Annotated in this window: 432 protein-coding genes, 1 tRNA gene, 15 pseudogenes, 2 riboswitches and 1 other annotated feature (2 of these 451 cut by a window edge); of the genes and pseudogenes, 130 read left to right on the top strand and 318 right to left on the bottom strand. The window is 37.9% G+C overall.

Annotated elements, in window-relative coordinates; all coding sequences use genetic code 11:
• From P3G65_RS06285 to P3G65_RS06245, 9 genes are all read left to right on the top strand, one after another.
• Positions 1 to 222, top strand: the 3' end of a protein-coding gene (locus P3G65_RS06285; RefSeq protein WP_019292308.1) for a PTS sugar transporter subunit IIC. Its footprint begins 1,119 nt before the window's first position; 222 of the gene's 1,341 nt are visible here — the last part of the coding sequence; its start codon lies off the left edge, out of view; it ends in the stop codon at positions 220 to 222.
• A 30-nt stretch (positions 223 to 252) separates the two neighbouring features.
• On the top strand, positions 253 to 2,877 hold the full coding sequence (locus P3G65_RS06280) for a glycoside hydrolase family 38 C-terminal domain-containing protein (RefSeq protein WP_019292307.1): 2,625 nt from the start codon (positions 253 to 255) through the stop codon (positions 2,875 to 2,877).
• A complete protein-coding gene (locus P3G65_RS06275; RefSeq protein WP_029346175.1) occupies positions 2,855 to 4,174 on the top strand; it encodes a glycoside hydrolase family 125 protein in 1,320 nt (439 codons plus the stop codon). The genes P3G65_RS06280 and P3G65_RS06275 overlap by 23 nt, the downstream gene beginning before the upstream one ends.
• Before the next feature lie 35 nt (positions 4,175 to 4,209).
• Complete coding sequence (locus tag P3G65_RS06270) at positions 4,210 to 5,382, top strand: endoglycosidase (protein ID WP_019292305.1); 1,173 nt, start codon at positions 4,210 to 4,212, stop codon at positions 5,380 to 5,382.
• Positions 5,383 to 5,503: 121 nt separating this feature from the next.
• A complete protein-coding gene (locus P3G65_RS06265) occupies positions 5,504 to 6,937 on the top strand; it encodes a glycoside hydrolase family 1 protein (protein WP_284071125.1) in 1,434 nt (477 codons plus the stop codon).
• Positions 6,937 to 7,809 (top strand): ROK family protein, encoded by an 873-nt coding sequence (locus P3G65_RS06260; protein ID WP_019292303.1) that lies wholly within the window; start codon positions 6,937 to 6,939, stop codon positions 7,807 to 7,809. The genes P3G65_RS06265 and P3G65_RS06260 overlap by 1 nt, the downstream gene beginning before the upstream one ends.
• Positions 7,810 to 7,916: 107 nt before the next feature.
• The gene (locus P3G65_RS06255; protein ID WP_019292302.1) at positions 7,917 to 8,213 is read left to right on the top strand and encodes a rhodanese-like domain-containing protein; all 297 of its coding nucleotides are present in this window, start codon (positions 7,917 to 7,919) and stop codon (positions 8,211 to 8,213) included.
• A complete protein-coding gene (locus tag P3G65_RS06250; RefSeq protein ID WP_019292301.1) occupies positions 8,213 to 8,536 on the top strand; it encodes a rhodanese-like domain-containing protein in 324 nt (107 codons plus the stop codon). Before P3G65_RS06255 ends, P3G65_RS06250 begins: the two co-directional genes overlap by 1 nt.
• A 66-nt stretch (positions 8,537 to 8,602) precedes the next feature.
• Positions 8,603 to 9,229: a hypothetical protein gene (locus P3G65_RS06245; protein ID WP_019292300.1), complete on the top strand. Its 627-nt coding sequence runs from the start codon at positions 8,603 to 8,605 to the stop codon at positions 9,227 to 9,229.
• A 131-nt stretch (positions 9,230 to 9,360) separates the two neighbouring features.
• On the opposite strand, the gene P3G65_RS06240 is transcribed toward P3G65_RS06245, so the two are convergent.
• Entirely contained in the window at positions 9,361 to 10,719 is a 1,359-nt protein-coding gene (locus tag P3G65_RS06240) for an MFS transporter (RefSeq protein ID WP_019292299.1), read from the bottom strand.
• A gap of 352 nt (positions 10,720 to 11,071) precedes the next feature.
• Here P3G65_RS06240 and spx point away from each other — a divergent pair, with 352 nt between their 5' ends.
• The 28 genes and pseudogenes from spx to P3G65_RS06100 all read left to right on the top strand — a co-directional run bounded on the left by spx (position 11,072) and on the right by P3G65_RS06100 (position 39,565).
• On the top strand, positions 11,072 to 11,467 hold the full coding sequence (spx, locus tag P3G65_RS06235) for a transcriptional regulator Spx (RefSeq protein ID WP_019292298.1): 396 nt from the start codon (positions 11,072 to 11,074) through the stop codon (positions 11,465 to 11,467).
• 44 nt (positions 11,468 to 11,511) lie between these two features.
• Entirely contained in the window at positions 11,512 to 12,609 is a 1,098-nt protein-coding gene (locus tag P3G65_RS06230) for a lactate oxidase (protein WP_019292297.1), read from the top strand.
• 200 nt (positions 12,610 to 12,809) lie between these two features.
• Positions 12,810 to 14,603 (top strand): annotated as a pseudogene (spxB, locus tag P3G65_RS06225) (pyruvate oxidase).
• 18 nt (positions 14,604 to 14,621) lie between these two features.
• Positions 14,622 to 14,882 carry a (4Fe-4S)-binding protein gene (locus P3G65_RS06220; protein WP_019292296.1) on the top strand — a complete coding sequence of 87 codons (261 nt, stop codon included), beginning with the start codon at positions 14,622 to 14,624 and terminating at the stop codon, positions 14,880 to 14,882.
• A gap of 18 nt (positions 14,883 to 14,900) precedes the next feature.
• Positions 14,901 to 15,173 (top strand): GNAT family N-acetyltransferase, encoded by a 273-nt coding sequence (locus tag P3G65_RS06215; protein WP_019292295.1) that lies wholly within the window; start codon positions 14,901 to 14,903, stop codon positions 15,171 to 15,173.
• 77 nt (positions 15,174 to 15,250) lie between these two features.
• A complete protein-coding gene (locus tag P3G65_RS06210; protein WP_019292294.1) occupies positions 15,251 to 16,573 on the top strand; it encodes an NAD(P)/FAD-dependent oxidoreductase in 1,323 nt (440 codons plus the stop codon).
• 151 nt (positions 16,574 to 16,724) lie between these two features.
• On the top strand, positions 16,725 to 17,708 hold the full coding sequence (locus P3G65_RS06205; protein ID WP_019292293.1) for a LacI family DNA-binding transcriptional regulator: 984 nt from the start codon (positions 16,725 to 16,727) through the stop codon (positions 17,706 to 17,708).
• Position 17,709: 1 nt separating this feature from the next.
• A complete protein-coding gene (gene rbsK / locus P3G65_RS06200; protein ID WP_284071124.1) occupies positions 17,710 to 18,618 on the top strand; it encodes a ribokinase in 909 nt (302 codons plus the stop codon).
• 11 nt (positions 18,619 to 18,629) lie between these two features.
• Positions 18,630 to 19,025, top strand: coding sequence for a D-ribose pyranase (rbsD, locus tag P3G65_RS06195; RefSeq protein WP_019292291.1), 396 nt, complete (start codon positions 18,630 to 18,632; stop codon positions 19,023 to 19,025).
• Between the two features lie 25 nt (positions 19,026 to 19,050).
• The gene (gene rbsU / locus P3G65_RS06190; RefSeq protein WP_019292290.1) at positions 19,051 to 19,938 is read left to right on the top strand and encodes a ribose/proton symporter RbsU; all 888 of its coding nucleotides are present in this window, start codon (positions 19,051 to 19,053) and stop codon (positions 19,936 to 19,938) included.
• Between the two features lie 179 nt (positions 19,939 to 20,117).
• Entirely contained in the window at positions 20,118 to 21,203 is a 1,086-nt protein-coding gene (gene rsgA / locus P3G65_RS06185) for a ribosome small subunit-dependent GTPase A (protein WP_107106331.1), read from the top strand.
• A 344-nt stretch (positions 21,204 to 21,547) separates the two neighbouring features.
• Positions 21,548 to 21,889 (top strand): YxeA family protein, encoded by a 342-nt coding sequence (locus P3G65_RS06180; protein WP_019292288.1) that lies wholly within the window; start codon positions 21,548 to 21,550, stop codon positions 21,887 to 21,889.
• A gap of 182 nt (positions 21,890 to 22,071) precedes the next feature.
• Complete coding sequence (locus tag P3G65_RS06175) at positions 22,072 to 22,443, top strand: hypothetical protein (RefSeq protein ID WP_230318195.1); 372 nt, start codon at positions 22,072 to 22,074, stop codon at positions 22,441 to 22,443.
• Positions 22,440 to 23,750 carry a SpaH/EbpB family LPXTG-anchored major pilin gene (locus tag P3G65_RS06170; protein ID WP_019292286.1) on the top strand — a complete coding sequence of 437 codons (1,311 nt, stop codon included), beginning with the start codon at positions 22,440 to 22,442 and terminating at the stop codon, positions 23,748 to 23,750. The genes P3G65_RS06175 and P3G65_RS06170 overlap by 4 nt, the downstream gene beginning before the upstream one ends.
• A 30-nt stretch (positions 23,751 to 23,780) precedes the next feature.
• Complete coding sequence (locus P3G65_RS06165; protein WP_019292285.1) at positions 23,781 to 25,025, top strand: class C sortase; 1,245 nt, start codon at positions 23,781 to 23,783, stop codon at positions 25,023 to 25,025.
• A gap of 68 nt (positions 25,026 to 25,093) precedes the next feature.
• Positions 25,094 to 25,720, top strand: coding sequence for an LPXTG cell wall anchor domain-containing protein (locus P3G65_RS06160; RefSeq protein ID WP_173817089.1), 627 nt, complete (start codon positions 25,094 to 25,096; stop codon positions 25,718 to 25,720).
• Between the two features lie 34 nt (positions 25,721 to 25,754).
• Positions 25,755 to 28,685 (top strand): LPXTG cell wall anchor domain-containing protein, encoded by a 2,931-nt coding sequence (locus P3G65_RS06155; RefSeq protein WP_284071365.1) that lies wholly within the window; start codon positions 25,755 to 25,757, stop codon positions 28,683 to 28,685.
• 109 nt (positions 28,686 to 28,794) lie between these two features.
• Positions 28,795 to 29,619: a glutamate 5-kinase gene (proB, locus tag P3G65_RS06150; protein ID WP_019292282.1), complete on the top strand. Its 825-nt coding sequence runs from the start codon at positions 28,795 to 28,797 to the stop codon at positions 29,617 to 29,619.
• A complete protein-coding gene (locus P3G65_RS06145) occupies positions 29,616 to 30,872 on the top strand; it encodes a glutamate-5-semialdehyde dehydrogenase (RefSeq protein WP_019292281.1) in 1,257 nt (418 codons plus the stop codon). The genes proB and P3G65_RS06145 overlap by 4 nt, the downstream gene beginning before the upstream one ends.
• A gap of 161 nt (positions 30,873 to 31,033) precedes the next feature.
• Positions 31,034 to 31,975 carry an alpha/beta hydrolase gene (locus tag P3G65_RS06140; RefSeq protein WP_019292280.1) on the top strand — a complete coding sequence of 314 codons (942 nt, stop codon included), beginning with the start codon at positions 31,034 to 31,036 and terminating at the stop codon, positions 31,973 to 31,975.
• Positions 31,976 to 32,027: 52 nt separating this feature from the next.
• Positions 32,028 to 32,162: a teichoic acid D-Ala incorporation-associated protein DltX gene (locus tag P3G65_RS06135; protein WP_080569913.1), complete on the top strand. Its 135-nt coding sequence runs from the start codon at positions 32,028 to 32,030 to the stop codon at positions 32,160 to 32,162.
• Between the two features lie 12 nt (positions 32,163 to 32,174).
• Positions 32,175 to 33,677, top strand: coding sequence for a D-alanine--poly(phosphoribitol) ligase subunit DltA (dltA, locus tag P3G65_RS06130; protein ID WP_284071123.1), 1,503 nt, complete (start codon positions 32,175 to 32,177; stop codon positions 33,675 to 33,677).
• Complete coding sequence (gene dltB, locus P3G65_RS06125) at positions 33,677 to 34,891, top strand: D-alanyl-lipoteichoic acid biosynthesis protein DltB (RefSeq protein ID WP_019292278.1); 1,215 nt, start codon at positions 33,677 to 33,679, stop codon at positions 34,889 to 34,891. Before dltA ends, dltB begins: the two co-directional genes overlap by 1 nt.
• A 27-nt stretch (positions 34,892 to 34,918) precedes the next feature.
• Positions 34,919 to 35,161 (top strand): D-alanine--poly(phosphoribitol) ligase subunit DltC, encoded by a 243-nt coding sequence (gene dltC / locus P3G65_RS06120; RefSeq protein ID WP_004257293.1) that lies wholly within the window; start codon positions 34,919 to 34,921, stop codon positions 35,159 to 35,161.
• Positions 35,148 to 36,437 carry a D-alanyl-lipoteichoic acid biosynthesis protein DltD gene (gene dltD, locus P3G65_RS06115; protein ID WP_019292277.1) on the top strand — a complete coding sequence of 430 codons (1,290 nt, stop codon included), beginning with the start codon at positions 35,148 to 35,150 and terminating at the stop codon, positions 36,435 to 36,437. The genes dltC and dltD overlap by 14 nt, the downstream gene beginning before the upstream one ends.
• Positions 36,438 to 36,790: 353 nt before the next feature.
• A complete protein-coding gene (locus P3G65_RS06110; RefSeq protein ID WP_019292276.1) occupies positions 36,791 to 38,605 on the top strand; it encodes a hypothetical protein in 1,815 nt (604 codons plus the stop codon).
• Positions 38,606 to 38,612: 7 nt separating this feature from the next.
• A complete protein-coding gene (locus P3G65_RS06105) occupies positions 38,613 to 39,338 on the top strand; it encodes a Spy0128 family protein (protein WP_019292275.1) in 726 nt (241 codons plus the stop codon).
• Positions 39,339 to 39,430: 92 nt separating this feature from the next.
• Positions 39,431 to 39,565: an LPXTG cell wall anchor domain-containing protein gene (locus P3G65_RS06100; RefSeq protein ID WP_232621197.1), complete on the top strand. Its 135-nt coding sequence runs from the start codon at positions 39,431 to 39,433 to the stop codon at positions 39,563 to 39,565.
• A 56-nt stretch (positions 39,566 to 39,621) separates the two neighbouring features.
• Here P3G65_RS06100 and P3G65_RS06095 read toward each other — a convergent pair whose 3' ends face one another.
• Both P3G65_RS06095 and P3G65_RS06090 read right to left on the bottom strand, forming a co-directional pair.
• The gene (locus tag P3G65_RS06095) at positions 39,622 to 40,287 is read right to left on the bottom strand and encodes an NAD(P)H-dependent oxidoreductase (protein WP_019292273.1); all 666 of its coding nucleotides are present in this window, start codon (positions 40,285 to 40,287) and stop codon (positions 39,622 to 39,624) included.
• A gap of 81 nt (positions 40,288 to 40,368) precedes the next feature.
• A complete protein-coding gene (locus P3G65_RS06090) occupies positions 40,369 to 40,941 on the bottom strand; it encodes a TetR/AcrR family transcriptional regulator (RefSeq protein WP_019292272.1) in 573 nt (190 codons plus the stop codon).
• 265 nt (positions 40,942 to 41,206) lie between these two features.
• On the opposite strand from P3G65_RS06090, the gene P3G65_RS06085 reads away from it, so the two are divergent.
• Complete coding sequence (locus tag P3G65_RS06085; protein WP_284071122.1) at positions 41,207 to 43,849, top strand: HAD-IC family P-type ATPase; 2,643 nt, start codon at positions 41,207 to 41,209, stop codon at positions 43,847 to 43,849.
• 75 nt (positions 43,850 to 43,924) lie between these two features.
• Here P3G65_RS06085 and P3G65_RS06080 read toward each other — a convergent pair.
• Positions 43,925 to 44,373: pseudogene (locus P3G65_RS06080) on the bottom strand (GNAT family N-acetyltransferase).
• Positions 44,374 to 44,564: 191 nt separating this feature from the next.
• On the opposite strand from P3G65_RS06080, the gene asnA reads away from it, so the two are divergent.
• From asnA to P3G65_RS06050, 6 genes and pseudogenes are all read left to right on the top strand, one after another.
• Complete coding sequence (asnA, locus tag P3G65_RS06075) at positions 44,565 to 45,569, top strand: aspartate--ammonia ligase (protein ID WP_019292270.1); 1,005 nt, start codon at positions 44,565 to 44,567, stop codon at positions 45,567 to 45,569.
• Between the two features lie 271 nt (positions 45,570 to 45,840).
• Positions 45,841 to 47,563, top strand: a pseudogene (locus P3G65_RS06070) (ATP-binding cassette domain-containing protein).
• Positions 47,564 to 47,636: 73 nt separating this feature from the next.
• Positions 47,637 to 47,786 (top strand): hypothetical protein, encoded by a 150-nt coding sequence (locus P3G65_RS06065; RefSeq protein ID WP_019292269.1) that lies wholly within the window; start codon positions 47,637 to 47,639, stop codon positions 47,784 to 47,786.
• An 87-nt stretch (positions 47,787 to 47,873) separates the two neighbouring features.
• Positions 47,874 to 48,704 (top strand): LPXTG cell wall anchor domain-containing protein, encoded by an 831-nt coding sequence (locus P3G65_RS06060; protein WP_019292268.1) that lies wholly within the window; start codon positions 47,874 to 47,876, stop codon positions 48,702 to 48,704.
• Positions 48,705 to 49,651: 947 nt separating this feature from the next.
• The gene (gene xerS / locus P3G65_RS06055; protein ID WP_019292267.1) at positions 49,652 to 50,713 is read left to right on the top strand and encodes a tyrosine recombinase XerS; all 1,062 of its coding nucleotides are present in this window, start codon (positions 49,652 to 49,654) and stop codon (positions 50,711 to 50,713) included.
• Between the two features lie 65 nt (positions 50,714 to 50,778).
• Complete coding sequence (locus tag P3G65_RS06050; RefSeq protein WP_019292266.1) at positions 50,779 to 51,000, top strand: hypothetical protein; 222 nt, start codon at positions 50,779 to 50,781, stop codon at positions 50,998 to 51,000.
• Positions 51,001 to 51,073: 73 nt separating this feature from the next.
• On the opposite strand, the gene trmFO is transcribed toward P3G65_RS06050, so the two are convergent.
• The 7 genes from trmFO to P3G65_RS06015 form a co-directional block, all read right to left on the bottom strand.
• Positions 51,074 to 52,417, bottom strand: a complete 1,344-nt coding sequence (trmFO, locus tag P3G65_RS06045; RefSeq protein ID WP_019291671.1) for a methylenetetrahydrofolate--tRNA-(uracil(54)-C(5))-methyltransferase (FADH(2)-oxidizing) TrmFO — start codon at positions 52,415 to 52,417, stop codon at positions 51,074 to 51,076.
• 48 nt (positions 52,418 to 52,465) lie between these two features.
• Positions 52,466 to 54,616, bottom strand: coding sequence for a type I DNA topoisomerase (topA, locus tag P3G65_RS06040; RefSeq protein ID WP_029343511.1), 2,151 nt, complete (start codon positions 54,614 to 54,616; stop codon positions 52,466 to 52,468).
• Between the two features lie 188 nt (positions 54,617 to 54,804).
• Positions 54,805 to 55,674: a DNA-processing protein DprA gene (gene dprA, locus P3G65_RS06035; protein WP_019291673.1), complete on the bottom strand. Its 870-nt coding sequence runs from the start codon at positions 55,672 to 55,674 to the stop codon at positions 54,805 to 54,807.
• Positions 55,675 to 55,760: 86 nt separating this feature from the next.
• Positions 55,761 to 56,459, bottom strand: a complete 699-nt coding sequence (gene budA, locus P3G65_RS06030; RefSeq protein ID WP_019291674.1) for an acetolactate decarboxylase — start codon at positions 56,457 to 56,459, stop codon at positions 55,761 to 55,763.
• Between the two features lie 145 nt (positions 56,460 to 56,604).
• Positions 56,605 to 58,329: an ABC transporter permease/substrate binding protein gene (locus P3G65_RS06025; RefSeq protein WP_019291675.1), complete on the bottom strand. Its 1,725-nt coding sequence runs from the start codon at positions 58,327 to 58,329 to the stop codon at positions 56,605 to 56,607.
• Complete coding sequence (locus P3G65_RS06020; protein WP_014024780.1) at positions 58,322 to 59,524, bottom strand: glycine betaine/L-proline ABC transporter ATP-binding protein; 1,203 nt, start codon at positions 59,522 to 59,524, stop codon at positions 58,322 to 58,324. The genes P3G65_RS06025 and P3G65_RS06020 overlap by 8 nt, the downstream gene beginning before the upstream one ends.
• Positions 59,525 to 59,729: 205 nt before the next feature.
• Positions 59,730 to 60,350 carry a GntR family transcriptional regulator gene (locus tag P3G65_RS06015; RefSeq protein WP_019291676.1) on the bottom strand — a complete coding sequence of 207 codons (621 nt, stop codon included), beginning with the start codon at positions 60,348 to 60,350 and terminating at the stop codon, positions 59,730 to 59,732.
• A gap of 224 nt (positions 60,351 to 60,574) precedes the next feature.
• Here P3G65_RS06015 and P3G65_RS06010 point away from each other — a divergent pair, with 224 nt between their 5' ends.
• On the top strand, positions 60,575 to 61,411 hold the full coding sequence (locus tag P3G65_RS06010) for a DUF368 domain-containing protein (RefSeq protein WP_019291677.1): 837 nt from the start codon (positions 60,575 to 60,577) through the stop codon (positions 61,409 to 61,411).
• A gap of 50 nt (positions 61,412 to 61,461) precedes the next feature.
• Here the strand turns inward: P3G65_RS06010 and hpf are convergent, their stop codons facing one another.
• From hpf to P3G65_RS05920, 18 genes are all read right to left on the bottom strand, one after another.
• The gene (gene hpf / locus P3G65_RS06005) at positions 61,462 to 62,019 is read right to left on the bottom strand and encodes a ribosome hibernation-promoting factor, HPF/YfiA family (protein WP_019291678.1); all 558 of its coding nucleotides are present in this window, start codon (positions 62,017 to 62,019) and stop codon (positions 61,462 to 61,464) included.
• A gap of 110 nt (positions 62,020 to 62,129) precedes the next feature.
• On the bottom strand, positions 62,130 to 62,747 hold the full coding sequence (locus P3G65_RS06000; protein WP_017370397.1) for an FMN-dependent NADH-azoreductase: 618 nt from the start codon (positions 62,745 to 62,747) through the stop codon (positions 62,130 to 62,132).
• A gap of 164 nt (positions 62,748 to 62,911) precedes the next feature.
• The gene (ahpF, locus tag P3G65_RS05995) at positions 62,912 to 64,441 is read right to left on the bottom strand and encodes an alkyl hydroperoxide reductase subunit F (RefSeq protein ID WP_284071121.1); all 1,530 of its coding nucleotides are present in this window, start codon (positions 64,439 to 64,441) and stop codon (positions 62,912 to 62,914) included.
• A gap of 58 nt (positions 64,442 to 64,499) precedes the next feature.
• A complete protein-coding gene (gene ahpC / locus P3G65_RS05990; RefSeq protein ID WP_019291680.1) occupies positions 64,500 to 65,063 on the bottom strand; it encodes an alkyl hydroperoxide reductase subunit C in 564 nt (187 codons plus the stop codon).
• Positions 65,064 to 65,342: 279 nt separating this feature from the next.
• Positions 65,343 to 66,716 (bottom strand): Xaa-Pro peptidase family protein, encoded by a 1,374-nt coding sequence (locus tag P3G65_RS05985; protein WP_019291681.1) that lies wholly within the window; start codon positions 66,714 to 66,716, stop codon positions 65,343 to 65,345.
• A gap of 67 nt (positions 66,717 to 66,783) precedes the next feature.
• The gene (locus P3G65_RS05980; RefSeq protein WP_019291682.1) at positions 66,784 to 67,065 is read right to left on the bottom strand and encodes a hypothetical protein; all 282 of its coding nucleotides are present in this window, start codon (positions 67,063 to 67,065) and stop codon (positions 66,784 to 66,786) included.
• On the bottom strand, positions 67,066 to 67,614 hold the full coding sequence (locus P3G65_RS05975; protein WP_019291683.1) for a DUF6036 family nucleotidyltransferase: 549 nt from the start codon (positions 67,612 to 67,614) through the stop codon (positions 67,066 to 67,068).
• A gap of 108 nt (positions 67,615 to 67,722) precedes the next feature.
• A complete protein-coding gene (locus tag P3G65_RS05970) occupies positions 67,723 to 68,877 on the bottom strand; it encodes a cystathionine gamma-synthase (protein WP_019291684.1) in 1,155 nt (384 codons plus the stop codon).
• Between the two features lie 147 nt (positions 68,878 to 69,024).
• The gene (locus tag P3G65_RS05965; RefSeq protein WP_019291685.1) at positions 69,025 to 70,383 is read right to left on the bottom strand and encodes an FAD-dependent oxidoreductase; all 1,359 of its coding nucleotides are present in this window, start codon (positions 70,381 to 70,383) and stop codon (positions 69,025 to 69,027) included.
• Between the two features lies 1 nt (position 70,384).
• The gene (locus P3G65_RS05960) at positions 70,385 to 70,744 is read right to left on the bottom strand and encodes an iron-sulfur cluster biosynthesis family protein (protein WP_004257197.1); all 360 of its coding nucleotides are present in this window, start codon (positions 70,742 to 70,744) and stop codon (positions 70,385 to 70,387) included.
• Positions 70,745 to 70,763: 19 nt separating this feature from the next.
• Entirely contained in the window at positions 70,764 to 71,336 is a 573-nt protein-coding gene (locus P3G65_RS05955) for a TetR/AcrR family transcriptional regulator (protein WP_014024790.1), read from the bottom strand.
• A 186-nt stretch (positions 71,337 to 71,522) separates the two neighbouring features.
• A complete protein-coding gene (locus P3G65_RS05950) occupies positions 71,523 to 72,362 on the bottom strand; it encodes an undecaprenyl-diphosphate phosphatase (RefSeq protein ID WP_004257193.1) in 840 nt (279 codons plus the stop codon).
• A 13-nt stretch (positions 72,363 to 72,375) separates the two neighbouring features.
• Positions 72,376 to 73,254 (bottom strand): DUF4097 family beta strand repeat-containing protein, encoded by an 879-nt coding sequence (locus P3G65_RS05945; protein ID WP_284071120.1) that lies wholly within the window; start codon positions 73,252 to 73,254, stop codon positions 72,376 to 72,378.
• Positions 73,251 to 73,871, bottom strand: coding sequence for a DUF1700 domain-containing protein (locus P3G65_RS05940; protein ID WP_019291687.1), 621 nt, complete (start codon positions 73,869 to 73,871; stop codon positions 73,251 to 73,253). The genes P3G65_RS05945 and P3G65_RS05940 overlap by 4 nt, the downstream gene beginning before the upstream one ends.
• On the bottom strand, positions 73,864 to 74,190 hold the full coding sequence (locus tag P3G65_RS05935; protein ID WP_014024794.1) for a PadR family transcriptional regulator: 327 nt from the start codon (positions 74,188 to 74,190) through the stop codon (positions 73,864 to 73,866). Before P3G65_RS05935 ends, P3G65_RS05940 begins: the two co-directional genes overlap by 8 nt.
• Positions 74,191 to 74,435: 245 nt before the next feature.
• Positions 74,436 to 76,472 carry a copper-translocating P-type ATPase gene (locus tag P3G65_RS05930; protein WP_019291688.1) on the bottom strand — a complete coding sequence of 679 codons (2,037 nt, stop codon included), beginning with the start codon at positions 76,470 to 76,472 and terminating at the stop codon, positions 74,436 to 74,438.
• 162 nt (positions 76,473 to 76,634) lie between these two features.
• Positions 76,635 to 78,602, bottom strand: coding sequence for an N-acetylglucosamine-specific PTS transporter subunit IIBC (gene nagE, locus P3G65_RS05925; RefSeq protein WP_019291689.1), 1,968 nt, complete (start codon positions 78,600 to 78,602; stop codon positions 76,635 to 76,637).
• Positions 78,603 to 78,972: 370 nt separating this feature from the next.
• Positions 78,973 to 79,458, bottom strand: a complete 486-nt coding sequence (locus P3G65_RS05920; RefSeq protein WP_019291690.1) for a TspO/MBR family protein — start codon at positions 79,456 to 79,458, stop codon at positions 78,973 to 78,975.
• A gap of 284 nt (positions 79,459 to 79,742) precedes the next feature.
• On the opposite strand from P3G65_RS05920, the pseudogene P3G65_RS05915 reads away from it, so the two are divergent.
• Positions 79,743 to 81,224, top strand: a pseudogene (locus tag P3G65_RS05915) (glycosyl hydrolase family 18 protein).
• A 31-nt stretch (positions 81,225 to 81,255) separates the two neighbouring features.
• Positions 81,256 to 81,918, top strand: coding sequence for a lytic polysaccharide monooxygenase (locus tag P3G65_RS05910; RefSeq protein ID WP_195917709.1), 663 nt, complete (start codon positions 81,256 to 81,258; stop codon positions 81,916 to 81,918).
• 37 nt (positions 81,919 to 81,955) lie between these two features.
• Here P3G65_RS05910 and P3G65_RS05905 read toward each other — a convergent pair whose 3' ends face one another.
• Positions 81,956 to 82,684 carry an alpha/beta hydrolase gene (locus tag P3G65_RS05905; RefSeq protein ID WP_019291692.1) on the bottom strand — a complete coding sequence of 243 codons (729 nt, stop codon included), beginning with the start codon at positions 82,682 to 82,684 and terminating at the stop codon, positions 81,956 to 81,958.
• A gap of 405 nt (positions 82,685 to 83,089) precedes the next feature.
• On the opposite strand from P3G65_RS05905, the gene P3G65_RS05900 reads away from it, so the two are divergent.
• The gene (locus P3G65_RS05900; RefSeq protein ID WP_019291693.1) at positions 83,090 to 84,334 is read left to right on the top strand and encodes an S-layer homology domain-containing protein; all 1,245 of its coding nucleotides are present in this window, start codon (positions 83,090 to 83,092) and stop codon (positions 84,332 to 84,334) included.
• 59 nt (positions 84,335 to 84,393) lie between these two features.
• Here P3G65_RS05900 and P3G65_RS05895 read toward each other — a convergent pair whose 3' ends face one another.
• From P3G65_RS05895 to P3G65_RS05820, 16 genes are all read right to left on the bottom strand, one after another.
• The gene (locus P3G65_RS05895) at positions 84,394 to 85,194 is read right to left on the bottom strand and encodes a PhzF family phenazine biosynthesis protein (RefSeq protein ID WP_019291694.1); all 801 of its coding nucleotides are present in this window, start codon (positions 85,192 to 85,194) and stop codon (positions 84,394 to 84,396) included.
• 141 nt (positions 85,195 to 85,335) lie between these two features.
• Positions 85,336 to 87,003, bottom strand: coding sequence for an acetolactate synthase AlsS (gene alsS / locus P3G65_RS05890; RefSeq protein WP_019291695.1), 1,668 nt, complete (start codon positions 87,001 to 87,003; stop codon positions 85,336 to 85,338).
• A gap of 198 nt (positions 87,004 to 87,201) precedes the next feature.
• Positions 87,202 to 88,443, bottom strand: coding sequence for a lipopolysaccharide assembly protein LapB (locus P3G65_RS05885; RefSeq protein WP_019291696.1), 1,242 nt, complete (start codon positions 88,441 to 88,443; stop codon positions 87,202 to 87,204).
• The gene (locus tag P3G65_RS05880) at positions 88,443 to 89,624 is read right to left on the bottom strand and encodes an AI-2E family transporter (RefSeq protein ID WP_019291697.1); all 1,182 of its coding nucleotides are present in this window, start codon (positions 89,622 to 89,624) and stop codon (positions 88,443 to 88,445) included. The genes P3G65_RS05885 and P3G65_RS05880 overlap by 1 nt, the downstream gene beginning before the upstream one ends.
• Positions 89,625 to 89,740: 116 nt before the next feature.
• Positions 89,741 to 90,358, bottom strand: coding sequence for a class I SAM-dependent methyltransferase (locus P3G65_RS05875; protein ID WP_019291698.1), 618 nt, complete (start codon positions 90,356 to 90,358; stop codon positions 89,741 to 89,743).
• Between the two features lie 26 nt (positions 90,359 to 90,384).
• Positions 90,385 to 91,773 (bottom strand): 23S rRNA (uracil(1939)-C(5))-methyltransferase RlmD, encoded by a 1,389-nt coding sequence (gene rlmD, locus P3G65_RS05870; RefSeq protein WP_019291699.1) that lies wholly within the window; start codon positions 91,771 to 91,773, stop codon positions 90,385 to 90,387.
• A gap of 6 nt (positions 91,774 to 91,779) precedes the next feature.
• A complete protein-coding gene (locus P3G65_RS05865) occupies positions 91,780 to 92,544 on the bottom strand; it encodes an HAD-IIB family hydrolase (protein ID WP_019291700.1) in 765 nt (254 codons plus the stop codon).
• A 163-nt stretch (positions 92,545 to 92,707) separates the two neighbouring features.
• Positions 92,708 to 93,478, bottom strand: a complete 771-nt coding sequence (locus P3G65_RS05860) for a Nif3-like dinuclear metal center hexameric protein (protein ID WP_284071119.1) — start codon at positions 93,476 to 93,478, stop codon at positions 92,708 to 92,710.
• On the bottom strand, positions 93,475 to 94,152 hold the full coding sequence (locus P3G65_RS05855; RefSeq protein ID WP_014024812.1) for a tRNA (adenine(22)-N(1))-methyltransferase TrmK: 678 nt from the start codon (positions 94,150 to 94,152) through the stop codon (positions 93,475 to 93,477). Before P3G65_RS05855 ends, P3G65_RS05860 begins: the two co-directional genes overlap by 4 nt.
• Positions 94,145 to 94,789, bottom strand: a complete 645-nt coding sequence (gene nth, locus P3G65_RS05850; RefSeq protein WP_004257144.1) for an endonuclease III — start codon at positions 94,787 to 94,789, stop codon at positions 94,145 to 94,147. Before nth ends, P3G65_RS05855 begins: the two co-directional genes overlap by 8 nt.
• Position 94,790: 1 nt before the next feature.
• A complete protein-coding gene (locus tag P3G65_RS05845; protein WP_284071118.1) occupies positions 94,791 to 95,465 on the bottom strand; it encodes a DnaD domain-containing protein in 675 nt (224 codons plus the stop codon).
• Between the two features lie 238 nt (positions 95,466 to 95,703).
• On the bottom strand, positions 95,704 to 96,543 hold the full coding sequence (locus P3G65_RS05840) for an aldo/keto reductase (protein WP_019291703.1): 840 nt from the start codon (positions 96,541 to 96,543) through the stop codon (positions 95,704 to 95,706).
• A gap of 143 nt (positions 96,544 to 96,686) precedes the next feature.
• Positions 96,687 to 97,130, bottom strand: a complete 444-nt coding sequence (gene msrB, locus P3G65_RS05835) for a peptide-methionine (R)-S-oxide reductase MsrB (RefSeq protein WP_019291704.1) — start codon at positions 97,128 to 97,130, stop codon at positions 96,687 to 96,689.
• A gap of 238 nt (positions 97,131 to 97,368) precedes the next feature.
• Positions 97,369 to 98,070, bottom strand: coding sequence for a helix-turn-helix domain-containing protein (locus P3G65_RS05830; RefSeq protein WP_019291705.1), 702 nt, complete (start codon positions 98,068 to 98,070; stop codon positions 97,369 to 97,371).
• Between the two features lie 400 nt (positions 98,071 to 98,470).
• Positions 98,471 to 99,748: a 2-hydroxycarboxylate transporter family protein gene (locus P3G65_RS05825; protein ID WP_017371074.1), complete on the bottom strand. Its 1,278-nt coding sequence runs from the start codon at positions 99,746 to 99,748 to the stop codon at positions 98,471 to 98,473.
• Between the two features lie 17 nt (positions 99,749 to 99,765).
• Positions 99,766 to 101,388, bottom strand: coding sequence for a malolactic enzyme (locus P3G65_RS05820; protein WP_040087496.1), 1,623 nt, complete (start codon positions 101,386 to 101,388; stop codon positions 99,766 to 99,768).
• Positions 101,389 to 101,551: 163 nt separating this feature from the next.
• Between P3G65_RS05820 and P3G65_RS05815 the strand changes: the two genes are divergently transcribed.
• Both P3G65_RS05815 and P3G65_RS05810 read left to right on the top strand, forming a co-directional pair.
• Positions 101,552 to 102,445 (top strand): LysR family transcriptional regulator, encoded by an 894-nt coding sequence (locus P3G65_RS05815; protein WP_004257125.1) that lies wholly within the window; start codon positions 101,552 to 101,554, stop codon positions 102,443 to 102,445.
• 152 nt (positions 102,446 to 102,597) lie between these two features.
• Positions 102,598 to 103,251 carry a redox-sensing transcriptional repressor Rex gene (locus P3G65_RS05810; RefSeq protein ID WP_004257122.1) on the top strand — a complete coding sequence of 218 codons (654 nt, stop codon included), beginning with the start codon at positions 102,598 to 102,600 and terminating at the stop codon, positions 103,249 to 103,251.
• Between the two features lie 55 nt (positions 103,252 to 103,306).
• On the opposite strand, the gene radC is transcribed toward P3G65_RS05810, so the two are convergent.
• The 11 genes from radC to P3G65_RS05755 all read right to left on the bottom strand — a co-directional run bounded on the left by radC (position 103,307) and on the right by P3G65_RS05755 (position 113,764).
• Positions 103,307 to 103,990: a DNA repair protein RadC gene (gene radC / locus P3G65_RS05805; protein WP_019291707.1), complete on the bottom strand. Its 684-nt coding sequence runs from the start codon at positions 103,988 to 103,990 to the stop codon at positions 103,307 to 103,309.
• Between the two features lie 99 nt (positions 103,991 to 104,089).
• Complete coding sequence (gene glmS, locus P3G65_RS05800) at positions 104,090 to 105,907, bottom strand: glutamine--fructose-6-phosphate transaminase (isomerizing) (RefSeq protein ID WP_019291708.1); 1,818 nt, start codon at positions 105,905 to 105,907, stop codon at positions 104,090 to 104,092.
• 153 nt (positions 105,908 to 106,060) lie between these two features.
• Entirely contained in the window at positions 106,061 to 106,699 is a 639-nt protein-coding gene (locus P3G65_RS05795) for a deoxynucleoside kinase (RefSeq protein ID WP_004257113.1), read from the bottom strand.
• 41 nt (positions 106,700 to 106,740) lie between these two features.
• Entirely contained in the window at positions 106,741 to 108,027 is a 1,287-nt protein-coding gene (locus P3G65_RS05790; RefSeq protein ID WP_019291709.1) for a folylpolyglutamate synthase/dihydrofolate synthase family protein, read from the bottom strand.
• Position 108,028: 1 nt separating this feature from the next.
• Positions 108,029 to 108,517 (bottom strand): NUDIX domain-containing protein, encoded by a 489-nt coding sequence (locus P3G65_RS05785; protein WP_019291710.1) that lies wholly within the window; start codon positions 108,515 to 108,517, stop codon positions 108,029 to 108,031.
• Positions 108,517 to 109,590, bottom strand: coding sequence for a dihydropteroate synthase (folP, locus tag P3G65_RS05780; RefSeq protein WP_019291711.1), 1,074 nt, complete (start codon positions 109,588 to 109,590; stop codon positions 108,517 to 108,519). The genes P3G65_RS05785 and folP overlap by 1 nt, the downstream gene beginning before the upstream one ends.
• Before the next feature lies 1 nt (position 109,591).
• Positions 109,592 to 110,641: a GTP cyclohydrolase I FolE gene (gene folE, locus P3G65_RS05775; RefSeq protein ID WP_019291712.1), complete on the bottom strand. Its 1,050-nt coding sequence runs from the start codon at positions 110,639 to 110,641 to the stop codon at positions 109,592 to 109,594.
• Between the two features lie 55 nt (positions 110,642 to 110,696).
• Entirely contained in the window at positions 110,697 to 111,044 is a 348-nt protein-coding gene (gene folB, locus P3G65_RS05770) for a dihydroneopterin aldolase (protein WP_004257097.1), read from the bottom strand.
• On the bottom strand, positions 111,037 to 111,624 hold the full coding sequence (gene yihA / locus P3G65_RS05765) for a ribosome biogenesis GTP-binding protein YihA/YsxC (RefSeq protein ID WP_004257096.1): 588 nt from the start codon (positions 111,622 to 111,624) through the stop codon (positions 111,037 to 111,039). The genes folB and yihA overlap by 8 nt, the downstream gene beginning before the upstream one ends.
• Before the next feature lie 184 nt (positions 111,625 to 111,808).
• Positions 111,809 to 113,047 (bottom strand): ATP-dependent Clp protease ATP-binding subunit ClpX, encoded by a 1,239-nt coding sequence (clpX, locus tag P3G65_RS05760; protein WP_004257095.1) that lies wholly within the window; start codon positions 113,045 to 113,047, stop codon positions 111,809 to 111,811.
• A 201-nt stretch (positions 113,048 to 113,248) separates the two neighbouring features.
• A complete protein-coding gene (locus P3G65_RS05755) occupies positions 113,249 to 113,764 on the bottom strand; it encodes a dihydrofolate reductase (protein ID WP_019291714.1) in 516 nt (171 codons plus the stop codon).
• A 500-nt stretch (positions 113,765 to 114,264) separates the two neighbouring features.
• Here P3G65_RS05755 and P3G65_RS05750 point away from each other — a divergent pair, with 500 nt between their 5' ends.
• Positions 114,265 to 114,768 (top strand): tRNA (cytidine(34)-2'-O)-methyltransferase, encoded by a 504-nt coding sequence (locus tag P3G65_RS05750; protein WP_004257093.1) that lies wholly within the window; start codon positions 114,265 to 114,267, stop codon positions 114,766 to 114,768.
• Positions 114,769 to 114,845: 77 nt separating this feature from the next.
• Here P3G65_RS05750 and P3G65_RS05745 read toward each other — a convergent pair.
• The 12 genes and pseudogenes from P3G65_RS05745 to P3G65_RS05685 all read right to left on the bottom strand — a co-directional run bounded on the left by P3G65_RS05745 (position 114,846) and on the right by P3G65_RS05685 (position 126,039).
• A pseudogene (locus tag P3G65_RS05745) lies at positions 114,846 to 116,954 on the bottom strand (MucBP domain-containing protein).
• 290 nt (positions 116,955 to 117,244) lie between these two features.
• On the bottom strand, positions 117,245 to 118,546 hold the full coding sequence (locus P3G65_RS05735) for a nucleobase:cation symporter-2 family protein (RefSeq protein ID WP_019291717.1): 1,302 nt from the start codon (positions 118,544 to 118,546) through the stop codon (positions 117,245 to 117,247).
• A 17-nt stretch (positions 118,547 to 118,563) separates the two neighbouring features.
• Positions 118,564 to 119,157 (bottom strand): annotated as a pseudogene (locus P3G65_RS05730) (xanthine phosphoribosyltransferase).
• Positions 119,158 to 119,315: 158 nt separating this feature from the next.
• Positions 119,316 to 119,413: riboswitch (purine riboswitch) on the bottom strand.
• Positions 119,414 to 119,499: 86 nt separating this feature from the next.
• The gene (locus tag P3G65_RS05725) at positions 119,500 to 120,216 is read right to left on the bottom strand and encodes a pseudouridine synthase (protein WP_004257079.1); all 717 of its coding nucleotides are present in this window, start codon (positions 120,214 to 120,216) and stop codon (positions 119,500 to 119,502) included.
• Positions 120,203 to 120,772 (bottom strand): SMC-Scp complex subunit ScpB, encoded by a 570-nt coding sequence (scpB, locus tag P3G65_RS05720; protein WP_100205809.1) that lies wholly within the window; start codon positions 120,770 to 120,772, stop codon positions 120,203 to 120,205. Before scpB ends, P3G65_RS05725 begins: the two co-directional genes overlap by 14 nt.
• Positions 120,765 to 121,505 carry a segregation/condensation protein A gene (locus P3G65_RS05715; protein ID WP_019291719.1) on the bottom strand — a complete coding sequence of 247 codons (741 nt, stop codon included), beginning with the start codon at positions 121,503 to 121,505 and terminating at the stop codon, positions 120,765 to 120,767. The genes scpB and P3G65_RS05715 overlap by 8 nt, the downstream gene beginning before the upstream one ends.
• Complete coding sequence (gene xerD, locus P3G65_RS05710; RefSeq protein ID WP_016170926.1) at positions 121,502 to 122,230, bottom strand: site-specific tyrosine recombinase XerD; 729 nt, start codon at positions 122,228 to 122,230, stop codon at positions 121,502 to 121,504. The genes P3G65_RS05715 and xerD overlap by 4 nt, the downstream gene beginning before the upstream one ends.
• Positions 122,187 to 122,651: a cyclic-di-AMP-binding protein CbpB gene (cbpB, locus tag P3G65_RS05705; RefSeq protein ID WP_014024836.1), complete on the bottom strand. Its 465-nt coding sequence runs from the start codon at positions 122,649 to 122,651 to the stop codon at positions 122,187 to 122,189. The genes xerD and cbpB overlap by 44 nt, the downstream gene beginning before the upstream one ends.
• A gap of 20 nt (positions 122,652 to 122,671) precedes the next feature.
• The gene (locus P3G65_RS05700; RefSeq protein WP_004257065.1) at positions 122,672 to 123,181 is read right to left on the bottom strand and encodes a metallophosphoesterase; all 510 of its coding nucleotides are present in this window, start codon (positions 123,179 to 123,181) and stop codon (positions 122,672 to 122,674) included.
• Between the two features lie 35 nt (positions 123,182 to 123,216).
• Positions 123,217 to 124,629, bottom strand: a complete 1,413-nt coding sequence (racE, locus tag P3G65_RS05695) for a glutamate racemase (protein WP_019291720.1) — start codon at positions 124,627 to 124,629, stop codon at positions 123,217 to 123,219.
• A 27-nt stretch (positions 124,630 to 124,656) separates the two neighbouring features.
• Positions 124,657 to 124,896: a YneF family protein gene (locus P3G65_RS05690; RefSeq protein ID WP_004257058.1), complete on the bottom strand. Its 240-nt coding sequence runs from the start codon at positions 124,894 to 124,896 to the stop codon at positions 124,657 to 124,659.
• 120 nt (positions 124,897 to 125,016) lie between these two features.
• Positions 125,017 to 126,039 (bottom strand): branched-chain amino acid aminotransferase, encoded by a 1,023-nt coding sequence (locus P3G65_RS05685; RefSeq protein ID WP_029343514.1) that lies wholly within the window; start codon positions 126,037 to 126,039, stop codon positions 125,017 to 125,019.
• A gap of 137 nt (positions 126,040 to 126,176) precedes the next feature.
• Here P3G65_RS05685 and P3G65_RS05680 point away from each other — a divergent pair, with 137 nt between their 5' ends.
• Positions 126,177 to 126,923 carry a mechanosensitive ion channel family protein gene (locus P3G65_RS05680; RefSeq protein WP_004257051.1) on the top strand — a complete coding sequence of 249 codons (747 nt, stop codon included), beginning with the start codon at positions 126,177 to 126,179 and terminating at the stop codon, positions 126,921 to 126,923.
• 19 nt (positions 126,924 to 126,942) lie between these two features.
• On the opposite strand, the gene P3G65_RS05675 is transcribed toward P3G65_RS05680, so the two are convergent.
• The 6 genes from P3G65_RS05675 to P3G65_RS05650 all read right to left on the bottom strand — a co-directional run bounded on the left by P3G65_RS05675 (position 126,943) and on the right by P3G65_RS05650 (position 131,527).
• Positions 126,943 to 127,704 (bottom strand): ribonuclease HII, encoded by a 762-nt coding sequence (locus tag P3G65_RS05675; protein WP_019291722.1) that lies wholly within the window; start codon positions 127,702 to 127,704, stop codon positions 126,943 to 126,945.
• A complete protein-coding gene (gene ylqF, locus P3G65_RS05670) occupies positions 127,691 to 128,548 on the bottom strand; it encodes a ribosome biogenesis GTPase YlqF (protein ID WP_019291723.1) in 858 nt (285 codons plus the stop codon). The genes P3G65_RS05675 and ylqF overlap by 14 nt, the downstream gene beginning before the upstream one ends.
• 266 nt (positions 128,549 to 128,814) lie before the next feature.
• Complete coding sequence (locus P3G65_RS05665) at positions 128,815 to 129,459, bottom strand: DNA-3-methyladenine glycosylase (protein WP_019291724.1); 645 nt, start codon at positions 129,457 to 129,459, stop codon at positions 128,815 to 128,817.
• A 250-nt stretch (positions 129,460 to 129,709) separates the two neighbouring features.
• The gene (locus tag P3G65_RS05660) at positions 129,710 to 130,006 is read right to left on the bottom strand and encodes a hypothetical protein (RefSeq protein WP_230318198.1); all 297 of its coding nucleotides are present in this window, start codon (positions 130,004 to 130,006) and stop codon (positions 129,710 to 129,712) included.
• Positions 130,007 to 130,178: 172 nt separating this feature from the next.
• The gene (locus P3G65_RS05655) at positions 130,179 to 130,874 is read right to left on the bottom strand and encodes a glycoside hydrolase family 73 protein (protein ID WP_232621146.1); all 696 of its coding nucleotides are present in this window, start codon (positions 130,872 to 130,874) and stop codon (positions 130,179 to 130,181) included.
• Between the two features lie 275 nt (positions 130,875 to 131,149).
• The gene (locus P3G65_RS05650; protein ID WP_230318199.1) at positions 131,150 to 131,527 is read right to left on the bottom strand and encodes a VOC family protein; all 378 of its coding nucleotides are present in this window, start codon (positions 131,525 to 131,527) and stop codon (positions 131,150 to 131,152) included.
• A 351-nt stretch (positions 131,528 to 131,878) separates the two neighbouring features.
• On the opposite strand from P3G65_RS05650, the gene P3G65_RS05645 reads away from it, so the two are divergent.
• On the top strand, positions 131,879 to 133,330 hold the full coding sequence (locus P3G65_RS05645; protein ID WP_019291729.1) for a Y-family DNA polymerase: 1,452 nt from the start codon (positions 131,879 to 131,881) through the stop codon (positions 133,328 to 133,330).
• A complete protein-coding gene (locus tag P3G65_RS05640) occupies positions 133,320 to 133,502 on the top strand; it encodes a hypothetical protein (protein ID WP_004257029.1) in 183 nt (60 codons plus the stop codon). Before P3G65_RS05645 ends, P3G65_RS05640 begins: the two co-directional genes overlap by 11 nt.
• Before the next feature lie 11 nt (positions 133,503 to 133,513).
• Here the strand turns inward: P3G65_RS05640 and P3G65_RS05635 are convergent, their stop codons facing one another.
• The gene (locus tag P3G65_RS05635; RefSeq protein ID WP_019291730.1) at positions 133,514 to 133,894 is read right to left on the bottom strand and encodes a VOC family protein; all 381 of its coding nucleotides are present in this window, start codon (positions 133,892 to 133,894) and stop codon (positions 133,514 to 133,516) included.
• A gap of 295 nt (positions 133,895 to 134,189) precedes the next feature.
• Between P3G65_RS05635 and P3G65_RS05630 the strand changes: the two genes are divergently transcribed.
• A complete protein-coding gene (locus P3G65_RS05630; protein ID WP_004257024.1) occupies positions 134,190 to 134,588 on the top strand; it encodes a phosphate-starvation-inducible PsiE family protein in 399 nt (132 codons plus the stop codon).
• Between the two features lie 40 nt (positions 134,589 to 134,628).
• Here the strand turns inward: P3G65_RS05630 and ppdK are convergent, their stop codons facing one another.
• Complete coding sequence (ppdK, locus tag P3G65_RS05625) at positions 134,629 to 137,247, bottom strand: pyruvate, phosphate dikinase (RefSeq protein WP_019291731.1); 2,619 nt, start codon at positions 137,245 to 137,247, stop codon at positions 134,629 to 134,631.
• A 200-nt stretch (positions 137,248 to 137,447) separates the two neighbouring features.
• Here ppdK and P3G65_RS05620 point away from each other — a divergent pair, with 200 nt between their 5' ends.
• The 3 genes from P3G65_RS05620 to P3G65_RS05610 all read left to right on the top strand — a co-directional run bounded on the left by P3G65_RS05620 (position 137,448) and on the right by P3G65_RS05610 (position 139,605).
• Positions 137,448 to 138,080 (top strand): helix-turn-helix transcriptional regulator, encoded by a 633-nt coding sequence (locus P3G65_RS05620; RefSeq protein ID WP_019291732.1) that lies wholly within the window; start codon positions 137,448 to 137,450, stop codon positions 138,078 to 138,080.
• Positions 138,081 to 138,089: 9 nt separating this feature from the next.
• Positions 138,090 to 138,893, top strand: a complete 804-nt coding sequence (locus P3G65_RS05615) for a pyruvate, water dikinase regulatory protein (protein ID WP_019291733.1) — start codon at positions 138,090 to 138,092, stop codon at positions 138,891 to 138,893.
• Positions 138,894 to 139,008: 115 nt separating this feature from the next.
• Complete coding sequence (locus P3G65_RS05610) at positions 139,009 to 139,605, top strand: lipoprotein BA_5634 family protein (RefSeq protein ID WP_019291734.1); 597 nt, start codon at positions 139,009 to 139,011, stop codon at positions 139,603 to 139,605.
• A gap of 74 nt (positions 139,606 to 139,679) precedes the next feature.
• Here the strand turns inward: P3G65_RS05610 and P3G65_RS05605 are convergent, their stop codons facing one another.
• The 10 genes from P3G65_RS05605 to P3G65_RS05560 all read right to left on the bottom strand — a co-directional run bounded on the left by P3G65_RS05605 (position 139,680) and on the right by P3G65_RS05560 (position 156,186).
• Positions 139,680 to 140,159 (bottom strand): VTT domain-containing protein, encoded by a 480-nt coding sequence (locus tag P3G65_RS05605; RefSeq protein ID WP_004257007.1) that lies wholly within the window; start codon positions 140,157 to 140,159, stop codon positions 139,680 to 139,682.
• A gap of 195 nt (positions 140,160 to 140,354) precedes the next feature.
• Positions 140,355 to 147,809: a KxYKxGKxW signal peptide domain-containing protein gene (locus tag P3G65_RS05600; RefSeq protein ID WP_284071356.1), complete on the bottom strand. Its 7,455-nt coding sequence runs from the start codon at positions 147,807 to 147,809 to the stop codon at positions 140,355 to 140,357.
• Positions 147,810 to 147,849: 40 nt separating this feature from the next.
• Entirely contained in the window at positions 147,850 to 148,293 is a 444-nt protein-coding gene (asp3, locus tag P3G65_RS05595) for an accessory Sec system protein Asp3 (RefSeq protein ID WP_019291745.1), read from the bottom strand.
• The gene (gene asp2 / locus P3G65_RS05590) at positions 148,283 to 149,836 is read right to left on the bottom strand and encodes an accessory Sec system protein Asp2 (RefSeq protein WP_019291746.1); all 1,554 of its coding nucleotides are present in this window, start codon (positions 149,834 to 149,836) and stop codon (positions 148,283 to 148,285) included. The genes asp3 and asp2 overlap by 11 nt, the downstream gene beginning before the upstream one ends.
• Positions 149,829 to 151,403 carry an accessory Sec system protein Asp1 gene (gene asp1, locus P3G65_RS05585; protein WP_019291747.1) on the bottom strand — a complete coding sequence of 525 codons (1,575 nt, stop codon included), beginning with the start codon at positions 151,401 to 151,403 and terminating at the stop codon, positions 149,829 to 149,831. The genes asp2 and asp1 overlap by 8 nt, the downstream gene beginning before the upstream one ends.
• Positions 151,404 to 151,601: 198 nt before the next feature.
• Positions 151,602 to 152,672, bottom strand: coding sequence for an accessory Sec system protein translocase subunit SecY2 (locus P3G65_RS05580; protein ID WP_230318200.1), 1,071 nt, complete (start codon positions 152,670 to 152,672; stop codon positions 151,602 to 151,604).
• A gap of 27 nt (positions 152,673 to 152,699) precedes the next feature.
• Positions 152,700 to 152,879: a hypothetical protein gene (locus tag P3G65_RS05575; protein ID WP_017370017.1), complete on the bottom strand. Its 180-nt coding sequence runs from the start codon at positions 152,877 to 152,879 to the stop codon at positions 152,700 to 152,702.
• The gene (gene gtfB / locus P3G65_RS05570) at positions 152,876 to 154,222 is read right to left on the bottom strand and encodes an accessory Sec system glycosylation chaperone GtfB (protein ID WP_173817128.1); all 1,347 of its coding nucleotides are present in this window, start codon (positions 154,220 to 154,222) and stop codon (positions 152,876 to 152,878) included. The genes P3G65_RS05575 and gtfB overlap by 4 nt, the downstream gene beginning before the upstream one ends.
• Positions 154,215 to 155,717 carry an accessory Sec system glycosyltransferase GtfA gene (gene gtfA / locus P3G65_RS05565; RefSeq protein WP_019291748.1) on the bottom strand — a complete coding sequence of 501 codons (1,503 nt, stop codon included), beginning with the start codon at positions 155,715 to 155,717 and terminating at the stop codon, positions 154,215 to 154,217. Before gtfA ends, gtfB begins: the two co-directional genes overlap by 8 nt.
• Complete coding sequence (locus tag P3G65_RS05560; RefSeq protein WP_230318201.1) at positions 155,704 to 156,186, bottom strand: hypothetical protein; 483 nt, start codon at positions 156,184 to 156,186, stop codon at positions 155,704 to 155,706. Before P3G65_RS05560 ends, gtfA begins: the two co-directional genes overlap by 14 nt.
• Positions 156,187 to 156,297: 111 nt before the next feature.
• On the opposite strand from P3G65_RS05560, the pseudogene P3G65_RS05555 reads away from it, so the two are divergent.
• Positions 156,298 to 157,455 (top strand): annotated as a pseudogene (locus P3G65_RS05555) (IS3 family transposase).
• 10 nt (positions 157,456 to 157,465) lie between these two features.
• Here P3G65_RS05555 and P3G65_RS05550 read toward each other — a convergent pair.
• Positions 157,466 to 157,669 carry a hypothetical protein gene (locus tag P3G65_RS05550; protein ID WP_284071354.1) on the bottom strand — a complete coding sequence of 68 codons (204 nt, stop codon included), beginning with the start codon at positions 157,667 to 157,669 and terminating at the stop codon, positions 157,466 to 157,468.
• Between the two features lie 155 nt (positions 157,670 to 157,824).
• Here P3G65_RS05550 and P3G65_RS05545 point away from each other — a divergent pair, with 155 nt between their 5' ends.
• The 6 genes from P3G65_RS05545 to P3G65_RS05520 all read left to right on the top strand — a co-directional run bounded on the left by P3G65_RS05545 (position 157,825) and on the right by P3G65_RS05520 (position 162,532).
• On the top strand, positions 157,825 to 158,280 hold the full coding sequence (locus tag P3G65_RS05545; protein WP_019292506.1) for a hypothetical protein: 456 nt from the start codon (positions 157,825 to 157,827) through the stop codon (positions 158,278 to 158,280).
• 395 nt (positions 158,281 to 158,675) lie between these two features.
• Entirely contained in the window at positions 158,676 to 159,020 is a 345-nt protein-coding gene (locus P3G65_RS05540; protein WP_019292507.1) for an XRE family transcriptional regulator, read from the top strand.
• 11 nt (positions 159,021 to 159,031) lie between these two features.
• Positions 159,032 to 159,622 (top strand): hypothetical protein, encoded by a 591-nt coding sequence (locus P3G65_RS05535; protein WP_040086243.1) that lies wholly within the window; start codon positions 159,032 to 159,034, stop codon positions 159,620 to 159,622.
• A gap of 48 nt (positions 159,623 to 159,670) precedes the next feature.
• Complete coding sequence (locus tag P3G65_RS05530) at positions 159,671 to 160,210, top strand: PH domain-containing protein (protein WP_019292509.1); 540 nt, start codon at positions 159,671 to 159,673, stop codon at positions 160,208 to 160,210.
• 73 nt (positions 160,211 to 160,283) lie between these two features.
• The gene (locus P3G65_RS05525) at positions 160,284 to 161,273 is read left to right on the top strand and encodes an Ltp family lipoprotein (protein ID WP_019292510.1); all 990 of its coding nucleotides are present in this window, start codon (positions 160,284 to 160,286) and stop codon (positions 161,271 to 161,273) included.
• A gap of 122 nt (positions 161,274 to 161,395) precedes the next feature.
• Entirely contained in the window at positions 161,396 to 162,532 is a 1,137-nt protein-coding gene (locus P3G65_RS05520) for a tyrosine-type recombinase/integrase (protein WP_014024683.1), read from the top strand.
• 62 nt (positions 162,533 to 162,594) lie between these two features.
• Here the strand turns inward: P3G65_RS05520 and P3G65_RS05515 are convergent, their stop codons facing one another.
• The 23 genes from P3G65_RS05515 to P3G65_RS05405 form a co-directional block, all read right to left on the bottom strand.
• Entirely contained in the window at positions 162,595 to 163,662 is a 1,068-nt protein-coding gene (locus tag P3G65_RS05515; protein WP_019292511.1) for an ABC transporter substrate-binding protein, read from the bottom strand.
• Between the two features lie 15 nt (positions 163,663 to 163,677).
• Positions 163,678 to 164,478 carry an ABC transporter permease gene (locus P3G65_RS05510; protein WP_017370221.1) on the bottom strand — a complete coding sequence of 267 codons (801 nt, stop codon included), beginning with the start codon at positions 164,476 to 164,478 and terminating at the stop codon, positions 163,678 to 163,680.
• The gene (locus P3G65_RS05505) at positions 164,478 to 165,272 is read right to left on the bottom strand and encodes an ABC transporter permease (RefSeq protein ID WP_019292512.1); all 795 of its coding nucleotides are present in this window, start codon (positions 165,270 to 165,272) and stop codon (positions 164,478 to 164,480) included. The genes P3G65_RS05510 and P3G65_RS05505 overlap by 1 nt, the downstream gene beginning before the upstream one ends.
• Positions 165,269 to 166,540 (bottom strand): ABC transporter ATP-binding protein, encoded by a 1,272-nt coding sequence (locus tag P3G65_RS05500; RefSeq protein WP_017370223.1) that lies wholly within the window; start codon positions 166,538 to 166,540, stop codon positions 165,269 to 165,271. Before P3G65_RS05500 ends, P3G65_RS05505 begins: the two co-directional genes overlap by 4 nt.
• 795 nt (positions 166,541 to 167,335) lie before the next feature.
• On the bottom strand, positions 167,336 to 168,238 hold the full coding sequence (locus P3G65_RS05495) for an HAD family hydrolase (RefSeq protein ID WP_019292513.1): 903 nt from the start codon (positions 168,236 to 168,238) through the stop codon (positions 167,336 to 167,338).
• Positions 168,239 to 168,250: 12 nt separating this feature from the next.
• Positions 168,251 to 169,159: a UDP-N-acetylmuramate dehydrogenase gene (gene murB / locus P3G65_RS05490; protein ID WP_019292514.1), complete on the bottom strand. Its 909-nt coding sequence runs from the start codon at positions 169,157 to 169,159 to the stop codon at positions 168,251 to 168,253.
• A 153-nt stretch (positions 169,160 to 169,312) separates the two neighbouring features.
• Positions 169,313 to 170,218: an RluA family pseudouridine synthase gene (locus P3G65_RS05485; protein ID WP_019292515.1), complete on the bottom strand. Its 906-nt coding sequence runs from the start codon at positions 170,216 to 170,218 to the stop codon at positions 169,313 to 169,315.
• Positions 170,219 to 170,671 (bottom strand): signal peptidase II, encoded by a 453-nt coding sequence (gene lspA, locus P3G65_RS05480; RefSeq protein ID WP_029346205.1) that lies wholly within the window; start codon positions 170,669 to 170,671, stop codon positions 170,219 to 170,221.
• A gap of 140 nt (positions 170,672 to 170,811) precedes the next feature.
• Positions 170,812 to 172,026: an ArgE/DapE family deacylase gene (locus P3G65_RS05475; protein ID WP_019292517.1), complete on the bottom strand. Its 1,215-nt coding sequence runs from the start codon at positions 172,024 to 172,026 to the stop codon at positions 170,812 to 170,814.
• Between the two features lie 104 nt (positions 172,027 to 172,130).
• Positions 172,131 to 173,624 carry a helix-turn-helix domain-containing protein gene (locus tag P3G65_RS05470; RefSeq protein WP_019292518.1) on the bottom strand — a complete coding sequence of 498 codons (1,494 nt, stop codon included), beginning with the start codon at positions 173,622 to 173,624 and terminating at the stop codon, positions 172,131 to 172,133.
• A 71-nt stretch (positions 173,625 to 173,695) separates the two neighbouring features.
• Positions 173,696 to 174,100 carry an ArsC/Spx/MgsR family protein gene (locus P3G65_RS05465; RefSeq protein ID WP_019292519.1) on the bottom strand — a complete coding sequence of 135 codons (405 nt, stop codon included), beginning with the start codon at positions 174,098 to 174,100 and terminating at the stop codon, positions 173,696 to 173,698.
• A gap of 102 nt (positions 174,101 to 174,202) precedes the next feature.
• On the bottom strand, positions 174,203 to 175,075 hold the full coding sequence (locus P3G65_RS05460; protein WP_019292520.1) for a metallophosphoesterase: 873 nt from the start codon (positions 175,073 to 175,075) through the stop codon (positions 174,203 to 174,205).
• Between the two features lie 83 nt (positions 175,076 to 175,158).
• Entirely contained in the window at positions 175,159 to 175,995 is an 837-nt protein-coding gene (locus tag P3G65_RS05455) for a GIY-YIG nuclease family protein (protein ID WP_019292521.1), read from the bottom strand.
• A gap of 115 nt (positions 175,996 to 176,110) precedes the next feature.
• Complete coding sequence (locus P3G65_RS05450) at positions 176,111 to 177,139, bottom strand: DUF3048 domain-containing protein (RefSeq protein WP_284071353.1); 1,029 nt, start codon at positions 177,137 to 177,139, stop codon at positions 176,111 to 176,113.
• A 95-nt stretch (positions 177,140 to 177,234) separates the two neighbouring features.
• Positions 177,235 to 178,386 carry a mannitol-1-phosphate 5-dehydrogenase gene (locus P3G65_RS05445; protein ID WP_019292523.1) on the bottom strand — a complete coding sequence of 384 codons (1,152 nt, stop codon included), beginning with the start codon at positions 178,384 to 178,386 and terminating at the stop codon, positions 177,235 to 177,237.
• A gap of 109 nt (positions 178,387 to 178,495) precedes the next feature.
• The gene (locus P3G65_RS05440; RefSeq protein WP_019292524.1) at positions 178,496 to 178,927 is read right to left on the bottom strand and encodes a PTS sugar transporter subunit IIA; all 432 of its coding nucleotides are present in this window, start codon (positions 178,925 to 178,927) and stop codon (positions 178,496 to 178,498) included.
• Position 178,928: 1 nt separating this feature from the next.
• Positions 178,929 to 180,863, bottom strand: a complete 1,935-nt coding sequence (locus tag P3G65_RS05435) for a transcription antiterminator (RefSeq protein WP_019292525.1) — start codon at positions 180,861 to 180,863, stop codon at positions 178,929 to 178,931.
• Between the two features lie 24 nt (positions 180,864 to 180,887).
• On the bottom strand, positions 180,888 to 182,717 hold the full coding sequence (locus P3G65_RS05430; RefSeq protein WP_284071352.1) for a PTS transporter subunit EIIC: 1,830 nt from the start codon (positions 182,715 to 182,717) through the stop codon (positions 180,888 to 180,890).
• 384 nt (positions 182,718 to 183,101) lie between these two features.
• Positions 183,102 to 183,524 carry a gamma-glutamylcyclotransferase gene (locus P3G65_RS05425; RefSeq protein WP_019292527.1) on the bottom strand — a complete coding sequence of 141 codons (423 nt, stop codon included), beginning with the start codon at positions 183,522 to 183,524 and terminating at the stop codon, positions 183,102 to 183,104.
• Positions 183,518 to 184,159 (bottom strand): pyroglutamyl-peptidase I, encoded by a 642-nt coding sequence (pcp, locus tag P3G65_RS05420; RefSeq protein WP_019292528.1) that lies wholly within the window; start codon positions 184,157 to 184,159, stop codon positions 183,518 to 183,520. The genes P3G65_RS05425 and pcp overlap by 7 nt, the downstream gene beginning before the upstream one ends.
• An 18-nt stretch (positions 184,160 to 184,177) precedes the next feature.
• The gene (locus tag P3G65_RS05415; RefSeq protein ID WP_019292529.1) at positions 184,178 to 185,110 is read right to left on the bottom strand and encodes a DUF979 domain-containing protein; all 933 of its coding nucleotides are present in this window, start codon (positions 185,108 to 185,110) and stop codon (positions 184,178 to 184,180) included.
• 3 nt (positions 185,111 to 185,113) lie between these two features.
• Positions 185,114 to 185,788 carry a DUF969 domain-containing protein gene (locus tag P3G65_RS05410; protein ID WP_019292530.1) on the bottom strand — a complete coding sequence of 225 codons (675 nt, stop codon included), beginning with the start codon at positions 185,786 to 185,788 and terminating at the stop codon, positions 185,114 to 185,116.
• Positions 185,789 to 185,966: 178 nt separating this feature from the next.
• Positions 185,967 to 186,380: an organic hydroperoxide resistance protein gene (locus P3G65_RS05405; RefSeq protein WP_019292531.1), complete on the bottom strand. Its 414-nt coding sequence runs from the start codon at positions 186,378 to 186,380 to the stop codon at positions 185,967 to 185,969.
• Between the two features lie 109 nt (positions 186,381 to 186,489).
• Here P3G65_RS05405 and P3G65_RS05400 point away from each other — a divergent pair, with 109 nt between their 5' ends.
• On the top strand, positions 186,490 to 186,930 hold the full coding sequence (locus P3G65_RS05400; RefSeq protein WP_019292532.1) for a MarR family winged helix-turn-helix transcriptional regulator: 441 nt from the start codon (positions 186,490 to 186,492) through the stop codon (positions 186,928 to 186,930).
• A gap of 45 nt (positions 186,931 to 186,975) precedes the next feature.
• On the opposite strand, the gene P3G65_RS05395 is transcribed toward P3G65_RS05400, so the two are convergent.
• The 3 genes from P3G65_RS05395 to P3G65_RS05385 all read right to left on the bottom strand — a co-directional run bounded on the left by P3G65_RS05395 (position 186,976) and on the right by P3G65_RS05385 (position 188,425).
• On the bottom strand, positions 186,976 to 187,635 hold the full coding sequence (locus P3G65_RS05395; protein WP_173817048.1) for a type 1 glutamine amidotransferase domain-containing protein: 660 nt from the start codon (positions 187,633 to 187,635) through the stop codon (positions 186,976 to 186,978).
• Positions 187,636 to 187,767: 132 nt separating this feature from the next.
• Positions 187,768 to 188,130 carry a DUF1304 domain-containing protein gene (locus P3G65_RS05390; RefSeq protein WP_019292534.1) on the bottom strand — a complete coding sequence of 121 codons (363 nt, stop codon included), beginning with the start codon at positions 188,128 to 188,130 and terminating at the stop codon, positions 187,768 to 187,770.
• A gap of 4 nt (positions 188,131 to 188,134) precedes the next feature.
• Entirely contained in the window at positions 188,135 to 188,425 is a 291-nt protein-coding gene (locus P3G65_RS05385; protein ID WP_019292535.1) for a putative quinol monooxygenase, read from the bottom strand.
• Between the two features lie 251 nt (positions 188,426 to 188,676).
• Between P3G65_RS05385 and P3G65_RS05380 the strand changes: the two genes are divergently transcribed.
• Both P3G65_RS05380 and P3G65_RS05375 read left to right on the top strand, forming a co-directional pair.
• Entirely contained in the window at positions 188,677 to 190,158 is a 1,482-nt protein-coding gene (locus tag P3G65_RS05380; RefSeq protein ID WP_019292536.1) for an ABC transporter permease, read from the top strand.
• Between the two features lie 14 nt (positions 190,159 to 190,172).
• Positions 190,173 to 190,844, top strand: a complete 672-nt coding sequence (locus P3G65_RS05375; RefSeq protein WP_019335549.1) for an ABC transporter ATP-binding protein — start codon at positions 190,173 to 190,175, stop codon at positions 190,842 to 190,844.
• Between the two features lie 54 nt (positions 190,845 to 190,898).
• On the opposite strand, the gene P3G65_RS05370 is transcribed toward P3G65_RS05375, so the two are convergent.
• The 4 genes from P3G65_RS05370 to P3G65_RS05355 form a co-directional block, all read right to left on the bottom strand.
• A complete protein-coding gene (locus tag P3G65_RS05370; protein ID WP_019292537.1) occupies positions 190,899 to 192,659 on the bottom strand; it encodes an InlB B-repeat-containing protein in 1,761 nt (586 codons plus the stop codon).
• A gap of 376 nt (positions 192,660 to 193,035) precedes the next feature.
• A complete protein-coding gene (locus tag P3G65_RS05365) occupies positions 193,036 to 193,869 on the bottom strand; it encodes an Rgg/GadR/MutR family transcriptional regulator (protein ID WP_019292538.1) in 834 nt (277 codons plus the stop codon).
• Positions 193,870 to 194,163: 294 nt separating this feature from the next.
• Entirely contained in the window at positions 194,164 to 195,987 is a 1,824-nt protein-coding gene (lepA, locus tag P3G65_RS05360) for a translation elongation factor 4 (protein WP_019292539.1), read from the bottom strand.
• A gap of 130 nt (positions 195,988 to 196,117) precedes the next feature.
• Positions 196,118 to 197,383, bottom strand: coding sequence for a helix-turn-helix domain-containing protein (locus P3G65_RS05355; protein WP_230318245.1), 1,266 nt, complete (start codon positions 197,381 to 197,383; stop codon positions 196,118 to 196,120).
• Between the two features lie 141 nt (positions 197,384 to 197,524).
• On the opposite strand from P3G65_RS05355, the pseudogene P3G65_RS05350 reads away from it, so the two are divergent.
• A pseudogene (locus P3G65_RS05350) lies at positions 197,525 to 198,682 on the top strand (IS3 family transposase).
• Here the strand turns inward: P3G65_RS05350 and P3G65_RS05345 are convergent.
• The 7 genes from P3G65_RS05345 to P3G65_RS05315 all read right to left on the bottom strand — a co-directional run bounded on the left by P3G65_RS05345 (position 198,668) and on the right by P3G65_RS05315 (position 204,548).
• Positions 198,668 to 198,907: a hypothetical protein gene (locus P3G65_RS05345; RefSeq protein WP_238076676.1), complete on the bottom strand. Its 240-nt coding sequence runs from the start codon at positions 198,905 to 198,907 to the stop codon at positions 198,668 to 198,670. The pseudogene P3G65_RS05350 and the gene P3G65_RS05345 sit on opposite strands and share 15 nt — an antisense overlap.
• Positions 198,908 to 198,973: 66 nt before the next feature.
• Entirely contained in the window at positions 198,974 to 200,863 is a 1,890-nt protein-coding gene (locus tag P3G65_RS05340) for a WxL domain-containing protein (RefSeq protein WP_040086275.1), read from the bottom strand.
• On the bottom strand, positions 200,860 to 201,174 hold the full coding sequence (locus tag P3G65_RS05335) for an LPXTG cell wall anchor domain-containing protein (RefSeq protein WP_029346213.1): 315 nt from the start codon (positions 201,172 to 201,174) through the stop codon (positions 200,860 to 200,862). The genes P3G65_RS05340 and P3G65_RS05335 overlap by 4 nt, the downstream gene beginning before the upstream one ends.
• Positions 201,167 to 202,201, bottom strand: coding sequence for a DUF916 and DUF3324 domain-containing protein (locus P3G65_RS05330; protein ID WP_019292572.1), 1,035 nt, complete (start codon positions 202,199 to 202,201; stop codon positions 201,167 to 201,169). Before P3G65_RS05330 ends, P3G65_RS05335 begins: the two co-directional genes overlap by 8 nt.
• Before the next feature lie 97 nt (positions 202,202 to 202,298).
• Entirely contained in the window at positions 202,299 to 202,910 is a 612-nt protein-coding gene (locus P3G65_RS05325) for a WxL domain-containing protein (protein ID WP_019292571.1), read from the bottom strand.
• A 204-nt stretch (positions 202,911 to 203,114) separates the two neighbouring features.
• Positions 203,115 to 203,795, bottom strand: a complete 681-nt coding sequence (locus P3G65_RS05320; protein ID WP_019292570.1) for an acetolactate decarboxylase — start codon at positions 203,793 to 203,795, stop codon at positions 203,115 to 203,117.
• Positions 203,796 to 203,816: 21 nt separating this feature from the next.
• Complete coding sequence (locus P3G65_RS05315) at positions 203,817 to 204,548, bottom strand: epoxyqueuosine reductase QueH (RefSeq protein WP_019292569.1); 732 nt, start codon at positions 204,546 to 204,548, stop codon at positions 203,817 to 203,819.
• A 552-nt stretch (positions 204,549 to 205,100) separates the two neighbouring features.
• Between P3G65_RS05315 and murT the strand changes: the two genes are divergently transcribed.
• Together murT and gatD are read left to right on the top strand one after the other, a co-directional pair.
• Positions 205,101 to 206,450: a lipid II isoglutaminyl synthase subunit MurT gene (gene murT, locus P3G65_RS05310; RefSeq protein ID WP_019292568.1), complete on the top strand. Its 1,350-nt coding sequence runs from the start codon at positions 205,101 to 205,103 to the stop codon at positions 206,448 to 206,450.
• A complete protein-coding gene (gene gatD / locus P3G65_RS05305) occupies positions 206,450 to 207,241 on the top strand; it encodes a lipid II isoglutaminyl synthase subunit GatD (RefSeq protein ID WP_019292567.1) in 792 nt (263 codons plus the stop codon). Before murT ends, gatD begins: the two co-directional genes overlap by 1 nt.
• A gap of 33 nt (positions 207,242 to 207,274) precedes the next feature.
• On the opposite strand, the gene P3G65_RS05300 is transcribed toward gatD, so the two are convergent.
• The 5 genes from P3G65_RS05300 to P3G65_RS05280 form a co-directional block, all read right to left on the bottom strand.
• A complete protein-coding gene (locus P3G65_RS05300) occupies positions 207,275 to 209,932 on the bottom strand; it encodes an FtsX-like permease family protein (RefSeq protein WP_019292566.1) in 2,658 nt (885 codons plus the stop codon).
• Between the two features lie 4 nt (positions 209,933 to 209,936).
• The gene (locus P3G65_RS05295; protein WP_019292565.1) at positions 209,937 to 210,638 is read right to left on the bottom strand and encodes an ABC transporter ATP-binding protein; all 702 of its coding nucleotides are present in this window, start codon (positions 210,636 to 210,638) and stop codon (positions 209,937 to 209,939) included.
• 113 nt (positions 210,639 to 210,751) lie between these two features.
• Positions 210,752 to 211,576, bottom strand: coding sequence for an ammonia-dependent NAD(+) synthetase (gene nadE, locus P3G65_RS05290; protein ID WP_019292564.1), 825 nt, complete (start codon positions 211,574 to 211,576; stop codon positions 210,752 to 210,754).
• Between the two features lie 2 nt (positions 211,577 to 211,578).
• Positions 211,579 to 212,067, bottom strand: a complete 489-nt coding sequence (locus tag P3G65_RS05285) for a GNAT family N-acetyltransferase (protein ID WP_019292563.1) — start codon at positions 212,065 to 212,067, stop codon at positions 211,579 to 211,581.
• Positions 212,068 to 212,071: 4 nt separating this feature from the next.
• Complete coding sequence (locus P3G65_RS05280) at positions 212,072 to 213,535, bottom strand: nicotinate phosphoribosyltransferase (protein WP_019292562.1); 1,464 nt, start codon at positions 213,533 to 213,535, stop codon at positions 212,072 to 212,074.
• Between the two features lie 267 nt (positions 213,536 to 213,802).
• Between P3G65_RS05280 and P3G65_RS05275 the strand changes: the two genes are divergently transcribed.
• Entirely contained in the window at positions 213,803 to 214,390 is a 588-nt protein-coding gene (locus P3G65_RS05275; RefSeq protein WP_019292561.1) for a nicotinate-nucleotide adenylyltransferase, read from the top strand.
• Positions 214,391 to 214,401: 11 nt separating this feature from the next.
• On the opposite strand, the gene rnr (P3G65_RS05270) is transcribed toward P3G65_RS05275, so the two are convergent.
• The 7 genes from rnr (P3G65_RS05270) to P3G65_RS05240 form a co-directional block, all read right to left on the bottom strand.
• Entirely contained in the window at positions 214,402 to 216,429 is a 2,028-nt protein-coding gene (gene rnr, locus P3G65_RS05270) for a ribonuclease R (protein ID WP_255566842.1), read from the bottom strand.
• A 57-nt stretch (positions 216,430 to 216,486) separates the two neighbouring features.
• Positions 216,487 to 217,599, bottom strand: a complete 1,113-nt coding sequence (locus tag P3G65_RS05265) for an FAD-binding oxidoreductase (protein WP_019292559.1) — start codon at positions 217,597 to 217,599, stop codon at positions 216,487 to 216,489.
• Between the two features lie 84 nt (positions 217,600 to 217,683).
• Positions 217,684 to 218,208 (bottom strand): dihydrofolate reductase family protein, encoded by a 525-nt coding sequence (locus P3G65_RS05260; protein WP_019292558.1) that lies wholly within the window; start codon positions 218,206 to 218,208, stop codon positions 217,684 to 217,686.
• 128 nt (positions 218,209 to 218,336) lie between these two features.
• Positions 218,337 to 218,504 carry a hypothetical protein gene (locus tag P3G65_RS05255; RefSeq protein ID WP_019292557.1) on the bottom strand — a complete coding sequence of 56 codons (168 nt, stop codon included), beginning with the start codon at positions 218,502 to 218,504 and terminating at the stop codon, positions 218,337 to 218,339.
• An 18-nt stretch (positions 218,505 to 218,522) separates the two neighbouring features.
• The gene (obgE, locus tag P3G65_RS05250) at positions 218,523 to 219,836 is read right to left on the bottom strand and encodes a GTPase ObgE (RefSeq protein WP_014024644.1); all 1,314 of its coding nucleotides are present in this window, start codon (positions 219,834 to 219,836) and stop codon (positions 218,523 to 218,525) included.
• Between the two features lie 252 nt (positions 219,837 to 220,088).
• Positions 220,089 to 223,226, bottom strand: coding sequence for an AAA family ATPase (locus P3G65_RS05245; RefSeq protein ID WP_040086293.1), 3,138 nt, complete (start codon positions 223,224 to 223,226; stop codon positions 220,089 to 220,091).
• Between the two features lie 2 nt (positions 223,227 to 223,228).
• Positions 223,229 to 224,401 carry an exonuclease SbcCD subunit D gene (locus P3G65_RS05240; RefSeq protein ID WP_284071351.1) on the bottom strand — a complete coding sequence of 391 codons (1,173 nt, stop codon included), beginning with the start codon at positions 224,399 to 224,401 and terminating at the stop codon, positions 223,229 to 223,231.
• Positions 224,402 to 224,588: 187 nt separating this feature from the next.
• Here P3G65_RS05240 and P3G65_RS05235 point away from each other — a divergent pair, with 187 nt between their 5' ends.
• Together P3G65_RS05235 and P3G65_RS05230 are read left to right on the top strand one after the other, a co-directional pair.
• Entirely contained in the window at positions 224,589 to 225,050 is a 462-nt protein-coding gene (locus tag P3G65_RS05235) for a GNAT family N-acetyltransferase (RefSeq protein WP_019292554.1), read from the top strand.
• Between the two features lie 102 nt (positions 225,051 to 225,152).
• Entirely contained in the window at positions 225,153 to 226,094 is a 942-nt protein-coding gene (locus P3G65_RS05230) for a UbiA family prenyltransferase (RefSeq protein ID WP_040086295.1), read from the top strand.
• Between the two features lie 52 nt (positions 226,095 to 226,146).
• Here P3G65_RS05230 and P3G65_RS05225 read toward each other — a convergent pair whose 3' ends face one another.
• The 19 genes and pseudogenes from P3G65_RS05225 to P3G65_RS05135 all read right to left on the bottom strand — a co-directional run bounded on the left by P3G65_RS05225 (position 226,147) and on the right by P3G65_RS05135 (position 253,581).
• Entirely contained in the window at positions 226,147 to 228,822 is a 2,676-nt protein-coding gene (locus P3G65_RS05225; RefSeq protein WP_019292552.1) for a cation-translocating P-type ATPase, read from the bottom strand.
• Positions 228,823 to 229,008: 186 nt separating this feature from the next.
• Positions 229,009 to 229,108, bottom strand: a riboswitch (yybP-ykoY riboswitch).
• A 94-nt stretch (positions 229,109 to 229,202) separates the two neighbouring features.
• Positions 229,203 to 229,544, bottom strand: a complete 342-nt coding sequence (locus tag P3G65_RS05220; RefSeq protein WP_019292551.1) for a DUF2200 domain-containing protein — start codon at positions 229,542 to 229,544, stop codon at positions 229,203 to 229,205.
• Between the two features lie 61 nt (positions 229,545 to 229,605).
• The gene (locus tag P3G65_RS05215) at positions 229,606 to 230,496 is read right to left on the bottom strand and encodes an ROK family protein (RefSeq protein WP_019292550.1); all 891 of its coding nucleotides are present in this window, start codon (positions 230,494 to 230,496) and stop codon (positions 229,606 to 229,608) included.
• A pseudogene (locus P3G65_RS05210) lies at positions 230,480 to 231,859 on the bottom strand (glycoside hydrolase family 1 protein). Before P3G65_RS05210 ends, P3G65_RS05215 begins: the two are co-directional and overlap by 17 nt.
• A 12-nt stretch (positions 231,860 to 231,871) precedes the next feature.
• Entirely contained in the window at positions 231,872 to 232,669 is a 798-nt protein-coding gene (locus P3G65_RS05205; RefSeq protein WP_019292549.1) for a MurR/RpiR family transcriptional regulator, read from the bottom strand.
• 9 nt (positions 232,670 to 232,678) lie between these two features.
• Positions 232,679 to 235,296 (bottom strand): annotated as a pseudogene (locus P3G65_RS05200) (glycoside hydrolase family 38 C-terminal domain-containing protein).
• 57 nt (positions 235,297 to 235,353) lie between these two features.
• Positions 235,354 to 235,806 (bottom strand): PTS sugar transporter subunit IIA, encoded by a 453-nt coding sequence (locus P3G65_RS05195; protein ID WP_019292547.1) that lies wholly within the window; start codon positions 235,804 to 235,806, stop codon positions 235,354 to 235,356.
• A 14-nt stretch (positions 235,807 to 235,820) separates the two neighbouring features.
• A complete protein-coding gene (locus P3G65_RS05190; protein WP_019293549.1) occupies positions 235,821 to 237,314 on the bottom strand; it encodes a PTS fructose transporter subunit IIC in 1,494 nt (497 codons plus the stop codon).
• A gap of 197 nt (positions 237,315 to 237,511) precedes the next feature.
• A complete protein-coding gene (locus tag P3G65_RS05185; RefSeq protein WP_019292545.1) occupies positions 237,512 to 238,249 on the bottom strand; it encodes an MIP/aquaporin family protein in 738 nt (245 codons plus the stop codon).
• A 52-nt stretch (positions 238,250 to 238,301) separates the two neighbouring features.
• On the bottom strand, positions 238,302 to 240,131 hold the full coding sequence (gene glpO, locus P3G65_RS05180; protein WP_019292544.1) for a type 1 glycerol-3-phosphate oxidase: 1,830 nt from the start codon (positions 240,129 to 240,131) through the stop codon (positions 238,302 to 238,304).
• Between the two features lie 36 nt (positions 240,132 to 240,167).
• Positions 240,168 to 241,664, bottom strand: coding sequence for a glycerol kinase GlpK (gene glpK, locus P3G65_RS05175; protein ID WP_019292543.1), 1,497 nt, complete (start codon positions 241,662 to 241,664; stop codon positions 240,168 to 240,170).
• A gap of 234 nt (positions 241,665 to 241,898) precedes the next feature.
• Entirely contained in the window at positions 241,899 to 243,500 is a 1,602-nt protein-coding gene (locus P3G65_RS05170) for a hypothetical protein (protein WP_040086305.1), read from the bottom strand.
• Positions 243,501 to 243,637: 137 nt separating this feature from the next.
• Positions 243,638 to 246,229, bottom strand: coding sequence for a bacterial Ig-like domain-containing protein (locus P3G65_RS05165; protein ID WP_162197022.1), 2,592 nt, complete (start codon positions 246,227 to 246,229; stop codon positions 243,638 to 243,640).
• Positions 246,230 to 246,516: 287 nt separating this feature from the next.
• On the bottom strand, positions 246,517 to 247,983 hold the full coding sequence (locus P3G65_RS05160; RefSeq protein WP_019292762.1) for a helix-turn-helix domain-containing protein: 1,467 nt from the start codon (positions 247,981 to 247,983) through the stop codon (positions 246,517 to 246,519).
• Between the two features lie 159 nt (positions 247,984 to 248,142).
• A complete protein-coding gene (locus P3G65_RS05155; protein WP_019292763.1) occupies positions 248,143 to 249,354 on the bottom strand; it encodes a chloride channel protein in 1,212 nt (403 codons plus the stop codon).
• A gap of 176 nt (positions 249,355 to 249,530) precedes the next feature.
• Positions 249,531 to 249,770, bottom strand: a complete 240-nt coding sequence (locus P3G65_RS05150; protein ID WP_004257921.1) for a DUF896 domain-containing protein — start codon at positions 249,768 to 249,770, stop codon at positions 249,531 to 249,533.
• Positions 249,771 to 249,786: 16 nt separating this feature from the next.
• On the bottom strand, positions 249,787 to 251,823 hold the full coding sequence (glyS, locus tag P3G65_RS05145; RefSeq protein WP_284071364.1) for a glycine--tRNA ligase subunit beta: 2,037 nt from the start codon (positions 251,821 to 251,823) through the stop codon (positions 249,787 to 249,789).
• Positions 251,820 to 252,788 carry a glycine--tRNA ligase subunit alpha gene (gene glyQ / locus P3G65_RS05140; protein ID WP_019292765.1) on the bottom strand — a complete coding sequence of 323 codons (969 nt, stop codon included), beginning with the start codon at positions 252,786 to 252,788 and terminating at the stop codon, positions 251,820 to 251,822. Before glyQ ends, glyS begins: the two co-directional genes overlap by 4 nt.
• Positions 252,789 to 252,801: 13 nt before the next feature.
• Complete coding sequence (locus P3G65_RS05135) at positions 252,802 to 253,581, bottom strand: formate/nitrite transporter family protein (RefSeq protein ID WP_019292766.1); 780 nt, start codon at positions 253,579 to 253,581, stop codon at positions 252,802 to 252,804.
• A 317-nt stretch (positions 253,582 to 253,898) separates the two neighbouring features.
• Here P3G65_RS05135 and P3G65_RS05130 point away from each other — a divergent pair, with 317 nt between their 5' ends.
• A complete protein-coding gene (locus P3G65_RS05130; protein WP_034999659.1) occupies positions 253,899 to 254,921 on the top strand; it encodes an alpha/beta hydrolase in 1,023 nt (340 codons plus the stop codon).
• 34 nt (positions 254,922 to 254,955) lie between these two features.
• On the opposite strand, the gene P3G65_RS05125 is transcribed toward P3G65_RS05130, so the two are convergent.
• Entirely contained in the window at positions 254,956 to 255,978 is a 1,023-nt protein-coding gene (locus tag P3G65_RS05125) for a DUF475 domain-containing protein (protein ID WP_019292768.1), read from the bottom strand.
• A gap of 12 nt (positions 255,979 to 255,990) precedes the next feature.
• Positions 255,991 to 256,614 (bottom strand): YigZ family protein, encoded by a 624-nt coding sequence (locus P3G65_RS05120; RefSeq protein ID WP_019292769.1) that lies wholly within the window; start codon positions 256,612 to 256,614, stop codon positions 255,991 to 255,993.
• A 54-nt stretch (positions 256,615 to 256,668) separates the two neighbouring features.
• Here P3G65_RS05120 and P3G65_RS05115 point away from each other — a divergent pair, with 54 nt between their 5' ends.
• The gene (locus P3G65_RS05115) at positions 256,669 to 257,925 is read left to right on the top strand and encodes a DEAD/DEAH box helicase (protein ID WP_019292770.1); all 1,257 of its coding nucleotides are present in this window, start codon (positions 256,669 to 256,671) and stop codon (positions 257,923 to 257,925) included.
• Positions 257,922 to 258,566, top strand: coding sequence for a ComF family protein (locus P3G65_RS05110; protein ID WP_019292771.1), 645 nt, complete (start codon positions 257,922 to 257,924; stop codon positions 258,564 to 258,566). The genes P3G65_RS05115 and P3G65_RS05110 overlap by 4 nt, the downstream gene beginning before the upstream one ends.
• 2 nt (positions 258,567 to 258,568) lie before the next feature.
• On the opposite strand, the gene P3G65_RS05105 is transcribed toward P3G65_RS05110, so the two are convergent.
• The 5 genes from P3G65_RS05105 to ald form a co-directional block, all read right to left on the bottom strand.
• Positions 258,569 to 259,030: a diacylglycerol kinase family protein gene (locus P3G65_RS05105; protein WP_019292772.1), complete on the bottom strand. Its 462-nt coding sequence runs from the start codon at positions 259,028 to 259,030 to the stop codon at positions 258,569 to 258,571.
• Positions 259,014 to 259,502, bottom strand: a complete 489-nt coding sequence (gene ybeY, locus P3G65_RS05100; protein ID WP_019292773.1) for an rRNA maturation RNase YbeY — start codon at positions 259,500 to 259,502, stop codon at positions 259,014 to 259,016. The genes P3G65_RS05105 and ybeY overlap by 17 nt, the downstream gene beginning before the upstream one ends.
• A 9-nt stretch (positions 259,503 to 259,511) precedes the next feature.
• Positions 259,512 to 259,985, bottom strand: a complete 474-nt coding sequence (locus P3G65_RS05095; RefSeq protein WP_019292774.1) for an NUDIX hydrolase — start codon at positions 259,983 to 259,985, stop codon at positions 259,512 to 259,514.
• A 1-nt stretch (position 259,986) separates the two neighbouring features.
• Positions 259,987 to 260,946 (bottom strand): PhoH family protein, encoded by a 960-nt coding sequence (locus P3G65_RS05090; protein WP_019292775.1) that lies wholly within the window; start codon positions 260,944 to 260,946, stop codon positions 259,987 to 259,989.
• Positions 260,947 to 261,065: 119 nt separating this feature from the next.
• Positions 261,066 to 262,172, bottom strand: coding sequence for an alanine dehydrogenase (ald, locus tag P3G65_RS05085; RefSeq protein ID WP_019292776.1), 1,107 nt, complete (start codon positions 262,170 to 262,172; stop codon positions 261,066 to 261,068).
• A gap of 607 nt (positions 262,173 to 262,779) precedes the next feature.
• Between ald and P3G65_RS05080 the strand changes: the two genes are divergently transcribed.
• The 3 genes from P3G65_RS05080 to P3G65_RS05070 all read left to right on the top strand — a co-directional run bounded on the left by P3G65_RS05080 (position 262,780) and on the right by P3G65_RS05070 (position 264,591).
• Positions 262,780 to 263,952, top strand: a complete 1,173-nt coding sequence (locus P3G65_RS05080) for a hypothetical protein (RefSeq protein ID WP_019292778.1) — start codon at positions 262,780 to 262,782, stop codon at positions 263,950 to 263,952.
• Positions 263,953 to 263,958: 6 nt separating this feature from the next.
• Entirely contained in the window at positions 263,959 to 264,120 is a 162-nt protein-coding gene (locus P3G65_RS05075; RefSeq protein ID WP_080569929.1) for an ATP-binding cassette domain-containing protein, read from the top strand.
• A 129-nt stretch (positions 264,121 to 264,249) separates the two neighbouring features.
• On the top strand, positions 264,250 to 264,591 hold the full coding sequence (locus P3G65_RS05070; RefSeq protein ID WP_019292779.1) for an AAA family ATPase: 342 nt from the start codon (positions 264,250 to 264,252) through the stop codon (positions 264,589 to 264,591).
• A 99-nt stretch (positions 264,592 to 264,690) separates the two neighbouring features.
• On the opposite strand, the gene rpmA is transcribed toward P3G65_RS05070, so the two are convergent.
• From rpmA to P3G65_RS05040, 6 genes are all read right to left on the bottom strand, one after another.
• On the bottom strand, positions 264,691 to 264,975 hold the full coding sequence (rpmA, locus tag P3G65_RS05065; RefSeq protein ID WP_004257956.1) for a 50S ribosomal protein L27: 285 nt from the start codon (positions 264,973 to 264,975) through the stop codon (positions 264,691 to 264,693).
• Complete coding sequence (locus P3G65_RS05060; protein ID WP_004257958.1) at positions 264,968 to 265,312, bottom strand: ribosomal-processing cysteine protease Prp; 345 nt, start codon at positions 265,310 to 265,312, stop codon at positions 264,968 to 264,970. The genes rpmA and P3G65_RS05060 overlap by 8 nt, the downstream gene beginning before the upstream one ends.
• Before the next feature lie 3 nt (positions 265,313 to 265,315).
• The gene (gene rplU / locus P3G65_RS05055) at positions 265,316 to 265,630 is read right to left on the bottom strand and encodes a 50S ribosomal protein L21 (RefSeq protein WP_003136338.1); all 315 of its coding nucleotides are present in this window, start codon (positions 265,628 to 265,630) and stop codon (positions 265,316 to 265,318) included.
• 33 nt (positions 265,631 to 265,663) lie between these two features.
• Positions 265,664 to 265,736 (bottom strand) — a sequence feature (ribosomal protein L21 leader region).
• A gap of 143 nt (positions 265,737 to 265,879) precedes the next feature.
• On the bottom strand, positions 265,880 to 266,788 hold the full coding sequence (locus P3G65_RS05050) for a diacylglycerol kinase family protein (protein ID WP_019292780.1): 909 nt from the start codon (positions 266,786 to 266,788) through the stop codon (positions 265,880 to 265,882).
• A gap of 90 nt (positions 266,789 to 266,878) precedes the next feature.
• Positions 266,879 to 268,057 (bottom strand): DUF998 domain-containing protein, encoded by a 1,179-nt coding sequence (locus P3G65_RS05045; protein WP_029345738.1) that lies wholly within the window; start codon positions 268,055 to 268,057, stop codon positions 266,879 to 266,881.
• A 2-nt stretch (positions 268,058 to 268,059) separates the two neighbouring features.
• Entirely contained in the window at positions 268,060 to 268,437 is a 378-nt protein-coding gene (locus P3G65_RS05040; RefSeq protein WP_019292782.1) for a DUF1934 domain-containing protein, read from the bottom strand.
• Positions 268,438 to 268,637: 200 nt separating this feature from the next.
• Here P3G65_RS05040 and P3G65_RS05035 point away from each other — a divergent pair, with 200 nt between their 5' ends.
• Genes P3G65_RS05035 through P3G65_RS05025 form a run of 3 tightly spaced genes read left to right on the top strand, consistent with a single transcriptional unit; the run spans position 268,638 to position 271,131 of the window.
• Entirely contained in the window at positions 268,638 to 269,936 is a 1,299-nt protein-coding gene (locus P3G65_RS05035; protein WP_284071350.1) for an HD domain-containing protein, read from the top strand.
• A 21-nt stretch (positions 269,937 to 269,957) separates the two neighbouring features.
• Positions 269,958 to 270,770, top strand: coding sequence for a sugar-phosphatase (gene yidA / locus P3G65_RS05030; protein ID WP_019292784.1), 813 nt, complete (start codon positions 269,958 to 269,960; stop codon positions 270,768 to 270,770).
• Positions 270,763 to 271,131, top strand: a complete 369-nt coding sequence (locus P3G65_RS05025) for a hypothetical protein (protein WP_019335349.1) — start codon at positions 270,763 to 270,765, stop codon at positions 271,129 to 271,131. Before yidA ends, P3G65_RS05025 begins: the two co-directional genes overlap by 8 nt.
• Positions 271,132 to 271,150: 19 nt before the next feature.
• Here P3G65_RS05025 and P3G65_RS05020 read toward each other — a convergent pair whose 3' ends face one another.
• From P3G65_RS05020 to P3G65_RS05010, 3 genes are all read right to left on the bottom strand, one after another.
• The gene (locus P3G65_RS05020) at positions 271,151 to 272,164 is read right to left on the bottom strand and encodes a rhodanese-related sulfurtransferase (protein WP_019291868.1); all 1,014 of its coding nucleotides are present in this window, start codon (positions 272,162 to 272,164) and stop codon (positions 271,151 to 271,153) included.
• An 87-nt stretch (positions 272,165 to 272,251) separates the two neighbouring features.
• Complete coding sequence (locus tag P3G65_RS05015; protein WP_019291869.1) at positions 272,252 to 272,710, bottom strand: hypothetical protein; 459 nt, start codon at positions 272,708 to 272,710, stop codon at positions 272,252 to 272,254.
• Between the two features lie 100 nt (positions 272,711 to 272,810).
• Positions 272,811 to 273,413, bottom strand: coding sequence for a DUF6287 domain-containing protein (locus P3G65_RS05010; protein ID WP_019291870.1), 603 nt, complete (start codon positions 273,411 to 273,413; stop codon positions 272,811 to 272,813).
• Positions 273,414 to 273,604: 191 nt separating this feature from the next.
• Here P3G65_RS05010 and P3G65_RS05005 point away from each other — a divergent pair, with 191 nt between their 5' ends.
• From P3G65_RS05005 to P3G65_RS04995, 3 genes are all read left to right on the top strand, one after another.
• Positions 273,605 to 274,249, top strand: a complete 645-nt coding sequence (locus tag P3G65_RS05005; protein ID WP_019291871.1) for a CatA-like O-acetyltransferase — start codon at positions 273,605 to 273,607, stop codon at positions 274,247 to 274,249.
• Positions 274,250 to 274,322: 73 nt separating this feature from the next.
• Entirely contained in the window at positions 274,323 to 275,201 is an 879-nt protein-coding gene (locus P3G65_RS05000) for a phosphoesterase (RefSeq protein WP_284071349.1), read from the top strand.
• A gap of 72 nt (positions 275,202 to 275,273) precedes the next feature.
• Positions 275,274 to 275,804, top strand: a complete 531-nt coding sequence (locus P3G65_RS04995) for a DUF402 domain-containing protein (RefSeq protein ID WP_004258003.1) — start codon at positions 275,274 to 275,276, stop codon at positions 275,802 to 275,804.
• Between the two features lie 21 nt (positions 275,805 to 275,825).
• Here the strand turns inward: P3G65_RS04995 and P3G65_RS04990 are convergent, their stop codons facing one another.
• Positions 275,826 to 277,466: an ABC transporter permease gene (locus P3G65_RS04990; RefSeq protein WP_019291873.1), complete on the bottom strand. Its 1,641-nt coding sequence runs from the start codon at positions 277,464 to 277,466 to the stop codon at positions 275,826 to 275,828.
• Between the two features lie 12 nt (positions 277,467 to 277,478).
• Positions 277,479 to 278,357 (bottom strand): ABC transporter ATP-binding protein, encoded by an 879-nt coding sequence (locus tag P3G65_RS04985; RefSeq protein WP_019291874.1) that lies wholly within the window; start codon positions 278,355 to 278,357, stop codon positions 277,479 to 277,481.
• Between the two features lie 133 nt (positions 278,358 to 278,490).
• Here P3G65_RS04985 and P3G65_RS04980 point away from each other — a divergent pair, with 133 nt between their 5' ends.
• Positions 278,491 to 279,057: a TetR/AcrR family transcriptional regulator gene (locus P3G65_RS04980; RefSeq protein WP_019291875.1), complete on the top strand. Its 567-nt coding sequence runs from the start codon at positions 278,491 to 278,493 to the stop codon at positions 279,055 to 279,057.
• Here P3G65_RS04980 and whiA read toward each other — a convergent pair.
• The 7 genes from whiA to P3G65_RS04945 form a co-directional block, all read right to left on the bottom strand.
• Positions 279,054 to 279,974 carry a DNA-binding protein WhiA gene (gene whiA, locus P3G65_RS04975; protein ID WP_019291876.1) on the bottom strand — a complete coding sequence of 307 codons (921 nt, stop codon included), beginning with the start codon at positions 279,972 to 279,974 and terminating at the stop codon, positions 279,054 to 279,056. The genes P3G65_RS04980 and whiA overlap by 4 nt on opposite strands.
• Positions 279,971 to 280,957, bottom strand: a complete 987-nt coding sequence (yvcK, locus tag P3G65_RS04970; RefSeq protein WP_019291877.1) for a YvcK family protein — start codon at positions 280,955 to 280,957, stop codon at positions 279,971 to 279,973. The genes whiA and yvcK overlap by 4 nt, the downstream gene beginning before the upstream one ends.
• Positions 280,954 to 281,844, bottom strand: a complete 891-nt coding sequence (gene rapZ / locus P3G65_RS04965; RefSeq protein ID WP_019291878.1) for an RNase adapter RapZ — start codon at positions 281,842 to 281,844, stop codon at positions 280,954 to 280,956. Before rapZ ends, yvcK begins: the two co-directional genes overlap by 4 nt.
• 47 nt (positions 281,845 to 281,891) lie before the next feature.
• Positions 281,892 to 283,337: a cardiolipin synthase gene (gene cls / locus P3G65_RS04960; protein ID WP_019291879.1), complete on the bottom strand. Its 1,446-nt coding sequence runs from the start codon at positions 283,335 to 283,337 to the stop codon at positions 281,892 to 281,894.
• Positions 283,338 to 283,645: 308 nt separating this feature from the next.
• Complete coding sequence (gene lsa(D), locus P3G65_RS04955; RefSeq protein ID WP_284071348.1) at positions 283,646 to 285,139, bottom strand: ABC-F type ribosomal protection protein Lsa(D); 1,494 nt, start codon at positions 285,137 to 285,139, stop codon at positions 283,646 to 283,648.
• Positions 285,140 to 285,192: 53 nt separating this feature from the next.
• Complete coding sequence (locus P3G65_RS04950) at positions 285,193 to 285,354, bottom strand: hypothetical protein (protein WP_019291881.1); 162 nt, start codon at positions 285,352 to 285,354, stop codon at positions 285,193 to 285,195.
• Between the two features lie 279 nt (positions 285,355 to 285,633).
• Positions 285,634 to 286,968, bottom strand: a complete 1,335-nt coding sequence (locus P3G65_RS04945) for an amino acid permease (protein WP_019291882.1) — start codon at positions 286,966 to 286,968, stop codon at positions 285,634 to 285,636.
• Positions 286,969 to 287,446: 478 nt separating this feature from the next.
• On the opposite strand from P3G65_RS04945, the gene P3G65_RS04940 reads away from it, so the two are divergent.
• Together P3G65_RS04940 and P3G65_RS04935 are read left to right on the top strand one after the other, a co-directional pair.
• Positions 287,447 to 288,256, top strand: a complete 810-nt coding sequence (locus P3G65_RS04940) for a Cof-type HAD-IIB family hydrolase (protein ID WP_019335346.1) — start codon at positions 287,447 to 287,449, stop codon at positions 288,254 to 288,256.
• Positions 288,253 to 289,176, top strand: coding sequence for a LacI family DNA-binding transcriptional regulator (locus tag P3G65_RS04935; protein ID WP_017369743.1), 924 nt, complete (start codon positions 288,253 to 288,255; stop codon positions 289,174 to 289,176). Before P3G65_RS04940 ends, P3G65_RS04935 begins: the two co-directional genes overlap by 4 nt.
• A gap of 45 nt (positions 289,177 to 289,221) precedes the next feature.
• Here P3G65_RS04935 and P3G65_RS04930 read toward each other — a convergent pair whose 3' ends face one another.
• From P3G65_RS04930 to P3G65_RS04920, 3 genes are read right to left on the bottom strand one after another with little or no spacing between them, the layout of a single operon-like run.
• Positions 289,222 to 289,995, bottom strand: coding sequence for a DUF1295 domain-containing protein (locus P3G65_RS04930; RefSeq protein ID WP_019291884.1), 774 nt, complete (start codon positions 289,993 to 289,995; stop codon positions 289,222 to 289,224).
• A complete protein-coding gene (locus P3G65_RS04925; protein WP_019291885.1) occupies positions 289,992 to 291,785 on the bottom strand; it encodes a DAK2 domain-containing protein in 1,794 nt (597 codons plus the stop codon). The genes P3G65_RS04930 and P3G65_RS04925 overlap by 4 nt, the downstream gene beginning before the upstream one ends.
• A gap of 12 nt (positions 291,786 to 291,797) precedes the next feature.
• Positions 291,798 to 292,193, bottom strand: a complete 396-nt coding sequence (locus tag P3G65_RS04920; protein WP_019291886.1) for a DUF2177 family protein — start codon at positions 292,191 to 292,193, stop codon at positions 291,798 to 291,800.
• Between the two features lie 203 nt (positions 292,194 to 292,396).
• Here P3G65_RS04920 and P3G65_RS04915 point away from each other — a divergent pair, with 203 nt between their 5' ends.
• Complete coding sequence (locus P3G65_RS04915) at positions 292,397 to 293,554, top strand: DUF998 domain-containing protein (protein ID WP_284071347.1); 1,158 nt, start codon at positions 292,397 to 292,399, stop codon at positions 293,552 to 293,554.
• A 33-nt stretch (positions 293,555 to 293,587) separates the two neighbouring features.
• On the opposite strand, the gene P3G65_RS04910 is transcribed toward P3G65_RS04915, so the two are convergent.
• The 4 genes from P3G65_RS04910 to P3G65_RS04895 are packed head-to-tail and all read right to left on the bottom strand — an operon-like array spanning position 293,588 to position 295,161.
• Complete coding sequence (locus P3G65_RS04910; RefSeq protein WP_019291888.1) at positions 293,588 to 294,100, bottom strand: Asp23/Gls24 family envelope stress response protein; 513 nt, start codon at positions 294,098 to 294,100, stop codon at positions 293,588 to 293,590.
• Positions 294,101 to 294,131: 31 nt separating this feature from the next.
• Positions 294,132 to 294,317 carry a DUF2273 domain-containing protein gene (locus P3G65_RS04905; RefSeq protein ID WP_019291889.1) on the bottom strand — a complete coding sequence of 62 codons (186 nt, stop codon included), beginning with the start codon at positions 294,315 to 294,317 and terminating at the stop codon, positions 294,132 to 294,134.
• An 11-nt stretch (positions 294,318 to 294,328) separates the two neighbouring features.
• Positions 294,329 to 294,886 (bottom strand): alkaline shock response membrane anchor protein AmaP, encoded by a 558-nt coding sequence (amaP, locus tag P3G65_RS04900; protein WP_019291890.1) that lies wholly within the window; start codon positions 294,884 to 294,886, stop codon positions 294,329 to 294,331.
• 32 nt (positions 294,887 to 294,918) lie between these two features.
• Positions 294,919 to 295,161, bottom strand: coding sequence for a GlsB/YeaQ/YmgE family stress response membrane protein (locus P3G65_RS04895; RefSeq protein ID WP_019291891.1), 243 nt, complete (start codon positions 295,159 to 295,161; stop codon positions 294,919 to 294,921).
• A 204-nt stretch (positions 295,162 to 295,365) separates the two neighbouring features.
• On the opposite strand from P3G65_RS04895, the gene P3G65_RS04890 reads away from it, so the two are divergent.
• On the top strand, positions 295,366 to 295,911 hold the full coding sequence (locus P3G65_RS04890; RefSeq protein ID WP_019291892.1) for a hypothetical protein: 546 nt from the start codon (positions 295,366 to 295,368) through the stop codon (positions 295,909 to 295,911).
• Positions 295,912 to 295,975: 64 nt separating this feature from the next.
• On the opposite strand, the gene P3G65_RS04885 is transcribed toward P3G65_RS04890, so the two are convergent.
• The 7 genes from P3G65_RS04885 to P3G65_RS04855 form a co-directional block, all read right to left on the bottom strand.
• On the bottom strand, positions 295,976 to 296,215 hold the full coding sequence (locus P3G65_RS04885; protein WP_237703962.1) for a CDP-glycerol glycerophosphotransferase family protein: 240 nt from the start codon (positions 296,213 to 296,215) through the stop codon (positions 295,976 to 295,978).
• A gap of 116 nt (positions 296,216 to 296,331) precedes the next feature.
• A complete protein-coding gene (locus P3G65_RS04880) occupies positions 296,332 to 297,945 on the bottom strand; it encodes a DUF6056 family protein (protein ID WP_284071363.1) in 1,614 nt (537 codons plus the stop codon).
• An 89-nt stretch (positions 297,946 to 298,034) separates the two neighbouring features.
• Complete coding sequence (locus tag P3G65_RS04875) at positions 298,035 to 299,339, bottom strand: ISL3 family transposase (protein ID WP_089202021.1); 1,305 nt, start codon at positions 299,337 to 299,339, stop codon at positions 298,035 to 298,037.
• 128 nt (positions 299,340 to 299,467) lie between these two features.
• Positions 299,468 to 299,977, bottom strand: a complete 510-nt coding sequence (locus P3G65_RS04870; RefSeq protein WP_284071346.1) for a DUF6056 family protein — start codon at positions 299,975 to 299,977, stop codon at positions 299,468 to 299,470.
• A 350-nt stretch (positions 299,978 to 300,327) separates the two neighbouring features.
• Positions 300,328 to 300,912 carry an isochorismatase family protein gene (locus P3G65_RS04865; protein WP_019291895.1) on the bottom strand — a complete coding sequence of 195 codons (585 nt, stop codon included), beginning with the start codon at positions 300,910 to 300,912 and terminating at the stop codon, positions 300,328 to 300,330.
• A 24-nt stretch (positions 300,913 to 300,936) separates the two neighbouring features.
• Positions 300,937 to 303,372, bottom strand: a complete 2,436-nt coding sequence (gene rnr / locus P3G65_RS04860) for a ribonuclease R (protein WP_019291896.1) — start codon at positions 303,370 to 303,372, stop codon at positions 300,937 to 300,939.
• Between the two features lie 257 nt (positions 303,373 to 303,629).
• Positions 303,630 to 304,259, bottom strand: coding sequence for an NUDIX hydrolase N-terminal domain-containing protein (locus tag P3G65_RS04855; protein ID WP_019291897.1), 630 nt, complete (start codon positions 304,257 to 304,259; stop codon positions 303,630 to 303,632).
• A 244-nt stretch (positions 304,260 to 304,503) separates the two neighbouring features.
• Here P3G65_RS04855 and P3G65_RS04850 point away from each other — a divergent pair, with 244 nt between their 5' ends.
• The gene (locus tag P3G65_RS04850) at positions 304,504 to 304,746 is read left to right on the top strand and encodes an NINE protein (protein WP_019291898.1); all 243 of its coding nucleotides are present in this window, start codon (positions 304,504 to 304,506) and stop codon (positions 304,744 to 304,746) included.
• A gap of 405 nt (positions 304,747 to 305,151) precedes the next feature.
• Here the strand turns inward: P3G65_RS04850 and yjeM are convergent, their stop codons facing one another.
• Both yjeM and P3G65_RS04840 read right to left on the bottom strand, forming a co-directional pair.
• Positions 305,152 to 306,681, bottom strand: a complete 1,530-nt coding sequence (gene yjeM, locus P3G65_RS04845) for a glutamate/gamma-aminobutyrate family transporter YjeM (protein ID WP_019291899.1) — start codon at positions 306,679 to 306,681, stop codon at positions 305,152 to 305,154.
• A gap of 166 nt (positions 306,682 to 306,847) precedes the next feature.
• Complete coding sequence (locus P3G65_RS04840; RefSeq protein ID WP_019291900.1) at positions 306,848 to 307,798, bottom strand: DUF4822 domain-containing protein; 951 nt, start codon at positions 307,796 to 307,798, stop codon at positions 306,848 to 306,850.
• A gap of 311 nt (positions 307,799 to 308,109) precedes the next feature.
• Between P3G65_RS04840 and P3G65_RS04835 the strand changes: the two genes are divergently transcribed.
• Positions 308,110 to 309,366, top strand: a complete 1,257-nt coding sequence (locus P3G65_RS04835; protein WP_019291901.1) for a cell wall metabolism sensor histidine kinase WalK — start codon at positions 308,110 to 308,112, stop codon at positions 309,364 to 309,366.
• A 9-nt stretch (positions 309,367 to 309,375) separates the two neighbouring features.
• A complete protein-coding gene (locus P3G65_RS04830) occupies positions 309,376 to 310,065 on the top strand; it encodes a response regulator transcription factor (protein ID WP_019291902.1) in 690 nt (229 codons plus the stop codon).
• Positions 310,066 to 310,114: 49 nt separating this feature from the next.
• Here the strand turns inward: P3G65_RS04830 and P3G65_RS04825 are convergent, their stop codons facing one another.
• Entirely contained in the window at positions 310,115 to 311,284 is a 1,170-nt protein-coding gene (locus tag P3G65_RS04825; RefSeq protein WP_029346159.1) for a VOC family protein, read from the bottom strand.
• Between the two features lie 77 nt (positions 311,285 to 311,361).
• Positions 311,362 to 311,973 carry an alpha/beta hydrolase gene (locus P3G65_RS04820; protein ID WP_019292115.1) on the bottom strand — a complete coding sequence of 204 codons (612 nt, stop codon included), beginning with the start codon at positions 311,971 to 311,973 and terminating at the stop codon, positions 311,362 to 311,364.
• A 320-nt stretch (positions 311,974 to 312,293) separates the two neighbouring features.
• On the opposite strand from P3G65_RS04820, the gene P3G65_RS04815 reads away from it, so the two are divergent.
• Positions 312,294 to 312,755 carry a DUF2798 domain-containing protein gene (locus P3G65_RS04815; protein ID WP_019292116.1) on the top strand — a complete coding sequence of 154 codons (462 nt, stop codon included), beginning with the start codon at positions 312,294 to 312,296 and terminating at the stop codon, positions 312,753 to 312,755.
• Positions 312,756 to 312,979: 224 nt separating this feature from the next.
• Here P3G65_RS04815 and secG read toward each other — a convergent pair whose 3' ends face one another.
• The 18 genes from secG to P3G65_RS04725 all read right to left on the bottom strand — a co-directional run bounded on the left by secG (position 312,980) and on the right by P3G65_RS04725 (position 328,617).
• Positions 312,980 to 313,228: a preprotein translocase subunit SecG gene (secG, locus tag P3G65_RS04810; protein ID WP_004258115.1), complete on the bottom strand. Its 249-nt coding sequence runs from the start codon at positions 313,226 to 313,228 to the stop codon at positions 312,980 to 312,982.
• 113 nt (positions 313,229 to 313,341) lie between these two features.
• Entirely contained in the window at positions 313,342 to 314,262 is a 921-nt protein-coding gene (gene trxB / locus P3G65_RS04805; RefSeq protein ID WP_004258118.1) for a thioredoxin-disulfide reductase, read from the bottom strand.
• 70 nt (positions 314,263 to 314,332) lie between these two features.
• Positions 314,333 to 314,560 carry a DUF4059 family protein gene (locus P3G65_RS04800; protein ID WP_019292117.1) on the bottom strand — a complete coding sequence of 76 codons (228 nt, stop codon included), beginning with the start codon at positions 314,558 to 314,560 and terminating at the stop codon, positions 314,333 to 314,335.
• Entirely contained in the window at positions 314,553 to 315,314 is a 762-nt protein-coding gene (locus P3G65_RS04795; RefSeq protein WP_019292118.1) for an amino acid ABC transporter ATP-binding protein, read from the bottom strand. Before P3G65_RS04795 ends, P3G65_RS04800 begins: the two co-directional genes overlap by 8 nt.
• On the bottom strand, positions 315,311 to 316,198 hold the full coding sequence (locus P3G65_RS04790; RefSeq protein ID WP_004258125.1) for an amino acid ABC transporter permease: 888 nt from the start codon (positions 316,196 to 316,198) through the stop codon (positions 315,311 to 315,313). The genes P3G65_RS04795 and P3G65_RS04790 overlap by 4 nt, the downstream gene beginning before the upstream one ends.
• Before the next feature lie 142 nt (positions 316,199 to 316,340).
• The gene (locus P3G65_RS04785) at positions 316,341 to 317,198 is read right to left on the bottom strand and encodes an amino acid ABC transporter substrate-binding protein (RefSeq protein WP_019292120.1); all 858 of its coding nucleotides are present in this window, start codon (positions 317,196 to 317,198) and stop codon (positions 316,341 to 316,343) included.
• A gap of 166 nt (positions 317,199 to 317,364) precedes the next feature.
• Entirely contained in the window at positions 317,365 to 317,775 is a 411-nt protein-coding gene (locus P3G65_RS04780; protein WP_019292121.1) for a VOC family protein, read from the bottom strand.
• Between the two features lie 13 nt (positions 317,776 to 317,788).
• Positions 317,789 to 319,459: a formate--tetrahydrofolate ligase gene (locus tag P3G65_RS04775; RefSeq protein ID WP_019335336.1), complete on the bottom strand. Its 1,671-nt coding sequence runs from the start codon at positions 319,457 to 319,459 to the stop codon at positions 317,789 to 317,791.
• Positions 319,460 to 319,588: 129 nt separating this feature from the next.
• Positions 319,589 to 320,287: a purine-nucleoside phosphorylase gene (deoD, locus tag P3G65_RS04770; protein ID WP_019292123.1), complete on the bottom strand. Its 699-nt coding sequence runs from the start codon at positions 320,285 to 320,287 to the stop codon at positions 319,589 to 319,591.
• Between the two features lie 83 nt (positions 320,288 to 320,370).
• Positions 320,371 to 321,186 carry a purine-nucleoside phosphorylase gene (locus P3G65_RS04765; RefSeq protein ID WP_019292124.1) on the bottom strand — a complete coding sequence of 272 codons (816 nt, stop codon included), beginning with the start codon at positions 321,184 to 321,186 and terminating at the stop codon, positions 320,371 to 320,373.
• 19 nt (positions 321,187 to 321,205) lie between these two features.
• Positions 321,206 to 321,475, bottom strand: coding sequence for a zinc ribbon domain-containing protein (locus tag P3G65_RS04760; protein ID WP_019292125.1), 270 nt, complete (start codon positions 321,473 to 321,475; stop codon positions 321,206 to 321,208).
• A 3-nt stretch (positions 321,476 to 321,478) separates the two neighbouring features.
• Positions 321,479 to 322,714, bottom strand: coding sequence for a phosphopentomutase (locus tag P3G65_RS04755; RefSeq protein WP_019292126.1), 1,236 nt, complete (start codon positions 322,712 to 322,714; stop codon positions 321,479 to 321,481).
• Positions 322,715 to 322,795: 81 nt separating this feature from the next.
• Positions 322,796 to 324,190 carry an MFS transporter gene (locus P3G65_RS04750; protein ID WP_019335335.1) on the bottom strand — a complete coding sequence of 465 codons (1,395 nt, stop codon included), beginning with the start codon at positions 324,188 to 324,190 and terminating at the stop codon, positions 322,796 to 322,798.
• Positions 324,191 to 324,350: 160 nt separating this feature from the next.
• Positions 324,351 to 325,109, bottom strand: coding sequence for a MurR/RpiR family transcriptional regulator (locus tag P3G65_RS04745; RefSeq protein ID WP_019292127.1), 759 nt, complete (start codon positions 325,107 to 325,109; stop codon positions 324,351 to 324,353).
• 75 nt (positions 325,110 to 325,184) lie between these two features.
• The gene (locus tag P3G65_RS04740) at positions 325,185 to 325,766 is read right to left on the bottom strand and encodes a hypothetical protein (protein ID WP_019292128.1); all 582 of its coding nucleotides are present in this window, start codon (positions 325,764 to 325,766) and stop codon (positions 325,185 to 325,187) included.
• A gap of 162 nt (positions 325,767 to 325,928) precedes the next feature.
• Complete coding sequence (locus P3G65_RS04735; protein WP_019292129.1) at positions 325,929 to 326,645, bottom strand: DUF4811 domain-containing protein; 717 nt, start codon at positions 326,643 to 326,645, stop codon at positions 325,929 to 325,931.
• The gene (locus tag P3G65_RS04730; RefSeq protein ID WP_019292130.1) at positions 326,645 to 328,171 is read right to left on the bottom strand and encodes an MDR family MFS transporter; all 1,527 of its coding nucleotides are present in this window, start codon (positions 328,169 to 328,171) and stop codon (positions 326,645 to 326,647) included. Before P3G65_RS04730 ends, P3G65_RS04735 begins: the two co-directional genes overlap by 1 nt.
• Positions 328,168 to 328,617, bottom strand: coding sequence for a MarR family winged helix-turn-helix transcriptional regulator (locus P3G65_RS04725; RefSeq protein ID WP_019292131.1), 450 nt, complete (start codon positions 328,615 to 328,617; stop codon positions 328,168 to 328,170). Before P3G65_RS04725 ends, P3G65_RS04730 begins: the two co-directional genes overlap by 4 nt.
• 535 nt (positions 328,618 to 329,152) lie before the next feature.
• Between P3G65_RS04725 and P3G65_RS04720 the strand changes: the two genes are divergently transcribed.
• Positions 329,153 to 330,679, top strand: coding sequence for a membrane protein (locus P3G65_RS04720; protein WP_019292132.1), 1,527 nt, complete (start codon positions 329,153 to 329,155; stop codon positions 330,677 to 330,679).
• Positions 330,680 to 330,725: 46 nt separating this feature from the next.
• Here the strand turns inward: P3G65_RS04720 and gyrB are convergent, their stop codons facing one another.
• The 4 genes and pseudogenes from gyrB to P3G65_RS04700 form a co-directional block, all read right to left on the bottom strand.
• Complete coding sequence (gene gyrB, locus P3G65_RS04715; protein WP_019292133.1) at positions 330,726 to 332,684, bottom strand: DNA topoisomerase (ATP-hydrolyzing) subunit B; 1,959 nt, start codon at positions 332,682 to 332,684, stop codon at positions 330,726 to 330,728.
• A 161-nt stretch (positions 332,685 to 332,845) separates the two neighbouring features.
• The gene (locus P3G65_RS04710; protein WP_019292134.1) at positions 332,846 to 333,580 is read right to left on the bottom strand and encodes a TIGR02206 family membrane protein; all 735 of its coding nucleotides are present in this window, start codon (positions 333,578 to 333,580) and stop codon (positions 332,846 to 332,848) included.
• A gap of 11 nt (positions 333,581 to 333,591) precedes the next feature.
• A complete protein-coding gene (locus P3G65_RS04705) occupies positions 333,592 to 334,191 on the bottom strand; it encodes an HAD family hydrolase (RefSeq protein WP_019292135.1) in 600 nt (199 codons plus the stop codon).
• A gap of 53 nt (positions 334,192 to 334,244) precedes the next feature.
• Positions 334,245 to 335,227 (bottom strand): annotated as a pseudogene (locus tag P3G65_RS04700) (dimethylarginine dimethylaminohydrolase family protein).
• A gap of 401 nt (positions 335,228 to 335,628) precedes the next feature.
• On the opposite strand from P3G65_RS04700, the gene P3G65_RS04695 reads away from it, so the two are divergent.
• Together P3G65_RS04695 and P3G65_RS04690 are read left to right on the top strand one after the other, a co-directional pair.
• The gene (locus P3G65_RS04695) at positions 335,629 to 336,321 is read left to right on the top strand and encodes a YitT family protein (RefSeq protein WP_284071345.1); all 693 of its coding nucleotides are present in this window, start codon (positions 335,629 to 335,631) and stop codon (positions 336,319 to 336,321) included.
• A 129-nt stretch (positions 336,322 to 336,450) separates the two neighbouring features.
• The gene (locus P3G65_RS04690) at positions 336,451 to 337,089 is read left to right on the top strand and encodes a glycoside hydrolase family 73 protein (RefSeq protein ID WP_230318229.1); all 639 of its coding nucleotides are present in this window, start codon (positions 336,451 to 336,453) and stop codon (positions 337,087 to 337,089) included.
• 86 nt (positions 337,090 to 337,175) lie between these two features.
• On the opposite strand, the gene P3G65_RS04685 is transcribed toward P3G65_RS04690, so the two are convergent.
• The 4 genes from P3G65_RS04685 to P3G65_RS04670 all read right to left on the bottom strand — a co-directional run bounded on the left by P3G65_RS04685 (position 337,176) and on the right by P3G65_RS04670 (position 340,811).
• On the bottom strand, positions 337,176 to 338,069 hold the full coding sequence (locus P3G65_RS04685) for a DNA/RNA non-specific endonuclease (protein ID WP_284071344.1): 894 nt from the start codon (positions 338,067 to 338,069) through the stop codon (positions 337,176 to 337,178).
• A 107-nt stretch (positions 338,070 to 338,176) separates the two neighbouring features.
• Entirely contained in the window at positions 338,177 to 338,983 is an 807-nt protein-coding gene (locus P3G65_RS04680; RefSeq protein ID WP_284071343.1) for a GH25 family lysozyme, read from the bottom strand.
• 70 nt (positions 338,984 to 339,053) lie between these two features.
• Complete coding sequence (gene hemW / locus P3G65_RS04675; RefSeq protein WP_019292140.1) at positions 339,054 to 340,178, bottom strand: radical SAM family heme chaperone HemW; 1,125 nt, start codon at positions 340,176 to 340,178, stop codon at positions 339,054 to 339,056.
• Positions 340,179 to 340,223: 45 nt separating this feature from the next.
• Entirely contained in the window at positions 340,224 to 340,811 is a 588-nt protein-coding gene (locus P3G65_RS04670; protein ID WP_019292141.1) for a hypothetical protein, read from the bottom strand.
• 314 nt (positions 340,812 to 341,125) lie between these two features.
• Here P3G65_RS04670 and P3G65_RS04665 point away from each other — a divergent pair, with 314 nt between their 5' ends.
• Complete coding sequence (locus tag P3G65_RS04665; RefSeq protein WP_019292142.1) at positions 341,126 to 341,308, top strand: hypothetical protein; 183 nt, start codon at positions 341,126 to 341,128, stop codon at positions 341,306 to 341,308.
• A 33-nt stretch (positions 341,309 to 341,341) separates the two neighbouring features.
• On the opposite strand, the gene P3G65_RS04660 is transcribed toward P3G65_RS04665, so the two are convergent.
• The 10 genes from P3G65_RS04660 to P3G65_RS04615 form a co-directional block, all read right to left on the bottom strand.
• Positions 341,342 to 341,929 carry a PBECR4 domain-containing protein gene (locus tag P3G65_RS04660; protein ID WP_230318228.1) on the bottom strand — a complete coding sequence of 196 codons (588 nt, stop codon included), beginning with the start codon at positions 341,927 to 341,929 and terminating at the stop codon, positions 341,342 to 341,344.
• A 463-nt stretch (positions 341,930 to 342,392) separates the two neighbouring features.
• The gene (locus P3G65_RS04655) at positions 342,393 to 344,084 is read right to left on the bottom strand and encodes a glycosyltransferase family 39 protein (protein ID WP_195917758.1); all 1,692 of its coding nucleotides are present in this window, start codon (positions 344,082 to 344,084) and stop codon (positions 342,393 to 342,395) included.
• A gap of 137 nt (positions 344,085 to 344,221) precedes the next feature.
• Positions 344,222 to 345,076, bottom strand: coding sequence for a peptidoglycan amidohydrolase family protein (locus tag P3G65_RS04650; protein ID WP_019291624.1), 855 nt, complete (start codon positions 345,074 to 345,076; stop codon positions 344,222 to 344,224).
• 1 nt (position 345,077) lies between these two features.
• Complete coding sequence (locus tag P3G65_RS04645; protein WP_019291623.1) at positions 345,078 to 345,266, bottom strand: phage holin, LLH family; 189 nt, start codon at positions 345,264 to 345,266, stop codon at positions 345,078 to 345,080.
• 4 nt (positions 345,267 to 345,270) lie between these two features.
• Complete coding sequence (locus P3G65_RS04640; protein WP_019291622.1) at positions 345,271 to 345,504, bottom strand: holin; 234 nt, start codon at positions 345,502 to 345,504, stop codon at positions 345,271 to 345,273.
• A 9-nt stretch (positions 345,505 to 345,513) separates the two neighbouring features.
• Positions 345,514 to 345,816, bottom strand: a complete 303-nt coding sequence (locus P3G65_RS04635) for a hypothetical protein (RefSeq protein WP_019291621.1) — start codon at positions 345,814 to 345,816, stop codon at positions 345,514 to 345,516.
• A 17-nt stretch (positions 345,817 to 345,833) separates the two neighbouring features.
• Positions 345,834 to 346,268, bottom strand: coding sequence for a hypothetical protein (locus P3G65_RS04630; protein ID WP_237703956.1), 435 nt, complete (start codon positions 346,266 to 346,268; stop codon positions 345,834 to 345,836).
• Positions 346,256 to 346,372, bottom strand: coding sequence for a CD1375 family protein (locus P3G65_RS04625; protein ID WP_019291619.1), 117 nt, complete (start codon positions 346,370 to 346,372; stop codon positions 346,256 to 346,258). The genes P3G65_RS04630 and P3G65_RS04625 overlap by 13 nt, the downstream gene beginning before the upstream one ends.
• Positions 346,373 to 346,374: 2 nt before the next feature.
• A complete protein-coding gene (locus P3G65_RS04620) occupies positions 346,375 to 346,626 on the bottom strand; it encodes a hypothetical protein (RefSeq protein WP_107106027.1) in 252 nt (83 codons plus the stop codon).
• 1 nt (position 346,627) lies between these two features.
• Positions 346,628 to 347,512 carry a hypothetical protein gene (locus P3G65_RS04615; RefSeq protein WP_238077085.1) on the bottom strand — a complete coding sequence of 295 codons (885 nt, stop codon included), beginning with the start codon at positions 347,510 to 347,512 and terminating at the stop codon, positions 346,628 to 346,630.
• Between the two features lie 77 nt (positions 347,513 to 347,589).
• On the opposite strand from P3G65_RS04615, the pseudogene P3G65_RS04610 reads away from it, so the two are divergent.
• From P3G65_RS04610 to P3G65_RS04590, 5 genes and pseudogenes are all read left to right on the top strand, one after another.
• A pseudogene (locus tag P3G65_RS04610) lies at positions 347,590 to 348,747 on the top strand (IS3 family transposase).
• A 28-nt stretch (positions 348,748 to 348,775) separates the two neighbouring features.
• Positions 348,776 to 349,726 (top strand): type I restriction endonuclease, encoded by a 951-nt coding sequence (locus P3G65_RS04605; protein ID WP_230318237.1) that lies wholly within the window; start codon positions 348,776 to 348,778, stop codon positions 349,724 to 349,726.
• Positions 349,727 to 349,770: 44 nt separating this feature from the next.
• Complete coding sequence (locus P3G65_RS04600) at positions 349,771 to 350,139, top strand: DUF898 family protein (protein WP_019292503.1); 369 nt, start codon at positions 349,771 to 349,773, stop codon at positions 350,137 to 350,139.
• 108 nt (positions 350,140 to 350,247) lie between these two features.
• Positions 350,248 to 351,375 (top strand): site-specific integrase, encoded by a 1,128-nt coding sequence (locus tag P3G65_RS04595; RefSeq protein WP_019292502.1) that lies wholly within the window; start codon positions 350,248 to 350,250, stop codon positions 351,373 to 351,375.
• Positions 351,376 to 351,589: 214 nt separating this feature from the next.
• Positions 351,590 to 353,182 (top strand): bifunctional aspartate transaminase/aspartate 4-decarboxylase, encoded by a 1,593-nt coding sequence (locus tag P3G65_RS04590; RefSeq protein WP_019292501.1) that lies wholly within the window; start codon positions 351,590 to 351,592, stop codon positions 353,180 to 353,182.
• 71 nt (positions 353,183 to 353,253) lie between these two features.
• Here P3G65_RS04590 and tpiA read toward each other — a convergent pair whose 3' ends face one another.
• The 7 genes from tpiA to pcrA form a co-directional block, all read right to left on the bottom strand.
• Positions 353,254 to 354,012 carry a triose-phosphate isomerase gene (gene tpiA, locus P3G65_RS04585; protein WP_004258230.1) on the bottom strand — a complete coding sequence of 253 codons (759 nt, stop codon included), beginning with the start codon at positions 354,010 to 354,012 and terminating at the stop codon, positions 353,254 to 353,256.
• Positions 354,013 to 354,146: 134 nt separating this feature from the next.
• Complete coding sequence (locus P3G65_RS04580; RefSeq protein WP_019292500.1) at positions 354,147 to 355,058, bottom strand: bifunctional riboflavin kinase/FAD synthetase; 912 nt, start codon at positions 355,056 to 355,058, stop codon at positions 354,147 to 354,149.
• Position 355,059: 1 nt separating this feature from the next.
• Positions 355,060 to 355,965 (bottom strand): tRNA pseudouridine(55) synthase TruB, encoded by a 906-nt coding sequence (truB, locus tag P3G65_RS04575; RefSeq protein WP_019292499.1) that lies wholly within the window; start codon positions 355,963 to 355,965, stop codon positions 355,060 to 355,062.
• A gap of 126 nt (positions 355,966 to 356,091) precedes the next feature.
• Complete coding sequence (locus tag P3G65_RS04570; protein WP_004258242.1) at positions 356,092 to 356,544, bottom strand: VOC family protein; 453 nt, start codon at positions 356,542 to 356,544, stop codon at positions 356,092 to 356,094.
• An 88-nt stretch (positions 356,545 to 356,632) separates the two neighbouring features.
• Positions 356,633 to 357,889, bottom strand: a complete 1,257-nt coding sequence (gene mdt(A) / locus P3G65_RS04565) for a multidrug efflux MFS transporter Mdt(A) (protein ID WP_019292498.1) — start codon at positions 357,887 to 357,889, stop codon at positions 356,633 to 356,635.
• 197 nt (positions 357,890 to 358,086) lie between these two features.
• Positions 358,087 to 358,653 carry a DNA-3-methyladenine glycosylase I gene (locus tag P3G65_RS04560; protein WP_019292497.1) on the bottom strand — a complete coding sequence of 189 codons (567 nt, stop codon included), beginning with the start codon at positions 358,651 to 358,653 and terminating at the stop codon, positions 358,087 to 358,089.
• Between the two features lie 3 nt (positions 358,654 to 358,656).
• Positions 358,657 to 360,951, bottom strand: a complete 2,295-nt coding sequence (pcrA, locus tag P3G65_RS04555; protein ID WP_019292496.1) for a DNA helicase PcrA — start codon at positions 360,949 to 360,951, stop codon at positions 358,657 to 358,659.
• A 210-nt stretch (positions 360,952 to 361,161) separates the two neighbouring features.
• Here pcrA and P3G65_RS04550 point away from each other — a divergent pair, with 210 nt between their 5' ends.
• Both P3G65_RS04550 and P3G65_RS04545 read left to right on the top strand, forming a co-directional pair.
• On the top strand, positions 361,162 to 362,028 hold the full coding sequence (locus tag P3G65_RS04550; RefSeq protein ID WP_019292495.1) for an ATP-binding cassette domain-containing protein: 867 nt from the start codon (positions 361,162 to 361,164) through the stop codon (positions 362,026 to 362,028).
• A gap of 12 nt (positions 362,029 to 362,040) precedes the next feature.
• The gene (locus P3G65_RS04545; protein ID WP_019292494.1) at positions 362,041 to 362,808 is read left to right on the top strand and encodes an ABC transporter permease; all 768 of its coding nucleotides are present in this window, start codon (positions 362,041 to 362,043) and stop codon (positions 362,806 to 362,808) included.
• A gap of 43 nt (positions 362,809 to 362,851) precedes the next feature.
• On the opposite strand, the gene P3G65_RS04540 is transcribed toward P3G65_RS04545, so the two are convergent.
• From P3G65_RS04540 to parE, 7 genes are all read right to left on the bottom strand, one after another.
• On the bottom strand, positions 362,852 to 363,583 hold the full coding sequence (locus P3G65_RS04540) for a class A sortase (protein ID WP_019292493.1): 732 nt from the start codon (positions 363,581 to 363,583) through the stop codon (positions 362,852 to 362,854).
• An 11-nt stretch (positions 363,584 to 363,594) separates the two neighbouring features.
• On the bottom strand, positions 363,595 to 364,665 hold the full coding sequence (locus P3G65_RS04535) for an FAD:protein FMN transferase (protein WP_019292492.1): 1,071 nt from the start codon (positions 364,663 to 364,665) through the stop codon (positions 363,595 to 363,597).
• 1 nt (position 364,666) lies between these two features.
• Positions 364,667 to 367,138, bottom strand: coding sequence for a DNA gyrase subunit A (gyrA, locus tag P3G65_RS04530; protein ID WP_284071342.1), 2,472 nt, complete (start codon positions 367,136 to 367,138; stop codon positions 364,667 to 364,669).
• Positions 367,139 to 367,297: 159 nt separating this feature from the next.
• Complete coding sequence (gene parC, locus P3G65_RS04525) at positions 367,298 to 369,781, bottom strand: DNA topoisomerase IV subunit A (RefSeq protein ID WP_284071341.1); 2,484 nt, start codon at positions 369,779 to 369,781, stop codon at positions 367,298 to 367,300.
• Between the two features lie 45 nt (positions 369,782 to 369,826).
• A complete protein-coding gene (locus P3G65_RS04520; RefSeq protein ID WP_019292489.1) occupies positions 369,827 to 370,288 on the bottom strand; it encodes a GNAT family N-acetyltransferase in 462 nt (153 codons plus the stop codon).
• Between the two features lie 2 nt (positions 370,289 to 370,290).
• Positions 370,291 to 371,133, bottom strand: a complete 843-nt coding sequence (locus P3G65_RS04515) for a PolC-type DNA polymerase III (protein ID WP_019292488.1) — start codon at positions 371,131 to 371,133, stop codon at positions 370,291 to 370,293.
• A gap of 23 nt (positions 371,134 to 371,156) precedes the next feature.
• The gene (gene parE / locus P3G65_RS04510) at positions 371,157 to 373,094 is read right to left on the bottom strand and encodes a DNA topoisomerase IV subunit B (RefSeq protein WP_019292487.1); all 1,938 of its coding nucleotides are present in this window, start codon (positions 373,092 to 373,094) and stop codon (positions 371,157 to 371,159) included.
• Positions 373,095 to 373,323: 229 nt separating this feature from the next.
• Between parE and plsY the strand changes: the two genes are divergently transcribed.
• The 5 genes from plsY to nrdF all read left to right on the top strand — a co-directional run bounded on the left by plsY (position 373,324) and on the right by nrdF (position 377,928).
• On the top strand, positions 373,324 to 373,962 hold the full coding sequence (plsY, locus tag P3G65_RS04505; RefSeq protein ID WP_019292486.1) for a glycerol-3-phosphate 1-O-acyltransferase PlsY: 639 nt from the start codon (positions 373,324 to 373,326) through the stop codon (positions 373,960 to 373,962).
• A gap of 108 nt (positions 373,963 to 374,070) precedes the next feature.
• The gene (gene nrdH / locus P3G65_RS04500) at positions 374,071 to 374,289 is read left to right on the top strand and encodes a glutaredoxin-like protein NrdH (RefSeq protein WP_019292485.1); all 219 of its coding nucleotides are present in this window, start codon (positions 374,071 to 374,073) and stop codon (positions 374,287 to 374,289) included.
• A complete protein-coding gene (gene nrdI / locus P3G65_RS04495) occupies positions 374,286 to 374,705 on the top strand; it encodes a class Ib ribonucleoside-diphosphate reductase assembly flavoprotein NrdI (RefSeq protein ID WP_019292484.1) in 420 nt (139 codons plus the stop codon). Before nrdH ends, nrdI begins: the two co-directional genes overlap by 4 nt.
• 53 nt (positions 374,706 to 374,758) lie before the next feature.
• Positions 374,759 to 376,927, top strand: coding sequence for a class 1b ribonucleoside-diphosphate reductase subunit alpha (nrdE, locus tag P3G65_RS04490; protein ID WP_019293703.1), 2,169 nt, complete (start codon positions 374,759 to 374,761; stop codon positions 376,925 to 376,927).
• Positions 376,928 to 376,941: 14 nt separating this feature from the next.
• Positions 376,942 to 377,928 (top strand): class 1b ribonucleoside-diphosphate reductase subunit beta, encoded by a 987-nt coding sequence (nrdF, locus tag P3G65_RS04485; protein ID WP_019292482.1) that lies wholly within the window; start codon positions 376,942 to 376,944, stop codon positions 377,926 to 377,928.
• Positions 377,929 to 378,027: 99 nt separating this feature from the next.
• Here nrdF and ftsX read toward each other — a convergent pair whose 3' ends face one another.
• From ftsX to queG, 4 genes are all read right to left on the bottom strand, one after another.
• A complete protein-coding gene (ftsX, locus tag P3G65_RS04480; protein ID WP_019292481.1) occupies positions 378,028 to 378,963 on the bottom strand; it encodes a permease-like cell division protein FtsX in 936 nt (311 codons plus the stop codon).
• Positions 378,956 to 379,648, bottom strand: a complete 693-nt coding sequence (ftsE, locus tag P3G65_RS04475; RefSeq protein ID WP_017369093.1) for a cell division ATP-binding protein FtsE — start codon at positions 379,646 to 379,648, stop codon at positions 378,956 to 378,958. Before ftsE ends, ftsX begins: the two co-directional genes overlap by 8 nt.
• A 209-nt stretch (positions 379,649 to 379,857) precedes the next feature.
• Positions 379,858 to 380,955 (bottom strand): peptide chain release factor 2, encoded by a 1,098-nt coding sequence (gene prfB / locus P3G65_RS04470; RefSeq protein ID WP_029343296.1) that lies wholly within the window; start codon positions 380,953 to 380,955, stop codon positions 379,858 to 379,860.
• 51 nt (positions 380,956 to 381,006) lie between these two features.
• Positions 381,007 to 382,062 carry a tRNA epoxyqueuosine(34) reductase QueG gene (gene queG, locus P3G65_RS04465; RefSeq protein WP_019292479.1) on the bottom strand — a complete coding sequence of 352 codons (1,056 nt, stop codon included), beginning with the start codon at positions 382,060 to 382,062 and terminating at the stop codon, positions 381,007 to 381,009.
• 103 nt (positions 382,063 to 382,165) lie between these two features.
• Between queG and P3G65_RS04460 the strand changes: the two genes are divergently transcribed.
• The 4 genes from P3G65_RS04460 (at position 382,166) to P3G65_RS04445 (ending at position 387,609) form a co-directional block, all read left to right on the top strand.
• Positions 382,166 to 383,791, top strand: a complete 1,626-nt coding sequence (locus P3G65_RS04460; protein WP_019292478.1) for an NFACT family protein — start codon at positions 382,166 to 382,168, stop codon at positions 383,789 to 383,791.
• A 281-nt stretch (positions 383,792 to 384,072) separates the two neighbouring features.
• Positions 384,073 to 385,602, top strand: coding sequence for an ABC transporter ATP-binding protein (locus P3G65_RS04455; RefSeq protein WP_004258328.1), 1,530 nt, complete (start codon positions 384,073 to 384,075; stop codon positions 385,600 to 385,602).
• Positions 385,586 to 386,656 (top strand): ABC transporter permease, encoded by a 1,071-nt coding sequence (locus P3G65_RS04450; RefSeq protein WP_019292477.1) that lies wholly within the window; start codon positions 385,586 to 385,588, stop codon positions 386,654 to 386,656. The genes P3G65_RS04455 and P3G65_RS04450 overlap by 17 nt, the downstream gene beginning before the upstream one ends.
• Positions 386,656 to 387,609, top strand: coding sequence for an ABC transporter permease (locus tag P3G65_RS04445; protein ID WP_019292476.1), 954 nt, complete (start codon positions 386,656 to 386,658; stop codon positions 387,607 to 387,609). The genes P3G65_RS04450 and P3G65_RS04445 overlap by 1 nt, the downstream gene beginning before the upstream one ends.
• Positions 387,610 to 387,783: 174 nt before the next feature.
• Here P3G65_RS04445 and P3G65_RS04440 read toward each other — a convergent pair whose 3' ends face one another.
• The 15 genes from P3G65_RS04440 to P3G65_RS04370 all read right to left on the bottom strand — a co-directional run bounded on the left by P3G65_RS04440 (position 387,784) and on the right by P3G65_RS04370 (position 400,740).
• Positions 387,784 to 388,434: a DUF5626 family protein gene (locus P3G65_RS04440; RefSeq protein ID WP_019291625.1), complete on the bottom strand. Its 651-nt coding sequence runs from the start codon at positions 388,432 to 388,434 to the stop codon at positions 387,784 to 387,786.
• A 17-nt stretch (positions 388,435 to 388,451) separates the two neighbouring features.
• Positions 388,452 to 389,483 (bottom strand): Rgg/GadR/MutR family transcriptional regulator, encoded by a 1,032-nt coding sequence (locus tag P3G65_RS04435; protein ID WP_019335323.1) that lies wholly within the window; start codon positions 389,481 to 389,483, stop codon positions 388,452 to 388,454.
• Between the two features lie 111 nt (positions 389,484 to 389,594).
• Positions 389,595 to 390,572: an L-lactate dehydrogenase gene (locus P3G65_RS04430; protein WP_004258341.1), complete on the bottom strand. Its 978-nt coding sequence runs from the start codon at positions 390,570 to 390,572 to the stop codon at positions 389,595 to 389,597.
• Positions 390,573 to 390,799: 227 nt separating this feature from the next.
• Positions 390,800 to 392,308 carry a pyruvate kinase gene (gene pyk / locus P3G65_RS04425; protein WP_014025066.1) on the bottom strand — a complete coding sequence of 503 codons (1,509 nt, stop codon included), beginning with the start codon at positions 392,306 to 392,308 and terminating at the stop codon, positions 390,800 to 390,802.
• 109 nt (positions 392,309 to 392,417) lie between these two features.
• Entirely contained in the window at positions 392,418 to 393,446 is a 1,029-nt protein-coding gene (gene pfkA, locus P3G65_RS04420; protein WP_004258348.1) for a 6-phosphofructokinase, read from the bottom strand.
• A 244-nt stretch (positions 393,447 to 393,690) separates the two neighbouring features.
• Entirely contained in the window at positions 393,691 to 394,842 is a 1,152-nt protein-coding gene (gene nagA / locus P3G65_RS04415) for an N-acetylglucosamine-6-phosphate deacetylase (RefSeq protein WP_019291627.1), read from the bottom strand.
• 95 nt (positions 394,843 to 394,937) lie between these two features.
• Positions 394,938 to 396,110 (bottom strand): toxic anion resistance protein, encoded by a 1,173-nt coding sequence (locus tag P3G65_RS04410; RefSeq protein ID WP_019291628.1) that lies wholly within the window; start codon positions 396,108 to 396,110, stop codon positions 394,938 to 394,940.
• Positions 396,111 to 396,119: 9 nt separating this feature from the next.
• Positions 396,120 to 396,698: a 5-bromo-4-chloroindolyl phosphate hydrolysis family protein gene (locus P3G65_RS04405; RefSeq protein ID WP_019291629.1), complete on the bottom strand. Its 579-nt coding sequence runs from the start codon at positions 396,696 to 396,698 to the stop codon at positions 396,120 to 396,122.
• A gap of 958 nt (positions 396,699 to 397,656) precedes the next feature.
• Complete coding sequence (locus P3G65_RS04400) at positions 397,657 to 398,340, bottom strand: TIM44-like domain-containing protein (RefSeq protein ID WP_019291630.1); 684 nt, start codon at positions 398,338 to 398,340, stop codon at positions 397,657 to 397,659.
• Between the two features lie 60 nt (positions 398,341 to 398,400).
• Complete coding sequence (locus P3G65_RS04395) at positions 398,401 to 398,793, bottom strand: hypothetical protein (protein ID WP_019291631.1); 393 nt, start codon at positions 398,791 to 398,793, stop codon at positions 398,401 to 398,403.
• A gap of 54 nt (positions 398,794 to 398,847) precedes the next feature.
• Positions 398,848 to 399,216, bottom strand: a complete 369-nt coding sequence (locus P3G65_RS04390) for a hypothetical protein (RefSeq protein WP_207781712.1) — start codon at positions 399,214 to 399,216, stop codon at positions 398,848 to 398,850.
• A 47-nt stretch (positions 399,217 to 399,263) separates the two neighbouring features.
• The gene (locus tag P3G65_RS04385) at positions 399,264 to 399,569 is read right to left on the bottom strand and encodes a hypothetical protein (protein ID WP_225210214.1); all 306 of its coding nucleotides are present in this window, start codon (positions 399,567 to 399,569) and stop codon (positions 399,264 to 399,266) included.
• Between the two features lie 138 nt (positions 399,570 to 399,707).
• Entirely contained in the window at positions 399,708 to 400,076 is a 369-nt protein-coding gene (locus P3G65_RS04380) for a TIGR02328 family protein (RefSeq protein WP_019291634.1), read from the bottom strand.
• Between the two features lie 47 nt (positions 400,077 to 400,123).
• Positions 400,124 to 400,423 carry a bacteriocin immunity protein gene (locus tag P3G65_RS04375; protein ID WP_019291635.1) on the bottom strand — a complete coding sequence of 100 codons (300 nt, stop codon included), beginning with the start codon at positions 400,421 to 400,423 and terminating at the stop codon, positions 400,124 to 400,126.
• A gap of 32 nt (positions 400,424 to 400,455) precedes the next feature.
• Positions 400,456 to 400,740 carry a DUF1294 domain-containing protein gene (locus P3G65_RS04370; protein ID WP_029343287.1) on the bottom strand — a complete coding sequence of 95 codons (285 nt, stop codon included), beginning with the start codon at positions 400,738 to 400,740 and terminating at the stop codon, positions 400,456 to 400,458.
• Between the two features lie 266 nt (positions 400,741 to 401,006).
• Here P3G65_RS04370 and P3G65_RS04365 point away from each other — a divergent pair, with 266 nt between their 5' ends.
• Positions 401,007 to 402,200 (top strand): cyclopropane-fatty-acyl-phospholipid synthase family protein, encoded by a 1,194-nt coding sequence (locus P3G65_RS04365; protein WP_019293718.1) that lies wholly within the window; start codon positions 401,007 to 401,009, stop codon positions 402,198 to 402,200.
• 61 nt (positions 402,201 to 402,261) lie between these two features.
• Here P3G65_RS04365 and P3G65_RS04360 read toward each other — a convergent pair whose 3' ends face one another.
• From P3G65_RS04360 to P3G65_RS04345, 4 genes are read right to left on the bottom strand one after another with little or no spacing between them, the layout of a single operon-like run.
• A complete protein-coding gene (locus P3G65_RS04360) occupies positions 402,262 to 402,597 on the bottom strand; it encodes a potassium channel family protein (RefSeq protein ID WP_019291638.1) in 336 nt (111 codons plus the stop codon).
• A 30-nt stretch (positions 402,598 to 402,627) separates the two neighbouring features.
• On the bottom strand, positions 402,628 to 403,116 hold the full coding sequence (locus P3G65_RS04355; RefSeq protein WP_019291639.1) for a GNAT family N-acetyltransferase: 489 nt from the start codon (positions 403,114 to 403,116) through the stop codon (positions 402,628 to 402,630).
• 13 nt (positions 403,117 to 403,129) lie between these two features.
• The gene (locus P3G65_RS04350) at positions 403,130 to 403,627 is read right to left on the bottom strand and encodes a GNAT family N-acetyltransferase (protein WP_086582126.1); all 498 of its coding nucleotides are present in this window, start codon (positions 403,625 to 403,627) and stop codon (positions 403,130 to 403,132) included.
• Positions 403,628 to 403,646: 19 nt separating this feature from the next.
• Entirely contained in the window at positions 403,647 to 404,129 is a 483-nt protein-coding gene (locus tag P3G65_RS04345) for a nucleoside deaminase (protein WP_019291641.1), read from the bottom strand.
• A 219-nt stretch (positions 404,130 to 404,348) separates the two neighbouring features.
• Here P3G65_RS04345 and P3G65_RS04340 point away from each other — a divergent pair, with 219 nt between their 5' ends.
• The 6 genes from P3G65_RS04340 to rsmG all read left to right on the top strand — a co-directional run bounded on the left by P3G65_RS04340 (position 404,349) and on the right by rsmG (position 409,006).
• Positions 404,349 to 405,368, top strand: a complete 1,020-nt coding sequence (locus P3G65_RS04340; protein ID WP_019291642.1) for an NAD(P)H-dependent glycerol-3-phosphate dehydrogenase — start codon at positions 404,349 to 404,351, stop codon at positions 405,366 to 405,368.
• A 23-nt stretch (positions 405,369 to 405,391) separates the two neighbouring features.
• Entirely contained in the window at positions 405,392 to 406,318 is a 927-nt protein-coding gene (gene galU / locus P3G65_RS04335; protein ID WP_019291643.1) for a UTP--glucose-1-phosphate uridylyltransferase GalU, read from the top strand.
• A 102-nt stretch (positions 406,319 to 406,420) separates the two neighbouring features.
• Positions 406,421 to 406,816: a NusG domain II-containing protein gene (locus P3G65_RS04330; RefSeq protein WP_019291644.1), complete on the top strand. Its 396-nt coding sequence runs from the start codon at positions 406,421 to 406,423 to the stop codon at positions 406,814 to 406,816.
• Positions 406,813 to 407,343, top strand: coding sequence for a Gx transporter family protein (locus P3G65_RS04325; protein WP_107106076.1), 531 nt, complete (start codon positions 406,813 to 406,815; stop codon positions 407,341 to 407,343). The genes P3G65_RS04330 and P3G65_RS04325 overlap by 4 nt, the downstream gene beginning before the upstream one ends.
• Positions 407,334 to 408,293, top strand: a complete 960-nt coding sequence (locus tag P3G65_RS04320) for a polyprenyl synthetase family protein (protein ID WP_019291645.1) — start codon at positions 407,334 to 407,336, stop codon at positions 408,291 to 408,293. Before P3G65_RS04325 ends, P3G65_RS04320 begins: the two co-directional genes overlap by 10 nt.
• Entirely contained in the window at positions 408,293 to 409,006 is a 714-nt protein-coding gene (rsmG, locus tag P3G65_RS04315) for a 16S rRNA (guanine(527)-N(7))-methyltransferase RsmG (RefSeq protein ID WP_019291646.1), read from the top strand. The genes P3G65_RS04320 and rsmG overlap by 1 nt, the downstream gene beginning before the upstream one ends.
• Before the next feature lie 32 nt (positions 409,007 to 409,038).
• Here rsmG and pyrF read toward each other — a convergent pair whose 3' ends face one another.
• From pyrF to P3G65_RS04300, 3 genes are read right to left on the bottom strand one after another with little or no spacing between them, the layout of a single operon-like run.
• Positions 409,039 to 409,758 carry an orotidine-5'-phosphate decarboxylase gene (gene pyrF / locus P3G65_RS04310; protein ID WP_019291647.1) on the bottom strand — a complete coding sequence of 240 codons (720 nt, stop codon included), beginning with the start codon at positions 409,756 to 409,758 and terminating at the stop codon, positions 409,039 to 409,041.
• A complete protein-coding gene (locus P3G65_RS04305; RefSeq protein ID WP_019291648.1) occupies positions 409,751 to 410,686 on the bottom strand; it encodes a dihydroorotate dehydrogenase in 936 nt (311 codons plus the stop codon). Before P3G65_RS04305 ends, pyrF begins: the two co-directional genes overlap by 8 nt.
• Positions 410,686 to 411,471 (bottom strand): dihydroorotate dehydrogenase electron transfer subunit, encoded by a 786-nt coding sequence (locus P3G65_RS04300; RefSeq protein ID WP_019291649.1) that lies wholly within the window; start codon positions 411,469 to 411,471, stop codon positions 410,686 to 410,688. The genes P3G65_RS04305 and P3G65_RS04300 overlap by 1 nt, the downstream gene beginning before the upstream one ends.
• 432 nt (positions 411,472 to 411,903) lie before the next feature.
• Between P3G65_RS04300 and P3G65_RS04295 the strand changes: the two genes are divergently transcribed.
• Genes P3G65_RS04295 through P3G65_RS04285 form a run of 3 tightly spaced genes read left to right on the top strand, consistent with a single transcriptional unit; the run spans position 411,904 to position 415,049 of the window.
• A complete protein-coding gene (locus P3G65_RS04295; RefSeq protein WP_019291650.1) occupies positions 411,904 to 413,133 on the top strand; it encodes an SPFH domain-containing protein in 1,230 nt (409 codons plus the stop codon).
• Positions 413,134 to 413,154: 21 nt separating this feature from the next.
• Positions 413,155 to 414,255 carry an ATP/GTP-binding protein gene (locus P3G65_RS04290; RefSeq protein ID WP_019291651.1) on the top strand — a complete coding sequence of 367 codons (1,101 nt, stop codon included), beginning with the start codon at positions 413,155 to 413,157 and terminating at the stop codon, positions 414,253 to 414,255.
• Positions 414,252 to 415,049, top strand: a complete 798-nt coding sequence (locus tag P3G65_RS04285; RefSeq protein ID WP_284071340.1) for a YgcG family protein — start codon at positions 414,252 to 414,254, stop codon at positions 415,047 to 415,049. The genes P3G65_RS04290 and P3G65_RS04285 overlap by 4 nt, the downstream gene beginning before the upstream one ends.
• Positions 415,050 to 415,077: 28 nt before the next feature.
• On the opposite strand, the gene P3G65_RS04280 is transcribed toward P3G65_RS04285, so the two are convergent.
• Positions 415,078 to 415,611: an rRNA large subunit pseudouridine synthase E gene (locus P3G65_RS04280; protein WP_019291653.1), complete on the bottom strand. Its 534-nt coding sequence runs from the start codon at positions 415,609 to 415,611 to the stop codon at positions 415,078 to 415,080.
• Between the two features lie 90 nt (positions 415,612 to 415,701).
• A complete protein-coding gene (carB, locus tag P3G65_RS04275) occupies positions 415,702 to 418,887 on the bottom strand; it encodes a carbamoyl-phosphate synthase large subunit (RefSeq protein WP_284071339.1) in 3,186 nt (1,061 codons plus the stop codon).
• A gap of 584 nt (positions 418,888 to 419,471) precedes the next feature.
• On the opposite strand from carB, the gene P3G65_RS04270 reads away from it, so the two are divergent.
• Entirely contained in the window at positions 419,472 to 419,906 is a 435-nt protein-coding gene (locus P3G65_RS04270; RefSeq protein ID WP_019291655.1) for a Spx/MgsR family RNA polymerase-binding regulatory protein, read from the top strand.
• 42 nt (positions 419,907 to 419,948) lie between these two features.
• Here the strand turns inward: P3G65_RS04270 and P3G65_RS04265 are convergent, their stop codons facing one another.
• The 12 genes from P3G65_RS04265 to liaF form a co-directional block, all read right to left on the bottom strand.
• Positions 419,949 to 421,217 (bottom strand): ABC transporter permease, encoded by a 1,269-nt coding sequence (locus P3G65_RS04265; RefSeq protein ID WP_019291656.1) that lies wholly within the window; start codon positions 421,215 to 421,217, stop codon positions 419,949 to 419,951.
• Positions 421,210 to 422,109, bottom strand: a complete 900-nt coding sequence (locus P3G65_RS04260; RefSeq protein WP_019335314.1) for an ABC transporter ATP-binding protein — start codon at positions 422,107 to 422,109, stop codon at positions 421,210 to 421,212. Before P3G65_RS04260 ends, P3G65_RS04265 begins: the two co-directional genes overlap by 8 nt.
• 150 nt (positions 422,110 to 422,259) lie before the next feature.
• Complete coding sequence (locus P3G65_RS04255; RefSeq protein WP_019291658.1) at positions 422,260 to 423,438, bottom strand: CHAP domain-containing protein; 1,179 nt, start codon at positions 423,436 to 423,438, stop codon at positions 422,260 to 422,262.
• Between the two features lie 214 nt (positions 423,439 to 423,652).
• Positions 423,653 to 424,084, bottom strand: coding sequence for a flavodoxin family protein (locus P3G65_RS04250; protein WP_004258465.1), 432 nt, complete (start codon positions 424,082 to 424,084; stop codon positions 423,653 to 423,655).
• 143 nt (positions 424,085 to 424,227) lie between these two features.
• Complete coding sequence (locus P3G65_RS04245) at positions 424,228 to 425,541, bottom strand: FtsW/RodA/SpoVE family cell cycle protein (protein ID WP_284071338.1); 1,314 nt, start codon at positions 425,539 to 425,541, stop codon at positions 424,228 to 424,230.
• Between the two features lie 104 nt (positions 425,542 to 425,645).
• On the bottom strand, positions 425,646 to 426,251 hold the full coding sequence (locus P3G65_RS04240; protein WP_019291660.1) for a TVP38/TMEM64 family protein: 606 nt from the start codon (positions 426,249 to 426,251) through the stop codon (positions 425,646 to 425,648).
• Between the two features lie 17 nt (positions 426,252 to 426,268).
• Positions 426,269 to 426,664: a CvfD/Ygs/GSP13 family RNA-binding post-transcriptional regulator gene (locus P3G65_RS04235; RefSeq protein WP_019291661.1), complete on the bottom strand. Its 396-nt coding sequence runs from the start codon at positions 426,662 to 426,664 to the stop codon at positions 426,269 to 426,271.
• Position 426,665: 1 nt separating this feature from the next.
• Positions 426,666 to 427,256 (bottom strand): peptidylprolyl isomerase, encoded by a 591-nt coding sequence (locus P3G65_RS04230; RefSeq protein ID WP_019291662.1) that lies wholly within the window; start codon positions 427,254 to 427,256, stop codon positions 426,666 to 426,668.
• 61 nt (positions 427,257 to 427,317) lie between these two features.
• Positions 427,318 to 428,121 (bottom strand): Cof-type HAD-IIB family hydrolase, encoded by an 804-nt coding sequence (locus P3G65_RS04225; RefSeq protein ID WP_019291663.1) that lies wholly within the window; start codon positions 428,119 to 428,121, stop codon positions 427,318 to 427,320.
• 80 nt (positions 428,122 to 428,201) lie between these two features.
• A complete protein-coding gene (locus P3G65_RS04220; RefSeq protein ID WP_004258491.1) occupies positions 428,202 to 428,837 on the bottom strand; it encodes a response regulator transcription factor in 636 nt (211 codons plus the stop codon).
• A gap of 17 nt (positions 428,838 to 428,854) precedes the next feature.
• A complete protein-coding gene (locus P3G65_RS04215; protein WP_019291664.1) occupies positions 428,855 to 429,835 on the bottom strand; it encodes a sensor histidine kinase in 981 nt (326 codons plus the stop codon).
• Positions 429,832 to 430,449, bottom strand: coding sequence for a cell wall-active antibiotics response protein LiaF (gene liaF / locus P3G65_RS04210; protein ID WP_019291665.1), 618 nt, complete (start codon positions 430,447 to 430,449; stop codon positions 429,832 to 429,834). Before liaF ends, P3G65_RS04215 begins: the two co-directional genes overlap by 4 nt.
• A gap of 156 nt (positions 430,450 to 430,605) precedes the next feature.
• Here liaF and P3G65_RS04205 point away from each other — a divergent pair, with 156 nt between their 5' ends.
• Entirely contained in the window at positions 430,606 to 430,899 is a 294-nt protein-coding gene (locus P3G65_RS04205; protein ID WP_019291666.1) for a hypothetical protein, read from the top strand.
• 1,025 nt (positions 430,900 to 431,924) lie between these two features.
• Here P3G65_RS04205 and P3G65_RS04200 read toward each other — a convergent pair.
• The 4 genes and pseudogenes from P3G65_RS04200 to P3G65_RS04185 all read right to left on the bottom strand — a co-directional run.
• Positions 431,925 to 432,314: pseudogene (locus P3G65_RS04200) on the bottom strand (DUF523 domain-containing protein); the annotation flags it as partial.
• 645 nt (positions 432,315 to 432,959) lie between these two features.
• Positions 432,960 to 433,439, bottom strand: coding sequence for a cupin domain-containing protein (locus P3G65_RS04195; protein WP_019291668.1), 480 nt, complete (start codon positions 433,437 to 433,439; stop codon positions 432,960 to 432,962).
• A gap of 54 nt (positions 433,440 to 433,493) precedes the next feature.
• The gene (locus tag P3G65_RS04190) at positions 433,494 to 434,093 is read right to left on the bottom strand and encodes a DUF1349 domain-containing protein (protein ID WP_019291669.1); all 600 of its coding nucleotides are present in this window, start codon (positions 434,091 to 434,093) and stop codon (positions 433,494 to 433,496) included.
• A gap of 35 nt (positions 434,094 to 434,128) precedes the next feature.
• A complete protein-coding gene (locus tag P3G65_RS04185) occupies positions 434,129 to 434,452 on the bottom strand; it encodes a MazG nucleotide pyrophosphohydrolase domain-containing protein (RefSeq protein WP_019291670.1) in 324 nt (107 codons plus the stop codon).
• 140 nt (positions 434,453 to 434,592) lie between these two features.
• Here P3G65_RS04185 and P3G65_RS04180 point away from each other — a divergent pair.
• A pseudogene (locus tag P3G65_RS04180) lies at positions 434,593 to 435,750 on the top strand (IS3 family transposase).
• Between the two features lie 80 nt (positions 435,751 to 435,830).
• The gene (locus tag P3G65_RS11870; protein WP_080763277.1) at positions 435,831 to 436,133 is read left to right on the top strand and encodes a CPBP family intramembrane glutamic endopeptidase; all 303 of its coding nucleotides are present in this window, start codon (positions 435,831 to 435,833) and stop codon (positions 436,131 to 436,133) included.
• 880 nt (positions 436,134 to 437,013) lie between these two features.
• Here P3G65_RS11870 and P3G65_RS04175 read toward each other — a convergent pair.
• Entirely contained in the window at positions 437,014 to 437,352 is a 339-nt protein-coding gene (locus P3G65_RS04175; protein WP_017369035.1) for a metal-sulfur cluster assembly factor, read from the bottom strand.
• 188 nt (positions 437,353 to 437,540) lie between these two features.
• On the opposite strand from P3G65_RS04175, the gene P3G65_RS04170 reads away from it, so the two are divergent.
• Entirely contained in the window at positions 437,541 to 438,071 is a 531-nt protein-coding gene (locus P3G65_RS04170; protein WP_019292025.1) for a TetR-like C-terminal domain-containing protein, read from the top strand.
• A 44-nt stretch (positions 438,072 to 438,115) separates the two neighbouring features.
• Here the strand turns inward: P3G65_RS04170 and P3G65_RS04165 are convergent, their stop codons facing one another.
• The 24 genes and pseudogenes from P3G65_RS04165 to P3G65_RS04050 form a co-directional block, all read right to left on the bottom strand.
• Entirely contained in the window at positions 438,116 to 439,285 is a 1,170-nt protein-coding gene (locus P3G65_RS04165) for a MalY/PatB family protein (protein ID WP_019292024.1), read from the bottom strand.
• A 49-nt stretch (positions 439,286 to 439,334) separates the two neighbouring features.
• Positions 439,335 to 441,374: pseudogene (gene malX, locus P3G65_RS04160) on the bottom strand (maltose/glucose-specific PTS transporter subunit IIBC); the annotation flags it as partial.
• Between the two features lie 116 nt (positions 441,375 to 441,490).
• Complete coding sequence (locus tag P3G65_RS04155) at positions 441,491 to 442,219, bottom strand: MurR/RpiR family transcriptional regulator (protein ID WP_019292022.1); 729 nt, start codon at positions 442,217 to 442,219, stop codon at positions 441,491 to 441,493.
• Positions 442,220 to 442,373: 154 nt separating this feature from the next.
• Positions 442,374 to 443,327 (bottom strand): alpha/beta hydrolase, encoded by a 954-nt coding sequence (locus tag P3G65_RS04150; RefSeq protein ID WP_019292021.1) that lies wholly within the window; start codon positions 443,325 to 443,327, stop codon positions 442,374 to 442,376.
• A 263-nt stretch (positions 443,328 to 443,590) separates the two neighbouring features.
• On the bottom strand, positions 443,591 to 444,163 hold the full coding sequence (locus P3G65_RS04145) for a hypothetical protein (RefSeq protein WP_019292020.1): 573 nt from the start codon (positions 444,161 to 444,163) through the stop codon (positions 443,591 to 443,593).
• A 214-nt stretch (positions 444,164 to 444,377) separates the two neighbouring features.
• Positions 444,378 to 444,614: a hypothetical protein gene (locus P3G65_RS04140; protein WP_019292019.1), complete on the bottom strand. Its 237-nt coding sequence runs from the start codon at positions 444,612 to 444,614 to the stop codon at positions 444,378 to 444,380.
• A gap of 144 nt (positions 444,615 to 444,758) precedes the next feature.
• On the bottom strand, positions 444,759 to 444,884 hold the full coding sequence (locus tag P3G65_RS04135; protein ID WP_016170978.1) for a hypothetical protein: 126 nt from the start codon (positions 444,882 to 444,884) through the stop codon (positions 444,759 to 444,761).
• 192 nt (positions 444,885 to 445,076) lie between these two features.
• Positions 445,077 to 445,427, bottom strand: a complete 351-nt coding sequence (gene rplS, locus P3G65_RS04130) for a 50S ribosomal protein L19 (protein WP_004258564.1) — start codon at positions 445,425 to 445,427, stop codon at positions 445,077 to 445,079.
• A gap of 93 nt (positions 445,428 to 445,520) precedes the next feature.
• The gene (locus P3G65_RS04125; RefSeq protein ID WP_019335653.1) at positions 445,521 to 446,906 is read right to left on the bottom strand and encodes a cell wall metabolism sensor histidine kinase WalK; all 1,386 of its coding nucleotides are present in this window, start codon (positions 446,904 to 446,906) and stop codon (positions 445,521 to 445,523) included.
• A gap of 9 nt (positions 446,907 to 446,915) precedes the next feature.
• Complete coding sequence (locus P3G65_RS04120) at positions 446,916 to 447,311, bottom strand: response regulator transcription factor (protein ID WP_019292017.1); 396 nt, start codon at positions 447,309 to 447,311, stop codon at positions 446,916 to 446,918.
• Positions 447,311 to 447,964, bottom strand: coding sequence for a GTP pyrophosphokinase family protein (locus P3G65_RS04115; protein WP_019292016.1), 654 nt, complete (start codon positions 447,962 to 447,964; stop codon positions 447,311 to 447,313). The genes P3G65_RS04120 and P3G65_RS04115 overlap by 1 nt, the downstream gene beginning before the upstream one ends.
• Positions 447,965 to 448,187: 223 nt before the next feature.
• Positions 448,188 to 449,180 (bottom strand): phospho-N-acetylmuramoyl-pentapeptide-transferase, encoded by a 993-nt coding sequence (gene mraY, locus P3G65_RS04110; RefSeq protein ID WP_284071337.1) that lies wholly within the window; start codon positions 449,178 to 449,180, stop codon positions 448,188 to 448,190.
• Between the two features lie 87 nt (positions 449,181 to 449,267).
• Positions 449,268 to 451,562, bottom strand: coding sequence for a penicillin-binding transpeptidase domain-containing protein (locus P3G65_RS04105; protein ID WP_284071336.1), 2,295 nt, complete (start codon positions 451,560 to 451,562; stop codon positions 449,268 to 449,270).
• Positions 451,559 to 451,939 carry a cell division protein FtsL gene (locus P3G65_RS04100; RefSeq protein WP_019292013.1) on the bottom strand — a complete coding sequence of 127 codons (381 nt, stop codon included), beginning with the start codon at positions 451,937 to 451,939 and terminating at the stop codon, positions 451,559 to 451,561. Before P3G65_RS04100 ends, P3G65_RS04105 begins: the two co-directional genes overlap by 4 nt.
• Before the next feature lie 31 nt (positions 451,940 to 451,970).
• Positions 451,971 to 452,912: a 16S rRNA (cytosine(1402)-N(4))-methyltransferase RsmH gene (rsmH, locus tag P3G65_RS04095; protein ID WP_004258590.1), complete on the bottom strand. Its 942-nt coding sequence runs from the start codon at positions 452,910 to 452,912 to the stop codon at positions 451,971 to 451,973.
• A gap of 119 nt (positions 452,913 to 453,031) precedes the next feature.
• Positions 453,032 to 454,201, bottom strand: coding sequence for a peptidoglycan bridge formation glycyltransferase FemA/FemB family protein (locus tag P3G65_RS04090; RefSeq protein ID WP_019292012.1), 1,170 nt, complete (start codon positions 454,199 to 454,201; stop codon positions 453,032 to 453,034).
• Between the two features lie 60 nt (positions 454,202 to 454,261).
• A tRNA-Gln gene (locus P3G65_RS04085) sits at positions 454,262 to 454,333 on the bottom strand.
• A gap of 89 nt (positions 454,334 to 454,422) precedes the next feature.
• On the bottom strand, positions 454,423 to 454,626 hold the full coding sequence (locus P3G65_RS04080; protein WP_004258597.1) for a DUF2969 domain-containing protein: 204 nt from the start codon (positions 454,624 to 454,626) through the stop codon (positions 454,423 to 454,425).
• A 195-nt stretch (positions 454,627 to 454,821) separates the two neighbouring features.
• Positions 454,822 to 455,136, bottom strand: a complete 315-nt coding sequence (trxA, locus tag P3G65_RS04075) for a thioredoxin (RefSeq protein WP_019292011.1) — start codon at positions 455,134 to 455,136, stop codon at positions 454,822 to 454,824.
• An 86-nt stretch (positions 455,137 to 455,222) separates the two neighbouring features.
• The gene (locus tag P3G65_RS04070; protein WP_019292010.1) at positions 455,223 to 457,559 is read right to left on the bottom strand and encodes an endonuclease MutS2; all 2,337 of its coding nucleotides are present in this window, start codon (positions 457,557 to 457,559) and stop codon (positions 455,223 to 455,225) included.
• A gap of 5 nt (positions 457,560 to 457,564) precedes the next feature.
• Positions 457,565 to 458,119, bottom strand: coding sequence for a CvpA family protein (locus tag P3G65_RS04065; RefSeq protein ID WP_019292009.1), 555 nt, complete (start codon positions 458,117 to 458,119; stop codon positions 457,565 to 457,567).
• A gap of 60 nt (positions 458,120 to 458,179) precedes the next feature.
• Entirely contained in the window at positions 458,180 to 459,160 is a 981-nt protein-coding gene (locus P3G65_RS04060) for an NAD(P)/FAD-dependent oxidoreductase (RefSeq protein WP_019292008.1), read from the bottom strand.
• Between the two features lie 99 nt (positions 459,161 to 459,259).
• The gene (locus tag P3G65_RS04055) at positions 459,260 to 460,306 is read right to left on the bottom strand and encodes a peptidoglycan bridge formation glycyltransferase FemA/FemB family protein (protein WP_019292007.1); all 1,047 of its coding nucleotides are present in this window, start codon (positions 460,304 to 460,306) and stop codon (positions 459,260 to 459,262) included.
• Positions 460,306 to 461,373, bottom strand: partial view of an aminoacyltransferase gene (locus tag P3G65_RS04050; RefSeq protein ID WP_019292006.1) — the 3' portion only. 150 nt of this gene lie beyond the right edge of the window; only the last 1,068 of its 1,218 coding nucleotides appear in the window; its start codon lies off the right edge, out of view — the gene reads right to left on this strand; the stop codon is at positions 460,306 to 460,308. The genes P3G65_RS04055 and P3G65_RS04050 overlap by 1 nt, the downstream gene beginning before the upstream one ends.

Genomic DNA, 461,373 nt, shown 5'->3' with positions numbered 1-461,373 from the left:
TATATTGTAACATCGATTGGCTGGGTTGTTCCTCTGGTCGTCCTGAATTCAGGAAATGAACCTATCTTTATCAGTACCTGGGTTTTAGGAGCCTTCCATATTAGTCCGGTTATATTGACCCTTGTTTTGGTTGTCTTAGACATTGTTTTATATTCACCGTTTGTAATTCTTAACCAAAAACAAGAACGTGCTGAACAAGCAGCAATGCTCATTGCAGAATAGAATTTAAATAAGAAATAGAGGAAAGTACCCATGAAAAAAGTATATACTGTTGCACATACTCACTGGGATTTTGAATGGTATTTTACAAGACAAGAAGCTCGTGTGCAATTTATTTTTCACATGGATGAAGTTTTAGAAGCTTTGGAAAGTAATCAGTTGGATTTTTATACTTTAGATGGTCAAATGTCAATTGTCGAAGATTATCTCAGTCTCTTTCCTGAAAGAGAAAAACAGCTGAAAAAATTTGTCCAGGCGGGCAGACTCTTCGTCGGACCTTGGTTCACACAAATTGATGAAATGACAACTTCTGGGGAATCAATAGTGAGAAATCTACGTATTGGTATTCGTGAAGCAGAAGAACTAGGCAGTGCTATGAGAATTGGCTACTTGCCAGATTCTTTTGGTCAAAGTCAAGACATGCCGAAAATCTATCATGACTTTGATATCCAACATGCCCTTTTTTGGCGCGGGATGCCGAATGAAGCGAACACGCGCTACTTTTATTGGTCAAGTAATGATGGTTCAAAAGTACTGACAGCCAATATTAAAAATGGTTACTATGCGGGAGTTGATTTAGTAGAAAAGAATGATTTTTCAGACCTGGTTGAAAGAATATCAACACATACAAATAGCAACGCGCATCTTTTACCGGTGGGAGGGGATCAGCGTGCAGTTGATTTTAATTTAAAAACAAGGATCGATAAGGCAAATCAAGAAATTGAAGAATCAACAGTGTTTATTGAAAGTAACTACCCGCAATTTTTCAAGGCACTCGAAAAAGATGCCCAAGAATTTCTAGATATCAAGGGCGAGTTTATTGAGCCAATAGATTCCAAAATTCACCGTGGTATTTATTCATCACGTTATGACTTAAAACAAGTCTATGATCAACTTGAGCGTCTCTTAACTTATCAGTTAGAACCAATGTCTGTTTTAGCTGCACGTTATGGCATTCCTGTTAAACAAGGTCTAATAGATAGCTTGTGGAAGATAGTAAGCCGCGGTCAAGCACACGACAGTGCTGGTGGTTGTAATAGTGATAAAACTAACCGCGATATCTATATGCGTGGGATAAATGGCCTACAGGAAGCTCAGTCTTGTATGGACTACTTGCTCAGAAAATTAAGTATTTCACTAAATAGGAATCAAGAAGACAGTCTTTTCATGTGGAATCCTCTTCCTTTTGAGCTTAAAGTGATAAAGAAAGTCAAACTTTCTACACAAAATAAACATTTTTCACTCACTGACGACAGGGGAGAGAAGGTAGCTTTTGAGATTATTGAGCAAGTAACAGAAAATGCAGCATTACTTCGCAGAAATCCTGAGGAAATGCTTGATGAATCTTACTATGTTAGTACAATAGCAGTAGAATGCACTTTACCAGCCATGGGCTATGTACATTATCATGTTAGTGCCGAGGAAGAAAAGCCTCAAACACTGCTAAAGGCAACAAGGATTGAAAATGATTTTTATCAGATTGAGTTTACTGAGGGAAAGTTCAATCTTTGCCTTAAGAAGAATGGTAAAAAATATTTAGATTTTCTATCTTTTGAAGATGGAGGAGATGAAGGAGATACCTACGATTATTCACCAGCCTTTGCGGATTGGATCTTAAATCTGAACTTTAATAACAGTCAAACTTCTCATGTGGAACAAGGAAAATTACTAAGCCGAATAATTGTAGAAGGCGAATGGAAACTTCCTTATAACCTGGGATCACGGAAAGAACGACAACTTGATGGACAGGTCACATATATATTAACTTTAGAGCTTAATAAGCAGGATAATCGGATTCAGCTTAGACTAAATGTGAATAATCAAGTGCTTGATCATCGTTTACGCCTAGTACTTAAAACAGATGTTCAGTCTGAGTTTTCGACCAGTGATACACCTTTTGGTATTATCAATCGACCGATTGAAGAAAAGCACTTGCAAGATTGGCGAGCAAGAGGATATAAAGAAGAACCCACAAGCATGCGTCCGATGATTCACTTCGCCAATCTTCATGATACGAAGACAAGTTGGAGTTTCTTAAGTAAAGGAACAAAAGATTTCCAAGTTCTTAATAAGGAGCAGCAAGAGCTTGCCATTACCATATTTAGAGGCGTGGGTTACCTAGGAAGACCAGATACACAAAGACGACCAGGAGATGCTTCTGGTTTGCAAACCAGAGAGGTTGAAACACCTGATAGCCAACTTTTAGGGGAAGTTTTCTTTGAAGGAAATATCGTGATAGACACTGATTTTAATGCTGCAGCTCTCCAAAATCAATACCTACTCACTACACAGGAAAATATATATTACCAAACACAGACAATCAATCGCTTTAGCACACCAATAGAATATTTCCCTATAAACAAGAAGAAGCTAGAATTAAAAGAGCAACAGGTAATAGCTTTAGCAAACAGTGAAGTAGCCTTCAGCAGTATGGAAACTAGTATCGATCAAAGAGGTATACAATTACGGCTCTATAATCCCTGTGATACTGCCCAAGATATGCCGGGAATCATCAAACTTCAAGAGCCAGCAACAATTAAGCTGTTAAACTTGGAAGGTAAAATTATTGGCAATCTTGAAGATTCTGCCGAAGAGCTCATAATGGAAGAATTTAGACCAGGTGAAATTAGAACTTATGGTATCTTTTTCAAAAAATAGTAGGAGGACAAAGGAGTTGATAAAACAAGAAGAGTTAATCTCCAAGATTAAAAAACATGCAGAGACAATTCGTCTATGGGATGACCGAGCTACATCACTTTTTCAAGATGCCATAGTGGATACTATTTCAAACACCGTTTCAGTACGTGAAAATGGGGAAATATTTGTGGCCACAGGTGATATTCCGGCAATGTGGTTAAGAGATTCTACCTTTCAAATACTCCCATATTTGGAAATGGCGGATTCTATTCCGGAGATAACATCTTTGGTTCACGGTGTGTTGAGGCAACAATTACGCTATATTAATCATGACCCTTATGCCAATGCTTTTAATAAAGAACCAACAGACAATCACTATAGTCAAGATGTCTCTAATGTTCAAATATCGCCTTTAGTCTGGGAAAGAAAATTTGAGATTGACTCCTTGTGTGCACCCTTATTCCTGGCTTATCAACTCTACAAGCATACAGGCTATAGCGAACACCTTAAGGAAGATTATTGGGCAACAGTTGAACTTGTTCTCGACATTTTTATTACGGAGCAACATCATGAAAGCTCAGACTATATTTTTAAAAGAACAAATTGCCCGCCATCCGATACACTATCTCATGAAGGACGTGGAGAACCAATTGGTTATACAGGTATGGTCTGGAGCGCCTTTAGACCGAGTGATGATGCGTGTAAGTACGGTTATTTTATTCCAGGGAATTGCTTTATCTTAGTGGTTTTGGGTCAACTTCTAGAGCTGCTTCCGGACCATCACTCTCCAAGATTAAAAAGAAAAATAAAGAAACTGCAAGAAGAAATAACAGAAGGAATTCAAACTTATGGTCTAGTTTCGTCTGAAAAAAATCCTTATTATGCCTATGAGGTTGATGGTTTAGGTAAACAACTCTTTATGGATGATGCAAATGTGCCAAGTCTACTTTCCTTGCCTTTCCTCGGCTATTGTGAAACAGAAGATCCGCTTTATACAAAAACGAGAGAAAAATGCTTAAGTGAAGAAAATCCTTATTATTATGTGGGACAATATTTGCATGGCATCGGTAGCCCACATACGCCGCCACGTTATGTATGGCCAATAGCTTTAGCTATGGAAGGATTGATAACAAACGATATAGACAAAATGAAAAAACAGATAGAGACAATCGTTGCTACAGATGGTGGAACTGGTCAGTGCCATGAGGGGATTGATGTGGACAATCCAAATAATTACACTCGCGAATGGTTCTCTTGGTCAAACATGACCTATTGTCAATTGGTTTTTCGGTACTTAAAGTTTAGTCAAAACAAATAAAATTTTTAAAAATGTTTTCTTAAGGAGGAGGCAAGATGAAAAAAATGAAACGCTATATTTTGGGTTTGCTTACAGTTGGACTTGGTATGCTTATTTTTGGTCCAATCTCTGCGCAGGCACAAGAAGACAGCCAGCAAGCGAAAACTATGGTCTACTACCGTGCATGGCGTGATAAGGAAATGAAAGGTGTCAATACCAGCCTTACAGACGAAAATTGGTTAAGCATGGATGATATTCCTTATGGAATTGATATTGTCAATGTTTTTAGCTATGTCCCTCAAGGTCAAGAAGATGCCGCTGCCCCCTTTTTTGAAAAGCTTAAAAAGTCTTATGTCCCCAACTTACATGCTCGAGGTGTAAAGTTGACTAAGGCAATAGATTATTCAGAGCTTTTAAAAATTCCATATGCAGGCAACTTTCCAACCCCAGAAGAATTTGATGCTTATGCGAATCAATTGTTAGACGAGCATGTACGCCAATACGGACTTGATGGCTTAGATATTGACATGGAAACGTATCCAAGTACTACAGATATTGCTCTGTCAAATGGTGTTATTCGAGCATTATCAAAATATATTGGGCCTCTCGCAAAGAACGGAACCGTATTTGTTTATGATACAAATGGCTCCAATCTCAATCCTTTGAAAGACGTTGCTGACAGTTTTACATATCTTGGTTACCAACAATATGGGTCAGATGACACACGCACAGCCAGAGCAATAAAAGATTATACCGGGGTAATTCCAAAAGAACAATTTATGCCTGGTTTAGCCTTTCCGGAAGAGCAAGACCGTAATAGATGGTACGATGCTAAAGAACCTTACGAAGAAAGTAATATTTACAAAGTAGCAAAATATACAGCAGAAAATAAACTGTATGGCATGTTTCTTTATGCCTTAGACCGTGATGGAAGAACATATAACAATTTTGATCTAAATCATATTGTGCCTTCTAACTTCCTTTGGACGAAAACAGCCATTTTACAGGCCAAAGGCTTTACTCTCCAAGAGACAAAAAATATAGCACTACATCATTGGGAGCGTGTTGGACAAGGAGCAGAGAATTATCAAACCGTTTTAAATAGAATTAATCAAGCTCGGTCAATTTATGAAGTTAATAAAGTCTTGCTTGGATCAAGCGATAACTTTGCCAATGACGGTGTAAGTCCTCAATATGACCCAATGTATGAATTACAACTCATGAAGTAGACTTCCGTTTTTGAATAAAAAATAGATGAGATTCTAGGAAATTTTACTTTTTCTAGGGTCTATTTTTGAAAAAGTATAAATCCTTCTATTTGAGAAGAAGGAAAGTAGAAGGAGCAGAACAATGAAAATAGAATTTCCAAAAGACTTTTGGTGGGGCGCAGCGACAAGTGGTCCACAAACTGAAGGACGTTTCAAGAAAAAACACGACAATGTTTTTGATTATGACTTTGATCATTTTAGTGAACGATTTTGGGGCTCAATTGGTCCAGATACTGCCAGTAATTTTTACAATGATTTCGAAGAAGATATCCGTTTGATGCAGAAAGCTGGACTCAACAGTATTAGAACAAGTATTCAGTGGTCCAGACTTATTGAGGATTTTGAGACTGGGAAGACTAATCCTCAAGCAGTGGCATTTTATAACCGCGTAATCGATACTTTCTTAGCTGCCGGAATTCGGCCCATGATGAACTTACATCACTTTGATCTGCCTGTAGAGCTTCTCCATAAATATGGCGGATGGGAAAATAAAAAAGTGGCGCTACTCTTTGCTCAGTTTGCGGAGCAATGTTTCCGCTTATTTGGCGACCGAGTAACGGAGTGGTTTACACATAATGAGCCAATAGTAGTTGTTGAATGTGGCTATCTTTTAGGTTTCCATTATCCCGACCTTAAAGATGGTAAAAAAGCAGTTCAAGTTGCCTATAATCTGCAGTTAGCTTCCAGTTTAGCGATTGAAAGATTTAGAAAAATTAATAAGAATGCCCAAGCTCAGATTGGGATCATTCTCAACTTAACGCCTAATTATGCTAAGGACGAGGAAATACAGAACCTCAGAGCGGCTCACTTTGCTGATTTATGGCAAAACCAACTGTTTTTAGATGCTTCAGTAAAAGGACATTTCCCACAAAAACTCGTTAACATTTTAGAGCGTGATGGTGTATTGTGGGAAAGCACTACTGAAGATCTTGAGGTGATAAAGCACAATACGGTGGATTTTTTAGGCGTCAATTATTACCACCCAAGTCGAGTCCAAGAGCCAGAGTTTTCAAGTGACAGTTTGGCTCAGGATTGGTTACCTGAAAAATATTATGCATCCTTTAACAAAAGAGGCGTGCGTATGAATGCAGACAGAGGCTGGGAGATTCACCCACAGACGATTTATAAAATAGCAAAAACGATACAAAAGGACTATAATAACATTCCTTGGTTCATCTCCGAAAATGGAATGGGTGTTGAAAATGAAGCGCGTTTTGAGGATACAAGTGGTGTTATCCAAGATGATTATCGTATTCAATTTATGACGGAACATCTTTACTATTTACACCAAGCAATGGTCGAAGGTTCAGCTTGTTTAGGTTATCATACATGGACACCAATAGATTGCTGGAGTTGGCGTAATTCCTATAAAAACCGCTATGGATTAATTTCTCTAGATATTTACAGACAGATTAAGAAACTAAAAAAATCAGCACATTGGTATCGTAAAGTTTCAGAAAGCTCAAGTGTTGACATTGAAGAAGCACTGTTACAAAAACTGAAAGAGGATAAATAATGGCACTGATAACAATTGATATTGGTGGAAGCAGCATTAAATATAGTCTTTTCTCTGAAGGGAAATTAGGAGAAGTCAAGTCGAAGCAAACCCCCGATAATCTCGAAGATTATTACAGCTGTCTGAAGGATATTGTGAGTGAAATGAGACAAGAGAGGACAAATATTACTGGTGTTGCGATGAGCTCTCCTGGAGCGGTGAATCAATCAACAGGCTATATTGAAGGATTCAGCGCATTGCCTTATATTCACGGCTTTAATATCCAACACGCATTAGAAGAAAAGTTAGGCTTAACTTTGACTATTGAAAATGATGCCAATTGTGCTGCTCTTGCCGAAGTTGCTTTTGGAGCAGCAAGGCATCTAAAAAATGTACTTTTTCTAGTACTTGGCACAGGAGTAGGTGGAGCTGTTGTTCTCAATGGGAAAATTCATCACGGGAAACATCTTTTTGGTGGTGAATTTGGTTTTATGTTGATGGATGAAAAACATACTTTTTCGGAACTGGGAACAGCAGTAAACATGGCAAAGCGTTACAATCAACGGTGTAGTACAAATGTGACAGGACAAGAAGTCTTTAGACGAGCAATACAGGAAAAGGATATTCTTGCACAAGAGGAGATGGAACGCTTTACATTTAATGTTGCTAAAGGTATTTATAATCTCCAATATGCTTTTGATCCTGAACTCATTGTCATTGGTGGGGCAGTTTCACAAGCGGAGTGGCTGGTTCCAGAACTTAACAAACAGCTGAACAAAATAATTAAGACTTTAGAAATACCGCCTTTTTTGCCTGAGATTAAGGTTTGCCACTATCGTAACTCAGCCAATCTCATAGGTGCAGCCGTAAATTTTCAACAAAATAAGAGATAAAATAAAAGACATAGAAAACTATGTCTTTTTTAATAGAAGCATTAAATTTGATTATATACCCAATAGGGTATATAATGGTGTTATAAACAAAATAAAGGAAATAGTAAATGCGAACAATTACAATGCAAGAATTAATAGAAGTAATGAAGGACAAAGCTGATATTATTGATGTGCGAGAAGCTTATGAATATGAAGCTGGACATGTACCAACAGCACGTAATCTCCCCATGAGTGAAATCGAAAACCGTATTGCCGAAGTTAATGTTGGAAGCTATATTATCTGTCAATCGGGTGCTCGCTCAGCACAGGTGACACAATGGCTCGCTGCAAATAATATCGACGCTATTAATGTCTTGGGCGGTACAAATGCTTGGGACGGTTGTTTGGCCAGTAAGGAGAACTGATGTTTGGATTATTTACTAAAATTAAAAGTATAACAACAACAGAGCTTGCTACACATCTGAGAAATAATCAGACAAAAGAAGAAGTTATTGATGTGCGAGAACCTTATGAATATAAAAAAGGGCATATTAGAGGAGCTATAAACATCCCTTTAGGGCAAGTTTCTGGTGCATCACTAGTATCCGGCAAAAAGTATTTTGTGATTTGTCAATCAGGGATGGGATCGAAAAATGCCTCTAAAATACTTTCAAAAATGAACTACAACGTAACAAACGTGACCGGGGGAATGCTGTCATGGCATGGTAAAGTGACACGAAAAGATTAAAAAGCTAAAAGCAGAAAAGTTCAGAGGGATTAACAAGTCTCTCTCTTTTTTTGATATAATACATTTATGACTTATCAAGTAAAAATAATATACCCTAAAGAAGAAGCTCTTGAGAGCAATAAATTAACAGAACGTACATTTAATGAATACATGGATGACTTGGAAGCAGAAGAAGTCATTAAACAGTATGAGCAACTTCTAACTGAAGGTTATTCTATTTCAGTTAACTTTTTCCCGCCACAAGTAGACAAAGAAGGTAGTGAACAAGATCCATTTAAAATTGCGGAGAGTTTTGAACTTGCTGGTATAACTTACAAAGCAACGTTGAAACTCAAAGCTTCAGGAACTTATGAAGATATGGTAAAAATTGCTAAAATGATTGAGCAACAAGGCTATGATTACAGCATCACTGTCAAACTTCAGATTAATGAAAATTCGCCCGTCGATTTTGAGAAAGAAAGTTCATGGTTTGATTCCGAATATGCAAAATATACGGTATTGCCTAAGGCAAGTAGCCAAGACATTTCAGATCTCCGCTCACTTTATGATATCTTATCCGAAGAACACTATAAGGTAAGCATCAATCTTAAAGCTAAAGTCAAAAAAGATGATGACGATAGCTTCGCCAGTCAGTTGGCAGCCTATCCTGCAGAAACTTTAGTGACCTTTAAATTGTCGGATGCTACAGTATAATAATTATTTTACATAAATAAAAATATGTAAAATAAAATTAAAAAGTGTCTGAGCTTAAGTCTTAATAATTAGTTAGATGGTCTTTAGATTGTTTTACATAAATAAAAAAAGAGCACAGGAATGCTCTTTTTTTAATTTTTCTTATTTTTCAATGCAGAATAACTTGCAAAGAGTCCCAGAATTACTAATACGAAGAACATAAGTAGAATGACTGATGTCCCAAATTGAGTGCCTTCTTTAAACCCTTGAGCGTGTTGAAAGACAGAGAGAATGTTGGCTACCAAAGCAGTTGCAATGGCTCCGATAAATTGCTGTGATGTATTAACCAATGCATTTCCGTCTGAGAGCTCTTCCGATGAAAGTGTGCTTAAACTGCTGGTCATTAAGTTGCTGTAGGAAACACCCAGCCCAAGCATCATAACGATATGCGCAATCAATAATAAAATAAGTGATTGCGTTGGTAGGAAAACAAAAAGTAAAATGATACCAAAGCTTGCAGTTAATAAACCAAAGGTGATTGGTTTCTTCGCACCAACCTGATCCAAGATTTTCCCAGAAATCGGAGCGAGGATTGCTCCAACAAGAGCTCCTGGAAACATAAAGAGTCCAGCCACAGCTGAGCTATATCCCGCAGAAACTTGGATAAAGTTAGGTAAAATAAAGGATAGACCTAAAAGAAGACCTTGATAAACCAGAAGCGTAAAGAGAAGTGCAACAAATTTATGATGACGTAATATAGCTAATTCGATCAGTGTTTCTTTACGATTATAATAAACAAAGAGTAGGGCACTTAAAATACCAACAATAAAGAGAATTACAAAGGTCAGAATTTGTTCGGCACTTAGGGCAGAAATGAAGACGAAAAACATGACAGAAAGTGCCAAAACTGGTCGAAGTGCCAGTTTTTTTGTCATTTGTTTTTTCTCTTCTGGAAGTGAAGAAAGACCAATAATTAGGGATACAACGATTAATGGAAGTAAAAAGATGTAAATATAGCGCCAATCCAATGCGTTTGAGATGATACCACCATAAGTTGGCCCAATGGCCGGTGCAATTGATGTTGTCACTGTTCCTAATCCCATCATCATGCCACGTTTTTCAAGCGGCGCCTTGGTTAAGATAAGGTGGAACATTAAAGGCAAAGCAATACCGGTTCCGACACCTTGTAAAAGGCGTCCGGCTAGCAAGAGGGGAAAGTTAGGTGAAAAGCAATTAATCAAGACACCAAGGAAGAAAAGAAGATTCCCAGATATAAAGAGCTTACGAGACGAGAAGCGCTGATTAAAGTACGAAGACAAAGGAATAATAATCGCAATTGCTAATAGGTAAATAGTGGTCACCCACTGTATCTTGGAAGTACTTAGCCCAAACTCAGTAATTAATTGAGGGAAGGTCACGTTCATCGCTGTTTCGATTAATACACCTGAAAAAGACAAGAGCCCGGTAGCAATGACAGCACCTAAGAGATGAAATTGTTTGTTTTTATTCATGCAGTTAAATGTCCTCCTAATTTAAACAAAAAGAGGCGAAATTATTATCCTAAAATAATAATTTCGCCTCTGTATAATATCAACATAAATCTATGTTATCTGTACGAAAGTTATAACTTTTCTATTATAACTTCTATGATAAAAAAATGCAACTGTAAATATGAAAGTCAAACCCAAGAAATCTAATTGAAATTTTTTTGTTATTTAACTATCAAAAATTTAACCTGTATTTATTACTTAATTATTGATATTTTGAGGAAAAGGAGTTATTATATAGTTGTGTTTACAAACGTAAACAATTCGAGCAAGTGAGTTTCACTTCCTACAATAGAAATAAAATGGAGAAGACAAGATGATTAAATTTTACTACACTCCCTCATGTACCAGCTGTCGGAAAGCAAAAGTTTGGTTAGAAAACCACAATCTGGAATACACAGAGCATAACTTATTTGCTGATCCTTTGACAGAAGAGGAGATTGGTGAATTGTTAGCTAAAACAGAAAACGGCACTGAAGATCTCATTTCAACACGTTCACAAGCATTTAAAAATTTAAACGTCAATGTAGAAGATATGACTGTTAAAGAGTGGACAAAATTCATCTCACAACATCCGGAGCTTCTTCGCCGACCACTTTTAGTGAAAGGTCCACAGCTCCAAGCTGGATTTAATGAAGATCAATTGCGCAGTTTCTTTTCGAGAGAATATCGTCAAATTGAATTACAAGAAACAAAGAGCGCAGTAGCTTAAAGTACAAACTTGAAAAAATAATAGAAAAGAAAGAGGAAATAACCATGGCATATGTTACTAGTAATGATGAACAAAAAGTAGAAATCGTAAATATTGCTTCGCTTGAGAGACGTGTAAAAGATCGTATGGAAGCTCAAGGGAATAAAGGTGCCTTTGGTTATATTCGTGGTGGCGCAGAGGATGAGTGGACAATGCGAGAAAACACAGCTTCCTTTAATACTAAAACAATCTCTCCTCGTGTGTTACGGGGAATTGATTCTGCAGACTTGAGAACCAGCATTTTTGGAATTGATCTTAAAACACCGATTATACAAGCTCCGGTGGCTGCACAAGGTTTAGCTCATATGGAAGGAGAGGTTGATACAGCTAAAGCCATGGAAGAAATGGGATCACTTTTCTCTATTTCAACTTATGGTTCAACATCTGTGGAAGATGCAGCAGCAGCAGTTAATGGAGCACCGCAATTTTTTCAACTTTATATGAGTAAAGATGACCAATTTAATCAGTTCTTGCTTGAAAAAGCTGTAAAATCTGGAGTTAAAGCGATTATCTTAACTGCTGACTCTACACTAGGTGGATATCGAGAAGAAGATGTGATTAATCATTTCCAATTTCCACTTCCAATGCCAAATTTGGCAGCATTTTCTGAGTCGGATGGCGTAGGAAAAGGTATTTTTGAAATTTATGCGGAAGCAAAACAAGGTCTCGTTCTCTCTGACATTCAAAAAATTAAAAACTGGACAAATCTTCCTGTTATCGTGAAAGGTATTCAAGATCCAGTTGATGCGATGGAGGCTATTGCAGCTGGTGCTGATGGTATTTGGGTATCTAATCACGGAGGTCGCCAACTTGATGGAGGACCAGCTTCCTTTACCGTCCTTCCAAGAATTGCACAAGTGGTCAATAAACGTGTCCCAATTATTTTTGATAGTGGTGTACGTCGTGGGGAGCATGTCTTCAAAGCTTTAGCTAGTGGTGCAGACCTTGTTGCTATTGGTCGTCCCGTACTTTACGGCTTAAACTTAGGCGGGAAAGAAGGTGTTAAATCAGTGTTTGAACATCTTAATAAAGAATTATCGATTACCATGCAGTTAGCTGGTGCTAAAGATATTGAAGCTATCAAAAATACTGACTTACTTTAAATTTGAGTAAGTTAAATCAAAAAGTGTATCGAAAATCCTCTCTTAAAAAGTTATTTTTCGGGTATCTTTACCTTTTCAGACTATTTCGTAGTATAATTAAGATATATTGAAATGAAAAGGCTTTCGCTAGAGAGCAGCAATTCGTCATCTAATTTTCGGTCACTCATATTTTAAGTTTTTAGAAATGAGAGGAAATAGTAATGGTAGAAACAATAAAAGCTGGTGTTGCAGCAGTTAAAGTTCTTGAAAATTGGGGAGTAAAAGATATTTATGGTCTGCCAGGTGGCTCCATTAATTCTTTGATGGATGCCCTCTTAGAAGAAAAAGAGCGTATTCATTTTGTTCAGGTCCGTCATGAAGAAGTGGGTGCGATGGCTGCAAGTATGCACGCTAAATTTACCGGACATATCGGTGTAGCCTTCGGTTCTGCAGGACCTGGCGGAACGCACTTAATGAACGGTTTATATGATGCAAAAGAAGATCATGTTCCTCTGTTGGCAATTATTGGTCAATTTGGCACTACTGGAATGAATATGGATACTTTCCAAGAAATGAATGAAGATCCTATTTATGCTGATGTTTCAGTCTACCATCGTGTGGTCATGACCGCACAATCGCTTCCTCATATTATTGACGAAGCGATTCGTCAAGCCTACAGCAAAAAAGGTGTGGCTGTAGTTCAACTTCCTGTTGATTTAGGTTGGCAAGAAATTGAAAAAGATTCATAGTTTGATGCAAGTCAAGCTTATATCCAACCGGAACTTGCTGAACCCAAGCAAGAGGCTATTGAGCAAGCGATGCAAATTTTACAAAATGCTGAACGTCCTGTCATTTTCTCTGGTATCGGGATGCGTGGCGCAGGGACTGAACTTATGGAGCTTTCAAAAAAAATTAAAGCCCCAGCAATGGTTTCCGCACTGGCTATTGATATTGTGGATGATGACTTTGAGGCTTTTCTTGGATCGCCTACTTGAGTTTCAAGAAAACCAGCTAATGATGCTATTGCAAACGCAGATACGGTTTTAATGCTGGGAACGAATCAACCTTTTATCGATGTTACGAATATGTTTGAACATGTGAAACACGTGATTCAAGTAGATATCGATCCTGCAAAACTAGGCAAACGACAACGGACAGAACTCGGAATTTTAGCAGATGCTAAAAAAGTTGTGAAAGCCCTCTCTCAGCAAATGAAGGAAAAAGAAGAGACACCTTGGTGGCGTGCTAATGTAAAAAATATCGCTAACTGGAAAAATTATACGCAGACCCTTGAAGAAGATAAAGAAAATCCGTTGAATCTTTATCAAGTCTATCATGCTATTAATAAAGTCGCGAAAAAGGATGCACTTTTTTCAACTGATGTTGGAGATGTTACGATGACGTCTGTTCGTCATTTGCATATGGGTAAAGGTCAACTTTGGCGCACTTCTGGTTTGTTTGCGACAATGGGTGTTGGGCTTCCCGGTGCGATTGCGGCCAAGTTAGATTTCCCTAATCGTCAAGTGTGGTCACTTTCAGGTGATGGTGCTTTTTCAATGGTTATGCAAGATTTAGCAACTCAAGCTCAAGAAAAGTTACCAATTATTAATGTCGTTTTCTCTAATCAACAGTTTGGTTTTATCAAAGATGAGCAAGAAACGACTAATAGAGGTTATCTTGGGGTGGAATTTACTGGGATTGATTTTGCAAAAGTTGCTGAGGCAATGGGCGTTCATGGCTTTACAGTTAACAAAGTCGAAGAGTTGGACAATATTTTTGCCCAAGCAATGAAGTTGGTTGAATCAGGCTTACCTGTACTTATTGATGCTAAAATTACGGGTGAAAGTCCTATTCCAGTGGAACGTCTGCAGCTTGACCCTAAACAATATCCACAAGAAACTATTGATGCTTTCAAAGAACGTTTCCATGCTGAAGAATTACAACCTTTTGCTGTTTATATGGAGGAAGAAGGTTTAGTTGAGGCAGGAAAGGCGACAGACTTGGGAGGCTTCTAATCACATTAAGGGGGGAAAATGGACAATTCAAAAATTAATAATCAAGCAACAACTGATGAAAACTTGGAGCAAGCAGGTTACCGACGTTATCGTGGTAAGGAAATGGATATCTATTATAATGCTCAAATTTGCGAGCATGCAGGAGAATGCGTACGTGGTAATGCAGCTGTCTGGGAAGTGGGGCGCAGACCATGGATTATCCCAGACAATGGAGAAAAATTTGATAATCAAGAGATTATCAATCGTTGTCCATCTGGTGCACTAAAATTTATCAAGTAAAAAGAAAAGAGGAAGACTATGAAAACTGTTGAAGAAGACAACAACATTATCTTGTACAATGACAATAATGAACGCATCGGCGAGATGACATTTATGAGAATGGGCAATAATATTGTTATCACTCATACAGGTGTTGCTATTGAATATCGAGGCCAGGGTCTTGCTCAACTACTTTTAAAAGCAGGTATCGAGAAAGCACGTAAAGAAAATCTCAAACTTCAAGCGACTTGCCCGTATGCGGCAAAGTATTTTAGAACCCACAAAGAAGAATTACAAGACGTTTTAAAATAGGAAAAACAAGTCAAAACATTCGCGTTTTGGCTTTTTTCCTATTATGATGGATTTAAGAGAAAGTTGGAGGAGCAGATATGGAAAAATATGACTATATTATTATCGGTGCAGGACCTGGAGGGAATGCACTAGCTTATGCACTCAAAGAGCAGGGAGCATCTGTCCTAATTGCGGAAAAGGATAAATGGGGCGGAACGTGCCCGAACTATGGTTGTGATCCCACAAAGATTATGATGGCACTTGTTGAAGCAAAGTACAGAGCAGAAAATCTCGTATCCGCTGGTTTACACGGTAACCTTAGAATTGATTGGCAAGAGATGCTAGCTCGAAAAAGAGCATACAGTGATGGCATTCCTTCAAGCACTGAACAAGGATTGAAAAGCGCAGGCATTAAGACTGTTTATGGCTCGGCAAGTTTTCAGACCGATGGACATCTAGATGTCGGGGATAAGGCATACTTTGCGGATAACTATATCCTAGCAACTGGTGCACGACCAAGGGTTTTGGATATTCCGGGTAATGAGTATTTACTGACTTCAAATGACTTCTTAGAGCTAGAGGAACTTCCCAAACGTCTTGTTTTCTTAGGTTCGGGTTATGTCTCACTTGAATTAGCGCAAATCGCTAATGCAGCGGGAGCTGAGGTTTCTGTTCTCACACACGGAGCACTAAAAATTCGAGGTTTCGCGGATGAATTTGCAGCCTCGTATATTAAGCAATTACAAAAGGAAGGCATTTCCTTTATTGATAATTTTTCGCCTGAAAGGCTTGAACAAACTGACTCAGGAATCAAAATCACTAGTGAAGACAATCGCAAAGTCACTGCTGACGGTTTTATCTCAGCAGTCGGGCGTATTCCAAATATTGAAGACCTAAATCTGGACGCTGTCGGTGTAAAAACAACGGCTAAAGGTATTGAAGTCAATGAATTTTTACAAACTAATAATCCAAGTATATATGCTATCGGAGATGTTTTAGATAAAAAGCAGCCCAAGCTAACCCCTGTTTCAGGTTTTGAAGCTAGATACCTTGCACGTTATTTTGCACAGGACGGTCAAAATGAAGGTATCAAATATCCGGCCATTCCTACTGTTATTTTTGGATCTAGCAAACTCGCCCAAATTGGTCAAACCAAAATTCTTGATAAAGAAAATGAGCGAAACATAGATATGACGGATTGGTATACCTATAAACGCATAGCTGATCCTCTTTCAAAAATTAATGTTATTGTAAATGATAAAAATGAAATTCTTGGAGCGACACTTCTCTCGACAGTGGCAGAAGAACTTGTAAATATCTTGAATTTCTGCATTAATCAAGCTATTAATTTGGACAAATTTCAAAATATGATCATGGCCTATCCCACAATTGCTAGTGATTTATTCTATCTTTATGACTAAAAAGCAGAAAGAGCCAAGGTTGAGGCTCTTTTTTTGCGTTTTTTAATTAATCTAATAATTTTTAGTTTATGCTTGACATATTTACAGCAAGCGATTACAATAGTTAAGTAATATGTGAGAACGTTTCCACATTATGTCACAAGGAGGTCTATTGGCTACAATCAAACAGGTTGCCTCGAAAGCTGGCGTTTCCGTGTCTACAGTTTCAAGATATATCACACATAACGGATATGTTAGCGCAGAAGCAGAGGTAAAGATTAAAAATGCGATTCAGGACTTGAATTACTCACCAAATATCTCGGCTCAGTCTCTAAAAAGTAAAAAAAGTAACTTGGTCGGTCTTTTATTGCCTGATATCTCTAATCCCTTCTTTCCAATGTTGGCGAAAGGAGTGGAAGAATTTCTTAGAGAAAAAGGCTACCAATTAATTTTAGGGAATGTTAGTGAAGATCGTGAAATAATCAAGTCCTATCTTCAGTTTTTAGTTCAAAGCAATGCTGCTGGTGTCATCACAACGGTTGACTTTAAGGAAGAATTTCCTGAGTTTGATTTACCTGCAGTAACTGTGGATCGTGTAGGTAAGAAAAGTGAATTTGGTGTCTTCTCTGACAACAGCCACGGCGGATTTCTGGCTGCCAAGGCTGTAGTAGAAGCAGGAGCACAGCAGATTGCAGTTGTTCGAGGACCATTGACAACGGATAATACGAATGAACGCTTTAGTTCTAGTATTACCTACTTAAATCAAGCAGTGGTGGACTATCAAGTTTTTCAAAGTATGAGCTATGATTTTTTGGAAATCCAAGAGGAAGCAGAAAAACTTCTCAAAGAACAAAACACTCTTGATACGATTATTCTGCCTTCTGATGTTCATGCGGTTGCATATATGCAGGAGATTCATCGCATAAATAAACGTATTCCTGAAGATATCCAACTGATTGGTTATGATGATATTTTGATGAGCAAATACGTTTATCCCGCTCTTTCAACAATTCATCAACCCGCTTATGAAATGGGGCATGAAGCGGCCCAATTAATTTATAAAATGGCAAACCATCAGCCAATTGACCAAAAACAGATTAAACTTAAAGTTTCTTATGTTGAACGTGACAGTACAAGAAAAATAAAGGAGAACTAAAATGAATAAGATCACAATTATTGGCAGTATCAACCTAGATACAACTTTGAGAGTAAGCAATATGCCGAAACCAGGTGAGACTTTACATGCTAAAGAACATTTTACTGCCGGTGGCGGTAAAGGTGCCAACCAAGCGGTAGCAGCAAAGCGTTCTGGCGCTGATACTTTCTTTATCGGTGCCATTGGTAAAGACGATGCTGGACAAATGATGCGTGAGCTTTTAGAGTATGAAGATATAGATACTTCAGCTGTCCAACTCTTAGAAAGCCAATCTACAGGTCAAGCCTTTATTACCGTGGATGATTCTGGTGAAAACAGCATTATGATTTTCTCAGGGGCGAATAATGCATTTACACCGGATCACGTTGAAAACTCAAAGCATATTATTGCCAACAGCGATTTTTTGATTGCCCAATTTGAAAGTACCCTTGACAGTACAGTTACTGCCTTTAAGCTTGCTAAAGAAAATGATGTTAGAACTATTCTTAATCCAGCACCTGCGAGAACGGATATTCCACAAGAGCTCTTAGCTACAACCGATATGATTATTCCCAATGAAACTGAAGCTGAACTCATAACTGGAATAAAAGTAGAAGATGAGCATAGTCTAAAAGCTGCTGCTGATTACTTCCACAATCTTGGTATTGAAGCAGTGATTATCACCTTAGGAAGTAAAGGAGCTTATTATGATATCAAAGATGGCAAGTCTGGTATTATTCCTGCTTTCAAGGTAGCGGCTGTCGATACAACAGCTGCTGGTGATACTTTCATCGGTGCTTTAAGCACTGTTTTAAAAGCTGATTTCAGTAATATTGAGGATGCTATTCTTTATGGCAGTAAAGCTTCATCACTGACTGTACAAAGATATGGCGCACAACCCTCTATCCCTTACAAAAATGAACTGGATTAGGAGTATTTCAAATGAAAAAAACAAAAGTTATAAATTCTGATATTTCACGTGTCATTGCTCAAATGGGTCACTTTGACAAGCTTAGCATTGGTGATGCTGGGATGCCAGTTCCAAGAGGAACAGAAAAAATTGACTTGGCTGTAGATAATGGTATTCCAAGCTTCATGGACGTCTTAAATAACGTGTTAGAAGAACTTGAAGTTCAAAAAATCTATCTTGCTGAAGAGATAAAAGAAAATAACCCAAAAATTTTAACTCAAATTACTGATCGCTTACCTAATACACCTGTCGAATTTATTCCACATAGCGATATGAAGGCAGAGTTAAATAACTGTCATGCCTTTATCCGTACAGGAGAAATGACACCTTACGCAAACATCTTACTAGAAAGCAATGTCGTATTTTAAAGACAAATAGGAGAAAAACAAAAACATGAATACAACAGCACTATTAATTGGCCTTGGCCCGCTTCTTGGTTGGGGGCTTTACCCAACAATCGTTTCAAAAATTGGTGGGAAACCCGTCAACCAAATTCTTGGTTCAACTTTAGGTACTCTAATTTTTGCCCTAGTTTTTTCCATGTCACAAGGCATTCATTTAGCTTCAGGGATGGATTTATTTCTCGGTATTTTATCTGGAATCGGTTGGGCTGCAGGGCAAATCGTAACTTTTTACTGTTTTAGTTTGATTGGTTCTTCTAAAGTAATGCCAATTACGACAGCTTTCCAACTCTTGGCTGCATCACTTTGGGGTGTTGTTGCTTTGGGAAACTGGCCTGGTGTTAGTGCTAAAATTTTGGGAGCTTTCTCTCTTATACTTATTATTTTTGGCGCGAGCTTGACTGTTTGGTCTGAAGAAAAAACGCCTGCAAGTACGGGTCTTTTGAGAAAAGTAGTTATTTTCTTAGCGCTTGGTGCGATTGGGTATTGGGCCTACTCTGCTGCTCCTCAAGCTAGTAACTTGTCAGGTCAAGAAGCCTTTCTCCCACAAGCCATTGGTATGCTCTTGACTGCCCTTATTTACAGTATTGTTATCTCTTTCAAAGAAAAGTCTAAAATGGCAATCTTTGAAAGTGTATCATACAAACATATCATCTCCGGTTTCTTCTTTGCATTTGCGGCCTTAACTTACCTCATCTCTGCTCAACCTGATATGAATGGTTTGGCGACTGGATTTATTCTTTCTCAAACATCTGTTGTTTTAGCAACATTGACAGGTATCTGGTTCTTAAATCAAAGAAAAACAAAAAAAGAAATGCTCCTAACAATTATTGGTCTGGTCTTAATCATTATTGCAGCCTCAATAACTGTTACAATCTAAAGAGAAATACAGCTTTAAAGGCTGTATTTTTTTATATTAAGATATGCTATACTTAAAGTAAAAGAAAGGAGCAATTATGCACGTAAATAAGGAAATTGTAAGACATGGGGAGGCACTTGCTCACGTCTGAACCATATTGTCTCCCAATAAGTCACTAAAACTTTTTGGAGGAACAAAACATGAACACAAACTATAGATTAAATACATTAGGCTTCACAGAAAAATTTAAAAAAGAAGCTATGAATTATCCAGATTTTTATCTCGGACGAGTGATTGAACAGAATCGCAATCAATACATCGTCGCAACTCAATCAGGTGAAGTCAAAGCAGAAGTATCGGGGAAATATCGTTTTGAAGCATTAGAATCACTTGACTTTCCAGTAGTCGGCGATTTCGTTCTCTTAGATAGAGAAACAGATTCTACTGGACGAGCACAAATTCAGCACTGTTTGCCACGCCACTCAGCTCTTATTCGTAAAGCAGCTGGAGAGACACATGAACGCCAACTTATGGCGGCTAATATAGATAAAGTCTTGATTTGTATGTCGCTTAATGAAGACTTTAATCTACGACGAGCAGAGCGTTATCTTACCCTAGTATGGGAATCAGGTGCTCTTCCTGTATTTGTATTAACTAAAACAGATGTAGAACAGAATATGGAACAAAAACAAGCAGCTCTCCAAGTGATTAGTTTAGGTGTTGATATTATTCTGACATCCTCACAAACTGAAAATGGATATTTTCCTTTACAATCCTACATCACGGCCGGAGAAACCTATGTTTTGATTGGTTCATCTGGTGTGGGTAAATCAACATTGGTTAAAGCATTATTGGGACAAAAAGCGTTAAAAACAAATAATCTACGCAGTGATGGCAAAGGAAAGCACACCACAACACAACGTAGGCTATTTAAATTACCTTCAGGAGCTATGATTATTGATACGCCGGGGATACGTGAAGTTGGCTTAGATCGGGCAAATTTTAGTGAAAGCTTCTCAGATATTGAAGCTTTAGAATCGCAATGCAAATTTTCTGATTGTAAGCATGGCAATGAACCCGCATGTGCTATTCAAGGTGCTCTTGCACAAGGTGAACTTTCATTTGAACGTTTTTCAAACTACCAAAAGCTATTAAAAGAAACAGCTTATGCAGGTCTAAATAACAGAGAAATTGAAAGAAAAAAACTCGACATAATGTTTAAAGAAGTTGGCGGCATGAAAAATGTTCGTAAAGCACTAAAACAAAAAAATAAACGTTACTACTAGAAGGAAAAGCACTGATCTTTATTGTCAGTGCTTTGTCTTTCAGGAGCACTTTCCTATCCATTGTGGAATAAAGGGATAAAAATATAGTAATCAAAATCAAAGAACGGTTACTGTTTTGAATTGCAAGAAGAAGTGGCAGTTATTTTACTTTTAAGAAGAACAACAAAACCATAAAATATCGAAAGAAAAAAACACGCACTATTTTAGACAAAAATAGTATTTATCATAAAAAAAGTCTCCTTTTATTACTTATAATAAACACAAAAACATGAATGTTCAAATTGCTCTTAAAAATGTATTTATGTTTTAGTATACTATAAGTAAATAAGACTATTGGAGAAAATATGAAAAGATTTATTGGGTTAACTGTTGTATCGATTATTTTTTGTGGAGGATATTTTGCTTTAAAACATATTTTAAACACGACTGACTATTACGCGAAAGTTACTTTGGAAAACAAGACGAGTTCTGTGACCAGAAGCACTTCTGATTCAGAAAGTGAATACGTCTATTTCTTCAAATCCTCTAATAGTAAAGGGGAAATCAAAGATCTACGTTTACGTGCAGATTCATTACGTGAAGGTGTATACATCATGGCTCACGTAAATTACGATAAGATTGTACGTTGGAATATTGTAGAAGAAAGAAGTGTTCCGCCAAAAGCGCTAGAGAAGATAAAGTTATAAAACAAAAATAATGCCTACTGCATTATTTTTTTATTTTGTTTAATATTAATAAATGTTTAAGCAATTAATTCGTTTTTGTTCTGACAATTCTGTACAATTAAAATATAAAGCGCTATCACACCAAAAGATTGGAGAAGGATATGAAAATTAATACAAGGAAAAGAAAGTTCACCTTAGCTTCTGTGGTATTACTTGCTGCAGTTTCAAACATGATTGTTTCTCAATCAGTCGTGGAGGCCGTAACTACTAGCATTAAAAATCAGCTTTCTAATGGTGAGGTTGTTATTTATGCACAACAGGCTGGACCTTCAAGTGCTGCCGCTACGGGAAATGCTATCGGGAATAATGACGGTACACAACAAGCTGCAGGTGAATCTTCAACATCTACGGCGACAAATAACTTAACAATGTCGAACGTTCAGTTTTCTGCAACTAAAATTACACCGACTGGTGCTGCTTCTGCAATGTTAACAGTACAGGTGATGTTGTATCTTCAGCCTTTACAGCCGATGTTTCAACAAGAAAAATTCAGAAAACCGATACAAATGGTATGACGGACTTTACGGGACTTACTGATGGTTATTGGCTTTTTCATCAAATGACTTTGGTTGGCGGTGTACAGACCGTTAAGGATTTTATTGTGACGGTTAATACTTCCGATACAACCAATAAAGGTCCACTGAATGTCTATCCGAAGCAGGATATGACGAAATATAAAAACTTATTTGATATTGCTGCTACAAACGCTGATGATAACTACAACGGAAAAACGCCTAATGAACTTGTATCACCCAATGCAGATACGACAACTTTAATTGATACAAATGAGAGTGACGCTGCGAATACAACGACAGCAGCAGCTGGAAACAAGGTCGGTTGGAACGTCAATACAAGCTTTGATAAATCACAATGGGCCAATACTTCTGATACAGTGACTTCGCCTGATATCGCAGATAATGTTAAAGCAAAATTTACGATTGAAGATACGATTCCAGCAGGATTCACAATCGGTATTCCAACGCTTAAGGCGGGTACAACAGCTTTAACACCTGAAGTAGATTATACAATGACCATTACGAATCAAGTGGTTTCAGTTTCTTTAACAAATGATGGCATGAAAAAAGTAGCTGATCTACTAGATGCAGCAACAGGTAGAATAAATATGAACCTCTACATTCCTACGACAGTATCAGGTAGTGTTACAGCGGGGTCATATAAAGATAATGCCAAAACAACAATCATCAATGCTTACGGTGTCGATCTCAGTTCAACACCTAAAAATTCTACTGTAAATATTGGTGGTGTCCAACTGACGAAAACGGATGGGACTTCAGCAATTACTTCATCTCCAGCTACATTTGTACTGGTAAGAGCAAAAGATGCAGCCGCGGCTGAGGCCTTGGTTAAAAAACATGCCTCAAGCTTTAATGGCTCTTCTTCAGATCTTTCCAGTTTACCGACAGCCTACTCATCAACAGATAAAGCATCTTTCGTGACACAAGCTGACGGAACAATTGCTGTCAAAACAACAGGAGCTTCAGGAGTCGCTACTTTTTCTGGTCTTAACCTTGTTGACACCAACACAGACACAGAAAACACAAGCAACTATTTTGCGGTCGAAGTGATTGCCCCTGATGGTTTCCAATTACCAACAGCAACCACAGCTGCCAATGTAACAAAGGTCAATGCTTCAACAACACCAGCTGCGCATAATAATGATATTGTGAATAATAAACCATTCCCACTTCCATTTACAGGTGGAGCAGGAATTGTCGCCGTGGTATTAGTAGCAGGAGCAGCGGGCTTTGCAGCAATGGTTATTCGTAAAAAGAAACAAGAAGTAGAGGTAGATTCAAAATAGTAAAATATGGCTACCATGCAGGAGGAGCACATGCGTGATAAAAGTCCAGATAGAAAAAGCGAACGTCGATTTTCACTGCGCAATATTATTTCCACTGTTCTGTTGATTCTTGCTTTGGGTCTTTTATTTTATCCTATCTTTGTGAACTATATGGTCGCGCAACAAAATAAAACGACAATCCAAAAATATACCAATAGCGTTGAAACAATAGATCCAGCCCAAGCAAAGCATCTCAAAAATGAAGCAACTATTTATAATCAGTATATTTATGCCAAAAGTCAATACCAAAGCTGGAATAAAGCAGTACCAGATTATAAGCAACAGTTGGTGACTAACAATGATAAAGTTATTGCTTATCTCTCCATTCCACAAATTAAGGTTACGAACATCCCTGTTTATAGTGGCGATAGTGAAGAAACATTAGCAGCAGGTGTAGGTTATATCCCGCAGACAAGTTTACCCATTGGTGGAGAAAATACACATGCTGTATTATCAGCACATTCTGGGCATATTAATAATACCTTATTTTCTGATTTGGAAGACTTGAAAATGAAGGATATTTTCTACATTCATGTCTTAGATCAAACATTAAAATACGAGATTTTTGAGCGAAAAATTGTAAATCCTGAAGATACGGATGCTATTAATGTCATTCCGGGAAAGGATTTGGTCACACTGGTTACATGCTGGCCAACAGGTATTAACAATAAACGCCTACTTGTTACAGGAAGAAGAGTTGCTACAAATACATTGAATCCACAAGAGCACATTCAACGTAATAAATATGGCTACAATTTCTGGGTGATGCTTCTTGCAAGTCTGTTAGCGCTGTGTGCATTGGGGCTTGTTTTACGCAATGTCTTGGGTGCTAAAAACTATAATATGCGAATCGATAGAGCACAGTTCGATGCGATTCAAAAAGGCAAACAAGAAATTATTATTGCGCCACTTCCTCCGGGAAGTAGAAAGTACCGCTTAAAAGATAAAATTACACTCATTGCGGCAGAAGCTCTTGAGTCTGATAAACGTCAATATTTTGCAAAAGTAGATGACCAACAGTGGGAGAGTGTTAATAAGAGTAAGAAAGCTGAAAAACAAAAGGTAAAAATTACTCAAATTATAAATGCAGATAAATTTAATAAAACAGATAAACACTTAGAAAACACAACATATCTTGAGTTTAAAAAGACAGCGGAGCACCTGTTACAAGAGCGGTTAAATACAAAACAGCTTCCTGAAAACTGTATTTTAATTAAGGTGATGGTAAAAGAATAAATTCTAGAGAGGATCCACATAAAAAAAGACGACTATTGGCTCTTATATTCTTTTTTTCAATTGTCTTATTGAGATGGAATAATGCGCCAATTCAAGCAGCGGAAAGACATTCTCAAAATATAATCATTGTAAAATATGGGCTCACATCGGCGTCTCATGGATTTTCTACTGATCAAAGCTTTAATACCGGCTTAAAAATTAATAATATCATTATTGATAATGAAGGTAAGGAACTTCAACCCATAGCTGATATAAGCTATACAGTACAGCAAATTACGGAGAAGGATGATTTAGCAGTAATGGACCCCTCAAGCTACACAAAAGTGGGCAATCCGATAAAACTCGTGACAAATAAAGAAGGTATCGCAAATACACGTTTAGGTGACGGCAAATACATCCTAACTGAGCAAGCCAATAGTGCTGCAGGGCTTATTAATCCGCAAGCACCTGTTTTGCTTGATCTCCCAACAGCAGATAGCCTAGAAGAGATTTATATATATCCCAAATCTAGCCTTATTAAGACTGAAAAGCAATCTACACAAAACTTTACCAAGCCAACACAAATTCAGTACAGACATGATTTACCACATACGGGTGAAAAAATCTCATGGTTTATCGCACTTGGTGGGGCATTTCTTTTGATTATTGTTGCTTTTGTTCTTAATCGTAAAGAAAAAAGTACACAAACGAAGTGAATTTAGGGGAAGGAGGTGAATTTATTTGAAGAAAATGAGCAAAAGTGATTGTGGTGACTTAAGTTTGGGCTACAAATATTATAAGAAAATAAGAAGAAAGGATAAAAGAAGGAAAAGCAAAGCATTACACCAATATTTTAAACTGGTTTTATATGCTCTCACCTTCTTTATACTTAGTCCATTGTCACCTGTTGTGAATTGGATGCCTTCTTTGGGGACTCTTTCTGCTGAGGCTTCCATTTCTCAACAAACGGATGGTACTGGTATAACTTGGAATCTTATCACAGCTGGTAATGATATCAATACGTTAGCTACCACAGCACTTCCCGGTTCTACACTTTATATAAAAGCAGCAAACGATTTGACCTTAGGCGTTACTGCAGTATTGCCTTTAAACTTAACTTTAGTTTTTGATATGGGCGGCCATGCTCTATACAATACAGGAGCTGCCGTTATTACACCTTCTGTAGGGAACACCATAACTTTTCAAAATGAACGTATCGTATCAACAGGGACGACTAATAGCACTACTGTGCCAAGTCCCTTAGGAGTAGGTACGGTAACAGGAGTATACAACTACTATTATGGTCTCTTTAGTGCAACAAATATCTCGGGAGTTAGTATAACTTATAAAAATGTTGTCCAAGATTTAGGGACTATAACAACTTGGGGAGCTGGTGGACAACCTTTTTATAATATTGGAAGTTCTGTTAATTTCTCTGGAACCAATTACTTTAACTATAATTCGGGGCAGGAATTCATGGAAGGTACAGAGATTAATGTCCTTGATGGAACTACAACAATTAAACACAGCTCCGGTGGAAATGCCCCATTGTGGGCTCAATCCGCTGCTTCAATAAATGTTGCGGCAGGAGCGACTTTAGATTTTACAGGAAGTTCAACTGGACGTGGTTTTATTTATCTTGATAATACACCCACTTTTACGATAAATAATAATGGCACTCTAAAGCTCAACATGGCTGGCGCAAGTAGTAATAATTTTTATAGCAATACCGGTATGTCATCGATTACGATGAATTATGGTGTTAATTCTAGTACAACGATAACTGCACCCGGATTCTTTGATTATAATGCTACTGGTGGCGCTTTTAAAACAACGATTGGACAGGGGGCGAGTTTTGACTATAGTACAGGGAATACTTCAAATGCTTTCTTAGGAACATTGGCTGCTACTGACAGTTTTACGCTAAATTCTGCGAAACATGTTCGGCTTAATACAAGTAAAACATCTGGAAGTAGCATCCTAGGAACGGACGCAAGTGCAATGCCATTTGTGCTAAATGCAAGTTCACCTTCAGCTTACGCCATTAACGGTTACAATAGTACCGGAGCTGCTAGTCTGCTGGCAAGTCCTACAAGTGGTGCATTTGGAGTAACTGGAACTTTTCATAGTAATTTAGCAGACTTAAACAAGCTTACTGGTCAAAAAATTCCTACAGCAGCAGAAATTACCAGCTATCAAAATTCCGCCCAGCTTGAATTTAACCTTGTATCTCCTGCACAAGCCAATTTTAGTTATGCATGGGCGGCGAATGTTCCTGGACAAAACGGGATAGCTGGTACTTTACTTGGGCAACTTCCGGCACGTGTATCAGAGCAAGGAACCGTTGGAGGAGCTCTAACAGCGCCAACATTATCTGCAGCACCCAAAGGCTATTATATCTCGGGTTATAAGGCACCCAACGGCACAATCTACAGCACACTGGCTGCAGCTTTAGCAGCGGTTAATAATGTATTTGGTACGACTTCAAACACAACGACACCTGATGTTTACATGCCTTCCACAAATGATTTTCAAGTCATTTTGAGTGCAGAGGAGCAAACATTTTATATTAATTATGGCTATGCGTTTACAAATTTTGGAAATGTACCACCTTTCCCACCCAATGCTTATAGCCAAAAAGGCTTGACTGGCGCACCACTCGCAATAAGTGGATTAGGAGCTGCCCCGACAGGATATCATTATTCTGCTGTGATGAATAACAAGGGGGCATCTTGGATTGATCAGACAAATCCGGAAACGGGAGCAGCTAATACACCTACACCTTATTATGTATCGATTAGTTTGGCGCTCACAGCAGCGATAACTCAGCAAAATGGGGGAATGTATTTTGGAATCTCATCTTTAAGTGCAGCACCAATAATTAATAATCAAAGGGCATTTGATAATAACGTAATGGCTATGCTTACAGCAAATGCGGAAATTGCAAACTATACTTATGGTTGGGCCAATATTACGCCAGGTTATAATGGAAATGCCGGACAGATTTATGGGAATCTTCCAAGTCAAACAACTTCTAATGGTGGCTTCGGTGACACCATTCCGCGAGACACATCGGGCATAAATTCTCCGGGAAACAATTACCAGACCTTTGTAGCTCCTCCAAATGATAAGGCTCTTAGTGGCTATTCTGTGGCTGTACGTGCACCAAATGGAATAACATACACATCGGATTCCAATGCTGTTGCGAGCTCTACAGTAATTAAAACAACTACGCCATTAACAACTGCGACTCAAGCCAATACTTTTAAAGAAGGAGCAGCAGCAAATAATTTCGTGATTACTTATACACCCATTGCAAATAAGATAAGTTGGCACTACACATACGATCCAAGTATATCTAATCCACCGGCTGCCCCAGCTGACATTGTCCAAACAGGTGTGTTAACAGGCACGCCACTTACAGATCCAAAAGCGACAGCGCCAAATGGATACTTTATTGAAGGTTATCAGTATCCTGGAGATGCCAAGATTTATCCTACAATTGCGGAGCTACAGACTGCCCATTTCTCTGGCACTAGTGACATAACGATTAATGTCCTTTTAGCTAAAAATTTTGTCTTACCTTATACAGGAGGCTCAGGACAGTTTGGGATAATCTTAGCATCAGCTACACTTGCCTTTCTTGCTTTAGCTTTTTACATCTTTAAAAGGAAAGATTAAAGTATTTCTTTTAACCACAGGATCTCGATCGTGTGGTTTTTTCTAATTTTTTGCAATAATTGAGGTATATAAGTGTATTTATGCTCAGATATTGGTATAATTAAGCATTATGACAAGAAAAAATATACTAAAAGCACAACGAATCGTAGTAAAAATTGGTACAAGCTCGTTGATTTTACCGAATGGGAAGATAAATTTATCAAATATAGATGAACTGGCTTTTGTGTTGTCCGATATAAATAATAAGGGGTATGAAGTTATCTTAGTAACTTCAGGAGCTATCGGAGCAGGGTTAAACGTCCTTGGGATGAATGAACGTCCAAAAGATATTGCACAGCAACAAGCCTTAGCAAGTATTGGTCAAGTAGAGTTGATGAGTCTTTACACGCAAATGTTTCGTCGTTATTCTCAAAAAGTGTCACAGCTTTTATTAACACGGGATGTTACCGATTTTCCACTGAGCTCAAATAATGCTGAAAATGCCTTGAAGGCGCTGCTCTCTCTGGGAATCATCCCTATTATCAATGAAAATGATGCTATAGCTGTCGATGAAATGGATCACCAAACAAAATTTGGCGACAATGACAAGCTGGGAGCGATTGTTTCAAAGCTTGTGGATGCTGATTTACTCATTATGCTTTCTGATATTGATGGACTTTATAATAAAAACCCCAATATTTATGATGATGCTAAAATATTTAAAGAAATCCATGACATTACGGATGAATTACGACAAATGGCGGGCGGAGCCGGGAGTCGTTTTGGTACAGGCGGGATGACCTCTAAGCTTGCCGCTGCAGAAATTTTATTTGAGAACAAGCAGGAGATGGTTCTGACCAATGGTGAACGCATCCGTGAAATAAAGGATATTATTGCTGGACAGGAAATCGGGACTTATTTTCACCAAAAAATTGAGAAAGAAGATGCAAGATGATTGAAGATTTAGGAGTAAAAGTCAAAGCGGCGAGCAAAGAAGCAGCAAAACTATCTGCTGCAACAAAAAACAACTTTCTGCTTTTCCTAGCAGATACTCTCATTCAAAACACAAGCCGGATTATTTTTGAGAATGAGAGGGACTTACTTAAAGCAAAAGAACATGGCATTTCGGATATTATGGTAGATCGTTTACGATTGACGCCAGAAAGAATCTCGGATATGGCACTTGGGTTACGTCAAGTGGCAGACTTACCTGATCCTATCGGCCAAGTTTTACAAGGCTTCACAAATCTTGATGGGCTAAAAATTGTCCAAAAACGTGTGCCACTCGGTACGGTTGGGATGATTTTTGAGAGCCGCCCAAATGTGACAATTGACGCCTTTTCACTTTGTTTTAAAACAGGGAATAGTGTTCTCTTACGCGGTGGTTCAGACGCCATACATTCTAATACAGTCTTAGTTGAAATTATTAAAGAAAGCTTACGTAAGCAAGGAATTAACTCCAGTATCGTAGAGCTTCTCACGGATACCAGTCATGCAGAAGCAGAAAAGATGATGCAGGCTGATCAATTTTTAGACGTACTTATTCCTCGAGGTTCTGCTCGATTGATTAACCGTGTAAAAGAAAAAGCAACAGTTCCTGTTATTGAAACGGGAGTTGGAAACTGTACCATTTATGTTGATGAAACTGCTGATTTAGACATGGCTACAAAAATAGTCGTCAATGCTAAAACACAGCGACCAAGTGTTTGTAATGCCGCTGAAAGTCTCGTGGTACATGCACAAATCGCTGCTGAATTTTTACCTAAATTGCAGAAAGCTTTGAAAAAAGCACATGAGGTTGAGTTTAGAGCAGATGAACGTGCCTTGAAAATTCTCCAAGCTTGTGCTGGAAGCTTAGCAATTACCGTTCAAGAAGAAGATTTTGGTACAGAGTACTTAGACTATATTATGTCAGTTAAAACGGTTGACAATTTAGATGAAGCAATTGAACATATTAATCAATATTCGAGTCGTCATTCAGAAAGTATCGTAACTAAAGATTACTTTAACGCTCAAAAATTTCAAGAGGAGATTGATGCAGCGGCAGTCTATGTAAACGCATCGACACGATTTACAGATGGATTTGTCTTCGGACTTGGTGCTGAAATTGGGATATCCACTCAAAAACTCCATGCACGCGGGCCAATGGGACTAGAAGCTTTGACTTCAAGTAAATATCTAATTGACGGAAATGGTCAAATCCGCTAATATTTTTAACTAAAGAACGGTCTTCTAGGACCGTTCTTTTATTACAAAAAAGTAAGGAATCAGTTAAGCAAAAAAAGATAAAATAGAAAGAAAAATGAGTATAAGAATTTGATATTTCTTAGCTCGAGAGATTGAAGCTTGCTTAAATATAAGGAGTACATATGAAAAAAAGAGCGCAGAAGAGAAAGAAAGGAATCGATATGTTAGGTGTGACATTTTTTGTTTTTATTGCTGCGGTAATTGGAGTTTTATGTGTTGCTTTATATTATCAACAGACCAAGGCAAGCCCTGGCGAGCCAAGTACGCGCGTGATTAAAAAAACAGAAGAGCAACTAAAGTCAGAGCTTACCATTTACCCAACACTGTATGTTACTGGCTCAAGTGGCAGTCCTAAAAACAACATCAGTCATTTAGTTCAAGCAGTAACCAATAAAAATAATGCCGCAAAACCAGGCCTCACTGTAATTGCAGAAACAGGAAACAAATATAAATTAAGAATTACTGGAAAAATTGATGCTAGTAATAAATATCCAGCTATTGCTGTTGGGACAGATCATGGAACAAATAATCACGAAATCTATCAGTATGCGATAAAAGCTACAATAGAATATCTAGCGGCACACTATAATGTCCCTTGGTATAATATTTTAGGCTATTCTTCGGGAGCAGGTGGAGCTATGCGGTTTTTGATCAATTACTCGCAAGATAAAAATTTACCTCCCGCTAAAAAGTTTGTTGCCTTAGATGGTGAATTTAATCGCAAAGAAAAATTAAGAGCCAACGAGACCATGGAAAGCTTGTATCAAAATGGTCCCGAAAACAAAAGCGCTGATTATAACTATTTTGAGAAAAATTATTCAAAAATGGATAAGGGCATCCATGTCTATCTCATGGCTTTAGATACGCCTGTCGGCTCTGACTTTGATGGCGTTCTCCCGTGGTCGGATCTCTTTTCTGTTTATAACCTCTTTGAAAAAAATGACAATATAACGGAAAAATTCACCTATACAAATAGCCCAGGAGAACGCTATTCTCACGGTTCGATTTGTAAAATGCCTGCAGCACAAGACTATATCGAGAAGGTTTTCTACCATTCAACTTAACTTACCAAAATGTAAGTTTACAGACAATTTAATTATAGTACAATCATATATTATGAATAGAAAATATAAAAAATTATTCATCTTTTTGAGAAAGACACTGTTTTACTTCGTAGTTATTTTAATTCTACTTTATCTTTATTCTTATAGTAAAACAGGAGGCGCACACTTTATCTACAACGAATTTTAGAAAGGAGATGTCATGAACATTTTTCACGAAATTTTATCCGGAGCAACAAAATATCCGGAGCGTTTAGCGATAGTCGAACACGACCAAGATTATACTTATTGTCAATTGCTTGATGCAGCATCACAGGTAGCTCAAAAAATATCTGCAATGCCCATCTCCCAACGTCCAATTATTGTATTTGGTAAAAACGGATTTTTATCATTAGCTACACTACTCGGTGTTTCACTTACAGGGAGGGCCTATATTCCTGTAGATGCCCATACACCTTTTGAGAGAACGCAGCTGATTAAACAAGCCGCAAACCCCTCTTTAGTCATACATACAGTGGAACTTGAAGAGAAGTTTTCCCAACTTTTTACATCAAGAATATCTTATACTGAATACCAAGAAAATATCGATTTCGATTTTTCACAGATTGACAGTCGTCAAGCTGTGAGCGGAGAGGATATTAACTACATTATCTATACTTCGGGCACAACGGGACTTCCAAAAGGTGTCGCAGTAACACATAATAACTTACTTAGCTTCACTAAATGGATGAATAAGGATTTTTCTATAATCGAAAATAATCACTTTCTGTCTCAAGCACTATATAGCTTTGATCTATCAATTTTCAGTTTATATCCTAGCTTGACAACAGGTGGGACCTTGATTTCACTTAGTCAAGAGGAGACAACGAATTTCAAAAAACTTTTTGAACGACTTAATTCAAGTACAATCAATACCTGGGTTTCTACTCCATCCTTTATCGAAATATGCCTGCTTGATCCATCATTTGTCGAAGAAAATCATCCAGATTTACAGCAATTCATTTTTTGTGGCGAGGAATTAACGCACAAAACAGCATCGAAGCTGCTCGACAAGTTCCCACATGCAAAAGTTTGGAACACTTATGGACCAACCGAAGCTACAGGTGCTATTACAAGTATTCAAGTTGATAAAACAATCCTTCAGGACTATAAGCGCTTGCCTATTGGCACTGCAAAGCCAGGAGTTGAAATTCAAATCATTGATGATGAAATTATTATTATTGGGGATTCTGTAGCACAGGGATATTTTGAAAATTCGGAGAAGACAGCAGAAGTCTTCTTTGATTATGAAGGCAAGAAGGCGTATCATACAGGAGATTCAGGCTATTTTGATGAAAATTCGGTCCTTAACTATAATGGTCGTATCGACTTTCAAATAAAATTCAATGGTTTTAGGATTGAGTTGCAGGATATTGAAGCTCATTTATATGAAATTGCTGAGATTGAAAAAGCATTAGTGGTGCCTCAAGAAAATGCTGCACATAAAGTAACAGGATTAATAGCGGTCATCCATTCTTCTTTAAGTTTTGAAACTAAGGCTGAAGAACGCGCATTTAATAAAAAAATTAATGCACAACTTTCAAATACAATTATGGATTATATGATGCCAACTAAATTCATTTATCTTGATGATTTCCCGCTTACTCCCAATGGAAAAATTGACCGAAAGGCCTTAACCAAACAAGTCCTTGGAGGTAAGAACTAGTGGAACCATATGCAACACCTTTTTATTTCGTGATTTTAGGGTTAGCACTGCTTCCACTTGTCATGGCACACGCCTACGGAAAAAAATGGATGGGCTATCAAGTCATCTTGACCATTGCTTTTCTCTGGATCAGTTTCGGCGGTAAAGTCAGTCTTTGGTCCCTTCTGGGTTTTGGGATTTTTGAAACAACTTTAATCAAGCTTTACGAGCACTATCGAAAACTCCAAAACAAAACTTGCGTGTTCGTTTTAGCAGTGATTGCATCGTTACTACCTTTAATAATCGTTAAGGTGACACCCTTATTGGACCCGATGCACCCACAATCTATCCTTGGTTTTTTAGGAATATCTTATGTGACCTTTAAAACTGTAAGTGTAATTCTTGAGTTACGCGATGGCCTGATTAAAGAAGTTCCCTTAAAGGAATATCTCTATTTTCTATATTTCTTTCCCACCATTTCGTCAGGGCCAATTGATCGTTTCCGACGTTTCCAAAAAGAGCTCGAAGCGCCACTGACAGATAAGTATTCAGAGTATTTAGGAAAAGGAATTTTCTATATTTTCCAAGGTTTCCTATATAATTTCATCATTTCTTATCTGATCTCACATTATTTTCTGCATGATTTAGCGATAAAAGCAACATTGCATCCCAATTTGTGGAATATGATGGGGAGCATGTACGCTTACGGTTTTTATCTCTTTTTCAACTTTGCAGGTTATTCTCTTTTTGCGATGGGCGTTTCTTTGATTATGGGATATAAAATTCCTATTAACTTCAATAAACCCTTTCTCGCAAAAAATATTAACGACTTTTGGCAACGCTGGCATATCTCTTTATCATTCTGGTTCAGAGACTTTGTCTTTATGCGTTTAGTAAAGTGGATTATGGTTAAAAAATGGTCCAAAAATATGGTAACCATCTCAAACGTGGGTTACTTAGTAAACATGTTCATTATGGGATGCTGGCATGGTTTAACGTGGTACTATATCTTATATGGTGTTTATCATGCCTGCCTGATGATCATTTATGATGCCTGGAAGCGAATGAAGAAGAAGCACAAATGGAATATTCCTGATAATATGTGGACACGTGGAGCTGCAATATTTATCACTTTTAATGCCGTTATGGTCAGTTTCCTTATCTTTTCAGGAATCCCTAATTATGCTATAATGCATGCAATCAATGGACTTGGTAGTCCTTTACCTAATTTTTAGACAATAATAGAAGAAAGAAGAATAAATATGAAAAATGAAGTATTAAATATCATTGAAGAAGTTGCTGGCACAGATGAGTTTCGTGAAGATTTAGATATGGATCTTTTTGAAGAAGGCATTCTTGACTCTATGAGAGCCATTATGCTTATTGTCGAGCTTGAAAATGCCTTTAGTTTAAGTTTACCACCTTCTGAAATGGATCGTGACGACTGGAATACAGCAAATAAAATTGCCGATCGTATCAAGGAAAAGATGGATGAAGAAAGATAAGGTACTTCAAGAACTCGCACCTTTGGTTGCGGCCCTTACTTTGCTAGCGATACTCATCTTTTCTCCTCTCACTGTTTTCCCTAAGTTTAATAAGCATGAACTTGATGAGTTTGCGACTGATCCTAAGAATCGGACAGGCTTTGTAAGCTATGCGATTAAATCACAAGCATTCTCTAATCCGCATTATCTGCCAATTTTAGGTTCTTCTGAGCTGGAACATATTGATCCTTTTCATCCAAGTAGTTTCTTTATGAAAAATAATAAAAGTTTTACGCCTTTTCTAGCAGGTCAACCCGGAACCCAATCCTTAACACACTTTTTCTATCTGAATTCTGTTGAAAAGCAATTGCATAACCGTAAGATTGTTTTTATCATCAGTCCACAATGGTTTACACGTAAAGGTATTGGTACACCTGAGTTAAGTCAATTTGTTTCTAAAGGTGAAATATATGCGTGGTTACAATCTGCCTCACCAAAAGATGTCGCGACACAAAAACTCGCTCAACGCCTCTTGAATTTCAAAGATTTTCCTGAGAATATTGTTGTTACTCATGCACTAAAAGCTCTAGCAAATGGTAAAAAAATCGACAGTATAAATCAGATTTCAATTAAACTTGCAAATCAGTTCTGGACGAAACAAGATTCTCTTTTTACGGGCTTATCAAAGCTCAGCGGTAGGCAAGAAAATTCATACGAAAAGATAGAGCGAATCAGTAAACAATTACCAAACACAAAAGATTTTGAAAAACTGGATCAAGCAGCATACGAACGAGGAGCTGCAAATTCAGCAAATAATGAATTTCAAATTGTTGACCATGTGTGGTCAAGAAATCTTCAAAAGGTCTTTAAAGAACGTAAAGGTGTGATGAAGGAAGTGAGTTACCTGAGAAGTCCGGAATATCTTGATTTTCAACAGCTTTTAAATCAATTTGCAAAAAATAATAATGATGTGCAGTTCGTTATTCCACCTGTAAATGGAGCATGGTACCAGTATACAGGGCTCTCTTATGACATGTTACAGGAGTTTAGCGCAAAAATTAAATATCAACTTAACAGCCAAGGTTTCCATCACATTTATGACATGACAAATAAATTCAACGAAAAGTACTATATTGGAGACACTATCCACTTGAATAATCGTGGTTGGGTGGCTTTAGATAAAAAAATCGAAGAATTTATGAAACATCCGACTAAAACAGAATATAAGATCGACAATGCTCAATTTTTTAGCACAGAATGGGCCAATGGAGATAAGGAAGTTTCTCTTAATAGATAAAAAATAAATTAAAAAACGACAATATTCAATTGTCGTTTTTTGTTTGTCCGATTTCTTGGACATGTTCTCATTATTTATGACAGAAAATGCTTAATTTACTCTATTTTATTTTATGGAGTTAAAAATCGTCTACTCAATCTAATATTAAAAACATTTGGACTTATCCCTCTATCTTTGTATTATTAAATTAGGAGAAAGAGAAAAAATTTAAAGTAATTATCATTTTACTTTAATGTTTAATCTTTTTTAAACTAAAGAAAAAGGAGGGAAACGAAATGTTGCAAACAAAGTGACATCTATTTTTGATTTTTTCTAAAAAAGTTCATTAATTCAAAATAAAAAGGAGTAGAAACATGAAAACTTTAAGACAAGTATTGAAAGGGCTTGTGTTGGCGATAGTACTTTCGGTATTAATTATCTCCGGGATGCGATTAAAAAATACCTTGAGTCGAGTGAGTGCGGATAGAGTTGATAAGAAAACAGATCAAAAAGTGGCACCCATACGAGATAAGAATAACAACACAGCTCAAATTTTAGAAAAAGAGGCATGGTGGACAGATCAAGAAGCTTATGAAGCTAACTTACTTTTAAAAGTGAACGGTTCAAGTCTCTCTGGGCCGATGGATGTCGTTTTTGTTTTAGACCGCTCAGGTAGTATGGACATGACTTATACCGATAATGCTAATGCGACAGGTTATGAAGGATATCCTTTATTCTCCAGCTCTTGCTTAAACCAGGAACATTTCTACCTTGAACCACTTCATGAAGGACAGGAACCCGAAGCAAACGCAGATAAATCAAAAGTTTATGAGAATAGTGATAACACCCTCACAGTTTATAACGCGGATGTTGATAAATGGGAAGTGATTGGGACTACACCGGTTCATCTTTTTGAGCAATTTACTCAAAGTACAGCCAAGTATATTCCTTACCATTTCAAGAAGGAAGGTGAAAAATTTGTACGTATCAGTCATTGGGATGCTACAGCTAAAGTAGCTGGGAAAGCACTGCCTGGTGTTTGGGTACATGGCGATGAAGATGAAGGTTGCTATGATCGATGGATGCTATCAAAAGAAGCTATTTCGGAAGTGACCGATAAGTTACTCCAAGAACATCCTGAAAATAGAGTGGCTCTGGCACCATTTTCAATTCGAGATTCATCAATGGTTACCCATTTAAATTATAATTCACAACGAATGAAAAATTTTAGAGATAATCTTGTTTTAAAAAATAATGAACATGGCTACTTTGGCCCAAGTACGGGAACAACCATTGAAGTAGACGGCTCAATCGGTGGCAACTATAATTCTACTGTCGGTTGGAAGGATAATATTGCTGAAAATAGAGCAGCCATTGATGATATGCTTCCTCGTCTGTTTACAACACCCCAAACAGACTATCAATACGGATTGAGTATGGCATATAATTTGCTTCAATCACGCAGTGATGAAGCTAAGGCAACAAAAGGTGCGATGGACGTTTTCTTATCAGATGGTGTTCCACAAAGTACTGCAACAATGCGAGCTGGCTGGTCAGGTGGCGGTCCCATTGTATCTTTTGGGCAAACAGATGGTAGAATTCTAGCAATGTCCGCAGCTATTACAAGTGATGAACCTGTAGAAGTAGAAGGCGCACCAACAGGGACATATCAACGTCACGATATTGACCCCAATTATCTGAAACTCATTGAGGGAACAACCTATGAAGTTGCTGGAATGGGCGCAGAAATGCTGACAGTAGATTATATGGCTAACAGTGCCATCTTAAAAACAATGGCAAACGACCCACAAAATTATTTTGAGGTTCCAGCTGATAATGTTGGTGCAGGAAAAACGTACTTGACTGATTTGCTGCTTAATTCTACGCTCTTCCCAGGTGGGCGTGATTCTGTTCTTAGAGATAAAGTGAGTCAATATTATTATGTCCCAGAAAACGCCACTCTGCCTCAAGGTGTCACGATTGAAGGAAACTATGAGGACAAAGGTGAAGAACAGACGATTGTCTGGGAGTTAGGCGATCTTTATGATTATAGTCCTGATGGCTACCCATCTGTAAATATTCCGCTGGTATTAAAAGAAGAATATCGTCAGGTTTCACAGGATACTTACTACCCAACAAATGCAGATACAAGCGATAAAGCCAAGGATATTTTGGATCCTGAACGCTGAAAAACTATTGAGCGGACGTTCTCTTTTAGCGGGAGAGTTTACTTTCGAGTTGCTAGACAGTGCAGGAAAAGTTATTCAAACCGTACACAATGATGCTTCAGGCAAAATAGAATTTTCACCAATCACTTACACAAGTACGGGAGATTATGATTATACAGTGAGAGAGAGGGGGGGTTTGGATAAGACCATTGACTATGATGCTGCCAATTATAAAGTTACTGTTAGCATCAAGGAAGAAGCAGGGATCCTTGTTGCTACAGCTACAGGAGATGCAGCGATACAGTTTAAAAACAGTTATCAACCACTTGGTACAGAAATTCATTTGCAAGCAACCAAAGAACTTGTCGGAAAGAAACTGACAGATCAGGAGTTCACGTTTGAATTAGTCAATGCTTCAAATCAAGTTATTCAAACGGCCAAAAATGATGCTTTAGGACAGATTCGATTTGATAAGCTAGCTTATACAAAAACAGGAAGCTACGATTACACGATTCGTGAAAAGGCTGGAGTAGATCCTCAAATTACCTACGATACTAAATCCTATAAGATTCATGTTGAAGTAGTAGACCAAAGAGGAATTGACGATGAAGATACAGGCGCAAAGCTCTATTATACAGACCCTCATAATCAAAAACGTTATGATACTATTGGCACACCAAAGCTTGCTGTTAAGCCGGATACAGTAAAAAGTACTCGTTACCAAATCCAAAAGGAAAATTTGTTGCATCTATAAGTTACAAACAAAAACCACAGTTTAAAAATATCTATCTTGAAGAAAAAAAATCATCTTCTAAAGATGATGGAAACAAGAACTTGGTTGAAAAGGTGGAACCACAGAAAAAAGTCTTACCAAAAGCAGGAGAGTTTAACAAGACAGCTGCTATTGTCACTGGGCTTGGTTTAATTTTAATGGTATTGGCAATCTTCTGGGCAAGAAAATTTAGAAAGAATAGAAAATAGAAATGTGTAAAAAGACTAGTATTAACTAGTCTTTTTTATATTTATTATGATAAAGATTATTCTACAGTTTCTACAATCTCACTCAAACTTTGACGCTTTTTATTAGGAATTTCCGTTGCTCGATAACCAAAACCTGCCATATATGCGACACCAAATTCTTCTAAATCAATTAGTCCTTTTTCAGATAAATAATTTTCAACAGCATCGATATTAAAACCTTCGATAGGACAACTATCAATGCCTAGAAAAGAAGCAGTAGTCATCATATTTGCTAATGGGATATATGTTTGTTTTACCGCCCAATCATATTTTGCCTTGTCATCAGATAGTTTAAAATCTTCTGCCTGAAATTTTTTGAAAAATTGGCTTTGGGGTGAGTTTTCAGAATAAGGGAGCTCTAAAACATCTTCAACAATATGTTTGACATGGCTACTGTCATAAGAAACCCCTTTTTTAGCTAGAGCGATAATAAATTTATCTGCTCCATCTAGGCTATTTACTGCTCCCCAAGCCCGGCTTTTCAGGTCTTCCCGTATTTCTTTGTTCTCGATGACGAGAAATTTCCAAGGTTCATAGCCAAATGAACTTGGAGATAGACGCGCAGCCTCAAGGATTGTTGCCCAATCTTGAGCAGCAATTTTTTTACTTCTATCGAATTTTTTTGTTGCAAAACGATTAGTGTGTGCCTTTAATATCATATTTCTTAATTGTTCTTGATTCATTTTTGTCTCCTTTTTGAGAACGATTGTTCTCATAAAACTAAAAATATTAATACTCCGAATCACTCAGAATATTTTTATATTTTATAGAATTGATAGTGTTGTTTTAATAATATTTTCAAGCTCTGTCCGGCTCGTCTCGGAGCGTACAAGTACCCGAATGCCAATTAAAGCATTGTTTAAATAGCTTGCTAAAATACGTGTATCAATATCAGCAGCTAATTCACCTTTTTCCTTCGCTTGATTTAGCAAAAGCACAAAAAAACTTTTTGTCTTTTCGAAAAAATGTTGAACTTGATCAGCAATATCACCATCACGTAAGGCGAGCTCAATTGCCGAATTTACAAAAAGACAACCTTTACGACATTCTTCTTTTGGAAATGCTGAGTCCTTAAAAATTGCTTCAAACTTTTCTCGAATACTAATACTTTTAGCAGTAATCAAAACATAATTTTGACTCATATCTTGATCATACTTATTTAAGATTTTGAGATAAAGTTGGCGTTTATCACCGTAAGTATCATAAATACTTCTTCGATGGATACCTAGATGATCAACTAAATCTTGAACAGAAGTATGTTCATAACCTTTTTCCAAGAAAATATCTGTTGCTCTATCTAAAATCACATCGTAGTCAAACTCTTTGGCTCTAGGCAAAATATTCTCCTTTCTATAAATAGTAGAACGTTCATTCTAATAATAACAGAAAGATATATCTGATGCAAGTTTGTTGAATTTTTGCATAAAAGATAAAAATTTTAAGACTAAAAATAAAAGTCAAAATGGTATATTTTTCAATAAAATAATACAGAGAATATTATTTTATTATGTTTTAAATAGTTTGCATGATAAACTAGTAATAAGTACTCTTAAAAAAGATAAGTATTTTAATAAAAACTAAAAGAATTATGGGGGAATTATAATGAACTGGTTTCAATTATCAAAAGTAGATATATTAAAGAAGCTCCAAGTAGAAGAGGATGTTGGATTAGCAGAAGAGGAGCGCAAAAAAAGATTATCAGAAAATGGTTTTAACTTATTATCTGGAGAAAAAACTGAGGGAAAATTAAAAAAGTTTTTCAAACACTTCAATGATTTATTGATTTATGTATTGCTCGTAGCTGCACTACTTAAAGGAGTTAGTCAAGACTATATCGATATGTTTATCATTTTAATCGTTGTGGTTATAAATGCATTGATTGGTTATATCCAAGAGTCAAAAGCAAGCAACTCCTTAGACGGCCTGACGAGTTTAATGGGAACAGAGGCGACAATCGTCATTAGCGGTGAGAAAAAAGTTGTTTCGACCGATTCTTTAGTAAAAGGTGACATTGTTTTACTGAACTCAGGAGATATTATTCCTGCTGACGTAAGAATTTTAGAAGCGTATAATTTAGTTGTAGATGAAGCAATGCTAACAGGGGAATCAACCCCTGTACAGAAAAATGCTGATTCCATATCAACGGAAGTAGACTTAGCAGACCGTGTCAATATGGGCTATTCAGGTTCTTTAGTGAACAGCGGAAGTGGTAAAGCGGTTGTTGTTGAAACAGGTGACAACACAGAGATAGGGAAAATTAGTGTCCACCTGAAAGAGGTTGGTGTGACAGAAACGCCTTTAATTAAAAAGATGAAATATTTGAATAAACAAATATTTTTTATACTTTTAATACTCAACGTTTCATTAGTTGTTTTCAGTTTCTTTCACCGGGATTTCACGTTTGAAGAAGCAACTTCCTGGATTATTTCACTGGCAGTGTCCTCAGTACCTGAAGGATTGCCAGCAGTCCTTTCAATTATTTTATCTCTGGGTGTCACGCGCATGTCTGCAAAGAAAGCCATCATTAAAAAGATGCCAGCAGTTGAGACATTGGGAAGTATGGAAATTATCTGTTCCGATAAAACTGGTACCCTGACTAAAAATGAAATGTCAGTTTTGACAGTCCTGACTAAGAAAAAGATATTTGAAAAAAATCAAACGGAACAATGGAAAGATGACCTTAATATCTTTAATGAAGATTACCAACTCAAGAAGCTGGTTGAAACTGCTATTTATTGTAATGATACAAAAATCGATTATCATAATGGGCAAAGGACTGTGATTGGTAATCCGACCGAAGCAGCCTTACTAGAGTGGGCTTCTCACATGGAAACTACTCAAGATGAAAAGGTGCTGTATAAAATTCCGTTTGATTCCTCATACAAATATATGGCGACTCTAGTTGATGTAGATAATCAACGCTTTATTTACTTAAAAGGAGCACCAGATGTTTTACTTGGAATGGTAGATTATCAATTTGGCGATAACACAACAGAAAAAATTGACCCCAAACTATGGGATAAAATGATATCGAATCAAGCCAAAAAAGGTCAGCGTATACTCGCTACGGCTATGAAAGAAGTTTCTTCGAATCAAAAAACAATTACACATGAAGATTTGAAAGAGAATATGGTTCTTGTTGGAATGTATGGTATCATTGACCCACCAAAACCATCTGCAATAGAAGCAATTAAAAAGAGCCACCGTGCTGGTATTTCCGTTAAGATGATTACCGGAGATCATAAAGATACAGCTGTTGCAATAGCGAAAGAAATTGGTCTAAAAAATACGGACAGAGCCATTACTGGTAAAGACATCGAAACGATGACAGACCAAGAGCTATCCGAAGTTGTACTTAAAAATGATGTTTTTGCGAGAACTACGCCAGAACATAAATTGCGATTAGTAAGTGCTATAAAAGCGCATGGCAAAATTGTTGGTATGACAGGAGATGGTGTGAATGATGCTCCAGCTCTTAAAAAAGCAGACATTGGTATCGCAATGGGGCAAAAAGGAACACAAGTTACAAAAGATGCTGCAGATATGGTTTTGGCAGATGATAATTTTGCTACCATTTCAGATGCAGTACGCGAAGGAAGACGTGTCTATGATAACTTAAAAAACACAATTTACTTTTCTTTACCAACAGCATTTGCTCAAGGTTTGTTAGTTGTGGTATCCATATTAATTGATCGTCCATTACCATTGACGTCAATCCAAATTCTGTGGTTAAATATGGTCACAACAATTACACTTTCTTTTGCATTAGGTTTCGAAAAAGAAGCCCCTGATGTCATGGACAAACCTCCTCGCGATCCAAATGAAAATATTTTAAGTCGTTATGCTATCTTTAGAATGTTCTATGTTTCTATACTCTTAGCTGCTTTGGGCTTTTTAGTCAATAATATTGTTATATCTATGGGTGCAGCAACACCTGTAGCCCAAACTACTCTTTTAATGACCCTCGTTTTCGGACAAGTGTTTTACATGATAAATTGTCGAAGTATATCCAAGTTCTCTATCGACCAAAACATGTTTAAAAATCGTGTGTTGTGGTTATCATTGTTTATTTTATTGGTGCTACAACTTGCTATTGTCTATATCCCAACAATTAGTAACGCTTTAGGTACGACAAACATCGGGATTCATAATCTTCTTTATGCATCCTTAGCTGGATTAACAGTTTTCGTCGTAGTAGAGCTAGAAAAATTTATTTCACATCGTCTCTTTAGAAATTTAGCATAGAAAAAATTTATCACTTTCGATGAATATCAAAATAAAAAAGCTAGTGAATAACTCAATTCATTAGCTTTTTTTAGACTAATCTCGCTTCATGTATAACAGTGGATAGGATTTCCTTGCTCATCGAACTCCGTTCTCTTATAGACTTCAAAGCCCATATATTCATAAAACCCTCTTGCGCGTGGATTTTGTTCATTCACAGCAAGATCATTAATGGAGTATTTAGTGATTCCATATTCGAGGAGTTTCTTGCCAAAGCCTCTACCTCTTTCACCAGAGGCAATAAAAAGCATCTCTAGATGATGATCGACAATACCCATAAAACCAACTGGCGTATCTTTATCGTTTTTTAAGAGAATTAAACGAGGGATTTCCTTTAGTGCTTGAGGCACATACTTTTTAATATCACTTATTTCATTATCTGAAAGGAAGAGGTGTGTTTCTTTTACAGAACTTTCCCAAATCACCAATAACTTTTCTACTAAATCTTCAGTTCTATCTTTTAAATCAATATCTATAACTTTCAATTTAACTATGCTCCTTAATACTTTACTAAGCTAATCCTAACACATGAAGTTCCTTATTTCAATTTATGGCATGACTAGAGTCTTTCTTTAGAAGATGTTTTTTGTGTTCAATTATATTATATATATTTATACTAATTTTTATATTATGGTATAATATTCAATAAGATTAAAAAATAGGAGTTCTTGAAATTATGGAAAAAACCTTTATCCCAAAAGACTACAAATCAATACTGGATGTTTATGATACTCAAACAGCTATTGGATTTATTAAACGTTGTTTTGAAGAAGCGCTAACAGGAAGTTTAAAACTAAAAAGAGTATCAGCCCCACTTTTTGTTGATGATCATTCGGGTTTAAATGATAACTTAAGTGGAAACGAACGGCCTGTAAAATTTGATGTACCAGTTTTAAATTATAATGGAGAAATCGTACATTCCTTAGCTAAATGGAAAAGAGCCGCTTTAAAACAATATGATTTTCATGTTGGCAACGGGCTTTACGCAGATATGAATGCCATTAGACGTGACGAAGAGTTAGATAATCTTCATTCAATTTATGTAGACCAATGGGACTGGGAGCGAGTGATTTCAAGAGAACAACGAAGCCTTGATTACCTAAAAGAAACCGTTCAAAATTTAGTGAATGCTATCGCAGAAACATCAAGTCGTTTACATACCAAATATCCAAAAGTAGAAACAGTCATAAATACAAATGTTTCCTTTATTACAAGTCAAGAATTAATAGATCTTTATCCCAAATTAACAGCAAAAGAAAGAGAAAATGTTTACGTTAAAGAACATCCGACTACCTTTATCTTACAAATTGGTGATATCTTAAGCCACGGTGAACCACATGATCAGCGGGCACCAGACTATGATGATTGGTCTTTAAATGGTGACTTACTTTTCTGGCATGAACCTTTAGGATGCGCAATGGAATTATCGAGTATGGGCATTCGTGTAGATGATAAAGCTTTACTTACACAATTGGAAAAGGCCAATGCCAACGATCGTTTAGCATATCCTTTTCATCAGCAAATACTCAATAATGAATTACCATTAACCATTGGTGGAGGTATTGGACAAAGCCGTATGTGTATGTTATTACTGAGCAAAGTACATATCGGTGAAGTACAAGTTTCTTTATGGGATGAAGAAACACTTAATGCTTGTAAAGATAAGGTCTTTTTACTATAAAAAAAACACCAAGTGGTGTTTTTTTAGTTTGTAAACAAAAATACTCATTTTTTAAAAAAACAACAAATATAAAGCGAAAAACACCAAAAAAATATCGAAAAACAACAAAAAGATATTGACAAGCATTTTCTAATAATATATAATACAAAAATAAATACGCGAGGAGAGTAAGTTAATTATATTTTCCACAATAGAGAAGTATTTACATATAAAGCTCCCCCGCCAAAGGTATATACCTAAATAACAGATATAAATATAAAGGAAAAATAATATGCATATATTAGAATTAAGAAACATAAAGAAATCTTATTTTCTTGGTAAAGAGGAATTCCCTGTTCTAAGAGGAATTAATCTAGATTTTGATAAGGGTGAATTTATTAGTTTACTTGGTGAGTCCGGAGGTGGTAAATCCACTTTGATGAATATAATTGGAGGGCTAGATAGAAACTATGATGGAGATGTTATTGTTGACGGTATCCCTCAAAAAAGAAAAAAAGAAAAAGATATGGATAGCTATCGCCGGGATACGATAGGATTCATCTTCCAATCTTTTAATCTGATTAGCTATTTAAATGTTCTAGACAATATCCTCATTAGTCTCAAGATGACGACCCTTTCTGAAAAAGAAAGACATGCTCGAGCTGTTGAATTGACAAAACAAGTTGGGTTATATGACCACCGCAAGAAGACCCCTTCTCAACTTTCGGGAGGTCAAAAGCAACGGGTAGCAATTGCTCGTGCATTAGCATCGGATCCTGAAATCATCCTTGCAGATGAACCAACTGGCGCTCTCGATTCACAAAATACTAAAGAAGTATTAGCTTTATTAAGTAAAATTGCAAAATTAGGAAAGACTGTTATTGTTGTGACTCACTCACAAGAAGTTGCTGATTTTGGTACGCGTATTATTCGTTTGGCCGATGGGAAAATTATTGGCGATGAACGTCTGAAAGATTCTTATCCTATTGAAAAGAAAAGTCATATACAGTCGAAAGTCCTTTCCAGAAGCGAAATATTTAAAACAGCATTTAAACATTTCACACACACATGGAAATTAAATTTACTTATTGCGATAGGGACAGCCATTGGTTTATTCTCCGTCATCTTTTTCCTGGGATTAGGCAATGGTGTCAGAAACTATATGAATCATATGATGACGTCAAGTATCAATCCAAATGTTGTAACAGTATTTAAACGTACAACGAAAGATGATAAATTAAGCAATGATGATGCACTAAATGAGGCACAACAAAACATTGGAACCTCTAAAGGAAACATGGATTCTACTTATATTGATATATTGATAAGTTGAAAAACAATGATAATGTCAAAAAAGTAGAACCAACCTACTCTATTCCAAGCAAGGGTTCTCTTCAATATAGAGACAAGAGTAAAACGGGCCCTCTCTCACTTTTGAGCTGGACAGAATCCAATGCAAATGATAAATATAGTGTGGGGAGGAAGCCAGATGAGGGAGAAATTGCACTCTATGGAACGGAAGCTAAGCTTCTCTCTCCAGACTATAAAGCCCTTGTAGGACAAACAATTCACTTAAATTTTGAAGCAAAATCAAAAGAAGGAGCCACACAATCTGTTTCGGCTGATTTAAAAGTATCCGGAGTTTTACAAGATGCATCTACAAGTGATTCAAATAGTGTAACTGTATCAAGTTCAACGCGGAGCGCACAAAAGAGATAGGTGTTATTCGAGCATTAGGTGGTCGAAGAAAAGATATTTCTCGACTATTTACGGCAGAAAGCTTTATCCTAGGACTTTTATCTGCAACTCTTGCAATTGTTATTGCTTACTTAGGTGAGTTTATAATTAATTCAGCTTTATCTAACTTATTGGATAGAGCACGAATTGTTGAAATCAGTACAGGAAATATAATCTTTGCGGTGATAATTGCAGTTTTGATAGCATTGCTTGCAAGTCTTGTACCAAGTAGTCGTGCAGCACGGCTTAACACGATTGAAGCATTATCTGCAGACTAAAAACCCTAAATTATATTATGAACTACTTAATAATATAAAAATTTTTTGAATAAAATGAGTGGAGCTCAAAGTTATGTTTAATAATTTAAAATTAGAGAAACAAAGCAAAGATATAAATGCTGATCTTAGAAATATTCTTAGAGATAAATATTTAGAAAAATATAAAATTGAACAAGACATAAAACTTCTTAAAGCAAATATAAGCGCATGGGAAAATATGTAAAAATCGGCAATTGAAAAATATAATATGTAATTAATTAACCCAATTGCAAAAAAAAAAAAAAAACGAAGAATAGGAAGACAAAGTAAAATGAAAAAGACACTCATTGCTGGGCTTATACTTGTAACAGTTTCAATAGGTGTACAAGCCTCAGCAGACTCAATCAATGGGTATCAAGTAACCCTCACAGACTCAAATACTGCGATTGGAAAAAACGGTCTGATATGGCATAATGATGGAGGCACTTGGTATGCTGATGATGGCAGTGAGAACGGCTTCATTGCCCCAGACAAGCCTGAAATACCAGCAATTAAAACACCGAAAATCCCAGAAAGTACGGCAAAACCAATAGTACCGCATAAAGTACTCCCTGAGCAAAAGATACCAACTAAACTTCTGACTGTTGATACGACAGACAACATACCTGGAGAGGTGGTAAACGTACCTCAACATATAGAACAGTTGACACCCCCAAATCCAAACGTAGGGGCCCACCTTGATGCACCTCAACATATAGAAAAAGCACCGAAGCCTATTAAGCAAAATATACCAGAACCTATAGCGGTAAAAAATTTGACAGAGAAGCCAAAAATTAACAAAAACAGTTCATCAACTGTCCGAATCATAGAACCGAAAAAACTGGATAACTCAGTAACTCATTATAGTATTCCTTCAGACACCGAGCAAGAAATCAAAAAAGCTAAAAATGATACACATGTAGCTACACTGACACCCAAAACCCAAGCTGTATTGACAACACTAGGCACAGGTATGAAAAGCTCACCTACTAGAACGTATCAAGCAAAGGGCACACCACTACCTGCAACAGGTGAGGATGATACGATGACATATGTAGTTTTGGGTATGAGTTCGATTGTAGGCGCTGCAGTACTTGCACTATATTTACAACGTAATAGTTAAGGTTACTCATACCTGAAATTCTCTCAAAAATAATAAAAGATAATTTATAATCCCCATAGAGGTTAGTAATCTCTATGGAGATTATCTTTACTTAATAACGGGAATTTATATAACTTTCTTTTATAACTTAACATCTAATTTTAACATATACTTTCTCTGATGTTCCGATGTATAGTATCGTTCCAAATTTTATTATCTTAAGCAGAATCTAATCTAAAATATTTCTTTCCTTTGGTGCTTGCATACTCTTCGCCTTTGCAAAAATATCTTACCCACTCATTTAGCATCAATATCAGTCACAAAGTTATGTAAGTAAAAGAAGAAGCACATCATTCCCCACCTATCCTTCTCTCCAACAATATAGCAGTAGCAATAATATTATTTGTTTTTTCTCTAGAATAGCTTTTATCTTATTCGGTAATGTTTCATTGTTTTTTTCCAACTTTATCCGTCCAATGCATTCTTTACATAAGAATTAGAGTTAAAATTAGCACAAAAGAATTACAACGCAAGTTTTTCGGAAAGATGTCTGATACAAGATTCTATTATCATATGTTTATCAGCAATAACCCCAGGAAGAATAAATAAAATGAAGACAATCCAAGCTTTACACGTCAATGGATCAAATAAAAACTCCACATTACGGAGTTTTTTCTATGAGATTTAATTGGTTTAAAGAATGTTTTCTTTCAATTTAGTGTTATTCTTATAAACCTTTTGTTATACTGAGCCAGATAAAAAATTACTTTAAAAGGCTCAACAGTCAAGTTCAAACCTATTTATAGAAGTTATGATATAATTATACTCGAAAAATAAATAAATAGAAAGAATTTATTAAACCTACTGAGTATATAGTTTAGAGAGATCTTGGGATATCCTATGACATCTTTCCGAAAAACTATAATATTCTTGAAAGTTTTATAAATTTATGGTATACTTAAAAAACCATGAAACGTGAACTTCTACTTGCAAATATTGACAGCATAAAAAAACGTATGCCCGACTTCGTTTTGGAATATTATCAATCAAAGCTTAGTATTCCTTATAGCTTGACTACGCTCTATCAATATCTTTTAGAATACGAGAGATTTTTTAATTGGCTTATTGATAGTGATGTCAGCAAAGCAAAAAATATTTCTGGTATAGATTTAGATACATTAGAAAATCTAGCACGTTCTGACATTGAGGGTTATATCCTCTACTTACGTGAAAAACCACGTCAAAATAATAAGTCTGGACTAACACAAAACTCAGTAAAACGTACTTTAGCTGCACTTTCCAGCCTTTTTAAATATCTTACGGAGCAAGCTGAAGGCGTAAATGGCGAGCCATACTTTTACCGTAATGTTATGAAAAAAGTGCAGATTCAAAAAAATAGAGAAACTTTGGCTTCCAGGGCTGAGAATATTAAAGGAAAACTGTTTTTAGGCGATGAAACACAAGGTTTTCTGGATTTTATTGATAATGAATACGAAAAAAGTTTGTCTAATCGAGCACTCTCTTCTTTTAATAAAAATAAAGAACGTGATTTAGCGATTATTGCGCTGATGTTGGCTTCTGGCGTACGTTTGTCTGAAGCTGTTAATATCAATATAGCTGATCTGAATATGAAGACTCTAGTTGTGGAAGTTACACGTAAAGGGGGCAAACGGGATGCCGTTAATATTGCAAAATTTGCTGAGCTTTATCTACTCAACTACTTAGAGATTCGTGAACAGCGTTATAAACCAGAAAAAAGTAATAAAGCCTTCTTCTTGTCTATTTACCGAGGGCAAGCTTCTCGGATTGATGGATCAAGCATTGAAAAGTTAGTCTCTAAGTACTCGCAAGCTTTTAAAGTAAGAATAACACCACATAAACTTCGTCACACCTTAGCGACTCGCCTTTACGCACAAACCAATTCTCAAGTTCTGGTAAGTCATCAGCTCGGACATTCTTCAACACAGGTTACAGACCTCTACACCCATATTATTAGTCAAGAACAGAAAAATGCACTTGACGAACTATAAGCAAGACTGGTAAAATTTAAGTAGACTATTAATTTAAGATAAAAACTATAAGTGGAAAGAATCGAATGAATAATACTACTCTAAAAATGTCACAACAAGAAATTATTTATGAATTGAAATATGCTTGGAGCAGACAAAAATCCGTTAGCATACGCTTTTTGCAAAATTCACAAGAAACTACTTCTCAAGGTAAAATTTTTGGTATTGACTATGATTTACTTTATATTAAAGAAGAGAACTTGGTGCGGAGAATCGCCTTAGATGATATTTTAAGCATAAATATATAACATTTTACATAATTAATTTTATGTAAAATGCACTCGATAATAAAAACCTCTAAATTAATAGAGGTTTTTATTATTACATTTTTTCAATGATTTGGCTTAAGTCTTCTAATGCTCGCTCAGCAACCTTCGTATAACGTTCCTTTTTATCACGGATACGCGGACCTTCAAGTTCTTTGACAATACCAAAGGTCACATTCATAGGTTGGAAATGTTTACTGTCTGTATGTGTGATGTAATATGGGAGAGCACCAATAGCTGTTGTTTGCGGGAATATGATTTCTTCTTCACCCTTAAAAAGACGAGCAGCGTTTATTCCGGCAACCAAACCACTTGCTGCTGATTCAACGTAACCTTCTACACCAGTCATTTGACCGGCAAAGAAAAGATTTTCTTGTTTTCTTGATTGGAAAGTTTGCTTGAGTAGGTTAGGAGAATCCATGTATGAATTTCGATGCATTACACCATAACGTACAAACTCAGCATTTTCTAATCCAGGTATCATTTGGAAAACACGTTTTTGCTCCCCCCACTTAAGGTGAGTTTGGAAACCTACGATATTATACAAAGATGCCGAAGCATTATCCTGGCGCAACTGTACAACGGCATAAGGCGTTTTAAAATCACCATCACGTGGACCTGTATATGTATCAGGATATTCTAATCCAACAGGTTTCATTGGACCAAATAACATTGTTTTATAACCACGTTTAGCCATTTCCTCGATTGGCATGCAACCTTCGAAAACTTTTAGATCTTCAAATGAATTGAGTGGAGCCTCTTCAGCAGTAATTAAAGCTTGTTGGAAATTATTGAATTCTTCCTTTGTCATTGGACAATTGATATAGTCCGCTTCTCCTTTATCGTAACGAGATTTTTTATAGACTTTATCGTAATCTATTGTATTCGCATCAATAATCGGAGCTGCAGCATCATAGAAATAAAAGCCATCCCCACCATTAAATTCATGAATTTTTGCAGCTAAAGCATCACTTGTTAAGGGACCCGTTGCAATAATTGTAATTTCTTCGTCTAAGTTAGGTAAATCTGTAATTTCACCGCGGATTACCTCAATCAAAGGGTTTTCTGAAACAGCTTGAGTAATAAAAGCTGAAAACTCTTCACGGTCAACTGCTAAAGCTCCGCCAGCTGGCACTTGTGTTTTTTCGGCAGCTTGCATCATGACAGAATCCAAACGACGCATCTCCTCTTTCAGTAGTCCCACAGCATTTGTGAGTGCTGCTCCACGGAAAGAATTTGAACAAACCAACTCGGCAAATTTGTCTGTTTTATGCTGAGGCGTAGCTTTAACGCCACGCATTTCGTAAAGTTTTACTGGAATGCCACGTTTTGCAATTTGGTAAGCAGCTTCAGAACCCGCAAGACCTGCGCCAATAACGTTTATATGTGTTTTATTCATTTTAACTTTCTATATTATTAAACATAAAATTAATTATGTAAAATGACTTTATTTTTGTTTTTCCTCTTTGTAGTCACAAGTTTCATTACTACATACTACTTGTTTGCCACCGCCACGTACTTTCTTTTCTACCAAATAGTGCTCACATTTTGGACAAGAACGGCCAACAGGTTTATCCCAGCTTGTAAATTCGCACTCAGGGTATCTGTCACAACCATAGAAAAGACGATTTTTCTTTGTCTTACGTTCAATGATTTGCCCTTTGTGGCAACTTGGACAGGTTACGCCAATTTCTTTTACAATGGCTTTGGTATTGTGACATTCAGGGAAATTACTACATGCATAGAATTTGCCATATCGTCCCAACTTAATTACCATTGGATGTCCACAAACGTCACAATCAAAACCAGCTGGTTCGTCTTTAATGACGATTTTTTCCATTTCAACTTCGGCTTTTTCAAGTTCGACGGCAAAAGGTTTATAAAATTGATCAACGACATCAACCCAACGGCGCTGACCTTCTTCTACTTTATCCAGATCTTTTTCCATTTCGGCTGTAAATTCAGTATTTACAATATTCGGGAAAAATTCAACCACAAGTTTATTTACAATTTCGCCTAGTTCAGTTGGTTCAAAACGTTTGGCCACTAAACGGGCATAATAACGTTTTTGGATTGTTTCAAGAGTTGGTGCATATGTTGATGGACGACCAACTCCATTTTCTTCCAGAACTTTAATCAAAGTTGCTTCACTGTAACGGGCAGGCGGCTGAGTAAAGTGCTGTTCTGGTTTGAGATTTGCCTTCTTAACAGCATCTCCAGCTGCCATATCAGGAAGCATGTTGTTTTTCTCAGAGTCGTTATAGATAGCTAAATAACCATCAAATTTAACTTGTGAGCCATTGGCAATGAAAATCACACCATTTTGTGAAAGATTGACTTTCATCGTATCAAAAATAGCAGCTGTCATTTGGCTTGCCACAAAGCGATTCCAAATTAAAGTGTAAAGTTTTAACTGATCTTTGTCTAAATATTTCGCAATTGCTTCAGGGGTATTAAGGACATTAGTGGGACGGATTGCTTCATGGGCATCTTGAGCTCCGGCTTTATTAGAAACTTTTGACGAATGCTTGCTATACTTAGCCCCAAAACGCTCTGTAATGAAGTCTGCAGCTACGCCTTGCGCCATTGGAGAGATACGTGTTGAATCGGTACGCATATAGGTAATCAGCCCTTGGTGGCCTTGTGCACCTAATGTGAGCCCCTCATATAGTTGTTGGGCAACCATCATGGTTTTCCGTGTACGGAAATTAATTTTATTGGCCGCATCTTGTTGCATTGAGCTAGTTGTGTATGGAAGTGGTGAATTTCTACGACGTTCTTTTTTCTCTACTTTATCAACATCGAAATCTGGACCAGACAACCGAGACATAACTTCCATCACATCATCGTTGTTATTTAGTGCACGTTTCTTACCATCAACACCCCAGAAAGCAGCTTTAAACTTTTTAGCTCCTTTTTTAAATTCGCCATCAATTGACCAATATTCTTGAGGGATAAAAGCATTAATTTCGTTTTCTCGATCAACAATGAGTTTGAGGGCGATAGACTGGACACGACCAGCTGATAATCCTTTTTTAACTTTTTTCCAAAGAATTGGACTGATTGAATACCCAACTAAACGGTCTAAAATACGTCGTGCTTGTTGTGCATCTACCAAATCAACATCAATACTACGTGGTTCTTTAAATGCATTTTTAACAGCATCTTTAGTAATTTCGTTAAAAACAACCCGATTTTTATCTTCCAAAGGAAGACCTAAAATATGTGCCAAGTGCCAAGCAATGGCTTCTCCTTCTCGGTCCGGGTCACTTGCTAAGTAAACAGCTTTTGCTGCTTTAGCCTCTTTTTTAAGAGAATTGATCAGTGGTGCTTTTCCACGTATATTAATATATTGTGGTTCATAATCATTGTCAATGTCTACGGACATTGTTGATTTTTTCAAATCACGTATATGCCCAACAGAAGCAACAACTTTGTAGTTTCGTCCTAAATATTTTTCAATTGTTTTTGCTTTAGCAGGTGACTCAACAATTACGAGATTTTTGCCTTTAACAATTTTTGTTTTCTTTTTACTCGCAGTTTTCTTACTGCTCTTTTTCTTTTTTGTAGTTGTTTGTTTTTCACTTGCTTTCGCCATATATTTACCTATTTTTTCAAATTTCAATAGTCTAATAATATAGGCTTTTAGGTCAGATGTCAAGTAATAAAACCAAAAGTGTTTTTCTTATAGGAGAATTAAACATTTATTAAAAGAAAAAAAGTTCTGTCAGTCCTTGGTTTTACTAATTTTACATAGATTTATAAATTTTCAATTTTTATAAAAAATTAAGGAAAGAAATTCCCTTCATATAAATAAAATTCATCTAAAATATCTTGTCCATGAGTGACAAGCTTGGCTGCACCTTGTTGGATTAATTGATTACAGCCAGAAGCATTTCTATTCAAAATATCTCCAGGTACAGCAAAAACTTCTCTATTACCCTCTAAAGCATAACGACTTGTGATAAGGCTACCACTACGTTGTTTTGCTTCCACAACGACAACTCCACGGGAAAGACCAGCAATGATTCTATTTCTCTCTGGGAAATGAAACTTGAGGGGTTGCTCTCCTACAAGGTATTCTGATAAAACTAATTCATGTGCTGCTAAGTATTCTTGTAATTTACGATTTTCTTTTGGATAACTAATATCTAACCCATTACCAATGACAGCAATGGTTGGAGTTTTTTGTTTTACAGCTGCTACATGGCTTGAGGTGTCAACACCGCGTGCTAATCCGCTCACAATAACAAAGTTTTGCTTTAATTCCTCAATAAGCTTGTGGATTATTCTTGGTGCTTCCTTAGACATTTCACGACTGCCTACAAACCCAAGTTTAGGAAGACTAAGCAATTTAAGATCTCCTCGGTAAAAAAGGAGGGCAGGTGGATTATATGTTTCTCTCAGCCATTCGGGATAAATGTCATCTAAAATGGAAAAGGAGGGGAAAATTTTGTATTGCTCACGAAGTCGTTTCACATCTTGACTCTTATAACTCTCAATAAAATTAGGGACAGTTTTGACCTCTGCAATCCGCGATAACTGGCGTAGAGTGAGTCTTGCTTCATGCCTCCTCTGATAATCAATCAGTTTCAAAATCCCTAAATTAGACATTCCTGCTTTTTTCAAACGTAATATTTCAAAGTTTTTAATCATGCAGTCTCCATTTTTGGTGTTATTCAATAATTAATACGCAAAAAATAGAAGCTGTTCACATAAAAAACTGCATTTCTGCAGTTTTTTTATTCCGCTTGTTCAATATCTTTTTTGAGTTGATCAAGATTAAATTTGGCTTGGAGGAAGTTTTGAGATTTTGTTGGGAAGTTTTGCTCTAAGGCATCCACTTGGCCTATTTCTACTTTACCGGAAAAGCCAGTAAATCCTAAAATATGGCCACCAAAATTGCATGAATCAGCAAGAAAATGCAGATGGTATCCAGCGACACTTACACCATGAAACATTTCTGGAGTCCAAAAACCGACGATAGTTCCCATGACGTTCTCCTCTTTATATTCGGGTTGATTTTCTGCTACTTTAGCAAAAGGTTCACCTTCTGCTGCGCCTGGAGCCATGCGCACATGCATCATATCAAAATCACCAGTCATTTTAATTGTATAAAAGGTATTTTCGCTATTAAACTCATTTTCAATTTTTTTGAAGAGTTCTTCGCTGGCGATTTTTTCTTCTTGTTGGAAAGAAAGTGTTGCTTCATGATGAGATACTGCAGCGTATGGGACAGTTTCATTGTCTTCTACTTGACGTACTTTTTTGTCTCCTGTTGCAATATAAGCTTTGCCATCCAAGACAATCAACTCACCATTGATACCTGACAAGGTTCCAATACCAAAGTTGCCTTTTTTCAAAAGCTCTCCAATCGTTAAGGTTCCTTCATAAAGTCCTGACATCAAAGCTGCAAGGGTGTTGTGTTGAAATAATTTCATTTTTCTTTCCTTTCAAATTTTGTAATTTTCAATACTCTAATTTTACCATATTATTACTGTCATGATAAAAATACGGATTGTTTTTTTAAGGCATTTTCTAAAAAAAAAACTAAGCAATATTGCTTAGTTTTTGATTAATTATGTATTAGTCTTCAAACCATTTATCAACTTGTTCTTTATGAGATTTAATCCATGTTGCTGCTGCTTGTTCTGGTGTTTTACCATTTTGAACATCAAGCATTACAGATTCCATATCTTTTTGAGACCAGTTAAACTTGTCTAATACTTTATAAGCTTCAGGATTATCTTCTTTAAGTCCTTTACGTACAATAGTATTGATGTCTTCAGCTTTACCCATTGAGTTTTTAGGATCTTCTAAATATTTCAAATCATACTTATTAAACATCCAGTGAGGTGACCAGCCAGTGATTACGATATCTTTATGTTGCTTGATAGCTTCACCAAGGGCAACAGTCATCGCACCTGAAGACGATGGTACTAAGTTCCAATCTTTCAAGTTATCATAATCTTTCAGAGCCTTCTCTGTTGCGGCCATAACACCAGCACCAGGTTCAATACCGATAATTGATTTATCTGCTTGATCCTTCAGATCTTCGATAGAATTTGCTTTCATGTAGCTTGGTACGACAAGACCAACTTTAGCTCCTTTAAGGTTAGGGCCAAGTAATTCAACGAACTTGCTGAACTTTTTCCATTGTGTTTCATGAGTGTTTGGGAGCCAAGCAGAAACCATACCGTCAGCTTGACCATTTGCTACAGTTTGCCAAGCAACTGTATTATCTAAAGCTGTCTTCTTAACGTCAAATCCATGTTGCTCCATAGCTTGACTTAATACGTTAATAGATGCAACTTCTGAGTCCCAGTTCATATATACAAGCTCAACATTTTTATCTGTTGCTGTTTTCGTAAGTGTAACACCAGAAATACCACCAATGATAAGAACGATAAGGGCTACTAACGCTCCTCTTTTTTTCCATTTCTTAAGTTGCGGATTGCCTTGTTTTTCAGTTGGGGCAACATTAAGTTTTTGAGTGAAACGGTCAATGATAATAGCTAAAATAACTAAAGCAATACCGTTTACAAAACCTTTACCGATATCCGCAGATTGAACAGCAGCTAAGACGCCACGTCCAAGACCAGGTGCACCGATCATTGAAGCAATAACGACCATTGAAAGTGCCAACATAATAGTTTGGTTAACACCTGCTAAAATTGTTCCTTTTGCTAACGGAAACTCTAACTTAAAGAGCTTTTGTCTTGGTGTTGACCCAAAAGAATCTGCTGCTTCGACCAATTCAGTAGAAACTTGACGAATACCCAAGTTTGTCATACGAACTGTTGGTGGCAAAGCAAAGATAACTGAGGCAAATACACCAGGGACCACACCGATACCAAAGAAAGCAACGGCCGGAATCAAGTAAACGAAACCGGGCATGGTTTGCATGAAGTCCAAAATGGGCTGCACAATCTTAGCAACAAGTTCGGACTTAGCCATCCATATACCTAAAGGAATACCGATAATAATAGAAACTAAACTAGAAAGCAAGACCAATGTTACTGTATTCATCAAGTCTGTCCATAAACCTTGATTGGCAATAAGAACTAAACCTAAGAATGTAAAGATAGGGAAGGCAATTTTACGTCCAGAAACTAAAACTGCAAAGAAAGTAACAACAATAATCATTAACCAAAATGGTACAGCTGTAAGTCCCGCAGTTACTGTATCCATAATTGCTGTACCAGCTTTTTGAATAATATCAAAACCAGCACTTAGATTGCTTGTAATCCAATCTGTTGCAGTCGAAACCCAATCTGCTAAGGGTATCTTACCTATTGCTAACTCAATCATTATTTACCTCCTCATCGTCTACATCTGCTAAAGCTTCAAGTACTCGTCCGCGAATAAGAATACCTTTGAGGAATCCTTCGTCATCTACCACGGCAACAGGCGTTGGAGAGTCATATATGATAGGTAAGATATCACTTACTAATGTTTCTTTACCAACTTGTCCAACATCTGTCATGAGAACTTCGCGAAGAGATTTATTCGCTTGTTTTGCTTGAACTGCTGCTTCACTGGTAATAACACCATAAAATTGACGTTTTTTATCGACAGCCATTAAAGAACTTACTTCTTCTGTCTTCATCTTTTTAAGCGCAACACTTGGACCATCAATGTCAATGTTAGTTGTTAAGGCAGGAATCATAATGTTCTCCGCTGTGATAACTTTTGCACGATCGACATCTTCTACGAAGGTTTTAACGTAATCATTAGCAGGATTAGTAAGAATTTCTTCACCTGTACCAATCTGCATGATTTTACCATCTTTCATAATGGCAATACGGTCACCGATACGTAATGCTTCATTCAAGTCATGCGAAATGAAAATAATTGTTTTTTGGAATTTTGCTTGAAGTTCCAAAAGTTCATCTTGCATCTCACGACGAATCAATGGGTCCAAAGCTGAGAAAGCTTCATCCATCAGAAGAATTTCTGGGTCATTGGCTAAAGCACGCGCTAAGCCGACACGTTGTTGCATCCCTCCTGAAAGTTGATTTGGATATTGATTTTTAAAATCAAGTAAGTTAGCATTGTCTAAAGCTTTTTCAGCACGCTTGCGACGCTCTTCTTTTGGTACGTTTTGTACTTCCAAACCATATTCTGTATTCTCAAGAATCGTTCTATGAGGGAAGAGACCAAAATTTTGGAAAACCATACTCATCGTTTTGCGACGCACTTTCAGCAAATCTTCTTTATTTAACGTAGCAACATCTTCACCGTCAATGAAAATCTTACCGCTTGTTGGCTCAATCAAACGATTAAGCAAACGTAATAGTGTGGACTTCCCTGAACCAGAAAGTCCCATAATAACGAAAATTTCGCCTTCATTTACTTCGAAGTTGGCATCATAAACACCGACACTCGCACCTGTTTTTCTTAAAATTTCGTTTTTCGAATCACCCTGCTCGACCATTGCCAAAGCAGTTTTTACACGTTTACCAAATATTTTGGTTAAGTGCTCAATTTTAATTTTTACTGGCAAAATATTCTCCTTTACTCTTAATAATTAAATACATTTCATTATTTAATGTTCATCAAAGTGACCATTCCATAATAACAAGGTATTGTCACTTTGTCAAATAAGTAAACTTACAAATATCTTAAATTGCCTAAATTTGAAAAAAATCCTCCTATAGCGACAGTTCCTATTGCCTGTCTCTATAGAAAGATATTTCTCAATGTCAAAACTAATTTTTATAAAAGAAATTTTGAATAATTTGTAAAGAATCTGCTCCACCAACAAAATACAAGGTATCATATTGGTTCAATGTTGCATATGGACCCGGCGAAATAATTAATTCGTCATTCTGTAAGATGGCAATAACGGTTGCACCTGTATTTTGCCATAAGTTCATTTCTCCGATAGTTTTACCTAAGTTTTCGGAAGGTTCATTAAGCTCAAGTTCAATCGGAGTCATTGGATTGGATTTTTGAAAGTGTGCTGTTTGTCCAACGAGTTTATCTAAAGTCGATGAAAAATTGGCAAGTTCCTTTTGTTGGCGAGCGACACTTTTCAAAATATCAGCTTGTAAATCCTGAATTGATTTAACTTCTTGATGTTGAGTCAAAAACTCTTGAGCTTTTTGACGTGAAGCAATAACGACGCCACTTCCATGAATTGAATCCACAATCCCTAAATCACTAAGAATGCTTACTGCTTTTCGTGCTGTTTCGGGAGAAACACCAAAAGTTGTTGCTAAGGTCGATCTTGCATAAATTTTTTGACCGATTTTTAATTCGTTGCGTACAATATTTTCCGCAATTAATATAGCAATTTGCTGATATTTCGGTTGTCTAACCTCTTTCACTTTTTCCTCCTTTTTTATTTATCCGTATACTATCATCATATAAAAATGCATTATGCCTTCTATTTTAATGTAAAAATACAAAAAAAGATAGTAAAATTATTTTTAAAGTGTAAAATTTCGAATATATCCTAGTTTGTATTTTATCGACTTGTATGATAAATATGTTTCGTATAAGTAATCTATGATATAATAGTCGCAAAAGTTTAAAAATAGAAAGTGATAATATGAACTGGATTTTTCGATTGATTAAAGGAATGATTATTGCTCTTGGCTTCATTCTTCCTGGTGTTTCTGGCGGGGTTCTTGCAGCCATTTTAGGGATTTATGAACGTATGCTCCATTTCTTGGCTCATATTCGTCAGGATTTCAAGAAGAATTTTCTTTTCTTCCTTCCTGTTGGTATTGGTGGGATTTTGGGCTTAGTTCTCCTTAGTCGACCTCTTGAGTGGGTGTTAGCGCATTATCAGATAATTGTATTATGGGGGTTTGCAGGTGCAATTTTAGGAACACTCCCTTCTCTCTTTAAAGAAAGCACACGTCAGAAGGCTCGTGATAAAAGTGATACCTTTACTTTAATCCTCACATTTGTTTTGTCAACACTTATTTTATATATGTTACCTGCCATTGCAGGAACGGTTCCGGCAAACTTCTTTGGTTTCTTCCTTGCAGGTATTTTAATCGCCTTAGGTGTTTTGGTACCTGGACTTAGCCCCTCAAATCTTCTTTTAATTCTTGGACTTTTCTCTCCAATGCTCGAAGGTTTTAAAAACCGTGATATTTTCGGTGTGTTTCTTCCTATTGCCATTGGTGGATTATTTGCTCTAGTAAGTTTTTCAAAATTAATGGAGAAACTTCTTATTAATTTCCATTCTAAAGTTTACAACTTTATCATTGGTTTAGTACTCTCAAGCACATTGCTGATTGTAGTACCTACACAAAGTGCCGAAGCCATCAATTATGCAGGTGCAACTCTCTCAACCTTCTTTATGAGTGCTCTACTCTTTGTAATTGGACTTGTATTAGGTCTATGGATGAGTAAGTTAGAAGAAAAATATAAATAAAGATTAATATCATAATAAAAAAGACTGGATATCAAACCAGTCTTTTTGTCTTAATCTGTTTCAATTAAACCAATATTTTTATCGGCACGTCGGTAAACAACACTCGTACGATTAGTATAGGCATCCAAGAAAACATAAAAATCATGGCCAAGCATATCCATCTGAAGCACTGCCTCTTCCGCATCCATCGGTTTAAGATCAACACGTTTCGTGCGGACGATTTTCACAGTATCTTCTTCAATCTCATCAATGGCATCTAAAGGAGCAAATTCGTCACCAAAGGCTAAGCCAGTTGGGACATTTATTTTTGATTTGCGGTTTACACGCGTTTTATATTTGCGAATTTGTCGTTCTAACTTTTCTTCCACTAAATCAATAGCTGCAAGTACATCTAGAGCAGTATTTTCTGCTCTTAAAGTTACATTTTTAGCTGGCACAGTTACTTCAACCTTATTACGCTTATCGGAATAAGACTTAATATTCACGTAGGCTGTGACTTCATGTCCATCATTAAAATATTTATTTAATTTACCGATTTTATCTTCGATATATGAACGAATTGCATCTGTAATTTCCACATTTTCAGCACGAATACTAAATTTAATCATAAGGTTGTTCCCATGGCATTTCAAAGAAATGCTCTTTCTTTTATTTATTTCTTATTTAATTTTAATATAAAAACAAATATGGGTCAACTAATATCCGAGATTTACCAGAATTAAAACTCTTGTGCTGCAGTTTCTACTTTACCAAGGAATTCAGCCAAAAATTCTTCAGCTTTTTCAGGTTGGTAAGCATGACCTTCAACACTAAGTGAAGAGAAGTCTGTACCAATAAATTCAAAGATAGTCTTCATGTATTGGCTACCTGTATCTTGACCATTGTACATACCACCGCTTGCTTGCAAGTGCATAACTTTCTTATCTGTTGCCAAACCTTTTGGTCCTTCTGCTGTGTAACGGAAAGTTTTACCAGCAACATTGACTGTATCAATCCATTTTTTTAGGCTAGCAGGAATCATAAGGTTCCACAATGGGCTCGCAATGACTACCTTATCTGCTGAAAGGAACTGTTCTGTAAAGGCACCAAAACGTGCAACTTTATCTTGTTGTGATTCAGACAAGGCAGTGAAGTCTACACCATTTTGCATTGCAATAAAAGCAGAAGCCATGTCTTGATCAATTTCAGGAATGTCGGCAGAGAAAACATCGAGTACTTCTACTTCATCATCTGCATTTGCAGTCTTATAGGCTGATACGAAAGTATCCAAGCCTTTAATTGAGAAGCTGTCTTCAGCTGTCAAAGGATGTCCTTTTACAACAAGTAATTTAGTCATTAATAAATCCTCCAAGATTTTGTTTAATTTACATTTGTAAACAATTTTTACTTTAATATTATAGCAAAAACATTTTACGAATGCTACAATTTTAGTACGTGAAACTTAGCACAAACTTAAAAGATAATAAAACCACCTCGAAATGTTTCAAGATGGTTTTATTTTTAATGACGAATGAGATAGTCAAAAGCACCCAGAGAAGCTGTTGCACCACTTCCCATAGCAATCACAATTTGTTTATAAACTGAATCTGTACAATCCCCTGCAGCAAATACACCAGGTACATTAGTAGCCCCTTGCTTATCAACGATAATTTCGCCTCGAGAGTTACGCTCTACTACTCCCTCAAGCCACTCTGTGCTGGGCACAAGACCGATAAGAATAAAGACACCTGATAATTCGAGGTTTACTTCTTTTTGAGTATCACGCTCGACATAATCTAGACTTTCAACTTTATCTGTACCATGAATAGCCTTCGTTTCTACATTGGTCAGAACCGTAACATTATCCAGTGAATAGAGTTTTTCTTGTAAAACTTTATCTGCTTTAAGCTCTGGTAAAAATTCTAAAACAGTCACATGTTCAACTACACCAGCTAAATCGATGGCTGCTTCAATCCCCGAGTTTCCTCCCCCAACTACGGCAATTTTTTGACCTGCAAAGATCGGTCCATCACAATGCGGACAATAAGCAATTCCTTTATTTTTGAATTCTTCCTCACCTGGAATACCAAGTGAACGCCAACGTGCTCCTGTTGATAATACAACCGTTTTAGACTGTAGGACAGCTCCATTTTCCAGAGTCACTTCAAGCAGGTCGTTTTTCTCTAATTTCACTGCTTTTTGTGTTTTCATAATATCAGCTGGATAGGCTTTGACATGTTCTTCCAGTTGAGCAGCTAACTTTGGTCCTTCAGTATAAGTCGTCCCAATCAAGTTTTCAATGCCTAGAGTTTCTAATGGCTGACCACCGAATTTTTCTGCTAAAATACCTGTGCGTATCCCTTTGCGTGCTGCATAAATAGCCGCACTTGCACCTGCTGGACCACCGCCAACAACAAGAACATCATAAGGATCTTTATCATCAAATTCTTCACTTCCAGCTTGACCCACGAGTTTATTTAATATTTCTTCAAGACTCATGCGCCCACTTGAAAATTCCTCACCGTTAACAAAAACTGTTGGCACAGCCATCACACCACGAGATTTGACTTCGTTTTGGAACATGCCGCCTTCAATCATCGTATGCGTAATATTTTCGTTAAGAACACTCATGATATTCAAGGCTTGGACAACATCTGGACAGTTATGACAAGTCAAACTTACATAAGTTTCAAAATGATAAGGTTTATCGATAGCTTGAATTCGTTTTTTAAGGTCTTCTTCAATCTTTGGTGAGCGACCACTTACTTGTAAAAGCGCCAAAACAAGCGAGTTAAATTCATGACCTAAAGGAATACCAGCAAAAGCAATACCTCTCATTTCTCCCTTGCGGACAACAGAAAAGCCAGGAGCTTTGACTAACTTAGCTTCTTCAACACTTATACGTGGTGACATTTCAGCAATTTCATTAACAAAATCACGTACTTTTTTACCGTTAGCATCTTCAGGATCTGCCTTAACGCGTAATGCGATATCATTTTCTAGAAGCTCTAAATATTGCTTGAGTTGTGCTTTAAGATTTTCTTCTAACATTTTATCTTTCCATTCTTTTTAGCTTAAAAAGGCGAGTAATCTACTTCGCCTCATTAAATTAAATTTTACCAACTAAGTCTAAACCTGGTGTTAGAGTTTCCGCATCTTCTTTCCATTTAGCTGGGCAAACTTCTCCTGGATTTTTACGGATATATTGTGCTGCACGTACTTTATCTACTAATTGGCTTGCATCACGACCAATACCATCTGCAGTTATTTCGACAGCTTGTACAATACCATCTGGGTCGATGATAAATGAACCACGTTGTGATAAACCAGATTCTTCATCCAATACATCAAAAATACGAGAAATCTTTTGTGATGGGTCAGCCAACATTGGGTATTCTACCTTACCAATAGCTTCACTGTGCTCATGCCAAGCAGCATGGACGAAATGTGTATCCGTAGAACATGAGTAAACCTCTACGCCTAAGTCTTTAAGAATACTGTATTGCTCTTGTAAATCTTCCAATTCTGTTGGACAAACAAAAGAGAAATCCGCAGGATAAAAGACAATAACATTCCATTTTCCTTTAAGATCATCTGAATTTACTGTCAAGAACTTGCCGTTTTGATATGCTTCAGTGACGAAATGTTCAACTTCTTTTCCGATTAAGGACATGATTTTTTCTCCAATTTTTCTATTATTTTTTATGCTTCTTTAATAATTATCACAAAATGAATAATGTTAGTCAAAAGATATGTTCAAATTTTCGAAAGAAAATAAAGCGCTTAACACTTTTGAATTATTACACTTTAGGTTTATGACTCTAAGTAATCCCGTTCAGCCTAATACAACATTCTTTCATAGTTTTAAAATGTTCATCAAATAATATATTGTTTTTTAATTGAAAAAAGTCTCAACTATTACGATTTAATAAAAAAAGCCAAATTCGGCTTTTTATTTTGCAGTCAAAGCTAACGTCTTATCCAACATAAAAGGACGTAAATAGGCTGTAGCACTGCTCATTGGAAGAATTTCGTCACTGAGTGCAATCCCTAATTCATTTTGAATATAAGCTCTTCTGTTTTGCACGCGCGTCCAAATGTCAGGATATTCTTCCTGTATCTCTTTTCTTAACTGCGCATCCGCTAGGAAGATACCGCTCTCACAACTTACACCGCCGTACCCAGGAACAGATGGAATAATATCAATCTGGAACAGCATGCCACTCTCGATACTTTCTGTTGACTGCGGATAAACTGGTGAGCTCATCCATTCTTCATCAGCGGAGAGATGGCCAGGATTAAGAGTCCAACCGTATTTTTCTTGTGGCAAAACTTCTTCTATTTTGTTATATAGCTCTTGCCCTTGTATACCAATCTTGATTGTTTCCAGCCAAGTTTTAACGGCATTAAAATAAGGTTTTACAATAGCCGAAAGATAATCTTTCTCTTCATCTGGAAGATCAGAAACTTGACTTACTGCATAGCCTCCTCGGCTTTGGAGGCCTCCTTTATACCCTGTCGTTAGGGAAAGTTTGTCTCCCTTTTTAATGACTTTATCGTTTGGATAGATATTGGCCTTTACAAAACGTTCGCCTGTTGCCATTATTGTAACGACATTATGTGCTTGTCCAAGGTCTGATAATTCTCTTGCAACTTCCATTTCACTTTTTCCAAGCTCTATCTGATTCATCGCGTTTAACATGCATCGTCCTGCCAAAGCAGCACCAAATTCATAATGGGCAAATTCGTTTGCATTATTTGTTGTGCGAACACCATTTTCCCCGATAAAAAGACGTGTAGCATTTTCTAGTATGGCTTTTGGACATAAACTTTGGACAGCGTGAACTAAGAAATGAGGTAAATCGAAAAGCTGATAATTATCCTCTTTTGTGCTGGTAAAGTTTTTCCACCCCACTAAACCAATCTTTTGAGTATGCTCTAGGTCACATTGACTTAAGATTTCTTCAACTGTTTCTTGAGTATTCATAGGCTGATTAGGTAGAGAAAGATGTGGCATATGTACAGCTTCTGCTTTTAACCTTGCCTTATCTGCTTTATTTAGGTTTTCATTACCTAAAACAAGATAAGCTTTGCTATCCTTATGAAGTACAAGCAGGGCTTCTTCAAAACGCGGGAGAAAACCTGTAAGATACTCAAAGTTACTTCCATGTTCTAGGTCCGCATAGATAATTAAGCAATCAAAATTATCTTGGGTCATTTTATCAAGTAATTCCTGCCTTCTCTGCGCCATTGTATCATCTGTCAGTCCAACTGGTCTTAAGTTTTCTTCAAGCGTTGGGGGGTTAAATTTCGTGAGTTGAATCATCTCTTGCTCCTTTTTGTCAAAATAAGAACTGCCGCTTCAGCAATTCTTATTTTTTTTCTATATTTTATTAATTTTTTAACTCTTGGGCGACGGCTTTCAAGCGTGAAAACTGAGCGGGTTCGGATAAAGAAACAGTCATTTCCCAAGCTTTGCTTCCTTCCTCAACCGCTAAAGTCAGGAAAAAGCGCTGAAAATAGGATAAGCGATCCGACTGTCGAAGATATTCAATATCGTCATGTGTCAAATAGATTTGATCACGTTGGATAGCTTTATTTAAATAGCGGAGCCAGAGCCTCGCATTTCCTCTTGATTTTTGAGCCGCAGCTTCAAAATATTCTTTCCAATTCATTTATAATAGCCTCAAAAGTTCAGGATTTTCTTTTAAATAATTTTTTAATGCTTCTTGGCCGTAAGCGAGACCGTAAGCTTCTAAAACAACCGCAGGATCAGAAGTCCCTTCTGAATAGCTGTTGAGCAAGTCAAGGAGTGTATCTGGACGTTCAATGTTTAATTTCTTCATAATCTGAGCAATGTCAGGAATATCCTTGGCTCTGCCCACTTGAATTTTGTCAATCAAAACTGACTGCAAGGAAGACAAATAGACTTCGAGATGACTTGCCTTGAAGATTAAAACTTTATCTTCATCAGAAAGTGACATGATGCGACCGATAGAATGGCTTAACCAAGGTTCATTAGCCGTTCCGACATGAAATTCTTGCCCAATCTCAGCAATAATTTCCTCAACTTTCGCAGTTGATTCATAAAAGGCATCGATATCCTCTGTAGCTTTTAGACCATGATACTCCAAGACAAAACCGCCTACGCATTGTAAGCTTAGGTGGATATCATTTTCTGCTAATTTTTCATTCAAACGCGTAAACAACTTATTATAATTCATAAATTATATACTTTCTCTTGAAAACTCTCTTCTTGATTATAGCATACCGTGTCTTATAAAAAAAGAGTTTTTCCTCTTTTTACATAATAAAAAACACCTAGTGGTGTTTTAAGAGTTAATTTTCGCAAAGGCTTGATTCAAGTCTTCCAATAAATCTTGGATATCTTCGATACCGGCAGATAGGCGAATCAGGCCATCCTTAATACCAGCTTCTTCACGAATCTTTTTCGGTATTGAAGCATGGGTCATCACTGCAGGTACCTCAATCAGACTTTCCACACCGCCGAGTGATTCAGCTAAAGTAAAGTATTCTAAAGCCTCGACAAAGTCTTTGACTTTATGTTCATCCTTAAGTTCAAAAGAAAGCATTCCTCCAAAGCCAGACATTTGTTGTGAAGCAATCTCATAACCTGGGTCTTGCGGAAGTCCTGGATAATAGACTTTGCTTACTTTCTCTGACGCATCAAGAAACTCTGCAATTTTTTGAGCATTTTTAGCATGGGCCTCCATACGAAGTGCTAAAGTTTTGATTCCTCTTTGAACTAACCAGCTGTCTTGAGGACCTAAAACACCACCGATTGAATTTTGCATGAAGGCGATACGTTCAGCTAATTCTTCTTTATCTGTGGTGACAAGTCCAGAAACAACATCGGAATGTCCACCAAGATACTTCGTACCCGAATGCAAGACAATATCTGCCCCCAAACTTAATGGACGTTGGAAATAAGGTGTTGCAAAAGTATTATCAACGATTGTCAGTAGACTATTTTCTTTAGCAATATCTGCAAGTTTTTGGATATCTAAGACAGTCATCAAGGGGTTAGAAGGTGTTTCAAAATAAATTGCCTTAGTTGATGCTTTAATCTTATCTTTTAAAGCATCAATATCTGTTAAATCTACCAAGTCATATTCCAAACCAAAATTAGACATGACTTTATCCATGAGGCGGAAAGTTCCCCCATAAACATCATTACCTAGAATCAAGTGGTCCCCTGATTTAAAAATAGAAAGAACGGCATGAATGCCAGCCAAACCTGAACCAAAAGCAAAGCCTTGGACACCACCCTCTAAGTCGGCAATAAGTGTCTCTAAGGCATGACGTGTTGGGTTCCCCGATCTCGAGTATTCATAAGCTTTGGGCTGCCCGAGACCATCTTGCTTATAGGTCGATACTTGATAGATAGGAACAGAAACAGCACCTGTTGTAGCATCTTCACTGATACCACCATGAATCATCTTCGTTTTTAATTTCATTTCACTCATACTTCACCTCTTTTTAATTGTTTATTTATTATAATGCAGATTATCTATTGTTGACTTTGGGTAATCCTATATCCGACTTTTAATTTTTTTATATCTAAAAAAACACAGAATTTATAAGAGAAAAACCCTTTAAATAAGGGCCTTTTCTTATAGTTTCACTTCATTTACTGGAGCAAAAAGATCATTTAAAGCTTCACTCATGGTTGGATGAGTGTAGATATGATCTCTTAACATGGTGTAAGGTAATTTTGCTTTCATCGCAAGCGATAAAATATTTATCACTTCATGTGATTCTTCAGCATAAAGAGTTGCACCTAATATTTCTTGTGTGTCAGGATCAACCAGCGCTTTAAGTAGCCCTTTACTTTGTCCAAGTACTGCAGATTTTGGAATAGATGTAGCTTCTAAACGGAACAATCGGTACTTGGTACCTTGAGCTTGAGCTATTGTTTCTGTTAAGCCTATATTAGACAGAGTTGGTGTGATAAAAACACTACTTGCTAACTCGCCTCGATTACTTAATGTGCGAGATTTGTCGCCATAAAGTTGACTTTCAATGATACGAAAATCATCCAATGATGTATAAGTAAATTGAGGACCACCGTGAACATCACCTAAAGCCCAAATATTTGGAGTCGAAGTTTCAAGTTTTTCATTCACCAAAATATGCCCGGCCTCACCAACCTTAATTGACGTATTTTCTAAGCCCAATCCAGATGTATTAGGCTTACGCCCTGTAGCAAGAAGAATCTTATTCCCCTGCACCTCTTCTGCCTGACCGTCTCTTGTAATATTGAGGATGCTTTCTTCATCACGGTCAAAAACACCATTTATCTCATAGCCAAGTTTGAATACTGCACCAGCATCTTCTAAATCTCGCTTCACGCGCTGCGCAACATCTCTATCTTGACGCGGCAAAAATATATCGTGTGAGTCAATAATCGTTACCTTTGATCCATAAGACAGAAACATGGCTGCAAATTCAAGTCCGATATATCCAGAACCCACAATCAGAAGGTGTTCAGGTTTTTCTTGTAAGTCCATCAACCCTGTCGAGGTCACAAGATTTTTACTCTCCGACATACCAAGGATTGAGGGCAAAATAGCACGCGCGCCCGTATTAATAAAAATACGTTCAGCTTGAACCAGCATTATCGGCTTTCCTTCTTCTGAAATCTCCACCTCATGATCTGAAAGAAATCGTGCTTTACCATCAATTACAGTTGCATTGGGCTCATCCGCAATCATATGGTAATTCTTTTTATTCAGCTTTTCAACAAGGCTGAATTTTTGAAGGACTGCCTCAGTGAAAGCTTCACCTTTTTGGCCATTTACAATTAGAGATTTAGACGGAATACAGCCGATATTAATACAAGTTCCCCCGTACATCCGCGTAGATTGCTCGACGATTGCTACTGATTCCCCTTTATTGGCCAATGATTTAGCAAGGGTTTTCCCTGCTTTTCCAAAGCCAATAATCAGATTCTTAAATGTCCTTCTCTCCATATTAAAGCTTGCCTCTATAGTCTACGATGAGAAGATTGTGGCTCAAATATTCTCCGTCTGTTTTCAAAGCAATAAGGTTGTAGCTGCCTTCTACTTTAGCATGTAAATCTTGGGCACTCCAGAACATTTCTCCCCATTTTTTGAAGTAAACAGGGCCAAATTCTGAATCCATATGTGCATCAAAAGCCTCTGGCAACTTGCCTTTGTCTATAGCAAGGATACGGTAACGTGAGATGCCGCCCGCACATGCGTCAATAGCTTCATTCTTTTCACTCAACTCGTGGTCGAAATCCAATACAAAATCTGCATTTTCAAATTTTGCTAATTTTTCGCTTACTGTTTTGTCAAATATAATTTTCATGCTTGTTTCCTCCTATGGTTTAAGCAAGTGCCTTAATTTCTTTTCCTAATTGATCCAAGCCGTTTTCAAAAACTGACCAGTCTTGTGTAAGTTTCAGTAGCAAGAGACTCCCCTGTATCGTTGAGATGATATGCTGAGCTTGCGTTTTAGAACGCGCTTGAGTCCAACCTGTGATTTCCATAATCCTCGCTTGAATCAATGCTGTCCACGTCTCCATGAGCTGTCCCAACAACTCACGAAAATCTTTATCCTCACTCGCACCAAGTTCAACGACGAGGTTTCCTACAGCACAACCATAATGTTGTGTTTCATCCTCATGCACCTGAATTTCCCAGTTTAGCATTGCAAGCAAAGCTTGTTTGGGGTCCTCCATCTGGCGCAATAGCGGATCAAAACATTGTGTTTCCCAGTCGTTACTGTGAGAACGAATCACTTCTAAGCAGATTTCTTTTTTTGATAAAAAATAATGATAAAGTTGTCCTTTTCCAGTACCTGAGTCCTCGAGAATATCTCGGATAGAAGTTGAGGCATATCCTCTTTGACAAAAAAGTTTTTTACTGCTCTCAATGATTTTTTCTTTTGCTTCTGACACTTTACACGCTCCAATCATTTTACCTACCGCTTGGTACAATATTAATATACCAAATTATGGTGCCTTGACCAAATAATTGAACTGGAAATTTTTGTTTCTATCTCAGCTTTAAAAAATCCCAAAACAAAAACCTACTCTGTTTAAGGCCATATACCTTAAGCGGAGTAGGTTTTTCTGATATGTGTTTTAAATTACACCAACAAGGATGAAGAGGATAACGATAATCCCAAGTGCAATACGGTACCAACCAAATATTTGGAAGTCACGGCGTTTGATGTAATTCATCAAGAATTTAATAACGAAGATAGATACAACATAAGCAACAACCATTCCAACGATAAGGGCAATCACTTCTGAGAGACTAAAGTGAAGGCCGAATTTCAAGAGTTTGAAGGCTGAGGCACCAAGCATAGTTGGTACTGCAAGGAAAAAAGTAAACTCAGCAGCAACGACACGTGAGACACCGATGAGCAAAGCACCAATAATTGTTGCGCCTGAACGAGATGTACCTGGAATCATTGAGAGAACTTGGAACATCCCGATGATCAGTGCAGTTTGATAGGTGATTTCTTTCATTGTATTGATTTTTGGTACACGTGTTTTATTCCAACGTTCAATCACGATAAAGGCGATACCATAGACAATCAGCATAATGGCAATTGTCAAGGGTGTCCCGAAATTTTCTTCTAAGAAATCATTCAAGAATAAGCCAAATACAGCAGACGGAAGGAAGGCAACGACAACCTTAACCCACATGTTAAAGACAGAGCGTTTGATGCGCACACCTTTACCTTCTACATTAACAAAAGGATTCATCTGTGACCAGAATTCCACAATAACCGCAATAATTGCGCCTAATTGAATGACAACAAAGAACATATCTTTGAAAGATTGTGTCATGTCGGTATGGATGAAGGCATCCACTAAAAGCATATGCCCTGTACTTGATACAGGTAACCACTCTGTAATTCCCTCGACGATGCCGAGAAAAATAATTTTCAAAAGTTCAATAAAATTTAAATCCATTTTTCCTTATATCCTATTCATTAATGAGGTAGAAACTGCCATCTGTAACTTCAACCGTCAAAGCTTTCTCTTGATTTCCTGTCTGATAAGGAAACTCTTTTTTGACATGATTTACATAAAGTTCTTCTGCCTCTGCATTTAAGCCTGACCATTGACTGTTTATCATTTTCAATTGACCATCTTTTTTAACAATTTTGCTGCGCTCTTTCAGACGAAGATTTTCAAAAATAGTTGCACCATCATTTGAAGCAAAATCCATACTTTGTGCTGTCACACGTTTTAAAACAGACGCACCGTCATTAGAAGTTACTCTCAAATGTCCCGACAAAGTCACATCTCGCAACTGCCACGCAGCATCACTAATATTCATGGTGAGCTGGTTTCCTTTAACTTTTTCTAAGGCAAGGCCTCCATCTCGAAGATTGATTTTGAGGCTTTCAACTTTCAAGTCACGTAAATTTTTTTGTCCCGAAGTACCATCAATAATAATTTTTTGGAAATCCATATCTTCTGTTACAGTTACAATTATTTTTTCCCGACTCATTTTACCAAAATTAAGACCTAAATTGAAGTCAAAGGCGCTTTTTCGAGCTTCGATATTTAAAGTTTGGTCTTGGAGTCTAAGCTCAGGCTTTTGATCAAGCAAGTGACTCTCCACCTTTAGACTTGATCCAGCGATAATTTCTAAATCCGCATCTTTACTGTTGACAATCAGATTTTTTACTTTATCTGAAGCAAAAGTCTGTTGTGTAGAAATAAGGTGAGAGATTTGAGGACGGCCTTCTTTCCATACAAGACTCGTTTTACCTCCAGTAGCTAAGCCAATACCTAAAAGAATGATGCCAGAAACGATCATAATGAGTGCGGCTACTATGGTTCTTTTATTTTTCACAAGACGACTCCTTTCTGATTGCGTTTGGTTCTTTGAGTTAACTTACGACCTAGCCATTTAATCATTCCTAGAAAACGAAGGCACAGCCATTTTGTGAGGAAAAGAATAAAAGGACTGATAAGAATTCCCAAACCAAAAAGTAAAAGACCAAGGCCACTAAAGACAAGTGTTGTACTTGGACTGCTGAAGACTACTCCTAGCCCAGATACGAGCGAGAATAAGCCACCAAATACAAGTGAAACATCAAGCATGTACAGGCTAAAGAGGAGAGCCAATAGCGCTATTAATAATGCGAGAATAAGCAAAAGAACAGCAAGAGCCAAAGGCACCAAAAGCGGTGAGGCAAAAAGACCAAGTACAATAAGCCAGACCAGTTGGAGACGGGATTTGGCAGGTATACTTTTTTCTTCTTCTTGCGCGTGATCATCTTGATCTAAGAAATAACTGAGTTTAAGCTTAGTAGCAAATTGTTTAGGTGTCCCATACTGTGCTTTTATTTCTTCAAGTGTTAGATTTGACTCAATAAAGTATTCTTGATAATAAGCAATTAAGTCTCCACTTTCTTCTTGAGGTAGCTCTGTCAGATGGGCTTGCACAGCCTCTAAATAACTATTCATCGTTTTCGAGTTCTCCTTCCCCTAAAAGTTTATCCATGGCATTACGGAATTGCTGCCAGTCAGCAGTTATTTTTTGAAGCTCTTGGCGTCCATTCTCCGTTATCCGATAATAACGTCTCATGCGTCCTTCATAAGGCTCATCATAATTTTCTAAAAGCTCATGCTTTTTTAAACGTCGTAAGACGGGGTACATGGTTGACTCACTAATCGGAAGTTGCGTTTGTACTGTTTTTGTCAAGGCATAACCATACATATCTTTCTTATTCAGCAAAGAAAGCACTGTCCCGTCTAGAAGTAAGGTTGGAATTTGGATATCCATAAACGTCCTTTCTTTTCAACATATCATATTATATGTTGTATAACATAATACTATATGGCATATAATAACATATAAAATATTTGCTGACAAGTGTGAGCCAATAATTTCAAAAGATATACTAAAATACATTAGAAATATACGGTTGGGAATTTATTGGCTTTGTTCAAGCTGAAGATGAGGATGAGGACGAGAGATTACGGATGTATTCTTACCAAACCTAAAAAAACTCCTATTTAGGAGTTTTTTTATTTTTCTTGTGGTCTTTCATATTTTAGTCCCATCGCATTGATTGACACAATCATAGTTGAGATACTCATCAATACTGCAGCTGCCAGTGGATCAATAGAGATACCAAAGGTTGGGTAAAGAATTCCTGCCGCAACAGGAATGGCAATGATATTATAACCTGCCCCAAACCAAAGATTTTGTTTCATTTTGCGATTAGAGCGTTTTGCAATCTCAATCAGTGCTAAAACATCACTCGGATGTGAATTGACCAAGACAACATCTGCTGTATTGATGGCGACAGATGTCCCACCTCCGATTGCAATGCCGAGATCACTTGTAGCAAGCGCAGGCGAGTCATTGACACCGTCACCAATAAAGAGAACACCGCCTTTTTCTTGATAATCTTGAACAATATTTGCTTTATCTTCTGGTTTTAATTCAGCACGGTATTCAGCAATACCAAGATTTTTTGCAATTTTTGCTGCAGTGGCTTCATTATCTCCGGTCAGCATTACAGGTGTGATATCACGTTTTTTCAACTCTTCGATAAAGAATTTCGCATCTTCTTTTGGTGAATCACCTAAAGCAACAAAGCCGTAAAGTGTTTTATCCGAAACGAGGAAGGAAACCGTTAAGCCTTGATCAAAAACCTTTTGAACTTCTTCTTCATCAATCGTGATGTCATTTTCTTTGAGGTAAGCGTAAGAGACGATACTGTAATTTTTCCCTTGGACTGTCCCTTTCAAGCCCACACCAGGAATGTTTTCCAGATTTTCTGCTTCTAACTTCAAATCGTCAACAGCATTGACAATGGAGAGGGCAATAGGGTGTGTTGAGCCACTTTCTAATGCGGCCATAACTTGTAGTATATCTACCTTATCCTCCTTAGCCAAATCGACAACTTGACGTACACTAAATTTTCCGTCTGTTAATGTACCCGTTTTATCCATCAGCGCATATTTTATTTTACTAATAGATTCAAGGGAGGTACGATTTTGAATCAATAAACCATTTTTAGCCGAAAGATTGGTTAAGCGTGCCACGACTAAAGGCACAGCCAATCCCAGGGCGTGAGGACAAGCAATGACAAAGACGGATACCGCAGTCATGAGTGCAAAGCTCAATGAAGAAGTCATCGTCCAAATGATAAAGGAAGCAAGACCCACGCTCAATGCTGCCCAGAAAAGCCAACCTGCCACACGATCAGCTAAGTTTTCACTGGCAGATTTTTGCTTTTGTGCCTTCTCTACCAATTGCGCAATTTGCGCCAGAAGAGAATCTTTTCCTAGTGAAGTCACTTTCATTTCAAAAGGGAGGTTCTGGTTTAGAGAACCACCGTAAACTGTATCTCCTGCTTCTTTTGCGACCAAACGCGATTCACCTGTGATCATCGATTCATCGATAGACAAATGAGTCGTTTCTGATGTCACAATACCATCAGCTGGAATACGTTCGTTTTCTTTTACGAGAAGAATATCGTCCACTTGGAGCTCAGAGATGGCCACATCTTTTCCGTCTTTCAGATGTGCTTTTTTAGGAATGAGGGATGCGAGGTCCTTAAGAGCATCGCCTGCACGACTCACTGCCCGCATCTCTATAATGTGACCTGCCAGCATAATAACAATCAGGGTCGAGAGCTCAAACCAAAAGTCCATTGCCTCCCCACCTGTCCATAATAAGACCGTAGCATAAACAGAGTAAGCATAAGCCACGACAATCCCCATCGTAATGAGCATCATCATCGCCGGTTTCCGGGATTGAAATTCACCACGTGCGCCGCTAAAGAAAGGAGTGCCACCATAGAAGAAAATGATAGATCCTAAAATAAGTCTGACAATCGAATCGCCTTGAAAGCTAATCAGCTGAAATCCGGCAATACTTGAAATAGCAAGCAAAGGCACCATGAGCGCAATGCTGACCTTCAGTTTCTTGCCCATATTACCCATGTGCATCATATGCCCTCCATGGTTCATCATATCGTGTCCGTCATGATGGTCCATTTCTGCCATATTATGCATCTCGTGATGCATATGCTCTTTATGTTCATCTTTCATCTCAACCTCCTTAAATTTTTCTGTTCTTTTAATAACTCTACACCTATAGTTTACATATGTAAATTTATAAAGTCAAGTAAAAACTTAAAAAGTTTCGAAAGAGGAAGCTCGCTCCTGCTGTTTTGCGTAAAATAAAAAGTGGAAATAATTCCACTTCTCTCTTTATTTACTTGTCACTTGACCAATCACCAGGTTGGCAATGACATTCCCCGTTTTTGTAAGGTCGATATTTTCTAAGCGCTCCGCATTTGTAAAAGCAACAATAATTTCTGTTCCTTTACCTGCAGCTTTAATTTTTTGCAGATCCATATCCGCAATCTTATCGCCTTTTTTAAGCACTTGTCCTTCAGAAACAGCCAACTTAAATGGTTCGCCCTTGAGTTCAACCGTATCTAAGCCCATATGTAAAAGAACTTCTAAGCCTGATTCTGTTTGAATCCCCATCGCATGTTTAGTTGGGAAGATATTTGTTATTTTACCTGAGAGTGGTGCAAATACTTCTTCTTTTGTTGGTAATATCGCAAAGCCATCTCCCATTATTTGGGCTGAGAAAACTTGATCCGGTACTTCCGTGATTGGCATAACTTTACCTGTTGCGACAGCAAATATTTCTTGCGTAATTACTTTAGTTTCTGACTGAACAACCTCTTTTGCTGTTTCTACAATAGGATCCGGAACTTCTCCTGTTTGTTGAATTTTTTTCAATTCATCCGCTACAAATTGGACTTCTGTCCCTACGATAACTTGGACATTCTTCTTATCTAAAACCCGCACTCCAGGTACACCAGTTGCTTTAATTGCAGCTTGATTCACTAAGTCAGAATTTTCGACAGTCAAACGTAATCGTGTCGTACAATTGTCCACAGTTTTAAGATTATCTTTGCCAAGTCCTTGATAAATACGGCCGGCAAGGTAAGCAAATTTTTCATCTGCAGAAGATAAATCTGGATCTTCTTCCCCTTCACCGCCTTCTTCACGACCTGGTGTCATCATGTTAAATTTCTTAATGACAAAGTCAAAAGTAAAGTAATAAACGACTGCCATAACCAAACCGAGTACGAGAAGCATATAAGGTTGATTCGCAATAGGCACGCGTAAGCTCAAGATGAAGTCGATGAGCCCTGCTGAAAAGTTAAAGCCGGCAGTCCAATGGAAAAGCGCGGCAATAAACATCGAAATCCCTGTTAATACTGCATGCACAACATATAGGGGCCAAGCCACAAACATGAAAGAGAATTCCAAAGGTTCAGTTACACCAGTGAAAAATGAAGCAAAGCCGGCAGCAAGCATAAGTGAAGCCGTCGCTTTTTTCTTTTCGGGACGTGCATTACGATAAATAGCATATGCCCCTGCAGGCAAACCAAACATCATGATAGGGAAGAAACCTGCTTGATAACGCCCCGTAATCCCTTGGGTTCCTACGTTTTTCCAGAAATTACCAATGTCATTGATACCCGCAGCATCAAACCAGAAAACATTATTGAGCGCGTGGTGCATACCTGTTGGAATTAACAAGCGGTTCGAGAAACCGTAAATCCCAGCTCCTAAAGGACCAAGGTTAACGATAGCTTTACCAAAAGTGGTTAAGCCTCCGAAAACAGCTGGCCAAAGGAAAAGTAAAACAGCTGAAAGTGCAGCCATGATAACCGCAGTAAGTATGGGCACTAAACGACGTCCACTAAAGAAAGACAAGGCCATCGGCAATTTCGTATTGCTGAACTTATTATAGACTGCCGCTGCGATGAGACCCGCTAAAATCCCTATAAAAACGTTCCCGTTATTAATCTTAGTGAATGCAGTATTCACTTTTTCGACATCGATTCTTTGCAAAAGCGCCACAGAATCAGGATTGAGTAAGGTCATAGGCACAAGGAAAGACACTATCCCAGCCAGAGCTGCGGAGCCGTCTTTGTCCTTAGACATTCCAAAGGCCAGTCCAACAGCAAAGAGTAAGCCTAAGTTATTCAGAATCGTTTGTCCGGCTTGAATCATAAAGGCTGCCAATACATTATTGGCGCCCCAGCCTGTAGGATCGATCCAATACCCAATCCCCGTAAATAAAGCTGCAACAGGTAAAGTCGCAACCGGAAGCATGAGCGATCGGCCCATCTTCTGCATATATTCTTTCATAAATCCTCCAAGAATAGAAAATTAAATAATTTACCAAAATGGCACGTACCAAAATCTCTGCTTTTAAGTCTCCGTATCACTACTTCTTATTTCACTAAAGGTAAGATTTAACTTTGGTTGACATATAAAAAGGCTATTGCCAATGCTTACACAATCGCCTTGTTTTCTTTACGTCTTCAACCTGTTAAAATTTAGGATATTTTTCACTTAATAGGAGTAAATTTATTTGTACAGTATTATTTTAACATCTTCTTGGTGATTTTGGGGACTATATATGTAGAGGGGTGTATGGCCTGTTAATATAGGACTTGATTTTTGCCTTTAGACTTTGCATCATAAAGTTTCTCATCAACAGTATTCTTCAATGCTCCTAATTCAAAATAGCAACAGCCAAGCTCAAATAAGTTGCAAAGAGTATCCAGACAAAGTAGGGCAAGAGTAGGATTCCTGACCATTGGTTGATTTTGAAAAATTTCTTAATACAAAGATAGACCACAATATCAAGAACAAGGATAACAAGTACTCCAAACCAGAAATAACCCTTGAAAAAGATAATGCTCCAGATAAAGTTGAGGAATAACTGGATAACATAAAGCATGAGGGCTGGCTGGGCTTCACTCTTTCTTAATTTTAAATTTTGAAAAACTATAAAACCTGCTACAGCAATCAAGCCATAGAGAATCGGCCAAACAATACCAAACAGATAATCTGGTGGCGCCAATGGCGGAAGTTGTAAGTTGTTATAAATCGATTTGATATCACCAGCTAATATTCCTGATAAACTCCCAATTGCTTCTACCACAATGATAAACAGCCCAGCAAGTAATATAGGTTTTAGTTTATTAGAATGTTTCATAATTCTCCTCCTCTTTTTCTAAGTTAACCGTTTTCTTTAGCATTTTCTTAATTTTACCACATCCCCTATTTTAAAGGCAGTTATTCGTTTGTAAATTTTGCCCCCCGTTGGTTTGCCTAGAAAGCTTTATTTATACTCTTTGCTCTATATCTTCCTTTGGCTTTACCTTATTTTTATTTTTTTTAATTTCCTTTTTAATTGAATCGAAAATTAAAAATTGTTATAATAATTATAGCGCTTACATGATTAGTCCGGACATAGTCTTACCACCAACAGGAGGAACTATGATCAAAAATGGAAACACACGTTACTTAAAGATAGCCATAGCGACATTGGCCTTGGCTACACTTGGTTTTACTGGTGCGCATGCTCAAGCAGATGCCGCCGATGAAATGGTCAATCCCACCGATAAGGTTTTAGTCGGTTATTGGCACAATTGGAAATCAACAGGTAAAGATGGTTATAAATACGGAACCTCTGCTGATTTTGACCTTTCACAGACACAAGACGGATACAATGTTATTAACGTATCTTTCATGAAAACCCCTCAAGGAAGTGCACTTCCAACATTTAAACCTTATAATAAGACCGATGCTGAATTCAGAGCTGAGGTTGCAAAACTCAATGCAGAAGGTAAATCTGTATTAATTGCACTAGGAGGTGCGGACGCTCACATTGAACTCACTAAAGCGCAAGAGGATGCTTTTGTTAATGAGATTATCCGCCTTGTTGATACTTATGGCTTTGACGGTTTGGATATTGATTTAGAGCAATCTGCCATTGATGCAGCTGACAATAATACCGTCATCCCGTCAGCTTTACGGAAAGTCAAAGCGTATTATCGTCAACAAGGTAAGAACTTTATGATTACGATGGCCCCAGAATTTCCTTATCTTACGACTACAGGGAAGTATGCGCCTTATATCAATGGTTTAGAAGGTGATTACGATTATATTAATCCTCAATACTACAACCAAGGCGGCGATGGATTTTGGGATTCTGACTTAAACATGTGGATTTCCCAATCCAACGACGAGCAAAAAGAAGCCTTCCTCTATGGCTTAACACACCGTCTCGTCACTGGAACCGATAATTTCATCAAAATTCCAGCAAACAAGTTTGTGATTGGCTTGCCTGCAAATGAGGACGCGGCAGCAACAGGTTACGTCAAAAATCCTAAAGCGGTCGAAAATGCCTTAAAACGCCTAAAAGCTTCTGGTAATGAAATCAAAGGCTTAATGACCTGGTCCGTCAATTGGGATGCAGGTAAGAGCGCAACTGGCTTAAATTATAACAATTCCTTCGTCAACACCTATGCTCCAATGCTTTTTGGGGACACTGGGGGCGGAAATGAAGCAAAACCAACACTTCCAATAATCACAGTTTCTGATCTTACAGAAACCAGTGCTACAATTCATGCAAAATCAACAGACACATCTGGGATAGCCAACTACGAGATTAAAGTTGGGGGAAAAACTTATACAAGTAAAGATGGATTGCAAGATATCTCAGGCCTTAAAGCTGCAACGACTTATACCGTTGAAGCCGTCGCAATCAATAATGCTGGCATTCGTTCTGATAGTGCAAGCACGAATTTTAGCACGGCAGCTGACACAGTAACTCCTGAAAATACATAGCTCAAGGATAAAGAATATTGGACGGGTGACCGCGTCTACTACAATGGAAAAGAATACGAAGCAAAATGGTGGACCAAGGGTGATCAGCCTGACTTGTCAGGTGCTTACGGCCCTTGGAAAGAAATATGATGTGCTTTAACAAGCAGAAAGGAGCAAAGTTATGAAAAAAATGTTTATTGGGTTTTTAATCACTTTAGGAGTATTGGGCGCTTCATTGGCTTTCAATACTAAAACGGTCTTGGCTCACGGTTACGTTGAGAGCCCTCCTGCACGTGGTTATCAAGGAAAGCTTGATTATGAAAAATATGGCTGGACAACAGCTTATAATCTCTATGGAAATGTCATCACAAATCCTCAATCACTTGAAGCCCCTAAAGGCTTCTCTGAAAGCGGACCTGTAGATGGACGCATCGCCTCAGCTAATGGCGGTCTAGGACAAATCGCTGACTTTGTCCTAGATAATCAAACCAGCGACCGTTGGAAAAAAACAACAATAAACACAGGTGTCAAACAGTTCACGTGGAAATATACAGCACCACATAAAACAACCAAATGGTACTATTACATGACCAAAACAGGTTGGGATCAAAATGCGCCACTCAAACGTTCGGAGTTAGAGCTCATTGGTACTGTCAATCATGATGGCTCTACTGCTTCTAACAACTTGACACACTCTATCACTGTCCCAAGCAATCGTTCAGGCTACCATATCATCCTTGCTGTTTGGGATGTTGCTGATACACCAAATGCTTTCTACAATGTTATTGACGTCAATGTCCAAAATAATAATATGCTCTTTGGACCATTTGCTGCAGTTGAATAAACAGAAAGAAAAAGAGCACTTCTCAAAGTGTTCTTTTTTACTTTTCGGATGTTTGGAGCCATTTGATGAGTTCTGCGGCGATTTCTTCTTGTTGTTTCTCATTTGAGATGTCCGCTTGGTTATCACCTTTTTGAGCACCATAGCTGCCAAACCCGGCATGATTACCGCCATCCAGTGTGACATTCACCGTTTGTTGTGGCAGATAGGCTTTTGCCTTTTCATATGAAGACTGGTTGAGCACACCATCTTTTGAACCTACGAGTGATAAAACTTTTCCCTTGTAACCTTTCAAGCTTCCTTTTTGATCAGGATAACTTGCCAGGAAAAAGACACCTTCTAAGGCTGAATTATCTTGATGGCCTGCTGCAAAGCGACTGGCCATAACTCCACCTAGAGAATGACCCCCAACGATATATTGGGAGAGATGTTCATCCTTGATTACTTTATCAGCCAGATCAGGATTAAAAATGGCAAGATTCAGAGGCTCTTTGAGAAGGTAAACAGAATATCCAGATTCTGCTACTTTACTGGCCCAAATACTATAGCTTACATTATCCACCAAAGCGCCTTGATAAAAGATGATACTGGGCTTATCTGGATTGCCTTTAAAGACCAAAGCATTATCCAACTTCTCGGCTTGACTTGCACTCTTTGTCGCTTGAGGAGTAGGATGATACGTGCTGGACTTTATGTAGATAAATCCTGCAGCCAGAAGGACAAGCAAAATACTTACGATCCAGAGGGCTATTTTTTTGAATTTTTTCATTGGATTTTCCTTTTTAAAATGTTTTTCTTTTTATTTTAGTGAATTATAGTGCTTTGTTCAACTATTTTAATCAAACTAAAAGCCCTCAAAGAAAGGACTTCTAAACATTATTTAAAATTGCATTGAGGAAAAAATAAATTAAAATATATAGTTTATCGAAAGCCTTTATTGCAAGTGAGGACAGAAGCCTCATGCCTCTCGATTTCTGTTTATTTATTCTGTCATCAATTCCATCCTTATTTTATCATTCTTATGAGTAGAATGCTTTAATTCTGCTTATAATATTTATTTTAATTCAAAATTCCTTAAAAAAAACTAAATCATATGTTATGATTATAATATGCTAAAAAAGCAAACAAATAATGATTCTAAGAGATATGGTAAATAAGGAGGAGATATTTTATAGTGAAAAAATATCAAAAGGTTTTAATGCTGAGCGCAGTTTTTCTGTCGTCGACGCAAGGAATAATGGTAAGTGCGAGTGAGCTCACAGCCGTAAACAAGGAAAAAAATGAGCCAATAGCTTCAAGCATCGAGGAAAGTAGCACTTCTACTTCTGCAAGTACTTCTGAAACTTCCACTGAAAACAAAAGCACTGAAAGTAGTGTGGTAGATAAAAGCAGCTCAAGCTCAAGTACTGAAGCAGCGATAAAGGAACAAGATACAAGTGCTGAAACGGCGGAAGTAGCAAGTACGACCGAGCAGCCTGTGGTACAAGCTCGAAGTGCTGTAACTTATCAGCAACCTCTTAATAGTGGGACACTACCAAAGGTGCCCGTAAGCTTAGAAAAATTACCTATCAAGCATTCAGGCAATCCTTTTAAAGACGTTTCACAATCTTTATATAAGAATTATATTAGCTGGATCTATAGTCGAGGGATTACCACAGGTTATACACCAACGACATATAATCCAGATGGTTACGTGACACGTGGTGAAATGGCTGTCTTTCTTCATCGTCTCGCGGGAGCTCCAAGTTATAAAGCACCATTCAATGTCTATACAGATGTCAACCAGTATAAAAACCAGATTCTCTGGCTGACAGCGACAACTGTATCCAATGGAACTGCGCCCCACTACAATCCAAACGGCAATGTGACTCGTGGGCAATTGGCTGCCTTTCTCCATAGAATGGCAAAGGTTTCAGGAAATGCTCCTACTTCAGGAAAATATAATACGAAGTTCGTGGATGCCAAAAATCATATGTTTGCCAATGACATTGGCTGGTTGAGTTCAAAAGGTATCACTACGGGTTACACACCAACAACTTTTAGACCTGATGCAAATGTTACACGTGGGGAGATGGCAGCTTTCCTCCAACGTTTCTATAATGTCACTTCCCAGACCAATAAACAAAACCCCTATCCTGCAGGACAATGTACAGCTTATGTTTGGGACTATTTCAACGGAAATATTCCACTCTATACCGGCAATGCTAAAGAATGGGCTAGATATGCGAACAGCACGGCTGCTGTAGGAACGATTGCTGTCTTTCCTCCAGGAAATCAAGGCGCTGGAGATCTTGGCCACGTTGCCGTTGTTATTTCGGTTTCCGGCTCTAAAATGAGAGTAAGTGAAGGAAATTATAACGGTGGCTGGGGCACTGAACGTGACTGTTCAACAGCCGGTGTTAAATTTATTCGCCCTTAATATTCAAGAAAACCATACTAAAAAGTGCTGGACAGATGTTCCAAGCACTTTTTCTATTCTTATATATCATCGTTGTGAATGACGATATTTTCTTGTTCTAGAACAGTCTGACCAGAGATTTTAACTCTTTCTCCCTCAATTTCACAAGCAATCAAGCCACCACGATTAGAGAGTTGTTTGGCGATGAGTTTTGTTTTCTCTAGCTTTTCTCCCCATAATGGTGCCAAGCGTGTATGTGACGAACCCGTCACGGGGTCCTCATCTACACCACCATGAGGTGCAAAATACCTGGATACAAAATCAACTTCTGCTCCTTTTGCTGTGATGGTGACTGCATGAGGAGCTAATAATTTAATGATAGCTATCTGTGGTTTTGCATTATTTACTGCTATTTCTGAATCTAGTACAAGCACAAGGTGATCTTTTTCTTGAGTAGTATAAGCTTCTTGAATGATTGCTCCTGGGAAAGCTGCTTTCATTTTTTCAGTGATCGGTTTTGGAAAAAGCTGTTGACTTGGAAAGTTTAAGATAAATTGATCATTGTCCATGGCGACGGTCAATTTTCCAGATTTAGATTTAAAGATTAAAATTTCACGCTCTTTTTCTAACTTCTGCTTGATGAAAAAAGCCGCCGCAATCAGACCATGCCCACATAGTAAAACTTCTCTTTTAGGACTGAACCACTGGATTTCCCACTCTTCCTCTACATTCTTATAAATAAAGGAAGTTTCAGGCAAGGCAATTTCAGAAGCAATCTTTTGAAGCTGCTCTTTTGGGAGTTGTTGGGTTAATATATAGACTGCTGCGGGATTTCCTAAACTCTCCTTGCCGGTGAAGGCGTTGATAATGTCGTAGGGCATGAATTACTCCTCATAGTACTGGTTTTAAGTGTACCTTTATTATAATACTATAAATTACAATAGGGAGCCATATGAATTAAAAAAACTTGATAATATCGACATTATCAAGTTTTTACTTATTTTATTCTTTATCTGTCATTATCAATAAAATTCCTCAGGCAAAAGCGTATCCGCCAATTTGATATTGTCAGAGTAATCGATAGGAACGTCAATAACTACTGGTCCTGTGCTGTCAGGGATTGATTCCAAGAGTTCTTTCAGTTCTTCTGCGCTGTGAACACGATAGCCTTTGGCACCCATAGCTTCCGCATATTTCACGTAGTCAACGCTACCGAAGTTTACACCTGCTGCACGGCCGTATTTTTTCTCTTCTTGGAATTTAACCATGTCATAGTGACCGTCATTCCAGATGATGTGGATCAAGGGCAAGTTAAGGCGAACGGCAACTTCAAGTTCTTGTCCGGTGAAGAGGAAACCACCATCACCAGAGTGAGAATAAACTTTGTGTCCTGGGCGGAGCAAGCCGGCTGTAATACCCCAAGGCAAGGCCACACCTAGTGTTTGCATACCGTTTGAGAAGAGCAAGTGACGGGGTTCATACGAACGGAAGTAACGTGCCATCCAGATATAGAGTGAACCGACGTCAACAGTCACCGTTTCATCATCTTTAACAACTTCTTGGAAAGTGCTTACCAAGTCAAGTGGGTGCAAACGTCCTTCTTCAGCTGCTTCAACGTCAAATTCGTGTTGGTTAATGACGTCACGCAAACCTTTAAGGTATTCAACTGAACCTTCTGGCAAGTTGTAGCCACGAACTGCTGGCAAAAGGTTTTCCAATGTTTGAGCAATATCACCAATCAATTCACGTTCGGGTTGGTAATAGGTATCAATCTCAGCAATGGCGTTGTCAATAACAACAATACGGCTATCAATTTCAGCATTCCAGTTGCGTGCTTCATACTCGATAGGGTCATAACCAACGGCGATCACTAAGTCTGAACGTTTGAGCAACATATCTCCTGGTTGGTTACGGAAAAGACCGATACGACCAAAGAAGGTATGTTCAAGATCACGCGAAATCACACCTGCACCTTGGAAAGTTTCAACGACCGGAATAGAGACGTGTGAAAGCAAGTTACGCAAAGCTTTGGCCACTTTTTCATCTGAACCACCAGCACCAACAAGGATAACAGGTAATACAGCATTTTTAATCGCTTGCGCTAAATAGTTGATGTCATCAATTGAGGCATTACCCATCTTAGGATCTGACAAAGGTTTGATGGCATTCACAGAAACTTCTGAATCTGTCACGTCTTGTGGGATAGATAAGAAACTTGAACCTGCACGACCGCCTTTAGCGATACGGTAAGCATTGGCTACTGTTTCAGAAATTGTGGATGGATCCAAGATTTCTTGTGAATATTTTGAAGCAGGCGCCATCATTTGAGCGTTATCCATAGATTGGTGTGCACGTTTCAAACGATCAGCGCGTTTTACTTGTCCACCAATTGCAAGAATCGCGTCCCCTTCAGATGTTGCTGTCAAAAGTGGCGTTGCCAAGTTTGATACACCAGGTCCGGAAGTAACCAAAACAACACCAGGTTCCCCCGTGATACGTCCCACAGCTTGGGCCATAAAAGCAGCACCTTGCTCATGGTGAGTAATGATTAATTCTGGCGCTTTTGGATCATGCTCCAAGCGGTCGAATACGCGGTCAATTTTGGCGCCGGGAATACCAAAAACATATTTTACATTATGGTTAATTAAACTATCTACAACTAAGTCTGAGCCGAATTTTTTATCAGTCATTTCTTCTCCATTTCAATTAAGATTCACAATCTTCACAATCAATTTTAGCAGAAAACATTTTAATTTACAAAAATCGGGCTTGAAGAATGTATATGTAGTCTGCTTTCACAAGATATCTGCACCTAAAACGCTTACATCTTCTCCTATGAAATATTACAGACTTTGTCATCTTACTTCAATAAAAAAACCATTGCTCGATTACTCGAACAACAGTCCTCTCATTTCTTCATCTTCTGGAACAAGCTCCAGATATTGTTTAATATAGGTTTGTGCCTTCTCATTTTGTCCGATTTGCAAAAGGAAATCAACATAATCCTTTAAGAAATCTGGATTATCAGTCAAGGCAGTCGACAAGAGCTCTGTATAGAGCGCTTCTGCTTGTGCATCATTTTCCAGCTCTTTATGGGCTTGTGCAAACAACCACTGCGCCAAGAGATGTTCTTCTTCTAACAAATCTTCCAAGCGAATTACAGCTTCAAAGTCTGACTCGTTGAAATAAAGGTTTGCAAGGAGGAACACTGTTTCGTCATGGAGCTCCGCAACATTCAGCGCATCCATCAAGTAACGTTCTGCAGCTGCTTGGTCCTTTTGACTGTAAGCCAGCTTCGAGAGAAAATGCAACAGTAAAGCCGAATTCGGATTTTTCAGTAAACCTTCTTGCGCCACACGGGCAGCTTCATCAAACTGACGGTCTGCTTCCAGTGTTTGGGCATAGGCTAACTCGTAATTGAGCAAATCTGTATTATAGTCTTCTAACTGTTTAAAATAGCTAATCGCACGGGCTTGATTGTCCAACTCGCTATAAAGTAGCGCAATTTTGTAAATCGTATCGGCAGTTTTATCAAACTCAAAAGACTTTTCTAAAAAGGCAATCGCATTTTCAAAATTCCCTAGATGTGCGTAGGATTCACCGATACGCTGATAAGTAGAGATTTTAGTTTGCTGTAGAATTTCACGTACAGAAAGCTTGGCGTAGTTCTGGATAGCATCCTGATAAGCACCCTGCTCGTAATAACTTTCCGCAAGCGCAAAAGTAATCAGGGGTGAGTCGGAAAGTTCACGTGCTTCTTCAAGCTTGCTAATGGCCGTCTCAAAGTCGCCTTCAAACTGGTACAAATCCGCAATTTGAATCAAAGCAGCCACATAGTTTTCGTCTCCAGCAGGAATTTGATAGAGATAGTTTAATGCATCGTCAATTTGCCCATCATCCTCTGCAATCTCCGCCAGATTAATCAAATAGTCGGTACTTTCAGGATTGTCACCCAGAATCTTATCATAGACCTGATGGCTCTCATCAATAAAACCCACCATTTGCAAATACTCTGCTAAATCCGCAAGCATTTCTTCATTATCATGCTTGAGCGCATTGCTCAAAGCATTATGCATCCCAATCAAATCACCTTTATGTAGAAAATCAATAGTATCTTCTGAATAAGACATTAGCTCTCCTCTATTTTTTCAAGTTCACTTGTATTGTCTAAATCAACAGGTTGATAAAGTTCTGAAATTTCACGGTACCAATCATAGATATGTGTGATAATTACTTTGGCTGCTGCATAGAAAGGAATTCCCAGCAGAACACCCCATAAGCCAAAGACTTTCCCGGCCGTTAAGAGCACAAAGAGAACTGTGATCGGGTGAATGCTCAACTGTTTACCTAAAACTAAAGGCGAAACGAAACGTCCTTCAAGTGTTTGTTCAATGATATAGACAATCAAGACTTTAAGCAACATGATTGGTCCACCTGTTGCTAAACCGATAATCATAGCCGGAATGATGGCCAAGTAGAATCCAAGGAATGGAATCAAGTTAAAGAGTCCAGACAAGATAGCAAGTGTGATCCCGTAACGCAAACCAATGATTGGTAAACCAATCGCAAGCATCAAAGCAACTGCAATCGCAACAATAACTTGACCACGTACGTAGTTTGCAAGTTGTGAGTTCATCTCCGTCAAGATTTTTGAAGTATCTTTGCGCCAGTTTACAGGTAAAAGATGTGTGATATAGCCATTCAAATTTTTCCCGTCCCGTAAAAGATAAAAGAGGACAAACGGGAAGATAACCAGTGAAATAAAGACACTTGCTGTACGTGTAATCACATCAGTGATTGAGCTAAAAGCAGCAGTTGAAAAGTTTTTCGACCAGTCCACGATATTATTCCCGAGGGAATCCATGAAATTATCCATTTGTGGGCGGAATTGCTCAAAATGACGATTGGTCAAGAGTTTATTTACTTCTTCTTGCATTTGTTCGACATAGTTTGGCACGTGCTTAGAGAAACTTGCCACACTGTTTGAGATAGAAGGAATGGCATAAGCCAGACCCCAAACTAACAAACCAGCAATGAGTATAAAAAGTACAATAATACTGGCGATACGTGGCACGCGTTTCTTTTCAAGATAATCAACTATCGGATTAAGCAAGTAATAAAACACGGCTGCTAAAACGACAGGCAATGAAACAATGGTCAGAAAATCGGCAATTGGTGCAAAGATAAAGTTAACTTTGCTGAGTAATAGAATATTAAGTAATAAAAGTAAGACCACCAAGAGCGCCGTCACGACTTTATTATTTACAAACCATTTGAAAAAAACAGAGGATCTGAAATTTTGTTTTTCCATAGGATTTTTTCCCCTTCTAATGTGTAAAATACTGTTTAAATTATAACATAATCCCAATAATATTGACATAGAAGGCTCTTCGTTTACATAATTTTATTTATGTAAAAAAGCTGTGTTCACAGCTTTTGTAGTTCATAATATTGAATTTGAAGAAAAATTTTGTGATTTACAATTTTCCAGCCCTTTTCTTGAAAGAGGCTTACCAGCTCTTTAGGTTGATAAACCTTGACATCACCTTCAGTTGAAAAGCGGTTCAGTCGCCAATTATAAAGCTTTGTCACTACAGGGATATGAATTTCCACGATGACTAATCTGCCGTCTTGTTTTAACAAACGGCTGGCCTCATCTAAAAAGCGATCGGGATGAGGGAAATGATGAAAACTGGCCGAACAAGTGATAATATCGAAATCATTCTTCGGAAATGGAACAGCTTCCGCACTACCTTGCTTAAATTCAAACTGAGGATGACGTTGGCTGGCAACCTTAACCATTTCAGAAGAAATGTCTAAACCTGCCCCCGAAATATTTGTCTGCTTACTGAGCATGGACAGAAGAGTGCCATTGGCACAGCCGATATCAAGAATACTGGCATCTTTGGGCACTTCCAAATGTTTGACAATAAACTTTTTGAAAAATGAAGCAAGGAAACCATCAAAGGAGTGGTCAAAATGCTGGGCGATATTATCATAGAATTTTTCTGATTCTTTTTCGTAATTGTGATTTTTGTGTGGCATTTTTGGGTTCTTTTTGGAATTGAGTCTTATTTTTTCAGCAACAATCCCACACACTCCACATGCTTCGTCTGTGGGAAAAGATCAACGGGTTGTACTTTCTCCAAAAGATAGCCTTCTTCTTCAAAGCGGACGACATCACGCGCAAATGTCGCTGGATTACATGAGATATAGACCACGGCACGTGCTTGGGTTGCTGTGGCGGCTTTGATAAAGCTTTCGTCTAGACCCTTGCGAGGTGGATCAACGAAGATAACATTAGGTTGGATACCGTCTTGTAACCATTGTGGCATTACTTCTTCTGCCGGTCCTACTTCGTACTGCGCATTTGTAATACCATTCAGCGCTGCATTTGTCTTCGCGTTTTCAACTGCTTCTGGTATGATTTCCATACCGTAAACTTGTGCAACCTTATCTGCCATTCCAAGGCCGATTGTACCGATACCGGAATAAGCATCAATCACAACATCTTCAGCTTTCAAATCTGCAAAATCATAAGCCAACTGATAGAGTTTTTCTGCCTGTGCTGTGTTGACTTGATAGAATGCACGGGCCGAGATTTGGAAGTCTTTACCTAACATGCTGTCCGTTATATAATCTTTACCTGAGAGCAGTTTGAACTTAGAGCCAAAGATCGCATTCCCTGTTGAGGTATTAATACTGAGCTGGAAAGAGTCCACTTTATTGCTGTATTCAGCCACAAGTTCTGAAAGCCCCGCGAATTTCTCTTTAGTCACAACCAAAATCAGCATCATTTGGCCGCTGTGATGACCACGACGAATCACGATATTGCGTACAATGCCTCGTTTTGTTTGCTCATCATAAGGCGGAATATTGAGCTTGATTAAACTCTCCCGCACCTGATTAACCAACTCATCAATTTCTGGATTTTGGATGTAAAAATCACGAATTGGCACTAAATCGTGTGAGTTTTTTCGGAAAAAGCCCGTCTCTGTTTTACCATTGATGCTACGGACAGGCACCTGTGCTTTATTGCGGTATTGGCTTTCTTGTTCCGCACCTAAAGTGTCAAGAACCGGAAAGTCTGGCTTGTGTGCGTTTTTACGCAGTACATCAACAACTTGTTTGTGTTTAAAGTGAAGCTGGGCTGGATAGGTCATGTGCCCAAAGTCAGCTATCCCTGTACGGAGATAGGTCATATTGACATCTTGTACACGATCTGGTGATTGGCTGAGCCATTCTTCAACCTTACCGAAGCCGAAATTCTTTCCGACTTTTAGGACTTTCATTTTTATCTCTTCACCGGGTAAGGCATTTTCAACAAAAAAAGGGAAGTTATCTGCTTTGATAACTCCTTGCCCTTCATGTGTTAAGTCAAGGACTGTTCCTTGAATCACTTCATTTTTCTGGAATTTTTTCATGCTTTTATGATAGCATACCCGCTTGATAAAGTCCAATGTCTTTCATCCTCTACTGTCAAGAATCAACTTCCCCAAAAAAGCAGCAATTTTTTCACTCTCTGCTGGTAGATGCTCGTGGCTCACCTGAAGGACTTCTGGGTTATCGCCTACAGAAATTGCAAGCTTGGCATGTTGGAGTAGTTTTACATCATTTTTATCATTACCAAAGCCGATATAGTTAGTCTGTCCCATGACTTCCGACAATACCTGATATTTATTGATGTTTCTAGCCGTAATCACCAATTCCTGCACATCAGAATGGTATAAAACAGCCAGTTCTTCATCTGTATTGAATTCCTGATAGAACTTTGGTGTAACACCAAATATGATGATTTTAATCACATCTTCATAACTCAAGTCGACGTTTTGAGCTTTGTGAGCGGTATCCAATTTATTAAGTATGTTTGTTTGAGCAGAAACTTTTGCACTGTAATTCCAATCATAATCTATGACATACTCTAGCCCTCGCAACTGTATAAAAGTTACAATTTTTTCTACACTAGTGGGTGTGATGGTTTGTGTGGGGGAAATGCCTTGCTTCATACGAACAATACTGCCGTTTCCGCCAATCAAATCATTGTCTGGGAAGTCTTCTAAAAGCGGCAGCATATCGCGTACAGGACGAGCTGAAGCAAAAATTATTTTGACCTTTTCATCCAGTTGACGTAATTTTTCAAGGATATTTGCTTCAATTTCGTAACCATTAAAAACAATTGTCCCGTCCAAATCAAACACGAGTGCATCATAACTTTCTTTCTTAAAATTCATTCTGTTTCTCCATCATTGTCTCTCTCAACTTATTTTAACAGACTTGAGCTTTATTGAGAGCTATGCGAAACCAGATGCAACTTTTATCCGGAAAATGGTTCGGAATTTGGGTTTATAAAATGAAAAAACTTCATGACATGTAAAGTATCATAAAGTTTTGAATTTAAATATCAAAGAAGGGATTGGTATTTTCTTTGCTTTCAATGATTTCAACATCTGTACTAAAGCTGGCTAGTTTTTTAGCAACTTTTGGGATAAAGAGATGTTCCAAGTAATGACCAGGATCCAGTCCAATAAGCCCCTGCGAAAGCTGGTCATGACCAACGTGATAATATATATCACCCGTAATATAGAGATCTGCTCCTTTGGCTTGAGCTTCTGGCCAGAATTTTCCACCGCTGCCCCCACAGATAGCCACACGTTGAATAGTCTGGCTCAAAGAGCGATCATAAGTCACCAAACGCAGATGATCTAAAGCAAAAGTTTGTTTCATTTTTTCTGAAAAGTCTGCCAAGCTCATCGGTGTGATATTTCCGACACGACCTAAACCTTCCGCTGATAAGATTTCCGTATCTTTAATGTCTAAAAGATCACAGAACCAATCGTTAAGGCCACCATCCACAACATCAATATTGGTATGACTTGTATAAACTGCAATGCCTGCTTTTATCAAATCAAGGACGATTTTTTCCTGACTGTCCGCATCTGTCAAGTTGGCTAAAGGCCGAAAAATAACTGGATGTTTTGCTAAAATCAAATCCACATCCATTTCAATGGCCTCTAAAACCGTTTGTTCACGAATATCTAGTGTCACCAAGACCTTTTTTACTGGAGCATCGAGCGAGCCTATCTGTAAGCCAACAGGATCGCCTTCAACTGCTAAATCTTTGGGACAAAATTCTTCATACAAGGCCATGAACTCTCTGATTTTCATTGGAGGACTCCTTCTATTTTTTCTTTTTCTGCTTGAACTGTTACCCGTTTTTCATGATTTTCAGGAAGTCGCTCAAGTATTTTATTTAAAGTATTGAGCTCTTTATGCCACTTTTGACGGAAGACTTCTGATTTTTCTTGGGACAAATATGGTCCAAATTCAAGCTCTGTTTCATTCAGCTCGGCTGTGCCGTGTTCTGCCACAATAATTTCGTAGATTTTTCCTGCTTCAAGAAGTATCTTTTCAGAAGTAATTACAAAATTATGTGCCATAAGCCAAGAACGAAGGCTCTCTTCATGATTATTGGGTTGTAAAACGAGTTGCTCCACTTGGCTCAATTTGTCTTTTCCAGCTTCGAGGATTTCGGAGATTAAAATCCCTCCCATACCAGCAATCACGATACTTGTAATAGCATCACTTTCTTCAAAGGCAGCCAGACCATTAGCTAATCTGACTTCAATCTTCTCTTGTAAGTTCTGCTCAGCCACGTGATTTTGGGCGATTTGATAAGGGCCTTTAACCACTTCGCCTGCGATTGCAAAGTCAATCTTTTCTTGCTGAACCAAATAGGCAGGCAAATAAGCATGGTCGCTGCCCACGTCCAGAAGACGGCTATTGGGCTTCACGAGATCTGCAACAGCTTGTAGGCGTTTCGAGAGTTTTATTTCATTCATTTAAGTTTTTCTTTCCAAATTTACAGTATTCAAGCACAGGACATTCCTCACACTTTGGAGCACGTGCTGTACAATGATAACGGCCAAAAAAGATGAGATGGTGATGACTTTCCACCCAACGTTCTTCAGGAATCAGCTTCATCAACTTCTCTTCCACCTCCAAGACGGAGGCTTTTTGTGGCACAATATCCAAGCGTTTTGAAATACGTTCAACATGCGTATCAACAGCTATTCCAGGAATACCGTAGGTTTCTCCCAGAACAACATTGGCCGTTTTCCGTCCTACACCCGGCAAGGTTTGTAATAACTTTTTATCTCTGGGCAGTTCACTGTTAAAATTTTCTACCAACATTTGCGAAGTTTTGACAATATTCTTCGCTTTTGTTTTGTAAAGTCCAATCGTTCGGATACATTGTTCGACATCTGCGATATCTGCCTGTGCCAAGCTTTCTGGATCAGGGTATTTAGCAAAAAGTCCTGGTGTCGCCTTATTAACGCCCTTATCTGTAGCTTGTGCAGATAAAATGGTGGCAATTAAAAGTTGAAAGGGTGTTTCCCATTCTAGCTCACCATGTGCTTCAGGAAACATAGCGACAATGATATCTAAAGCTTCTAAAAATCGTTTCTTACTCAGCATATTATTTTCCGTTCCAGGGCCCATCCATCGGGATATAAAAATTAGTATTTTTATGGTTTTGCGTGGCTTCAGTACGCTCTTCCTTGCGCTGCTCCACAGCTTGGGTACTCATCAAGCCATCATTGCGCCAATTGCGTAAAATGGCTTTGATGTAGTTGAGCGAAACCTTACGGTTCACCACTGCTTCACGCAAGGCAAGTTTAATGAGCTCAAAGTCGTACTTATCTTCAAACAAGAGAATACGAAGCTCTTCGCTTTGCATCGGAGTAATCATGCCCATTTCCGCTTCGAAAATATGGACTAATTCTTGCATCTGGCTCTTGTTTTGTTGTGTTGGTGCAGTTGTTTCTGCATGCTCTTCTTTAGCTAAACCCTCTAATTGGTCTAATTTTTTTAAAGCTGGTGTGACATCAAAGATGGTTTCCATATCTCCAGCAATTCCGAGTAAAGTAACCTTTAAAGAGCCGAATTCTTGAAGATTGTCAATACTGCGGTTCACATCGGCAAGTTTTTTTCCTATTTTAGTTGCAATTTCACTTGGCGCTATATCACGATTTTCATATAAATAAAGCCAAACCAAAAAATCCTCTGCTGAAGGAAACACTTGAGCAAAATGCTCCAGCATAGCATGAGGAAGTACAATGTGTCCAGTCATGTAATTTTCATAGTAGGTCATAGTTCTATTTTATCATAAATGCTTCAATCAACCACAGATACATCATCATTGAGATACATATTTAATTTTTAAATTTTTTGACATACACAAGACGCTCAACAAATGCAAAAATAATAACGATAATTACTGCAAGTGTACCATGAGAAGCAACGGTTCCTAATACTTTTACAAAATATGATATGGAATAAAAAAAGAAACTCTCATTACTAAGAGTTTCCTTTTTTATTGGTTGCCAATTTTAATCAAATTCTTCATATTCATTCGGATCTTGACCATCAATACGTCCGTCTGGTTTTTCCAGCGTATTAATCTGCGCTACCTCATCTTCAGTTAATTCAAAATCAAAAATTGCTAGATTTTTTCGTTGATGGATTAAATTTCTGGATTTTGGAATAGGAACAATGCCACGTTCTACATGCCAACGTAGCACAATTTGACCAGCTGTCTTCCCATACTTTTCAGCAAGACTTGTGATAATAGGCTCTTCAAGGGCATCGTTTCCTCGCCCTAATGGACTCCATGCTTCCGTAATGATGCCGCGCTCAGCATTTGCTTTTACCATATGCTCTTGCACCCAATAGGGGTGAATTTCAATTTGATTGACGGCTGGAGTAACGCCTGTTTCAGTAATAATTTTGTCTAAATGCTCGGGTTCGAAGTTGGAAACACCAATGGAGCGTATTAAGCCCATTTTTTGAGCTTGAATTAAAGCCTTCCAAGCTTCCACATATAGTCCACGTTTTGGCAGGGGCCAGTGAATCATATATAAATCAAAATACTCCAAGCCCATACGATAGAGCGATTCTTGAATCATGCCCAAAGCATCTTCATAATGATGATATTTTCCCGGTAACTTCGTCGTCACGAAAAATTCTGAACGCGGAAGACCTGAGCGACGAATGGCTTCACCGACTATCCCCTCACTGTCATAGTTGGTTGATGTATCCAAAAGACGGTAACCACTCTGGATAGCTGTCAAAACCTGATCCAGACCTTCTCCGCCACGGATCTGATAGGTTCCTAGACCCACACTTGGTATCAAATGGCCATCATTCATCGTTATTAAAGGTGTTTTCATTCGTAAATCCTCCTTATAGTTGAATTTCCACAGAAAATAAACACATATTCTCTATATTTTCATTCTAACATAGGACAGAGTGGAAGAAAAAATACCTGTTTATTAATTTTGGGCGATAATTTTTTTAGGTTTTCTTTCCCAAATTATCCTTTGCCAAACAAGGCTTTGTATTCGCCATAGCCCTCTTCTTCTAATTTTTCAACCGGAATAAATCTTAAAGCCGCAGCATTTATACAATAACGCAATCCTCCCTGATCTTGTGGTCCATCATTGAACACATGTCCTAAGTGAGAATCAGCCTCCTTACTTCTTACTTCCACACGATGCATGCCTAATGAGAAATCAGCTTTTTCTTTGACACCACGTTTTTCTATGGGGTGAGTAAATGACGGCCAACCACATCCAGCATCATATTTATCCGTTGAGCTAAAGAGCGGTTCCCCGCTGACAATATCAACGTAAATTCCCTCTTGATAGAAATCATCGTATTTTCCTGAAAAAGGACGTTCCGTTGCATTTTCTTGCGTCACTGCATATTCTATATCAGACAATCTTTGCTTGAGTTCTTCTTTTGAAGGTTTTTCCATGATAAACACCACCTTATCTGTTTTTCTCCCTTTATTATAGCACTCTCCCCATAAAAAGTAGCTGGTTCTGTCTGTAATTTCTCCTTAAGCTTTCTTGTTATATTAGCATAAGGCATACCACTTATCTAAGTGGTGTTTCTTCATTTTTGAACCCTACTTTTTAGCAATGTAATGCGCCTCACAATGACATTTTTTAATTTTATCGCGCCCACATTATCCATCACTTCGAGGCAAGCTGTTATAATTTTTCGCCATTACTTCGACTTTCGAAAGCGTATATATAACATCCTTTTAAAACACGAGCAATCGCCTTACTTGTCAAATCCGATTCCACAGTGAGACTATTCAACCGTGATAAAACAATCCCAGCTTTTGTATCACACTCTGCTTCAATAAATACTAATTCAGCCTTGATCAAAATATTAATCAGCAATGCACGGTATTCATGAAGTACCTTTAAGTATTTAAAAAATTTTTTATTTTTAAAAAATGTCTCGATAATATTCCAGATCAAATTTAGATTGAGCTGTTCCAACGTGTGGATGAGGATATATAACTCATACTGCCCCCAAAGTGGTCCTACTGATAAAAGAGATTCCACTTCTTGGATTTCTTTTTCCGACAGCTGAGTGTACGTTGCTTTAGCACTTAAAGCAATCATATAGGTAGATTCATTCTCATATTCTAGGTTTTTTTCATACAGATGTTGGAGCTCTGCCTCATCTTGATTATAATATGCATTTTCAATATTTTGAAACTGTGTAATAAAATATTCAGGTAAGCCGTTATTTACAAGCAAGGAATAATCTAAAATAGTAAGATTCATACTTTCTAGAAGCGCTTCAAGTTTGTCAAAAGATACTAAAGATTTACCGTTTTCAAACTGTGAAATCGTTGCTTTAGAAACACCACTTAGTGTATTCAACTCTGATAGACTCATATTTTTTTGTAACCTTAGGTTGTGGAATATTTTTCCATACTTACTATAAATCATTTTACACTAAACCCACTTTCGAGCATCCAAAGACAGATAAGTTTTATCATTATCTACTTCACAAGCTCTCACTTTCCAAGATAAAATTATATCTTTTTTGTTCTTAGGAGTATATACCAAACAGGATATGTTTAGAATTCTAAACATATCCTGTTTGGTATAGATTTTTTCTTGTCACTGGAGGCGTCTTTTTGTTATGATTGAAAGTTATTCGAAAAGAATTTTGTTTTCTACTATTATAATGGTAACCCTTTCTCTTTAAATGCAATAAAAAAACGAAGTTTTGCTAAACCTCGTTTTAATTCATTATTATTTTGTTATTATATTACTTTGATTGGAGGATCAATTAGTAAAAGAAGCGAATGAGTATACCACCCATGATGAGGACAATGGCACCACACAAACGGTTGGCCATTTGTGCAAAGGCAATCATTTCCATACGATCAGAGGCAGAGAGAACGGCAATATTACCTGTTCCACCCATAGAGTTATTAATCATACCAGCACCGATAGCTGTTTCGACAGGGTACATACCTAAGGCAAGTCCCAAGAACCAGCTTGTCAAGCCCATCGCGATAACACTTGTCAGACAGAGCACAATAAATTGCCATGTCAAAGCAGAGCCTAGTGTGGTCAAATCAATCAATGCCAAACCAATACCTGCCAATACCGCATGTGTAAGATTGGTCATGATGATTTGGTTAAACATCACAACCGATTCCTCCAACTCTTTTGGTACAGCATCAAAGGCTTTGAGAACAAAGACGATGATAATCATAAAGGCGTATTCATGGATATTTGGGAAGAATTTATTCAAAATCACACCCACCATGAGTAGGGTAAAGGCATACAGCATACCGACACCAATTTTAGTGGCATCAAATTCAATTTTAGGTTTTGCAAGTTCTTCTTTTGTTGCAGAAACTAAGGTGCCGTGACCATTGTATTTTGATTTCGCAAAGATTTTAGAAATGGAAAGCGCCCCAATGATGGCAATAATATTCCCAAAGGTTACTGCGGGAGCAAGTTGAGAGAAAATTGCGGTTTGGTTACCATTGGCTAAACCATCAGCATAGATTTGTGATAAAGGTGTAATTCCGGCTCCCATACCACCAGACATCATAGGCATTGAAACATACATGACAGAGTCTGCAAAACCATTGCCAAGCAAGACACCCATACCACCAACAGCGAAGAAACCAACGACCATTGTGACCAAAGCAACAGGGATAAATTTCGCCGAAGCTTTGACAAGCAAACTTCTGTTCATTCCCAAGATTGATCCACAAATCAAGGCTGCAATATAGAAATCAAGAAAACCAAATTGACCGCCCATAAATTTGCCTACTGCATCAATCACATTTGCAGGAATGATATGGAAAAAGGATAAGAGAGTTGCACCTAATAAAGTGAAAACTGATCCACCACCCAAATATGAATTCATAATGGGTAATTTTTCACCAATAAAGTAAAGCAAGTGCCCCAACAGTACTAATAGGAGAGTAATACCCACCATGTTAAGTGGTAATTTTCCTAAACCTATTGTCACTGCCAACACAATCATAAAAAAGGCATAGAGAGGAAGACTTATTCCTGAAATTTTTATTTCTTTTAATTTTTTCATTTTAATCCATTAACCTCTTAGTATTTTGGATACCATTTCATCTCGCGAACGGCTTTCACCATATCTTTTTCTTGAGCTTGTGCCAAACCTTGTTCTTGAGCTTTTTTAGCTACTGCTTCTGCAACTTTGATTGAAACATCAGCAACATATTCAAATGGAGGAAGAACCGGAGCACCAGCAGCGCCTGGATCAACAAGACCACTCAATGAGTGCGCAGCGGCACCAATCATTTCATCAGTAAGAAGTGATGCTTCTGAAGCCAACATACCAAGTCCCAAACCAGGATAGATCAAAGCGTTATTTGCTTGACCGATTTGGTAGTCGACACCTTTATAAGAGACAGTTCCTGAAGGAATACCTGTTGCAACAAAGGCTTTACCATCAGACCATGTAATCACTTGTTCAGCAGTTGCTTCCAATTTTTTAGTTGGATTTGAGATTGGGAAAATCACTGGGCGTTCAGTGTTGGCACACATTGCTTCAACAACTTCTTTTGTAAATGCACCTGCATCAGTTGAAGTACCTACCAAGATAGTAGCTTTAACTGTTTTGATAACATTGGCTAAGTCCGTCATATCACCAGCATTTGCAAAATCTGCACGTTTTTTAGCAAATGGTTTTTGTGCTGGAGTCAAATCTTCCATATCATCAAAGAGCAACCCTTGTTTATCCATCATAAAGAAATGGTTGTAGGCTTCTTCTTCTGAAAGTCCTTCACTTACCATCTCCGCATGAACACGATCAGCAATCCCTGCACCAGCAGAGCCACCACCGTAGCAGAGGTAAACTTGGTCTGTTAATTTTTCACCTGTGATATCAAGTGAACCGAAGATACCACCTAAAACAACAATACCAGTTCCTTGGATATCATCGTTGAAAGTTGGAATTGCTTTTTTGTATTTGTTCAAGATATTTGCAGCATTTGAACGTCCGAAGTCTTCCCAGTGCAAATAAAGTTTAGGGAACATTGCTTCAGCAGTTTCCACAAACTGGTCAACAAAGTCGTAATATTGGTCCCCATAAACACGGGCGTGACGATTTCCAAGATACATTGAATCTTCCAAGAGTTCTTTACGGTTAGTCCCTGCATCAATAACGATAGGAAGAACTGATGCTGGATCGATACCGGCTGCTGCAGTATAAACCATTAATTTACCAACAGAGATATCAACACCTTGTGTTCCCCAGTCGCCGATACCGAGAATTCCTTCAGCATCTGTCACAACAATCAGACGGATATTGCGATCGCCCGCTGCATTTTTCAATGTTTCTTGGATATTTTCTGGATGGTTAATATCAAGATATGCAGCATATTGTGGATCTACAAATAGACGGCTGTAGTTTTCGATTGTTTCAGCAATAACTGGATCATATACGATAGGATTAAACTCTACGATATGTTGGTTAAACAAATAGTAGAACAAAGTACGGTTTGTATTGAAGATTTCCATCAAGAAATGGCGTTTCTCTAAATCAGATGGTTTTTCCAAGTAATGTTGGTAAGTTTGTTCTGCTTGTTCTTCAAGTGTTTGAACATAAGGTGGCAAAAGACCAATTAAGCCAAGTTCCTTACGTTCTTCCATAGTAAATGCTGTTCCTTTATTTAAAAAAGGATTGTTTAAAATTTCATGTGCACGCATTCGTACGTCCTCCAAATTTATTATTCCTATAAGAAATTCTTACAAAATGTATTTTAATACTTATAAAAAATTATAGTCAAACCTTTGGGTTATAATAAATATTATTTATAACAAATCGATAAACTTGTGATAGAATATAAGGGTCAAAGGAGCGTTTAAACTAATGAATTTGCATGATTTCGAGTATTTTAATGCCTTAGGGGACTTGTTGTCTTTTACTGCTGTTTCTAATCATTTTGGGGTAAGTCAGCCGACAATTACCTACGCTGTAAAGAGATTGGAACAATATTATAACTGTAATTTAATATACAAAGATCCTTCTCACCGAACAGTTGTCCTAACAGATGAAGGGAAAATATTGAAAATTCATATCGAAAGTATTTTGGAAGAGTTGGCACTCACGCAAAGAGCCATCGAGCATTCTAAAAATCATCAAAATCATATTGGTTTCCCCCCTATTATTCGAGCAAAAATTCTGGCTCAACTCTTAAACGATAAGGAGGCGATTAGCTTTTTATCTAAGTTTGATTTAGTATCGGGTGGCTCGGAGGAACTTCTGGCCAAACTTATCTCCGGCTCAATTGATTTTAGCCTTATAGGCAGCATTGCTCCCCTGATGCACCCCAACCTTTTTGTGAAATTACTTTACCAACGCGAATTTTATATCTTTGTCTCTAAAGATAACCCACTTGCCTCACGTCAAGAAATTTCATTTAAAGAAGCCTTGGATTATCCTTTTATCCTGCTTGATGAAAGTTTTGTGCATATGGAAGCTTTCCAAAATTTGAATGAAAAATACAAGAAAAAAGCAAAAGTTCTCTTTAATTTTTCGGATATCCATACTATTGGCCAACTGGTCAACTCAAATGTTGGCATAACCTTGATGACCGATTTTCTTCCCTTTGCCGATATGGATAGTCTTATAAAGATACCACTAATACCTGAAGATAAGCAAATTTTTCATGTTCAATATGCTTATTTAAGAAGTACACTTCTCAATGCGGACTTGAAAGAATTGATTCGCTTACTGGATGAGCTAAATGAAAAAATAAATTGAAGAGAAAAGAGATTTTTTCTCTTTTTTCTTTGTTAAATTTTCTCCGTTTTTTTCACAAACTTTCGCCAACCGCATAATTCCGGAAAGAATTGTTTGACAAGCCCCACTCAAAAAAGGTAAAATATTCACAAAGACTATGTAAAGGAGATAACATGGCTGGCTCCCAAGTTAATAAACAACTACCCAAGGCAACGGCAAAACGTTTGCCTCAATATTATCGCTTGTTCAAACTTTTAGTTGATGAACAAGTAACACGCACAAACTCACAACTTATTTCGGAAAAAATTGGTGTGGATGCAGCGACGATTCGTCGCGATTTTTCACTCTTTGGTGAGCTGGGACGTCGAGGCTATGGTTATGAAACACGCGCTTTACGTGATTTCTTTGGAGAATTACTCGGACAAGATCAAGAAACGCATATCGCACTCGTAGGAGTCGGTAACCTTGGACGCGCCCTTATTAATTATGAATTCCAAAACCGCAATAAAATGCGCGTTACCCAAGCTTATGATGTTCCAGAAAATCCACTCGTTGGTACAACAACTTCTACAGGTGTGCCTATCTACGACATCGCTGACTTCTCTAAAAATATTAAAGATTCAAAAATCAAAACAGCAATTATTTCTGTCAATAAAGAGAACGCTCAAGAAGTCGCAGATATCCTAGTTAAATCAGGTATCAAAGGTATTCTTAACTTTTCACCCTTGCGCTTGCAAGTTCCTGAAGATGTTGTCGTTCAGTCAATTGACTTAACGAAAGAACTTCAAACCCTCTTATTCTTTATGTCAAATAAAGACATCAAATAAGTTGAGAGCTTAAAAATAAAAAAGTACATAGGAAGGTTGACTTCCTATGTACTTTTTATTCGCCCAATAAACCTTCTTCTCTAAAGCTCAAATAAGAAGCCTGGCCTGTAATGATATGATCTAAAAGTTGTATACCTAAAGCATCGCATGCTTGCTTAATCTTCTGTGTGAACAGCTTGTCTTGTTGACTTGGTTGGGTAATCCCGGAGGGATGATTATGTGCAATGATGATCCCTACAGCTAAATTTCTTACCGCATGATGTAAAATTTCCCGGGGATTGGCAATGGAATGGTTCACAGCACCAATAAAAATCGTTTTTTTCTGAATAATGCGATGCTGTGCGTCTAGGTAGATTGCGACTAAATTTTCCTGTTCAAAATCAGACATCTCATCTGCTAAACTCAACCCAAATTGGCGAGATCCTATTACTTGTCCGTATCTTTTTCTTTGGGTCGTATGGATTCGTTTACCCAGTTCAATCATCGCCCGAATTTCCAAGGCTTTGATAGGCCCAATACCGGAGATTGCTTTCAACTCTGTTAGAGAAGCCCGACGAAACTCTTCTAAACTGCTAAAGGTTGTCAAAACCCGTGCAGCAAGTTCCATAACATTTTCTTTTTTACTGCCTGTTCGGAGTAAAATGGCTAAAAGTTCTTGTTCACTCAGCTTTTCTGGTCCAAAAATGTTCAATCTTTCTCGGGGTCTCATCGGATATTGTTCTTCTTTAATGTGATACACGACTTTCTCCTTAATCATTTATACGAAAAAAGAGTGTAGGTATCACTTTTTTAGAAAATAAAAAAGTGGATTTTTATAACCCACTTTTTTATTTCGTTTTTATTCCACTGTTACAGCTTTGGCGAGGTTACGTGGTTTATCAACATCCAACCCTCGTTGGACAGTTGCGTAGTATGCAATAAGCTGTGTGGGTACCACCATTGATATCGCTGAAAGATAAGGATGAACGTTATTGATAACGATATCATCATCTTCACGCGCTACAGCTTCTTCGACAATCGTAATTGCTGAAGCCCCACGTGCCACTGTTTCCATAACGTTTCCACGGGTGTGTGCCGCAACTTCTTCATTATTTGAAATAAGGGCAATAACAGGTGTACCATTTTCAATCAAGGAAATTGTTCCGTGTTTGAGTTCACCAGCAGCAAAGCCTTCACATTGGATATATGAAATTTCTTTTAATTTTAGACTGGCTTCCATAGAGACAAAATAATCTTGTTTGCGTCCGATGTAGAAGGCATTTCGTGCTTCTGGTAAAAGCTTGGCTACAACATCGGAAATCAATTCCTTCTCTGACAATGTAGATTCGATAGATTGTGCCACGAGTGAAATTTCCTTAACCAAGTCAAAAGCAAGTGACTTAGGATTTTGGTCTGCATCACCTACAGCTTTTGCTAGGAAGGCGAGCGTTGCAATTTGTCCAGTGTAAGCTTTTGTAGAGGCCACCGAAATTTCAGGCCCCGCACCAATCAGCATTGTGTGTGTTGCTTCACGTGACAATGTAGAGCCAGGAACATTTGTGACCGTTAAACTTGGATGACCAAGCGCATTTACTTTTACCAATACCTGACGGCTATCTGCTGTTTCACCGGACTGTGAAAGGAAGATAAACAAAGGATTTTTGCTTAATAGTGGCATACCATAGCCCCACTCAGAAGCCACGCCAAGCTCAACTGGTGTATTCGTCAGCTCTTCAAGAATTTGTTTTGAAGCATAACCTGCATGAAGCGATGTTCCTGCCGCAATAATATAAATACGATCTGCTGCTTGAACAGCTTTAACGATATCCGTATCAACAGTTAATTGCCCGTCTTGATCGGTATAAGTTGAGACCAATTTACGCATTACCGTTGGTTGTTCATCAATTTCTTTGAGCATGTAGTAAGGATATGTTCCTTTACCAATGTCAGAAAGGTCAAGTTCTGCTGTGTAGCTTTGGCGCTCAACCTTATATCCTTCATAATCCATGACTTCTGCCTTATCTTTAGTTAAGATAACCAGTTCTTTATCATGAATTTCCATAAATTCAGATGTTTCACGAATCATCGCCATCGCATCAGAACATACCATGTTGTAGCCATCCCCCAAGCCAATAAGTAAAGGCGATTTGTTTTTCGCAACATAGATCACGTCAGCATCTTCAGCATCCATAAGAGCAAAAGCATAAGAACCTTCAATAATAGAGAGTGCCTTTTTGAAGGCTTCAAGTACAGAGAGTCCTTCTTCTTCTGCAAACTTAGCGATGAGATGAACAGCCACCTCTGTATCTGTTTGACCTTTAAATGTATCCTTAGCAAGATATTCTTCTCTGATTTCTGAGAAGTTTTCAATTACACCGTTGTGTACTAAAACGAAACGTCCTGAAGTAGAAGTATGAGGATGCGCGTTATCTTCGGTTGGTTTACCATGGGTCGCCCAACGTGTATGACCAATCCCTGTTGATCCTGTAACGTTATCACCTGTTTTTGCCTCTAAATCTGCAATGCGTCCTACAGATTTCACAAGATTCACTTGACCTGCGCCATCAGCAACTAAAATTCCTGCTGAATCATAACCACGGTATTCAAGTTTTTCAAGACCTTGCATTAGAATGTCTGTTGCATTACGATTTCCGACAACTCCTACGATACCACACATATTAATTTCTCCATAAGCTAATTGGTATAGTTAGCTTTTTCTTTATTTTTCGTCAATAAGAATATGATAATACAATGTTTTGTATTTGTCAAGAATAATAATTCTTTAATTGGTATAGTTTGTTAAGGAGTAAAAAAAAATAAATCTTCCGATTTACTTTAATTGTAATTTTAATAATGCTTTATCTATTTCTGTAAGTACCTTTTCGAGGTCTTCTGTATTATTTACGAAGTCAAGTGCATCTCCATTAATCCGAATTTTAGGGGATACATCATAGTTTTCATACCAAGCGGGGTATTCTTCATGGACTTGATGGTAATATGCTTTTAATTCAGGTTGATCATCAATCTGTTCAAAACTACGCCCACGTTGTGCAATTCGGGAAAGCATTGTTTCAAAACTCACATCAATATAGACCAGTAAGTCAGGACGCTTTTTAGGCATTCCTTCCATTTCTTCGAGCATATTACTGAGCAAGTTCTGATAGATTTCTAATTCTGTTTTAGTGACATTGCCATTTTTATAGTTTAGAGTTAAGAAAAGTTCGTCTTCAAAAATTGAGCGATCAAGGACATTATTCTCTTGAGTATAAGCCATTTTGATTGATTCAAAACGCTTGTTCAAAAAATAGATTTGCAACAAGAACGCATACTTTTTCGGATCTTGATAATACAAGTCAAGAACCGGATTATTATCTACGGCCTCGTAATACACATCTGTTCCAAGATGCTCCCCTAAAGCCTTTGCTAAGCTTGATTTTCCAGCTCCTATTGTTCCTGCTAAAACAATCACAGTTTTCATCCTCCTCAAGTCCAGCAAGGACCTTATTTTTTTTATTGCTCTGACGCTAAGATGTATGCTCTAATTTGAGACATGAAATACAAAGAGCCTGTCATTAAAAGTACATCGTCTTCATGTAAATTTTCTTTTAATGCTGCATATGAGCTCTTCCAATCTTCTGCCAGCGTCACATTTTCTTTCTCTAAATAAGCAAAATCTTCTAATTTTAAAGCTTTCGGATAATCAAAAGTGGTTAAAATTAGCTTCGAATTATCAACGGTTTGCATCATTTTAATCATCTCTGTAATATCTTTTGTGACCAGTGCTGAAAAGAGAATCGTAATTTTACGCCCTGAAAATTCATTTTTTAAGTTTTCCAAGAGTCGTTGCATGGCATGTACATTATGAGCGCCATCAAGTAGTGTTAAAGGTGCTTGACTGACTTCTTCCATGCGCGCCGGCCAAAATGTTCTTCTTAAACCCACTCGGATTGCTTCTTCTGAAAGTGATAACCCTATTTTATGTGCGTAAACCATGGTAAGTTTAACCGCAAGTGCTGCGTTGTCTATTTGATGTAGACCAAGTAAAGATTTTTCTAAGTTGAGCAAGTGAATTTCATCATCCTTGTAATTAAATCGCTCATTTTCAAGGATTTCTACCTGATAATCGATACTGTATTGATAATGTTTCGCTTGATTTGTTTGAGCTGTTTCCGCAATAACAGCTAGGGCTTCGTCCGCTATTTTCCCTGTCACCAAGGGTGTGTACGGCTTAATAATTCCAGCCTTTTGGGCAGCTATCTTCTCTAGTGTATCCCCTAGGATATCCATATGATCCATGCCGATAGTTGTAATTGCAGTTGCTACAGGTTGAATGACATTAGTACTGTCTAAAAGCCCCCCTAAACCTACTTCAATCAAAGCTACATCAACGTGTTCATCTGCAAAATAGCGAAACGCCAGAGCGGTAATAATTTCAAATTCTGTGATCCCTGCAAGTCTTTCGTCTTTGTCCATTTCCTCTACTAATGGTTTCAGTTGCTCGACATACTTGATAAGTTTTTCATCAGGAATAGGATGGCCATTAATCGCCATCCGTTCGCCAAAAGTCTCAATAAATGGACTGGTAAATGTAGCTACAGTCAAGCCCAACTGCTCCAAAATACCTCGGGTAAAAGCAACAGTTGAGCCTTTGCCATTTGTACCAGCAATGTGAAGCATCGACAACTCTTTTTCAGGGTTCCCGAGCAATTTAAGTAAGGCTTCAATTCGTGTCAATCCTGGGCGGATATTAAATTTAAGACGAGAATGTATCCATTCTAGTGCTGTTTCGATAGTCATATTAGGCTTGTTTCCCTTCTAGAAAATACTTTTTAAATTCCTCGGGTGCCTCTGTTTTTGAAAGCAAAAAAACAGGTAGCTCTGCCCGTTCAGAAGGCTCATCCCGCAATTTAAGAAGATAACGAAAATCAATATGCTGATGTGCTTTTTCTTCCTTAACTGCATTATAGGGAATATTAATAAGATTCACATCTATAAGACGTGGCGCACCAGCTGTCAAACCTGTTTCTTCATGGAATTCACGTTCTGCCGTCTTATGGGGTTTTTCCCCTTCTTCGACATGTCCAGCAGGAAGTAAGAGTTCTTTTTGATAGGGATGCTCGATAAAATACATCTTCTCCCCTTTAAAAACGACAGCAGACGCCGACAGTTGCAAATCCGGATTCTGTTTTCCCTTAAGTCCTTTTTTGCTGCGTAAAAGAGCAATTACCTGTTCTTGTTTTTTAGAACTTTCTAAAGCTGAAAGTTCACGTATCAAATTATTATACATTAGTATTTTTGGTATATTTTAAAATTTTCAATTAAACGGCGTGTTGCTGCAACATCATGTACACGTAGCACACGTCCACCATCCATCATCATTTGATTTTCAAGAATCAATGTTGACAAAAGGCGCTCGTCTACTTCCATATTCAGAAGATTGGTCATGAAAGATTTACGGGAGATTGCAATCATCACAGGCAAACCTAGGTTCGTCAATAGTTCGGTCGTTTTTACGCGCTGTAAAGAGTCAATCCCTGTTGCTCCACCTGAAAAACCAACGCCTGGGTCTACACATATTTGTGCATTAGCAATATCAAGTTGGTTTAATTCTTTTTGTTTTTCTGTAAAATAGGCCGGCAGTTCTTGATAAACGTTATCTGCGTAATTCATGCCCGCTCGCCCATTATTCATGGCAACCAAAGCCGGTTGGTATTCTTGCATCAGCTGTAATTTTTCAGGTGTATCAAAACCATCAATATCATTAATAATATCTGCACCTGCATCCAGCACACGCTGCATAACATAGGCTTCATCAGTGTCTATAGCAATAACAGCCTCGGGAAATGCTTGACGAATATTCTGCAAGGGCTGAGCGAGACGTTGCCATTCTTCTTCTGGCGAAATATCTGCATAACCTGGGCGAGAAGACTTACCTCCAAGTTCGATGACCTGTGCCCCCTCTTGCAAATCCTGTTCCACTCGCTGTAGGATAAAATCCAAATTCAGATTTTCTTCTGCGCCATCGTAAAATGAATCAGGTGTGACATTGACAATAGAATAGACAATCGGATCCAAAGTCAAATCAAAAGAAAAATTCTGTCCTGACCAAATAATCTGATGGCGTTTAAAAATACGCTCCAAAGCCAATTTTTCCTGAGAAGCAGGCCAAATCTTAATCAAATCTGCCAATTCATAAATCGTCAAAAAAGTCAGCAAATCATGCTTGTCTACGAGCGTTTTTGCTCTTACACGGTACAGAAGATTGTCCAATTTGGCTTGTTCTTGACTGCTCATTTCGGTGAAACAGATAGAGATATGCTTCAGAGAAAAGCACTCTGTATTTTTTTCAATGATTTTCATTTCAATTCAAGCTTTCTAAAAATTCAAGACGTGTTTCTCTGTTTTCTTCAAATTCTCCCATAAAGAAAGAGGTTTTTGTTTGAGAATTTCCTTTTTTAACACCGCGCATTTCCACACACATATGACGTGCTTCGACAACAACCGCAACACCTTTGGGCTCTAAGATGTCATTTAAAATTTCCGCTATGTCTCGCGTAATGTTTTCTTGCACTGAAAGTTTATGCGAAACATAGTTGACCAAGCGTGGAATCTTGCTCAAGCCTATAATATTACCGTCTTTAGGGATATAGGCTACGTTGGCCTTACCAAAGAAAGGCAACATGTGATGTTCGCACATCGAGTAAAAGGGAATATCCTTGATTAAGATAGTTTGATCCTGGTCTGTTTTTTCAATCTTAAAGAGTTTATACTCCTCAAATTGCGTTAATTTTTGTGAAGAGAGTATCTCTTCATACATTTTGGCTACACGCTCTGGTGTTTCTAATAGACCTTCCCGATCAGGATCTTCACCTACAGCAGAGAGAATTTCTCGTACAGCAAACTCAATACGTTTTCTAGCGGGCTTTTCCGTCGGAAGCTCTACTATTTCTTGTTCTGTATTTTTGAGTTTTTCAATGGCTTGTTTCACTTCCTGTTCGTATGAGAAACCCGGCTCTAAAATTTCCAAAAGGGGGACAAGAACAAAAAGACGATTAAAAACTTCTTTATGTGGAACAATCAAATCTTCCTCTGAGATCTGATCGTTGCCGTAAAATAAGATATCAATGTCTATCGTACGTGGGCCCCAATGAATCTTGCGTACACGCTTTAATTTGGCTTCAATTTCATGAATAAACGCCAATAACTGCTTCGCTTCAAGTGTCGTTGAAATCTTCACTGCCATATTGACAAAGTCATCTTGTTCCACACCCCCAACAGGTGAAGTTTGATAAAACTTTGACTTTTTATCTATTAAAATAGCCGAATTCTGCCCCAATAAACTTACTGCATCTTGTAAATAAGCTTGCTTATCTCCGATATTACTCCCTAAACTCAAATAAACCGTTTGCATCACTTTCTTGTTTCCCCCTTAGAAAGTCGTAAATATTCTCTAAAAGTTAAATATTTTAACCGACCATTTCAATTTCGACATTGTCAAAGATTCCTGCAATAGGTACAGCCAATTTTCGGACATGTACTTCTACTGTTTCCACTTTGTTGTTTTCTTTAATGGCTTGAATGATATCGAAAGCCAATTTTTCAATCAAATCTGCACGTGAGACTTCAATTATTTCCGCAATTTTTTCATAAAAAGCAACATAGCTCAAAGTTTCATCAAGTTCATCTAAACCCGAATAGGAAAAATTCGTGGTAACAATCAAGTCAATTTCTAAATTTTGTCCCAAAATCTTTTCTTCCGGTAAAACTCCGATATGCGAAAAGAATTTCATATTATTAATCTTAATCTTATACATATTGTTCAATGGCTTTCCAAGCCTCATCAATTCCTGTTTTATCAAAGCTTGAAAAGATCACAAAATCATCTGTGCTGTCAAATTGCAATGCTTTTTTGATTACTGAAACGTGCTTGTTCCACTTGCCACGTGGAATTTTATCAGCCTTCGTTGCAACTAAAATTACAGGAATATCATAGAATTTCAAAAAAGTATACATCAGTTTATCATCTTCAGAGGGTTCGTGACGCAAATCAACGAGAGCGACAACAGCTTTAAGATTAGGTGCTGTTGTGAGATACTCTTCAATCATTTTACCGAACTTTTCACGCTCTTTTTTCGAAACACGAGCATAGCCGTATCCTGGAACGTCTACCAAATGAACCGTATCGTCTACATTGTAAAAATTAAGGAGCTGTGTTTTACCTGGAGAACTTGAGGTACGGGCAAAGTTCTTACGGTTTAATAAAGTATTGATAAAGCTTGATTTTCCAACGTTGGAGCGACCAGCAAGAGCAATTTCCGGCATATCTGTCTCTGGATACTGCTTGGCAGAGGCTGCTGAAATCGTCAGTTGTAAATTATTAGGGTTTATTTTCATTATTTCTCTCTTTCCTTGTGTGTCAACCTCTCTTTAGATAGCTGCGCAAGGTTTATTTAAAGTCTTTTTTGGGGGAAGAAGGAGCATAAATCGCTTCACTTCCTGCCTATTATCATTCTCATTTGCTAAGGCAAAATCAATGATAATAACAAGAAAACCATGAGCACTCATGATTTTCTGTTTTTTATTTTTGAATATAAATGATTTCTGCTTCTGCTTTATCACGCACAGCTGCTTCCGTAATAATCACTTTTTCAATATTATCATGACTTGGTATTTCAAACATGATATCCATCATCACTTCTTCAATGATTGAACGTAAGCCACGTGCACCTGTTTTACGTTCAATAGCTTTTTCAGCAATGGCATGCAAAGCTGCATCCTCAAATTCCAGTTCCACATTGTCATAGCTTAACAACTGCTTGTATTGTTTGATGAGAGCATTTTTAGGCTCAGTCAAAATACTGATAAGATCAGCTTCTGTCAAACGTTCAAGTGCAGCAACTACAGGTAAACGTCCAATAAATTCAGGAATCAATCCGAAAGTTTGAATATCTTCAGCAATGATTTCCTGCATATATGATTCATTGTCAGCCAAGGCTTTATTATTTGTTCCAAAGCCAATAATTTTCTCACCTAAGCGTTGTTTGACAATTTCTTCAATACCGTCAAAGGCTCCGCCCACAATAAAGAGAATGTTTTTGGTATCAATTTGAATCATCTCTTGGTTAGGATGTTTACGTCCGCCTTGTGGAGGGACACTCGCAACTGTACCTTCGATAATTTTCAAGAGGGCTTGTTGAACACCTTCACCGGAAACGTCACGAGTGATAGAAACATTTTCGGATTTTTTAGCAATTTTATCAATCTCATCAATGTAGATGATACCACGCTCCGCACGCTCAATATTGAAATCGCTGGCTTGAAGCAGCTTGAGCAAGATGTTTTCGACATCTTCACCGACATAACCCGCTTCCGTCAAACTTGTTGCATCAGCAATGGCAAAAGGAACATTAAGCGATTTAGCTAAAGTTTGTGCCAAAAAGGTTTTCCCTGAACCTGTAGGACCAATCAATAAGATATTAGACTTTTGGAGTTCAACTTCTTCGTCATCTTTACCTGTAAAATTGATGCGTTTATAATGATTATAAACAGCAACAGCAAGCGCACGTTTTGCACGCTCTTGTCCGATAACGTAACCATTAAGATGATCCAACATTTCTCTTGGGGTCATTACAGGAGTAGTTTCAAATTCTTGAGCCATTTCCTCTCGCATTTCTTCTTCAATCAAATGGCTCGATAGTTCCACACATTCGTCACAAATATAAACACCAACACCGGCGATAAGTTTCTTTACTTCTGGTTGGCTCTTGCCACAGAATGAACAATATATATTTTCGTTTTCTTTTGTATCGTTAGACATTTATTTCTCTTTTTCTAGATTTTAAACATTTTTAGGAAAATAAAGTTCCAAAAAAAGCATGAATGGAATTTACAATATTCGTAAAGGCATTAAGAAGAAAAATAGTTCCTAAGCCCCAGCGCTTTTTGCGGAAGCATTGCAGTGCAAGGATTACACAGATTGCGCATAAAACAGCTGTAAATAAGCCAAAAATAGATTTTGTCACTGCTTTTGTTTCTCCTTCCGCTCATATTTTTCAACGGTAAAGTCATAAGGATTTTGCGCGTCTTTTTTGTGATAATCCGCTGACACTTTTACATACTTCGAAAAATCAAACGTATCAGGGAAATAAGTATCCCCTGCAAATTCTCCATGAACAACCGTTTTATAGAGCGCTGATAGCTCATTTTCGAAAAGAAGGAACATCTCTGATCCGCCAATGATATATAAATCACGCTCTTGATTATTATACCATTCTACAACTTCGGATACACTATGCATGATTAGGACACGGTCGTTATCTTCTTTGGGATAAGTTTCATCTCTTGTAAGAACGATAGTGATACGTCCAGGAAGCACACGCTTATTCATGCCTTCAAAGGTTTTACGGCCCATCAAAATTGCTTGATGATACGTTGTCTTTTTAAAATGTTCGAGTTCAGCAGGTAAGCGCCAAGGTAAATGACCATCGATGCCAATTACTTTTTTCTCGTCCTCTGCCCAGATTGCGTAAATCATTTTATTTCACCTACCTTGCTTTTCTTCAATTGTTTGGAAAAGCCAGTCATCCTCTTAAACAAAGATGTTCCTTTCTTTTGGGATTTTAAGGCCAACTCTTTGATATTCTTTAATACACAAATAGCTGACAAAATTCATAAAGAATTCTTCAAAACCTTATTTATTAACCGTTTGAACAGTTAAGTTCTCGCTGTTCTCTCAGAAGCTTTTTCTCTGCTTTGAGGGATAGAATTACCTTTCCTATTATACCAAAAAACACCTTTTTTTACTTTAATTTTTCTTATTCGGAAAAAAATGTAAAAAATTTCCATTATTTCCTTTACTTTTCCTTAAAGATGTGTTAAGATTACTCTATCAATTAATTTGTTTCAATCAACCCTGTTATGATTAAAGCAAATTAGTCCCCCAACTAGGCTGCTCGCTGAGACCATACTCCGAGCTACCTAGTTTTTATTTTTGTAAAAATGTAAAACCCTTACAAAAACGGAATGGAGAAAATTATGAATCATATTGCACTTTTTGAACCACGTATCCATTTTAACACTGGAAATATTGCGCGGACTTGCGCAGCTACTAATACTACCTTACATTTGATTGAGCCTTTTGGCTTTGAAATTACCGACAAAAATCTCAAAAGAGCTGGATTGGACTATTGGGATCAGGTCAACATTGTCTATCATAAAAATCTGGAAGATTTTATCAACCATGTGGATGGAAAACTCTTCTTAGTGAGCAAATTTGCAGATCAAGTATATTCAGATGTTGATTATACGGAAACTTCAGAAGACTATTACTTCCTCTTTGGACGAGAAGATACTGGTTTACCAGAAGACTTTATGCGGGAAAATGCTGAAAAATGTATTCGCATCCCAATGAACGATGAACATGTACGTAGTCTCAACCTTTCTAATACTGCGTGTATGATTGTCTATGAAGCGCTTCGTCAACAAGAATTTGCTGGTTTGGAACTTAAGCATACTTATGAAAATGACAAACTTAAATAAATTTAGTTTTTCTTCTCTAAAAGAGGAAAGAAATATACATCAAAACGGAAGTTACATTATGTAACTTCCGTTTTTTATTATTTCTTGATTTTCTTAATACGAAGTGTAAGTCCAAACAGGGCTAAGGCCAAGAAAGTAAGTCCTAAAATAAAACTAATTAGAGTCATGCCTTCATTTTCGCCTGCCTTAGGCAAAAATTTTTGCTTTGCTGAAGCGCTTTGATCTTTTTCTCCACCTTGAGGAGTTGCAGTTACTTGAGAAATCGACTTATTTTTTGTATAGACATAAGTGACAGTCTGTACTTGGTTTGTATAACGACCTGCAACATTACCACGCACTTCTTTGAAAGTGTAGCCCTTAATATCTTTCTTTTCAGTGCTATAACCTTCTCCAATAGCTCCTGATTTTACAATATCTTCCGAAAGTGAATGGCCATCCGTATCTATATATTTGACAAGGACTGTTCCACTCACATGGGGAAGTTCATTCTTCGTATAAACATAAGTTACAGTTTGAGCTTGAGCAGTGAACTTACCTGATGCATTACCTTGAACCTCTTTAAATGTATAACCCGGAATATCTTTTTGCTCTGTTGTATACGCTTCACCAATATTTCCTACTTTTACCACATCATCAGAAATTTCAATACCCTCTGTATCCACGTATTTGGCAGTAATATCCCCACCTTTTACCGGTTGAGCTTCTTTTACAGTAACTGTAGCAACAGCAGAATATGTCCCTTGATTTTTAGAGTTTGAAAATAAATTAGGTACAAATCTTGTATACGTGACTTTGTAAGTTCCTGCTTTTGCCGTATCGACTTGCCCTTCAACACTTATATCTGAAAAAGGAACCGTATTGCCATAATAATCTGTAGCACTGTCAAAGTTATCTTCTGGCTGCCATGCCTCACCAACTGTTAACTCTGAATCGTGTACAATAACTGTTGATTGGTCTTTAGCCCCTTCATAAACATACGTCACTGTTTGAGGTTGATCTGTAAATTTACCGGATGGATCACCTTGAACTTCCTTAAAAGTATAGCCTGGAATATCTTTTTGTTCTGTTGTATAAGCTTCACCAATATTTCCTGATTTTATGACATCATCTGCAATAGGCGTGCCTTTTGTATCGACGTACTTCACAGTCACATCGCCTGCGGATATCGTGTAAGGCTGCCATACATAGGTATCGTTCTTCGCATTCGCATTGAAGCTTTGAGTGAGTTGCTTACTTGTCCAAACATCAGCTCCTTGCGGATGCGTAAGCGAACCTGTACCAACATTTTGCCACTTCCCTGTATATTGATTGTTTGCTGAAATTTCTGGAAGCTCCACGTTCACACTATCCGTAACCCAAAAACGGAATTTATCACTAAGTTTTAGCACCTTTAAAGAAGTTGTATTTTGGAAGAAACGCGACATCTCATAACCTGTTATCCATGAATTTTCAAGTTGTGTCATATCAAAACCTGAAAGATCAAGAGCTTCTAGAGAAGAATCTCCCATAAAGACACCTTGGGCAGAATATAAAGGGGTTAATCGCCATTGAGACAAGTCAAGTTCCTTTAATTTGGGCATTTCCTAAAAAGCATAAGTAATTGCAATCATATTCGAAACATTCCAATTAGAAACGTTTAACGATTCCATATTTGTCGCACCATTAAGAAAAGAAAAAATTGTTGTAACATTCGATACGTCCCAAGAAGTCAAGTCAAGACTCGTCAAGCTCGCACAACCGCCAAACACCCGTTGCATCTCAGTGGTATGAGAAGTATTAAGCTTTTCAATACCTTCAATATGAGTGACATTTGCTAAATAATCAAATAGATTACTGAGTATATTTCCAGCAATAACATCACCTTCAAAACGGATACTTGTTATCTGTTTGCTCCATTGATACCAAGGACTCATTCTTAGTCCGTTTTGGTTAACTGGGGTGTCAGAAAATGTTCCAGATCCAATATGTAACACACCAGATGAATCAATTCTCCATGGTGCTGTCCCAAAAGTTCCTGATGCAATGTCATTAGAGTCCGCTTGGACTTCAACATTTTCTGAAGAAAGCTCTGTGGTTACTGCTGGTGATTCTGCGATTTTCGGAGTTTCAGCAATAACTTGTAATGTTGGTGAGAGAGCTCCCAATACTATCGTGCTTAAAGCAATGGCCTGAGTCATTTTTTTCATTATTCATCCAATTTCCCTTGATATTTCGTTTGCGCGAAAAAGTACGGTTTGTTGGAAACAAAAAACCTCGATACTCCCGGGAATAATGCTTTTCTAACCGGTCGTTTCCTATAGGAAATCATTTATGGGCTATTGCACAGACAAGAAAATAAAGGTATAATAAAGATGTATCGGTTATGTGAAAAGAGATGTGTTAGAAAAACCGTACTTTTATTGAAATATGCTTTTTGAACCTCAGAATAGTAAAAAACAGCTCGTTATAACGGGCTGTTTTTCTTATGTTCTTTATTTTACTGTGTGAATTCTGTTGAAGTTAAGTTGACTTTTGATTTACGCTCTGAATTTAAAACGAGATTAAGCAAGATAGCTGAAACAGTACTTACAACAATTCCATTAGAAAGGAAGATTTGTGCCCAACTTGGTAGACTTACAAAAAGGTTGCTTGAGTTAAAACCAACGCCCATCCCAACTGAAACAGCGACGATAAGCAGGTTTTGATTATCTTTGTAATCTACTGTTCCAAGCATATTCACACCTTGCATGGCAACCATTCCAAACATGATGAGCATGGCTCCACCAAGTACGGGAACTGGAATAAGTTGAGCAATTGCCGCAAACTTAGGAATCAACCCTAAAACAATCAGGAAACCAGCAGTGAAATAAATAGGCTTACGGGATTTAATACCTGACAACTGTACTAAACCAACATTTTGTGAGAAACCTGTGTAGGGGAAAGTATTGAAGATTCCGCCAAGCAAAACAGCAAGGCCTTCTGAGCGATAGCCATTACGCAAACGTTTTTCAGATAGTTCCTCACCCGTCAAATCAGACAAAGCCAAGTAAACACCTGTTGATTCAACCATTGAAACAATGGCGATAATAATCATCATCACACAGTCCACCAGATAAAAACGTGGCATTGCCATGCGGAAAGGAATAGGCAAGTGTGCCCAAGGTGCTTGATTGATCGCAGAGAAGTCCACCATATGTAAGCTGGCAGCTAAAATTGTTCCTGCAACTAGACCAATCAAGATAGCAATAGAACGAATGAAGCCTGTGGCAAAGATATTTACCAAGACAATGACTAAGATGGTAAATCCCGCAAGCAAGAGACTGTTGGCTGTAGGAGATGCTTCGTTATTTCCCATATTTCCTACCGCAACAGGAATTAAAGTTAAACCAATCGTGGTAATTACTGAACCAGTCACAAGTGGTGGGAAGAATTTACGAATTTTAGAGAAAACACCTGCAAAAGCGATAACGAAAATACCTGAGGCAATTAAGGCACCAAACATCGCACCATCACCATGCTTTTGGCCAATAATAATCAATGGCGCAACGGACTGAAAAGCAACACCCAAGACAACTGGAAGACCAATCCCAAAGTTTTTGGTCATCTTTAATTGCAACAAAGTCGCTAAACCACACATAAAAATATCAGCTGAAATTAAGTAGGTTAACTGCAAAGCACTATAATTTAAAGCTGAGGCAATCATGATGGGTACTAAGATTGAGCCCGAGTACATTGCAAGTAAATGCTGCAAACCTAAAACTGCAGCTTGACCGTTGGCTTGTCTTTTTGTATTAAACATTTCTTCCCTTCTCCTTCTTAATCCCAAGCAGCATCATCTGCTGGTGCAAAGACGACTTGACCTGACTCAAACTTTTCAATACGGGCTAGAGAAGTCACGGTTAAGCCTTTCTCCATCAAGAGGTCGCGTCCTGTTTGGAAACTCTTTTCAATGACAATACCGATACCGGCAACTTGTGCGCCCGCTTGTTTAATCAGCTCTTCGAGACCAAGCGCAGCTTGACCATTTGCCAAAAAGTCGTCCACAAGTAAAACAGTATCTTCAGAAGAAATAAATTTACGAGAAATTGAAACTGTTGAAGTAATTTGTTTTGTAAATGAAAAGACCTCTGTTGTCAATAATTCTTCGTTCATTGTGATATTTTTGGATTTTTTAGCAAAAACCATGGGTACACCAAGTGCTTCTGCTGCATAAAGCGCCGGTGCAATACCGCTTGCTTCAATCGTTACAACTTTAGTGATATTTTTATCTTTGTAAACTTCAGCAAAGCGTACACCAATCGCTTTCATCAACTCATAATCGACCTGATGTGTAAGGAAGCTGTCCACTTTTTATACTTGGTCTCCCAAAACTTGCCCATCAATTGCGATACGATTTTCCAATAACTTCATAACTTCTCCTATAACATTTATCACTCAAGACTGGCTTTAGTTTTAATACGCACAAAAACTCTACCTGATAAGGTAGAGTATTTCTAGACGACAAAAAGAAGATATTATTTACGACCTTTAAACTTAAACGATGAAAGTTTCTATTTAAAGATAAAACTGCACAAATAGAATCCTCTTATTGTCCTGCCTTTACGGTGCAGGGTAGAAACACTTAGCCATATCCTAAGCATAAATAAGATTTTTAATATTGATACAGTATATCGCATTTTATTATTTTTAGCAAGAAAATATCGAAATAAATAAAATTTTTTCAAATATTCATCAGAATTGTTCGGAAATTACTTATTTTTTAGCTTCATTTACCAATTGTGAAACTTCTTTTTTGGTTAAGCGACGGTAGCGACCAGGGACTAATCCATCTAAACTTAACGGTCCGTATTGAACACGGCTAAGTTTTTGGACAGGTAAACCAACTGCAGCAAACATTTTCTTCACTTGATGATTTTGTCCTTCATGGATGGTCAAGCTAACAAGCGAGCTGTTTTTCGCCTTGTCCTGTTTCATAATCTCATAACGTGCTGGGCTCACCTTTTTACCCTCGATGGTCATGCCTAGGGTCAAGGGACGCAAGTTTTCCTTATTGGCTTGTCCCTCAACCTTAGCGATATAAACCTTTTCAACACCGTGGCGCGGATGTGTCATCAAGTTTGTAAATTCTCCATCATTAGTCAGCAACAAGAGACCACTTGTATCCCAGTCTAAACGTCCGACAGGGTAAATGCGTTCCTTTCCTGAAGGGAGCAAATCCATAACGGTTTGACGGCCCTTATCATCGCTTGAGCTAGAAATATAGCCACGCGGCTTGTTCAGCATATAATAAACAGGTTCTTCGTTATAAACAGCAACACCGTTGACCTCAACACTATCTCCTGACTCTACTTGATAGCCCAGGTTGGTCATTGTAACGTTGTTGACAGAAACTTTTCCTGATAGAATAAGTTCTTCTGCCTTACGTCGACTGGCAACACCTGCATGTGCCAAAAATTTATTGATTCTCATTTAATTCCTCATTTTCGTTAAATAATACTTGTTTTTCGCCAATAAATTGGCTTTCATCTATTTCTGGTAGCTCTGACAAGTCATTGATACCAATATAATCTAAAAAGAACTCTGTTGTGCCATAAAGTCCTGGACGACCAACGACTTCAAGCGTGCCTGTCTTTTCTACCAAATCATAAGCACGCAGTGTTGAGAGCGTTCCACTAGAGTTGACACCACGTAATTGATCGATTTCCAGGCGCGTAATCGGCTGTTTATAGGCAATAATCGAAAGTACTTCTAAGGCAGAACGTGAAAGACTTTGATTGAGGGGTGTCTTCGCATAGTTTTTAAGGATGTCTGCAAAGATATCTTTCGTTGCTAATTTATATTTCCCAGCTGTTTCGATAATGGTTAGCGCAGATTCTTCATCGCCTTGATATTTCTCAATAAGGCGCTCAATTTGTTGTTCACAAGCAAACTTACTCATACCCGAAAGCTCTGATAATTGGTTTAACTCCAGCCCTTCTTCACCCGCAACAAAGAGTAACAGTTCCAAAGTGGCTGTCTTATTCAGATTGTTCATCTTTCGTTTGTCCTCTTTCTAATAGAATTTCACCAAAAACTGTTTCTTGTTTAAACGTTACTTGTTGTGTTTTTATGAGCTCTAACAAAGCCATGAAAGTGGTCAGAAGCTCTTCTTTCGATGTCTTCTTCGAAAATAAAGAACTAAACTTGCACGTCTTTTTCTTTAAAAAGTAACGGGACAACTCCACTATTTTATCGGAAATTGAGAATTGCTCTGCCTCTATTGTTGTATTTTCATCTGTGAAGGACTGTTTTTGTAAGGCTAAAACATTGCTGAAGGCCAAAAATAAATCCAGACTGTTATGATCTTGTAAAAGTACCGCATCTTCACCAATAATTTCCGTTTTAGCTTTGGAATAATACTGGCTACGTGCCTCATGCATCTGAGCGATATCTTGGGATAAAGCTTTATATTTTCGATACTCATCGATTTGTGCCAGCAAATCTTGTTCCAGCTGTTCAGTATCTTCGATGAATTCTTCAGCAACTGTAGGCAAAAGACGACGGGATTTTATCAGCATTAACTGACTCGCCATGACCATATATTCACTGGCAATTTCTAACTCCAAGGTTTTCATAGCCTTCAAAAAGTTCAAATATTGCTCAATGATTGGAACCAAAGGTACCTCAAAAATATCAACTTTATATTGCCCAACCAAGTGCAAAAGTAAATCTAAAGGGCCTTCAAAATCATTGATTTTTATCTTTATTTCTTCACTCATTTATAGTATTTCTCTAAAGTAGTTGTTGTAGATAGCCCTAGAGCTTCTGCTAATTCGTATACAGTTTTGCCCAGCCGCACTTGCTGTAAGATATATTGTTCGCGTAATTCTTTTGCTGTCAAATCCGTATATTTTTTTAGTTCTAAATAAAGAAATTGACGTGATTTGGTAAACAATTCATCCGCGTTGTTTATTCTTTGGGTATAGAGTGCAAACTTATCACGTATTGGTAAGACACGCTTTAATCCAGCCTTCTCAACAGTAAGAATTCGGAATTTCCAGTTGAAATTTTCCCACCGTAAGTGCTGTATTTCTGAAAAAGTTAAACCAAACTCAAGGATTAAAAATGCTAAGAAATGACCAGGAGAAGTCACCGGTTTATAAACGGATGACATATTCTTGATTTCTAATTTTTTCTTTACTTCTTTCTTTGGCGCATTTACCTGCTGAATTTTATGATACTCTTTCAGTAAATTTTTATCATAAAGATAGAGTAGAAACTGATTTGCACTTGATATCTTGCGGCGTTGTGCTGCCACAGCCAATTTTTTCAAAGATTGGCGATAAAGCATGAGCGACTCACGAGAAATTGTTCTTTTCTCAAAAAACTCGGCAAAATTTCGTAAATCATAAAGATAATTTGATTTGGTATTTTCTGAAAAATTTTTGCTCTCTAAAAAATTAGGAATTTCGTTCGATAATATCATATTTTTTACTAAATTCATGGGCAAAAGCGTTAATGGCTTTGAGAATTTCTTGACGTGCAATAATCCCCACAAACTCAGTTCTTTTTACCACAGGTAAGAAAGGCTCTTTGACCAATTTATGCAAGATTTCTTCCAAAGGTGCTGAAGGGGATACTGTTTCTATTTCAGTGTCCACAATCTCCGCTATAGGTGTATTCATCGATTTTTCATAAAAGAAATCTTCACCCATCTCAAATTCGACAATATCTGCAAGCCCTAAAACGCCTACAAACTCTTTATCTTTAGTGAGGACAGGTACTCTAGAATATTTATACTGACTGAGCAATAATTTTGCATGAGAAATATTGTGTTCGTCACATAAAATAGCTACGTCATCAGCATCTTTTATAAATGTTTCGCTTTGTTCTAAGAAATATTTTTCAATAGCTTTATCAATCATTTTCACTCTACCTCTTTTTTCTAAAGCTCAAAAGTAAATTGTAGACCCGGAATTTCCTGATGCTCTAAATCGTGATAAGAAACCTTATAGCCATCTTCTAATACTGTGACGACGGCGTACATTTTTATATTGATATTTCCTCTAGGTTGACTTACTGAACCAGGATTAATATACAAAGTGTTTCCTATCATTTGTGCAACAGGCTGATGGATATGGCCAAAAAGTGCAATATCCGCTTCTTTTTCTTCTGCAAAGTAAGAATAACGATCAAGCCCTAAGCCAACATAAAATTGGTGGCCGTGCGCGATAAGGACTTTCTTTCCTTCGACATCCACCATTTTTATCTCAGAATAGCCTTCATCGTAATCGCAATTTCCTGCAACTACATTGATCCCTTGCCATATATCATCATTACTTGGCAATTCAGAATCACCGCAATGAAACAAAGCTGATGCTGTGCCTTCATATCTTTTTTTGATTTTTTTAATTACATCACGATCAGTGTGTGAATCACTCATTACAACAAACATTGAAGACTCCTTTTAGCTAACACTCATGCCTCGTTTTATTTTTTAATGTGCTCCAGCCATTCTGGGAGTTCTGTCATTAATTTTTGTAAAGCTTGACCACGATGTGAAGCTGTATTTTTTTCTTCAGCACTAAGCTGAGCAGCAGTTCGGTCTGATGTTCCCACCAAAAAGATAGGATCATAGCCAAAACCATTTTCTCCTTGCGGCGTAAGGCCAATACGACCTTGCCAGTCTGCTTCAACCACCAAACTTTCATGGCCTGGGTAAGCAGCAACTAATGTCGTATGGAAATGCGCTGTCCGGCGTTCCGGCGTGATTGCCGTTGAGGCTAACTCATGGAGAAGTTTGGCAATATTTTCCTCATCCGTTGGATTAGGTCCAGCAAAACGATGACTCCAGACACCAGGCAAGCCCCCTAAAACATCTACACATAAACCAGAATCATCACCGATAACAACTTCGCCAGTAATTTCAGCAATTTGTTCTGCTTTGAGACGTGCATTTTCTTCAAAAGTCATGCCAGTTTCAGCGATATCTGGTAACTCAGGATAATCTTTAAGATTTTTAATTTTGTAGCCAAATTCTTCAAATAGACGTTTGAATTCCGCGGTTTTCCCGTCGTTACGTGTGGCGATGAGCAGGGTTTTTTCAGCAGATAATTCCGTGTGCTGTGCAATAATTTTCCCAGAACCAAGCCATCTGTCCGCAATTGCTTGGAAATCTTCTGCCTTACCTGTTGTATAAAAACGGTGATGGAGACTTTGACGTTCTTCACCGTTGAGATCAAAATAGTTGAGTAAAACAGTGATATCGCGTACAGTTTCAGAACCACTGTCAATAAGCTGAACATTTGGCCCCATTTCTTTTTGGATGAGTTTGCGCAAAAGAGGATAATGTGTACAGCCCAAAATCAAGGTGTCTACTTTACCAACCATTGATTTTAAAGCCTTCGCTACTATTTCTTGAGCCTCTTCCGAATCCGCACCGTTGGATTCAACCAGTGGTACAAACTCTGGGCAAGCCAAACTATGCACATCAACACTTGATGATTTGAGCTGAATAACTTTACGATATTGATCAGAATTAACCGTTGCTTGTGTCGCAATTACGCCGACTTTCTTGGTGATTGTTTTTTGAATCGCACTTGAAGCACCTGGTAAAATCACACCTATGACAGGAATATCAAGAGCTGCTCTTACTTCTTCAATTGCAACTGCTGTCGCTGTGTTGCAAGCGAAAACAATCATTTTTACATTTTTAGAAAGCAAAAAATTGACCATATCCCAAGTGAAAGCAGTAATCTGCTCATTTGAGCGTGGCCCGTAAGGCGCACGTTGCGTATCACCGATATAGACAATTTCTTCGTTTGGTAATTGACGGAGAATCTCGCGAACAACGGTCAAGCCTCCAACTCCTGAATCTAGTAAGCCAATAGGTCTGTTGTCCATAAATACCTCCAAAATTTACTTTTTATCTTATTTTTTCTTAGTGTCTGCTTGTTTAGCTGCACTACGAATTTGACGAAGCACTTGTTGTACTTGTGCTTCAGATGGTTTGCGTCCCATGGAACCCATCATCATACGTACTGCATCTTCATTCAATGGTGGGTTATCCATCAAGAGCTTTTTAGTTTGTTTTTGTGTAAACCAAGCGCCCCCAGCAAAACCAGCAATGGCAAAGACAATCATAAGTAAAATTGCAACAAATAAATTCATTAATACTCTCCTACAAGAAAGCTATAAAATCGCTTTCGTAATTTTTACTCCTTATTATATCAAATTTAGACACATTTGTCAGCTGCAGATTCCTCTCACAATTTTTGAATCTCTTATTTATTATTCAAGAGTATAAATCCAACCTTCTGGGGCTTCCTTATCGCCAAATTGAATACCAATAAGTTCATTGTATAAGCGTTGCGTCACTGGGCCGACTTCTGTTTCTGAATAAAAAACATGGTGTTTATCTTGATCATCAATAGCACCAATCGGTGAAATGACTGCAGCTGTACCACAAGCACCTGCTTCGACAAAATCATCTAACTGATCCACAAAAACGTCACCTTCAATAGCTTTCATTCCCAAACGCTCTTCAGCCAGTTGTAATAAAGAATATTTCGTGATAGAAGGCAAAATTGAAGGGCTTAACGGCGTGATAAACTCATTATTCTTGGTAATCCCAAAAAAGTTTGCTGCACCCACTTCTTCAATCTTAGTGTGCGTGGCAGGGTCAAGATAAATTACATCAGAATAGCCAGCTTCATGTGCTTTTTGTCCTGGTTCAATCGAAGCGGCATAGTTCCCCCCGACTTTTGCCGCACCTGTACCATGTGGCGCTGCACGGTCATAATCACGGGACACGAGGAAGTTTGTTGGCACAAGACCACCTTTAAAGTAAGAACCTACGGGAACTGCAAAAATTGTAAAGATATATTCATCTGCTGGTTTTACCCCAACAAGGCCGCCCACACCTATTAATAATGGGCGAAGGTAAAGCGTAGCTCCAGTTCCGTAAGGAGGGACGAAGTCTTCATTTGCCTTAACAACTTGTTTTACGGCATCGATAAACTTATCTGTTGGCACTTCCGCCATACGTAAGCGACGTGCTGTAGCTTGTAAACGCTCAGCGTTGCGATCAGGACGAAAAAGATTTATTTTTCCGGATTTTGTACGGTAGGCTTTGAGCCCTTCAAACCCCTGTTGACCATAGTGAAGCGCTGGTGAGCCTTCCGAAAGGTGCAAAGTTGCATCGCCTGTAAGTTTTCCATCATCCCATTTTCCATCTTTAAAATGTGAAATATAGCGGTAAGGCAACTCTCTGTATTCAAAACCTAAATTTTCCCAATCTAATTCAACTGTCATTCTTTTTCGTCCCCCATTTTTATCGACATCTTTTTCCATAAAGCCAAACTTCATGGTATTTGTTATAATTAATTATTATAAGCTATTTTGAATGTGATTTCAATATAAATTCAGAAAATTATAGAAATGGAAATAAAATGAATATTCTTAGAATAAACTTTCAAGAACTCGGACAACTCTTGTTGGATAAATTAATCTACGTCTTTTTAGTCAGTCTTTTGTTTTTTATTTTATACCGGATCAGCGTCCGCATCGTAGAAACGCTTTTCAAAAACTACAGCAATCGTTCTTGGGCAGACGCTTCTCGGATAATGACTTTAGCCCGCTTAACTAAAAGTGGTTTAACTTATCTGACAGCTTTTCTCTGGATCTATACTACCCTCTCTATTCTTGGTGTTCCTGTAGGAAGTGTGCTTGCCGGTGCTGGTATTCTCGGTGTTGCTCTTGGTTTTGCGGGGCGTGATCTCGTCGCCGATATCATCAATGGCTTCTTTATTATCGTCGAACATCAGATTAATGTGGGCGATTGGATTCGCTTTGAAAATCTAGGTATCGAAGGGGAAGTCACTGCTGTAGGTATTCGCTCAATCACTTTAATTTCAGATGATGGCGCTACAGCCTTTATCCCTAACCGTAATATTGAATCCTTGAAAAATTTCTCTTACAAAGACCGGACGATGAACTTAGATATCCCAGTTACAGCCGAGAACTTAGAAGCGATGAAAGCTCAAATCCTTCGTGTGAACGCTGAATACCCTCAAGTCGTTTACAATGGGATTATCACACGGGACGAGAGCATTTTTATACGGAGTTTGCTCACGGCGAATCTCAGCGAAATAAATGGTTTACGGATGGAAATCATGAACAAATATTATACAAAATAAGCAGATCATCCTGATCTGCTTATTTTTCTACCATTGATTTGATGGGTTCATAAGATTTACGGTGAATCGGTGTAATGCCGAAGTTCTTTAGCCCCTCCAAATGCTTGGCCGTGCCATAACCTGCATTATGTTCAAAGTCGTAATGGGGGTATTTGTGGGCATACTCCGCCATCATTCGATCTCGCGTCACCTTTGCAACAATACTTGCTGCCGCGATGCTTGAGGACTTGGCATCACCTTTGATAATACTGACTTGAGGGATATTAATGTCTAACTTCATCGCATCGATGAGGAGACATTCTGGCTGTATTTCTAATTTTTCTACAGCTTGAAGCATCGCAATTTTAGTCGCCTGATATATGTTCACTTGGTCGATCGTTTCGTTGTCAACTAGACCAATACCTATAGCAAGCGCTTTTTCTTGGACTTCTGTAAAAATGGCTTCATGTTTAGATTTTGAAATTTTCTTACTGTCGTTAAGACCTTTAATCTTACAATTTTTAGGTAAAATAACGGCTGCAGTCACAACTGGACCAGCTAATGGACCACGTCCAACCTCATCTATACCCGCAATTAAGTCCAGCCCTTGCGCATATGCTTGTCGCTCAAAGTTCAGCATCATTTCTAAGCGTTCATCTTCCGCTTGTTCTGCTAAAATCTCTTTTTTCCGACGTTTAATCGCTGCTTGAACGCCGGCACGACTGTCTTCTAGAAAAGCCTCCACTTCGACCAGTGTATTTAAGCCATTCAGTTGCTCTTTTATTTCTTTAATCGTTGACATAGTCACTCACTTTATCCAAGCAATATTCGCCCATTCTGCCATCACGCACATCCTTAACAAACATTTGATAAAAACGGTCATAATCATCACGGAAGCCAAAACGTTGGGTCAATTCCATGATAAGATCGGGGATCTCTAACTCTAGGTCTGCTTCTTTCATACGCAAACGTTTCATGGTTGCTGCTTGGTAATTTTCAAGGAAATACTGCAAACCAAAGATTGTCACATCATCCATAGGCAAAAGTTGGTCCTTGATAGCGCCTGTTAAAGCAAGTTTTAGACCAACTTGATCATCTTCAAATTTTGGCCACAGTATCCCTGGTGTGTCGAGAATTTCCAACTCTTTATTGGTACGCAACCATTGTTGCCCTTTAGTTACACCGGGTTTATTTCCTGTAACAGCTACTTTTTTTCCTGCAAGACGGTTCATCAGTGTTGATTTACCCGCATTAGGAATACCGACAATCATCGTACGTAAAGAACTGTTCTGGATGCCACGCTCAGCATTACGCGCAAGCTTATCAGCCATCAAAGTTTTCGCTGCAACAGTCAAACGTTTGGCAGTATGTGCTTCTTTTGAATTGATGGCTAAAGCAATGATGCCTTGTTTTTCAAAAAACTCCACCCACGATTTCACCGCATTTCTGTCAGCTAAATCGGCCTTGTTTAAAGCGATAAGACGTGGTTTATCCCCAATAATTTTATCCAACATAGGGTTACGTGAACTGATCGGCAAACGTGCATCTACCAACTCAATCACAAAATCAACATATTTTAAATTTTCTTGAACTTGACGACGCGCTTTGGACATGTGTCCTGGGAACCATTGAATTGCTACACCCATTTTTAAACCCTGCTATAACTGGTGTTATAGCCTTTCATTATTATTTTTTAGTGATGAAAATAAATACCAAATACGTCTAGAGATGACCTATCTCTATTTTACTTGAATCTGCTCTCTCTGTTTTTGTCTTACATAAAAAGCCTTGTAGAGCATATCATACTAGGTTATTCTATCATTTTTTGAGCATCTGCGCTAATATGTAGCCGTTTGGCTTTGTGAGCTATCTTCTTGTTCAGGCATTCTTTCTCATACAAAAAGACATGAATTCATGCCTCTTGTATCGTTTCTTCTCGCTCGTTTTTATTCTCCTGAAAGGCGGGATTCTCCCAAGTCAACTCATCGTCACCGAATATTTCTTTTTTGCGAATACGAGAAACTTGCGAATTTCCTTTTACGTAAAATCCTAAAGGTTCATTTCGCCATTCATCCTTACATGTTATTCCAATTCTCTTTCGACAGGCAATCTCTTTTGGTGTTTTGTCTACTTCTAATGTCAAACGTGAGTCAACAAAATACTCTCCGTCTATCTCTTTCGTTATGCCAAAGGATTTCGTGAGCTTTCCCGGACCACTGCCATCATGTTCTGGAGCCTCTGCTTGAACGGCGCGAATTAAAACGGCCTCTGGAACATTTTTGCCTTTAGTGACTAGATTTAACATAAAATGACCATGAATTTGATATACATACCAGTGCCCGGCAGCGAGGTACATGGATTCATTACGCGGGGTTCGTTTTCCCATGAAGCTATGGCATGCACTGTCCCGTGTCCCAAGATAAGCTTCAGTTTCTACGATATTCCCAAGTATTTCTGACTCTCCGCCTTTTTCCAAGACAAGTTTCATACCAAGAAGATTTTTAGCTATCTCAATTGTGCTTTTACTTATAATATCTATAAAATTTTTATCTTTCATAAATAGCTTAATCCTCCACATTGATATATTTCTATAGTAAAAGCAAAACAACCGTTCGGCTTTCTTCCTCCATGCTATCAATCCCTCATTTAATATTACTTAAATAATACTCCAAAGATCTAACATTTTCAATAAGTTTAGCCTAGTAATTACAATATTTATTTTTTCTAATATACAGCGGTTTAGTTTAATATTTTCTTATCGTTTATACCTTTTTTCGGACATTAAAAAGGCATAAAATCTTGCCTTTTTATATTCTCTCCAAAGGATCCGCAATCATATCCTGTTTACTTGAGGCATCTCCAGCTACGTCATTGAGATATGTTTCCATACGTATGGCGTTAATTTGCATCTTGTCTTGACTAAAATCAATATTAGATTTCTTGATTACAAGTTGTTGGGTAATCAGGGTATTGGAGATACCATAGCGGAACTTAATCTCGTTTTGTTTTGCAAAAATATCCCTCCAAGTAATTTGAGGAATACGGTTTAAGACTTTTTCTGTATCAATATTTTTTACGGGATTGTCTGTAAAAAGTGTGCTCAATGGCCCTACACTTAGCATATCGTAAGGCTTAATATGAGATTGGGTGAAATACAAAAGAGCCCTATCTCCGTAGTAGCTCTGTTCCTTGTTGATCGCACCTACTTACTACAACCATTTATAGTCTAATGCCAAACAGATAATTTTAATTTGGCTTCCCTTCAAAAAAGAAAATTCAAACTTTATCATACTGAAACAAACTATAGTTTTCGATAATTTCCAGAAGTCTTTCAGTATAAGCTGGATCAGTAGCATAGCCAGATAGTTGTACGGCATGAGCTGCCTCTTTATAATCTTTAGCCGCAAGGACAAGAGCATACTGGTTAGGATTCCACGTTGTTCCTTCAGTGAAAAGAAAGGCATGCCCTTCTACAGACTGTTGCCAATTGTCATAAACACGAAAAGGTTCACGCACTGTTATCCATTGATTATTTTCAAACTCCTTGGTTTCCAAAGCAACTTTTGGCACGTTACCGTAAGCTTTTATGCCAAACAGATTATAATATTTAGCTGCAAGTCCGCTTCGACCAAAATCACTTTCTAAAGCTGCCTGACCGAGCGTCAGGGAAGCGAGAATGCCGTATTTTTCTTGGGTCTCTTGTGCATAAGGAGCTATCGTTCGGATAAAATCATATTCCTTGGTAGTTTCAACTTGTACCGCAAGTTCATTTGTATTACGATGATCCGCTGGATGAAGGGTGCTAAGTTCCAAAAGATCCACTATTACAAACAGGATAATCAAAAATTTTACAGTAAAACGAAAGATTTTTCTAGATTTAGTAGAAAGTACTCCGCGCTTTTTATGGTATGTCATAAAACCATTATAACAAAAAGTTACAAATTTTTTACAAAAATGATAGTGGCTTTTCATTAGCCAATACATATACTTTTTGCAACTCATCCAGTTCTGCCAGAGTGTAAGTATACTTAAAGCGTTCTCAAGAACAACCTCAACCTTGTAATCACAATGGTCGGTGTCCCACTGCTCAGCAACTGTATCATAAACACTAGAAAACCAAAATCCCTCTTGATAAAAGATTACATTAAATTGTAAATGGAGTCCTGCTCTTTCATACGAGGTATAAAGCAACAAAATAATCTTACTTTCTACAACCGACTTTTAGTTTCATGTTGCCCTCTCATTCATTATTGTATGGTTACAGGATACCATGCAATTTCAATCCTATTTTCGTCCGGGTCAAGGACGGTAAAACTGAGATATTCATATGGTGAGTCGGGCGTATCACAAAGCTTATCTATTATTTTCGCGCCCATATTCTTTATCTGCTCATAATCTTGCTGTATGTTGTCGGAGTAAAAATTGAGAACGCCGTTGTTGCCAACTGCACGGCACTGATTAATCTCTGCGTCACACAATAGTCCGAAGTGTTTGTCACCTTGATAAAAATCCGCCCAGCGATTGGCTTCAACATGGGTGGGACTTATGCCCAATAATTCCTCGTAAAACTTGATTGATTTATCGAGGTCTGTAACCGTGAAATAAAATCCTTCTATGGTAATCATGTTCATTCACTCCTAACTTCAAACTCAATCTTCGTCTTTGCGTGCAGCAATGTGGTCAAGCTGACCACTGAAGCTATCTTTAACTTACGACCGTACGGTGTCTTTTTTTGAATGATTAAAATTTTCATAGCTCTTTCTTTTATTACATTTTCGTTACTTTCATTATAGCATTCCCATTCCTATTTTTACTAAAAATTTGAGAATCTCATGTGTTTTTCTATTACATTTTTTTATAAAACATCATTTAGATTACATAAAGAATAAATATTGAATTTATAATTATTTTTCTTTATTTTATTCCTTTTATAGGTATATAATATTGAATAAATCAATATTTATTGAGGATATAATATGTTTATTGACTATACGTATGAACCACGGCGCGCAATTTTTTTTGAGGATGTGAAATCGAACTATGCCTCAATCGAATGTGTGGAGAGAGGGCTTCATCCTTTAAAGAGTTCTCTTTGTGTCATGAGTCGCTCAGATCACTCCTATGGCCTTATCTTAGCTTCAAGTCCAAAATTTAAAGAGGTTTTTGGAAAATCTAACGTCAGTCGTGCGGCAGATTTACCTTTTTTACTGGAAAATAGGAAGTTTAACTACCGGCGTTGGTATGCCAAACATACTGACATTTACGGGCAACGCACAGAACCCTCAATGCAACATGTCGCTTTTATTGAAAGTTGGGCTAAGCGCACACTTATCGTTCCCCCGCAGATGGCCCTTTATATTGATAAGAATATCGAGATGCAACAACTTTTGGCTAACTATACTTCTTCTGAAGAAATTCACTCGTATTCTATTGATGAGTCCTTCCTTGATGTTACAGAATCCCTGAATCTTTTCTACCCTGACATCAAAGATAAATATGAGCAAATGGATTTGTTAGCCCAGGATTTACAGCATAAAGTCCTTGAGCAAATGGGCCTATTTGTGACCGTTGGAATGGGAGATAATCCCTTGCTGGCTAAGTTGGCGATGGATAATTATGCCAAGCACAGCGCAACTATGCGGGCACTCATTCGTTATGAGGACGTCCCTAATAAAGTTTGGACACTTCCCAAAATGACTGATTTTTGGGGGATTGGAAGACGAACAGAGAAAAGATTCAATAAGTTAGGAATTTACTCTATCAAGGATCTAGCCCATGCAAACCCTGATAGGATTAAACGCAAAATGGGAATCGTTGGTCTTCAACAATTTTTTCATGCTCATGGTATTGATGAAACCAATGTTCGCGAGAAACACCACAAAAAATCAGAAAGCTACAGCAACAGTCAGATTTTGCCACGTGACTATGTACAGCAAGATGAAATAGAGCTAGTGATTAAGGAAATGGCTGAGCATCTTGCTATTCGACTTCGAAAAGGGAAAAAGCTTGCGGGCGGTCTCTCGCTCTATGTTAAACCTTCCTACAAAGAGGACTCTTCTTCAATAAAGACAGCCAGTAAAATTGAACCCACTCAAAGTACGACGGATATTCAATCCGAGTTTTTGCGCCTCTTTAGAGAAAAATATCATGGTGAAATTGTAAGAGAAATCGGTATCGGCGGTTTTGATTTATCTAGCGAAAATATTAAGCAACTTAATCTTTTTGAAACAATGCTCCCCAATGAATCTCAGGTCATCACCCATCAAAAACAGGAAGCTCTGCAAGATGCCATCGATGAAATACGTGATAAATTTGACTTTACAGCCATTCAAAAAGCCAGCGTTTTGACAGCTGGCTCTAGAGTTTTAGAAAGAAACAAAATGATTGGCGGCCATGCAGCCGCAGGAGGAGAAAAAAATGACAGTTGATCGCTCATATAGCCCTTATGAATCCATCCGTAACTATCATGACAGAGGCATGATGAAATGGGGAGCTTTCGCCACCGGAGAACTGTCTGAGGCACAGCGGAAATTGCGAGAGAAAGAGGAATTAGAAAATGAAACATTCCCAAAGAAAGCAACTTCAAAATTAGACGATTAAGATTTTGCACATCATTCTGGTAACTCAGACTGTGCAAAGGCATAATAATTGCCATCCGGATCTTGGAAGTTAAAGTTCACCATACCTTGGAAATCATTGATTTCACTCACTGTATCCGTTGCTTCAGCAACACGCGAGTGCCACTCTTCTAGGTTATCTACAGTAAAGAGCATTGAGCCTTTCATGTCCGCCACTTCTGGTGAATTTTGACGAATAAAATCCAGATTCCATAATTGAATACGTGCGCTTGGCGCATTCGCATCCACTGCAAAAATCACCGTTTCTTGTGAGCCTGAACCTTGACGGCGAAGTTCTTGCAAACCGACTTTCGTCCAAAATTCTGCGTGCTTTGGGACATCTGAAACATAAAGCATATTACAAAGATTAATCATAGTATTTTCTCTTTTCTATAAAGTAAACAAATGGCGGTTTGTTATAAACGCACCTTCTTCTTATACATTGATTATCCCACAGTCTAAGGCAAAAAACAATTTAGAAACTCTGGAATACCGAGAGGGATAATTTATACATTTAGCCAATGTAATAAGAAAATGCATCTTTTTAATAAGAGTTCTCTTATTTTCAAATATTCAGTTCATTTTTCCAAGTCTAATTGCTCCTCAAAGCCTATGTTCCTGTGCTATACTAGAATTATAAAATTACGCGACTAATCACGGAGGTTCTCATTTGATTCAATTTAATTTTTTATCGAAAACTTTTAATGTCATCATAAAAGTCTGTTTAAGTTTACTCGGGTTGGTTATTGCCTTCCTTATGTTTAAAGAGATTTGGGTCCTTCTCTCCTCCTTCACTACTGGATTTATTGATTACAGTTTCTACGATATTATTGACCGTATCTTAACTTTTTTCCTCTTTTTGGAATTTTTAGAACTCATCATTCACTATCTTTCGGATAATGATCACCCAACAATCAAGAAATATATCTATATCGCCGTTGCTTCGATCGTTCGACTTTTGATTTCAAATCACGAAACTTCTCAACTCAGCCTGTTCCTCCAATGTTCAGCCATTTTGGTCCTCATCATTGGAACTGTGATGCTCAACCTTTGGGGAGATTTAAAATAATAAAAACCTTCGCTTATTGTCGAAGGTTTTTTACATCCTCTTACTTAATACTCATCTGTGCAACCGTAAGAAGAACTGCAGGAACGCGGTATGGTGAACATGATACATAATCCAAACCGATGTTTTGAAGAAAAGCAACGGAGTCTGGATCGCCTCCCACTTCACCACACACCCCAAAACTAATATCCTTATGCCGCGGTTTGACAAGCTCTATTGCTGTTTTCATCAAACTGCCCACGCCTTTCTGATCCAAATGTTGAAAAGGATCATCTTCTAAAATCCCTTTCTCAATGTAGTCTGGCAAAAATTTGACCGAATCATCACGAGAAAAGCCATAGGTCAGCTGTGTCAAGTCATTGGTACCAAAGCTGAAGAACTGTGCCGAAGTCGCAAGCTGGTCGGCCGTCAAGCAGGCTCTTGGAATTTCAAGCATTGCACCGATTTTATATGTCAGTTTCATCTTGTGTTTTTCAAAGACATGTTGAATTTTGTCTTCCAACATCTTTTTAAGATAAGACAATTCTTTTTCTTCAGCAACTAAAGGAATCATAATCTCTGGTTTGACCTGCTTTCCTGTTTTAGCAAGCTCCAAAGCAGCTTCCATTATGGCTTCAACCTGCATTTCATATATTTCAGGATAAGTTATGGCTAAACGACAACCACGATGCCCCAGCATTGGATTGAACTCTTCAAGATCTTTCCCTCTTTGCATGATAAAGTCAACCGTTTGACCGCATGCTTCAGCCACTTGTTCATATTCTTCCTTCGTTTTAGGCATAAATTCGTGAAGCGGCGGATCCAAAAGGCGAATCGTACACGGCATTCCCTCGGTGAGATTCAAAATTTCAGCAAAATCTTTTTTCTGGAATTCTTTGAGTGTTTCAAGCGATTGCTTACGCTGCAGTTGATCTTCTGAGAGAAACATTTTACGCATTTCCAAAATTCGTTCTTTTCCAAAAAACATATGTTCTGTACGCGCCAAGCCAATACCGCTCGCACCAAACTCTAACGCAGCTCTGATATCTTCAACAGTTTCAGCATTTGCTCTGACCTGCAACTTCCCTATGTGAGAGGCCCATTTGAGCACTTTTACTAAAAGATCGAGATCTTGTGCCTTATCAAGTTTAATTTCACCCCGGTAGATTTTTCCTGTTGTACCATCTACTGAGAGTAAATCACCTTCATTTATGGTATGTGTACCATCGTATGCTTGTTTGAGTTTTTCATTAATCGTTAATTGTTCACATCCAACCACGCAGCACACCCCCATACCTCGTGCTACGACAGCCGCATGAGAGGTCATTCCTCCACGAGATGTGACAATGGCCTCACTCACAACCATACCTTCAATATCTTCTGGTGAAGTTTCTGTTCGAAGAAGGATAACTTTTTGTCCCGCCGCGTGTGCGTTTTGCGCATCCTCTGCATGGAAATAAACTCTCCCAGAAGCTGCACCAGGGCTCGCAGGTAATCCTTTTGCTATAGCTTGACTCTCCGCCAACATTTGTTCATCAAACACAGGATGAAGCAGTTGAGTAATCATGGAAGGCGTTAGGCGTTTCAAGCTCTCCTCCTTACTTATTACGCCATCTTCTGCCATTTGAGTCGCAATTTTAAAAGCGGCCTTTGCTGTTCGTTTCCCGTTACGTGTTTGAAGAATGAAGAGTTTTCCCTCTTCTATGGTAAACTCGATATCTTGCATATCTTGATAATGCGCTTCCAACTGATGGCATATTTTTTCAAATTGCAAATAAATCGCGGGTTGGTCTTGTTTCAGCTCTTGTATTGGACGCGGTGTCCGAATCCCTGCAACAACATCTTCACCTTGAGCATTCAGCAAAAATTCGCCAAAAACACCGGCTTCTCCTGTGGCGGGATTACGTGTAAAGGCAACTCCTGTGCCACTATTCCCGCCAGTATTTCCAAACACCATTTCTTGGATATTAACAGCTGTTCCAAGTTTATCGGAGATTTCATGGATACGACGGTAAGTTACAGCGCGCGGATTATTCCAAGAAGTAAATACCGCTTCTACTGCAGCATAAAGCTGTTTAGATGGGTCTTGGGGAAAGTTTTCACCAACCTCTTTCAGATAGATTGTGGTAAATTGTTGGATAATCTCCTTCCAATCTTCCGCTTTCATCTCAATATCTGAGCTGTAACCATGTGCTGCTTTATATTGCGTGAGCGCTTCTTCAAAAATGTTTTTATCCACGCCTTTAACCACATCGCCAAACATTTGAATTAAACGACGGTAACAATCATAAGCAAACACAGGATTCCCAGTCTTGCGGGCAAAAATTTCAACACTCTGATGGTTTAAACCTAAATTCAAAATGGTATCCATCATACCCGGCATTGAAAATTTTGAGCCACTTCTGACCGAAACTAAAAGTGGATTTTCCTCATCTGCAAATTTCTTCCCCGTTTCATTTTCTAGCCTCACAATATGCTCTTTTATTTCCTTAACCAACTCAGACAATAATTTTTTTGAATCCAGATACTCTAAGCAAGCTTCTGTAGTTATGGTAAATCCTCTGGGTACGGGTAAACCAATCCCAGTCATCTCTGCAAGATTTGCTCCCTTTCCTCCCAAGAGAGCCTTTTGTTCTTTTGAACCTTCTGTAAAGTTATAAACCCGTTTTTTTGCTCGTGACATTCGCGTCTCCTTTATATGTGACATACTATTTGGTGAATAAACACATTATATAGTATGTCACATTTATTGTCAAGCGTTTTGTAACCGTATTCTTTTATGGCTTATTTACCTTATATATAGCAGATTTCCTTTTATAAATTGCTTTTAAAAGATAAAACACATATAATATATAGTATGTCTTATTTATTAAGGAGTGGCACTTGAAACTGACAACAAGACAAACTGAAATAATTAATATCGTAAAAGCAGAACAGCCCATAAGTGGTGAAAAAATTGCACAAAATTTAGGTTTAAGTCGTGCAACTTTAAGGAACGACTTGTCTATACTAACCATGACGGGATTACTTGATGCTAAGCCAAAGGTGGGCTATTTCTATACGGGGCAAAAAATGCAGCCTCTTTATATTGAAAGCTGCTACTCAAAAAAAGTAGCAGACGTTATGACTTCGCCCCTGATTGTTGAGCAAAATATGTCTGTTTACGACGCTGCGACAAGTCTTTTTCTCTATGATATTGGCAGTATATATGTCAAAAATGAAAATGGCGATTTAGCTGGCCTTCTTTCTCGGAAAGATCTTCTCCGCTTCGCTATTAGTGGCAACAATCTGGAGAAAACACCCGTTGCTGTCATAATGACACGTATGCCTAATATTCATACTATAACTGCCGACAAGACTTTACTTGAAGCTGGGAATATTCTTTCCCAATACGAGGTTGATAGCTTACCTGTGCTTGAAAAAGTAGACTCGAAAAAAATCATCGGTAAAATATCCATCAAACACATCATGAACGCTTTCATCCAAACAGGAAATGAAATGCAAGGCGAAGATTAAGGGGACAAAATGCAAAATATAAAAATTTATCTCATTACTGACTCTGTCGGTGAAACAGCCAAAAAAATTATTTCTGCTGTTGTGGCACAATTTCCAACTGTTGATTTATCAGATGTTCAGCTTTATCCTTTTACCAATGATAAAGCTTCCCTATTAGAAATTTTGAATGATGCCAAAAAAGAAAATGCACTGGTTGCCATCACTCTCGTTGATAAGTCTTTAGTAGCTTGTGTCAAAAAATTTTCAGATACACATGATTTGGCCTATGTGGACTTTATGTCGCCACTCATGCACCTTATTGAAGAACGCTCAGGGGAGCAACCTACACAAGAGTCCGGCAGTGTTCATCGGTTAAATCAAGCCTATTTTAATCGTGTAGCTGCTATCGAATTTGCGGTAAAATATGACGATGGCAAAGATCCTAAAGGCTTTTTAAATGCCGATATTGTGCTTCTGGGTGTCTCGCGAACTTCAAAAACACCACTGAGTATGTACTTGGCCAACAAAGGTTACAAGGTAGCAAATCTCCCGATCATTCCAGAGGTCGAAGTGGCTAAAGAACTTTATAAAGTTGATCCGCGTAAGATTATCGGCTTAACCAGTACTTCTGAAAGTTTAAGTAATATACGAAGCTACCGAGAACAAACGCTTGGGCTTAAAAAAAAATCCATGTATTCTGATGAAAAGCGTATTCTTGAAGAGTTGGCTTATGCAGATACACTCTTTGAGCAATTGGGCATCGAGACAATTGATGTCAGTAAACGTTCAATTGAAGAAAGCTCAATGCTTATTGAGAATCTTATCCAAAAATAAAAAGCACACAAGTGCTTTTTATTTTTTATCTTACAGAAGAGTAAGTTTTTGAATCCTAATTCCCTGATAAAATAAATAAAGAAATAAAAAAACTTTAGAAAAGGACAACACTACATTGACAAAGAAACTTTGGATTATTCCAGCACTCATCTTGTTTATCGCAGGAGGCTACTTTGCCATTAGTAAAGTTATCTCTTTATTCCACCAGCCTGTTCATGGCATCATTCTTTATAGTTCTGACAAAAAAGAGCTCGAACAAAGCTTAAAAGACAACCAATCTTACATAAAAAACAACATCACTGTGGAAGGAAAATATATCACTGAAACGGATACTTTAGTATTAGATGCTGCTTCTGCTGAGAAATTGATTCAAGCAAAAGCTGTCAACACAGTAAGCAAAAAGGGAGACGAATTTAACTTTAAACATGTTACCTCACTTCCGAAAACTCCTGCTTTATGGACAGCTGATACACAAGTAAACACTATCGAAGATGAAAAAGGGCAACGTTTTACTGCTGCAACAACGGAATATGTTGTCTTAGGTGAATCAAGCATGACGAAAAAAACACTTGTTCTTGACAAAGAAGCCTTCAAAAAGTTCCAAGCTCCTGCCAAATATGTCAGCATGATTGAAGAAAAAAGAGATGCTGCACATGCTTTAACAGAGTACAAAGCCGATAAAGCACAAATTTTTAATTTTAAACAAAAATAAACACAACCAAGGTTGTGTTTTTTATATTGCATCCATATTTAAATAAAAAATAAAATATGAACAAGTTCCTTGTGTTATGCATTAGGTTTAAGTTTTTTCACTAAAAATGTCCCAACACTCCAAAGTAATAATACGATAATAACAAAAAGAATCAATAAGCCAATTGAGCCATTAGCAATCGAGCGGAATAAGGTCAGGCCTCCTGCAGCGTAGACAAAGCCCCAAGCTAAATAGCCTGGAAGGGCTACAAGTGTGTACTTGCTCCATTTCCAATCTAACATGCCAGCCGCAAGCTGTACGACAGTTTGAAAACCAACTGTCAAGAAACTCAAAGGTATAACAGGCCATCCATATTTTTGAAGAGCGAGCATTCCTGCTCGATTTTCTTCGGATTTCTCTGCCTTTTTACCCCATTTTGTCTTCAATATTCCCATATGAATGAGTTTTCCTAGACCAAAGGTCATCTGTGCTCTAAAGAAAACAACAATAAACAAGAACAAGGTGGCTTGCCAGAGGGGCAAACTTGCCACCCAATTCAGCATCTTTTCAACCATCTGTTTCACTCCTCTTATTTTACATAAGCTTAATTATAAAGCTCTCTACTATTGAAACATAATATATTAAAAAGTCAAATTCTTTTGTTTTACATAAAATATAAACTAAAAGACTGCAACTTCTTCTGTAATAAAAAGCAAGTACCTTAGTACTTGCTTTATTTTATTCCTTCCTAAATATTTTTTTGTTTGTTCTTAAGCTTTTTTCTTTTTCTTCTTACCAAGAGCTGCTGCGCCTATTAATCCTAAGCCTAGCATACCTAAGCCAATAGAATCCTTATCACCAGTATGTGGCAATGTGCTCATGTGTTCTGAATTTCTTGATGCTAAAGATGTTGATTCAGATGCGCTTAGTGATACTGAAATTGATTCACTTGACGATACAGATGCTGATTCAGACATTGACGATGAGGTTGAAAGTGAGTCTGAATCACTTAGTGATAGAGATGTTGAGCCACTCTCCGATGCTGATTCTGAAACAGATTCTCTGTTTGAAGTTGATATCGAAGTTGACTCACTCGCTGAGTCACTTGTGGAGTCACGACTTGATTCAGAAGTTGAAGATGAAACAGAGACTGAATCACTTGTGGATACCGACAGAGAATCACTTGTCGAACCAGATTGACTCACTGAATCGCTGAGAGAATCGCGTTCTGAAGCTGAAATCGATGTCGAAAGGCTGGCAGAGTCACTGACGGAATCGCGGTTTGATTCAGAGAGTGATGACGATACAGAGACTGAATCACTTGTCGAAACTGACAGGGAAGCACTTGTCGAAACTGATTGACTCACTAAATCGCTGAGAGAATCGCGTTCTGAAGCTGAAATCGATGTTGAAAGACTGGAAGACTCAGACACTGACTCACGTCCTGAAGCAGACACTGAATCTGATACAGAGACTGAATCACTTGTAGATACGGACAGAGAATCACTTGTCGAAACAGACTGACTCACAGATTCACTGATTGAATTTCGGTTTGAATCAGAGAGAGAGGTCGAATCACTTAAGGAATCAGACGCTGAACCTGATTCTACTGGTTCAGACTGAGAAAGTGAATGTGATACTGAAGTTGACTCGCTCACGGATTGAGAAGCTGAACTTGATGTTGAAGTTGAGCTTGATGTTGAATCAGAACCACGGTCAGAATCTGACTGAGAGACTGACACACTATTTGAACTGCTTTCAGATGAAGACTCTGAGCTTGACTGCTCGCCTGAAACAGATGCTGAAGTTGATTCTGAAACGGAGGTCGAAACAGATACAGAGATCGAATCTGAAACTGAATCACTGAGTGATTCACGTTGCGAGTCAGAAAGTGAATCAGATATGCTATTTGAGCTACTTTCAGATGAAGACTCTGAACTTGAGGCCTTACCTGATTCTGAGGCAGATACTGAATCTGAGACAGATAAGGATGCTGAAGTTGAAACAGAGGTTGAAATAGACTCACTCAGCGAATCACGTTCTGAAGTTGAATGAACGATTGATTCACTTACTGACAAACTATCTGAAGCTGATTCTGAACTTGAAGCTCTACTTGAATCCGATGAGGATGCTGAGGCTGAGAGTGAAGCGGAACTTGAGCCTGATAAAGATCCTGAGACAGATTCACTTAAAGAGTCTCTTTCAGATGCTGAGGTGGATACAGATCCACTCACAGACACACTTTCAGATACTGAGTCCGAGCTTGAAACTTGCTCTGAACCCGAAATAGAGAGTGACTCAGAGGCTGATGTTGATACTGAATGTGAGGCAGAACCTGAAGCGGACTGTGAACCAGAGGTTGATTGTGATACCGACTCACTGCTTGATTGAAGTGTTGACATTGAAGCTGAAGTACTTTCTGAGCTTGAAGCATTGCTAGAGTCTGAAAGGGATTCGCTTACGGAACTTGATGATGAGAGACTTTCAGAAGTTGATTCACGACTTGAATCTGAGAGCGATTCAGGAATGGATTCTGAAGCACTCACTGAGTCACGCGCTGAGTCTGAAAGAGAACGACTTTCTGAACTTGACTCAGAGGCTGAACTTGATGTCGAGAGACTCATTGATGTCGAAAGCGATGCAGACTCGGAAGCTGATTGACGGCTAGAATCTGAACTTGAGCTACTCTCTGAACTTGAATCTGAAGCTGATTCACGACTTGAAATAGAAAGTGAAGTACTTTCAGAAGCTGATTCGCTGCTTGAGAGTTTGCTTGATTCACTTACAGAAAGGCTATCTGAATCACGTTCTGAGGCTGATGTTGATGTTGAAGCACTTGATGAATCTGAGAGAGAGTCACGACTTGAAGCTGAAACTGAGAGTGAAACAGATGTCGAATCACTTATTGATTCAGATACAGATTCACTTACAGATACAGAGGCACTCGTTGAAGCACTTGCTGAATCACGCTCTGAGCCCGATGTTGATGTTGAAGCACTCACTGAGTCAGAAACAGATTCACGTGAAGAGTTTGATGTTGAAACTGACTCTGAGGCCGAAATACTATCAGACTGTGAGTGTGAATGACTTACTGAGACTGACGTACTGTTTGATTCACTATTTGAATTCCGATTCGAATCTGACATAGATGTTGAAATGCTCAATGAATCAGATTCTGACCCTGATTCAAGAGGTTCAGAATGAGACAGTGATTGTGACACCGAAGTTGACTCACTCACAGACTGAGAAAGTGATGTTGAGCTAGAATCAGATGAGGAGTCGGATTCGGATTGACGTGATGAATCAGACTGGGAACCAGATAAACTGTTTGAAACACTTTCTGATACGGATTCGGAACTAGAACTGCGTCCTGAGTCCGAAGTTGAGACTGATTCAGAAACAGATTGTGAGCTTGAGCTAGATGCAGAAGCCGAGCTTGACTCACTTTCTGAATCACGGCTAGAGACAGACTGTGAGTCTGAATGACTATTTGAACTGCTTTCAGATACGGATTCGGAACTTGACGCTTTTCCAGACTCTGAGCTTGAGCTGCTTTCTGAGCTTGATGTTGAAGTTGAGTGAGAACCCGATGTGGAGCTTGATTCGCTCATAGAGTTTGTATCAGAGTTAGAAGCCAAAGAATCTGAACTTGAGTCAGAAATTGAATCACGGGTTGAGTCTGAGCTTGAAGTGCTTTCTGAGCTTGAATCATTACGCGAATCAGAAAGTGATTCACTGATTGAGCTTGATGTTGAAAGACTCTCTGAATGAGATTCACGCGCTGAGTCAGATAATGATTGTGAAGCTGATACAGAATCGCTGACCGAATCACGACTTGAGACAGAAAGGGAGCTGCTCTCAGAACTAGAACTACTTCTTGACTCGGATTGTGAAACACTCATCGAGCTTGATGTTGAATTTGATAAAGATTGAGAATCACGACTTGAGTCTGAGAGAGAGCTACTTTCAGAAAGAGATTCTGACAGCGAATCACGGCCTGAAACAGAAAGCGAAGTGCTCTCAGAGGCTGATTCACTACTTGAAAGTTTGCTTGACTCACTTGCCGACTCACTCACCGAATCACGCGTTGATCCTGAAACAGATGTCGAAAGACTGGCAGAATCTGAGAGCGAATCGCGGCTTGAGTTAGAAGCTGAAACAGATGCTGAAACAGAGTCACTAAGAGAATCCGAACTTGAAGCACTTAGAGAATCCGACTCAGAACCTGATTCTAAAGAGTCAGAATGAGAGTTTGAACTTGAAGCAGATTCAGATTCACTTACAGATTGTGACGTTGAAGTTGATCCAGATACAGAGTTAGATTCAGAAGATGAATTGTTGCCTGATTCTGAAAGTGATGACGAGTCACTTGATGAAGTACTTTCCGAAGCTGAAGTCGAGCTTGACTCACGTCCCGATTCGGAAGCCGAGAGTGATTCAGAAGCCGAAACGGAAGTCGAGTTAGAGCTTGAGTCAGAGCTAGATTCACTTGTCGAAGTACGTTCTGAGTCAGATTGGGATATAGATTCTGAGACTGAACTGCTTTCTGAGCTTGACTCGGAGTTTGAATTTCGTCCTGAATCGGAGCTTGAGTCAGAAATCGAAGCTGAAACAGATTCTGAGGTCGATGATGAGGCTGACTCGGAGTCACTTTGTGAATTTCTCTCTGAATCAGATACTGAGGCAGAATCTGAAACGGAGCTGCTCTCTGAGCTTGAGTCAGAACTTGAATTTCGTCCGGAATCTGAAGCCGATTCTGAATCAGATGCTGAGGTCGAAGTCGAGATTGAAGCCGATTCTGAGCTTGATTCTGAGGCTGAATTTGTATTCGAATTCGAATTAAGAGATTCTGAGGCTGATTCTGAAGATGAATTACGACTTGACTCGGAAAGTGAGGTGCTCTCTGAACTTGATGCTGAAGCGGAAGTTGAAACCGAATCACTTGTGGATGCACTTGTCGACAGCGATTCTGAAACAGACTCAGAAATTGATGGACGTTCCGAAGCTGAGAGTGAAGCCGATTCGCTTATTGAGTCAGATATAGAATTACGGCTGGAGTCAGAAAGTGATTCACTCACTGAGACTGACAGCGATTCTGACTGTGATACTTCTTCACTTTGGGACTGTGATTCTGAGCTTGATGCTGAGCTTGATTCACGATTCGACTCTGAAACAGAGGCCGAATGACTGCTTGAGTCAGATGTTGATTCACGATTTGACTCTGACTGCGAATCTTTCTGAGAATCAGATGCTGAAACTGAAGCAGACGTTGACTCACTAAGTGAACGGGAATCGGACACTGAATCTGAGAGTGACTCACGGTTTGAATCTGAAAGTGATGTGGAAAGACTACTTGATTCTGAACTTGACTCCCGACTTGATTCTGAGAGTGACGTGCTATCAGAAGATGAATCACTGCTTGAATTTTTACTTGATTCGCTTGCTGAATCTGAACTCGATTCACGTTCTGAAACTGAAAGTGAATGTGACGTACTTGATGAATCTGATTCTGACTCACGCGTTGATTCGGAAGTTGAGCTACTTATGGAAGTAGACTCTGAACTTGATTCTGAATTCGATAGACTTATAGAGTCTGACTCTGAGCTCGAATCGCTTGCTGAGGCACGATCGGAGTCTGATGTAGAGACAGATTCGCTCACTGACTCAGAGTTTGACTCACGCGTTGATTCGGAATGTGAGGAAGAATTCGAAGCCGATTCACTGATGGAGTCGGATAGCGATGCACTGATGGAGTCAGAAAGACTTGAAGACTCGCTCTGAGAATCACGGGTCGATTCGGAACTTGAAGATGACTGACTGGCAGAATCAGATTCTGAGCCAGACGCAAGAGGTTCTGAATGTGAAAGAGAGCTTGAAATCGATTCTGAATCACTTACAGAAGTTGATACCGATGTCGAATGTGATTCGGAGCTTGAATCTGATGAAGACTGGCGCTCTGACTCGGAACTTGAGAGTGATTCACTCACTGATGTGCTTTCTGAAGCTGAATTTGAGCTTGAGCCTTTTCCTGATTCCGATGAAGATACAGAATCAGATATTGATTCTGAAACTGAAAGTGAGTGAGAATCCGAGACCGACTCACTTACAGAAGCACGATCGGAGTCTGATGTTGAAATAGATTCACTTACAGAAAGACTTTCTGAAACCGAATCAGAAATTGAGCCTTTGCCCGACTCTGATGAAGAAATAGAATCGGAAATCGACTGTGAAGCTGAATTTGAGCCGGACTCTGATGCGGACTCACTCGCTGAATTCGTCTCTGAATTTGATGCCAATGATTCTGATGCAGATTCTGAAACTGATTCACGTTTTGAATCCGAAAGTGATGTGCTCTGTGATGTAGATACAGAAGTTGAGACTGATGCTGAGTCGCTTAGTGAACCTGAAACTGAGACAGAATCGGATAAAGAATCTCGAATGGAGTCTGAGAGAGATTCTGAACTACTGCTTGAATTTGAATTTGAATCTGAATCGCGGCTTGAATCAGATAGTGAAACGCTTTGAGAATCAGAAATTGATGTTGATTCTGATAGTGAATCACTCATGGAAGTTGAAAGTGAAGAAGATTCGGAATTAGAGATACGGTTTGAGTCACTTGCGGAACTAGAAACACTTGCCGAATCACTGCTTGAATTTCGATTAGATTCACTTACTGATAATGAATGGCTGGCAGAATCACTCTCTGAATCTTCCACTGAGCCGCTTAAAGATACCGAAACAGATTCGCTATTTGAATTTCGATTAGACTCACTTATTGATACAGATTGTGAACCACTTAATGAATTTGAGAGACTTTCTGACTCACTCATAGATGCTGAGAGAGAATCACTCACAGAGTTTGAAACACTCTCCGATTCACTGATAACTTCTGATTCAGAGGTAGATTCGGAACCAGAAATTGATTGAGAGTCCGAAGTTGATTCTGAGCTTGACTCAGAAAGAGTTTCTGATAAAGATTCAGAACTAGAGATTGATTTGGAGTCCGAAATTGATTCCGAGCTTGACTCAGAAAGAGTTTCTGATAAAGATTCAGAACTAGAGATTGATTGGGAGTCCGAAGTTGATTCTGAGCTTGACTCAGAAAGGGTCTCTGATAATGATTCAGATACGGATTCCGAATTTGAAATTGATTCCGAATCAGATTGTGATTCAAAGCTAGAATCGGATAAACTTTTTGAATCACTTTTTGAGTCTGAGTCACTTACAATTTCCGATTGAGAAATAGATTCAGAACCACTCACGCTCTCTGATGTAGAGGATGAATCACTAATTACAGGAATTTCATAGCGACTCACTGTCGTCCATCCATTTTCATTTGCGATCCAGTGTCCATCATTCACTACAATTTGAATTGCCGGATTTGTATCCGCCCATTCTGGGTGTTTCCTAATATAGTTGGTCCAATAAGTACTCAAATCCCCATCATAAGAAATCTGAGTCGTATAACTCGTCACCTTTTTTCCCAGAGTTAAATTCAATACATTTTGTTGTGGCACAGAAGGATCAGCTTCAGATTTTAATTTAACCGCAACACTTTTTGGAAGGGGTTTGCTTGGATCAAATTGTACGGTCACATTATCTTTGTTCATCTGAACCTTCATTAGACCGTCATATTTTGAAGGGTCAGTCCCTTTACTAGACTGATAGTAATAGCCTTTATAATTGACATCATAAATCTGATTTTCAGTGACTTGTCCGTCATCATAAGCAGCTCTTTGAACTGGACCTTGCAGTACTTGCGCTTCTGATGCAAGATCAGAGTTTGATTCAGACGTTGACAGTGATTGTGATTGTGACTCTGATGCAGAGCTAGTATTTGTTTCAGAGTCACTCTTTTCTAACTTAATTGCAACACTATCTTTTTGAGCTAAGGTTTCTTTTCCGCTCTGCTTCTCTACCGATGGCTGTGTTGTTTCGGCATAGGTTTGCCCTTGTGACATCCCGGCACCCAAGACCAGACCTGCTACAAGACCAGTTAAAGCCTTCAGCCCCGAACCAAATCTCGTTTTATGTGTTGCTTCATCTTCTTCACCGTATAAGAGTTGATAAGATGTTTCTTTAATTTCTGCTTTAACCTGCTGCGCGGATTTCTTGGATAAATTTAAACAGCTAAAGTGCGTTAAACTGGAGATTACCCAAAACTTCCCCGACTTATGCATTTTAAAACGTGTTACTTGTTTGATAAGTCCCTTTTTCTTATTCATTAACCTTTTTCTTTCTTTTAATTTTAATTTGTCAATACTTTTATGCTGTTTCTGTACCTTTACTTGCATGAATTAACTTTATTTTCCTAAAGTTAAGCTCACGCATCCCCATATTAATAAGAGAAATAGAGTAAAAATATGCATCCATTGGATATGTGACATTACCTCCTTTACCATCCAAAACACATGTTCCGATTAATTTTCCTGAGCGCTCGTAGAATTCCATTTTTATTAAAACTGAATCTTGAGGTTGACAAGTAAAGTCAGTTATTAATCTATAATGCTTGCCACGTTCTAAAAGAGGAAGTTGGAGCAAGGTCCGCTCCCCTTGATAGAGAGCATTGGAAACCCACTTCACAATAGTTGCTCCTGAAGGAAAAAAATTATTTGTGAAGCGAACCGTACGATCCGAGTGGTATACAATTTTTGCGCCATGTTTGTAAAAATTTATTTGCGAAGTATTCCAGATTATGTCAAAATCCATCTTGTTTCCTCTCTCGGCCGTAAGTTTCCACTAAAATCCGATTATATTGATTAATAAACCATTGATTGATGGCCTGTGAATTATCATTATGTCGTCCAGGAATCCCCTTACCTATGACTGCTGAATCCTTATCGGATAAGGCCATAATAATATTGGGATAGGCATTTTTGTCGTAGTCATCATTTTTCATATAAGAAATAATAAAACGTGTATTTGAAAAATCTGATTTCTCAAATGAAGCCCAAAAGCGTTGATTCAAAATCTCGACGCTCTCCTCTGAGAGCTCCCCTGTCAATGAGCGTAAAATATCTAAGGAAGTGGGAAATCCTCCGGGTCTGACAAGTTCTTCATTAGCAGCTATATCACCAATGTTCACCAAAGGTTTCCCCACGATAACATAGCCAGGCGACAGTTCACTTGCATAATAAAGCGCTCCATAAGTTCCCATTGAAAGACCTGACAAGATGAGTTGGTCACTTTTAAAATGAAGTTCCTGTAAATACCTCTGGATAATCTCAATCAATTGCCTTTCCAGTTCCACGCTTCCCATATAAAAACTTCCCCCTTCCAACCGTGGGTCAGTAATCAGCAAAAATGGTGTTCCCAGCTTCTTCATCATAAAGAAACCTTCAAAGCCTTCAGCAGAACGATAGCCTGAGAAATAGACATTAAGTGGAGGTTTTAAATCTCCTGGATAAAAATAGTAAAAAAGTTCTTGGTTTCTTTCATCCACAATTTTTCTACCGCCAAGAATGTACTCTCCATAATGTTGGCGAGAATCTCTGAAGTGGAGCGGGCCAATTTTTAAAGCACCAGCTCCTGTAGCCGTTAGCGATAAACTTAAATAACCGATGTTTTTCTCATAGGGAACTTCTATTCCTCTTTTTATCTCTTCTTGTGTATAAACATGTCTTTCAATGACTTGGCTGCTTCCCTCAAGTATTTTAAGTAGCGTGATGGAAATCTCTGTGTTGCCTTGGCATTCAAACTCTAACCATATTTTTTTAGAACGATCATACATACCAATGTTGTGTTGCCATGTTACTAAGGCATTTTGAGAAAAAAGGGAAAAATCTCCTGACAATTGCAGATAATCTTGCCCATATATTTCAATCTCTCCTCTAAAGTCATCGTTTACTGTTACAGTGTTCACATGAGGTTTTGAACCCATTTGTCCAGAAAAGAAATTTTGAGCTATCGTCGTTATCACTTCTTCTTTTTTATCTTCTGTATTCATAAATAGAGGACATTTTTTTAAGGCTAAATCATGAGGAATCTCTTCTTCATAATCTTGATTAATAATCAGACTATAAGCTTCAATAACTTTTGAAAATTTTTCTATTTGTGCCCAGTTTATTTTGTCTGTACAAATCACGGCATCAAAAGTTCGTCCCTTCCTTCTTTTTATGAGCGCAAGAGCCTCCTCATCTGTTCCTGTCCACATATCAAAATAGGACCACTCCAGATTTTCTCTGTCTTGCAAGGACATGTACTCTTTCCAGTTTTTTTGACCGATTTGTAAAACATGTGTCTTTTTATTCATTTATTCCTCCTAAAATTCGGCTTATTTTATCTCTAAGAGCAACTCCTGAATATTTTTTTATTTGTTGGACGGCGAACATCCGTGCTTCTTGCCAGTGTTTTAATTGATCCAGATAATAACTTAAACCTTGGTAAAGCTCGGTCCAGTCCGCGAGCACTAAACCATTTTTATAGGATTGCACATATTCTGTTGCTATCTGATTTATCTGTGGAATGCCTGCACTTATACCTGCAATTTGAGTAAAAAGATCAGGCTCTTCTCTTAAATCAATAATTAATCGCGTGTCGTTAATGATTTTAAAAAGTTCGTAATCACTATTTATTATCTGCAGATCAAAACTTTTCCATAATTGCATCACCCCTTTTACTTCAGGGTTAGTCTTTTTTAAGAGTGTTGCATCAATAGAATTTTCTCCCGTCAACATAGGGAGAAGTTCTTCTACAAGCGGCATTTCTTCTGGAAATTTTTCAATAAAAAGCGCACGTATTTTTGCTGAAAAAGTCGAAACTAAGGGATACGATGCCATACGTATAATAATTCGAAAACTTCTTTCAACATCGCAATTATCAAATACATCAACTAGATAAGAGAAAAGGATCTCTATGGACTGTCCGATTGCTTCTTCTGTCATGCCTTGGCTCTCAAAATAAATAACTTCTTCTTTTAATTCATGAGTTCTGCTTAATTCGAATCGCGTATCATAAGGACTAATGCGATGGATTTTGCTTTCTTCAGTAAATGCTTTTACTTTCTGCATATTCTGATTTGAATCTACAATAACAGAAAAGCACTGTGCAGCAACTTCTTCTAATCCTTTTTGATTTTTTACTTTACTGCTTAAACGATTGCCAAATAGTGAAAGTGTCATCTTTGGAAGACCTTTACTTTTCTGGAGATAAGGTAAGTTTTTCTCTGTCAATGATACGATTATTGAATCTTCTGCCCCGAGTTGCTCATAATAACTCTCTAATTTTTCAAACTTAATTTCTTCTAAGTTCGCATAGTATCTTTGCTTCAGTCCTGCTGGGTATTCTTTATTTACCTCACACGTTGCATCTTTATGTGTACGGATGACCCAATGTCCTTGTTGATTTAAATATTCTTTATAGCAAAAAGTGCCTTCTTCATAAATATCACGGCTAGAAATAAAACCGCGATCATCATAGATTTCGACTAAGGTTACCTCTCCTCCACTAATATACGTCACTTCAGAAATATAAGAAGCTTCTCCTAAAGTAATCTGACCAATAAGCGCTTCTTGCTGATAAACTAAAATATTAAACGGCGTATAAGAAAAAGTGACTGCATCAGGAAAGTTTAAATCCTTTAATGCTAAACTTTTTTGCTCCACGTGTTCGTTTGTTTGTAACTCATCAAAAATACTTACATAGTTGCTCTCTAACAAATCATAGCGGTGAAGGAAGTAACGAAGTTCAGGCATATAATCACTGATGAGAATTTTATATTCAATATCAGAAGACATAAAGGACTGTATCTGTCCCATCAAATCATCTGTAGACAGGCCTGACTGGATTTTTTTATTCCAGGCTGGTACAAAGTAGATCATTGTTTGTTTGCTCCTTTTATTTTATTAATCCTCCAACTTCCGGTATAAAAGCACCATAATCATTTCTATGGTAATATCTTGAAAACTGAACTGTTATTTCTCGCATCAAAATCATCAGAATGAGCCAAGTAGGAACGAAATAAGCCCAAACACTGATATGAGGCCAATAAAGAGCAGCAAACATAGGTAGACCGATGATCAGACAGTTGAGTGCGGCTGAAACTCCGGCCATGCGAGAGACGTTATGAAAAAGATAGCGCTCTGTATTTTTTCCTGGATAGACGTTATTAAAGTAATCTCCACTTTTTTCAAATTATCTGCAATTTCTTTGTAGTCAATATTGACATAAGCAAAACCGTAAGTCAGTAAGACCAGACTAATAAGAAGGAGAATCACACCTAAAATATGATCCAACTGCACCTGTTCGTAAAGAAAATTTAGGAACTGATTATTTTTATACCAACTTTTTAGCATAAATAGAATATACTGCGGAAATAAGACTACGCTGAAAGCATACATAAAAGGCATTCCCCCCGCTGGATTCGTGGGGATAGGAAGGTAGGATTGTGCAGCGAAACGGTCGTCCAACATCACATGCATCAAAGGCAATCGGCGCTCTCCTTGATAAAATCTAAAGATCAGGAAAGATACAAGCAAGAGAAGAATAAATGCTAAAAGCCAACCTAAAAGAGTGATGATGCCTTGATAATTTTGTACTAAAGGCTCCAGAAAGCGAGTGGGCCAATTTCGAAGCATACTTACTAAAATAATGATAGTAGGTCCGCCTATACCATAATCTGCATTAAGATTGCCTAACCAGATAAGGACAGCTAAACCTGCGACGAGAATCAGTGCTAAAGAGAGATTCCCAATAGGTTTATAGATATCTCCCAAAATTCGAACCTGACTTATGATACTAAAACTCTGAACCAAGCCCAGCAAAATACTGAAAATATATTTCATACGATAATTTTGCTGTGGCGTGAAACTTTCAATATGAAAGACTTTACTGACCGTAAGTACTCTCCAAAAAATCATAGCCGACATCCATGGTCCTAGTCCTAAAGAAAATAATGACAGTCGATCAATAGAAAGTCCGGTCATGCTCATTGCAAAAGAGAGACCCGCTGTTTTATGCGAAAGTTCGGATAGAGCTTGTGCATCTATTCCAGGAATAAGTATATTACTCCCCAATATATAGATGAGCACGATCATGAGTAAAAAGAGCAGACGTTTAATAGCCTTTTGCTTATAAATTGTTAAACCCATCTTTTATGTTTTCCTTTTTTAAAATAGTCATTTTACAAGTGTGAGAATGATTCTCAAAAGTCCAATAAGGATTCCAGATAACAAAAGGATTGACGTCGCAATTACAATTCGATTTTTTATCTGATGTTTTGGTCTTAAGCGTGATTCCTCTTCGATTTTGGCTTGCTTCTCTTGAATTTTTATTAACACTGGATCCTGATTTTTCATTTGAGCACTTCCTTATAATCATCAATTGTCGACTGGCCAGATGACCACCATTGACTGCCTAACGCTTTACGATATTCTTTAAAATTCTTACCTACTTCACGGATTCTTTGGACGAGATTCATCCAGTCGTTTTGGAGGAATATATTTTCCGAACTTGTATAGCGCTGGTTGTGTATTGTTTCTTTAAACCCTAAAATGAGTTGATTATTCTCAAAAGCGGTACGAATAATATGCTCAACTTCATTTCCGTGGTTAATATCCAAATAAAAACTACTTTCTGAAATAAGTTTTTCTAGCTCTGAGTCATCCACTGTTGGATACAGCTGCACATTTGAATAATTTTCAAAAGCATGTAATTTCTGAGACATTGTCGTTCTCGCTGCGATATTAAACTGATAATTTGGTAAAGCCTCTACAAGCTGGTTGAGTTGTGCAATTTGGTCAGAGTTGGTAAGAATTAAAATGGACTTATTTATGGATTTACGTGCCCTCAAATTATAGAGATAGCCAAGATATTCAATTTGCACACTTGTTGGCTTGTCAATCTGTTGCTGGATTCGCATGTATTCTTCACGATTTTGCACCACAATACGTTTCGTAGGTGCAGCTTTATCAGATAATATCATCCGCATATTTCCTGGTATTTCAGCTGATTCCTCTTGCCAAAACAAAGTATGGTTATACGCCTTATTTGGTTTTTTCGTCTTTAAAGCTTCTGTAATGAAAAAGGGACGCCCGAGTGAATTATAAAAGATTTCACGCGTATTGCTTTCCGACTCTTCCAAATAAAAGATAATGAAGTCAGTATAAGTTTCAAAAACGTATTGTTTCTTTTTATAATTGAGTTGAATGGTTTGAGTGACATGGTTGAGTAAAATCACTTCTGCTTGTTTTTTATCAAAATAGGTTGTCAAAGTCCGCTGTCCATCACTATAAGTTTCTCTGCCAAACAATCTGCCATATTGATTGTAAAGGTCAATGGCTCGAACTCTTCCCGAGTCGTTCAGCCATTCTACAGACTTCACCGCACGATAGTCTGTTTTTCTTTGACTATAATTAATGTGTCCTCTTTTTTTATAACCTTCAAAAATTTCAGCTTTTTGCCCATCTCCCTTGATTTCCCAATAATTGGGGAGGGAAATTTCATTAAAAAATTTGGGAGACTCATCTTTAGAGGAATTCTCTTCTTTCATTCCGGTGAAAAAACTGATGGGTGAAGTTACATGTTCTGGGAGATAGCCATCTTCATTCAAAACAATTGTTTGCTGTTCATAGCCAGCCTGTTTAAGAGAGTTTTCTAAATCCTTTTCTTCTTCACGATAATTTTCAAATAAGTTAAGCATGTGTGACCTCCGCTTCAAGTTGTGCCCATTTCTTTTGAATGTGAGAGGTTAGAAATGGTTGAGCAATGTGGTAAGACGCCTCTCGAACTTTTTCAAGTGCTGTCTGGCTTTGCTTTTGATGTTTCACAATTGCTTCTGCAATTGCTGAAATATTTTTAGATGTTTCATTTTTACTATAAGACACCAATAAGCCATTGACCTCAGATTGAATAAAAGTTTGATTTCCGTAAGGAACATCATAGCCAATCATCCCTAAACCTGAACCAACTGCTTCTAGCAATGTAAGTCCAAAACCCTCACTTGTTGATGTCGAAACATAAGTCGTATAGTTTTTATATATATTTTTTAAATTATGCTGTCCCATTAAATGTATGTAATCACTCGCTTCGAGTTCCTCGATTAACTTTCTTAAAATCGGTTCATCACCACCGCGTCCATAAATATCAAGGCTAAGATTTTTTATCTGTTTCCGTGCTTGCACCGTTGCCCGTATAAGCCAGTCCAAATGTTTCTCGCTTGCCAAACGTGAAGCAGTGATTAGGGTATTGGCTTTCCTTTTTTTATTGACCATGAGTTCATCAATGCTACCCACTGGTATTGCGTAAACAGTGATTGGACCTTTTCCATATTTTAAAAACTGCTGTTCCAACACTTGCTTCTGAATTTCTGTTGCAGTAACGAAAAAGTCAATACTTCGTGCATTTTCAAACTGATAATCGTAATAATTGTTCCAAAGAATCTTCTTCTCGGTCGTTAAGGGCGCATTGTAATGTTCTGCATGAATAACGACACCAACTTTAGCTTCACCCTTAGCTTTAATAATTTCTGGACCCATTCCTGTCGAACGGTCGATAATTAGAATATCTTTCTTGCTTAACTCTAGACTTTCAACAAAATGAATCAAAAGATTTTCTTTAGAATAAATGGTTCTATCCTCAAAAACATATAAACTTTGTTCACCATTAAGAAGCTCATCGTAGGCAGTTGAACCATCTTCATTGAAGAAACGGCGTTGATAGAGATTCGCTTGATTGTTGACAGGTTTAAAATACTCAGAAAAGATTTTGACATAGTTATAATAATCTCTCTGGATTAAATTTCCATTGACAACCGTTTCTGTTTTGTAAACTGCTCCACTTGCCCCTGTTTTGTCTATAAAAGCCGTGACCCGTATGCCCTCCCAGATATAAGAAACTAAGTTTTCATTTTTCTCTATATGTTGTGGTTTGCTTGCAAAGCTCTTTTCAAGTTGTTTAAGTGTAAAAGTTGTGGGGCTAATTTTAATGTTTGTGAAGTATTGGTAGAGCCAAATAATTTCATGGTCTTCAAAACCGATATTTTTAGTCATTGCTTCCAGATTTTCATGGAAAATATCTGTAAAAATAAATTTTGCCTCTTGTTTATTCTTCTTAAAAATATTGGAACGGTAAGCTTGTGCATACTCTACACCTGAACTGGCCCAACCTATGCCAAGATTGAAATTATAAATGGTCATTTTCTTTTCCCTTTTCTAAAAATAAGTAATTTTGTATCTCCATAAGCAACTGCTTGGTGAAAAAACCTTCCTTCACCAGTGCGCCCACACGTTGCACGTTGGTACTGAGTCGCATATACTCTGCAGAAGACATGTATTTCACATAGTCTATTGCCTCTTCAAGATTACTTGCCACTAAACCAATCTCTTGTTCTTCCACAAAGTTTTGCTTTGCTAAGCCTTGATTAACAATAATTGGTAAGCCTGCAGCAAGATAGGTGCTAAATTTAAAAGAAGCATTCATTTCTGAGTATTCTCTTTCAAATTGATTTTCAATATTTTCGCTCCAGACTAAGCCAAAACCGCCTTTATTAAGTTCACGTAAAAGTTGATCATCATGTTGCCAACCTTTCATCCTTAAAAAACCTTTTGCATTCACCTCACCACTGCTAAAAACTTCCAATGGTAAATCACTGCTCCATTCTTTCACAAAAGGAAAACGCGTAATATTTCCAGCGAATTTTGGAGCTATACTATAAAAGTGGACAGAAAATTGTGTGTTATAATCTGTCTATTAAGACACAAAAATGAAAGGACTTTTATGTCAGGTTTTAAACGTTACGACGAGGAATTTAAGCAATCTCTCGTTAATCTCTACCAAACAGGTAAAACTCAATCCGAACTCTGTAAAGACTATGGTGTCTCCCCTTCTGCACTTGCAAAATGGATCAACCAGTACTCTCAAGTTCGTCTTGAAGATAATACGGTCTTGACTGCTAAACAGATTCAAGAATTACAAAAAAGGAATGCCCAACTCGAAGAAGAAAATCTTATCTTAAAAAAAGCAAGTGCCATATTCATGCAAAACTCCAAGTGAGATTAAAAGCAGTCTATAGACTCCGATTTGAACACACGACAGTTATGCTCTGTCGTGTTTTACATGTCAATCGTTCCACCTACTATAACTTCATAAACAAGAAGCCCTCAAAACGTGAAATAGAAAATCAACGCTTGAGAAAATTACTCCTTGAGATTTATATGAAAGCCAAGAAAAGAATTGGAACGAGAGCTTTTAAAATTATTCTCCTGCGTGATTATGGCGTTAATATTTCTGAGGGGCGTATCTTAAGACTTCTAAAGTCTATGACACTCCCTAAAATGTCAACGATTAAACCTAGAGTTAAATCAAAACACTCTCCTGCATTTTCTTCTGATAATCTCCTTAAACAAGAATTTAATCCTAAGTCCCCGAATCAAGTATGGACAACTGATTTCACTTATATTTCTATAGGACATAGACGGCATGTTTATCTCTGCGCCATCCTTGACCTCTACTCTAGAAAATGTATTGCTTGGAAAGTAAGTGACAGGATTGATGCTAAACTTGCCTGTGACACATTAGGGATGGCTATAAATAAGAGGAAGCCTAAGGAACCAATCATTTTTCATTCGGATCAAGGTAGCCAATTTAAATCAGCTTCCTTTAGAAAAATATTAGATGAGCATCAATTGCTTGCTTCTTACTCCAAACCTGGATATCCTTATGATAATGCTGTCACTGAGGCCTTTTTCAAGTACCTCAAACAACGGGAAATAAACAGAAGAACTTATCACTCCATTCAAGAAGTTCAACTCTCTTGCTTTGAATACATCGAACAGTTTTATAACAACTATAATCCTCATTCCGCAAACAATGGTTTAACTCCAAATCAGAAAGAAGAAAACTATTTTAAGAAAATATAGCTCATTTTGTGTCTAAATATTTGACATTAGTCCAGAAACCATTTAATTGATTGAGTATATTTTCTTTTACCATTCAATACAGCACTAATATCTGTTGCAGCAAACTTGTAAGGAGGATTTTTAATATTTTCATAAGCCCAAATTATATCCTTGTTACTTTTTCCTTGCATCTCCATGAATTCCACAATTTTTAATCGTTGGGAATCAAAACTTTGTTCTACTTCTGACATTTTTATCCTTTCTCAAATTAAATATCCTGCTTTTGCAGTACGGGAAGTTGAGGAATCGAACCTCTTCGCCTTTCTTCCCTGTAGCAAGTGCCACGTATCATAACTCCATGATATAATATAAGCGACCAAACTAAAATTATATATAGGAGTTTTTTATGAATAAAATTAAAAAAACAAGTTTTTTACAATGGTTATTTTATTTACTGTTAATTTTCTTTTTGCTAATTACTTTTTTTATGATAACTTATTATTTCTCTACACTTTTACAAATAAAGTTACCTAATGAACCTGCAATTTCCGTAATTACTCAGATAGATTATTTCAATTTATTTAAAATTTTTATTTTTGTTGGGATTGTTTATTTTTTTCTGTTTTCACTTCCTGAAATGTTTATCTTGTTTAGGGTACGGAAGGCGGGAAGGAAACTTGAAGATTTGAATATTAGAGAGAAAAAAATAATTGAGACCCTCTTTAGAATATTATTAGGTTGCTATATCCCCACTGTTGCTCTGTTTGCTTTATCAATAAATCAATTTTCAGCCATCGTTGAAATTTCAGCTCTCTTTACCATCTTCATTTTCTTTTTCAACCTTGGAAAGATTAATAAATGAAGATAACGTTCTATTCACCATGAAATCTATACCAAGTATCAAAACTACAAGAGTAATAATTGCTTTAATCCAATCATAATTTGACATATAACCACTCTTTCCGCCCACTGGGCTTTTTTATTTTCTAAAGTTAGATAAAAAGTTAGATTATTAATATTTGCGCTTGACAAAATGTATGAATTCTAATACAATATAAGCATAATGAAAAGCCTTAATAGAAACATTCTAAACTGCCTGGAAGCTTGTTTGTGGTGTTTACAGTTAAGTTGTTTTTCTAATATTTTTTCTAACTTCTTACCTTACAAAATATATTGTATTAGAATTCATACATTTTGTCAAGAGATAAGTACGAAAATTAATATTTTATTTTTTGTTTTTTATTTAGAAAGCTTGATATGACTATATTTGAAAGAATTGATACTCTTGCAAAAAAGCAAGGAAAAACTGTTAAAGTAATAGCTAAAGAAGCTAATTTAAGCGAGAATGCCATTTACGCTTGGAAAAAAACTAAACCCAAAGCGGAAGATCTAGCTTTAGTAGCAGATAGACTACATACTACTATTGATTATCTGTTAGGACGTGAAGAAATGCCAGTAGTTAAAGAACCTATAGATCTTGCTGATTTAGTAGATGAAAATAAAGTTGATTGGGATGAGTGGGTGTCTTTTGATGGTAAACCGCTCACAGATGAAGTTAAAACAGCATTAAAACTTATTTTGGGTAAACGTCTTGAAGACTAATCGGGGGCTCTATGAACGAACAGGAACTAATAGAGCGTATAATACTTGAGATAGAAAAATATGGAATTGAAGTTATCGGGGACAACTCATTTCCTTTAGACGCTGTAACAAACAATAGAAAAAAGATAACAATTTTTAATCCCACTACGGTTAAAGCATTTAAACTATGCCATGAATTGATGCATATTAAAAATAATGATCCTTATCGTCTAGGTGAATGTGACACTACAAGCCCTCAAGAGAAACGAACTAATAAAGAAGCAATTCTTTTTCTTTGGGACATATTCATAACTGAGGGTGGAAGCTTTGATATTTTTCAAAGGTTTATTGAAATATCTGGATGTCCTTGTGATACTTCTTTTTCTCTTCTTTGTAAAGTTAATGAAAAAGTCATAAATGAATTAAAAAAAGAAGGTAACATCCAAAAAGACTTTAGTAAAATGTCACTAAAAGAATGTGTTATTGATTACATTTCGCATTTCGATGTTGTGGAACAAATCAACACTTATCAGTTTCTTGAAGCATACAATTTACCTTATGAAAATTATGATAGAGCAGTTGAACTTTTTAAGAATATGCTCAAGCTTGATTATGCTTGTTAATATAAAAATACGTGCGCTAATCACGATAAAAGGGTAAGGAGAAAAATTATGGGATTATTGGATAACCTCAACAAAGTAGCTGATAAAGCCTCAAAGGTTGCAGCTGACAAAATTTCTGATGTAACACAAAAAGTTGATGATACTGTTACCAGTGCGGATTCAGGAAATCTGCTTCAAGGAATGTTAGGGAATTACCAGAAGCAAAATATAGATTCAGTTACCTCAAAATGGTCTCATATGCTCATCGAAAATGAGCAGGTTATATCGGCATATAAACTTGTTCGTGATGAAATTGTAGTGACTAATCATCGTCTGCTATTTGTTGATGCACAAGGAGTTACCGGTCAAAAGAAAGCCATCACCCAAATTTTTCTTGATACTATTGTAGATGTGAAATTTACTGCTGCAGGATTTGGTTTTGATGATACTGACATCTACATTACTTATCTCACAAACCCTTATTATAAAGCGTACGAAACTTCTCTTTCTGTCCATCACTTTGAATTTCCAAAAAAACTTGATGTTTCAGATTTCTATAGATTTTTGGTTCAACTTTCTGTAGAAAATAGAATAAAAATTAATTCATAATAAACATAAACTTACCCAAAAGTTGTTACATAATACGTGCGCTAATCACGTTAAAAGGGCAAGGAGAAATTTTATGGAAAAATTGGAAGATTTATGGAAGAATACAAAATGGTTTAAACCATTAGTTTTTATTGTTTTGTTAGTTGTACTTTTTAAAATTTGGCCCTTAACGTTAATTGCTGGGCTTGTGGCTATTGTTTATGCGATTTATTCGTTTAATAAATCTAGAAAATCAATATCAACCAAAATTAAACCACTCACTTCATTTATTATTGCGATTGTACTTATCATTGTTGGTGTAGCCGGTGCGTCTGGATCAGATACACCATCAGATGAAGCAGATTCTGACTCATCAACTAAAACTACTCAGTCAAGCAAAACTATACAATCATCTAATTCTAAAGAGGAAAAGAAAATCATAACTCTGAAAGTACCAAAGTCAGTCACTGCTAGCAGTTCAGGTACAGCAATAATTGAAGGTACAACTTTGCCAAATACCGATGTAAGAATTGGCATGGGAATTATTGGAGATTCTGTTACTTCTGACGGAAAAGGTAAATTTAGTTTAAGTTATGATATGACAAATGATTCTGACGAAGTAATTGAGATTACAGCACAAGACGGCTCTGATAATGTTACGGAAAAAGTAACAATAAAACAAAATGAAGAAATAAAAAAGAAAAAAGCTGAAGAGGATGCGGCTAAGAAAGCCAAAGAAAAAGCTGAAGCTGAAGCAAAAGCTGCCGAAGCCGCTTTACCTATAGAATACAAAAATGCACTGAGAAAATCAAAAGCATATTCAGATACAATGCATATGTCTAAAGCAGGTATTTATGACCAACTAACTTCGTCTTATGGAGAAGGGTTTACAGCTGAAGCAGCTCAATATGCTATAGATAATCTAAAAGCAGATTATAATAAGAACGCTTTAGAAAAGGCTAAAAATTATCAAGAAACAATGTCTATGTCTAGAGATTCAATTTATGATCAACTTATTTCCGAATATGGTGAAAAATTCACTCCTGAGGAAGCACAATACGCAATAAATAATCTACCAGCATAACAAAAAGCCGCCCAAGTTTGGCGACTGTGGGGCGACTTTAATCAATATGTATTTGAAAAATCACGATTTTCGTGAAGTTTTCTTGTACTCTATTTTACAGGAAAAAGGAGTAAAAATCAATTATGGCCAGGTACGTTAAACGAGGAAAAGTATGGCAATATGAAATATCATACAAAGATAATTATGGTACATTCAATAAAATAAGGAAATCTGGTTTTAAGACCAAAGGTGAAGCGATAGCCGAAGCTGGAGATATTGAATCGAGATTAAAACAAGGTTTTAAAGTTAACACAAAAAATAAGTCATTAGTAACTGCATTCACTGAATGGATCAAGGTTTTTAAAAAAGGTAAAATACAGGATTCCACATATGGAACTTATTTATCAACTTTAGCATATTTAAACAAATATTTACCAAATGCTACAGTAAAAAACATTGATAGAATTTCATATCAATATGCGATTAACGAAATGGGAAAAGAATTATCAAGCGGAACAATAAAAAACTTTAACCGTCAAATTCGCTCATGCATAAAGTTTCTAGTATCTGAAGGAGTAATTCAATATGATTTCACTCAAGGAGTTGCGATCAAAGGGAGAGGTAAGGATACAGGCAATTGGGTAAAATATTTGGATTTTGATGAATTTGAAAAACTTGTTAGTACTCTCCAAAAAGAAATGAGTCCAATAAATGTATTTTCCATTATGTGTTATATTGGCGCAATGACAGGAATGAGGTACAGCGAAGTAGCTGGCTTGACTTGGGACAATATAGATTTCACCAACAACAAAATAAAAGTAGATAAAGCTTGGAGAAACGATAAAAAAGATTTTGGGCCCACAAAAAATAAAAGTTCTGTTAGAGAAATTACTATAGACGGAACTTTTAAAATGTTATTATATAGATATAAAAATAGACAAAACAAAGTATTTAGTGAACTCGAGGTTACTAATCCACTCAACCTAGTCTGTTGGCATCCCAAAAGAGGAATTATAGAAAATGCCGTCGTTAATAAAGAACTTGCGCAAATTTGTCAAAGGGCTGGGCTAGAAAATAGAATAACAACACACGGATTAAGGCACACACATGCTTCCGTTTTAATTTATAAATCAGTAAATATTATGACTATTTCTAAAAGGCTTGGGCATGCTAATATTTCCATAACACTTGATACATATTCACATATAATCAAGGAACTTGAAAAAGCGGAAGACAAAAAAGTTATTGATATTTTTAGCAAAATAAATAGAAAAAAATAATTTGGCACAAATTTGGCACAATGAAATTAAAAACAGCTCAACCACAAAGGCTAGAGCTGTTTTTATTTATTCATCTTAAACTGAAGATACAAATCATTATAAATACCTGTCCAATATGGACTGAGATTAACATAAGCTTCATCTTCTTTTATCAGAGCTTCATCAGGATAATAAGACTTGTCTTCACGAACTTCTGCAGGTAAGAGTGCTTCTGCTTTAACGTTAGGTGTTGAATAGCCAACGTATTCAGCATTGGCCGCTGCATTTTCTGGTTCTTGCATGAAGTTGATAAAGGCATAGGCCGCTTTAGTATTTTTACTTGTTTTTGGGATAGCCAAGTTATCATACCAAATGTTTGTTCGGGCAGGGACCACATAGTGTAAATGTTCATTGCTTGAAGTCATTTCGGATGCTTGTCCACTATAAACGACAGATAACGGTGTTTCGTTATTAATCATATAACTCATGATTTCGTCTCCGAGAATAGCTTTAACATTGGGTGTGAGCTGTAGGAGCTTGTCATAAGCACGATCAATCTCTGACTGGTTCGTCGTATTCACAGAGCTTCCTGTAGCGATTAAGCCCATCCCCATCACATCTCGACTACTATCTGTGAGGAGGATCGAATTTTTGTAGTCTTTAGACCAAAGGTCTTCCCATTTTGTGGGTGGGTGAGTGATGTATTTATCATTATATACAATCCCCAAAGTCCCCCAGAAATAAGGCACAGAATAAGTATTTTTAGGGTCAAATGCCGCATCCAAGAGCTTCGGATTATCATAATTAAGATTTTTAATCTTGGTATGATCTAAAGGAAGCAAAAGATTTTCTTTGGCCATTTTTTGCACCATATATTCGCTGGGCACAACAATATCATAAGCGGTACCGCCTTGTTTAACTTTAGAATACATGGCTTCATTGGAATCAAATGTCACATAATTAACCTTATAGCCGGACTCTTTTTCAAACTTTTTGAGAAGCTGCGGATCGATATATTCGCCCCAGTTAAAAATCGTCAAGCTATTGGTAGAGGTTGAAACACCTGTCGCAGCGGACATCCGCCAAGCTGTAACCCCAAGAAGGACAGTAATTGCTAAAATCCCTGACAAGAAATAGATTAATTTTTTCAAGATAACTGTCCTTTCTTAAGTAATATTTGGCGTTTTTCCGGCAGTATCTGATTCTCTCATGATTATATAATACCCTATAACCAGTAAGATTGAGAAAAGAAATACAATTGCGGATAGTGCATTGATCTCAAGGGAGATTCCTGCACGAGCACGTGAATAAATCTCGACAGACATTGTCGTAAAGTCATTTCCTGTGACAAAGAAGGTAACGGCAAAGTCATCTAAGGAATAAGTGAAGGCCATAAAGAACCCAGCGATGACACCAGGTGTCAAATAGGGCAGAATCACTTCTCTTAGTGCTTGAGTCTGCGTTGCCCCCAAATCATAGGCAGCCTCAACTAAAGATTTATCCATCTCTTGGTAAAGTGGCAACACCATCAAGACAACAATCGGAATAGAAAAGGCGATGTGGCTCAACAAAACTGAGGCAAAGCCAAGTTTCATTCCGACTAAGGTAAAGAGAATCAAGAAACTTGCACCAATAACAACGTCAGGCGATACAATCAAGACATTGTTTAATCCTAAGAAAGTCGTCTTACCCTTGGCTTTAAGATTTTCGATAAACATGGCACCAAAAGTTCCAATGATTGTGGCAATTAAAGCACTCAAGAAAGCCAAGAAAAAGGTTTGTACGACAATCAAAATTAAACGGCTGTCTTGAAAAAGTTCTTTAAAGTTATCTAAGGTAAAGCCTGTAAATTGATTCATATCCCCGCCTTCGTTAAAGGCATAAAAAATCAAGAAAAAGATTGGGGCATAAAGGATAAAGAGCACGAAGCCCAGATAGATTTTTCCGACACGGTTTTTACTACGCATTAGCTACCCACCTTTCTTTCTCTTGTCACTAATATAATAATCATCATCGCAAAAACTAAGATGATGGCAATGGTTGAACCCATCCCCCAGTTTTGGGTGGTGAGGAAATGTTCTTCAACTGCAGTACCTAATGTTATTACCTTATTTCCGCCAATCAAGCGTGTCAGCATGAAAAGTGACAAGCTCGGAATAAAAACAGCTTGGACACCTGAGCGTACACCATTGAGCGATAAAGGCCAAACCACATGAATAAAGGTTTGCCACCATGTTGCACCTAAATCATAACTGGCTAAGACGAGGTTTTCATCCAAATCCTCAAGAGCATTAAAAATAGGCAACACCATGAAAGGAATAGAAATATAGGTTGCTACAAAGATAAAGCTAAAGTCTGTAAACAATATCTGTGGTCGGCCAAGTCCGATAAATTGTAAGAAACTATTCACAGAGCCATACTTTCCGAAGATACCAATGAAAGCATAAGCTTTCAGCAGTAAATTCACCCAAGTGGGCAAGATAATTAACATCAAGAGAAGCTGTTTGTGCTTGAGTTTCGTTAACACATAGGACACAGGAAAGCTAATCAAGAGTGTAACGACTGTAATGATGAGGGCATAGAGGATCGAATTCCAAGTCATCATCAGATAAGTTGAGCTTGTAAAATACTGGCTGTAGTTAGAAAAGGTAAACTGTCCTTGAATGTTGAAGAAAGATTGCCAAAGTAAGAGGATAAGAGGTGCTACTACGAACAGTCCAACCCACAGAAAGTAAGGGACAGAGAAGAGTCTTTTAGTCATTCTTCTTCCTCACTTTCCCCGTTTTCTTGCTTATGCAAAATATCGTTTACAGCTTGCGCCAGCTCAGTCAAGTCCATTGTGTTTTCCAAGGCTTCCTGAACAGCATCCATGATGGCTGCCTCTTCTTCTGCAGCTTCTTCTTCGACCGCATTGGCGATACCGATAGTTTGCTCTTCTTCCTCAACATACTCTTCGATACGCGCATCAAATTCTTCTTCGGTTTCATCAAGACGCATAATATGTATGGCTTCAGGCTCAAAGTTTAAACCAACCGTTTCTCCAACCAAGGCCTTGTGGGTGGAGTGAATCAGCCATTCGTTACCAAAATCGTCATAAGCCACAATCTCATAATGCACCCCACGGAAGAGTTGTGTATCGACTTTCACATTGAATTTTCCTTCATCTGGTAGGGTGAACTCAATATCTTCAGGACGAATGACCACCTCAATCGGCTCATTAGGCCGCATCCCGCCATCGACAGCTTCAAATTGTTGACCGTTGAACTCGACAAGATAGTCCTCAATCATGCGGCCATTGATAATATTTGATTCACCAATAAACTCAGCTACAAAATGGTTAATCGGTTCGTCATATATATCGGTTGGGGTGCCTGACTGAACAATTTCGCCCTCATTCATAATGAAGATCCAGTCGGACATGGCCAAAGCTTCTTCCTGATCATGAGTCACAAAAATAAAAGTGATACCCAGGCTTTGTTGCAACTCACGCAGTTCATATTGCATATCCTTACGAAGCTTCATATCCAAAGCCGACAGGGATTCATCCAGCAAGAGAACTTTGGGTCGGTCAATAATGGCGCGTGCAATAGCAACACGTTGTTTTTGCCCCCCAGAGAGCTTACTGATAGCACGTTTCTCGAAGCCTTCTAGTTGCACAAGCTTAAGCGACTCAGAAACACGTTGTGCGATTTCTGATTTGTTTACTCCCTTGATTTTCAAAGCAAAAGCCACATTATCAAAGACCGTCATATTCGGGAATAATGCGTAAGATTGAAAAATTGTATGCACGTCGCGCTTGTTTGTCGGGACATCATTGATACGCTGACCGTCTAGCAAAATATCTCCAGATGTGGCATCTAGAAGTCCAGCAATAATATTTAAAATCGTTGATTTACCTGAACCAGAAGCACCCAGTAAGGTATAGAACTTCCCCTCTTCAATCTCAAAAGTAATGTCTTTGAGCACTGTCGTACCACTATCTTCATAGGTTTTCGTTACGTTTTTAAATTCAATGATATTTTTGGTCATGATTTTTATCCTTCGTCTTGGATTTAGAGTTTTAATTGTTGGCAACCAACACCGGAATCTCAAAACCGGTGAAAGAAATAAGTTTTCGTTATTTGCAAATAGAGCTAAAGGTGAGCTACCTGATGGTAAATATCAATAGCATATTATAACGGCACCTGACGTTGAAAAACAAAAAATATCTTTTTTGTTTTTCAACTAATGAGGGCCTTTAAATGAACAACAGCATATTATGACGGCAAAAATCAAAAACGATATTTTTTTGATTTTTGACTAATGAGATGCTCAGGAAAGGTCCTATAGGACTTTCCGTCCATCATTAGCGCCTTCAGGCGCAATGATGGTAGCATATCAAAAAATCCAAGTGTACACACACTTGGATTCACATTCAATCTTTGATTACATATAAAAAGCAGTCTTACTGCGGAGAGACCGAGTAGTCAACTTTTAGTACTCTTATTGATGCGCGCAAGCGTGTTTCTTGGGTGGAGTGTGAAGCTCCATAAGCAAAATAATTTGCTTAATCAATAAGGCAATAAAATTGCCAATCGGCTGTGACTCTGGCTGTCCGTATGGCCTTAGTTTTCGCTTGTTCACAGCAAAAACGAGTCCTATTTTCTGCTGAGCAGAAACTTTTATAATTATAACGTAAATTTTATGTCAATGCAAGAGTGAATTTTCTCTTTTCCTGGATATTAGGCAAGATTTCATAGAGCTTGCCGTTTGGGATTTAGTAGCTTTACAAGCAATTGCTCATAGCGAATTAAAAAATCAGAGACTTCTCTGATTTCATTTTTTTTATTTGTATCCTTTTAAAGTCAGGAATTCGACCTGTTTTTTACTTAATTCTAGCATATCAGCTACCGCTTCTAAGTCAAATTTCCCTGTAGACAAAAGGCGCTCTGCTGCGAGGTTTACACCAGACTTAATACCCAACTCAAGGACAGGATTTGTCTTGTCATTGGAATCCATGATGTACTTGTTATCTGGAAGATCAAAAAGAACTTTTACGGCACCAAAGAGTTGCTCAAAAGAATCAATTTCGACGTCGTGTACTTTTTTTCCTTGTGAAATACTACGTCCGCGGTGATTAAACCACATTGTTTTCCAGCCACCGTTGTGACCGCCCATAACATCATTGTCGTAAGAGTCCCCTACATACAAAGTTGTCTCAGGATTCATACCAAATTGTTGCGCAGCCAAGTTAAAGATTTCTTTTTCTGGTTTTTGGAAACCAGTTGCTTGCGAAACAATCACATGACTTGGTTCAACATAATCATACAAACCAAGTTTACGTACTTTTTTTAGCTGATGTTCTGTTGGGCCATTAGTAATCACACCTACTGGAATATTACGTTTTTTCAGAAAATCAAGTGTCAAACGCATTTCATCAAGCATCGTGATATTTTCCAATTCATATTCATAAATTTCTTGGAAATAATCTCCGGTAGCACGTGAAATTTCAGGATAGCCTAAATCTTTAAGTGTTTCATTTGTACGATAAAAACGGAAATACTCAATATCCCACTCGCCCGCAATTACTTTTGGGAAACCAAGGTCTGAATAGTGACGGTAGCGAATGTAAGCTTTGTTCATATCGGTCAGGTCAAAGTCTGGGAAGACTTTCAAAATGGCACGTCTGAATGGTGCTTGCTGGTCATAAATTGTATCGTCAACGTCAAAAACTATTGCATTAATCATTTTTCTTTGTTTTTATCTTTCTAATTTCTCACCGATAATACGGACTTCTGCTTCTAGTGTTAATCCAGAATTTTCCTTCACATGCTCAATGACATAAGCAATCAAATTTTCGTAATCTGTAGCTGTACCCTGATCGACATTAACCATAAAGCCAGCATGCTTTTTAGATACTTCCACACCACCGATACGGTGCCCTTGCATACCTGCCTCTTGGATAAGCTGTCCGGCGAAATGTCCGGCAGGGCGTTTGAATACTGAACCACAGCTCGGATATTCGAGCGGTTGCTTACTTTCACGTAGTCCTGTTAAGCGGTCCATTTCCGCTTTGATAACTGAAGCATCACCAGCTTCAAGTTTAAACTGAGCTGATACAACAATCAAGTCCTCATCACGAATAACAGAATGGCGATAGCCGAATTTCATTTGGTCTGCCTCTAATACACGGAGATGACCTTCCTGGTCAATAACAGTACAATTGAGTAAAACATGGGCGATTTCACCGCTATAGGCGCCAGCATTCATAAAGACTGCCCCACCAACAGAACCAGGAATACCACATGCAAACTCGAAGCCCGTCAAGGCATGATCAAGCGCAACATGTGTGGTGTCAATCAATTTTGCGCCTGCTTCAGCTGTGATTACATTTTTATCTACTTTTACGTGATTCATTTTTTCAAGTAAAATCACTAAACCACGAATACCACCATCACGAACGATTAAGTTGGATGCATTACCCAATACTGTAATTGGTGTTTCTGCTGCTCGTGCTAAGTCGAGAAGCTCGCTTAACTCTTCACTTGAAGCGGGAAAAGCAAGAAAATCTGCTGGTCCGCCAACTTTGGTGTAGGTGTAATTTGACAATGGCTCGTCATATTTGACAAGCAAATCAGGAAATTTTTCGAAATCAGATTTTTTTAGCATAGAACTATTTTACCACAAATTCATTCTAGGACGGTAAAAATTTATAAAACAGCTTGATGGTTTTTGTTTAACAATAACTCAGAATTCACAACGGACTTAGGCACTCTGAAATTATACAATAACCTAAGGCGTATTGGACATAAAAAACCTGTCTTACGACAAGCCTCTTAAATTATCAAGTTGTTGAGCAAATATTTCAGGAATGTCGACCTGGAACTCAAGCAGTTCGCCCGTTGCAGGATGCTCAAAACCTAGGGTTTCGGCATGGAGAAATTGTCCATTGTTTGGCGTTAAAGTTTTACTTGGGCCATAGAGAGGATCTCCAGCGATTGGGAAGCCAATATAAGCCATGTGTACACGTATCTGATGTGTACGCCCTGTTTCAAGCTCAAGGGCAACAAGAGTATATCCAGGGAAACGTTCCAAAACGGTAAAATGCGTTTTGGCTGGTTTTCCACCTGAAATCACAGCTTGCTTCTTACGCTCTTTAGGATTGCGACCAATCGGGGCTTCAATCGTACCTTTTTCATTTGGTAACTCGCCATGCACAAGTGCAATATAACGGCGTTTATTTGTTTTTGCTTTGAGCTGTGCCGCTAAAGACTCATGTGCGGCATCATTTTTGGCAATCATCAGTAAACCGGAAGTATCCTTATCGATACGATGGACAATTCCGGGGCGAATCACACCATTAATAGAAGAAAGATCTTTGATGTGGTACATAATGGCGTTGACCAATGTACCTGAAGCATGTCCCGCACTTGGGTGAACAACCATTCCTTGGGGCTTGTTAATTACTGCCACATCAGAATCTTCATAAACAATATCTAAAGGAATATCTTCAGCTTGGATATCAAGCACTTCAACTTCTGGTAATTCGTAGGCGATAGTTTCCCCTGCTTTTACTTTATATTTTGCTTTTTTTACTTGCCCGTCTACCGTTACTTTCCCATCACGAATCAGCTCTGTCAATACTGAACGTGAAGCATCACTCAAGTTTGCTAAAGCCTTGTCTAAACGAAGCCCCGCATTTGGCTCGTCAATAATTACTACTGTCATTTATTCTACCTCTTTGTCTAAAATAATCGCGATAAAGAGTACTACAAAACCTATTGAAAGCAGTATATCAGCGATATTAAATATTGGAAAATTGATGAAATCCGTCTGGAACATGTCCACCACAAAAGATTGTCGCACCCGGTCAATAAAGTTCCCTAGCGCTCCCGAAATAATCAACGTCAGTGCGGCAAAGTACCAGTTTTGATTTATTTTTTTATTAAGGAAATAAAGGGCGCCTATAATCACGATCGGTGTCAAGATGAGGAAAAACCATTGTTTTCCTTCGAGCATCGACCAAGCTGCGCCTTCGTTTCGAAGATAGGTTAGGCTGAGGATACCAGGAATAAATTCCTTTTCTCCTCCCAATGGAATATTAGCAACAGTCCAAGCTTTCAATAGCTGATCTGCAAGAATACCGAGAAGTATTAAGCCAAGGGAGATTATTTTTTTCATACTCTTTATTATACTATATAGAGCCAATAAAAGATAATAGAAGTTCATATAGGAAGAAAATTGAGGAAAAGTCACAAAAAAATAACACTTTGGCTCAAGAAAGGCTACTTGGCCAAAAGTGTTATCTCCTCCTATCCGTTTCAACTTGCAAAATATTTTTGAATCATATTTTCGTATATTTTGATAAAGTCTAAAAAGCTATCTATAAGGACATACTCGTCAACAGCATGCGCTGTAGCATTTCCGGGCCCACAAACCACAATATCAAGATTAGGATTAGCTCTTACAAACTGTGAGGCGTCTGTTCCACCAGATACACCAACTTGTGGTACTTTCTGCTGCAGATGTTCTTCCAAAACTTCAGAAGTTACTTTTACTATTTTTGAGTCTGGGCTACTTTTGACAGGAGAAACATTTTCGGTGACCTCTAAAGATAACTCTACTGCTTGCTCACGATTGCATTCGTCAATCAGCGCTTGAATATCCGCAATCAATTTTTCATTAGACAATGCGGGAATGGTACGGATTTTCACACCCATACTCGCGTTGGCCGGAACAGTATTGATCTGTTCACCACCATTAATCAAAGTCACGACTGGAATAGTTGAACCTAAAAGATCATCTTCTTCTGTAAGCTTATCAAAATATGCTTTTTGTTTATCATAAAACTTAAGTAAACCTTCGATGGCATTTTGACCCAGCTCTGGCATTGAGCTATGTGCAGCCTTACCTTTGGCATGTACCTTATAGTTGACGGAACCTTTATGGCCAATAAAGATGAGACGCATCTCCCCGTCGAACTTCGGAATATCGAGCGGAATAGTATCTTTCATTTGTTGCAATGTGGCGAAGTCTCCGCCTGTTGGCTCACAGACAACTAAAGCTTCCATATCATCGGCATAACCAAGTTCTGCAAGCTGACCTGCTCCAAGTTCACCTTTTTCTTCACCTACAGTAGCGAGTAAGCGCACTGTCCCATTCAGAGAAACGCCACTTTCTTTGAGATTAATCATAGCTACAACGGCTGCAACAAGGCCAGACTTCATGTCTGTAGTGCCACGTCCGTACATTTTTCCCTCTTCGGTTACAGTCGCACTTAAAGGCGGATATGTCCACTTACTTTCATCTCCTAAAGATACTGTATCTTCATGCCCATCAAAACCTATTACCGGACCATTACCGTTTCCAATCTCGGCAATCAGACTGGCGCGTCCCTCGCTGTAAGGAATTATCTTGGCTGCAATATCATGCTCTTGAAGTAACGCACGCAAATAGTTCGCCACTTCTTCTTCGTTGCCATTGACTGAGTTGATTTGGACCACATCTTGTAATATTTTTATAGCATCTAAAGCCATTTTAATACCTCTTATCGTCTTTTTTAATACTTCTAGCTTATCACTATAGTAAAAGATATTGGGGTAAAAAAAGGCAGATGGGAAGCAACAAAAAAAGACGAATATTACTCGTCATTTTTGGTGATTAAAATATGTAGATAGTCCTCAATATCCTCGATTTCCCTTCGCGTGAGGAAAGGATGAACAAGGAATAACTGCGCTGGTTTTTTCAAATTACTGTGCTCACCCATAGCGCTTGTCGAAATAACGATATCTACATTTTGTTCTGGTTCTGATAGACTTGTGATTATTTTTAAATTATAAAGATGACCAAATTGATTAAAAATTTGTCGGATTAACAATTTTTCTAGCATCTCGGACAAGTCAGTATCAATGAAGAGCGTGATTTCTTTTTCCTGAAACTGGACGGGCATAAAGAAGGATAAAGCCAATATATACTCGCCAATCAAATATTCTTCATTTAAAAAGAGTGTGAGACCACTTTCTTGATATAGCTCAGCAAGGAGTTTTTTCAAAGACTGGCGCATGACTGGGAAAAAGTAAGACGAAACGTTAATTGCATGGTGCCCAGACTCTGAGAAAATGATATTTGAGAATAGGTCCGCATGCAAATGACAGGGATAAATATACCGCAAGAACAATCTTCTTTTCTCTTCAGAGAGTTTTCCTGTGTGGGTTTCCATTTTTTGCACCAAACGTTCTGTAGCTTCAAAGGCGGGTGTCCCTTCAAGAACACTCCAAAAATCGGGTGCTTTATGCTCAAGACTATTGTAAATTTTGCTCTTAGTCATGGCTTCAATCAGTAAAAAATCCACTTCATGTTTAGGAAAACCATAATTTTTGTAAAATAAAGCGTAAATATCCGTCTTCTCATCAATCCATTCACAAATCGAACGATATTTCTCCCAGCCTTCTTCCAAGTTTACTGAAAAGCCGCGTTGATATCTGCTGAAATTTATGGCGAACATATAGGCAATTTGATAAGCTGTAAACTGATTCATCTGTAAGTCTATCTCAAGACTTATTTGCGAAATCAAGTTAATGATTTTTTCTTTATTAACTCCTGAAAAAGGCCACTCATCGCCTCGGTAAAGGCGCCAAAAGAGAATATTTAGCATTCCTCTGACTTGTTGTTCATCCCCTTGAAAAAGATACTGTTTTTTTCTGGTTACAACCTTCACACCTAGATTGGCCATCATTTGATTGGCATTTGCGATGCGCTTTTTAATCAAAGATTCGCTGACAAAGTTCTCCATAGCCAAGCGTTCCAGATTTGCATCTTTATTTAAAGCAATCGAAAAGAGAATCTTATAAATAATGATATTTTCGATGAGTTTCTGGCGAAATTTTCGATAATCACGCGCATCCTTAATTTCTAAAAGGTTTCCGCGCCCTTTTAATATTTTGAGATTGAGATTGTCAGAGTCAAAAGATCTTATCTCATGAAGTAAACTATTAATCAAACTGGTCGTACGTTTTGTACTGATCCCCAAAGTTTTTGCCATTTCTTCGGCATCAATCCAGTCGCCCTTCTCTTTCATAAGTTCCAAAAGTTTGAGCTCCAAACTCACACTATCTTCTATCGCTGTTATTTTCATTATAAATATCCCTTACTTTTTGAATGCCCTATCTCCTTATTATAACTCTAAATTTGTAAACATTACAGTTTTTAATCGCGCAGATAACGTGGAATGAACTTCCTCATTTCGACTTCATTATATCCTACCAACATCTTATTTTTACCAATAATAATGGGTGTAATCAAACATTCTGGATGCTCAGTGACGAAAGCAAGAGCTTCTTTAAAAGTTAATTTATTGAGTCCCATTAGGGCTTTCAAGGTCTTCTTTGAAGATGTTCGTGATTTTTTAGTAATTTCTGCAAAACCACCTTCAGATAGAGATAAAATTTCCAGTAAATCCGTTTCTGATATTTTTTCAATTCGGACATATTTCGCTTCTATCCCATAGTTCTGAAACCACGAATTTGCTTTTTGACTGGCGGTACAAGGTTTGCGGTAGTATACTCTAATCAAGGCTTCACCTACAATTCTTTCCGTTTCATATATAGACAACTCTTCTATTTTATAATATTTAAAGCTGCAAAATAGTCACTTTACAGGAGATGGCAAAGCTCTTTTTGTAAAAAAAAAAAAGAGAGTAGACCCTCTTTTCATTTATATATAAATGGTGAACTGAGTTACCTCAGGTATAACTCCAAAACGCGCGTGAATCGATGTGGTTCCTATCCCTGTATTGACATATAATTGTGTAATGGCATCAAGCTGGTATAAGCCCCGTGTATACTTCTCAGCCAGAACATTTTTTATCGGATAGAAGGGAATCCAGACCTGACCACCGTGACTGTGACCCGCTAAAACTAGCTGTGTATCTGTACCGATAAAAGCATCCGCCACATCTGGCTCATGTGTCATCGTGATGGCATAGTTTTGACGGTAAGCAAGCGTATCGGATACCGAAGGATTTCCTAAAAGAGAATCGTCGAGTCCACCTAAGAAAACTTGGCGACCATCGCTCAATGTTAGAGTTTCTCCCTGGTTTCTTAGCACGGTAAATCCACCCGCCGACATAACATCTTCATAAACGCGGACAGCACCGCCACCATAATCATGATTGCCCCAAACGGCATACTTCCCAATATTTGCCTTAAAAGCTTTTAATTTTTCAATCATTGGTGCCATCTGTTCTGGATACTTGGAATAATTATCAAACAAATCTCCTGTAAACAAAAGAATATCTGGTTTTTGGGCATTAACCTTCTCAATCACCTTATCTAAACGATTGGTTTCATAGTACTCGGAAACCTGCAAATCAGAGATTTGCACAACGTTTAGTGGTGTCCGCTCATTTTTCTTTCCCAGCTCGACATGATTGACATGCACAAGGAAGGGCTCAACTTTCCAAGCATAGAAAGGCAGAGCAACGATGAGCAATATAAATACGCTTATGATAGATAAGAGGATACGTTTCGTTTTCTTTTTAGTTTTTTTACTTGTTCTTGGAGGTGTTTTTGTTTTCGGGTTTTGCATAGTGTTTTATTATAGCATAAAAGAGTGTTACGTTTGTAGACACTCTTTTATATCTTTTTATTTAAATATTAATAATTGTTATACTACTCCCAAATTAATTCCACTTTAACACTGAGATCAGCAGCCAATTTCTCCAACTTTCGCCGAGTATCCTTACGTGACAAATTGGTATAAAGCCAAATATTCTCTGAAACTTGAACAGAGCTTGGACGTCCACCATAAGTTGAACGTTTTGTTCCTAAAATAAAGGCATGACTTGGACGGTCATCCACAATTAATGACTTTATTTTTTCTGAATATTTGTTATCCTTCAACAGATTTCTCACAAACTCTACAAATAACTTCCTTGCTGAATTTGACGTTATTTTTTGTTTATCGTAAGAAATCACAAACTTGTCTGTTTTGACCTCTTTATGCTTTAATTCATAAGAAGGTGATTCCTCTCCAAAGAAGTTTAAACTTGCAATATCTTCATTTATTTCAAAAACTGTTTCATATAACGCTTCTGCTTGGAGCTTTTGAAGTTTTCCTATATAAGACGTATTCCCATTATTCAAATTTGTCAACTCAAAATCAGATTTTGTTTTAAAGTCTTGAATAAGCTTATGCTCAAGATACTCTGTTTCCGTTTTAGACATCTTTCCATCTTTTCTTGAAAAAAAGACCACAGATTCTGCCCAATTTTTTGCTTCATCAGATATATGTTGAGATAGACGCTGAGTTATAGTTTGACCCGCTGTTTGTCCAACGTATCTTTTATTCTGCCCGATTAACACATAAACAGCAGGAAACTTAGAAAATTCTTGCTCCTTAAGATAAGGGAAATCTTCGCGATTCATTGTAACTAAGATAACTGGATCGTGTTCATAGCAAAAAATACTGTCCTTTTGGTTATCCGAAAAAATAAAAACTTGCTTCATGTATAAAACCTATATCCTTTTGTGTTTCTCCATCAAATTATTCTCTCACCATTATAACATGCAGGACTTCAAATAAAAAAGAACAGCGAGATTCACTGTTCTTTTTAAGCATATACTACTCCCAAACAACTTCACGACTATTATCAACTGCCGTTATCCAAGTTTGACCTGACTTGAGCGGGATTTTGTTTCCTTGATCGTCGGTGAAGCTGATATTTATTTGTGCATTTGGTTTGGCCCAATTTCCTTCCTGGACTTTGCCGTTTTGGAAAATATACGCCTTGCCCGTGCCGGTCGTTTCGATGTCCATGTGATTACCGTCTGCGGATAGTTTTTGATTGACCATGATTGCAATAACTACATCTGGTGAAATTTGACCCTTTTCTCGGTCTTGATGTGCTTCACCACCTTGGAAACGTTGATAGGTCTTGCTGGCTGTATCGTAATGATAGCTGACTTCAAAAATACCGGTAGAGACTGGAAGGCTGATAGCTTGAGCAGCTGGCAGGTCACTTTCTGTTTTATCTGACTTGAGTGCTTGTCTGTCCCAGCTTTCGAAATCAGATTTCTTCTTATCCAGCTTGGTCATATACTTGTCCAAACCGCTCATTTTCGTATACATATTATGTGGTGCCACGCGGTCCTCAGAACGCCAGAAGATACCCTCAGGTGCTTTAAATTGATCTAAGTCTGCGACATAATCACCCGACTTAACCATGTTCAAAGCTAACTCTGAGCCACCCACGTGAGCTAAGCCAGCATCAAAACCAGCTGCCCACTCCACAAAGTAAGGACGAATAGAACGCACAGGGCCAATCAAATCAGGCTGTGCTTCCTGATAAAGGGCTACGAAGCGTGTGATGCCTCCTTCAGCGACAGCTTCAAAAACCACTCCCGCATCTTTAAGACCGGATTGCGGTCGCGCTTCTGGTGAATTTTCCACCATCACGGCAGTTACCGGGCGTTTTGCCTTATCAGCTGTCGTTTCAAGGCCTGTAAGTTCTGAGCGTACAGGACCTGATTTTTCCTCTTGTTTTACTTCTTCTTTTGCCGTTTTTGGAGCAAAGACCTTCGTTTGCCAAAGGAAGAGCCCAACTGCACCAACTAAAAGGGCGATGATGATAGCGATTACTTTTTTCTTCATAGTTTTATTATATCAGAAAAGTCCTTTCTTTCACCATTTTAGTCTTCTAAATAAGTTAAAAGCCTCATCAAAACGTAACTTTTTTCAATGGAAATTCACTTCATATATTTTTTCGCACTAGCCTCAATCTCCATAATCAAGCTCTCATCTGTAAGACTAATGACTTCACGAATGACTGCGTTAAGCCCTTTTTCTTTTAATGCTTCTTGCAAAGCCACAGCTTCTTTATCGTTTTCGTCTTTGTAGGCAAATATTTTCCCCACAACTGCCAAATGGCTTCGATAAGATAAACCGCATTCAGAAAGTTCACGGATTGGGCGGATAAAGCGTTCATCGTAGCCTAGCTTACGCATCGGAGTTCGTGCTACACGGCTTATCTCATCCACTATCTCTGTGTTTGAGAAGCGCTCAATAATCGTTTCATGATAAGCTTTCAACTCTTCCTCAGTAAAGTCCCATTTGGCTAAGAGCAACTGGCGTGTTTCAGCTTGGACGTCTTTAAGTGAGGCCAATACTTCATTATTTTGCAAGGCTTCTAAAATAGTTTGGTAACCATAATATGCGCCTGTATAAGCCACTGTCGCATGACCACTGTTAACAGAGAAGAGTTTACGTTCAATATAAGGTTCCAAATCTCTGGCATAATGAACACCTTCAAGTTTTACTTCACTGTTCTTCAGTTGACTTTCATCCACAACCCACTCACGGAAGGGTTCAACGACAACATAGAGCGGATCTTCATGCGATTGATTGGGCACGATACGGTCGACTGCCGCATTGGGAAAGCCAATCTTCAAATCTACAAATTCTAAATCAGCTGGAGTTAAATATTCTTTGACCTTATCAAAAAGAAATTCGGAACCCCCAATCATGTTTTCACAGGCAAGGATGTCTAATCGTTTTTGATTTCCTTGGGCTTTACGCTTTTGAATGCCTTTGGCAATCAGTTCCGCAATAAAAGGAAGGATGTTGGGTCCAATTGCTGTAGTAACGATATCAGCCTCTGCGATAGCCTCAACTACTGCTTCAGGATTCTGCGCATTGTTAATGCCCGAAACGCTATGGACTTGAATTTTTTCATGCGATTGATCTGCCAGCTCAATCGTATATTTCCCTTCCTCATTTAAAGCGTTGATGATTTTTTCATTAACATCGACAAAGGCAATTTCAAAACCGTTCTTATATAAGATTTCTCCGATGAAACCACGTCCGATATTTCCTGCGCCAAAATGTACTGCTTTTTTCATTTGTATTTACCTTCATTTCTTCTTTTTACTCCTTCATTGTAATCGTTTTCTTTACGCTACTAAATAAAAATCTTGGCACTTTTTACTGTGCCAAGATTTTTGAGATTGTCTAGTTTTCAAAGTATGCTGCGATTTCATCAACAGTTTGTGCATCTGCGATTTTAACGACATTATCGACATCAGCGCAGAAAAGCGAGATTTTTTGGATAAGCTCCAAATGATCGTCTCCCACACCTGCTATTCCAAATAAAACAGTCGCCACTTTGCGTTCTTCAGCATCACCAAAGTTTATGCCCCGAGGAACTTGCACAATACATATGCCGGTTTTTTTAACTTCTTTTTTTGCTTCATCTGTGCCGTGAGGGATGGCGATAAAATTCCCCATATATACAGAAAGTTCCTCGTTGCGTTGAACCATAGCTGGAATATAGGCTGCGGTCACACAGCCTGCATCATGAAGTAAGGAACCACAATATTCAATCGCTTCTTCTTTTGTTTCAAAATGTTTATTTAGTTTTATCAGATTTCTTTGAATTCTCATTTTATTCTCCATATTTTTGGATTGATTCAGTCATAATCGTTTTTAAGAGCTCTTCAACAACTTCTTGATTACCGGAATCATAAATTTTCGTATACAGTTTATTTTCGATGATTGAGCTCGATATTCTTCCCAAGAGATATGTCGTATAATGGTCAACTTCTGGAGGTGCTAATAACAAGAGAACACGATTAACGCTTATCTTTTCTTGGTTCATGGCAATTACTTCTATGCGCTCCTCTAGATCATATATTTTGAAAAGCGGATACGGCACTGTTCCATGGAGACCATGAAGCAGTGCAATATTTGTATCCGGAATGGCCAAATGTGTCGCCTCAAAACGTTCTAACAAGAGCCGAGCCAATCCTTCTTTTTCTGAAAAACCCAAGCGCTGTACAATAAGTTCAATAACAGCTTGCAAATGGGGTGGGTTTTCTAAAGTTTCCAGAGAAAATTCTTCTAATATAGTATTACTTATACTGAATAACCTGCTTAGATCTACTGTATGTCGAGGCTCTTCTTCTCTATTTTCTTTCCTTGCCTCTTGTTGAATCACACGCAATTGGTGACGAATATCATCCGTATTTTTCTGATCCAATATACGACTCACATAAATATAATCCAACTCTTTTTCTGTTGTAAATACTACATCATAGTGCTCCAGATCCGGTATTTCAGACAATTGGATAATATCGATACGCTTCAAAAAGGGGAAATTTTTCTTTAAGTGACTGATCAAAAATTCACAAGAGATTCGCCCCCGACTTGTCACAATAGCCGCTGTTAAGGGAAGAACCAAATCACTTCTTTCAAGAGTCGCTACGAAATGCAAAGTTACAAAAGCTGTATCTGTGCTGGAGAATTTCCGTGAAAATATTTTCGGCAGAACATCCTGCACCACTTTAAAAACTTTTTTGTTGTCCGCTTCAATCTTTTTGATAAACTTATTTTCTTTTTCGGAGGAAAGATCCGGTAAAATTTCTGTTTCTTTTAGATGAGCATAAAGAAGGCCATAGAGTTTATCGTCTTTGATAAAAGCAATATCCATTTTTTGTGAAACTTCACTGATCAGTTGGCGTACTTTATACGAAAACTGACTGTCAAATTTTTCCATAAAAAGAACTTCACGACCAAAACCAAAGTAAAGTACATCATAAATACTGGCTAGATATACAATCTCTGTGAGACTAAAAGATGTTCCCCCTAGCTCTTGGATAATTTCCCTTACAAAGGCAATTGCTTCTTTACTTGGTTTACGCCAAAGTCCAGATGAAATTGTCTTTCCTTGGTTAATCCTTAGCAGTGTTATGCCAAGGAAAAATTGCATCAAAACCTTACTTTTATCGACCGCTTTTATCTCGACATTTTTTTCAAAGATTGCTTTTGCTGTCTCTAAAAACTGTGTTTCCAAAAATGAAGAAATTTTACCTTCCGCAAAATCGCCATTCAATGCTTCACTGATACTCATCGAGTCATTTAATATCGAAACCAAGACCGAACGAATTTTTTCTTCTTTTCCAGTAATCCAAATTTCGTCATCTTGATGTAAAAAGAGTTCATTTTCTTCACAAATTTTATCTAAATGTTTCAAATCCGAAATAACAGTGGGCAAACTTACTGCAAAACGTTCTGCTAATTCTTCAAGAGAATGATGCTTCGTGACTAAAAGAACAATCTCAGCTTTTTGTCTTTCTTGAGGCGAAAACTCCTTGAGCTCCTGAAGTTGCTCTAACCGGGCAAGATCTCCTTCTAAATAATAGCCTTCTGTTGAAGTACGTAAATAAATACCCATATTAGGCAAAGTCAGTTGAAATTTATCTAAATCCCGATAAATTGTTCTTCTGCTGGCTCCAGTCGCTTCCATCATATCTGCAACGGTCAGGGTTTTCTTCACTAAAAATTCTTGGATGATTTGTTGTTCACGTTGTGTTACTAACACGAGGTTTCCCCCTTTACTTTTGGTTTATAACTTGTTCAAACGTGCGACAAGTTGATCATATCTTGGTGTTGTAATCAGACTTTCAACTTCTAGATATTGAGCATTAGGCGCAACTCTTTTAGCACGATGGGTAAACTCTTCTGTAGTTACAATCATGATGTTTGTTGCATTGAAAGCTGCTAAACCTAAAAACTCTACATCTGAAATCGGAAGCTGAATGCCATTCATCTTAAAGATGGCACCTAATGTTTCTTTACCCATCGTTGCGGATCCGATATGCTCACCATCATGAGCAAAGACAACCTCATCGATTTGATTCAAATCTATTTCTTCTTCTACTGTTGGACTGTTCGTTAAGGTTACCGGTTCACTTTTAGATGGCTCTGAAGCCTGTGTTTGAGACAATTGGGAAATAATCTCATCGTATTTTGGTGAATTTAAAAAGTTGGAAACAGAATATCGAATTGCATCTGGTGACATTGTCGCCGCACGAGCAGCTAATTCTTCTTGTGTGACAACGATAGTATCTGGCCCTGCTTTCAGATTAGCAATAGCAATATTTGTAACATCTTGTGGCAAACCAGCTTTATTTACCTTGTTTCTTAGGATGGATGCACCCATCGCAGATGAACCCATACCCGCATCACAAGCAAAAATGATATGTTTAACCGCTGAAAAATCAACTGCTTCGTGAGATGGAGCAACTTGCCCTTTGGCAACAGCCTTCGCTTCCGAAAGATTGGCTTGTGCTTCTTCAAGTGCTGAATCATCAACCATTGACTTGTCACGTTTCAAAATGAAGGACGCAACAAGGAAGGAAACACCGGCAGCTACAAGAATACCGACCCAAACACTAAGAATATTTCCCAAGCCTCCTGCAGCCTTACCAGAAGCCATTCCTGTGATGGCAATAATTGAACCTGGAGATGCTGGTGCTTGAAGGCCTGCCCCCAAGAAATTGTTTGTCAAAGTACCTGATACACCACCAGCAATTACTGCGAAAAACAGAGCTGGTTTCATCATCACGTATGGGAAATAAATTTCGTGAATACCACCAATAAATTGAATAATTATCGCACCTGGTGCTGTAGCTTTTGCTGAACCTTTACCAAAGAGCCAAAAGGCAATCAAAATACCAAGACCTGGTCCAGGGTTTGCTTCGAGTAAAAACAATAGTGACTTTCCTTGTTCACTGGCTTGTTGGATACCCAAAGGCGTCAAAATACCTTGGTTAATGGCATTATTTAAAAATAGAATTTTAGCAGGTTCAATAAAGACATTTGCTAAAGGAATAAGGTGGTTGGAAACAAGGAAATCAACTCCTTGCCCCATAATATCTGTTAAAGCTGCAACTAATGGACCAATTACTTTTACAGCAAATAATGAAATACCAAAACCGACAAGACCGGCTGAAAAATTGTTAATCAACATCTCAAGCCCTGCTTTGATATGAGGTTGCACGACTTGGTCGAATTTTTTAATCAGCCAAGCTCCAAGAGGACCTAAAATCATAGCACCTAAAATCATCGGAACATTGCCGTTTTCATTAAGACCGCCCATCGTAGTTGTTGCTGTGGCAACAATCGAACCAAATGTGGCAATTGCACCAACAACACCTCCGCGGTGATCATAGATATTCTTACCGCCTGTATAACCAATCATGACTGGAATAAGAAAGACAAGCATTGGGCCAACCATAGCAGCAAAAGTACTGTTTGGTGTGAAACCATCTGGGATAAAGAACATCGTGAGAACACCCCAAGCAATTAAGATTGGAATGTTAGGCATAACCATATTTGAGAGTGCTGTTCCAAGTTTCTGAACCCGCACTTTAAGACTAGTTTTTTCTTTCATTACAACTCCTTATAAGATAATTAATATTGTATATTTAGATTGTAAACGCTTTCGATTATGTTTCATAAAAAAACCTTGGCACTTTTTATTGTGTCAGGGTTTTTATTGTGTGTTTTATTTTTGAGGATAAAGATAAAGCAAACTTCTCTGTCTATTTCTTTTAGTAAAGTGAGAGTATATCTTCTCCAAGAGTTACTTCTGAATTTTACTTTGTAACAAATCAAAAATATACGCTTCCAAAGGAAGTATAGCACATGTATTAGATTATTTCCATTTTCTTTCACTTTTATTAATAAGAGTGTTTGTACTCCAAATTATCGCTCACTCTCTTTTGAGTAACGCTTCTTTCATAGAAAAAACAAGAAGTCCAACGACTTCTTGTTTTTATTCAACCGTCTGCAACATATATTCCAACCAGTCTCCTGAGTCAACAGGTACTAACTGATCATTGGAATTAAGACTTGCATTTGGATTATAGTGATAATAGTAAACTTCTTCCGTTTGACCGTTACTGAGAGAGGCTGTGGTACTTCGACGGAGGTACTCACTGTTTTCTGGACTTTCTGGGTTAAAGTTTTCCATACCATCGAGCGTTCGAATACTTTTTGAGAAGTCATAAAAGGTAAAAACTTCTCCTATTATTTCTGAATCACCGTCAAAGATTGCGGGATAACCCTTATTTTCAATATGGAAGAGATTGCCCTTAATTTTTGCTGGTGTACTTTCCAGAACCTCACCTTTTAAATATTTTTCATAGTTAAACATGTCTGTACGTAAGCTACCGTATACAAAAACTTTCCTTAACATATTTCCCCACCAATAACACGTAAATCTTCAGAATAGTGCGTGCATGCTTCTAAGGCAACTTCAATCCCTTTAACAATCTCGTCCAATGACATATAAGGTGTATCTTTTTTATCAATGACTTGTGATGTAGCATAAGGAATATGAATGAAACCAGCTTTAACTTCGGGATATTTTTTCTCTAAGAGGTAACGCACACCATAGAAAACATGGTTGCATACAAAGGTACCGGCTGTGTTAGACAAGGTTCCAGGAATGCCAGCTTTATTTAATTCGCTAACAATTGCTTTAACTGGCAATGTAGAGAAATATGCTGGAGCACCATCTTCTTTTACAGGCTCATCGACAGGCTGATTGCCTTCATTATCTGGAATTCTGAAATCATCCACATTAATGGCGACACGTTCTGGCGTAATCGCAAAGCGTCCACCAGCTTGGCCAATATTTACAACCACATCTGGATGATGTTTTTCAATAGCTTCTTCAATTTTTTCGAGTGATTTATAACGCACAGTCGGAATAATCAACTTAATAATCTCAGCACCGTTGATTTCTGATGCAACACGTTTCACAGCTTCTTCAGCTGGATTGAGTGCTTCACCACCAAATGGATCAAAACCTGTTAACAAAATTTTCATAATAGAATAATCTCCTTTTTAAAATGCGATAAAGTACATTACGAGAATGTGCAGAACGATAAGCGTAAGTGAAACTGGCGCTTGTACCTTGATCACTTTATTCTCATCTTTCATCTCAAGCAGGGCAGCGGGCACGATATTAAAGTTGGCTGCCATTGGGGTTAGTAAAGTACCACAATATCCTGCAGTCAGTGCTAATGCCCCAGCAATTACGGGATTTGCTCCTTGGGCAAGGACAAACGGAATCCCAATACCCGCTGTGATGACAGAGAAAGCTGCAAAAGCATTCCCCATGATCATCGTGAAAATCACCATGCCAAGAACATAAGCTACTACGCCGAGCAAGCGGTTATCCGCAGGGACAATACCTGTAATCCCTTGCGAGATAACTTCACCAACACCTGCGGTTGTAAAGAGTGCACCTAAGGCAACCAACAATTGTGGTAAAATCGCAACCGGCCCCATCGAATCAAAGAGGCGTGCGCCATCCTCCACGGATTCTGTCACTTTTGCTTTTGTCATTAACAATGCAAACACTAAGGCAACAACCGAAGCTACACCGATAGCAAAGAGTGAAGCATTGGTAAATTTACCTAAAGCCATCGCAATGCCAACAGCTACAAATGCCAGAATAAAGGAAGGAATAAAGATTTTATTCTTCAAGACTTTAGACTGTTTTTCGCCAAAGCTGTCGTCCAAAGCTTTATATTTCCCAAAGGTCACTTGCTTAGTTAGTGTAAGCAAACTGCTTAAAACAATAAAGAGTCCTACAAGCCAGGCTGGGATAAGTGCACCAAAAATAAATGGTATAGCAATTAAAATCCAAAAAAGAGCCGTTCCGAAACGTTTGCTTCCTTGTATTGTAGTTAAAGCTTTATAGGCCATATAAATCATGAGTAAACCCATAAGGACATAAAAAATATTTAATGAAACGTCAATAAAAGCTTGCATGGTTTATTTTACCTCTTTCTTTCCAAATTTTCGAAGAAGTTTTCTGTCATACAGTATAAACTGGATAGCTGTCACTAGAAAGGCAAGGACAGCCATGATAATACTGGCAACTGCTACGTCTACGGCTGAAACATCATAGTTAAAACTTGACATGGTTGAAGTAATCAAGAGAACACCGGCGCTCCCTGCAAAGAGATTTTGCCCAAAGAAGTTACCATAGTTTTCTGCTGCGGCAGAAATTGCCTTAATATCATCGTCTTCAGACTCCACATCACCAAATTTACTCACTGCGGCAGCTTTGGCCATCGGCTGAATGAGTGGTCGAACAAACTGTGGATGCCCACTAATACGAATAGACATTGCGCCTGCAATAAAACGAATAAAAACATAAACAAGGGCAATACGACCTGTTGTAAGTGACTGGATACGGCCAATAAGATCTACTGCACGTTGGCGAAGTCCATTACGTTCCAAAACACCGATAACTGGAAGAGTCAAAACAAAAAGCGAAACCATACGGTTATCGACAAAAGATTGACCTAAAATAGTTAGAATCTCCTGAATACTCAAACCTGCAACCAGACCTGTAGAAATCCCAGCAACAACAACAACAAATAAGGTCTCTATCTTGAAAACAAAACCAATCAAGACAATCAAGACACCTATGAGTTTAATCATAAAATAATTCCTCCTAGAATATATATATCAGACAATTATACACTATTTGTCTATTATGCACAATTTATAATTGGATAATATTTTATGTTATTGTCTAAACAAATAGAGATAGCTCGTAGCTATCTCTATCTCTATTTATATTATTCCCTGATACTTATTCTACCAGTATTTCTCAGTTTTAAAAAATATCAATCGTAACTTCAATATTACCTTTTGTCGCACGAGAATAAGGACAGGTTTCATGGGCCATTTCTAACAATTCTTTTGCTTCCTCAAAGCTCACACCGTCTATATGTCCTACGATATCAACACCTAAAACAACGTCAGGTACTGCGCCTTGACTTAAGTTATAGAGAGATACAGTTACTTCTATAGTTGATTCTCCATCAACATTTCTTGATTTTTTGACATAGTCTAAAGCACTATTAAAACAAGCGCTATACCCCGCTGCGAATAACTGTTCTGGATTTGTCGCATCCACAGCTTTACTTCCTGGCGCTGCGATGTCTAATTTAAAGCTATTATCGGGAGAGTGGACTTCACCATTACGGCCACCTGTATTTATCATTTTTGTTGAAAATATTTTTTGCATTACCTTACCTCTTTTTATTTTTAATTGTGCACAATTTAATTTTACTAAATATAATTGAATTTGACAAATATATGAAATCAGTTATAATAAAAATATTTGGGAGGACACCATGAGTAATTCGATTTTAAACAAGGAACTTTGTTTTCAACTATACATTGCTTCTAAAGAAATTATCAAACAGTACAAGCCGTATTTAAAAAAGTATGACTTAACATACACAAGCTTTATTGCTTTGCTGGCATTAGAAGATGACATGACCGTGAATGAGTTGGGGGAAGAATTATACTTAGATTCTGGTACCTTAAGTCCTTTATTAAAGAAACTGGAACAAAAAGGATATCTTGTTCGAAAACGTTCGCGTTCGGATGAGCGTATTGTCAAACTATTTTTAAGTGAAGATGGAAAAAAACTCAAAAAAATGCTTCCTGCTATTTCCCTACAAGTTGGACAAGAACTTGCAGGACAATCTGATGAAATTAATTATAATAGTTTGATTATGCAACTCTCTCAACTTAATAACATCATGAAAAATATGAAACGAGAACCATAACACTCTTATTTTTCAAACTAAAAAAGAAGGTAGACCCTTTTTTTTTTAGTGGTTTAATTTACGTAACTCAGCTACAAGTAATTCAGCGACTTTTTGGGGAGATTGAGGATTTTGTCCAGTAATTATTCGCCCATCTCTAATAGCATACTCTTTGAAAGCTGCGGCTTTTTTGTATCGCGCTCCACGTTGATTTAACTCGGTTTCGGTTAAGAACGGAACAGCAGTTGTTGTTCCATTAAGCTCTTCTTCTTCGTTTGTAAATCCGGTAACGACTTTATCTTTTATAAGGTATTGCCCCTCTTCATCTTTCAAGTTCAAAAGACCAGCTGCACCATGACAAACAGACGTTATAAATCCGCCCGCATAATAAATTGCTTCAGCAACTTTCATCAACTCTTTATCTTCCGGATAATCCCACAGTACACCATGGCCACCTGTAAAATATATAGCACCATAATCCTGAGGATTTAAATCCGTTATTTTTTTCGTGTTGGAAAGAGCAGCTTCCCTAAAACTTCTTTCTGTATACCATTTCCAATCGATTTCGTTCGCATATTTAAAACTTTCAGGATCAAGGGGAACATAGCCACCTTTTGGACTTGCAAAGTCAACTTCATAACCTGCAGAGATTATTTCATCATAAAAATGAGTTGTCTCGCCCAACCAGAGCCCTGTAGCTCTATTTGTCTTATCATATTTGGGCATATTTGTTTCTATGATTAATATTTTTTTCGTCTTTTTTTTCTTTCCTTTCCAGTTTGGGCTCACTTATACCTTCTTATAAAGCTTAGAAATTCTTATAAAGACTATTGTTCAGTATTGAATTACTTTATCTATTTATAAGAAAATAATACTGAGTAAAGTTAAGATGGCTAAACCACCTTGTTTAAAAATAATGAAGCGGTCGCTCGTGAGGCTCCCATACAGCGCAACTAAAATAATATATACCAAGAAGACACTCAATAATTCAATGCGTGCGGCAGAAACAAACAGTGCATAAAGTATCCCAATACCAATCAACCCGTTGTATACGCCTTGATTTTTAAACAGTACTTGGACGTTTTTGTTTTGTAAATCCTCGCTGGTCATTTTGAACACTCTAGCTGTTGCATCAGAAGTCGTTTTTACCGTTTCTAAATAGGTAATATAAAAGAATTCTATGGCGACCAAGACTCCTAAAATAGTTGTTATGACTGACATAAGCTTATTTTACCCCCTTCTCTACAATTTGCAATTCCGGCTTTTTAACACTATACTTACTGATATTTTGCGCGAAAGCTAGCAGCAAAGGATTGGTGTTGTGTTTTTCGATTGTTTCTAAGGAAGCCCAGTTTTCAATCATCACAAACTCATTTGTTGAAAGCACTGCTTCGTATAAATCGTAAGCTAAACATCCTTCTTCTTGTCTGGAAGAAGCAATCAGTTCCTCTGTATCTCTTAAAAATTCTTCTCTTTTTTCGTCTTTGATAAAAAATTTAGCATTAACAATAATCAAATGTCCATCCTCTTTCTGTGACTTTTATTCTTTTCCACAATAATTGACTAATCAATCATTGACTGGTCAATAATACTCTATTTTCTAATTAATTTCAAGAATATTGACTTAAACTCTCTACTCAAAGTTACTAACGCATCTCTTTTTTACAATAAAATGTTTCTTAAGTTTCGCTTATGTATCGTTTAACTAATTTTTAAGTAAATAAGCATACAATTTGTTTTATTAATTTAGACAAAGGAGAATCTCATTTGGATTTTATAAGACGCGCCTGGCTTTTTACTAAAGCCAAACTATCACGAACCCTTCTACTTATTGTGGCCTTTTCAACTATACTTATTTTTGTTCTTTCGGGTTTGGTTATTCATACAGCTTCTAACCGTTCCATCGAAAATGCGAAGAAGAGTGCCGGAGCGACTGTTACACTCTCCATTAATCGTTCTGCAATGATGGAAAATTTTTCTAAGAATGATTCAACAGAGAAAACGAACAAGTCCGATATGCCTGACATTACTCAAGCAGATGCTGAAAAAATAGCGAAACTTTCTGGAGTAAAATCCTACTCGTATACAAAACAAGCTACAGCAAATGCCGAAAGCAATATCGAAGCAATCAGTCAATCTGACACCTCAGGAAATAATGATAAACAAGGAGCTGTCTTTATGGCAGGGCCGGAAATGAGCGGAAGTACTCCCGGTGATTTCAAAATCGTTGGTACAAACGACTTGCTCGCCTCTTCAGAGTTTTCGGGTGGGACAAATAAAATAACCTCTGGACGCGCAATTCAGTCCTCTGATGAAGGAACGAATAATGTTGTCATTGAAGAGAGCTTGGCTAAACAGAACAACCTCAAAGTAAACTCAACATTTACCCTCAAAGATAGTAATGATAAAACTTACAAAATGACTGTTGTAGGACTTTACAAATCAGGTTCAACAGAAAATGATTTGGCCGCAGACTTTAGCTTTATGAACCCAGCCAATCAGATATACACTGCTTTGAGTGTACCAAACCAAATCGATGGTAAAACAGGAACGCTTGGAAGTGCAATCTTTAATCTGGAAAACCCAGAAGATTCAGAGAAGTTTGTCAAAGAAGCTACCAAGCTTATCGATACAGATAAATTTGAAGTACAGTCTAATGATGCTATTTACCAACAAATGCTACAACCTCTGAACAATATCAGCAGTTTTTCTAAAAATATTGTTATCCTTGTGACACTTGCAGGTGCCATCATCCTTGCGCTTATCGTCATGCTCATGGTGCGAGAACGTCGCTTTGAAATTGGTGTCTTGATGAGCTTAGGCGAGTCAAAAGGAAAAATTGTGGCGCAATTCTTTACCGAACTATTTATGATAATGGTCGTTTCTATCGGTATAGCCTCAGCTACTGGTAACTTTGTGGGCAATGCCGTCGGCCAACAGTTACTTAATCAAGAAACTCAAACCAGTCAAACCAATCAACCTACCCAAATAAATGGTACTCAAAGACAAGAAGATGGACCTCAGGCTGAAAAAGGAGATCCTAATGCTCAACCTGGCGGAATGCGTACGGCGATTGGTATGGGACAAAATAATGAACAGCTCAAGGCCATAAATGAGCTCGAAATTAAAACAAATCCTCAACAAATCGCGATTTTAGCAGCTCTTGCACTCTTGATTACGCTTGTGGCCGTTGGTTTAGCAGCAATTGGTATTTTACGCTTAAACCCTAAACAAGTGCTGACAAATTAAAGAAGGAGGACATTATGACAGTATTAAACATTGAAAATTTGACTTACTACTATAACCATCCTGAAGATTACCTCTTTCAAGATGTCACAGAAACTTTTGAAGCAGGAATTATGTACAGTATTCTCGGCCAATCTGGAAGTGGAAAAACAACACTACTCTCTCTTCTAGCAGGTTTAGATATGCCCAAGTCTGGACAGATTAAACTTAATGGAGACGAGATAAAAGCAAATCAGTTCACCAATTATCGTAAGAACATCGTTTCTACCATTTTTCAAGCTTATAATTTATTAACCTATATGTCAGCTTTTGAAAATGTAAAAACAGCGCTCAGGATCTCAAAAGTCTCCTTTGACGATGAGAAGCAGTCAATTATTGATAGCTTGGAAAAAGTTGGTTTGACAGAGGACTTAATATACAAGCCTGTAAGTAAACTTTCAGGAGGACAGCAGCAACGTGTGGCTATCGCACGCGCCCTTGTTTTAAATCATGATATCATCATTGCGGATGAGCCTACAGGAAATCTTGATGAAAATACGACGCGCCAAATTGTCGAGCTTTTCAAAAAAATAGCGCATGAAGATCATAAACTTGTAATTATCGTGACTCATGAAACAGAGGTAGCTCAAAACTCTGATGTTGTCTACCAACTCAAAAATAAAAAATTTACCAAGTTAGATGCTTTTTGAAAGAAGCCAGACAAAAAAGACTAGCCGAGAGCTAGTCTTTTTTCTTATTTCATTTTACCTTTTTGTTAAGTATTTTTTTACCCCCAATAAGGAAAGGGCGACGAGAATGCTTCCCCCTAAGACATAAAGATATGGTTTTGCATTTTCACCTGTCAGCGGAAGTTTTTTTCTAGATCCAAGCGACCTAGTAGTATCTTGAGTTTTCTTAGTACTCAGTGATGCTGTGCTCTTCTCTATTTTTATGTTAGCATTAGTATCTTCCTGTTTTTTTGCTACTTCTTCATTTTTCGGTTCTTCATTTTCATTTGACGCTACTGGAACTTTTTCCCAACTGGCATAGAGAATCTTATCACCTTGTTCTTGCGCTGATATGCCTTCTATTTTTTTACCTTTTTGATCTGTCCAGCCCGTAAAAGTATAGCCTTGCTTCGTTGCTTGTTCAAAATGGTTTACTCCTCGTCCATAAATATAAGAATCTGGATTTTGCTGCGAATTTTCTCCACCATTTAAAACATAGTTTATTTTATAAGTATTTGTTTTCCAATTTGCATGGAGTGTTTTGTCGCCTTGTGCATCGGTAGGAATATTGGTTATACTGTTACCATCTCCATCTGTCCAACCTGTGAAAGTGTAACCTTCGCGTTGTGGTGCTTCAAAACGACTTATTCCTTGACCATAACTATATGTTAAAGGATTCGCAGGATGGTTTGTTCCACCATTGAGAACATAAGCAATATTAAAGCTTAAACTCTCAGATTTGAATGTTAAAACAGCAGGTTCAGTGTAAATAGGTTCATTATTTATTGAATCTAGCGGTGTAATTTTTAAACGGTATAAATTACCTTCATTTGAAATATCGGAAGTAAAGTCGAATGTTTTACGAATTGTTTTATCACCAGCTGAGTTCGTCAGGCTTTCAGAAATATCATTAAAGGACAAACCTTTATCTGTACTTACTTGCCATATCATATCAACTGTTATTCTCTGCGCTGAAGATAAATTTACCTCAGATTCAAAATGAGCAAGTTCTCCTGGGATTAAATCAAGTTGATCATTAGGATTAGTCCCCGTAACCTGTCCATCATATTCGTATTGCACTAAGGCGGGGACATTAAAGTTGAAAGCATGCCACTTATTCGGATCACCATCATAAGCTCTTTCTTGATATAAGGTGAAAGGGATATTTTGCGCAAGATTAGGGGCAAGCGCAGCAACATCTCCCACTAAAAACACCGGTCTTGTTTCAAGCAATGTGGGATCATTTTTAAGCATACTTAATGGCATAAAACTCGTGTAAGGTCCTGCCATGTAGATTTTAATCCCCTCACTGCCATTCAATGCTTGGCTCGTATCAACATTAGTTGCCGTATTGTCTATCAGTGGGTTAGGAAGAGTCCATGCTTGGAGAGCTTCATTCCAGTTATAAGAGCCAGTTGCAGCTGTAGATCCACCAGAATTCGTAATAGTAAAATTAGGAGAATCCATGTATGGAATCACCTTTACCAGTCGGTAATCACTGTTAGGCAATTTCGTAAATGTAAGTGTCCCCTGATAACGGTCGCCATCAATCGTACTTGTACCTGGTGAGGGGATATTAAATGAAGCTTTAAACAAGCTATTGGCAGCCCCGACCCAAGGAATGTGGGTTTTGTAGTCAAAAGCATAAGTTTTATCTGCAGTTGTGACTAGTCCACCATTTGTTGCAAGAACCCGTACAGGTATTATATTTAACAGTATAAATAATATTAACGTGACAGATAACATCATAAGCCTTCTCAAAGACAGTACTTTGTGTAATATTTGATATTTTTTCATTTTTTCTCCTCCTCCTTCTATTATGGGCAACACCACTAGAACTACTTTACCCTTCTAGAATTGTCCTTTCTTTTTTATCATTCCTTATATCATTATATTATAATAAGAAAAAAATTAAATCAATCTCTTTTTCGCTGTAATTGTCTACACAATACATTTCGACTGGCGTCAAGGAGCTATTAAGCACCTTCATCCATTGAGTCCCAGATTTAATTTATAAGAAATAGTTCAAGAAATCGAACTCATATTAGCTATGTTTTCTCTTTTATAGACTTTAAAAATAAAATTTAAATGAAAAAAGTTACTGGATCGATTGCGCCAGTAACTGCTATTTTTAACTATGAATGTGGTGAGACATATATCCTTTACGATAAGTCTATCCTTTTATTTTCTCAAAATTATGTTTAAAAATGCCCCGAAGTTCTAAAGCATTTATTTCTGATAATATCTTTAAAGACCTACTAACAAGTTTTGTTCCCATATTTTTATCTTCAAATTTATAAATCCAACATCCCTTTACAAAAATAGAAGATATTCTTACATAGGTATCAAAAACAAGTGTTAATTTATCTAATTCCTCTATTAACTTCTCTGAAAATTTCTTTTGCTCTCTTCTAATCATGGAAAGAATAGTACGGATGATTAATCTAATTAATAAATTTCTAAATTCTGTGATTTCTTTTAAATACTGACTGTTTTGTGATAGAATTCTTTCAATCAGATGATAGACTAAGTCAGGATTAATTTCTTCTAGTGTGTTCACTAAGATATACATTTCATAACTATGCCAAACTTGATAAGACTTAAGCTTGTTTTCTATATACTTTATTTCGTCAGTTGAAAGCTTTGTATAACAAGCTTTGGCTGAGAGAGCAATGACTTGGTTTTCTTCCATATCATATTTTACATTTTTCATGTATATATCCTGAAGGTTTTTCTGGTTATTGCTAAAGTAAGCTTTCTCAATTTCCTTAAATTGAGATAACCAATAATCCTCCTCATCATTATTAATCATCAGCATATAGGAACGAAAAGTCGTGTGCATTTCTTGTAAGGCAAGGTCTAATTTATCTAACGAAATCATTGATTTACCATTTTCAAAATAGGACAATGTTGATTTTGATAAACCCACACGTTCAAAATCGCTTAAAAGTAAGTGGTGCTGCAAGCGTAATTTTTTAAAAACTTCGCCATATTTTTTATAAATCATGGTCACTCCTCCTAAACAGCATATTTTAAAAAATGTACTCTCTCGCGAACATTCAATAATATCACTTGGCTAGCATTAAATATGCTCGACTTCTTACCTTCTTTTCACTTTCATTTTATCACAACAAATCTTATATTTACTAAAAAATTCACTTAAATTTAATGAAATAAATTCTTTTTATATCATTTTTCTTCATGATTTATCTCCAGGACGATTATATTTTTATCCAAAAAATAAAGACAGCCTCAAAGACTGTCTTTTACTTATTTGTGATATAAAGTAGCTTTTTTACCTTTATTCTTCATCCATAGACAAAACAGAAAGGAAAGCTTCTTGTGGTACTTCTACTGAACCGATCGATTTCATGCGTTTCTTACCAGCCTTTTGTTTTTCCAAAAGTTTACGTTTCCGAGAAACGTCACCACCGTAACATTTAGCCAAGACATTTTTACGCAAGGCTTTGATGTCGCTACGTGCCACGATTTTTTGACCAATAGTGGCTTGGATTGGTACTTCAAATTGTTGACGAGGAATAAGTTTTTTGAGTTTTTCAACGATAACTTTACCACGTTCGTAAGCAAAATCTTTATGCACGATAAAGCTAAGGGCATCGACTTTTTCGGAGTTCAAGAGAATATCCATCTTTACGAGGCGTGATGGGCGGTAATCTGAGATTTCATAGTCGAAACTTGCATAGCCGCGTGTTGAAGATTTGAGCTTATCAAAGAAATCAAAGACAATCTCACTCAGCGGGATATGATAAATAACATTGACACGGTTAGCATCAAGATAATCCATCGTCACAAATTCACCACGTTTGCGTTGAGCAAGCTCCATAACGGCTCCGACAAACTCGTTAGGCACCATGATTTGTGCTTTGACAAATGGTTCTTCAATACTTTCAATACGCGTTGGATCAGGGAATTCACTTGGATTTGCCACTTCCTTTGTTTCACCATCAGTCGTGTTGACATGGTAAATTACAGATGGTGCGGTCATGATTAAGTCTAAGTTAAATTCGCGTTCCAAGCGCTCTTGGATAACATCCATGTGCAAAAGGCCTAAGAAACCACAACGGAAACCAAATCCAAGCGCTTGTGATGTTTCTGGCTCAAACTGCAAGCTGGCATCATTCAATTGTAGGCGTTCTAGGGCTTCACGAAGGTCATTATAACGGTTAGAATCAATCGGGTAAAGTCCACAGAAGACCATTGGATTCATTTTTTTATAACCCGCAAGGGCTTCCTCTGCAGGATTATTAGCTAGAGTGATTGTATCACCAACCCGTGTATCCGCAACTGTCTTAATTGCAGCTGCCAAGTAACCAACATCACCCGCCATGAGGAAGTCACGCGCCACTGCTTTAGGCGTGAAAATCCCAACCTCTGTCACAACAAATTCTTTACCGTTTGACATCAGTTGAATAGTATCACCTACCTTTACAGAACCGTCAACTACACGGATTTGCAAGATAACACCACGATAAGCATCATAAACTGAGTCGAAAATCAGAGCCTTGAGTGGTGCTTCAACATCACCTTGAGGTGCTGGAACCTTCTCCACAACTTGTTCCAAAATTTCTTCAATACCGATACCTGCTTTAGCAGAGGCTAAAACAGCCTCTGAAGCGTCTAAACCGATGACATCTTCAACTTCAGTACGCACTCGTTCTGGATCTGCCGCAGGAAGGTCAATTTTATTAATGACGGGAAGAATTTCTAAGTCGTTATCTAAAGCCAAATAGACATTGGCCAAGGTTTGGGCTTCAATCCCTTGAGCTGCATCGACAACAAGAATAGCACCTTCACAGGCAGCTAAAGAACGGGAAACTTCATAGGTAAAATCGACGTGTCCAGGCGTGTCAATCAAATGGAAAATATAGGTTTCTCCATCTTTAGCCGTGTATTCTAACTCAATAGCATTGAGCTTAATCGTGATACCACGTTCACGCTCCAAATCCATGCTGTCCAAAAGCTGTGCTTGCATTTCACGTTTTGAAACCGTTTCTGTCAGTTCAAGGATGCGGTCAGCCAACGTTGATTTTCCGTGGTCAATATGCGCAATGATCGAAAAGTTACGGATTTTCTCCTTGCGCGCGTTCATTTCTTGTATATTCATCATTATTTCCTTAATAAAAAGTCTATTAGTATCATTATAACATAAAGTTACTTTCTCAAAATAAAGAAATAGATAAAAAGAGTTTTTTACTCTATGTATTATTCTGACATTAACACGGCGGATTTTATTTTTAACGAAACCTCTTCTCATAAAGCGATTTAGACAAAAACTCAATCAAGTCGGTCCATGTTTCTTTATCAAAAATATTTTTAAAGTAAAAAACATCTTTGGAGAGGAAATTTCCTTCGGGATCACTCGAAATGATAACATCAGCTTCAGGTATCGTTTTGCAGAAAGCGATTAAATCGCTATTAAAAAATTTTTTCAAGGTGTTTTGAATATAGAAGCTATTCACAATGCTTGAGGTATGATTAATATAGACTTGGACAGGGATACTTGGCGCATTGAGCTCGTAAATTGTATAAAGTAGTGCTGTCAAACTTTTTCTCTCTAAATCATTCAACTGCTGTGAAGAAGGAAAATAGGTAATGATCTGATTCAGCCTATCTTTAACAGCACGATAACGAGGCTTTTTTTCAAACAATTCATAATTTTTTTCGATAGGAACTGCACGGTAAAAATCAACATTAAATTGTATGTAACGTGAATATAGGTTGGTAAGTACTAGAAGATAGTATGATTTGACATAATTTTCTTCGGAAAACTCAAAAGAGAACGTCTCGCGAAATTTTTCTAGAAACAGGCTGACTTCATAACCAACAGAAAGTTTCGAATTTTGAAATCTTTCAACAACCCTTTTTTTCTCGTACATATCATCAAACTCAAAAATAAGACCTCTGACTAAAAAACTAAGAAGTATTGACTCTTTCTCAATAATCTCTGGGTCTACATTAAAAGAAGCAAAATTTAAGCAGTGGTGACCTCGATAAAATATCGAAATATCCTCTAAAAATGCTTTTTCAACCTTGACATATTTCTTAAAGTAAACGATACGATAGGAGGTCACGCCTGCAAGTATAAGCAACTTTTGTTCCTGAGCTTTAGAAAGTTTTCGCTCAATTTTTAAAGAACGCTTTAAAAAATTTATATCGATAAATTCTGGCGGAAAGGCATCAGAGAAAGGCTTTTTTCCTAAGGTATTGAAAAGATGCCAATGTGTGAGATAGAGAAAATAGCGTACACCAAGTTCATCTCCCGAAAAATTTGTCGCATTTGCCAAGTCAAATTCGGCTTTAAAAGGGAGCATAATCTCCTTCACTTGTGTCAATAACTTGTAGACTGTTGGTTCACTAAAGTTCAAATCATAAGCAATTTCAGGAATTGATGTGTAACTTTTACTGATAAGTGTAGAGAGGAGATTATATAAAGGGCTTTTCCGCATATAATTCAGTTTCAAGCGGGTCACGATATAATCTGGTGTCATTTCATTCTTCATTTTTATGACTATTTTTGAAGACTTTTTTATTATCTTAATATCTTGACCAAAAAGTTCATGGATTGGAGCTATACTATAAAAGTGGACAGAAAATTGTGTGTTATAATCTGTCTATTAAGACACAAAAATGAAAGGACTTTTATGTCAGGTTTTAAACGTTACGACGAGGAATTTAAGCAATCTCTCGTTAATCTCTACCAAACAGGTAAAACTCAATCCGAACTCTGTAAAGACTATGGTGTCTCCCCTTCTGCACTTGCAAAATGGATCAACCAGTACTCTCAAGTTCGTCTTGAAGATAATACGGTCTTGACTGCTAAACAGATTCAAGAATTACAAAAAAGGAATGCCCAACTCGAAGAAGAAAATCTTATCTTAAAAAAAGCAAGTGCCATATTCATGCAAAACTCCAAGTGAGATTAAAAGCAGTCTATAGACTCCGATTTGAACACACGACAGTTATGCTCTGTCGTGTTTTACATGTCAATCGTTCCACCTACTATAACTTCATAAACAAGAAGCCCTCAAAACGTGAAATAGAAAATCAACGCTTGAGAAAATTACTCCTTGAGATTTATATGAAAGCCAAGAAAAGAATTGGAACGAGAGCTTTTAAAATTATTCTCCTGCGTGATTATGGCGTTAATATTTCTGAGGGGCGTATCTTAAGACTTCTAAAGTCTATGACACTCCCTAAAATGTCAACGATTAAACCTAGAGTTAAATCAAAACACTCTCCTGCATTTTCTTCTGATAATCTCCTTAAACAAGAATTTAATCCTAAGTCCCCGAATCAAGTATGGACAACTGATTTCACTTATATTTCTATAGGACATAGACGGCATGTTTATCTCTGCGCCATCCTTGACCTCTACTCTAGAAAATGTATTGCTTGGAAAGTAAGTGACAGGATTGATGCTAAACTTGCCTGTGACACATTAGGGATGGCTATAAATAAGAGGAAGCCTAAGGAACCAATCATTTTTCATTCGGATCAAGGTAGCCAATTTAAATCAGCTTCCTTTAGAAAAATATTAGATGAGCATCAATTGCTTGCTTCTTACTCCAAACCTGGATATCCTTATGATAATGCTGTCACTGAGGCCTTTTTCAAGTACCTCAAACAACGGGAAATAAACAGAAGAACTTATCACTCCATTCAAGAAGTTCAACTCTCTTGCTTTGAATACATCGAACAGTTTTATAACAACTATAATCCTCATTCCGCAAACAATGGTTTAACTCCAAATCAGAAAGAAGAAAACTATTTTAAGAAAATATAGCTCATTTTGTGTCTAAATATTTGACATTAGTCCAGATATCTTCTTCAAGTTCCTTGCTGTACCGTCTAAAAGTCTCATTTTTCAAGTTCAATTTCTCCTTTAAATCTTTAGAAAATTCACCTGCCCGAGAAAACAAGATGTACTGAAAGAGTTCAATCTTAACTTGTTCCTTTGGCGTTGTGAAAAGCTCTATCATAACTTTTTCTCCTATTTCCATTCCTCGCTTTGCATCTTCCAACATCTTTTATTACCTCAAGCCTTCAAAATATAAAAACAGCGAAACGCTGTTTTTATATTTATTATAACTTTATGCTGGTGGTGTACTCTTAGTGGTCGATACAAGATTCCAAGTTATCGTACTGCTAAAAGTCTCTCCTGCACTCAGATCGGCTAGCGGATCAGGTTGTAAGAGCAACTGCCCGGTTAAATCAAAAGCTTCACTGCTTACCGAATCTACAATGTAATTATCTATATCATCATCTTTAAGATTTATCTCAAAGGGATAAGTGGACATTGTAAGTTGACTATTAAATTTCAGTCTATGATTATTGTTACTTTGGAAACGACTCATCTTTGCAGAAAGTCGCCAGCCACCTTTTGCTCTACTGTCCACAATTTCAAGATGATCTTGTGCAGTGGGCTCTCTATCTTTTGTTCCATCATAGATATAACTGGCAGGCAATTTACCAAAATCAAAGTTTGGTACTTGCTGTAAAAGAAGCTTTCCTGTCGCTTTATTAACCAGGAGTTGAGCCTTATTTGAAGAAAGAGTAACTGTTTCCTTTTTGCCGTCCCCTGTATCAATCGTTGTTGAAAAAGTGACTTGAACTGCAAAAGGTTTCCCATTTTCTGTCGCTTCCCGTGCAGTTTTCATAAAGGCACTGTCTTGAGCAAAAGAAAGGATGTGATCTGTATCATTGAGACTGGTCAAATCGCTTACTGTACCTTTATAGTTTTTGACCCCTTGAGTTTCAGAGAAAGCTTTAGAAGTCTTCCCTTCTATGTATTTCCATTCATAACTCCATACTTCGGCACTTTCAACCGATTTGTTCAAATCTGCTAAACCTTGTCCATCAAGTTCCCAGCTCATACCACTATCTTCTGCAACATTTTTAGCTGCTAAACCACCGAGATAGATTGTCTTATTATCTGTTGGCGTTGTTCCATCATCATTTCTAATTCCTGCAGATATCGTGAAAGGGATACCCGGCGCTTGCACATCAGTGTTTACTTCATCAAGCTGATCGCCAGCATCAAATTCAACACTGCGTCCCTCTGTTTTGAGGAAATTAATTCCCTTTAAAGAACTATTCCAAGTAATTTTACCCGTCGCATCACGTGGTGTTGTCACAGCCTTTGCAGAATAAGTCGCTTTTTCAAACACCACATTCGGAGTCGTAATGGAAATACCACTAGCTGCAACTGGCTTATCCTTAACCGTGACTTTAGCAAGTTGCGAGTAATAGGTCATAGCAGAGATGCTCCCAATAATTGGCAGGGTATTGAGCCTTGTTTCTAGCTGAAAATAATAATTACCAGCTTGCAGATTGGTTACAGGGATGTCAATGCTTTGCTTTGTTGAGCCAAGTATCCCACTTCTATCCGAAAATTCACCAATACTTCCCATATTTAGCCAACTTCCATCGTCTTGTTCCTGCCAAGCATTTACTTTGACTTTAACCTTACCCAAAGAAGTCACCCATGATGTAGTTTTAATACTTAAATCAGCAGTTGTACCTTCAACAATATACTGCTCTTCTTGGGGCTGTGAAAGAATCCCTGTGCGTAGTGGAAAGAGTAAATAAAGGCCATTACGATCTGGTTCATGGGCACCTGGCAAATCGGTATAGCTTGCATCTGATGATAAGCTAGCAACTGAAGTTGCTTTTTCAGATTGAGGTTTATCTTCTGGAGACTTTTCTTGTACTGGCGCCTCAGATGTTGTTGGTGCTTCTTTTTCTATTGGAGCTGTCTCTTCAGATGTTTGATCCCTTGTGTTTTCAGACTCAATAGTTTGATCTGTATCCGATGTTGGTGTTTCAAGTTCTGACTCTTGCAGACTTGAGCTACTATCCTTATCATTCGCTGCACTAGATGAAGACTGTGCTTCCACATCACTGTCCAAGGCATAGACTGCAGGGCTTGCAGCATGTAGCAAGAGAAAAAGCAATATAAACCCTATATTTATTTTTTTCATTGAAGTTTTCCTTTCTCTACATATATACGAGCCAAGAAAAAGACAGCAACTAACATCAATAGCATACAGCCAAACAAGATTAAAGAATATTCTTGAGCACTTCCTGTAGATGGCAAGAGATCGTAATGCACCAACTGTCCATTTTGAGGAATTTCAGGTGGCAAAACACCAGCATCTCTTACATCCTGATGAACAGTAAAACCAATTTTACTTTGCATCATATTAGCGCTCACTGGCTGTATAAGGAAAAGATTCGTCAGACAAGAGAGACCTAAGAGTGCTAAACTAACTTTTAGTTTGCTATTATTCATCTTCATCATCTGTATCGCCCTTTCTTTTTCCTAGCCCATAAGCCACGAGGAAAATAATAATACTGCTACCAACTACTGCAGCTATGATCCACCAAAGCTTTGTATTTGATTTTTCTCCCTCAAGCAGCTTGCTGTTGACGGTTTCTCTACTTTTACTATCAACTGTAAAGTCACGTGCCATATCAAAGCTTTTATCACCCGACTTCATCAGCATATGATAGGTATATTTCCCCGGTTTTAAGAGATGATTATTGGTATCTATTGTATATTCAAATGAAGAATAAGGGGCCATCTCATATTTTTCTGATTGTGACTGATAAAGCTTGTCCGTTTTTCCCTTTTCAGTCACCCATGCCTCTACTTTTATTTGCCCAAACATGCTTGGAGCTTGGTTACTAACCTCACCTACAACTTTAGGCACTCCTGTATCCGACTTCATCTGTGCGTTCGTCAACGCCAGTTTCGGCGTAATTTTTTTATTGAAATCTTCCGATATTATGACAGGAATTGTCATTGCAAAGGCATTACGAACACCTACACCTTTAGACTTTGCTGTTTCTTTCGGTACTTTGCGAACATAGACACTGCCTAAAACAGTACCTTTTATATTATCTTGAGGTAGCTTAAGATTAAAAGTAATATTCTTTGTCTGCCCAGCAGCAACTGTTACTTTTTGAGTCGCCTTTTTCTCCTCTACCAAATCCTTGAGGGAAAGACCACCTGCTATCATTTTTTTGGAGCTGGGAGTATAATCAATATGGCCATTATTACTTGTCGTTGCTTGGACAAGCTGAACATCAAAATCTTGATTTTCATTTTCTGTCAAATTCTGAACAGCTACCGTTACTGGATAACTTTCATTTTGTTCACCCTTAATTGAGAAATAGCCTGCAGTTGGATCCGTTTGACCCTTTCCAAGTACTGGGGTGACAGTAAAACCTGCACCCTCTTCCGCATGTGCATTCACAGGTAGAAATAAGGTGAATAGCAGTATGGCAAAGCAGCCTAATCCTTTTATAAATTTCATGCTTTTCAACCTCCACTAAAAAATAAAAGCAAGAACCGACAAATCTTAAGTTTTGCCCGTACTTGCTTATACATTTTCATTTATCCGACAACAAAGATTATGCAGTTGGAGCGACGGGTTGTGAAGAACTCAAGTTCCAGTTGATTGTTGTTTCAAAAGCATCATCAGCTGCCAAGTTTGCCTTTGGATTTGCGCCCAAAGATAATTTAGCATTTTCTGCAGAAATAAGGAATTCATCTTTACCATGCGAACCATTACCTTTTGCAAGTTCTACAGGGCTCTTGTCATCTTTAATCACACCTGTAAAATCTTCTCCTAAAGTACCGACCGCTGAAAGGTCTAAAGCTGCACCTTCCAATGAAGTTTTAGAATTTGTAAATTTATCCATATTAGCTGTCAATGTCCAGTCTGATGTACCCAAACATGTATCGCTAACTAAAACTTTTCCTTCAGCTTGAGCTGCTTTTCCAGTGAACCCTGAGTAAATTGAGCTGGCTTCAAGAACACCATAGTTGAAGCTTGGTACTTCTTTCAATGTTAACGTGCCGTTATCTGGATCCGTTGGATTTCCTGGATCTTTAGCGGTAATCGTGAAGTTAGCAGTAGAATTTTTTGCCTCTGCTTCATCCGCGAATCCTGTAGTAGCTGAAGCCATCGTCATGCTAGCCAAGATTCCCATACCCATCGTTGCTAAAAATGCTTTTTTCATAATAAACATCTCCTCTATAAATTTTTATAAGATTATGTGAATCCACCTTGAATAAACTCACTTCTTTATTTTATAATTTATCTTGCAACATAATTATATTTATTTGTGGGAATTTACCTCAGCTCAAGATAAACTTTACGATTTATTTCACATAGAAATTTTAACGACAAAAAACTACCTTTTAAAGGTAGTTTTTATCTATTATTACTCAAAGCGCATAGCCTTGAAATTTTCATTTTCTTGAGGAAATTCCTGTTTCATTTCCCCCACTTGACCAACTTCAATGGTAATTTGTCCAGATAAGAATTCTGTCAAGTGACCGCCAAAAGTCTTGTCATCACTTAAAAAGTGTAAATGAGCACCATCACCATACAGATCTTCTAAAAACTTAGGCGACCAGATACCAACAATCGTTCCCGAAATGTTTTTTTCGGTAAAATGAGGCTGTTCAGCCAGTATTTCCAAATAATTTTTCGTATTCTTTGCAGGTTTAGAGCTAATTTCCACCGACTCAAAGTGTCCAGTCATTTTTAGACTGTAAGCTGTGTTCCGTGTTGGGAATTTCTCTGTCAGATCATGCAAGGTTTGCATCGTCAGTCCATTAACTTTATAAGTCGCAAAAGGTTGGTGATCAATCACTGCAACATACGGTAAAGTTTCATCTGGCTTAACTATGCGAACCTGATTTTCAGAATTTCCGTGATAGGCAGTGCCATCAAGAATAATAACTTCTCCATCAGCACCATCTAAGGTACCAATACCAATTTGTCCATATTTTAAAGCTTCTCCAGCAGTTATGGTCCCTTCATAAAAGCCACCATACAGGGTGTTAAAAGAACCATGCTGAAAAATTGCACTCATTTTATTTATAAAACTTTTAACCATGCAACAATTATAGCATGTTCTTTATTTTTTGTCGCCTACTTTATTTATAAATTTTACAGCACTTCTATTAATTTCTTTGAGGTCAATTCCTTGTTGACGTGCTGCAAAGACACAGCCACAATAGCATTGGCGGTAAATATCGTATTCTTTGCACATCTCTACGGAACGTTTCCAGCCATTGTTTTTCTTAAAGTCACTAGGCAAGTATTGGACAGCATAGATTTTTTGCATATCTAAGCCTATTTCATTTATGAGTTGGCCGTTCTTTTTGGGGCTGAGCGTGAGTGCCGAACCAAAATAATCATAACCTAACTCTTGAGCTTTCTCTGCGACAATATCTAAACGCATTTGAAAACAAGCTGTGCAACGCGAACCACCTTCAGGTTCTTCTGCGAGCTGATGCAAATTGACCATCTGCATAAATTTATTGGGTTCATAAGGTGCCGCAATAAACTGAACATTATTTCCTGTTTTTACATTAAAGTCTTGAACAAAATCAGCCTGCACTTTCTCACGCCTTTCGTACTCGGCACGAGGATGAATATTCGAGTTCGAAAAATAAATTGTCACATCAGCATTTTGACAAAGATATTCTAAACTATAAGTTGAACAGGGTGCACAACAGGAATGAAGCAAAATTTTGGGCCGAAGACCTTCAGCCTCCCAGCTTTCACGCATTTTTTGATAAACCCGATCATAATTTACCTTTTGATTAGGATTCATCTTTTGCAGAATTTCAGTCGCATTTTTCATGCTTTTATTTTAGCATATTTTGAAGCTTTCTTGCTTGTCGTTTAACACCTACAAAACTCCGTTCTTTCAATTTTGTACTTTTTATATTATACTAAGAGGAGGAACTCTCAAAACTCCTACACCCCGCTCTTGGCAATGTCCAAGAGCTTTTTTTGTTGTAATTATACTATAACATGGTAGCTTTATCGTGAGCTGGCCTCTCAAAAACGAAAGGCGACAATTTTTATCAATATATGAAACACTTTCATTGATGATTACAGTGGTTAATAAAAACGATAAAAAATAACGTCCTACTTTAGTCGAGAAGACGTTATTTTTAACTAAAAATCGGCTACCGTTCCTAATACGGCTGCATGGGTCTTGTTAGCGCAAGTCCTTTTCTTTATATTTATTATAATACAGTGCTCTCCTAAGAGCAAGAAAAACGAAAAATCTGATGAAGTTAGAACACCCCACACAACTTCTTATTACCTTGTTTATCAGCAAAAAAATATCTTTTCCAACGAGAAGTTTATCCTCCTCAACACCGCAATCTATGGTATAATATCATTTATGACTATGAAAACTTCATTCGCAACTTTAGCAGGAAAGAGTTCACGCTTAGTTTTAGAGAAAATCTTTAAGCGTGGAAGTACGCTGCCTGGTAAGATTGCTTTAAAATTTGATCCTGAAATTTTAGCTACATTAACAAAAGATTATGAAATTATCGTTGTGACAGGGACCAATGGTAAAACCTTGACCACAGCGCTCACTGTCGGTATACTCGAAAAAGCTTTTGGAAAAGTTGTCACAAATACTTCTGGTGCTAACATGATTACTGGGATTACTGCTACTTTCTTGACAGCACCTAAGGTTAAAAAAGGGAAAAAAGGCTTTGCTGTTCTGGAGATTGATGAAGCATCACTGCCAAAAATCACCGAATACATTAAGCCTTCACTTTTTGTTTTCACAAATATTTTCCGCGACCAAATGGACCGTTACGGCGAGATTTATACAACTTATGACTTTATCGTCAAGGGAGCCGCTAATGCACCTGAAGCCACTGTTCTTCTCAATGGTGATAGCCCGCTCTTCCATTCACGTACTTTGGTAAATCCCGTCAAGTATTATGGTTTTGACCATGAAAGTCATGCGCCTGAACGTGCGCATTATAATACTGAAGGGGTGGTTTGTCCGGAATGCCACCATATCTTAGATTATAAGCTCAATACATATGCTAACCTTGGCGATTACATCTGCCAAAACTGCGGGTTCAAACGTCCTGAGCTGGATTACCGTGTTTCTGAACTCACAGAAATTACCAATACTTCTTCTCAGTTTGTCATTGATAATCATTCTTATAAAATCAACGTGGGTGGGCTCTACAATATCTACAACGCTCTTGCTGCTGTTTCTGTCGCTGAATTTTACGGTGTACCTGCTGAAACTATCAAGGCAGGTTTCGAACAATCTAAAGCCGTCTTTGGCCGTCAAGAAACCTTTAAGATTGGTGATAAGTCCGCTACTATTGTCCTGATTAAAAATCCTGTTGGAGCAAACCAGGCACTGGAAATGATGAAACTTGCTGATTATCCATTTACCTTGGTTAGCTTGCTCAATGCCAACTATGCTGACGGTATTGACACAAGCTGGATTTGGGATGCTAACTTTGAGCTGGTCCATGACATGGATATTGACCAAATCTTTGTTGGTGGTGTCCGCCATAGTGAAATGGCTCGCCGTTATCGTGTTTCTGGATTTGACGAAAGCAAAATTCATGAACTTGAGTCGCTACCCCAAATCCTTGATGCCCTCAAAAATGAAGCAGATCAGCACATCTATATCCTAGCAACCTACACTGCAATGTTAGAAATGCGTGAGTTGCTTGCACAAAACAAGATGATTGGAAAGGAGATGCACTAATGGTTTATACTTCTTTAACATCAAATTTAGAAAATCCTAAATACAACCTTCATGTTGCCCATCTTTATGGGGACTTGATGAATACTTATGGCGATAACGGTAACATCCTCATGCTTAAGTATGTCGGCGAAAAATTAGGCGCTGAAATGACTTTTGACATCGTTTCCCTTGAAGATAGCTTTGATCAAGATTTTTATGACCTTGTCTTCTGGGGCGGTGGTCAAGATTATGAACAAGAAATCATCGCGGACAGCTTCAAAAATATCACAGCACCACTCAAATCCTATATTGAGGCTGAAAAGCCTATGCTTGCCATCTGTGGCGGCTATCAAATGTTAGGTCAGTACTATATCAATGCTGCTGGCAACAAGATTGACTGTACCGGTATCTTGCCGCACTACACCAAAAACCTTGGCAATGACCGTTTTATTGGTGATATTCAAATTCATAACGAAGAGTTTGGTGAAACTTATTATGGTTTTGAAAATCACTCGGGAATTACCTATCTTGGTGAAGGCGAAAAAGCTTTAGGTAAAGTGGTTTATGGTGGCGGGAACAATCCCGACGATGACACCGAAGGGCTACACTATAAAAATACATTTGGTACTTACTTCCACGGTCCCATCCTTTCGCGCAATGCACGCTTGGCCTATCGTCTCATCACAACTGCCTTGTATCAAAAATACGGGCAAGACTTGGAACTTCCAGCCTTCGAGGAAATTCTCGCCCACGAAGAAAAAGGACAACAAATCACGGATGCCAAACGTAAAGTTGAACATTACGAACATTAAACTAAAAAACTGTAGAATAAATCTACAGTTTTTTTAATCCACAGACTTTAATGCACCCAGCATATCGACATTTTTGAGTTTCAGATGGACGACAATACTTAAGCCTAAAGTTGTGGCTAGGGTAATGAGTGTTGAGAGCAACAGGTTACTCCATAACAGATTAGGATTAAACATAATCATATCGGTCGGTAACATGGTAATAATCACATGATGGAAGTAAGCCCCTAAGCCAAACCCAGCTAATATTCCCATAAAGCTCAGTAAAATCGTTTCACGATAAATGTAAAGTGTCACTTCACGATCATAGAAGCCCAGTACTTTAATCGTTGACAACTCTCGAATTCGTTCAGAAACGTTGATATTGGTTAGATTGTAAATAACAACGATAGCCAATAGAATAGCACAGCCAATAAGCACAAACATGACACTGTTAATACCGTGTAAAAAGGCATCAATTGTATTTTGTAAATCACTATTTTGCGATACAGTGAGCGCCCCAGCATTTCGCATAAAGTCTGCCGCAGCTGCTTGACTTTTATCCCTTGATGTATCTCTAAGCTTCAAGAGATGCGCATTTGCCTTTATCGGTGTTTCAAACAGCGCTTTATACTGGTTTTGATTCATAAAAATATAGTGCCCCATATACATCTCGGTAATACCTGCAACTTTTATTTTTACTGTTTTATCCTGATCGTTTTTTAGCGAAATGGTCTGTCCAATTTTTGCTCCAAGCAGTTCTGCCAGTTTTTCACTTATTACTGCACCATCTTTTGGTAATGCCAGTTTCTCCTGACTTACACGATTACGCAGTGTTACAAACTGCTTAAAGTTTTCTTCCTTCTCCGGAACCATTAAACTAATATCCTGACGATTATCGTTAATCGTTTGATGCAGTTGTTCAAAGTGAACTGGAGCGTAAGACTTAATATTGTCTGACTGTAAAAACTGGTCAAGTTCATCTTGCTCCTGTTTATTCAAGTTATCCTGAGAAACCGCAAGCATATTGTAGTGTAAAATTTCACCAAACTGCCGTTGACTCAGCCCTGAGATAGAATCACGGATACCAAAGCCCATAACAAGAAGTGCTGTACACCCCGCAACCCCAACAATAGTCATCAACATTCGCTGTTTGTAACGGAAAAGGTTACGTGCTGTCACTTTATAAGTAAAGCTCATACGATTCCAAATCGGCTTGATTCTCTCCAAGAAAATACGCGAACCTGCTTTAGGTGGTTTGGCTAAGAAAAGTGCTGCTGGTGCGCCACGCAACTCAGATTGAGCCACCAAATAAGCGGGCAAAACGGTACAGGCAAGCGCAATAACAAAGGAAACAAGCGTCCAGAAAGGTGAGAAAGTCAAAATCAATCCTGAAAATGTAGAGGAAGCCGAATAAGCGTTAAATACCACATGAGGAAGCACAACATGACCTAAAATAACACCTACAGTTGCACCGGCACAGGCTGAAACAGCTCCATATACGATAAATTTTTTCCGAATTTGAGCATTGGTGTAACCCAAGGCTTTAAGTAATCCCATATTGCCTCGTTCTTCTTCCACGAAACGTGTCATCGTCGTTAAACTGACAAGAACGGCGATCGCAAAGAGCACGACGGGAAAAATGTTTGAGAGGGCATCGATACGAGTGGAATTATCAACAAAGGTTTGATAGCCCGGGTTTCCTTCTTTTCGATTATTTACGGTATATTCTGGAGCTTCAAGCGCTGCTAGTTTATCTCTCTGTTCTTGCAGTTGAGTTTTACTTTCTACAAGTTTTGCTTTACCTGTATTCAAACTTTCCTGCAGGGCTTGGAGTTGAGGATTTTCACCAGCTAGAGCTTTTTGTTGATTAAGCGCATTCTGTGATTCTTGCAGTTTTATTTCTTCTGCTTTCAGTTTATCTTGGGCTTGTTTTAGCTGGGCTAGTGGCTCTTTTCTTATCTCCGCTAAACGCTTTTCAGGTTGTCCTTCCAAAAGATTTTTAAGCTTTTGTTGGTAATAGTCTGAGCGTTCCGTAAATTGTGGATCATATGGACTAAGGCCTTGCATGGTTTTAAAACTCAAGCGTGCAATCATATACACATTTGACTGAAAAGCTTCAGGAGGAACAACGGCATAGCCGTTAAGCTGTCCCGTTCCTATATTGGTCGGACCGTATAGACTTTTATCAACAAATTCACTTGATTTGACAAAACCGACCAACTTAAACTCATGGTTTTTTAGAAGATATGATCCCTCATTTTTTTCTTCGGTTACGCGGATTGTATCGCCAAGCTTATACTTGTCTTGGTAGAGAAAATCAAGGGCAATTTCATTGCTTTTTTGGGGCATTTTTCCTGCAATGAGCTCATAAGTCGAAAGGTTGTCTGCTTGCGAGAAAATACGCAAGGAAGTTTTCTTATCGGACAGCAAAACATCACGAAAATAGCCAAAATCCACCGTTTTGAGTCCATCTGCCTGGCGAATAAGCGCTTGGTCCGATGCATTTAAACCCATCGTTGAGGTAACACTCAAATCTGCCAAGTGATGCCGCGCATAGAATTCCTCAGCCGTTGCCCTCATATTTGGCCCAGACATTTTTAAACCGACAAAGGCAAAGACCCCTAAAGCCATGAGGGAGAAAATAGACATGAAACGTCCAAAGGATCCAGTAATCGACCGTCTTATATTTTTATTGAGGATTTTTGTTTTCATCGAATCACCACTCAATCGTTTCGATATCTGCCGGACTGTCGTTGACTGTAATCTCCTTGACCCGACCATCATGGACATGAATGATACGGTCCGCAATTTGACTAATGGCAGCATTATGGGTCACAATAATCACTGTTGCACCCTGAACGCGCGACATGTCTTGCAGTATTTTCAGTACATGCTTGCCTGTTTGATAGTCTAATGCTCCGGTTGGTTCATCACAGAGAAGGATTTTGGGATTCTTAGCGATAGCACGCGCAATAGCCACACGTTGTTGTTCTCCCCCCGAAAGTTGTGAGGGAAAATTATCCAAGCGATGACCCAAGCCGACATTTTGAAGAACTTCTACAGGATCAAGCGCATTTTCGACAGTCTCTGAAGCTAATTCGACATTTTCCTTGGTCGTCAAATTATTAATCAAGTTATAAAATTGAAAAACAAAACCAACATCACGTCTACGGTAAGTAATCAGTTCTTTAGCAGACAGCTCCGCAATATTTACACCATCAATTATCACTTGCCCTTCATCACTCGAATCCATGCCGCCTAAAATATTTAAGATTGTGGACTTACCCGCACCTGACGTTCCTAGGATAACTGCTAGTTCTCCTTTCTCAATTGCAAAGTTTACGTGATCATTGGCATAGATTTTCTCTCCACCGGATTGATATATTTTTGATTCATCTTTTATCTCAATATAGGACATAATATCCCTCCTGTAAGCGTTTGTACTACTCTATTATACCATACTCTCAACCCTCATTTTATTGATTTACGTATAAAAAAACGCCAGCTTAATCGCTCACGTCTTCTTATATATTATTTCCAAAAATCATCAAAAACGGTAATAGGTAAGTGACGTTTGTGTTCCGTTTTAAGATACCAATTTTCGATTTTTTCTTGTGCCTCGGGGCTGATTGATCGTCCTTCTGTATAGTTGTCGATATCCTCATAAGTCACGCCCAAAGCAACTTCATCTGCCAAACCGGGCTTACCATCTTCCAAGTCTGCTGTTGGAACTTTTTCATAAAGAGAAGGTTCGGCACCCAAAGCAGCGAGTAACATTTTACCTTGACGTTTATTGAGACGGAAGAGCGGCAACAGATCAGCGCCACCATCACCAAATTTCGTATAAAAGCCAGTAATATTTTCAGCTGCATGATCTGTTCCCAAAACAGCACCTTGCATCCCTCCAGCAACCCCATATTGACTAATCATGCGTTGACGGGCTTTGATATTTCCTTTGTTAAAGTCAGAAATCTCCACACCAGTCGCTTCTAAAGCCGCAACTTGAGCATCAACAGCTTCTTTGATATTCACAACTAAACTTTTATCTGGTTTAATAAAGTCCAGTGCTCTTTGCGCATCATCTTCATCTGCTTGTGTACCATAAGGCAGACGAATAGCTACAAATGTATAAGCTTCGTTTCCCGTTTCTGCACGCATTTCTTCCATGGCAATCTGTGCCAAGCGGCCAGCCAATGTTGAATCTTGCCCTCCAGAAATTCCTAAAACATAGGTTTTAATAAACGGATATTTCTTTAAGTAGTCTTTGAGGAAATCCACTGATTTACGGATTTCTTCTTGTGCATCGATTGTTGGTTTAACACCTAGTTCTTTGATAATTTTTTCTTGTAAAGACATATTCACTCCAAAATTTTAGCCATATAAAATTCATCAACCCATTCATCATTGATTTTAAGAGATTGGCTACGTACTCCTTCAATCACAAAACCGTTTGTTTTATAACATGAAATAGCTGCACTGTTGTTCATTGCCACCGTGAGTTCTAAACGTGAAACTCCTTCTTTACGTGCCCATTCTTCTAAAGCTGCAAAGAGCCGGCTCGCAATCCCTTGACGACGATAATCCTTAAGCACAGCAATGACAATTTTAGCACAATGTCTATTGCGACGGTAAGTGCCCCGATAGGCAGCTAAGAAGGCAACTAATTCACCTTGATCATTGTCGGCGCCCATCAAAAAGTCCGTTGAGGCAACTTGATTGGCTAATTCATGAAGTTTAGTTTTATGTTCGTCCGGTTCAACCAGCATAAAGTTATTTTCTTGAAAAATTTCCATTTGGAGCTGACCAAATGCTTCAGCATGTCCTAATTCAATATTTTTTATTCTCATAGTATCAATCCAATTTCATTCCAGAAACCTTGGTGCGTACTTGACTAATCAAACGCATCTTATGGTTCCATAATTCTTGTGATAAGTCAACGGGATATGGTTGGGGATTGAGGTTGCGCTTATATTCATCCCAAAGTTCGGTCAAGTTGGCTTCAGCAAAAGTTTTGATTTCTTCTAAGGTAGGCAAAGGATAAACTTGCTGGCCTTTGACAAAAATTTCTTTAAGTAGGGGTTTAGCAGTAAAGTCACGTACATTTTTATTAATAAAGGTATGCACAGGATGGAACATATAGATTTCCTCACTCTGGTCTGGTCTTTCACCGTCAAAAGTAATATAATCTCCTTCAGACTTACCGTCACTTTCTCTTGTGATACGCCAGATTTGCTTTTTCCCAGGCGTGGAAACTTTCTCTGCGTTGCTCGACAGTTTGATGGTGTCTTGCATTTCGCCCTGATCATCCTCCATTGAGACGAGCTTGTAGACAGCACCAAGCGCAGGCTGATCATAAGCCGTGATGAGCTTGGTACCTACACCCCAAACATCAATCTTCGCTCTCTGCATTTTCAAGTTCAAAATTGTTGACTCGTCCAAGTCATTTGAAGCATAGATTTTGGCATCAGTAAAGCCAGCTTCATCCAGCTGCTTACGTACTTTTTTCGAGATATAGGCCATATCTCCAGAGTCAATGCGGACACCTTGGAAATTAATTTTGTCACCAAATTCACGTGCCACACGAATAGCTGCGGGAACACCAATGTTCAAAGTATCATATGTATCCACAAGGAAAACACAATCTTTATGTGTCTGTGCATAAGCTTTAAAAGCTTCATAATCGTTGCCATAGCTCTGAACTAAAGCATGAGCATGTGTTCCGCTTGGTTTAATGCCAAAAATCTTAGCCGCACGCACATTACTTGTGGCATCTGCACCACCAATATAGGCCGCACGTGTCCCCCAAATAGCAGCGTCCATTTCTTGGGCACGGCGTGTACCAAACTCAAGCAAAGGATCATCACCAATCACAGACTTGATGCGTGATGCCTTGGTTGCAATCAGTGTTTGGAAATTAATGATATTGAGGACAGCCGTTTCGATAAGCTGACATTCAGCCAGCGGTCCTTCTATCTGAACCAAAGGTTCGTTGGCAAAAACGAGTTCTCCTTCTTGGACAGAGCGGACTGTACCTGTAAAGCGAAGCTGTGCCAGATAGTTCAAAAAATCCTCAGGATAATCTAAATCACGGAGATAAGAAATATCTGTTTCGGTAAATCTTAGATTGTTCAAGTAGTTAACCATGCGTTCCAGACCTGCAAAAATAGCATAGCCGTTTTCAAAAGGCATTGAACGGAAAAAGACTTCAAAAACAGAATTGCGATTATGACGTCCAAGCTCCCAATAGGTCTGCATCATATTTATTTGGTAAAGATCTGTATGTAAAGTTAAACTATCGTCTGGATATAGTGACATGGTGACTCCTTTTATGAGTGACAAATTATATTCTAACTCTATTTTAACAAAATTTGACGGTAAATTGTATTGTCATCACCTTTATTTACAAATATTCAGGGACATTTCTATCTTCATGTTGAAATTATCTCAATGCTTCTTAAATTCTTCATGAGTTTAAACTCAATAAATTATTATTTTCTTATTTGAAAATGCTCATGTGACTGATGAAAGTGGGCTTTTCTGGTATAATATGAAAAGAATTAAAAAGGAGCTATATATCCACTAATGGAACAAGCAAAAAGAAATAAAATCGGAATTTTGGGCGGTAACTTTAACCCGGTCCACTTTACCCATCTGATGATGGCTGATCAGGTCGCTCAACGTCTTGAATTAGATAAAGTTTGGCTCATGCCCGAGGCTCTTCCTCCCCATATTGATGAGAAAAAAACAATCTCGGCTGAGCATCGTGTGAAAATGCTGGAGCTGGCGATTGCAGATAGTCCACGTTTATCACTTGAGTTGGGAGAAGTTGCACGTGGTGGGAAATCTTACACCTATGACACGATGAAGCACCTCACTCAAGCTTATCCAGATACTGATTTTTATTTTATCATTGGTAGCGATATGGTGGAATATCTTCCGAAATGGTACAAGATTGATGCCTTACTTGACTTGGTTCAGTTTGTTGCTGTTCAACGTTCAACTGAAGCTATTGAAAGTCTTTATCCTGTCCAATGGGTGGACTTACCTCTTTCTTTTGCTTCCAGTACTTCTTTACGTAAGATGTTTAAAGATGGAATCGAGCCGGTTTACCTCATGCCTCAATCTGTTATCGATTATATTAAAAAAAATAAGCTCTATCTTGAAGGATAGAACTTTTTTTATTATTCTTCAATAATTTCTTCAAAATCAACGGTTCCCTTACGTTTATTGGCTGAAATGACACGAATTTTTAGGACATCCCCCATACGATAAGTTTTCTCAGATTTTTTACCTTTGAAGATATCTTCTTCTTCATCGAATTCAATGGCTTCTTCAACACCTGTGTGAAGATTGACCGTACGAATCAAACCTTGAACCGTATTATCAAGTTCCATGAAGAGGCCAAATTTTTGAACACCAGTTACGGTTGCTGAGTAAACTTCACCGATATGATCTTGCATGTACTCCGCTTTTTTCATAGCATCCACGATTCGTTCCGTCACAACTGCGCGATGTTCCATATCAGAAGACTGTTTAGCGATTTCAGGTAAACGTTCTTTCCATTCTTCTTTCGTACGGTTTGAGTGATCTTTTGGATAAAGATGAAGTAAACGGTGCACAATCAAGTCCGGATAACGACGAATCGGACTGGTAAAGTGGGTGTAGTCTGTCGCAGCTAATCCATAGTGCTGTGTATTTTTTTCTGAATACAGAGCTGTCGACATCGTGTGGCGTAATTGATACGTTAGTGTTTTTTCAAAAGCTGTTCCTTTAATCTCTTCCGCAAAGTAATTTACAGCTTCATGAGAGTTTGAACTCAAGCTAAAGCCCGCATCAGCAGCCTTTTCCATTAATTTAGCAAATGCTTTTTCTTTCGGCTTGTCATGTACGCGGTAAAGTGACGGCAATTTTTTCTTTTGGAAATCAAGGGCAACAGTTTCGTTGGCTGCCAACATGAAGGATTCAATCATACGTTCTGCTGTACCACGTTCACGTTTCACAACATCAATCGCATGTCCTTTTTCATCCAAGATAACTTTTGCTTCACTTTCGTCAAATTCGATCATGCCACGTTGATGACGCATCTCTTCGAGTAGCGCGTGAAGTTCCCCAGCGATAGCGACAGAATCTACAATTTTAGGGAATTGCTCTAGACTTTCGCGATGTCCTTCTTGCCCTTTATTGAGCATCTTGTTTACTGTTGAATAAGTCATACGATAAGTTGTCTTAATCACAGACGGACCAATCTTATAATTGATAATTTTACCGGAATTATTGATTTCCATCACACAGGACATCGTCAACCGCTCTTGCGCTTCATTTAGTGAACAAAGATTATTGGACAGCTTAACAGGTAACATTGGCACGACACGATCGGTAACATAGACAGATGTAGCACGTGCAAAAGCTTCCTCATCCAAAGGTGAACCGTCAGTGACATAGTGAGAAACGTCAGCGATATGAACACCCAGTTCATAATTTCCGTTGTCTAACTTCTTAACATGAATGGCATCATCCAAGTCTTTAGAATCTTCGCCATCAATCGTATAAGTGATTTCTGAGCGATAATCGTCACGCCCTACAAAATCTTCTTCCGTTAATTCTTCTGGGATTGCTTCGGTCTGAGCCATTGTTTCTGCTGTAAATTCTTGCGGAATTTTCATAGCGCAAAGCACTTCCAAAATATCAATCCCCACATCATCCTTGTGTCCGATAATTTCTAACATTTGACCTTCAAATGCTTTATTTTCATCAGGATGTTGCGTTACTTTGACACGGACAACATCACCTTCTTGTACTTCAGGCAGCGGTTGCTTGATGTATAAAGGATCTGTGATTTTATCATTGTAGAGTTGAATCGTGCCTTTGTAGCCTGTAAGTTTGCTTTGACGGCTAGATAAGCTTTGATAGCTCCCAACAGTTTCCGTCACTGAACGTTTTGTGATTTTGATTATCTGTCCATCTGCACCACGTTTAGCATTTTTTTGATGAAGCACACGAACAAGGACTGTATCTCCATCCATTGCTGATTTGGTGAATTTTGGTGAGATGAAAATGTCATTACTCTTGTCAATCGCATCGAGCGGGTTCACAAAGCCAAATCCCTTCGGATGCTTATGAAAAACGCCTTCAACTTCGTTTTTTTCAGGTGTATTAATAATTAAATCTGATATTTTTGCCATTATTATCTTTCTGTTTTTTAAATCTATCTTTTCTATTATAACACACCCTACAAGACGTCTTTTGTTTTGAAATGTTTTTTAAGCTCATTCTTCTTTTTTATTCACATAGAGATTCATTTCCTTTTGATAATGACTCATCTCCCATTTTGAATTATCTGCATTTAAATGTTGCGCTAAAAGATAGGCAATGTAAGGTCCTGTAGTTAGTCCTGAGGAACCTAACCCACTCGCAATATTCAAACCTCTCTCTTGTACTATAGGTCCAAAGAAGGGAGCAAAATCAGCAGTGTATGCGCGGGTCCCGACACGATAGCTATAAGCTGTGTCTGCAAAATAATCTTCCTTTAAGAAGGTCTGCACGCCTTTAGTCAGTTGCTCAAAAGCTTCTTGTGTCGGTTCTAAATCCCAACCTGCTTCATTTTCATGCGTTGCGCCCAAGAGTAGACGGCCATTTTTAAAAGGAATCAGGTCGGCTTCACCTTCTAAGAAAGCAACCGGCCATTTCTCTGTTTCAAAATTGGTCTCAAAAGACAACAGTTGCCCTTTCTGGGGCGAGACCTTGGCTGTATAACCCAGTTGATCCAGTAAAGTTTTCAATGCTGGTCCCGGTGTCAAAACAAGTTCATCTACTTCCACCTCCTCTTGCACTGAAGTCACACGCCATTTTGCCTTCTCCTTCTTGACTTGGGCTTCTTCGCTTATTACACGAACACCGCGTGTTTGGGCACGTTCCCGAAGATGTTGCAAGTAAGCTTTTCCATCAAGTCGTGCGCCTCCAGAGATGTATAAGCTTTCGACAGGTTTTAGCAAAGGCAGCATGTCTGTCGTTTCTTCTTTGGTGAGATGGCGCACTTCCCCAATCTCTGGTGCCGTTGCACGTCGCTCTAAAGCAAGCTGTTCGAGGTCTTGAAGCGCTTGTGGACTTCTGACGAAGAGCGTCCCACACTTTTCGTAAATGTTTTCATCTAAACTCAAGTCTTTGACCAGTTGCTCAAAAAAGGCAGCACCATCTTTAGCTAAAGCATACCATTGTTTGTTTCTTCGTTTGGACAGCCAAGGAGAAATAATCCCTGCACTGGCACCTGTCGCCTGATGTTTGCCAGAATCAAAAACTGTAATGTCAAATTTTTCTGTATCTAAGTAATTGGCCAAGGTCATGCCGATGATGCCGCCACCAATAATCGCTATTTTTTTCATAAATTTATTATTCCATATGGAGTATTTTAAGTCAAATCCATATTTTAGCTTTAAAAATTTCCTAAGAGAGAAAATATATTTTAACTAACTTTTCGCTTTCGTTTTGCGCTTATAAGCCAATTCAACAAATTGTCCGTATCTTGTTGTTCCTTGTAACTCTAAGTCTGCCGCATAATTACCTTGTGGAAAGAGCGGGATACCTTCTCCCAAAATAACTGGAGCAATTGTTACTTGGTACTCGTCGATAAGGTCAGCTTCCATGAAATCCTTAATCAGCTGACCGCCACCAACTAACCAGATTTCTCCTTGAAGCTCTTTGACAAATGATGTTAGATTACTTGGATGCACAAACTTGATATTGGTTTTGTCTTCCCAAGTTTGTCTTGAAAATACATAAGTCATTTTATCCTCATAGGGCCATGTTTCTAACTTTTGATCTAAAAGCCATTGGTAAGTTCTGCTGCCCATGATAACAATATCTACAGATGAGAGAAATCGCGATATACCATTGTCTCCTTCTCCTTCAACAGCCATCAGCCAATCCAAATTATCCTGCTTATCAGCGATATACCCGTCTAATGTTTGGGCGATAAAAAGTTTTACTGCCATGTGTTCTCCTTTTCGTTTCTTAACTTGCTTCATTTAGCTTAGCAAGACTAAATTATAAATTCAAGCTAATTGCTCTTGTTTTCTCCCATGTTATAAAAATAAAAACCATGAAAAACATGGTCTTCTTTTTATTCATCTTCTTTTTCGTTTGTTTCTTGTGCAGCTTTAGAGAGGCGGAGTTTACCTGAGGGATTATATTTCTTAATCAAAGCATCAATCCGTTCATCTGTCCAAAAATCTGCTGAGGCAATAAATTCACCGTTTTCATCACGGTCAGAAATAATCTTAAAGCCCATCTCAATCCTCCTACGCTATTAATCTACAAATTCAAACTCAAATTTCTCGATACGTACCAAATCACCATCACGTGCACCTGCTGCACGAAGTTGTTCATCAACACCCATTGAACGGAGTTGACGCGCAAATTTCATGACAGATTCGTCACGGTCAAAGTTAGTCATCTTGAAGAGTTTCTCAAGCTTAGTACCAGACAAGCGCCAAGCGGCATCATCATCACGTGAAATACTGAATGGTTTTTCTTCTTCTTCAAAGCCATAGTATGCTTCTTCATCGATGAAGTCTTCGTCTTCATACAACAAGAATTCTGGTGTTTCAGCTAAGAGTTCACTTGTACGTGCCAACAGACCTTGCAAGCCTGTTTTTGTTAGACCAGAAACTTCAAATATTTGAGGCATTTCTTGCCCTTCAGGTAGATTTTCAGCTAACTTTTTCTTGAAATCTGCAAGAATCTCTGGCGCATCTGGCATATCCATTTTGTTGGCTACAATCAATTGTGGACGTTCAAGCAAGCGAAGATTGTAACTTTCCAATTCCTTATTGATGGTTACATAATCTTCGTAAGGGTCACGTTCCTCGATGCCTGACATATCCAAAACATGCAAGAGAACTCGTGTACGCTCGATGTGACGTAAGAACTGAATCCCTAAACCTGCACCTGAGTGTGCGCCTTCAATCAGTCCAGGCATGTCCGCCATAACGAAACTGTCACCGTAGCCGATTTGGACCATACCAATATTTGGTGTGATTGTGGTAAAGTGATAAGCTCCAATCTTTGGTCGTGCATTAGAGACAACACTCAAAAGCGTTGATTTACCTACAGAAGGGAAACCTACTAAACCAACATCAGCAAGGACGCGTAATTCAAGCATAAGCCATTTTTGCTCCCCTGGTTCACCGTTTTCAGCAACTTCTGGTGCAGGGTTACGTGGTGTTGCAAAGCGAATGTTTCCACGTCCGCCACGACCACCTTTAGCAACGACAAACTCTTGACCTTTGTCAATCAAGTCCACAATTACTTGTCCTGTTTCATTGTCTTTGACTGTGGTTCCTTGCGGAACTTTAACAATCAAATCTTCTGCTCCACGTCCGTGCATCCCTTTGTTCATACCTTTTTCACCTGGTTTCGCACGGAAAATACGGTTGTATTTAAAGTCCATCAGAGTAGAAAGCCCTTCATCGACACGGAAGATAATATCACCACCGCGTCCGCCATCTCCACCAGCAGGACCACCGTCTGGTACGTATTTTTCACGACGGAAAGCGACTGCTCCGTCTCCACCTTTACCAGCTCTTACTTCAATTCTAGCTGTATCTAAAAACAAGCTCATTTTTATTTTTCCTATTTCTTCCTAAAAGCATGCGCTCTTCTATTTGGTTCGAGTTCGATTTTCCAGCAGGACTAAACTTCATCATTTTTTACTGCTGTTTGCTGGAAAAGCTTTTTCCCATACATCTCACTCCACACTCCTTTGTGAGTAGAGTTTTGAACTCTACTATTTTACCATATTTCATTGTTTTTCTCAAAAGGCTACTTTGGAAAGCAGTCGGAACTTTTTATCTTGATTTCTGACTAAAAGATTTTATTTCGAAAAGAGTTTTACCTGACTTCGTCCGTCTCCGACTTTTTCGACACGTAGTTGCTGTGCGATTGAATCTTTCATTTCTTCTACGTGACTGATAAGGCCAACAAGACGATTTTCTCCTATTTGTTCGAGCGCTGTCATGGCTTTTTGGAGTGTTTCTTGATCAAGTGAGCCAAATCCTTCATCGACGAAAAGTGCTTCTATTTGAACCCCTTGCGCAGAATTCTGGACTACTTCACTCAGCGCTAATGCTATTGACAGAGCAGCAATAAAGGTTTCTCCACCCGACAAAGTATTGGATGAACGTGAGGCGCCTGTCTCATTATCATAGATGCTGATGTCCAAGCCATGATCGCGCCTTTTATTGGCGGATTCTTTGGCCAACTCAAAGCGATAGCGGTTATTGGAAAGTTGATTGATGAAATGCTGGTTAGCATAAATCAAAACTTTTTCCAGATAATGTTGGACAACAAAGGTTTCAAGCTTGAGCTTATCTCCTGTTTTTCCTGCTATCGCATTGTAGAGCTTAGTCATTTCACGCGCCTTATCCGCTGCCTTTTCTTGTGTCTCAAGTATTTGTTCAATCTTAGCAACCGTTGTTTCGAGTTGTTGTCGTGTATTGGATAGCTCAATAACTGTCTTTTGCGCTTGGCTATAGCGCTCGTTTAAGGCTTGCTTTTCTTCTCTCAACTCAGTAAGATCAGGTCTTTGCTTACCGCTTAATTTTTCCTCATACTTTGCTAAAGCACGATTCAAGCGTTTCTCTTCAAGTTCATAAGTATTAATAAACTTGGAAATTTCAGGAAGTTTATCCTCTGCAAGCCAATTTTTCAGCGTGACTAAATCACTGGTCCAAGCATTTGGGGCTGCCAATGCTTTGTGGATAATGCGCTGTCCTTCTTGAAGCTTCAGTTTTTGCTCTTCAATACGCATCAGACGTTCTTCATGTTTTGCTTTCTGTTCTGCATAACGCTTTTCAAGGGCAATTATCTTCTCACGCACCTCTTGGCACTCTGTATAATAGTTATCGACTTCTTGGCGCAATATAACCTTCTGCTCTTTTAGAGCTTGACTGGATTGCAGTTGCCCAAACTCAGCTAAACTTTGAGCGATTGTTTCGAGCTGTGCCTTGACTTTATCGCTCTCCTGAAACAACCCTTGACGTTCAGCTTCTAAGTTTTCTACTAAAACAGACAGCTTGTCTTTTTCCAGAGAACGTTCTTTTTGTGCAGTGCTTTTCTGCCTATAACTGTCTTCTCGAGCTTGAAAAATGATATTGAGCTCTTGGCGACTAAACACTTTAGGAAAACTGTCTTCATGTGCCTGACAAAACTGACTGTAGGCTTGGTCAAACTTCTGCTCCATTTCTTGCAGTGTTTCAGCTTTTTCTGCAGCTTTTTTTTGAGCCATTTCAAGTTCGCTTTGAGCCTTTTCTTGCCTTTCTTCTGCAGCAGCAAAGGCTTCTTGAGCTTTGTCAACTTGTTGCATAGCTTCTTTTAAGTCATCGTCAGAAACATCAAGCTCAACATGTGATAAAGGATGTTCTGTAGCACCACAAACTTTACATGGTAAACCATCTTCGAGTTCCTTTTGCAGTTGAGCAATCATGAGACTTTGACGTAATTTTCGCTTTTCCTGATAACTTTCCTGTTTGAGCATGAAATCTTGCTGCAGTGTCGTAATGTTTTCCTCAGCAAAGTTTAATTCCTTTTGTGCAAGTTGATTTTCTTGTTTTAAGCGCTCCAAATATTCTGCTAAGGGAGAAAGTTGCTGGTGAAAGTCCAACTTTAGACGACTTAAAGCATCTTTTTCCGCCTGCAAGATACTCTCATCAAGGATCTCTTTTTGTAATTGTTCAAGTTTGACTTGTGCTTCTTTTAGGGGCACATCTGTCTCACTTTGCTTAAGCTGCAAGTGGACAATCTTTTTCTCCAAATCTTTTTTCTGCCGGATAAGTTTTTCTGCCTGCTCGGCTTGCGTAATCGTGCGAGTCAGCTCTTCAATATCCTTATCTTTTTCTCCAAATTCTGAAGCTTTCTGATCTAAGTCTTGCTCACGTTTTTTCACTTCTCCAAGTATTTTCTGCTCTTGCTCGGCTTTTGAGCGATAATCAGCTTCACGTACTTGGTTAGCTTCTAATTCTTTTTCAACCTCTTCCAAGTCACGTAAAATATCCTTAAATTGTTGCGCCCAGCTGCGGGCTTCGTAGGCTTCTTTCTGTTGCTCATAGAGCGCTGCCTGCTCTGCTATTTTTTCCTGATATTCTTTTTGAGTCTTTTCTGCTTCAAGGAACTCTTGTTCCAGCAGCAAGGCATCTTCGTAAGCTTTATCGACAGTTTCTACTTGTTGCTGCGCTATTTTTGCTAAGTCACGAGCCTTGCTTTCTTGCATCTGCTTTTGCTCTAGAAATTCTGTCGCTTTTTCAAATTTTTCCTTATCTGGACATTCTTCCAAAGCCTTGGCTTCTTCCTCCGTCCAGACAGAAGAGCTATATTGGCTTTGCAAGATTGAATCAAGAGCTGCGTTTTCTTGATTGTTTTTTGTGTATTGATTCCGCACTTCCTCAGAAAAGACCGTAAAAATTGCCGTACCAAAAATTTTCTTCAGAATTTCTTCTTTTTCATTGGTGGCTGATTTTAAAAAACGTGAGAAGTCATTTTGTGGAAGTAAAATGATTTTCTTGAACTGCTCGGCGCTGAGGTTTAAAAGACCATATATTTCACTGGCAACATCGACCGGTTTTGTAGCCAAGCTGGCTTGCTCTATGCCAAATACCCTATCTACAATAGCTAAGCTGGCTTGACTTTTTTCCGTCTTAGTACCTGTCCCTCTTTTCTTAAAGACTTCTTGCTCAGGACAGCGTTGTACCTTATAAAGAAAGTTACCTTGCTCAAAATAGAAAATGACTTCGGTATGTTGGTCTGGTTGTGCAAACTGGCTGCGCATTTCTCTCGCTTCACGATCTCCTGTCGTCTTGTCAAAAAGAGCATAAGTCATTGCATCAAAAATCGTAGATTTTCCGGCACCCGTATCGCCGCTAATCAAAAATAATGGTGCTTCATCTAAAGCTCTAAAATCAATTTCCGAGTGAGCATGAGGTCCGAAATAATTCATTTCTAAGTAAATTGGTTTCATGTCTACTTCTCCCCTCTCAAGTCAATAAAAGTTTCTTCGATAAAAGTTCGCTGAAATGGACTAAGTACCTCTCCTGCCACCTGTTGGTAGAAATTTTGCACGATTTCTTCCTCACTCATCATTTCCATATTTTGATGGGTTTCATGCTCTATGATGCGTTCTTTATCTTCATAATCCAGTTCGACAATAGTGCCATAGATTTTCTGAAGTTGGGCACGTAAATTTTGCCCAGCATGAGCAAAGCGGTCAAAGTTTTTAATACATATAGCAAACCAAGCAGATTCTAAAGGTCGTTGCTGGTAAAACTCTGGATCAATAAGCGTTTCCCACTCTTCAGCAAGAGCAACCAAATCCGTCTGCGGTTGAATTTCGAAAAACTCAGTCTCAACCTTATCCGCCACATTTACGATATAATAGCCTTTTTTCGTTTTCGCTTCTTTGATATTAAATTTGACAGGACTTCCTGAATAACGCACTGTCTCACTGGGTGAAGCATGATGTGTATGAATATGCCCCAAAGCAACGTAGTCAAAATCCACAAACTGCTGGACTGTGACAGTAGCTAGCCCCCCAGCTTTGGACTTGGTTTCACTTGTCAGCTCAATCTCCTGATCTGCAGAAGGGCTCACAGCAAAGTGAGTCACTAAAATTTGTTTTTTCTCAGGGTGAAAGGCTTCTCGCATTTTTTCAAGTACTAGTTCTAATGCCTGAGACAAGGTTTTAATTTCTTTCACTTCCTCTTCCGGCATACCCGCTTGTAAAAAATAAACACGCGCATCAGCTGGATCAAAGTAAGGAAGCAAGAACATCTGAATCTCCACTGTTTCAATGGGTACAAAAGCTTCTTCTAATAATGTATTCAAATGCAAATGGTTAAATTCCATCCATTCACGCCCATAATTTAGTCGTCGTGCTCCGTCGTGATTTCCCGAAATTGCATAAATAGGAAAATTCTCCTGAATATTCATTTCTCGCAGCATTTCGTTAAAGGTCGTCACAGCTGCTGCGCTCGGAACTGTCCGGTCATAAAGATCTCCTGCAATAATGATACCGTCAACCTTTTCTTGCTTGGCTGCGGCCAGCATAATTTTAAAGGCGTGCTTTTGCTCTTCTAAAAGACTCCAACCGTTCAAGGTTCTGCCAATGTGCCAATCTGATGTATGTAAAAATTTCACTAATTTCAGCCCTTTTCTACTTTTTTCGCTTTCTCTATTATACCTCATAAAAGTTAAAGACAAAATAATGGGGAGATTTCCCCATGTGGCCAATATTTATACATCACTTCTTTATCCTCGCCTATGGTATAATTTAGGAAAAACTAAGCTCACCCATACCAGATGTTTTTTTAAATTAAGGAGAATTATGCTAAAACTTATTGAAATGACACAAGAAAGATTTCAACACTACATGCTCTCCGCCGTAGAAACCTTTGCTAAAGAAAAAGTCCTAAACGGTACTTGGGCTGAAGAACAGGCTTTTTCAAAGGCTCAGGCAGAATACAATTTACTCCTGCCTGAAGGCCTCCAAACCCCCAATAACTATTTTTATTCTATCCTTGAAAAGGGAGAAGTCATTGGTTATATTTGGACGGCTCAAAGTACAGACAATGCTCGAACTGCTTTTATTTATGATTTCGAAATTTATGAAGAATTTCAAAATCAAGGTTTCGGCTCTACGTCTCTTGAATTAATTAGTTTACAAGCTAAACAACTTGGCTTTTCATCCCTAGCTTTACATGTCTTTGGAAGTAACTCTAGAGCTTTACACGTCTATAAAAAAATGGGTTTTGAAATTACTGATATTAATATGCAAAAAGAATTATAATTTAACTTTTTACTGAAGAGATTTGAGTACTTTAGCTTGGAGCACTGTCTATCTTTCTTTCCAACTAAGAATGCCTCTTTTTTTTGTGATATAATTCTCATTATGAACGTCAAAACATTTCTTAACTTTACAAGAATCCAAACCTTACCCGTGGCTCTGCTTTCGCCACTTGCAGGAATTATGTTCTCGCTATGGTATTTTCACTCTTTTCATCTTTTACCAACCCTTCTTTTTCTGATCGGTCTTGCTGCCATCAATCTTTTTGTTTCCGCATGGAATAATTTGATGGACTACCATAAAGCGCTGGATCCAGAATATAAAACCCAGCAAAATATCATTAGCAATCGCAATATCAACCCTAAGTTAGCACTAAAAATTTGCCTGCTCTTTCTTTTCATCGATATCGTAGTTGGGCTTGCAGTTATGCTTATCACCAATCTTGCCATTTTACCCGTTGGCGGCCTCTGCTTTCTTGTAGCAATCTTTTATACATATGGCCCCTTTGCTTTCAGTCGCTTTCCTTTAGGTGAATTTTTAGCTGGCCTATGTGAAGGATTTTTCGGTTTCTTTCTCGCTGTGTATATTAATTCTTATGATTTACAGTACTTTTTCATTCAATTTGACGGCTGGAAAATGAACTGGACGTGGGATTTTTCCCAACTTCTTCCGATTGTTCTCATAGGTATTATGTGTTTCTGTCAGAACTTCAATGTCATGCTTTCCGATAACATTTGTGATTTGGAACAAGACATTCGCAATCAACGTTTCACCTTACCTTATTATCTTAAAATTCCTGCCAGCTTAGTACTTTATAAAGTCATGTATATCATTCCTGCTCTTTGTGTTAGTCTAGCGATAATCTTAGGTATCTTGCCTATATGGTCTGCCTTAATGCTGCTCATCCTCTTCGAGTTGATTCCTAATATGAAAAAATTCCTCCACAAGCAAGTCAAAAGCGAAACCTTTCATTATCAAATTAAAAATCTAATTCTTTACAATGGCAGCTTGGCTTTGACTCTGTTTATTGCTATTATCTTTAACTAAAAAAAAACGCTCCAAAAGCTGGGAGCGTTTTTTTAATTTTCTTAAAGGATAATTAACCTACTTTGTTTACTGTTGCTTTTGCTTTTTTCTGACTAACAAGTACGCGAAGTGCTTTGATGATTTCCATCATCAAGACAGCACCTAAAGCAAGACCAGCAGCAAGTAACCAGTAGTGCATACTGAAGTTTGCCGGAATGCTGAAGAATTCACGTGTGAAAGGTAAAGTTGTCAAGCTGTAAAGTCCAAGGCAGAATACTACCGCACCTAAAACATATTTGTTAGAGAAGAGGCCCAATGAAAGGATTGTTTGTGAATTTGAACGTGCTGTGAAAGTTTGTAAGCTACGTGCCAAGATTAGAGTCGTGAAGGCCATAGCTACACCCAACTCATCTGAAACTTGCATCCCGATATATTGAGAAATAATCGCTGCAATACCAATCAATACACCACGAACCGCAACACTTGCCATCAAACCGCCTTCGAAGATACCTTCGTCAGAAGGACGTGGTTTTTTCTTCATGACATTGGGTTCTGCTTTTTCCATACCCAAGGCAATCGCTGGTACAGAGTCATTTACCAAGTTGATGAAGAGCAATTGCAGGGCTGTAAATGGACTTGCCCAGTTCATAACTAAGGCAAAAACAATGGTAATAATCGCCCCTAAGTTACCTGAGAAGAGGTAACCAATTGATTTTTTGATATTATCGTAGACTGTACGTCCAACCGCTACAGCATTAACAATAGAAACGAAGTTATCATCGGTCAAAATCATTGATGATGCATCTTTGGCAACGTCTGTCCCTGAACCCATAGCAATACCAATATTGGCTTGTTTCAAGGCTGGGGCGTCATTAACTCCGTCACCAGTCATCGCAGTAACATTTGCTTTCTTCTGCCATGCGCGAACAATACGAATCTTGTTTTCCGGTGACACACGCGCATAAACAGAGATTTTCGCCAAGTTGTCATCCAACTCTTGCTCTGACATAGCATCTAATTCTTGCCCAGTCACAGCAATGTCGTTTTCCCCAAAGAGACCGATATCTTGCCCAATCGCACGCGCTGTTGTTTTATGGTCACCCGTAATCATCACTGTACGGATACCTGCTTTTTTCGCTTCCGCAATTGAATCATAAACAGCTTCACGTGGTGGGTCAATCATGGCTGTTAAACCAATCAAGATCAAGTCATTTTCATCTTCCAAATCCAGAACTTCTTTGTCTTGCGCCAAAGGTTTGTAAGCATAAGCCAAAACACGGAGTGCTTTGTTACTGAATGCTTCATTTTGTTTTTGGAATTCTGCTTTTAATTCTTCAGTAAAGTCTTGGACTTGACCGTTGATAAGAACTTTCGAACAACGTGCAAACATCACGTCTGGTCCACCCTTAGTCAACATGAGTTTTTCATCATCAATAAGGTTAATCGTTGACATCAACTTACGGTCGGAATCAAAAGGAAGTTCTGCTAAACGAGGGTAAGCTTCACGAAGTTCTTGATAAGGTTTACCTACCTTGTTGCTAAAAGCAATAAGTGCAACTTCTGTTGGATCGCCGAGCTCTTGCCCTTCTTCATTGATACTTGAGTCATTACACAAGACAGCTGCTTCAATCAGCAGTGCTTCGTCCGACGTCCAAGTTTCTGGCTGATCTGGGAAAGTTTCTTTTGTGGTTGTAGGCAAAAAGTAATCGACAACCGTCATTTTGTTTTGGGTTAATGTCCCTGTTTTATCCGTACAGATAACACTTGTTGAACCTAAAGTTTCAACTGCAGGCAACTTACGAATGATAGCATGTTGTTTTGCCATTTTGTTTGTACCTACTGAAAGGACAATCGTTACAATTGAAGAAAGTGCCTCTGGAATTGCGGCAACAGCGACAGCAACAGCAAACATGAAGGCATCTAACATCTTCACTTCAATATTTGCACCGTCTCCAGCAAAGAAGATACGTGCCGCTTGAATTGCAAAGATAGCAACAGAGAGAATCAGGATAGCAATACCCAGTTGTTTACTGAATTTCTCCAGTTTTTGTTGCAAGGGTGTTTGTTTATCTTCAGCCGTTTCAAGGAGCGTGGCGATTTTACCAATCTCTGTTTGACTTCCGGTACCGGTAACGATAAATTCTCCACGCCCATAAACAGTGAGCGCTCCACTGTAGAGCATATTTTTACGGTCGCCTAAAGGAAGTTCCCCTTCAAGCGCTACATCTGTCTTTTCAACTGCTTCGGACTCACCTGTTAACATGCCTTCTTCTACACGCAAGCTCTTACAAGTCAAGACACGTCCATCGGCAGGAACAAAGTCCCCTGCTTCAAGCAAGACAAGGTCACCCACAACAAGTTCACGTGCTGGAATCGTTATTTTTTCACCATTACGTAACACTTTTGCATGGGGCGCCGAAATTTGTTTCAAGGCATCCAATGAACTTTCTGCTTTTTTGGTTTGTATCACAGTGACGATTGAGCTGATTAATACTACACCAAGAATGATGCAGGCTTCAACCACTTCGCCTAATGCCAGCTGAACAATGGTAACAATCAGCAGGACAATAACCATCGGATCTTTAAAAGTGTCCAGTAATATTTTCCAAGTTGGAACTTTGTCTTTACTCTTCAGCTCATTAAAGCCGTCTCGTTCTTGTCTTTCTTTGACTTCTTGCTCCGTTAGACCTTCAACGGTTGTCTGCAATTCCTCAAGGACAAGCTCTGTTTCTTTGTTGTAGAATTCCATTTTAGCTCCTTCTCCAATAGTTAAATATGACGCTTGATATCAAAAGCAATATTTTTTGATTCGAAACGAATAAGACGCTACGGTAATCGATAGATAGTATGATTTTCCCTCCAGCATGAACATCTTTCAATGCTTGTATGTAGCGTATTAAAAAGACCCCTGCCAAATCTGGCAAAGGTCTTGCTAAACATGTCATATCCATGTCAACAAAGCCGGTGAGATTAATGCTCACGGAATGACGACTTTGTTTCGGTTTGCACCGACGCTACTCCCCTTTGGGAATTCATATTCAATATTGTTCTTTAATAATAACAAATTCCCTTAGTAAATGCAAGAATTGGACTCAGTCTGGACACATAAAGCTTCATTATGTCCACGAGTTATGAGGTTATTCTTTTAATCTTTTCCAGACTTTTCCCTTTGGCGAGTTCATCTACTACTTTATCCATATAACGTAGCTTTTTCATAAAGTTGTCTTCGATTTCTTCTACACGAACACCGCAAATCACTCCAGTGATAAGAGGCGCATTGTCATTAAAAGGCTGATTTTCAATCAATTGCCCCAAGCTACCCGTGAGCTGGCTAGGATTCGTGTATCCTGTTAACCAAGTCAAAATCTCATCTAATTCTTCTTTTGTCCGTCCTTTTTTCTCTACTTTTGCCAAGTAAAGCGGATAAACGGTTTCAAATTTCATCTGTTTTACACGATCAGTGCTTGCCATATTCTTTACCTCTATAAAGCGTTTTCTTTTAAGTATATAGAGCGCTGGTTTTTTTGTCAAATCATCTCTGAGCTTTCGGGAAAATAGTGTAAAAATTTAAAGCTGCCCCAATCAGATTTGCATTGTTCATATAATGACAACTTTCAATTCTTGGCAGGATATGAGCTATATCATAATTTTGAAGACGTTCTGCTAATTTTTTTTGGAGGATTTCTGGCAAATCTTTCCGCGCTGACATTCCGCCACCAATGATAATTGTATCTGGATCAAGCGAAACTTGGATATTATATAAATAATCAGAAATAATCTCCAGCATATTTTCGATAAGTAAAGTAACTTGGGGATTTTTTTGATCCATTAAGTCATACAGTTCCTTACCTGAAATTTTCTGCCCTGTCTCTTTGGAATAAGTTTCCGCAGCTTTAACCAATGGTCCGGTTTCGCTAAAAGTTTTATGCTTCGTGTTTTTCATCAAACCGAATTCGCCAGCAAAAAGATGCGCACCTTTATAAAGCTTGCGGTTAATAAAGATAGCTCCACCTACTCCTGTACCTATGACCAAAAAAACAGCATTCTGGGCTTCTTTTCCTGCACCATAATCAATTTCACAAATCCCTGCACAATTGGCATCATTTTCGATAGCCACGGGCAAGTCAAAGCATTGTTCAATTTCATCAAATATAGGACGATTGTGCAGATAGGGTACGGCGCTGATTCCTTCAATCCTTCTTTTCGCTGTATTGACAGCGCCTGGAGACGATATCGCTATTCCTTTAAGCTGTGGATAGTCCTTGATAATACTGCCCATCTTCGCAGTAAGCTTTTCAAAGCTTTCAGGTGTTTTAAAAGAAGCATTATTCAGGATTTTTTCTCCATCCCATAAACCATATTTTACTGCTGTGCCGCCAATATCAAACACGGCGAGCTTATGTCCATTATTCTTCATATCCATTATGCTCACTTAATTTCTTATACCAAAGTCCGCTCTTTTTCACGGTACGTTTATAATCCTCTTCCAAATCAACCCGATAAAAACCATAGCGGTTGCGATAACCATTCAGCCAAGACCAACAATCAATAAAAGTCCACGTGTGGTAACCAAAGCAATTGCTTCCTTCTTCAATGGCTTGATGAAGGTAACTGAGATGCTCCTTCATAAATTCAATGCGATAACCATCTTGGATCATGCCTGAATCATCCATAAACCGCTCCTCATCAGCTACCCCCATGCCATTTTCACTGACAAACCAAGGAAGATTATGATAGTCCTTTTTCATCATCATCGCTACATCATAAATGGCTTGCGGGTAAATTTCCCACCCACGATAAGGATTCATTTTCTTTTCAGGCCAATCATAAGGTTGGTAAAAATCATCTAAGGTTTTAGCGGGGAAGCTCGCATTCTCAGGTGCTTAAACGCGACTCGGTTGGTAATAATTTAAACCGATAAAGTCTACTGTATTGGCTGCTACATCTTTTTCATCTTCTGGTAATGTTTCAGGTAAGAGTTGGTTAATTTTGAGAAGTTCAACCAAATCAGTGTTGTGTTTTCCAAGCACCGCAGGATCAAGAAAGCTTTTTATATTGACTAAATCAGCGGCTTTTTTAGCTTTTAAGTCTGCTGCTGACTGACTGCGCGCATAGCTCGGAGATACATTAAGAATAATACCGATGGATCCTTGCGGCATAAGTTCTCTAAAGGTTTGAACAGCTTTTACATGTGCCATTAAGGTATGATAAGCCACTTGAACAGCTTTTTTGATATCAACAATTGCAGGATAATGAAAGCCTTGTAAATAACCACATTCCACATGAACCATTGGTTCATTGAAAGTGGTCCAATCCTGAACTAAATCACCAAAGCATTCAAAAGCTGTTTGGGCATAAAAACGAAAAGCCTCAACAGATTCTCGGATTTCCCACCCACCTTTATCCATCAACCACATGGGCATATCAAAATGAAAAAGGTTAATTATTGGCTTGACACCATTTTCTTTCATCTTTGTAAAATAATTTCTATAAAAATCAACCGCCTGAGGGTTGAGCGTTTTACCGTCAGGAAGTAGTCGTGTCCATTGGATAGAGGTACGAATCGAATTAAGCCCGATAGCTTTCATCCGTTGGCAATCCTCTGCGTAATTTTCGTAAAGATTAGAAGTTATTTCTGGGCTTTGTTTTTCATTAAATCTTTCAGGATTTTCTTTAAACCAGTAATCCCATGTAGAAGCAGATTTACCCTCTTTTAGAGAATAACCTTCAGTTTGTGGACCGGATAAAGCTGCACCCCACAAAAATCCTTCAGGAAATTTTTTCATGTTTAAACCTTCTTATTTTTTATTTTTATGTAAAATTTCTTCAGATTTGATCCATTTCTTTACAGAATCAGAAAAGAGATGAAGATAGCGTTCGTAAAGTATGTCTAATTGAATCAAAATCGGAATTTGTGGTGAGATATTCCCGATAGATTCTTCATGTGTTAAGCCCGCTGATATTAGTGTAATATCTGCTTGTTTAATCAAATCAGAATTAGGATTGGAAGTAATCAGTGCTATCGGAATATTTTTTTCCCTTGTTATGGTCATCGCTTCAAGAAGGTTGCTGTCTATTCCTCTCAAGGATGCCACGAGTATCATTTCACCCTCACGGGCAAATTCTGCTGACATTAAGATTGACTTTTCCTCTGAAATGACACGAACATACTTGCCAAACCGTGAAAATTTGAATGAAAAATCAGCTCCTGTATAACTGTTAAAGCCCTTTCCAAAAAAATGAATGATGTTATGATCTTTTATTAAAGCGCACAGCTTGTCCACTTCCACCTCGGAATAAGCATTGTCACTTCGTGTGGCTAAGGCATGGTAAATAGCTGTCACTGCCGATGAAATCGATGGCTCTTCTTTTTTATCCAAGGAAAGGTTATATAAAAACATGAGTTCCTTGTAATTATCCAAACCAATCTTTTTACAAAAGCGAGTAATCGATGCCTTTGATACAGCTAGTGTTTGTGCTAATTTATCTATATTCAGCGGTGCCTTTTTACTGATAAAATAGTTGGCTATAATCTCCTCAACATAGGTTAATTCCAAACGGTGCGATTCAATTAATATGAAAATATCTTCCTTCATGATTTTTCCTCAATCTATGAAATGAACAGTTTTAATCTGTCCTGCTCTAAAATCTCCCAGATTAATTTTACTATTTTTTTGTCGTTCGGTTAGCGCGATTCCTTTCAAGTCAACAAACTCATAGCGAAGCTCCTGCTCTGACAGAATAAAATTCTCACCCTGAACAGCTTGGGTACTTGGATTATACACCCGTAAGTCCCAACCGCCGTAAAGCTTATTCTTACGGAGTGAACTAAAGACAAGGTCAGGTGCTTTCAAGCTGATATTCTGGGGACTGCAAATTTTTTCTTTCAAGGTATTTGACACAAAATATTTTAAAGTCGTTGTAAAAAGATTTAGACTCTGAATTTGATAGAACGGCAAGGATAAAGCATAATCAAGGTAACTTTTAGCAAGTCGTGCGGGGTTATAATCCTGTTCTAAACTTATGGCAAATTTGAATGTTAATTTTTCCAACAATTGGCTATCAGGTGTTGGGATGTACTTAAAAGCATTACCAGAAGCTACACCTGGCCTTCTGAGCAAATCAGGCCGTCCTAAAAATCCGACACTTCGAAAGAGGGTTAAAGCTAACTGATGGTGATTTTCCCCGATTAATTGATATTCTTTGATTCCTTTGGCAAAAACCGTCCAACTGTTTTTATCATCGTGAACATTAACCCATTTTAGCATGGGGTAAATAGCTGTTGGTTCTTCACGCCAGCCGATTTCTTGCCAATCTTTCAAATGCGGATCTTCTGCTTCACGCTTCACTGTGCCAAAAGGCGTATCTGTGTAAGAATATTGATTAGCAAAAGGAAGATTGATGACTGCACGCATACGATGGTCCAGCGCTTGATTATCTATCGTCAAATGGCATTCGAGATGCTTGCTCCCTTTTTTAAGGTAATTTTTAATTCGTAGTCTTGTTTTTGTTCGCAAATGCCTTCTGCACGTTCTTTCAAATCCTTGGGAAGGTCCCAAGTACCAGTCAAAATCAGCTCTTGATAATTTTCCCCACAAAAAGCTTTTCGCTCACTTCCCGTAAGTGTCAAATCAAAGACACAATCTGCATGAGCTGGCGAGTAATCGTAAGTATCACCTTCATCACCACCATCTTCAAAAGATAAGATGTTGTCATAACTTTGCTGCTTTTTCTTATCAAATAAATGAAGCTGTCCTTTTTCATAGCTCAGCTTGTAGTAATCATTTTCAATATAATCTTGCTTGTCTTCGCTGATGACCATGCTTGACCGTTGACTTTCTTCAACGAAGTAATTCACAAAACTAAGCGCAGGAACCGTAACTTCTACAGCCAGTTCATGAATATAATAATATTTATCCGGATCTTGAGCAGTTTCTTCGCGTCTGATCTCACCAGAATATTCTTTATTTCTTGCCAGAACATCAAAACTTAGCGCTTCCCCTGCCGTGTTTTTCAGTTGGATATCTTTAAACTCAGTAGAGACATTAATTTTTACTGTTTTAGTTACTTCCCAAGGCAGGGTATTAAAAATGCTGACTTGGTGGTCACAAACTTTTTTCTGTGACTCACTGATTTTTCTGGTCAAGTAGTCGACTATGGAATAAGACAGTTGGTCTGCTTCGATAAAACGCTCGCGAATAATGCGATTGGTTTTATCGCTATTACAGCCGCCCGCACTGTCGTGGGCTTGATTTTTTGCCAGCAATTTCCAGATTCTGTCAATTAAGCCTTGCTTGTTAGCAATACCAAGTTTTTCAGCCATAAGAACGAGTGGTTCTACCTGATAAATCATCCGTCTTTCCAGCTTATCATTCAAATACTTATGGTCGTAACGTGAAGAATAAATCGAGCGATGGATTTTCGAGACTGAGCTGGAGATAAATTCTCCTTCAATTGTGGTCAGTTCCTCTTTTTCGAGTTCGGAGAATAGCTCCTCATAATTGCTTTCTTTTAACTCATAGTCACTCAGTTTCTGGTTGTAAAAATCAATCCGCTCACGTAGGTTAAAATCTACATAACGCTGGTCTCCTCCTACAGGTAAGACAAGATGTTGCCCCACAGCACCGTCTTCAATCTGCGTCATAAGTTCTTGGGTTTGGTCACTATAAATAAGTCCAACGCCGACAAAATAACCATCCTTAATATTTGCGGCTAAAACTTTTGAACCATCTTCAGCTTGCCAATAAAATTCGCGGTCCCTTGTTTTTTCCTGCGGCAATCCTCGCCAAAAGACTGTACGATCAATTCCTAAACCTTGATATATCTTAGGCATATCTTTGCTCTGGCCGAAAGAGTCTGGCAGGTAACCGATATTCATATAACCACCCAAATCTTCTGCTAATTCCATTCCCAGAGTCAAATTTCTCACAATTGACTCGCCACTAATGATGAGTTCATCTGTTTGAGTATACCATGGACCAATCCAGAGTTTTCCAGCTTGAACCAACTTTTTGAGTCGTGTTTTTTGTTCAGGGAAACTTTGGAGGTAGTCATCCAAAATGCTCATTTGCCCATCGAGGAGATAATAAGAAATTTCATTATTCTCCAAAGCGCTCATTACTTCATCCAAATGATAAGCCAACTGGACGAAAGATTCATTATGAGTAAAATACCATTCTAAATCCCAATGTGTATGATGAATGACGTGTACTTTTTTCTTCATTTTTACTTCCTTATTCATTTTTTCAAAAGGCCAAATCAAGATGATTTGACCTTTGAGTTAAAAATCAATTTTATCTATAACGGCAGTCAGATTATTCGGGTCTTTCTCTGATAAAATATCTTCACGAAATTGATCATCGATTAGTTTTCGAGCGATTAAGCTCAGCAACTTCAAGTGCTCAGTCGCACCTTCATCAGGAATCGTAAGTGCCAGAGCAACTTTCACGGGTTTTCCATCCAAAGCATTCCAAGGAATTTCATTGGCAAATCTAACGAAAAACATGCCCGGCTTTAAGTTCGTTTTATCTTTACAATGAGGAATGGCGATATGATCTTTAAATCCTGTTGTTGCTTCTGCTTCTCGCTGTTTTAGGCCTTCAAAATATTCGGCTTCATTGTCCACAAAGCCCAGAGAATGTGCAAACTGTGCAATAACTGCAAAGGCTTCTTCCTGTGTACGTGCGCTTGTATCGAAAAGGATATGTTCTTGATTAAAAACTTCTTTGTTCATCTTTATTCACTTTCTTATTTTGCTTTAGCTTTTACTGGCTTTTTGAATTCAATACCTCGTGTAAATCCAATCAATAATGCGGTGGTCAAAATACCTGCACATACGCACAAAATCCATGTTACAAAAGGAATCGGTTGCTCAATATAACCAATAAAGGTCCCCAGAGGCGAGCCAATACCGCCATAAAATTTCGAACCAGTAGCTGAAATAAGTCCGCCTGCAACAGCTGATCCTACAACGTTTGAGAAAATCATTCGTACAGGATGTGCTGCCACAAATGGAATAGCTCCTTCAGTGACACCCACAATCCCCATACCGAAGGCTGCACTGGCAGCAATTTTTTCATCTTTTGAAAATTTATTTTTAAATAATATCGTAGCCAACCATACGCCTAAGGGAGCTACCGAAATCGCTGCTTGTGTTGCTGTACCAGGTACAAAGTTTGCACCTTCAATACCGTATTTTGTCATTGTATCGGTAAATATTGCTGTCCCAAACACTAAAGCCGTTTTATTGATTGGTCCACCCAAGTCAAACCCAATCATTGCGCCACAAATGGCTCCGATAATGATTGGTGCACCTGCGAAATTATTATTTAAATTGGTTAACCCATCATACATAGCATCCATCCCCACCGATATTGGATTTCCGATGATATAAAGCACGATCAAGCTGATAACTGCTGTTGCAATAAAAGGAATAATCATAATTGGCACGATTGGCATAACAATTTTAGGCCATTTTATTTTTTTCAATCCTTTGACCATATAGCCAACAATGAAAGCCACAATAATAGCACCAATAAAACCTCCACCTGCTTCAGTTCCTAAAAATTCTGGGTCATTAACAAGATAAGCACCAATCATGGCAGGAGCTATTGCGGGTTTGTCTGCAATGGAATTTGCCACAAAACCAGCAAATAGTGGAATCATCAGTTTAAAACCCATCTGCCCAACATAAAAGAGTTTTTCCATGAGGAAGCCCATTTGTGTCGTATTGTCAAAACCCCACTTGACAATACGTCCTAGGTCGTCTCTTTGAAAGGCATAGAGATTGGCAATGGTAAGGAGAAGACCGGCAGCGATGACCATTGGCACCATGTAAGAAATACCACTCATCACATGGGTCAGAAAAGTAACCTTATCTTTATCATTACCAATCTGAATATTCCCTACCTTACTTCCTTTCTTGCCAAAAACTTCAGCCTCAGCGAATGCTTTTTTTATCAAGGCTTCCGAATCTTCAATTGCCGGGATAGATTTTGTAACATAAAGAGGCTTACCTGTGAAACGAATCGGATCAATCTTAATGTCTGAGGCAACAAGTACAAGATCTGCGTTTTCGATCTCTTCAGGAGTTAAGACATTCTCTGCTCCAATAGCTCCATTTGTCTCTACTTTGACCTCATAGCCCATTTTTTTAGCCGCTTTTTCGATAGATTCGGCGGCCATATAGGTGTGCGCTATTCCAGCAGCACAGGCCGTAACGGCTACTATTTTTTTCGACATTTTGTTTCCTCCAAAATTTTTCTTTTAGTTTTGTTATATTTGTGATATAGCACCTCTTATTTTCAAAAGCAAGAGAAAATAAAGCGTTTTCTTTATTTAGTTTTTATTCCCATCAGCTGGAGGATTACTGGTATTTTTTTCATAAAAAAAAAAGAGCTAGATCTTTGTCTAACTCTACTTTTGTCTAATATTTCAATTTATTTACTTGCAAATTGAATAACCATGTTAAAGATAAGGGCGCCTAAGCTACCGCCAATGATTGGACCTACGACAGGAATCCATGCGTAAGACCAGTCAGAATCTCCTTTGCCCTTGATAGGTAAGATAGCGTGCATGATACGAGGACCTAAGTCACGTGCAGGATTCAAAGAGTAACCGGTTGTCGCACCAAGTGATAAACCAATGGCTGTGATGATAGCACCGACTAAAAGAGGTGAAACACCAGAAGTTTGCGTAATGGCATATTGACCAAAGGCCAGAATACCTGTCGTTAAGACTGCTGTTCCAACAATTTCACTGATTAAGTTCGACCCCGTCTGACGAATGGCTGGACCTGTAGAAAATGTGCCTAAGATATCTGCTGGATTTTTAGTTTCAGCGTAGTGAGGGTAAAACATCAGGTAGAGGATAATGCTGGCGACCATTGCCCCAAGCATTTGGGCGATAATATAAGGGAAAACCAAACTCCAGCTAAAGCTACCAATCATTGCCATTGCAATCGTTACTGCTGGATTCAAGTGGGCAGGCGACATAAATCCGGAAATGTAAACCCCCATCATTACTGCAAAGCCCCAACCGAGTGTGATAGCAACCCACCCTGCTCCTGTTGCTTTCGTCTTGTTCAGAACAACGCCTGAAACTACACCGTTACCAAGAAGGATTAAGATAAATGTGCCTAAAAATTCACCGAGTAATTGTACCATTTCTGAGTGCATATTGACTCCTTTTTTCTATATTTTATTTGTTTCAATCATTTTTGGGATTATTTTACTTCTTCAAGTCCGACAAGTCAGATTCACGAAGTGCTTCTTCCAAAGCTTTTTCTTGTTCTGCTTTTTCTTCTTCAGACCAGCCGAGGTATTCCGCCATGGCATTAACAACATGTACCTTGATAGCATCTACACCTTCACGCATAAATAAAATATGGTTGGTACGACGAAGCAAGTAATCCACTGGCGTCAAGATCATTTCATCTTCAAGCGCATAACGTAAACGTGCTGATTCGGCGAGAGATAGACCTTCATATGGCTCCATTTCAGAAGCATAGGCAAACACGTGGAGGGCGTTCATGCCATAAAAGTCCGCGATGTATTTTGCTTCTTCCTCTGTTAGTCCTGCAGCAACACCAACTTTCATGTTTTCAGCAACAACTTCTTCAACCTTAGTTGGGTCAAATTCACCACCAGAGATTTGGTATTTTTTAGAGTCAATAGGTTCATAGTTCAAACCAAAGTCCTCCTCAAGCAGTTGGCAGATAAGCTCCATCGCACCCGCTGCCATTTTACGGTAGTCCGTGATTTTACCGCCCGCTAGAGTAATCAAACCATCGCTCTCGCGTTCGAGGGAACTTCCACGAGATACGGAAGATGGTGCATCTCCTTTTTCGGAAAGGTTTGATTCCATATTGTTCAACAAATGCTCTACTTCGGCTTTTGTTGCTGTTTTATTTTTATAGCGGAGCACCGCCTCAACGACAGCGTTAAAGCTAGTTTCAGAAACCGCACCATTATCTCCACCGTTATAGTCTGAACCAGAATTTCCACCTAATAATGGGCGCAATCCAGCCCATGAAGCTTCAATGTCATTAATCGTGATATTTGCTTCAGGGTAGCGGAAATTAATGACATCCAAGAGGTAATCCACATCTTCTTGGGTTACTTTTGGATCAGTAAAGTCGCCATGATAATCTGTATCTGTCGTACCAAAATAAGTTTTATTTTCACGGGGAATAGCAAAGACCATACGTTTATCGTGTTTGCCTGTGTCAAAATAAGTTGGTTGTGGTACAGGTAGTTTAGCCGCATCCACTACCAGATGTACACCTTTTGTTGGACGCATTTTTGGCACGATAGGACGGGTGAAGTTCAGATAACGAATCTTGTCTACCCAAGGACCACTTGTGTTAATCACAAGTTTAGCTTTGACTTCAATGACTTGGTCTGTCAACAAATCACGCGCACGAACACCAGAGATTTGTCCATCGGTATAGGTAAAATCAATGACTTTCATCTTGCTAATGGCTTGCGCACCGTCTTCTACGGCTTTCTTGATATTATCAATTACCAAGCGTGCATCATTGTTACGATAGTCAAGATAAACACCAGCTCCTTGTAACCCTTTTTTCTTGATGAGTGGCTCACGGCGCAATACTTCTTCTGGTGAGATAGTATAGTTAGCATATGGTGAATCTTCATCCACACCGGCCAAACGGTCATACAAATCCATCGCAATTTTCACAGAAAACATATCAAAAGTTGTCTTGCCTTCATCATCGTAGATAGGAAGTAACATCGGATCTGGCTTAGGAATATGGGGCGCAATGCCTTGAACAACAGCACGTTCTGAAACCGTATCAGAAACAACTTCGACATCGAAGTTTTTGAGGTAGCGGATCCCTCCATGCACGAGTTTTGTCGACCGTGAAGATGTTCCCTCTGAAAAGTCCTGCATTTCAAGTACGGCAACTTTCATGCCAGCAGCCGCTGCTTGTAATGTCAATCCAGCACCAGTGATTCCCCCTCCGATAACGAGTAGGTCCATCTCTTCATTTTGAACTTTTGTGATTGCTTCTTGTCTTGTTTTTTTAGAAAAAGCCATTTCTATTCTCCTTTTAGGTTACTGTCTAATTGCTTATTATTTGAAAGCGCGTGTCGCATTCACGGCTTTTTTCCAACCGGCATAAAGTTCTTCTCTGCGTTCTTCTTGCATTTGAGTTTGGAAAATTTTGCCCGGTTCATAGGATTCTTTAAGTTCTTCTAAGTCTTTCCAGAAACCAACAGCTAGTCCTGCAAGGAAGGCTGCACCAAGTGCTGTTGTTTCCAAATCGCCCGCACGTTGGATTGGGATATTCAGGATATCCGCTTGGAACTGCATCAAGTATTCATTGTTTGCAGCACCGCCGTCTACCTTGAGCACAGACATATCGATTCCTGTATCTTCTTTCATGGTGCTGACTACATCACGAACTTGATAAGCAATCCCTTGTAAGGTTGCTTTCACAATATCTTCTTTTGTTGTTCCACGTGTCAAGCCAAACATCGCACCACGCGCTTCTTGGTCCCAATACGGAGCACCAAGACCGACAAAAGCTGGCACTACATAAACTTCATCTTGACTCCTAGATTGGAGTGCCACTTCTTCGGAATCACTGGCCCGCTCCAACATTTTCAAACCATCACGTAACCATTGGATAGATGAGCCTGCGACAAAGATGCTTCCCTCTAAGGCATAATATACTTTTCCGTTAATACCATAGCCAATCGTTGTCAGCATGTTATTTTTCGAAATATGGGGTTTCTCACCTGTGTTCATGACAATAAATGAACCTGTACCATAGGTATTTTTAATCATCCCAGGCTCAAAGGCCATTTGACCAAATAATGCAGCTTGCTGGTCTCCCGCCATACCAGAGATTGGTACTTCAGAGCCGAAGAAATGGAAACCTTTAGTTACACCATAAACTTCTGAGTTGGACTTAACTTCTGGAAGCATTGAAGCTGGAATATTAAGAATTTTCAGGATTTCTTCATCCCATTTCAACTCGTGAATATTGTAGAGCATAGTACGGCTGGCATTCGAATAGTCGGTATAGTGTGCATCGCCATCTGTCAACTTCCACAAGAGCCATGTATCGATGGTTCCAAAGAGGAGCTCGCCCCGTTCGGCACGCTCTTGTGCACCTTCTACGTGATCAAGAATCCAACGAATCTTTGTGGCTGAAAAGTAGGAATCAACAATAAGTCCTGTCTTTTTGTGGAAGAGTTCATCATGCCCTGCTTCTTTAAGGCCATTGGCAATGTCGGCAGATTGACGAGATTGCCACACAATAGCATGGTAAATGGGCTTGCCTGTCTTTTTGTCCCAGATAATGGTGGTTTCGCGTTGGTTAGTTATACCGATACCGGCAACCTGTACAGGTTTGATACCAGATTCGATAAAAGCTCCTGCGATAACAGACTGTACAGAGTTCCAAATCTCGTTGGCATCATGTTCGACCCAACCTTCTTTAGGAAAATACTGGGTGAATTCCTTTTGGGAACTCCCAATGTGTTTACCCTGTTTATCAAATATAATAGCTCTTGAGCTTGTTGTACCTTGGTCAATTGCCATAATGTAAGAAGTTTCTGTCATGTTCGTTCTCCTTTGTAAACGCTTTCTATATTTCGTATTATAGCATTTAAAGATAATGAAATACTTTCATTTTTTAAGAAATTCTAAAAAAAATTGAAAGTGTTCGTTTTAAATATAAAAAAACTTCTCAATTACTGAGAAGCTTTGTGTATTGATATTTAATGATAACGGAGGAATGAACCTGCTTTATTTTCTAAGTTGTCCTCATCAATAGCTTGGGACTCCTCACAGGTATTATTTTTGCATCTCTCCAATCTGTGAAAGCATGAGCGCAGGAAGGACGTCCCTTATTTCATTAATCTCCCATTTTCTCCATTGTGGTGCATCACTGATTACGCTCCAACCGTATACTTGCGTAATGCCGAAATCCTTACCAGCAGTTGTACGTGTCCAGAAATCCGGTAAAGAAGGGGGCTCCGCTGTGTTGCGGTGTCTCTTTCCATCATAAAAAAGGATGTCAACTATTGACAGAATAAATGCTGTCCTTTCTCCTCGCTCATCTACTCGAGTAATGTAATCCTCAATATCAAGAGCATCACCACTATTCAGCTGGTGCTCAAGTTCCTCTTCATCAATGCCTCTACCAGAACCATAACTTACAGGAAGAACACGACGTTGGAGTTGAGCAGGAAGTGAATTATAGTAGGCATTAGCCGTTTGCCTCACATTAGAGCTCATATAGTCTGTTGTTTCACCAAAGTTGCTTCGTCCTATACTTTGCATAGGTACAACCAAGTGTCCGCCGCCATGGGGACCTATATAGCCATATTCTACCCCTTCCACAAAAAAGCTTTCATCTGGCTGAATATCGCCATTGAAGTTTGGAATATTCGTTTCTCCCATACGATTAACCAAATCTCTGGCTCGCGCGGTATCTCCTCCTTGCTCAAAGAAAGTATTAATATTGTCCTCTGTGGGCGAAACCATGTTCCCTTGGACAAGGATAGCATAAAACCAAGAGCCTGGCGTTGCTTTAATCGCATCTGCCATATCTGCCTGGTCAATAAGATAAGAGGTGGCCTGGCCATGTTGAAGGTAAGAAGCCCAGTAAGCCCAGCCCGTTTCTTCATCTACGACCCAATAGCGCCCTATTTTTTCATGTTCGTCTAAGCCTTCCCATACTGCCATCGTTATTGGGGGGCGTTCTTGCAGCAGGGTGTGTTGAACATCTTGTTCTACTGCCCGTCCTGGGAAGAGCGGACTTCTATCTTCCTCAGCTTCTTCGGGATCATAGTTTTTGAAAGTTGCATGCTGTCTCCAATAACCTTCAGTCCCATCTCCAGGATGTGTTGCTCCTCCTTCTACATAGTCAAGAGCATCTCCCGCTGCTGCAGTCCGCTCATCACCACGATCATGATTGAAAGTTGGCATATAAGGAGCCCCTCCAGATATTGCCATATTTCGAGCAGACATTTCATGGACACCCTCACCTGAAAAACCAAATGTCCAGTCCGTATAAGACTCAAAAGCATGACTCGGTGAATCCTCATTCCGTCGATGAATATCACGGGCTGAGGGCTGCCAAACTGTCCATGACTCTAAGTTTTCTCGTTCGGCATCAATTACGATAGATTCTCCATTTTTTGAGAGAAATTCTTTGAGTTGGATACGGACAAGTAAGGGCTCATCTCCATAATTTTCGACAAAGACATCCTTGTTTTCCGTCTCACGGTTGTAGTAGTCGTGAATACGGCCAGCGGCACCTTCGTTATTTTGCCCTTCACGGTCATTGATGGCTTGTTGGTTGAATGATTGAAAGGCAAATGTGCCTCCAATTAAGCCAAGAAGAGCTAAAAGTGCAATGTTTCGTAATTTACGTTTCTTTTCTGGTGTCATATGTTACTCCTCATTTTAACTTATGATTTTTTAATATCTTTGTTATTAAATTCAAAATAATATCAGATATAAGTAAACGAAGAAAGGCTCTTCTCTCTTCGTTTACTATAGATACATTTCAAAATCTTGAATAAACCCTACTTCAGTTTTCTTCGTTTAAGCCATAATGTTAAAGCAAGCATTAAATTGGCTAAGCCAAGTGCACCAAATAGTCCCCCAATTTCTCCTGTCCTTGGCAAATTATCAGTGCTTGTTTGCTTATGTTCATCCTCTTTATTGTCCGAATGATTCGGCTCTTCTTTCCTATCATCATCTTCCCCAGAAGTACCATTTCCATTTGTCCCGTCTCCGTTGTTGGATTCAGTACCTCCATTATTACTTTCTCCACCATTAGTAGCACCATTGCCGTTGCCTCCTCTAGCTTTAACTGTGATTTCAGCTGTAGCTTCCACACCGTCATAAGTGTAGGTCACTTTATAAGTGCCGGCTGTATCTGTGTCCACAGTCCCCTCTACTGTGATGCGGTCAAAGGGAACGATTTCGCCATAACGGTCTGTGGCGCTGACAAAGTTATCTTGGGCAGTCCAAGCCTCGCCCACAAAGAGTGAACTATCTTTGACCTGTACTGAGGTTTGGCTTTCCTTGACTGTGATTTCAGCTGTAGCTTCCACACCGTCATAAGTGTAAGTCACTTTATAAGTGCCAGCTGTATCTGTGTCTACGGTACCTTCTACCGTGATACGATTAAAGGGAACAGTTTCGCCATAGCGATCTGTGGCACTGACAAAGTTATCCTGAGCAGTCCAATTCTCGCCTACAAAGAGTGCACTGTTCTTGACGTTAACAGAAGTTTGACTTTCCTTAACTGTGATTTCTGCTGTCGCACTGACTCCATCATAAGAGTAAGTCACTTTATAAGTGCCGGCTGTATCTGTGTCCACAGTCCCCTCTACTGTGATGCGGTCAAAGGAAACGGTTTCGCCATAACTATCCGTGGCGCTGACGAAGTTATCCTCTGGCTGCCAATCTTCACCAATAAATATACTGCTGTCCTTGACTTGAACATTCGTTTGGTAAGGGACACGGCGCCAAGTTCCAGTGGCTTCCCCGGCTGTTCCTGATAAAGTCATCAAATCTTGGGAACTTAACCAATCCGCTGGGCCTCTCTGTGTTTCTCGTTTCCAAGAGTTGAGGAAGCCGGGTGTTGTCGTCTCATCGGGCAAGGCAGAGTTCCCTATATTCGTGTTTTCACCTAATCGAAGCTCAACTAAAGCGTTTAAACCAGCCAAGAAATTATTTCTATTGTTGGGAGCAACATTCCTTGTATCAAAAGAGGAGAGGTCTAGTTTTCTTAAAGCACTTGCGTTTTGAAACATGATAGCCGCTTGTGTAAGAGCAGGTGTTTCGAAGGAGGACAAGTCAAGCTCTGTTAGCATACTTGCACCTAAAAACATCTGATTCATATCTGTAACTGCTCTCGTGTTAAAGCTGCTTAAATCTAATTTGATCAGAGCGCTAGCACGAGTAAACATTGCAAACATAGTTGTCACAGAAGATGTAACAAAGGAAGATATATCTAAACTGCTTAGACGGTGCGTGTCTGCAAACATCATGCTCATATCTCTAACAGCACCTGTGTCAAAGAAAGATAAATCTAAGTCTGTCAAATTGGCTGCCCGGAGAAACATCGCCTGCATATCCGTAACAGCAGCTGTATTAAAGGAAGATATATCTAACTCCGTTAAAGCATGGGTATTAGCAAACATCCATGACATATCTTCAACCACACTCGTATCAAATGCAGATAAGTCTAAACTTGTTAAAGCTTCAGCATGCCAAAACATCCCATACATTGTTGTGACCGCACTCGTATTAAAAGCATTTAAACCTTTTATTTCACTCAAATTATGTGTATAAGAAAACATATCTTCCATATTTGTAACATTGTCCGTCACAAATCCAGACACATCCAAGCTTAATAAAGATATCGCACCCGAAAACATATGTTCCATAGTAGTTACAGCACTTGTATCCAAACTTGATAAATCTACACGAGTTAAACCTGTGCTTGCGAACATCTGCGCCATGTTCGTCACGCCTTCTGTATTCAAATGCTCAAAGTTTTCAATGCTTGTAAGATTTCTCATCTGGAGAAAAAGCCGATTTAAACTCCTGTTGCCACCTACAGTAATCTCGGCCTCAAATACAATATGCTCTATTGCATTTCTTAATCTTTGATTGTCAGCAGTTTGTGCAAAAAAATCAGAATTAGTAATGCTTCCTTCTATGAGCGTTAAAGTTCTCGTATCACTATCCCACTCCGCACTTACATTTCCCCAAACTGTCATTGCTTGCGTAGGAACTACCTCAGTACTGCTTAACTCTGAATCTCCTTTCTCAGTTTCCAAAGCTATTTCTTCTGTCCTAACTTCGCTGGATACTGGCGAAGTATTTTCTATTGCATCGAAATCATTTGTTTTTTCTTCGTCGGTCTGGATGGCTTGCCTTTCACTCTGATCTTCAAGAACTTCAGGAATCTCGGGATTCAAAACATCTGGAAGCTGCGTTTCATCCCCTGTAACCAAGGACGTATCAGGCGAGAAACTCTCGGCTAAGACAGTTGTTCCTTGGAGAAGAGGATTACCCACAAACCCCGCCAATACCGCAAGGGTTAAGAAGTATCTGCTTTTACTTGAAAATCTCATCTTTTTATTCTTTTTTACTTTCATATTCTTGTCCTTTTTTATCATATTACCGCTATTCATCGCTTTGTTCTCAAAATAGAAGCACTAGGGATAAGACGAAAAAGCGTAGTATATTAGTCTGGCTGGGCTGGGCTGGGCTGGGCTGGAAGATTATAGAGCATGGCTTTTACCTCGTCAAATATTTTGTTACTTTTAAAAAAACAACCTTAACATTTATAATTTAATTGTAATATTTCTCTTAATAAATACAAAATGATATCCGCAGAAGAACAAAAAAAAGAGGGATATGTCCCTCTTGCTCTTGTTTATTCTCAATTAAGAATTGCTTTCTTTTGAAATTTTTCTTTCTTCAAGGCTTCAATACAGGTCAGTAGCTCTTCAAAGTCATACTCACTGGAAAACTCGGAAAGGACATAGACAAACTTTCGACTGTCATTTCTTTTACTTGAGATAAGCAAGTCATAGCTCTGTCCTTCATGGTAATGTTCCAGTTTTATCTTTTCCACTGCTCTGAGACGATTTTTAAGATAATGTTCCATGGGGATTTGATAGGCTGGCGTATCAGACAAGTCATAAGCCACTGTCAGTTGTTGGGCAGATAAAAGTTCCAGCAACATCAAAGCATTGCGATAGCCAAAGATGAGTTCAGGTAAATCCTGCGTTTTGGGAATATAACTTAAGGCGATTTCTTTGAGATTATCCAGCAAATCTTGAAAACTCTTGTCGACCCAGTTTTGCTTATGACTGAGCAAAGCTTCCTGGCTCTTTGTAAAGAGGCTGCCATGGAAAAAGGCAAATTTATTATTGACTTGTGCCAGCTGATAACTAATGGCTTTTTCCTCTTCAAACCCTAACCGATGGGGACGATAGTGGTTCAGCATACGTTCTCTTAAAGAAATATTCAAAAGAACAGTGGGAATTTTTTTACTGCGGAAAATATCAAAGCGGTAATAACTTTCCTTATCTAAGATGAAAAAAGACAAGAGAAAACTGTAGAAAAAGATTGTCTCACAATTATTCTTACTCTGTTTATCATAAATGTATTGATAAAAAAGAGAATCCAACAGCTGATAAAGGTGATCGTCTTGGTAGATCTTCTTCATTTCCAAAGATTGAGTAACTTGAATATCTGTAAGTTTACGCCTTTTTTCTGTAATGGCTAACCAACGGTAAAGTTTATCTTGGCTGCTTTCCGAAAAGGTTACTTTTAAGGTTTCTTCGAGTTGCAGGATAAAATCAACTTGAAACTTCGTGACTTGAAGGAAGTTTGGTCGAAATTTAGGATGAAGCGAATCAAACAGCAAGTAGTAAAAATAGCGAATCTGGCTTTCTTCGCCCAGCAGCTTATTATTTTTAATTTGAAGCTCAAACTCGGATAAAAGTTTATTTAGCTCTTTTATTTTGCGGAACAAGGTTGATTCACTGACCAGTAAGGCTTCTGCTAGTTCAAAAATCATGTAATTTTTTTGTTCAAAAAGCAAGAGAAGCATGCGATACTTAATGCTGTCTTGGATTAAAAAACTGATGACTTCATCTAAACTTTGAGACTCTGCCATGTTTAGGGCTAGTTTATTGTCCTGGCGCATCACTTCCATAGGTTTCCCCATCATCTGTCCCAGATAAGAAATGTCCTCTAAGTAACTTTCAATCGAAGGTCGAGAGAGATTTACCCCCTCACACAGTTCTTGCGCGGTTATCTTATCCCGCTTGAGGACCAACTGGCGTAGAATCTTAACCTGTATTTGCTCTTTTTTTTCAAGTAAAGCTTCGATATTCACAGCTGCTCCTCTTCTTTTCTAAGCCTACGTGTTTCGTAGGCGTTTTCATATTCTCTTTCTATTTTATCACTTCGCTATATTTTGTGATTAAAAATTGCTCATTCTGGACATAGGAAAATAGACAATAAAAAGAATAAGACCAAAAGCCTTATTCTTCTGTTAAACTTCTAAATTTAGTTTTCCTTGTGCATAGATCGAAGCATTACCATTGAGAATATAGGCAATGGTCACGATTGGCAGGATATATTGTACCGTACCAAAGCCAAAGACTTCTGCAGCGATGAAGATTGAAGCAAAATATGAGTTGGTTGCTGATGAAAAGACTGAAACATAGCCAGCAGCAGCTACCAAGCCAACAGGCAAGCCCAAAAGTAAGGCTAAGGTTGCGCCCAAACTTGCACCAATCGCAAAGAGCGGTGTTACTTCTCCACCTTGGAAACCTGCTGAGATACTTAAGACAGTGAAGAGCAATTTCAGAAGCCAATCATAGGCATTGATATGTTCTCCATTAAAACTCATGGAAATCAGGTTCGTTCCTAGACCTGCATAACGATCAAGATGGATGAAGATGAGACCCAAGCTCAAAATCAGTCCCATAAGTAAGATACGGCGATAAGGATTAGTGAGTTTACTTGCCATATAAGTCTTCATAAAGGCTAAGCCTTGCGCAAAGATGCGCCCCACCAAGCCAAAGCAAATTGCCACAACGAGCAGCTTCAGAAGTACCAACGGATCAATATTTAAGTCGGTATTGACCGCAAAGGAAAATTTTTCTAAACCTAAAGCATGAGATGTCGCACTGGCCGCATAGGAACCAACCAAAGCGGGGAAAAGTGCGATATATTCAATCTTGCCCACCATCAGGATTTCAATAGCAAAGAAAGTTGCAGCAATTGGTGTTTGAAAGAGACCGGCAAAACCGGCTGCCATCCCCGTAATCAAAAGCACTTTTTGTGCTTCCTTGGAAGATAATTTCCCACCGACTGTATGGCCAATCGTGGCACCAATCTGGACAGCTACACCTTCTCGTCCAACACTGGCACCAAAAAGGTGCGATAGCCAAGTTGAAAAGATAATCAAGGGTACCAAACGCTTAGGAATATCTTCTCGTCCTTTATTTCCCGCTTCAAAAATCAACCCCATTCCTTTTTGACTGTCTTTACCAAAACGTTGGTAGACATACACAATCAAAAGACCAGCTAAAGCCAAAAAAGGAAGAAAATAAAAGGGATTTGCGTCACGTGTCTCCGTAATATAAATCAAGCCACGCCCAAATAAAGCATCGACAGCTCCAATGATTACCCCAATCACAACAGCTAAAACGGCATAAAGAACGGCCCATCTTGAGATTCCAATTTTTATATTTTTCATTAAAAGTAATTCCCCTTACCTGTATAATAATAGCAATAATGCAGAAATCAAAAAATCGATCCTGCCTAATAAAATGTTCAGGCAATTCCGCTGGGAATTGTCGTCTAACATGAGCTCCTTCAGGAGCAAATCTGGGAGCGTATTAAAAACAGGCCGAGCACAAAGCTCGACCACTTTTAATCACGCATACCTTTGGCGCGTTGAATGTCTTTAAGCTTTTCTGGTGTGATGTCTTTGCCATCTTCATCCACCAATTTTACTGCTTCAACTTGACCGCGGAGATTTTCACGTACGCTATCAAGATAGATACGGCGCAATTCAGCACGTTCTGCAGTTTCGGCTTCTGTTAGTCCTTCTGCTTTGTGTTTACGTGCAAGTTCATTGATACGTTCCACTTGTTCATTTGTGATTGCCATAAGACCAATATCCTCCTTATTTTGTATTGATTAAACTAAAGTCAGCCATTGTTCCGGTAAGTGCTGACAGCTCTGTAAGCAAGGCCAGACGATTCTGACGTACTTTTTCATCTTCTGCCATAACCATTACATTTTCAAAGAAATTGTTAATGGCTGGAACACCTTTGTTGACAAGAATATCATATTTTTCAGAGGCAGGCAAGTTTGCCCAACCTGCTTTAAGTTCTTCTGTAGCTTTGTAAAGCACGCCTTCAGCATCGTTCTCAAAGAGCTCAGAAGAAACCGTTCCGACATGATCGGCTTTTTTCGCCAAGTTGATCACACGTGAAATATTTTCAATAGCTGATTTAAAAGTTTCTTCGTCCTTATGACTGTTAAGCATTGGCGCAATTTCCATCATGTTAGCAATATCCATTGTATCTGCCGCAATTGTTGCTTCAACAATATCGTGACGGATTTTCTTATCCAGTAGAAGTTTTTGCACACGACCTTTGAGGAAATCAATAACTTGCTCTTTATTTTCATAATCAAGTGTGGCGATAAACTCAGAAAAGTCAAAGTGCCAGTTGAATTTCTCAATAATACGTGTCAATCCTTGCGCTGCACGACGCAAAGCGTAAGGGTCATTCGAGCCTGAAGGAATTAAGCCTGCGCTAAAGAATGAAAGAATGCTGTCGATTTTATCTGCAGCAGCCAAAACACTTCCGACAGCAGTTTCCGGCAAATCTCCTTCAGCAGATACCGGCATATAATGCTCACGAACTGCTGCTGCGACGTTACCATTCTCTCCTGCAAGAAGAGCATATTTTTCACCCATAACGCCTTGAAGTTCATCAAATTCACCAACCATACCTGTCAAAAGGTCAAATTTATAAATATCTGATGCACGCGCCACATCCGTCTTTTCAGTTTCTGTCAGCTTGGCAATATCTGCCAGATGTGCTGCAATTGCTTTTGTACGAGCCATATGTTCTGTGATTGAACCGATTTTTGCATGGAAAGTTACATTTTCAAGTTTCTTCACAAGATCTGCAATTTTTAATTTTTGATCTTCTTTCCAGAAGAACTCAGCATCTTCCAAACGGGCAACCAGAACTTTTTCATTGCCTAAGATGACGTTTTTCATACCTTCAGCATTACCATTACGCACGGAGATAAAGTGCGGTGCGAGCTTACCTTCTGCAGTATAAACTTCAAAATAACGTTGGTTATCACGCATTGAAGTAACCAGAACTTCTTCCGGAACTGACAAATACTTTTCATCAAAGCTACCGACAAAAGCAGTTGGGTACTCGACGAGGTTATTGACTTCTTCAAGAAGTTCAACGTGTTTTTCGTCTGAAAGTTCAACTTTCCAGCCATGTTCAGCTGCAATTTTTTTGATTTGTTGGCTAATTTCAGCTTTACGTGCTCCAGCATCAACCATAACAAAATTATCAGTCAAAACTTTGGCATAATCTGTCGCATGTTCAAGTGTAAACTCTTGGTTTGAAAGGAAGCGGTGACCACGTGTTGTATTTCCTGCAGTCACATCAAGAATGTCAAAGGGAACCACTTCGGCATCTAGTAAAGAAATCATCCATTGGATTGGGCGCACGAAGAGGAAGCTATTATTTCCCCATTTCATGTAAGTTTTGAACTGCATTTTAGAAATGACTTCATCGCCAACTTTTGTCAATATTTCTTGTGCAGCTACGCCCGCAATATGTTTGTTTGCGAAATAGTAATCGCCCTTGAGGACCAATTCGTCAGGTGTTACGCCTTGTCCACGAGAGAAACCTTGAATGGCTTTTGACCAGTTTCCTTCAGCATCTTTAGCAATTTTAGCAGATGGACCTTTGACTTCTTCGTCCATTGCTTCGGAATTTTCAGCAAGTCCTTCCACCAAAACAGCCAAACGACGTGGTGTTGAAAATTTGCGGATAGCATCAAATTCTAAACGATTTTCATTCAAAAAGTCCGAAAGACGTTCTGCCAATTGATTGATTGCAGGTGTTACCAAGTGGGCTGGCATTTCTTCCAAGCCAATTTCGAGTAAATAGTTTGCCATTATTTTGCCTCCTGTTCTTCTGCCAATTGTGCCAGAACTTTTGTATATTTCCCTTTTTCTCCCAGATATTTCTCACGTAAGTCTTCATCTTTTAAAAGTGGGAAACCAAGTTTAGCACGTTCTTCAATAAATGTTTTGGCAACTTTACGCGCCATTGTACGTACGCGGTGCAGGTAGCCAGCACGTTCAGTTACCGAAACTGCGCCACGTGCATCCAAAAGATTAAAGGTATGAGAGCTCTTCAAGATAAAGTCATAAGCAGGGTGAACCAAACCTAAATCCAGTAATTTAAGTGCTTCTGCTTCGTACTTGTTAAACAAGTCTAAAAGCATATCTTGATCAGACTCTTCAAAAGCAAATTTTGAGTGCTCATATTCTGGTTCTTTGAAAATATCACCATAGAGCACGCCATTTCCCCATTCGAGATCGTAGACACTGTCAACTTCTTGAATAGCTGTTGCCAAGCGTTCTAGACCATAGGTAATTTCAGAAGTTACAGAATCCACTTCAATACCACCCACTTGTTGGAAATAAGTAAACTGTGTACATTCTTGTCCATCAATCCAAACTTCCCAACCAATACCGGCACAACCCATTGATGGATTTTCCCAGTTATCTTCAACAAAACGAATATCATGCTCCAAAGCATCAATCCCTAGGGCAGCTAAACTTTCCAAATAAAGTTCTTGGATATTTTTGGGTGAAGGTTTCATCACCACTTGAAATTGGTGGTGTTGGAAAAGGCGGTTAGGATTTTCACCATAACGTCCATCTGCAGGTCGACGTGAAGGTTGTACATAAGCTGCTGACCAAGGTTCCGGTCCATTTGAACGCAAGAAAGTATAAGGACTCATCGTTCCTGCACCAACTTCGTTATCGTAGGCTTGCATCAAGTTTGCACCTTGCTTAGACCAAAAAGCCTGCAAAGTCAGAATCATATCTTGAAATGATAATTTATTATTTGACATTTAATTCTCCTTATTATTTATTAAGTTCATTCATTTGGCGTTTATATCCAAGGAAGTAGAAACCAGCAACGAAAATCACACCACCGATGATGTTTCCAGCATAGACAAGACTGAAATTGCGGATGAATTCCATCCATGTGGCGCCACCTTCAAAGATTGCAGCGGGGATGGCAAAAGCATTTGCCACACTGTGCTGGAAACCAATTGCAACAAAAGCCATTGTCGGGAACCAGATTACCATTACTTTTCCTGCCGCATCTTTGGCTCCGTAAGAAAGCCACATCGCAAGGCCTACAAACCAGTTACACCCTACTCCAGAAACCAAAGTCTGAAGCCAGGTTGCATTTATTTTCGAGTGCGCAACGGTGATTAATTCCTCACGATACACACCTGTACTTGTCAACCCAACAATGTGTGCAAAAAAGAAAGCCACAAAGAAGGCACCCAGAAGATTAAAAATCGTGATGACAATCCAGTTTTTGAGCAAATCTGAAAACTTTACTTTCTTTGCAAAGAAAGATACAGAAACAGCCGTCATATTTGATGTGATGAGCTCGCCACCGCCCATTAAAATAACAATCAAACCAATAGGAAACACTGCTGCACCGATGAAACTTGCCAAACTTCCAAAATCATCGACGACACTTGATATGACGCGGATATAAAGCAGATAACCTAAAGAGATTAACGCGCCTCCAATAAAGCCAAGTACAGCTTTTTCTAACATCGGTCGTTTGACCTTTTCTTGTCCATGGTGAATAGTTGCAGCCAATATTTCTGCTGGATTCATCATAATGTTCTACTCCTTAAAATAATATAAAAACCGCGCAATACACCTGTCCTAAGACAAAGGGTGCTATGCACGGTTCCACCTTTATTTTTTACTTCATTCGTATTGCGATGATTTTGGGCCATTTTAAATCTCGGCTTTCACTGTCCCGAGTCGCTTGCTTTACCTTAAAATTGTAGTCCTTTTTGCTGAAAATGTCAAGGCCAGACTTAAAGTTTTTAGTGTTTCCGATTGGAAGGGGCTAAAGAGAGATTCAGCTTGCTGAACCCTTTTTCAAAAATCATTTGCAACATGAAATTATTTGATATAATAAGTTCATCATGAAAAAATTATTTAAGGTTATAAGTTTATTGTTAGGCTTTCTTGTGGTATTAATTTTAGGAGTGTTGCTGGTGTTTAATCTCTCCCCACGCCCCGGGGCTTTTGTGATTAATCGTCTTTTTGCTAAAAGTGGCGGAAAGATAACAGATCAAAATACCTATGAGTCCACGAAGAAAAAAGTCCTTTTGAAAAGTGACATCAGCTATAATTCAGACAAAAAAAGAAATACCTTTGACATTTACATGCCTCAAAATGCCAAAGGCCCTATTCCTGTAATTATCTGGGTTCATGGTGGTGCTTATGTCGGAGGAAATAAAACCGATGTTAAAGAATTTGCCACTAGGATTGCGCATGATGCTCAAGTTGCTGTTATCTGTCCTAATTATGCACTTGCACCTGATGCACAATATCCCAGCCAAATTCAGCAAATAAACGAACTAGTAGAAGACTTGCTCGATCATCAAGCCGAATACCCTTCACTTGATTTCAATAAAATTATTCTTGGAGGAGATAGCGCTGGTGCCCAGATTGCGGCCCAATATGCGGCCATCCAAACCAATAAAGTTTATGCAAATGCATTAAACTTCAAACCCCTCCTCTCTCAGCAAAATTTAAAAGGAGTCATCTCTTATTGTGGCCCTGTAAACTTGCAAGAAAAGGCACATGATAAGTCAAATAATTTATTGCTTAAAGCTTTCACCAAAACTGTAGCTTGGTCACTCTTAGGTACAACAGATTGGAAAACCAATACACATCTAAAACAAGCAAGTGTGGTTCCAGCCGTAACAGAAAAATATCCGCCCACTTATATTACGGATGGAAATACTCTTAGTTTCGCTCCAGAAGGTGAAGCTTTGGCAAAGCGTTTAAAGGAGCTAAACGTTCCTGTATCCGAGCTTTTCTTTAGTGATTCCAGTAAAAAAATTGGACATGAGTATCAATTTGATTACCGTACGAAAGAAGCACAGCTCTGCTACGAGCAAACACTCCAATTCATTCAAGAAAATACCCTACAACATTAAAAAAGCTGCACAAGAGGTGCAACTTTTTTGTTTTTTAATGTGTTCGATTGTAAATAATGCTTGAGATAAAGGATAACACGATAATAATCCCGCCAAGTAGACCTGTCACTGCCTCACCAATTTCCCAATGGATACTTGCCAAAATCAGAATGGCTAAGGTAAGAATCGCCCAATGCGCACCGTGTTCTAAATAAACAAGCTCATTCAGTGTTCCTTTTTCTACCAAGTAAAGGGTCAGTGATCGGACAAACATTGCCCCGATAACACCTAGCCCAAGTAGGATAATAATAGGGTCTGAGGTAATGGCGAAGGCACCAATAACACCATCAAAACTAAAGGAAGCATCAATAACTTCCAGGTAAAGGAAGAGCGAGAAAGCTGCTCTTCCCACAGCGTAAGTCGTCTGACCTGCTGTTTCGGTAGGCATGTGCTCGGTCATCATATCGCCAAAGCCATTCACCAACATATAAGTTACAATCCCCAAAACACCGGAGAATAGAACAGTGTGTGCATCAGCCGCGATAAATTCAGCAGTCAATAAAAGAACAAGCATTGAAATTATCGCATTTGCTGCAGGAAAATGTCCAACCTGTTGCAAGACTTTTTCGGGCAATTTTAGCCATGTATGTGCTCTTTGATCAAAGAAAAAACCAAGTGCAAGCATCAAAAGAAACATTCCACCAAATGCAGCGATTGAAGGATGCGCATGGTGTAAAATATAACCGTAGGTCCATGGAACACTGGGATCACCTTTTTCTAAAGCTAAGCGCATGGCACTTATCGGATCCAGTTTTGCGGAGACACCAACAATTAAAAGCGGAAAGACCAGGCGCATCCCTACAACAGCAATTAAAATCCCCACCGTCAAAAATATTTTACGCCAAGCATGGCTCATACGCTCCAAAATACGTGCATTAACAATGGCATTATCCATGGAAAGTGAAATTTCCAACACTGCTAGGATAGCTGTAATCATTAAGCCATCCCATCCGGCGTAGAGGTAAGCGATAATTAACGCAATAATACTAACAATAAACGAGCTTCTAAAAATTTTCATAAATCCCTTTTTCTAAATATCAACTTCCACCAGTTGCTTGTCCCCTTTTGCCGCGGAAATTTTTCCACTGAACTGTTCAACCAAATCGGCCAAAAGTTGCTCTGTCTTATCCAAGTCAACAAAGAGCTTGACCGTAACATCGGAGAGAAATTCACTCTCTGAGATGACTAAGCCTTGGGAACTTAAAAAGCGCTGTAGCCCGTCATAATTCCCGTAATCAAGAGTCAAGATTAATTGCTCCTGTGTGACAAATTTGACCAAACCAACCTGATCTAGAGCATGGCCAACACTCCCCGCATATGCACGGATTAAACCACCAGCACCGAGTTTAATTCCTCCAAAATATCGAGTCACAACTGCGCAAACGTTGGTAATTTCTCTTTTCTTAAGAATTTCCAACATAGGTACACCAGCTGTACCAGAAGGTTCGCCATCATCACTTGAACGCTGAATCTCCTGACGGTCGCCTAAAGTAAAGGCGGAACAATTATGATTCGCCTTATGATGCTCTTTTTTTATTTCAGAAATAAAAGCTCGTGCTTCTTCCTCAGTATAAACGCGCTTCAAATGGCAAATGAAGCGCGATTTTTTGATTTCTTCTTCTGCAATGAAATCCTCTTTTATGGTAATTGTCATAAATAAATTTTATCAAAAATAGTGAAAACATGCGACTTTTTTCGTCTTAAAGGTATGAATGAATTATATGGTAGACTCCTTTTACAAAAAGAATTGTCGAAAATCCCAGACAAAGCAACACTTTTTGATAGTATGCACGATATTTCAAGAACAGTGATTATGTGCAATCGCTGTGGCAAAAAAAGTAAGAAAAAAGAGGTCCTACTCCCCGTTGGTGCTTATTATTGTCCCCATTGTATTCAGATGGGACGTGTTCGCTCGGATGAAAAACTTTATCATCTTCCTCAGGAGGATTTTTTAGCAGCTTCTTTTCTAAACTGGCAGGGAAAACTCACAGCCCCTCAGCAATATATATCTGATACTCTAGTCAAATTACATCAGCAACAAAAAACGGTGCTGGTACAGGCTGTCACGGGTGCAGGAAAAACTGAAATGATTTATCAGATGATTGATAACACCCTTAAAAAAGGAAAAGCTGTAGCTTTAACTAGCCCTCGTATTGATGTCTGTCTAGAACTCTACTATCGCTTAAAGCGAGATTTTTCTTGTCCCATCTCGCTTTTACACGGAAAAAGTGAGAAATACAGCCGCTCGCCACTCGTAATTGCGACGACACATCAGCTTATGCGTTTTCGTCATGCCTTTGACTTACTCATTTTTGATGAGGTTGATGCTTTTCCATTTCCAGATAATGACATGCTTTCTTTTGCACTGACTCAAGCTCGTAAACCTTCTTCAAGCTTGATTTATCTTACTGCAACAACCACCGATAATTTGGAAAGACAAGTCAAGTTGGGGCAAATCGAAAAGTTACAACTTCCCCGACGTTTTCATGGTTTTCCATTGGTACTCCCACAATTTTTTTGGCAGAGCAAGTTTTATAAAATGGTCAAAAAACAACGCGAATCTGGTTTCCCATTACTTATCTTTGTCCCTGAAATAAGACTGGGAGAAAAACTGAACCAAGACTTACAGAGTAGTTTTCCTCATGAAAAAATTGCCTTTGTTGCTTCAACGAGTCTTGAACGCTTAGAGGCTGTGGAACGTTTTCGCCAGGGCAATATTTCTATCCTTGTCTCAACGACTATTTTAGAACGTGGTGTAACTTTTCCTAAGGTTGACGTTTTTGTATTTCAAAGTCATCACCATAATTTCACAAGATCAAGCCTCATCCAAATTGCTGGACGAGTAGGTCGAAGTACCGAAAGACCTGACGGCAAAGTGTTTTTCTTTCATTTAGGAAAAATAACAGCAATGTTGGAAGCTTATAAAAATATCAGAAATATGAATAAGGCAGGAGGTTTCCAATGATTTGTTTGCTTTGCCATACTGAATACACTATTGAACCCACTTTCCATCAACTTTTTCTCTTAAAAGACTCTTCTCCCGGGCTTTGTACAACCTGTCACAATAAGTTTCAACTGATTACTCCACCTTATTGTAGCCGCTGTTATAAGCCAGACATAAAGGACGTCTGCTCTGACTGCAAGATTTGGGAAAAGGAAGGTATTATTGTAAATCATCAAGCTGTCTTTACCTATAATAAAGCCATGGAAGAATTCTTTAGTCGTTACAAATTTTTGGGAGATTATCGCCTACATCATGTTTTTTACAAATATTTTCAAACAGAAAAAGGATATACGATTGTTCCAATCCCCGTGAGTAAGCAACGCTTTCAGGAGAGAGGTTTCAATCAGGTCGCTGCGCTCCTGCAGCAACTTCCTTTCAGTTCTCTTCTGGAAAAAGAAGAAGGTCCTGCACAAAATACACGTACCAGAAATGAACGTCTTAAAAACAAAAATACCTTTACTTTAAAAGCAAAGGTAAAAATGCCAGATAAAATTTTACTGGTGGATGACGTCTATACTACCGGTCGGACGCTCCAACATGCTATAGCTGTCTTAAAACAAGGAGGGGCTCAGGAAATCAAAACCTTTTCCTTATGCCGTTGAGTTTAAAAGAAAAGGTGCCAAATTTTAGGTAAGAAGATAAACGCAGCAACAATCACGGCAAAACCAGAAATGACTAAAACAGCTCCTGCAGCCATATCTTTGGCTCTTTTGGCGCGCAAATGAAACTGGTAATCAGCAGCCAAATCAACCACATTCTCAATAGCCGAATTGAAGAGCTCTGCCATAAAGACTAAAAAGATGGCAAGAAAAAGGAAAAGCCACTCAAATTCTTGAATTTGCAAAACAACACCTAGGATCAAAGCCAACACACCAGAAAGTGTATGCTTGCGCATATTTCTTTCTTCTTTAAAAGCTGTCCAGATACCCGTAATTGCGAACTCCATGCTGGAAATAACATTCGTATTTTTCCAACGTTTGCGCTGGGTATTCTCTGGGACTTCACCGTCCGCAAAGTCTTCCTTATTAAAAATTTTTACATCTTTTTCGTTATCTTTTAAGTCCATAAGCAGTCAAAATCTCCTCCTGAAGTCCGAACATTTCTGCTTCTTCTTCTGGAGAATAATGATCGTAACCATTAATGTGTAAGAAGCCATGAACAGCTAACCAGCCATATTCACGTTCAAGGGAATGCCCATAATCTTCTGCTTGCTCGGCAGCTTTATCGATTGAGATAAAGAGCTCACCAATAAAAGGATCAAGCTCATCCATCAACTCTTCTGGAATATCCATATCTTCATCAAAGAAAAACTCATCTTCATCAGGCTTATATTCAAGCGAAATAACATCCGTCGGTGCATCTTTCTCTCTATATTCCAGATTAATTTCTTGTGACCGCGCATTATCAACGAAAGTAACAGACATTTCTTTTGAGTCGGCAAGCTTTATATAATCTGCAGCAAAGCTTAATAACTTTTCAGTTTGCTCAATAATTTCTTTTGAAACTTTTCCTGTTTCATCAACTAATTCTATATACATTCTTTTCCCTTATATATTTTCGATGTTCTCTCTCATTTTTTTCGCAAAATCTAAGAGCGGTGTTCTTGTTGAAGGCATAATATTTTCTGGCAATTGATCAAATGCAAACCATTGTGCATCCAGAACTTCGCTTTCTTCAAAAACCATTTGACCTGAAAAATCATTGCTGACATAAACAGTATCTACAATATGAACTTCATCACCATTTGGATAGCAAAAATGCTGTTCCTCTCCAGAACATACGGTAAATAGCTCCATGTTTCCTACAGTCAAACCTATCTCTTCAAAAAGCTCTCTGCTCGCAGCTTCTTCTGCTGTTTCTCCAGGTTCGATTGAACCCCCATGATAAGACCAACACCCTGTATCCTTACGTTTCTGAAGCAAGATTCCATCTTCATTATAGATAATTATGCTAGCACATGCAACAACAAGTGGGCGCGGGCCTAATATTTTACGTAAGTCGAGAACATAACCTTCAGACATCTTACTCTCCTTTTTTCTCGTAAGCATCAATAATTTGAGCTACAACAGGATGACGAACGACGTCCTTAGCTGTAAAGTAGACAAAATCAATACTATTTAAACCAGAAAGTTTTTCTTTTGCGTCAATCAAACCAGATTTAGCCTTAGCCGGCAAATCAATCTGTGAAATATCACCATTGACAATCATTTTTGAGTTGAAGCCCAAACGTGTCAGGAACATTTTCATTTGCATCGTTGTTGTGTTTTGCGCTTCATCCAAGATAACAAAGGCATCATCTAAAGTACGTCCACGCATGTAAGCTAAAGGTGCAATTTCAATAATCCCACGCTCCATCATACGTTCCGTTGCATTTTTTCCTAAAATCTGGAAGAGTGCATCATAAACAGGACGCAGATAAGGATCTACTTTTTCTTGCAAATCTCCCGGTAAGAACCCCAGATTTTCACCAGCCTCTACAGCCGGACGTGTCAAAATAATGCGTTTCACCTGACCATTACGCAATGCTTGGACTGCCATAACGACAGCCAAAAAGGTTTTCCCGGTCCCCGCAGGACCAATGCCGAAGACGACATCATGCTGCTTCACACTGTCTACATAGAGCTTCTGCCCCACATTTTTTAACCGAATTGGTGTACCAACAGCATCTTTAGTGAGCTCGATTTCATAAAGTGTAATGAAATTTTCGATATTATCTTCAAGCACCATTTTAACTGCAATCATCGCATCAGAGCTATGGACAGGTAAACCACGAGAAATCAAAACTAAAAGAGCCTGTAAAACTTTACGTGCTTGCTCAGGCGCTACTTCATTATCAGCAAAAATCTGTACGCGCTCTCCGCGATAGTTTATATCAACAGCAAGTTGAGATTCAATCAACTGTGCATTTTTATCCTGTGAACCAAAAAGTAAAACTGCATCTTCTGGATTTTCCAACTTAAATTCTACGGAATGTCTAGCCAAACAAATACCTTCCTGTTCTTTTATTTATAATCTTTGTCTCATTATATCATATTTCAAGGTTTATACGCTTCCATACCTTTCATGCAAGCAAAAAGATCATTGGGAAGCCCCAATAATCTTTACTTAATTTTTGTATAAGGAAGCCCAATCGAATCAGCCAACGCATGCGACACTATTGTTCCTTTATAGACACTCATACCAGAGCGAAGCGATTCACTAAGATTAAGTGCTTCTTCTAAACCATTGTCGGCAATCTGCTTCAAGTATTCTATATTCCCTTTAGACATTACCAGAGTTGAAGTCCGAGGTGTTGCCCCTGGCATATTTGGCACTGCATAATGAATGACATTGTGTCTTGTAAATACCGGTTCTGCATGATTCGTTGCGTGATCAATAGTTTCAACCGTCCCTCCTTGATCAATAGCGATATCAACAATCACAGCACCTGGTTTCATTGATTTGACCATATACTCTTTCACAAGCTTTGGTGGTTTAGCCCCAGGAATCAGAATTGTTGAAATAAAAACGTCTGCTTTTTTTATGTGCTCTTCAAGTGCTTCGGTTGTTGACTTGACGATCTGCAGCTTTTTACCCGCATAACGCGTTTCCAGCTCTTGAATACGTGTATCACTCAGCTCTAAAATAAGGACGGAACAACCAATACTCAAAGCAATATCTGCTGCATTTTCAGCTGCAGTACCACCACCAAATATAACGATATGTCCTGCCTCGATACCACTTTCGGGAATGCCTGGAAGTAGAATTCCTTGTCCCCCATGTTGTTTTTCCAGATAATATTGTCCAATATTAACGGCACGTCGTCCCGCAATTGCACTCAAGGGTTTGAGTAATGGAAAAGTTCCCTCCGTAGCGATATTTTCAGCCGAAAAAGCAGTCACCTTCATTTCTATCATTTTTTCAACACAAGCTTTATTTGCAGGTAAATGTAAAAATCCCCAGATTATTTGTCCCTCTTTAAGGTATTGATATTCTTCCTCTAAGGGCTCTTTTACGCGAACCATCATTTCTGCTTCCCATGTTTCTTCACGTTCCACTATCTTGGCTCCCGCTGCGATATACTGCTCATTTGGAAAACCAGCACCAAAACCTGCATTATTTTCGACATATAGCGTATGCCCGACCTCTACCAAAATTTTTACATTTTCCGGCGTCATTCCGACTCGTGCTTCCCCTTGTTTCAAGTCTTTTACTACACCAATTTTCATTCTTTTCTCCTTCAATGCAACTCAAATTTATAGAGTAAATATATCATCAATAAAGCGCTTAACTTACGAAAAGGGAAAATAACACTGTCTTTTTAGAATAATAAGATATTTTTGTTTTATATTCTACAAGGTATATTTTTAGTGAAAAGTAAGATGTATTTACGTCTTATATAGTGTAAGGCAAAAAAGATGTTAGGCATTGAAAGGAAACACTCAATATAACATCAATATTTATAGAAAAAGGAGTAAATTACATGTCAAACAAAAAACTAAAAAAACTGCTTATTACTGCTCTCACAGCTCTTGCACTCACGTCAGGTCCGGCTTTAGTACAAGCGAATGACATTCAAAGGCCTGCACCTCGAGTCTGGGTAGGAACTGTTGTTCGACAAAAAGTATACAATGTCAGAGGAAGTCTTCTACAGACACATTACCGTGAATTAAGGGTCAGAAATGGCTATAGAGTCAGAGTAACACCTCTCTATCTTAACAGAAACAGAACGCGTTACTATCAAGACTACATTTATCATACTTACTAAGCAAATGAAAAAATGGTGAGAGGGAAAATAGCATATGTTTCCCTTCGTTCTTTTCATGAGGAAAAAATATGTTTATACTAAAAAAATTTGTAAGCAGTAATAAAAATAAAGTCCTGATTTCCTTACTGTTCATCGGCTTAATCTTTCAGTTTGTTGCTTTTAAAACTGTAGGAACTCATCCCCCTAATGGTTTAGGATTGGAAGATACAACACAGGAAAATATCAAAGCCAGCGAAAAAAGTATCAGGGAACTCAAAAGTTTTATTGAATCTGGAGATCCTCCAGAAAACGCTGAAGAACTCTTAAGAGAACTCAATGATGAGTTAAAATTAGATAAGGCAAAACTTCAAGCATTAGAAGTAAATAATTACAATGAATTCTGGCGTTTAGATAACCTTTATAATGAACAAAGAATTAAAAAGTTAGAGGAAGCACAAAAAAATGGTGAAGAGATTCCTTTTGGTGGGGGATATGAGTATTTCAAGGCAACTTCCAAATGGTACCACCAAGTCCTAGACAGTGGGCAAGACTTTACTCAAGCTCCAGGGGTAAACCCATCCAGCATCGGCGCTGCCCTCTATATTTTGATTGGCTTAGGTGGACTTTATGGTCTAATCCTGCTGACTTTTATCTGTGGAGATACCTTGGCAATGGAGATGCCAAACGGTTTGCGCTATTACCATTTGATGAAAAAGGATAAAAAAATGTTTCATTTCCAACATCTATTTATCCCTGCTGGCTTTGTACTCCTACTTATTCTTTCTGCCTTGCTAGTTTTTGCGCTCATCGCTGGACTCCAGTTTGGCATGGGCTCTTGGAACTTTCCTAACTTTGTCGTTGGGGCGATTTATGATGTATTTCAGGGCGAGGAGTTGCTCTGGCGCCTGCTCTATCTGCTTCTGGCCATCCTATTTATTACAAGTTTAGGACAGCTCCTCTCACAGTTTATCAGAAAAGCTTATATTCCTTCAGCGATTATCGCTTTACTGCTGGTCACTTATTCTGTTATCCATACGCATGAAGCGATGAAAACAATCGTTAAATGGATCCCTTTAACCTACTTAAACATTAATACTGTCTTGCAGTTTTCCAACGGTGAAAATTCTTGGCCAACTTCTGGGAACTTTCTCTTTGAGAGAGACTCCCTCTGGATTGGTGCTCTTGTACTCCTCTCTTGCAGTATTCTTTTCTATGGTATCAGCCATATCTTATTCACAAAGTACATCTATAGAAAGGCCTAGTAACTTATGAAACTTATAATAAATAATCTAACAACCTGTACGCTGAGTAACATATGTCTCACACTTGATAAACCAGGTCTTTATGGTATTATCGGTCGAAATGGCACAGGAAAATCTACCCTTTTCACGGCAATTAATAAGGAAATGAACTACGAGGGAGATATTTAGATTTCTGATGGCTGGCATCAAGGTAGAGTTTCATATGTTGCGACACTTGATATTTTTGAGCCTAATCTTAGAGCAATCGATTATATTAAGGTTTTGACAAAGACAGAGCTAAAAAGCGCAGAAAAATACATGCCCTTATTTTCTGCTTCACGTTTCTTTAAAAGACCAATCAAAAAATATTCTCTCGGAATGAAAGAAATACTGGCTTTCATTTACACTGTAAGCCTTGAAGCAGACCTTATCATTGTCGATGAGCTGATGAATGGGCTTGACAATGCGATGCGTGCCAAAGCCTTCCAAATCTTAAAAGAGCTTTCCAAAACAAAAATCATTCTGCTTACTTCCCACATCTTAGAAGAGGTGGAAAAATATTGCGACCAAGTCTATTTTCTTTCAAAATATGGTTTTGATGATGTCCTAAATTTTAGGGAAGCACAAAAATTAATCCAGGAAACTCAAGTATTTATGTAAAGAAAAGACATGAATCTGTCCCTCAAGAGTGGGCTTTCCTCATTGTCTTTTCTTTTATATTTATAAAAAAAGCCTCTCCGAAGAGAGACTCGTTTACCATTATTTAGCTACTGCTGGGTAAACTGAAACGTGTTTTTTACCACGTTTCATTTCAAATTTAACGTGTCCTTCGATTTTAGCGAAGAGAGTGTCATCGCCACCACGACCAACGTTAGCACCTGGATGGATATGTGTACCACGTTGACGGAAAAGGATTGAACCGCCGCTTACAAGTTCACCGTCAGATGCTTTAGCACCAAGACGTTTAGCTTGTGAGTCACGACCATTGGAAGTAGAACCCCCACCTTTTTTGTGGGCGAAGAGTTGCAGATTAAGTTCAAGCATTATATTGCCCTCCATTTTCAATTTTAAGTGTAATGTATTGGCTGTAATTATTTGATACTTCTCGCATAGCATTTTCAAACGCTTGGAGAAGTGTTTGAGCCAATTCGCCTTGTCTTTCAGGAGTACTCAAAGGTATTTCAACATAAAGATAACCATCTTCCATATTGGCAATAGGTTTAATCTTTGCCATTTCATAGAGATTATTTGCTGTTGTAATTGACAACACACTCACAGCTGCACAGACCACATCGTGACCATATTCACCTGATTCAGCATGTCCAGAGATTTCATAGGAAACTATTTTATCTCGCTTTGTCCTGATAACCGCTTCAATCATGCCTTAAGCGTTGATTGATTTGATAACAACCTTAGTGTAAGGTTGACGGTGACCTTGTTTACGGTGTGAGTGTTTTTTAGGTTTATATTGGAAAGTAACAACTTTCTTTTGTTTACCATGTTTTTCAACTTCACCGACAACTGTTGCACCTGAAACGAGTGGAGCACCAACTTTAGTAGTAGCACCGCCGACAAGAACAACTTCATCAAAAGTTACAGTTTGACCAGCTTCAACGTTAAGTTTTTCAACGTAGATAACTTGTCCTTCTTCAACTTTGACTTGTTTACCACCAGTTTTGATGATTGCGTAGTTTGACATTGTGATTCCTCCTTGTTAGATTTTGTGCCGTAAAACGACTGTAAGACTCGCCTTGGACCGTGAGCTAATGCTACTTAAACGGTACCTCGTGCGGTTGTACTTTATGGGAGACCACAAAGACAACTATATAAGTATAACAGAAAATATTCTTCAATTCAAGTGGAATGCAAGGTTTTTTTACTTCAATTTGTCATTTACAGTTAAGTTTGCATTCATCAGGTGCTTTTATAGATAATATAAGATAAGTTCTTATTTAGGAACCACCGTAGTCAAACCTTTGCGGTATACCGTTATGTCTAGTGGAAGTGGCGAGCTTTTATCTCCGTCAATTCTTGAATAAGGAATATCTTGTTTTTTATTAGATTGGGCACTTATTTCTAAGTGATCTGTGTCAAAATAAGTAATTTCCATAAAATCTTCGAGTTGGCCCTTGCGTAGCTTATTAAGATGGAATAAAATTTTGAGTAAATTAATCTCCTTCAACGAATACACTCGGATAAGACCATCGTCTACCTTAGCATCAAGAGATAAAGCCTGTCTTCCGCCAATCGTATCGGTCATCGTAATTAATAATAATTTCGTTTTTAAGGCTTTTGTTTTGCCATTATATTTGAGCTCGATACGGTAGCTTTTATTATGGCGAATAACTTTGTAGGCATCCTTCAAGAAAGTAAAGGGTCCAAATTTTTTCTTTTCTGAGCTGCTCACATTTTGAGCGATATCTGCCAATATTCCCAAGGTTAAGCTGGAAATCATATAATCATCGTTAACTTTAGCAATATCAAATTTTTGCAACTTCCCCTCATTGAGATTTTGCAAGGCAGCTTCTATATTCTGAGGAATATGGAGTGATTTTGACAAGTTATTGACTGTACCATTGGGAACGATACCTAAGATAGATTTGCTTCCTCCCTCAAATACGCCTCCACATACTTTATTAATCGTTCCATCTCCACCAAGTGCCACTACAAGATCTGTGTTTTCTTGACTTGCTTTTTTTGCTAAACGTACTGCATCTTCTGGGCTATCTGGATTGATATATTCCACATGAGAGGCTTTGTTTTCTTCTTTTCCAAAAAAAATTTTAATTGTATTTAATACTTCGTTTTCGTCATTTTTTCCTGATTTTTCATTATAAAATACTTTTACTTCTTTCATTTTGACCTCCCTATCGTCTTTATTTTACCATAGCTTTTACTTAAGGTAAAAAAAAGCTGCTCTGCTTTTGGTATATGAAAAAACCACAGCTTATTTTTCTGTGATTTTTTCTACGTCTTTTACGATATCAACTTGATAAACGACACGTGGATTAAACAATATCCTCACTAATGTATTAATCAAAAGCATGATCCATGCAAAAGATAAGCTAAAGGAAAGAATTTCAAAGGCAGTTAAGTTCAGATAATAGAGCGGATGCCATAAGAAGTAACCAAAAACTATCAAACCTGCTAAACCATAAGAAATGCGGTACATGTTTTTATCTAAGTCAGGTAAAAACCAGCGAATTCCTAAGATTGATAAACTCATAAACAAAACAATGAGCTGAGCCGCCACATCGTGCATAATGTGCGCCAAACCATCACCATTATTAGGAATCAGGCCAACCAAAGCGATAGAGATGGCACATAAAGTTAATAAGATTTGCAATATCATAAATCGTATACGATGCCCTAATTTTTCACGAATCGAGACGAATATATAATCAAATAAAGCAATCATCAAGGCAGCCGAAACAACCAAAGTCATATTAAACTGCAAGCTTGTGTTGGATTCACTCGTTCCTAGCAGGCTGAAGTTCTTTTGCCACCAGTATTGGTTATTGTTGGCGGCCATACTTGCGACAAGTCCACCAACAGAAACCATAATAAGCATATTAATCATCATTTGGATGGAGAATGTGTCTACAGCAAAAATTAACAGGTAATTTAAAATTCCAGAAAAAATAGCAAAAATCAGCATTGACGTAAAAACATCAAAACTCAAGCCATAAAAAAGCTGGTTCAAGAACCAAAATAAGGCAACTAATCCTAAAGTGACGATAATAAAAACAGAAAGAATAACAGAGGGAAAAGTTCGCCAGTACACGCGCGGTAACATGGTATGATAAAGCTCCTTCCGCTTTTTAATAAAAGCAATGATAAAAGATGTTAAAGCGATCGTATTAGCAATAACTAAAACGCCAGTTGAGATCGAGGCTGTCCCCGACAATTTAATCTGACTCAGTCCCATCACCTGACTGGCAACAAAAAAGAGGAGTGTGCTAAGCGCTGTGGGGATTAGAAAGACCCGCGCTGCCTCTTCTCTCTTGTTGGGGGTTTTAGCACGTATGGTGAAGCTGTTTTTATTATTTTCAACGACTTCAATTTCTTTTTCACCTGACAACTCCAGCTGGTCGTACAGTTCCTCAGGGAGTAATATTTTTTTCATCTTTAACTCAATTTCCAATCAATTCTCATTCGATACTCCCCGATCGGGATATCATTTTGAGCTAAGCGGTATTTCAATTTCACATGTTTTAACTCTTCATTCATATGAAAACCATCTGTCAAAATCTCCAAACGTCCCAAACCTTCATAAAGAGTATGCGTTGGAAGTTCTTTGTGAAAACGCATGACAACCGGTTTATCAGCATAACGTGTCATACTCAACTCTTTGTCATCAAACTTTATCAAGACTTTTTCTTCTTCAGCATTCTTATAATATAATGCAATTTTATTCCCTAACTTTTTAACATCACCTTCAAAAGTTTCACGAATAAATTCTTCTTGTCCATCAATAACAATACGGTTCCGAATAGTAATTTCCATAACTGTTATTTTACTATAACTTGCCTTATTAGTAAAATGGCAATTTATGTTAATTTCGGTTATAATTATATTACAGTAATGCAAGAGTTTTCATTAAGTTAGAGTCTCTCTTGAAGACTCTTTGTCGAAAAACTTATCTTGAAACCACAACTTGTTCAATTACGTCAAGATAATTGCATGTAAAATGCAAAGGAGGTTGTATGGCACAGCTCGAAAAAGTTTTTCGTGACCCCGTCCATGATTATATTCATGTCGAAAACGAAACAATTTATGATTTAATTAACACTGCAGAATTCCAGCGTTTACGTCGTATAAAACAACTGGGAACTTCTTCATACACTTTTCACGGAGCCGAGCATAGTCGCTTCTCTCATTGTATGGGAGTTTATCATATCGCTAAAACAATCACTGACTGGTTCACTAAGCGTTATCCTGAAACTTGGAATCCAGAAGAAAATTTAGTTACACAATGTGCAGCTTTATTACATGATGTCGGTCATGGTGCTTATTCTCATACGTTTGAAGGCCTATTTGGCACAGATCACGAAGCCATGACACGTGAGATAATTACCTCACCAGCTACTGAAATCAATGCGGTTTTACGCAAAGTAAGTCCTGACTTTCCTGAGCAGGTCGCTTCAGTCATTTCCCATGACTATCCTAACCCACAAGTGGTGCAACTTATTTCCAGTCAAATTGATGCAGATCGTATGGATTACCTCTTAAGGGATGCTTACTATACTGGTGCAGTCTATGGACAGTTTGATTTGACTCGGATTCTGCGTGTAATTGCGCCTCATGAAGATGGAATTGTCTTCAGAATTTCTGGTATGCATGCCGTTGAAGATTACATTGTGAGCCGTTACCAAATGTACATGCAGGTTTACTTCCATCCGGCAAGTCGCTCCATGGAAGTCATTCTCCAAAACTTGCTGAAGCGGGCTAAATATTTATACCAATTTGATCACGATTACTTTGCGCATACAAGTCCTTGTTTAGTTCCTTTCTTTGAGAATAAACAAACTTTGCATGATTATCTCGCCTTGGATGATGGTGTAATGAATACCTATTTTCAAACATGGATGGCTAACGAAGATGATATTTTGTCTAAGCTTGCTCAGATGTATATCAACCGTCATCTTTTAAAATCCTTAGAGTATAATCAAGGACAAGAAAAACAACTGGATCTTTTTAACTCTGATGCTTCGCTTTTGGACAAACTGCGTGATCAAGTGGAAAAAGCTGGCTTTGACCCGCAATATTTCACGGGAACAAACAGTAATTTCGATCTCCCTTATGACTTTTATCGTCCCAATTCGAATAAACCACGAACACAGATTGAAATTTTACAAAAAGATGGTAGCCTCATTGAGCTTTCCGAGGTCTCTCCTATTGTGGCAAGTTTAGCGGGCACCATTCACGGAAACAGCCGCTTCTACTTCCCAAAAGTGATGTTGGAGAATCCTGAATTCATTACCTTTATGCAAACCAACCTTTAATTAGAAAAGAGAAAAAATAAAATGATTAAACTTATCGCTATTGACATCGATGGTACACTATTGGACCCGGAACGTAAAATCACGCCAGAAGTTAAGCAGGCAATTGCTGAAGCTAAAGCTGCTGGAGTTAAGGTTGTTATTACAACAGGTCGTCCACTTATGGGTGTTCATGATATTCTGGAAGAACTTGAATTGACGGATTATAGTGATTATGTCATCACTTATAACGGTGCTTTAGTGCAACGTGCGACTGGCGAAGAGTTCATTATGGAAACCTTAGAAGCTGAAGATGTTCTTGATATTGATGCTGCAGCTCGTAAAATCGGTGTACATATGCATGCCATTACTAAAAAAGGAATCTACACAAGTAATCGTGACATCGGTAAATATACTATTCACGAAGCTTCCTTGGTTAATATGCCCCTCTATTTCCGTCAGCCTGAGGAAATTGCAGCACTTGAAGTTGCAAAAGTAATGATGATTGATGAACCTGAAGTTTTAGACAATGCTATCGCCTACTTGCCTTTTGAATTTTTCGAGCGTTATAACATGGTTAAATCAACTCCATTTTATCTTGAATTTATGAATAAAAAAGCCAGCAAAGGAAATGCTGTATTGCACTTAGCTAAAAAACTCTTCCTAGATGTGGACGAGTTAATGGCAATTGGTGATCAAGAAAATGACCGTTCTATGTTGGAAGCTGTTGGCAACCCAGTTGTCATGGGCAATGGTAAAGAAGAGCTGAAAAAAATTGCCAAATATGTCACAAAATCTAATGCTGAATCTGGTGTCGCGCATGCCATTAACGAATGGGTTTTGAAAGATTATGAATAAGCTTGCTGAAGAAACCTTTGGTCAGAATGTCCACTTTTGGTATGACGGACTTCCGCTTTATAAAGATGGGACCTATGCAAAAGAACTCGAATTTTCTGACCAACTTAAAACTGTTCTTTTACTGGTAAACGATGATTTCCATAACAAAGAAGCGCTTGAATATTTCTGGTATATCTATGGTAATGAACAGACACAGGATGCTCTGCATGAAAAGGTACGACCAAATATTATGATTCGTTATCAGTCAGGGGAATTTTTCGTGCGCATGAATATTGCCGATGCGGATTTTGCTTTATCTTTGGAGCGCGTGCTTGCTTTTGAAACAGAACTCAAGGAACAATTAAAAAAAGCAATCTTTTAAAAGATTGCTTTTTTTATTTTTAGCTTCTTCCTTTTGTGAAGAATGTTGGATCCGCTGCACGCTCTGCGATTAAAGCATTGATTTCTTCATCAGATAAGCTGAGTTCCTCCACACAGCTTTGTGAACAACAACCTTCAAAGCGCTCTGCACAATTTTCACACTGGATAAATAAACGATGACAAGCTTTATTTTTACAGTTTGTATGCATATCACAAGCTTCACCACATTGCGGACATGTTGAGAGAACATCGTCTGTTATACGTTCTCCCATACGTTCATCAAATACGAAGTTTTTACCGATAAATTCAATCGGTAAGTCTTGTTCTTTAGCTTTACGCGCGTATTCAATAATTCCGCCTTCCACATGGTAAACATTTTCAAAACCTTCATGCTTCATAAAGGCACTGGCTTTTTCACAACGAATTCCACCTGTACAGTACATGACAATATTTTTATCTTTGTCGTCTTTAAGCATATCTGCAGCCATTGGTAACTGCTCACGGAAAGTTGCAGATGGTACCTCTAAGGCATCTTTGAAATGTCCCACTTCGTACTCGTAGTGGTTACGCATATCAACAAAGATTGTGTCTTCTTTACCGAGCATTTCGTTCACTTCTTCAGCTTTTAAGTACTGCCCAACATCTGAAGGATCAAACGTTGGATCATCAATACCATCTGCAACAATTTTGTTACGGACTTTCATGCGTAAGACCCAGAAAGATTTTCCATCATCTTTAATCGCATAGTTCAGACGAAGGCCATCCAGTTCTGGCGCTGTTTGGTAAAGGGTCGTTTTGAACTTTTCTAAATTAGGAGTAGGCACACTGATTTGTGCATTTATTCCTTCTTTCGCAATATAAACACGACCAAAGACTTTTAAATCCTCAAATTTCATGTAAAGATTATCACGAAATTCTTGTGGGTCAGCAATATTAAAATATTTATAAAAAGAAATAGTTGTACGAGGCTCTGTTTCAGCTTCTAAACGTTCTTTTAATTCTTTATTTGAAATTTTATTGTGTAAGATAGTCATATTTCTATGGTAGCATAGCTTTATATTTTTCTTAAGAAATGCGCTTGTGTTTTTTTGCACAAGAGTTGATATAAAAAAGAAACACAATCAAGAAAGTGTTTCTTTTTCTTCTTCTTCGGCAAGTTGCTCAAGCTTTTTCATACGACTCATCAGCTGTCTTTCCCCCAAGAGAATGACCAACAATAATAAACCCCAACCTGCTAAGATTCCCGCTGTACGCATCAGGCCATCTCCACGATAAGTCAAAAAGATACGTTCTGGATGTTCATTATCCACGTAAATTTTGATTTTTGTATCAACAGTGCCCAAGTTTCTAAAGTAAGTATCCAAGGGACGTACTTGGTGACTGACACCTTCAAAAGTGTATTTCACCTCTTTTAATGCTTCATCCCCGCGGACAATCACACCTTGTGTTTCAGTTTTTGTGACGTTTTTATTAGCCATATGAACCCCAGTAAAAAAGAGAGAGCCTGAGATTAATGCTAAGCCAACAACGAGTAAGAGAATTCTTGAAATCCCTTGCAGTATTTTTACCGTATTCTTCATCTATAACCTATATAAATTCTAATCTTAATTTTGATCCCCCCCTATTATATCAAAATTATCGTTCGGACTCTAGTTAGCTATAATTTATAAGCTTACAAATTTATTTTCTGTAGAAATATTCTTCAGCAGGACTGTTTGACCCACCTTGCACTAAAAGCAGACGTGGCTTAGATGTATCTGATTGATCGCCATATGGATTTTTTTCTCCAACCTTTAATGTTTCGATTGCTGCTCCAGCACGTGCCACACCAGTTGCCATTCGAATATTGAGTACTTTTTGCCCTGAACTTACAGTATCCACAGTAATTGTCTGTGCCTCTCCATTAAGAGTTCCACTATGGTCTGGGTTAATTATTAAAATATTGCCATTTCCAGCACCCCATGTGCCAGACAGTGTTGTAAAATCATTGTTTAAAATTGCCGCTTCATCCAAATCAACTTCTTGTACCTCTGTACTTGAGTCCGGAGTAACTTCAGTAGAGGTTTCTGGCTCTGAACTTGGTATCACTTCTTCTGGGCTACTTGTTTCACTTTCTATACTTTTTGTACTTTCAGTAGACACTGAACTTTCGATCGTTGATGTTTGACTTGTCACCTCTGTTTTTTCTTCTGAGGACTTTGTTTTAGAAGCTTTTTCGGACGAACAAGCAACCAATGTCAATGACATAAGTGCAATACCAGATAACATTATTAATTTTTTCATACTTTTTTACTCCTTGTTTCTATTTTAATACAAAGCCCCAAGAAAAGAAAGCGCGACCATTTTATCTCCACACAAAATAAAAAAATACTTTTAATTTAGCTGACAGCTGGATAAGTCCTTCAAAATTATAGAAATCTATGATACACTCTAAGGAAGTACTCGCTTGTAATAGTGATTTTTGAGGAGAAACAATGAATTTTAAATATCTTGACATGGCTTCCTATAATCGGCTTTCACATTTTGAATATTTTAAAAGTCTCGCTCAACCTTATGTTGGAGTGACCGTGAACGTAAATATTACACGACTTCTTGCAACGATAAAAGAGAATAAGTTACCATTTTTCTTGACCATCTGTTACTGTGTGTCACAAGCAGCAAACGGTGTTTCAGAATTTAAGCAACGTATCGTTGAAGATAAAATTATAGAATTTGATAACTGTCAGACTTCACACACAGTTTCCTTAGATGATGGAACCTATACTTACTGCAATCTTGATTATACACCTGATTTTGCTGCATTTTTGAGCTATGCCGTGGAAGAGCAAGAAAAAGCTAAAACCATACGCTCAATCGATGAGGAAGCAGAGGATACTTTAAATAAATTATTTATCTCCACGCTCCCATGGTTCTCTTTCACTTCTATGATTAATCCAACACCAGTTCCTGCGGACAGCAATCCAAGAATCACCTGGGGAAAGTATTTTGAACAAAACAATGAACTGTTGCTTCCCCTTTCGATTCTTGCTAACCACGCCCTTGTGGATGGAGCACACATCGCAGCATTTTATACCTTATTGGATGAGGCAATTGAAAAATTAGTCCAAAATTATCAATAAATAAAAAACTCCTGTAGTCTTTTTTCGGTCAACACAATTAGAACTTGACTTGCGCTTCTGTTATAATTTAACTATGAAAAAATTAGCACTGCTTTCAGATTTGCATCTGGATGTTAATCAATTTACAGATACTGAAATTCAAGTTTTTATTGATACGCTACAAGAGCAATCTGTGACAGACTTGCACTTTGCAGGCGACATGTCCAACGACTATAAAAAAATTACGGCACCTTTTTTTAATCAATTATCAAAGTGTTTCGATATCAGCCATAATCTTGGCAATCACGATATGGTACATTTATCCGAAAAAGAAATTAATGCACAGGATTTTTCACTTAAGTATTTTGGTGATACACTTTTGATTAGTTTTCATGGCTGGTATGATTATTCTTTCACTCAAGATTACTCGAAGGAAAAACTTTTATCCTTTAAGAATAGTTTTTACTTTGATCGTAAAATTCATCGTGATTATAGCGATGCTCTCACAACACAACATACTCTTAACAGCCTTAAAAGCATCTTGGAAAATCTAGATTTTTCTGGCCGTATCATCATTGCCATGCATTTTGTTCCACACAAAGCTTTTTCCATTAATACAGCTTATAAAAAATTTGAGCGCTTCAATGCTTATCTTGGTTCCCAAGCTTTCCATGAGCTGTTTATTCAGTTTCCGCAAATTACGGACGTGGTCTTTGGACACGCACATCATCGTATTTCTGCTCAATCTATTGATGGAATCATGTATCATTCCCGCCCCTTAGGTTACACTTACGAGTGGCAAATGGTTAGCGATTTTCTGCAAGATTATCCTGAATATCAAATCGAAGAACACTATCATTTGCGTAAAAGATATCAGGCGATTAGATCACTTGATAGCTGGCAAAATTATCGTGAACAGAATCTGTCAAAGGAGTTTCTTAGTAGCTTAAGTTTTTTTGAACTGCCAACCTAAGTTCAGAAACTTTTTGAATATTATGCTATAATAATAAGCGAGAACTTTGAATTTTGGAAAGTTGGTGAAGCCTTGAATCTTCCGAAAGAAGGCGACCTTGTCACGATTCAAAGCTATAAACATGATGGCAGTTTACATCGTACCTGGCGAGATACGATGATACTGAAAACAAATGAAAATTCAATTATTGGTGTAAATGACCACACACTTGTAACCGAGTCAGACGACCGTCGTTGGGTCACACGTGAACCTGCAATCGTTTATTTCCACAAAAAGTTTTGGTTTAACATCATTGCTATGATTCGTGAGGAAGGCGTCAGCTACTACTGCAACCTTGCGAGCCCCTTTGTTTTAGACAATGAGGCGCTGAAATACATCGACTACGATCTCGATGTAAAAGTATTTAAAGATGGCGAGAAAAAACTCTTGGATGTTGAAGAATATGAACGTCACAGAAGACAAATGAACTACTCTCCTGAAATTGACCATATTTTGAAAGAAAATGTAAAAATTCTTGTTGATTGGATAAATAATGAACGCGGACCTTTCTCCAAAGAGTATGTTGACATTTGGTACAATCGCTATCATCAATTAAAAAAATAGTCCATCTGGACTATTTTTTATTTAATCCCCAATCAAGTCACGTTGGCGATAAGCAACCATTCCAAGTAGAACAAAAGATACTGCTAAAGCAAATATGAGTACAAAATTACCCCAGTTCATCGTTTCGACCGGAAGCCTTGAAATATGGTGGAAAATATTAAAATTATTTAACCAAGCCGGGAGATTCAATATGTTGCCAATATAACTCATGAAGAACGCAAAGCCAAGATAAACCCAAATCCAAGCACTCAAACGTGGAACCAAGGCTATGAGCAAGCCTAAAATACCCAGAATAAAGAAAACTCCAGCTGTCCAAGACATCCCCGCAGCAGCTACTTTAGCAAAGCTAAATGCATTGGCGTTATTAGCTTGAGCCAGATAGATACCAAGTACAACTGCAAATTGAGCAAGAGCCCCCAATATCCAAGAGATAATCATATAGGTTGCATAAACTTTATAACGGCTAATCGGCATAGCATAAAGCTGTTCTTGCCGATTTTTTCGTTCTTCTGTTACCAGCCGCATGAGGGAAGTGACCGCAAAACAAGCAACCATTACCGCACAAATCATAAAGATTGTCGACATAAAACTTTCAATCATCGCTTTACTTGCTGCCTTGCTGGCTTCATTTGCCAGATGAGGGTCAATATTAAAGAGTTTGGATATAGTTGGACTAGATTCAACAAAGCCACCGATTTGGTCAATCATAGATCCATAAGTGATACCTAGAACAAAAAGTCCCAAAATCCATCCGATACTGGCTGTACGTTGTTGCCTCAGCGTAAGTCCTGTAAAACTAAGCAAGCTTTTCGAAGCATGGTCCTTACCGTTTATCTCTGGAATATAACCTGCATTGACATCTCGTCTAATCTCAAGGAAATAAGCTAGAACGAGAAGGACAAGGCTTAATCCCAATGCTAACAAGATGGGAAGCCAATGATTCTTAACATAAGGGTCGGTCAGATATGACCAACTCAAGGGATTCCAATAGCCCCAATTTACATTTTGTGTATCTGTTCCCATACGAATAAGATAGAGCAAGCCAAGGAAGCCAAAAGTGGCACCTTTAGCACTACCTGAGTCGGAAAAGATTTGCGCAAAAACAAGTGCGAATAAGCCCCACATTAAACTTTGAGCACCTATAGCAGAGGCAAACAAGAGATTTACGCTAAAAGAAGTCATGCCCGGAATATTTTGCAACTGAATTGAAATCGCCAAAACCACAGTAATCAAGATTTGTAAAACAAAGAGTTCAATAACGACAGCTGTAGTATTGGCTAGCTTTCCCACTTGAAAAGAACGGAAAACTTCAGCAATTCCATCCTCTTCTTCTTTACGCGTTCGATTGACAACGTAGATAACAGAAACAACAGCAAATGTTATTGCTGTAATTAAAGGCATGGTCGTGCCATAAGCTGCTGCTGCGGTAAAATCCTTTCCTTGAGTGACCGTCATAGGACCGAATAATGCCGTCATAGCTGGTCCTTGAAAAACATTAAACATAGTTTCTCTTTGACTGTCAGTCTGCATGATAAGCTCAAATTTACCCACTCCTGATGCTGCAAAAGCCAACACACCGGCTATCCAAAAGACCAGCTTTAACCAATCTCTCTTGAGCAAGGCCTTCAGCATACTGAAGGTTTTATTTAATGGTTTATCCATAATGTCCACCTCCTACTCATAATGATGCATGAAGAGCTCTTCTAAAGTTGGCGGTGTAGACTCTAACTTCTTCACCCCATACTTAAGTAAGGTTTTTAAGATAACATCTGTTTTATCCGAATCCACTTGAAAAACAGCCTTGTTACCATTGAGATGTAAATCATGTACGCCCTCTAATCCACGCAACTCTTCTGGCGCTTGATGAGTTTCGACTTTAAAAGTATCACGTGTCAAATGACGTAAATCATCAAGTGAGCCTGTCTCAACGATTTCTCCTTTTCGAATTACAGCAACACGATCTGCTAGACGTTCGACTTCAGATAAGATATGGCTGGACAAAATAATGGCTTTCCCTGCTTTTTTGAGGCGCTGGACTTCAGCTTGGAAAACCGATTCCATCAAGGGATCCAAACCACTGGTTGGCTCGTCAAATATATAAAGTTCAGCATCCGTGGCTAAGGCAGCAATTAAGGCAATCTTCTGACGGTTTCCTTTGGAATAGCTATGCGCCTTTTTCTTGGGATCAAGTTCAAACTTCTTGATAAGTTCATCACGTTTTTTTAAATCTGCATGACCATGTAGCTTCAAGAAAAGGTCAATAATCTCGCCCCCAGAAAGATTGGGCCAAAGATATACATCGCCAGGCACATAAGCAATTTTCTTATGAATCCCAATGGCATCTGTCCACACATCTTTACCAAATATTGTGGCTGAACCTCCACTCTTTTTAATAATCCCCAGCAAAACACGAATCGTTGTTGATTTTCCTGAACCATTGGGACCAATATAGCCCAAAACTTCTCCGGCATTTACATCTAATGTAACATTCTTCAAAGCTTGAAATTTACCAAAATTTTTCTGCAAGTTTTTTATTTCAACAATCTTTTGCATTGCTTTTCCTCCTCACTCCATAAATAATATGTACTATTTTTACTTTTATAGTTCATATTGTACTATTTTAGTTGAAAGAGTACAAACGAAAAGATATAATACATATAAAGTATTCTTTTGTGGAGGCGAGAAAATGAATCAAACAGAAAAAAAGAAAAAAGCCATTCTTGAAGTGACTTCTAACCTACTACGAGAACGCTTAATTTCAGATATTTCTATGGATGAAATTGCTCAACTGGCACAGGTCTCTAAGGTCACAATTTTTAAATATTACAAGAATAAAAATAACTTGATGAATATCGTTATACGAAATGCACTTAATTTTATGATTGAGGAAATTCAACACTTGGTAAACACGAAGGAAAATTTTCGTGAGACTTTTCGCCAGGTTTCGCGTTTTAAAATAAAACAGATCCATATGATGACGGATATTTTTTTGCAAAACATGATGAATCAATACGCTACTGATCCTAACTTCTTTGATACAGATATGCGACATATTCAACATCTTGTTTATCAAAAACTCTTTCAAAAAGGGCGTGCAGAAGGACAAATTTCTCCTGATTACACGGATGAGGATCTGATTCTTTTTATCGATATTATGAGTGAAGGAATGAAAACAATCCCTTTGGAAAGGGCACTGAAGCGCCCTGAGATTCTTACTGAAATGTTTTTAAATGCACTAAAAAAAGCGGATTAATTTCCGCTTTTTTTTATTTCTTCAGCTAAGGATGTCAATTTTCGTAACCGGTGATTCACACCTGATTTACCCAACGGTGGATCCAAAAGTTGCCCTAATTCTTTGATGGTCGCTTCAGGGTGAGCAATCCGAGCATGAGCAACCTCTGTAAGTGCAGGCGGCAAATTTTCCAGCTCTTTCTTCTCTGCCAAATATTTAACTGCCGATATTACATCTTGTGCTGCCGACACTGATTTGTTTATATTTGCCGATTCAAAGTTGGATTGACGGTTTGCCAAGCCACGCATTTCACGCATTATTTTTGCATCTTCAAATTTTAAACGTGCCTTCATCGCTCCAATTAAGGTCAAAAAGTCCATGATTTCCTCTGCTTTAGATAAATAAAGGATATAGCGATTCTTCCGCGCAATGACACGCGCATCAAATCCGAAATTATTAAAAATATCTTTTAAGTCTTCAGCATGTTCCTGATACACACTAGAAATAGACAACTGATAATCGCCTTTTTCTGGATTATGCATCGAACCACTTGATAAAAAAGCCCCCCGCATATAATCTTCTTGTGCTTGTTGGTCATACTTCACTGACTCAGGAATACCCGAATCCAAAAACATCAGCGAATCCGACAGTTGCAGTTCATTGAGCAACTCATTAACTTTATCTTCAATAAAAACGGTGTACACTCTATTTTTGGAAAGTGTTGTTTTCTGATGCACCCGAATTTCAGCACGTATTTGATAAATTTCAAGGAGCATCTGATAGATATACTTTGCGGTAGCTGCATTTTCAGTAGACAAAGACAAGGTCAAACCTCCAGAAATACCCAGAGATCCATTCATGCGTATTAAAGCGAGTAAAGTTCCTCGACTTGCTTTTTGACTCGTGAGCTCTTTTTTTATTTCACTCGTAAAACTCATTCTTTTTTTCTCTCACAACGTGCACTGATACCCATGATTTCTGAAGCAATGGCATCACCATTATGGAAGGCTCCTCCATTAACCAACTGTAAGAAATCATTTGAAATAATGTTAACTTCTTCATCTTTGAGTGCTTTAAAGTCATGAACAACTTGGACCAAATACTCATCGAATTCATTTGAATTCATATACTCTTCTGGCACTTCCGCACTATTTACAAGTACGGTATCAATCACACGAGTGCCTAAATGTTCATGGATAACACGCACATGATCTGCATCACTAAAGTGCTCAGTTTCCCCGCGTTGTGTCATGATATTGCAGACATAAATGATACGAGCTTTTGTTTTAAGTAAGGCTTCACCAATTTCTGGGATGACTATATTTGGTAAGATTGAAGTAAAGAGGGAGCCAGGCCCTAAAACGATCGTATCTGCTTCCATTATAGATTGCACCACCTTTTTAGAGGCGCGTGGGCTCTGGCCTGTGTTTGTCTCCGTCAAATAAACATGATGAATCAAGCCATCATAATCAGCAATTTTACTTTCACCTTCAACTTCGTGCCCATCATTAAAAACAGCATGCAAGGTCAGTGCCACATCACTGGAAGGATAAACATTGCCACGCACGTGGAAAAATCGTGCTAAAGTTTGTACTGCTTGATAAGTTGAACCTTGCATCTCACCAATCGCAGCGATAATCAAGTTACCTAAAGGATGGCCAGCAAGTTCTCCATCGCTTGCATCAAAACGATATTGCAGAATATCTGCATAAAATTTGGGCATGTCGCTCATGGCAATAAGAACATTACGCAAGTCTCCTGGCGGAGCAATATTAATTGCTGAACGCAGGCGACCTGAAGATCCACCATCATCTGCTACTGTTACAATTGCGGAAAGATCAATATTTTCTTGTCGCAAAGACTTCAAAATGACGGGAATTCCAGTCCCGCCTCCTATAACTACTACTTTTGATTTGCTCATGATCGATTAACCGTTTCTTTCCGTCTATCCTTATCTCTGTGGCTAGTATTTAAATGCCAGTCTTCTTTAAGAAGTGCTTTGGATACGCGTTCAGCAAATGCGACAGATCGGTGTTGCCCACCTGTACAGCCAAAAGCAATTGTCAATACAGATTTTCCTTCTTTTTGGTAAGCAGGAATAATCGGCAAGAGCATGTTCATTAAATTTTTATAAAATGCTTCAGAAGCTTCTTGATTCATGACATAGTTGAAGACTTCTTTATCTTGCCCTGTTTTATCACGAAGCTCTGGAATGTAGTGTGGATTTGGTAGAAAACGCACATCAAAGACTAAGTCTGCATCCATAGGCAAACCGTACTTAAAGCCAAAGGAAACAACTTCGATACGAAATGGAGCTTCTTTTGTTTCTGAAAAGCGCTCAAGAATACGAGCCCGCAAATTACGTGGTGTGAGCTCACTTGTATCGATTACAACTTCAGCCAAGGACTTCAAATCCGAGAGAATTTCGCGCTCTTGCGTAATCCCATCCAATACACGTCCATCAATAGCGAGCGGATGTGAGCGACGTGTTTCTTTATATCGTGCAACCAATTCAACATCACTTGCATCAAGGAATAAAAGTTTAAAATTCACTTCTGGTAGATTTGAGAGTTCTGCAACGATACCACGTAAACGGTCAAAGAAGATACGTGAGCGCATGTCAACAACCATTGCAACTTTGTTTATTTTACTGTCGGGTGTATTGAGAAGCTCAACAAATTTTTCAATTAAGTTAGGTGGCATATTGTCAACGGCAAAGTAGCCCATATCTTCAAAAGATTGAATGGCTACAGTTTTACCTGCACCTGACATCCCGGTAATAATGACAATATTCAGTTTGTTATCCATGTTTTTCTCCTCTTTCTTATTAAAGTATAAATAGGATCATTTTTTGTTTAAAGCATTGGACTAATGAGCCTTGCAAGCCCTTCTTTGAAGCGAATGCTTGTGCTTCGCTCTTCATATATCTCCATGGTCAATCGCTTGCTGACTTCAAGGTCTTTCTTAAAGTCTTCCCGTAATTTTTGCGAAATATCATAATCGTAAAGGACCATATTTCCCTCAAAACAAAGTTGGAGACTTCGATTGTCGAAGTTTGCTGATCCTACAGATGCATACTCCCCATCGATAATGAGCGTTTTAGAATGTACAAAGCCCTTCTCATAAGTATAAACCTTTGCTCCCATCTTAAGCAAGTCAGCTGCATAATAATAGGTCGCCCAATAAACCAATGGATGATCCGGTTTGTTAGGAATCATGAGCCGAACTTCCACCCCAGATAAAAGGGCTAATTTTAAAGATTCGTGCAGGGCATCATCGGGCACGTAATAGGGTGTTTGAATAATGATTTCACGTTCTGCACTGTTTATCATCTTCATATAGGTCATTTTTATTTGCGCTTTGACTTCGTCTGGACCAGAGGTCACAAACTGTGTAATGATCCGATCTTCTTCTAAGGCTGCTGGGAAGTACTCTTCTGCTTCTGATATTTCAAACTTATGCTGACTGTTCCAATCCATAATAAAGCGATTCTGCAACGAGTACACAACATCGCCTGTTAAACGGAGATGGGTATCTCGCCAGTAGCCAAATTTAGCCGTTTCTGTTGCATATTCGTCTCCCACATTGAAACCACCTGTGTAACCAATTTGACCATCGATAACGACAATCTTACGGTGTAGGCGATAATTTGTTCGCGGGTTGATGAGGGATAAAATCAGTGGAAAGAAATAGGACACTTCTCCACCAGCTTTCGTCAATTCATCAAACTCACGCATTTTTGTCTTATTGCTTCCCCAAGCATCAATGAGTACTTTCACTTCAACACCACGTTTTACAGCTGCAGTAAGAGCATTCGTAAGTTCCCTTCCCAGATGATCCATCCGAAAAATGTAATACTCTAAATGGATGTGATGTCGGGCATTATGAATATCATCAAGTAGTGCATCAAACTTTGCACGACCATCTGTAAAGATTTTCACTCCGGTATTTGCTGAAATAACGGCTTTTTCTTCAACAAAAAGCATATGAATCAGCTGTGTGATACCATGATTTCTCGTTATTTTTTTTATAAATCCCTCTTCGTTATACACTCTCCAAGTACGTTTCAATTGCTCTTCAAATCCCACACGAAAGGCACGCTGCACCTTAAAAATGCGATAGTGTGCAATGCCACGACCAACTAAGATATATAAAATAAAGCCAAAGACAGGTAGAAGATTGACCACAAAGAGCCAAGCCCATGTTGTTGAGGTGCTTTTTCGCTCGCGAAAAATAATGGTCAATGATAAAAAGAAGTTTAGGACAAAAATAGATAGTTCAACAATGGCAAGAATCCCCAAAATAAAACTCCTTTTTCTAAAATTATTCTTATCTAATTATAGCAAATTAAGGACTGTTTCGCTTTTATTTTAGGTAATAATGCTTTTCGTAGAGTTTTTATTCAAAAAAAGTAAAAACGCCCGCTTCACCAACGGACGTTCTTACTTTTGTAAACATTTTATAGGAAAGTTTGCTCTTGGATAGAGAGCAGTGTCTTTAAAATAACGCGCACGTAAAACGCTTTCATTCTTTCGACTTCTTTAGTATACAGGAATAAAAGGAACATGTCAAGAAATCTCTAAATTTTTTCAAATAAAAAAGCAGTGTGCTAAACGCTGCTTTTTACGAGTTCGATTTGGATATCTGCTACTTGATCAACAAAATACTGATCGTGCTCAATGACGAGCATGCTGGGCTTGCTGTTCTTTATCATTTGAATGATTTGCTCTTGATTAAAAACATCAAGATAGTTGAGCGGCTCATCCCAAAGATAAATGTGCGCTGGCTGACTTAAGGCGCGAGCGAGTTCGACTTTACGCTGCTGTCCTTGACTCATATTTTCGATTTTTTGCTCAAAAACTTTGCGCTCTACGCCTAACTTGCGCAAATTGTTAAGGAAAAGTTCTAATTCTAAGTTTTCTTCTTTAGCAAATTCATTTAGGAAACCTTTGTTATCTGCAAGCTGCCTTACTTCGGAAATGACCAAGTTATGAGCCAACTCAAATGAACCAGCATAACGTCCATTAAAGTCTCCAGTGAGGACTTTCATTAATGAAGACTTTCCTCGACCGTTTTCTCCTGTTAGGGCAATTACTTGGCCTTGCTCAAGTGTAAAAGACACAGGTTCAAAAAGAAAGACTTCAAAGCCAGCCGTTAAATTATCCACTGTCAGTAAGCGTTTTTGATGGCTCTCTAAGACACTCATTTCCAAGCCAGGTACTTCTTCCCAATTTTTTAGAAGTAGTTCCTTGTCAGCGATATCCTCTTTCATGCGCTTTTCGAGATTTTTAGACTTTTGCATCATATTTGCTGCTTTTCGTCCAATAAAACCTTTATCAACACGTTTGGTTTCTGAATCAAATCCTCGCTTCTTACGGGATTTTGTTGCTTCTAAATTGCGTGACCACGCTTCTTTTTCACGCGCTGTTTGCTTCAATCTACCGATTTCTTTCTTGAGTTTATCGTCTTGCGCCTTTTCCGTTAGATCGCGCAAACGTTTTTCCTCCTCGTAGACAGCAAAATTACCTGCATACACTAGTAAATCCGCACGTTCTATCGCCATTGTATGATCCGTTGTTTTATTAAGAAATTGACGATCATGTGAGATTAAAATATAGCCTTTCTTTTCTGCCAAATAGGCAGCAATTTTCTCACGTGATGCCTTGTCAAGATGGTTGGTTGGTTCATCTATGAGCGGATAATTGTGCTCATCCAAGAATAGAACTGCTAGCAGCATCTTTGTCTGCTCTCCACCAGAAAGACTATTGAAAGGACGCCATAAAGTGTCTAAGTCAACCCCCATTAATGTTAATTCACGTTCTAGTTTCCACTGCTCAAAGTCAGCTAATTCCTGCAAGACAAATAAGGTCAACTGCTCTTTATCATTAATCGTCTGAGGAAAATAAACAAAGCTCTTATTTGTCTTTATGTCAATGTGTGCTTCCACTTCTCCGAGAAGGATTTTTAAAAGTGTAGTTTTCCCCCTCCCGTTACGGCCAACTAATCCCAGCTTCCATTGATCATCAATATTAATACTTACATTATCAAAAATAAGCTGATCGGTATAGCCAAATGTTAAATGATTTATTTTAATGTTCGACATTTTTCTCCTATTCTAAAAGCTTATATGCTTTTTAAACCACACTGTTCTCATTTTTAGCTAAAACCTATCGTATAATGCTGCGAACTTGTGTGGGCTTTTGTTGCATGTTTAAGGCCTTTTGCCTGTATTTTCTTACCTGTTTGAACAGGTATTTTTTTCTGTGCTGCTTTAATTTTCTCTAATCGAGCTTGCATCTCTTTCTGTTTTTTATTCAAAATAAAAACTCCTTTTCTCTATTTTCGCATCCACAAAAATAGAGAAAAGGAGTTCAAAATAAGCCCAAAAAGGTCTTTATTTTTGAAAGTCTATTTCTATAAATCATGAATGCGAAAAAACATCTGCGGTCTTTCTTGCAGAACCGCTTTTAACGTTTTTTCAATTTTCATGACTTATAATTTCAATAGACCTTACCTCGCTTTTATTATTAAGATAAGTTTATCAAAACAAAAAAATACTGTCAAGAAAAATACTTGACAGTTTATTGTTTCATTTATTTACTCTTCTTTTTTACGATAGCTTAAAAGGCTAAGAAGGCAGACGACTAAGGCAAATACAGAAATTCCCCACGGATTTGAAATCACAACATTGTAGCCCACAATAAGCAGTACAATTAAAGTAAGGATGGAAACCGTCTTGACAAACCAACCACCAAGTCCTGTTTTAAAATAGAAAATAATCGCCGCAATCAAGAGCATCATCCATACAATAAGAATCGTATAAGAGATTGATCCTGCAAGATAGACAAAAAGATTATCGCCAAAAATAAAGGAGAGAATAGCTCCGATAAAGAGCATGCCTGAGCAAAAGATGATTGCTGCGACAGGGATTTGTTTCTTCGAGAGTCTACCTAGCGTTTGTCCGATTGGACCCTTTGCATCTTTGGCCCGTGAATAAACCGAACGTGATGTGGCATAAATAGCCGAGTTAATAACAGAAAAGAGAGCTAAAATAATAACAAAGTTAACAATCAAAGCTGCCCCTGGAATCCCAAGTTTTTCAAAAATTAAGACAAACGGGCTTTCTTTTGTTGTACTCAAAAACTTCCATGAGTAGAGCTCCACAAAGATAAACATTGGAATAACATAGAAAGAGAAAATACGGATAATAACTCCTCGAATCGCTCTTGGTATAGCTTTCTTAGGATTTTCTACTTCTGCAACCGTCAAGGCGATAAGTTCTGATCCACCATAAGAATAAAGAACGATAAGCATGGAATTAAACACTCCCTGCATGCCATTAGGCATAAATCCGCCATAAGTATTCATTCTTCCAAGGCCGTCACTAAGGCCGAGATGGAAAACTTGAGTAGCGACTAAATAAAGTCCCACAACAATCAAAATAAGAATGACAATAATTTTTGTCCAAGCCAGCCAATACTCTGTTTCTGCAAAGACACGTACTGAATAAAGGTTTAGCCCCAAGGTAATAATAGCTACTATAAGTACAAAAATCCACGATGGAATTTGGGGGAGCCAAACTCCTAAAAATTGAGCAATGGCTGCTGATTCTGCTACCATAACAGCCATCCATAAGGACCAATAAACCCAGTCTGTAAAGTGGGCAAATCTTTTTCCCACATAAGGGGAGATGAGCCCTGCTAAACCAACAGTGTTCTCTTTTTGATGAATGATTATTTGGCCAACACCATGCATCACGACATATAAAATTACGCCAGCTAAAAGATAAGCAATCATTACCGCTGGACCAGCGGCTTGGATGGCGTTACTGGAACCAGCAAATAAGCCCGCTCCAATGGCGCCACCAAGTGATAGCATAATCACATGTCTCGTCTTCATTGAAGACTTCAGTTCTTGATTAGAATTTTCCAAGTAAAATCCCTCATTTCTATTTTTTTTGCTTCTTTAGTTTTTTATAAAAAAGGTAAAGCCCTGCTTGGATCACGATAGATTAACTTTAATGGTTTAACAAAAACTAAAGAGCGGTTAAATTCAAAAAGAAAAAGCCGGGTAATTTACCCGGCTTTTTATCACGGGCACAGATACTTTTTGAGAATACTCAAAAGTTGTATCTATGCCAAGCATAAACACAACTTATCTGCGCCAAAAGAAATAGACTGTCAATGGAAGTGTTTTGCTCATGTGATTTTCTCCTTTATGAATTTAAAACTTATTATACGTAAAAATATTTTAAATTGCAAGAATTTATACAGAATTATGTGAAAATTTATGAAATTCCAGTTTTTCTCCTCAATTTATCTTCCAAATCGGAAAAGCATATCGCTTGACATGGAACGCGTTTCATAAATTACAATGAAAGCATCAAAAAAAACATAAAGGAGATTTAACGATGATTAAACACATTTTTACAGACATGGATGGGACACTTCTCGATACACGTGGCAGCCTTTCTGATACAAATCGCTGGTCAGTCTGCCTGAGTGATATCCCCGTTAGCCTTGTTTCCGCACGAAGCCCGATTGAGATGGGCCCTATATTGAATAAACTTCAGCTAAAGACACCACAGATCGCTTTCAACGGAAATCTAACTTTTACTCAAAATGATTTTGGGATTCAAGTGATTGAAAAGCACACCTTACCGGCTGATATTGTTTCCGCTCTTTTGGATTACTTCTCTTCAAACTTTCCAAATGTAAGCCTCAGCTGGTACAGCTTGGCACATTGGTACATTAAGAAACAGGACAAGGGAGTTTTCTTCCAAAAAGCCCTTACTGGAGCTGAACCACGTATTAAAGCATTTGACGGACAATCTGAAATCTACAAAATTATGCTGATGTCTTTCAACCCTGAAGAAATGCTACAAATTGAACAAGCTTTAAAAGAGCTGGATATTCCTGATATCCATGTGACTCGTTCCACAGTACATACTTTAGAGATTACATCTGCTGAAAAAACTAAGGCTGATGCTGCGGAAGCTATTTTGGAAGAAAAGGAAATTAACTTTGAGGAAATTGCTGCAATCGGTGATGGACATAACGATATTCCGCTCTTGAAGGTTGCCGGTCTTCCTATCGCAGTAGATAATGCTAGCGAAGAAGTGAAAGCCCATGTTAAAATAGTGGTAGCTAAAAATACAGATCACGGTGTAACTGAGGCGCTCTCAGCTATTCGTGAAATCAACGAACAGGTAACCTTATGACATCTCTTTCTGATATTGCCAAACTTACTGGATACTCCAAAGCCACCGTTTCTCGTGTGCTTTCTGGTAATGGCTATGCCTCTCAACACACGCGTGAAGAAATCTTGAAAACTGCTGCCGAATTAGACTATGCGACAAATGCGATTGCTCAAGAATTGGCATATGGAGCTACACATAATATCGGTGTTGTACTTCCTTACATCAAGTCACCCTTTTTCAGCAAAATTTTAGAAGGAATCCTTGAGAAAAGCTTTGAAACAGGATATAAAATTATTATTCTCCCCTCAAACTATAATCAGGATTTAGAAATTGAATATCTAGAAAAATTACGTAAAAAGGCCTTTGAAGCCATCATTTTCACTTCACGTCAAGTGCCTGAAGAGACGATTCTTAAATATCAGAAATATGGTCCTATCGTGCTCTGCTACAAACCTGAAAATTCAGGGATTCCAGCAACCTATGCAAATCGAATCCCTGCTTATCGTGAAGCCTTTGAATGGCTCAAGGAGCAACACTGTTCAAATATTGGCTTTCTCTTATCCAGAGGTAAAAGTCCAACAATCTCAACTACTCTACAGGCTTACAAGGATGTTTACCAACTTGAAGCAAGACCAGAGCAGATCAAATCAGGCCTTATCTCATCTGAGGATGCTTATCGCTTTGCTCCACAATTGACACAATTTGACGGAATTTTTGCTAATTCCGACGAAATTGCGGCCAATGTCTGGCGTTGGTTTGAAGAGCAAGGACTTCCTAAACCGATTATTGTAGGACAAGAACGTTTGCTCGCTGGACAATTGCTCAAATTACCCACCATTGACAACCATTGCCGTCAAGTCGGGCGGATGGCTTTTGAGCAGGCTGTTTCAAAAGCAAATAAACAGACCTCTGTTAACTCTGAGTTTATCCTTGAACGTTAACTGAGGCGTGACATAAAAATCCCAAGAAATTTATCTTGGGATTTTTTACAGTCCTTTCTTGCCGATGAAAGGGAAAAATTTAGGGGTGACTTGTGCATATGCTTGAAAATCTTTGCGCGCTTTGTATTTCCTTTCAAGTAATGGGACTCCAGAAACAAATAAGAGTAAACCAGTGATTAAAAGTGGACTCACGATCAACCAAAGATCAGAAATGTCTGTAAAAGCGATCAAGAAGATGCCCCACCAACATGCAGCTTCTCCAAAATAATTCGGATGTCGTGTCACTGACCACAAGCCGCTGGTCAGTAATTTTCCTTTGTTTTCTTTATGCTTCTTAAACTGTTCCAGTTGCCAATCACCTATTACTTCAAAAACAAAACCTATCAGCCAAACCACTACTCCAAGAATTTGCCACCAGAAAATTTGACTTTCCGGGCGGTGATTGCTTTGCATGATTGGCAGCGCAATAATAAAAAGTAAAAGGTACTGAACCATAAAGACGGAGAAAAAAGCCTTTAGTTTTGGCGCGTGACTCCCCCATCTGCGGCGCATGTTTGTATAGCGATAATCTTCGGGTTTGTTCCAATTGCGTCGGGCTAAATGAACGAATAACCTCACACCCCAAAGCCCAACCAAAACCAAAATTGCTCTATTTTGCATGGTTATTTGAGTATTGAAGAAATAGCTTAAACACGCTGTTAAAACAAAACCTCCGCCCCATGCTATATCGATTAATCCGTAGTTTTTCTTCTGGTCTGCTACTTTAAACCAGCAAATAAAATAAACAAGCAAAACCCCTAAAACTATTCCATAAATCATAACTGCTCCTTTGTAATTCCAGCGACAGCGATACTTCCCGCTCCCGCAGAGATAGCAATGGCAGATGAACTCTCAATCACCTTATAATCATTGCCTGTTTTTTCTTTTAATATTTTCTGCCAATCTTCTATATCACCTTGGGCCAAGACATGAGTCAGAGCAATATCTTCAATCTGTCCACTTTTTGCTAAGGATTGGATTTTTTTGAGTATTTTTTTCATACTTTGCTTCTGACTTAAGGAAGCACCGATGAGTTTCCCATTGCCCGTTTTGTCTAGACTAATTATTGGATGAAGTGAGAGTTTTTGAGCTATTGCTCCCAAAGACTGAGGAATTCTTCCTGACTGTATCATCGGAGATAAGTCAGCTACTGCCACATAGATGAAGATTCTTTCACGTAGCTGCTGGATTTCTTGCACAAGCTGTCGGATAGGAACTTTCCTCTCCGCAAGTTGGGCTGCCCGTTGTACAAGTAAACCTTGAGCAACAGAGTTTAATCGTGAATCAATGAGATGAATCCAGTTTTTCGAATAATTTTTTTCTTTGATACGTTGCTCAATCAACTGATATGTGCCACTAAGTTGTGACGCTACCGTGATAACAAGCACATGTTCATACTTACCTTCCAAAAAAGAGAAAAGCGCATCAATCGTTTGAATGCTTGGCTGTGAAGTACCCATCTTAAGATTTTCATCTGCTTTTTCTTTGATGAGTTGTGCATTAATTGTCAACTTGTCTAGAAAATTTTGGTCTCCCACAGTGACATTTACAGGTAAAACATGCACTTGATGTGCAAGCACAAATTCTTGAGGTAAATCAGCAATAGAATCTGTAACAATCGCTATTGGAGCTAACATTTGTTGAGAAATTTCGTACTGTAGGCGCATATCGTCTACTTTTTGGTAGATAATTTGTCCGTATTTTTCTAGCTTTGCCAAGACCTTTTGAGGCTCATTAGTGTGCATATGGATTTTTAACTGTTTAGCATTTCCTGCAGTAACCATTGAATCGCCCTTTTCTTGCAGTACTTCTCGTAATTGAAGTTCAGAGATTTGGGGTGCTTTGATGATAAATTCGGAACAGTATCTGTAACGCGGTGCTTCAGCTATGATATGATTTACCGAAAGTTCTTTAACCCTCTCTAGACCGTCATCTGCCTCTTCATCCCCAACTTTTAAAACTCTACCACAGTAAAAGTCTGTAAAACCAAGGATAAAATAATAAAAACCTTTCGCCCCTGCATCTACCAACTTATTTTTCCGTAACAAAGACATTTGAAATTGCGTAGCATTTAGTGCTTCTTGTGCTTCTGCTTTTGCTTCTAACAAGGCCTCTTCAAAGGAGTGATTCAATCTATAATTTTTTTCCAGTGTAATAGACCAGGCACGCATTACTGTTAAAATAGTCCCTTCCTTAGGATCTATTAACGAACTATAAGCTTTGTTTACAGCTTGTTCTAAAGCTTCCACAAAACTTTCAAAATTCGTTTCTGCTTTCTGGTAGTTCTCAGCCACAGCACTTAAATATTGGGCAAAAATGATTCCTGAATTTCCTCGAGCACCAATAAGTGCAGCTGCTGATATCTCATCTAAAAGAATATCCATAGGATAATTTTTCATCGGCACATTGTCAATAATAGCTTGCATTAGTGAGGCAAGATTACTACCTGTATCTCCATCTGCCACAGGGAAAACATTTATTTTATTCAGCTCTTCTTTCTGAAGGATTACTTTTTCTGCCCCAGCTCTAAAACTCTGTAACAAGCGATAATTTTCATTTTTTTCTCCCACTTCTTTCTCCTTCTAAAGCTTTGCAACAATTATATAAGTGAGTGTTGCACTAAGGGAAGTCACAAAACTCCCCCAAATAATATCAACAATTGTAATTTTCAATGGCCAATCGCTCAATGTCGCAAGATTTGTCAAATCATATGTGGCATAACATACTGCTCCAAAAAAAGCTCCGGCTAAAAGAACATAAGAAAGGCTTTCTTTTTCTTGTCCAGGTACCAAAACAAAAAATACAAGTGCAGCCACATAAATAAGATAAAAAATGACGGCAGGCAAAAGTTTGGTTTGCCCCATCAGATGGCCAATGTATGGTTGATAAAATTTTTTATTTGCAAAGATTAACCATAAACTATCTAAAATAAGGAAAATTACTGCATTGATTAAAAACAACTTTAAAAATTGAAACATCTTATACCCCTTTTCCACTTCGTATCCTACTCGGCAACCGATTTCATTTCATTAATTTTAACACTTCTCTTTAAAATTAGCGAAAAACTTAACTCAAATCTTTCAATTCAGAAAATTTTCATTTCTTAAATGAATCGGAGAAGTTAAATCGTCAAAATATTGATATAATAATAAGAATAGGAGTTAAAAAATGGAGAAGATAAATGAAAAAAATAATTGAAATTCCGGATGATGTTGCGGATAAATTTGAGCAACAAAACTATAAAATGTCAGTCGAGCAAAACCAGATTGTCTTAAAAAGTGACGTTGATCAGCTTGATGCACAAAATTTTTCTTTACACTATATGCTTATTCCCAGTTTATTAAGTTTAGTTATCTCGCTACTTACTTTCTTTTTAAGTGGTCATTCTCAGATTAATTTTACGGGCGGGCGGTATCATTCTGTCGCTGGAATCAGCATGCTGTGTGCGACAATTATTGGCTTTGCAACCTTCCTTTGGGTTTATGCCAAGCAAAATACCTCACCACAAAAACGCATGCTTAGCCGTATAAGAGAACTTGTCACAATCAGCCTTGCCTATACCTTGATTGTTTTTGCGATTCAAGCATTAATTTGGTACATTTTGGGGATGACCTTTGTCGGAGTAACTCTCGATCGCTTCACAGCTTCTTTTGTAGCTGCTCTCTTTTCAGCTATTGTTTTTTACTTTTTGATTCTTTTTGCAGCCTCTGTTAAAATTTCTCATCTGATTATCTTATTGTTTATTACCTTTATTGGTGGTATTTTCCTTTCCATGGCCACTAATGGTCAAAATGGCTGGTGGCAATACAACTTTAGCTTTTTAGGAACAGGTGAAGCTAAAAATCAGTGGCAATTTAATTTTACGATGATTTTTTCTGCTTTGATGCTATTAACGATCACTGATTATTTATTTATGGATTTTCAAAAAAGCGACTTGTACAATTTCAAAGTCAAAATTGTTCAAGCTTTCTACTATGTCATTGCTCTGTTTATTGCTGGTGTAGGTATTTTCCCCGCTCAATCATGGACAATGACCTTTCACAATGCCTCTGCGTATGGTATTGTTTTGTGCATTATTATCTTGATAGTATTAAGTAAATATCTGTTACCCCAAATTTCGAAAGAATTTCTCAGCATGTCAGCTATTGTTTTCGTCGCTCTTGTTACTTCAGCAATTTTATTTCTGAAAGTTCATTATCTGTCTCTGACGGTTTTCGAGATTATTGCCTTTGCAATTTCCTTTACATGGTTGGTTCTGATGATTAATACTCTCCAAAAAATGCTTCATGAGTCGAGTATCTATCAAGTCAAAGTTGTCCAACTAAAGGAAGAGATTTAATAAAAAAAATAAGGAGAAAATCTCCTTATTTTTTTATTTTACACGTGGTTCATCATCATCGCTGACTTTGTCTTTCACTTGATCAACTTTTTCCGAAGTAAATCGTCCTGTTGATTTTGCGGCATCGCCTACTTTATCTTGAAGGCTTTGTTCATCTTGTTTTTGTTGTTCTTTCGTTTTAACATCGATAACATCTACGTTAACTTCTACAACTTCAAGGTCTGTCATGCCTTTAACTTCTTTTGAAACAACTTCTTTTATATTTTTATAAATGTCAGGAACATATTTCTTATATTCAGCTACGATTTTAAGATCAACCGCAACTTGTTGTTTACCAACTTCGACACCTACACCAGAAGTTACATCGTCCGTATTTACGAGTTTTCCTGTGAGATTAGACAGGAAGCCACCATCAACTGCAAGCAAGCCGTCTACTTTTTCCAAGGCAAGTCCTACGATTTTTTGAATCACTTTATCTTCATAAGTTAAAGTTCCACTTACTGCATCAACTGAGTTATCCAAAGTTTTTTTGTTTTCTTGTACCATAGCTTCTCCTTTTTATTTATAAATTATTTAATTATTTTTTACCTATTTTATCAATATATCCTGTACGTTCGAGATAGAAACCAATATAACTACCAAGCGCGATGAGTAAAAACAGTAAGAGCATCTTCCAAAAACCAATTGTAAAGATACAGATAGCGATGATTGCTCCAATTGCCCCACCTATAATTGGATATTGATATTCTTCTAAAAGATTCATCTAACCTCCAATCATAACACACGTGAACTGCTTTTACTCTTTGGTGTTACAGCGTTCACTTTTATTTTCAAACTTAAGTGATGATTTACCCCGAGAAACTCTTTCAAGCCCTTACGAATTTCTTCTTCAATAAGCAAAGCCTTTTCTGAAATTTGCACACGAGGTATAATCTCACCTTTAATCGCAATTTTAATCTTATTTTTACCTAGCAAAGTATCGATTTTCGGATCTTTAATATAACCATTTTCTCTGAGCGTTTCTCGCACAAAGCCTTCAATCGCAGATTTTTTAAGAAGCAGTTCTCCTCTACCTTCTCCTAAGACAAAGCCTGTATATCTTCTTGGATAGAAGATAATGACAAGTAAAAGAATGAGTAAGAGAATTCCTAAAATACCTGTTGCAAACAAGAAATATGTAGGCAAGTAAGGTCCAATATAAGGGACCTGCGCCATATCTGTAATTGGTTGGACTATATTAAATTTCCCGAGTGTGTAAAGAAACAGTGGTAGGATGATTGTAATAAGAAATAAATCAACTAAAATTAGAATAATTTTTTTTCCTTTTGACACATTTCCTCCTCCCGTTTTACTGCAGCTACTGTTTAATCGCCCATTTTACTTAAGAAGAAAGAAACAACAGCTACCACGATAACGGCACCGATAATGGAAGGCATAAGCGCCATACCAGCTAAACTAGGGCCCCATGATCCCAGTAAAGCTTGACCAACAGCAGAACCCACGAGACCCGCTAAGATATTAGCAATCCATCCCATAGACTTCCCTTTGCTTGTGATTGCACCCGCAATCACCCCGATAATTGCACCAACGATTAATGACCAAATCATAAAGCACCTCTTTCTTTCTATTTATTATTTTTTCTATATAATAATTCTAACAAAGTTAAAAAACGCTTACAAATTATTCGACTTATCTTTTTTAGATGAGAGTTTTTTCTTCATTAACTTTTAATTTATAGATAATTAATCAGGTTTTTGAGAGACAATATGTTATACTGGAAGAAAGAAAAGGAATTTTAAGGAGTCTTACATATGAAAAAATTTAAATTATCATTACTTTTAGTTAGTTCATTAGCTGCTGTCTTGCTACTGACAGCTTGCAGCAACACAACTAGCGCAAAGAAAGACACATCTTCTGAACCTTCTAGCTCTGTTAAAAGCTCAAGTGAAAGTACAAGTAAAGCCAGCAGTTCAGAAACAACAACTACAACATCTGAGAGTTCAGATGCCAGTTCAACTTCAGATTCCACAACAGCTACTTCTGAAGCCCCAGCTACATCTGAACAACCGTCTGAACCTGCAACATCAGAAAGTTCAGATCAGGGCTGGGTCGATAACTCAAATAATCCAGTAGAAAATAACGGTGCAGGTGGTCATAGTCCTCAGGCTGACCCTAATGCAACACCATCTAGCTCTGAAACAACTCCCAACGGACGTGCTTGGGTCTTGGTTTATGTAGATAAAGCAGGCAACAAGCATGAGTCAACAGTTTCAACATCATACAAGGAACTTCAAGATAAAGCAAATGCTCTCCTCGCTTCAGGTGAAGCAACATCTTATTACTTCATTCAAAAATAAGGATAAAAGTAAAAAAATAAGCCATTTAGCTCTAGTCTAATGGCTTTTTTTATGTAAATTTTATCTACAAGCTCTGGTTCATAATTGCTTCAATCAACTTAAGCACACGTTCTGTTGCTTTGCCATCGCCATAGTTATATGTTTTCTTGAAAAAGAGAGCTCTTTCTTTTTGGTAGGAAGCACTATCTGTTGCTTGGAGCGCTTGGATGAGCTCACTTTCATTAAAAGTAACCTCTCCGGGAAATTCTTGCAGATAATCGATCGTCAAACCTAGTTTTTTAGAATAACTTTTATAGTCGGGCACATAAGCAATAAACTCAAAAGAAAATAAACTTATAGAAGGCACTAAAAAAACTCAAGGTATCGAAGAAATTATTTCTTCTATCTACTTGAGTTTTTTGTATTTTTCACCCTTAATACTTATCTTCCCTGTCGTTGTTTAAGAAAAATATCATAAACCACAAAAATTAATAACCCAGCAACTACGCTATAAAAAGTCGAGAAGCTTCCTAGATTTTTCCAAAATGGAATTTTGGTTACTTCTACTGTTTTATTCCAAGGTGTCTCTGCATCAATGGTAATACGAGTTGTTTTTGATCCATTGCTACTGTAGCCTCGTGGCAATTGTACGGTGAGTGTTTCTCCTGTTTGGCCTTCAATGTTTGTGATGGAAATATTTTTTTGATGTTTATCATTAAAGAAAAGTGTGATGGTATGAAGTGTAGGCTTGACATGAATGTCAATGGTCTGATCGAAACGTTTATTAAAAATATAAGATTTAGGATTATTTGATAGTATTTCATAGCCTGCAGTTGCTGCATGAGAAATATCATAAGCTTCATTATAAGGTGAAGTGATTTGCTCTGTTGCAACGATTTCATCCTTGTTTACATCGATATAGCGAATAAGCGCGTTACGAAGCCAAGGTTTATCTGCCGGTAAGTTTTTGTTATTTGGTTTAGGATTCTTAGTAATGGTTGTTTTTGCTGCCGAAGTTTTAGCAGTTTGCTCACGTTTTAAGACCTTATCAGTATTGAAAGGAAGAATCTTGCGTTGGAAATAACCAAAATATTTATTGTAAGCATTCAGAATGTTATCAATAGGTTGAGCATTCTCTAAGTTTACTTTTGCCATTGGCACTGTATCATCCAAATAGACTTTCTCTAGCCCATAATATTTGGCAAACCATGTGTTCGCCCATTCTTTTTCTAGGTGCTCACTTGAAACCAAATAAGGCGTCCCAAAATAAGCATTAAAGTCGTTAGAAGTCATCGGAATCCCAGGTACGCGGACGGAAGTTTTACCCTCTTCTTTTGCTTTTTGGGCTATAGATTGGGCTGTATAAAAATATTCATATGAATTTTTGATGTCTTTTAAATTATATTCATAGCTGGGCAAACTCACAAAGCTTAAGCAAAGAATGGCAATGCACAAAGGCACATTGGTCCAAGAGCTTTGTGTATGTAACTCCTGCCATGCTTCAATCATCATTAATAAAGCTATGATAAACAGAATATTACTTGCAAACCAAAGACGGGCAGGTGTGATGGGCGATGCCAGGATTGCAGCACAACCTGCAAGACCTGATACCAGAAAGATAAGTCCTCCATGCCAGAGATAACATGCTTTTTCTTGGAGTTGCTTCCGGTTAAAATAAAGAATTCCCCCAAATACAAGGATAGGCAGTATCAGAAAACCAGAATAATGCGCAGTTCCCAATATGATATCGAGGAAACGTTGGCATAAACCGGAAGAAGCACCGTAGTTCTGCGTTTCAGCAGATCCTGATGATAAGATGACTTGCATCCCAAAACCAAAGGCGGCAGCTAAGGTTCCTAAAATCTGCGCCACCGTGTTTCCGTTTGTCGATTTTTTAAAATTATAAACCGTAAAAATGAGAGCAAGCAATACAGTTGTCGCGCCACCGACTTCATTTGTTAAGCCTGCTAAAAGTCCCAAAACCGGGAGATAGTATTCTTCCCAACCACGTTTTGTACTTACATTAAAACGGTAGGGTAATAAAAAGAGGAGTATGATTACGGCTCTTTGTCAAATCGGACTGATGAGTCGGATATATAAGATGATAAACTTGAGATTACTCTCAGATTTATCATCTTTTTTAGTTATTTAATTTTAATAAGGCCGTTTATCAAGAAAATTCTTATACGCATATTTGTAAATGAGTTGAATCCATAGGAAACTCTTTTAAGTGTTTTTATATGAGTGTTCTTAGCTTCAATTTTTCCATTGGAAAAATTATATTTAAGAGCGTTTCTAATACCTTCTTCATAGGAAATCAGATTTTCTATTTTATCTCTAAATTGTGTATCCAAGCTATCAGGTAGATTTTTCAATAGTTCGAAAAAGGAACGGTCATCTTTGTTTCTAAAGTGATACATTAATAAATGGAAAATGTCATAAGCTTCTTTTAGTTCAGAAGAAAATGAGAGTAGTCGATCAATCACCATAGATTCCGTTAAAAGATGGTACTTTGGAGAAGGAAAACTTCTCCAAGTTTTGAACTCTGAAATGGAAATATTTGTTTGATTTTTTAGAAGTAATTTCCAGTTTGATTTTAATTTATTTGCTTTTGACTTTTTCTTATTGGTAATTAATCTCTTCATTTCTCGGACTCTAAAATCATTAAAAGCGGTGTTCAAATGCTTCACAATATGGAACCTATCAATGATTAATTTAGCAGTAGGAAAGACATTTTTAGTTAATTGAAAGTAAGCAGCATTCATATCTGTTACTAAAAATTTAACTTTTTCCCTTTCCTCCAACGGAGAGCGATTGAAGTAAGGGATTATTTTATCTAATTTCCTACTAGGTAAAATATCTACTAATTCACCTGTTTCTCCATCAGCACATATGAAGCTCATTTTATCTTCATAACTAGCGTGAGATCTAAACTCATCTACCATTAAAACTTCTGGAAAACTCCGTGGTTTAAGTTGTTGCGGGAGTTGTGATTCAACTGACTTAAGAACTCTTAAAACTGTAGTTAATGAAACGTGGCATTGTTTAGCTATAAATGTCATAGAGATTTTCTCAGTTAATAATTCTAAAATTTTCAAAGTAATAAATTTACTGATATGACAGTTTTTTTCAACAATAGAACACTGTGCCGTCCAATTGTGCGAACAGCTTTTACAATGGAATCGTTGTTTCTTCAGTTTTAAAATAGTGGGCATATTTTGATAAGAATCTAACTGAATAGTTACTTCCTTTTTTCCATTTCTAACAACTACACTTTTCCCTTCATTATCAACAATAGTTGAACCACAGTTCCTACAAGCCGAAGGCATGGGAGAATAGACTCCAAAGATAACTAAAGTGTTCTTCCCTTTAATTTTATATTCCTCCGTATTTGTTAAATCTAAATGTTCATCTGTAATTCGTAGCATTTTTTTGATATGATTATTCAAGACATGTCGTCCTTTCTATCTTAGATTTTTGGTCGTACTTAAATTTTACTAGATAGACGACATGTTTTATATTTAAATAAACTAAAAAAGGACTGATGAATCAAAATTTGATTCATCAGTCCTTTAAATTATAGAGCCATGATTACTGTGGCCCACAGGTAATTTGCAGCTCCACTGACCCAAAGCACTGTGCTGCCCATCCCCGGAATGAAAAACCACATCAACAGAAAAGTTAACGTCAGATGCAAAGGTTTTAAAAGTACCTTTTTACCACTGATTATTACATTCAATAACAGCCCAACCAATACATAAATACTGGCATTAAGGATATTGAAAATTCCTTTAGGAAGCTGCATCGCTAAGATTTCGAAAATTATCGAAGTCATGCGGGCATTCCATAGTGTCATGTGCGTATAGACTGCTGAAATATAATCACCAATATTATGATATTCACTCAGATGTTCACTTGGCCAAGCACCTGTATAGATAAAGTGATACAAAAAATCATCGCCCGTGTAGCCTGTAAAGCGGTTGAGGTTCAAAATAAAAATAAAGGTCAGTCCTAAAACAACTATGGTTGCTATTGTGCATAATATATTCCAACCACTTGTTAAATTAAATCTTGTCCTATTTTCCATGTTCAATATCCTTAAATAGCTTATATAAGCCATCTTCTATTTCTTCCGTATTTTAAGCCGGTTAAGGTTTGGCTTACTGTCTTTTTTATCTTATTATCGGACATTTTCCCACTTTAAATCATTACTTACACTTTCAAATAAATGTGAAAAAATCACCGTTAACATTATAGCAAAAAAATGTGTCAATTTTACTTTATGAAAAAAATAACATACTGTTACGGTGATTTCTTTTATCTTCTCCAACTTCTTATCAATTGTCTAAAAATATAAAAAGCTCAAGATGCAGAAAAGCCTGTGCTCTTCTACATCTTGAACTTTTCAAATCACCAAAACCTACTGTTCTCTATGGTCTAATCCTGTATCATCTTCAAGACTTGCTCTGTCGAGCGGACGCGTCCTAAGCGTGTAAAGATACCGTTAACGATGCCTCTATGTAGTGCCCCATTAAAGTCTGTCATTGCATCTTCAACAGCAATCACATTATATCCATGTTGATAAGCTTCACGCGCCGTTGTATCACAACCTATCGTTGTAGCAACACCTGTCAAGATAATGTTTTCAATGCCTCGTCTACGTAACTGCACATCGAGATCTGTCCCATAAAAAGCGCCCCAATTGTGCTTTTTGACATGGATTTTATTTTTAACCTCTTCATCATAAGCCAGAGGAGAAACAAATTGGCTATAATTGTCGGGAAGTGGACCAGAAGCACTTATATTTGTATCTGTAAGCGGAGTGAGCATTTCTGGCCCATAATTTTTCACATGCACAAAAACGATAAGTCCTGCTGTATTTTTGAACTTGTCCAGCAATCTATCATTTTTGTCAAGAATTTCTTCCTTACTATAGGGTTCAAGCTGTGAACGATTTACAATGCCTTCTTGTAAATCAATCAGGACCAAGGCCGTTTTCTCAAGATTCAATTGTTCTGACATAGGCTTTTCTCCTCTAAAGTATTTTTATTTTTTCGATTTTTTCTTCGTATTATTTCCGAATTTTCCTTTTGCTGCATCCGCATAGAAAGGCTTCTTCTTTTTCTTTTTATTTGGTTTTTTATCGAAATCGTTTTTACGTTCTCGATCCTCATCCTTGGATTTTCCTCTGTATTTTTTGTTTTTGTTATTTTCAGAGAAATTTTTTCCGTGTTTTGAGGCTTTACGTTCCTCTTTATTTTCGGAACGATTTGCTTTTGGTCTACGGCGTGGGCCTTTTTCTTTTTTAGATTTTAAATTACTTTCGACAACATCGAGATCACTCTTGATATATTCAAAGTCGATATCACCGGTAACTTTATCCGCTTTAGTAACTTGGATTTTGATGGGTTGACCAATTCGGAAGACAAGTCCTGTTTTTTCTCCCACAAGCGCCATCATACGTTCATGAAAGTTCATATATTCACCTTTAATAGTAGAAATATGAACCAAACCTTCAATAGTATTTTCAAGCTCAATAAACATCCCAAAGCGAGTAACGCTAGCAATAACACCTTCGAACTGTTCACCGACATGTTTTTCCATAAATTCGGCTTTTTTCATCTTTTCAACTTCACGTTCAGCATCGACAGCACGGCGTTCACGGTTACTTGATTGTTGAGCAATTTCCGGTATTTTTTCGGCCCAATATTCGATGGTCTTTGGACTTGGTTGAGCCATCTCACGAATTAAGCGGTGCACGATCAAGTCAGGATAACGACGAATCGGACTGGTAAAGTGCGTATAGTTTTCTGCTGCCAAGCCAAAGTGACCATAGTTGTCTTCCGAATAGCGTGCTTGTTGCATCGAACGCAGAAGCATCGTTGAGAGAACCATTTCTCCTGGTTGGCCTTTCACTTTTTTCAAAAATTCTTGCAAGGCTTTTTGACTAACTTCTGTCGAAGTGCCTTTGACTTGCAAACCAAAAGTTGCAGCAAAGTCGATAAAACGGGTCATTTTTTCTTCTTTTGGATGTTCGTGAATACGATAAATCCCTGGTAAATGACGTGCTTCAAAACTGCTTGCAACTGTTTCGTTAGCAATCAACATGAAGGACTCAATCATTCGTTCTGCTGTTCCACGACTGCGCTTACGAATTTCGATAGGCAAGCCATTTTCATCAACGATGATCCGTGCTTCCATCGTTTCGAAATCAATCGCTCCACGGCGGCGGCGCATCGCTGCCAAAGCTTCGTGAAGTTCAGACATAATTTCTACGGATTCTTTAATTGCAGCATATTTTTCTAATGTTTCCTCGTCACCAGCAAGCATAAGGTTAACATCATCGTAGGTCATACGTTCTGTCGTCTTGATAATGGAAGGACCTATTTGTGATTGAAGGACTTTTCCTTCTGGCGTAATCTCCATCACACAAGACTGTGTCAAGCGATTAACGCGTGGGTTGAGTGAACAGATACCGTTTGAGAGTCGTTCAGGCAACATTGGCACGACACGATCAGCCACATATACTGATGTTCCACGCTCAAAAGCTTCACGGTCCAAGGGCGAATTTTCAGTGACATAGTGTGACACATCTGCAATGTGAACGCCCAACTCATAGTTACCATTACCCAAGCGTTTGATATGCACAGCATCGTCTAAGTCTTTTGCATCAGCGCCATCGATAGTGAAAGTAATCTCATTACGATAGTCCACGCGCCCCATGATATCTTTTTCATCAACTTCTTCTGGTACAGCGTTCGCTTGCGCCAAAACGTCTTCTGGAAATTCAGAACGAATACCAAGTGAAGCTAAAACTTCAAGAACATCGATTCCTTTATCACCTGCTTGTCCGACAATTTCGACAGCCAAACCTTGCATACTTTTGGGATTTTTCTTATCTGGATAAGCGGTAATGTCAACACGAACTACTGCTTTATCTTCTGGTACCAAGCCCTTATCTGTCAAAAAGACATGATAAGGCAACTTTTTATTGCGTGATTTTACGTAACCGATACGATTGAACTCTTGACGTTCTTTTTCGTCAAATTTGACAAAAGTTCCGACAAGCTGAGTAACCGCGCGCTTTAAAACCTCTGTAACTACCCCTTCAGCACTTGTGCCTTTTAAAGGATTAGCATTACTTTTCAGTTCGACTTTTACTTCATCTCCTTCAAGAGCAAAAGCCGTTCTTCCCTTAGGAATAAAAACGTCAGGCTCATCAGAATCCACTGTTACAAAACCAAAACCGTTCGCATTAGCACGGAAGATTCCGACAAGTTCTGCTTTTACTTCGGCTAGTGTGACTTTTCCATTTTTTGTAAATTCCAGTAATCCTTCCCCTTCAAGAGCAGCTAAAGTTTTAACAAATAGTTTAAAATCTGAAGCCTTTGTTAGGTCAAGTTCCATTGCCAGTTCTTCTACAGCATAGGCTCTCTTTGGATGTTTTTTAAGTTCATCCAATATAACTTCTTTTATTTTCATGTTTCTCCAATATTTCTTTTTCTCTATGCACTTTGGTGATTCTTTTCAATCCCAAGAACATACATTATTATTTTAAAAATTAAAATGCGGACTGTCAGCAGCCCGCTACTTTTTGGTTCGATAAACGTAAAATCTCCACTGATTTCTCCGTAATCGTTTATTCAATAGGGGCAATCATCCTAAACAGCCCAATCTTTTTCATCGTCCGCATGGAATAATGATATTATAACATATTTGATATTTTCGTGAACCACCTTTTACTGCACGCGATCAAATCTTGCTCCTGCTGTTGGATGATTATGATATTCAAAAGCTTCCAGAAGATCCTCACGTGTGTTTCGATCCACAGAAATATTCTGCAAGTTTTTAACTTCTTCCCGCGAGAAAAAGCGTGCCTCCGAAGTTTCTAATCCCGGATGCAACTCAAAAGTTTTGGGCTCACAATAAAAGAAGAGCTTATAAACATAATTCAAGCTTTTAGGATAAGGATGTTTGGCCTTATCAACCAGCTTAAACAACTGTAACGGTATCACTTCAAGCCCACTTTCTTCTCTTACTTCTTTTTGAGCTATTTCTGCGGGAGAATAACCGACATCTGCCCAACCACCAGGTAAAGACCATTGTCCTTCAGTTTTTTCTTTCACAAGTAAGAGACGGTTATCTTCAAAGACAACAGCTCTTACATCCACTTTGGGTGTGACATAACCTAAATCCTCATTAAAGAAGGATTCCAGTTCATTTTTTGAGTAAGAGGTCAACTTTTGAGAAATTTCAAAGAGAATTTCTTTCATTTCTTCTAATCTTTCTCGGTCATGCACATCTTTATTATAATACAAAGAAGTGTTTACAAGAGCTTTAAGTTTTGCTAGAGCTTGAGTTGTATCCATTTTTTATCCTCCTTCTCTCATTTTATCACACGTACGGGATGATACAAAAAGTATTTATTATTAACTAAATGAAAGAGTATATTTTATTGAAAAATTTTTATTAAATGTTTGAATCTTGGGGAGCTTGTCTATATAATGAAAAGAGTAAGAGATAAAAAAATGGGAACAAATCATATCGCAAGCTAGTCTCTTGAAGAATGAAATACGTGCGCAAATCACGCTAAAAGGGTAAGGAGAAACTTTTATGAATGAAAAGAAGATTAACAAACATATTTTTGTTTGGATTGGAAACTTTTTAGTTGGACACTTTGGCGTTGACCGCTTTATGCGTGGTCAAATCGGCATGGGTATCTTTAAACTTCTATGTAACTGGATGACTTTTGGTATTTGGTCACTCACCGACTGGATAATCTCCCTCGTGAAAGCTTACAGTACATATAGTGACACAGACGATATTACCTTTATCGATGGTAAATATTCACGATAAATGAAAAAGCATCCTCATCTTCAAAAGATAAGGATGTTTTTTGCGGGATTACTTAAAACGTTGTCCACGCTTTCGTCTTATCAACCGAATAACTACACCCGATAAGCCACAAAAGAGAGCACCAACGGAAGCTATCGCTCCCAGCCCTTCTAAAAATAATTTGTGAGAGTGTGCGCCATAGCTAAATAAAACAAGACCAACTGCTATTATGACAAGCCATGTACTGCTTATTCTGATCCGATCGTCCATTGTGTTCCTCACATGTTTTAGTAGGATATTATTATAGCATATAATATCATGAATCAATTCAAAATAAATTGTGAGGAAAAATATTTCCAAAGAAATGTTAGGAATTTCCTAAAATTGTAATAATCTCTTCAAAGATTTCCGCCTTTTCCTTATATTTTATATCTTAACGCTTTGCTTCTTATAGTTTCGGATCAGCCACCAGCCTAATACACTGAAGACAACTGGTCCGGCTATCATTGAGATAATATCCGAATAAACACTTCCCAAAGGAATTTCAGCTGGCGCTTGGAGATAATTTATGACGGGTTCAATAATTGTAAAGAAGTCCGCCAGAATAATCATCAGCGCTGCAATCCAAGAGATGCCAATAGCAAAGGATTGATTTTTCATAATCGTGAAAGGTTTCTCGATCGCCTGATTTTTCTTGAATTTGATATAAGCAAAGACGATAAAGACATAGGGAAGACTAGAAGCAATATTACTCATGTTAGTAATGACTAGGAAGAATTTATCTGCTGCTCCCTTATTGATGAGTGAAATTCCCATATTCAATAAAATCATTAGAGTCACAATGATGAATTGAGCTTTCATAGCATTTTTAGGCACACCATTTTCTATTTTTCCAAGTTTTCCTGGCCACACTTTTTCCGGTGTCCCCTCCATCAGTTGTTTAAGGGGAGAATAAATCAAAGTAAAGAGTGCACCTATAAGAGTGAGAAACATCGAGAGACCTACATAACGAGCAAAAACTGTTCCCCAAGTATGTACAGCACCAGATGATAGATTGAAGGATTCTGCCAGTTTTTCACCCAGCTGCTGCATCATAAAATAAGTAATATTACCTTGGTTGACTGAACCATCCATAATCCCCGGAATCCAGTCTTTATCAAAATTAATGAAAAAACCTGTACAAAGAATCATGAAAGAATAACCAATGCCAATAATGGCTGCCGAAAGTAAGATACCTTTAGGAAAGTTCTTTTTCGGTTCCACTGTTTCATCAACCAGTCCTCCCACGGATTCTACTCCGGCGTAGGCAAAAATAGCATATACTAAGAAAGCAATAAAAGTAACAAAACTTGTAGGTTGCAATGTTGGATTTGGTGTTGAAATCAAGGATTTTATCGTTAAGGGCGTTGCAGGCTGAAAACCACTTTTAGCTAAAATAATAAAGGCACCGATGATGAGAATAAAATTAAGTGAAACAACAGCAATACCTCCAACTGAGGCCACTTTTTTTATGGTTTCAAGCCCTCTAAGCGAAATGAACGTCACGAGAAACATGATAAGAATGGCCAAAAGTGACACAATAACTGTGCTTGGTAAGATTGTTGTACCAAAAATCATGTTCGATATAGGTACAAGTATCCTGTTACCTACAGAGACAAACCAGATAACCCATGACATGTACCACATCAAAGTACCAACCATGGCAAAGGATGGCCCCACTGATTTTTCCATCCATGTATAAATACCACCTTTCTCAGCATTAAAAGCAGAACCAAATTCAGTGACCATTAAAGAAAATGGGATGAAAAAGACTAAGGCACTAATAATATACCAAATGATTGATCCGTAGCCCATTTGAAAAAAGGCGAGCGGAACATTCCCAAAGCCATACACCGATGTAAAAATCATCAGGGCTAAAGAAATTGCTGTTAATTTATTTTTTTTTAGTTGCGACATTTTCTTCCTCTTTATGTATTTCTTTGGATTTATTATACAGCTATATGTATATTTATGCAAGAATTTATTAATAAACTGCAGTAAGTATGAATATCAATAAAATGCTTTTCTATTGTCTCTCCTTGAATCGGCATAAAAAAATAGAGTAAAATACTCTATTTTTTTACTAGAAGGTAAATGCTGGATTAAAAACCCCTCTATATGGCTCATGTTCAACATAGACCACAATATCCTTACCAGCTGCATCTTTCCCCATACGTTTGTAAGTAAATTTTTGAGAATTTAGCTCAGTGATTTCTAATACTGCACCGTATTTATTTTGACCAATAGAAACATGACTTCTAATTTTATTTTTGAAAATCACATCAAAGTAACCAAAATCACCACGGGTATTGCCTGTATTGACATCGAAAAATTCATATTTGCTAGTTTGTGCATCAAATTTCGCAAGACTAATAAACATCTGGTTTTCTTTTGTCACGTCATTACCTTGCTCATCACGTACTACTGTACCATGCCATAAGGTACTACCAAGAATTTGACTGCCGGGCTTTGACTTCACAATTTTGCCTGTTTGAGTATGCAATTTTTCACGACCATGTGTAAATTTAAGATTTTTCGCCTTATAGGGTACATGTTCGACATATACTTCGACAGATTGACCATTTTTATCGACACCCATTCGTTTGTAAGTAAATTTGTGGTGATTCAACTCTGTGATATCAACGACAGCTTGATAGTTTTGTGTCGCAGAGATGAGAACACGTTTTGTACCATCATTTGTTACGAAAAATGTTCCTTCATCACCTCTTGTTTTTCCGGTTGTCTTATCAAAAAATTCATAGTAACCTGCTTTGCTGTCATACTTTGCAAGGCCGATAAAGTTACTATTTTCTTTTGTTAAATCATTGCCCTGCGCATCATAAACTTTTGTGCCTTGCCAGTTTGTCTGTGACAATGTTTTTTCATATTGATTTCCTAATGAAGAATCGTTTTTATGTGAAGATGAATGTTGAGACACCTGATTGGCTTGGGTCGAGTGATCTGACACATAAGTATCTGCAAAGACACCAAGTGCTAAGACAGATGAGAACAATACTATTTTTTGAACTTTCATAAGATAATCTCCTTTTTTATTGTATAATTTATTATAGCAAGCAAATATAAACTCCAAATGGCTAAATTATGAACAAATTATAAACTTTTAGCATTTGGTTGAGAAAGAGCTATATGACAATAAAACATAGATTTATCACAACTTACATCAGTGCTATCGCAGTGACATTAGTTTCTGTGTTCTTAATTTTTTCTGTTGTATCTTACAGTACTTTGGGTAAGATTCCTTCTATAAAAAATATTTACAGTATGTTAACGACAAACCAGCCTCTCTCAGAGCAAGAAAAGCAAAGTTTTCTGACTTTGTAAACATTGGTAAAAAGTTCGCCAAATCTTCTTGAGCCTCCTTTAAAGGACGAAGCCAAAGATATTATTCAGAGCATCGAAAAGCAAAATATTAATATCGTCATTCGCAAAGGCAATAATGTCCTCTATCATTCCGAAGAGCTGAAAGCTTCTTCACTTCGGGTTCATATGCCTGAGTTCGACGAAAGCAATCTTAATCCGACAGGCACGATGGATAACAATGGACGTTTTTATAATTACATCAAGTACAGCTTTAGATATGAAGACGGGACTTTTGGTGATTTTCTAATTTTAAAAAGACAAACTAACTTATTTGAGTTTTTCATTCGTTGGGGCATCTGGATGATTCTGTTCATTCTCATTTTATCTGCTCTTATTTTCTGGTTTATCAGTAAGCGGCTTTCAAAAACCGTCATCAAACCCTTAGTTACTCTAGAAAAAAATGCCCGCTATCTGGTCGAACAGAATAATATACTTACGGAAAATCCATTTACTGATGATTCAAAGGGTGCAAAAGAGGTTGAACAGCTAAAAGAAAGTTTGTACCAGATGTGGACGGATCTTCAATCTGCACGTCTGGTTCAGAAAAAGTATGAAGAAAATCGCAAAGAACTGATTGCCAACATCTCGCATGATCTTAAAACACCGATAACTTCAATCCTTGGTTATGTCGAAGGTTTGCAGGAAAACATTGCTCAGACGCCAGAAAAACGAGCACTTTATTTGGCAACCATCCATGAAAAGAGCTTGGTACTCAATGAACTCTTCCTTTACTCGAAGCTAGATATGGATAGTGTCAACTTAAGTTTTAGCAAAATCGACTTTACCTTCTATATTCAGAAGTTTGAATCCGAAATTGCAAGACACGAAAATGTCAATGTTATCCTGCAGCTCCCACAAGATGAACTTCCTGTGCTGTTGGATACAGCTTACTTTGACCGAGTTATGCAAAACCTCATCCAAAACAGTTTTAAATTTGCCCAAGCAGAGCAGCAGTTAGAGATTATACTCACTTTATTTAAAACCTCAAAAGGTATCCAGTTTATATTTGAAGACAACGGCAGAGGAATTTCACCTGAGGACTTACCTTATATTTTCGATCGTTTATACCGATCTGATAAGTCGCGCACTTCTCAGATAAAAGGCAGTGGTTTAGGGCTGAGTATTGTCAAACAAATCGTAGAACAACATCAAGGGTCTGTTCATGCCGAAAGTACTTTAAATAAAGGCACACGTATTATAATAATTCTGCCTAAAGCATAAGGAGTAACAATGAAAGATAAAATTTTAATCATCGAAGACGATGTGAGTATCGCCAACTTACAAAAGGACTATTTGGAAATTAACGGAATGGATGCTGTGATTGAAACAGACGGAACAGCTGGTTTAAACACTGCTCTAAATCTAAATTTTGACTTAATTATCGTGGATATTATGCTTCCTGGGGTTGATGGATTTGAGATTTGTAAAGCAATTCGAAATAAAAAACAAACGCCTATCATGATTGTTTCCGCAAAAAAAGAAGATATTGATAAAATTCGCGGACTTGGCTTGGGTGCTAACGATTATATGATTAAACCATTCAGTCCCAATGAACTGGTGGCACGAGTCAAAGCTCATATCCAGAACTATAAAATTTTAAAGCCTAAAGAAAACTCCGATATTCTTAAGATAGATGACCTTATCATCCACAAGGATTCACATAAGGTTTACGTATTAGACAAAGAAATCATCCTCACGAACAAGGAATTCCAACTGTTGCTCTTTTTAGCCGAACACCCAAATCGAGTATGGAGCAAGGAAAGCTTATTCGAACAAATCTGGGAGATGGATATTTATGATACAGATGTTGCTACTGTTGTTGTTCATATTAAAAGACTAAGAGAAAAATTCAAAAGCGTTCAGTCGCCAACACAGCCTATCGAAACTATTTGGGGCGTGGGCTATCGCTTTAATTTATAATAAAAAACGTTTCTGTCATAAGGACAGAAACGTTTTTTTATTATATTATTTATTTTCCAAGATAACGTTGTTCAAAAGCTTCAAGGCTTTCACCTTCTCGACGTTCAACAACTTTTTCAACAGTCCATAATTCATCATGGCTACGATCACGCATCGTATCTGAAGTATCTAAAGGACGTAAACTTGCTGCTGTACGTGCTTTGACAGCTTCATCTTCTGGGAAGAGATGAGGAGGTAAACTTAAGTCTTTCCCTGCTTCTTCTTTTGATTCGTCAATCCAGAAACCTGAAGTAATTAATGCCTCTTCATAACTGTCGACAGCACCATCACCTGACTCAGCCATATCAAGAGCGCCAATACCTGGTGTAAATGTAGCAATTTCAAACAGAACACCCGGAGCTACACGCACGTATTCGCTAGAGAAGTAGAAACGATCCACCAAGCCAGAATGTGGTAAACGAAAGGCTTGAATACGTTCAATCCAGTAATTTAAAGTTTCAGGATTTGTCGTTCCTAATGCTAAATGATGAATTGTACCGTAGCCTTGATAAGCATAACGCTCATTTTCTTGCGCTTCTTCAATGATCAAAGCTGCACCATTGCCTCCATTGGCTACTTCAAAAAGATGCAAATTATTTTCTTGACCAGCATAACGGAAGCCAAAGACTGTTTCCAAAATAATCCGTAAATTGTAAGTGTCCGTAACTTTCACAAAGACTGGACCCATGCCAATGATTCCATGTTCAGGCGCTACATTTGAGAGAAGCCATGAACGATCCAGTGCAGCATCACCTGTGTTGTCTTGATCGGAAATCAATTGGTATTTTTGACCATCAAAATCTTCAAATTCGAGTGTTTTCTTGCCAAATTTGACATTAATTTCGCCATGTTTAACATGCGCTTTTTCAAAACGCTCTGTCCAGTAAGTAAGAGAAGCGTCACTTGGTACACGAAACGAAGCACGCTTAATATTGTTTGCCCCATGCATTCCTTTGGGAATATCTTTGAAGTCAAAGAAGGTCATATTTGGACTTTTCCCATCTTCCCCTGTGAAGTAAAGGTGATAAGTCTCATAATCATCTTGATTGACGGTTAATTTTGCCAAACGTAAGCCTAAGATATTTGTAAAAAAGTCATAATTCTTTTGTGCGCTTGATGTGATTGCTGTAACGTGGTGAACTCCACCAAGGATATTTTGTGTTTCAATTTCTGTGTTCATGGGATTTTCCTCTTTTTTTAGTTTTTTTATGATTTTCTCAATTGGAAAGACATGTTCATGTAAGCTTATCTTTTTCTTCATGCTGCTAACCATTTCTTTGCTGCTACAAGTTCATCATTGCTTAGTTGGTGACCAAAACTGGTTTTAAATACTTCCAGCTCACATTCTGTCTTTTGCAAGTCAGAAGAGAGCTCTTCCAGATTTGCTCGACTTACGATAGGATCATTGTCCGCGTGAGTCAGAAAAATTTTACTTTCATCTGCAATTACAGGTTCTTCTATATCGGTAAGTTGCATGGCATGAAAGGCTAAAACTCTATCAAATTGCATTATACCTTTCAGTTGCATATATAGTGCAACATTCGCACCATTAGAATAACCAATTACTGCAAGTCGCGTAAGATCCAGCTGATATTTTTGTCCTAAACGTGTCACTTCTGTAGCTAACCATTGGGCTTCTTGGCTCAGCGATTTCAAGTCAAAATTTTCTTTCGTAAAACCAGGACCTTTGAGTTTAAAGTAGCGGTTTATCCCTTGATCACTGACGCGTCCACGAATGGATAAGAGAGGGTGATTGGGAAATAAGTCTTCAGCCAATGGAATCAGCTGCTCTTCATCACCACCTGTGCTATGCAAAACCAGAACAGGTGCAAGACTCTCATCGCCGGGTTTAAAAATATAGTTGGTCATTTCATTTCCTCTTTCTGATACAGATTAGACTTGCCTATTTTTGATACAGCCTCAACATCGTTTTATGTTTTTTTTAATTTTCATTTTTTGTTCCTTTTCGTTTACGTTTGTAAACTATATTTGTATTATATCGTTTACTTTTGTAAACGTTAAGTATTTAAGATTATTTTTTCAAAAATTTTTTAGTGACTAAAATCCTGCAACTCACTTTAATTGTCCTTGAATTTTTACTTTTTTTGTTCTTTATCAAGTTTTCACTTACGAAGACACGGTCATTTATGTTATGATATAGTGCACTTAAAAAGAATGGAGAAAAAAAGATGCCTAAAAATTTTAAAGAAGAACTTGTTTTTACCGGATTAATTGCTGGAATGATGGTTTTTGGAATGACCATGTATAATGTTTTTAAAGCCAGCGGTATAAATATGGAAAGTTGGGGAAATGTAGCTACTGGTTTTCCACTCGCTCTACTTGTCGCTGTCATACTTGATCTTGCACTTGTTGGCCCGCTGGCGAAAAAAATTGTCTTTTCTCATATCGAAAAAAAGAACTTACAGCCCTCTCCTGCGCAACTTGGTATTTTTATTTCCTTGTTTATGATTCTAGGAATGGTTACCCTTATGTCTATTTTCGGGATTATCATGGAAGGGACACCAACAACAGATAGTCTGCTTCTCTTGTATGGTAAAACATGGGCATTAAACATTGTCGTTGCACTTCCTCTTCAATTACTTTTGGTCGGTCCAAGTTCACGATTTATATTTGCGAAAATTTATCGTTAAATACCTGAAGAATACTAAAAAGTCCCTTTAAAAGATAAAGGGACTTTTTAGTCAAAAGAAAAAACTCTCCAAGTTGAAGAGTAAATTGAAATTATGAAATTATGTGTTTAAATTGTATCAAAAAATTTACACTAGTGGTTAACATTTGTCTATAAATTTTTCTTTTTAAATAAAAAAGCGGTCCATTATTTTTCGACCGCTTCATTTTGCATATTATCATTCTTTTATTTCGTAGAGAGAACGACCAAGATGAAACCAAGTACAAGCCAAATACCAATAGTAATACCTGTAAAACGTTGCATCACAGCCTCAAAACCACGCGCTTTACGTCGTTCAAATAGCTCGCCTGAACCACCTGAAAAAGCATCAGCAGCACCATCTTGTTTAGAAGGTTGCATCAAAATTGAAATAACTAAAATTGCAGAAATAACCAACATAATGACGAGTAAAACGTCGTAAATTACTTTATCCATATATACTTTTCTTCCTTAATCAGAATTACACTAATAAGATTATAACACATTTGTTACTAGAATACGAACGATAAAAACAAAAAAGAACGGCAGTAATGCACGTTCTTTTTTGTTTAACCTTCTACATATTTGTAAGCTTCTTGAGCTGCTTGGGCTCCATCACCTACTGCAGTAGTAATTTGGCGGAAATCTTTTTGACGAACATCACCAACGGCAAAGATACCTGGAATGCTTGTCTTCATCGTAGCATCTGTGATAATCCAACCTTCTTCATCTGTAATACCTAAATCACGAGCAAATTCAGATACAGCATCCAAACCTACATAGATAAAGAGACCACCGAAGTTGGCTTCTGTAACTTCACCTGTCTTAACGTTTTTATAACGTACAGATTCAATTTTACGTTCATCACCTTTGATTTCTTCAAGAACAGAATCCCATATAAATTTTATTTTATCGTTAGCAAAGGCGCGTTCTTGAATAATTTTTTGCGCGCGTAATTCGTCGCGGCGATGCATAATTGTTACTGTTTTACCAAAGCGAGTTAAGAAAATGGCTTCTTCAACAGCGGAATCACCACCACCAACAACCAAGATATCTTGATCACGGAAGAATGCACCATCACAGACAGCACAGTAAGATACACCACGGGCACCGTATTCTTCTTCTCCAGGAACTCCTAACTTACGGTGATTTGCTCCTGTCGCAATGATGATTGATTTTGTTTCAAATACTTCTTCTTCAGTGTTGATTGTTTTAGTTGCACCATTATCAACGATTGATGTGACAAAGCCATAAGCATTTTCAACACCAAGATCAGCTAAAGGCTCATACATTTTCATTGAAAGTTCAGGACCCATGATTTGACCATAGCCTGGGTAGTTTTCAATTTCTGCTGTATTATTCATTTGCCCGCCCGGAACACCTCGTTCCAAAAGCAAGGTTTTCATTTCACTTCTAGCGCTGTACATAGCTGCGGTCATGCCTGCAGGCCCTGCACCGATAACTACTACATCGTAAATTTTTTCTGTCATAATTCACCTCTTCAAGTATAGAACCATTATAAATTCTCTTTTGATTATTTGCCATTATTTTGATTTACAATCATCTGATTCTTAAAATAATCAGTATACCAACAACTGCAAAACTCAAAATCGGAATCGTCAAAATATCCACCAAAATAATGTCAAATAAACGATTGCGCCAGACATTTCGGGATTTATGATGATTACGGATCCAATAGATAAAACCGTACAAAAGACTGAGTAAACCTACAACTAAAAAAGAAATGAGTAAACCTTTAAGATAAAACTGTAAAACTAAATTAATCATTTGAACTTCCTATATCAATGGTTTTAACATGACGAGAGAGAAACTCACTCGTCCGCGGATTTTTAGGATGATGGAACACTTCCTCAGGGCTACCTTCTTCAATGATTTTACCCTTTTCAAGGAAGAGTACTTTTGTAGCAACATTATAGACAAAGTCCATCTCATGACTCACCAAAACCATTGTTTGTTTATTTTTAGCTGCATTGAGAATAGTGTCTTGCACCTCGCCAACAAGTTCCGGATCAAGCGCTGATGTCGGCTCATCAAGCAAGAGCAAAGTTGGCTGCATTGCCATCGCTCGTGCTATTCCTACACGCTGTTTTTGACCGCCGGATAAGAATTTTGGATAGTAATCCATACGATCTTCAAGACCGACTTTTCTTAAATTTTCCTCAGCTAGCTTCTGTGCTTCTGCTTTGGGCATTTTCTTAACTTGAATTAAACCTTCCATCACATTTTGGAGGGCTGTACGACGTTCAAAGAGATTGAACTGCTGGAAGACCATTCCTGTTTTGCGACGAAGCTCAAGAATTTCTTGTTTACTGATATGTTCAAAGTCGACTTTAAAACTATCAATTTCTAACTGTCCACTGTCTGCTTCTTCCAGATAATTAATAGAGCGTAAAAATGTTGACTTACCGGCACCTGATGCACCAATAAGCGCAATGACATCACCTTCATTAATTTCCAGATTAAGATTGTCAAGAACAACATTACCTGCAAAAGATTTACTTAAATTTGAAATTTTTATCATTTGTTGGTCACCCCATTATCAAAAGGATTGCGTCCAAGTGAGATTTTCCGCGCTGCTTTAGGCATTTTTATTTCCAGTTTGCTTTCAATCTTACGAATCAAGATTTCCAGAACGATACAGATTGGCCAGTAAATTAAGGCCAGAGCTAAATAGGTTTCAAAAAGACGGAAGGTTGAACCACCGATAATTTGAGCTTGAGCGGTCATTTCGACTACACCAGCAACAAAAGCGAGTGAAGTTGATTTGAGTAAGCCAATCAAAGCATTCCCTAATGGCGCTGTTGCAACAGAAGCTGCTTCAGGTAAGGTTACACGCCAAAAAACTTGAAAATTTGTCATCCCCAGGGAGCGTGCTGCTTCGATTTGACCTTTATCTACTGATTGAATGGCTGAGCGGATTGTTTCTGAATTATAAGCGCCTTCGTTAAGGGCAAAAGCCACAATCACAAAGAGCATAGCAGGAACCGAGTTAACTGTATAATTTGTTCCGTAATTCATATTGATTGCTTTAAGAATCAAGGGAATCCCTGTATAAGTTAAATAAAGTTGTACCAAAATTGGTGTCCCACGTGTAAAGGAAACAAACAAGGCACGTAACTGGTCTAAAATAGGAATTTTATTTATTCTGACAAGTGCAAGGAGCAACCCCAAAATGAGACCAAAGAACATTGCGATAAGTGTCATCTGCAATGAAATAGGAATCATTTTAATGATTGGTACAAAGGCTGCTGTAAAGTCTTTCCAACTAAAAATTTTGGTGAAAAACATCGTCCAAAATTCGTCAAAACTATATTGCCCTTGCATGATCAAAAAGGGAAGCATAGGCAAAATAATCAACAGGAGCAAAACTCCCAAGCCTAAAATTATTTTTTTATTTTTATTCATTTTTATTCTCTTCATCAAAGAAAGCTGTCTGAACCCCTCACTCGTGCCACAAGCATTTGTGTGTGAGAGACTCAGGGACAGCTTTTACACTACTCCTACTATTATACAAGAAACTAAAAATTTTTTCTTGTCTGTGAAATATTTATTTAAATTTGCTTGCTTCAGGTACAAAATCTCCATCAAAGAATTTTTCTGAAAGTTTTTTCAAGGTACCATCTTTTTCAAGCTCCGCAAGTACTTTGTTGACTTTAGATTGAAGTTCTTTGCCAGCATCATCTTTTGCAAAGAGGAAATACTCATAACCGTCATGTTCAGGATCACCTGTTGAAGTATCGATATCTTGAATTTTCAAGCTGTCAAATCCTTGATCCTTAATACTTGATTGCAGAGAAATTTTATCATAAAGCATGAAATCAATCTTCCCAGATTCAATCTGGTTAAAGCGTGTATTGATAGATGTGCTATCTGAAGAGTAGCTGATATTTATTTTCTTATCTGGATGCGCATTGTTCCAATCATTGATAATCTTTGTATAGTTAGAAGCTGGATTACCGATTGTACTTTTACCTGCAAGATCTTCTAGGGTTTTATAATCACCGTCTTTCGTTAATACTGCATTATTCGATTTAGAAATTGGTGATGAAAAATTATATTTTTCTGCACGTTCTTTTGACCAACCAAAATCATTGGCTCCCATCTGATAACGACCACTGTCCAAACCTGGAACAATCCCAGAAAAGTCAACCGCTTGATACGTTACTTTATATTCAGGTAACTTATCAAAGACAGCACGTGCAACCTCAATGTCATATCCTGTTAAATTTCCTTGATTATCAGAATAGGTAAAGGGTTTAGTTGCTCCATCTGTAGCTACAACAATCTCCGTTTGCTTGGTTTTTGATTCTTCTTTACTTGATGAACCACCATTACTGCAAGCAGCTAAAGCTCCTGCGGCGATAAGCGAAACGAGCGCGAGTGAAAGCTTCAGTGACTTTTTCATAGTAATGTTCTCCTTAATTTTTTGATATTTAAAGTTTATCACGCTCCCTATTGGTTTGTCATATTATTTGTTTATCGAGGGGTTAAGATTTTTTTATACCGGAATTTTATTTATTTAATATCAGCAAACAAAAAAGTTATCCGTAAAAAAGGATAACTATTTCTCTTTATTTCCAGATTGGTTGCCATGTAATGCCAAATTTGTCAGTGATCCAGGCACATTTACGAATATCTCCTACAGCTTCCGGCCCCATCATCACGCTTCCTTGGTCTACTAAAGCTGCAAAGATTTCATCAAATTCAGCCTCGGTCGCACAGTCCAGAAGAAGGGAATTTGACCAATTTGGTGTTGGTGCTGCATATTCTTTTTGCATATCAAGAAAGAAAAGTTCTGTCCCTTTTATTTCCAAACTCCCATATAAAACAAGTTCTTCTTTCAGCTCAGAAAAAGCTGGACTTTCATGATAAAACTCCATCCGTATAATCTTTGTGTCTGGCAAAACTTGAGCATAAAAAGTCATCGCTTCCTTGGCCTTACCATTTAATGTAATAAAAGGGGTGAGTTTTGCTTTTACCATCGTTCTCCTTTGCTTAAAACAAACCAGTGATTTTCCCAGTTTCGTCAATATCCATATTTAAAGCCGCTGGTTTTTTAGGTAAGCCAGGCATAGTCATCACGTCACCCAACAAGGCCACGATAAATCCTGCTCCAATCTTTGGTACCAACTCACGCACGGTAACTTCAAAGCCTTCTGGTGCTGCCAGAAGTTTAGGATTATCAGAAAATGAATATTGTGTCTTCGCCATACAAACAGGCAACTTATCCCAACCATTCTCCTCAATTTCTGTTAATTGACGCGCTGCTTTTGCAGAAAAATTAACTTTCTTGCCACCATAAATTTGTGTCACAACTGTTGTAATCTTGCTCTCTACCGATGCTTCTAAATCATAAAGATAATGGAACTCTCTTGCTTCATGCGTGAAAATACTTGTTAGTTTTTCGGCTAAATCAATTCCACCTGCGCCGCCCTTTTCAAAGACTTGTGTCAAACTCACAGCAACACCTTCTGCTTCAACAAGTCGTGTTAACTCAGCTATTTCCGCCTCAGTATCACTGGCAAATTGATTAATGGCTACAACGATTGGCGCACCATAGCTCGCCATATTTTTAATATGGCGTTTCAGATTTGCAAAGCCTTGGGTAACGGCTGCAACATTTTCGCCAGTTAGTTCCGTTTTAGCTACACCACCATGCATTTTCAATGCACGAAGAGTAGCAACAATTACAATAGCATCAGGGGTTTTTCCCAGTTGACGTGTTTTGATATCAAGGAATTTTTCGCCGCCTAAATCTGCTCCAAATCCAGCCTCTGTAATAGTTACATCTGCTAATTTTAAGGCTGTTTTTGTGGCTAAAACAGAGTTACAGCCGTGAGCAATATTGGCAAAAGGACCGCCATGTACTAATACGGGTGTCCCTTCAATAGTTTGGGCCAGATTTGGCTTAAGTGCATCTTTCAATAGGACTGTAATTGCACCTTCAATCTCTAAATCACCCACAGTGACCGGCTGACGATCATAAGTATAAGCCACAACAATACGTGAAAGACGTTCTTTCAAATCTGTCAATGAGGTAGCCAAACATAAAACAGCCATAATCTCACTGGCTACCGTGATATCAAAACCGTCCTCACGGGGCACACCATTAACTACACTGCCTAAGCCAGCAACGATATGACGAAGCTCGCGGTCATTCATATCTAAGACACGTTTCCAAACAACACGACGACTATCGATGTTTAGAGCATTTCCTTGGAAGATATGATTATCTAAAAGTGCTGCAATAGCATTATTCGCTGTTGTCATGGCATGAATATCGCCTGTGAAATGCAAGTTAATATCTTCCATCGGAAGAACTTGAGCATATCCTCCACCTGTTGCACCACCTTTTATCCCCATCACAGGGCCCAATGAAGGTTCACGTAGCGCCACCATTACCTTTTGGTTCAAGCGTGCAAAGGCATCTGCTAGTCCAACTGTCACCGTTGATTTTCCTTCACCAGCAGGAGTTGGGTTAATGGATGTAACCAAGACAAGTTTTCCCTCAGCATTATCCTCAAACTTTTTAAGGCTTTCGAGTGGTATTTTTGCTTTATATTTTCCGTAAAGTTCGATATCTTCAAAACTTAAACCAATTTTTTCAGCGACGTTTGTGATAGCTTCCATCTTGCATTCTTGTGCAATTTCGATATCTGTTTTCATCTTTTAAATAACTCCCTAATCTCCATAACTTTCTTATCATTTTAACAGAAACATCTGGAAATTTCCTTTGCAAATGCTAAATTTAATAATTTTACCCTTTCAATGTTCGGCTTTAACTTTTACTTTCTCCTAAACAATAAGTGTTTCAAGCCCTACACGCATCATATCAGTAAAGGTAGTTTGACGTTCTTCTGAACTTGTTGACTCTCCTGTCACTAGACTATCAGAGATGGTCATGATTCCTAATGTTTGGACATTATGTTTTGCACCCAAATAATAAAGAGCTGCTGCTTCCATCTCTACTGCTTTTACGCCCAATTTACCTATAGCCAGCGTATCAATATCACTGTAGAATAAGTCAGCCGAAAGAACATTTCCTACATGGGTTGGAATATTTAAGTTTTTCGCAATGTGATAGGCCTTATCTAACAAATCAAAATCAGCAATTTGCGGCAAATCAAACTGTGGCCAGTCATTTTTAATAATGCGTGAAGTTGTGGCAGCGCCTTGTGCCAAGACTAAATCTCGTACATGAACATCTTCATTTAGCGCACCTGCTGTGCCTACTCGGATCAATTTTTTCACGCCGTATTCGGTGATTAATTCATGTGCATAGATGGAGATTGATGGCATTCCCATGCCTGTTCCCATAACTGAGATACGGTGTCCTTTATAAGTCCCTGTATAGCCCAACATGCCTCGCACATTATTAAATTGTTGAGCATCCTCGAGAAAATTTTCAGCAATAAACTTGGCACGCAATGGATCGCCTGGCAAGAGGATTTTATCTGCAATTTGACCTTTTTTAGCTTCGATATGAACTGACATAGTTACTCCTTATGTTTAGGTTATTTTGGTGCCAGCTTTCTTCACTAAAAAAAGAAAACGCTAACACGTTTTCTCTTATTTTATCACATTTTCACTAAAACATTCTTAACAAGTGTTTTAAATGTTTCTTTCACACGTTCTGTTGTCTCAACAACTTCAGCGTGATTAAGTTCACTTTGCATTCCTGCAGCTAAGTTAGTAATGCATGAAATACCTAGAACACGCATTCCGGAATGAACAGCCACAATAACTTCAGGAACAGTTGACATACCTACGGCTGAAGCTCCCATCGTGCGAGCCATATGAATTTCTGCTGGTGTTTCGTAAGTAGGTCCGGTGAAGCCCATGTAGACCCCTTCTTGAACTTTAGCTGACATTTCTGCTGCTGTTTCCTTAACAAGCTCTTGATAGGCTTTGTCGTAGGCTTGTGACATATCTGGGAAACGTGGACCGATTTCATCGTCATTAGGACCAATCAATGGGTTTGTTCCCATGAAGTTGATATGATCGTTGATGATCATCAAGTCGCCAGGTGCGAAGTCTTTATTTACTCCACCTGCAGCATTGGTAACAATAATTGATGGTGTACCAAGAGCTGAGAACACACGTACAGGATAAGTCACAACTTCCATTGTATTTCCTTCATAGAAGTGGAAACGCCCTTGCATAGCAATAACTTTCTTACCAGATAAATCACCATAAACGAGTTGTCCAGCATGACCAACAACTGTTGAAACAGGGAAGTGAGGGATTGTTTCATATTTGATAATAACAGGATTTTCAATTTCTCCTGCTAATTCTCCCAAACCTGATCCTAAGATAAGAGCGACATCAATAGCGCCAACACCTTGATCTTTGAGGTATTTTGTCGTTTCAGCTAACTTCATTTTCAATTCCATTTTTGTGTTCCTTTAATTTTTATTTTTTCCAGCGCTTCAAGCCCTTTATTTGCATCGGGTAAAGTGTCTTGAGGAGCCATTTTTTAATTCCTGATATTTCCAGTTGTTCCAAGGCTTTACTTCCTAAAGCAATTGTTTCTTCCAAAGTAATATTGGGTTGTGTCCAAGAGCCATTCTGGTAGCAATATCTACAATATTCGGTAGCTGCTTGGCCGTTTCTTTCCGTTCCAAAATCGACCGCTTGTGCTAAAGGCATACCGCAAGATTGACAAAAAACTTTTTTAGTCATGAATTAGACCAAGCTTTCAAGGAAGGACTCCCCGATTTCAGCCTTGTCAATATTAAAATTATCTGCAATAGTAGCAGAGATATCCGCGAAGTGGCCCAAAGGTAGAACTTTTGGTTCTTTCAATGAAGGTGAGAAGATAACAAGTGGAATATATTCACGTGTATGGTCTGTACCTACATAGCTTGGATCATTCCCGTGATCAGCTGTAATCATTAACAAGTCATCTTCATGCATGGCTTCAAGAATTTCAGGCAAACGTCTGTCAAAGTCTTCGATTGCTTGTCCATAACCTTCTACATCACGACGATGACCATATTTCGCATCAAAATCAACCAAGTTCGTAAAGCTAAAGCCTTCAACGAATTCTTCTTTACGCATTGCTTTGAGAAGACGATCGACACCATCCATATCATTTTTATTATGTCCCATATCATATTTCACACCAACTGTGTTGAAAATATCAGAGATTTTACCTACTGAGTATGTGTCTACGCCAGCATTATAAAGTTTTTCTAACACTGTTTCATCAAATGGGCTCAAGGCATAATCACGACGGCCATCAGTACGTGTAAAGTCCCCTGGTGCACCCACATAAGGACGAGCAATTATACGACCAATCATAATACCAGAACCTTCCAGTGTGATTGAACGCACGTATTCGCAAATTTTGTACAATTCTTCACGAGAAATAATATCTTCGTGTGCCGCAATTTGTAACACAGGATCAGCTGAAGTATAAATAATCAACTCGCCTGTTTCCATTTGACGTGGTCCAAAATCATCGATAACAGCTGTTCCAGAATAAGGTTTGTTGGCTTCACGAATGACTTTACGGCCTGAAAACTCTTCAATTTTTTGAAGGAGATCTTCAGGATATCCTTCCGGATATGTTGGGAAAGGAGTTTGAATATTCAAGCCCATGATTTCCCAGTGCCCTGTCATTGTGTCTTTACCTTTAGAAACTTCTTGTAACTTGGTCACATAAGCTTTAGGCTGATCAGCAGCTGGAATAGTTTTTAGGGCTGTATCGCGTGGGATATTGCCCCAGCCCATTTCTTGAAGATGAGGAACATTTAGACCACGGATTTCTGAGATGTGACCAATTGTATCCGAATTCACATCATTTACTGCTTCGTGTGTTTCTACATCGTGGTTGAAAAACTTATCTGCATCTGGTGCAGCACCGATTCCAACGGAATCCATAACTACGAGGTGAACACGATTAAATTTCTTAGGCATATTATTTTCTCCTTACTTAGTGAACTTCTATATTATCATTATAAACTATTTAGTGATGAATAGGTTTCCAGAGCTAAACCTTCATGCAGAAAAACTTTTCTCGTTCGGAAGTTGCCCTTTGATGAGAAAAACGAAAACTGCTAAAGCCGCAATGGCTACACATGCAATCATGAGAATAACCTCACTATAATGTCCTTTGATAGTTGCCGCAAAAACATGAAGATTTACACCATCAATAAAACGTGAAGAATAAGTAAACCCGATTGACATTGCAATATTGATGCAAAGATTGTAGAAACCAATTGCTGTTCCTTTATTTTCTTCTGGCATTTTTTCCAAACTTGTGTGCATAAGTGGTGCATACATCATGGCAAAAGCACATGAACTTAAAATAAGTAAGCCTGTGAAAAGGAAAACTGAGGCTCCCATGAACAATGCAGCAAGCACAATTGTCACCACAATAGTCACCATTGAAACAATAACGGCTTTAAATGAATTAAGTTTGGAAGCAATTGCTCCTGAAAGACTACCTACAATCGCAGCTGCTAAACATGCAGGAATAAACATCAAAGATACACTATCTAATTGCATTTGATACACATCTGTAAGCAAAAATGAAAATGTATTCAAGGTAAAGGCAGCTTGTGTCGAGTAGATCAAAAGTGCAGCAATCAAAGTAAAGACAAACAATTTGTTTTTGAAGAAGTCAATCGTAATAAAAGCATTTTTCTTTTTAGAAATATAAAGTAAGAAAACAATTGTTGCCAAAATAAAACCAATCAGAACAAGCCACGAGAAGTTGGTCAGGTAAACCATTGCAGTAACAGCAACAGCTGCAACAAGCATAATTCCCATCACATCAATATATTTTTTCTCACCAGATTCTTTGGGAAGATATTTTAAAAGGAAGGGGATAACCAATAAAGAAAGTAATGGCACAAGGAAAAGCGTTTGCCAAGCCAAATGCGTAGTGATAAATCCTCCAGTCAAAGTACCAATGACTGTCGCAATTTGAAAACTAGAAGTTGAAAAGCCATAATATTTTTTTTGTTTATCTGGTGCAACATAGCGAGCTACAAAAATAAGATAAAGGGTTTCAGTAGCGCCCAGTCCAGCAGCTTGAATGACACGCGCAAAAACAACCAACCAATAATTATCATGAACCAGGTAGCCCATAAAAGAACCTGCAGAAATTAAAAGAATACCAAAAATAAGTAATGAACGAATACTAATGCTGTCAGAAAGGGATGCATAGACGACTGCTCCCATTCCAATAACTAATCCAGCTAAGGTCACTTGCCAAGCTACTGTACTGGCAGAAACATGGAAATACTCCACCAGTTTCGGGGAAATGATTTTAAAAGAATTATCAATGACCAAAGAAAAAATCATCAATAAAAGGATGACAGGAACGGCTTTGCCTACCTGTACTTCTTGTGCTGTATTTTGCTGACTTGTAGAGAGTTGTGCTTCCACAGTTAGTCCTCCGATATGATATATTTAAGCGCTTCATGAAAACGCTATCTTTAAAGAATATAATTATTATATCTTAAACATTTCTGAAAATGTATTCGCTTTCTCATGAAATATCTTGAAAAACTTTACAAAAAAAGACAAGTTACTAACTTGTCTTCTTTTATCTGATTGTACCTTTTGCGCGATAGATAGTAAACATATCCACCATAATACGACAAATGACTTCTAAAGGTAAAATACTTCCAGCATCTCCATAGAGTTCTTCTTTCTCTAATTTACTTTGATAAGCAAGTAGATAGTAGTCACTCATTTGGGCCAATTGGCTTCGGTAGTTACTTGTCAGAACTATTACTTTTGCACCCTTCTTCTTTGCTTTTTTAGCTGCAGAAACAATGATTTTCTCCTCACCTGTTGAAGAAACGATAAGCATCATATCTTCTGAAGTCAGTTTTTCAGCATACATTTCCATATCATCATAGTAACGACTGATTGCATTTTTCCCTAGCGTTTGAAACCGATGAATCATATCATCCGCTACAGCTTCACTTGCGCCACGCGCTACTGTCATGATCATCTTCGTTTCCACTAAAGCTTTCGAAATAGCTTCCAAGTCGGCAGGGTTAAGTAAACCAATCGTCCGTGAAACTTCAATCAAGTTCTTAAAAACATATTGATTAGCCTCGTCAGACAAACCAACTATTTTGTTTTCTTCCGCATTAGCTCCATTTTTATTTCTTTTGAGAGAATTTTTGAAATCGGCAAAGCCATCAAATCCTCTTTTTTTGAGAGTTCGCACAATTGTGGCTGTACTCACATGTGCTTCTTCAGCAATTTGAGTAATTGACATCAATTGAACTTTTGACTTGTTTTCTTCCAAAAATTCCCAAGTATACATTTCCGCATCTGATAATTTTTCCATAGTTACTCAATTATATCATATCCAAGAAGGAAGAAGATACAAAAAAGCGCTCTTTATGAGCGCAATTGTCTGGTGTTATTCTGCTAATGATTTTAATTTTGAATTTTTAAAGACATCAATAGTATAAATTTTATTGAGGACTTTACATAAACCAAATGCAAGGTTGAAATCGACAAAGCTATGAACAATTCCACCGAAGAAGACAAGCATAAGCAAGCTATTTAAGGCTTGAGGATTAAGATCTGCAAAACCAATATGATAAAAGGCTAAAACAACCAAGGCCTCCAATCCTGCGTGGAAAACTCCCAAAATCAGGTTAAAAACTTGTAGTTTAACTTTTTTGTCAACTAAATCTGGATTCTTCTTCAAGAACCAAGCACCAGCAGTCATTACTACAATATGAGTTGCCGCTCGCATCCAGATAAGGGGAACTGGGACACTAATAAAGAAACCAAGTGTGGTCCCAACAGCTACAAGCGCTGCTAAATAAGGGCTAAAGAACATAGCGGCCATAACTGGCACATGTGAAGCAAGAGTAAATGATGCGGGGCCAATTACGATTTTTGCCGGCATAATCATCGGAATTAAAATCCCTAAAGCCGTAAGAAGAGCACCAATCACCAAGTTCCTGATTCTTTTTCTACTATCAGAGTTCACTTTTATAATACCAACCTTTCTATGTTCACTATTTTACAATATTTCCCAGCGAATAAAATTACAATTTAGTTACATTTCCTGTTTTTTTACGTATATTAGGGAAGAGTTCAGTTTTCTATACACTTTAAAAGAAAAAAGTCTGAATAAATTCAGACTCTCTTGTTATTCTTTAAGGCCTAGGCGTTCTTTAATCTGCTTAACTTGCAGTTTTGTGAATTCCTCTGGGCTGTTCTTTTGTAGTTCCATCATTGCTTTTGCTTGCGCAGGATTTGCTTTCAGTGCTGCTTCTTGCTGAGCTTGCATCGCTGGTACTTCTTGTTGAAGTTTTTTGGCTTCATCTTGGGTCAAGACGAGCCACGTATCCTTAGGCACGTAAGCACGCGCGTGTTGATAAACAAGCTTTCCTTCTTCTCCGCCAATACCGAAAAGGAACTTCATAAAGTTGTCTTTAAATTTCCATTTGACTGTTGTTGTAACAACTTTGGCTTCAGACTCAGACGTCAGCTTGTAGTCTGCCGTTTTTTTCAAAGTTTCAACCATATGTTTTTGATCCGGTTGGAAATGAACTTCAGGCTCCTTATCTTCTTTGTTTGTACGGTAGACTAAAGCATAATTATTAGTATCTTGACCGATTTCTGCTTTTAAAAGCATCCCAAAGGCAGCATTAGTATCTCCTGCTGTGTAAATTTTCTTCGTTTCAGTAGAAGTTACTTTCTCCATACCCCAGTTATCTTTAATGTGTATTGTCAAAGCCATAACTGATGCTGTGAGTAGGACTAATGATAAACCACCAACAAGACCACGCCAAAATATTTTATCAATGTGGATAAAGCCGTAGAAGGTTAAAAGTGTAAATAAAACAATAAGTATGATAATCATTATTTCTCACCTCCTACTTCTTTTTTGTTTTTAACAATATGCCCTTGAAGGAAAAATGAAAGCACGAGCCCAAGGATAGCAAAGGCTAACCCTATAGCGAAAGAGGCGTGATAGCCTTTAAGCATGGCATCTAACATATCTCCTGCAAAAGCAAGTGGGTTGGACTCTTTCAAGCTTGCTGCAGGTTGTGAATTGGTAATAATATTTTGCGTAACAGAGCTTAAGAGCGCCACAACAACAGCTGAAGCAACTTGACGTGCTGTACTATTTGCTGCAGTACCATGTGCTGATTGTTCGCGTGGTAAAGCGTTCATGGCTGATGCAGTTAGAGGCATCATTACCATCGCAATACCAAACATACGCAAACCATAGAGCACAGTAATAAAGTGTTCTGGTGTTGTTGTTGTCAAAAACATAAATGGAATTGTACCAATGGCCAAAATGGTAAAACCAACACGGGCCAAGCGTTTCGCACCTACTTTATCATAGGCAGCACCCGCAAGTGGACTCACAATCCCCATCATCAAAGCACCAGGTAAGAGTGTCAAACCTGAACTCAATGGTGAAAGACCGTGGACTTGTTGCATATACAAAGGCAACATCATCTCAACACCCATCATAGCCATCATTGAAAGTGCCATAACAACGGTTGTCAAAGCAAATTGTTTATTTTTAAATACGGAAACATTTAAGAATGGTGTTTCCATATGCAATTGACGACGGACAAAGAGAGCAATGATTGCTACCCCCGCAACGATAGGTAGGATAACCGTTTGAAGATCACCCCAGCCATCGCTAGCTACATTTGTAAAACCCCATAAAAAGAGCCCAAAACCAAGAACTGATTCGACTAATGACATAAAATCTAGCTTCATGTCACGATTAGGCACAATGTCACGCATAAAAATAAGCATCAATACCCAACAAATGGCAATAACAACCATTGGAATCAAGAAGATTGTACGCCATGATTGTTCCAGAGTGAATCCTAAAATGACATGATCTTTATCTAGAATCCATCCTGCATAAGTAGGGCCAATTGCTGGTGCAAGACCTATAACAAGTCCCATAGCACCCATAACAGCACCCATTTGTTTTGGTGAGAACATATTGACCATAACAACCTGCATCAAGGGCATCGAAATACCAACGGCAATAGCTTGCATGATACGAGCTCCTAAAAAGACGCTCCATGTCGAAGTCGGTGCCGAATAGGCGACAAACATTCCAGCCAATAAAATTGCATAAGAAATCAAATACAACCAGCGTGTTGGGAATTTTGTTGTTAAATAGGCCGATACAGGGATCATAATTCCGTTTGCCAACAAGAACCATGTTGTGGCTTGTTGCCCCGTAGCTAAAGAGATATTAAAATCATTCATCAATGTGGGCATTGCTGTACCCAATGAGGTTTGCATGAGCATCCCTCCAAAAGTAGCAATCAAAATAAGTGCAAGAACAATCCCTCGATTAAATGGTTTCCCATGAATATCGAGTGGCTGATCTTTTGTTAATTCTTCAGTCATACTTTTTCGTTTTCCTCCTCAAATATTTCCATTGCTAAATCAAAAAATAGTTGGACATTTTCGACAAAACTTTTGGTGCGTTCTTCGCCCATTCGTTCAAGGATTTTCACAATACGGCTCACAGCTTCTTTTCTTGATTGCTCCGCTTCTTCACGACCTTTAGCCGTGATAGCCACTAAAATTTTACGACGGTCCGTACGAGAAATTTCACGTGTAACAAGTCCTTTCTCCTCAAGATTATTGAGAATTGTTGCTACTCGCGCTGTACTCATATTGGTTTGCTTCGCAATGTCACTAGGTAAAATTGGTGAGCCAGTATTTTTATAGAGGCCACCCAAAACGAGTTTTTCACCATGCGCATACTTACTAAAACGGCTCATAACTTCAGTTTTACTGCGACTCTTCACACAAGATAAAAAAGTTTCTGCTGCTTGATTGTAATCCATATCTTCCATTCCTAACACTATTAATTATCTAACACTGTTAGTATTATATTCTCTTTATTATCAATTGTCAAAAATTTACTACGATAAAGAAAGCTTAATCCCTCAAGGTTATCCCTCTTTTTTATTTGGGAATATTAGTGAAAAAGTTTTCATATAAAAAGAGACCTCCTAATAGTGGTCTACTTTAATGGCCATTTTTTTCGATAATACTAGTACAGAGCAAGGAGATAAAAAATAGTTTTTGAAAATCTCCAACTCTTTTTATGGAATGTATGTATTATAAGTCTTGTATCTTAAGGTAAACTGAATAAAAAAGGTTAAATTTTAGCTTTGCGATATGCAGTTTAGGCACAAAAAATCATAATCATTAAAAAAAACATTGTGAACTCGAGGAGACTTATTGATATTTTAAACATAGTTTTTTTAAGCGTTGATTTTTATTGGTGTTTCCATAAAATAAGGATTTAATTTCTTTGGTTTTATGATAAAATATAAATATTGGAAAATTTTAATTTTACAGGAGTGGATAAGAAAAATGAGGATGCAACACATAGATAGCGGAATAAAAAGAATACTTTTCTTCTTATTATTTTTACTTTCGTTTTATTGGCTTTTTTGGTCTGTAAGGTACATCTTTTCGGATGTTCTTCCAAGTATAAGTCACACATTCTTTTTATCACTACTTGTTTTGGGAATTGTTTCGGGAATCATCTTTTATAAATCTCTAAAACCCTTGGTTATCAAGATCTTCAAACTCCTTTATACTTATCGTTATTTTGTTATCGGAATACTTTTCATAGGTCAGATTGTGATATCTGTATTTGCCCAATGCCTTCCCAACGGAGATGCTTCTATTCTATATAAGGTAGCAACCGCTCCACCAACACACAGTGGTTCATCCATTAGGTACTTCTCCTTATTTCCGAATAACTTTCTCATTTTTATCACCTTTAAAATCTTGAACGGCATTGTTACAGCCCCGCACCTTATTTTAACCGTGTCAATTTTAAATGCTCTACTTATTGATGGCGGTATTTTATTGCTGACGGGTCTGGCTGATCATCTGAAGGGGGAAAAATTAGCTCGAATTGTCTTTTTAGAAAGCCTATTTCTATTTGGGTTACAACCACATTTTTTATCTTTCTATAGCGATCCAGCTACCTTCTTCCTAATGGCTCTGCTGTGTTATTTAGTGATTATAAATTTAGATAAAGCTGGGATTTTTAGATGGTTTGCTATTGGCCTTCTTTTTAGTATTGCCTACAAAATTAGAGTGCCCATTTTTATTTACCTTATCGCCTTAATCCTCCTGATTATCTATAGGTTGATTTTCGACAAGAAACAAGTGAACCTTAAGCGCCTGTTCATTCGGAGCTTACTCCTTCTTTTAGGGATGCTCACAATGATTTTCGCTATTAATTTTTATGCGGAAAATCAAAAGTTTGTAGAATATGATGGAAAATACACTATGAGTCCCTGGTTTTTTGTAGACTTAGGCTTGACTGCTACAGGAGCAGATCATGCAGCAGTCAGTCAGGATGTTAAGTTTTTGGACGCTAAGGGTCAATTTAAACCAAGATCTGAACTGGAACCTCAACTTAAAGAGGATGTAAAAAAAAGATTCTCACGATTTGGTACTTTGGGTCTTATCAAACACCAAAGTACTAAATTTAAAATTTTTACACAAGATGGTAGTCTAGGTTGGACTGCAGAAAATGTTTTAAAAGAACAAAATATTGTTAAAACCAAATTTACAAACTCTAAATTTGGTCAAAAGATAAGATCAGTAATCTATGTTGGAAATCCTCACTATGGTAATTACGCCCTATACCTTCAAATCGCTTGGTCTATAATAATTTTGGGATTGGTTGCTTATTTTAAAAAATTTAGGCAGACCTCTAATTTTGAATTCTACCTGCAGATTGTATTATTTGGGGTTATTCTATACTTATCAATATTCGAAGCTGGTAGAAGTCGCTACTTAATACAATTCCTTCCAGCGATTATTATGTTATCATCAATTGGATACTTAAATTATTTTAACAATCGTCAAAACAAATAAAATCAAAAAAGCTCTCAGTTTTATAGCTGAGAGCTTTTTTAAATTATTAAACGTCAATAGTAGAATATTGTGCATTGGCTTCGATAAATTCGCGACGTGGTTCCACACGATCGCCCATTAGCATATCAAAGATTTTGTCTGCTTCAGCGGCATCTTCTACAGATACACGCGCCATGAGGCGGGCATCTGGATCCATAGTTGTTTCCCAAAGTTGGTGGTCATCCATTTCTCCTAAACCTTTATAACGCTGTACTGTTGGTTTAGCACGACCTTGAGACCATTTTTCAAGTGCAAGCTTCAGCTCACGTTCTTGATTCTCCCCTGGTTGAATGTATTCTTTTGTTTCCGAACCGACTTTGATTCCGTAAATTGGTGGTTGAGCAATATAAACATAACCGGCCTCAACTACAGGACGCATATAGCGGTAAAAAAGAGTTAACAAGAGTGTACGAATGTGTGCCCCATCGACATCGGCATCGGTCATGATAACCAGTTTATGATACCGTGCTTTAGATAAATCATAGTCAGCACCAAAACCAGTTCCCATCGCTGTAAAGAGTGAACGGATTTCTTCATTTGCTAAAATCTTATCCATTGTCGCTTTTTCCACGTTCAAGATTTTACCACGGATGGGCAAAATAGCTTGGAATTCTCGATTACGGCCAGACTTAGCAGAACCACCAGCAGAATCCCCTTCGACGATGAAAAGTTCTGTTTGTTTAGGATCATTGGAAGAGCAGTCCGCAAGTTTACCAGGCAAGTTAGAAATCTCTAAACCGGATTTTTTACGCGTTACTTCACGTGCGCGTTTGGCCGCAATACGTGCCTTGCTTGCAAGAATCCCTTTCTCAACAATCTTCTTCGCAACTTGAGGATTCTCAAGCATAAAGGTTTGCAAAGCTTCTGAGAAAAGCTTATTGACGATACCTGTTACTTCACTATTCCCCAGTTTGGTTTTCGTTTGACCTTCAAATTGTGGATTAGGGTGTTTAACAGAAATGACAGCGGTCAAACCTTCACGAACATCGTCCCCAGTAAGGTTTTCTTCGTTATCTTTAAGAAGCTTTTGAGCCTTTGCGTAATTGTTTATCGCACGCGTTAAAGCTGTACGGAAACCTTGTTCATGCGTACCACCTTCATGCGTATTGATATTATTTGCAAATGACATGATTGTTGAATGGTAAGTTCCTGTATATTGCATAGCAACTTCGACAGTGATTCCATCTAACTCACCCTCTGTATAGATTGGCGTATCAAAAATAACTTCCTTGTTTTCATTGATAAAGGAAACATAAGATTGAATCCCACCTTCATAGTGGAACATAGCATGATTGTCTTCTTGGCCTTCACGTTTATCGGTAATAGAAATACGCAAACCACGGTTCAAGAAAGCCAACTCACGGACACGTGTCACCAACTTATCATAGTCAAAAACTTGAGTTTCGGTGAAAATTGTTGGATCTGGTGTAAAGTGAACGACTGTCCCTCGTTTATCTGTTTCACCAATAATGGCCAAATCTTCGACGACAACACCACGATGGTATTCTTGATAGTATTTTTGACCATCTTTATGTACAGTAACGTCTAACTGTGTTGAGAGGGCATTAACAACGGATGAACCAACACCGTGTAAACCACCAGAAACTTTGTAGCCGCCACCGCCAAATTTACCACCAGCATGAAGGATAGTAAAGACCGTTTCGACCGCAGGACGTCCTGTTTTTTCTTGAATGTCTACGGGAATACCACGTCCATCATCGACAACTGTAATTGAGTTATCAGGTTCAATAAACACTTCGATATGGCTGGCAAACCCCGCTAGCGCTTCATCGATCGAGTTATCAACAATCTCCCACACTAAGTGGTGCAATCCTTCCTTTGAAGTTGATCCGATATACATCCCAGGACGCATACGCACCGCTTCAAGTCCTTCTAAAACTTGAATTTGACTGGCATCATATTCTTCTGCCATTTTTTCAATTTGTTCTTTATTTTCTTCGTTCAAAATAATCTCATTTCTTTGAAAATACTTACTTATAATTATAGCACATTCTAGCTTTTTTTACTATATACTGCGAGCCATAAAAGCTTTTACTCCATCTTAATAATTTCAGAAAAAAAGCAGCTTTAAGCTGCTTTTTTGTTTAATATATTTTGTCTTTTTACTTAATTCATCCGAACTTTTGGTGATTTTTTCCATGACCAAGGAAGATAAATAACAAGCCAAAACATCAATACAATAAAAATTAAACCTAAGATATAATAAGAACCGAACACATCATAGATGGGTTCAAGTGGACTTCCCGGAACTGGTGTCCTTAGGAAGAAAAAATTTTGATTCCAAACTTGATTGAGGACTGCACAAATCGGTACAACAATCGACAAAAAGACAGCAGAGCGCCAGAGTTCACGCCATTGAGGGACAAAATCGCCTGCAATCAGACGCATTAAAACATACGAGATAAGTAAGCAATGAATCAAAAAGCTCTGCCATACAAAGACATTAACAAAATCATTGGTTACCCAGTTCGGTGTCACAAGTGCAAAAATTGCTCCAGGTAAAGTTAAGCTATACAAGAGCTCACGACTCGTCTTATTTGAACGCATTGCATCAAAAACAATAATGAATATGCCAAGTCCACACAGCTGCAAAGGCAAGTCTGCGTACAAAAATTGATGAGTCATCACTAAAATGATATCTCTAATGATTTCGAGCAACAGGGTAAACGAGGCAACAAGTAGACGTAACAGTTTACGTCTCTCGTCATTTGCGCGCAGATAAATACGAATCAAGCCAAAACTGAGCAGTGCTAGAACAGCAAGGGCAAAAAAGTGATTGGCACTAAAAAGGCCAAAGCCTGGCCCAACTGCTTTTTCATTCGATATAAAAAAAGTATTCATTGTGGTTCAGTTTACTCCATAATGTCTGATAATTTTTTGATGCTTCGCGTTGCTTGGGGATACTCCTGCTGGCTATCAAAGAAAATAGTCGCAATACCCGCTGCACGACCGGCTTCAATGTCCAAAGGACGGTCACCAATCATCACCGTCTTCTTGGGGTCTAAATTATATTTTTGTACTAAATATTTTATTGAATCTGGTGCTGGTTTACGTGGGAAACCATTATCAGCAGTAACAACTTCAGTAAAATACTGAGAAATATGGGCTGCCTCAAGAATGTCCAGTACTTGCTTATCTCTATGAGAAATCATAAAGTTTTTGCAGTTCTGGCTCACGATAGTATGCAAAAGATCAACAGCACCTTCAAACAAAATTGGCTTGTCCAAAGCTTCTGCTTCTAATTTCCGATATGTTTCAAGAAACTGCGGTATATGACTCGCGTATTGGTCCACAGCATGTGCTGTAGAAACTTTGAGTGCTGCATAGACATCGTCATGCAAAACTACTCGTTCTTCCTTTTGCCAAAGTGCTGCAGCAAAAGCATGACTAGAATTTTCGTAATTATTAAGTAAAGTGCCACCTAAATCCCAGATATAGTTTTCGTAGTTCATTTGATAATTATATCACAGCCAAGGGCTGGCTTTCTGTTTTAAACTTATGCTTCTTATTTTCTAAGTAAAGGCTGTGTGCTACATCTAAATGAACCGCCCAAGCTTCGGGATATTTTAAAATCAAGGTATTCTGAGCGAATGCCTCGTGCTTCCAGAGCTTCGCCAATGTATTTAAATTCTGAATCTAGATATATACCTCGTCATTTATTGGTAGACCATTTATTGCTAGCTTTGCAATATCTTCAAAAGGAACATTTATTCTATCCCAATTTTTAAGCTGTTCAGGTATACCAGTTAGAAAGGCTTCTTCACAGATAATCATTAGACCATCTCTAACTAGACTTAGAGCGCAATCAAGATGCAAAACATCATGATGAAGTTTAACCTCAATCACCTGATAGCCCCAATGTGCTAAATAAGCTTTAAGCCATAAATAGCCATTATGATTGCTCGCTTTACCTGAATTTCCTACAAATACTGTTTTTCCTAAAACGAGGATATCGCCACCTTCTAAGAAAGGTCCACTCTCATCCGTTTCTCCTTGTGAAGTATCTGCCATTGGAAGAGAAACGTAAAAAGCATCGCTAGAATAGGCTTGTTCAGTGAGTAAGTTTCTTACGGGTAAAACCTCGTTGCGGCGATGGAAAAAGCGCATAGACCCTTCAATCAAAGAGTCACCAATCGTAAAGAACGGGTCACGTACAAAAAAGTTTGCAGCACCATAGACTTTTCCTTGTTCTTTCTCATAATCCGTGAGAAGACGTGGTCGCAAAACTTCAATATCATATTTTTCTAACAAAGCTTGTAGATTAGTACGCTCTGCTTCCCATTTTCTTTGTCTTTCAGGAAATACTTCTGCATAATTTTTTCCACTGGTGTCTTTATTATTAAACATATCAAGAACATCATCTTCAAGGAAGGAGCCATCATCATTGGTATGCTCTTCGTGAGGTAAGATAAATTCCGATTGTGTTAAAACTACACGTCTCAGTGGTGCAAACTCACTTGTAACACCTATCTCATTTGCATTGCTCATTTTTATTTCCCTCCTTAAAAACTAAATTGTTAACTAATTCTTATATTATAACATTTTGTGATTTTAAAAAGTCCTCACATTGGTGAGGACTAAAGATGTTACAAAAAGAGTATTATTTGGAATAGTTATATTATACATTCGTCTTCTTAACCAAGACTAAAAAAGACTGCTTTTTTAATGAATTAATATCTTTTTTCTAGATTTGTCTGAATTTTTATATATTTACTATAATATAATAGTAATTTTGACCTTAAACAAGGTTTAATTAAGTTTTAAATGTAATAACAATAGTTACAACACTGATGAATATAGGCTCCTTTTAAAGCAATTACAAAGATACGAAATTATTTATTCAAAGCTTTAAGGATATCCTAGAAATAACGAACTGTTAAGGAGAACTTATGACACTTTTAGGCGTAAAAATAGATAAATATTTTATGCGGGATTTACTGATACTACTGATCGGCGTAGGACTATATGTCCTATCTGTACAGCTTTTCGTCATCCCCAACCGACTAGCCAGTAATGGCGTTGCTGGATTTTCTGTATTGATGGACTTTGTCTTTGGTGTTAATCCAGCTTTAACTTTCTTCCTCGTTAATGTGCCACTCTTTACTTTTGGCCGTAAATACTTATCTTCGCGTGAGCTTCTTCTCAGTATTCCGGGTGCAGCCGCTATGAGTGTCTGGATGATAATTTATGAAGCAATCGGAATTACAGGGATTCAGTTTTCTAATATTGTCTTTGCTGGTATTTTCGACGGAATTCTCTCAGGAACAGCTGCTGGTTTAGTCATTATTTCTGAAGGAACCTTTGGTGGAACGCCGCTTCTAGGACGAATTTTAGAAGAAAAATGGAGCTTCAAAGTAGACAAAGTTTTATTTGGTGGTGATGTCATTGTTTTGAGTCTTTCGCTTCTCACATACCTTACCTTACCCAATTTTGCTATCACATTGTTGTCTTGTTACCTCTTCAGTAAGGTCACTTTGATTGTTGGCCGTGCTGACTATCGTCAAGAACTCTTGCAACGTCTTTCATTCATACGTCTACCTCAGTTTGGTACTCAAACGATTAAAGAACGAAATAGAAAGTAAGAAAAAAAGTTTCCAAAAATGTGGAAACTTTTTTATTTGTGTTCAAAAGCGAAGCTACTGGCATATTTTTCTAGCATAACAAGTGTTGAACCTATCCACAAATTGAGACTTTTTTGTTATACTAGTGACATGACATATGATAAAAAGCGCCGCAAGGCGACTTCTAAAATCCGAAGTTTCTTTCGCATTATTTTCCAGCTTTTGATTTTTCTCTTTGTTGCAGCTAACCTCTTGAATTTTAGAGTGATACAAACCAGTGATAATCGTAATGACACTGAGCTTGCCAACCAAGTTGAAACAATTACAGAATATAACTTCATTCGTACTATAGCACCATATGCGCAAGAATCACAAGAAAAGTATAATGTTCTCGCTTCTCTGACTTTAGCTCAGGCTACTTTGGAAAGTAACTTTGGTCAAAGCGGACTTGCCGCAAAATATTACAATCTTTTTGGTATCAAAGCTTACGGAAATGTCCCCACAGTAACTTTAGAAACCAAAGAATTTGAAAATGATAAATGGGTGACTGTAAAAGCGCAATTTCGCGTTTACGATGGTTGGAAAGAATCTGTCGAAGGACATGCCTATCTCTTTACTAAGGGCACTACATGGAACCCTAAGCAGTATGCGAGCGTTTTAGCTGCGAAAAACTATAAAGAAGCTGCGAAAGCGGTGCAAACTTCTGGTTATGCAACTGACCCAGCCTATACTGAAAAGCTCATTCAAATGATTGAGAGTTACGGTTTAGATCAATACGATAAGATTTAGTCTTTCTTTCTCAAAGACATAAAAAACGTAGAAACAAAAACTCTGTTTCTACGTTTTTTATTTTATTCAAACAGGAATCTACTCTCCTACTGCAAAATCATGCCCTTGCCTGAAGCATAATCAATTTGAATACCTGGCTGCACATTTGGAATGAAAACATTAAACTCTAAGCTTCCATCTTTCGACTTGGCTTCCATATGCGTCCCTGAGGGAACGAGATCATTCCCATCATACATAGGTTCTACACGATAACGGACTGTTTTATTCTTATCGAGCGCTTTACGCACTAAACCTTCATAATAGTTTTGCCCTGTATTTTCCTCGTTGCCATTACTTGCCTGATTGGCCCAAGCGGTTTGTGTACTGATATTTTGTGGATTTGCTTCAGAAGCATCAAAGCCTTTAATATTTCCAGCTAGCGCGTAGCCAATTGAATGTCCTCGGTTATAGAGTGTGCTGTATGAACCAGAAGGAATCATGAGTTGTTTCCAGCCTACAGGATTTATTTTCGCACTGTTGGACTTTCCATCTGCTCCCGTTGTTTCTGAACGGTTTTTGTACTGGCGGCTTGTCTTGTTGAGGAGTGCATTGGCAAGTTTGGGACGACCTAAAGCATCTTGTTTTGCCAGTTGAACATAAGGTGCACTGTTAACTTTAGCATCCAAGTCTGTTTTATTGTCATTGACAATAAAGGCACCAGTTCCATTATAAGTGACTGAATCTTTGAGGTTCTTTTTAATTGAAGGTGTCAAAACTGATTGTGCTAAAGATTGTGTCGGCACTTTGTCTTTGACACTGCCATAATCTACCTTGCTAAAATTCTTAAGTTGCTGGCTTTGCGCTGGCTGATTCAGTGATGGTGTTCCTGTGACTGTCAACAATATTTCGGGATTCGACTTTAGAAATCCTAAACCAAGAACGACAACTGTTCCTAGAATCCCTGCCCCTGCTTTCAAACCTGTTTGTTTTTTCTTTGCCATCTTCGCTCCTGATTTTATCTTATTACTGTTCAATGTTTGTTTCTTCTTGTCTCAAAAACAACATAAAGAAAATAGACTTTCGTCTACTGCTACTTCCCTTTATTAGATTAGGGATTTCTAAAAAGTTTATCGTACTGTTCTTGCGTACGAATCATATTTAAATCTAAATGTCCACCATAGCTCGACAATTGTCCGCGGTCCGTGAACTGGTGCATGTCATAGTTCAAATCTGTTTTAGGAGATGTATCCCACATCCCGGTATTTCGACCATAATCAGCCATCCAAATTGAACTAAAATGGCTAGAGTCAATCTTATGGTCAGTCAAGAACCAATCTTGCGCGTAGATACCTATATTCTTGGCACCTAGGCTCTTAAGCTCCTCACGGAAAGCATCCACACCTTCGCTCATGTTATCCATGCTGACTTCTTCAATATCCAGCCAATAATACGTTGGTTTAAAAGGATGAGCCCGCTCATAAAAAAGACGTGCCTGTTCTTTCATCTCTTCAACATTTTTACCATTGACATAGGCATATACAGCAACAGGAACACCACGCTTTTGCAATTCGCTCATATGCGTTTTAAATTGACGATCTTCACCACTTTTATAAGCTGCTGCATTTTCCTTACTTGACTTTCCTGTCTGTACACGTACGACAGCACCAATGACTTCTTGACTCATTAAATTATAATCAATATCTTCTGGGCGTTGCCATGCGGAGATATCTACTACAAAACGGTTCAAATCAACATCATCATTGCTTAATGATTTATTTACAACCACCGTTTCTTCTTTTTCATGCGTCGCTGCCATTTCGGGAACCTGGTATCTTAGGTTACCAAAAGCAAAGACCAGAGCAGTAAAAATTCCAGCAACAATCATGGTTGCTAGAGGGGTAAGCTTTTTTCTCATATTACTATTTTCACTCTTCATTCACACTATTGTAACATAGATTAGAACAATATCTTTCAGATATGCATACTTAATCTAACAAAAAACGCTCAAAAACTTCATTTCCTAATTCAAATCCTTTTTCCGTCATCTGAATCCGTCCATCAGCTTCAAACAACATTTTTTGAAACGCCAATTCTTCAATGATTGTGCCATAAACTTCTTCAAGTGTTTGACCAAACTTTTTATGGAAACGTTCAATGGATACGCCATTTTTTTTGCGTAAGCCCAGAAACATTTCCTCCTCAATCCTTTGTTTTCTTGTCAATACTTCTTCATTTACACGTTTATTTTCCTCGCGTAAATAATGATGAACAGGTCCATGATTTTTATAACGAATGCCATCAAGATAACCTGAAGCTCCAGCTCCAATGCCATAGTATTCCGCATTGTCCCAATATGTCATATTGTGCTTACTTTCATAGCCGATTTTTCCAAAGTTTGAAACTTCATAATGCGAATAACCTTTAGAAGTCAGCATTTCAATAATATACTCATACATATCCGCATTGCGATCATCAGATGGTAAACGGAGGCGTCCACGACGTTGACGATTCATGAATACTGTATGATCTTCTAGTATCAGGCTATATAAGGCAACATGGGGAAGGTCCAATTCTAAGAATTTTTGAACATCCCGCTCAACCATTTCCATCGTTTGGTTCGGTAAGCCATAAATTAAATCTATTGTGATATTTTCAAATCCGGCAGCACGTAGTCTTTCGATTGAAGAGTAAACTTGTGCTTCAGTATGTGTTCTCCCAATTTTTTTCAACAGTTTATCATCAAACGATTGTACACCAAGTGAGATGCGGTTCACAGGCGAATTCGCTAAAACAGCAAGGACTTCATCTGTTAAATCAGAAGGGTTTGCTTCCACTGTGAACTCTTCAAGTTCTTCTAAATCAAGCGTTTTTGTCAGATGCGTGAGTAATTTTTCAAGCTGATCTGCAGGTAAAACACTCGGTGTCCCACCTCCAATATAAAGCGTTTTTAAACTACTAATATCATAACTATCATATTCTTTGAGCAACTCATCAATATAGGCTTCGACCGGTTGTCCCGTCATCAAAACTTTAGCAAAATCACAATAGTAACAAATATGTGAGCAAAAAGGGATATGTACATAAGCTGCTTTTGTTTCGTTCTTTTTCACTTTATTTCCTCTTCATTATTTGTTTCTATGATTTTTACAAATTTTTCATTTTACGCTAGTTTTTATCGACTTATCTTTCACTTTTAAAATCACTGTCATTAAGATGTTTAATAGAAAAAGGTAAACAGGGAAAGCAAGATGTGCAAAATCCCAAGTACTTGTAGCGGGAAGGGCAATTCCCGTGGTCACTATTCCCGCAGCAAAGGGCTTAATGCTTTCAGTTTCAGGATATCTCCAAGCTTTAATCAAGGTAGGCAAAGCTGCTAAAGCATCACTCATGATGGCCAATAAAATCGCCAGATTAGAATTCTGTGTCAAATACCAGATGACTAAGGTGATCAGTGAAACTATTCCACAGGACAAGTCAAAAAAGGTTATTTTCCAAAAAGACTGCTTATTTATAAAGGAAGCGCCAAAAACAAGCAAGGGCGTAAAGCCAGCCATAAAAACAGGAATTTGACCAAGGCTAAACCCCGACGAAGAAAAGGTGGCAAAAAAAGCAATCATTGGCGCTAAAGCCCAGAGAAACCAAGTTACTTTATTGGGAATAACCCAGCCTTTGAGTGTGGCTCTAACGTAGCCCAAAGCAAAATACAAGGTAACAGCAGCACTCAAAATAAGTAAATATGCCATCTTGCCGCTCTCCTTTACTGGTAAAAACTCATATCTTACTATTGTAACAAAAAACGAGCGAAAATTTTATCATTTTAGACTATTTGAGTCAATTTGTTTTCTATTTATTGTGTTATAATTAATAACTATTTCATATATATCAACTATCTTTGAGCTTGTTTTATAAAAAGGGGCACAAAAGGGGCACAGAGATTTTCTTGAATTCTTATATAAAAAAAGAAAAATTATCGACTAATTCAATTTTTTTCATTGATTTAGATGTTATTTTTATATATAATATCGAATATATCAATATTTGTGTAAAGGAGTGATTTATGGTTGATCGTTCTTATAGCCCCTACGAATCTATTCGTAATTACCATGATAGAGGTATGATGAAGTGGAGTGCATTTGCTACTGGTGAGCTGACTGAAGCTCTAAAGAAATATACTGAAGAACAACTTATTAAAGATTCAATAGATGAAAGATATCGTGATTCTTATGATGAGGAGTGGTAATAAAAAGACTTGCCAAAAGCAAGTCTTTTTATTTTATCTCAAAACAAAATTTTTATTTTTTTGTAAATAATGAATTTTACCTGTTTCACAATCCTCTGTATATATTGCAAGCACCTTATCTCCTGGTGGTAAAATCTTCGATTTTAAGTTAAGAGCTGTATTAGGATGGTACATCTTATCTGAATCATCAAATTTTAAACCAATAGCAAGAAGTAGCTTTGCTGTTCTAATTGATGAATCAAAAGCCAGCTTTTCGTATATTCCTTCTCCTGTCAAAAAACAGTGGCTTGTGAAGAGATCTGGAAGTGATGCAAGTGCTGATAATTTTTGAAAAGTCGTTCCATCTTTTTTTATCATAATATTATGGATAGTAAATCTATTCTTTCTGAAATCTCTCCACATTGCATTTGCGCCACCATTATAAGATATCCCGAACATGTGTGGTACATTCTTCTTAGTAATTTTCAGAACTACTTCTCTTTCTTTTGTACAGATAATAATATCTTTATTAAGTAAATTTTCGTCTATGAATAAGAGAACTTTTTTAATTGTATCCAACATATTATTAAGGAGTAATATTTCATTATTAGATGGCTTCTTAAATTTTGGATCGATCTTCATAAGTCTCCTACGCTCAAAAAACAAGCACCCCGAATTTGGGGTGCAAAATAATTTCTGAAGGGAATTTTTATGGTGTCCGCCACCTCTCGCCACGTAAAGCAGCCTAATAGTATCGAGTTATCGTACTCGCAACGATGCTCAACTGAATGAGCTTTTGCTTCGGATTATAGTGTTCCCTTACACTGAAAGGAGATAACAACAAACAGAAAACACACAGAGTTTTTTCATGTTTTTATTATCTAAAAGTATTATAACAAGTTTTAAGTATCATTTGTTGCACAATGACCTTACAAATAAATTACATAAATTACAATTCGGAATATATTTATATTTCATCAATTAACACAAAAAAACCCTAACCATTATGGGTAGGAGTGATTTTAATTAAAAATTTAATAGATATAGGAGTGTCTACAATAAATTTTCTAGATTTTATTATGAATAATATATAGTTATAAAAGATTCACTTTGTCATTTTCCGCTCTAAAATTTCTGAGAAACTGACGGCACTTATTGGGATAAGTAATGCAACATAAGGTAAAAAGTATCGTGGTTGTGTTTCCCATATAAATTGATGGAATACTGCTCCTCCTAAAAATATAAGAATCAGTAAAAATATATCAAGATCTATCTTAAATCTTTTCCGAATGATAAAAATTAGGCTTCCCAGAAGCATTAAGATTAAGAATGGTCTTTCAATATAATTAGTTATTGTCTTTGTTTCTACCAAAAATTTGGAGATTGGGGATTCAAATCGTGCTTCTTTGTCCTTAAATTGAGGCAGCGATATTGACTGTATACTTTGTGTTAATGCCAAACTTTCTAAAGGTAGCTTTTGAAACATTCGTTTACGCTCACCATAACTTCTATAAATATAAACATTTCCTGATAAAGACGGATCCCCCCATGAAGCTATTCCTTTCATTCCGAAAAATTTAATAGCTTCTACAGGATGTTTTACCATATCTGTCATCCTAGAACTGATAAACTCTTTATAAATTTTATCTCTACCTGTAACATCCTTAGTATAATCTATTTTTGAAGCCTTGGGATGCATCTCCTTATATTTAACAAGTGCCCAGTTTTCAAAATCATTATACATCCCAGGTTGTTCATAACGTAACCCTTTCGATGTCAATGTATCTTCATCCGCTAATGCCATACCCACCCAAGAAATTGTAGGCTGTGCATACTTCGAAGTATAGTTGGGAATCATTTTCTGAGTCGTAAATTGAAAAACTATCTGTAAAGTTAACGCCACAAGTAAAGGAATAATAGAAAGTTGATGATTTAAACTAAATTTTCTATCCCTCACTATTCTTAGGATGAGATATAGAAAAATTCCAATAATAAATATTGTAGTATTGGTACGAAGTATCCAGGCAAGACCCAAAAACAAACCAGAAAAAATGCCATTTAGTATTTTTTTAGTATCCGTTTTTACAATTTTGAATAATAGTAAAAGAGAAAACAATACTAAAGCTAGACTGATTAAATCATTATACAAATATGAAATCATAAAAAAGTAAGGAAATGCAAAGAATAGAAATTGAATACAAATCCTTTCAGCCTGCTCATTATGCAATAACCTAGTTATTCTAGAAAGAGAATAAAAAATACCTAGCACTGATAATGCGTTAAAAACATACATTAAAGACCATGCATCTCTTCCAAATATTTTAAATATCGCTTGATACATAAGTCCTAATCCCAGATTATTAGGATAATATTCGACATAAGATATGATTGAGGAAGGGCTCACTACAAAACCATTTACTACAAAATAAGCATCTGAAAATGGTGGACAAAAAAATAATACTGATATTACAATACCAAAGATACTTGAATAAATCATAAGAATCTTCTTTAAAGTTTTTGTAGTAATATTCAAACTTTTAATGACTCTAAAAAGGACATACTGCAATAGAGAAAAAGCTAAGAAAGCTATCAAAACCAAAAATGGATTTTGTGTATGTACATCTGGCGCTTTTCCTATACTTAATGGAAATAAATTAAGCGAGAATAAAAACTGAATAAGTAAAATACTAAACAAAGTAATCGATGTTAAAAAGGATACAAATATAATAAAATACTTTACTATACTCGAATTATTTTTGTTGCTTTCATATTTTTTCTCTAGTCGCTTTAAATTCACTTGATTACATCACTTTCCAACTCAATTATATATTCCTATTTTATTAGAAAAACAATGAAAACACCAGTAGGAACTAAATTTTACTATATTTAAAAACAAAAAAAGCCCGGTCAATCGACCGGACGGTTTATTTTTATTTAAAATCGATTAAGCAATGCATCCGCATTGAACCAAATCATACCTGCATTGAATGGTTGAGTAAAGTTCACACCTACCCCATTTGAAGCTGTATCATACTTGTCAATTGTACCACTCATATCAACTGTCAAGACATCACCCACTTTTACGTTTGCATTCTCTGGAAGATTTACCAAAGCAAAAGGAATACCGTTATTAGTCCAATTAAAGGATTTATCTTTCCCTTTCCCTCCATTGGCCAAGTCATAATTACCAAATTGCATCCCTCCATTGACATTTTTGATTACATCAACTTTAATTTTTGCAATTGTAAATCTACCTTGGTATTTATTTTTGAAAGTATCAATAGCACTTGAAGCAGAAGCTGGTGGTACTGGAGTCGGCTTAGAACTCTCCATTATATTTTGCCATACCTCAACATAAGACGGTTTATTTGCTGCATAATATTGATTCCAGTTATGCTCTGAAACTGCTGTTCCGGCTTGTCCACCAGTCCAATAGTCAACACTGATAAAGGTATTGGCATCTTTCATAACACCAACGTGACCGCCTGCTCCCCCTGAGGTGCTTATATCTGATCCCCAAGACATTAAGACGATTTCTCCACCCTGTGCATCCCAATCTTGGTTTTTTGAAATACAAGTATAGCCATTTGCCTGCAAATAACTAGCCAAGGTTACTGTTGAATACAGATATGCATACTTTGCCGCGCCTGCTTCAAAGATTGATTGTGTAATTGATCCAGAACAGTCTGCCGTACCATCTGCTCCATTTCGAGAGCCGTACATAGAATAGGTGAGCTTCCCTTTTCGATTGTCAAACCAAGAAACAACTTTTTTATTATCAACTGCCATTTTACATTCCTTTCCATGCAGCTTCAATAGCATTATCAATTTCTTCAAAAGAAATGTCCTCAAGATTATTCTCAAGGACTTTTTTATTAATATAAGCAAATGCTGTACGCTTCTTTGCTTCATTTGATGTATTGAGCTGCTCTGACTGTTTTACAGCTTCCATTGCAAATTGTTTGAGTTGCTCATTCATAAAATTACTCCTTCTCCTGCAATTTCAACACACTTGCCGAATCATCACCAACAGTACCACTTCCAATAGATGTGAATACTGATACCAGTGTTGCTAACAATGCCACACTTAAAGCATTTACCCAATCTACATCAAGAACGCCAGTAGCCCCGGATAATCCTACAGCTACCAATGACTGTGCGAATGTTTTGATAGCACGTTCTAATGTGTCTTTCCAAAATGTTTTGTTAGTAAACATAGCTTCCTCCTATTTTTCCATATTATTTAGCCTTAAAGTATTTGATTGAGATATGACTTCAATCGTATTTACTCGGCCATCAAGTCGACTAATTTCTTTTGTGTGGTCATCAGCAATCGCAAACAACTTTCCCTCGTTCTCTTTTCTTGAACCATTCATTTCTTCAATCCGCTGGCTCAATGTATTTACTGATTGAGTGACCGGCTTAAAAATAAAGTGGTTCATAATCCATGAAATAAAGGTTACAAAACCACCAATGATCGTAACTGTTGCTCCTACTTCTGCAATGGTTAGACCAAAAATTGTATACATCTCGTGTTTCCTCCTTTCTAATCGATAAGACAATTTGTATCAAATCCTGTAATTTGGAAGTTGTTACCTATATCAGCACTAGGGGACAATGTTAGTGCTCCAGATGTAGATAAAAACATGCGAACCTGTGTTGTTGTTCCAATTACTCCACCGTACCACTCGTGTTGCTGACTAATTTTAATAGGTATTTTTCCAAACTGTACATCTTTTGAAGCTGTTGAGGTAACTGTATTAATACGTCCTCTAAGATGAATAGCCCCTTGAAAAATACGATATTGTAATGGAAAACCACCCGATTTGAACCCATTCATTGTCTCAATATCTTGCCAACCTGAATCATTTAATAAACCATCTAGGGTTTTAGATACTTCTTGAAAATTTGAATCGATGGCTTCTGCACCATTAGCCATTCCTCGATATATTTTTTCTAGTTTTTCCATTAGTTGAACCACCCTTCTTCTTTCAATTCTGCAACAACTTCCGCATACCACAAACTAGGTACATCTTCGAGTTTGTATGCACCCTTTTTTATATACATAACGTACAATCCCACCATGATTATTTCCCCTTTTCTAATTGACTTACTTTTGCTGCCAACTCAAAAATAGCTAGGTTTGCTTGTTCAAATTCTTCTGGAGAAACAATATCTACCGTTTCCCACTTATTCTCAACCCAGTCAAAACCTGTTATAAGCTTTCCTGCTTCTTCTGGTGGCTTAATATCGGTAAAAGGTCGAGCAATAATTTCATTGTCTGGAGCTTGCCATTCTGTGAAATTTTTACCTGTTACTTTATATACTGTCTTTGACATATTAATTCCCCTCTATTTTTTCTTCTAATTGAACAAGTCTTTGCAACAAGTTATCTTGCGTAGGTGTTGCTTTATTTTTGGTAATAACAACTTGGCTTTCGTCTGTGTTTTCTCCAATAGGTTCGCCCCCATCAACGTGGACCATTAAACTTCTTACACCATCAAAGAGAAGGTATTCTCCACTTTCCGGACGATAATTGAATTTAAAATTTTCATAATCTAAAGCAACTTGAATAACAAGTTCATTGTTGGCCCATGAAACGATTCTATTTTCTACTATTTTTGGTATTGTTCCACCAAACATTCCATCCGGTTCCTCTCCCAATGGGGCATTTCCTAAACCGTATTCCCATGTATCAATATATACTGAAGGTAAGGCATTCATTATACGGCTAATAGTAATCTGCACCCCTTGTGGAACAAAAGCAATAAGTAGCTTTTCAATATTTTCAAGACGATCATCAAGTACCGGGAAGTCCCCAAAATATTCACTACTTCTGGCATTAATTACTTCACTGTCCTGTGTAGCATTAGCAATTACATTTTTAAAGTCATTTTCAAGATTTGTTTGTCGCTCTTCTACATCCTCTTGACGTTTTCTATATTGTTCTATCCATTTTTTTAAATTTAAGACCCAATATCCACACCAGCGCATAAATAAGTAAATTATTTTTCGAACTGCTTTTGAACTTGCTTTAGTCCACATTCCTTCGGATAGCTCAAGAATATACTCATCCTTAGGTCCTTTGTTGATATACTCTGGTTCTTCAAGATTAAAATCCTCAAAGTCTGTCAGGTAGTCTTCATCGTTCGGCTCAGAGGGTTTTATTTCAGGTTCTGTTTTTAGCGGCACATAATCTTTTGACAATTCATCATATTTAGACATGGAGCTATACTATAAAAGTGGACAGAAAATTGTGTGTTATAATCTGTCTATTAAGACACAAAAATGAAAGGACTTTTATGTCAGGTTTTAAACGTTACGACGAGGAATTTAAGCAATCTCTCGTTAATCTCTACCAAACAGGTAAAACTCAATCCGAACTCTGTAAAGACTATGGTGTCTCCCCTTCTGCACTTGCAAAATGGATCAACCAGTACTCTCAAGTTCGTCTTGAAGATAATACGGTCTTGACTGCTAAACAGATTCAAGAATTACAAAAAAGGAATGCCCAACTCGAAGAAGAAAATCTTATCTTAAAAAAAGCAAGTGCCATATTCATGCAAAACTCCAAGTGAGATTAAAAGCAGTCTATAGACTCCGATTTGAACACACGACAGTTATGCTCTGTCGTGTTTTACATGTCAATCGTTCCACCTACTATAACTTCATAAACAAGAAGCCCTCAAAACGTGAAATAGAAAATCAACGCTTGAGAAAATTACTCCTTGAGATTTATATGAAAGCCAAGAAAAGAATTGGAACGAGAGCTTTTAAAATTATTCTCCTGCGTGATTATGGCGTTAATATTTCTGAGGGGCGTATCTTAAGACTTCTCAAGTCTATGACACTCCCTAAAATGTCAACGATTAAACCTAGAGTTAAATCAAAACACTCTCCTGCATTTTCTTCTGATAATCTCCTTAAACAAGAATTTAATCCTAAGTCCCCGAATCAAGTATGGACAACTGATTTCACTTATATTTCTATAGGACATAGACGGCATGTTTATCTCTGCGCCATCCTTGACCTCTACTCTAGAAAATGTATTGCTTGGAAAGTAAGTGACAGGATTGATGCTAAACTTGCCTGTGACACATTAGGGATGGCTATAAATAAGAGGAAGCCTAAGGAACCAATCATTTTTCATTCGGATCAAGGTAGCCAATTTAAATCAGCTTCCTTTAGAAAAATATTAGATGAGCATCAATTGCTTGCTTCTTACTCCAAACCTGGATATCCTTATGATAATGCTGTCACTGAGGCCTTTTTCAAGTACCTCAAACAACGGGAAATAAACAGAAGAACTTATCACTCCATTCAAGAAGTTCAACTCTCTTGCTTTGAATACATCGAACAGTTTTATAACAACTATAATCCTCATTCCGCAAACAATGGTTTAACTCCAAATCAGAAAGAAGAAAACTATTTTAAGAAAATATAGCTCATTTTGTGTCTAAATATTTGACATTAGTCCATGCTTTTATTATGCCATTTTTCCAGACTCTCGGATATGATGTATTCAATCCTCTAGAGTTTGTTCCAGAATTTACAGCAGATGTTGGTATAAAAAAAGGAGAAAAAGTTGATTACGCAATGGTTATTGATGGTGAACCGCAATTACTTATAGAATGTAAATCAATAAACGAAAAGCTTACAAATCATGATTCTCAGCTCTTCAGATATTTCGGAACAACAACTTCCAAATTTGGTATTCTTACTAATGGTCGTGAATATCGTTTTTATACAGACCTTGATGAAAAAAACAAAATGGATAAGACGCCATTTTTAACAATTGATGTTACAAAATTTAAAGATAATCAATTTCTAGAAATAGCAAAATTCCACAAAGAAAATTTCGATATTTCTAAAATAACTTCTTCTGCTTCTGAGCTTAAATATTTAAATAACCTTAAAGAGTTTCTTACTAATAATATTGAGGAGCCGAGCGAATCTTTCACTACTTATTTAGTATCACAAATTTATGATGGCCGAAAAACAAAAAACACTATTGAAGAATTTACACCTATAATCAAAAAAGGATTTAATCAATTTATAACTGAACGTGTAAACGAAAAATTATCTGCAGCCTTAAATACAAATGTGGAGCCAAAAACTTCTCAACCTGAAGAAATTGAAGTTACAAATGAGCAAGGTGATGGAATAATTACTACTCCTGAGGAACTAGAAGCATTTACAGTATTTAAAGTTACTGTAAATGATTTAATTGATGTAAATCGTCTCTTTTATAGAGATACCAAAAGTTACTTTGGTATCTTAATAGATGATAATAGTAGAAAATGGATTTTCCGCTTCTACCAAAAAGCTACTAAAAATTTAATTGAAATTCGCGATCAAGGAACTTATGAAATTGATAACCCTTTAGACATTGCAAATTATAAAGATAAAATAAAAGTAGCTATAGAAAATTTTAGATAGAATTTTTCGTGCACTAGTCACGTTAAAAGAGTAGGGAGTTTTTAATGTCAAAAAACATTAATGTCAACTTTAATTCAGGATCAAACTATGGTCCTGAATCTAAATGGGGACGTCAATCATTCTTTGATGGCGGACTTTTACAATTTATTGGATGGACACTACTTGGCGGAATTATCACTGCTGTTACCTTTGGTATTTGTTATCCTTGGTCTCTTTGTATGGTTTATGGTTGGAAAATAAATCATACAGTTGTAGATGGTCACCGTATGAGATTTAGTGGTTCAGCAGCTGGGCTTTTTGGTAACTGGATCAAATGGTTGTTGCTTACTATCATCACATTAGGTATCTATGGATTTTGGGTATCAATAAAATTGGAAGATTGGAAAGTTAAAAACACAAGCTTCGTTAATTAAATGAAAAAATCCGTCCTAAACTTTGGCGAGCACAGGACGGATTACCTTTTCATGGGTAGTAAAATATTTTTACTATCCTTATTTTAACATAAAGTGAGGGAAATTCAAATGTGGATAGAAGAATTAGATAACGGTAAATTTAAGTACTGTGAGCGGTATAAAGACGTCCAAGGAAAAATACGTAAAGTTACCGTCACTCTTGAAAAGAATAGTACTAGGGCGCAAAATGAAGCTGCTAGACTCCTTTATAATAAGATTGAAGCAAAGAAAGAAAAACAAGCCCTAGAAAATGATACTTCTTCTATCACATTTTGGGAGGTACAAGATAGATTTCTAGAAGTTACGAAAGATACTATCAAGGTTAGATCAAACGCTTCTCGAGAAAATGCAAAAATTAAGATACGAGAATATATTAATAAAGATACTCTCATTAGTGATATTACTTCTACGCTAATTATAGATATACTTGAAGATCTTTATTATAAAAAGAATTATTCTTTTATTTATATTTCTATTGTAAAAGCTCAATTTAATATGGTATTAGATTATGCGATTTCAAAAGAATACATTGATACAAATCCAGTGCAAAAAGTCAAAATAAAACGCAAAATTGAAACTCTAGAACAAAGAGAAAATAAAAAGAATAAATATCTAGAGAAAAAAGAACTCAAAGATGTGATTAATCAAATGCAAATTATCAATAAATCCACTGCATTATTAATTGAGTTTATGGCTCTAACTGGAATCAGATGCGGAGAATGCTTAGCTATACAAGTAAAAAACATCCAGGGTAACACGCTACAAATAAATGGTTCTTGGGATATTTATACTCGCTCTAAAACAACACCAAAAAATATCTATTCAGATAGAAAAATTTCATTAACTAAAAGATGTCTAGAAATTATTAATGAAAAAATGGAAATCAACAAGAAGAAACTTCCAAATTATAAAGGTGATCCAGATGATTTTATTTTCATTACTGCTAAAGGTAAGCCTGAATCTGTCGGTGCTATAAATGAAAGATTAAAAAAAGTAAAGTCTGATAAAAAGATAACAACTCATATTTTTAGGCATTCTCATATCGCATTACTTACAGAACTTGGTATTCCATTAAAAGCTATAATGGAAAGAGTTGGCCATAGTAATCCTCAAACTACCTTAGCAATCTATTCACATGTTACTGAAAAAATGAGTAAAAATATAGTTGAAAAGCTTGAAAAAGTGAACCTAAAATAAGGTTCGTTTTTTTATAAAAAGGGGCAAAAAAAGGGGCAAAGTTTTGAAACTTTTTGAAAAATCACGAAACATCAATCAATTACTGGTTTTATATAAAAGTTTTACAAAGGTAGTCACAGAAACGGTTTGCACCAGTTTGATACATATAAGTACTTTTGCTTTCTTTGTGTTATAATTAATAACAAAAGTTCAATAAATTTAAATGGGAGAACACATGGAAAAAGAAGTTACCATTACTGATTATACCGGTTTAGGAGCTTTTGAAGTTAGCTTTGAAATGCTTAAACTGGCAGAAAAAAATAAAAAAGCCAATATCTTTTTGAATGCCGGTCGCGGCAATCCAAACTGGATTAATACAAAAGCACGTTTAGCCTTTAATCGCTTGATTGAATTTGGTATTAAAGACTCCCTTCGTACGATTGAAAAAGCTGATATGGCTGGATACACAACATTGAAAGGTATTGGGCAACGCTTTGAGGCTTTCTTAGAACCTGACGATGATGAGATTGATAAATTCTTGATTGATGTCATGGACTATATCGAAATTGATCTTAAGCTAAATATTGACGATGTGATTAAGGAATTTATCGATGGTGCTATCGGAAATAATTATCCTGTTCCTAGCCGCTGTCTGAGAAATACCGAAATTGTCTTGAATCGTTTTATGGAAAAAATTCTGTATAATGGCGTTCATCTCGAAGATAAGACACAAATCTTCCCAACGGAAGGCGGTACAGCTGCGATTGTCTATATCTTCAACTCACTCAAGCGCAATAAATTAGTTGTGCCGGGTGATAAAATAGCTATTAACACACCTATCTTTACACCTTACTTGCAACTTCCTGGTTTAAGTGAATTCAATCTCGTTGAAACATTAATTACTTCTGATGAGAGCGACAATTGGAGCATTCCCGAAACAGAAATCGAAAAATTATCAGATCCTGAAATCAAGGCATTCTTCTTAGTTAATCCATCAAATCCAGGTTCTAAAGCTTTCAGTCAAGAAACACTTGACGCTTTAAAACGAGCTGTTGAAAAAAATCCGGATCTCATCATTATTACAGACGATGTCTATGGAACTTTCGTTCAAGATTTCCAATCTGTCTATAGTGTTGTTCCCTATAATACCATTCTCGTTTATTCTTTCTCAAAACTTTTTGGTGCAACAGGTTGGCGTTTAGGGCTTATTGCCATGCAGGAAGATAATGTCTTTGACCGTCTTATCTCTGAGCTTGATCCTGAGGATATTGAGAAACTCGACAAGCGCTATGATATTGTAACACATGACACTAAAGAGTTGCCATTTATCGAACGTATTGTTGCGGATTCACGTTCTGTTGGTCTCTATCACACAGCTGGCCTCTCTACACCGCAACAAATCATGGAAGTTCTTTTTGCCTTTACGCATTTGATTCATCGTAAAGAGGCAGATCCTTACTTTGAGGCTTGTGATGCTCTTATTGATGAACGTTATCAAGATTTGCTTAAAGCCATGAAATTAGAGCCAGACAACTCGAAAGAGAATGCTAAATATTATACACTCGTAGATATTTACCAACTTGCCGAAATCCGTTTTGGTAAAAAATTCCGTATCTATTTGGAAGAAAACTTTGATTACTTAGAGTTCTTGCTCAATCTCGCCGACAAAAATGGCGTTGTTTTGATGGACGGGACAGGTTTTGGTGCTTCTAGCGGAACACTCCGCATCTCTCAAGCCAACTTACCTACAGAGGATTATTACTTGATTGGGAAGCAGATTATCAATCTCCTTAAGGAATATTACTCGGATTATTTGAAGAAGAGATGAGTGTAAATAATACTATATGAAATAAAAAAAGGAACCTTAAAGGTTCCCTTTTTTTATTATGCATGTTAATCTTATTTGTAAATTTCAAGCAAGCCAAGGAATGAATCAGCTTCGAGTGAAGCTCCACCAACCAAAGCGCCGTCAATGTTTTCTTTAGACATAAGTTCAGCAACTGTTTCAGGTTTTACAGAACCACCGTATTGGATACGTACAGCATCTGAAACTTCTTTTCCGTAAAGTTTTTCAACTGTTGAACGAACAACACCACAAGTTTCGTCAGCGATTTCAGCAGTAGCAGTTTTACCTGTACCAATAGCCCAGATTGGTTCGTAAGCGATAACCATGTTTGCAACATCTTTACCGTCGATACCAGCAAGACCAGCTTCGATTTGAGCTGAAACCCATTCAGCTGTTTTACCAGCTTCAAAAGTTTCAAGTGTTTCACCACAGCAAAGGATTGGTGTTACACCAGCTGCGATAAGAGCTTTAGCTTTTTTGTTGATGTCTTCGTCTGTTTCGTGGAAGTACTCACGACGTTCGCTGTGACCGATTACTGAGTATTCGATTCCTTCTGCTGCAAGCATAGCTGGAGCGATTTCACCAGTGAAGGCACCTGAATTTTCAAAGTAAACATTTTCTGCTGCAACTTTAAGTGGGTTATTTCCACGTTCTTGTACCATTGATACAAGGTAAAGTGCAGGAGCTGCAATAGCAACTTCTACTTTGTCTTCTGATGGCAATTTACCGTCAATGTTAGCGATAAATTCTTTAACCTCTTTGAGGTTTTTATTCAATTTCCAGTTACCAGCGATAATAGGTTTACGTGACATTATTAATGTTCTCCTTAAAAATTGTTCTTATTAAGTATATCACAATCTGGCTCTTTCTGCTTGGATTAACGTTTCAACCTTTTACCCGCCAACTCGTGAACCAAGTAAAGGGTAACAGAAAAACCTAATCAAAATTAGGCTTTTTTTACTTTATATTGACGTGCTTTTTCTTCGTCATCTTTCATCTGAACAATCAAAGCTTCAATGCTGTCAAATTTAATCATTTCTCGAATCTTATCTAGCCAGAGAACCGTTAAATTTTCTCCATACAAGTCCAAATCTTTATCAAAAATATGGATTTCGACTGTTTTTTCTTTGCCATTAAAAGTTTCATTATAGCCGATTGAAGCAAAGCCACGTTGACGTTGGCCCTCCCAAAGAACATCTACCGTATAAACACCAGTTGATGGGAGATGAATAAAGTCTTTAATCGCTAGATTAGCAGTTGGATAGCCGATTGTTCGGCCACGTGCAAAACCATGCACCACAATTCCAGTTGTCTCATAAGGATAACCTAAAAGCTCGTTTGCTGCTTCAATATCTCCAGTTTTTACAAGTTCACGTATCCGAGTAGAGGAAATTTTTCCTTCATCATCTGCAACTTCTGGTATAACGACCACTTTATATTGATCATTGCTTTTGAGTTGTGTCATGTCTGAGCCCGTTTTATGATCAAAGCCTGTAATAACAATTTTCGGTAAGAATTTTTCCACTACATTTTTAGAGAATTCTTCTGCTGTTTGTTTAGCAAAACTTGAAGTAAAATCTTTAAAAATTAGATAGTCTACACCATTTTCTGCAAAAAGTGCTTCTCGTTTTTTATCACTTGTTAACTTAAGCAACATATCTGGTTCAAATTTTTGAAAAGTAAGTGTCGGTTTTTCTGGAAAAGTTAAGACGGCAATCTTCAAATTTAGAACAGCTGCGAGTTTTTTTGCCTCAGCAAACAAAGCTTGGTGACCACGATGTAAACCATCAAAATAGCCCAAGACAAGAACTGTCGGGTCAGTCCAATTTTCAATTTCGTCAAAATATAAAGTTTTCATTTTAATTTATTACCTTATTTGGTTTTAATATTCCTGGTTTTTCGGGATGTCTCATATAGACAGCAATCAATTGATCTTGATAAAAGAAAGAAAAACGTGTGGCTTCGCCAAGCTTAGCAAACTCAGCTTCTTCAAACTTTTTACCCACGCGTACTGCTGCTGCTTGTTCGTCTGTCACATCAAGGCGTGGCAAGTCAGAGACTGCGACTTCGTTTGGCTGTAATATTTCATCAAGTTTTTCAGCCTTAACTAAAGTCTCAATCTGCTCCAAAGTCAGTGCATCAGCAATATGCAAACCGTTAGCTGCAGTCCGCTGTAATTTAGACATATGCCCCGCATAGCCCAAAGCATCAGAGAGATCAACTGCCAAAGTACGAATATAAGTACCTTTGCTACAAGCTACACGAAACGTAAATCGTGCGCAGCCCTTTTCAAAAGTCACTGGACTTGTCCGCGTAAATGATTTGATGGTAACCTTTCGTATGGGACGCTCAACCATTTGCCCAGCCCGTGCATATTCGTAAAGGCGCTTGCCTTTCACTTTAACTGCTGAATACATAGGTGGGACCTGTTGAATCTCCCCGACAAAACGTGTCATTACCTCATCAATTTCTTCGTCTGAGAGGGTTGATGGCACAGGTGTAGTTTCAATGACTTCACCTTCAGCATCCTCTGTTTCTGTAGAGAAACCGATTGTCACTTCGCCTTCGTATACTTTCCCCGCCTCTTCCATGTATTCCAGAAGGCGAGTGGCTTTACCAACAGCTACAGGGAGAACTCCTGTCACTTGTGGATCAAGCGTTCCTCCGTGGCCGATTTTTTTTGTTTTTAAAATTCCTCGAAGTTTAGCAACAACATCAAAAGATGTCCAGCCCGCTTCTTTATATACATTTAAAATTCCATTCATAGATACATAATTATAGCACTTTTTCAGACTTATTTCAGATAAAGGAGCGCTTCAATTTAAAATATTTACATAAAAATAACGTAGCATTTTCTGCTACGTTAAAATACAAGTGAACTTTGCCCGTTTTTACATTTCTCCAAGTTTAGAGTAAGGTTGCGCATGCAACATCCATCGTACGCCATATTTATCAGTAAAATCGCCCATAGCGCCGCCCCAGAATTGTTCTTCAAAAGGCATATTTATTGTCACTTTTCCTGAATCAGATAAGTGTTTCCAAAATTCCTGCGCTTCTGCCATCGCCTCTTTATCTTCTGAATTAAGATCTAATAAGATCGATATTCCTGTATAACTTAAAGCTTCATGTTGAAAATTATCTGCTGCCATAATAGTCGTTCCTAAGATATCAAACTGACTGTGCATTGTCATTTCTGCTGCTTGTTCTTCAGATAAACCAAATTCTTTTGCCTGTTCAGCAGCAACAGGAACACGGCGGATATTTTTTGCACCAAGAACTTCTTCATAGTAAGCAAGTGCTTCTTTGGTATTATTAAGAGCAATATAAGGATGTATGTTAGCCATAAGCGCCTCTTTCTTTTTTATACTTGCTATTGTGATACCTTCATTTTATCATAAGGAAGCTCTTTCAACTATTGATTTGACATTTATTTCATTGTCCTTCATTTTCTAACTTTCTTTGCAAATGTTTATCATAGTTCCGAACTGAGGGCGTACAATATAATAGAGCTGCAGCTAATATGCCTCCAAAGCCTGCAATCACAAGCATGTTTTGAACACCTATGGATTCCGCTACTGGAGCTGCGAAGATTAGCCCAACTGGTCCGGCAATACTCATCAATGCAGAGACTATTCCCATAACCCGTCCTAAGTATTGGGCTTCAAATGATTGCTGCGTGATTGCCATATTCATTGTGGTATAAATCTGTCCCACAATTCCAGCAAAAACATTCAAAACAAGGAAAACCCAAAACCCGTTCATATTGCCAGGAAGAAAGCCTGAACCACCGATGCTCAAGCCAACGATAAGATAAGCCGCAATAATCCAGGGCATACGGTCCTTAGTTTTTCCAAAAATACCAACAGCAAAAGAGCCAATCAGCATCGCAGCAGCAAATAGAACTTCAACCCAACCCGCGTGGACAATCGTGCCGCCAAAATATTTTGTGGTCACTAGAGGATAAAGACTCATTGCAGGCATAAAAAGTAACATAAATAGGGCACCGATGAGTGTCATTTTCCACATCGGTTTATTCTCACGGAGAATTTTAAACCCTTCAAGCGTATCCCTAATCACAGAGATCTTTTCGCCCTGTGAAGCGACTTCTGGTATCCTGACTAAAAGCAACATTCCAGCACCAAGAATGAAGCCAATCACATCAAGTAAAATAACCCAATGAATCGGCATAGTTGCTACCATGAAAGCTCCAATCCCAGGTGAAACAATAAATATCAAAGATTGAATAATACCGAACTGTCCGTTGACTCGAGTAATTTCGTCTTCTGGTACCATTGTGGGCATAATAGATTGGACTGTTGGCATCTGAGCGGTCTGTGCAACCGCACGAATACCAATAGTCACAAAGACCATCCAAAGTGGATAAACATCATTATTAATCCCGTAAATAAAAAGACCCAAGGCTATTACTGCCACCACAGCATCATATGAAATAAGTAAGAACTTCTTGTTGATACGGTCAATGAATGGCCCAACAAACGGGCTTAGAAGCGCCATTGGTAACATACCTACAAGTGTAGCAATTGCAAGGACAGATTCTTCACCTGTTTCAAGGGTCAAATACCAAATAATCGCATACTGGACAATCATTGAAGTCACGCCCGTTAGGAGCTGACCTATCAAAAACAAATAAAAATTTTTCCGCCAATTTGGCGGGACTGATGTGTTCATAGAGTTCCTTTTTCTATATTTTCTTTAAGGAGCCTAAAATTTTATCCGTAATCCAAACAGATATTCTTCTCCTTTTTAAATATTAGCATATCAAAAAAGGAAGAGTTCTCAAAGCAATTCAAACCTTAACCTTTAGTATTTTGCTGATTATTAAGAAGCATCAAAAAGCGCCTGATAAATGTCAGACGCTCCTCTTTCTACAACAGCTCTTTATTACGGAAACAATAATCCGCATGGTCATTAATCACGCCTACAGCTTGAAGATAAGCATAGATTATTCTTGGACCAACAAATTTCATTCCTCTTTTCTTCATGTCTTTAGACATAGCTTCAGCTAAAGCATTGGTAACAGGTACTTGGCTCTCATCAGTAATTTGATGTTGCAACACTTGACCTTCTGAGAAAGACCAAATATATTTATCCAAAGAACCGAATTCTTTCTGAAGTTCTAAAACTTTTTGAGCGTTATTTACTGCAGCTGCTATCTTTAGCTTGTTGCGGATAATTCCCGCATTTTGGCGGAGTTCTTCTTCCTTTTCCTTACTATAGCTGGCTACTTTTTCAATCTCAAACTGATCATAAGCTTTATAGAAGCTTTCTTGTTTGTTTAAAATGGTTGACCAAGAGAGGCCTGCTTGATTCATATCTAAAACGAGTTTTGCAAAAAGCTCTTGATCGTCATGGACCGGAGTACCCCAATATGTATCATGATAATGAATCATCTTCTCCGAAGAAAGACACCACTTGCATCGCTTCTTATCCATTTACTACTCCTTTTTCTCAATTGGTGCCATTGCAGCCAAAAGACGTTTCATACCCACTTCAGGAAACTTAATTTTCAGCTCCATATTCTTACCGGTTCCAGTAACAGCTAACACAATGCCTTCGCCCCATTTGCGATGGACGGCAGTATCTCCAATCGTCCAATCTTCTGTAGCTACATCTGCTTTTTCAATCACATGTGATGCTCCAGAATTGACTGCAGCTTTACGTTGATGAAGAGCATCTGTCATGGACATGCCAGTACCAAATCGTGTCGCACCTCCAGCCATTTTATAACTAGCATTGAAGCTTGAATTGGCCTTACGTGCAATCCCTCCATAGTCCAATAACTCATCATCAATCTCAGAGATGAAACGGCTCGGACGATTATAGCTGGTTTTACCGTAGAGCACACGTTGATTTGCATTGGTCATATAAAGAAATTCTTCGGCGCGCGTGATTCCCACATAGGCAAGACGACGTTCCTCTTCCAATTCATCAGGATCATCATTAACACGTGAAAGTGGAAAGATATTTTCTTCCATCCCAATAAGAAATACAACAGGAAATTCTAGACCCTTTGCAGCATGTAAGGTCATCATAGTAACCGCGTCACTCGCTTCTTCGTATTCATCCACCTCAGAAAGAAGACTCACTTCATTAAGGAAACGACTCAAGCGGTCCAAACCGGTTTCCTTGATTGGTTCTCCAGTCATTTCATCTAGTGGTACTTCTGATTTTTCATCAAAATTCTTTGTCACGGAGAGAAATTCTTCGATATTCTCAATCCGTGTCTGAGCTTCAAGATTTGCTTGCATTCGTAGGAACTTCATATAGCCCGTGCGGTCAAGCATTTCTTCAACAAGTTCCGTGATACTAGATGTTTCAATGAAGCTACGCAAGAAATCAAAAATTAGCCCAAGATTGTAGATTTCGCCAGCTGCTTTGCCTCGAATATCCGATAAAGTAATATCCAACGTTGATTCTGCTAAAGATTTACCTTGCATATCCGCAAAGTTTCTCAATTTTTCCAGAGCACTTGGACCAACACCACGTTTAGGCTCATTAACGATCCGCTCAAAACTCATATTATCTCGAGGATTGGCAATCACGTTAAGGTAAGAGATCACATCACGAATTTCTTTACGTGAGTAGAACTTTGTTCCTGCAACCATACTATAGGGAATATTTGACTTCAAAAACGCTTCTTCTATTGTACGTGATTGTGCATTTGTCCGATAAAGGACAGCAAAATCAGAATATTTCCGACCAGCTTGCACTTGCTCATTTATCGTCGAAGCTGCAAAGATTGCTTCATCCCGCTCATCATTGGCGCGGTAATAAAGGATATTCTCCCCATCATTATTTTGGGTCCATAATTTTTTAGGGCGACGATTCACATTGTTATTTATCACATTATTGGCAGCCTGTAAGATTGTTTTTGTAGAACGATAATTTTCTTCAAGTAAAACAACTTTCGCATCGGGATAATCTTTTTCAAAGTCAAGAATATTCTGCATATCTGCACCACGCCAGCCATAGATTGATTGGTCAGCATCACCAACGACACAAATATTTTTAAAACGTTGAGCCATTAACTTGACGAGCTGATATTGCGCATGGTTAGTATCTTGATATTCATCCACATGGATATATTGAAATTTACCTTGATAATAGGCTAAAACATCTGGGTTTTTATCAAAAAGACGTAAGGTTTGCATGATTAAATCATCGAAATCCATCGACTCCGCTTTACGCAGTTCTGCCTGATAGGTTTTATAAACACGGGCTGTCAGTAACTCATAAGGATTACGCGCATTGATTTGTCCTTCGTAAGCTTCTGGATCTAGAAGGTCATTTTTAGCGTTTGAAATTGTATTAAGGAGCGTTTTAGGTTCCCATTTTTTAGGATCCAAGTTTGCTTCTTTTAAAATACGCTTCATCAAGGTTTTTTGTTCCCCTGGATCAATAATCGTAAAGTTTCGGTTATAACCAATATGGTCAGCATCACGTCGGAGGATTCGGACACACATAGAGTGAAATGTTGCAATTAATGTATCTTGAGCTGCCGGGGTTAAATTAAGCGCACGTTCTCTCATCTCACGCGCAGCTTTGTTGGTAAAGGTAATCGCCAAAATATTCCAAGGATTCACCATTTTTTCATCGATAAGATAAGCAATGCGGTGTGTCAAAACACGGGTTTTTCCTGAGCCCGCGCCTGCCATGATTAAAAGTGGTCCTTCTGTAGTTTGTACTGCTTCTGCTTGTTTTTCATTCATTCCATTTAATAAAGGATTCATTTATTCTCTCAATTCCAGTCTAGTCTTGCTCTCCTATTATAACAAAAGAGGACCTATCCTGCACATCTGTTTTCCCTAAATTCTTTTTCATTAAATGTAATGACTCTCGCAATAATCAAAGCTGTAAATATGGTATTACACTCTATGGATTGGCTTGTAAAAGCAACGCACACATGATAGAATTATTCATAAAATGAAAGAAGGAAAAACATGACGCTGAACATCCAAAACCTCCGCTTCTCTTACCAAGCGCACAATGTCCTGAATTTATCCTCTGTGTCTTTTGACCAAGGAAAAATTTATGGGATTGTGGGAAGAAATGGTGTCGGAAAAACGACATTTTTTAAAACGCTGACTAATATTATTACCAACTATTCCGGTAGCATCGAAATTGATGGGAAGAATATTAAAGAAAATCCTAAAGTACTTACTTCTGTCGGTATTGTTCTTGATGATATGGAACTTTATAAAAACTACTCAGGTTGGTTTAATCTTCGCTACTTTGGTGGGCTACGTGGAAATTTTGATGAAGAGAGAACCCGCATCTTAGCTAAAGAATTAAATATTTACGATAACCTGAACGAAAAAGTAAGCCGTTATTCTTTAGGAATGAATAAAAAGTTGATTCTTCTGATTTCCCTGATGAGCGATGCGAATATTCTCATTTTTGACGAGCCTTTCCGTGGCTTAGATAAAAAAACAGTCGAATGGTTTAAACATTACTTGCTTCATTTAAAAACAGAGGGACGAATGATTCTTATTTCAAGTCATGTTCAAGAAGACATTGAAACTCTAGCCGATGAAGTTTTAGTCCTAGAAAATGGTAATTTTGTTGAAAAATTCGATCTTCATAAGAAGAATCAGACCTATATTTACCGTGTACAAACAAATCAGCCTCAAGCGCTTCACACCTTCCTAACGGAGTTACAAGTTAAGTTTTCACAACAATCCGAAAACTGGACTATTTTTGAAATGAATGAAGACAAGTATCGTGAATTCTTCAAGGAAGCTGTAGCTCAAGATATTGAGTTTTATCAGATTAAAAAAGAAAGCAAGTTCATTGAACTTGTGAAATAGGAGGAACTCAGTATGAATGCCAAAAATATTTTTAAAATGGAAATGTATAAAAACATAAAGGATAAAACTTACATGATAGTCCTTGCCGTATTCATTTCTTTAAGTTTACTGCTTAACTTTTCATGGTTAGCTGTCAGTTTGACAAACATTGATTTTCAAAACTTTCCCATCCTCCTCACCTTTCTTTCGATTACGACTGTCTTTGCCGTCATTGGGTTAGCTATCTTTTCCCTCTTATATCCTTTTCATCTGCTCAATATTGATTATAAAAACAAGGTCATGAGTTTGATGATTGCAAGTGGAGTCTCTCGGGTCAAATATTACTTTGTCAAGATTGGCACAACAATTTTGACTCAATTAATTGCTCTTTTTCTTGTCTTAGTTGTCCCCTTTGTCACCTTCTTTATCTTCAACCAAGAAACGGTCTTTTCTCTCTTTCGATCGCTTGACTTACTCGTTCATTCTGCCGATATTTTTATGGGACTTCTTTCTTATATTTTAGGACTCGTAGCTATGATGGTAACAATGGCTTTAGCCGTTATTATCACGCGCGGAAGAACATCAGGTTTATTTGTATACATTGCTTTTAATTTCACCTCTCGTATTCTTCAAACAGTCTTAATGAGTCTATTTTTCCTCTTCCTTGCACAAGTAGGAACTTCAGACTTTAGTTCTACCTTTGTAAGTAATAACAGTCTCTTCAGTATTGGTTATCATATTATAGAAATCTTAGTTTTCGGCCTCATTGGTATTTTCTATCTTCGCAAACAGGATTTATAAAAATATCGAAAAAACTCCCAGAGCATTTCTGGAAGTTTTTTTATTAAAGTACTTGATTATAACTGCGGTCAAAAGCAGATTTCATCTCTTGTGTCGCAGCATCGTAAGCAACTTTTTTCTCAAATGTACCATGTACAATAATTCGATTTACAGCTTCTGGATCAGCACAGGTTACCAAGGTAATCTCCGTTTTTCCTGGTGTATCATCGATTACCTCTGAATGTTCTGGAGAAACGACAGATATTTTGTTGATACGATATTGATAGATATTATTTTTGTCCGTGACGTAAATAATCATCCCCTCTTTCGCACGTTCAAGCGGGGTAAAGAGTAGGCTAACATCGCTGCTAAAACCAGTGACGTTATGGCTGGCTAAAGCATAATTTCCTTGCCCCATCACTTGGTCTTCCTTCATCGTACCCGCTCCAAAAGCAAGGTTCTCATTTGCTAAGCCTTTGAAAATTGGCAGATTAATGCCAACATCTGGAATTGCAATACCTCCAATGACTGGCATGGGTTGACGGTTTAACTGGTTACGTACCACTTGTTCAAAACTAATCGACTCTACACTGTCAAAGTCAAAGTTGCCCTTTACTTCTTTGTTTTCTTTAATCGTTTCCCGCGTCACATTATTTATCTGATAATGCGCCGTATTTCTGCCGATTAACCAGTTTCGGATAGGTTTGTTAAAAACAAGGATTAAACCCACAAGAAAGAGAACCAAAATAAGCAAATTAACTAGCACGCGTTTCCAACTCTTACTTTTTTTCGCCATGTTGCCTCTTTCTATTTTAAGTCTTTAATTTGACCTATCTTATAGTTTTCACTGGTTAAGTCAAATTTATCTTTTAAGCCATCCGTAATATAGAGCTTGTTATCTTTATCCACAAATACAGCTTGAACATTTTTCAGGCTTTCGACATATTCATAACCTTTTTTGGTTCCCATAGCGTAAATCATAGTAGATAAACCATCACCATTTGTAGCATCATCACCAGAAATTAAAAGAGTGATACTAGCAATATCATTGTCAAATGGGAAGCCCGTTTTAGGGTTAAGGATATGAGAGTAGCGATGCTCATCCACTTCTAAATAACGTTCATAGATACCTGAAGTATTTACATGTTGATCACTTGCTTTTAAAATTCCCAACTGCGATTTTTCTGGATCATTGGGGTCTTTTATAGCAATAGTCCACGCATCATTTGTTTGACGTGGAGAATGTCCAATCACGTAGATAGAACTTGATCCCAAATCGACAATACCAGTGGTTACGCCATTATTTTTAAGACTTTCAACCATCTTCATGGCTGTATAGCCTTTAGCTATTGAACCTAAATCTAAGCGGGCACCTTTTTGACTTAAATAGACGGTACTGTCTTTTTCATTAAACTGGATAAATTGATAATTAATCAGAGGTAGGACCTTGTCTATCTCATCTTGTGAAGGTTTTCGTGCATCAGGAAAGCCTATATTCCAGAGCTTGCTCAAAGGACCTATGGTAATATCATAGCCCATATCCTTAGCAGAATAGTTATAGCCTAGCTTGATTAATTGATAAATTTCAGAATTTACTTTGACAGGTTTAATACCAGCATTGTCATTGATTTTATCGACAACTGACTTTGCTTGATCTACAGATACCCAATCGTTATATTTCTCAGCGATATTTAAAGCTTCTTCAACCGCTTTTTCCTTACCTTTATCGTAGACAGTGACTTGGATGTAGGTTCCCATTGTTGTGGCATCTTTTTTGATTGGCTGCTCTAAAAGATCACGGGTCTCCTTATTTGAACTACAAGCTGCCAGTAAAAAGATACTGACAGCTGCAGTTAAGAATATAAATAATTTTTTCATTTTATTCTTCCGTATTTGAAGCTCTCTCTGCCTCGTTTATTTCTTCCTCTTCCTGTTCAGGTTCAACCAGAGCAAATGTCACAATTTGTGCATCATCATCCAAACGCATGATTTTCACTCCTTGCGCTGCACGACCCGTTTGTGAGATATTATCAACACTTGTACGAATCACAACACCTGTATCAGTAATGACCATAATATCTTCATCACCATTGATAGCAGTCAAACCGGCAAGTTTACCTGTGCGGTCAGTGATGTTCATGACTTTAATCCCTTTACCACCACGACCTTTAACAGGATATTCACTCGCAATCGTTCTCTTACCTAAACCTTTTTCAGAAATCACTAAGACTTCCTGTTCATCATGAACAATCGCTGTACCAACAACAAAGTCGCCTTCACGCAGGCTGACACCTTTAACACCCGTAGCAGAACGGCCCATATCGCGTACTACAGCTTCCTCAAAGCGTACGGAGAAGCCATTATGCGTTCCGATAATGATGTTTTCTTTACCTGATGTGAGTAGAACATTGATAAGCTCGTCACCTTCACGAAGATTTAGAGCTTTGAGACCGTTAGTTCGGATATTAGCAAATTGTTGGGTATTGGTACGTTTGACTAAGCCTTTACGTGTTGTAAAGAACAGATATCTTTCTTCGTCTGACTTCACAACATTAATAATTGTTTGAATCTTTTCACCTTCATCAAGTTTTAAAAGATTGACGATAGGCAAGCCTTTAGCAGCACGACCGTATTCTGGGATTTCATAGCCCTTCATTCGATAGACACGTCCAAGATTAGTAAAGAAGAGCAAATGATCGTGTGTACTTGTTGATACCAGATGTTGTACAAAATCATCGTCGGACATGTTCATGCCCTGAACACCACGTCCACCACGTTTTTGTGCACGGAATTCGTCATTGCTAAGACGTTTGATATATCCCTTATTTGAGAGAGTGATAAGAACATCTTCTTCCTCAATCAAATCTTCGTCTTCCAGATTCAAGACTTCCCCAACCAAAAGCTCTGTGCGACGTTTGTCTGCAAATTTACGTCTAATTTCACCTAATTCTTCTCGAATAATAGCTTTAACACGTTCTGGTTTAGCCAAGATATCTGCCAAATCAGCAATCAAGGCAATAAGCTCTTGATACTCATTTTCAATCTTGTCACGTTCCAAACCTGTCAAACGGCGCAAACGCATATCCAAGATAGCTTGCGATTGCTTGTCTGACAGTTGGAATTCGTCCATCATCGCTTTTTGAGCAATTGCATCTGTTGCAGATTCACGGATAATAGTAATCATACGATCAATGTTATCCAAGGCTATACGCAAACCTTCTAAGATGTGAGCACGAGCTTCTGCACGAGCTTTATCAAAGCGTGTACGACGTTCTACAACTTCGATTTGATGCTCAATGTAGTCAGTCAAGATTTGTTTCAATGACAGAATCTTTGGCGTACCCTTTTCAATGGCCAACATATTAAAACCAAAGGATGTTTGAAGCTGTGTAAGTTTGAACAAGTTGTTCAAAATCACGTGTGCCGATGCATCGCGACGGACTTCAACCACTAAACGTACACCTTCACGGCTTGACTCATCACGACAGGCTGTAATACCTTCAATACGCTTTTCTTGTGCCAAACGAACAATATGCTCATGAACTTTTGACTTATTGACCATATAAGGGAACTCAGTAACTACAATGCGTTCCTTACCTCCAGGTAATTCCTCAATTTCTGTCTTCGCACGAAGCGTAATTGAGCCTTTACCTGTTTCATAAGCACGGCGAATACCAGATTTACCCATGACTAGAGCACCAGTAGGAAAGTCTGGCCCAGGTAATACTTCCATCAAATCACGTGTTGTCGCCTCTGGATTTTCCATCAGCAAGTCAACCGCATCAATTGTTTCTCCTAAGTTATGAGGTGGAATATTTGTCGCCATCCCAACGGCAATCCCCGTTGTTCCGTTAACCAAAAGGTTCGGAAAACGTGCCGGAAGTACTTCTGGTTCTCGTTCCGTTCCGTCATAGTTATCAACGAAGTCAACAGTGTTTTTGTTGATGTCACGAAGCATTTCCAAGGCAATTTTTGACATGCGTGCTTCGGTATAACGTTGAGCGGCAGCGCCATCTCCATCCATGGAACCAAAGTTCCCATGCCCGTCAACCAGCATGTGGCGATAGCTCCACCACTGAGCCATACGTACCATGGCCTCATAAATCGACCTGTCTCCATGTGGGTGATATTTACCCATGACATCCCCGGTAATACGGGCAGATTTTTTATGTGGCTTATCAGGCGTTGTACCAAGCTCGTTCATTCCGTAAAGAATGCGGCGATGAACCGGCTTCAAACCATCGCGTACATCAGGTAGGGCACGTGCCACAATAACTGACATTGCATAGTCACGAAAGCTGGTTTTCATCTCCTCAGCAAGATTGACATTTATGATATTTTTATCTTCCATGTTCTCCTCTTTCAATGTATAAACACTGTCTCTATTATACCATAATTTCTTATTGTTTACAGGTGTTTTTAAATCTTTTGAATATACTTTTTCCTTGTAAATCAGGCTTATTTTGACAGTATTTCTAAATAAAAAAATAATCCTCATTGAGGATCATTTTTATTTTATTTTTGCTTCAATCACACGATCAATATCTTCGGCTAAGGGATGGCCATTGCTTGCACGATCGGATAAATTCAAGTCTGTCAGTTCTGTTTGATAGACTTTACCCACTGCTGAAGTTACCTCCAAAATCTGGCTCTTATCAGTTGGCGTATCTTCTGCTTCTGCAGGACTGAAAAGATCAACTGTCTCTGAAAGTGGTGTCTTATCAGTATTGATCACACTACCTGCTGAGAATACGGTATGCGGATTGGTCTTCAAAGGACGTAAAACCTGTAGGCCACGATTTGCTCGACTTGTTTCCGGAATATCCTCAGATTTTACCCGCTTGATAAAGCCACGTTGTGTGAGTAGATACCAACTGTCTGTTTGCACAAAGAAGGCAGCCTTGACCAAATCTCCTGCTTTAAGATTCATTGCCTTAACACCAGCTGCTTTAGCCCCCACAACTGGAATTTCTGAGATGTTAAAGCGAAGGGCGTAGCCATTTCCAGAAATCAACATCACATCTTCATCACCTTTAACAATCGGTGCGATGGTTACAATACTGTCTTTGTCCCCTTTGAGTTTCCCGTAAACCATTGACTTAGAGCGGTATGTCCGCCAAGGTTTAAAGGAATCAAGTTCAACTTGCTTGATTTGACCAGCTGCTGTAACTACCATGTAATTTTCGCCAGTCTCAAAATTATCAAGTACTTGTGCAAAGATAATTTCTTCATCGCTGGCAAAATTGTTCAAAGTTTGGGAGATATGCTCGCCAATATCCTTCCAGCGGACATCAGACAATTCATGGACTGGACGATAAATAACATTTCCAAGACTGGTAAACATCAGCAGGTGCTGCGTGGTCCGTGCTCCCGCTTTAACAAAGATTAATTCATCATCCTCACGTTTACCAACTTCTTCAACATTGGAAGAGGCAAAGCTACGTGGTGATGTGCGTTTAATATAACCACCACGCGTAACTGAAACAACCGTTTCCTCTTCCGCAATCAGTTGTTGCGCCTCGATCTCTATCGTTTCAACATTATCTTGTAGTTCTGAACGTCGTTCCTTGCCAAATTTTTTCTTGACTTCACGTAACTCACGTTTCATCAAGTTATAAAGTGTACGTTCATCATTGATAATCGCACGGAGTTCTAAAATCTTAGCTTCAAGTTCGGCTTGTTCATTCTCTAGAGTTACGATGTCGGTATTAGTTAAACGGTAAAGCTGCAGTGTAACTATAGCTTCTGCCTGTTCCTCACTGAAAGCATAGCTCACTTTCAAGTTTTCCTTAGCATCTGATTTGTTTTCAGATGCACGGATCAAAGCAACGACTTCATCCAAGATAGAGACCATCCGGATCAAACCTTCAACCAGATGTAATCTTTTCTCTGCTTTACTCAAGTCAAATTTTGAACGCTTAACAATAACGTCCTGACGATGGGCAATGTAAGAGCGCAGAACAGGAAGAACACCGACTTGACGTGGCGTCATATTGTCAATTGCCACCATATTGAAATTATAATTAATTTGCAAATCTGTGTTTTTATAGAGGTAGTTAAGCACCAGCTGACTATTGGCTTCTTTTTTCAGCTCAATAGCAATGCGTAACCCTTCACGATCGGATTCATCACGCACTTCAGAAATCCCAGGCACTTTGGCATTTACTCGCACATCATCAATCCGTTTAACCAAAGTTGCTTTGTTGATTTCATAAGGAATCTCTGTAACGACGAGTTGTTCACGACCGCCTTTAAGTTTTTCAACTTCTACTTTTGAACGGACAGCAATGCGCCCTTTGCCTGTTTCGTATGCCTTTTTGATCTCACTACGCCCTTGAATAATGGCACCTGTCGGAAAATCGGGGCCGGGCATGAAAGTCATGATTTTTTCAACATTAGCTTTAGGATGATCAATCATATAGATTGTCGCATCAATAACTTCTCCAAGATTGTGCGGCGGGATATCTGTTGCATAACCTGCCGAAATCCCCGTTGAACCGTTCACCAACAAGTTAGGAAAGCTTGCGGGAAGTACCGTTGGTTCTTTTTCCGTATCATCAAAATTCCAAGCATGAGCAACTGTATCTTTCTCAATATCTTTTAATAAATACGAAGAAATTTCTGCCAAACGTGCTTCAGTATAACGCATAGCAGCCGGTGGATCACCGTCCATTGATCCGTTATTCCCGTGCATCTCAATCAAGGGCTCAAGCATTTTCCAATCTTGCGACAAGCGAATCATCGCATCATAAATCGAGATGTCTCCATGAGGGTGAAAATTACCCATAACATTTCCGACAGACTTGGCAGACTTACGATAAGCTTTATCAAAAGTATTGCCATCCTTATTCATTGAATACAGGATGCGTCGTTGAACGGGTTTTAAGCCGTCTCGAATATCAGGTAGGGCACGTTCCTGAATAATGTATTTTGAATAGCGTCCAAAACGCTCGCCCATAATATCCTCTAAAGGTAGAGTTTGTATATTAGACATTAGTCCTCCAACAGTTATTTCATTTTTAAGTTTACAAAATGTTTTTTAAGAGGCAAAATCCTTTAAGTCCAAAATCATTTCAACATGTTTTATGCCATCTTCCAAAAAGGGTTCTGAATCTTCCTTGAATCCAAAAGAAGCATAGAATGCCCGGAGATAGTACTGCGCTTCAATACGCACTACAGGTTCTCGCCATGATTGAGCCAGAAACTCAAGAGCCTGTTGCATCATTTTACGCGCCGTTCCTTTGCCACGTTGGCTTTCCTTCACCAGTACACGGCCAATAGAGGCCTCAGGATAAGAAAGCCCCGCCGGTAAGATACGACAGTAGGATTGAATGGCACCTTCATCATCTTCTAACCACAAGTGCAATGACTTTTGATCCTTACCGTCGACATCTTGATAAGCACATTCTTGTTCAACAACAAAAACTTCAGAGCGGACTTGTAAAATTTTGTAGAGTTCTGATCGCGTAAGTTCTTCGAAATTTTTAATCTTCCATGCCATATTTATCCCTCTTTTTCTATTTCGTTTGTAAAGTTAGCTTTCTGCATTTCCTTCAAAAAGTCAGAATGAATGGTTACTGTCTCATTATTATAAAGCGTAGCTGTCAGACTGTAACCCGTTGAATAAGCTGCTGTTATCGCCAAGCCTGTCACCTCGAATTTTTGCCAATTTCGCTGTGTATCTCTACGATAATAAACCAAATCTTTCGTAATTGGTAAGCTCAATTTTCGGCGAACTTCTTCCGTGATTGTTGTATCTACCTCACCAAACAAATCCATTTGTAAACTTTCGTTTGATACTAGTTGCGGTTTGGGTGGACGTGACAAGTCTTGTAAGTACTGATAGAGACGGGCGGTGATAAGGCAATCATTGAGTGCATCGTGGCTGCGCAAATCAATACCTAATACATCCTTAAAGGTTTCCAACTTATAGTTGGGCATCTGCACTAATTTTTTTGCTTCAGAGAGTGTATCGTAGACTTGAAAATGAGGTGCATCACCAATCTCACAATCTACTATCGCCTGATAAAGAAAGCTGACATCAAAAGGCGCATTATGAGCCACCATCAAGCTATCCCTTGAAAAGGCTATAAAATCAGGTAAAACTTCAGCTAGAACTGGTTGCCCCAGTAAGGAAGCCGGCCAAATTCCAGTCAGTTCTGAAATTTTAGTTGGAAGATAAGAACGCGTGGGTTTGATCAACTGATTAAAGCGCGCAATTTCTTGGTGCGATTGGTCATATTTGACAGCACCAATTTGAATAATTTCATTTTTTTGAGGACTAAATCCTGTTGTCTCAAAGTCAAATACTACGTAATGCTCCACCTTATCACATTCCTTTCTCATTTTTCCTAAAAATATGCAATTACTTAAAAGACTGTGTTTTCTTCCAATGTAAACTTCACATTGTTTTCAATCCATTTACGACGAGGCTCCACCTTGTCTCCCATCAAAACTGAAACCCGTTTTTCAGCTTGCGCTGCATCATCAATAGTTACTTGAATCAATGTACGAGTTTCAGGATTCATAGTTGTCTCCCACAGCTGGTCAGCATTCATTTCTCCTAGACCTTTATAACGCTGAAGCGTTGCTCCCTTGCCAAAAGTTTGACGAAGTTCTTCAAGTTCAGCATCTGTCCAAGCATAAGCAACTTTTTCTTTTTTGCCTTTACCTTGACTCATCTTATAGAGCGGTGGCAAGGCAATATAAACGTGCCCATTTTCGAGAAGAGGCTTCATGTAGCGATAGAAAAAGGTAAGAAGTAGGGTTTGGATATGTGCACCATCTGTATCCGCATCGGTCATAATAATTACTTTATCATAGTTCCGATCCGCGAGGGTAAAATCTGCTCCAACACCCGCACCAATAGTGTAAATCATTGTGTTGATTTCTTCGTTTTTAAGGATATCCTGCATTTTGGCTTTTTCAGTATTGATTACCTTACCACGCAAAGGTAAAATCGCTTGGAATTTACGGTCGCGTCCTTGTTTTGCTGAACCACCGGCAGAATCTCCTTCGACAAGGTAGAGTTCATTTTTATTAGGATTTTTAGTTTGTGCTGGTGTTAATTTCCCTGAAAGAAGTCCTTTGTCTTTCTTATTCTTTTTACCTGTTCGAGATTCTTCACGTGCTTTGCGTGCTGCTTCACGTGCTTCACGCGCTTTAATCGCCTTACGAATTAAATTTTGTGCCAGTTCACCATTCTCCAAAAGATAGAAAGTCAATTTTTCAGAGACCAGAGCATCAACTGCTGGACGTGCTAAGGGTGACCCAAGTTTATCTTTCGTTTGCCCTTCAAACTGCAAGTATTCTTCTGGTACAAGAATAGAGAGAACAGCTGTCAGCCCTTCACGATAGTCTGAGCCTTCGAGATTTTTATCCTTGTCTTTGAGTAAACCTGTTTTTCTGGCATAATCATTCATGGCTTTGGTCAAGGCCGTTTTAAGTCCAGCTTCATGTGTTCCGCCATCCTTTGTCCGAACATTGTTAACAAAAGAAAGGATATTTTCCGAATAACCATCATTATATTGTAAAGCTACTTCTACTTGGAAAGAATCTTGTTCCCCTGCAAAATATAAAACGGGTGTGAGCGTATCCTTATCCTCATTGAGGTAGTCTACAAAATCTTGTACGCCATTTTCATAGTGGAATTCTTCCTTAACTTCCTCTTCTCCACGCTGATCTGTAAGCGAGAGAGTGACGTCTTTCAAAAGAAAGGCAGATTCGTTTAACCTTTCCGAGATTGTTTGGTATTTAAATTCAATCGTCGAAAAAATCGTCGCATCTGGCATAAAGGTAACTTTTGTCCCTGTTTTAGATTTTGGTGCCTTACCTATTTTTTCTAATGTTGTTACAGGATGTCCACCGTTCTCAAAACGTTGACGATAAACATTACCATCACGTGTAATCTCTACTTCAAGCCAGCTTGACAAGGCATTCACGACGGAAGAACCTACACCATGTAAGCCTCCGGATGTTTTGTAGCCACCTTGGCCAAACTTACCACCCGCATGAAGGACAGTAAAGATAACTTCAACAGTCGGTTTGCCTGTAGCGTGCATTCCGACAGGCATTCCACGCCCTTCATCTTCCACAGTAACAGAGCCGTCTTTATTTAATATTACCGAAATCTTTGTTCCAAAGCCTGACAAGGCTTCATCGACAGCATTATCTACAATTTCCCAAATCAAGTGATGCAAGCCTGTTGAATCCGTTGAACCAATATACATCCCTGGGCGCTTTCTTACGGCATCAAGCCCTTCCAGGACCTGAATCGCGCTGTCGTCGTAATTATTTATATCTACCATTCATTATTCTCCATTTAAGCTAGCTCTAAACCAGCAGAAATATTCATCTTTCCTATTCTACATTCTTCAAGAGCCTTTGTCAAAAGTCTTTATAAAACAAACTGAGCTTTTTTATTCCTATTACCTAAAAAAATTAAATTTGAAAAGATTTTCTTTCAAAGAATCGCTAAAAATCGTCAACTTTTATGTTATAATTGTAGAGCTATTACAAACGTAAAAGAAAGATGATATGACTATAATAATTTTATGCATCGCTGCCTACCTTATTGGAGCGATTCCTGCAGGACTTTGGATTGGAAAGATTTTCTTTAAAAAAGATCTGCACGCGTATGGTTCTGGAAATACTGGTACAACGAATACTTTCCGTATTCTTGGAAAAAAAGCTGGCATCATTGTTTTCATCTTTGACCTTCTCAAAGGTACATTGGCCACACTTCTGCCTCTCATTTTCCATGTTCATGGTGTTTCGCCACTTATTTTTGGATTGTTAGCGGTCGTTGGTCACACCATTTCCGTCTTTGACAAATTTAAAGGTGGAAAGGCTGTTGCGACTTCAGCTGGTGTTGTTCTTGGATTTAACCCCGTTTTCCTCCTTTATCTGGCCGTAGTTTTCTTCCTCGTGCTTTACCTTTTCAGCATGATTAGCCTGTCTTCTATTTTAGGAGCCATTGCTGCACTGATTGGCGTTCTTGTTTTTCCTTATTTCCACTTTATTTTACCCGATTACGATCACTTGTTTTCGGTAATAATTTTAGCCTTGGCTTCTATTATCATCGTTCGACACAAGAGTAACATTAAGAGAATAAAAAATAAAGAAGAATCTTTGGTACCATTCGGCTTAAACCTCAGCAAACAACACAATATATAGTATTTTACATAATTATAGACCACAATATCTAGTATCGATAACTTGACTAGGTATTTTTTTTATACTAAAATAAAAGAATAAAATTAATGAAAAAATTGGAGAATAATTATGGTCACTGTATACTCAAAAAACAACTGCATGCAATGTAAAATGGTAAAAAAATGGCTCACAGAACACACTGTGGACTTTGAAGAAATTAACATTGACGAAAAACCAGAATTTGTACAAACAGTGCTTGATATGGGATATCGTGCTGCCCCTGTCGTTGTCAAAGACGACGTTTCATTCTCTGGTTTTAACCCAAGCGAATTGGCAAAATTGGCATGAAATTAATCTATTTCAGTATAACTGGCCAAACACGCCGTTTTGTCAATAAAACCAATTTAGAGCATGAAGAAATTCTGCCTAACGATCCCGAATTTGAAGCAAATGAAGATTTCCTGATTATCGTCCCAAGTTATGCGGATGAAACTCCTGGAGCTGAAAAAAGCATGGACATTATGGACCCAGTCTTTGAATTTATGTCCTATGCCAATAACGCACAATACTGTAAAGGCATTGTCGGTACAGGAAATCGAAATTTTGCTTCTTTATATATATTTACCGCAAAAGAATTATCCGCTCAATTCCAAATTCCTATTGTTTACGATTTCGAATTTAATGGCACACCGAGCGATGTAGCTGCTGTCGAAGACATTGCAGCTCGATTAGAGTCTGGAGCAAACATCAGTCTCAAATCATAAATTTCACTAAAAATAAAAAATTAGCATGCGGGCGCAAAGCCCCGGAGAAATATATGTCACTTAAAAATCTTGAAGATGTTACGTACTTTACACTTAACAATCAAATCAATATCCCCGTTAACGGCTCTATTCCTTTAGCAAAAGACAAAGAAGCAATCACTGCCTTCTTCAAGGAAAATGTTGAGCCTAACACTTTCACTAAAGATACTTATGCCGAAAAAATTGAAGCCCTTCTAGAAGGTGATTACCTAGAAGAAGACTTCATCCGTAAGTATGAAATGAGTTTCATTGAACAACTTCATCAAGAATTGTTGGACTTTGGCTTTAAGTTTGATAGCTTTATGGCTGCTTACAAGTTCTACAATCAATACGCCATGAAAAACAACGAAGGTACACTCTATCTGGAAAACTTTGAAGATCGCGTCTTGATGAACGCGCTCTACATGGCTGATGGTGATACAAAACTTGCACGTAATTTAGCCTTTGCTATGGTTAATCGCCGTTACCAACCTGCTACTCCAACTTTCCTCAATGCTGGACGTAAACGCCGCGGTGAGTTTGTCAGCTGTTTCCTTTTACAGCTGACAGACGATATGAATTCGATTGGTCGTACCATTAACTCTGCCCTCCAACTTTCAAAAAACGGAGGCGGTGTTGGTCTTAACTTGACCAATTTACGTGGTGCTGGTGCACCAATCAAAGGTTACGATGGCGTTGCAGCGGGCGTTGTTCCCGTGATGAAACTTTTCGAAGATAGCTTTTCTTATGCCAACCAACTTGGACAACGTCAAGGGGCTGGTGTGGTTTATCTTTCCATTTTCCACCCTGATATTATGGAATTCCTCTCAACAAAAAAAGAAAATGCTGATGAGAAAATCCGTGTGAAAACTTTGTCACTCGGTGTAACTGTTCCTGATAAATTCTACGAACTTGCAGCTAAGGGCGAAGATATGTACCTCTTTGAGCCTTACTTTGTTGAAAAAGAATATGGTATGCCTTTTGCCCATGTTGATATTACAGCAGAATACGACAACATGCTCGCAAACGATAATATCCGTAAAATCAAAATCAGCGCGCGTGAGTTGGAACAAGAACTTTCTAAACTCCAACAAGAATCTGGCTATCCTTACATCGTGAACATCGATACAGTAAACAAAGCTAACCCTGTCGATGGTGTTATCTCTATGAGTAATCTTTGTTCTGAAATCCTTCAAGTTCAAACACCTTCTGTGCTTAATGATGATCAAACATATTCAACATTAGGTACTGACGTTGCATGTAACTTGGGTTCAACAAATGTCATGAACATGATGACTTCAGGCGCAGACTTTGGAAGCTCAATTGAATCAATGGTTCGTGCCTTGACTTTCATCTCTGAAACTTCAAATCTTGACTCTGTACCAACTGTACGTAAAGGAAATAACGAAATGCGTGCCATTGGACTTGGTGCTATGGGGCTTCATTCTTTCCTCGCTAAAAACCATATCCATTACGACAGCAAAGCCGCTGTTGACTTTACAAGTGTTTACTTTATGCTCTTGAACTACTATACTTTAGTTGCATCAAATACACTTGCAGTTGAACGCCAAGCAACCTTCAAAGACTTTGATAAATCTGCTTATGCGGACGGCTCTTACTTCGACAAATACCTTAACCATGACTATTTCGCCGCTGTTCCAAACGAAATCCAAGAACTTTTCGCTGGTATTGCTGTACCTGGTCCAGCTGAATGGGCTGCCTTAAAAGAAAAAGTTATGCAAGGTGGACTTTATAACTCTTACCGTATGGCCGTTGCTCCTAATGGATCAATTTCTTATATCAACGACTGTTCTTCTTCAATTCACCCGATCGTTAACCGTATCGAAGAACGCCAAGAAAAGAAAGTCGGTAAGATTTACTATCCAGCCGCTGGTCTTTCAACAGATACCATTCCTTATTACAAATCTGCTTACGATACAGACATGCGTGCTGTCATTGACGTATACGCTGCTGCAACAGAACATGTCGATCAAGGTTTGTCTATGACCCTCTTCATGCGTTCAACCCTACCTGAAGGCCTTTATGAGTGGAAAATTGCAAATAATAAAATGACAACACGTGATTTGAGTATCCTACGTAACTATGCTTACAATAAAGGTATCAAAACTATCTACTACGTCCGTACCTTTACTGACGATGAAGAGGAAGTTGGCTCAAACCAATGTGAAAGCTGTGTTGTTTAAAAAAAGGAAATACTATGTCTGAACAAAATAACCAAAAAGTCCCTACTTACTATGCAGCCATTAACTGGAATGCAATTGAAGATTCTATTGATAAATATACTTGGGAAAAACTGACCAGCCAGTTTTGGTTGGACACACGTGTCCCTGTTTCAAATGACCTTGACGATTGGCGCAAATTGCCTCAAGTTGAACGTGATACTTTCGCGAAAGCTTTTGCTGGTTTGACTCTCTTGGATACTTTACAATCTGTAGACGGTGCGGAGGTGCTCAAACATGATGCACGTACTCCTCAAGAAATCGCATGCTTCAACAATATCCAGTTTATGGAGTCGGTCCACGCCAAATCTTACTCTACAATCTTTAGTACCTTAAATACAAAATCAGAGATTGAAGAGCTCTTTGATTGGGTCGATACAAATGTTTACATGCAAAAGAAGGCAGAAATCATCAACGATATCTATCAAAATGGTACAGCCCTTCAGAAGAAAATCGCAAGTGTCTTCCTTGAAACTTGCCTCTTCTACTCTGGTTTCTTCACACCACTCTGGTATCTCGGCAACAACAAAATGATCAACTCTGCTGAAATCATCAAACTTATTATTCGTGATGAAAGTGTCCATGGCACTTATATCGGTTACAAGTTCCAACTTGGTTTCAACGAATTATCTGAAGAAGAACAAAGTGAACTCCGTGATTGGATGTACAACTTGCTCTACGAACTTTATGAGAACGAAGAAGCTTATACACACTTACTTTACGATGAAATCGGCTGGACAGATGAAGTCTTGAAATTCCTTCGTTACAACGCCAACAAGGCACTCATGAACTTAGGTCAAGATCCCCTCTTCCCCGATACAGCAGCGGATGTCAACTCTGTTGTAATGAACGGTATCTCTACTTCTTCATCAAACCATGACTTCTTTAGCCAAGTTGGTAATTCTTACCTGCTCGGTGAAGTTGAAGCCATGTCAGATGACGACTATATGATTGGTTTGAAATAAAATAAAAAGGATTAGGAATTGTTTCCTAGTCTTTTTTCTTACTGATAGCTTACCCACACTGCAAAAAAATGCATACCATTTGGTACGCATTTTTCATTTTTAAACTTTCAAGAAACGACGCATTGAAGTTACTGCTCCGAGTGAACCGATCAAGATACCAATAAGGAAGAGTAAACCCACCATCATTGGCACAAAGGTGTCTGCGGGAAGCAGATATAGACTTTGCGGTTTCAAGCTTGGTGTGAAGCTTGTGAAAGCAAGGTTATAAAGCCAAGCTATCAATACACTTGGGACAATAGCTCCCAAGAGTCCAACCCAAGCACCTTCCAAGAAGAATGGCCAACGAATATAACCATTACGTGCTCCCACCAATCGCATAATCTGAATCTCACGTTGACGTGACATGATCGTGATACGGATTGTGTTTGAGATGAGGAAGACGGCAACTAAGATAAGCAGAGCTGCTGCTGCACCACCCCAGATCTTCACGTTATTCCCTAAAGCAAGGATACGTTCTGTATTGGCACCACCATAGTTTGCAGATTGGATACCATTAATCTTCTTAATCGCGCTGGCAACTTTTTCGACATCCTGTGGGTTATCTGCTTCAACGATATAAGCGTCGTAGAGCGGGTTAGCATCACCTTGGAAAAGAGCCCAAGTGCTGCCCAATGTCTCTGTCAATTGCTTAAGTTGTTCATCTTTACTTGAGAACTTGATTGAAGCAACATCAGGGATTTTTTCAATTTCTGAATAAATTTTACGATAGTTTGGATTATTGATTTCTTTTTTAGGATTTTTTGGATCTTCAATTTTCTTATCCATATCATGAACATTCAAATCCATATATGCAACAATACGTACATTTTTTTCGATATCACTGGACAATTTCGCCGTATTTAAAATAACTGAGAGAAAAAGTCCGACTAAAGTCAAAGTAATCATTACAGAGGAAACTGCAGCTACAGTCATCCATCCGTTGCGACGGAGATTTTTCAGTGATTCCAATAAATGTTTAAATAAATTTCTAATCATCGTAACCGTAATCTCCTTCCGCTTGGTCTCGAACGATACGTCCATTTTCAATAGCAACAACGCGGTGACGTAATGTGTTTACGATTTGGCTGTTGTGAGTTGCCATGAGAACAGTTGTTCCTTGCAAGTTAATTTTTTCGAGCAAATTCATAATTTCCCATGAATTTTCTGGGTCCAAATTCCCTGTAGGTTCGTCAGCAATCAAGAGTTTAGGCGCATTAGCGATTGAACGTGCAATTGCTACACGTTGTTGTTCACCACCTGAAAGTTCATCAGGGAAAGAACGCAATTTATGTTTAAGGCCTACAAGATCCAAAACTTCATTGACACGTTTTTTAATTTCACGTGGACGTTTCCCGACAACTTCCATCGCATAAGCGATATTTTCATATACAGTCTTCTTCGGCAAGAGTTTGTAGTCTTGGAAGACAACCCCTACAGAACGACGCAATAAAGGCACATCACGACGTTTAAGTTTCATCAGGTCAAACTTAGCAACGACGCCTGTTCCTTTATCAATTTTTAGTTCATGGTAGAGCAACTTAATAAAGGTCGACTTACCAGCTCCAGACGGTCCAACAATATAAACAAATTCTCCTGCTTCGATGTCAAGAGAGATGTTACGTAAGGCTGTTGTTCCGTTAGAGTATTTTTTTGATACATTATTTAATTTAATAATACTCATTATCCCTAGTCTCCATTGAATTGTTTTGCAACTTTTTTCTTCCCCTTTCCTCTCTATAAAGAGGGAAGGGAGTTCCTTTTTTGAAACTATTTTTTCTGCTCCAAAAAAACAAAGTTCTTCTCATTATACCAGATAAAAAGATTTTTAGGTATAAATTATTTTACAGTTTTTCTTTAAAGTTACAAATGAATTTCGCTTGAATTACCAACTTACATTTTCCAACGTAGGTAAGCATGGATAAAGCCATCAAGATCTCCGTCCATTACTTTATCAATTTGCCCTGTCTCATACTCTGTTCTTGTGTCTTTGACCAACTGATAAGGCATAAAGACATAAGAACGAATTTGACTTCCCCAAGAGATGTCTGACTGATCACCACGGAGTTCGTCGACTTCGGCTTGTTTTTTATCCATCTCTAATTGATAAAGTTTTGATTTCAGCATGGCCATTGCCTTGTCTCGGTTACCGTATTGTGTACGGTCCATTGTAGAAGCCACTACAATTCCAGTAGGAACGTGTGTCAAACGTACACCTGTTGAGACTTTATTGACATTTTGTCCACCTGCACCACCTGAGCGGAAAGTATCCATCTTAATATCTGCATCGCGAACATCAACTTCAACTGTATCATCAAGTTCTGGCATGACATCTACCGAAGTAAATGAAGTATGACGACGGTTTTGTGAGTCAAAAGGCGAGATACGCACCAATCGGTGTACTCCCTTTTCGCCTCGTAAGAAGCCATAGGCATTTCGGCCCTCAAATTTTAATGTCGCTGATTTTAGACCTGCAACATCTCCGTCTTGATAATCCAAAACTTCTACCTTGAAGCCGTGTGCAGCGCCCCAGCGTTCATACATACGCATGAGCATGCTGCCCCAGTCTTGTGACTCGGTTCCCCCAGATCCTGGGTGAATTTCCAAGATGGCATTCATGTGGTCATAAGGTTGGTTGAGCATGATTTCCAACTCGTAAGTTTCAATCTTTTTACCTAACTTCTCAACGTTCTCTTCAAGCTCGACTTGCATATCTTCATCGTCTTCTTCCTGAAGCATCTCCAACAACACTTCACTGTCCTCATGAAGTGTTGCAATTGACATGAAGTTTTCATACTTTGCCTTAAGCGCATTTGATTCATCAATGACTTTTTGCGCAGCTTCATTATCATTCCAAAAGTCAGGCTCAGCCATATCATTATCAAGCAAAGCGATTTCTTCTTCTAAGCGATCTAAGTCAAGTGAGCCACGAAAATCTTCGACTTTCTGACCATATGTCTCTAGTTTATTTCTAATTTCAGATAGTTCCATAGGCTCTATTTTAGCATATTTGTCCAAAAAAAGACAGCAGCTCTAAGGCTCCTATCTTTTTCGTGGTCGCATACGATGCTTGTTTTCGAGTTTTTCAATCGCCCATTCGGCAGCATCTACCATATAATCCCTAACATCATTCTCAGCGATTTCGTGCAACTTAGGTAATGCTGAGCGATCATTTGCATTTCCTAAGGCATAGATCGCATTGCGTTGGATAGGATTCTTCCCTCGCCAGCTGCCTGCCATATTGCCAAATTTATTCGCAAACTCTTTATTAGATAAATCCAAAAGTGGGAGCAGCTCTGGGTTTGTCAAGTCTGGATCGGGCTCCATTTCCGGGTGGAAATGACTGTTTATTCCCTTATTATAGGGACAAACCACTTGGCAAATATCACAACCATAAATTACCGTTTTAATTTTTTCACGGTATTCTTCTGGCATCGGCCCCCGTGTTTGTGTTTGATAAGATAAGCAACGCTGTGCATTTAAGCGCCCATCTCCTAAAAGTGCCTTCGTCGGACAGAAATCGACACAGCGTGTACAAGAGCCACAGCCATAATCGACAGGCTGATCTTCCTCAATCTCTAAATTGGTCACCAATTCGCCCAAAAACATCCAAGAACCGTACTCCTTGCTGACGAGTAAACCGTTTTTCCCCACAAATCCCAAACCTGCACGCGCAGCTACAGCGACATCCACAAGTGCACCTGTATCCACCATGGCTGTATAGTTAAAACGACCCGCTATTTTTTCTATCCCTTCCGCAAGTTCTTTTAACTTTCGGCGAAGCACATGATGATAATCTTCACCCCAACTTCCCCGGGAGAAGGAACCTCGACGAAATTCTGTTTTTTCGGGCTTTTCTTCTGCCTTATTAGGATAGGCTATACCGATGGATATGATTGTTTTTGCATCTTCGAGAGACAACTTTGGTTGTAAACGCTCATCGAGATTTTTATGTTCAAAACCAGACGTGTGTCCTGCTTCTTTCTGCTCAATCAAAGAGGCACGAAGATATTCAAAATCATCCGCTTTTGTAAATCCAATTTTTTGAATATTGAGGTCTGCCGCAAGCTTTTGGATCTCTTCTTTTAAACTTTTCATCTGTTAAACCTTTCTTTATAGACATCTTAACATAATTTTTACCAACAGCCTTCATAATTATGTTAAAATAAGCATTAGATTATTAAGAAACACGGGGTAAAACATGGCTTTCGACGGTATTTTTTTACATCATATGACAGCTGAAATTTCTGAAATCCTTAAAGGAGGACGAATTCAAAAAATCAATCAGCCTTTTGAACAAGAACTTCTTTTAACGGTTCGTTCAGGAAGAACATCACATAAATTATTATTATCTGCTCATCCAACTTTCGGCAGAATCCAAATCACTAAGACAGACTTCCAAAATCCTCAAAATCCTAATAATTTTGTCATGATTTTACGCAAGTACCTGTCTGGCGCTTTTATTGAAGATATTGAGCAAGTAGGCAATGACCGCCAATTGATTTTCCATATCTCAACCAAAGATGAAATTGGTGACGCTATGAAGATTGCACTGGTTGCTGAAATCATGGGGAAACATAGTAATATTATCCTTATGGATAAAAGCAGCAATAAAATTATTGAAACCATTAAGCATGTCGGATTTTCGCAAAACCAATATCGTACCCTTCTTCCCGGTTCGACTTATATTGCCCCTCCGGCAAGCGATAAGGTCGATCCTTTTACAGCTTCTGACGAAAAGATTTTTGAGGCACTGCAGACACATACATTACAGTCAACCTTTCAAGGTATCGGGCGTGATAGCCTCCAAGCTTTAGAGAACTTGACACTTCCGGAATTCAAGGAAAAATTGCATAAAGTCCTTCCTTCAATCTATCCTAATGATAAATTTTCGGCCATTCAACTTGCGGAAGACTATCAAGAATTTCCCAGCTTATCTGAAATGCTCGATGTTTATTATGCGGATAAAGCCGAGCGTGATCGTGTAAAGCAAGTTGCTAGTGAAGTGATCAAAAAAGTTCAAAATGAGCTTAAGAAAAATCGTGACAAGCTCAAAAAACAGGAAGCGGAGTTACGTGCTACAGAGAATGCTGAGATTTTCCGCCAAAAAGGAGAGCTGCTTACAACCTTCCTTCATCAAGTTCCAAACGATAAGCCTGAAGTGACCTTAGATAATTATTATACCAATGAGCCAATCACGATTAGCCTAAATCTTGCACTTAGTCCTTCACAGAATGCCCAACGCTACTTCCACCGCTACCAAAAATTAAAACAGGCTGTGAAGTTTCTTGGCGATCAAATCGCGAACACTAAACAGACAATTTCTTACTTGGAATCTGTTGAAGCTAATCTTACGCATGCTGACGTCGTTGAAATTGCCGATATCCGTGAAGAACTCATCCAAACAGGATTTGTTAAGGCAAAATATCGGAATAATAAAAAACAAAAAATGCTGCCTCCAGAAAAGTATCAAGCTGAAGATGGAACGATTATTCTTGTCGGTAAAAATAACCTTCAAAATGAGCAAGTCAGTTTTAAACTCAGTCGTAAAGGTGACCTCTGGTTCCATGTGAAGGATATTCCTGGTTCCCATGTCTTAATTACTGGGAATGCAAATCCTTCAGATGAAACGATAACTTTCGCCGGAGAACTCGCAGCTTATTTTTCTAAGGCCCGTTATTCTAACTTAGTACAGGTTGATATGATTGATGTGAAGAAACTTCATAAGCCAACAGGAACTCCTCCAGGATTTGTGACTTATACTGGTCAAAAAACTATTCGTGTTACGCCTGATGAGACCATCATCAAAAATGCAAAAATAAAATAAAAAAAGTTCACATATAATTTTTGTGAACTTTTTAGTTTATCAAAGTCCCGTTAAATTTTCTATGTAAAAATTGTCAAAAACCCTTTAAAACACTGAAAACTTTAACAATTTGTGAAAACGCTTCATTTTTAGGTATAGAAAGTTCTTTATAAAAGCCCCGATATTTGTTATAATAAAATGTAATTATTTTGTCTAAAGTGTAGCTATATTAGGGCTTTCCAGTAAGTCTTTCTTTTTTAACTTTAGGCATTATGTCATAAATTTTTTTAGAAGGAGCCGCCATGGCCAACGAAAATGTTATCCAAATGATCAACGTTACCAAAAAGTTTGGTGACTTTGTCGCAAACGACAAGATCAACTTGGAGCTGAAAAAAGGTGAAATTCACGCCTTGCTCGGTGAAAATGGTGCCGGTAAATCAACTCTGATGAACATGCTCTCTGGTCTTCTGGAACCTACAGAAGGCGAGATTCATGTTAACGGCAAACTCGAGCAAATAGACTCTCCAACAAAAGCTTCTCAGCTTGGTATCGGTATGGTTCACCAGCATTTCATGCTGATTGATGCCTTTACTGTTACTGAAAATATCATGCTCGGAAGTGAAGTGACGAAAGGCTTAAGCCTTGACCTTAAAACAGCTCGAAATAAAATCGTGGAATTGTCAAAACGTTATGGACTTTCTGTCGAACCCGATGCACTTGTTCGCGATATCTCTGTTGGACAGCAGCAACGTGTTGAAATTTTGAAGACACTTTATCGTGGAGCAGATATCTTAATTTTTGACGAACCTACAGCTGTGCTGACTCCCTCTGAAATCACTGAGCTCATGGAAATCATGCGCAATTTGGTTAAAGAAGGCAAGTCCATCATTCTTATTACCCACAAGCTTGATGAAATCCGTGCGGTAGCTGATCGTATTACTGTTATTCGCCGCGGTGTTTCTATTGAAACAGTCGAACTGGGAGATAAGTCAAATAAAGAACTCGCTGAAATGATGGTGGGGCGTTCTGTATCTTTCAAAACGGAAAAAGAAGCTGCTCAACCGCAGGACGTTGTTCTCTGTATTGATAATATTTCTGTTAAAGAAAAACGTGGTTCCTTCGCTGTAAAAGGACTTTCTTTAGATGTCCGTGCTGGGGAGATTGTCGGTCTTGCTGGTATTGATGGCAATGGTCAAACAGAATTGATTAAAGCCATTACTGGTTTGATGAAGATTGATTCTGGTTCTGTTAAACTCAAAGGTAAAGACATCACCACTCACAAACCTCGTAAAATCATTGAAGATTCTGTAGGTCATGTCCCAGAAGACCGTCACCGTGATGGTGCAGTACTCGAGATGACTGTTGCTGAAAATATTGCGCTTCAAACTTATTACAAAGCACCATTAAGTAAGTACGGTTTCTTGGATTACAATAAAATCAATGCTAAAGCCCGCGAACTTATGGAAGAGTTCGACGTCCGCGGTGCTGGTGAACAAATTCCTTTCAAATCACTTTCAGGCGGGAACCAACAAAAAGCTGTTATTGCGCGTGAGGTCGATCGTAATCCTGACTTGCTTATTGTTGCTCAACCAACACGTGGGCTTGATGTCGGTGCCATTGAATATATCCACAAGCGTTTGATTCAAGCACGTGATGAAGGAAAAGCTGTGCTCGTTGTATCTTTTGAATTAGATGAAATTCTGAATGTTTCGGACCGTATTGCTGTTATTCACGATGGACAAATTCAAGGAATTGTCAGTCCTGAAACGACAAGCAAACAAGAACTTGGAATTCTCATGGTCGGAGGTAATATCAATGAACAGCAAAACTAAAAAAATCCTTGTACCTATTATCGCCGTACTTTCTGGTTTCTTAATTGGTGCAATCATTATGCTCATCTTCGGCTTTAATCCTATATATGGTTACGAAGATTTAATTATCGGTGCCTTTGGTACACCACGTGCCATTGGTGAAACACTTCAAACTATGGGGCCTTTGATTCTTTGTGCCTTAGGTTTCTCTGTTGGTATGAAGGCCGGTCTCTTTAATATCGGTATGTCAGGTCAGGCTCTTGCAGGTTGGATTATGTCAATGTGGTTTGCCCTTAGTTTCCCTGACATCCCTAAACCAATTATGATTCCATTAGTAATCATTATCGGTATGCTCTTTGGAGCTCTCATGGGTGCAATTCCTGGTATCTTACGTGCTTTCTTAGGTACTTCGGAAGTCATCACTACCATCATGCTTAACTATGTCATCCTCTTTATGTCAACCTTCTTGATTCATGATGTCTTTAGTTCAAAAATCATGATGCCTAACTCAACAGACCAAACAAAATTGATTAGTGCAAATGCTTCCTTCCGTACAGGTTGGTTGTCAGATTTGACAAATAATTCAACCTTGAATATTGGCCTTTTTATTGCTTTAATCGTTCTTGTCATTATGGCTATTGTCCTTTCTAAGACTACACTTGGTTTTGAAATTAAGTCTGTCGGTTTAAATCCAGATGCTTCTGAGTATGCAGGGATTTCAGCCAAACGTACAATCATCATGTCAATGCTAGTTGCCGGAGCTCTCTCAGGTCTTGGCGGTGTAGTTTACGGTTTTGGATACATGCAAAACTTCGTCACACAGTCCGCAACACTAGACATTGGTTTCAACGGTATGGCTGTTGCTCTCTTAGGTGAAACAAATCCTGTCGGTATCCTATTTGCTGCCTTCTTGTTCTCAATGCTTCAAACAGGTTCAGGAAATATGAGTAATATCGATAATATTCCGCCGCAAATTGTACAGATTGTCACAGCTACAATCATCTTCTTTATTGCCGTAAAATATATTATCGAAAAAGTTCTCCCAAATATTAAGAAGAAAGGAGAAAAAGCATAATGAATATCGTAGATACATTGCAAATTATTGTTGCAAATATGCTTATTTACTCAACACCTCTAATTTTTACAAGTATCGGTGGAGTATTCTCTGAACGTGGTGGTATCGTCAACGTTGGTTTAGAAGGTATTATGACAATGGGGGCTTTCAGTTCTGTCGTCTTTAACCTTACTTTCACAGAAACATTTGGTGGAATGACACCTTGGCTCTCCATCCTCTTTGGAGCATTTATTGGTGGTATCTTCTCCCTGATTCATGCGGTAGCAACCATTAACTTCCGCGCTGACCATATCGTCTCAGGTACAGTTCTTAACTTAATGGCTCCTGCGCTTGGCGTATTCTTAATTCAAACGTTTTACAATGCTGGACAGGTAAATATTACTAACCAAATTGGTTACTGGAATTTCCCTGTTCTCTCAAAAATTCCTATGATTGGACAAATCTTCTTCTCACAGACTTCACTACCAGGTTTTCTTGCAATTCTCGTTGCCTTCCTCTCTTGGTATCTTCTCTTTAAAACGAAATTCGGACTTCGTCTCCGCTCAGTAGGTGAAAACCCTCAAGCAGCAGATACTCTCGGTATCAATGTTTACCTTATGCGTTATGCTGGGGTTATCATCTCCGGTATCCTTGGTGGTATTGGTGGTGCAATTTATGCCCAATCTATCTCGGGTAACTTCTCTGTGGCTACAATCGCAGGGCAAGGTTTCATCTCATTGGCTGCTATGATCTTTGGTAAATGGAATCCTGTTGGAGCGATGCTTGCTTCCCTCCTCTTTGGACTTTCTACCTCACTGGCAGTCGTAGGCGGCCAAATTCCCGTTATCAAAGAAATTCCTTCTGCCTTCCTCCAAATGGCACCATACGTAGTAACAATCATCGTTCTTGCGGCCTTTCTTGGAAAAGCTGTTGCCCCTAAAGCTGACGGTGTTAACTATATTAAAACGAAATAAAATAAAAAAAGCATCTCAAATTGAAATGCTTTTTTTATTTTATAAGGATTAATCGAATCATATATCACATCATTACGGATGGTTACTTATTTATTTTCAAAATAAGTTTTTTGAGGAGATAAACGAGTACGACAATTAAAACTATGATTATTATAAAAACTATACTAACTAAAATCAATTATTATATACCACTATCCTATTAGAATTATCCAATCTTACTCGAACCCTCCCTGTCCAAGAAAGTACATTGTGGATTGGTGTATTAAAACCAAAGCGTACCGTTGCTTGCCTACTATGATCAACTTTTACATTAGAGGAACGAATAGGCATTGCTATAATGTAATTTAAATCATATGCGGAAAGTATCCTATTATTAACTACTCTGATATAATAAGTAACTCTCCAGCCAATCCCACAAGCGCTTATCCTATATTTTCCATTAGCTATACGATTTAAATTACTGTTTTCAGGTATTACTGAAAAATGAGTTTCTTCTCCATTCTTGTCTCTCACTGTCTTAGTTTCTCCCTCGTGTGGTAAAGCTTCTAAATCAAAAGTTGAATCCCTTACAAGAGTAGATTCAACTAATGAAGAAATGCCCGCTCCGTCTTCTGCATAAGCAATGGAAGCAGAAAATAGTACAAAAGCTAAGAATAACGTTACTATGCTGCTTAAACGAATAATAGTCCTTTTCACGATATTTCCTTTCTTTTTCCAATTTCTTCTGGATGACACATCCCAACTATGAATAATTAACCTCCTTATCTTTTCTCTATATAAAAGTTCCTTTAAATATAAATCATCTAGAGCTCTTTGATAATCCATATTTAATTAGATATACCCTACTTTACATAGCTTTCATAATTTTTCTGATACCATTTTTTCATGAGTCCATCATACATATAAGAAGCTTTGCAGATAGACTTCATTGTAGTTTTATACTGTACTTTTCCAGTTTGTTTGTATTTAAATAAACATTCTACAAAAAGACAAGCAATTTTGGTAAGTTCATCTGTTTCATGAACAAATTCTCTAGCAAATTTCAAAAAATATGCTGCTTCAATAAGACTATTTTCCTTTAGTTTTAAGAGCATTATTTCAAGGCCCGCCAAAACTAAACGTCTTTGGTAGATATTTTGTCCTTTAAAAATTGTTTTAGAAGACAGCAAATTTTCACAAATTAACTTCAAGTGGTCTGAACTTAAAAACTTAGAACTATATTGAAAAATAAAAAGCTCCTGATTTGTCCAATATTCTCTTGTAATAAAATAGTTTTTTAGTTCTAGAATCTCTTGTTCAGAAATTTTATTCAAGATTCCTTTGAGGCAAAGGGATAGGAAAAAATGATCACTATACTCATCAAGCTCCGCATATAAACTATTCAGCATCGTAGTATCAGCACTATAATAAGCAAGGTCTACCTGCTTCAGTACATACTCTACAGGACTTTCACTACCTTTTTCGAGGAGAGAACAATAATCTTCAAGACTTGTATTCATCTCCATAAGCATCGCATATAGTTTATCAAACTCAAACATAATTCTTCCTGACTCAAAAAGTTTCAGTTGTGCCTCAGAAATAGAAAGATGCGTAAAGGCTTCTCGTGAAAAGCCGTTTTGTTTTCTGATTTTTGTAAATATTTTTCCGTATCTGCCATATATCTTCTCTTTGTGGGCCAGATGATAAAAATCAATAATATTTAAGTCAATACTTTCCAATAATGCCTGCAGTTTAACTATCGGGAACACAGTCTCCCCTCTTTCATAACGAGACAGACTCCTACGCGGAACGATCCCCTCGAAATCCTTCAGAGATAACTTTCTTCTCTTCCTTATCTTTTGAAAAACTTTGCCATAGTGTACTTTTTTAGCCATATCATATCTTTTTCCTCAACTTTTTTATTCTTATTATTTAGTACGAAAAAAAATTGAAAAAAGCTCAAAAAAAAAAAAAAAAAATACCTAAATTTAGGTATTTTTTTATACTTAGTTTTTAGATGCTGAAGCAAACTCTTCTTTTGAGAAAGCTTCGTCAAGAATAGTTTTAAGTTGTTTAGCTGAAGCTTGCATTTTTTGCAATTCAGCGTCGTTCAATGGAATGTTGACTGGACGAACGATACCTTTATCACCAACGATAGCTGGTTGACCAATGTAAAGTCCTTCAACGCCTTCGTATTGACCTTCTTGGAAAGTTGAAAGTGGCAATACAGCATTTTCGTTGTCAAGGATAGCTTTTGTGATACGAGCAAGAGCTACAGCGATACCATAGAATGTCGCACCTTTTTTCTCAATGATAGAGTAAGCAGCGTCACGAACTGATTCGAAAAGCTCAACCAATTCTTCTTCTTTAACGCCTTGAGTATCTTTGAGGAATTCCTCAAGGTTAACACCTGCAACGTTAGCGTGTGACCATACAGCAAACTCAGAGTCACCGTGTTCACCCATGATATAAGCGTGAACTGAACGCGCGTCAATATCAAGTTTTTCTGCCAATGCTTGACGGAAACGTGCTGAGTCAAGTGAAGTACCAGAACCGATAACACGTTCTTTAGGGAAACCAGAGAATTTCCAAGTTGCATATGTCAAAATATCAACAGGATTAGCAGCAACAAGGAAGATACCATCGAAACCTGATGCTACAATTTCAGTAACAACTTGTTTAGTGATACGTAAGTTTTTCTCAACAAGATCCAAACGAGTTTCACCTGGTTTTTGTGGCGCACCTGAAGTCAACACAACCAAATCAGCATCATGTGCATCAGAGTAGTCTGCTGAATAGATTTTCTTAGGAGATGTGAACGCAAGAGCGTGTGAAAGGTCTTCTGCATCACCTTGTGTTTTTTCTTTGAAAATATCTACGATACCCAATTCTTGGGCGATTCCTTGGTTTACAAGTGAGAAAGCATAGCTTGAACCTACGGCACCATCACCAACGAGGATAACTTTTTTATGTTGTTTAGTCATAATTGTTCATTCCTTTCCTGAATGCAATAATAATGTTTACTATATTATTATAGCATTTTTTCACATTCTTGTCACATTGGAAAGTGATTTATATCACATTATAACGCTTACATTTAAAGCGTGATACGTTTATATTTCGTGAGCTTTCCATAAAGAAAATCAATCAAAAAAAGCACCACATTGGATGCTTTTTTTTTTGAGCAAAAACTGCTCTTGAAAAATTTTTATTATTTGATAGTACGGATACGCATTGTGTTTGTACGTCCTGAACCAACTGGAACACCAGCAACGATAACGATGTTATCACCTGATTCAACAAGACCTGAAGCCAAGGCTGCTTTTTCAGCTACTTCGAACATATCGTCTGTTGAAGCTGGTTTGTCCATAAGCATTGGGATAACACCCCAGTTGATCATCAATCCGCGTTCAACTTTTTCATCAAAAGTGATTGCCAAGATATCAGCTTCTGGACGGTATTTTGAAATCAAACGAGCAGTTGCTCCTGACTCAGTCAAAGCAACGATAAGTTTAACTTCCATTGATTCTGCAGCGTTTTTAACTGCTGATGCTACAACTTCTGTTACTGAATCTTTATCGAAGTTTTCTGGGTGAAGACGTCCGTATTCTTTCAACAATGTTTGAGCGTTTTTGTTAACTGTAGCCATTGTACGAACTGATTCACGTGGGTATTTACCGTTAGCTGACTCACCTGAAAGCATAGTTGCATCAGTACCATCGATAACAGCATTAAAGACGTCAGAGATTTCAGAACGTGTTGCACGTGGTTTTTCAGTCATAGACTCAAGCATGTTTGTTGCTGTAACAACGATTTTACCTGCTTGGTTAACTTTACGGATGATTTCTTTTTGGAAGACTGGAACCATTTCAAATGGTACTTCAATACCCATGTCACCACGAGCAATCATGATACCGTCAGCTGTATCGATGATTTCATCAAGGTTATCAATACCTTGTTGGTTTTCGATTTTAGCCAAAAGTTGAACGTGTGTGTTACCAGTTTCTTCAAGGATAGCACGAACTTCGTTAACGTCTTTCGCAGTACGTACGAATGAGATTGCGATGAAGTTCAAACCATTTGGTTGTGAAAGACCGAAACGGATATCGTCGTTGTCACGTTCTGCAAGAGCTGGGAAAGGAATTGTAGTGTTAGGGATATTAACACCTTTTTGTTTACCAATAGCACCGTCATTTTGTGCTACAACATCGAATTCGCGTGCTTCAACGTCTTTAGCAGCTACTGTAAGCCCCAATTTACCATCATCGATAAGGATAGTTTGACCAACTTCAACATCATCAAAGATGTCAAGACCACCAGCAACGTTCAAGGCAATGTTATCACGAGTTGATTTCAAACCTTGTTTTGTAGAAACGCGGAATTGGTCACCAGTAACATATTTGTATTCGTCTGCACCATCTTCGTACACTTCTGTACGCATTTCTGGACCTTTAGTGTCAAGCAAGAAACCAACTTTACGGCCAGCAATTTCTTCAGCACGAAGTACTGTTGCCATACGAGCAGCTTGTTCAGCGTGGTCACCGTGAGAGAAGTTAAAACGGAAAACGTCAGCACCTTCTTTGATCAAATCAGCAATGGTTTGTGCTGATGTTTCAACATCAAGCTCTTCTCCCCAGTATCCTTTTTCTCCGAATTTTTTACCACCACGAGTTTCTACTGCAGGGCCAAGTGTTGAGACGATTTTTACACGTTTGTTCATTTTGAGTAATTCTCCTATTTTTATAAATGTACTCATTATTTAGTCAATGTGAGCATTCAGTGTTTTAACTTCACTCTGACATCAACCAAATAAGATTACTAACAATAACTTAATTAAATTTGATGTCAAGGTTGTTTAAATCAGCGTTTAAACGATAGAGTTCCAATCCAGCTTTGTGTGGATTGTTGACAACGATTTTACCTTCATCTGTCAGACTGAAAAGGGCATTTTCTTCTGCAGTACCAAGGATTGGGCTTTCGACAAGTTGTTCGTTACGAACACCGACAGCTACACCGCCAATACCATCACGAAGCAATTCTACTGCACGAGCACCCATGCGTGATGCAAGAACGCGATCGCGCGCTGTAGGTGATCCACCACGTTGGATGTGACCGAGAACAGATACGCGAAGGTCAGAATCATCACCAGCAGCTTTCAGCTTCATAGCAAATTCTTCACCCGACATAACGCCTTCAGCAACTACGATGATGTGGTGGTTTTTACCTTTGGCATATCCTGATTTGATATTACGTACGATACTTTCAAATTTGAATTCTTTTTCAGGAATTGCAATATCATCAGCACCTGCAGCGATACCAGACCAAAGCGCGATATCTCCAGCATTACGTCCCATAACTTCTACAACGAAAGTACGGTGGTGAGATGATGATGTATCACGAATTTTATCAATGGCATCCACAACTGTGGATACAGCTGTATCAAAACCGATTGTAAAATCTGTACCAACGATGTCATTATCAATAGTACCTGGAAGTCCTACTGCTGGGAAACCATGTTCAGTCAAGCGCATTGCACCATGATAAGAACCATCACCACCAATAACAACAACACCTTCGATGCCATGTTTTTTAAGTTGCTCGATACCCGCAAGTTGCCCTTCAAGTTGAGCAAACTCTGGGAAACGTGCTGAATACAAGAATGTACCGCCACGTCCAACTTTATCACCAACACTTGCAGATGTTAGTGGGAAAATATCGCCCGCTACCATCCCTGCATATCCGTGGTTGATACCGTAAACTTCGATACCTTCAGAAATCGCTTTACGAACAACAGCACGAATAGCTGCGTTCATACCTGGTGCATCACCACCAGAAGTCAAAACTGCAATGCGTTTCATTAAAGTTTTTTCCTCCATCATATCTGATACTTATATTTGCAATTGCAAATTTAAAGTTCAATTTTTATTTCATTGTTTATTATATCACGATACGAAAAAAAAATCTCATAAAAACGCTATGACAGCGTTTTTATTTATAGTTTTTCAAATGTAATGGTTTTCAGATTACAAAAAGATTATTACTGTCTAAAACTCTTTTTGTATTTTAAAGTTATAAAAATAGTTCCTTTACGGAACTATTTTTTTAGGCTTGATAACGTTTTTCACCATCAAGATAAGTTGCAACAAGCTCAAGGTGTTCATCCAGAACGATAAAGTCTGCATCTAAGCCTTCTTTAATTTGGCCGCAAACATCATCAATCTTCGTAGATTTAGCAGCATTCAAAGAAGCCATTTTTACAGCTTCAGCTGGTGTTGCAATTTGCCAATCTACAACGTTTTTCACTGCATCTTTGAGCAAAAGAATTGACCCAGCAAGGTTGCCCCCTTCTTTCAAACGTGCGGCACCATCTTTAACGATTACTGGGAACTCGCCAAGGTAATACTCACCATCGCTTAATCCAGCAGCTCGCATTGAGTCTGTAATTAATACGACATGGTCTGTACCTTTTTCGCGCATCAAAATCTGACATGCTTCTGGACGTACGTGGAAGCCATCACAAATCAATTCTGCATAAGTGTTTGGTAAGTTGAAGACCGCTCCAACCATACCAGGCTCACGGTGATTAAGACCGCGCATACCATTAAAAGCATGTACCCACATTGAAGCACCAGCTTGAACAGCTTCTACAGCATCTGCATAAGTCGCATTTGAGTGACCAAGGGCGATTGTAAAGCCATGTTCCACTGCTTCTTTCACAAAGGAAGTTGAACCTTCACGTTCTGGTGCAATCCCAATTTTGATTGGCAAACCTTTGGCTGCTTCACCATATTCAGCAAGTTCGCTATATGAAGGGTCGCGCATGTACTTAGGATTTTGAGCACCTTTAAATTCTTCCGTGAAGTAAGGACCTTCAAAGAAGAGACCACGGATTTTAGCGCCAGCTGCTTTATCTACATTTGAACCAATTTCATCAGCGACTTCCAACAATTCTTCATGACTTGCAGTCACAGCTGTTGGGAAGAAACTTGTAACACCTGCTGCTAAAAGTCCTTCACTCATTGTTTGGACGATACCTTCGATTTTACGGTCATTAGTATCTGCTCCACCAAAACCGTGAATGTGTGTGTCTACCAGACCAGGAGCAATGGATTGACCTGAATAATCTAGAATATCAGCTCCAGCTGGAGCATCTGCTGTCCACTTTCCAAATTTGCCGTCTGTGATTTGCAGGAAACCACCTGTTTTCACTTCATAAGGATAGAAAAATTTGTCTGCTTTAATATAGTAAGTCATAAAAGGGTTCCTCCGATACTTTGTATTCTCCAACATTTTAACACTCGGTACTAAAAAAGTCAAGAATTGGTATATATCAATACTTGACTTTTTGCTTATTTTTTATTAGAAAGTTCGAGCAATTTTTGCTTAATTTCATCTTCCATTTTGACCAATTCTTGCTCAGTTTGCTGACGTTTTTGACGTCCGTCAGATTGGATGCGCATAGTTTCTTGAATTGTATCGATAAGATTTTGTTGTGTAACTTTTAATGTTTCCACATCAATAAGTCCACGTTCATTTTCTTCAGCTGCTTCAATCGTTGAAGATTTAAGCATTTCAGAATTCTTACGTAGAAGATCATTGGTTGTTTCTGAAACAATACGTTGACTCGCTAGAGCATCTTTTTGCTTCAATAGAGTCAAGGCAATTGCGACTTGGTTTTTCCACAAAGGAATCGCTGTATTGATTGAGGTTTGAATTTTTTCTGCAAGCTCTTGGTTTGTATTTTGAATCAAACGGATCTGTGGAGCTTGCTGAATCGTTAATTGACGCGCCAAACGCAAGTCGTGCGCCCGTTTATCTAAACGATTTTTATAAGCTTCAAGATCGCTTACCTTTTGAACTGCTAAAGCCCCATCATCACCAGCACCTTGAGCTTCTTGACGTGCTGCTGGTAGGATTTCTTGTTCTAGCTCTTCAATCTTAAATTCTGCTCCTGCAATGTAAACATTAAGGGCTTTAAAATAGTTGAGATTTTCATCATAAAGCTTATCAAGCATCTCATTGTCTTGAAGAAGCCCTTGTTGCTCATTATTAAGTTTTGCCGAAATTTTATCAATTCCAGCACCAATTTTTTGGTACTTTTGAGTGACTTCAAAGATTGATTTTTTAACTTTTCCAAACATTTTTTGGAAAACACTTTTGTTTTCAGCAACAAGTTCATTAGGATTTGCTTGTTGGAGATTGTACATCAAATCAGTCAAAGAGCCGCCGACATCTCCTAAATCTTGCGCCTGTACTTTATCCAAAACACTTTGTGAAAAAGCTGAAATCTTATCTTGCGCATTTGCCCCATAAGCAATCACAGACTGTGAGCTATTCTCATCGAGTTGTTTAGCCAGTTCCTTCGCTTTTTCACGCTCTTCTGGACTTAGAGCATCTATCGCGCGCAAAGAAGCTCTTTGATGCATATCAACAAGTTCTGTCTTTTGAGTTTCAGACAGCGCTTCTGCTTCTTTCACGACTTTATCACCATTAATTAATTCATCTAAAATAGGGTTTTCCATCCTCACTCCTTAATCAAACTTTACTTCATGCTTAATAACATTGACATCATCCATCAAAACTTCATGATAATTTTTCGAGATATTTGTTGCCAGTGTCTTAATCAGAAGCAGTGTTTCATCCATATCACGACTAACTTCATCAGATTTAACAGATTGTTTTTGCATTTCCAGATATTTCTCTGTTAATTTTACCATATTGGGTAAATCTTTATAGAGAAAATCATTCTGTTTTGTCAATTGTGTTGGGTTTTGCACGATATGTTTGAAGAGGAGTTTACTTGCTTCAAGGCCACCTGTGACAGATTCCACAACTTGTAGCTCGTCATTTTTCTTCGTATTTGCTTCCCATTTTTCAATGTTTTCTTTAGCATCTGCTAAAGTGTCACGAAAAATTTCGATGTCACTCTCAGAAAGTCCTGCTTCTTGATAGCGTTGTATATTTTCTTTACGCGGTGGTTTTTTTGCTGTTTTATTCTTTTTATTCGATTTGTTTCTCATTAAGCTAATCAGCCAAAGTGCCACTAGTAGAATTAGAATTGTTCGTATGAATCCATGCATTCCACCCATCATCATTCCTGTCATATGCATTTTTAGCCTCCATTCTTGTTTTCCTGTTATAACAAGCTTTCTTTACTTATTTCATCAGCCAACTGGCTATACTTTAATTTTATCATATTCTGAAGGAAACTTTTCAGACTTTCGTATGATTTCTAATTTGAGATAAGAGTGCTTATCGTAAGATTATAAGCTCGATTTTTGAAGACTGCAGATATAATTTTTCGTAAGAAAAAAAGAGAAAAAAGTTTTTTCATTCCTTTTTCTCAAATATATCTCTTTTATACTTCTTTATTTGTGGTCTGGCTTGGTTTCTATGTTCTTTTAGGTAGTGAAAAGTAAAGATTGAATAGTAAAACAACAGCAATTACGAGGGATACATAAGGATTGCTGTTATAAAATATAAAATTTATTCCAATAGCAATAAGTGAAAGTAACGTGATCAATAGGTTAATATATTTTTTAGTCATGAATTAGTGTTCCTTTTATTTTGAGAGTTCATCACACTCTAGTGAAAAAACTGAAAATTCAGCGTAAATTTTAAGAAAGAGTATCGTTCGTCTCATTCTCTTTTAAGGTTGAAAGGGCGTACTGTGAAATGCAAATAATTATTACAAAACCTATAATTTTAAGCAAAAGACTTAATGGCGCAAATAAGTACAATAAAATTATTGCTACTATTTCACAACTATAAATAATAAATTTCATGAATTTTTCCAATCTTTTTAATAACTCTGAACACCTAGAGATGTTCGTTTTTTTATTTTATAAGGATTTTTAGGATTTGCCATTACGTAGAATTACCTCCCTAGAAAAGGAGTTAATACTTCCAATTATAACATCAATAAATGTAACTATCCTTTTTCACTCGTAGAAACATTTCAATGTGTAAAAGTGATGTACAGCACTCATATTTATTAGAACACTACTTTAATCAAGAGGTGCATGATAAAAATGTAAACCTCAAGTAAATATCTCGAAAATAATAGTTTTAAATCTTAAATTCCTTAATCTTATCAACCTTCATTCCTTCTTTATCAGTAACAAATGTCCATCTTTGTTTAAATTTTTGTTGATAATTGGGAAGACCTTTTAGTATTTGTTGAGTATCCTTATCTATTACGTAATCAACAGCTTTAAAAGATATATCTATCTCGAAAGTGTTAGATTTTTTCCAGTATAGGCGACTGAGTCCTTCGATTTCAATATTTTCTGTGTGATTTATTTTTCGCTTATCTAAGTAGCTTAACAAAGTTTTAGTATGCTTGGTATAAAGTTTTTCGCTATATAACTGCGATACTCTTGATATATCCTGTGTATTCCAAGCATCTTGAATAGATAAGAACTGTTTCTTTATGGCATTAGAAAGTTCCATATCATCAATATGAACTCCCTCAGTATATATTCCCTTAGGTTTAATAACTGCACTAATAGCTATGATAATACCAAGACCTACAAGAGAAAGCATAAGCTTTACTTTATTTGATATACCACCTTCCACACTTGATGGTGAGTTATTACTAGTGTGAATGCCTCCAGTCCCTCCATGGAAACCTCCACCACCCGTAGTTCCACCTCCATGGAAGCCCCCAGCTAATGCCAGAACATGGGGAGCAAAGATGATGAAGAAACTCATTACTAGAAGAGCAATAAATATTTTTTGTTTTTTTATCATTTTTTTATTCTAGAAGCTCAATCAGTAAAGTCATACGATACATATATAGAACCTTTATAGCTAAGAGATATCAAATCCATTTCTCTTAGCATTATAACTCATTATGAGTTGAAGCAATTTTTTATACTCAAGCTCCGGCATATCGTAGGGGATCTTAAGTGACCCTTTTCCAAATTCAAGACCATAATCAGCAAAATCAGAAAAATCGCTTTCTTTCATACCTTGTGTTCCATAAATACCTAACCAGCCCTTATTAGCCATTAGTAAAAAAAGTTGTTGTGTCGCTTTCTTGGCCTGTTTAGGGTAAAAACCTGGCATTGCATAAGAAACACGTTCTTGCACATCAGGATAGATAGTATGGACCAACTGTCGTGTAAGTCGCATTCTCGCAAGTTTTTCTTCACTTAAGTCATTATCATTAAAGTAAGCTTCAAAAGGTTGTGCTTTTTTCATTTTAATTCATTCCTTCCACAACTTCTATTTCATAAGTAATTGTTAATACTATTATTAATCCTTGACACTCATTCCACTGCCAATCCAAGTCAAGATTCCTCCAACAAAGCCTAAAAATGGAAACAATCCAAATATTCCGCCCAAGATAAAATAAAAACCTGCACGCCTAGTATCTTTTTCTGTTGAAGATTTACGGTCAACAACCCCCATAATAATCAAAATAATACTAATAATTACTGTTACACCAAACATACCTAATAATAATTGAAGATTCCAGTTCTCTGGTACGTGTCCGTGAACCCCATTAAAGTATGGATTAGTATTCCAGAAAAGTTGAAAGCCAAAAAGAGACAACACAATGAGGACGCTTCCTAAAAAGGCACTCATTACTGCATTTATTAAACTCATTTTTTTATTTTCCATTTTCTCTTCCTCCTTGACTTTCTTGTTTTTCTTTTTGGCTGTGAGCACTAATTTCCTGTAAAATTAACAGTATAAATAAGGGAATCTTCTTTATAAAATTCTACTTTAGTGTCAAGATTCATTTTTTTGACGGCACATCTGTCATAATTTGTTTTACCATAAACAGATTTTGCTAATCGTTCCAGATCTTTGGTAGAAGCATTTTTGATATTTATCATAGGAGTGCTTAAGGCATCCCATGATAAACTCGAACTGTCCTTATCCTGCTGAATCTTAGCGCCTCGCATCTGTGGATCGTTAATAATGTCCGTAATATTTTGTTGGCTATACATTTTGGCGCTTATATCCGTCAATGCAAAAGAACCCAACACTAATAAAAGTGGGCTGAAATAAAACAATAGGGCAGCAACTAGGATTATCAAAAGAGAGCGAATAGATACTGAAATTTTTGCACTTGTTTTTTTAATTTTAATAATATAACTCCTTATAATTTAGAGTTCAATCAGCACATTTTTAGCCTTTAAGTTATCCAGGCATTCTATCAAATAATCTACATTATGCTCTGGATAAATAGGAACAGTCAAAGACATAGTCTCCAGTGACTCATAACTTGAACAATGGTTTCCACGGTACAAGGGACTTTCCCATTCCTTAGCCGGTTTGTATCCTCTTCGCTTCATTTCCTCCATAACTTGTTGATGATATTGAAATAATTTATAGGGTGAATAATCAAAAACATAATTTACAGTCGCGTGTGGCTTGCCCCAGCCTCTCCCTCTCAAAGCACAGCATTCTCTGTGCTGTCCAAGCAATTGCATCCGCGGAAGATGCTTTATTAAATCTTCGTGCCATAACCTCATCTCTCATCTCCTTCTTCCAGATTATTATTCCTCCTATTTTAGATCAATCATAAAGGTCGATTTATCCCCAGCGGAACACTTCCAAAAGGCAAAATTTCATAAAGCCTTTCAGGAATTTGTTGACTAAATTTTCTTGCATTTGGCGATAATTTTCCGTTTAAGGCAAGCAAGGTAACGCTCACTTGAATACGTTGCACTATCTGCGGGACATAGTCACCGCTTTCTATCAAGTTTTTCGCCTTAGTCAGTACTTCCCGTTCTTGGCTCGTCAAGGATTCGTCCAATATTAATCGATAAATATCGTTTAAAATCTGTTCTTCACGTGCGGATAAATTTACATTTTTCATAAGTGAACTCCTTTTGAAAAGCCTGTTTTGATTTATTTGAGCAAGGTTTTAAAAATCAGAACCACTAAAATTAAATCAATAGCCAATCCAAGATACCATGAAACGATAAAATATGTTTTTTGTGTTTTATGTCGACAAATTTTTCCACCTAGAAATGCGCCTAAACCACCACCCAATATTGCCTGGGAAATAAGCACCTTCTCAGGAATCCGCCACAAATGATGTTGCGCCTTGTATTTGTCAATAGCATAAAACAGAAAGACAATAATGTTCCAAATAATAAGTGCTGTTAAAATAAGAAGTCCTGTTGTTGTCATTGTTATCTTTCTGTTTTTAAATTTATTTTTAAGAAGTTTTAAATACCAATGGTTAATAGCTTCATTCATTGGGTGATTTAAAACTTTTTATCAATTTAACTCATCTTTATGCTATTCATTATATCACTTGCTGGGCTTGAAGTCATAACAGACTATCAAATAAATGAAGCACTTACCTCATTTATCTGTAAAATTTAACTATTTGACATTCAAAAAAACTCGGAGTATAGTTTTATCTATAGCAAAGTTAGAAAAGGGGAAATAACTTGGTATTTGAAAAAACAGTATTAAACAAAGCTCTCGCCTCTGCCTTTGATATTCCAGTAAAAGTAACTTACTGGGATGGCAAAACAGAGAAATATGGCGATGGTGAAGCTCAAGTACACATCATTTTCAATAAAAAATTCGCTTTTAGCGATTTAGCATCCATGCCTACTCTGGTTCTTGCTGAAGCTTACATGCACGATGAAATCGAAATTGAAGGAAGTATTCAAGAACTTGTCGCTTCCGCTTATCGTAAAGCAGATAGCTTTTTAACAAATCAATCAGGCTTCGGAAAATCCATTGTTGAACTCTTGGGCAATCACTCCCAAAAGCAATCGAAAAAGGATATTCATCAGCACTATGACATTGGGAACGACTTTTACAGAAAATGGTTGGATCCAACGATGACTTATTCTTGTGCTTATTTTGAAAATGAGAATATGACACTGGAACAAGCACAAATCGCTAAAGTACATCATATCCTTGACAAGCTCAACAGTACACCTGGCGGACGTTTATTAGATATTGGTTGTGGCTGGGGAACATTGCTCTTTACCGCTGCACAAGAATACGGCTTAGAAACTGTAGGTGTTACTCTTTCTGAAGAACAATACAACTATATCGTAAATAAGGCAAAAAAACTCGGACTTGAGGATAAAGTCAAAGTCTTCCTTACAGATTATCGTGATCTAAATGAAGGAACCTTTGATTATGTAACTTCTGTGGGCATGTTTGAGCATGTGGGTAAAGAAAATTTAGAAATGTATTTCCAAAAGGTTTATGATTATCTCAAACCAAATTCTCGTGCCCTCATCCATGGAATTACTGGTCAACATCGTGGAGCAGGTGTTGATCCTTTCATCGAAAAATATATCTTCCCAGGAGGTTATATTCCAAACATCGCTGAAAATGTCGAACACATTATGACTGCAAAATTACAACTTGATGATTTGGAACCTTTACGTCGTCACTATCAAAAAACACTAGAAATCTGGAACGAAAACTACAGTAAAGTTTTTGTAGATGTTGAAAAGGAAATGGGCCGTCCCTTTGCTCGCATGTGGACGCTTTATCTTCAAGCTTGTGCCGCTAGTTTTGAATCAGGGAACATTGATGTGGTTCAATATCTTTTAACAAAAGGGCCTTCAGGTGTTGGTCTTCCAATGACTCGTCAGTATATGCTCCAACATCATTAAACGTTTATGAGTATTAAAAGAAAAAAACAGTTGTCAAATACAACTGATTTTTTTTGCACATTTATTCTTTGTGCTTTTGTTTGGAATATATAAAGGCCTTGGCAATAACAGAGATGAACATAGCCATGATACCTAAACCAACCGTAGCATAGATCATTGTAAATATTTTACCTGTTGTAGTTATCGGATGCAAGTCTCCGTATCCTATCGTTGTTAAGGTCATAAAACTTAAATATAAGGCATCAAGAATGCTAAATTTTTCTACTGTTGAATAAAAGATAGTTCCACTCATCAAGGTTGTTGCCATCAAGAAAAACAAAGCTTTTGTATCGTCCTTTTTTAAGATAAAACTAAAGGAAGTGAATAATTTTTTGGTCGCAATTAGTAAGGATAGCACAGAAACCTTCTTTCTAAATTTATTATAAGCTTATTTCCAAATAAGAAGTTCTGACTCTGTAGTAACATCCCCAAACTTATCCGAAAAATCTTTAAAATGTACTGCACCTAACTTTGTATAAAGACTCCTTGCATTTTCATTATTTTTAAGAATTGCAATGGTGACCGTCATTTGGGCTTCTTTTGCTTGCTGCAACACATGTGACAATAACTGAGTCCCCACCCCTTTTCTTTGAAACTTCTGGGAGATGTGAAGGGAATCAATGTATAAGTTACCTCTCTGGTCGCTACTTTCTGAGTAAGCAATGAAACCTGCAACGTTATTTTCTAACTCTTTGACGAGAATATATTGTGAGGGTTTTGCAAGAAAATGCTCCCAATTTTTCTGAAATGTATCATATTCTAAACTTTCTAAATAAGTAGGAGGCAAGATGCTTTCATATGTCGTTTGCCAATTGTCTACGTTAATATGTGCTATTTCTTCTAAATCAGAATAATGTGCCGGACGAATGCTTGTCATCTTCTTCTCCTTTTTATTTTAAATAATCTTTTTTCAAAAGCCCCATAAAATGACTGTCGTGGTAACTTCCAGCTGCAAAGAAATGTTCTTTCATTGTTCCTTCAATTTTGAACCCAACTTTTTCATAGATATGAACAGCAGGAGCATTATCAACATCAACCCAAAGATAAACTTTATGCATGTTTAATACTTTAAAAGCATATTCTAAGGCTTGGTGAAATGCTTCTTGTGCCAAGCCTCGACCAGAATACTCTTCTGTAATGATAAGCTGTATTTCGCAACTACGATGGATGAAGTTGATTTCCATCAATTCTACTATGCCCGCAAATGCACCATCCACATCTACAACAAAACGACGTTCATCCATACTATGAATGTGCTTATCATATAGAGCCGTTAATTCATCTAAGGATTCGTAAGGTTCTTGAAACCATAAATGCATAGTTTTAGCTTCATTGTTGATGATATGAATATTTTTTAAGTCTGTTCTTTCTAGTGCTCTGATTTTCATTTTAGAATCTCCTTGCTTTTTATTTCCAATATCCTTCATGAACTTTTCTAGCTTTTTCCTCTACTTCTGGAAAGGGTCCGATAATCTGTATGAGCTTTTGTCCGCGATCAATAATCTGTTGCGCAGGCAAATCAAAAGTGGGATTTTGTTCATTGTCTCCTGTTAGTTCTAACAAACGTTTTTCAGTTAGAGCATAAACGATAGTTCCAATATTCCCCCAATAAATAGCTCCGGTACACATTGCACAAGGTTCCGCTGTAGTATAAAGTTTACATTGCCACAAAAATTCTTTGGAATAAAGCTTGGAAGCTTTTGCAGCCAAACTGGTTTCTGCATGTCCCGTACAAATCTGTTCTGTAATTTCAATATTTTCTTGTTCTAGGAGAATATTTCCCTTGCTATCTGTCAAAAGTGCACCAAAAGGAGTATTCCCATGATTGCGAGCATTTTGGGAAATCTCCACACAGCGTTCCAAAAGCGCAATATGTTTTTGTCTTTGCATATTCACCTTCCTTCTTCCATAATAAAATAGTTAGACTTTATTATACAATGAACCCGCTATAAATAAAAGCGTTTACTGTATTATTGACATCTTTTAAGCAAAATTCCTTTTTTGTTTTATTTTCTCACTTGGGTTTTCAGTGAATTTTAATATAGATTATGGTAAAATGAGGATGTATTGGGCTTTTATAAGCTAGGATAAATTAGTAAAGGAAAAAATATGAATCCACAAAAAATTGCCGTGCTCGGCCCTGGATCATGGGGAACTGCTCTTTCTCAAGTTCTTAATGACAATGGACATGAAGTTCGTATTTGGGGAAACAATGTTGACCAAATTGCTGAAATTAATGAAAAGCATACCAACGAACGTTACTTCAAAGGGATCACTTTAAATCAGAAAATTTCTGCTTATACCGATCTCGAATTTGCCTTGTCTGATGTTGATGCTATTCTTTTCGTTGTTCCAACAAAAGTCACACGTTTGGTTGCTCAACAAGTCGCAAAAGTTCTTAAACATAAAGTGACAGTTATGCATGCATCTAAGGGGCTCGAACAAGGGACCCATGAACGTATTTCTTCAATACTCGAAGAAGAGATTCCAGAAGAATACCGAAGCGAAATTGTTGTGGTTTCTGGTCCTTCGCATGCCGAAGAAACAATTCGACGTGATATTACCTTAATCTCTGCTGCTTCAAATGATTTAGAGACGGCTAAATATGCCCAAGAAATTTTTTCTAACGATTATTTCCGACTCTATACCAATACGGATGTTATTGGTGTAGAAACAGCGGGTGCTTTGAAAAATATTATTGCAGTCGGTGCTGGGGCTTTACATGGTCTTGGTTTTGGTGATAATGCTAAAGCAGCAATTATCACGCGTGGCTTAGCAGAAATTACCCGCTTAGGTGTTGCTATGGGCGCTCAACCACTTACTTATAGCGGCTTGTCTGGTGTAGGTGACTTGATTGTTACGGGTACATCGATTCACTCACGCAATTGGCGAGCAGGTGATGCTCTCGGTCGAGGTGAGAAGCTTGCGGATATCGAAGCAAATATGGGAATGGTTATCGAAGGTGTTTCAACAACCAAAGCCGCTTACGAACTCGCACAAAGTATGCATATCGATATGCCCATCACTGAGACAATCTACAAGGTGCTTTATGAAAATATGGATGCCCGTGAAGGCATCTTAGACATTATGCGCCGTGAAACACGTACCGAAAACGAATTCAGTATCTAAATCAAAAGGAGCTAATTTTTAAAATGATTAAAACAAACCCAAAACAAAAAGTAAGAAAAGCAATTATTCCCGCAGCCGGTCTGGGTACACGTTTCTTGCCTGCTACTAAAGCCCTTGCTAAAGAAATGTTACCTATCGTTGATAAACCAACGATTCAATTTATCGTTGAAGAAGCCTTAAAATCAGGAATTGAAGATATCTTAATCGTTACAGGTAAAGCTAAACGTCCTATTGAAGACCACTTTGACTCAAACATTGAGTTGGAACAAAACCTTAAAGAAAAAGGTAAAACAGAGCTTTTAAAATTAGTTGAAGAAACAACAGATATCAATCTTCACTTTATACGTCAAAGCCACCCAATGGGGCTTGGACATGCGGTTCTTCAAGCAAAAGCCTTTGTTGGCGATGAACCATTTGTTGTTATGCTTGGTGACGATCTTATGAACATCATGGGAGATGGTACACCACTCACAAAAGAATTAATTTCTGACTATGAGAAGACACACGCTTCAACAATCGCTGTAATGAAAGTTCCACATGACGATGTGGACAAATATGGTGTTATTGCTCCAGAAGGTGAAGTTTCTAAGGGTCTTTACAATGTTGCAGAATTCGTCGAAAAACCTGCTGTTGAGGATGCTCCTTCTGATTTGGCTATCATCGGCCGCTACCTCTTAACTCCAGAAATTTTCCAAGTTTTAGAAAAACAAAAACCTGGTGCAGGTAACGAAATCCAATTGACGGATGCGATTGAAACTTTAAATAAAACACAACGCGTTTTTGCACACGAGTTCACTGGCAAACGCTATGATGTCGGCGATAAATTTGGTTTCGTTGAAACAACTATCGAATATGGTCTCAATCATCCACAAATCAAAGATGAATTGCATGATTACATCATCGCTAAAGCAGAAGAACTTTTAAAATCTGAAAGCAAAACTGAAAAATAATTCAAGGCTGTCCAGCGTTTGCTTGGGCAGCTCTTCTTATCCCCTTTTTCCTTGTAAGAACAAATCATTCCGAACTTCTTATTTTGCCTAAATTATGCTATCATGGAGGGGATGAAATTTTTCAAAGAAATCAAGATTAAAGCTCTGGATATTATCATTATTCTTGCCTTATTTTGTGCTTCTTTTTCTGTTTTTTTTCTCCTGCCTCACAATAGCGCTGGGACAAAGGCCCAATTACGTGTGCAAGGGAAAGTGATTAAAACATTTGATTTAAGCAAAAATCAGCGCTGGACTTATCGCTCTGAGGATGGGGATTACAATGAAATAGAGGTAAAGGATGGAGCGATTGCTGTTGTTAAGGCTTCTTGTCGCGATCAAATTGATGTGCAACGTGGCTTTATTTCAAAAGTTAACGATACTATCGTTTGTTTACCTCATGATTTAGTCATTCAAATCATTGGAGATCAATCAGAATCTGGAGTGGATTATAGCGGATGAATGTAAAAGAAAATATTTATATAGCACTTCTCACTGCAGTAGCTGTTGTTATGGGCATTTTTGAGAGCTGGATTCCCTCCTTCTTCGCTTTTGCTCCGGGAGCCAAAATTGGCCTAGCTAATCTGGTAATGGTTATTGCCATTTTCACCTTAGATTGGCGAAAAGTTTGGACAATGCAAGTCTTGCGCTTGCTAATTACTGCCTTATTCACAGGTGTTTCTGTGGTTATCTACTCTGCGGCAGGAGCTATTTTAAGCCTCTTAGCCATGTACCTCATGAAGCAATTAGGACCCAAATGGGTCTCTCTCATTGGTATTTCTGTTGTCGGAGGCTTCTTTCATAATCTCGGACAACTGCTTGTTGCTTCGCTTATTACAGGTACAAGCTCCGTAATGCTTTATTTACCATGGCTCTCTTTTTTCGGTATGCTCGCTGGTTTTGCCATCGGTGTTGGTGGCAACCAAATCATTCAGCGTGTAGCACCAATACAGTTATTATTTATTAAAGAAAGTAAAAAATGGACGTAAAAAATACAATTTGGTCAGAATATCCAAAATTAGAATCTTCCTTAGTCAAAGTTCAAAAGCTGATGAAGCAACAGGTTGGCATCAAAAATAAAGAAATCAAGTCAGCCATTTTTGACCTGTTTGATGCAGGTGGAAAAATGCTACGTCCGGCTTATTTATTAATGTTTGCTGATTTTACTGCTATGGATAATAAAAGTAAAATCGCACTTGCTGCAAGCGTCGAAATGCTGCACACTGCAACGCTTATTCACGACGATATTGTTGACCAAGCAGATACACGTCGCGGTGTCGAGACTCTCTCGAAAAAATACGATCCGTCAATTGCTGTTTATGCTGGCGACTATCTTTTTGTAGCTGTTTTTAAACTTTTGTCAAAATATTCTTTTGATTTGCCAAATTTAACAAAAAACATCGGATCTATTGAACGCCTTTTAGGCGGAGAACTTGGACAACTCAACAAACATTTTGATTTTGAGCAAACGCTCGATGATTATATTCAAAATATTTCTGGAAAAACTGGCGAACTTTTTGCTATGTCATCCTCAATCGCTCCTTTAATTATGCAAGATGTTCACTTATCTGAACTCTCCTATAATATTGGGATGGACATTGGAATTGCCTTCCAAATTATGGATGACTATCTTGATTATGCTAGCGACAGTCAAACTCTGGGAAAACCTGTACATGAAGACATCAAGCAAGGTATCTTTTCTGCACCCGTTCTTTTTGCTTTAGAGATCGATCATCGTCATGTGAAATCTTTGATTCAAAAAGAACAATTTGAAGAAGTTTACAGCTTCATTCAAAGCTCTGGAGCGCTGACTAAAACTAAAGAGTTGGCCCAATATTATACTAATCAAGCTCTCAATCTAATTAATAAGCTCCCTGAGGGCCAAACACGTGATAACATTAGCAGTGTTACAAGAAAACTTTTGGAACGGAATTTATAATGAACCCTGAAGAATTTTATGCGCAACTTGAAACTTTTGACCTTTTCTTAAATGATCAACAAAAAGAACAATTTGAACGCTATTTTGAGCTTCTCGTTGAGTGGAATGAAAAAATTAACCTTACGGCAATTACAGAGAAAAAAGAAGTCTTTCTCAAGCATTTCTATGATTCAATTGCACCGATTCTCTACAAGCTCATTCAAAATGAACCCTTAAAAATCCTTGATATTGGTGCCGGGGCAGGCTTTCCTAGTTTACCAATGAAGATTATTTTCCCAGAGCTACAAGTAACTATTATTGATTCGCTTAGCAAGCGCATCAACTTCTTGTCTCTTTTATCAAAAGAGTTGCACTTAGAGCAAGTGACTTTATTGCACGGTCGCGCTGAGGATTTTGGACAAAATCCTCTCTACCGCGCTCAATTTGATATTGTTACAGCACGCGCAGTTGCGCGTCTCAGTGTACTCTCTGAACTCACTATTCCTTTTCTTAAGAAAAATGGCCATCTCTTGTCACTCAAAGCGGCTAAATTTGATGAAGAACTTTCGGATGCTAAACATGCAATTGCCGTCTTAGGAAGCAAATTTATCGAACAGATTGATTATCAACTTCCAAATGGTGATGAGCGACACATTGCTATTATCGAAAAGAAAAAAGAAACGCCGAAAAAGTACCCACGAAAAGCGGGAACGCCCAATAAAAAGCCACTTTAAAAAGCTCTGGTTCATTCAGAGCTTTTTCTTTATTATGCACGCCCATTCCATTCATTTTTAATAGTTTGATAGGCTTGAATTGGATTTTCAGCACGAGTAATTGGACGGCCAACAACAATATAATCCGATCCGATATTGCGTGCTTCTTCTGGTGTCATCACTCGTTTTTGATCTCCCTTGGCTGTGCCTGCAGGACGAATACCTGGTGTCAAACAGATGAAATCTGGACGTGTGACACTTTTAATCTTTTGAACCTCATGAGCTGAACATACAACACCATCTAAACCAGCCTCATCTGTGCATTTAGCATAGTGTAGAACTGATTCTTCCAAACTTGTCATAATCATTTGATCATGGTGCATACTTTCTTGGCTAGTGGAAGTCAGCTGAGTGACAGCAATCAAATCTGCAACCTTTTCTCCAGCAGGTGTTCCAGCTATCAAACCTTCTTTAGCTTGCTGCATCATCTCAATCCCTCCAGCAGCATGAACATTAATCATATCTATTCCTAAACGGGCTAGACCTTTCATGGCTGAGCCAACTGTATTTGGAATATCATGGAGTTTCAAATCTAAGAAGACATCATGACCTTGAAATTTAAGGAAATCTACAACAACCGGTCCTTCTTGATAGAGGAGCTCCATTCCCACTTTTACATAGAGTTTTTCGTGATCATCAAAGCGCAGTAAAAAATTTTTTACGTCGCGTAAGCTGGGGAAGTCAAGGGCTACCATTGGTCTTGATTCATGCATTTTCTTTTTTCTCCTTTTTTACTTCTTTACGTAATTCTTCTAAACTTTCAATCCCATACTTATCCATAAGTTCAGGAAGTTCATTAATAATTTTCGGACACACATAGGGATCGGAAAAGTTTGCTGTCCCTACTGCAACCGCACTTGCACCAGCCAGATAAAATTCAAGAACATCTTGAGCAGTCATTACACCGCCCATTCCGATAATCGGTAATTCCACTGCTTGTGCCACTTGGTGAACCAATTTTAAAGCTACTGGTTTAATCGCCGGCCCTGAGAGACCACCTGTAATGTTGGCTAAAATCGGTTTACGAGTCTGCAGATCATAACGCATTCCCATTAAAGTATTAATCATCGTAATCCCATCAGCTCCTGCTGCTTCTACGGCCTGAGCGATTTCTACGATATCCGTCACATTTGGCGAGAGCTTGACATAAAGTGGGACATCCGCTACCTCCTTACAAGCCTTGACCAAATCATAAGCAACTTTCGGATCTGTACCAAATGCTTGCCCGCCATGCTTCACATTAGGACAAGAAATATTGAGTTCAATAGCTTTAACATTTGGTGCTGTCCCTATTTTATCGCAAACAGCTACATAATCATATAGTTCAGAACCGGCTACGTTAGCAATAATAGGTAGCTCAGGAAAGTTTTCATACAGCCAAGGCAATTTATCTGAGAGTACTACATCTAGACCAGGATTTTGCAGACCAATCGCATTAAGCATGCCGGCACTTGTTTCTGCAACACGTGGCGTTGGATTACCATAACGTGGTTTAAGAGTTGTGGCCTTAATCATTATGGAACCCAGTTGATTTAAATCATAATATCGTGCATAGTCCTCGCCAAAACCGAAACAGCCTGAAGCAGGCATAATTGGATTTTTTAGATTCAATCCAGGAAGTTCCACTGCAAGTCGATTCATTATATTACTACTCCATTTCCTTTAAATACCGGCCCGTCTTGACATACTTTTAAAGCATGTTCTGGGTCTTTTTTATCTGGGACAACACAAGCATAACATGCACCAATTCCACAAGCCATACGTGCTTCCATTGACAAATACAAGCGCTCTAAAGTTTCAAACCTTGTTGCTACGGTTTTTAACATCATTGGTGAACCACAAGCATAGACCACGTCTACCTCTTGTTCAAGCTGATTGAATAAATGCCCAACATGTCCTCGAGAACCATAAGAACCATTATCTGTAGCTACTTTTACCTCAATATTAGGGAGCTGCGCGAACTGCTCTTCAAGAATCTTGACTTCCGCACGTGCAAATCCGAGCAAAACCGTAATATTGCAGCCTTTTTTACTAAGCTGCTTCGCTAACTCGTACAGCGGAGGAACACCTATTCCTCCACCTACTATAAGGACTTGATCGTTTTCTGTTACTTCATCAACTGGAAATCCTTTACCTAAAGGACCAAGAATATCCACTGATTGTCCTGCAACCATTTTTGACAAAAGGTAGGTTCCCGTGGTGTTATCACCTCGACGATAGAGTAATGTACACGTTTTTTCCTGCTTATTCCAACTCGAAATCGAAATTGGCCGCCGTAAAAGTAATTCTTGACTGGGAACTTTTAATTGCAAAAACTGTCCTGCCATTTCCATATCATCTACCAAATCGCCTTGCAACACCAACTCAAAAATATCTTCAGCAACTTCTTTCTGACTGACAATAAGCATCTCTTCTTGAAGCTTCATTACTCCTCCTTTTTATAAAACGAATCCATTAGCCAAAGCGTTTTGCAGGTCAAGAGTTCTTTATCCACAATGAACCAGCATATTAAAGCAGAAATAATAACTAATGCTTTACAACTCGCTTTGCTCCTTGCGTATTATCATTCTAATCTGCTAAAGCAGAAAGAATGATAATAAAAACACCTGCAGAGAGGCTGCAGGTGTACAAAAAGCATCTATCATCCTTTTCTCATACTTAAAAGTACGCGAAACAAAGGGGATATAATTTATCGTATCCTTGCTAGCCTCTCTGGACTAAGTTAAAGGTTTTAAAGTATTATAACTTAAATTAAGAGGAATTACAAGAATCAATAAATCCTACTCAAGTTGTAAAAAAATCCTTTATTTCTATGGTATAATGAAAGCGTGTAATTTAAATAAAGACAGGAGAAAAATATGGGTATCATTAAAGCAGCGACAAGTAGCCTCGGAGGAACGTTAGCCGATCAATGGCTTGAAGTCATCGAACCAGAAGATATGTCCGATCAAACTGTTATGACCAAAGGTGTTATGGTGCGCAAGGACGATAAACGTGGTAGCAATCGTAAAGGAACTTCTGATGTCATTACAGATGGATCTGTCGTGCATGTCTATCCTAATATGATGATGCTCCTTGTTGACGGCGGTAAAATCATTGACTATACCGCAGAAGAAGGTTATTATACGGTCAAAAATGATACTGCACCTTCTATGTTTAACGGTGGACTTAAAGAATCTGTTCAAGAAGCCTTCTTTCGTTTTAAATTTGGTGGTGTGACACCTCAAAAACAAGAAGTTTACTATATTAATCTTCAAGAAATTAAAGGCATTAAGTTTGGAACAGCTACGCCTTTACAATACTTTGATAACTTCTATAATGCGGAACTCTTTCTCCGTACACATGGAACATATTCGATAAGAATTACAGATCCTATCTTGTTCTATGCTAATGCCATTCCAAAAAATCAAACACAAGTTGAAATCTCAGATATCAATGAACAATATCTCCAAGAATTTTTAACAGCATTGAATACGTCAATCAACCTCTACTCAGCACAAGGTGAGCGCGTTTCTTTCCTCCCTTCAAAATCTGTTGAACTTTCAAAATATATGGCGGATACACTTGACGAAGAATGGCGCAAACTTCGTGGAATCGAAGTGGTCGCTGTTGCTGTAAGCTCAATCAGTTACACAGATGACAGCCAAAAACTAATCAATATGCGTAACCAAGGTGCAATGCTAGGTGATCCAAGTGTACGTGAAGGCTATATGCAAGGCGCTGTGGCGCGCGGTATTGAAGCAGCTGGAAGCAACACTGGTGGAGCCATGCAAGCCTTTATGGGAATGGGCATGGGAATGAACCAAGCGGGAGATGTGCTTGGTCAGGCCAGTGCCTCAAATCAAGCCCAAATGGCTCAACAGGAAAAGGCAGCGACAAAATCGGAAGACACGTGGACTTGTTCAGCTTGTGGTACAGAAAATGCAGGAAAATTCTGTTCAAACTGTGGTGAGAAAAAACCTGAAGTGCAAGCTAACTTAAAGATCGAAATGGCTTGCTCAGCTTGTAATGCAGTCGTTAATTTAGCTAATGGTGTTCCAAAATTCTGTCCAGAATGTGGACAACCTTTTGTTGCTAAACCTTTATAAAAATCAGAAAAGAGGTAAATTATGAGCCAGTCGAAGGTTCTCACCCATCTCTGTCCTAATTGTGGCGGTCCCCTCTTATTTGATCCTAAAAGTCAAAAGTTTCATTGCCAGTACTGCTTATCTACCTTTACGGAAGAGGAAGTTACTGCCTTTGAAGCCAAACAAAAAGACAAGGGAATTCCAGAAGAAAGTATTCCAGATGTTCCTTTAGAAACTGATGAGGCAGAAACACCGATTGATGATCAGGTTGGACTCTTTGTTTGTCCTTCATGTGGTGCGGAAATTGTGACAGATGCAACTACTGCTTCTACTTTCTGCTATTATTGTCACAATCCTGTCGTTCTTTCAGAACGTCTCTCTGGGAAATTTCTCCCAGAAAAAGTTCTACCTTTCCAGATTGAACAGAAGGATGCTGAAAAAGCTTTCCTCGACTGGGTAGGGAAAAAGAGATTTGTCCCGAAAGATTTCTTTGATAAAAAACAAATCAAGCAACTTCAAGGTGTTTATTTTCCTTATTGGGTTGTTGGTGCAGATTTAGAAGGACAATTGCAAGCACGTGCCAATAGGATACGGGTCTGGATTGTTGGAGATTTAGAATACACAGAAACTAAGCAATACCAAATCCTCCGAGAAGGAAACAGCAACTTTCAAGATTTAGTAAAAAATGCCTTGAAAAAAAATGAACCAGAAAAAATGGTTGGTGCTGTTCAACCCTTCGATTTATCCAAAGCGGTATCTTTTAAAAATCAGTATCTCTCCGGTTTTTTAACTGAAAAAAGAGATATTGAGTATGCAGAAATCAAGGAACGCGTAGATAGCGAATTACGTCAGTATTCCGAAGCGCTCATGCGCGACACAATTCAAGGCTATACTGCTGTAACCAGTGTTCAATCTCAACAAAGCATTAAAAATCTAGAAAGTGACTATGTGCTTTTGCCACTCTGGCTCGTGACTTATCGTCAAAAAAATAGCGATAAACTTTTCTATTATGCAATGAATGGCCAAACAGGTAAAACTGCTGGTATCCTTCCTGTGGATAAAATGAAAGTCGCTCTGGTGGCACTTCTTATTTTCATCACTGTACTTATACTTGGCGTGACTGTGGGGTGGTTTGTCTCATGAAAAAGAAACGAATACTTTTAACACTATTTTTTACAGTAATTACACTCTGTACATTGTTTGCTTTTGTTAAAGATACTTCTGCACAGCAGGTAGGTATTGACGATAAGGCTGCTCTTTTGAGTGGCTCAACACAATCCCTTGAGCAAGAAGCTCAACTGCTTGCAAACCAGACCAAAGCTGGAGTTTTTATAGTTACAACCATGGACGATACTGAATCGCCCAAAGAGTTAGCAGTCAATTATTTAGCACAAAAAGTCGGGCAAGGGAACAACGGTATTGTCTTGGTAATTAATATGTCACAGCGGAAACTTTATATCTGGGCAACAGGAAACTTGAAGTATTACATTACCTCTTCTCGGATTGAGTCGATTTTAGATGTTGTGCAACCTCAATTGTCCGATGGGAATTATCCACAAGCCATAGAGAATTTTTATGCACAAGTGACGCATTATTATGAACAGGGGATACCTGGCGGACGAAAATATACGGTTGACCCGCAAACGGGAGCCGTTACTTTTCATCGTTCCTTCCGTCCTGCTTATATTCTAATTGCAGTTATTCTTGCACTCATCTCCGCTGGTGCCTTTGTTACTGTTCTGGTCTCTCGCTATCAATTAAAGATGGGCGCACACTGGAATTATGGTTATCAAGAGAATGGAAAATTAAACTTATCCAAACAAAGCGATACGTTGGTCAACTCCTTCATTACTACTCGCCGTATTCCTAGAAATAATAACTCTAGTGGAGGCGGCTTCTCTGGTGGCGGAGGTTCTGGCGGTGGACGGAGTTTTTAATAAAACAAAAAGAGCAAATGCTCTTTTTTTATTTTATTATCTTATACTTTCCTGAAGGAAGATTCCCCAATTCATAATTGCCAATCTTTGTACGGATTAAACGTAATGTTGGAAAACCAACATTGGCTGTCATTCGACGCACTTGACGATTTTTTCCTTCTTTGATAGAGATTTCGACCCAGCTTGTGGGTATTGATTTTCGCTCACGAATCGGTGGCGTTCTCTCCCAAAGCCACTCTGGTTCTGAAACTCGTCTAACTTTCGCCGGAAGTGTTTTACCATCTTTAAGCAAAACACCTGCACGAAGTTTTTGAGCTGCTGACTCAGTGAATTCTCCCTCGACCTGTACAAGATAAGTCTTATAAGACTTGGACTTTGGGTCAGTAAGCTTATGATTTAACTTTCCATCATCTGTCAGTAAAAGTAAGCCTTCACTGTCTTTATCTAAGCGTCCTGCAGCATATACATTAGGAACATCAATATAATCTTTCAATGTTTTACGATTTTCAGTATCCGTAAATTTTGTGAGTACGTCAAAGGGTTTATTAAATAGTAATATCATCTCCTCTATTGTACCAAAAGTGGTCCAGCTTCGCACCTGCCATAAAGAAAATGTCACATAAAAAAAGCAGTACCAGTCTGCTTTTTTTGTTTAAATAACATTCATGGTAAATGAGCGGCTCTCCATCACACGGAGGATAGCTTCTGCTGTGTCTAAAGCTGTAAAGAGTGGAATACCACGACTAATTGCTTCCTGACGTATGAGAAAACCATCCGTTTCTTGTGTTGATACGCGTTTGCTGCCCATTGTATTGACAATAGCTTGAACACGCCCCATACGAATGTCATCAATAACTGTATCCTCAGTAGATTCCGTCACTTTACCGACCTCTCGAACATAAAGCCCTGCAGTTTTTAGGTATTGTGCAGTTCCTGAAGTCGCTACTAGTGAATAACCAATATCAGCAAAACGTTTTGCCATCTCTAAGGTTTCTGCTTTATCTTCATCGGCCACTGTAAAGAGAATTGACCCATGGTCAGCCATGTGCAGTTTTGCAGCTTCAAAAGATTTATAAAGCGCCTTTTCTAAGGTTGTATCTGATCCCATCACTTCCCCCGTTGATTTCATCTCTGGACCAAGGAGGCTATCAACTTTTGCCAATTTGCTAAAGCTGAAGACTGGAGCTTTGATGTGGACCAGTTCAGATTCTGGGGCAAGACCTGATGTGTAACCAAGTTCTGCTAGTGTTTTCCCTAAAATCATCTGTGTGGCAAGTTGTGCCATCGGAATTCCTGTAACTTTTGATAGGAAAGGAACCGTACGCGAAGCTCGTGGGTTAACTTCAATAACATAGACTTTTTGCTCGTGGATAACGAACTGAATATTCATCATACCGATGCAGTTTAAGCCTTCTGCCAATCGTTTAGTATAATCCACGATTTTCTCAATAATTTCAGGACTGAAGGTTTGTGGTGGATAAACAGCCATTGAGTCTCCCGAGTGAACCCCCGCACGTTCAATATGCTCCATAATTCCTGGCAACAAAACATCTTTTCCATCACAAATAGCATCTACTTCACACTCTTGTCCAGTCAAATAGCTGTCTACTAATACTGGGTGTTCTGGCGAAGCCTTGACTGCACGGTTCATATAATTACGCAAATCTGCTTCATTATCAATAATTTCCATAGCACGTCCACCTAAGACAAAGGATGGGCGTAGCAGGACAGGATAACCAATTTTTTCAGCATTGGCAACTGCTTCTTCTTCATTTGTGGCTGTTGCTCCCGGTGGTTGTGGAATATCCAAGTCGGACAAAGCCTTTTCAAAGGAATCTCGGTCTTCTGCACGTTCAAGGTCTGCTACTTGTGTTCCTAAGATACTTACGCCAGCTTTTTCCAAAGGTTCCGCTAGATTAATCGCTGTCTGCCCACCAAACTGAACGATTACACCTTTGGGTTCCTCTAAATCGATAATGTTCATGACATCTTCGAAAGTCAAAGGTTCAAAGTAGAGTTTATCCGAAATTGAAAAATCAGTAGAAACCGTCTCAGGATTGCTGTTGACGATAATTGCTTCATAGCCTAAAGCTTGGATTGCTTTAACTGAATGAACAGTCGCATAGTCAAACTCTACGCCTTGACCGATACGGATCGGACCTGAACCTAAAACAAGGATCTTTTCTTTTTCAGATTTTACAGATTCGTTCTCCCAAGCATAAGACGAGTAGAAATACGGTGTGCTACTTTCAAACTCAGCAGCACAAGTATCTACCATTTTGTAGACTGGCAGAATTTCACCATCTTTGCGACGGCGACGTACTTCTGACTCTGTCACATTCCAAAGTCTGGCAATCTCTTTGTCCGAAAAACCATTTTTCTTGGCTGTTTTCAAAATTTCTGGATCAAAAACATTCAGTTCTAACTCTTTTTCAATCTCAACGATATGGAGTAATTTATCTAGGAAGAAAATGTCAATCTTACTTAAAGCCGCAATTTCCTCAATCGGAATACCACGGCGAATCGCTTCTGAAATATAGAAGAGACGGTCATCCTGTGCTTTAATAATTTTTTCGTACAGGAACTCTTCTGTGACTTCTTCAGCACCTTCTAAACGGTTGTGGCTCACACCTATCTCCAATGAACGTACTGCCTTGAGTAAGCTTTCTTCGATGTTGCGTCCGATAGCCATTACCTCTCCAGTCGCTTTCATTTGTGTCCCGAGATTACGATCACCATTTTCAAATTTATCAAAGGGGAGGCGGGCAATTTTAGAGACAACGTAGTCAAGTGCTGGCTCAAACATAGCATAAGTCGTGTTTGTTACCGGATTGATAATTTCATCTAATGTCATTCCGACTGCAATTTTGGCCGACATCTTAGCAATCGGATAACCTGTCGCTTTAGAAGCTAAGGCAGAGGAGCGTGAGACACGGGGATTTACTTCAATCACATAATATTTATAAGAATGTGGATCCAAAGCAAGCTGAACATTACATCCTCCTTCGATTTTCAAAGCACGAATGATTTTTAATGAAGCATCACGAAGCATTTGGTATTCAACATCTGACAAGGTTTGACTAGGCGCGAACACAATCGAATCTCCTGTATGTATACCTACGGGATCAAAGTTTTCCATGTTGCAGACCACAATCGCATTATCTGCCGAGTCACGCATCACTTCGTACTCTATTTCTTTATATCCGGCTATTGATTTTTCAATCAAACATTGTGTCACTGGAGAAAGTTTTAATCCATTGGCAACTACCTCACGAAGTTCTGTTTCGTTGTTGCAAATTCCGCCGCCTGTTCCCCCCATCGTAAAGGCTGGACGGACAATGATTGGGTAGCCAATCTCTTTTGCTTGATTAACTGCCTCCTCAACCGTTGTGGCAATTTCAGATTCGCACAAAGGCTCTCCAATACTTTCACAGAGTTCTTTAAATAATTCACGGTCTTCTGCTCGGTCAATGGCAGTTAATTTTGTACCTAAAAGTTCAACCGAAAGTTCTTTCAAAATACCGCTTTCCGCCAATTCCATCGCCATATTTAGCCCTGTTTGACCACCTAAGGTTGGCAAGAGGGCATCTGGTCTTTCTTTGCGAAGGATTTTGCTGACAAACTCAAGCGTAATCGGCTCAATATAAACTTTATCAGCAATTTCACGGTCAGTCATAATCGTTGCTGGATTTGAATTGACCAAAATAACTTGATAACCTTCTTCTTTGAGCGCTAAGCAGGCTTGAGTACCAGCATAGTCAAATTCAGCAGCCTGACCAATAACAATCGGTCCTGAACCGATAATCATAATCTTCTTAATATCCGTACGTTTTGGCATAGTATCCCCATTTCTAAAATTCCAAAGCAGCTGTGAGATAAACTTTGTACTACTCTCTGACAGACATTTTTCTCATTTCCTAGGAATTTTAAGAAAAAAGCACCTGCCAGAAAAAGCAAGTGCAAAGAAGATAGAGTATTCCCTTTTTATTCAAAAGGATTTAATATTCATGTTCACAACCTTGCTAGCCTCTCTGGACCAGTTTAAAAGTTTTATCTTTAGTAGAATATCATTTTCTAAAGATGCAGTCAAATGAAAACTTTGAGAGCTCTCTTCCTCGAGAGATTTCAGTGAAAAAAACTTGTATCAAAAAACAGTAATAAGATTTACATTAAATAGAAAGCGCCTTCTATTTAATAAATAAAAAGAGAAAAAAGTTCTTTGCTTTTTGAAAAATTATTCTATTATCCCTCTATAAATACAGTATAAACCCTTTATTTTAAATGAAAAATGCTACTTTTAAAATTAATTATAAATTTACAATTAAATTTTTATAATAATATCCTTGACACTTTCCGTAAAAATGTTATAATTAATTCATAAGTAAATTAGAAATAAATAAGATTTTCGACAAGGGGGATAATATGATAAAAATTTATACAGTTGCTGGTTGCAGCTCAAGCCAAAAAGCAAAAAAATGGCTCGTTGACAACGGTGTAGATTTTCAAGAAATAAATCTTCTTACAGATGATATTAAGAAAGAAGACTTTCTTGAAATTCTTGCTTTGACTGAAAATGGTACGGAGGAAATTATTTCCAAAAGAAGCCGTGCATATCAGAGTTTATCATTAGACCTTGAGCGATTTTCTTTAAATACTCTGGTTACAATCATGAAAGAGAACCGTTCCATTTTACGTCGTCCGCTTATTTTGGATGACAAGCGCCTTCAGATTGGTTATAATGACGATGATATTCGAAAATTTCTCCCACGTCCTGTTCGTGAGGTAAGATTGAGCGATATTAGTCGTAAAGTACGTGATATTGTATTAGAACGTGACTTCCATATTCATGCGAGTTAATAAAAAACCAAGACCTCTGAATTCAGAGACTTGGTTTTTTTATTAAGCTTTATTTTTTAACTTGTCTTCATTTTTGATATTATTAAGTGATTGTTTCAAAACTTTAAGTAAACCATCGCTACTATAGATTAAAACATTTGATTTATAAAGTCGAGCAGAGAACAGGAGTATAAACAACATCGTTACAAACATAATCCCCATGGAAATCCAGACTTGTAAATTACTTGCTACACCTGTTGCAATTTGCATTGGCAAGACAAAACTCGAAATAAAAGGGATATAACTTGTCACGGTCATCACGATATTATCAGGTTGAGAAGCAAAAATTACAGAAAGCATGTAACCAAGTAGCCCAATCATTGTCATTGGTGTTTGTGCTTTAGGTACATCTTCAACACGAGAAATCAATGAACCGGAAAGAGCTGCTAAAAATGTAAACAGGAGAATTCCTAAGATGACAATCGGAATTACGAGCCAAAATTGTCCAGTAAACACTTCTTGAAGATTTAAACCGTTAAGGAAGCTACGCATCATGTCATTATCTCTGAAGATTAGATAACCTACCCCAATCTGAACAGCATAAGCAAGAACATTGACTGAGCAGACTAAGATAATCCCCACTAATTTTCCATAAAAATGAGTTTCGGCTTTAACGCTTGAAAGAATCACTTCCATGATACGCGTTCCTTTTTCGCTGGCAATTTCTTGCGCCACAATACTACCATAAGTTGCAACAAAAATCCAAATCATGACAATCAAAACTGTTGCTATCACCTGTCTCAAACCAGAATAATCTGTACCTTGAATTCGATTGCCATCCGCGTCAAACTCAACATGCACAGGCTCTAATTTCGCGGAAGAAAGAAGGTTCGTTTTTTCTTCTGGTGACAAGCCTAATTGAGTGGCAAAGATACTTTGCTGGATTGCTGTAAGTGTCTGTGAGACAGTCATTTGAGTTGCCGTATCAAGAGAACGTGTGGTTTCTAAGGTTGAGCTTATTTTCCCTTGTTCCATCTCTAAAGCTAAAATCGCGCCTACATCTTCATCTTTAAGTTTACGATTTGCCGCTGTTCTGTCCATTACTTCATACTTAATATTGCCTTTAACTTCAGTCAGCGCACTTCCAATTTCCTTGCTTTTTGTCACTACCGCAATACGATCAACATCACCTGCTCCATCATCCGCTACTCTTGCAATCACATAAATAACTAATCCAATGAGAAGCGGGAGAAAGACCATAACTAAAAAGGCAACTGATTTAACATTTTTACGAAAGACTTCTTTCACGATTGTCCAAAACTTACTATTCATGAATATCACCTGCCTTCATTTTGAATATTTCTTCCAAGCTTGGTGGTTGTTGTGAAAACATCTGGATATATCCTGATTGTGTAACATAGTCAAAAACAGCTTTTCCTGCTTCTTCATTTTCTAAAGTTAACTCATAAGTACCATTACGTTCCACCTGTACTTCTTTTACACCTTCTAGCTGAGCTAATTCTTCTTGTGATACCGGTGCTTCAATAAATACTTTGGTCCGCCCAAAACTTTGACGTACAGCATCAACGGTTCCATCCAGTATTTTCTTACCTTCTTTTACCATTATCATCTTATCCACCATTTTTTCGACATTCAGCATATTATGGTCTGAAAAGACAACGCAGACTTTTTGCTCACGTAATTCAGCTACAGCTGTTTTGAGCAACTCTGCATTCACTGGATCTAAACCAGAGAACGGTTCATCTAAAATAACAAGTTTCGGTTCATGGATCAGCGTAGCTATAAGCTGAACCTTCTGCTGATTCCCTTTTGATAATGTTTTAACCTTATCTGTGCGCTTGCCTTTAACCTCAAATTTTTCCATCCAATAATCGATTTTCTCATCGATTTCTTTTCGCGTTTTGCCTCTTAGTTGACCAAAGAAACGCAACTGAGTTTCTATACTATCTTTAGGATAAAGTCCTCTTTCCTCTGGTAAATAACCAATAATGTTATATTCATCACTAGAGAGCGGCTTACCATTCCAGAGCACGCTTCCTGAATCTTGCATCAAAAAATCCAATATTAATCTAAATGTTGTTGTTTTTCCCGATCCATTTTGTCCAATAAAACCTAAAATTTCACCATCTTCAATAGTAAAACTCAGATCATCAACAGCAACAAGTTCTCCGAATGTCTTTCGGAGATTTTTCACTTCGAGCATCCCTTCCTCCTTAAAATTAAATGATAATCGTTTAACTTAGTATACCTTATTAAGTAGATATATTGAAGTAAAAACCTTATCCTTTCCTAGTTAGAGGTGAAAAATTAAAAAAGAAGCAAGTTCTCCTTGCTTCTTGTGTCTACTTTTTTACTAAGGACGGATAAAGCTCACGCCGGCTGTTGAACATTCACGTTCAGTCCCCCAACCACCGTTAAAGTTGCCTTCTTTGACTCTCATCGTAGAGCCAGAAACAGAGATGACTACTGCAACGTGTCCAACACCACCGGCACCCTGGTTTCCTGGTGGAAAGACAGCAATAGTTCCCGCTGCTGGTCCACTGTTTGCGTAACGTACCCAGTCTGCCGCATTACCTACATATGTTGGAATTGCACCACCAAAGTAATCCCAAACATAAGCCGTACATTGTCCAGCTGGATATGGATTCGTCGTTGAAACTGGTGGTTTAGGATCTGTAATTGGCGGCTTAGGTTGCTCAATTTCAGGTTCTACAGTTGGATTGCCTTCATCAACAACTGGCGGCGCCACTGGAGCTGGTTTGTTTTCCACTACAGTTTCTTTGACCTTTTCCTGTTGGGCTACCACTGACTCTTGTGCAGCTACTTTTTGAGCTTGAACAGCTTCTTGTGCTGCTTGCTCAGCTTCAGCTTTTTGAGTTAACAATTCTTGTTTTTTGCCTTCTTCAGATGTGATTGTGGCTTGGTAATTAAGTTGCGCAACTTTAAGTTGTGCTTCTTGTGTTGCCAATTCATCGGCCTGAGTGCTCAACTCTTGTTGCAAGCGCGTAACTTCCGCGTATTTTTCCATGTTATCTTTGAGTTTCGCTTGAACATTCTTTTGATCTTGTTCTTGCTGTTCAATCATTGCCTTATTGGCACCTGCAACAGTCGACATAGCTGTGATTTTTTGAATGGCATTGGTTAAAGATTTAGAATCCAAAATTGCTGAAATATAATTCGTTGCTGAACCATCAGTTTGAGCACTTCGTGCTTGTGCTTCTAATGCGTGACTACGTTCTTCAATATTCTTATCCAATTCACGAATCTGTGTAGACTGCGCTTTTTGCTGTTCTAACAGCTTTTCTATCTGTTCTTTCATTGAAGTTTGCTTAGCTTTTAGAGCCCCTACTTGGGTCCCAACTGCTTCAACTTTCGCTTGTGCCAAACTCGCCTCATCCTTCAAGTTTGCAATCTTTGAGTCCTGTGCTGCTAACTTATTTTCCGTTGAATCTGCTTTTACAGCAGCTAAGGGAGCACCTGTAGTCAGGACAACCGTTGAAATCATTAGCGTCATAATTAATTTCTTTTTCATAAATTTTAAATTTACTTCCTCTAGGTTTTCTTGTTTGAACATTACTATTGTATCACAAAACCTTTTATTTTTGTTACAGAAGCTGCTTATCGCGTTACATTTAAATTACCTATTATTGCACCGGCGTAACTTGTTTTTAATACACTATATAATTTAAAGAAACAAAAAAAGCTCCAAAATAAGGAGCTTTTAAATAAAAGGGCGTTAATTAATATTATAGTTTTGCAAGAACTTTATCAACAAAGGCATCAACTTCATTGATTTGTTCTTTTGTTAAATCACCACCAGCAGGTGCGAAAAATGTCATACCTTGCATGTTTAAATGCAAATCAAAAGATTCTTCATTAACTTTAATGCCTTTGTCTTTTGCTGCTGCAGTAATTTTTTTAATTGCAGATTCCAAGTGACCCGAAGTAGAAAAGGCAACAATTTGTTTGATTTTACCACTGTCTAAAGCTGCCAAGTATTCCTTCATGTCTTTTGTTACAGAAGCAAACCAAACACCTGCTCCAAGAAACAAGACATCTACTTCCTCTTCTAGAGGTTCAGAGATTCGTTCTGCTTTCACATCAATTTTTTTCGCAATTTCATCAGCAACTGCACGTGTATTTCCACCTCGTGAAGCATATCTTACTGCATATTTCATCTTAATAATTCCTCCTTTGTTCCTTCACTTATAGACTATCATATTTTGTGAAGTATGTGAAATTTCTAGCTTATAAATTTCGTGGACTTCATCATATTGCTGTAGTTATTCCAAATAAAAAAGCTTTTCCTTGAAAAGCTTTTTTATTTACTTATTCTACGTCTCCCTTTTGGCTTCACTCTTTTATAGGATGAACGAGACAGACGCGCTCTTTTATGTTCTAATTTCTTTCTACCTGCTTCGCGAACTAATACGAACTCAGGCAATTGATTATATTTCATGGAAAGTACGAGCCCTAAACCAATAATATTACTGATCAATGCCGAACCACCTTGTGAAATGAACGGTAAAGGAATACCCGTCAATGGGACCAAGCCAATCGCTGCTCCAATATTTTCAAAGACATGGAACAGAATCATCATAATAATCCCCGTGGATATAAAGATATAGAACTGGTTATTGGATTGAAAAGTCACCCGAATCATACGATAAATCAAGATGAAATAAAGTAAAATGACAAAAGTTGCACCGACAAAACCAAAATCTTCTCCGATAACGGTAAAAATCATATCTGATTCACGGACTGGTACGTTGACATTTGCCACTCCAAATCCATGTCCAAAGAGACCGCCGACACCGATAGCAATCAAAGCACGAGATTGTTGAAGTGAGAATGTCTGTGTGTACTCAAAGGGATGAAGCCAAGCTAAGAAACGATTAACCTGATATTGGCTGAAAACAGTTCCTAAGAGCTCTTGTCCCTTAGGATTCATCACCATAGCTATAACACCCACGGCGACTAGGATAGCTATGAGGAGGACAGGCAAGATAATTTTCCAAGATACCCCTGAAACAAGAATGATTCCCGCTGCAATCACAAGGAAAACCATAAAGGTACCAAAGTCTTTTTGTAAAGCTGCAAGAATAGCAATGGGCACAGTAGCCAAGCCAATTTGTCCAATTAAGATAAAATCATCTTTAAGATAACGTTTTTTCAGTTTGTTTTGAAAGGAAACGACAATCCTTGCTAAAAACAATATATAGGCTATTTTCATGAGCTCCGAGGGCTGGAAAAGATTGGTGTTATGAAAGGCAACCCAGTTCTTTGCACCTGTCAGCTCATACATCGAAGGGCTGTAAAAGAATATGGGCAGCACCATCAAAATAAGACCAAAACCATACAGAACCGGCGTAAGGTTCCAAAGCAGCCTCGAGTCCATATGCATGACAATTAAGGCTAAAATAACACCGACAACAATCCAAGTCCCTTGTTGTCCAACCATCTTAACCGCTTGTGTCGGATAATCATGACTTACAGCAACCCAAATGGCATAAAGACCGATAACTGTTAAAAGAAAAGCTGGTAGAATAAGCGCATAGTCAATACGACTGTCAAAAGTTAGCTTATTTTTAGGCTGCTTTTCCTTTTTATTTATTGTATTTGTTTTATTATTCAAAATGAAGCTCCATCACTAGAAAGTCTATAGGCTCTATTATACATTATTTATATAAAAATGGTTGCTTTCGCAAAACCATTATTGTTTGTTATTTAAAGTTCTTCTTAGAACAAATTTCCAAGTAAGTTTCCACCGAAGATTAAAGCATACGAATAGAATAAAATCGGTAGTGGCTTACATAAAATCATCACCCAGTTAAAGAATTTCCAACTCATACGAGTCTGACTCGCAATGAGAACCAAAGCATCATCAGGCGCGATTGGTGAGAGAATTAAAAGTAGAAAAGCGATATTAAATCTCTTTTGCCCTTTTTCGAGCCAAGCCATATACTTGTTGTAGGTTTTCTCTTTGACAAAGACCTGAACTAAGGACTGTCCATACTTTCGACCAAGATGGAAAAGTATCACTGAACCAACAACTATCCCGACATAATTGTAAACAAAACCCCAGAAAGGTCCAAATATTAAGACCCCTGCTGCAATTGTTAATCCTCCCGGAATAATCGGAATAATTACTTGAATAATTTGCATACAGAAGAAAATTATCGGACCAAGCAAAGCATGCGCTGTTACTAGACGTTTCAAAATTTCTTGATCTTGAAAAGCCCCGAGATGCCAGAGGTAAACACTACCAACAATAGTAGCAATAAAACCCAAAATTGTAATCACGTTAAAAACTCGTTTGGTATATTTTAAGACATTGTTGTTCATCTTCACCTCGTGTGGATTTAGTTTGCTCTTTCTTTCAGATATTTTTCGCCTTCTTCAATCCAAAGTTCTCTTTTCTCAGCTAAACTTTTAAAGCCAATCTTATTACGAGAATCTGTGAATCGTTTTTTACGATAAAAGTAATGATTTTGTGGATTTTCTTCGAGACTGCGAATGGAGAGACTGACTTTACCATTGTACTCATCAATATCTATTATCTGAGCTTTTACATGTTGCCCTACTTTGATAACTTCTCGAATATTTTTGACGAAACCTGACTGAACTTCAGAAATATGAATCAAGCCTTTATGTTCAGTATTTTGACGGTCCGCAAACTTTACAAAAGCACCATAATCTTGGAGCCCGATTATCTCAGCAGTGACTTTATCACCAATTTTTACGGATTTATCAATCATTTTATTTCTCGATAATTTCAATATTTTCGATGACTACATCGTCAACTGGACGATCTTGCATTCCGACACGTACAGCGGCAATTTTATCTAAAACTTCAAATGATTTTTCATCTACAAGTTGGCCAAATACTGTGTGACGCCCGTCCAGATGCGGTGTTCCACCTTGAGTGTAGACTTCAGCAACTTCTTCAGGCCATCCACCATCAATCAAGGCTGATTTTGGATAAGGGAGGTTTTGGTTTTGAACAATGAAGAACTGGCTTCCATTTGTATTTGGTCCAGCATTGGCCATTGACAAGGCACCACGAATATTGAACGCATCTTGTGAAAATTCATCTTCAAATTTTTCACCATAGATTGATTCACCACCCATACCTGTTCCTGTTGGGTCGCCACCTTGAATCATAAAGTCTTTGATAATACGGTGGAAAATAATACCATCGTAGTATCCTTTTTTGCTGAGTTCAACAAAGTTTTTAACAGTTTTTGGAGCAAGCTCGTCAAAGAGTTTCACAGTCATATCCCCATGATTAGTATGGATGATTGCTGTTGTTCCATCATATGCTTCAAGATTAAGTTGTGGGTAAGTCATTTGTTTCTCTTTTCTAAATTTTATCAAAAATCTCGTAGATGAGACTTTCATTTTTGTAAGTTTAATCGATGAGTTGAAGTGTACGCAAAGCTTTTAAAATACCATCTTTCTGTACTGTATCCGTGACATAGTCTGCTTTTTCCAAAATGAGAGGATGTGAGATTTTCATAGCCACCGAAAGTCCAGCCAAATCAAAAAGCTCCTTATCATTAAGCTCATCGCCAAAATTCATCATATTTTCTGGTGCAAGACCGAGATATTCTAATACTTTCATACAACCATTGGCTTTGCTCCCTAAAACCGGAACAATATCGGAAGAATTCGGGTGCCATCGTACCATTCTTACTTTTTGAGCCAAACGTTGAGGCAGTCGAAGTCTTTGATCATGCTCAGAGATTGTAAGGAGTTGAAAAACATCATGCTCTTTGTAGTAATCTGGTTTAACTTCGAGTACGCCATAATCAGCTGGAATAACGCTCTCAGTTAATCCTTCCCATTTTGAAGCTTTTAAGTTCTCATTTCCTACAAAAAGATATTCAGCACCTTCACTCTTTAGCCAAGACACTATTTCATCAACTGTTTTTTTGTCCAAGGGATTTTTGTAAATAATCTCCTGCGCCTGGTTTTGCACCAAAGCACCATTAATCGTTACAAAAAAATCAGGATTTAAATTGCGGATTTCAGGGAGAACATTATAGTAATTTCGTCCTGTCGCAATACCTGTTTTTATTCCTTTTTGGCGTAAAGTTTCAAAGATAAAGGGTAAGCTTTCGGGGATATAGCCTGTTTTTAGGTCACGTAAAGTATCATCAATATCGAAAAAAATAATTTTGATTTTTGAAGCTTTTTCGATTAAATCTTTCATGACTCTATTATACCAGATATAGGTTATTTTCGCTATTGTACATACAATTAGGGATGATGATTTCTACTTTTTAAAATTTTTTACTGATCGACCAGTTTGTGTTGGATAGCATAAATTGTTGCTTGCGTCCGATCATTCACTTCTAATTTATTAAAGATGTTAGAGACATGTGTTTTAACTGTTTTAAGACTTATAAATAGTTGATCCGCAATCTCCTGATTAGAAAGCCCCTGGGCTAATATTTTCAAAACTTCCATTTCTCTTTTTGAAAGATTGTCATACAATTCAGGTTTTCGATGCTTTTGTTGATTGATTTTTTCTTTAACCGCTCCCGACAAAACATCTTGCCCGCTCGCAACTTTACGGATAGCACTGGCAATTTCGGCAGCCTGAGAAGTTTTGAGAATATAGCCTTTTGCCCCAGCAGCCAAAGCTGGAAAGACTTTTTCATCATCTAAAAAGCTCGTCAAAATCAAAATCTTCTGTTCTGGCATTTCCGCTAAGATTTTTTGCGTCGCCCCAATGCCATCTAGACGGTCCATAACCAAATCCATCAGAATGACATCTGGTTTTAAATTTTTTGCTTTAAGATAGCCTGATTCGCCATCCGCTGCCTCTCCTACGACTTCAATATCGGGCTGAATATTCATAAAGCTAGAGAGCCCTAAGCGGACCATTTGATGATCATCAACAATTAATAATTTTATTTTATCCATTTTTTCCTTTTAACTTCTTATTGGTTCACTTGTGGAATGCGTATCTCGACACTTGTACCTTGATTTGGCGCACTAATAATTTTAACATCCCCACCGAGCAAAAGCGCGCGCTCTTTTATATTGACCAGACCATAGCTGGCTGATTTACTGTCTCGTGTATCAAAGCCGACACCATCATCTGCTATTCTAAGAATAATATTGTCATACTGCTCTTTTAGAACAACTTCAATATTATCAGCTTGTGAATGCCGTAGTGCATTGCTCAGAATTTCCTGTGCCATACGGAAGAGGTTATCTTCAATGTTAGATGAAGCTTGAATATCACTGAGTTTCACATTAATATTGGCGGATATCTTTGCTTGTAATTCATCCGTCAAGGAATTTAAACCTGCCGAAAGGGACTTGCCGTCCAATTCAATAGGTCTTAAATGCAACAATAAGGCTCGCATCTCATTTTGTGCTTCATGCAATATTTTTAAAACTAAACGTGTTTGCGTCAAAATTTGATCTTGTGTGAGATTAGAGTTTTCAGCTTCGCTACCCGTTACAGAAGAGAGAATCATCGTTGCGGCAAAAAGTTCTTGACTGACCGAATCATGAAGCTCACGTGAAATACGTTTTCTTTCCGTTTCCACAATTTCGGCTTTATTTGCCGATTTTTGACTTGAGAGTTCTTGCAGTTCGACAGACATCTCTTTTAAGCGCAAATGAAGAGCCTTCAATTCTGGATGCTCCGGTTCTTGATTTTGACTCACACGCTGGATATCTTCATAAAAATCTCTCTTAATTTTGCTGTTTTCCAAAAAATTGAAAAAAGTAAAAACTAAGGCCAATAATCCTGCTACCGAGAGAAAAATCCAGATCCCATAAAAATTATTCGCAATCTCGCCCATAATACTGGCTGTTGAAACACCGCTCGTGATTGAAAACAATAGCACATCAACCAAAACAATAATGATAAAAAGGACGGTAAAGGTTTTAATGATTGATTTCTTCATCCTTTCACCACCTCAACATTTCCTGTTTCAACCTGGAGTTTAATACGCATCCGTTTTTGCGTATCTTCTGTCATATCTGAGAAATAACGAAAATTTACAGGGTTAATTTCGGTCTCTTCATCAAAAATCTTGACAATGCCATTGTGTACCGTAATTTCTAAAGCTACGGCAACATCTTCCGGCACGATAATTTTAGTATTTCCTGCTGATTTTTTAATGCTCAAGCTGTTTCCTTCAGGCCTAAAATTGACATCGTAGAGATCAATCACATCATTTCCATTTGCCCGTGTGATGTCTTCCTGACTCTCCGCATAAGCTTGGCTATAAGAAGAATTTGGCATCGTGTAGGCTTGCCTTTTCCAAAAACTAATCCCAACCAAAAGAGGAAAGAGAAGAGCAAGCCAAAACCATCCAGCTGTCAAGAGCATTACTGCAAAGAAAATCCAGAGCACAGCTGTGACAGGACGGAGAAAGGTTATTTTACGTGACAATATACTGAAAGATATAGCTAAAGCAAGCAATACAAGAAAGTACGGTGATTTTATAATATGCAAAAGCAAAGCAACTATGATACAAAGCTCTATAACAATAAATGTTTTTATCCGTCTATTCATACCTCTATTCTACCAAAAAAAGACCGCTCTATGCTCGGTCTTTGGTCTTATTTTGAAATTTCTATTTAGCGAATACCTAAAGCGATCTTTTGAATAAGCTTGTCTTTGACTCCTCTTTATGAAAGCGTTACAATTATTATATAGAAAAGAAATTTTATGGTTCCACAATTAATCAAAGCAGAATTATTGGCAAATTTTAGAATAAAGTTAACTTTTGACAATAACGAAATTCGTTTTCTTGGAACAAAGAAGTCTAATAATTTTATTGAAGAAAACAATATCTTAAAAAATATGTCTGCCGCTTGGGGAGCTAGTCTGTCACCACTTGCAGGGCCCAGCCAGAAACTAGAAATAAATAAGGATGGAAGTTTATCAGTAGAAAGTTATACATTATCACCGGAGGAAGTTTATCGGATAAGCGTATCTAACCTGTCTGAACTTACACTTTAATTTGATTACTTTAGATACTTTTCCTCACTCAACTTCTGTCCAATATAGATAGAAGTTTTTTTAGTCACCTTGTTTGTGCAATGCTAACAATGAATGATTTAAAAATAAAAATACTTTATCTTTTTACAAAACAAAAGAGAATCCTAATGAATTCTCCTGTAATGCTTTTTTGAGTAGATTAGCGAATACCCAAAGCGATACGCGCATATCGGCTCATTTTATCGATCGTCCACGCTGGTATATTTTTGAACTTTTTTTATTGTTGTTATATCAGTGATTATAGACTACTGTACTTTCAAAGCCAAACAATAAATAGCTTGGAATGTATACTAAATGTACCATAAAGAAATTTCTAAAGACTCTTTTAATTCTTGCCACAAATTGGTTTAAAAATCTCATTCAAATTCAGTATCATCAATTCAATAGAGTCAATTAAGTTTTTAATTTTTTTAAATCAAAGTCAGTTTGTTCTGGCACTGTTGTTACTTTATCACTATTTTTCCATATAAAAATGAGTGTTTGACTTTCATAACAAAAAAGAGAGTGTTTCTCTTTTTTATTTGAAGTAAAATTATTCTTTTATTATCTTCTTGTATAAGTATTCTATAGTTAAAATAATACATACACTACCCTGTAATTTTTAACTTTATAAAAATTGGATAAGTTTGCTTTCAAAAACTTAATCCCCCAAAAATAATATGTACTACCTATAAGATTTTACAATGATAGTCATCCTTTTTTATAAATTAAAATATTTGAGAGGAATAAGTTATATTTCCCCCATCCATAAAAACTAGGCTTATATAAGTAAATTAGAGATTTCTTGAATCTTTTTAGTCAAGAGGATATTGCTATCAAACTGAAGATGTGTTCTCTCTAATCCCTTCAAATAACCTTATTCTACTAAGCTATACTAACTAACAAAATTATAGTGAATAGCTTTGGTATATTATCATTCATATGAGTCTTGCTTTATAAATTCCCATAGAAAGTAGAGGTATGGAATAGTAATAATATTCATAATATCACCTAGACTCTATTTCTATTCCATTGTCATGTAATAACTGAGCCGCTATACCGTTTGCTTCTTTCATATTTCCTGTAAACGTCCCATCATATATTTTTTTAAAACCACAGGATGGACTGCCTGATTTAAGAATAGCTTTCTTGCATTCCAACTCCTCAGCAATTTTTAGTGTCTTTTTTGCTCCATATATAAATTCAGGAGTAAAATCTTCTCCCTCTTGACTCAACACTTTGTCTCCAACTATTTCAGCAGCTGGGCGTGGAGTTGGCAGCCCACCTAAAACTTCAGGACATACTGGTATTGCTCTACCACTTTCCACTAATTCTATGACCTCAGCATTAGGGGCTGCCTTACCATTATATCGGCATGGAATTCCAGCAAGGCATGAACTAACTAATACAACTTCTTCTTTTAGGTTATTTTCTTTTTTTCACAATATAGCACCTCCCAACTCTATTGTACGGTTTTAAAGACTATAAATACAGTCTTTTATATTATAAAACTTAAAAAAGCTCATATCGTTCGGAATAAAATGATATTTATAAACATTTTTAATTAAAAAAGTAACAAAACCCTGAGTCTTTCAGATTACATTTTTATAACATACTCCTATAAAAAAGACAGATGAAATACATACCTGTCCTATTTTATAAATTATATTAACTGATATTTTATTTAAAGTATGTATAAAATAGGATTATATCCGCATTAACGCCCTTTTATACTCCCTCTCTTCGACTGTCGCACTCGAAGAAGCATCATTCTTTCCTTAATTCTATTGGAACTCTTATACTTATTAAAAAGCACAGTCTGATTTACACATAATGTGTTCCTCAAGTAATTTCCCAAAATTTGTCCTTTAATATATAAACCTTGTAAAATTGATGCTATATTTCAATGTCGGGAATACTGTGTCCCACTTCATGAGGATCTAATTTTGTCATAGACATATATAGTATTCTAAACTTATATTTTTTTTAGTATATTGATTACTTGTTATACTCCTAATAACTTTATATAATTTAGATTAATACTACTCATAAGCTAATTGTTTAATGATTTTTTCCAAATGAGGGTAATGCTTTATCAATTGCTCTTGGGTAAATAATTCAAAATCTTCAAATGTAAAAGCAGGTGTAACCACACAACTTACTAGTGCGTAACCGCTCTTCACAGTTGAGCCAAATATAGTTCCAGCTGGGACAGTCCATGAAAGTAACTGGCCTTTTTTGACATCAGGTCCTATTTTTACTTCTTCATAGTTCCCGTCAGGAAATATACAATGCACAGTCAACGCATTACCACTGTGATAAAACCAAGTTTCATCTGCTGATAATCTGTGCAAATGAGAAGGATTTTCTTCAGTGAGTAAAAACAAACATGAAGAACTTAGGCTCCTTTCTCCTTTTTGAGTAAAAAGTGTTTCAGGATGTAAGTAAGTTTCTTTATAATAGCCTCCTTCGGGATGAGGGAGTAGTCCAAGATCTTTTATCCAATCTTTGTAATTAGTCATTTTAACCTTTATGCTTTCTATCTGATTTTTAAGAGATATGATATGTAGTACAGATTAGTCTGGGACCTGACCTACATGATCTCCCCAAAGACATTCTGAAAATTTAAAGTTTGAAAAAGAAGCTTTAAAACTTGATTCTTCAGGTGAACACGCATATATTCCAATATTCACTTTTCCACCACCTTTATTTAAGTGACATATCCTCATTTGGTGGAATATTTTTCCATCACTAGAGTACTCAACACGAAAATCTGACTCTCTTCTACTTACTCGATACCAAATCTCTTTTATAGAAGGATCTATTTCCATAGTTGACCAATCGGAATATCCGCTGTTTGTAACCACACACCCTAAATGTTGATAATCTCCATTCTCATATTCAGAGGAAGCTTTCAACCAATTTTCACTATCCTGATATATAACTATTCCACACTGGTCAAATCTATGCTTCGCATCTCTAAACTCAGCCTTGACTGTAAAAGAAAAATACTCTTCTTCCACTTCCCTATAGAATATTGGAGCATTATCATTTTGAAAGTTATAATAAGTTCTTTGCCATAAATCTGTATGAGGATTAGTATATATTTCGACTATTCCATTAAGTATTTTAGTTTTTTCCGGTTTTCTTATCCAATTATAATTCTCGCTCAACATATTCCTTTATCTTCCTATTTACATGGTATAAAAACTTAATGCTCTTTTTTATATCTTTCTTCTAATTTGCTTCTGTGTGATTCCATAATATCACTGATTGAAAGGTTATATTTATCTGCCATAATAAAAACATTATCTAAGACATCCCCAAGCTCTTCTTTTATATATTCAATCTTCTCTACTTCATTCCCCTCAATTTCATCTGGTTGATCTCTACCTATTTCTTTTTTTCTTATTGCTTGTGCTAACTCACCAACCTCTTCCGTGAGAAAATTGCAGCGTATAAAGGGGCTGTAATTATACCACCCTCTTTTTTTATAGAACATTTTGACCCATTCTTGATATTCTTCAAATTTCATGACATTTTCCCTTTCTTTTCTCGTAAATATGCGTTAAATTACGCTTCCCACTTTTATTCTTTTGGAGCTATACTATAAAAGTGGACAGAAAATTGTGTGTTATAATCTGTCTATTAAGACACAAAAATGAAAGGACTTTTATGTCAGGTTTTAAACGTTACGACGAGGAATTTAAGCAATCTCTCGTTAATCTCTACCAAACAGGTAAAACTCAATCCGAACTCTGTAAAGACTATGGTGTCTCCCCTTCTGCACTTGCAAAATGGATCAACCAGTACTCTCAAGTTCGTCTTGAAGATAATACGGTCTTGACTGCTAAACAGATTCAAGAATTACAAAAAAGGAATGCCCAACTCGAAGAAGAAAATCTTATCTTAAAAAAAGCAAGTGCCATATTCATGCAAAACTCCAAGTGAGATTAAAAGCAGTCTATAGACTCCGATTTGAACACACGACAGTTATGCTCTGTCGTGTTTTACATGTCAATCGTTCCACCTACTATAACTTCATAAACAAGAAGCCCTCAAAACGTGAAATAGAAAATCAACGCTTGAGAAAATTACTCCTTGAGATTTATATGAAAGCCAAGAAAAGAATTGGAACGAGAGCTTTTAAAATTATTCTCCTGCGTGATTATGGCGTTAATATTTCTGAGGGGCGTATCTTAAGACTTCTCAAGTCTATGACACTCCCTAAAATGTCAACGATTAAACCTAGAGTTAAATCAAAACACTCTCCTGCATTTTCTTCTGATAATCTCCTTAAACAAGAATTTAATCCTAAGTCCCCGAATCAAGTATGGACAACTGATTTCACTTATATTTCTATAGGACATAGACGGCATGTTTATCTCTGCGCCATCCTTGACCTCTACTCTAGAAAATGTATTGCTTGGAAAGTAAGTGACAGGATTGATGCTAAACTTGCCTGTGACACATTAGGGATGGCTATAAATAAGAGGAAGCCTAAGGAACCAATCATTTTTCATTCGGATCAAGGTAGCCAATTTAAATCAGCTTCCTTTAGAAAAATATTAGATGAGCATCAATTGCTTGCTTCTTACTCCAAACCTGGATATCCTTATGATAATGCTGTCACTGAGGCCTTTTTCAAGTACCTCAAACAACGGGAAATAAACAGAAGAACTTATCACTCCATTCAAGAAGTTCAACTCTCTTGCTTTGAATACATCGAACAGTTTTATAACAACTATAATCCTCATTCCGCAAACAATGGTTTAACTCCAAATCAGAAAGAAGAAAACTATTTTAAGAAAATATAGCTCATTTTGTGTCTAAATATTTGACATTAGTCCAGAAACTTAGGTAGTACTGAAAATGAACAAGGAGTTAGTGACGCCGTAAGTACTGTCCCATTAATTTATAGTGCAATATTATTTGGTATATTAGGTCCATTACTTGAAGAAATTATCTTTAGAAGAATCCTCATTAAAGACTTATCCACTTTTATCAATGAAAAATTTGCGATTGTTTTTTCTTTGTTAGCATTTGCACTTTTGCATGTGGATGGGAATATTATGGATATATTTAGCTATATACCCTTATCTATCGTTATAACTATCTCATATATTATATCCAAAAAAAATATCGCCTATGCTTGGACCTTACACATGATCAATAATCTATCTGGTATAGTCGTATTTCCATTACTATTTACTTAATTTTGTTGGAAGAATAATATTTTTTCTAACTTAATCTTCTTAAAAATACTAGATTACCCATAGCCTAGTATTTTTATTTACTTTTTCTTTTAATAGAATTAGCCTGGCCAAACTATACATTCACATAAAAATACCGGAGTTATAATTTGCTTAAAAACAAACATCTAGATTTAGTCTTACACTTAGGAGTTATAATAATACTACTTGCTTTGGGAATGATAATACTTCTATTTCTTTTGACTGATTTATTTTATACATTAACATTTATTATTGAAAAACCTGTTTAATAAATATCAAAATAATGATATCTACTCACTTCTTAGTGGGTAGTTTTATCATAGTATTTAACTATGTAGAAGTGCTCAAAATTTTTTCCAAGAGAAAATAGAAGAAAAGATAAACAGAAACCATACATTTTACAACTTTATGAGTTTATATGGTTAGCCAAATCAATCATATTAATTTCTTTATTAAACACGATACACAGTATGCAAACAAATGCCCTGATAATTCCCAACTGTTCATTAACAGATGTTTCCGAGTAGCCACATTCTAGTCTGTCAACTAAATATTGTTTTATATGAATTGGTTTGATTTCGCTAATATTTAAAATATCATTTTGGTACAAAAAAAAACAGAGAAAACCTTTCGTGTTTTTTCTCTGAATATAATTGTATTTTTCGACAATCCTCTTGCTTTATTGTCAAAAAGCATTTCTTGAATTACTGATTGGATTGAAATTTCCATGTTGTTTTCCTCTGTTTTTACTAGATTTAACAACAATAAAATTTTTTTCAAGATGGCTTAGATACCGTACTAAATGTACTTTTAAAGAGTTAATATTTTTATCAAGAGCCTCTTAAATCCAGTTATACCAATATTAGCGAATCCCTAAAGCGATACGCGCATAGCGGCTCATTTTATCTACTGTCCACGCTGGATACCAGACGAGGTTGACTTTGATTTCAGTTACTTCTTCAACTTCTTTGAGCGCATCATGAATTTGATCAGTCAAAACGTCTGCTAGCGGACAACCCATTGTTGTCAGTGTCATTTTGACTTCAGTAAACCCATTGTCTTCAAAGGAAATTTCATAGACCAAGCCCAAGTTAATGATATCAATACCTAGCTCAGGGTCAATAACAGTCTCCAAGGCTGCTAAAATCTTTGTTTTAATTTCTTCTATTTGTGTATCAGAATATTTGCTTTCTTCACTCATAAATTTCTCCACATTCTCATTGTAAAATCTATTTAACATTGTTATTCTACCATATTTTTAAAAATTTGACGAGAAGAGTAAAAGATAATTTATAAATCATTTTATAGACACAACGTCTAAAAATTGTTATAATTATAGTGATATAAAGTTTTAAGACAGCACTTGCTGTGTAGGGAAAAGGATACACTGTGGAGAATAGAAAAGAACGTACAAAAGCGCGACTTCGCGATGCAATGACTCAACTTTTACATGAAAAGCCATTTGATCAAATTACAACCACTGAGCTTGTCAAAGTTGCAAAGATTAGTCGGAGCGGATTTTATACGCATTATCAAGACAAGTATGAAATGATTGATCAATATCAAAAAACATTGATCAACACAATTCAATATGTCTTTGAAAAAAATGATGGAGACTTGCAAAAAACAATGCTTGAAACCTATGAATTTTTAGATAATAACGAAATCTACGCAGCCCTGCTTTCTGAGAACGGCAGCAAGGAAATCCATCAATTCATGCAAGCGAAGTTAAAAAGTATGATTGAAAACTCAATTATTCCAAGAGATTCAAGAAGAAATAACCTCGGTCGCTTAGGTAAAATTTATGCTGCAACTTATTATGCTAATGCTATGTTTGGTCTTACACAGGCCTGGATTCGTCGTAAGCGTAAAGAAACACCTGAAGAAATTACAAAAATACTCAGTAAGCTTATCAACTAATTAATTATCCCCAAAATATCCAAACCCTATGTTTGGATATTTTTTTATAAAGCTTGAATACTTTTAAGTAGTCTTTCGAGTCCATCTTTTACCTTGGCTCGTGAACAGCCAATGTTTAGTCGGAGAAAGTTCCTTCCTTCCTGACCGTATACTTCTCCATCCATAATAGCTACTTTTCCTATGTTGATTAATGCTTGTTGTAACTTATCCATAGGAACACCCTGTTCTGAAACATCAAGCCACAAAAGGTAAGTTGCTTCTGATTCGATAAGCTTTATTTTTGGCAAATACTCTTTTAAAAAAGTTCGCGTGAAGTCTACCGTATCGTCCAAATAGTTTTTCAATTCTTCCAGCCATATATCAGATGTCTGGTAAGCTGAAATCGTCGCTTCCATTCCTAAAATGCTGCAAGAAGAGAGCCCATCTTTTTCCTTTAAATGTTGACAAAATTCTTCACGAAGATTCTCATTTGGAATTAATAAATAGGAAAAAATCAATCCTGGAAAATTAAAGGTTTTGCTGGCAGATGTTAAAAGAGCAATATTTTCTGTACCGTATTGCAAAATCGGGTGGTGTTGCTTATCCTTGCGTAAAACATCCATGTGAATTTCATCTGAAATTAAGAAGACATCGTACTTTTGACAAAGCAATACCACTTGTTGTAGCTCTTCACTTGTCCACACACGTCCTGTAGGGTTATGGGGCGAACAAAAGAGAAGGATTTTGTTGTTCGGATGTGCGAGTTTTTCTTCTAAATCTATAAAATCAATCGTATACTTTCCTTCGTTAAAAATCAATGGATTTTCCACACACAAACGATTGTTAGCTGTAATGGTTTTAAAGAAAGCATCATAAGCTGGGGTCTGGACAACAACACCTTCTTGGGGCTGAGACTTGATTTCAATCAACTGAGAAAGAGAGTAAATCACACTTGGGCTATACAAAATCCAGTCCTCCTCAATCGCAAAATCAAACTGTTTTTGATACCACGCAGAGACAGCTGATTTGAAATGCTTATGATTCCAACGCGTATATCCGTAAATCGGATGTTGAATCCTCTTTTGCAATGCCTGATTAACCGTCTCTGGGATAGCAAAATCAGTATCTGAAATGGTAAAAGGCAATAAATCTTTCTGACCAAAACGATCTTCTACAAAATCCCACTGTGTACAAAACGTTCCTTTTCGCTCAATTATTTTATCAAATTCTGTCATATCAATAAATGGTAAAACAAGACGTTTGCCTTGTTTTACGGTTCTCCTTCTAAATCAAATTGTCCAAGGCGTTGCGGACAGTCGTTACTTTCGTTCCAATAATAACTTGAACACTTGTATCATCTAAATGTACGACTCCTAAAGCACCTAAATCTTTAAGCTTGTCATCTTCAACAAGGTCGCCATCATTTAAAATCAAACGGAGACGTGTAATACAGTTGTCGAGTGTGACAATATTCTCTTTTCCACCCAATGCAGCTAAGATTGCTTCGGCATTATATCCAGATGTATTGCCTCCATGTGCTATTTCTTGCTCTGAATATTCCGGTTCGAGTACAGCTTCACGTCCTGGTGTTTTCAAGTTTTTCCATAAGATAACCTTTTTAAATGTGAAGTAGTAAGCCGCAAACCAAAAGGCACCCACGAGAGGAATCAAGAACCATTGTGTATATGAGCCTTGCATTACCCCAAAGATAAGGAAGTCGAGCACGCCACCATCTGTATTACCAATTTTTACGCCTAATAGGCTAACAATCATTGCTCCTAGACCAGTCATAATCACGTGGAAAATCCAAAGGAATGGACTGATAAACAAGAAGAGAAACTCAATTGGTTCTGTTATCCCTGTTACAAAAGTAGCAATCACACCAGAAATCAGGAGCCCTTTGACTTTTGCTCGATTTTCCGGTTTTGCTGTACGATACATGGCAAGCGCTGCTGCTGGGAGCCCAAACATAAACGTTGGCATTTTTCCTTGAGACAAGAAAGCTGTCGCAGAGCCGGAAATTGGTAAACGATTTGCTAATTCGGCATAGAAAATATTTAAAGCACCGTAAACTTCATGTCCATCAATGAGCGCTGTTCCACCAGCCTGAGTAAAGCGAATGGTTGCAACAAGAATGTGATGCAAACCAAAGGGTAAAAGCAGACGTTCGCCAGAGAAAAAGAGAAATGGCCCAAAAATACCTGCACGTTGAATCAAGTTGCCGACTTGCTGGATAAGAAGGGCAAACAGTGGCCAAATGACAGGAATCGCGAGACCTACCAAAGCCATAACTAATGCAGTAATAATTGGTACAAACCTTGATCCGCCAAAGAAAGCAAAACTATCTGAAAGTTGAATGTTGTAAAATTTCTTGTGGAGGTTGTAAACAATAATACCAGTAATGATACCTCCAAGAACACCCATTTCGATAGTTTGGACACCCAAAGCCATACCTTGCCCAGCCTTTTGCATGAGTTCAGGATCAGCAAGCTGTCCACGTTCAGTCAAAAAGAAGTTGATAGAAAGATTCATAACCATATAGCCAACGAATCCTGAGAAAGCTGCTACACCTTTTTCTTTCTTAGCTAAACCGAGAGGAATAGCCATAGCAAACATCACGGGTAAGTTACTGAAGGCAAAACCGCCAATGGCTGAAAAGAAACGAAAGACTACTTGCAGTACTTCGTTTCCTAAGAAAGGAAAAGCATCAATAGTAGATTGACTCGAAAACGAACTTCCTAGCCCTAAAAGAAGCCCCATAAAAGCCATTAAGGCTACAGGGAGCATAAAAGTTTTACCTAATTCTTGGAAGAAACCACCTAGGGCAAATTTTTTCTTTTTCTTGGCTTGTGGCACTTTAGTTTTTATTTCGGTACCTTTAGCCAAAGCTTTTCCTATTGGTGAACCTCCTTTTACCTTTCCTGAGGCACTGATCGTCATACTCTTTAATTTTTCTGCTGTATTTGTAATAACAACAATGGCTGTTTTTTCAAGTCCAGCATCTTCGACCGCTTTCCAATTCACGCGCCCAATTACTTGGCCCGCTTTAACAGCTTCCTCTTCTTTGATGGTAAACTCAAACACTGCCTTATCCAGACTGACCGTATCAATACCAATATGAAGTAATACCTGCAAATCATCTGCAGTACTAAATCCAGCAGCATGTCCTTGAACCATTCTTACTGTACCAGAAACTGGTGCATAGATTGTTTCACCTGTTGGTTCTACAGCATACCCATCTCCCATTGTTTTTTCAGAGAAAATAGGGTCTTTAACATCCTGCAATGGGATAATTTCTCCCTCAAAAGGAGAATAGAGGTTTTTTGGTTACTCATCTTTTAACCTACCTTTATATTTTTGTTGTAAGTTAATATTAACACAATGTAAAACGCTTTCACGAAAATTACTAAAAAAACACCTTCTCATTTGAAAGTATTTTTTTAAATGTGTAAAATTCCACGATAAGTGTAGTAAAGTGATTGCAAAACCAAAAGTAAAGGTGTCTTATCGGTCGTGTCATATCCATTTACTTCTTCCTTTTGTGTTAAGCAATAAAGAGGGATATCAGCTATTTGTACCAAACTATTTTCAGTTAAATTGGTAAGGCTAATCAATTTATGATTTCTGGATTTGGCCAGTTCTGCTAATTCCAAAACAGAAGGTGTTTCCCCAGATAAAGAAACAAAAAAGAATACTTCATGAGAAGAGCTTAAAATCTTCTTTTTCATTTCCTGCTGATATTCATAAAATTGAAATTTGTCATCGAGAGCAAAGAGACTTTTTACATACATCTTCGTCAGAAGGCCTGTTTGATCTAGCGCATAAAAATTTACACTCTTGGCTCTTTGCATTAGCTGCACAACCTTCATTTTTCTTTCTTTATCGATTAGATCAAAGTTTTTTAAAAGAATATGCTTATGTGCATTCATACTTTCAGGAGTTGTAAGCTCCTGTTTGAGGTTAATCTTAAATTCAGAGAAATTTTCATAGCCTAATTTTTTACAGAAACGAGTTATTGTATTGGGCACAGTGTAAAATTTCTGTGATAAAATAACAATCTTGGTCTGACTCACCGCTTCTTTATTTTTCAAGATGTAGTCTACCAAGTCTTCTTCCAACTCTGTTAACTTATTCTCTTTATTTTTTACGCGTTCCTGAAAACTCAGCATATTTATCCTCTTTTTTGACTTTTTAAGCCTTTCACTTATCTTTTATTCTACCATAGTTTCTTTTTAAAATAAAAACGCTTAAATATGTCAAATCATGCAGCATAATTTTCCACAAAAAAGAGCCTATCTTATAGACTCCTTTTATCTCATTATCTTATTTACTGTTTTTTTCGTTGATCCACTCAGTGGAGAGTGTCATCGCGGCACGTGTCGCATTAGTATCATTCATTGAATTCACCATAACAAAGTCATGGATAATGGCTTGGAAACGCACTTGAGTTACTTCCACTTCAGCTTCTCGCAATTTACGTGCATAAGCTTCACCTTCATCTCGCAAAACATCAGCTTCACCAGTAATAATCAAAGCAGCAGGTAAATCTGTCAAATCTTCTTTCGTCGAACGAAGCGGTGAAGCTGTGATTTGATTACGTTCTTCTTCGTTTGTCGTATATTGATTCCAGAACCAAATCATTCCTTCTTTAGTCAAAAAGTAGTTTTCCGCAAATTCATTGTAAGAATCCGTATCAAAATTGGCATCTGTTACGGGATAATACAAAACTTGTTGTCCAATCTTTTGACCGCCTCTTTGTTTAGTCAAAAGTGTCATCACAGTGGCCATATTTCCGCCAACAGAATCTCCAGCTACAGTGAGATGATTTACATCAAATTTCTTATCGTTAGAAAAATCTTTTAGCTGTTGTAGGACAGCGTAGTTTTGCTCAATAGCCGTTGGGTATTTGGCTTCGGGTGACAGGGAGTATTCAGGAAAAACCACAACGGAGTTGGTCCGTACGGCAAGCTCACGAATTAGTTTATCATGTGTATGTGCATTGCCAAAAACCCAGCCTGCTCCGTGGATATAAAAGATTACAGGTAATTTCTTTTCTTGATTAAGGGGGCGAATAAATCTGACATTTATTTCCCCCCAGTCTCCTGTATCAACAGCGACATCTTCAATATCAACGTCTTCCTTTGCGACTGGAGAATCCTGAACTTCATTTAATAAGCTTCTTCCCTCTTCTACTGGAAGTTCATAAATACGAGGATGGGGCGCATTTGCTTCACTAAATTCTAGCGCAGCTGTTTCTAAGGAAATTCTTTCTACCATTTTATACCTCCAAAAATACTTTTTATTATCTTTTCTTAAAAGATAATTTTTTATTGCAAGGACAAAATCCAGTAAAATCAAAGATTTCTTCATAATATTGAAGTAATTCTTCATATTTCTTGGACTACGTTAATTTTCTGAATATTATTTTAATAACATTTTATAATTTAAAGTTAGAGAAAACAAGAAATTGATATCGGAAAATACTTTCGTTCTTATTTAGACGATTTGCTCGTAAGGTAAATAAAAAGGGGAGCCCCCTTTTATTTAACAGTCGTTTCCCCAGTTACTTTAACTTGTTCTTCGCTAGGAAGTTTGTTATAAGCATCCAACAATTCTTGATTTTTAAAGATAAGATTTCCATCAATCATTGCTTCTCCATCAACACCTTTCCCAGTTTGACCATGGAAGCCTTCAGCATTTACTTCAACATCTCCCTTAACTGTACCATTTGAAATATAGAACTGTGGAGAATTTACTTCAAGTTTTTTTACAGTAAGTGTATAGCGATCTGTAACCTTACGGTCTGCATCTTGCGTATAAAGGGCTAATTTACGTGCTTCTTCGCCCTCTTTATTTTTAAATTCGCCTTCAACATTCAAAGTTTTGTCTGATGCATCTAAGTCTTTATTAATGGCCGCAATCCAAGCGCCATCCTTCGAAAGTCCTTTAGAAAGGGTATCAAAATTATCTGTGCCTGCAGTTGCCCCAGCAAACACTTCAGCTGATTGTTCAGTTTTTGTTTCTTCTGATTTTTTTTCACCAGATCCACAAGCTGTCAAAACTCCCAATGACAAAGTTGATACAGCTAACAATGAGAGAAGTTTCTTATTCATAATATACCTCGCTTTTCTTTTTCTTCATTGTAGCATACACAATTGTTCCATTCAAGAAAACGCTTCCTTTATTTATGAGATTGTTTTGTTCAATTCATTTTTCTAAATAATTTAACTCCTCTTTTTTCCATAAAAATAAGGGCTATTAAGCCCTTAGAAATATATTTGCATGCCTTTATTATTACCAACATCTGCTCCATACTAAAGATGTATATTAAACTGAACGAGGCAAGACAAGTGCTAGGATTAATCCTAGAAACCAGAAACCAAATATCGTAGCCAAAAAAACTCCGAATATTTGTCCCCCAGATAAGCCCCGAGAACTGGCAATTTTGACGGGCAAAAAGAAAATGAGAATTGCGATGACTAACACAAAGAGAGCCAACCAAAAATTTGCTGGTGCACTGTTCCAAATCTCTTGTAGACTTGAGTTAATATTTTCAAAATTCATTTTTTCTCCACAGTTTGTTAACGCTTTTATTTCATTTTTTATACGATTAAGAATACATAAAATTTATGAATCCTTGTAGGCGTATTATAACAGCCGTTTCTATTATTTTCAAGCTTGTTTTACCGTTATTTAGAAAATTAAAAATTAGTGTAAAACTGTATAAACTGCTGTTAAGGCTTGCACAGCAAGTATGACCACTATTGGCGACATAATAACTAGAACAACAAGTCCTGGACCTGATAACCATTCTTTATCTTTATTTTTTCGCATATTCGTCTCCTTTATCATTCTATAAATCATTTGATACTGGATATCGTTAAATAACTTCAAACTTCATAGACATTAAATCCATATACCACTAGAGGCAATGAATATTATAGCATAAAATTTATCGTTTCTACTTTTGCAATAAAATAAAACAAAAAGAAAAACCGCTCAACAGAGCGGTTAGACAAGTCAAAATTATTTACGACGTTCTGGGATACGAGCCGCTTTACCTTGCAATGCACGCAAGTAGTAAAGTTTAGCACGACGCACACGACCGTGACGGATAACTTCGATTTTTTCAACACGTGGAGTGTGAAGTGGGAAGATACGTTCTACACCAACACCGTTTGAGATTTTACGAACAGTGTAAGTTTCTGAGATACCAGAACCTTTACGTGCAATAACAACACCTTCGAACATTTGGATACGTTCACGAGTTCCTTCGACAACTTTAGCGTGAACACGTACAGTGTCTCCAGCGCGGAATTCAGGGATATCTGAACGAAGTTGACCTGCATTGATAGAATCGATCAATGAAATAGACATTTTTTTCTCCTTTTGCTCATCAATAAAGCCATTGGCCCAGCGGATAAACAGTTTTATTTATGCCAAATTGGCACTTATAACATTCTACCAAATTTATGCTTTCTTTTCAAGAGCTTTCTTTGGGTTTTTAGTAAAAGTCATTGTAAAAGTCGTTTGGTGTTCATCACTTTCAACAGATACCTCCCCTTGGTGTTGTTCGACTATCGTTTGGACAATCGCTAAACCAATTCCATGAACGCCACCAGCACCTTTATAAAAACGCTCGAAGATATGTGGTAAAGTCTCTGGATCAATTCCACTCCCATCATTAGCAACCGAAATCACCACTGCACCATCTTTTTTTGTACAGGTAAGTACAATTTCTGTTTCGACATACCGCATAGCATTGGAAACTAGATTACTTATTGCTCGTCGTAAAGCTTTATAATCACAAGTAAGAATCACCGCTTTTTTATCAAAAACTGTTGTAATTTTAATGCCTTTTTGCTCAGCAAATATCTCTTGCTCTTTCGCAATATCTTTCATGATTAGACGAACATCTTGGTAAACAAGCTCTTGATGCACACTTAGGCTGTCTAAGCGTGAGAGAGTTAGAAGATCTTCTACTAGCTCACTCATACGATCGGTCTCATAAAGTATTGTCTCACTTGCCTTTTTGGGATCCATCACCTCATAGGAAATCCCCTCAGCATAACTTTTTATTGCCATTAAAGGGGTCCGAAGTTCATGCGAGGCATTTTGAAAGAAGAGTTTTTGGTTTTTATCGTTATGATCCAATTGCCGAGCAGCAACATTCATATTATGTGCTAAAGTAGCCAACTCACGGTCCTGAAATGTTCCTTGATATTCAGTAAAATCTCCTTGGCCAATACGTGTCGCAAATTTCGCTAAAATTGATAAAGGCTTAATCAAGCGCTGCGTTACAAAAGTAACGGCTAGACTAAGGATGACAATGACAGCTAGGGCAACAGAGACCAAGAACAGGTTAACTGAGTTTGTAAAATTAATAATCCCGGTGATATCCACATATAGGACTTGATACTCTCCAGAACTTTGACGAATGGTTTCAATATAAAAGGTACTTCCTGACGTATCCAGACGATAATTTTTTACCTTACTCAGTGGAACTTTTTGATTTTTTAAAGCTTGTGCGATATTATTTGCTGTCTCTCTCTCAAAGTTACCAACTTTTTCCAAATCCTGTACTTCATAATTATCATTGATATTAAAAGCAACGGGGTGAGTATTAAAGCTTCCACGAGGTGCATCTTCTAAGTCCGCAGAGGTACTTCCTGAGGGTGGAGTAACTTGTGCTTGATAAATCCTGACTTGAGATAACTGCCGTGAGGCCGAATTGCTAATATAGCTGTTTATCAAGATATTAAAAATGAGGATAATCCACAGAAAAGCAAAGAAGACAAAACCAATATTTGTCAGAAGCAAGCGCGTCTTGATGCTGAGAGGTTTTCTCCTAATCATCATCGCTCCTTACTCTGCTTCTTCATTTTTTTGTTTTTCAAACTCGATTCGACGGAAAATAGCTTTAACACGCATCACCAACTCCATCGGACTGAAAGGCTTAGTGAAGTAATCATCACTGCCCAAATCCAATCCTGTCGCATAGTCTAAGTCACTGTCTCGAGCTGTCAACATAATAATGGGTACGATACTTTGTGCACGTAAAGCTTTCAAGATTGTAAATCCGTTAGAGCCAGGCATCATCACATCTAAAATAACAAAATCACTTGGCTCTTCATTAAAACGCTCTAAGAGATGATCACCAGTTGAGAAGTCCTCTACTTTAAAATCTTCTTTTTCCAAAAAAGCTTTGATTGCTAAGCGAATATTATCATCGTCATCCGCAATATATATTGTTTTACTCATTATATTTCCTCCTCATTAATCATGTCTACCAGTTCATGAATCAAATACATTCGATTATCTAATGCGTGAATCTGCTCAGCACATACTTGCAATTCATTACTTAAGTGATCTGGCATTTCACCGCCATATTTGTAGCGAACCTTATGTTCCAATGTCGCCCAAAAGTCCATTGCCGATGTGCGCAGTTGTATCTCGACACGACGAGCTTCATTATTAAAAAGCGGGCCAAGATTAACTTCTAGTATCATATGATAAGAACGATAACCACTCGGCTTTGGATGATTAAGATAATCTTTTTCACTGATCACATTGAAAGCTTCTTGATTTTTAATGATTTCTACGATTTCATAAATATTTTTGGCATAAGCACATATAATTCTTACACCGGCTATATCTGAAAGATTTTTTTCAGCTGCTTTTGCCGTTACAGGTAAGGCTTTTTTCTTCAACTTGCCTGCAATACTTTCGGGTGATTTAATTCTTTGCTTGATATGTTCTATCGGGTTAACAGGTTCATAAGCATTGTAATAAGCATTAAGATTAGAAAGCTCTGTCATGATGACTGCCAAAGCACATTCATATTTCACCAAATTTCGCTTGAGTTTCTCAAACTCTTCAACTTCAAAGCGGGTCGTTTTTATTTCTTTATTCATATTCATTTCCATTCTTGAAAGAGTTTTCACATATGTCTATTATACCAGAGGCTGCGAAATTTATCAGCTTTAGAAACTACTCTGTTCCCTTCCCACTTACGGTTGCAAATAAAATGAAAGGAGCCCATGCTCCTTTGAAGATAATTAAAATTATACAATTATAATCTTAAAATGCACTCAACTTAAATAGAGGACAAAAAAAGAGGAAATACCTCCCTCTTTTTTATATATTAAAATAAATGACTAAAGCTAAAATAGATAAAAGTGCTGTCACACACCAAAAGACAATATCAATCTTCCATTCACTCCAACCTTTTCCTTTACCAGAGAAGCCACCAAGTTCAAAATGATGGTGAATCGGCGTCATACGGAAAATACGTTTACCATGTGTTACTTTAAAGTACGAAACCTGCATCATAACAGAAACGGTTTCTAAGATATAGATAAAGCCAATCAAAAGGAGCGTCCATTCGACATGTAAAAGAATCGAAACGATGGCAATAAAACCTCCTAAACCAAGGCTTCCCACATCTCCCATAAAGATCTTTGCTGGTTTGTGGTTGAAGAAAAAGAAAGCAATCAAACCACCAATGACAGAAAGAATGATAAGTAGGACATCATATCGTCCTTGAGCAGCTGCAATTACAGCATATGCGCTGAGAGAGATAGCCACTGTGATACTGGCTAAGCCATCAATACCATCTGTAAGATTCACGGCATTTGACCAACCTACAAGCCAGAAGATAATGAAAACTGCAAAGAACCATCCTAAATAAATTTTCCACCCCAAGATATTAAGTACATTTGTACTATCCACCTGCATCAAGATAAGATAAGAAACAATACCTGTGGCTATTTGGGCTAAGAGTTTATGACTGGCTTTAAGCCCGCCATGATTTTTTTGGCTAAAGATTTTCATGAAGTCATCTAAGAAACCAATCAGAGAGTACATCGCTAATACCCACCATGCTGTGATGAACATAGGAGTAAATTGTGCAAAAATCAGAGCAAATACTGCTGAAACTAGGAGGGCTGCAACTACAAATACAAGACCTCCCATGGTTGGTGTGCCTGACTTACTTGCATGTTGTTTTACTTCTTCAAGAGTGGGTTGTCCCCCAAGTTTTTTCTTATGAAAAAACATAATAAAGCGTGGTATTCCAATTGCGGTCAAAACCAACGCGACTAGAGCTGCTAAAAATGCAGTGATTAACATAGTGCCTCCGACTGTTACTTAGAAACTTTGTTTCCTTTATTTATAGAGCTTACTCAGCTCAAAATTGAAAGAGGCGAAAATTTTCGCCTAATTCATTGTGACTGTGATTGTTTGATTGTCTTTAAGTTTGGTTCCCATTCCCACACTTTGTGTGTTCACATGGTCGCCAGAACCTTGATATTCAATTTTCAGATTGTACCATTTTGCGAGTTGCTCAACTTGTTCTTTAGACCATTTAAACATATCTGGCATGATATGATCGCCATCAGTAAGAAGCATGACAGGTGTATTTGCCCCAACTTCTTGCCCTTTAGCTACAGATTGTTTGGTTACTTTTGTACCTTGACCAATCACAATCGGTGCTAAAAGATTACGACGTAGACTATCTGAAACGTTACCTGGAGATTTCCCTGTGTAATCTTCGAGAGTAACTTTTCCAGCCTTCAGACCTGAAGTATCCTGTGGAGCTGCTTCTTGGTTTTTTATTTGCTCTGCGCGCGTAATCAAAGAATTAGCAACATCTGAGATATAAGTCAATGACCAAGTGCTTGATGGAATTTTGATATTCATATAGAAAATGAAATCTGGATTCTCTGGTGGATACATGGCAACTGCAGAATAAATATTATCTTGCATTCCCTTCATATAGCCACCTGTATCCGATGCAATCTGTGCTGTACCTGTTTTGACAGCCATTGTATTGCCATTAACCATGAAGAGCGGGCCAGGTTCATGCCCTTGCGATTCTACTGTCAGATAAGAAGTTCCCCATGTTGGGTCAGTATTAACACCTACCATCAAATCTTTTGTTTTATTTATCGCATCTTCGGACACCGGACGTCCAACAACTTCTGCCTTACTTTGCAAATAGGTATTTTTATCTTTGTCTACAATTTTATTCACAACATGAGGTTCAAGCATTTCTCCTTTGTTTGCAAAGCTTGTCCAACCACGTAGAAGTTGAATTTGTGTTGTACTGATACCTTGCCCAAATGAAGATTGGATTTGAGATACTGGGTTATCGTCAGGAAGAGCACCAAACTGTTCTCCACCCATCCCAATACGGGTTGGAACACCGAATTTAAAGCGGCGCAAGTAGCTGTCCCAGAGGTCGCTACCCATATTTTGAACAATCCGTGTCATTCCAGCATTACTAGACATCATGAACCCTTGAGCAAAAGTAACTGTTGATGGAAGTTTAAAAGTTCCATCTTCGCTTTCATTGACATCCCAGTCATTAATAACGACATCATAGAGATTGACACGACGGAAGTAAGAGGCATTCAGATCCACTTTATTACTGTCCAAAGCTGAAGCCATCAAGAAAGTTTTCATAACAGAACCAGGTTCAAATTGTGACTGGTAAAGCATGCTGTTCTCTGTGAAATGTGGCTGTTCCCGCGCTGCTTTATCATTAAAGTTATTGGCGGTAATTGTTGGACGCTGTGTTGTAGCCAAGATGTCACCTGTGTGTGCATCCATCAGTGTGGCAGAAAGTTGCTGACCACCTGACTTTTCTACAGCTGTATCCATCAGCGATTCAAGATTACCTTGCAAACGGGCATCTAAGGTTGTATAAAGATCTTGACCATTTTTTACCTGCTTGCTTACTGTTGTTGTTCCTGGTAAGGGACGACCATAACGGTCTTTCTCATAAGTTTCCTCACCATTTGTACCGCTGAGAACATCATTAAACGAGGCTTCTAAGCCGTTGATTCCAACCAAACCAGAGGCAGAATCCCCAGGCGTTTTCAAAGAAGCTATACCTACAAATTGTGAAGCGTAATTTGGTTCTGGATAAGAACGTGTCAAGTTAGGTGTGAAACCAATACCTACTAATCCAGCATTCTCTGCATCTTTTTTTATCTTTTCCATTTTAGCGAGAGGAATCTTTGTTCCTGCCGAACCAAATTGGACTTGAGCTTTTCCAGAATTGAGTTGTTGCTCAATCAACTCCTTGTCAATTCCCAATTCTTTATTAAGAAATTCTGTAACTTTCGGAAAGTCAGCCTCATCAACATAAAGCTTATTATTGTTATTGTCGACTTGTGTCTTATCGAGCACAGCATAAATCGTGTAATCACTTGCATCAACTGCAAGTGGCACACCATTTCGGTCAAAAATTGTGCCTCGCTTAGCATAAACAGTCGTTGTGTTTAAATAGTTCGTCTTAGCCATTTCGGAGATGTTTACACCACCGATTTGATTCACTGTAATAATCCAGACAAAGCGAAATATAAAAATCGCAAACAGAGCAATAGCTACTACAAATAGACTTTTACCTACATGTTTACGATTTTGTTCAGGTCTTTGATGACTTTTTTTCGCTTTTTTCGAAATACGTCTGAAAGGGAGAGTAATTATTCGAAAAATATTTTTCATTTTGTCGCTTTCAATACATTATCAGAATTGTAGGAGATACCATACTTATCCGTAACTTTTTGTAATTTGTCTTGGGATGTTAACTCCTGAATTTTCTGGTCATACTCAGAATTTTTTTGCTCTTTAACAGTAATTTGACTGTTATAGTGCAAGGTACTACTTTCAATTTCTTGCGTTTTTGTTTGAATGAAGAGTTGAGTAACCGCAAGCATCAAGGCTACGACTACCATAGAAAGATAAAATACTTTTTCAACCCCAGAAAATCTTTTGAACTTTTTGGCCAAAACTTCTGGTGCTAATGAGTCTTTTGAAATCGCATAGCTGTCCTTTTTGGCCGCTGTTTCAATGTCAAAATATTCTTTAGGTTGCGCTGCCATATTTTCTCTCCTCTCTCCTTTTTCATCAGTTTTAATCTTTTTGTTTTTCAGCCACACGAAGCTTAGCACTGTGCGCTCTATTGTTAAAAGCAAGTTCTTCTTCACTCGCAAGAACGGGCTTACGATTGACTAACTTGAGTTTTGCTTCCATATCTTTCGGAATCATAGGAAGTCCTTTCGGCACGTCAACTGTGCTGTATTCTTTAAAAATTGTTTTCGTTAAACGATCCTCTAAAGAATGGAAAGTAATCACACTTATTCGTCCAGAAACGTTAAGCAGATCAATCGCTTCTTCTATTGATTCTTCAGCTGCTCCTAGTTCGTCATTTACTTCGATTCGGATTGCTTGAAAAATACGCTTGGCAGGATGGCCTTTTTTCTTGAGCTCTTTTTGAGGAAGTGCTGACTTAATGATATCCGCCAGCTCTGTCGTCATTTCAATAGGTTGAAGCTTACGTGCTTGTTCAATCTTTCGAGCAATTTGCTTTGAAAACTTCTCTTCACCATAGCGGTAAAAGATGCGTACTAAATCCTCATAAGGATAGTCATTTACAACTTCATATGCAGAAAGTGCTTGAGATTGATCCATTCTCATATCTAATCGTGCTTCCTTCTTATAAGAAAAACCACGTTGGCTGTCATCAAACTGTGGGCTTGAGACACCTAAATCATAAAGAATACCATCAATTTTTGTAACTCCTAAGTCTGCAAGACTTGAACGTAAGTAGCGGAAGTTACTCTTTATCAATGTCACCTTGTTTTCCGCCAAAGCAGCTTTAAGACGAACCTTTGCATTTTCGTGGGCAGTATCATCTTGGTCAAATGCGTAGAGATGACCTGTTGTCAACTTACTCAAAAGATACTCACTGTGACCTGCACCACCAAGAGTTGCATCCACATAGATGCCATCAGGTTTCACCTCAAGCATATCAACAGTTTCGTGTAGCATTACAGTATCATGCTTGAATTCCATGTTTACAAGTTTACAGGCGAAAAACGCCATCCTTCCCTAATAGCTAATATTCATTATAACATTTTTCTCCAAAATGTATAGTGGTTTACAATATATTGTAAACTTTTTTTCTCTTGTTCTTAATGTTTGGTCTTTCGACGCATATACATGGCGTTTGCCATTTTATAAAGAAGTTTACTTACAGGGAGGTCAAACTCGCCTACATATTCCTCAATACGTGGATTGAAGTGCTTTTTAAACTTCAATAATCCATCTTTTTCGGAAAGGGAATTTTCAAGGCCACCCATATTCAAAGTATTTGCTCCATTTTCAAATGCATGTTGAATTGTTTCAAACCATACTAGATAAGAAGGATAATATTTTTGGAATGCTGTATCTGTCCCAGCATAAAGGGTTTCAGCAGCGCCAAAAGCATTGATAGATAAAGTTCCTGCTACCGGAATAATCTCTCCTTTTTCTGCGATAAACTGCGTAATGTCCGCAACGTTTTTCTCAGCAATAGCAAGTTCTTCAGTTAAAGTTTTTAAGCGTTTTTCATTTTTGGCTTTTGCTTGATTATCTTTAATCTTTTCAACATTTGCTTCCATATCTTTTTTTACCTTAGCCATATTAAATTTTACTAAAGTAATAAAAGCATCCGATCCATAGGTGTCTAAAAGTTTTGTATAATAATCAGCATTACGAAGACTTACGTTTTTACGTGCTTCTGTCTTCTTCATCAATTCAGCAAAAACAGGAACTAACTCCTTTCCACCAAAAGTAACTTCTGGATAAGAATTGCGTGCTTTGCGAATAAATTGACGTGTTTTTTTATCTAAATTTTCTTCTGAAAAATCTTCTTTATAAATGACAGCATTGTAGCGAGGCTGAATCGTATCATGCATTTCTGTAGTACGTCCAGTATACTCAACACCTGCACTTGTTAAATTCGTCAGAAGATCATATGCATCGTCAAATTTGTAAGCCGGATCAAACTTGATAAAAAGTGCTTTTTGACTTTTACCAAATTTTTTCAATTCTAACAGAACAAACTTTAATAAAGCTTTATCTGTATAATCCATCAAAATTCCGCGTGGGATATAAAACATTGTGAATCCCAATGGAAGAGGGCGAATCAGGACCAAGCTACTTGCAACCAGCTTATCATCTTGATAAAATCCAATGATTTCCGATTTCCAACTGCTTTTGATGGTCGCCCATTTTGAGGTTTGTAAAAGGTTTGGCATACCAGAGGCAGCAACAAACTTGTCATGTAGTTGAGGATCGAGTCCAATTTTTACTGTGTACATATCTCTATTCTATCAAAAATTATTAAAAAAAACAGGCTCAGTTTGAACCTGTTTGACCAACTGGGGTAGCTGGATTCGAACCAACGCATGAGGGAGTCAAAGTCCCTTGCCTTACCGCTTGGCTATACCCCACTGTCTATCTTTCGACAACAGTAAATATTTTATCAAAATCATGAGAGGATTTCAAGGATTAACTCTAACCTCTGAGATATAAAATAAAATTAGGCGCCTAAATTATAGGCTTTGATTGCTTCTTCCATGGCATCTGCAAAATTTCGGGTAACCGCCAGTTCTTTACCAGAAGCCACAACAACAAAACTACCATTTTCTTCATTAATATCAGCGATGATTTTTTTACCTGATTTGACTTGAACACCTGTTTTTGTGTCAATAACTTCAATTTCTGTATCTTTTTTCTTCGACATCATCAGTCTCCTTTATCCTTCATATCTAGAGATTTCCATCTCAACTTTTCAATGATACCATTTTGCCGAGTTTTTGTCACGCTGTTTTTGTTCGTGTGAGTCTTCCCTTTTAATTGCACTGTACCTTATTGTCAAACATATCCAATAATTTGAAATAAAAAAAGGAATACCCCAAGAGGCATTCTTTTTATTTTCTTATGAAAGTTCTGCTACAACTGCCTTCAATTGAGCTTTTGTTTGAACACCGACAACTTGTTTCACCATTTGACCGTCTTTAAAGAAGATCAAAGTTGGAATGCTCATAACGCCAAAAGCTTGAGGTGTTTCAGGATTTTCATCAACGTCTAACTTACAAATTTTAAGTTCAGACTCGTCAAGTTCTTCTCCTAATTGTTCAAGAATTGGAGCTTGCATACGACAAGGACCACACCAAGTTGCCCAAAAATCTACTAGTACCAGTCCTTCTTTGATTTCTTCTTTAAATGTAGCATCAGTAATGTTATATTCCATTTTTCGTTCCTCGTTCTTTATTATGAGTACATTCTAGCGAATTTTTATCTACTTTACAAATATTATGATTGTTTTTATATTTTGAGTCATTTCAAGGTTGCAATTGTTGCGCCACTTCCGCCAGCGTTCACAGGAGCATACTCATAACTCTTAATATGCCGATGTTTTTGCAGCTTCTTCTGTACCATTTCACGAATCACACCAGTTCCGATACCATGAACAATGGTAATTTGTAATAAGTTAGCAAGCAAGGCCTGATCAATATAGTTATCCAATTCTAGCTCTGCTTCCTCATATCTCATACCACGTAAATCAAGCTGTGCTTTCACTTTATTGCTTACTTTTCGGGTTACGGCTTTCGTTTTTGCAGGTTGGTTCTTAGCAAGCTCTTCCTCTGTTAGCTCAAATTCATCTTCTTGCAGTTTGGTCATTATTGATCCCATTTGCACCTGCCAACGTCCATCTTTTTCAAGACGAATAAGTTTTCCACGTTGCCCATATGCTGTAACCACCACTTCAGCTCCTTGCTTCAACCCACGTTGTGCCTTAGCTTTCTTCAAAACTTTGTTTTTACTGTAATCAACAGATGGAACTAGGTTTTCAAGCTCGCTACGGGCTGCAATGATTTCGTGAGGTTTAAGCTGCGCTTTATCATTCAATGTTTTGAGAATTTCTTGAGCTTCTTGACTCGCCTTTTTCACAACTTCTTGGGCTTCTTGTTTTGCCTTCTCTAGCTCATGCTCACGCTCTCGATTAATCTGATCATAAACCTTGGTTAAATCTTTATGAAGATTTATATTTTCTCGTTCTAACTTCTTAATATTGGCTGCTGCTTCTGTTACTTCACGCGTTTTTTCCTCTAAGCTTGCGATCATATGATTGACATCGTGTTCCTCATCAGAAACCAAGTTACTAGCCTCCTGAATGATTTGGTCTGACAAACCTAAACGTCGTGAAATTTCTAAAGCATTTGAGCGACCTGGTACACCCAGCTGCAGACGAAAAACAGGGCGCATTTTATCGATATCAAACTCCATGCTCGCATTAAGAACTTCAGGTGTTTCAACACCATATGCTTTAAGTTCTGGATAGTGCGTACTCGCCATTGTCTTCACATGTTTACCACGTAAATATTCTAAAATTGCAATGGCCAAAGCGGCACCTTCTTTGGGATCCGTCCCTGCACCAAGTTCGTCAAAGAGCACCAATGCGTTATGATCTGCCTTGTCTAGAATAGCGACAATATTGGTCATGTGACTAGAGAAAGTCGAGAGACTTTGCTCAATTGACTGTTCATCCCCAATATCCGCAAAAATATCCTGGAAGACATGTGCACGACTGCCTGTACTGGTAAGAATAGGCAAACCAGATTGCGCCATAATAGTAAGCAGACCTACAGTTTTTAGGGTAATTGTTTTACCCCCAGTATTTGGTCCCGTAATTACAATTGTGTTTAAACTACTGTCAAATTTGATGTCATTGGCCACAACTACATTTGGATCAATCAAAGGATGACGTGCCTCATAAAAACAGATGTCTTTGTTTTGGGTTAACTCAGGAATACTAGCCTTATGCTTCAATAAGTAGTTATACTTGGCTTTAATCAAGTCGAGATGACCTTGTAACCATGCATTTTGCCGAATATCCAAACTGTAGGGTTTAAGTTCTTCACTGACTGCTCGAAAAATTCGAAGCATTTCATTTTTTTCTTCGATTTTCTTTTGGTTTAAATTATTGTTAAGCGAAACGGCAGCATTGGGTTCAATATAGAGTGTTTGTCCTGAGGCAGACATATCATGCACCACACCTGCTATTTTATTTTTACTGTCTGCACGTACAGGCAACACTTGGCGATCATTACGAACCGTGATTAAATTTTCAGTGAGAGAACCTGCATTTTTAGACAAAAGTTCCTGCATCACCTTTTTAATATCTGACTGATAACGTTTAATGGCTGAACGAATGTGCATCAGTTCAGCAGATGCATTATCATAAAGTGAACCAGAGTTATCAAAAATTTCAAGTGTTTTATGTACAGGAGAAAGATCTGAGAATTTTTGGATGAGTTCCTCAAGTGTTGGTATTTCAACATTCTCTGCTTCGTCAAAATAACGCAGAATATTAAGGCCTTGTTGGACAACTTTTTTTATTTCAACAAACTCTCGCCCACTCAATTGAGCATCTAACTCTAAGCGGCGTAAAATTTCACTGATATCTGCTGTTTTCGAAAGATGAATTTGTCCATTTTCTTGAGCTAACTTTTCAAATTCTGCCAATTCATCAAATAAGTTTTGGATTTTAGTGGCATCAGAGAGGGGTTCTAGTTCTTCCAACTCTTTTTTACCTTGAGCGGTTGTTAAAAAGGCCAAGAATTGCTCTTTGACCTTGTCAAATTCTAAAATTTGGATAATTTTTTTATTCATAAATTCTAAATATTACCTATTATATTTTCAATAAATATATTTTTCAGCATCCCCGAAGAAATCGGAGTGTGGCTAACCATCAAGCGAACCAAAGCGGAAGCATTCAAATGGTTTTGAACAGTGGGCATGGGTACAAGCGCAAGTAAAGTAACAGCCATTTGTAGGCCGAAATAAGTTGCTCCGAATGCAAGAACACCTGCGATAATTTTTCCAGTTTTTCCGAAGGGTTGCAAACGTGTAATGTGGACAAAAAGTCCGAGTAGACGTATCACCGCATAAGAAATAACGAAAATAATCATAAAAGCAAGACCAGCATAGAAGGCATCATCGATTTGGAAAAGCAAGTTATTATCAAAAAACAGTAATCGTGAATCTGCTGTTGCACTGGAGAAAGGTACCCACATCGTTAATTTTGAAGCAAGTTCCTTATAATTTAAGAAGGCAATAATTGCAGATATAATGATCCCCAAGCTATATAAAGCCTGTAAGACTAGACCTCTTGAATAGCCAACCAGAAAGGCCCATATAAGTAATATTAAGATAAGTAAGTTAATAAGCATAATGTTTTCCTAAATTTCTGTAAATCATTCGTTTACTACCCATTATACCTTATTTTCTCCTCATTTACCAAACAGGCTTGAAGAATGTCCTTTTTGTAAGCTATGGCTAAATTCAAGCTTTTGAGTCATATCATTGATTGCCAGTACAGCTTCTCCAAAACCAACTGACATTAAGGGAGCTTTCCCATCGTAATCACTGGCATCTCCCGCTACATAAAGACCTGCGAGATTTGTCTCTTGTTGGCGGTTAGCTGTTATTCTTCCTCTACGACTTAGTTCGAGTTCTTCATTTAAATCAACATGGTTTGTCATCATTCCATAGTTTACGAGTATTTTATCTACTGCTAAATGATTGAGCTCATCGGATTTTACACGTTGCAACTTAAGGCCTTCAGGTGATAGCTCCTGCGGAAGATAAGGGGTATGTATTTCAACGGTTGATTGTTCCAGCTCTGCCACTGTTAAAGCATGGGCTCGGAAAGAAGGTCGACGATGAATAAGGTGAACTTTGCTGGCAACTTTTTCCAACATCAGTGCCCAATCCAGTGCACTGTCTCCCCCACCAAGAACCGCAACTTCTTTTTCACGATATTCTTCTAAGTTTTGAATAAAGTAATTCAATTTCCCTAATGCATGAAGTTCTTCTTCTTGCTCGAGATTAAGCTTACGCGGACTGAGCAAGCCAGATCCTGTTGTTAACAATACTGCTTTCGAATGATGTGTACTTTTACTTGTTTGCAGTACAAAATGCTTATTTTCCTCTTCTTGGCTAATATTTTCAACTTTTTCATCTAAATATAGTTCATGTGGCACGCGAGCAAGTTGTGCCAAAAGGTTGGCCGTTAGATCTGCTCCTGAAATCTCAGGCAAACCTGCTATATCATATATCATTTTATCTGGATAAAGTGTTTGAGGTTGACCGCCAGCTTCTTCTAGAGCTTCGATTATCTTGACCGTCATCCCCCGCATCCCAGCATAAAACCCGGCATAAAGTCCAACAGGACCAGCACCGATAATTGTTAAATCGTATAAAGTTTCCATGCCTTCATTATAGCAAATTTGTCAAAAGTTTTTTACATTTTAAATTCCATCCATCTTTAACACAAAAAACCGACGAAACGATTTCGTCAGCTTTTTAAGTTAAACACGCCCTAATATTTTTTTCATACCTTGAATAAGTTTATATTTTACAGGGTTTGGATAGTAGGAGAATTCTCCTACTTTTTGTGTGATATAGCCCCCAAAATTTTGCTTAAATTTCAAAACACCATCACTGCCATCAAAGTTTCCTGAGATACCATAAAAATTATAGGTTTTCATCTGACGCTCAATTGCATGAAGCATGGCTGTATGCTGCATAAGGAAAGGGCCACCTAACTTGCCATAAGCGCCGTCAGATCCACCATAAAGGTAAAGAAATTCTTGATTGACTTCAATAAAGACACCAGCTGCAATTGCGACTCCATCTTTATAAGTAATCAAAAATTCGATTTTATTGCCAAAAGCCTTATAAAGTTCTTGATAATAGGCCAAATCTTTGGTTGCAAAATGACGCTTTTCACCTGTGTTACCAATCAAACGTTCCACTTCAAAGAGTTCTTCATAAGTAGCTATTTTAACTGTTACTTCATTTTTTATCGCTTTTTTAACGTTACGTTTTGCGTTAGAGTTGTAACTCTTGAGAAGTTCTTCTTCACTGTGTATTTCAGAAAGATCTTTGATGTATTGCCATTCGGCAACGGCATCCTGCTCTTCATAACCCACATGTCGCCCATTGTAAGTTAAGCCAAGCTTTTTCATTTCTGAAATGAAAGACTCATTAGCTTCTTGAAGCTCTTGACCTTTGCTGTCATAAACCATATAGTCGACAGCTGGACGTATCTTCACTTCTAGAGCTTGCTGATTTTTCGCATATTTTTTTAATTCTTGAATAAAACAGTTATAGACCATCTGATCAAAATTGCCAATAGGGCCAAAGTTAATTTCCAACTTTGCACCGCCTGAAACAGAAACAGAAGTCATAAGTGCTGCCATTTTAATCTGGTCATTGACTTTTACAGCGAGGAAAATCGGTTTATAACCACGTTTTTCCAACATTTCTGCCATTTGTGGGGTTTGTAAAAATGACTCCGTTTTTTCAGCTGCAAAAGCTGTAAATTGTTCTTGTGAGATTTCTAAGAATTCCATTATTTTCTACCTAAAAGTGTCTTAACCATACTTAAAACTTTGTGTTTAACTGGTTTTGGATAATAATTGAAATAACCAACTTTACGTACAACATACCCTGCAAAGTTCTGTTTGAAGTGCAGAACACCATCTGTACCGTCAAAAGTTCCAGCTACTCCAAAGAAATTATAACTTTTCACGCCTTTATCAAGGGTTTTCTTCATTACGTAATGCTGAATAGCAAACGGCGCATATAGCTTTTTAAAAGCTTCATATGATCCACTAAACAGATAGATAGTTTCACTTGCACCATAGATAAAGAGTGATCCCGCTAAGATAATATCCTCGCGCCCATGTTGAACAATAAATTCACGCGCTTCTGCTAAACGAACTTTTTGAGTTTCTAGCTGGCTTTCTAACTCTTTGCGTTTACCTTCTTTTTTCGTTTTTTCAATCTGTCCAGTAAGTTTATCCATTTGAGCTAAAATTGCCGCTTCATAGTCTGCGAAATTAATCTCAGCCACTAAAAACTCTGCCTTGTCGCCAAAAGTTTTATAAAGACTTTGGTAGTAAGGCAAATCATGATCATCATAACCACGGCGTTCCGACGTTTCTGAAGTAATCTTTTTGAACTTATCAAGTTCTTCATAAGCTAAAGGACGCACTCGAATCCCAAACTGTTGGGTTTTCTTAACAGAGTATTGTCCATCTTTCGTATAAGATTTTAAAAGTTTTTTATCATCTGCGATATCAGAAAGATCTTTCACATAGTGCCATGTAGACTCGCCACGTTTGTTGTAACCAACTTCTAAGCCCGTATGTTCGTAATTCAACTCCTGCATTGATTGAATAAACTGCTTGTTTTCGGCAGTCAACGCATTACCTGTACTATCAAACTCTTGATAATTTGTATTAGGAATAACTAAAAGTTCCATGCCACCATGGTCTTTAACAAACTGACGTAATTCTTTGTAGAAAAACTTTTCTACGTCTTCTTGGTACTCTTGGTAAATTGGGCCATACTGGATTTCGTAGTGTTTTCCTCCAGTCATATTTTTTGCGCCCAAAAGAGCAGCCATTTCAATTTT

Origin of the sequence: Lactococcus sp. bn62, assembly GCF_029492705.2 — a bacterium.
Classification (GTDB): domain Bacteria; phylum Bacillota; class Bacilli; order Lactobacillales; family Streptococcaceae; genus Lactococcus; species Lactococcus petauri.
The sequence above is the reverse complement of the archived record's forward strand: the minus strand, read 5'-3'. Positions and strand labels throughout refer to the sequence as shown.

Coding starts and splice junctions, on each gene's coding strand:
- P3G65_RS04865 (WP_019291895.1), bottom strand. CDS start 300,912: ATGTCAGAACAATTGAATCTTGAGAAAACGGCCTTGGTCCTGATTGAT.
- P3G65_RS05545 (WP_019292506.1), top strand. CDS start 157,825: ATGAATAAAATTAAAAAAACAAGTTTTTTACAATGGTTATTTTATTTA.
- yvcK (WP_019291877.1), bottom strand. CDS start 280,957: ATGAGCAAATCAAAAGTAGTAGTTATAGGAGGCGGGACTGGAATTCCC.
- P3G65_RS05430 (WP_284071352.1), bottom strand. CDS start 182,717: ATGAAAGAAAAAACTAGTCTTAAAGTGCGGGTTCAGAAACTTGGAACA.
- P3G65_RS05830 (WP_019291705.1), bottom strand. CDS start 98,070: ATGAGTCTATCAGAGTTGAATACACTAAGTGGTGTTTCTAAAGCAACG.
- ylqF (WP_019291723.1), bottom strand. CDS start 128,548: ATGGGTGTAGCAATTCAATGGTTCCCAGGACACATGTCCAAAGCGCGT.
- P3G65_RS05550 (WP_284071354.1), bottom strand. CDS start 157,669: ATGTCAGAAGTAGAACAAAGTTTTGATTCCCAACGATTAAAAATTGTG.
- whiA (WP_019291876.1), bottom strand. CDS start 279,974: ATGAGTTTTACGAGTGAAATAAAAAAAGAGCTCACGAGTCAAAAAGCA.
- folE (WP_019291712.1), bottom strand. CDS start 110,641: ATGCAAACGGTTTATTTGAGTTTAGGGAGTAATATCGGAGATAAGCAA.
- P3G65_RS06255 (WP_019292302.1), top strand. CDS start 7,917: ATGCGAACAATTACAATGCAAGAATTAATAGAAGTAATGAAGGACAAA.
- gtfA (WP_019291748.1), bottom strand. CDS start 155,717: ATGACCATTTATAATTTCAATCTTGGCATAGGTTGGGCCAGTTCAGGT.
- P3G65_RS05035 (WP_284071350.1), top strand. CDS start 268,638: ATGGCACAGCTCGAAAAAGTTTTTCGTGACCCCGTCCATGATTATATT.
- P3G65_RS05325 (WP_019292571.1), bottom strand. CDS start 202,910: ATGAAAAAAGCATTTTTAGCAACGATGGGTATGGGAATCTTGGCTAGC.
- spx (WP_019292298.1), top strand. CDS start 11,072: ATGATTAAATTTTACTACACTCCCTCATGTACCAGCTGTCGGAAAGCA.
- ppdK (WP_019291731.1), bottom strand. CDS start 137,247: ATGTCACGAGCAAAAAAACGGGTTTATAACTTTACAGAAGGTTCAAAA.
- P3G65_RS05395 (WP_173817048.1), bottom strand. CDS start 187,635: ATGCCCAAATATGATAAGACAAATAGAGCTACAGGGCTCTGGTTGGGC.
- obgE (WP_014024644.1), bottom strand. CDS start 219,836: ATGAGCTTGTTTTTAGATACAGCTAGAATTGAAGTAAGAGCTGGTAAA.
- P3G65_RS05365 (WP_019292538.1), bottom strand. CDS start 193,869: ATGATTTATAAAAAATATGGCGAAGTTTTTAAAAAATTACGCTTGCAG.
- P3G65_RS04640 (WP_019291622.1), bottom strand. CDS start 345,504: ATGTTTACTAACAAAACATTTTGGAAAGACACATTAGAACGTGCTATC.
- P3G65_RS05755 (WP_019291714.1), bottom strand. CDS start 113,764: ATGATTTACGCAATCTGGGCAGAGGACGAGAAAAAAGTAATTGGCATC.
- rsgA (WP_107106331.1), top strand. CDS start 20,118: ATGAACACAAACTATAGATTAAATACATTAGGCTTCACAGAAAAATTT.
- P3G65_RS05205 (WP_019292549.1), bottom strand. CDS start 232,669: ATGAAGGAAGATATTTTCATATTAATTGAATCGCACCGTTTGGAATTA.
- P3G65_RS04820 (WP_019292115.1), bottom strand. CDS start 311,973: ATGACCAACTATATTTTTAAACCCGGCGATGAGAGTCTTGCACCTGTT.
- P3G65_RS04680 (WP_284071343.1), bottom strand. CDS start 338,983: ATGAGAAAAAAGCTTACCCCTCTAGCAACCATGATTGTTGCTGGAATT.
- P3G65_RS04230 (WP_019291662.1), bottom strand. CDS start 427,256: ATGACTTACCCACAACTTAATCTTGAAGCATATGATGGAACAACAGCA.
- P3G65_RS04065 (WP_019292009.1), bottom strand. CDS start 458,119: ATGCTTATTAACTTACTTATCTTAATATTACTTATATGGGCCTTTCTG.
- P3G65_RS05690 (WP_004257058.1), bottom strand. CDS start 124,896: ATGAATTTATTTGTTGCAATTTTACTTATGATTGTCTTTGCCATTGCT.
- P3G65_RS05810 (WP_004257122.1), top strand. CDS start 102,598: ATGGCTGGCTCCCAAGTTAATAAACAACTACCCAAGGCAACGGCAAAA.
- P3G65_RS06095 (WP_019292273.1), bottom strand. CDS start 40,287: ATGAATCAAGAACAATTAAGAAATATGATATTAAAGGCACACACTAAT.
- P3G65_RS04910 (WP_019291888.1), bottom strand. CDS start 294,100: ATGGTACAAGAAAACAAAAAAACTTTGGATAACTCAGTTGATGCAGTA.
- P3G65_RS05190 (WP_019293549.1), bottom strand. CDS start 237,314: ATGTCGAAAAAAATAGTAGCCGTTACGGCCTGTGCTGCTGGAATAGCG.
- murT (WP_019292568.1), top strand. CDS start 205,101: ATGACTATGAAAACTTCATTCGCAACTTTAGCAGGAAAGAGTTCACGC.
- P3G65_RS06110 (WP_019292276.1), top strand. CDS start 36,791: ATGAAAACTTTAAGACAAGTATTGAAAGGGCTTGTGTTGGCGATAGTA.
- P3G65_RS06060 (WP_019292268.1), top strand. CDS start 47,874: ATGAAAAAGACACTCATTGCTGGGCTTATACTTGTAACAGTTTCAATA.
- P3G65_RS04345 (WP_019291641.1), bottom strand. CDS start 404,129: ATGCAAAGACAAAAACATATTGCGCTTTTGGAACGCTGTGTGGAGATT.
- yidA (WP_019292784.1), top strand. CDS start 269,958: ATGATTAAACTTATCGCTATTGACATCGATGGTACACTATTGGACCCG.
- yihA (WP_004257096.1), bottom strand. CDS start 111,624: ATGAAAATAAACCCTAATAATTTACAACTGACGATTTCAGCAGCCTCT.
- P3G65_RS04780 (WP_019292121.1), bottom strand. CDS start 317,775: ATGGTAAAAGCAAAACTCACCCCTTTTATTACATTAAATGGTAAGGCC.
- P3G65_RS04645 (WP_019291623.1), bottom strand. CDS start 345,266: ATGAATGAGCAACTCAAACAATTTGCAATGGAAGCTGTAAAACAGTCA.
- P3G65_RS04825 (WP_029346159.1), bottom strand. CDS start 311,284: ATGAACACAGAAATTGAAACACAAAATATCCTTGGTGGAGTTCACCAC.
- P3G65_RS04795 (WP_019292118.1), bottom strand. CDS start 315,314: ATGATAAAAATTTCAAATTTAAGTAAATCTTTTGCAGGTAATGTTGTT.
- trmFO (WP_019291671.1), bottom strand. CDS start 52,417: ATGAATAAAACACATATAAACGTTATTGGCGCAGGTCTTGCGGGTTCT.
- P3G65_RS05370 (WP_019292537.1), bottom strand. CDS start 192,659: ATGAAAAAATATCAAATATTACACAAAGTACTGTCTTTGAGAAGGCTT.
- P3G65_RS05260 (WP_019292558.1), bottom strand. CDS start 218,208: ATGGCAGTAAAACTTTTTATCGCCCAAACATTAGACGGGTATATCGCT.
- asp2 (WP_019291746.1), bottom strand. CDS start 149,836: ATGAATAAAAAGACACATGTTTTACAAATCGGTCAAAAAAACTGGAAA.
- P3G65_RS05680 (WP_004257051.1), top strand. CDS start 126,177: ATGAATATTCTTAGAATAAACTTTCAAGAACTCGGACAACTCTTGTTG.
- P3G65_RS04850 (WP_019291898.1), top strand. CDS start 304,504: ATGAATGAAAAGAAGATTAACAAACATATTTTTGTTTGGATTGGAAAC.
- P3G65_RS05715 (WP_019291719.1), bottom strand. CDS start 121,505: ATGAGTGAAGAAATAAAGATAAAAATCAATGATTTTGAAGGCCCTTTA.
- glpO (WP_019292544.1), bottom strand. CDS start 240,131: ATGGCTTTTTCTAAAAAAACAAGACAAGAAGCAATCACAAAAGTTCAA.
- dprA (WP_019291673.1), bottom strand. CDS start 55,674: ATGATTAAAAACTTTGAAATATTACGTTTGAAAAAAGCAGGAATGTCT.
- P3G65_RS04445 (WP_019292476.1), top strand. CDS start 386,656: ATGAATATCGTAGATACATTGCAAATTATTGTTGCAAATATGCTTATT.
- P3G65_RS04920 (WP_019291886.1), bottom strand. CDS start 292,193: ATGTTTCAATTTTTAAAGTTGTTTTTAATCAATGCAGTAATTTTCCTT.
- P3G65_RS04855 (WP_019291897.1), bottom strand. CDS start 304,259: ATGGATACAACTCAAGCTCTAGCAAAACTTAAAGCTCTTGTAAACACT.
- P3G65_RS05525 (WP_019292510.1), top strand. CDS start 160,284: ATGGAAAAATTGGAAGATTTATGGAAGAATACAAAATGGTTTAAACCA.
- P3G65_RS05440 (WP_019292524.1), bottom strand. CDS start 178,927: ATGAGAATTCAAAGAAATCTGATAAAACTAAATAAACATTTTGAAACA.
- P3G65_RS04720 (WP_019292132.1), top strand. CDS start 329,153: ATGAGGATGCAACACATAGATAGCGGAATAAAAAGAATACTTTTCTTC.
- P3G65_RS05635 (WP_019291730.1), bottom strand. CDS start 133,894: ATGATTAATCTTTGTAATATGCTTTATGTTTCAGATGTCCCAAAGCAC.
- yjeM (WP_019291899.1), bottom strand. CDS start 306,681: ATGTCGCAACTAAAAAAAAATAAATTAACAGCAATTTCTTTAGCCCTG.
- P3G65_RS04195 (WP_019291668.1), bottom strand. CDS start 433,439: ATGACTAATTACAAAGATTGGATAAAAGATCTTGGACTACTCCCTCAT.
- P3G65_RS05520 (WP_014024683.1), top strand. CDS start 161,396: ATGGCCAGGTACGTTAAACGAGGAAAAGTATGGCAATATGAAATATCA.
- P3G65_RS05425 (WP_019292527.1), bottom strand. CDS start 183,524: ATGTTAAGGAAAGTTTTTGTATACGGTAGCTTACGTACAGACATGTTT.
- P3G65_RS06155 (WP_284071365.1), top strand. CDS start 25,755: ATGAGCAAAAGTGATTGTGGTGACTTAAGTTTGGGCTACAAATATTAT.
- P3G65_RS04135 (WP_016170978.1), bottom strand. CDS start 444,884: ATGCGAAAAAATAAAGATAAAGAATGGTTATCAGGTCCAGGACTTGTT.
- gtfB (WP_173817128.1), bottom strand. CDS start 154,222: ATGCTTAACTTATTTGAAAATTATCGTGAAGAAGAAAAGGATTTAGAA.
- P3G65_RS04710 (WP_019292134.1), bottom strand. CDS start 333,580: ATGAATACTTTTTTTATATCGAATGAAAAAGCAGTTGGGCCAGGCTTT.
- P3G65_RS06260 (WP_019292303.1), top strand. CDS start 6,937: ATGGCACTGATAACAATTGATATTGGTGGAAGCAGCATTAAATATAGT.
- P3G65_RS04270 (WP_019291655.1), top strand. CDS start 419,472: ATGATAAAAATTTATACAGTTGCTGGTTGCAGCTCAAGCCAAAAAGCA.
- P3G65_RS04695 (WP_284071345.1), top strand. CDS start 335,629: ATGACACTTTTAGGCGTAAAAATAGATAAATATTTTATGCGGGATTTA.
- budA (WP_019291674.1), bottom strand. CDS start 56,459: ATGAAATTATTTCAACACAACACCCTTGCAGCTTTGATGTCAGGACTT.
- queG (WP_019292479.1), bottom strand. CDS start 382,062: ATGAAAAGTTTAAAAGAAGAGATCCAAAAGCTTGCGGCAGACCTCAAT.
- P3G65_RS06250 (WP_019292301.1), top strand. CDS start 8,213: ATGTTTGGATTATTTACTAAAATTAAAAGTATAACAACAACAGAGCTT.
- P3G65_RS04155 (WP_019292022.1), bottom strand. CDS start 442,219: ATGCTGAGTTTTCAGGAACGCGTAAAAAATAAAGAGAATAAGTTAACA.
- P3G65_RS05255 (WP_019292557.1), bottom strand. CDS start 218,504: ATGGGCTTTAAGATTATTTCTGACCGTGATGAAAACGGTGAATTTATT.
- P3G65_RS05150 (WP_004257921.1), bottom strand. CDS start 249,770: ATGGCAATCACAAATGAACAAGTGGAACGTATCAATGAACTTGCACGT.
- P3G65_RS05735 (WP_019291717.1), bottom strand. CDS start 118,546: ATGTTTAATACAAAAAGACAAGCCAACGGTCAAGCTGCAGTTTTAGGT.
- P3G65_RS05655 (WP_232621146.1), bottom strand. CDS start 130,874: ATGAAAAGCCACTATCATTTTTGTAAAAAATTTGTAACTTTTTGTTAT.
- P3G65_RS04620 (WP_107106027.1), bottom strand. CDS start 346,626: ATGTCAAAGACAGTATATAAAGTAACAGGTAAAAATTTCACAGAATGG.
- P3G65_RS05485 (WP_019292515.1), bottom strand. CDS start 170,218: ATGACAGTAGTAATTATTGACGAGCCAAATGCGGGGCTTCGTTTAGAC.
- P3G65_RS05115 (WP_019292770.1), top strand. CDS start 256,669: ATGAATGAATTATATGGTAGACTCCTTTTACAAAAAGAATTGTCGAAA.
- rapZ (WP_019291878.1), bottom strand. CDS start 281,844: ATGGATAACAAACTGAATATTGTCATTATTACCGGGATGTCAGGTGCA.
- P3G65_RS05450 (WP_284071353.1), bottom strand. CDS start 177,139: ATGAAGAAAAAAGTAATCGCTATCATCATCGCCCTTTTAGTTGGTGCA.
- P3G65_RS06220 (WP_019292296.1), top strand. CDS start 14,622: ATGGACAATTCAAAAATTAATAATCAAGCAACAACTGATGAAAACTTG.
- P3G65_RS04405 (WP_019291629.1), bottom strand. CDS start 396,698: ATGCATATGACAGGAATGATGATGGGTGGAATGCATGGATTCATACGA.
- P3G65_RS04595 (WP_019292502.1), top strand. CDS start 350,248: ATGTGGATAGAAGAATTAGATAACGGTAAATTTAAGTACTGTGAGCGG.
- P3G65_RS04650 (WP_019291624.1), bottom strand. CDS start 345,076: ATGGCAGTTGATAATAAAAAAGTTGTTTCTTGGTTTGACAATCGAAAA.
- P3G65_RS05930 (WP_019291688.1), bottom strand. CDS start 76,472: ATGAAAGATGAACATAAAGAGCATATGCATCACGAGATGCATAATATG.
- glyQ (WP_019292765.1), bottom strand. CDS start 252,788: ATGTCAAATAATAAATTATCATTTCAAGATATGATTCTGACTTTGCAG.
- P3G65_RS05985 (WP_019291681.1), bottom strand. CDS start 66,716: ATGATTCAACTCACGAAATTTAACCCCCCAACGCTTGAAGAAAACTTA.
- P3G65_RS04625 (WP_019291619.1), bottom strand. CDS start 346,372: ATGGTGGGATTGTACGTTATGTATATAAAAAAGGGTGCATACAAACTC.
- P3G65_RS05040 (WP_019292782.1), bottom strand. CDS start 268,437: ATGGAAATTACTATTCGGAACCGTATTGTTATTGATGGACAAGAAGAA.
- P3G65_RS05820 (WP_040087496.1), bottom strand. CDS start 101,388: ATGCGTGCACATGAAATTTTAAACAATCCTTTTTTAAATAAAGGAACA.
- P3G65_RS04215 (WP_019291664.1), bottom strand. CDS start 429,835: ATGAAGAAATCAATCATTAAAACCTTTACCGTCCTTTTTATCATTATT.
- rpmA (WP_004257956.1), bottom strand. CDS start 264,975: ATGCTTGAACTTAATCTGCAACTCTTCGCCCACAAAAAAGGTGGGGGT.
- P3G65_RS04520 (WP_019292489.1), bottom strand. CDS start 370,288: ATGGCATGGAAGATTAAAAATTTCGAAGAACTTACGCGATCAGAACTC.
- P3G65_RS04665 (WP_019292142.1), top strand. CDS start 341,126: ATGGTTGATCGTTCTTATAGCCCCTACGAATCTATTCGTAATTACCAT.
- P3G65_RS05580 (WP_230318200.1), bottom strand. CDS start 152,672: ATGGGTTTAACAATTTATAAGCAAAAGGCTATTAAACGTCTGCTCTTT.
- P3G65_RS05615 (WP_019291733.1), top strand. CDS start 138,090: ATGCAAAATATAAAAATTTATCTCATTACTGACTCTGTCGGTGAAACA.
- P3G65_RS04730 (WP_019292130.1), bottom strand. CDS start 328,171: ATGACTGAAGAATTAACAAAAGATCAGCCACTCGATATTCATGGGAAA.
- nagA (WP_019291627.1), bottom strand. CDS start 394,842: ATGACTTACTATATTAAAGCAGACAAATTTTTCTATCCTTATGAAGTG.
- parE (WP_019292487.1), bottom strand. CDS start 373,094: ATGGTAGATATAAATAATTACGACGACAGCGCGATTCAGGTCCTGGAA.
- trxB (WP_004258118.1), bottom strand. CDS start 314,262: ATGACAGAAAAAATTTACGATGTAGTAGTTATCGGTGCAGGGCCTGCA.
- P3G65_RS04605 (WP_230318237.1), top strand. CDS start 348,776: ATGCCATTTTTCCAGACTCTCGGATATGATGTATTCAATCCTCTAGAG.
- P3G65_RS05650 (WP_230318199.1), bottom strand. CDS start 131,527: ATGATTACCATAGAAGGATTTTATTTCACGGTTACAGACCTCGATAAA.
- P3G65_RS04120 (WP_019292017.1), bottom strand. CDS start 447,311: ATGAGTAAAACAATATATATTGCGGATGACGATGATAATATTCGCTTA.
- P3G65_RS05230 (WP_040086295.1), top strand. CDS start 225,153: ATGAACGTCAAAACATTTCTTAACTTTACAAGAATCCAAACCTTACCC.
- P3G65_RS05470 (WP_019292518.1), bottom strand. CDS start 173,624: ATGAAAATAACAGCGATAGAAGATAGTGTGAGTTTGGAGCTCAAACTT.
- P3G65_RS05970 (WP_019291684.1), bottom strand. CDS start 68,877: ATGAGTGAAATGAAATTAAAAACGAAGATGATTCATGGTGGTATCAGT.
- P3G65_RS05455 (WP_019292521.1), bottom strand. CDS start 175,995: ATGAAGCAAGTTTTTATTTTTTCGGATAACCAAAAGGACAGTATTTTT.
- P3G65_RS04125 (WP_019335653.1), bottom strand. CDS start 446,906: ATGATTAGGAGAAAACCTCTCAGCATCAAGACGCGCTTGCTTCTGACA.
- asp3 (WP_019291745.1), bottom strand. CDS start 148,293: ATGGATTTTGACATAATCTGGAATACTTCGCAAATAAATTTTTACAAA.
- P3G65_RS04150 (WP_019292021.1), bottom strand. CDS start 443,327: ATGGTAGAAAGAATTTCCTTAGAAACAGCTGCGCTAGAATTTAGTGAA.
- P3G65_RS05245 (WP_040086293.1), bottom strand. CDS start 223,226: ATGAAACCAATTTACTTAGAAATGAATTATTTCGGACCTCATGCTCAC.
- P3G65_RS04185 (WP_019291670.1), bottom strand. CDS start 434,452: ATGAAATTTGAAGAATATCAAGAATGGGTCAAAATGTTCTATAAAAAA.
- P3G65_RS05460 (WP_019292520.1), bottom strand. CDS start 175,075: ATGCAAAACCCGAAAACAAAAACACCTCCAAGAACAAGTAAAAAAACT.
- P3G65_RS04550 (WP_019292495.1), top strand. CDS start 361,162: ATGACGCTGAACATCCAAAACCTCCGCTTCTCTTACCAAGCGCACAAT.
- P3G65_RS06050 (WP_019292266.1), top strand. CDS start 50,779: ATGAATAATACTACTCTAAAAATGTCACAACAAGAAATTATTTATGAA.
- P3G65_RS04930 (WP_019291884.1), bottom strand. CDS start 289,995: ATGATTTATGGAATAGTTTTAGGGGTTTTGCTTGTTTATTTTATTTGC.
- glmS (WP_019291708.1), bottom strand. CDS start 105,907: ATGTGTGGTATCGTAGGAGTTGTCGGAAATCGTAATGCAACAGACATT.
- P3G65_RS05300 (WP_019292566.1), bottom strand. CDS start 209,932: ATGAAAACAAAAATCCTCAATAAAAATATAAGACGGTCGATTACTGGA.
- P3G65_RS04660 (WP_230318228.1), bottom strand. CDS start 341,929: ATGAAGATCGATCCAAAATTTAAGAAGCCATCTAATAATGAAATATTA.
- P3G65_RS04455 (WP_004258328.1), top strand. CDS start 384,073: ATGGCCAACGAAAATGTTATCCAAATGATCAACGTTACCAAAAAGTTT.
- P3G65_RS06240 (WP_019292299.1), bottom strand. CDS start 10,719: ATGAATAAAAACAAACAATTTCATCTCTTAGGTGCTGTCATTGCTACC.
- P3G65_RS04355 (WP_019291639.1), bottom strand. CDS start 403,116: ATGACAAGCATTCGTCCGGCACATTATTCTGATTTAGAAGAAATAGCA.
- P3G65_RS04685 (WP_284071344.1), bottom strand. CDS start 338,069: ATGGCAAAGAAAAAACAAACAGGTTTGAAAGCAGGGGCAGGGATTCTA.
- P3G65_RS04300 (WP_019291649.1), bottom strand. CDS start 411,471: ATGAAGCTTCAAGAAGAGATGCTTATTGTCAGTCAGAAAGAAGTTGCT.
- dltC (WP_004257293.1), top strand. CDS start 34,919: ATGAAAAATGAAGTATTAAATATCATTGAAGAAGTTGCTGGCACAGAT.
- P3G65_RS05010 (WP_019291870.1), bottom strand. CDS start 273,413: ATGAAAAAATTAATAATGTTATCTGGTATTGCACTTATGTCATTGACA.
- glpK (WP_019292543.1), bottom strand. CDS start 241,664: ATGACAGAAACTTCTTACATTATGGCAATTGACCAAGGTACAACAAGC.
- P3G65_RS04305 (WP_019291648.1), bottom strand. CDS start 410,686: ATGAATCGACTTGCAGTGGAACTTCCTGGATTGAATCTAAAAAATCCA.
- P3G65_RS06145 (WP_019292281.1), top strand. CDS start 29,616: ATGATTGAAGATTTAGGAGTAAAAGTCAAAGCGGCGAGCAAAGAAGCA.
- P3G65_RS05185 (WP_019292545.1), bottom strand. CDS start 238,249: ATGCACTCAGAAATGGTACAATTACTCGGTGAATTTTTAGGCACATTT.
- P3G65_RS04090 (WP_019292012.1), bottom strand. CDS start 454,201: ATGTACACAGTAAAAATTGGACTCGATCCTCAACTACATGACAAGTTT.
- alsS (WP_019291695.1), bottom strand. CDS start 87,003: ATGACTGATAAAAAATTCGGCTCAGACTTAGTTGTAGATAGTTTAATT.
- P3G65_RS05865 (WP_019291700.1), bottom strand. CDS start 92,544: ATGAATTTTAAGAAAGAAAGTTATGATGCACTCGTGTTTGATTTGGAC.
- P3G65_RS05980 (WP_019291682.1), bottom strand. CDS start 67,065: ATGAATTGGAAAGAATATTTTGAAGCTGCGGCTCAAAAATCAAGAGGA.
- P3G65_RS04225 (WP_019291663.1), bottom strand. CDS start 428,121: ATGAAAGATTTAATCGAAAAAGCTTCAAAAATCAAAATTATTTTTTTC.
- rplS (WP_004258564.1), bottom strand. CDS start 445,427: ATGTCTATTTCATTGATCGATTCTATCAATGCAGGTCAACTTCGTTCA.
- P3G65_RS04800 (WP_019292117.1), bottom strand. CDS start 314,560: ATGATTAATTTAGTTTTACAGTTTTATCTTAAAGGTTTACTCATTTCT.
- P3G65_RS04935 (WP_017369743.1), top strand. CDS start 288,253: ATGACATCTCTTTCTGATATTGCCAAACTTACTGGATACTCCAAAGCC.
- racE (WP_019291720.1), bottom strand. CDS start 124,629: ATGGACAACAGACCTATTGGCTTACTAGATTCAGGAGTTGGAGGCTTG.
- P3G65_RS05295 (WP_019292565.1), bottom strand. CDS start 210,638: ATGTCCTATATTGAGATAAAAGATGAATCAAAAATATATCAATCCGGT.
- ybeY (WP_019292773.1), bottom strand. CDS start 259,502: ATGTATATAGAATTAGTTGATGAAACAGGAAAAGTTTCAAAAGAAATT.
- P3G65_RS05405 (WP_019292531.1), bottom strand. CDS start 186,380: ATGCAAAAAATATTTTCAACAAAAATGATAAATACAGGTGGCCGTAAT.
- P3G65_RS05225 (WP_019292552.1), bottom strand. CDS start 228,822: ATGGAATTCTACAACAAAGAAACAGAGCTTGTCCTTGAGGAATTGCAG.
- P3G65_RS04285 (WP_284071340.1), top strand. CDS start 414,252: ATGAAAAAGAAACGAATACTTTTAACACTATTTTTTACAGTAATTACA.
- P3G65_RS04765 (WP_019292124.1), bottom strand. CDS start 321,186: ATGGAATTGAAAATGAAGTTAGCTGAAACGACAAAATACCTCAAAGAT.
- P3G65_RS06010 (WP_019291677.1), top strand. CDS start 60,575: ATGAACTGGATTTTTCGATTGATTAAAGGAATGATTATTGCTCTTGGC.
- P3G65_RS05070 (WP_019292779.1), top strand. CDS start 264,250: ATGCCCTTATTTTCTGCTTCACGTTTCTTTAAAAGACCAATCAAAAAA.
- P3G65_RS05860 (WP_284071119.1), bottom strand. CDS start 93,478: ATGAAAATCAGAGAGTTCATGGCCTTGTATGAAGAATTTTGTCCCAAA.
- P3G65_RS04265 (WP_019291656.1), bottom strand. CDS start 421,217: ATGAATAGTAAGTTTTGGACAATCGTGAAAGAAGTCTTTCGTAAAAAT.
- P3G65_RS06270 (WP_019292305.1), top strand. CDS start 4,210: ATGAAAAAAATGAAACGCTATATTTTGGGTTTGCTTACAGTTGGACTT.
- P3G65_RS04330 (WP_019291644.1), top strand. CDS start 406,421: ATGGAGGGGATGAAATTTTTCAAAGAAATCAAGATTAAAGCTCTGGAT.
- proB (WP_019292282.1), top strand. CDS start 28,795: ATGACAAGAAAAAATATACTAAAAGCACAACGAATCGTAGTAAAAATT.
- truB (WP_019292499.1), bottom strand. CDS start 355,965: ATGAATGGAATTTTAAATGTATATAAAGAAGCGGGCTGGACATCTTTT.
- P3G65_RS05825 (WP_017371074.1), bottom strand. CDS start 99,748: ATGAAAAAATTAAAAGAAATAAAAATTTCAGGAATAAGTCTTCCTCTC.
- folB (WP_004257097.1), bottom strand. CDS start 111,044: ATGTATAAGATTAAGATTAATAATATGAAATTCTTTTCGCATATCGGA.
- P3G65_RS04105 (WP_284071336.1), bottom strand. CDS start 451,562: ATGAAAAATATTTTTCGAATAATTACTCTCCCTTTCAGACGTATTTCG.
- P3G65_RS05375 (WP_019335549.1), top strand. CDS start 190,173: ATGACAGTATTAAACATTGAAAATTTGACTTACTACTATAACCATCCT.
- P3G65_RS05015 (WP_019291869.1), bottom strand. CDS start 272,710: ATGAAGAATACGGTAAAAATACTGCAAGGGATTTCAAGAATTCTCTTA.
- P3G65_RS05000 (WP_284071349.1), top strand. CDS start 274,323: ATGAAAAAATTAGCACTGCTTTCAGATTTGCATCTGGATGTTAATCAA.
- P3G65_RS04070 (WP_019292010.1), bottom strand. CDS start 457,559: ATGAATAAAAAAATTATCCAAATTTTAGAATTTGACAAGGTCAAAGAG.
- P3G65_RS06230 (WP_019292297.1), top strand. CDS start 11,512: ATGGCATATGTTACTAGTAATGATGAACAAAAAGTAGAAATCGTAAAT.
- P3G65_RS05335 (WP_029346213.1), bottom strand. CDS start 201,174: ATGAATAATAGCAAACTAAAAGTTAGTTTAGCACTCTTAGGTCTCTCT.
- nrdH (WP_019292485.1), top strand. CDS start 374,071: ATGGTCACTGTATACTCAAAAAACAACTGCATGCAATGTAAAATGGTA.
- P3G65_RS04190 (WP_019291669.1), bottom strand. CDS start 434,093: ATGTTGAGCGAGAATTATAATTGGATAAGAAAACCGGAAAAAACTAAA.
- P3G65_RS05910 (WP_195917709.1), top strand. CDS start 81,256: ATGAAAAAAATGTTTATTGGGTTTTTAATCACTTTAGGAGTATTGGGC.
- P3G65_RS05785 (WP_019291710.1), bottom strand. CDS start 108,517: ATGTATAATAATTTGATACGTGAACTTTCAGCTTTAGAAAGTTCTAAA.
- P3G65_RS04430 (WP_004258341.1), bottom strand. CDS start 390,572: ATGACTAAACAACATAAAAAAGTTATCCTCGTTGGTGATGGTGCCGTA.
- P3G65_RS05020 (WP_019291868.1), bottom strand. CDS start 272,164: ATGACTATCTTACACAATAAAATTTCAAATAAAGAATTAAAAGAACGT.
- nagE (WP_019291689.1), bottom strand. CDS start 78,602: ATGAAAGAATATATGCAGAAGATGGGCCGATCGCTCATGCTTCCGGTT.
- P3G65_RS04760 (WP_019292125.1), bottom strand. CDS start 321,475: ATGACTAAAAAAGTTTTTTGTCAATCTTGCGGTATGCCTTTAGCACAA.
- P3G65_RS05750 (WP_004257093.1), top strand. CDS start 114,265: ATGAATCATATTGCACTTTTTGAACCACGTATCCATTTTAACACTGGA.
- P3G65_RS05790 (WP_019291709.1), bottom strand. CDS start 108,027: ATGACTATCGAAACAGCACTAGAATGGATACATTCTCGTCTTAAATTT.
- P3G65_RS05950 (WP_004257193.1), bottom strand. CDS start 72,362: ATGGATTTAAATTTTATTGAACTTTTGAAAATTATTTTTCTCGGCATC.
- pcrA (WP_019292496.1), bottom strand. CDS start 360,951: ATGAATCCTTTATTAAATGGAATGAATGAAAAACAAGCAGAAGCAGTA.
- P3G65_RS05575 (WP_017370017.1), bottom strand. CDS start 152,879: ATGAAAAATCAGGATCCAGTGTTAATAAAAATTCAAGAGAAGCAAGCC.
- P3G65_RS05025 (WP_019335349.1), top strand. CDS start 270,763: ATGAATAAGCTTGCTGAAGAAACCTTTGGTCAGAATGTCCACTTTTGG.
- P3G65_RS05530 (WP_019292509.1), top strand. CDS start 159,671: ATGGGATTATTGGATAACCTCAACAAAGTAGCTGATAAAGCCTCAAAG.
- P3G65_RS06000 (WP_017370397.1), bottom strand. CDS start 62,747: ATGACTAAATTACTTGTTGTAAAAGGACATCCTTTGACAGCTGAAGAC.
- P3G65_RS04670 (WP_019292141.1), bottom strand. CDS start 340,811: ATGGCATATTTACTTATTTTGAGTGCTGCTGTTACCTTGTATTTTGCT.
- P3G65_RS05400 (WP_019292532.1), top strand. CDS start 186,490: ATGAGTAATTCGATTTTAAACAAGGAACTTTGTTTTCAACTATACATT.
- P3G65_RS06265 (WP_284071125.1), top strand. CDS start 5,504: ATGAAAATAGAATTTCCAAAAGACTTTTGGTGGGGCGCAGCGACAAGT.
- P3G65_RS05815 (WP_004257125.1), top strand. CDS start 101,552: ATGAATTTGCATGATTTCGAGTATTTTAATGCCTTAGGGGACTTGTTG.
- pcp (WP_019292528.1), bottom strand. CDS start 184,159: ATGAAAATTTTGTTAACAGGTTTTGATCCATTTGGTGGTGAAGCACTC.
- P3G65_RS05005 (WP_019291871.1), top strand. CDS start 273,605: ATGAATTTTAAATATCTTGACATGGCTTCCTATAATCGGCTTTCACAT.
- folP (WP_019291711.1), bottom strand. CDS start 109,590: ATGAAAATCATTGAAAAAAATACAGAGTGCTTTTCTCTGAAGCATATC.
- P3G65_RS05845 (WP_284071118.1), bottom strand. CDS start 95,465: ATGACCTACTATGAAAATTACATGACTGGACACATTGTACTTCCTCAT.
- P3G65_RS06180 (WP_019292288.1), top strand. CDS start 21,548: ATGAAAAGATTTATTGGGTTAACTGTTGTATCGATTATTTTTTGTGGA.
- xerD (WP_016170926.1), bottom strand. CDS start 122,230: ATGAATTTAGTAAAAAATATGATATTATCGAACGAAATTCCTAATTTT.
- P3G65_RS04460 (WP_019292478.1), top strand. CDS start 382,166: ATGGCTTTCGACGGTATTTTTTTACATCATATGACAGCTGAAATTTCT.
- P3G65_RS04450 (WP_019292477.1), top strand. CDS start 385,586: ATGAACAGCAAAACTAAAAAAATCCTTGTACCTATTATCGCCGTACTT.
- P3G65_RS05265 (WP_019292559.1), bottom strand. CDS start 217,599: ATGAAAAAAATAGCGATTATTGGTGGCGGCATCATCGGCATGACCTTG.
- P3G65_RS05125 (WP_019292768.1), bottom strand. CDS start 255,978: ATGAAAATTTTTAGAAGCTCGTTTATTGTTAGTATTATTGCGTTAATT.
- P3G65_RS04280 (WP_019291653.1), bottom strand. CDS start 415,611: ATGATATTACTATTTAATAAACCCTTTGACGTACTCACAAAATTTACG.
- cbpB (WP_014024836.1), bottom strand. CDS start 122,651: ATGATTGATAAAGCTATTGAAAAATATTTCTTAGAACAAAGCGAAACA.
- P3G65_RS04340 (WP_019291642.1), top strand. CDS start 404,349: ATGAATCCACAAAAAATTGCCGTGCTCGGCCCTGGATCATGGGGAACT.
- P3G65_RS05445 (WP_019292523.1), bottom strand. CDS start 178,386: ATGAAAAAAGCAGTACATTTTGGCGCAGGAAATATCGGACGTGGTTTC.
- P3G65_RS05960 (WP_004257197.1), bottom strand. CDS start 70,744: ATGAAAATTATATTTGACAAAACAGTAAGCGAAAAATTAGCAAAATTT.
- rbsD (WP_019292291.1), top strand. CDS start 18,630: ATGAAAAAAACAAAAGTTATAAATTCTGATATTTCACGTGTCATTGCT.
- galU (WP_019291643.1), top strand. CDS start 405,392: ATGATTAAAACAAACCCAAAACAAAAAGTAAGAAAAGCAATTATTCCC.
- msrB (WP_019291704.1), bottom strand. CDS start 97,130: ATGGAAAAACCTTCAAAAGAAGAACTCAAGCAAAGATTGTCTGATATA.
- P3G65_RS04915 (WP_284071347.1), top strand. CDS start 292,397: ATGAAAAAAATAATTGAAATTCCGGATGATGTTGCGGATAAATTTGAG.
- asnA (WP_019292270.1), top strand. CDS start 44,565: ATGGAAAAAACCTTTATCCCAAAAGACTACAAATCAATACTGGATGTT.
- gyrA (WP_284071342.1), bottom strand. CDS start 367,138: ATGGAAGATAAAAATATCATAAATGTCAATCTTGCTGAGGAGATGAAA.
- P3G65_RS05045 (WP_029345738.1), bottom strand. CDS start 268,057: ATGAAAAAAATATTACTCCCTGAGGAACTGTACGACCAGCTGGAGTTG.
- P3G65_RS04515 (WP_019292488.1), bottom strand. CDS start 371,133: ATGAGAAAGGAATGTGATAAGGTGGAGCATTACGTAGTATTTGACTTT.
- P3G65_RS05875 (WP_019291698.1), bottom strand. CDS start 90,358: ATGCCACACAAAAATCACAATTACGAAAAAGAATCAGAAAAATTCTAT.
- P3G65_RS04570 (WP_004258242.1), bottom strand. CDS start 356,544: ATGGCTAACATACATCCTTATATTGCTCTTAATAATACCAAAGAAGCA.
- plsY (WP_019292486.1), top strand. CDS start 373,324: ATGACTATAATAATTTTATGCATCGCTGCCTACCTTATTGGAGCGATT.
- P3G65_RS05905 (WP_019291692.1), bottom strand. CDS start 82,684: ATGAAAAAATTCAAAAAAATAGCCCTCTGGATCGTAAGTATTTTGCTT.
- P3G65_RS04815 (WP_019292116.1), top strand. CDS start 312,294: ATGCCTAAAAATTTTAAAGAAGAACTTGTTTTTACCGGATTAATTGCT.
- P3G65_RS05170 (WP_040086305.1), bottom strand. CDS start 243,500: ATGACACCAGAAAAGAAACGTAAATTACGAAACATTGCACTTTTAGCT.
- ftsE (WP_017369093.1), bottom strand. CDS start 379,648: ATGAGTATTATTAAATTAAATAATGTATCAAAAAAATACTCTAACGGA.
- clpX (WP_004257095.1), bottom strand. CDS start 113,047: ATGTCTAACGATACAAAAGAAAACGAAAATATATATTGTTCATTCTGT.
- P3G65_RS04380 (WP_019291634.1), bottom strand. CDS start 400,076: ATGAGGTTATGGCACGAAGATTTAATAAAGCATCTTCCGCGGATGCAA.
- P3G65_RS04320 (WP_019291645.1), top strand. CDS start 407,334: ATGGACGTAAAAAATACAATTTGGTCAGAATATCCAAAATTAGAATCT.
- P3G65_RS04400 (WP_019291630.1), bottom strand. CDS start 398,340: ATGATAAAAAAACAAAAAATATTTATTGCTCTTCTAGTAATGAGTTTC.
- P3G65_RS04145 (WP_019292020.1), bottom strand. CDS start 444,163: ATGAATAAGAAACTTCTCTCATTGTTAGCTGTATCAACTTTGTCATTG.
- P3G65_RS04830 (WP_019291902.1), top strand. CDS start 309,376: ATGAAAGATAAAATTTTAATCATCGAAGACGATGTGAGTATCGCCAAC.
- P3G65_RS05600 (WP_284071356.1), bottom strand. CDS start 147,809: ATGAATAAGAAAAAGGGACTTATCAAACAAGTAACACGTTTTAAAATG.
- P3G65_RS04890 (WP_019291892.1), top strand. CDS start 295,366: ATGAAAAAATTTAAATTATCATTACTTTTAGTTAGTTCATTAGCTGCT.
- P3G65_RS06165 (WP_019292285.1), top strand. CDS start 23,781: ATGCGTGATAAAAGTCCAGATAGAAAAAGCGAACGTCGATTTTCACTG.
- pfkA (WP_004258348.1), bottom strand. CDS start 393,446: ATGAAACGCATTGCAGTTTTGACTTCTGGTGGTGATGCACCAGGTATG.
- ahpC (WP_019291680.1), bottom strand. CDS start 65,063: ATGTCCTTAATCGGAAAAGAAGTTGAACATTTCGTCACTGAAGCATAT.
- rsmG (WP_019291646.1), top strand. CDS start 408,293: ATGAACCCTGAAGAATTTTATGCGCAACTTGAAACTTTTGACCTTTTC.
- P3G65_RS04755 (WP_019292126.1), bottom strand. CDS start 322,714: ATGCCTAAGAAATTTAATCGTGTTCACCTCGTAGTTATGGATTCCGTT.
- P3G65_RS05235 (WP_019292554.1), top strand. CDS start 224,589: ATGCTAAAACTTATTGAAATGACACAAGAAAGATTTCAACACTACATG.
- nrdF (WP_019292482.1), top strand. CDS start 376,942: ATGTCTGAACAAAATAACCAAAAAGTCCCTACTTACTATGCAGCCATT.
- prfB (WP_029343296.1), bottom strand. CDS start 380,955: ATGGAACTATCTGAAATTAGAAATAAACTAGAGACATATGGTCAGAAA.
- P3G65_RS05880 (WP_019291697.1), bottom strand. CDS start 89,624: ATGGAAAAACAAAATTTCAGATCCTCTGTTTTTTTCAAATGGTTTGTA.
- P3G65_RS06085 (WP_284071122.1), top strand. CDS start 41,207: ATGAACTGGTTTCAATTATCAAAAGTAGATATATTAAAGAAGCTCCAA.
- P3G65_RS04350 (WP_086582126.1), bottom strand. CDS start 403,627: ATGAAAATCAGAGCACTAGAAAGAACAGACTTAAAAAATATTCATATC.
- P3G65_RS05645 (WP_019291729.1), top strand. CDS start 131,879: ATGTTTATTGACTATACGTATGAACCACGGCGCGCAATTTTTTTTGAG.
- rsmH (WP_004258590.1), bottom strand. CDS start 452,912: ATGGAATTCAAGCATGATACTGTAATGCTACACGAAACTGTTGATATG.
- P3G65_RS05495 (WP_019292513.1), bottom strand. CDS start 168,238: ATGATTAATGCAATAGTTTTTGACGTTGACGATACAATTTATGACCAG.
- P3G65_RS04545 (WP_019292494.1), top strand. CDS start 362,041: ATGAATGCCAAAAATATTTTTAAAATGGAAATGTATAAAAACATAAAG.
- P3G65_RS04165 (WP_019292024.1), bottom strand. CDS start 439,285: ATGACAGAATTTGATAAAATAATTGAGCGAAAAGGAACGTTTTGTACA.
- nrdI (WP_019292484.1), top strand. CDS start 374,286: ATGAAATTAATCTATTTCAGTATAACTGGCCAAACACGCCGTTTTGTC.
- P3G65_RS05080 (WP_019292778.1), top strand. CDS start 262,780: ATGTTTATACTAAAAAAATTTGTAAGCAGTAATAAAAATAAAGTCCTG.
- P3G65_RS05110 (WP_019292771.1), top strand. CDS start 257,922: ATGATTTGTTTGCTTTGCCATACTGAATACACTATTGAACCCACTTTC.
- topA (WP_029343511.1), bottom strand. CDS start 54,616: ATGGCGAAAGCAAGTGAAAAACAAACAACTACAAAAAAGAAAAAGAGC.
- P3G65_RS04260 (WP_019335314.1), bottom strand. CDS start 422,109: ATGCTCGAAGTGAAAAATCTCCGAAAGACATTCGGAGAACTTGTTGCT.
- nadE (WP_019292564.1), bottom strand. CDS start 211,576: ATGTCTTTACAAGAAAAAATTATCAAAGAACTAGGTGTTAAACCAACA.
- P3G65_RS05510 (WP_017370221.1), bottom strand. CDS start 164,478: ATGCGTAGTAAAAACCGTGTCGGAAAAATCTATCTGGGCTTCGTGCTC.
- P3G65_RS05640 (WP_004257029.1), top strand. CDS start 133,320: ATGACAGTTGATCGCTCATATAGCCCTTATGAATCCATCCGTAACTAT.
- P3G65_RS05155 (WP_019292763.1), bottom strand. CDS start 249,354: ATGAAAAATATAAAAATTGGAATCTCAAGATGGGCCGTTCTTTATGCC.
- P3G65_RS04540 (WP_019292493.1), bottom strand. CDS start 363,583: ATGGCGAAAAAAAGTAAGAGTTGGAAACGCGTGCTAGTTAATTTGCTT.
- P3G65_RS04290 (WP_019291651.1), top strand. CDS start 413,155: ATGAGCCAGTCGAAGGTTCTCACCCATCTCTGTCCTAATTGTGGCGGT.
- mraY (WP_284071337.1), bottom strand. CDS start 449,180: ATGTTAATCACTGCATTTTTAGCAGCTCTAGTCGCGTTGGTTTTGACC.
- lepA (WP_019292539.1), bottom strand. CDS start 195,987: ATGAATATACAAGAAATGAACGCGCGCAAGGAGAAAATCCGTAACTTT.
- P3G65_RS04905 (WP_019291889.1), bottom strand. CDS start 294,317: ATGAATCTTTTAGAAGAATATCAATATCCAATTATAGGTGGGGCAATT.
- P3G65_RS05075 (WP_080569929.1), top strand. CDS start 263,959: ATGAAACTTATAATAAATAATCTAACAACCTGTACGCTGAGTAACATA.
- P3G65_RS05410 (WP_019292530.1), bottom strand. CDS start 185,788: ATGATTAAACTCATAGGTGTCTTGATTGTCTTGATTGGTTTTGTTTTC.
- P3G65_RS05700 (WP_004257065.1), bottom strand. CDS start 123,181: ATGTTTGTTGTAATGAGTGATTCACACACTGATCGTGATGTAATTAAA.
- P3G65_RS05965 (WP_019291685.1), bottom strand. CDS start 70,383: ATGGAGAGAAGGACATTTAAGAATCTGATTATTGGCTTTGGAAAAGCA.
- P3G65_RS04980 (WP_019291875.1), top strand. CDS start 278,491: ATGAATCAAACAGAAAAAAAGAAAAAAGCCATTCTTGAAGTGACTTCT.
- P3G65_RS05120 (WP_019292769.1), bottom strand. CDS start 256,614: ATGACAATTACCATAAAAGAGGATTTCATTGCAGAAGAAGAAATCAAA.
- murB (WP_019292514.1), bottom strand. CDS start 169,159: ATGCTAAAAAAATCTGATTTCGAAAAATTTCCTGATTTGCTTGTCAAA.
- P3G65_RS04600 (WP_019292503.1), top strand. CDS start 349,771: ATGTCAAAAAACATTAATGTCAACTTTAATTCAGGATCAAACTATGGT.
- P3G65_RS04325 (WP_107106076.1), top strand. CDS start 406,813: ATGAATGTAAAAGAAAATATTTATATAGCACTTCTCACTGCAGTAGCT.
- P3G65_RS04615 (WP_238077085.1), bottom strand. CDS start 347,512: ATGTCTAAATATGATGAATTGTCAAAAGATTATGTGCCGCTAAAAACA.
- P3G65_RS06025 (WP_019291675.1), bottom strand. CDS start 58,329: ATGATTGAGTTAGCAATAGGTAAGATACCCTTAGCAGATTGGGTTTCG.
- asp1 (WP_019291747.1), bottom strand. CDS start 151,403: ATGATCTACTTTGTACCAGCCTGGAATAAAAAAATCCAGTCAGGCCTG.
- P3G65_RS04235 (WP_019291661.1), bottom strand. CDS start 426,664: ATGATTGATAAATCCGTAAAAATTGGTGATAAAGTCACTGCTGAGATA.
- P3G65_RS05215 (WP_019292550.1), bottom strand. CDS start 230,496: ATGGATATGAAGAATAATGGACATAAGCTCGCCGTGTTTGATATTGGC.
- xerS (WP_019292267.1), top strand. CDS start 49,652: ATGAAACGTGAACTTCTACTTGCAAATATTGACAGCATAAAAAAACGT.
- pyk (WP_014025066.1), bottom strand. CDS start 392,308: ATGAACAAACGTGTAAAAATCGTCTCAACACTTGGCCCTGCAGTAGAA.
- P3G65_RS05895 (WP_019291694.1), bottom strand. CDS start 85,194: ATGCCCTACGACATTATCAACGCCTTCACCGGCAAGGAGAGTTTAGGA.
- P3G65_RS06210 (WP_019292294.1), top strand. CDS start 15,251: ATGGAAAAATATGACTATATTATTATCGGTGCAGGACCTGGAGGGAAT.
- P3G65_RS06170 (WP_019292286.1), top strand. CDS start 22,440: ATGACGGACTTTACGGGACTTACTGATGGTTATTGGCTTTTTCATCAA.
- P3G65_RS05855 (WP_014024812.1), bottom strand. CDS start 94,152: ATGAATGAAATAAAACTCTCGAAACGCCTACAAGCTGTTGCAGATCTC.
- ahpF (WP_284071121.1), bottom strand. CDS start 64,441: ATGTTAGAAGAAAATCTTAAAGCACAACTCAAGCAATATTTAGAGCTT.
- P3G65_RS05535 (WP_040086243.1), top strand. CDS start 159,032: ATGAACGAACAGGAACTAATAGAGCGTATAATACTTGAGATAGAAAAA.
- P3G65_RS05280 (WP_019292562.1), bottom strand. CDS start 213,535: ATGTCACTATATCCAGACGATAGTTTAACTTTACATACAGATCTTTAC.
- P3G65_RS05220 (WP_019292551.1), bottom strand. CDS start 229,544: ATGGCAAGCACTGATCGTGTAAAACAGATGAAATTTGAAACCGTTTAT.
- trxA (WP_019292011.1), bottom strand. CDS start 455,136: ATGGAATATAACATTACTGATGCTACATTTAAAGAAGAAATCAAAGAA.
- P3G65_RS04535 (WP_019292492.1), bottom strand. CDS start 364,665: ATGAAAAAATTATTTATATTCTTAACTGCAGCTGTCAGTATCTTTTTA.
- P3G65_RS04440 (WP_019291625.1), bottom strand. CDS start 388,434: ATGGATTATCAAAGAGCTCTAGATGATTTATATTTAAAGGAACTTTTA.
- P3G65_RS05390 (WP_019292534.1), bottom strand. CDS start 188,130: ATGTCAGTCATAACAACTATTTTAGGAGTCTTGGTCGCCATAGAATTC.
- P3G65_RS04690 (WP_230318229.1), top strand. CDS start 336,451: ATGACATATGATAAAAAGCGCCGCAAGGCGACTTCTAAAATCCGAAGT.
- dltA (WP_284071123.1), top strand. CDS start 32,175: ATGAACATTTTTCACGAAATTTTATCCGGAGCAACAAAATATCCGGAG.
- P3G65_RS04725 (WP_019292131.1), bottom strand. CDS start 328,617: ATGGATTACAATCAAGCAGCAGAAACTTTTTTATCTTGTGTGAAGAGT.
- P3G65_RS05975 (WP_019291683.1), bottom strand. CDS start 67,614: ATGAATTATAATAAGTTGTTTACGCGTTTGAATGAAAAATTAGCAGAA.
- P3G65_RS04080 (WP_004258597.1), bottom strand. CDS start 454,626: ATGTCGAAGAAAAAAGATACAGAAATTGAAGTTATTGACACAAAAACA.
- P3G65_RS04590 (WP_019292501.1), top strand. CDS start 351,590: ATGGAAAAAGAAGTTACCATTACTGATTATACCGGTTTAGGAGCTTTT.
- P3G65_RS05505 (WP_019292512.1), bottom strand. CDS start 165,272: ATGACTAAAAGACTCTTCTCTGTCCCTTACTTTCTGTGGGTTGGACTG.
- P3G65_RS04395 (WP_019291631.1), bottom strand. CDS start 398,793: ATGAAAAAAGCACAACCTTTTGAAGCTTACTTTAATGATAATGACTTA.
- P3G65_RS04205 (WP_019291666.1), top strand. CDS start 430,606: ATGGTTCCACAATTAATCAAAGCAGAATTATTGGCAAATTTTAGAATA.
- P3G65_RS04115 (WP_019292016.1), bottom strand. CDS start 447,964: ATGAATAAAGAAATAAAAACGACCCGCTTTGAAGTTGAAGAGTTTGAG.
- P3G65_RS05540 (WP_019292507.1), top strand. CDS start 158,676: ATGACTATATTTGAAAGAATTGATACTCTTGCAAAAAAGCAAGGAAAA.
- gatD (WP_019292567.1), top strand. CDS start 206,450: ATGGTTTATACTTCTTTAACATCAAATTTAGAAAATCCTAAATACAAC.
- P3G65_RS05105 (WP_019292772.1), bottom strand. CDS start 259,030: ATGGACTTAAAAGATAACGAAAAAGATGTAAAAATTTTTAATAAGGAA.
- hpf (WP_019291678.1), bottom strand. CDS start 62,019: ATGATTAAATTTAGTATTCGTGCTGAAAATGTGGAAATTACAGATGCA.
- P3G65_RS04240 (WP_019291660.1), bottom strand. CDS start 426,251: ATGAACAACAATGTCTTAAAATATACCAAACGAGTTTTTAACGTGATT.
- P3G65_RS04745 (WP_019292127.1), bottom strand. CDS start 325,109: ATGGAAAAATTATCAGATGCGGAAATGTATACTTGGGAATTTTTGGAA.
- P3G65_RS04370 (WP_029343287.1), bottom strand. CDS start 400,740: ATGACAACAACAGGACTTCTTATTTTAACAGCACTTATTATTTGGAAC.
- P3G65_RS06215 (WP_019292295.1), top strand. CDS start 14,901: ATGAAAACTGTTGAAGAAGACAACAACATTATCTTGTACAATGACAAT.
- P3G65_RS05355 (WP_230318245.1), bottom strand. CDS start 197,383: ATGAAGAATGAAATGACACCAGATTATATCGTGACCCGCTTGAAACTG.
- P3G65_RS04060 (WP_019292008.1), bottom strand. CDS start 459,160: ATGGAAACTTTATACGATTTAACAATTATCGGTGCTGGTCCTGTTGGA.
- P3G65_RS04220 (WP_004258491.1), bottom strand. CDS start 428,837: ATGGATAAAATAAAATTATTAATTGTTGATGATCATCAAATGGTCCGC.
- P3G65_RS05675 (WP_019291722.1), bottom strand. CDS start 127,704: ATGTCAACGATTAAAGAAATAAAAGAGCAACTGAATGGCTTAAATACA.
- secG (WP_004258115.1), bottom strand. CDS start 313,228: ATGGATAAAGTAATTTACGACGTTTTACTCGTCATTATGTTGGTTATT.
- P3G65_RS04990 (WP_019291873.1), bottom strand. CDS start 277,466: ATGGATAAACCATTAAATAAAACCTTCAGTATGCTGAAGGCCTTGCTC.
- P3G65_RS04055 (WP_019292007.1), bottom strand. CDS start 460,306: ATGGAATTCTTAGAAATCTCACAAGAACAATTTACAGCTTTTGCAGCT.
- P3G65_RS04985 (WP_019291874.1), bottom strand. CDS start 278,357: ATGCAAAAGATTGTTGAAATAAAAAACTTGCAGAAAAATTTTGGTAAA.
- P3G65_RS04100 (WP_019292013.1), bottom strand. CDS start 451,939: ATGGCAGCGCAACCTAAAGAATATTTTGACATTGAAACAGCGGCCAAA.
- P3G65_RS04840 (WP_019291900.1), bottom strand. CDS start 307,798: ATGAAAGTTCAAAAAATAGTATTGTTCTCATCTGTCTTAGCACTTGGT.
- P3G65_RS04435 (WP_019335323.1), bottom strand. CDS start 389,483: ATGGCTAAAAAAGTACACTATGGCAAAGTTTTTCAAAAGATAAGGAAG.
- liaF (WP_019291665.1), bottom strand. CDS start 430,449: ATGAATAGACGGATAAAAACATTTATTGTTATAGAGCTTTGTATCATA.
- P3G65_RS05500 (WP_017370223.1), bottom strand. CDS start 166,540: ATGACCAAAAATATCATTGAATTTAAAAACGTAACGAAAACCTATGAA.
- P3G65_RS05165 (WP_162197022.1), bottom strand. CDS start 246,229: ATGAAAGTAAAAAAGAATAAAAAGATGAGATTTTCAAGTAAAAGCAGA.
- P3G65_RS05725 (WP_004257079.1), bottom strand. CDS start 120,216: ATGAGAATCAATAAATTTTTGGCACATGCAGGTGTTGCCAGTCGACGT.
- P3G65_RS05685 (WP_029343514.1), bottom strand. CDS start 126,039: ATGACAGTTGAATTAGATTGGGAAAATTTAGGTTTTGAATACAGAGAG.
- P3G65_RS05665 (WP_019291724.1), bottom strand. CDS start 129,459: ATGAAAGATAAAAATTTTATAGATATTATAAGTAAAAGCACAATTGAG.
- P3G65_RS05060 (WP_004257958.1), bottom strand. CDS start 265,312: ATGATTGAAGCGGTTATCAGGACAAAGCGAGATAAAATAGTTTCCTAT.
- P3G65_RS05605 (WP_004257007.1), bottom strand. CDS start 140,159: ATGGTTGAAAAGATGCTGAATTGGGTGGCAAGTTTGCCCCTCTGGCAA.
- deoD (WP_019292123.1), bottom strand. CDS start 320,287: ATGTCAGTTCATATCGAAGCTAAAAAAGGTCAAATTGCAGATAAAATC.
- tpiA (WP_004258230.1), bottom strand. CDS start 354,012: ATGTCACGTAAACCTATTATCGCTGGTAACTGGAAATTGAATAAAAAC.
- P3G65_RS05345 (WP_238076676.1), bottom strand. CDS start 198,907: ATGTTGGAAGATGCAAAGCGAGGAATGGAAATAGGAGAAAAAGTTATG.
- P3G65_RS04410 (WP_019291628.1), bottom strand. CDS start 396,110: ATGGAAAACCCTATTTTAGATGAATTAATTAATGGTGATAAAGTCGTG.
- parC (WP_284071341.1), bottom strand. CDS start 369,781: ATGTCTAATATACAAACTCTACCTTTAGAGGATATTATGGGCGAGCGT.
- P3G65_RS06065 (WP_019292269.1), top strand. CDS start 47,637: ATGTTTAATAATTTAAAATTAGAGAAACAAAGCAAAGATATAAATGCT.
- P3G65_RS05840 (WP_019291703.1), bottom strand. CDS start 96,543: ATGAAAACACCTTTAATAACGATGAATGATGGCCATTTGATACCAAGT.
- P3G65_RS05340 (WP_040086275.1), bottom strand. CDS start 200,863: ATGAAAAAAATAAATATAGGGTTTATATTGCTTTTTCTCTTGCTACAT.
- P3G65_RS05330 (WP_019292572.1), bottom strand. CDS start 202,201: ATGAAATTTATAAAAGGATTAGGCTGCTTTGCCATACTGCTATTCACC.
- P3G65_RS05095 (WP_019292774.1), bottom strand. CDS start 259,985: ATGTCTGAAGGTTATGTTCTCGACTTACGTAAAATATTAGGCCCGCGC.
- P3G65_RS05920 (WP_019291690.1), bottom strand. CDS start 79,458: ATGAAACATTCTAATAAACTAAAACCTATATTACTTGCTGGGCTGTTT.
- P3G65_RS04895 (WP_019291891.1), bottom strand. CDS start 295,161: ATGATTTGGTCATTAATCGTTGGTGCAATTATCGGGGTGATTGCGGGT.
- P3G65_RS04295 (WP_019291650.1), top strand. CDS start 411,904: ATGGGTATCATTAAAGCAGCGACAAGTAGCCTCGGAGGAACGTTAGCC.
- P3G65_RS06275 (WP_029346175.1), top strand. CDS start 2,855: ATGGTATCTTTTTCAAAAAATAGTAGGAGGACAAAGGAGTTGATAAAA.
- P3G65_RS04635 (WP_019291621.1), bottom strand. CDS start 345,816: ATGTATACAATTTTTGGTCTAACCATTGCAGAAGTAGGAGCAACAGTT.
- P3G65_RS05135 (WP_019292766.1), bottom strand. CDS start 253,581: ATGATGAATCCAGCAGAAATATTGGCTGCAACTATTCACCATGGACAA.
- P3G65_RS05050 (WP_019292780.1), bottom strand. CDS start 266,788: ATGAAAGAAGTAAAAGTATTTTATAATGAAAAATCAGGAAAAAATGAC.
- P3G65_RS04375 (WP_019291635.1), bottom strand. CDS start 400,423: ATGAAAAATGTAAATTTATCCGCACGTGAAGAACAGATTTTAAACGAT.
- ald (WP_019292776.1), bottom strand. CDS start 262,172: ATGAAAATTGGTGTAGTAAAAGACTTGAAACAAGGGGAAGCACGAGTC.
- ftsX (WP_019292481.1), bottom strand. CDS start 378,963: ATGATTAGAAATTTATTTAAACATTTATTGGAATCACTGAAAAATCTC.
- rbsK (WP_284071124.1), top strand. CDS start 17,710: ATGAATAAGATCACAATTATTGGCAGTATCAACCTAGATACAACTTTG.
- P3G65_RS04790 (WP_004258125.1), bottom strand. CDS start 316,198: ATGAATAAAAATAAAAAAATAATTTTAGGCTTGGGAGTTTTGCTCCTG.
- P3G65_RS06245 (WP_019292300.1), top strand. CDS start 8,603: ATGACTTATCAAGTAAAAATAATATACCCTAAAGAAGAAGCTCTTGAG.
- P3G65_RS04870 (WP_284071346.1), bottom strand. CDS start 299,977: ATGGAAAATAGGACAAGATTTAATTTAACAAGTGGTTGGAATATATTA.
- P3G65_RS05935 (WP_014024794.1), bottom strand. CDS start 74,190: ATGGATATCCAAATTCCAACCTTACTTCTAGACGGGACAGTGCTTTCT.
- nth (WP_004257144.1), bottom strand. CDS start 94,789: ATGCTGAGTAAGAAACGATTTTTAGAAGCTTTAGATATCATTGTCGCT.
- P3G65_RS04785 (WP_019292120.1), bottom strand. CDS start 317,198: ATGAAAAAGTCACTGAAGCTTTCACTCGCGCTCGTTTCGCTTATCGCC.
- P3G65_RS04390 (WP_207781712.1), bottom strand. CDS start 399,216: ATGGAAAATAAAAAAATGAGTTTAATAAATGCAGTAATGAGTGCCTTT.
- P3G65_RS04580 (WP_019292500.1), bottom strand. CDS start 355,058: ATGAAAACTTTATATTTTGACGAAATTGAAAATTGGACTGACCCGACA.
- P3G65_RS04735 (WP_019292129.1), bottom strand. CDS start 326,645: ATGATTATCATACTTATTGTTTTATTTACACTTTTAACCTTCTACGGC.
- carB (WP_284071339.1), bottom strand. CDS start 418,887: ATGCCAAAACGTACGGATATTAAGAAGATTATGATTATCGGTTCAGGA.
- pyrF (WP_019291647.1), bottom strand. CDS start 409,758: ATGCATGAATCAAGACCAATGGTAGCCCTTGACTTCCCCAGCTTACGC.
- P3G65_RS06280 (WP_019292307.1), top strand. CDS start 253: ATGAAAAAAGTATATACTGTTGCACATACTCACTGGGATTTTGAATGG.
- P3G65_RS05885 (WP_019291696.1), bottom strand. CDS start 88,443: ATGTCTTATTCAGAAGATACTATTGATTTTCTACATAAAGGTGATTTG.
- P3G65_RS04140 (WP_019292019.1), bottom strand. CDS start 444,614: ATGAATTTTGAAAATATTAACTCAAGTCTACAAGAGATTTGGAACAGT.
- P3G65_RS05195 (WP_019292547.1), bottom strand. CDS start 235,806: ATGAACAAAGAAGTTTTTAATCAAGAACATATCCTTTTCGATACAAGC.
- dltD (WP_019292277.1), top strand. CDS start 35,148: ATGAAGAAAGATAAGGTACTTCAAGAACTCGCACCTTTGGTTGCGGCC.
- lspA (WP_029346205.1), bottom strand. CDS start 170,671: ATGAAAAAAATAATCTCCCTTGGCTTAATACTTCTCGGTATTCTTGCA.
- rbsU (WP_019292290.1), top strand. CDS start 19,051: ATGAATACAACAGCACTATTAATTGGCCTTGGCCCGCTTCTTGGTTGG.
- P3G65_RS04940 (WP_019335346.1), top strand. CDS start 287,447: ATGATTAAACACATTTTTACAGACATGGATGGGACACTTCTCGATACA.
- P3G65_RS04255 (WP_019291658.1), bottom strand. CDS start 423,438: ATGAAAAAGAAATTAATTATGACGCTAATGATTTCAACGGTTGTCCTG.
- P3G65_RS04775 (WP_019335336.1), bottom strand. CDS start 319,459: ATGAAAACAGATATCGAAATTGCACAAGAATGCAAGATGGAAGCTATC.
- P3G65_RS06140 (WP_019292280.1), top strand. CDS start 31,034: ATGAAAAAAAGAGCGCAGAAGAGAAAGAAAGGAATCGATATGTTAGGT.
- P3G65_RS06135 (WP_080569913.1), top strand. CDS start 32,028: ATGAATAGAAAATATAAAAAATTATTCATCTTTTTGAGAAAGACACTG.
- P3G65_RS05275 (WP_019292561.1), top strand. CDS start 213,803: ATGGAACAAGCAAAAAGAAATAAAATCGGAATTTTGGGCGGTAACTTT.
- P3G65_RS04705 (WP_019292135.1), bottom strand. CDS start 334,191: ATGAACTACGAAAACTATATCTGGGATTTAGGTGGCACTTTACTTAAT.
- P3G65_RS05415 (WP_019292529.1), bottom strand. CDS start 185,110: ATGCAAGCTTTTATTGACGTTTCATTAAATATTTTTTATGTCCTTATG.
- P3G65_RS05320 (WP_019292570.1), bottom strand. CDS start 203,795: ATGGTTAAAAGTTTTATAAATAAAATGAGTGCAATTTTTCAGCATGGT.
- P3G65_RS05475 (WP_019292517.1), bottom strand. CDS start 172,026: ATGGCTTTAGATGCTATAAAAATATTACAAGATGTGGTCCAAATCAAC.
- P3G65_RS05315 (WP_019292569.1), bottom strand. CDS start 204,548: ATGAAAAATGCGACTGAAATTCTGCAAAAGATGAATCCTAATCAAAAG.
- P3G65_RS05285 (WP_019292563.1), bottom strand. CDS start 212,067: ATGAGAATAAAAAATATTGAATTAGGACATGCTGAAGCATTTGGTCAG.
- P3G65_RS04175 (WP_017369035.1), bottom strand. CDS start 437,352: ATGAGTGAAGAAAGCAAATATTCTGATACACAAATAGAAGAAATTAAA.
- nrdE (WP_019293703.1), top strand. CDS start 374,759: ATGTCACTTAAAAATCTTGAAGATGTTACGTACTTTACACTTAACAAT.
- rnr (WP_019291896.1), bottom strand. CDS start 303,372: ATGAAAATAAAAGAAGTTATATTGGATGAACTTAAAAAACATCCAAAG.
- P3G65_RS04250 (WP_004258465.1), bottom strand. CDS start 424,084: ATGAAATATGCAGTAAGATATGCTTCACGAGGTGGAAATACACGTGCA.
- P3G65_RS05130 (WP_034999659.1), top strand. CDS start 253,899: ATGAAAAAATTATTTAAGGTTATAAGTTTATTGTTAGGCTTTCTTGTG.
- rplU (WP_003136338.1), bottom strand. CDS start 265,630: ATGTCAAACTACGCAATCATCAAAACTGGTGGTAAACAAGTCAAAGTT.
- P3G65_RS04560 (WP_019292497.1), bottom strand. CDS start 358,653: ATGGATAAGAAGCGATGCAAGTGGTGTCTTTCTTCGGAGAAGATGATT.
- P3G65_RS05940 (WP_019291687.1), bottom strand. CDS start 73,871: ATGAATAGTTATTTAGAGGCTGTGCAAGCCCATCTGACAGAGCTACCT.